A 454,164-nucleotide genomic window follows, 5' to 3' on the forward strand; every position below is an offset into this window, starting at 1 on the left:
ATGGTGATGGGGCTCGACGCCCCGGACGGGGGCAGCGCCCTGATCGGCGGTCGGCCGTACGCCTCGCTGCGCGAACCGCTGAAGGTCGTCGGGGCGCTCCTGGACGCCGAGGCGGTCCACCCGGGCCGCCGGGCGCGCAGCCATCTGCTGTGGCTGGCGCGGTACAACGGCCTGCCCGCCCGGCGCGTCGACCAGGTGCTGGAGCTCGTCGGCCTCGGCTCCGCCGCGCGGCGCCGGGCCGGGGGCTTCTCGCTCGGCATGCGGCAGCGGCTCGGCATCGCGGCGGCGCTGCTGGGCGATCCGCCGGTGCTGATCCTGGACGAGCCGGTCAATGGGCTCGACCCCGAGGGCATCCAGTGGATCCGCGGCTTTCTGCGGTCGCTGGCCGCCGAGGGGCGCACCGTCCTGGTGTCCAGCCACTTGATGAGCGAACTGGAGGACACCGCCGACCACCTGATCGTCATAGGCCGCGGCCGGCTGCTCGCGGACACCGATGTGGCGACGCTGCTGGCCGCCGCGTCCAGGGGCCGCGTCACGCTGCGCACCCCGAGCCGCGCGGCGGCGGTCACCGCCCTGACCGGGGCCGGGGCCGAGGTGGCGGTGCTGGGGCCCGACCAGCTCACCGTGGACGGGCTGCCCGCCGAGCGGGTGGTGGCCCTGCTGACCGAGGCCGGGCTGCCGTTCTCGGAGGTGTCCCGGCATCGCGCCTCGCTGGAGGAGGCGTATCTCGAACTGACCCGGGACACCGCCGAGTTCACCGCACAGGAGGCCTGGTGATCCGCGCCATCCGGGCCGAGTGGACCAAGCTGGTGTCGGTGCGCAGCACCGCCGTCGCCCTGCTCGCCGCCGTCGCCCTCACCGTGCTCATGGGCTATCTCTCCGCGCAGGGCGGCCACGGCAACGCCAACGACGCCCCGCAGACCGTCGACCACTTCAGCTTCGTACACCGCGGACTCACCGGCGACGGCAGCGTCACCGCGCGCGTCGCGTCGCAGAAGGACAGCGCCCCTTGGGCCAAGTCCGGCGTGGTCATCAAGGCGTCCAGCGCCAGCGGCTCCTCGTACGTCGCCCTGATGGTCACCCCCGACCACGGCGTACGGATGCTGGCCGACGCGAAGGCCGAGGTCACCGGCAGCGGCGCTACGGACGCCCCGGTCTGGCTGCGGCTGACCCGCTCGGGTCGGAACGTGACCGGATACGAGTCCGCCGACGGCCGCACCTGGCGGAAGGTCGGCACGCTCACCGCCCGCGCGCTGCCGGCCAGGGCACAGGCGGGGCTGTTCGTGGCCTCCCACGGGCGCAGCCACGAGCGCTTGGCGGGCCCCGGCAACGTCGTGGGCGGCTTCCGCCCCACCACCGGCCGGGCCGTCTTCGGCCATGTCACCCTGGCCCCGGCAGGGGCTTCCACACCGGGCGACTGGCAGTTGACGGATGTGGCCGAGGCCCCCGTGACCAGCGGACCGCCCGTCGAGATCCGCACGGCGTCCGACCGTCCCGGCACCCTGCGGCGCGACGGCGGCACCTTCACCGTCACCGGCAGCGGCGACCTGGGCCGCATCGGAACGGCGGGCGTCGGCAGCGAACTCCACGGCTTCGACCGGGTCAGGGACAGCCTCTCCGGGACGGAGTTCGGGCTGATCGCGGTGATCGCGCTGGGCGTGCTCGCCATGACCTCCGAGTACCGGACCGGCACGATCCGTACGACGTTCAGCGCCTCCCCGCGCCGCGCCCGGGTGCTGGCCGCCAAGGCCGTCGTGCTGGCGGGCACGGTCTTCGCCGCCGGGCTCGCCGCGGCCGTCACCGCGCTCCTGCTCACCCGGCCGATCCAGAACCGCAACGGCATGGGGCCGCCGATCTTCCCCGACCCGTCCCTCAGCGACCCGACGGTGCTGCGCGCGGTCGTCGGCACGGCGGCCGTCATGGCCCTGGCCGCGCTGTTCTCCCTGGGCGTCGGCGTGCTGCTGCGGCGTACGGCGGGGGCGGTGATCCTGCTCTTCGCGGTGTTCCTGGTGCTTCCGATCGTCGCCCAGGTCAGCTCGATCGGCGTCAACACCTGGGTCAACCGGGCCACCCCGATCGCGGGCCTGGCCGTACGTCAGACGATCCACCAGCTCAGCAACTCGATCAGCCCCTGGGGCGGCTTCGCCGTCCTGTGCGCCTACACGGCGGTGGCGCTCGGTTCCGCGTTCTGGGTACAGGGCAGGCGCGATGCGTGAGGCGCGGCGCGCGGGGCGGGCACTGCACGCCGAGTGGACCAAGCTGTGCACGGTGCCGTCCCACCTGTGGACCCTGGCGGCCCTGGCCGCGCTCATGGCGGGCGCGACCGCGCTCACCGCCGCCGGCCAGGGACGCCCCCGCGACACCCCGGCGGACCCGACGGCCCTCGCCCTGTCGGGCGTCTACGTCGCGCAACTCGCCGCCCTCGCCGTCGGGGTGGCGCTGGTCGCCTCCGAGTACCAGCCGAGGGTGATCCGTACGACCCTGGCCGCGCACCCCGGCCGTACCGGCGTCCTCGCCGCGAAGGCCGCCGTCGTGACCGCGGCGGTGCTCGGCGCCGGCGCCCCCGGGGTGCTCGGGTCGCTGCTGGCCGGGCGGGCCGTGCTGGCCGGGCAGGGCTACGGCGTGGCCGCCCTGTCCGACCCGGCGCTGTGGCGGGCGGCCGCCGGCACCCTGCTGTACCTCACGCTGGTCGCGCTGCTGGGCGCCGGGGTGGCCACCGTGCTCCGGCACGCCGGGGTCGCCGTCGGGGCCACGGCGGCCCTGCTGTACGGCCCGTTTCTGGCCACGAAGGTCATCCCGATGTCCACGCACGCCCTCCACCTGGTCCAGAAGGCCTCACCCATGAGCGCCGGCCTCGCCGTCCAGACCACCCTCCCGGGCACCGGCACCGCCCCCCTCGGCCCGTGGGAGGGGCTGGGCGTCCTCGCCGCCTGGGCCGGGGCGGCGCTGGCCCTCGGCTGGGGGCTGTTGCGGTTCCGCGACGCGTGAGGGAGCCGACTCAGCCGAGGAGGCGTACGGGGGAGCCGTCGAGGAACGCCTGGATGTCCTCGACGGCGTCGCCGTAGTACCTGCGGTAGTTGTCCTGCGAGACATAGCCCAGGTGCGGGGTGGCCAGCAGCCGGGGCAGGGTGCGCATGGGGTGGTCCGCCGGGAGGGGCTCGATGTCGAACACGTCGACCCCCGCCCCGGCGAAGGCCCCGCGCCGCAGGGCGTCGATCAGCGCGTCCTGGTCGACGATGGCGGCCCGGGAGGTGTTGACGAGGTACGCGGTCGGCTTCAGCAGGGCCAGCTCGGGGGCGCCCAGCAGGCCGCGGGTACGGTCGCTCAGGGCGAGGTGCACGGAGACCACGTCGCCGGCGGCCAACAGCTCCTCCTTCGACGCGGCGAGCGCCACACCGACCTCGTCGGCCCGCTGCTGCGTCAGGTTCTGGCTCCAGGCCGTCACCTCCATCCCGAAGGCCAGCCCGATCCCGGCCACCCGGCTGCCGATCTTCCCCAGGCCCAGCAGCCCCAGCCGACGGCCGTGCAGATCCGCGCCGACCGTGCTCTGCCAGGGCCCGCCCGTGCGCAGGGCGGTGTTCTCCACGACCAGGCCGCGGGCCAGGCCGAGGATCAGCGCCCAGGTCAGCTCGACCGGCGGCGCCTGGGAGCTGGCCGTGCCGCAGACCGTCACGCCGTGGCGCTCGGCCGCGGCGTAGTCGATCACCGAGTTCCGCATACCGGAGGCGATCAGCAGCTTCAGCTTCGGCAGCCGGGCGAACAGCGAGCCGGGAAAGGCGACACGCTCCCGCAGCGTGACGACGAAGTCGAAGTCGGCCAGAGCCGCCGCCAGCTCGTCCTCGGTGCCGAAGTGCCCGGGGAAGCTCACGACCTCCACCCGGTCCAGGACGGGCGACCAGTCGGCGCTGGTCAGGGCCACCCCCTGGAAGTCGTCGAGCACCGCACAGCGCAGCTTCATCCCCGCTCCCTTACCGCGGTCTTCCGCGTCATGTTGTCCGTTTCGTTGTCCGGGCACCGCCGGTGAGACTGTTCCCGGCACAGGTTTATCGGCCATACTGCCCGCCGTGGAGCAGCGCATAGGACCGAGCACCCCGCCCGTGCCCGCCGCCGGGTTCGATCCGGCGTACATCCCCGGCCTCACGGCCCCACGCCCAACGGAGGAGGAAGCGCCGGAAGAGAAGGCGGAGAAGCCGCTCGAGGACGCCGAGGCCGAAACTGACGCCGAGGCCGAGGCCGACGAGCGGGCCGAGGCCGTGGACGTGGCCGAAGAGAAGGCCGAGGCCGAAACCGACGCCGAGGAAGCCGAGACGAAGGCCGAGAAGGCCGCAGAGGAGGCTGAAGACGAGGCCGACGGCCCCGCCTTCGAGGCCTCCGACCGCCGTGGGTCGATCGCCGCCGGCCGCGGCGGCGTCACGTTGCGGCTGGACGGCGAGACGGCCCAGTTCGACTGGGACGAGATCGGCGCGGTCGAAATCGACACCCCGCGGTTCGGGCGCCGGTTCTCCGTCACGGTCTACACGACCACCCGCCGCTGGTACACGGCCGATGTCGAGGCGTCGTCCAAGAGAGTCCTCAAGGAGTGGACGGCCGGACTCGACGCGATTCTGGACACCTACTTCGAGGACGCCAAGCCCGAGGAGGCCGCGTCCAAGGACGCCAAGCCCTCGGACGCCAAGCCCTCGGACGCGGAGTCCGAAGACGCCAAGGCCTCGGACGCCAAGGCCTGAGCCGTGGCCGCGGGGCCGGCCGGGGTGACCCCGGCCGGCCGCGCGGCCATCAGCTTCCGTACGGCCACCGGCTCGGCGAGCACCAGGTCCAGCACCTGCCGCGCATGGCGGACATGCGGGGTGGCGCCGTGCCGGGCGAGGGCTTCGGGGCCCGTCCATTCCGCCACGACCACCATGTGACCGGGGTTGTTGGGGTCGGCGTAGGCCCGGTAGGCGAGACAGCCGGACTCGTCCAAGGACGGTTCGATCAGCGCCTCCAGGGCGGTGCGGAGCCGGTCCTCCTGCCCCGGCTCGGCCACGCACTCGGCGACGACGACAAGGGACATGCCGGGGCCTCCTGTGGTTGTCGGGGGAGGCGGTCAGGGGCGGGCCGGGCCGGTGCCCGCGCCGGAGGCGGTGACGGCGGAGGCGATCTCGTCCAGGTCGGCCCGTGTCAGCTCCACGCCGCCCGCCCCGATCCAGCCGTCGACCTGCCCGGGCGTACGGGCGCCCACGATGGCCCCGGTGACGCCGGGCCAGGCCAGCGTCCAGGCGATGGCCACCTCTGCGACAGAGGAGCCGTGCCGCTCGGCGACGGGCCGCAGCGCGTCGGCCAGCCGGAGATTGGCGGCCAGCCCCGTGGTGAAGTCGTGGTGGGCGGAGCGCCAGTCGTCGGCGGACAGGTTCGCGGCGCGCTGGGCGGAGAAGGCACCGGTCAGCAGCCCGGACTGGAGCGGGGAGTACACGATCACGCCGGTGTCATGGGCGTGCGCCCAGGCGATCTCGGCGGCGGCCGAGCGGTTGATGGCCGAGAACGGCGGCTGGATGACATCGACGTGGGCGATCCGCTCGGCGGCCGCCAACTGCTCGGGCGAGTGGTTGGACAGGCCGATCGCCCCGACCTTGCCCTCGGCTTTCAGATCGGCCATGACCTGCCAGTACTCCTCCAGCGGCGTGGCGTTCGGGGACACCGCGCCGAAGCCGTCGCCGGCGTACTCCAGCGATTCGCCGGTGTCCGGATAGTGCACCTGGTACAGGTCGATGCGGTCGACGCCCAGCCGCCGCAGCGAGTCCTCGATCTCGCGGCGCACGCTCGCGGGCTTCATGATCCGGCGGGGCGCGGCCTGCGGATCGGCCGGGTCCCAGACCAGCCCGGCCTTGGTGAACAGATACGGGCGCTCGGCCTCCGGCAGCCCCGCGACGGCCTTGCCGACCAGCTCCTCGGAGTGGCCGAGCCCGTAGACGGCGGCGGTGTCGATCCAGTTGACGCCGGAGGCGACCGCGTGGCGGATCGCGGCGATCGACTCGGCGTCGTCGGTGGCTCCCCAGCTGAAGCGCCAGTTGGCCCCGGACACCGCCCAGGAGCCGAAGCCGACCCGGGTGATGTCCATGCCGGTGGTGCCGAGGGGGAGGGCCGGGAGGCCGTTGACGGTCGTGGTGGTCACAGCAGGGTCTCCTGAATGAGAAACGAGAAGGTTCGCCGGAACCGTTCCGGCGTGACCAACTCTCGTCGCCCCGCGGCGGCGTACCCAGTGGCAGCCGGTGCCTGGGCACGGCGTGACCAGGCTGGGCCGCCCGCGCCGAGCGCGGGACGGGGATACTTGCCGCATGGCACTGGACAGACGCGCGGAGCTGGGCGAGTTCCTCCGGTCCCGCCGGGCCCGGCTGCGGCCCGAGGAGCTGGGGCTGCCGGGCTACGGCGGCCGCAGGCGGGTCCCCGGGCTGCGCAGGGAGGAGCTGGCCCAGCTGGCCGGGGTGAGCGTCGACCACTACGTCCGGCTGGAGCAGGGCCGTACCCTGCACTTCTCCGAGGCGGTCCTGGACGCGGTCGCCCGCGCGCTGCGGCTCGACGCCGTGGAGCGCGAGCACCTCTACCGGCTGGCCCGCCCCTGGTCGGGGGCGGACGACCGTACGGACGCGGCGGACCGGCCGCAGCGCGTACGGCCGGGGTTGCGGCGGCTGCTGGACTCGGTGACCGACGTCCCGGCGTACATCGTCGGCCGGAACACCGACGTCCTGGCCTGGAACCAGCTCGCCGCGGCCTTGATCATCGACTTCGGGGCGCTGCCGCCGGCCCAGCGGAACCTGGCCCGGCTCGTCTTCCTGGACGAGGGGATGCGCAACCTGTACGCCGACTGGCGCGGCAAGGCGAGCGATGTGGCCGCCTATCTGCGGCTCGACGCGGCACGCCACCCCGACGACCCGGGGACGGCGGCGCTGCTCGACGAACTTACGGCCGCCGGCCCGGAGTTCCGCGAGGTCTGGGCGGAGCACCGGCTCAAGGACAAGACGCACGGGCGTTATGTCTACCGGCACCCCGTGGTCGGCGAGCTGGACCTCGGCTTCGAGACCCTGCGCCTGCCCGACGACCCCGACCAGGCGCTGATCGCGCACACGGTGGAGGAGGGCTCCCCGTCCGAGACCGCGCTGCGGCTGCTGACGGCGTGGGCGACGTCCCGGCACGACGCTCACGTGCCGTGAGCCGCCCGCCCGGTGCGGACACCGGGCGGGCAAGCCCCTGTGGCTCACGGCGCGGCTCACGGCGCCGCCAGGGCCTCCGTCGGGGAGAGCCGGGAGGCGCGGAGCGCCGGGTAGAGGCCGGCCAGGCCGCCGATGGCGAGGGTGGCCGCCAGGCCGACGAGCAGCGCCCACGGCGGCACCACGGTGGGCCAGCCCTGCGAGAGCGCGTAGCCGGCCGTGACCGTGGCGCCCAGGAACGCCCCGCCGGCTCCGCCCAGGGCGGACAGCAGCAGGGATTCCGCGAGGAACTGGGTGCGGATCTGGCCGCGGGTCGCGCCCAGCGAGCGGCGCAGCCCGACCTCCGCCCGGCGTTCCAGTACGGAGATGACCATCGTGTTGGCCACCCCCACGCCGCCGACGAGCAGCGCCACCGCGCCCAGTCCGAGGAGCAGCCCCGTGAAGGCCTCGCCCGCCGCCTGCTGGGCGGCCAGGGCGTCGGAGGGGCGGGAGACCTCGACCTCGCCGGGCGCCTCGGGGTTGGCGGTGGCGCCCAGAACGGAGGCCACCGACTCGACCGCGGAGTCCTGCGAGCGGGTGTAGATCGTGGTGGGGCGCCCGTCGAAGTACAGCTCCGCCCCGGCCGCGCGCCAGCCGACGAGGGCCGCGGTGTCCAGCTCCGGGGCCAGCGGGGCCGGTTCCAGGACGCCGACGACGGTGAACCACCGGCCGCCGATCAGGACCCGGGTGTCCGGGCCGACCTGCCCGATCCCGAGCCGTTCGGCGGCGGTGGCGCCGAGCACGGTCGTCGGGTAGGCGCTGGTGGCGGCGTTGAGCCAGGTGCCGGCGCGGAGCTTGGCGCCGAGGGTGGAGCGCAGGTCGGTGCGGGCGGCGTAGGCGGCGATGCCGTTGGTCTCCGCCTCGGGGATCTTGTCCGTACGGTAGACCTTGGCGTCGGGGAGCTTGCCGACGGCCGACACCGAGTACACCGGGCCGATCCGCGCGACCATCTCCTCCGCCGCGTCGGGGAGCTGGGACTTGTCGCCGGACATCGTCGAACCGGGCGAGACGGTGAGCAGGTTGGTGCCCAGCGCGGCCAGGGTGCGGTCGAGGTCGGCGCGGGAGGAGGACGAGATGCCGACCACCGCGACCATCGCCGCGATGCCGATGGCGATGCCCAGCGCGGACAGGAAGGCCCGCAGCGGGCGGGTGCGCAGACCCACCGCGCCGACCTTGACCACATCGCGCGGGCGCAGCCGGGCGGGGCGGAGCGCGTCCGTGTGCCGGACCTCACCCCCGTGGCGGTCCGTGGGCATACGCGACTGGGTGGGCGTGTCCGTGGCCATCAGTCCGCCACCACCCGCCCGTCGCGCATCCGCACCTGCCGCGGCAGCCCGTCGGCGATCTCCCAGTCGTGCGTGATGATCACGACGGTGGTCCCCGCGGCGTGCAGCTCCCGCAGCAGCCGCATCACCTCCGCGCCGGAGACCGAGTCGAGCGCACCGGTCGGCTCGTCGGCCAGCAGCAGCGCGGGCTCACCCGCCACCGCCCGGGCGATGGCGACGCGCTGGCGCTCGCCGCCGGACAGCTCGTGCGGCTCGTGATGCACACGGTGGCCGAGCCCGACCCGGTTCAGCATCAGGGCGGCCCGGCGGCGCCGCTCACCCACCGGCAGCCCGGAGTACAGGAGCCCGTCGGCGACGTTGTCCAGCGCCGAGGTGCCGGTGGCGAGGTGGAAGTGCTGGAAGACGAAGCCGATGCGGCTCGCCCGCAGCGCGGAGAGCTTGGCGTCGGAGAGCGCGCCGACGTCGTATCCGTCGATGCGCACGCCGCCGGTCGTGGGCCGGTCCAGGGTGCCGAGAATGTGCAGCATCGTCGACTTGCCGGAGCCGGACGGGCCGACGATGCCGACGAGTTCACCCGCCGCGATGTCCAGGCTGACTCCGCCCAGCGCGGTGACCCCGCCCGGGTAGGTCTTGGTCACATCCGTCAGACAGATCACTTCGGCACCCCGACCTTCGTGCCCTCGGCGATGCCCTTGCCCGAGATCTCCACCCGGCCGTCGGCGAACAGGCCGGTGGTGACCGGCACATACTCCGAGGTCGAGCCGTGCACGACCTCCACGCCGAAGCCGCCCTCGGCGAGCGCCAGCAGCGCGCCGACCGGCACGGTGAGCACGTCCTTACGGGTGTCGGAGGTGAAGTCGACGTGCACCGCGGCCAGGGTGTAGGCGTCGGCGGCCTTCCGGCCCGCCTCGTCCTTGAACCCGACGACCACCTCCACCTTCGTCTTCGCCTCCTCCCCCTGCCCGTTGCCCGGCTCGATCACCGTGGCGACGTCCTGGACGGTGCCCTTGACGGTCCGGTCGTCCGGCAGCACGACCTCGACGTCCCTGCCCTCCTTGGCCAGCCGCTGGTCGGCGGGGTCGAGCCCCACCGTGACGGCCTGCTCGGTGCCGGTGTACGACAGCACCTTGCCGCCGGGGCCGACCGTGTCGCCCGTGCGGGCCGCCACGCTGTCCACCCGGACCGCGCCGGGCGCGAACACCACGCTCCCCAGCTCCACGGCCCCGGTCTCCGCAAGCCCCAGGTCCTCCTGCCACTCGCGCACCGCCTCCGCCGTGGCGGCGGTGTACTCGTCGTCGGCCGTGAAGCCCGTGTAGCCGAGCGCGCTGAGGTTCTTCTCCAGCTGGCGTACGTCCGCGCCCTCGGTGCCCGTCTTCAGGGGGCGGTACGCGGGCGTCGAGCCGTACATCAGCGTGACGGGGCGCCCGTCCGCCTCGTACAGCGCCTTGCCGCGGGTGATCCGGTCCCCGGCCTCGGGCGCCTCGGTGACCGTGCCGGGCCGCCGGGCGGCCAGGGTGGTCGCCGGGCCGAAGCCGAGCTGTCCGTCGACGCTCTGGGTGTCCTTGAGCGTCCGGCGGGCCACCTCGGCGGTGTTCGGCGGCAGTTCGCTCGCCGCCTCGCCGCCCGAGGCGCGGCCGCCCAGGCCGCCCAGGCCCAGCGTCGCGGCGGTGGCGGCGCCGCCCGCCAGCAGGACGAGGACCGCGAGGGCGGCCACCTTCGTGCCACGGCTGCGGGCTTTGCGGCGGCCCTCGCGGCGGGGCACGGGGGCGGGTGTCCCGGCCGGCGCGGGGTCCGGCGCGGGGTCCGGTGTCTGCTCCGGTCGGCGCTGCTCCGGGTGGCTCCGCTCCGGTTGGCTCCGCTCCGGGCGGCGCTCCCGCTCCTGCGCGCCGTCCACGGCCACCTCCCCCATCAGCCGTCTTTCCTGTCGAGAGTGCCGCCGCCGCCCATGTACTTGTTGCAGGCCTTCTCCGCCTTCGAGAAGTCGGGGTCGTCCATGACCGATCCCTCGAGCCGGATTCCGCCCTCCGTCTGCGGGTCGGGGAATCCCTCCACGCCCTCATCGCGCATGCACTTGGCGTACTTGCGCATGTTCTCCTGCGCCTTCGCGTCCGGCTTGCGGCCGCCCCCGTTCTGCACCGGGTCGTACTCGCGGCACGCCTCCTGGGCCTTCTCCACCGTCCCCTTGGGCGTGCCCGGCGGGATGGCGAGCCTGATCCCCTTGCCGGGCTCCGGGTCCTCCATGTCGATGCCGTGCTCGCGCATGCACTGCGCGAACTTGACCCCCATCTCCTGTGGGCTCAGCTCCTTGCCGGAGTCGCTGCCCCCGCTCTTCTTCGCGCCGCCCGCCGAGGCCACCTTGCCGTCCCCGCCGCCGTCGGAGCCGCACCCGGTCAGGGCCAGGGCCAGGGTCAGCGCCAGGGGCACGGCCGCGGCCATGCGGAGAATCCGCCTACTCATCACGTTCTCGCTCTCCTTCTCCTGTCTTCTCCTGCCTTCTCCTGAAGGCCGGTACGGAGGGGATGCAACGGGAGGGCGCGTTTCCCCCGCGTTTCCAGCGGCCACTAACGGCGAGGAAACGCCGGGACGGGCACCATGGCCTCGCTCGGAAGGGCCGTGCGCAAGGACAGGGGGACGCATGCGGGTGCTGGTGGTCGAGGACGAACCCTTGCTCGCCGACGCGATCACGGAGTGGCTGCGCGACGAACCGCACGCGGTCGACGTCGCGTACGACGGCACCGCGGCGCTGGAGCGGCTGACCGTCAACGACTACGACGTGGTCGTCCTGGACCGGGACCTCCCCGGGGTGCACGGCGACGACGTCTGCCGCGAGCTGGCGGGGGCCGGGGCGACTGCGCGCGTGCTGATGCTCACCGCCGCCGCCGACGTCGCCGACCGCGTCGCCGGGCTCACCCTCGGCGCCGACGACTACCTCACCAAGCCCTTCGCCTTCGCCGAACTCGCCGCCCGCGTCCAGGCCCTGGGCCGCCGCAGCCGCCCGGCGGCGCCGCCGGTGCTGCGCCGGGCCGGCATCACCCTGGACCCGGCCCGCCGCGAGGTGTTCCGGGACGGGCGCTACGTACCGCTGTCGAAGAAGGAGTTCGCCGTGCTGACCGAGCTGCTGCGGGCCGACGGGAGCGCGGTCTCCGCCGAACAGCTCCTGGAGAAGGCCTGGGACGAGCACGCCGACCCCTTCACCGGGGCCGTCCGGCTGGCCGTGCTGAAGCTGCGCCGCAAGCTCGGCGAGCCGCAGGTCGTCGAGACCGTCACGGGCGTGGGGTACCGGATCCCGTGACCCGCCACCTGAAGCCACGGCCGCGCCGCGTCAGCCTGCGGGCCCGGCTGACCCTGATCTACGGCGGCCTGTTCCTCGCGGCCGGCGTGGTGCTGCTCGGCGTCACCTACGCGCTGTTCAACCAGCAGCTCGCGGGCGGGGGCGTGAAGGTCCTCTCCCGCGACTACCGCGCCCCCGGTCCCGCCCCGTCCACGCCCGCTGAGCATCGGGTGATCACCGGGAGCGGCGACATCCTCACCGACGACAAGGCGCAGGACTGGCTGACCGACGAGCGGGAGCGGCTGCACAACGCCGCCACCACCTCGCTCGTCACCCAGGGCGGGCTCGCGCTCCTGGTCGTCGGCGGCGTGGCAGCAGGCTTCGGCTGGCTCGCCGCCGGCCGGGTGCTGGCCCCGCTGCACCGGGTCACCGACACCGCCCGCCGCATCGCGAGCGCCCCCGCCGCGGACCGCGGCCTGCACGAGCGGATCGCCCTCAGCGGCCCCGACGACGAGGTCAAGGACCTCGCCGACACCTTCGACACCATGGTCGAACGCCTCGACCGGTCCTTCGACGGCCAGCGCCGCTTCGTCGCCAACGCCTCACACGAGCTGCGCACCCCGCTGACCCTCGGACGGGCCCTCGTCGAGGTCGCCATGCACCGCAGGACCGCCTCCGAGGACGTCAAGCAGCTCGGCGAGAACCTGCTGGAGATCAACGCCCGGCACGAACGGCTGATCACCGGGCTGCTGCTGCTCGCAAGCTCGGAGAACGAGATCACCGAGCGGCGGCCGGTCGACCTGTCCGACATCGTGGACCACGTCGTCGGACAGACCGCGTCGGAGGCGGAGGCGGCAGGAGTCGCCGTACGGCAGGACACCGCCCCGGCCCCCACCACCGGCGACGCGCTGCTGCTCGAACGGCTGGTGCACAACCTCGTCGAGAACGGCATCCGCCACAACACCCCCGACGGCGACGGCTGGGTACGGGTCGCCTGCCGCACCGGGGACGCGGGCCGGGCCGAGGTGGAGGTGGAGGTGAGCAACACCGGCCCGGCCATCCCCCCTTACGAGCTCCCCGCCCTCTTCGAGCCCTTCCGCCGCCTCGGCACCGACCGCCTGGTCACCGCCAAGGGCGCGGGCCTCGGCCTGTCCATCGTCCGCTCCATCGCCCGCGCCCACGGCGGCGACGTCACGGCCCGCCCCCGCGAGGGCGGCGGGCTGACCGTGACGGTGACTCTGCCCGCCCACGCGGAGGCCGCCGACGCGACCGCTGAGGCACTGCACGCCTAGAGTCGCGGAGCGTGGCCGGGGGCGTACTGCCCGGCGTACTCGCCGGTCGCCGGGACAGCGGTGATGACGTCGATCATGACGCCGTCCGGTGCCGCCACGATGAAGTGGCGCTGCCCGAACGCCTCCGTACGCAACGAGACCAGTTCGGGCAGCCCGGCCTGCCCGACCAGCCTTTCGTACTCGGCATCCACGTCATCGACCTCGAAGTTCAGCAGGAGCCCGCCCTGGAGAGGGACTCGGTGCCCCTCGGGGATGGTCGAATGCGTGTGGTCCAGCAGGGCGAGTTCGTACTGCGGGGCGTCCGGGCGGTGGAGGCTCACGTACCACTCAGCCTCGAAGGTCGCCTCGAATCCGAAGTGTCGGGCGTAGAAGTCGTGTGACGCGGCGACATCGCGCGTCGCGATCACCGTGTAGAAGCTGCCGAGCTCGGTCTTCATACGTGTCTCCATCTGCTCGCACACTCAATTCACATACCTTGGGTATGTGAAAGCCACGTTAACATACCGGGGGTACGCGAAAGAGAGGACGGAACGCGGATGGCTGTCACCAGGGCCGAGCAGCGGGCAGCGACACGACGGGCCCTGCTGGCCGAGGGACGCCGGCGCTTCGCCGCCGACGGCTACCACGACGTGGTCCTCGCCGAGGTGGCCCGGGCGGCAGGGGTCACCAAAGGTGCGGCCTATCACCACTTCGACAGCAAAGCGGGCCTCTTCCGGGCCGTGGTCGCCGAGGTGCAGCGGGAACTCGGCGAGCGGGTCGCGGATGCCGCCGACCAGCATGACGACCCATGGGAACAACTGCGGGCCGGCTGCAGGGCCTTCCTGGCCGCCGGATCCGATCCGACGGTACGCCGGATCGTCCTGGTGGACGCCCCGACCGTCCTCGGCTGGAACGAATGGCGGGCCATGGACGAGGACTCCTCCGCCCGGCACCTGACCGAGGCCCTCGAGACCCTCGCGGCGGCCGGCATCATCGCCGACCAGCCAGTGGAGCCGCTGGCACGCCTGCTGTCAGGGGCGATGAACGAGGCCGCACTGTGGCTGGCCCGCTCGACGAGCCCTCAGGCACTGGCGCAAACGGAGCGGGCGCTCGACCGGTTGCTGAACGGACTGCGAGTCCGGGCCTGATGGTCCGGGGGGGGGGGGGGGGGGGGGGGGGAAGAGCCTGCCCGCTTCTCCGGGCGGAGAAGCGGGCAGGCCGGTGGTCGTCGCCCCAGCAATGGCCCAGGACGGGGGGCCGAACCGACGAAGGCCACCTGGTCACGGCGGGGCGCCGGCCGAGTCCGCATCGGTCGGCGCCTCCGTGCGGAACCTGATGTTCCCGGGGTCGGTCAGCCACTCCTCGCCACCCTCAACCGGTCGCAGGAACGCGACACGTGGTCCCGACATTTTGTGGTCGAAGGCGAGCTCGCCGACGTCATGGATGGCCTGGAGAACACCTACGCGCCCCGTGGCAGCGTCGTACGCCTCCTGACCCACCTGGGGGCCCTTGTACGGCATCGGCTGCTTCATGCGGGCAACCCCCATCGGGCCGTCGGGCTCGGTTGTGCGTGGGACGGGTGACGCCGTCGCAGGGCCTCGTAGCCGCCGGCCCGGTCGTAGTCCCCCTCCTGCTTGGCCTTCTCCCTGAGCGCCGTGTACTCCTGGCACTTGCCGCACGTTCGGGTAGCGGCGGTCATGCTTCGTTCTCCCACGCCTCAGGCGATTCGGCGTGCGGGCCGAAGATCGGGCGAAACGCAGCCGACTCGCCTCGGTCCAGGTGTTTGCGGATCTCCCTGCCCAAAGCTTCCGCACGTTCCTCCAGTTCGTTCGGAGTAGGGCGCGGGCTAGATGAATGAGTCCGATGTTTTCAGTGGTCGTAGGCGATCAGGGATCGCTTGATCTTGGCGCCGGTGGTCCAGTTGTGCCAGATGCCGGCTGCGAGGGCGAGGAGTCGTTGGCCGGTGCGGGCGAACACCCCATGCAGGGTTCTGCCACCGTGTCGTTCCAGGCCGAGCTGACCCTTGAGCGTGTCGATGACGGCTTCGATCCACTGGCGGACGCGGGCGAGGCGGCCGTGTCGGACCGGCTCGTCCTTCCGGTCCGGCCGTACCAGATGGACACCCAGACGCTCGGTCAGGAACGCCTCGAACTCCCGCCCGGCGAAGCCCTTGTCCGCAAGGATCACCTGACCGGCGCGGACGAGGTGGTGGTCGCGTTCCAGCCACGCGCACATCACCTCCCGCTCGCCGAGCTTGGGGTTGGCCAGGCACCAGGAGATCGGCATGCCCTCGGCGGTGGTCAGCAGGTAGAGCCGGAAGCCCCAGAAGAAGCGGGAGTGGCTGCGGCAGTAGCCGTATCCGGCGTGCCCGGCCAGGTCGGAGCGTTTGACCGTCTCGCGGGAGGCCGCACACGGCAGTGGGGTGGAATCGATCAGCCGCAGGTCGTCGTGCCAGCTCGGCACCTGCCTGGCCAGCGCCTCGATCACGGTGCTGATCAGCGGTCCGGCGGCGTTGAGCCGCTTGTTGTAGGCGGACTGCTGGGGCAGGTAGCGGAACAAGTGCCCGAGCCGGGCGTGGGCGAAGCGAATCCAGTGCCGTGCGGAAGAGAAGCCCAGCAGGACCTGGGCAACCGCCAGGCACAGCAGTTCGGCGTCCGTCAGTTTTGGAGGTCGCCCGATCCGGCGACGGGGAGCCACATGGTCGTCGATGAACACGTACAGTGCCGCCAGAAGGGCGTCCAGGCAAGGAGTCACAACCAAGCCAACGGGCGCCCTTCGCCATAGTCGCGGCCAGCACAAACATCGGACTCAATCATCTAGGGCCCTCCAACGTTTCCGCCTCTCCCACTGCTTCGCTCCCCGGTCGGTCGGCACTGGCGCCGAGTGGTGTTCGGCATGCACTACGTAACTACGGGCAGTGATCAGGCGGTACGGTATGGGTAGTCCCAAAGCTTGCACGGCTTGAAAGTCCGCAAGGAGCGGGTTCTCATGACTCCACGTCAGCCCAACGAAGCCTTGGCCAGGCTGCTGTACGAGGCACGCTGGGAGACCAATCGGCAGTTCGCCGCGGCTGTGAACCGAGTGGGCGCGGAGACGGGTCTCACGCTGCACTACGACGGGTCCGCCGTCACACACTGGCTGAAGGGCATCACGCCCCAGAAGAAGGCACGGATCGCCGTCCTGGAGGCGCTGTCACGGCGTCTTGGCCGACCGGTCACCAGCGCGGAAGCCGGATTCGCGGCCCCGCTCCTGGTGGAGCCCGAGGCGCCTGACCACTCAACCACCAATCCCTTTGAGAGCTTGATCGACACCGGAAGGGCAGACATGGACCCATCGCGCCGCGCGGTGCTGGCGACCTCCTTGTATGCCGCCGCCCTACCCGTCCCGGTCTACGACGACCTGACCAAGCGTCTGCAACATCAGAGCGCAGGGCGCCTCTCCCGGATCGGGGCCGGCGAGGTGGCCACGGTGCGCACCATGACGGAGCGCATCGCGGACATCCTCGACGAGCTGGGCGGCGCGCATGCCCGCCCGATGGCTGCGGCCTTCCTGGTCAACTCCGTGGCTCCCTGGCTCAAGGCGGGGGCCTCGGAGACCGTCAGGTCAGACATGCTCTCCGCCGCGTCCGACCTGGTCTACCTGACCGGTTGGATAGCCATGTTCGAGAAAGCACACGGGCTTGGCCAGCGGTATTACGTCAAGGCGCTGGAACTGGCCGCGGCAGCTCAAGACCACATCACGTACTGCCGCACCCTTCGCGGCATGGCGCTGCAAGCCGCGAACCTCAAACACTCGAGGAAGGCGCTGGAGCTGGCCGACTCGGCCGCGGAGGCGGCGCCGGCCGCGGGCCCCCGCTTGCGCGCATTCCTGACAGGACAGCAGGCGCACGGCTCCGCACTGGTGAAGGATCGTCGCCAGGCGTTCGCACGCCTGGCGGAAACCGAAGGCGCGCTCTCGAAGGCTGACAACCGCCGTGATGCGGTGGGCGGATACGATCAAGCGGCTTACCACTTCCATGTGTCGAGCGTCCTCTACGCACTCGGGGACGTACCGGGATCCGTCAAGGCAATGCGGGAATCCAATCGCGTACGCCCGGTCGTGGAGAGGCAGGGCCGCGCCCACGCGAACGGGCTGCTCGCCCAGCGTCAGCTTGAAATGGGTCACCTGGAAGCGGCATGCGCCACCTGGAACGCGTTCCTGGACGATTACGCGCGCCTGTCTTCCGCGCGTGCCGACGAGCATTTCGTCACAATGCGGCGGTGCCTCCGGCCGCACCGCACCAACAGACATGTCCGGGACCTCACCGGCCGCGCTCAGGAGATCGTTCAACGAAAGACATTGGCCTGAGGAAGTACGACCCTTCACGCATGAGAAAGTGTAGGGTTCGCCGCAATTTTGACCTCCAGTGCGGCGCCGGAGGAAGCAGCGTGAGTCAGGAAACGGATGAGGCCAGGGCCATCAGACTGGAGCGGGAGTACCGCGACGCCCTCAAAGCCGACGCCGATTACGACATATTGGATTCGCTCCGCGGCGAACTCGAGGAGACCTACCGCCGCATCCTGGAGACCAACCCCGACGACGCGAACACCCTGACCGCGCTGGCCGTGCTCCGACGAGGAAGGAGCGGATGAGGTCTACCGCCAGGCCTCTGAAGCGGGAAATCTCCAGGCGACCTTCGAGCTGGCGGCGCGACTCGACGAACGAGGGGAGCTTGAGGAGGCGGAACCGCTCTACCGTCGGGCAGCCGAGGCGGGCAACGCCCACGCCGTGGCGAACCTCGCCGCCATCCTGGAGGAACGCGGCGACCACGAAGCGGCCACGACGCTCAGGAACGGCGAGAGCGCCCGCCCCCGCTAGGGGGACGGGCGCCCTGTAAGCCCACCTCGGCCGGCCGGTTCAGCCGGTTCAGCCGAAAAGGTTGTACTGCTGCCAGCCGGTGCCGATCGTGACCGGCGTGCCGAAGAGGTCGGAGGTGGCCTTGCCGGTGCCCGGGTAGAGGTAGAGCGTTCCGGCGGGGGTGCGGGCGACCAGGTCGGCCTTGCCGTCGCCGGTGATGTCGCCGACCGTGGCGAAGGCGTCGTACTGGCTCCACGTACGGACGTGGATCCGGGTGGCGAACGCCCCGGAGCCGGACTTGCCGGTGCCCGGGTAGAGGTAGACGTACGAGTTGCTGCTGCCGCGGGCGATCAGGTCGGGCTTGCCGTCGCCGGTGAAGTCGCCGTTCCCGAGCAGCCGGTTGTACTGGTTCCAGCCGCTGCCGACCGCGACCGGGGAGGCGAAGGTGCCGTCGCCCTTGCCCGGGTAGATGTAGAGCGTGCCGCTCGCCGTCACCGACAGCAGGTCGGGCAGCTGGTCGCCGGTCACATCGCCGGGTGCGACGACCCTGGTACGGGTGGACCAGTCGCCGAAGACCAGGGTGGTGGCCCAGCTGCCGCTGGCCGGGACCCAGTGCCGCCAGTACATCGCGCCGGTGGAGGCGCGGCGGATGATCTGGTCCTGGAAGCCGTCCCGGTTGAGGTCGGTCTGCAGGATGACGTTCTTGTCACTGTACGAGCCCCAGGAGACCCTGGTGGCGAACGACGTGCCCTTGGAGTCGTACTCGTAGGCCGTGTTGTCCGAGGCGCGGCGCACGAACAGGTCGGCCCTGGCGTCCCCGTTCAGATTGGTGTCGTCGATACGCGGATAGGTCGCCCCGACGTACGTGCTCACCTTGGTGAACACGCTGTACGACCCCTCGGCCACACAGTCGGTCGCGCCCCAGGAGACCACGCCGACGACCTTGCCGCCGACGACCAGCGGCCCGCCCGAGTCGCCGTTGCAGGCGGCGACGGTGCCGGTGTCCGAGCCGGTGGCCGGCCGACCCGCGCAGACCATGTGGCCCTTGATGAACTGGGTGCCGTACGTGGTACCGCAGGTGGTGTCCGAGACCATCGGCAGGGTCGCGGTGCGCAGCGTCTCGGAGATGTCCTGGCTGGTGGAGCTGGTGCGGCCCCAGCCGTACAGGGTGGCCTCGGTGCCCGCGGCGTACGACGCGGTGTCGGTGGAGGTGGTGATGGGGGCCGGCTTGGCGCTGACGGGGCCGGGCAGCGTCAGCACCGCGATGTCGTTGTCGATGGTGGTCGCGCTGTACGACGGGTGGTTCCACTGCCGCCAGACCCCGGAGACGGTGCCGCCGTGCACGTCGACCGAGCCGTCGCCGTTGTCCGTCGGCTGTTGGGCGGTGCCGGTGATGACGGCGCCGTTGGCGTTCCAGTCGTAGCCCTTGACGCAGTGCGCCGCCGTCAGGATCTTGGTCGGGGCCACGACCGTGCCACCGCAGAAGAAACCGACGTCGTCCGAGGTGTCGGTGGTGCCCTTGTCGTCGGAGTACCACAGCTGCGCCATCCACGGGGCGGTGGTGATGGTGGTCTCGGTACCGCTGATGATCTTGGGGTCGACGGTCGCCGACGGCGACGTACTGCCCGACGGCGACGTGGCGCTCGCCGAGGGCTTCGCGACCGCGGACGGCTTCGCCGGCGTGGGCGCCTGCCGCTGTTCCGCCCTGAGCGCGCCCTTGATACGGGCCAGGAGCTCGGTGTGCGATGGCCCCGCCCCACCCGCCGTCACCGGCGCGGGCGAGGCATGGGCGAGCGAGGCGTGGGCGGGCGCGAGCGGAAGCGCGGCGGCGAGGCCGGCGGCGAGCACGACGACGGCGGCGGGGAGGGCTCTTCGCGCCCGCTTTCTCCGCCCCTCCCGGTTCTGGGCAGCGAACACTCAGGTTCTCCTGTCGGTGAAGGATCGACTCGCACCCGGACAGGGAGAAGAGGCCCGACAACGGCAGCACGAATACCGCCCGTTATGCGGACGAACGCGACCAGAAAACGCGTTCCCTACCCGAGGCGGACTGATCGTATGACCGCTCACCGCTCCGTCGGCCACGCCGCGGGAAACGGGTGCACAAGACTTGGCAAAACACACGACAGAGGACGGACCTCCGGGCGGCTCGCTATGCTCGATTGGCTGAGGTCGCTGGTTCCAGGGGGGCTTGGATGGAACTCCGGATCGGTCTGCGGGCGAGTGGGGAGTCGGCTGAGGCCTCTCTCGATACATGGCTGGAGCGGTTGCGCGAGTGGCTCAGGAACGAACCAGAGTTGCGCGGCCGGGTCACACCGCTGCGTTCACGGCCAGGCTCTGAGGAGATGAGCGGCGGCGTGGTCGAGGCGCTGGTCCTCGCCGTCGGATCGGGCACGGTGGGTGTGCTGGCGAGGTCGCTGCCGATCTGGCTGAAGCAGCAGCGGTCCCAGGTCGAGATCGAGATATCCAGCGCCGATGGCGAGAAGGTGCGCGTCAAGGCGGACAACATCCAGGACGCCGAATCCCTTATCCGCAGAGCGCTCGGTGAGCCCCCGGCGTCGGACTGACCGATGGGGCTGCCCGACCCGGAACGGTCCCGCGCGGTGCTCATCGGGACCCGCTCCTACACCGTCGAATCCGGCCTGGCCGAGCTGCCCGGCGTCACGGGCGACGTCATCCAGCTCGGCCGCCTCCTGGCCACGCTCACCGGGCTGCCCGCCGGCCACTGCCGGTCCTTGCTGGACCGGACCGACGACCGTGAGGTCTGCCAGGAGGTCAGAAAGGCGGCAAGGGAGGCCGACGATCTGCTCCTGGTGTACTTCGCGGGCCATGGGCTCATCGACCCGGAAACCAACGAGCTCTTCCTCGCCCTGTCCGGCAGCGACCCCGACGATCCGCTGTACACGGCGGTGCGGTTCGCCGAGATCCGCGAAGCCGTGGCCGCGAGCCGGGCCCGCAATCGCGTCATCATCCTCGACTGCTGCTACAGCGGACGCGCGATCGTGGACACGATGGGGCCGGACGCGGAGACGATCGCGTTCGGGCAGACGGAGACCAGCGGCGCCTATACGTTGACGGCGACATCGGCGAACCTCCCGGCGATCGCCCGCGCCGGCGAGCGGTACACCGTCTTCACCGGCGCACTGCTCGAACTGCTCCAGGACGGCATCGCGGACGCAGGGCCCCATCTCACGCTGGACCGCCTCTACGAAGAGCTTCGGCGCACGCTGACGCCTCGCCCACGGCGCCAGGGCACGGACAGTGTGGGTCAGTTGGCGTTGGTGCGCAATGTGCGGCATGAGGTGTCCACGGCTGATGAGGACACGCGGGGCGGCGAGAGAGCCGAGGACGCCGCCCGCGCGCCGCGGACGGCGGTGAAGTTCCATACGAACACCCGACGCCTGATGCGGCGGCGCGCTCTCCTCCATTTCGGCCTGGCCGGCACTCCGCTGGCGGCCGCCATTCTCTACGTGGCGTTCGTGGCCCACGATGACGCAACTCTGACGGTTTCTTTTACCTTGGCACCAGCCGTCTCTATGATCGCGGTCACCTTAAATGACTGGTTTCTTTTCTTGGTGCCCCGTATCTACGAGTTGACCGTCAGCGAAGAGGGCCTACTTTTTGTGGTGGATGGCGAGAAGACTTGGCTTTCTTGGAACGACGTCCAGCGGATGATGACCGTTCGTGCGCGCCCCTGGCACGATTCCCCGCACTGGCTCGCGGCCAGAACCAGGCGCGGCTTCATTCCACCGCAGCGCTCCCACCCGTTCCACCCGCGCATGGATCGTCGACGAAACGCTCTCGTACTGGGCGACCTGCGATACGTCCAGGCGTCTCCGGGCGAAGTAGAAGCTGTGATCTCCTCCTTCTCCGGACCTCTGTGGGACAAGGATCACGGCCTGAGCAAGGCGACGCATGTGCGCTTCGGAAAGATCAGAAAATCTATCTCTACCGCGGCGGCATCCTGGCTCGCGCTCGCGGTGGCGGCCGTCGCCACGTGGGAGGGCACCTCCGGTGCCGACCGCTGGGTCGCCGTATTCTTCGCCGCCGCGTTCACCGTGTTCCTACTCTGGCTGTCGTTCCTTCCCATCCGGCTCGAGCTGGACGACCGTTCACTTCGATTGCGCTACGCGCACCGCTCGACGTGTCTGTCCTGGGACTCGATCACAGAGGTCAGGGTCGTCAGTGACGCATCGCTTCCGGAGCCCTTTCTACTGATCGTGACGTCCCCCCGCAGCGAGCGTTGGTCACTGCCGTACGACCCGCGAATCGGCGGCCTGAAAATGGGTCTCACCAACCTGGCCGCCACACCCGGCGAACTCTCTGCGGCATTCACCCACTTCGCGGGAGACCGCTGGAAGGGGTACGCGGATGAGTTCGCCGTCACGGCCGAAGCCTCCGGTGCGAGGGCCGTCTTCAAGGGAAAAATGCAGGGAGCCGCAGCTGCGACGGTGGCTGTCGCGGCGCCGGTCGCCGTACTACTGGGTGGCGCCTGGGCCATTTTGGCGTGGGACTTTCTCGCGGAGGCATGGGCAGTACTCCCCCTTCTCGCTTTCATGAGCGCGATGCTCAGCATCCCGTTCTATGTGCCGCTGGAAATGCACATCGACAACAACGCGATGGAATTGATCGCCGGACGGCGGCACACCAGAATTCTCTGGTCGGAGCTGAGCCGGGTGGAGGTGATGCCGTCGAGTCTCGTCTCCGGCCCCAGCCAGTCCATCGTCATATGGTTCAAGGAGGGGGCGGAAGTCCCTCCCCGGTGGCGCTGGGGCGGCTGTTTCCGCCCCTGGTCCGGCGGCCTGATCGTCACCCACTGCGGAAGGGCCCTCACCGGCCTCCGGGAGTCCCCCGCCCAAGTCGAGCGCGCACTGGCCCGCTTCGCGGGCCCGGCCTGGACGCGGCGCCAGTGAGAAGGTGTGTTTCATGGCTGGGTTCAGGGAGCGGTTGGTACTCAAGCCGGATTACACGTTGTCCGCGCTGAATAGAGTCGCCTGGGATCTCGGACGATCAGCCCATTGGGATGCGTTATGTCACGGTGGAGGGCGAGGGCAGCGAGGCCGTAGCCGAACAGGTCAGGGAGAACTGTGACCTGTGGTCGTGGCAGGAGGCTCAAGCGGCACTGCGGGCGGCAACCGGTCGCAGCGACACATTGGTCGCGCTCTACGCCGCGGCTCTCACCGCACCGGAAACACAGAGGCGTTCGCTGGTTGAGGATTTCCGGGCGATAACCCGTGACCCGGACCCCGGTTTGCGTCAGGCCGTGATCATCGCTACGGGCTATCTGCCGTGGCCGGGCCTGGTGGAGTTGGTCGAGGAGTTGCGCGACAACGATCCTGAGCGACACGTCAGAGAAAACGCGCGACTCCTGCTGGACGCCCCGGCGTCCGGGACGCCGGGGCCAGGGTGAGCACGCTATTGCGGGTTCTGCGGCACCACGCAGCGGTCGTCCGCGGGCGGGGTGCCCTTCGGCCAGGCCAGGGCTTCGAAGGTCAGCTTGGTGCGCAGCGGGTTGAGGCGGACGACGGCCAGGGGATTGTTGTACGGGTTGCCGGCGTTCGTCAGGCAGATCCAGCCGCCTGCTCCCTGGATCCGGAAAGCTGAGTTCAGATTCTCGTAGTCCTCTTTGATCCGTTCTTTCGACGGGACGGGCGTTTTCGTGGTCGCCGCCGCCTTCGTGAGGGCCTTCGCGGCGGTCAGGATCACGTCGTGGGTCTCGATCGCCCGTCCGTCGTCGAGCCGTACCGCGCCCAGCTTTCCCTCGTGGGCTTCGGCTTCGGTGCGCAGTTGCTCCATCGCCCGCTGCGGTTCGACCAGATAGCGCGGCTGGTTTGCTGGGTCCGCCGCCTTCGCGCCGGCGCGCTTCTTCCAGCGCTCGAGTTCCACGTTCCAGGCGTCGGGGTGCGCCGGTGCCGCGTACAAAACGTTGATGGTGGGGGTACCGGCCTTGGGGTCGCCTCGCAGCAGCGCGCGTTCCTTGCTGCCGAGGCGTTCGTCGAGCGAGGTCGCGTCGGATCCGGTGATGACGGTGTAGGACTTCTTCCGGGCGCAGTAGGTGCGGGCCAGCTTCTTCACGAACAGCTCCAGGTGGAAGGCCCGGCCCGCGAAGTAGACGACGCGTGCCTTGGATTCGCAGAGGTTCATGGCGAAGGTCTCGAACTCGTTCGGTGTGACCCCCGCGGTCTCCGGCCCGTCCGAGGTGAAGGTCATGTCCTGGGCTCCGGCACCGGCTCCCCGGGCCTCGGTGAACGCGTCCCGGAGCGACTTGTTGTAGCTGTCGCCCGGCCGGGTGTCGGCGACCAGCGCCGTCTGGGCCCGGGCCAGCCCCGGGTCGTAGTGGAGCAGCGCGGCGGCCTGGTCCTTGCTGGTGGAGACCACGCGGGCCAGGCCCGGGTAGCGGTAGGGGCCGGGGCCGTCGGTGTTGGCGAAGGCTTGGGAGGTGACCAGGCCGGCCACGACGGGGATCTTCAGGTCGTTGGTGAGGTGGCGCATGGCGTCCTGGGTGTTGTCGAGGCTCAGGTTGAAGCCCACGACCATCCGCAGCTCGGGCTCCTGGTCGACCAGCCGGTCCAGCGTGTACCGCCATGCCCGGTAGTCCCGGCCAGGGTTGGCCAGCACCAGCCGGATGGGTGGGGCCGCGTCCGAGCCGTTCGCCTGGAGCTGTCCCAGATAGGCGCCCTGTAGCTCGCTGACGATCTGCCGGCGTACGGCCGCGTTGTCCGACTCCATGGGAATCATCAGCGCCACGGTCGCATGCGCCTTGTCCGCGATCCGCTCGTTCTCCGCCTCGATCCCGGCGAACACCTCGCGCATGCCCTGGACGCGGGGCATGAACACCCCCGTCCCGTCCGAGACCCCGACGCAGTCCGCGCCCCGCATCAGCAGCCGCTCGCCACAGCCGTCCGCGCGATCCCAGGGGGCCCAGCTCAGCAGCCCGGCGAGCACCGCGAGGGCCACGCCGACGGTGCCGGCGGACAGCATCGCGGGCCCCCAGCGGCCCGCCTTGAGCGGCGGGAGCGGGGCCGGGGCCGAGGAGGCGAGGCGCACCTGGAGCACCCGGCTCGGCAGCGGTACGTCCTGGCTGCGCCGCCACCGCTCCACCGCCTCGTCCCGCTCGCGGAACCGTTCGGGCACCGCCGCGGGCAGTTCCTCCGCGGTCACGGAAGGCTTGCCGCCCCGCGGCGGTGGCGCGGCGCCCGGGGCGCAGGTGGCGATGGTGACGGGGTGCACCCGCAGTCCGCCCGGCCCCGGCGCCCCTGAAACCGTCGTGAAACCGCCGTGAACCCGGCCGCCCGCACTCTCTACCGCATGACGACTTCCCAATCCCCCCGGGCCATCACGGCGACCGGACTGCGCAAGGCGTACGGCGAGCAGGTGGTGCTCGACGGCATCGATCTGGACATCGCCGAAGGCACGGTCTTCTCGCTGCTCGGGCCCAACGGCGCCGGCAAGACCACCATGGTCCAGATCCTGTCCACGCTGATCGGCGCCGACGGCGGTGACATCCGCGTCGCCGGGCACGATCCGGCGAAGGACCCCGACGCGGTGCGGTCCGCGATCGGGGTGACCGGGCAGTTCTCGGCGGTGGACCAGCTGCTCACCGGCGAGGAGAACCTGCTCCTGATGGCCGACCTGAACTACCTGGGCCGCCGCGAGGGGCGGCGGCGGGCCGCCGAGTTGCTGGAGCGGTTCGACCTGGTCGACGCGGCCAAGAGGACGCCCGCCACCTACTCGGGCGGGATGCGGCGGCGGCTCGACATCGCGATGACCCTGGTCGGACAGCCGCGCATCATCTTCCTCGACGAGCCGACCACCGGCCTCGACCCGCGCAGCCGGCACACCATGTGGCAGATCGTCCGGGACCTGGTGGCGGACGGGGTCACGGTGTTCCTGACCACGCAGTACCTGGACGAGGCCGATCAGCTCGCCGACCGGATCGCGGTGCTCAACGGCGGGAAGCTGGTCGCGGAGGGGACCGCGGAAGAGCTCAAGCGGCGGATTCCCGGGGGGCATGTCCGGCTGCGGTTCGCCGTGCCGGGCGATCTCGAACGGGCCGCCCGCGCCTTCGGCGAGGTGTCGCGCGACGACGAAGCGCTCACCCTCCAGGTGCCGAGCGACGGCAGTGTCCGGGAGCTGAGGTCCCTGCTCGACTGGCTGGACGCCGAGTCGATCGACGCCGAGGAGCTGTCCGTACACACCCCCGACCTCGACGACGTCTTCTTCGCCCTCACCGAAAAGCCCGGCAACCCGACCGACCGGACCACCACCGCACAGAAGGTGAACGCGTGATGAGCAGCACCCTGTCCCGTCCCCTGCCCCGTCCCCTGAGCGATTCCATGACGATGCTGCGGCGCAACCTCCGGCACGCGCTGCGCTACCCCGCCATGTCGATCTCCGTCCTGGCGATGCCGATCGTCATGCTGCTGCTGTTCGTGTACGTCTTCGGTGGCGCGCTGGGCACCGGCGTCGGCCCGATGGGCGGGGCGGGCGGCGGCGACTCGGACTACATCGACTACGCCGCCCCCGGAATCATCCTGATGGCGGCGACCTCCGGATCGCTGGCGATGGCCGTGGCCATCTCCGTCGACATGACCGCGGGCATCATCAACCGGTTCCGCACCATGGCGATCTCACGGTCGTCGGTGCTGATCGGACACGTCGTCGGCTGTGTGCTCCAGACGCTGGTCGCCATCGCTCTGGTCACCGGGCTCGCGCTGGCCATGGGGTTCCGGCCGAACGCCACCGCCGTCGAGTGGCTTGCCGTGTTCGGCCTCCTGGCGCTGGTCACCATCGCGCTCACCTGGCTCGCGGCCGCCATGGGGCTGGTGTGCAAGAGCCCCGAGACCGCGAGCAACGCGCCCATGCCGCTGCAGTTCCTGCCGTTCCTCGGCAGCGCGATCGTCCCCACGGACTCGATGCCGACCGCGCTGCGCTGGTTCGCCGAGTACCAGCCCTACACCCCGATCATCGAGACGCTGCGGGGGCTGCTGATGGGCACCGAGATCGGGAACAGCGGCATCATCGCGGTGGCCTGGTGCGTGGGGCTGACCCTGGTCGGCTTCCTCTGGGCGCGGGCGATGTTCAAGCGGGAGCCGAGGCATTAACCGGCCCGGCAGTGCCGGACGTCAACCGCAGGCCCGGCAGTGCCCGCCGGGCCTGCGTTGCCCGCCGTGCCCGCCGTACTCCCGTGGAGCAGGCGTCAGAGGCTCGATCGCCGTCAGGGCCGTGGCCAGCAGCTCTTCCCGCCCCAGGGCGGCGTACGAGGACACCGCGCCCTCGTACGCCGCCCTGTCGGCCTGTTCGGCCGCGTGGCGGGCGCGGGCGGAGGCCATGGTCGGCTGGAAGCCGCGCAGGAAACGGAACCGCTCCGCCAGGGCGATCAGCCGGGCGCCGGTCGTACGGGCCGCCGCGTCCCCGGTGCGCTCCGCGCGGTCGAGTTCCACCATGGCCAGGGCCAGCAGCAGCGCGCCGCACACTGGGAGGTCCATCAGATAGGCCGGGGGCTTCTCCACGGGGTGGCTGAGCATTGTCCACAGCTTGTGGGGAAGTTCGCCGACGGTCTCCTCGATCAGGTCGAGCCGGCCGTGGTGCGCGTGTGCGACGACGGCGGCGGCCTCGATCTCCAGGGTCCAGGGCTCCAGACCGGGCGGATCGGTGCGGTAGAGCGCGCGCTCGCCGCTCTCCGACGCCCCGACGGCCCGCCGCCACTCGCGGCAGCCGGCCTCGGCCTCGCCGCGCGCGAGCAGCAGCTCCGCCCCCATGCCGAGGCCGAAGGCGACCGCCCCGACCGTCTCCGCCTCCGTCTCCGCCGCCTCCTCCTGCCGTTCGGGCGTCGTCAGCGGCAGCCAGTGCTCCGCCTCGTCGATGGCGCCGAGTTGCAGATTGGCCAGGACCAGGGCCGCCTTGATGCCGGTGATGTCCCCCCACGGCATGCCCTCCTCCATCAGCCGCAGCGCCGCGACCAGATGGCGCTTGCCCTCCTCGCCCCGTTCGGCCTGCAGGGACAGTTCGCTGATCCGGGTACGGGCCAGGACCTCGACCCAGGCGGCGCCCCGGCCCCGGAACGCGTCCAGCATCCCCTCGGCCGCCCGGATCGCGCCGTCCACATCGCCCTGCCGCTCCAGGACATAGCTCGCGAGGGAGTTGGCGACGACCGCCAACAGCGGCTCGTCGCTGTCACACAGCGCGCGCAGCGGGGCCGGATCCGGCCTCAGCACCTCGGGCGCGGCGGCCATCACGGTCGCGATGGCCCGTACGAGGGTGTCGGGCGGGGCGGGCGGCAGCCGGCGCAGGGTGACCAGCGGGCGGCCGGCGCGCAGCCCGACGACGGTGAAGGTGTTCGCGGTGAACAGCGCCGTGGCGGTCCGGGTGACCTCGATGAGCGCAGGGTCGGACGCCCGCTCGGGCCGGTAGTGCGACAGCAGCCGGCTGGTCTGCTCGGCCAGCGCGGCAACGCGCGTGTAGTTGCCCTCGACCGTCCACAAGGACACGAGTACGGCGGACGTCGCCGCGACCGCGGCGCCGTCGTCCCGGGCCAGCCCGTGCCGCAGGGCGTGGACGAGGTTGTCCTGCTCGGCCCGGATCCGGCCGAGGGGCGCGAAGAAGTCGCGTTCATGGGGCGAGTCGTGGTGTGCCACGCCGAAGTCGCGGGCCCACGCGAGGAAACGGCCGATCACGCGGTCGGTCTCCCCGGCGGCCTCCCGGTGGGCGGTGCTGAACTCCCGTACGGTCTCCAGCATCCGGAAACGCGCCCCGCCGGGGTGTCGGCGACCTTGAGCAGCGACTGGTCGGTCAGGTCCGCGAGCACCCCGAGGGCGTCGTCCGCTTCTCCCTCGTCTTCTCCCTCGTCCCCCAGGAGGTGGCACGCGGCGTCCGCCGTGAATCCGCCGGGGAAGACGGACAGCGCCCGCAGCGCCGCCTGTCCGGCCGGATCCAGCAGGTTCCAGCTCCAGTCGACGACGGCGTGCAGCGTACGGTGGCGGCTGGGCGCGTCCCGCGCGCCGCCGCGCAGCAGGGTGAACCGGTCCTCCAGGCGGCGGGCGATCTCGGCGACCGACATGACCCGGACCCGCGCGGCCGCCAGCTCCACCGCGAGCGGCAGCCCGTCCAGATGGCGGCACAGCTCCGCCACCGCGTCCGCGGGCAGATCGGCGCCGGGCCGCACCGCCCGCGCCCGCTGCTCGAACAGCTCGACCGTCGTCGCCGGGCTCAGCTCCGGCAGCAGATACACGGCTTCGGAGGACAGGCCGAGCGGGGCCCGGCTCGTGGTGAGCACCCTCAGGTCCTGGGTCGTGGACACCAGTTGGCGCACCAGCTCGGCGGCGCCGCGGATGACGTGCTCGCAGTTGTCCAGCACCAGCAGCACCGGCCCGGGGCCGAGCGCTGCCAGGATGCCGGTGAGGACGTCCGTCGGCAGACCCAGATGGCCGACCGCGCCGGGCGGGGCCTCGCCGACGCCGAGCGCCGACGCGACCTCCCTGACCACGTCCCCGTCGGAGGTGACACCGGCGAGCCCGACGAAGTACACGGCGCGCCGCTCGGCCCGGCGGCTCACGGCGTGCGCCAGCCGCGTCTTGCCCAGGCCGCCGGGGCCGACGACCGAGGCGACCCGGGAGGCGTGCAGCAGCTCCGCCACCGCGGCGGTGTCCTCGTCGCGGCCGAGCAGCGGGTTGGGCTCGTACGGGACGCCGTGGCGCACCACCGGCGCCTCGCCCCGCAGCAATTCCTCGTGCACGGCCTGGAGCGCGGGGCCGGGGTCGGTGCCGAGCTCGTCGCGCAGCGCGCGGCGGTATGTGTCGTACCTGGCCAGCGCCGCGGACGGGCCGAGCGTGGCCGCCTCGCAGCGCAACAGCTCCAGCAGCACCTCCTCGTCCCGCGGCCGTTCACGGGCCAGGCCGTCCAGCGGCTCGGCCGCCTCGGCCCGGCGGCCGAGCCGGGACAGGGCCAGCGCGCGGGCGCGCGCCAGCGTCCGATACGTCCCGGCCCGCTCCGCGCGCAGGGCCGCCACCGGATCCTCGGCCGCGGCGCCCCGCGCCGCGCCGTCGGCCTCGCCGCCCGGGTCGCCCTCCCACAGCGCGAGGCCGGCCTCGGCGTGCGCGAGCGCCGCGGCGTGGTCGCCGGCGCGCGCGTGCCGCGCGCTCGCGGCCGCGCTGAGCAGGACAGCGGAGCTGTCGACCTGGTCCTCGGGCAGGGCGAGGCGGTAGCCGGTGGGGGTACTGGCGATCACATCGGCGCCCAGCTGGGAGCGGGCGCGGGAGACCAGGATCTGGAGCGCCTTGGTCGGGTTCTCCGGCCGGTCCTCCGGCCAGAGCCCGTCCACCAGCCGCGCGGTGCCGCAGCCGGTACGCGGCTCACCCGCGAGAAGCGCGAGCAGGCCGCGCAGCCGGGGCCCGGTTATCTCGCGGCCGCGGCACGAGACCCGTGACAGCAGGGTCAGCTCGGTGGTCACCGGGTCAGGTTAGCCAGTGGGCCTGCCGTCGCGAACGCCCCGGCCTTCCCGGCTGCCCCCGGCCTCGCGGTCGGGGCCGACCCGTCGGGGGCAGCGGTGCCGAACGCGTACCGGACGCTCAGAACCCGCGCCCGCCGACCGCCGTACGCCCCACCACCGCGCCCAGCTTGCGCAGCCGCCGCCAGTCCATGGGCGGCTTCACCGCCGGGACCCCGGGCCGGCCCCTGGGGACCCGTACCCGCAGCGCCCCGGGCGCCATACGGCAGCGCACCGGCACCGACAGCATCAGCGCCTCGCCGTCCACCCCGACCTCGATCTCCCCGCGGTCGGCGTCCACCAGCACCTCGTGGGCGGTCCGCACCGTCAGGCCCGCGGACTTCCGGCCGCGCAGCAGCCCGGCGGCCTGGGCGGCGTTGTCGACCTTGACGCCGAGGACGCCGAGCCTGCCGGAGTCCAGCAGCTCGCGGCGGCCGAGCCCGGCCGGGTCGCCGGTGCGGTACGGGTTGTTGCTGACCAGCAGGGCCTGGGGAGCGGGGATCTTGACCCCGTCGGCCTGCGCGATCATGCGGGGGCCGCGCTGGCGGGTCAGCAGGTCGGGCAGCAGCTCCAGGGTGGTGCGCACCTTGTCGTCGCGGTAGGCGGGGCTCTGGACGACTGCCGCGTACGCGCCGAAGGACGCGTTGTTGACGAAGGGGTGCTCGTTCGCATAGCCGAGGTCGACGCGGAGTTCCACGCCGTCGCTCAGCGCGTCCAGACAGGCCGACGGGTCCTCGCGGTCCAGGCCGAGGTCCAGCGCGAAGTGGTTGCGGGTGCCCGCGGAGATCACCAGGAAGGGGAGTCCGCGCTCCACCGCGACGGCCGCGACCAGCGCCTGCGTACCGTCGCCGCCCGCCACGCCCAGCAGATCGGCGCCCGCGTCCGCCGCCTCGTGGGCCAAGGCGGCCACGTCCTGCGGGTGGTCGGGGTCGAGCAGCACCACGCGCGCGCCCAGGCGCTCGGCCTTCTCCCGCAGCCCGAACCGCCCCACCTTTCCGCCGCCCGAGCGCGGGTTCATGATCAGGAAGGGGCTTCGCGGCGCGGGGGTCTGGTACTCCCTCACCGGTGCGGCGCCGAAGCCGGTGCTGCGGATCGCGGCCCGCCCCGACCAGACGGCCACCCCCCACAGCCCCAGGGCGACCACCACCACCCACAGCAGGTTCCTCGTGTCGTAGAACCCGATCACGGTGAGCGGCGCCGCCACCGCCAGGACGGCCGCCGCGATCCGGGCCACCCCACGGCGGGTCAGCGCCCACCAGGCGGCGGCCGCGGTGACCGCCATGCCGCCAAGACCGACCACCACCAGGATCAGGCTGGCGGTCCCGGCGAAGATCAGCGGCAGCAGCACGCCCAGCGCGGCGGCGGCCAGGGACAGCCGTGCCGACCAGCGCTGCACGGAGTGGGCCCCCTCATCGGTCCCCCAGCTACCGCTGGAAGGTTCCCCCCCAGGCACCATCGGCCCTCCCCGGCCCGGCAAACCACTCAACGGCCTTCTCGCCCTCTCGACACTCTCAGCGCTCTGGGCACTCTCAGCACTCTCGTCACTCTCGACAGCGCGTCATGCTAGGCCTTGCGGCGGGCCGTTCGTGCCCACTCCGCGCCGAGGGCATGTCCGCGTCACCCTGGAGGACGGGCAGTCGGTGGCATGAGGTTCACCGAACCGGCCCACCACCTGGTCCGATTACCGCCAGACAGCGGCCGGACCGGCGGCGAAGAATGGCCGCGTGCTCGATTTCGACATCTGTTACCGGGCCATGGCCAGCCGTGACGCGCGGTTCGACGGCGCCTTCTACGTGGCGGTGACCTCGACCGGCGTCTACTGCCGCCCGGTGTGTGGCTCGCGCACCCCGAAGCGGGAGAACGTCCGGTTCTTCCGGGTCGGGGCGGCTGCGGAGGCGGCGGGATTCCGGGCGTGCCGGCGGTGCCGCCCGGAGGCCGGGCCCTCGTCACCGGAGTGGAACGTACGGGGCGATCTGGTGGCCCGCGCGCTGCGGCTCATCGCGAGCGGCGCCGTCGACGAGGCGGGCGTCGCCGGGGTGGCGCGCCAGCTCGCGGTGAGCGAGCGCCATCTGCACCGGCAGCTGGTCGCGGAGGTGGGCGTGGGGCCGCTCGCCCTGGCGCTGAACCGCCGCGCCCAGACCGCGCGGCTGCTCATCGAGACCGGCACCCTGCCCCTCTCGGATGTGGCACTGGCCGCCGGATACTCCAGCGTCCGGCAGTTCAACGACGGCATCCGCGCCGCGTTCGGCCGCTCGCCGAGCGAACTGCGGGGGCAGCGGGGGCAGCGCGGGGCGCGGGCGCCGCACGACGGCCGCCGGGACCAGCGGTCCGAGCCGCTGGCGCTGCGGCTGCGGTACCGGCCCCCGCTGAACGGCGCGGCGCTCCTGACCTGGCTGCGCGACCGCGCCGTCCCGGGCGTGGAGGAGGCCGACGGCGGCCGCTACCGCCGTACGCTGCGCCTGCCCCGGGGCGCGGGGGTCGCCGAGCTGGATCTGGGCACCGCCGTGTCCGGCGGCCGCCACGTCGGGCACGAGGTGCCGCTGCGACTGTCCCTGGACGACCTCCGCGACATCACGGCCGCCGTACGGCGCTGCCGCGACCTGCTCGACCTGGACGCCGACCCGGACGCCGTCGCGGACACCCTGGGCCCGGACCCGCTGCTCGGGCCGATGGTCCGGGCCGCGCCCGGGCTGCGGGTGCCGGGCTGTGCGGAGGGGTTCGAGCTGGCCGTACGCGTCCTCGTCGGGCAGGACACCTCGCTGGAGGAGGCCCGGCGGCTGTGCGGACGGCTGGCCGCCGGCTACGGCGAGCCCGTCGGCCCCGCCGTGGACGTCGGCCCCGCCGTGGACGTCGGCCCGGCCCCGGCGGCGCATCCTGGCCGGGAGGCCGGACCGAGCCAGGGAACGTCACCGCCTCGGGCCCACTCGGCTCATAACGCGAGCCCGGCCCTGGCGGTGGGCCCCACCCGGCTGTTCCCCTCCGCCGCCGCGCTGGCCGACGCCGACCTCGCCGGGCTCGGCCTCGGCGACCGACCGGCCGCCGCCGTACGGGCCCTGGCCCGCGCCGTGGACGACGGGACGCTGCGCCTGGGCCGGGACGCCGAGCGGGAGGAGGCCACGGCCCGGCTGCTCACCCTGCCCGGAATCCGCCCCTGGGCCGTCCAGCGCATCGCGGCACGCGCGCTGGGGGACCCCGACGCCTTCGCCCCCGAGGACCCGGAGCTCCGCCGCGCGGCACACGCCCTCGGTCTCGCCGACGCCCCCGCGGACCTCGCCCGGCGCGCCCGCGGCTGGCGGCCGTGGCGCTCGTACGCCGCGGTGCACCTGCGGTCCGCGCCGGCCCGCCGCGCCACCTGACCGCCCCCGCCGCCTCACCTCGCCGTACCCGCCTGATCCGCGCGCTGCCCACCCAGGCCCCAGAACAGCCGGCGCAGCCAGAGCGACCACAACGACCCGAAGAACCACCAGAACAGGACACGCCCATGTACGCCGCCACGGTGCCGACCCCGCTCGGCCCCTTCACCCTGGTGACCGCCCCGGACGGCATCCTCGCCGCGGGGTTCACCGAGGACCCCGCCGTCCTCCTCGCCGAACTCCCCCGGGCGTGGCGGGAGCGCCGACCGGCCCCGCGCGCCGCGCGGGAGCCGTACGCCTCCGCCGTGACGGCCTATTTCGACGGCGAGTTGGCGGCGCTCGACGCGCTCCCCGTCGTCCAGTCCGGCAGTGACTTCCGGCTCGCGGCCTGGCGGGAGATGCGCCGGGTGAAACCCGGGGCCACCGTCAGCTACCAGGAGTTGGCGGCCCGCGCGGGAAGCCCCGGCGCGGCGCGGGCGGCGGGCGCCGCCTGCGCGTACAACCTGGTGCCCCTGATCGTGCCCTGCCATCGCGTGCGCCGGTCGGACGGCAGCCTGGGCAACTACTACTACGGCCTGGATGCCAAGCGATGGCTGCTCACCCATGAGAACGGACACGCGAACGGACACGAGAGCGGTCACGAGAGCGGTCACGAGAGCGGTCACGAGAGCGGACACGAGAGCGGACACGAGAGCGGAAGCGGTGCCCGGTGAGGGCGTATGCGCGGGTCCTGCGCGGGTCGGGCGGGTTCGGCCGGCTGTGGCTGGGCGCCACGGTGTCGCTGCTGGGCGACGGGATGACGTTCCTGGCCCTGGCGTGGCTGGTGCTCGACGAGGGCGGCACCGGCCGGCTCGGGCTGCTGGGCGTCTGCTTCACCGCACCCGTCGTGGTCGGCGGGCCCGCGGTGGGGCTGCTGCTGGACCGGGTCGACAAGCGGACGCTGCTGATCGCGGACAGCGTGTTCCGGGCGGTCTGCGTGGCGTCGGTGCCGCTCACGGCCGCCTTCGGGGGCATGCCGACCGTCCTGCCCTTCGTGGTGGCGGTGGTCTACGGGCTGCTCAAAATGGTTCCGCTGGCGGGTTTCCCCGCGGCGATACCGCAACTCGTGGACGACGACGACCTGGACACCGCGAACGCGCTGGAGTCGCTGAGCTTCAGCGTGTCGTCCGTCGTCGGCCCGGCCCTGGCCGGTGTCCTGATCGGCGCGATCGGCGCGGCCAACGTGCTGCTCGTCGACGCCGCCTCGTACCTCGTCCTCGCCGCTCTGGCAGCGACCGTACGGCGGCCGCTGTCGCCGCCCGCGCGCGGTGGGAAACCGGCGCGGGCGAAGCCGTCCCTGAGGAGTGTGGCCGGTGACCGGGTCGTCGTGGCCACGACGGCGGCCTTCATGCTCTTCAATATCGCCGAGGGAATGCTGCTGCTGGTGATCGGGCCCTGGCTGGCCAAGCACGAGCTGGGAGGTGGCGCCTCGGTCCTGGGCGTGCTGGCCGCCGCGCTGGCGGCCGGGGAGGTGCTGGGCGCGGCGCTCGCGGGGCGCGGGCGGCCCGGGCGGGCGTCGCCGCGGCTGATCGGGCTGTGCCAGGCGGGGGCCGGGTCGGCCTTCCTGGCCGTGCTGGGGGCGCCCAGCGCTCTGGTGGTCGGCGCCGGGTACTTCGCGGTGGGCGTGCTGAGCGCCCCGATGACCGTATGGGCCCAGTCGCTGCGGATGCGCCGTATCCCGCCCGCGCTGCACGGCCGGGCCTTCACGGCGCTGCGTACGCTCATGCAGGGGACGCCGCCGCTCGGGGCCGCGCTGGCCGCTCCGCTCCTGGCGCGGGGTGAGCTCGCCACGGCCGCGGTGATCATGGCGACGGTGGCGGGCCTGCCCGGCCTGTGGCTGGTGCTGGCCGTGTCCGAGCCGACGTCTCCAGCAACTCAAGAGGCTCAACAGACTCAAGAAGCCAGAGAGGCTCAAGAGGCCTGAGCGACCGGACAATTCACGCGGCGGGCTTGACGATGCGGGTGACGAGGTCGCGCCAGCCCGCCTCCAGCCGGGCCGGCTCCATCCCGCGCTGCCGGGTCAGATGGTTGATGAGCGCGGGCTCCAGGTAGCCCAGCAGCGTCTCCGCCAGCAGCTCGATATCGCCGCCGGCCCCGGCCTCGCGCAGCAGCATGGTGACGTGGGTGAGCCGGACCTGGCGCGGGGCGCTGACCAGGCGGCGGTGGGCCTCGGGGTCACCGGCCAGATAGAGGTCCAGAAACGCGCACATCTGCCGGAGCGTGGTCACGCCGAACGCCTCGAGCCGCTCGACGGCCGGGGCGCCGGGCCCGAGCGGGGGCGGGCCGGTGAGGAAGGACTCCTGGTAGGCCTGCTCGGAGTGGTCGAGCAGCGCCTGGAGCAGACCGGTGCGGTCGCCGAAACGCCGGAAGACCGTGCCCTTGCCGACCGACGCGGCGCAGGCGACCGCCTCCATGGTCAGCTTGTCCGCGCCGTGCTCGGCGACCAGCCGGGCGGCGGCCTCCAGCAGCCGGGCCCGGTTGCGCGCGGCGTCGGCCCGCATCGGCGGCGCCTGGCCGGCCAGGGGCAGCAGCGACCGCCCGGCCGCGCCCCGGGGGGACGACGCGGGCTGAGCTGGAGGCTGGGGCGGCGCTGACGAGGTCATGACCCCTAGCGTACCGGACCGCGGTCCGGTTATATTGAAGTGGACCACGGTCCGGTTATCTGGTATAACCTTCAACTAATGAGGTCCGCGCCGCGGGCGCTTATCGATCTTGGAGAATCCATGTCTGTTCGCATCCTCGCCCTGGTCGGCAGCCTCCGCGCCGGCTCGACAAACCGCCAGCTCGCCGAGGCCGCCGTGAAGCTCGCCTCCGAGGGCGTCGAGATCACGGTCCACGAGGGCCTGGCCGACATCCCCTTCTACAACGAGGACATCGACGTCGAGGGTTCCGTACCCGCGGCGGGCGCCAAGCTGCGCGCCGCGGCCGCCGAGGCCGACGCTCTCCTGTTCTTCTCGCCCGAGTACAACGGCACCATGCCGGGCCTCCTGAAGAACGCGATCGACTGGCTGTCCCGCCCGTACGGCGCCGGCGCCATCTCCGGCAAGCCGGTGGCCGTCGTCGGCACCGCCTTCGGCCAGTACGGCGGCCTGTGGGCCCATGACGACATCCGCAAGTCCGTGGGCATCGCCGGCGGCACCGTCGTCGAGGACATCAAGCTCTCCATCCCCGGCTCCCTGACCCGCTTCGCCGAGCAGCACCCGTCGGACGACGCCGAGGTCACCGGCCAGCTGACCGACGTGCTCGCCCGCCTGACGAAGGAAGCCCGCGCCGCGAAGGCCTGAGCCCCGCTTCCTCCCCCGCGGCCCCGCCGACCGGACACGGTCGGCGGGGTCCGCTGCTGCCTCCAGTACGCTCTCGCCGACGGCGATGCCGCCGCGCCCAACAAGGGGGAGCGTCCATGGAGTTCGTCCACCACGCCGACGGGGAAGCCCTGAGCTGCGCCTCCTTCGAGCCCGCCGGGCCCGCCTCGTCCGACGCCGGCCGCGCCCGGGTGGTGATCATGCACGGGGCCGGAATCGGCAGCAAGGAGCGGAGCATCCCGCTCGCCCGCGACTTCGCCGCGGCGGGCCACCCCTCCCTCGCGTTCGACTTCTCCGGACACGGGCGCAGCTCGGGAAAGCCGGCGGAGCTGAGCCTGGAGCGGAGGTTCCGTCAGGCGCTCGACGTCATCGAGGCGTTCTCCCCCGACGGCGGCCCGCTGATGCTGGTCGGCTTCAGCATGAGTGGCCAGACCGTCGCCGATCTGACCTCCCACCTCGGCAGCCGGGTCGAGGCGATCTGCCTGTGCGCACCAGCGGCGTACGGGCCCGAGGCGTGGCCGGTGCCGTTCGGGGACGGGTTCACCGAGCTGATCCGCCGGCCCGGGAGCTGGCGCCCCAGCACGGTCTTCGACGTGTTCGGCGCCTTCACCGGCCGCTCCGTCCTGGTCGTCCCCGAGCACGACGAGATCATCCCGCCCGAGGTCACGGCCGGGATCGAGCAGGCCCTCCGTACCAGGTCCCCATGGACCAAGCTGGTCCTGGACGGCGCCGACCACCAGCTCGGCCGCTGGCTCTCGGCCCACCCGGAGCACCGCACCCGCCTCGTGGAGCTGTGCACCCGGCCGCTCGACAGCAACACCGGTCCGAGGCGTTGACGCCACGGCGCCAGTGTCCGAGCCTCGACATCAGCAAGACGAGGGGGGCGTGGCCATCCATGGCGACGGACGATGCCGTACGCGGCTGCACCGGTGTGCTGGTCCTCGGCACCCGCGGATCCGCCGGCCCCGGCGAGGTCCTGGTACGGATCAGAGGCGGCACCGAAACCTTTCTCGCCTGGTCCGACGTCCCCTTGCCCAAAGGGACATCCGTGCTCGTGATCGATTGCCGTGGCGCGCGCCAGGTCGACGTCATCGAGTGGGCTGATCCGTTGAACGCGTTGGCCGGCGAGGCCGGCAGCGCCGGTTGAGGAGACGAAACATGTTCGGTTACCGCGTTCCCGCCCCGGACCAGGCGATGCTCATTTCCGGCGGCAGGCGTGGACAGGGTGGTGCGCCGTTCCGGGTGGTGACCGGCCACGGCAAGTTCGTCATCCCGGTCTTCCGCAAGACCCGGTTCCTGACCCTGGCGATGTGCGAGTCGGAGGTCGCCGAGACCTGTGTCACCAAGCAGGGCATCGTGCTGACGGTCCGTGCCGTGATCGCCTTCAAGGTCGGCAACGACACCGAGAGCATCGTCAACGCGGGCCAGCGTTTCCTCTCCGACCAGGACCAGATGTCGGTGCTGACGGGCCGGATCTTCGCCGGACACCTGCGCGCCATCATCGGCTCGATGACCGTCGAGGAGATCATCACCGAGCGGCAGAAGCTCGCCACCGAGGTCCTGGACACCTCCAAGGCCGAGATGGCGAAGATCGGTCTGACCGTGGACTCGCTGCAGATCCAGTCCATCGACGACGGCGACACCGGCTACATCGCGGCGATGTCGGCCCCGCACAAGGCGGCCATCCAGCGCCAGGCCCAGATCGCCCAGGCCCAGGCCGCGCAGGCCTCGGCCGAGGCGGAGCAGGCGGCCGCGCGGAAGCAGGCCGAATACGCCCGGCAGACCGCCATCGTGCAGGCCGAGTACTCGGCGGAGGTGGAGCGCGCCCAGGCCCAGGCCGGGCAGGCCGGGCCGCTGGCCGAGGCCCATGCGCAGCAGGAGGTGCTCGCCGCGCGGACCGAGCTGGCCCAGCGCGCGGCCGACCTGCGCCAGCAACAGCTGGTGGCCGAGATCGTGAAGCCCGCCGAGGCCGAGGCCGAGCGGATCAGGGTGCTGGCGCTGGCCGAGGCGGAGCGGATGCGGATCCAGGCCGAGGCCGCGGCCTCGCACGGCCGGGTGGCGCTGGACCGCATGCTCATCGACCAGCTGCCGCAGATCGTCAAGGAGGCCGCCGCCGGGCTCTCCGGAGCCAATGTCAACGTCCTCAACGGCGCCGACGGCCTGGGCGAGATCGCCGCGGGCCTGGTCGGACAGGGCCTGACGATCCTGGACTCGGTACGGCGCAACCTGGGCTCGCCCGAGGGCGGCGCGGAGAAGAACGCCGGGCCGCGCCCGGCGGACGAGGGCGGCAGGGTCGAGATCAACTGACGGCCGACGGCCGGACGACCACCGGATGGCGGCCGCGCGTCAGCACATCTGGTGGTCCCTCCGGTCCGGGAACGTCACCCGGTTGAGATTGCACCGGTGCGGCGCGGCCCCGACGCACCGCGCATGCGCCTGAAGTGCGACGCTGACCAGGCACAACAGCACATCCGCGTCCCGCTCGCTGTCCAGGTGCACGGTCACCCACTGTGACTCCGGCACCAGCCGGATCGCCGTCGACCGCCCGAGATGAGCGGCCAGGTGCCGGATGGCCGGTTCGGTAAGGTGCAGGTCGGCGTCCCGGTCGGAGTGGAAGTGCACGATCTCGCACTCCGCCGTCCGCACCGCGCGGCCCATGCCACAACGGGCCGGGCCCACGTCGAGGTCCGGCCAGTCCCGCAGTCGCTCCATGGCTCGATGCGCCACGCTCACGGATACATCCTCCCCCGGTTTCCCGGGGTCTCACCCTCGCGTTGCCTGACCGTAACCATCCGATCCGACTGGCTGGTTGCGGCCCACACCGCCCCTCCCGCCCGGCTGGCGGGGGCGGTCCTCTTGTGATGCGCCGACGCCCCTTGCTACTCTGCGGTAGCCAGATCAGTTGGAAAAACAAACTGACTATCCTCGCTGGAAGAGGAGGCGATCGCCATGCGCGACGCCGTCATCGTCGAAGCCGTCCGCACCCCGATCGGCAAGGGCAAGCCCGGCGGCGCGCTCGCCGGGGTGCATCCGGTGGAGCTGCTGGCGCACACGCTGGGCGCCCTCGTCGAACGGAGTGGGGTGGACCCGGCTCTGGTCGACGACGTGATCGGCGGGTGCGTCGACCAGGTGGGCGAGCAGGCCATGAACACCACCCGGTACGCGTGGCTCTCGGCCGGGTTCCCCGATTCGGTCCCGGCGACGACCGTGGACCGGCAGTGCGGGTCCTCGCAGCAGGCCGTGCACTTCGCCGCGCAAGGGGTGATCTCCGGGGCGTACGACCTGGTGGTGGCCTGTGGAGTGGAGTCGATGAGCCGGGTGCCCATGTGGTCGAACGTGCCGGCGGGCGCCGATCCGTTCGGGCCGGGGATCGCGGCCCGCTACCCCGAGGGGCTCGTTCCGCAGGGGATCAGCGCAGAGCTGATCGCCGCCAAGTGGTCCCTCACGCGGGAGCAGATGGACGAGTTCGCCACCGCGTCCCACCAGAAGGCGGCCCGGGCGACCGCCGAGGGCCGGTTCGCCGCCGAGGTCGCCCCGGTACGGACCGACGGACGCACCGTGGACACGGACGAGTCCATCCGGCCCGGCACCACCCCCGAGGTGCTGGCCGGGCTGCGGCCGGCCTTCGCCGACCCCGGGTTCGCCGAGCGGTTTCCGCAGATCCAGTGGTCGGTGACCGCGGGCAACAGCAGCCCGGTCAACGACGGCGCGGCCGCCCTGCTGATCACCAGCAGCGACACCGCGGCCCGGCTCGGCCTGCGCCCCAAGGCCCGACTGCACAGCTTCGCCGTCACCGGCTCGGACCCGCTGCTGATGCTCACCGGCGTCATCCCGGCCACCGAGAAGGTGCTGCGCCGGGCCGGGCTCGCGCTGTCGGACATCGACCTGTTCGAGGTCAACGAGGCGTTCGCCAGTGTGGTGCTGTCCTGGCAGCAGGAGACGGGCGCCGACCCCGCCAAGGTCAACGTCAACGGCGGCGCCATCGCACTGGGCCACCCGCTCGGCGCCAGCGGCGCCCGGCTGATGACCACCCTGGTCGGCGCCATGCGCGAGCGTGGCGCGCGGTACGCGCTACAGACCATGTGCGAGGCGGGCGGGCTCGCCAACGCCACGGTGTTGGAGGCCATCGGGTGAGTCACCCCGACGGGTGCTCCCCGCCGTGCTCACGCGGTGTGCGGCGGCGGGCGAGCGCCCGCGGGCCGTCGTTGTCGGAAACCAACGGGTTCGCGGAATCTGAACGCTGGTGTGTGGGGCCTGAGTGCCTGTTATTCGAAGCTCTGGCAGGTCTAAGCTCGGCAGATGACCTTGGAATGGGAACAGGTAATTGTTCACTCGGTAGATCCGGTGGCCTTGGGGCAGTGGTGGGCTACGGCTCTTGGCTGGGTTGTGGTCCACTCCTCTGATGAGGAGTTCGAGATCCGCCCGGAGCCGGATCGCCTGCCAGGGTTGGACTTCGTCCGGATTGATGAGAGCAAGAAGGCCAAGAGCCGACTGCATCTCGACTTCAGGCCTGATGACCAGGACGCCGAGGTGGCTCGTCTGGTGGCTCATGGCGCACAGCGTGTTGATATTGGCCAGGGTGACCAATCGTGGGTTGTATTGGCAGACCCCGAAGGTAACGAGTTCTGTGTCCTTGGCCAGCGGCGTCAGTGAGGCCCACACCTGGGCCGGGTCGATGGTGAAGCGCGCGGGGTGGGCGGCGCGGACGTAGTGGATCGGAGATGTCCGATCGGTTGAGATCGTCCAGCCGGATCTCGGCGACCTGCTTGGCGCGGATGGCATAGACGAGGAACCCGCGTGCACTCCAATTGTGTTGTTCGCCGTCAGTTCCTCGGGCAGCAGGAACCGCTCGCGTATGCGGGGCAGGCTTCCGTCATGCCTGGCGGGACGCTCCGTCGGGCCATACGACGTCCACAGGCAGGCCCGCCTCACGCGCCTCGTACACCACATCCGCCGTGCCACCGCCCTTGCCGGTCGGCGGCTGCCCGTTCCACACGGCCACAAGACGGTCCGCCCGCTCCAGCAGTACGGCATTCGCCGCTTCGTACGCCTCGCGGTTCGCCGTGGCGTACGGCATCACCAACACCTCGTCCGCCGCGTCCACGAGCCGGTCGAAGGTCGCGGCGTGGACCGGTACGACCACCTTCAGCTTGGGATCGTCCACCGCCGAGCGGACGGCAAGGTGCGGATTGTCGGCCTGCTGTGTGCCGGAGCCCACCACAGTGGCCTGGCAGGCCGCGCGCAGGGAATGGACCTCAGCACGGGACTCCACGCTCGTGATCCACTGGCTGGTGGAATCCGCTGCGGCGATCCGCCCGTCCAGCGTGGCCGCGTACTTGTAGACGACGTAGGGGCGGCCCTCGACGGTGGTCCACTCGTCGGCGCCGACCCACTCGCTGATGTTCATGGGTCCCTTCCCCGGTGATTATCGGTGAGCCTAGGTCAGGCCGTGGCGACTGCTGAGCGGTTGCGGCTCAAAGGCGAGGTTCGCCATACCTGGGAGTGAACGGCCTCACACGAGAGGCGCCCTGCCTCATACCCTGGCAGTGACGAGCTGGACAGAGAGGGGCAAGGCCATGTCATCTGATGCTACCCCGAACCCGCTGGACCACCCGCTGGTCTTCGGCCAGCGGATGCAAGTCCTCCGCACACGCCGGGGCATGAGCCGTACAGTCCTCGCCGGTCTCCTCGACAAGTCCCCGAGCTGGGTGAAGCAGGTCGAGAACGGCGCTCTCCACACTCCCGGACTTCCAATGCTCTTGCGCATCGCCGAGGTTCTACGCGTCCGCAACCTCGCTGAGCTCACCGGCGACCAGACCATGCCCATTGATCTCTTCATCGGCCCCGGTCACGCCAAGCTGCCCGCAGTGCGAGCCGCGATCGACGCATTCCCCTTCGCTGCCGATCGCGAAGCACCCTCGCCCGCGCACCTGAGTGCACGCCTCGAACGCGCTTGGTCAGCCCGCCACTCCGCACCCAACCACCGCGATGTGATCGGCGGTCTCCTGCCGAATCTCATCCGGGATGCGCAGCTCGCCGTACGCCAGGCCGACCGCGCCCCCGACCGGCGGGCCGCTCAAGCGGTGCTATCCGAGGTCTACTCCCTCAGCCAGTTCTTCCTTGCCTACCAGCCGGACTCCGCCCTCCACTGGCGCGTGGTCGACCGCGGCATGGTCGCTGCCCAGGAGAGCGAGGACCCGCACGCCATCGGCGTAGCCGCCTGGCTCACCGCCCAGGCCCACCGCGACAGCGGCCCCGCCCACTTCGACGCAGCCGACGCCGTGACTCTGGAGACCCTGCGCTACCTCAAGCCTCTCCTGCCGGACGCGCCGGACGACGTGCGCGCCATCGCGGGTGCCCTGCAGTTCGAGGCCGGATACACCGCCGCACGCCGCGGAGATACCGGCACCGCGTGGAGCTACTGGGACACCGCAAGCAAGATGTCCAAGCGGCTCCCTGCCGACTACTACCACCCCGTGACCTCGTTCTCCCGGGCCATCATGGGCGCGCACGCGGTCACGGTCGCCGTCGAGCTGCATGCGGGCCCGGAGTCCGTACGGCAGGCCGCGAAGGCTGACGCCGAGACAATCCCTTCACGGCCTCGGCTGGCCCGGCACAGGATCGAGGAGGCCCGGGGCTACCAACTTGACGGGCAGCCGGAGACCGCGCTGGCAACGTTGGACAAAGCGTACGAGGCGGCGCCAGAGACGATTCGTTACAACGGCTACGCGCGCCGCATCGTCTTGGAGGAGACGGAGTCGAAGTCTCCGGAGCGTCGCCGTCGTGCGGCCGACCTAGCCGTGAAGATCGGAGTATTGGCCGCCTGAACCCCCGTTCGAGGGGCAGAATCTCTGCCCCCTCCCCACCCCCGGCGCTCTTACGGTCGGTAATCACCTGATCACCGATGACGTCGGGGGCTCCAGTGGAGACGACGAACAACCACCCCGTCCTGCCGTGGACGCCGCCCAGCGGGCATAGCGCGGAGCTGCGGCCCGTTGGCACCTCATGGGACATCGTGCGCGTCCCTCTCTCCATCGGCATCGGCGAACGCACGCTCGACTTACTGGGCGCGACGACCGGCGCGGTCATCAAGAACCCGATCGACAGGGTCTTGTATTGGCTCATCGAGCCGGGTGCGGCCAGCGGCTGGGACATGGGCCTGCTGCCCTCCGCCGAAGTGTGGGGAGCGACCGCCTACATCGAGGTGCCTCCTGCGGCCCGCACAAGCGGGCCCGGCGTCCACTGGCACGTACCGCTTGAGCACGCCCGGCACCTGACCGATCCGGCGGCCCTCTTCGCCGCGCTGCGGACCGCGACCGGCGAGGCGCTCGGCCCTCGCGTGGAGGTCCCCCGGTGACGGAGTACTGCTACCGCTGCGACAAAACCACCCGCGAGCCGATCCCCGTGGTCCGCGCGGCCGCGTCCGGGCCCGGCTGCCTGCGCTATCTGTGCCCTCCCTGCGACCGCCGATGGCCGCGTCCCGACGCCGACCTCTACAACGTGCTCGTCACCCTCCAGCGCGAGAGGCAGACGACATGACCGTCCCGGCCGGCGCCCGGCGCCTGTCCCCGTACTGCGCGCTGTACACCGCCGAACCCGACACCACGCCCGACGAGATCCACGCATTCTGCAAGGGGCCGGGCGAGGTCCGGGCGGCGCCCATACCGCCCGCGACCCGTGGCGCGCTCATCATGACCATCCGCTGTGACTGCGACTGCCACAACAACCCACCCGTCGAGGCCCTGAAGTCAGACGCCACCTAGGTGGCTTTGTGGTGAGTTTGAGACGGCGACACGCCGTCGCTTCGGCGTGTCGCCGTCTCAAACTCACCGCAAGTCCAGGCCTCGGCTGCGTAAGTCACCGGTATCGCCCCTAGCCCCCTGCCCATCCGAGGCAGGGCTGAGGAACTTCGGCCCGGACAGCAGCGAGCCGAAGTCCCGTCCGTAAAGCCTCGCCCCGGCCTCCCGCTTGCAGGCCAGCGGCCGGGACGAGGACCGCGCAATCGCGCGGGGACACCCTGCGCGCGTGAACTCACAGGAGACCCAATGCGATTACAGCATGCCGTCCGCCAGGACCCGGAAGGCGGCGACACCATGCCGGACACGGACGCCCCGACACCGGGCGGACAGACACCCGGTGACTCGGACGACGGACGCCAGTACGCGCACTAGCCCGCGTCAGGCGCCACAGGTAGACGGCGGCCCCGTCCTCAGACAGCCCCCGCCGCAGGGCGGGGCCGCTCCCACCCCATGCAGGAGCACCCTCATGACAGCACAGCCCCCACCCATGCCCATGCCCGATCACTGGCACTGCTACCGCTGGTCCGGAGAACGGCGAACGTACGACGACGAGTCCACGCGACGGCCGCCACATCTCGTCGTCCACAACATCTCCCCCCAGGAGTGGAAGCAGATCGCGTCAGCCAGCCCCACCTTCATGGCGAGCGAAGTGCCCCCGCTGGAGGTACCCCACTGGCTGCTGCGCCCAGCCAGAATGATCAAGGCCACCTTCCAGGAGCCGGAGAAAGCCTCTGCCTGGTACAGGGGCCAGGTCACCGGCTTAGCTCCGTCCTTCATGACCGACCGCGACAGGGACCTCGCGCGGTGGGCCGAGCCGTTCGCGGCCGCGGAGGCCCGGCTCGGCTGGGGCGGGGACGTCGTGGGCGGATGGTATCTGCGAGGCACCGGATTCGCCTCGATCCAAGTGGTCGCGTGCAGCGCAAACCGGACCCGTCCGACCATCCCCTGCCCCACACTCCCCTGAGCGTGTCCCGTGATCATGTGATGGCGGTGGGCAGGAGGTCCCCGCCAGCAAGGTCACCACTTCGTCGGGGAGGCGGCCGCGGCCGGTGCCGTCGTGTTGTGCGATTACGGGGGCGGAAGCCGTAGCCGCACGGTCGGGCTAACAACGAGGAAACACGTCCCGCCCTAGAACTGTGGCTCGACATCTGATTTTTCGGACTTCCGCAGAGGGAGACTTCATGGTTTCGCGTCGAGCGGCAGTGGCCGGCATCGCCTCGGTGGCGTGCGCGGCGCTGGCTCTGAGCGTGGCCGCGCCCGCCAACGCCTCGGTATCTGCCGACCCCGTCAAGGTCGGGAACGTGCAGAAGGCGATGGAAGACCTGGTGAAGACGGGCCACGTAGTGGGCGCCATCGGCGAGGTGTACGTGGACGGCAAGCGGGTCGGGAAGGGATCGGCCGGGTCCCGCCTGCTCTACGGCAAGGGCGGTGCGATCCCATCGAACGCCCGCTACCGGATCGGCTCGCAGACCAAGGGCATGACCGCCGCCGTGGTGCTGCAACTGGTCAAGGAGGCCAAGCTGAGTCTCGACGACAAACTCAGCGCGGTCCTGCCGGAGGTGGCGGAAAAAGACCTGGTCGAGCGGGCCGACGAGATCACGGTACGCAACCTGATCCAGATGACCTCGGGCATCCCCGAGTACATCGGCGCGGACACCATGGACCCCACGCGTAACTACCGCCCGACCGACCTGCTGGCGGCCTCACGCAAGAACCCTCGGCCCGTGGAGATCGGGACCTTCAACCACTCCAACACCGACTACATCCTGCTCGGCATGATCATCGAGAAACTGTCCGGGAGGTCGCTGGCGGCCGAACTCGACCGGAGGCTCTTCGCCCCGCTCGGAATGCGCGATACCTATCTGCCCACAAAGGCGTCCGAGGGCATCAAGGGCCCGCACGGGCACGGCTACGCCCCGGACGAGACGGGCACGCTGCTCGATGTCGACAAGATCAACGCCACCACCATGCTCGGCGCGGGCGGCGTGGTCTCCACCGCGCGCGACGTCAGCGCCTTCAAGCGCGCCCTCCGCCAGGGCAGGCTCCTGCCGGAGTCCCTGAACAAACTGCTCACCGACCCGCCGCCTGGCCAGCCGCCGCAGCCCGAGGGCGGCCCGTGCGCCGGCAACCCCGAGTTCGCCCCAGGAGGCGGGGGCAGCGCCCCCGGCTTCCTCGCCTCGACCTACACCTCCTCCGACGGCCGCCTGCAGTTCGCCGTGTCCATGACGCTGGCCATGGACGATGCCGAGCGCATGACCACGCCGCAACGCATCACCGACGCCCTCAAATCGGTGTTCTGCCCGGCGACATAAAGCGTGTCCCGCTGCCACGTGACGCGGACGGTACGCGAGCGACAGGGCTATGACGCAGCTCGCCAGGAAACGGTGACAGGGTGTTGTCGCGGACGGCTGCGACGGTCGACGGCATGACGATCACCGATACGGATCGTCGCGCTGCCATCGCGGACCGACTCCGCGGTCCGCGCCGCGGTGGAACAGGCCCTCACCGGCAACATGGTGCTGCGGCTGTCCTACGTCGACGCGGCAGGACGCGCAAGCGACCGCGTAGTGGAACCGGCCGGACTGCTCACCGCCGATGGCCGGTGGTACCTCATCGCCTGGTGCCGCATACGGCGGGCCGGCCGGGGCTTCCGGCTGGACCGGATCGCAGCGGCGGCTCCAACCGGTGAGCGGGCGCACCCCCATGACCTGGCCGAACTGCTGCTCGGCTCAGCCGCCGCCGGTGCGGTGCCGCCCGCTGCGCTGGCCTCGCTCACACCGCCACCATGAGGTGCCGAAGGGCGCACTGGCTGTCGCTGGGAGGCGCCACCTGATGCGCGCCACCTGATGCGCTCCGCCGGGGCTCGCCCGCCGTGCTCACGCGCGGCGCGGCGAGGCTCCCGCGCCGACCGCGGCCGAGCCGTGCACCGCGACCCCGTCCGGGCGAGCCAGCTCCAGATACATCTTGACGTCGTCGAAGCGCTCGTCACCGACGGCTATCCCGCTCGGCAACCGGCCCCACTCCTTGAAGCCGAGGTCCTCGTACAGGCCGATCGCGCCGTGGTTGTTGCCACGGACACCCAGGATCAGCAGCTCCAGACCGGCCGCGCGCACGTCGTCGATCAGCGCGGACACCAGAAGCCGGCCGATGCCCCGGCCCCGGGCCGCGGGGTGCGTCATGACCTGCTGGAGTTCGGCGCTGTGCCGGTAGCTGGCCACGGTGGCGCGGCGCCGCCACAGCGCACAGCCCAGCACCTCACCCGACCCGCCCTCCTCGGTCGCCAGGGCGAGCGCCGCGTCCCCGGCCCGTACGTCGGCCAGGATCCCGTCGAGCCAGGCGTCGGTCTCCGCCCGGCCGGGCGGTGTGAGGTAGCCGATGGCCCCGCCGGTCTCGGTGACGGCGTGGATCATCCGGTGGATCCTGGCGCGCAGCGCGTCGTCCAAGGTGGTCGGCCAGACCAGCTCGACGGGGTCGGTCATGTCATGCTCCTTGATCGCGTTCCGGCCGCTCACTACTCCACCTCATAGACCGTTCGGCAGGCGGCCCAGTGCACTCGGCCCATATTCGGGTCGAGCATGAACGACAGACGGACCGGATTCTTCTCCGTGATGATGGGGTTGCCCTGGAGTTCCAAACCGTCCGGCGGATGCAGCTCGTAGTCCGGCAGCAACTCCCCCGGCCCGTACTCCTCCACCGGCTTCATGTGCGAGCGCCCGGCGATGATGGCCCTCGTATCCATCCAGCTGATGGGCTCACCGTGGAGGCTGTGCATGACGACAGTCGTGCCCTCGGGAACCCTGGCCGGAGTGCCGTCCCCCGCGGCGATGCCGCCGTGCCCGGCTATCACCTCCTCTCCGTCCGGGCGTTCCTCGGCCCATGGCTCGAACGGATCGGATTCGTAAGGAGCGAGCCCCAGCGGGTCGAGCCAGCGATGGGGGTTTTGGACGTACGCGACCGGGTTGGGAGCGGGGGCGAGACCGAGGGGGTCGGGGGTGGTGTAGCGGGCGGTGGTGGGGTCGTAGTAGCGGTGGTGGTTGTAGTGGAGGCCGCTTTCGGGGTCGAAGTACTGGCCTGGGAAACGCAGGGGGGTGTGAGTCGGCCTCGTGCGGTCTTCCGTCGTGGTGCCCCACAGCGTCGTGCGGGGGCGCCAGGCGATGTCGCCGGTTTCGTCGACGAGTTCGGTGGGGGTGCCGGCCAGGTCGGTGACGATGGCGAAGAAGCGGCGGTCGATCTCGCGCTGGGTGGTGGCGTCCGTGACCCGCTCGGTCTGGGCCAGGGGACGGAAGCCGTGATGTTCCCAGGTGAGGGTGGTCGGGTCGGGGAGATCCGGTGTAGTGGTGGTCTGTTCGACGAGGGTGTTGTGGTCCCAGGTGAAGTCGACCTGTTCGACGACCGTTTCGCCGTCGCCGGCGAGGCGTTGTTTGGCGGTGCGGCGGCCGAGGGGGTCGTAGAGGTAGCGCCAGATGGTGCCGTCGGGGGTGGTGACGGTGGTGAGGTGGTTTTCGGCGTCCCAGGTGTAGTGCCAGGTGTCGGGCTTCTTCGACAGGCGGGTTTTCTGGCGGAGGGTGAGGCGGCCGGCGGGGTCGTGTTCGTAGCGGACGCGTCCGGCGCGGGTGATGCGGGTGCCGGTGTACGTGCGGGGGCCGGTGGTGTCGGCTGCGGAGGGGTGTTCGCCTGGCCAGGTGGCGTGGGTCTGGTTGCCCACCTCGTCGTAGGTGTAGCTCTCGGTCCAGCCCTCGGCGCGGACGGCCGTGACCCGGCCGGCGGCGTCGAGGTCGTAGCTGTGGGGGCCGCGGAGTTGGTCGTCGATGCCGGTGAGGTGGCCGTCGGGGCGGTAGGTGTAGGCGCGGTGCTGGGTGATGTCGCCTGCCGGTCCGGTCAGGGTCTGCTCGGACAGCCGCCCGGCGGGGTCCCAGATCTGGGCGAGGGTCGCGGTGTCACCGAAGCGGCGGCAGGTCTCCCGGCCTGCCGCGTCGTATGCGAAGTCCAGGGTGTGCCCGCAGGTGGTCAGAGTGGTGCGGCGGCCCGCCGCGTCGTAGGCGAACGTGGACTTCGCGCCGGAGGGGGTGGTGCGGCGTACGGTGCGACCGAGGGCGTCATAGGTGCGCGTGAGGACACGGTCACCGACGACTTCCGAGGTGATCCGGCCCATCCGGTCCCGCCGGTACGTCAGCGCCACCTCCGGGCCGACGGCCTCCACCAGCCGCCCGGTCGGGTCATAGGTGAAGGTGGTGGCCTGGCCTTCGGAGTCCTTGTGCACGATCCGGCCGCAGGCGTCGCGTTCGAGGCGGACGGTCTGGCCCAGCGGGTCGGTGCGGGAGACCAGTTGGCCCGCCGCGTCGTACTCGTAGGTGAGGGTGCGGCCGTCGAAGTCCGTCTCGCTGAGTGTGCGGCCGGTCGGGTCGTACTCGTAGGTCCAGGTCAGCCCCTGGGGATTGGTGACCTGGGTGAGGCGCAGCCGCGTGTCGTAGGCGAACTCGTAGCGGGCGCCGTCCGGGTCGGTCCGGGCGGACAGCAGATCGAAGTGGGTGTACTCGTACGTGGTCACGCCGTCGCTCGCGTCCACATGAGCGGTGACGTTGCCCTCGCCGTCGTAGGTCCGGGTCTCCTCGGTGCCGTCCGGGCCGCTACGCCGGGTCGGCTTGCCCTCGACGGTCCATTCCATGCGGGTGGGTGCGCCGAGGGGGTCGGTGACGGTGGTGGGGCGGCCGAAGGCGTCGCGGTGGTAGGCAGTGGCCGCGCCCAGAGGATCGGTGATCTCGACGGGGAGCCCGGCCGGGTCGCAGCGCACGCGGGTGGTGGCGCCGAGCGCGTTGGTGACCGAGGCCAGATGGCCCAGGTCGTCGTAGGTGTAGCGGGTGGTGTTGCCCGACGGGTCGGTTGTGGCGGTGCGGTTGCCCCGCTCGTCGTACTCATGGCGCCACCGAGCGCCGTCCGGCTGGATCACCTCCGCCGGGAGGCCCAGGGCGTTGTACGTGGCGGTTCGCTCGTGTCCATCGGGGGTGGTCAGGGAGGTCAGTCGGCCGGCCGTGTCGTAGGTGTAGCCGGTCGTCCGGCCGAGGGCGTCGGTCCGGGACAGGATCCGGCCGTAACGGTCCCGACGGGTGCGGGTGGTGTGGCCGAGCGGGTTGGTCACGGCGATGACCTGGCAGCGGTCGTTGACCAGGTAGCGGGTGGCGTGGCCTTCGGGGGTGGTGACCGTGGTGACCCGGTGGCCGGTCCGCTCATCCGTGGGGCCGTAGTCGATGCGCAGCGCGATATGGCCCTCGGTGCCGCCCTCGGCGATGCAGCGGTCGCGGTTGTCGTAGACGTAGTCGTAGCGGCGGTCGTTGGTGTCGGTCCATGCGATGATCCGGCGCTCGGTGTCGTACTCGAAGCGCAGGGGCAGCCCGGAGGAGTTGGTGACCTCGGTGAGGTTGCCGTCGGTGTAGGCGTAGCGGATGAGCTCCTGGTCGGCTCCGGCCAGGTGGAGGGCGGTGATACGGCCCTGGTCGGTGGTGATGTTGAGGTGGTAGCCGCCGCTGTGGACGATGCCGGTGGGGGCACCGTGTTGGTCGTATTCGAAGGTCAGGCGGTGGCCGTTGCGGTCGCTGATCTCCGCGAGCAGGGCCTCGCCGTCGCCCCCGCCCTCCGGCCCGGTGAAGTACCAGGTGCGGCCGGTGTCCGGATCGGTGAGCGTGTAATCCCCCTCCACCGTCCGCTCCAGCGGCCACCGCGGGCCCAGCTCGGGCAGCGTCGGCACGCCGGGTGCCGGGTGCGGATACGACAGCAGCAGCCCGTCCTCGGCGACGAACACCACACCCCGCGCGCCGATCTCCAGCCGCTGATCGGCCGAGCTCGACCACGTGGGCCCGAACCACCGCCCCGCCCGATACCCCGACTCCGCCCGCCGCACGAACACCAGCGGCAACGCCCCCGGCAACACCACATCCCGCTGCGGCAGATACATCCGCCCCGTCGCCAGATCCACCGGGTCAGTTCCCCCGGCGGTCTTCGCCCCATCGGGCGTGGCATGCGGGGCCGGGCCGTCCTTGGCCAGCGTTTCCAGAGCGGGCCGCTCGGCCCGGGCCACGGTCGCGGGCAGCCGCTCGGCGGCGGTGACGGCCGCCTTCGCCCCGCCAAGACCCTTGGTCCCGAGCAGCTCCGGCACCAACCGGCCCAGCCCCTCGGAGGGATCCTTCTGGAACGCGTCCCACATGCCCTTGAGTGCCGCGCCCGGGTCGTTGGCCATCCGCACCAGACCAGCGGCCGTGTTGTTGAGGTTGGTGACGTACTCGGCGGGGTGGGTGATGTTGTACAGGTCCAGCGGGTTCACCTGCCGCGCAAAGTTCAGCAGCCCCGCCGTCCCCTTCACCACACCACCCAGGAAATGGCCCGTATCCAGGCTCAGCCCGGTCAGCCCATCCCCCACCTGCTGCGCATACGACGGCTTCTTCGGCGCGGCATCCCGCGCCACCTCCACCGCCGCCTTCGCCACCCCATGCGCCTCGTTCCGCTGCCGCCGCGCCTCCTTCAACAGATCCTCAGCGGCCTTGATATCGGCGGCCCCCGGGTCATGGAAGGTGCCCGGCTTGTCCGGCAGGCTGGAGGGGTCACGCTTGTCGGCGGGTTTCGCGTTGTACGCCTCCACCGCGTCGTTGTACGCCGACACCCTGCCGTTGTGCGCCGAACGGGCGTCGTCGGAGGCCTTCTTCCCCTTCTTGTACTGCCGGACCGCCTCCTCCGCCTGACCCTGCGCCCACTCCACCGTCCCCGCGAACCGCTCCAGCGCCCCCGACGCCTTCTCACACGCGTCCGCCGCCGTGAACCACTTCTTCGGCTCGACCGACACGCTCTCCCGGAACGCGTCCGCCGACTTCCCCTTCAGCGACCCGGCCCCAAGCCCCTGCAGCCCCTTGCCCACGTTGTTGAACGCGGTCTTGAAGTCGGTCAGATGACTCGCGGTCGAGCGCAGCTTGCCAGGGCTGCCGTGGATCAGCTTCTTCGCATCCTCGGTCTCACCCAGCTGCATCTCATCGACATCCGCGCCCAGCGCGTTCGCCGCCGAGTCCGACTTGTCACGGACCCAGTCCGCACCGCTCTCCCAGCCGACGTCATCCAGCCGGTCCGCCGTCCAGTCCCCGGCGGCGTCGATGCCCTCACCGACATCCTCGACCCGGTCATCGACCCAGTCCTCAAGCCCATCCGGAACGAAATCGCCAAGCCCCACGCGCAGTTACCCCCGTGCAACAGTCGCAGCGGCCTGCTCCGGCCGTTGATCGGCACCGTACCCGCCAACCGGAACGCGGGTCACCGGGGGCCCGGCAGCTGGTTGCGTTCAACCCGTTTCTGCCACTTCGACTACGTCGGCGGGCGGTGGCCGGGCCGGCCGCGGCGGCCCATATGAGCGAGCGCACCTCGCGTCTCACCGCAGACCTACCGCCAGGTGTTCCGGTCCCGCTCGGTACCGTCCGGGGCGCGGCGGTCGGCACCATGGAGTCGGCACCATAGAGGTGACTGGAGGCGCATCCGAGGGAGGAGCACACCGTGACCGAGCGCAAGCCGCCCGGCATCAGCTTCGAGGCCTGGGCCGACCGGCAGATCCGCGAGGCGGAGGAGCGGGGCGACTTCGACAACCTGCCCGGGCGGGGCAAGCCGCTGTCCGGCCTGGACCGGCCGTATGACCCACTGTGGTGGGTCAAGGACAAGATGCACCGCGAGGGCCTGTCCTACCTGCCCCCGTCGCTCGTGCTGCGCAAGGAGGCGGAGGACGCGCTGGCGGCGGCGCGGGGGGCCGGGTCCGAGGCCGAGGTACGGCGGATCCTGTCGGACATCAACGACAGGATCCGCGAGGCGCTGCGGCGGCCGCCCGAGGGCCCGCCGCTCGATCTGGTGCCGTTCGACGTGGACGGTGTCGTACGGGAGTGGCGCGAGAGCCGGACCGGCTGAGACGGTCCGGCCCCCGAGGCGGTCGCTGGCCGAAAATTGTCGTTGCCTCAGGCTACCGGTGGTCGATGCAATCACTTCGGCGTACGGTGGCCGCCGGGGCGACCCGACCGGAGGGAGCGACACCGCGATGTGCGGCATCACCGGATGGATCTCGTACGACCAGGACCTCACCGCCGAGCGCGACACGCTGGCCGCCATGACCGCGACCATGGCCTGCCGCGGCCCGGACGCGGCGGGCCTGTGGACGGACACCCACGCGGCCCTCGGCCACCGCCGGCTGGCCGTGATCGACATCGAGGGCGGCAAACAGCCCATGTCCGTCGAGCGCGACGGCCGCACGGTGCTGGTGACCACCTACAGCGGCGAGATCTACAACTACCGCGAGCTGCGCGCCGAGCTCATCGACCGCGGCCACGCCTTCCGCACCAGCAGCGACACCGAGGTCGCCCTGCACGCCTACCTGGAGTGGGGCGAGGACTTCACCCACCGCCTCAACGGCATGTACGCCTTCGCCCTGTGGGACCCGCGCGAACAGCAACTCCTGCTGGTCCGTGACCGCATGGGCATCAAGCCGCTGTACTACCACCCCACCCCCGACGGCGTGCTCTTCGGCTCCGAGCCCAAGGCGATCCTCGCCCACCCTGCCGTACGCCCCGCCGTCGACACCGACGGCCTGGCCGAGCTGCTGGCCTTCACCAAGACCCCCGGCCACGCGGTCTACAAGGGGATGCGCGAGGTGCGCCCCGGCCACGTCGTACGCGTTCGCCGCCAGGGCCTGGCCGAACACCGCTACTGGGCCCCGGAGGCCAGCGACCACACCGACGACACCGACACCACCGTCCGCCGGGTGCGGGAGCTGCTGGACGACATCGTGGCCCGCCAGCTGATCGCCGACGTGCCCCTGTGCACCCTGCTGTCCGGCGGGCTCGACTCCTCCGCGATCACCGCGCTGGCCGCCCGGGGGCTGCGGGACGACGGACGGGGCCCGGTGCGCTCCTTCGCCGTGGACTTCGCCGGCCAGACCGAGAACTTCAAGGCCGACGCGTTGCGCGCCACCCCCGACGGCCCCTACGCCCACGCGCTCGCCGAGCACGTGAGCGCCGACCACCAGGACATCGTCCTGGACACCACCGCCCTGATGGACCCGGCCCACCGCCGCGCCACGCTCACCGCCCGCGATCTGCCGTTCGGCTCCGGCGACAGCGACACCTCGCTGTATCTGCTCTTCAAGGCGATCCGCGACCGCTCCACGGTGGCCCTGTCCGGGGAGTCGGCCGACGAGGTCTTCGGTGGCTACTCCTGGTTCCACGACCCGCGGGCGGTCGACGCCGACACGTTCCCCTGGCTCGCGGTGTTCCGCGACTTCGGCTTCACCGGCACCCGCACCGGCGGCCGCGAAGCGCTGCTGCACCCGGGGCTGCTCTCCAAGGTGGACCTCGACGCCTACCAGGCCGACCGCTACCGCGAGGCGCTGTCCGAGGTCCCGCACCGCGAGGGCGACTCGGCGGTGGAGCGGCGGATGCGGGAGATCTGCTATCTGCACCTGACCCGCTTCGTCCAGTTCCTGCTGGACCGCAAGGACCGCGCGAGCATGGCGGTGGGCCTGGAGGTGCGGGTGCCGTTCTGCGACCACCGGCTGGTCGAGTACGTCTTCAACACGCCCTGGTCGATGAAGACCTTCGACGGCCGCGAGAAGTCCCTGCTGCGCGCCGCCACCCGCGACCTCCTCCCCGACTCCGTCGCCCAGCGCGTCAAGAGCCCGTACCCCAGCACCCAGGACCCCCGGTACGCCGACGCCATCCGGGCCGAGCTGCGCGAGCTGCTGGCCGACGGCGACGCCCCGGTCCGCCCGCTGCTCGATGTCACCGCCGCCCGGCGCGCGGCGGACGGGGCGGGCCAGGACGCACGGCAGCCGATCGAGATGGTCCTCGGCCTGGACGCCTGGCTGCGCCAGTACGACGTCGAGCTGACGCTCTGACGTACGCTCCGCAACGCGCCCTGACGTTGCGTCAGGTATAGACCAAACCCCCGGCCCAACCGGGGGTTTCACCACCTCCGGGGCATTCACCGCATGCCGCCGCCACCGAAGGTGACACATGCTCAAGGCATACGACGATCCGTCTTGCCACTTGTGTCGAAACCGTGAAAGGCTCGGGCGGCACCACCAAGGAACCTCCCCCCAACTCCGAAAAGACGCTGGCCCCTTGGCCAGTCGCTGCCCGGCCTGATAAGAGTGTTGCCCGGCGGGGGCGCCGTTGTTCGTGAGTGAGGAAACCACCTCCATGCCCCACCAGTCATCTTCTGACGCCATATCCGAGACCGCTCTGCTCTCCGAATACTGGGACGCGGTACTCGACTACGCGAACCTGTGCACCACCAGCCCGCAGGACGGAATGCGGCTGGCCACCGAGGCGTTCCGGCGCGGCATCCGGGAGGCCCGCACCTCGCGGACGCGGGCATGGGGGCCGCGCCTGCCGTGGCTCCCGCTGCTCCTGAGCTCCGTACGGAAGACGGCCGCCGACTGGCAGGCCCAGCAGCCCGGCCACCGGCTCGATCCGGCGCTGCGCATCTGGCTGACCTCCGACCGGGCCAGACGCTACGCCACGCCACGGCGGGAACAGCCGCTCGCGCTGCGCGGCTTATGGGACCTCCCGGAGGAGGACGCCGATCTGCTGTGGTCCGTCGAAGTGGAGTCGCAGTCCCTCACCACGGTGGCCCGGCGGCTGGGGTGGGACTCCGCCTACGCCGACGAGGAGATCGCCCGGGTCCGCGCCCGGTTCCGCGAGCTGTGCCAGCGCAGCCACGTCGACGCACTCACCGACGAGGCGTGCCGCAGCTACGCCGGGCTGCTGGACGCGGCGACCCGCTCGCCGGACGCCGCCGCGCCCGAGGACCTGTGGCAGCACCTCGCCCGCTGCATGCACTGCAAGGAGGCGGCCGCCTGTCTGTATCTGCACGGCAGCGGGCTGCCCGGCGCCCTGGCCGGGGGCGTCCTCGGCTGGGGCGGGCTGCCCTACCTGGAGCGGCGGCGCAGGGTCGCGGCCGAGAACACCGGCGGCAAGCGCCTTCAGACGCTCGCGCGCAGCGTGGGGCCGCCGCTGTGGGACCGCGTCAAGGGGATGCGGGGCGCGCGCGGGAGGTCCCGTACGGGGCGTACGGCGGGGGCGGGCGTCGCGGCGGGCGCGGCCTCGGCGGCTCATGCGCCTCATGCGCCTCATGCGCCTCATGCGGCTGAGACGCCGCGTGCGCACGACACCCTCGACGGGTTCGACACCTTCGATGGGTTCGACCCGTTCGGCACGTCGGCCGGTCCGAGGGACACGGCTCACGCGCCGTACGCCGCGCGCACGGCCGACGGGTTCGAGATGTTCGACCCCTTCGACCCGTTCGGCACGACCAGTACCACCGACCCGTTCGCCGCAACCAGTGCGACCGATACGGCCGGCACGGCCGGTGCGGCCCGTACGACGGGCGCCTTCGCCGCGGTCGGCGCGACGGCCGCGACCGGGGTGATCCGCACGCACGGCGGGCCGGGCCGGAGGGCGGGCGGCGGGGGCCGGCGGCGCAGGCCCAGGAAGGGCGGCAAGACGAGGGCGGCGGGGATCCTGGCGGCCGCCGCCGCGGTCTCCGTGATCGCCGTCATCGCCTACACCAACACGGACGCGAACCAGGACGACGGGCTGCCGCCCGACGGCAGCACGGGACCGGGTGCCCTTCCGACGGTCGGCCCCACCCTCCCGTCGAAGGGCGCCCCGAGCCAGTCCCATGTCCCGCCCTCGTCCGGCACGAGCACGATCGGCCACCGGACCGGCCCGTCGAAGTCCGCGTCCGATTCGCCGTCGCCGAGCGATGGCTCGTCCCCGGACAAGCCGTCCAAGAAGAAGCCCCCCAAGCACGCCGAGCCCGCCGGGGTCACCTGCACGGCCCGCTACTCCCTGGACAACGAGTGGCCCGACGGCTTCCAGGCGAAGGTCACCCTCACGCCCCGCAAGACGGTCCGCGACTGGCGGCTGAGCTGGGAGTTCGCAAACGGACAGCGGATCACCCAGATGTGGAACGGCGAATTCGTCCAGCGCGGGCGCAAGGTGACCGTCACCCCGGCCGACTACAACGAGACCGCCCGGGGCGGCGAGGCCCTCGAGGTCGGCTTCCTCGGCTCCTGGGACGCCGGAAACGCCGCGCCCACGGACCTCGCCCTCAACGGACGCCCCTGCGACACCCGTTAGAGTTCGACGCGCTCGCCGGGCTTCAGCAGATGCAGCCGCTCGCCGAGCCCGGCCGCCTCGAAGGCCTCGACCAGCGTGTCGGCGCCCTGCGTGAAGTGCCCCCAGTGCTCGAAGTGCAGCGGGACGACCTGCCGCGCGCCGAGGATCTCCACCGCCTGGGCGGCGTGCTCGCTGGACAGGGTCAGAAAGCCCCCGGGGACCAGCGGGGTCGAGGCGGCGCCCGCGAACAGCAGGGCCACATCCACCGGCCCGAACCGCTCGGCGATCGCGCGCACCACGTCCAGCGAGGCGTTGTCGCCGCTGACGTAGACCGTCGGCAGCCCGCCGCCCGACACCACGAAGCCGGTCACCTCGCCGACCAGGTGCTCGGTGCCGTCCGGGCCGTGCTGGGCCGGGACGCCCGTGATCCGCAGCGTGCCGCCGCCCGGGCGCGGCAGCTCGAAGGTCTCCCAGTTCGGCAGCGCCGTCACGGTCGCGCCCAGCCGCTCCCGCGCGGACGCCGTGGAGAGCACCAGGTCCGCGTGGTCGAGGTAGACGCGGCCCGCGCGGTCGAGGTTGTCCGGGTGCTGGTCGTGCGAGAGCAGCACCGCGTCGACGGGGCCGAGGCCGGAGGTCGCGAGGGCCGGGCCCGCGGTCTTGACGAGCTTGCGCTCGCCAATGGGGTAGTCCCCGGGCGGGTCGAAGGTGGGATCGGTCAGCAGCCGTACGCCACCGATGTCGAGGGTCGCCGTGGGCCCTCCCAGATAGCGCACGGCCAAGGCCCCTGGAGAAATCGACTCGCTCATGGCTGTGTCCCGCTGCCTCTCACTGTGACGGTCTTCGGCACGATCGTAGGCACGGCGTGAATCCGGCCCGATCCCCCCATTGGTTCCGAGCCGGATACCGTTGTCAACCGGCACACGGGCCACGCCAAGGCGGCGCCGGCGGCCCATGAGCGGGGCCGCCGGGTATCACCCGCCCTGCTGACACCTTCTTGCCGACCCGCACCACGCCCCGCATCGCGGGCCGCGTGGCCGGGAACCTTCCGACGGGAAAGCGACGATGAGTGAAATTCCAGGGGAACGGACAGTCAGCAGACATGCGTCTCGGAGTGCTTGACATCGGTTCCCAATCGGCCCACCTCGGCATCGCCGACCTCATGCCGGGCAGTGCCCCTGAGCCGGTGACCTCGCTCAAACGGCCGGTGCGGCTGGCGGAGGCCACCGACCGGCAGGGGGTGATCGACCAGGAGGCGATCAAGCGGGTGGTCGCCGCGGTGACCGAGGCCGCCGCGGTCGCCGAGGCCCACGGCGTGGACACGCTGGTGCCGTTCGCCACCTCGGCGATCCGGGACGCCGCCAACCGGCGGACCGTGGTCGCCGAGGTCGAGGACGCCAGCGGGATCGGGCTGACGTTCATGACCGGCGAGGAGGAGGCGCGGCTCACCTTCCTCGCGGCGCGCGGCTGGTACGGCTGGTCGGCCGGGGAGATGCTGCTGCTCGACATCGGCGGCGGCTCCCTGGAGATCGCCTGCGGCAGCCGCGCCGAGCCCGCCGTCGCCCTGTCCGTACCGCTGGGCGCGGGCCGGCTGACCCGCCATCACCTGCCCGAGGCCGGGCCGGTGAAGAAGCGGGACGTCAAGGAGTTGCGCCAGTTCGTACGGTCCGTCATCGGCGAGACGACCGAGGAGCTGCACGACCGCCCCGAGCCGCGCACTCACGTCGGCGCCTCCAGGACCTTCGCCCAGCTGGCCCGGCTGACCGGCGCGCCGAAGGCCAAGGCCGGCCCGTACGCCGAACGCGTCCTGGACCGGGACCGGCTGGCGGCCTGGGTGCCCCTGCTGGCCGCCAGGAGCGACGCCCAGCGCGCCCGGCTGCGCGGCATCTCCGCCGCCCGCGCCCACCAGGCCCTGGCCGGTGCGGTCGTCGCGGAGGCCGCGATGGACGTCCTGGGCATCGAGCGGCTGCGGGTCTGCCCCTGGGCGCTGCGCGAGGGGGTCCTGCTGGACCGGCTCCGGGCGCTGGAGACACACCCGGACGCTTCACGCGATCTCCCCGCGGCCCCCGCGAGCGCGTCCGTCACGGCTCTCCCGGTGGAGCGCGGCGGGTACGGGCCCGGGCGGCTCCTCGCCGTTCCCTGGACCAGCTGAACGCGCCGCATCGGCCCCGCCCCGGCCCCGCCTCAGCCGCGCAGGTACGCCAGGACGGCCAGCACTCTGCGGTGGTCGTCGGGGGCGGGCGGCAGATCCAGCTTGAGCAGGATGTTCGCGATGTGCTTGGCCACCGCGGCCTCGGTGACCACCAGCGCCCGGGCCACCGCGGCGTTGGAGCGGCCCTCGGCCATCAGCGCCAGCACCTCGCCCTCGCGCGGTGTGAGGCGGCGCAGCGGGTCCTGCCCGCGGGCCAGCAGCTGCCGCACCACCTCGGGGTCGATCACCGTGCCGCCGTCGGCCACCCGCGCCAGCGAGTCGGTGAACTCGGTGACGTCGCCGACCCGGTCCTTGAGCAGATAGCCGGTGCCCGCGCCGCGCCGGGCCGCGAGCAGCTCCTCGGCGAAGGTCTGCTCGACGTACTGGCTGAGCACCAGGACGGCCAGGGACGGCCGCAGCGCCTGGAGTTCGCGCACCGCCCGCAGCCCCTCGTCGGTGAAGCCGGGCGGCATCCGCACATCGGCGATCACCACGTCGGGCTCGTGCTCCAGGGCGGCCGCGACCAGCGAAGGACCGTCGCCGACAGCCGCCGGGACGCGGTGCCCGAACCGCTCCAGCAGGCTCACCAGACCCGCGCGCAGCAGCACGGCGTCCTCCCCGATCACCACGCTCAGCCGCCGCACGGAATCTCCACTCGCAACCGGGTCGGCCCGCCGACCGGGCTGGACAGCAGCATTCTGCCGTCCACGGCCGCCACCCGGTCGGCGAGCCCGGTCAGCCCGGTCCCGGCGGCCGGGTCCGCGCCGCCGCGCCCGTCGTCGGTCACCTCCAGCACCAGCACCCCGCCGCGCAGCCGCCCGCCGACCCGCAGCCGGGCCGCGCCGCTGTGCCGGGCCGCGTTGGCCAGCGCCTCGCACACCGCGAAGTAGCCCGCGGCCTCCACGGCGGGCGGCAGCCGCCGCTCCAGGTCGACATCAAGGTCCACCGGCACGGGCGAGCGCGTCGCCACGTCCCGCACCGCCGCGGGCAGCCCCCGCTCGGTCAGCACCTGCGGATGCACCCCGCGGATCAGCTCACGCAGCTCGGCGAGCGCGTCCTTGGCCATCCGGTGCGCCTCCGCCACCTCGCGCGCCGCGCGCGATCCTGCGGGCAGGTCGAGCCCCGCCAGGCCCAGCTTCATGGTCAGCGCGACCAGGCGCTGCTGGGCCCCGTCGTGCAGATCCCGCTCGATGCGGCGCCGCTCCGCCTCGTACGCGTCCACCAGGCGCGCCCGGGACCGCCGTACCTCCGTCAGCTCCGCGCCGCCCGGCGCCAGTACGGCCAGCGACACGGCCGCCCGCGCCCCCGCCCAGGCGGCGACCGGGTACGCGGCCACCGGCAGCAGCAGCGCGCCCGCGAGCGGGCCGCCGACCCGGGCCCACGGCGGGGCCTCGGGCTGAAGCGGCGTGGCCAGCAGCGCGCCCGGGATCCCCGACGACACCAGGACCACCGCCAGATCGACCCAGCCGAGCGCGAGCACGGACAGCACGCCGTGCCCGGTCTCGCGCCAGGCGGCCGCGTCGCGGGGCAGCGGCGAGCGGGTCGTGCCGAACGGCGTGTGGGGCGCCACCAGGCGCAGCCGCCGCCGCTCCCACGGGCCGGCCGCGACGGTGGCGCAGCCCAGCACCAGCAACGCGCACACCACGGCCGTCACCCCGCCGATCCGCTCCCAGGACGCGGCCACGCCCGCCACCGCGAGCCCGCACGCGACGCCCGGCAGCCCGCCGGCGAGCAGATAACCGGCGGACCGCCAGGGCCAGGAGGAGCGGAGGAAGCGGGCGGGCCCGCGGGTCAGCGCTTCCAGGGGGTCTCGGGGGATCACCGCTCGACCGTAGCCGCGCGGCGGGCCGTGGGCAGTAGTGCCAGGTGGAGTATCAGGACTAGCCCGGCCACCCGTGTGCCGCCCCGCCCCTCGCCGGTTCACTCGGCGCCATGCCCACAACCACCACACCCTTGCCCCACCCCATAGAACTGTGCGCCGTCTCCCGGCGGTACGGGACGGGGGAGCGGGCCGTCACCGCCCTCGACCAGGTCACGCTCGGCTTCGCCGAGGGCACCATGACCGCCGTGATGGGCCCCTCCGGCTCCGGCAAGTCCACGCTGCTGCACTGCGCGGCGGGGCTCGACCGGCCGACCGCGGGACGCGTCGTCATCGGCGGTACGGAGACCGGGGAGTTGACCGAGACGGCCCTGACCCTGCTGCGCCGGGAGCGGATCGGCTTCGTCTTCCAGTCCTTCAACCTCGTCTCCGCCCTCACCGCCGAGCAGAACGTCGCCCTCCCGCTGCGCCTGGCGGGCCACCGCCCCGACCCCGCCCAGGTGGCCGCCGCGCTCGCCGAGGTCGGGCTCGCCGACCGCGCCGGACACCGCCCGGACCGGCTCTCCGGGGGCCAGCAGCAACGCGTGGCCATCGCCCGGGCGCTGATCACCCGGCCCGCGGTGCTCTTCGCCGACGAGCCGACCGGCGCGCTGGACATCACCACCTCGCGCGCCGTGCTCGGCCTGCTGCGCGGCCTGGTCGACCGCCACCGGCAGACCCTGGTCATGGTCACCCATGACCCGGCCGCGGCGGCCTGGGCCGACCGGGTCGTCTTCCTGGCCGACGGGCGGGTCGCCGACGAGATCGCGGACCGGCCCGGGGCAGAGGCCATCGCCTCGCGGATGTCGGTGCTGGAGGCAGCGGCATGAAGCCCGGAAAGGCTGGAGAGACCGGAAAGAGCAGGGGCGGCATGTTCGGCCTGGCCGTCGCCACCGTACGGGCGCGCCGTACGGCCTTCGCGGGTTCGTTCACCGCCCTGTGCCTGGGCGTCGCGGTCCTCACCATGAGCGCGCTGATCCTGCTGTCCGGGGACGGCGGGGTGCCCGGCCGGTACGCGGGCGCCCCCGTGCTCGTACGGAGCGCGCAGGGCGGCACCGGCCCCGACGGGGTGTTCCTGGAGCGGGCCCCCTGGTCGGCCCGGCAGACGAGGGAGCTGACGCGGGCGCTGGCCGCCGTGCCCGGGGTGCGGCGCGCCGTGCCCGACCGGTCCTTCTACGCCCAGGCGGTCGTCGGCGGCGACCCCGCACGCGATGCCCGGCAGCGGAAGGGCGACCGGCTGGGCCACGGCTGGTCCGGCGCGGCCCTCGCCCCGTACCGGCTCACCGCGGGCCGCGCCCCGCACCGGCCCGACGAGGTGGCGCTCGACCGTGCCCTCGGGGCCCGGCCGGGCGAGCGGATCACGCTGCTGACCGCGGCCGGACCTGAGCGGTTCACCGTCTCCGGCACCGTCGACGGGCCCGGCTACTACCTGACCGACGAGCGCGCGGCCGCCCTGTCCGGCGGGGTGCGGGTCATCGGGCTGCTGACCGAGCGGGGCGCGGACCCCGGCGCGGTCGCGGCGGCGGCGCGCTCGGCCCTGAAAGACGCGGGCACGGTGCTCGCCGACTCCGCGCGGAGCGAACTCGCCCCCGTACGGGACGCCAAGACGCGCTGGATCGGCAGCCAGGTGCTGACCGCCATGGCCGCGCTCTCCGCCTTCGCCACGGTCTTCGTCGTCGCCTCGACGTTCGCCTTCAGCGTCGCCGGAGGCCGCCGCGAACTCGGCCTGCTGCGCGCGGTCGGCGCCACCGGGCGCCAGCTGCGCCGCCTGCTGTACGGGCAGGCGCTCGCCGTCGGCGCGGCCGGCGCGGCGGCCGGGGCCCTGCTCGGCGCGGCACTGGCCCCCACGTTGGGCGGAGTGCTCACCGACGCGGGCTTCCTGCCGCCCGGCTTCGCGGTCCACCGCCAGGCATGGGTGCTCGCCGCGACGTTCACCGCCGGTCTGGCCGTCGCGCTGACCGCCGTATGGTCCGCCTCCCGCCGGGCCGCCGGGACCGGCCCGCTGGAGGCGCTGCGCGAGGCCGCCGCGGACGACCGCCCGATGACCCGCGCCCGCGCGCTGACCGGCATCGCCTTCACCGCCCTGGGCTGCGCGGCCGCCGCCGGGACCGCCTTCGCCGACCCGACCGATATGACAACCCTCGCCCTGTGCACGGCCGTCGGGCTGGTCACCGGCGTGACCCTGCTCGTCCCCGCGGTGGTCCCACCGCTCGTACGGGCCGTCACCCGGCCACTCGCCCGCCGCCGGGGCGCGCTCGGCATGCTGGTGCGCGAGGGGATGCTGGCGGCGGTGCGGCGTACGGCGTCGACGACCGCCCCGGTCCTGGCCACCGTCGGCTTCACCGTCCTGATCACCGGCAACACCCAGACCTCCGTGCACTCCTACGCCACCCGCGACACCGCCTCCGTACGGGCCGAAGCCGCCGTCGTCGCCCGCGACGGCACCCCGGGGCTGTCCGACGCCGCCGCCGGATCCGTCCCGGGGGCGGGGCTGCTGGCCACGACCGTCTACGGGGGCGCGGCGAAGACCCCCGTGGAGGCCGCGGGCGTCGACCCCGCCGCCTTCGCCGAGGTCCACCACCGGCTGCGGACCGTCTCCGGATCGCTCGCCCGGCTGCGCGGCCCCGGGACGCTGGCCGTGACCGAGTCGGCGCTGGCCACCCTGGGCGGACGCACCACCACAACGATCACCTTCGAGGACGGCCGCGCCGAGAGGCTGCGGATCGTGGCGGTCCTCTCCGACCGTACGGCCCCCACCCCGTACGCCGCGCTGCTCCCCCGGGACACGGTCCGCGCCCACGACCCCTCCGCCCTCACCGACGTCGTCTACCGCACCGGTCCGGACCCCGGGCCCGCCGCGCTCCGGCGGCTCGGCGCCGAGGAGGTGAGCGTGGCCGCCTACGCGGGCCGCGCGGACGCCGAGGAGGACCGCCTGGTCGAGGTCTTCACCCTGCTGCTGGTCGCCATGTCGGCGGGGTGCACGGGCGTCGCCGTCGCCAACACCCTCCTGATGTCCACCGCCGACCGGCTGCGCGACCTGCGTCTGCTGCGGCTGTCCGGCGCGACGACCCGCCAGGTCCTGTGGACCGTCGCGGCGGAGACCGCCTTCGTGGTCGCCCTCGGCTCCGTCCTCGGCGCCCTGACCGCGCTCCCCTCCTTGCTCGGCGTCCGCGCCGGCCTCAGCGGCACCCTCGGCGTCCCGGTCCGGCTGGTCGTGCCCGCCGCGCCCGTCGCGGCGGCGGTCGCGGGCTGCCTGGCGCTCGCACTCGCGGCGAGCGTGCTGCCCGCGCGGGCGGCGCTCGCCAAGGCGGTGCGCGTCGGGGCCGGTTGAGACCGCTCAGGCGCCGCGGGCCGCGAAGGGGCCACCGGCGGTGAAGGGGCCACCGGCGGCGAAGGCCCGCTCGGCGAAGCGCTCGCCCATGCGGCGGTGGGTGGCGGCGTCCGGGTGGAGGCCGTCGGGCAGCGGCAGCTCGGCGGCGTCGGCCCGGCCGTAGAGGTCACGGCCGTCGAGATAGTGCAGGTTGGGGTCCTCGGCTGCCCGCCGCGCCACGACCTGGGCCAGCTCGTCCCGGATGACGCCCAGGGTCAGCTTTCCGCTCGCCCGCTCCGCCGGATCCCCCACGGCGCGGAACCGCAGTCGCCCGGCGCTGAGATCGGTGAAGTCCGGGGCGCTGGGGCCGGGCGTGTCCTCGTGGATGGGGCACAGGACGGGCGAGACGACCAGCAGCGGTGCGGTGGGGTGGCCTTCGCGGACGGTGTCGAGGAAGCCGTGCACGGCGGGGGGGGAAGGCGCGCAGACGCATCAGGTCGGTGTTGACCAGATTGATGCCGATCTTGACGCTGATGAGGTCCGCGGGGGTGTCCCGCAGGGCGCGGGCGGTGAACGGGTCGAGCAGGGCGCTGCCGCCCAGGCCCAGGTTGATCAGTTCCACGCCGCCGAGGGAGGCGGCGAGCGCGGGCCAGGTGGTGGTGGGGCTCGCGGCGTCGGAGCCCTGACTGATCGAACTGCCGTGGTGCAGCCACACCCTGCGGCCCCGGTCCGGTGCGGGCTCGACGGGGGCGTCGGTGCGCAGGGCGACCAGTTCGGTGGTCTCGTTGTGCGGCAGCCAGATCTCGACGTCCTTGACGCCGCCGGGCAGTCCGGCGAAGCGGAGGGTGCCGACCGGGCCGGGCCGGTGCTCGGCGGTCCCGGCGACCATGTCGATGGTCAGGGTGTTGCCGCCGGTCACTGCGGCCTGCCCGGCCGGACGGCCGTCGACCAGCAGGTCGTACACGCCGTCCGGGCGGGGCGGGGCGCCCACGTAGACCCGCTTGGTGGGCAGCGTGTCCAGTTCGACGGCGGTCGCCCGGGTCCGGAAGACCAGCCGTACGCCGGAGGGCTGGGACTCCGCCATGGCGAGCTGCCCGTCGGCGCACTGGGCGCGGGCCCGGGCGGGCAGCCGGTGCGGCAGCACCCCGTGCGCGGTGCGTTCCAGGTCGAGGGCGCCGCGCAGGAGGTCAGCGGTGACGGGCGTGGTGATCCAGTCGTGTTCGGTGGTGTGCATCGTCCAACCTGTCGCTCAACGTACGGGGGTGCTGTGTCTGTCAGGGCGCGGGCCAGTTCCGCAGCAGGGCGTCGAGCGCGTCCAGGATCCGCGACCAGGTCTCCTCCGTGTCGGGGGCGCTGTGGCTGAACCCGCCCCCCAACTCCAGGCTGACGTAGCCGTGGAAGACGCTGCCGAGCAGCCGGACCGCATGCGTCTGGTCCGGCTCCGTCAGGTCGTAGCCGCGCAGGATCGCCCGCGTCATCTGCGCGTGCCTGCCGCCCGCGCTGGCGGCCGCCGTCTTCGGGTCGAGCCTGAGCTGGGCCGCGGCGTAGCGGCCGGGATGCTCCCGGGCGTATCCGCGGTAGACGTCCGCGAAGGCGGCCAGGGCGTCCTTGCCGGCCCGCCCGGCCAGAGCAGCGGAGCCCCGGTCGGCGAGTTCCTCCAGGGCGAGCAGGGCGATCCCGGTCTTGAGGTCCTGGGAGCTCTTCAGGCGCGAGTACAGGCTCGCGACCTTGACGTCGAGCCGCCTGGCGAGCTCCGAGACGGTCACCTGGTCGAACCCGACCTCGTCGGCCAGTTCCGCCCCCGCCCGGGTCAGGCCTTCCATGGTCAGTCCTGCGTTTTCCATACCCTTCCCCTCATTCGACATAACCGATTATTGATTTGCCTACGACCTCTAGGCAAATTAGCTTGCCTTTCATGAAGCCGCTGACCGAGCAAGAGATCCGTACCGCGTTCGTGAACTGCACCAAGGGCGAGGCGAAGCGCCTGTCCGTCCCGCGCGACCTGGCCGACCGACCCTGGGACGACCTGGACTTCCTCGGCTGGCGAGACCCCCAGGCCCCCGAGCGCGCCTACCTCGTCACCACCCTGGACGGCCGCCCGAGAGCCCTCCAGCTGCGCTGCCCCAGCCCCGCCTCCTGGCAGGTCCGGCGCGGCATGTGCTCGGTCTGCCTGACCGCCCACACGGGCGGCGTCTCCCTGATGGTCGCGCCGAAGGCACGGCAGGCCGGGCAGCAGGGCAACTCGGTCGGCACCTACATATGCAGCGACCTCGCCTGCTCGCTGTACGTACGGGGCAAGAAGGACGCGGGCGCCGACGGACGGATCCAGGAGTCGCTCACCCTGGAGGAGAAGATCGCGCGGACCGTGGCGAACGTCGCGGCGTTCTTCGCCAAGGTGGCGGCGTGAGTTTGGGCGGCGCGGCAGCGCGTGCCGACATGACGACGGCCCCCGGTGGCGGGGGCCGGTCGCTTCGATGGCTGGTTGCTGCGGTGGTCAGGCGGCGGGGAACTCCCCGCGCTTGACGGCCGACACGAACGACGACCAGGCGCAGGACTCGAAGGTGAGCGCCGGGCCGTGCGGCTCCTTGCTGTCGCGGACGGGGACCACGCCGCGCGAGGCGACGAGGTTGGCGGCGACCTCGATGCACTGGCCGCCGTTGTCGCTGTAGGAGGACTTGAACCAACGGGGGGATTCCGTCGTCACGGGGTGCCCTTTCGCAGCTGGTTGATCATGGCCACAGACTCTGTCTGAGAGGGCGCTTCGGCCTGTAGCTGATGGTAGGCCGTCAGCATGGGCAGCACGAACCTGTTGTCCCGTTCGAGATGGCCCCGCTGGGCAGACTCGGCGTACGACATGAGCGAGCGGTCCGCCATCGTCAGCACGGTTATCGGCAGGTTGAACGGCCGACGAGTCCCCATCTCGAACGGGGCGACGTGGACCATGGTGTTCGGCAGCTCGGCGAACTCGACCAGCCGTGCCAACTGCGCGTCCATGACGGCGGGCTCGCCGATGGGCCGACGGATACAGCTTTCGTCCAGCACCACGAAAACCAGTGGCGGAGGCGTCCGGACGAGCGCGGCTTGCCGCTCCGCGACGAGCGTCACTCGCTCCTGCGCCTGCTCGGTCGTGATCGCTCCCCGCTTGACGGCACTGTCCGCCAGGATCGTTGCGTACTCCGGTGTCTGGAGAAGTCCAGGGATGACGCCCACTTCATACAGCCGGATCTCTGCCGCACGCCCCTCATGGCCGACGAACTCCGGGAACCCCTCCACCAGGCTGCCGTGGCGGATCTCCCGGTACTGGCGTTCGAACGTGTCCTCACCCTCGAGGCCGAAGGCGCGGTCTGCACTACGTGAGAAACGGAGGGTTGGAGGTTTCCGACCATTTTCGACGGCCGAAATATGCACGCTGGAATACTCCGTACGTTTGGCAAGGTCCTCTTGAGTCCAACCGCGAGCCTCCCGCAGGCTGCGTAAACGCGCTCCGTAGGCCGCCTCGGGAGAGGCCTCCGGGTTCAACTCGTTCTTATTCACGGTTCGTTCGCCAACCTTCCATCCTTCGCTGACACATTGAACAGATCTCCAGTGTAGGCCACGCTGAACACACTCCGCAGTGAAATCACTACGGAGTGGAGCGGTGGCTGACTGAACGCGCCCCTCCATCAACTGATCGTGACGACAGGCGAGATGGCCTCGGTCACGGCCGGCTGCCTCAGGCACCGACCAGGCCGGGCGCCACAGAAACAGGCCACACGCAAGACCCCAGCAACCGCGCGACCGGCCCGGGTTCGTGGCCTCGACCACAGGAGGTTGACAGGCATGGCCTACGCCATCGCGTGGATCTTCGAAAGGCTGTTGCGGCTGCTGTTTGCCCCGTCCGGTCGTCACCGCGCGGCCCACGCTGCCGACGGCCGTCCCGCCGTGCGGCACCAGGGCGCGCCGCCGCACGCCCGTGGGGCGGTCGTGGTGCGGCCGTACGTCGTCGCGTACGAACAGCCGTGGGAGCAACGGCAGCGGGAGCAGCGGGCCGAGCGTCGGCTGCGGCGGCAGCGTCGGCGGACGCTGCGGCTGGCCGCGCACGGCATCGACATCGGCCCGCGCGTCATCCACGGCGTCAGGGTGGCGGCGTAGATGAACACCCCGGCGACACCTCCGCCGCAGCAGGAACAGGCCGACGAACAGCACGGACAGGACGGACAGCAGGGCGGCGACGACCGCCCGACCCTGGAGGAACTGCGGCAGCAATCGGTAGCCCTGAGCGAACGGATCGCTCAGCATCTGGAGCGGAGGCCGAAGTGAACCACGCACCAGCCACCAGCGCCGACACGCCCCCGATCGAGACGACCACACGCACAGATGCCGCCCCGTTCGCGGGCACCCCGGCCCCTGTCGAACCCCCTGTATATATGCGGCTCCGCTGCGTGGGGGGCTCCCCCACAGGATGGTGGGGACGGTACGGCGGGGCGCTGGACGTACGCTCCGGCGTCGTGTTCATCCCGCCGGGGGCCGACCTGCCACCGTGCCCGTTCCCGTGTGCCCGATGCCGCGCCAGGGGGAAGCAGTGAACGGCGCGGACTGGACGAGCATCCTGCCCCGTCTCGCGGTCGGCATGGTGGTCTACGACCGGCACTACGAAATTCCCGCGACCATCGCCGACTTCGACGGGCCGATGGTCTGCCTCACCCGCCCCACCGGCCTCGAATGGCGGTCGCACTGTGCCTCGGTGCGCCCCGCAACGGCGTACGAGCGGCGGCAGCTGCAGGCCATCGCCCGGCTTCATGCCCAGCGCCAGCGAGGCATGGCGCCCGCCGGGGTGCTCACCCACCCCGACCGCCATTTGTGGTGAGTATGAGACAACGACACGCCGTGGCGTCGGCGTGTCGTTGTCTCACACTCACCACAAAGTCACGACACAAAGCACTTCGCCGGAGTGATCTCCCATGGCAGATGGACCCTGGCACGCCACATGGACGTTCATCAGCACATCCGGCGTCACCACAGGAACAGCCGACCATGCACGGTACTTCGATATCCGCACCGCCATCTTCAAAGCCGCTGACAAGTCGCTACGTGATCTGGCACGCACTGAAACAGCCAAGAGAGGTGAGCCCTGGAAACTCCTCGTCGGAGCCCTGTACTCCGAAGCGATGCTGTCGGCCGACGAAACCGGCACCTGGCACTACGTGAGCCCGGACGGCTGGGCGAACGTGACGGTTCGCTTCACCCCGTAGCAGCCACAACCGTGCCGGGAAACGTCAGCCGTCGTGGCCGGGGTGCAGCACCCCTTGCCGTGAGGGCACGCCCCTCGCCCATAGACCCCCGTCTCTGCCGGGGTGCGAGGGCGTTCGCCTATGACGGCCGTAGCGGATCACCACACCGAAACCAAGGGAGCAGCAATGAACACGGTTGTAGAGAGCCCGGCGGCGTCCCCGACGACCTCGCCGAGGGTTGTCGAGTTAGAGATCACAGGGACCTGTCAGCTCCAGTGCACGCAGTGCTTTGCCGACTCGGGGCCAAGCGGCACGCACGGCGCGATGACGCCCGACAACTGGCGGCGCGTGATCAGCGACGCGGCAGCGATGGGCGTGCGCGAGGTGCAGCTGATCGGCGGCGAGCCGACCACGCACCCGGCATGGCCCGAGCTGGTCGACCACGCGCTGAGCCTTGGCCTTGGGGTCGAGGTCTACAGCAACTTGTTTCACATCAAGCCTGGTTGGTGGGGCGTGCTCGCGCGCGACGGCGTGACGCTGGCCACCAGCTACTACAGCGACCGCGCCGAGGAGCACGACGCGATCACAACTCGTCCGGGCAGCTACAAACGCACCAGGGCGAACATCTCCGAGGCCGTACGGCGCGGTATCCCGCTGCGCGTCGGCATCGTGTCCGTCCTGCCGGGGCAACGCGTGACCGAGGCGCGCCGGGAACTGGAAGCACTCGGCGTGACGAAGATCCGCACCGACCGGACGAGGCGCCTCGGCCGTGCCTCCCTGCCCGGTGCTGGGGCAGACACAGCGGAACTGTGCGGGCGCTGCGGGCACGGGCAGGCGGCCGTCCTGCCCTCGGGCGAGGTGACACCGTGCGTGATGTCGCGATGGCTGACCACCGGCAACGTGCGCGACCGTGGCTTGGCCGCAGTGCTGGGCGGCGAGGCGTGGGCCGAGGCACTGCGCGTGCTTCCGGCCCGCGCCGACGGCAACCCGTGTGACCCTGACTGCAAGCCCGCGTCCGACGGTGGCGACTGCTCGCCCGCGGAACAGGAAGCGTGCGACCCGAAGTACGACGAGTGAGGCCACTCATGGACTGGAAGCCACACGCGGAACGCCTCGCTGCCGAGGCGACCTCGCCCGTCTCGCGGTGGCGGGGCGTGGTCGCCTCCACCCCCCGGCACGTCTTCGTGCCCCGGTGGTGGGAGGCGACAGGCGGCGGCACGTGGGCCCTGCGCGATGGGCCGGCGGACGAGTCGGCATGGCTGCGCGCGTCCTATTCGGACACGTCGCTGGTAACCCGTGTCGGCCCGCTGCACGCCGACGACGCTAGCCCCGGGGACCGGCCGCGCGGAGTGCCCACGTCATCAAGCACCATGCCGGGCCTGGTGGTGCGGATGCTGCGTCACGGGCTGTTGTACGACGATGCCGACCTCGGGCTGATCGGCACGGGCACCGGGGCCAGTACCGCCCTTGCGGTGCGGCGTCTGGGGGACAAGCACGTCACGGCCCTGGACGTGGACCCCTACCTGACCGAGGCCGCGGCGGCGCGGCTTGCCTCGCTCGGTATGTCCCCCCGGGTGGTCACCTGTGACGCGTCGGGGCCGCTGCCTGGCGACTTCGACCGCATCGTGTCCATGGTGGCGCTGCGCGGCTTGGCCGAGGTACTGGCCGCGCTCCGCCCCGGCGGGCGGCTGGTGACGACGCTGGCTCGTATGCACGTGATCGTCACGGCTGACAAGGACGCGGACGGCAGCGCCCGTGGGGTCGTCGAGTGGGACCGGGCCGGCTTCATGTCCGTCCGTTCCGGCGCCGACTATCCGCCGGGGACGAGCGAGCTGTTCGCGGCCGTACGGGACCGCGAGGGCGAGGACGTGACCGAGGGCCGCTACCCGGTACTCAACGTCGCGGAAGCATGGGACGTGCGCGCCATGCTCGAACTCGCCGCGCCCGGCGTCGAGACCTATTACGAGGAGCACGGCGAGCAGCGTACGGCGTGGCTGGTGCACCGCGACGGCTCATGGGCGCGCGCCTCGGCGACATGGATCCAGCCGCCCACGGTCCACCAGAGCGGCCCGCGGCGACTGTGGACGGTGCTGGAACGCATCCGGCACCGGCTCAACGCCGAGGGCGGCCTGCCGATCTACGGCAGCCGCGTGCACATCACGCCCGACGGCGTGTGCCACTTCACGCGCGGCAAGTGGTCGGCCTCCTACGGCTGACCACACCTGACCGCACGTCTGTCCGTCGCTCCCCCGTGGCGGACGGGCGAGGCTCATTCACGCTCAGCGCGCCAGCCGGTCGAGGCGTTCGCGGTGGACCGGGGTCAGGCCGAGACGGGCTGCGGCGAGGTTCTCCTCCAGATGGTCGATCCGGGCGGTACCGGGGATCGGGAGGATGACGGGCGAGTGGTCGAGGAGCCACGCGAGCGAGACCTGCGTGGGGGTGGCGCCGAGCTCGTCCGCGATGGCGGCGATCTCCGCCCTGGCCCCCGACGCCCCCGCCGCGACGGGCCGCCACGGCAGGAACGCGATCCCCGCCGCCTCGCAGGCCTTGAGCACCGGCTCGTGCTCGCGGTCGAGCGGGTTGTAGCGGTTCTGCACGCTGACGATGTCGACGATCTCCCGCGCCTGGTCGAGTTCGGCGACGGTGACCTCGGACAGCCCGAGCCGGCCGACCTTGCCCTCCAACTGGAACTCCCGCAACGTGCCGAGCTGATCGGCGAGCGGTGTCTCCGGGTCGATGCGGTGCAGCTGGAGCAGCTCGATCCGCTCGACTCGGAGCCGACGGAGGGCATGCTCGACCTGGTCGCGCAGGATGGCCGGACGCCCGTCCAACCGCCACTCGCCGGAGGGGCCCGTGCGCGCGACGCCGACCTTGGTGGTGATGAGCAGCCCGGTGGGGTACGGGTGCAGGGCCTCGGCGAGGAGTTCTTCGTTGGCTCCCCCGCCGTACAGATGGGCGGTGTCGATCAGCGTGACGCCCAGCTCGACGGCTCGCCGGGCGACCGCGAGGGAGGCTTCGCGGTCGGAAGCGGGCTCGGTCGGCAGGTGCATGGCTCCGAACCCGAGCCGCCGTACCGCCAGGTCCCCGCCGATGTGGAACGTGTCCGATGCCATCCGCTGTCTTCGCCCCCATCGCTCGACAAGGGCACGCTAACAGCTCCGTTGGGCGGTGCGCCCGCTCTCCCGCGCCGCCCGCCGTTCAGGCCGTCGCGTGGTGCGCCAGCCGGGCGTGGGGGTCCGGGGTGCCCGGGAGCGGGGCGGGGTCGGGGTGGATCAGGGCGGCGGTGAGTTTGGGTACGGCGTGCAGCAGGGCGTGCTCGGCGTCCACGGCGACCTGGTGGGCCTCCCGTACGCTCAGCTCCCCGGCGACCACCACCGCGACCTCCGCCCGCAGCCGGTGGCCGATCCAGCGCAGGCGCAGCTCGCCGACGCCGCGGACGCCCGGGACGGCCAGGAGGGCGCGTTCGGCGGCGTCGACCAGGGCCGGGTCGACGGCGTCCATGACGCGGCGGAAGACCTCGCGGGAGGCGTCGCGCAGGACTATGAGGATCGCGGCGGTGATGGCGAGGCCGACCAGGGGGTCGGCGAGGCGCCAGCCGAGGGCGGAGCCGGCGGCGCTCAGCAGGACGGCGAGGGAGGTGAAGGCGTCGGTACGGGCGTGCAGGCCGTCCGCGACCAGGGCCGCCGAGCCGATGTCGCGGCCGACGCGGATGCGGTAGCGGGCCACCCATTCGTTGCCGAGGAAGCCGACCACGGCCGCGGCGGCGACGACGGGGACGTGGTCGATGGCGCGGGGGTCCAGCAGCCGGTCGGCCGCCGTCCAGGCGGCGAAGGCGGCGGAGGCGGCGATGGTGAGCACGATCGCGAGGCCGGCCAGGTCCTCGGCGCGCCCGTAGCCGTAGGTGAAGCGGCGGGTGGCGGCGCGGCGGCCGAGGACGAAGGCGATGCCGAGCGGTACGGCGGTCAGGGCGTCGGCGGCGTTGTGGACGGTGTCGCCCAGCAGCGCGACCGACCCGGAGACCACCACGACGGCCGCCTGGGCCAGGGCCGTCGCCCCGAGCACCGCGAACGACGTCCACAGCGCGCGCATGCCTCGGGCGGAGGACTCCAGCGCGCGGTCGGTCCGGTCGGCGGACTCGTGGGAGTGGGGTCGCAGCACATGCCCCGCCCGGTGGCGCCACCGCGCCCGGTTTCCCGTACGGCCGTGGTGGTGGCTGTGGTGGTGACTGTGCTCGTGGCTGTGGTCGTGGTCGTGGTCGGTCACTGTTGTTCCTTCCGACGCGGGCGGTGGTACGCGGCGGGCCGCGGCGTGCCTGGACTTGGGCCTCGCCCACCCCTCATTATGTGCGTATGAGCGCACGCATGCACCTATCAGATGCGCACGGTTCGCACCCGCGAGTCCCGAGCAGCGAGCAGCTGGCCCGCGCCGCCGAGCTGCTGGGCCTGCTCGCCGACCGCACCCGGCTCGCCCTGCTGCACACCCTGAGCGCGGGCGAGGCCGATGTGACCACCCTGACCGCCGCCTGCGGCGCCGCCCGCCCGGCCGTCAGCCAGCACCTCGCCAAGCTGCGCCTCGCCGGGCTCGTGGCCTCCCGCAAGGACGGCCGCCGCGTCGTCTACGCCCTGGAGGACGGGCATCTCGCCCGCCTGGTCGCCGAGGCTCTGAGCCACGCGGACCACGAGCTCTCCGGCATCCCCCGCCACGACTGACCCATCCGCCCCCGTAGCATGGGCCCGTGCCGAGCCCTGCCGAGTGCCGTCCGTCGCCGCCCGCGTGGCGGTGGCGCGCGCTGCTCGTGCTCGGGCTGCTGGCCGGGGTGCTGGGCATGCACGCCCTCGGGCCCACCGGCGGTCTGATATCGGGCGCCCATGAGCGCCCCGCCGCCATGGGGACCGTCGTAGCCACCGCCGCCGTGCACAGCGGCTGCGACGGCATGTGCGGCGGCTCGCACATCCACCACGCCGATCCGACCTGCGCGTCACCCGCGGTCGGCAGTGGGCCCTCGCTGTCCGCGCCCCCGTCGACCCCGGTGGCCGTCTGCGGCCATGACCTCGCGGTGTCCCGGCTCGGCGGCACGGCACCTTCCCCGGCCGACGGGCGCGCGCCGCCCTCCCTGGCCGAACTCCAACTCCTGCGGATATAGGACACGCCACGTCCTCGCGGCGCCGGCCCCCCTTTTTTGGCGGGGCAGTCCGGCGCCGATCCCAGCGTGTCCAGAAATACCCCCTACTTCCTCAGGAGTTCCCCCATGCGTTCCCTCTCCCGCCGTACGGCGCTGATCGCCGCGGCCGCCACGGCCGCGCTGTCCCTGACCCTGACCGCCTGCGGCAGCGACGACGACGGCGGCAGCGGCCACTCGGGCCACGACTCGACGAAGACCACCGCGAGCGCGGGCGCGTCCGCCCCGTCCGGCAAGCACAACAAGGCCGATGTGAGCTTCGCGCAGGGGATGATCCCCCACCACCGCCAGGCTGTGGAGATGGCCGACCTGGCCGCCACCCGGGCCTCCTCCGCCCAGGTCAAGAAGTTGGCCGCCGACGTCAAGAAGGCGCAGGACCCCGAGATCCGCACGATGTCCGGGTGGCTCAAGTCCTGGGGCGAGGACGTCCCCGAGGCGATGCCCGGGATGGACCACTCACAGCACGAGGGCATGCCCGGCATGATGGGCTCCAAGGACATGGAGGAGCTCAAGAAGGCGTCCGGCGCCGCCTTCGACACCGCGTTCCTGAAGATGATGATCGAGCACCACAAGGGCGCGGTGGAGATGGCCGGCACCGAGAAGCAGAAGGGCGCGTACGGCCCCGCCAAGACGATGGCCGACGACATCATCAAGACCCAGAACGAGGAGATCACCCAGATGAACAAGCTCCTCGGCAAGGGCTGACCGGCGGCTTGTGAGCGATGGGCGAAGGCACCGGCACCCCGCCGGGCCTTTGCCCATTCAGCCGCGGCGGGCCCAGTGGTTACGATCTGGCGCGATGAGTAGTCAGCGCGACGCGAGCCGAATACCGGGCGGCACGGTGCGAGCCACCGTGCTCTCGGTGCTCCGGTGTGCCGTCCCGCTGCTCACCGTCGCGCTCTGGCTGGCGCCCTCGTTCCTCCACCCGGCCATAAAGCACGCGTCCGTCACGGAATACGCCTCCGCCACGGAGCACACCTCCGCCGCCGAGTACGCCTCCGCCACGGAACACTCCTCCGGCTCGGCGCACCGTACGCCCCGCCCCGCCAAGTCCGCGCTCGCCCGGCCGTGCCCGGACCCCGGCGACAACTGCGTGGCCGGCCCTCGGGGGGTGAGCCAGGGCCTGGTGCCCGCGCCCGTTCCCCCGCCCGCGCTCGCCGAGCTCCTCCCGCGCGACCGCCCGCACGACACGGATGCCACCCGGGCCCCGCCCGACCACGCCGTCCGCGCCCCCGGCCTCCACCAGCTCCAAGTGCTTCGCACCTAAGGCCGCCGGTATCCGGATCCGCACATCACTCATTCCTCCAGTGCAAGGACAAGGACAAACCATGGCTTCCAAGGGATCGAAGACGAAGGGCGCGGCCGCGCGCCGCGAGAAGATCGAGGAGTTGCGCCGCGCCGAGCGGGCGCGCGACCGCCGCTACCGCATCATCACGATCGTCTCGTGCACGGTGATCGTCGTCGGGCTGGTCGTCGGCGGCTACTTCATCATCGACGCCACCAAGGAGAAGGACGAGAAGGCCAAGGCGGTGACGATGACGACGGTCAAGACCGGAACCTTCAAGGGCATGAAGACCTGGAAGAACCTCGGCCGGACCCATGTCAACGGCACGGTCAAGTACGCGATGTCGCCGCCGGTCGGCGGGAACCACAACCAGGTCTGGCAGAACTGCAACGGCGACGTCTACGACAAGCCGATAACCAACGAGAACGCGGTGCACTCCCTGGAGCACGGCTCCGTGTGGGTCACCTACACCGACAAGGCGGGGGCCAAGGACGTCAGCGCCCTCGAGAAGCGGGTGAAGGCGACCCCGTACACCCTGATGAGCCCCTATCAGGACCAGGACGCCCCGATAGTGCTCAACGCGTGGGGTGTTCAGCTACAGGTCGACTCGGCGGACGACCCGCGCGTGGCGACGTTCTTCAAGGACTACGTCCAGGGCAAGCAGACGCCCGAGCCGGGCGCCGCGTGCACCGGAGGGAAGACGGAATGACGGACACCGGCCAGGTGGCGGACGCCGGCCGTGTGGGACGCCAGCCGCTGGTGGCGGGCATCTCCGCCGCCCTCGCCCTGCTGACGCTGGTGGCGGTGGGCGTCCTGTGGCTCACGGCGGACCGCTCGGACGGCACGACCGGGCCGTCCAAGCCCACGGACACCTCCGCGGAGGCCGGTTTCGCCCGGGACATGGCCATCCACCACCAGCAGGCGGTGGAGATGTCGTTCATCGTGCGGGACACCACCGGCGACGAGGATGTGCGCCGGCTCGCGTACGACATCGCCAACACCCAGGCCAACCAGCGCGGGATGATGCTCGGTTGGCTGGACCTGTGGGGGCTCTCCAAGACCTCGGAGGACCCCCCGATGACGTGGATGAAGGACCTGTCCTCGGGCGAGTCGGGCGGCTCCATGGATCACGGCTCGATGGACTCCATGGACTCGATGGGCCCTGACGGCACGTACAAGCCGCACGACGGGTCGCTGATGCCGGGCATGGCCACCAACACCCAGCTGGACACGTTGCGCAAGGCCAAGGGCCGGGCCGCCGAGGTGATGTACCTGCGGCTGATGATCGACCACCACAAGGGCGGGATCGACATGGCCAAGGGGGCCGTCAAGCTGGTCAAGGACCCGACGGTCAAGCGGCTGGCGCAGGGCATGGTCGACAGCCAGCAGTCGGAGATCCAGCTGATGAACGACATGCTCAAGGAGCGCGGCGCCAAGCCCGTGTCGTAACCGGCCCGCTCCCTCGGGCAAACCCCCGGGCGTCCCTCCCAAAGCTCCCCCGGCTACCGCTGGGGGAGCCAGCCCTGCTCGGCCGTGCGGCGCACGGCGCCTTTTCAGCGGGAGGTGGGCGTGAACTGGACCGGTATGGCGGACACGCCGCGCATCATCAGCTTGGAGCGCCATTCCAGTTCGTCGGGGGCGACGGTCAGCATCACGTCCGGGAGACGGTCGATCAGGACCTCGATCGCGGCCATGGCGATGGCCTCGGCCAGCTCGCGGGCGACCGGGGGGCAGCCGTGCGTGCCGTGGCTGAACGCCATGTGGGCCTGGTTGCCCGCCGCGCCGGCCCGGAAGTCCGGCCGTACGTCGGGGTCGGCGTTGGCCGCGGCGAGGCCCAGCATCAGGCAGTCGCCCTTCCTGATGTGGCGCCCGGCGAGCATGGTGTCCTCGGCGGCCCAGCGGCCGACCCAGTTGGGGACCGGGGTGGCCTCCCAGAGCACCTCGTTGATGGCCTGGCCGACGCTGCGGCGCCCGCCGGACATGGTGACCGCGAACCGCTCGTCGGTGAGCATCAGCCGGAGCGCGTTGCCGATCAGGTCGGTGGTGGGCTGGTGGGCCGCGTAGACGTTGCCCAGCAGGTCGTTGATGATCTCTTCGTCGGTGAGGCCCGCCGGATGGTGCACCAGGACCGTGGCGATGTTGTTCCGGTCCGGGGTCGACCGGGCGTGCTCCATCAGCGCCACCATCCGGTCGACCATGTTCTGGTGCGCTTCCGGCCCTCCCTTCCCGCTGACCAGGTCGACCGTGACCTGCTGTAGCTCGGCGGACTCGGCCTCGCCCATGCCGTACATGCGGTTCAGCACGCGCAGCGGGATCTGGCAGGCGTAATCGGCGATCAGATCGGCGTGGCCGCGGCCCGAGAAGGTGTCGATCAGACCGTCCGCGACGCGCTCGCACATCGCGCGCAGCTCGTACGGGTCCACGGCCTCCATGCTGTCGATGATCGCCTCGGCCCGCCGCTCGTGCTCGGCGCCCTCGGTGAACAGCATGGTGGGCCGGTAGCCGACGAACGTCATCAGCTCCCAGTCGGGCGGGACCCGGTCCCAGGAGTGCCAGCGGCGCGAGTCCCGGGCGAACACGTTGGGGTCGGTGGTCACCCGCACCAGTTCGCGGTAGCCGAGCACCATCCATACGGGGATCTGGCCGTCGAGCAGGACGGGTACGACGGGGCCGTGGTCGCGGCGGAGCCGCCGGTAGAGCTCTTCCTGGCTCTGCCTGAAGTCTTCGGAGTCCAGCCGCACGGCGTCCGGCTGCTCCGGCCAGTCCAGGGGCGGCTCGGCGGGGTCGAAGGGATCCTCGGGCGGGAGCGTGGGGTCCGGGGTGGTCACGCGGTGCTCTCCAGGGCGACGGCGGAGGAGGTGGACAGGGAGTACAGGTGCTTGACGAGTTCTACCAGCACGGCCTTGCTGGAGTCGCGCTGCCGGGCGTCGCAGTCGACCACCGGGATGTCGGGCGGCAGGTCGAGGGCCGCGCGCACCTCCTCCAGGGTGTGCTTCGGATCGCCGAAGTTGTTGCGCGCCACGATGAACGGCGTGCCGTGGTGCTCGAGCCGGTCGATGGCGTACCAGGAGTCGGACAGCCGGTTGGTGTCCACCAGCACGACCGCGCCCAGGGTGCCCATGAACAGCCGGTCCCACAGGAACCAGAACCGCTCCTGGCCGGGGGCGCCGAACAGGTAGAGCACCATCTGCTCGTCCAGGCTGATGCGGCCGAAGTCGAAGGCGACGGTCGTGGTGGTCTTGTCCTGCACCTGCGACGCGTCGTCGATCCCGACGCCCGCCTGGGTCATGGTCTCCTCGGTGCTCAGCGGGCGGATCTCGCTGACGGACCGGACCATGGTGGTCTTTCCGACCCCGAAGCCCCCGACGATCACGATCTTGAGGCCGTCGCGCGCGCTCTCGCTCAGCTGCGCACCCTCGGGTCGATCAGAGGTTTTGGAGTGCAACGAGCACCTTCTTCAGCATCTCGGGTTCGGGCAGCTGCCTGTCGGAGCGGACCACCTGGGGGTGGCGAGCGGTGATCTTTCCGGTGTCGAGCAGATCGCAGAGCAGGATCTTCACCACGCTGACCGGCAGCCCCAGGTAGGAGGAGATCTCCACGACCGCCAGCGGACGGTGGCACATCCGCAGGATCTTGGCGTGCTCCGACTGCATGCCCGGGGTCGGTTCGCTCTCGCTGACGATGAGCGTGACCATGTCGAACACGCTCTCGTCCACCCGGCTGCGGCCACCGGTGACGGTGTAGAGCCGGTCCGGATCCTCGCTGTCGACGGCCCCTCGGATCATGCGGTGGCACCGCCGGTGCCGCTCGCGGCCACGCGGGGCGCGGCGCGCAGATGGTCGCCGATCTGCTCGACCAGCTCGTTCATGTTGTGGCCGATGATGCCGACGTCGGCCTCGTCCTCCGCGATGACGGCGAGGTGGGCGCCCTCACCGGCCTCCACGATGAACAGGATGCCGCCGTGGAACTCCGTCATCGACTGCCGTACGCCGCCGCTCCCGTCGCCGAACTCGATGGACGCGCCGTGGGCCAGGCTCTGGATACCCGAGGCGATGGCCGCCAGCTGGTCGGCCTGGTCGAGGGACAGGTCGGAGGTGAGGCACAGCTTGAGACCGTCCCGGGAGAGCACCAGCGCGTGCCGGGCGCCAGGGGTCTTCTTCAGCAGGTTCTCCAGCAACCAGTCCAAGCTGCGATCTGTGGTGTTCATCGGGGTTCCTTCTGTCACGGCTGGTCGTTCTCGGGAGACGTCTCGGAGATGGGGGAGGCTTCGGCCGCCTGGTCCTCGGCCCGTGGGGCCGGCTCGGCCGAGGCCGCGGGGCAGGGGGCGACGGAGCCGCCGCGGGTGGCCTCGCGGAAGGCGCCGAAGCGGGCGGCGTCGGGGCGCGGGCGGTCGGCGGGCGCCTTACGCGGCTCGGCGGGGGCGGGCCGTGCGGCCGCGGCCAGCGTCTCGCCGCGGCGGCGTTTGGGCAGTCCGCCGGCCGACTCGCCGCTCGCGGGCTGCGGAGCGGGGTCCGGCACGGGGTCCGGCGCGGTCGGGGCAGGGTCCGGCGCGGCCGGGGCGGGCCGGGCAGGGGCCGCCGTCCGGGTGGCGGAGGAGGTGTCGGTGGGGACGGCGCCGGAGCGGTTCGCGGCCTGGGGGGCGGCCGGACGGACCGCGGCGGAGCGGGCGGCCGGGGCGGGGTTGGTCGCGGCGTTCTGGCTCACGTGGGTGATCAGCTGCTGCGGGATCAGGACGACCACGCCGGTGCCGCCGCGCGAGGAGGGCCGGAAGGAGACCGTCAGGTTGTGCTTACGGGCCAGCTGTCCCACGACGGCGAGCCCGAGCCGGGTGCCGGAGAGCGTGGTCAGGTCCAGGGGGTTGGAGGCGACGGCCTTCTCGGCGCGGGCGAGGGCGGCCGGGCCCATGACGAGACCGCCGTCCTCGACCGTCACCACGACGCCGGTGTGCGTCTCCTGGACGTACACGTGCACCTCCTCCGTGGGAGGCGAGAAGGTGGCGGCGTTGTCCATGAGTTCAGCGAGGGCGTGCATGACGCCCTCGGCGGCGTAGCCGGCGACCGCGGCGGTGCTGGCCGAGTGGATCCGGACCCGCTGATAGGCACTGATCCGGCCGACCGCGCCGCGCAGCACGCTCTCCATGATGATCGGTTTGGTCCAGCGGCGCCCGGAGCGGGCACCGGTGAGGACCGCGATGCTGTCCGCGATGCGGCCTGCCTGCGCGGTGGTGTGATCGAGCTTCAGCAGGTCGCCGAGGACGGCCTCGTCGTGCCGGTTCTCCATCTCGCGCAGGTCGGCGAGCATGCTGGTGGCCAGCGCCTGCACCCGGCCGGCGGCGTTGGCGCAGGCCGCCATGGCGGAGGCGCGCATGCGCTCACCGGTGGCCACTTCCCGCACCAGCGTCTTCAGCATCCGGTCGTGCGCTCCGCTCGCGGGCGAGGGCACCGAGGAGAGCACGGTGTCCACCGTGTCGCCTTCGCGGAGCTGCCGCACCGCACGTGGAATCGTTTCGTCGGCGAGTCTGGCGGCCTCGGCCTCCATCGTCGCCGTGCGCCGTGTGACCTCGGCCTCCATGAACATCGTGCGCCGCGCGGCCTCGGCCTCCACGGCCGCCACGCGCTCTTGGAGCCGCCGTACGGCTTGCGCGCGGGCGGCGGCGAACGCGGCGGCCACGCACAGCAGGACGGCGACCACAGCGCAGAACAGGCCGACTGACGCACGGCTCTCGGACGGCACTTCGGCCGTCACCCAAGCCCCCACGCCACCGACGACGACGGCCGCCAGCAGCGGTACGGCCAAGGTCTGCCGCGTCATGGAGGGCCCTTTGACGGGTTGGCTGGATATATGTGCTGACATCTCTCAGGTCCTCAGGGGCGCGATCGAGGGTTGAGGGCGGTTTCGAGCCATGGGCGGCACATCGTAGTACCGCACACAGACTTTTGACCGGCCCGGCCCACCAATCGGACCTTGACGTTCCGTCAGCTCGGGGAAAACGAACCCTGCATGACCCCCGCGTGGCGACCACTGAACCCCCGTCAAACACCGGGCATCAGAATGAGCCGTTCCGGCCCGCACGTCCACCCGCACGGCGCGTTCTCTGTCGACGCTAGAGCGTCTAGCGTTGCTAGAATTGGGGTATGTCATCCACCGAACGTCGCGAACGCGAACGAGCACAACGCCATCAGCTGATCATCACGGCCGCCCGCGAGCTGGCCGAGGCCGAAGGCTGGGACGCGGTGACCACGCGCCGGCTGGCCGAGCGCGTCGAGTACAGCCAGTCCGTCCTCTACAGCCATTTCAAGGGCAAGGACGCCATCGTCCGCGCGGTGGCCCTCGAGGGCTTCGACGACCTCGCCGCCCAGCTGCGGCGGGCCCGGTTCGCCGAGATCTCGCCCAAGGAGGCGCTGCGCGCGGTGGGCCGCGCCTACCTCGACTTCGCCGCCAACCGGCCCGCGCTGTACGAGGCCATGTTCATCATGCCGACCGACCTGCCCTTCGCCGGCAGCGAGACGCCCTCCGCGCTGCGCGCCGCCTTCGGCGAGATCGTGGCCGTGGTCGGGCCGCGGGACGGCGAGGGGCTGTACGCAGAGGTGTTCTGGGGCCCGCTGCACGGCATCGCCGTCCTGGTGCACGGCGCGCGGATGCCGGCCGTGCACCACGGGGACCGGCTGGACCTCCTGGTGGAGCGGTTCGCCCCGGAGTCGGGCTGACGGCGGTGAGCCGAAGGGGCGCGCCGCTGTCGAAAGGGAGAGCGCGCGCAGGCCCCGAGGTACGAGGGGCCGAGCACGGTCGACCGTCGACAGTGGCTGAGGCGCCCCGGAGGCGAACCGCCGCAAAAAAGGGGCGGCCCCCTTGGGCCGTCAGGGCAGCGCCAGCTCCGCCCAGATGACCTTGCCCTCGGCCGTGTAGCGGGTGCCCCAGCGCTCCGCGAACTGCGCGACCAGGAACAGCCCGCGGCCTCCCTCGTCCGTCGTCGCCGCGTACCGCAGGTGCGGCGAGGTGCTGCTGGTGTCGGACACCTCGCAGATGAGATTGCGATCGCGTAGGAGTTGCACCCGGATCGGCCCGGTCGCGTACCGAATGGCATTAGTGATCAGTTCGCTGAGCACCAGCTCCGCGGTGAAGGCCATGTCCTCCAGGCCCCACTCCACCAGCCGCGGGACGACCGCGGCCCGTACCTCGGCCACCGCCGCCGGGTCGCAGGGGACGTCCCAGCTCGCCACCCGGTCGGCGCCCAGCACCCGGGTGCGGGCCACGATCAGCGCGATGTCGTCGGTGGGGCGTGCGGGCAGCACGGCGTCCAGCACGTCCGCGCAGGTCTGGTCCGGCGTACGGCCGGGGTGGGCGAGGGCGTCGCGCAGCAGCTCGAGCCCGACGTCGATCTCCCGGCTGCGGTCCTCGATGAGCCCGTCGGTGTACAGCACCAGCTGGCCGCCCTCGGCCAGCTCCAGCTCGGCCGTCTCGAAGGGCAGGCCGCCCAGGCCCAGCGGCGGCCCGGCCGGCAGATCGACGAACTCCACCGAGCCGTCGGGGGCGACCACCGCGGGCGGCGGATGTCCGGCCCGGGCCATCGCGCAGCGCCGGGTCACCGGGTCGTAGATCGCGTACAGACAGGTGGCGCCGGTGATCCCCGCACCGCCGCCCTCGGCCCCGTCCAGGCCGAATGCGCCCTCGGCCTGGTCGATCCGGGCGACCAGGTCGTCCAGGTGGGAGAGGATCTCGTCGGGCGGCAGATCGAGCGTGGAGAAATTGTGCACGGCCGTGCGCAGCCGCCCCATCGTGGCCGCGGCGTGCAGCCCGTGCCCCACCACATCGCCCACCACCAGCGCCACCCGCGCCCCCGGCAGCGGGATCACATCGAACCAGTCACCACCCACCCCGGACTCCGCCGGCAGATAGCGGTACGCCACATCCAGCGCGCTCTGCTCGGGCAGGGCGCGGGGCAGCAGGCTGTGTTGCAGCGTCACCGCCATGGTGTGCTCGCGCGTGTACCGCCGGGCGTTGTCGATGCAGACGGCGGCGTGGGAGGCCAGCTCCTCGGCGAGGGAGATCTCGTCGTCCTCGAAGGGGGCGTTCTTCTCCATGCGCCAGAAGCTGACCATCCCCAGCATGACGCCCCGGGCCCGCAGCGGCACCGTCACCAGCGACCGGACGCCGTAGTCGACGACCAGGCCGGTCTGTTCCAGGTCCTGGGCCCGCCATCCGTCGGCCTCCCTCAGGTCCGGCTCGACCACCGCCTGTCCGCTGCCATAGCCCCAGGCCTGCGGGGTGGAGGAGACGAACGAGAAGCGGGTGTCCTCCGGGTAGAAGGGGTGGTCGTCGCTGATACCCCGGACCGCCGCGCGGCAAATCTCGACGCCGCCCACCGCCAGCGGCTCCTCGCCGCGCAGCACGGGCCCCGCCAGGTCGACCGTGACGAAGTCGGCGAACCGCCCCACCGCGACCTGGGCCAGCTCCTCGGCGGTCCGGCGGACGTCGAGCGTGGTGCCGATCTCCACGCTGGCGTCGTACAGCAGCTTGAGGTGCTTCTGCGCCACCTCCGCCCGCCCCGACAGGGCGCGCAGCTCGGTGGAGTCCCGCAGGGTCGCCACGCTGCCGGGCGGGCCGCCGTCCCGGTCCGTGAGGCGGTTGTTCACCGCCAGCAGCCGGTCCCCGGCCACCAGCACCTCGTCGGAGACCACCTGGCCCGACGCCAGCGCCTGGGCCAGGTGCGGCTCCAGGCCGAGCTCGGTGACGGCCCGGCCCTCGGGATACTCGGGCAGGTCCAGCAGGCGGCGCGCCTCGTCGTTGGCCAGCATCAGCCGGCCGTCGCCGTCGACGATCAGCACGCCTTCCCGCACGGAGTGCAGCACCGCGTCGTGGTGCTCGTACATCCGGGTCATGTCGGCCGGGTCCAGGCCGTGGGTCTGCCGCCGCAGCCGCCTGCCGACCAACGCCGTGCCGCCGATGGCCAGGACGAGGGAGGCGCCGGCCGCACCGGCGAGGATCGGCATCTGGCGGTCGGCCAGGCCGCTCACCGTGCTGACCGTGATCCCGGAGGACACCAGGCCGATGACCCGGCCCCGGTCGGTGACGGGCACGACGGCCCGTACGGAGGGGCCGAGCGTGCCGGTGAACGTCTCGATGATGGTGCGGCCTTTGAGGGCGGCGCGGTAGCTCCCGAGGAAGTGGTGGCCGATCCGCGAGGTGTCGGGGTGGGTGTAGCGGACCCCCTTCGTGTTCAGGACCACGACGAAGTCGACCCCGGCGTCCTTGCGCGCCGCTTCGGCCCGCGGCTGGAGCTCCGCGGTGGGATTGGGGGAGCGCAACGCGGGTGCGATGCCCGGTGACTCGGCGAAGGTCTCGGCGACGGCGAGCGAGCGGTGGCGGGCCTCGTTGGTGGCGTCGTGCCGGATCTGCAGGACGAGAGCGGTGGACGCGGCGGCGATCAGCAGCAGCACGATGACCAGCTGCAGCAGAAAAACCTGGCCGGCGACGCTGCGCGTACTCAGCCAGGCGCCAGGGCGCCGCTCCGCCGCCGCTGGGCGCTCACGCCGCCGACTCCGTGGGCGCCGACCGGGGAACGTACGGGCAGCCAGTACCCACGATCGACCCTTAAACCGGGCCATACACCTACATCTACACCGCGTCTTCCCGGAAGGCGAGCCACCCCGCGTCCGCAGGTGCCGACCTTGGGCGTCTATGTAAACCTAAAAAGGGAAGAATTACCCCAAAAGCCGCAATTCGATAGCTGTCCGGAGCGTCGGATCGGCAGGGACGAAGGAGCCCGCCATGGCCAGTCACGTCGGTGGAGTTCAGGCGCAGCCCGCCCCGAGTCCGTACCAGCGGGCGGCGGCGAGCGGATGGATCGTCTTCGCGGCCGTCATGATGATCTTCGCGGGGCTCATGGCCCTCAGCCAGGGGATCGCGGCCATACGCAACGACCAGGTGTTCCTGGTCACGGGGCACTACGCCTTCGCGTTCGACCTCACCGGGTGGGGCTGGGTCCACGCGATCGTCGGCGCCCTCGCCGTGGTCGCGGGCGCGGCCCTGTTCACCGGTGCCATGTGGGCCCGGGTGACCGGTGTGGTGCTGGCGGGGCTGAGCCTGATCGCCAACTTCCTGTGGCTGCCCTACTACCCGGTCTGGGCCGTCACGCTGCTCATCCTGGACGCCCTCGTCATCTGGGCGCTGTGCGCGGGCCCGGGGATGGCCGAACGATCGCAGGGACCGGGGCAGGCGCAGGCGCAGGGACGGTCGCAGGGGCAGGCTCAGGGCCCGGCGCAGGGACAGGGCCCGCAGGTCACAAACCGATGACCACCAGCGCCGTGTCGTCGGCGACGGTCCCGCCCATGACGCCGAGGTCCACCAGCAGCGCGTCGGCCAGCGGCTCGGGCTCCAGGTCCCCATGCCGGGACAGGCTGTCGGCGAGCCGGTCGAGCCCCGCGTCGATGTCCTCGCCCCGGCGCTCGATGAGCCCGTCGGTGTACAGCACCAGAGTGCCGCCCGGGGTGTACGGGAGGGTGGCCTCGGGCCGGTCCACATGCTTCGGGCGGGCTCCCAGCGGCGGGTCGGTGGCCTGGTCGAGCCGTACGACACGTCGGTCGGCCCGCAGCAGCAGCGGCGGCGGATGGCCGGCGCAGCTGTAGACGATGGTCCGCGCGGACCGGTCGATGACGGCCTGCACGGCGGTCGCGGCCAGCGCCCCCTCGATGGAGCGCGAGTACAGACCGAGCGCCTCCAGCGCCTTGGCGGACCCGCCCACGACCCGGATCGCCGCGCTCAGCGCGCTGCGCAGCTGCCCCATCACGCAGGCGGCCTCCAGCCCCTGACCCACCACATCGCCCACCGCCGCCGCGATCCGGCCGTCGGCCAGCTCGAACACCTCGTACCAGTCGCCGCACACATTGAGCGAGCCGACGGCGGGCCGGTAGCGGACGGCCACATGCAGATGCAGCCCGGGGACGACCGCGGGCAGCATGGCCTGCTGGAGGGCCAGCGCCGTCGTCCGCTCCTGGGCGTGCGCCTCCCGCAGCCGCTCGTTCAGCTCCTGCAGCTCCTGCGCCCGGGTGCGGAGGTCGGCGTCCATCTCCGCGGTGCGCGTGAGCGGCAGCCGCGCCCGCCCCCGGACGAAGTCCGTCACGTCCTCCACCCGGTGGATGATCATCTGCACCGAGCCGTCCGGGCCGAGGACCGGGGTGTTGATCGGGCTCCAGTACCGCTCCTCGAACCGCCCCTCGTCCCTCTTCCCGGCCGCCCCGCTTCCCCCGCCCTTCCCGGCCCCGTTTTCCCCGCCCTTCCCGGCCCCGCTTTCGCCGCCGGGGACCGGGATGTCGTACTTCTGGAGTGCCATGCTGTCCCGCTTGCCGGTCGCCAGGACCCGTTCCAGGGAGGCGCCCAGATTGCGGGTCCCGGTGGCGTGCGGATCCGCCGGGTTGTCGGGGAAGGCGTCGAAGATATGGCGGCCGAGCAGATCCTCCCGCCTGGTCCGGGTGGCTTTCAGATACGCCTGATTGACCGCGACGATCACCAGATCGGGACCCACCACCAGATTCGGAGTCGGAGTGGCCTCGAAGAGCGCTTCATAGTCGATCTGCCGTCCCGTGGCCCGCTCCCTGCTCCGTGCCCTGCCACGCCCAGCCCGCTCGAGGCACCCCACCGCGTCCGAGCGGCCGGCTCACCCCCAATGTATGGCGGCGTCCCGGTTACCGCACGCGGCCGGGGTGCGCGGGCGCGCGGGAAGGGCGAGGCTGAAGCCATGCTGCTGGTCGAAGTCGCCCGTACCTCCCGCGAGGTCGCGGCCACCCCCGCCCGCTCGGAGAAGATCGCGGCCCTGGCCCGGCTGCTCAGCCGGGTGGAGCCCGCCGAGGCCCCCGTGGTGATCACCTACCTCGCGGGCAGGCTGCCGCAACGCCGCATCGGGGTGGGCTGGGCCGGCCTGCGGGTACGCCCCGAACCGGCCACCGGGCCCCGCCTCGGGGTGCTCGACGTCCACCAGGCCCTGGACCGGGTCGCGGCCGTCTCCGGCACCGGCGCCACCACCGAGCGCAAACGGCTGGTCGCCAGGCTGATGTCCGCCGCCACCGAGGACGAGCAGCGCTTTCTGCACGGGCTGATCGGCGGGGAGCTGCGCCAGGGCGCGCTGGACGCACTCGCCGTCGAGGGGCTCTCGGCCGCGGTCGGCGCGCCCCCCGCCGAGGTGCGCCGCGCGGTGATGCTGGGCGGCTCGCTGGGCGCGGTCGCCCAGGCGCTGCTCGAGAACGGGCCGCCGGCGCTGTCCGAGTTCGGGCTGGTGGTGGGGCGGCCGGTGCTGCCGATGCTCGCCCACAGCGCGCGCGACCTGGACGAGGCCATGGACCGGCTCGGCCCCTGCGCGGTCGAGGAGAAGCTGGACGGCATCCGGGTGCAGGTGCACCGGGACGGAGAGACCGTACGCGTCTACACCCGCACCCTCGACGAGATCACCGACCGGCTGCCGGAGGTGGTCGCGGCCGCCCGCGAGCTGGCGGCGGCGCGGGCGGTCCTCGACGGCGAGGTGATCGCCCTGGACGCCGACGGCCGGCCCCGGCCGTTCCAGGAGGTCTCCGGCCGGGTCGGCATGCGGCGGGGCGTGGCCGGGGCGAGCGCCTCGCTGCCGCTGTACCCCGTCTTCTTCGACCTGCTCGCCGTCGACGACCGGGACCTGCTCGACCTGCCCGCCCGCGACCGCCACGCCGAACTGGCCCGGGTGGCGCCCGCCCCCCGGCGGGTCCGCAGGCTGGTGGCCGAGGAGCCGCGGGACGAGGCGACCCGGCGGGCGGCGCGGGAGTTCGCCGCCGATGTGCTGGCCCGCGGGCACGAGGGAGTCATGGCCAAGTCCCTCGACGCCCCGTACAGCGCGGGCCGACGCGGCGCGTGCTGGCTCAAGGTCAAGCCGGTGCACACGCTCGACCTGGTCGTGCTGGCCGCCGAATGGGGCCACGGCCGCCGCACGGGCAAGCTGTCCAACCTCCACCTGGGCGCCCGCCGCCCGGACGGCACCTTCGCCATGCTCGGCAAGACCTTCAAGGGCCTGACCGACGAGCTGCTCGGCTGGCAGACGGAGGCGCTGCTGCGGCTGGCCGTCAGCGACGACGGATGGGTGGTGCGGGTCCGTCCCGAACTGGTCGTGGAGGTCGCCTTCGACTCGCTGCAGCGGTCCTCCCGCTATCCGGCGGGGGTGACGCTGCGCTTCGCGCGGGTGCTGCGCTACCGCGAGGACAAGCCGGCGGCGGAGGCGGACACGGTCGAGACGGTGCTGGCACTGCGCGGTGAGTGAGGACCGTACGGAGCCGACCCCGAGCCCAGCGACCCAGGTACCTAGCGACCCAGAGCCTTGCGGGCCAGCCGGTACGCCACCAGGTCGGCCACCGAGATCAGCGGCAGCAGCCTGCTGGCCGCGAGCCGGCTGAGGTCCTCGTAGCCCGCCAGCTCCCAGTCCGGCGTGACGACCGCGCAGATCGTGGTCACCCCGGAAAGCCCCGCCAGCCGCGACAGATCGACGGCCGCCTCGGCGTGGCCCTGCCGCTCCAGCACCCCGCCCGGCACCGCGCACACCGGGAAGACATGCCCCGGGCGCCCCAGCTGGTCGGGGGTGGTCTGGGGATCGGCCAGCGCCTGGACGGTGCGCGAGCGGTCCGCCGCGGACAGGCCCGTGGTGGTGGGCCCCAGCAGGTCGACGGGGATGGTGAAGGCGTTGCTGAGCAGCGTGGTGTGCCCCTCGTCCGCCACCAACGGCTGAAGCCGCAGCCGGTCGGCGCGCTCGTGCGGCAAGGCCACACAGACCATGCCGGAGGTGTGGTCCAGCAGCTGCTTCAGCGCGCCCTCGTGCGTGTGCTCGGCGGCGAGCAGCAGGACGCCCCTGTGCGCCTTGGCCATCTCGTCGTGGACGATGACGAAGCCGCCCTCGGCGAACGCGTCGATCGCCTGCTCGACCGCCAGGAGGCGCTCCGGTGCGACCGTCTGCTCAACCACTGCCATGAGGAGGAATTTTGGCACATGCCAGCGGACCTGACGACGTGTCAATGCTCACACAGTAAGGACGGCCGCACCATCAGTGACCTTCGCCCCGCGGGGCGACCGCGCTCACGAGCGGCTCGCGGGAGAATGAGGCACCGAGCCACGGACATCAGAGAGGCCAGCGTGCAGACGACGACAGTCGGGGAGGACCGGGCCGCCGAGCCCGTCCACCCCGTACGCCGCTTGATACGGCCCGTACGCCGCTTCGCACGGCCCCCGCGCGGCCGGGCCCGGCAGGTGGCCGCCTGGTGCGCGGCGCTGCCGCTGGCCGTGGTCAGCGTGGTGCTGGGCTGCCGGGCCGCGGACAGCGACGGGATCACGCCCGTGCCCCAGCTGCTGGCCTTCCTGCCCTGGCTGCTGGTCCCCGCGCTGCTCGGCCTGGTGCTCGCGGTGGCGGCCCGCTGGCCGCTGGGGTGCGCGTGGGCGCTGGCCGCGGCCGCGGTGACCGGCTGGTTCATCCAGCCTTACGACGCCGCCTCCGCCGCCGGCCCGGAACCCGAGTCGCGCGGCCCGGTGGTGGCGCGGCTGCGCGTGCTCACCGCCAACCTGGAGTTCGGCGGGGCGACGAAGGGGCTGGTCGACGCGGTACGGCGGGAGGAGCCCGACCTCGTCTCGGTCCAGGAGTGCGACACCCGCTGCGGGGCGGCGCTCGACTCGGCGGCCATGCGCGAGACCTACCCGTACCGGAAGGTCGTCACGGTCGACGGCGACGCCGCACACGGCTCGGCGATCCTCAGCACCTACCCGCTCACCCCCGAGGCCGGGGTGTCCGGCAAGCTGGCCATGCCGGGGGCCGTCGTACGGATCGCCGGGCGGCGCGTCCATGTGCAGGTGGCCCACCCGATGCCGCCGATGCCGGGCCAGCTCGACGTCTGGCGCACCGAGCTGGGGCGGCTGCGCGCGTACGCCGCCGACCGGGGCGACGAAACCACCCTGATCGCCGGGGACTTCAACGCCACTCAGGACCACGCCGCCTTCCGGTCCCTCCTCGACACGGGGATGCGGGACAGCGCGCGGGCGGTCGGCATGTCGCGGACGCCCAGCTGGCCGAGTCTGACGGCCCCGGCGCTGGGCGCCCAGATCGACCACGTCCTGGTCAGCGAGGCGCTACGCCCCCGCGCCGCCCGCTTCCTCGACCTGCCGAACACCGACCACCGGGCGCTGCTGGTCGACCTCGACCTGCGCTGACCCCGCGCGGGCCGGACTCCCGCGGCTCAGCTCTCGCTCGGGTTGTAGGAGTTGGCCAGCTCGAAGGGGTCCGGCTCCAGACCCTCCGTCGGCCAGCGCTGCTCCCGCTGCCACTGCTCGTTCTCCAGCGCCAGCGCGTCCCACAGCAGATTGAGCGGATGGCCCGGGTCGTAGTGGGCGCGCTCCCCACGGCGGGTGAAGGCGCCGAGCAGCACCTCGAGCCGCGGCCCGGTGTCGTTGACCAGCTCGACGGCCCGCATCCCGCGCCCGTACGCGACCCGCGGGTCCCCGGCTGCCTCGGCGACGCCCTTCGTGACCAGCATGCAGCCGCGCAACAGGCCCGAGCGCAGCAGCTCGAAGCCGTAGGTGACGGTGTCGATCTCGGCCGCGATGTGCAGCTTGTTGCGGTAGTCGGCGCCGAACCAGGTGTGCAGCACCCCCGCCATCAGCCCGCTGGCCGAGACGACGAGCGGAAGCGTGCGCAGCTCGCTGCTCTCGACGGTCGGGCCGGGCAGCCGGGAATACGGCAGGTTCGTCAGCAGCGACACCCCGCTGCGGCGCCACTCCATCACATCGAACGCGTCGAGCTCGTTGTCGGCGACGTTCACCTGGGGGCTGGTCACCACACTGCCGCAGACCAGGTCCACGTCCTTGGCGCGCAGCTTGCCCAGCACGTCCCGGGTGCGGACATGCCCGACCTTCAGCTCGATGCCGCGCCGCTCGAACTCCTCGGCCACCCGCTCGCCGGCCCCCGCGAGATAGCCGAGCGTGAAGCGTGTGGTGCCCACCATCAGGGTTTTGCCGAGGCGGCGACGGGATTCGTGGATGCCCTCCAGCCAGTCGCCGAGCGTGCCGCGCGCCAATTCGACCAGGGCCTCGCCGGTGCCGGTAAACAGCACATCCTTGCCGCGGCCCTGCTTGAGGACGAGCGGTTCGCCGCACAGATCCCGGAAGTTGCGGTTCATCGTGTCCAGCTGCTTTTGCACGCTCGACTGTTCCCGGCCGAGCACCCGTGCGGCGCCCAGCGCGGTACCTGTCTCATGGACCACGATCAACGTGCGGAGCTGGTCCATCGTGGTGTCCATGAGGGCGAGTGGGCTCTGCAGCAGCCTGCTTCGCCCGTTGGCCGTCGGTGGTCCGAGCGGCCCGGGTGTGGCCATGAATCCTCTCGCTTCCCAACTCTGCCCGATTTATGGACTCACGAGTTTAGCCCCGCGATGCTTGATCACGGGGCTACTGGAAGTCACCCGGGGCTCATTTCGGATAAGCGCGGATTTACCGGTACGGGCGCTGCTCACCGCAGGCGCAGCAGGCACCACGGGCCCCGCAACGGCGAGCGGCGGAATTATCCCCCAAGACCCTTCCGGACAGGGTTTCCCGTCCGGACAAGAACTGACCGGAACAGACCACAACTGATCTGTGTGTCAGCTGAATTGGCCTCGGGGACAATTCCGCCGCGCTTAATTCCGAAGAATTCTCGGGCCGGTCAGACGCCGATGTTCCCGCCGTCGCGGCGCCACACGCTGATCACGGACGGACGGGTCAGCTTGCCCGGGCCGTCGGGCCAGGTGGACGCGGGCTTCTCCACACTCGCGCCGTCGAGCTCGCCCGGGTGCTGCACCGCCACCAGCACCCGCCGGTCCTGCACGATCGGCCCACAGGTCTCGGCGCCGGTCGGGACGGTCAGGAACTGCTTGACCTCACCGCGCCTGCCGCCGGCCGTCGCCACCCCGAACAGCCCGTCGTGGCTGCCCAGCGCGTTGCCGTCGGTGGAGATCCACAGATTGCCGTGCGCGTCGAAGGTGATGTTGTCCGGGCAGGAGATCGGGGAGACCTGGTCCTTCGGGAAACCGCCGAAGTACGTGCCCGGGTCCGCCGGGTCGCCGCAGACCAGGAACAGCCGCCAGCTGAAGCGGCGGGCCGCCGGGTCGCTCCAGCGCTCGGTCAGCTCCAGGATCTGGCCGTGCTTGTTGCTGTTGCGCGGGTTCGCCTCGTCGGCCGGGGCCTTGCCCTCCTTGCCGCGGTCGCTGTTGTTGGTGAGCGCGACATACACCTTGCCCGTGCGCGGGCTGGGCTCGACGTCCTCCGGGCGGTCCATCTTCGTCGCCCCCACCTTGTCGGCGGCCAGCCGCGTGAAGACGTAGACCTCCTCGGCCGTCATCCCCTCGACGTACGAGGTCGTCCCGCTCGCCAGCGGGATCCACTCCCCGGAGCCGTCGAACTCGCCGTCCTTCGGCAGCTTTCCGGTGCCGTCGATCTCGGCGGCCGGGCTGTCGCCGGTGAACCTGGCGACGTACAGCGTGCCCTCGTCGAGCAGCGTGCGGTTGTGCTCGCGCGCGGCCCGGCTGGTGCCCTTCATCATGCGCTTGGACGAGACGAACTTGTAGAAGTAGTCGAACTTCTCGTCGTCGCCCATGTAGAGGACCGGCCGGCCGTCGGCGGTCAGCCGGGGCTCGGCGGCCTCGTGCTTGAACCGGCCCAGCGCGGTCAGCTTGCGCGGCGTCGACTCCGGGTCGTACGGGTCGATCTCGATGACCCAGCCGAAGCGGTTGGTCTCGTTCGGCTCCTGCGCCACGTCGAAGCGCTTGTCGAACCGCTCCCACTTGCGCTCGGTGGCCGCGCCCGCGAGGCCGTAGCGCTTGAGGCGGGCGGCGGTCGTCGGGTCGGTCACCGAACCGCTGTTGGCGAAGTACTGGTTGAAGTTCTCCTCGCCCGACAGGACCGTGCCCCACGGGGTGATGCCGCCACCGCAGTTGTTCAGCGTGCCCAGGATCCGCTTCCCCGTGGGGTCCGCCGACGTCCGCAGCAGCTTGCTGCCCGCGGCCGGGCCCGTCACCTCGAACGGCGTGGTCGCGGTGATCCGGCGGTTCAGGCGGTGGCGCGACACGGCGGTCAGCTTGCCGAGCCTGCGGTCCTCCTGCGCCGCCACCACGGACAGGCCGTGCGCGGCCCACGCGATCTCGGCCTGCTCGCGGGTCGGGTTCGCCGCGTCGTACCCGGCGAACATCAGTACCTCGTCGGTGTACTCATGGTTGACCACGAGCAGCTGGCGGTCGCGCTCGTGCGGGATGTCCAGCACGGCCATGTAGTCGTTGTTGTAGCCGAACTGGCCCGCCTGCGCCTTCGCGGACTGGCTGTCCGGGTCGAACGCGGGCGCACCTCGCAGGATCGGGTCGCCCCAGCGGATCACGACGTTCTGGTCGTGGCCCTGGGCGACCACGACGGCGTCGGTGGTGTTGGGCGCGACCGGCGAGAAGCGAAGGCCGCGGGCGGCCTTGCCCGCCCCCTTGTCCGCGGCCTGGGCCGCAGCCTGGGCGCCGGCCGCCCCGTCGGCCGCGGCGGCCTCCGGCGCCCGCCCTACCGCGGTCACCCCGGCCGCGGCCGCGACCGAGACCACCGCGCCGGCGCGCAGCACCGAACGGCGGGACAGCGCACCGGCTATGACGTCACCGATGTAGGCGTTGTCGCTGGTGTTCGGCACCTCGTGAAAACAGGCGTCACCACAGCGGTACCGGCATGTGAGCGCGGAACGACCGCCCGGGTGCGAGCCTATGAGCGGCAGGAACTTGCGCACGTCTTACCCTCCGTACGGATTGCACGCATGGATTTCGCGTATGAGCCGTCCGGCGCGCAACCCGCGCCGCCACGGTGTCGGGACCCCATCCGGGGCGAAGCTATGGGCGTAGAGCCGCGGACCGGCGACCGTCGCCTGAATCAGGAGTGAACGGCGGGTAACCGGAATCGGCAGCTGAGTACTGCTGAGCGGCCCGCTAGCCTTTCCGCACCACGGACATGTACCGCCATGCCCCGGACTCGACACGTGATGAGGTATCTCCCATGGCCATACGGGACCTACTGCGCAAAGTTTTCGGACGCTCCCGCACGCCGCGGGTCGACGCTTCGGCTGCGCCGGAGGCGGCAGTTGTCCCGGACACCCAGGAGCCGCCCGCCCCCGCGCCCAAGCCTGCCCCCGAGCCTGAGCCCAAGCCCGAGCCCAAGCCTGAGCCCGAGCCCGCCTCGGCGACCCCGGCCCCCGCTTCGTCCACCACGGCCCCGCAGCAGACGGGCGACGAAGAGGCGGCGGCCCACCACCCCTCGCTGACCGAACCGCTGAAGACGCTGGACGAGATCCTGGAATCCGCGCCGGAGGCAGGGAAGAAGGGCCAGGCCGCGAAGCCGACCACGAACGAGGCGGCCGACAACGAGCCTGCGGCCGAAGCGAAGGCGAGCGCCCCCGCACCGGCCGACGACAACGCCAAAGCGGAACCCACTGGCGCGGTGGCCGACACGCCCGGGCCCGTAGCCGACGCCGCCACCGGCGACGCCGACGCTCCGGCCGACCCGGCGACCGCCAAGTCCGAAGCGACCCCGGAGCCCACCGCCGAAACAGACGCCGCAGCTGACGGCGAGCAGGCGGCCGAGCCGAAGGCGGAAGCCTCAGCCGAGCCCGCCGAGGCCGAGGCCGAGCCGGTAGCGGACAAGGCCACGGCCGACGCCGGGACGACTACCGCCGACGACCCCGCACCGAAGGCCGAAAGCGACGCCCGGACCAAGGCAGACGCAACGGCCGCCGCCGAAACGGAGCCGGAGCCGGCAGCCGCCGACGACACCGCCCCGGCCACCGAGCCGAAGGCCGAGGCCGACGCGACGGACACCCCGGCCAAGGCCGAAACCGCCTCCGCGGCAGCCGACACAGCCGAGCCCGTTGCCGACACGACGGCCGCCGCCGAAGTGGAGCCGGAGCAGGAGGCCACCGACCAGCAGACGGCCGAGGCCGAGGCGACGGACGCCCCGGCCGAGGCCGAAACCACGTCCACAGCAGTCGACACGGCCGAGCCCGCTGCCGACACGACGGCTGCCGCCGGCGACGCCGACACTCCGGCCGACCAGACGGCTGCCAAGCCCGAAGCAACCCCGGAGCCCGCCGCCGAAACGGACGCCGCGCCCGCCTCAGCCGACGGCGAGCAGGCGGCCGGGCCTGAAGCGGACAAGGCTACGGCGGACGCCGAGGCCACCACTGGCGACGCCCCCGCGCCGAAGGCCGGGAGCGACGCTCCGGCCGAGGCAGAAGCGGAAGCCGCAGCCGAGCCCGCCGAGGCGGTCGCGGTAGCGGCCGACGCGAACGAGGCCATCCCCGCAACGGCTGACGCGACCGAGCCCGTAGCCGACGCCGACGCCAAGGCCGAGGCAGCCCCGGAGACCACCCCCACGGTCAAGGCCGAGGCCACCGACGACGGAGGCGCCGCCATCCCCCTCACCGACGTGGAGTCCCGCGCGCCCGGGCTCGTCAGCCTGTACAAGAGCGCCGCCGAGGCCCTGGCGCAGAAGGGGCTCGCGGGGCGCCGGGCCGCCGTGTATCTCGTATTGGACCGCTCGGGGTCGATGCGGAACTACTACAAGGACGGCACCGTCCAGCACCTCGCCGAGCAGGCCCTCGCCCTCTCCGCGAACCTCGACGACGACGGCACCGTCCCCGTCGTGTTCTTCTCCACCGACATCGACGGCACCGCGGACGTCGACCTGGCGAACTACAGCGGCCGCGTCGAGGAGCTGCACTCCTCGCTCGGCCACATGGGACGTACCAACTACCACCACGCGATCAAGGCGGTCATCGACCACTACGAGACGTCCGGCGCCACCGACCCCGCGTTCGTGATCTTCCAGACGGACGGCGCGCCCACCAGCAAGGCCGCCGCCGAGAAGGCGCTGTGCGAGGCGGCGCGGCTGCCGATCTTCTGGCAGTTCGTCGGGTTCGGGGATCCGGCGGCGAAGGGGTTCGACTTCCTGCGCAAGCTGGATGTGCTGGCGGTGCCGGACAAGCGGGTGGTGGACAACGCGGGGTTCTTCCACGCGGGTCAGGACCCGCGCGCGCTGGCGGACGCGGAGCTGTACGGGCAGCTGATGGTGGAGTTCCCGGAGTGGCTGCGGGAGGCGCGTGAGGCGGGCGTGCTGAGCTGATCGGGGCCCGGGACGGGCATCGACGACGAGGGGGCCACCCGCGCGGCACGAATATCGCCGCGCGGGTGGCCCCCGCCGCTCGGATACGATAATGACGGCTCACAGAGCAGCTCGGCACATAGCTCACAGAGTGCTCGCAGCGTGCTCGCAGAGCGACATGTCACCCACTGCATCGACCCGGGAGCAGCCCGCGATGGCTCGACACCTCATCACCAGCGCCCTTCCCTACATCAACGGGATCAAGCACCTGGGCAACATGGTGGGGTCCATGCTCCCGGCCGACGTCTACGCCCGCTATATGCGCCAGCGAGGCCACGACGTCCTGTACATCTGCGCCACGGACGAGCACGGCACCCCCGCCGAGCTGGCCGCCAAGGAGGCGGGCCTGCCGGTGGACGAGTTCTGCGCGCAGCAGCACGACGCGCAGAAGGCGGTCTACGACGGCTTCGGTCTGGCCTTCGACTACTTCGGCCGCAGCTCCTCCCCGCAGAACGTGGAGATCACCCAGACCATCGCGCGCGAGCTGAAAGCCAATGGCTTCATCGAGGAGCGCTCGATCCGCCAGGTGTACTCGAACGCCGACGACCGCTTCCTCCCCGACCGCTACATCGAGGGCACCTGCCCGCACTGCGGGTACGACAAGGCGCGCGGCGACCAGTGCGAGAACTGCACCCGCGTGCTGGACCCGACGGACCTGATCAATCCGCGCTCGGCGATCAGCGGCAGCAGCGATCTGGAGATCCGCGAGACCAAGCACCTGTTCCTGCTCCAGTCGAAGCTGGCGGGAGAGGTCGCGGCGTGGGTGGACGAGCACGGCAAGGACTGGCCGACGCTCGCGTCCTCGATCGCCCGCAAGTGGCTCAATGAGGGGCTACAGGACCGCGCGATCACCCGTGACCTGGACTGGGGCGTGCCGGTTCCGGCCGACACCTGGCCGGATCTCGCCGCCGAGGGCAAGGTCTTCTACGTATGGTTCGACGCCCCGATCGAGTACATCGGCGCGACGAAGGAGTGGTCGGACCTGGACCCGGCGAACCGCGACTGGAAGTCGTGGTGGTACGACGTGGACCAGACGGTCCGCTACACCGAGTTCATGGCCAAGGACAACGTCCCGTTCCACACGGTGATGTTCCCGGCGACGCTGCTGGGCACCCGCGACGCGTGGAAGAAGGTCGACTACGTCAAGGCGTTCAACTGGCTGACGTACTACGGCGGCAAGTTCTCGACCTCCCAGAAGCGCGGGGTGTTCACGGACGCCGCGCTGGAGCTGCTGCCCGCCGACTACTGGCGCTACTTCCTGATGGCGAACGCCCCGGAGTCGGACGACACGTCCTTCACCTGGGAGCACTTCGCCGCCACGGTCAACAAGGACCTGGCGGACACCCTCGGCAACTTCGTCAACCGCGTGCTGTCGTTCTCCCGCAAGCGGTTCGGTGACGAGGTCCCGGCCGGGAAGGCCGCCGGCGAGGCCGAGGCGCGCCTCGGCGAGGAGATCGCGCGGCTGCTCGCGGAGTACGCGGAGCACATGGAAGCGCTCCAGTTCCGCAAGGCCGCGGCCGCGCTGCGCGCCCTGTGGAGCGCGGGCAACTCCTACCTGGAGGAGAAGGCGCCCTGGCTGGAGATCAAGACCGACCAGGAGGGCGCGGCCCTCACCCTCCGTACGGCGATGAACCTCATCCACCTGTACGCGGTCGTCTCCGAGCCCTTCATCCCGGCCTCCGCGCGGGCCATGCGGTCGGCGTTCTCGCTGGCGGACGACACGGCGCGGTGGGTGAGCCAGGAAGAGGCCACGGCGCTCGCCTCCGTCCCGGCCGGTACGGCCTTCACCGTGCCGCCGGTGCTCTTCGCCAAGATCACCGAGGAGGACCTGGAGTCCTACCGGGAGCGCTTCGGCGGTGCGCCGCAGCAGGCCAACGGCGGAGTGGGGACCGGGGCGCCGACCGGGGTGGAGACCGAGGGGAAGCCCGTCGCGTAGCGACAAGAGCGTGAGACGCGAAGGGGTGGCGGGCCGGGCCCGCCACCCCTTCGCGTCGTTGATCGCTCGACAACCGTTCGTTTAGCGCGTTCGACCAACCTGTGGAGTCCATCCACAGGGAGGTCGAGGAGCGCAGTGCCCGACGCACCACGTGTCACGGTGACGGTCCACGGCCCCGACCCGCTCTCGCGGGCCGGGGTCGTGCGTCATCTGCGGCACCAGCCCACCGTCGAACTGATCGACCGTCCGCGTCCGTTCAGCGACGAGCCGCGCGGCACCGTGGCCGTCATGCTCGCCGAGCGCCTGGACGCCCGCGCGGGCGCCGAGCTGCGCCGCCTGGTGCGGGGCGGCGAGCAGCGGGTGGTGCTGATCACGGGGGAGCTGCGCGAGACGGAGCTGATGACGGTCGTGGAGTACGGCGTACGGGCCGTGCTGTGGCAGCACCGTGCCACGCCGAGACGCCTGCTGCGCGCGGTGCACCGGGCCGCCCGCGCGGAGCGTACGGACCCGTGCGGGGTGGATCGGCGGCTCACCGAGCACTTCGTGTACTGAGCCCTCACAGGCCGGTGCCGTCGTGGGTCGTGTCGGGGTCCACGCCCAGGGTGAGGGTGGCGACGACGCCCTTCTCGATCCGGCCCTTCTTGTACTTCAGGGTGAGCAGCCCGCCCTGGGCCCCGTTGCCGGGGTAGATCGTGTCCTCGTCGAGGGTCGTGCGCTCGGTGGTGCTGGTGCTGTACGGGGCGACCTCGGCGGAGGCGAGCACGGCCTCCTCGGCGAAGAAGAGCTGGCCGGTGTGGCAGGCGTGGCCGCCCTCGTACCCGGAGTCGGTGAGGGTGCCGCCGACGTGGACCTTGGTGTGGACATGCACGCAGCGGCCCCGGTACCAGCCGGGGAAGACGGTGCGGAACTCGACGAAGCCGTGCTGGTCGGTGAGCTGGGTGCCGCGCAGATAGCGCTTGTCGTCGGTGGGCTCCTGGTGTCCCCCGCCCCCGCCCGGCGGGGTGCCGGTGGGCGCGTCGGTGGGGGTGCCGGTGGGCGGGGTGCCCGTCGGAGGGGTACCGGTCGGAGGGGTGCCGCCGCCGGTGCTGGAGCTCTCGTAGCCGGAGTAGAGCCCCAGGGCGTCGCAGTGCCAGATATCGACCGCGGCCTTCCGCACCGGTTTGCAGGTGTCGGAGTCGATCACCTTGAGCCGGAGGGTCATCGGGATGCCCTCCTTGCCCTCGGTGATGTCTTTACGGATCTTGTCCGCGTCGATGTAGTACGGCCCTTCGGTGGTCTCCGAGGTGAGCCGGTAACAGACCTCCCCCGACGTGGCCGTCGAGCTCGCGGAGGGGGAGGCGGCGGAGGCGGAGCCCGACGACGTCTCGCTCGCCGACGCGCCGGCGGCGAGCGCCGCCCCGATGCCGGTCGCCGCGACCGCCGCGCCACCCGCGACGATCATCCGGCGTCTGCTCATGTCGCGCTTGTGCGCGGGGCCCGTGGCGTCGTTCTCCCGGGCGTCGTTCCGGGCTTCGCTGAAGTCCTCAGTCATGGCAGGGGACGCTAGGAGCACAACCTGGCAGGGGCATGGCAGCAGGCTGTGAAAACCGTGTGCCCCGGAGGGGTTCCGCGGCTGCCGGGGACGGGGGGTCAGCGGGCCAGCGAGGCCGCGTCGCCCATCACCACGACGGGGTGCCGCGCCGGGTCCAGGATGAGCAGCAGCTTCTTCATGTGCTTCTTGGAGATGCTGACGCAGCCCTGCGTGGGCCCGCCGTGGTCCACATGGAACCAGATGCCGCCGCCCCGCTTCTGGCCGAGCGGCCTGGTCCAGTCGCGCGGGGAAGTGCCCGCCTTGCGGTTGTAGTTGATGGCCACGACGTAGTCGAAGGACCCGGCGAGCGACTCGCCCTCGAAGCCGGTGCCGCCGATGGTGAAGCCGCTGGACCGGTCGTACGACAGCCGGGTGCCGGGGTCCGGGAGGCGACCGCCCGCGTCGGTGAGAGGGAAGACGCCGATCGGGGAGCGCAGATCGCCGGTGACGTGGTGGCCGGTCCAGCCCTTCCGGGCGTTGTGCGCGTCCCAGGTGGCGACGGCCCGCCAGTCGGCGCCCGCGGCCATGTCCGGGTCGCCGTCGGGGTTGCGCCGCTGGTAGACCACCACGGTCGCGCGGGAGGAGTCGCGGCCCTCGCCGGTCACGACCACCACCTGACGGGCGTTGTCGGGCACCTTGGCGAGGGTACGGGGGCCGAGCCCGGGCAGATCGTTGCGCAGCGCGGCGGGGGCGGGCCGCTGGGCCGTGGCGCCGGGCCCGGGTGCCGCACTCTGCTTTCCGGCGGAGGCGTCAGCGGCGGCCGCGCCGGCTCTGGGCTCGGCGCCGCCGGACGGAGTGCCCGCCGACGCCCCGCAACCGGCGAGCGTGGCGATGGCGAGGGCCGTCGCCACGAGGGCCACGGCCCTGCGGGCGGGCCGGCGCCGGGGCCCGGCCCCGGTCCGTACCGCCCGCTCCACCCGTTCGGCAGACATTGTTACGACACTCAGATTGTCATTCACATTCAGGGAACCCGTTGGGATAGGCACCTGGTTGCCCCGCGTTCCGCCGGAAGCGGACGCGAGGCCCAGATAAGGCCCAGACAGGGCCCGACGGGGGCTCAGCCGAGCTCGTGGCTACTGGCCGGACTCGCCCGCCGCCTTGTCGCCGGCCTTGTCGCCGCCCTTGTCCGCCTGCTTGATCTGCGGCTTACGGATCGACAGGTGCAGCTCCCGCAGCCGCGCCTCGTCCACCTCGCTGGGCGCGCCCATCAGCAGGTCCAGCGCGTTGCCGTTGAGCGGGAAGGCGATGGTCTCGCGGATGTTCGGCTCGTCGGCCAGCAGCATCACGATGCGGTCCACGCCCGGGGCGATGCCGCCGTGCGGCGGGGCGCCGAAGTGGAAGGCGCGCAGCATGCCACCGAACTCGCGCTCCACCTCTTCCCTGGAGTAGCCCGCGATCTCGAACGCCTTGTACATCACATCCGGCTCGTGGTTCCGGATGGCGCCCGAGGACAGCTCCGTACCGTTGCAGACGATGTCGTACTGCCAGGCCAGAATGTCGAGCGGGTCCTTGGTCCGCAGCGCCTCGATGCCGCCCTGCGGCATGGAGAAGGGGTTGTGCGAGAACTCGATCTGGCCGGTGTCCTCGTTCCGCTCGAACATCGGGAAGTCGACGATCCAGCAGAAGCGGAAGACGTTCTCCTCGAAGTGCCCGGCCCGGCGCGCGGCCTCGACCCGCACCGCGCCCATGATCTTGGAGACCTCGTCGAACTCGCCGGCGCCGAAGAAGACCGCCGTGCCCGGCTTGCCCTCGACCTCGGCGATCAGCTTCTCGACGTCCTCGTCGGTGAGGAACTTCGCGATCGGCCCGGTCAGCTTGGCGTCCTCGCCGATCCGGACCCAGGCCAGCCCCTTCGCGCCCTGCTCGACGGCGAACTCGCCCATCTGGTCGAAGAACTTCCGCGGCTGGTCGGCGGTGTCCGGCACGGCCAGCGCGCGCACATGCTTGCCCGCGAACGCCTTGAAGCCGGAGTCGGCGAAGACATGGCTGACGTCCACCAGCTCCAGCTGGGCGCGCAGGTCCGGCTTGTCGGAGCCGTACTTCAGCATGGCCTCGCGGAACGGGATCCGCGGGAACGGCGAGGTGACATGGCGGCCGCCGCCGAACTCCTCGAACAGCTCGGTCATCACCTTCTCGATGACCTGGAAGACGTCCTCCTGCTCGACGAAGCTCATCTCGACGTCGAGCTGGTAGAACTCGCCCGGCGAGCGGTCGGCGCGGGCGTCCTCGTCGCGGAAGCAGGGCGCGATCTGGAAGTAGCGGTCGAAGCCCGCGATCATCAGCAGCTGCTTGAACTGCTGCGGGGCCTGCGGCAGCGCGTAGAACTTGCCCGCGTGCAGCCGGGAGGGCACCAGGAAGTCCCGCGCGCCCTCGGGCGAGGTGGCGGACAGGATCGGGGTCGCCAGCTCGTTGAAGCCCTGCGCGGTCATCTTCTGCCGGATCGCGGAGATCACGGCGGAGCGCAGCATGATGTTGCGGTGCATGCGCTCGCGGCGCAGGTCCAGGAAGCGGTACTCCAGGCGCCGCTCCTCGTTCACCCCGTCCTCGGGGAAGACGGTGAAGGGCAGCGGGTCGGCGCCGCCGAGCACCTCGACGCCGGTGACCTCGACCTCGATCTGGCCGGTGGGCAGGTCGGGGTTGACGTTCTCCGCGCCACGGGCGATGACCTTGCCGTCCACGCGGACGACGGTCTCCTTGGAGATCGAGCTCAGCGCCTCGTTCGCCGGGGTGTCCGGGCGGACGACCAGCTGGACCAGGCCATAGTGGTCGCGAAGATCGATGAAGAGGATGCCGCCCAGGTTCCGCCGATTGTGCAGCCAGCCGGAGAGCCGCACGTCGGTGTCGACGTCAGCGGCGCGGAGCTCGCCGCAGGTGTGGGACCGGTACCGATGCATCGTTCATCCAAGTCGTTTGGTCGGTCGTTGGGTCGGGGAAGCCTACGCACCCTCGAAAAGCTTCTCGGCAAGCCTACCGGCGCCGCGCCCCTCACTGGTAAGGCCACCGCATATCCCCATATGGTGGCCCAATGCGCACCGAGGATCTGCTCGCCGCCCTCGCGACCGGCCTATGGCGCTGGGACACTGTCTCGGGCGCCGTGAGCTACGACGCGGAGGCGGCCCGGCTGGTGGGACTGCCCGCGGAGCCCGTCACCCTCCCCGAGTCCGCCGCCCGCGCCTGCTTCCACCCGGTGGACTGGGTGGAGGTCAAGGCGATCGTGAATCTCGCGGTGGCCGAGGGCACCCTCGCCGAGGCCCGGGTGCGCGTCGTGGACGAGAAGGGCCGGGTGCTGCGCACGGTGCGCACCCGGTGCCGGCCGGTGATACAGGGCGGCGACCCCGGCAGACGGGGCGCGGAGAACGGCTACAACCTGGTCGGCACCCTCCAGGAGGTGCCCGAGACGCTGCCCGGCACCTCCGCGGTGGCCCTGGCCCCCGTCACCGGCGACTGGCGGCGCAACCGCGAGGCGTTTCTGCTGGACGCGGGGCGCGCGCTCGCCGAGGCGCCCTCGACCGCCGAGGTGCTGCGGGTGGCGGCGGGCCTGTCGATGCCGGGCTTCTCGCCGGACGGGCTCGCGGTCTTCGGGATCAAGGGCGACCGGATCTCGCTGATCGGCCGCCACGGGGACCCGGCGGGGGACGAGCGCCCCTTCACCGCTCAGCCGCTGGACGCCGACTGCCCGGCCGCCGAGGTGATCCGCACCGGCCGGGCGATCTATCTGCCCGGCCCGGAGGACTACCGGGACCGGTTCCCGGGTTCCTGGGCCCGCACCCGGCCGGTCGCCCGCCGGGCCTGGTCCTTTCTGCCGCTGATCGTCGCGGGCCGCACGATCGGCGCCTGGATGGCGAGCTTCGCGCACCCGGTGTCCTTCTCGCCCGACGAGCGCTCGGTGCTCACCACGGTCGCGCGGATGCTCGCCCAGGCGCTGTCGCGGGCCTCGCTCCAGGAGACGGAGCGCGAGCTGACGGACGGCCTCCAGCGCTCGATGCTGCCCGCCGACAAGCCGGCCATCCCGGGTCTCACGGTGGCCGCGCGCTATGTGCCGACGGGCGGCGGGCTACAGGTGGGCGGCGACTGGTACGACGTGATCGGGCTGCCCTCGGGCCGTACCGCGCTGGTCATCGGCGATGTCCAGGGCCACGATGTGCGCGCCGCCGGGATCATGGGGCAGCTCAGGGTCGCGGTCCGCGCGTACGCCTCGGAGGGACACCACCCCGACGCGGTGCTCTCCCGCGCCTCCCGCTTTCTGGCCGGGCTCGCCGAGCCGCCGGGCCCCGGCGGCGAGGCCGCCTACGATCCGCGCTTCGCGACCTGCCTGTACATGGAGGTGGACCCGGTCGCCGGCACGCTGGACATCGCCCGCGCGGGCCACCCCGACCCGGCGGTCCGGCTCTCCGACGGCACCATGATGATCCGCCCCACCGCGGGCGGGCTGCCGCTGGGTGTCGACCCGGACACCGACTACCCCACCACCCGGGTGGTGCTGGAGCCCGGCGAGACGCTGCTGATGTGTACGGACGGGCTGATCGAGACCGGCGGACACGACGTGGAGTCGGGCTGGGACCGGATCCGGGGCGTCTTCGAGCGCACGGTCCCGGACCAAGCCGCGGACGCCGGGGACGCCGCGGACCCCGCCTCGTGCGCCGCGACCATCACGGCCGCCGTGGACGCGACAGCGGGCGTGGGCGTGGCCTCCCCCGCCGCCCTGGCCGCCCTGGACGCCGACGATCTCGACGCGCTCGCCGAGGCCCTGGTCCAGGCGGTGCACGGGCCGCCCTCCCACCACACCACCGGCCATCTCGCCGACCGCCGCGAGGACGACATAGCCCTGCTCCTGATCCGGCGCGACGCCGAGGTGTGCCTGGTGGGCCCCGGCTCGGCCCCGGTGCGGCGCACGGCCGTCACGGTCGCCCAGGCCGAGCCGGAGCGCATAGCCGAGGCCCGGCAGCAGCTGCGCGACATGCTCCACGACTGGACCGACCGGGACCAGGTGGAGTCGGCGGTGCTGATGCTCTCCGAGATGGTCACCAACGTCCTGGTGCACACCGACGGCGACGCCCTCCTGGTCGCCGAGGTCAGCGGACGGCCCGGCGCCAGAAAGCTGCGCCTGGACGTCGCCGACGGCAGCGACGAACTCCCGCACCGCCGCCGCCCGGGCGAACTGGCGTCCTCGGGGCGCGGGCTGATGCTGATGGAGATGCTCGCCGACGCGTGGGGGGTGGACCCGCGCGGCGACGGCAAGTGCATCTGGTACGAGCTGTACGAGACGAGGCCGGACGTGCCGGGCTCGGCGGGCTAGCGGAAGAGCCGGGCACCTAGCGGGTGTTGTCGGTCGAAACCGGGAAGTATCAGGAAGCTCGCACTGGCGGTCGTGGTCGTGAATTCCAGCAGGGCGTCGGAATTGTCCATACGGGTGAGGGTGTTGGTAAATGTCCGTATGTCGTTCTGGAAGCTGATGAAGAGCAGGCCGGGGGCGGGTCCGTCGGTGCTGTAGGAGCGACGGAGCATGAGGCCGACGCCGACCGCGGTGGCGTGCGCTCTGCGGGCATGGGCGTCTGCCGGGACGAGGTAGCGTCCGTCCGGCGTTTTGGCGCCGAGGTCCGGGCCCGAGGCGATGGTGCCACCGGAGAGGGGCACGCCGGTGGCTCGGCGCCGGCCGAAGACCGCTTCCTGTTCGGCGACGGACAGCTTGGCGAACCGCGGCAGGTCGAGTTCCATGCGCCGTAGTACGGCAAGGGTGCCGCCGGCGACCGGAGCCGGCCCGGACAACCACAGGTCGCGTTCTTGTTCGTCCTTCGTGTGGGGGCCCACGATGCCGTCGACGAATCCGAAGAGGTTTCGTGGCGCGGCAAGGCCCTTGTCAACTCGCACGTTCGAACCGCGGCCTCCGGACTGCCGCCAGCGTTCCTGTATCCGGTCACCGGCCTGCTCCAGAAGCGCCGCGGCCACGACCGATAACACCAAGGGGTCGCCGGCGCAGATCTGTATCAGCAGGTCGCCGCCGCGTGCCTGTGGGGCGATCTGCTCGCGGGAGAACCGTGGGAGGTCCTTCGCGCCGGGCAGGGCGGGATCGACCCCGCGCACCAGTCGGGGGCCCACCCCGATCGTCACGGTCAGATCGCCCGGCGGCAGGCCCATCAGCCGTGCGTCGGTCCCCTTGGTGAGTGTGAGGATGGCCTCGCCGAGTTCGGCCAGCAACGGACGGACAGACGCGGCATCGACGAGGTCGGCCACCACGGCCAGCAGGTTCGGCTGGGCCGGTTGCGGAAGCGTGATGCCCGCCTGGTACCGGCCCGTTGGTGACACCGGCGGGGTCGGCGCGGGGCCATCGGACCGGTCTGGCCGGGCGGAATGCGATTCGCACCCGGCGGAGAGGCCGACGGCAGTCACGGTGCCGGTGGCACCGAGAAACGCGCGGCGTGACGGGCGGGAGTCGGCTTGGCGCACAGTGTGAACTGTGCCATATCCCTTGTGGTGCCAGCGACTTGGCCGGCGTCGTGCCAGGATGAGGGCCATGCCTCGTCTCCGTCTTCGCCTGATAGCCGCGGTGCTCGGCACACTGGCGCCCGTACTGGTCGGCTGCGGCGCAGACGATGACGGGTCGGACGACGGCCGACGACCGTCCGGTGAGCACGTGACGATCAAAGTGCCGGCCGACGCCCCGACGATCTCGGCTGCGGTGTCTCTGGCTCGGCCCGGCGATCTCGTACTGGTGGCGCCGGGCGTGTATCGCGAGTCGGTGAAGATATCCACGGATCGCATCACTCTTCGCGGCGAGTCTCGGGACAAGGTCGTCATCGACGGGCGACTGCGGCAGCCGAACGGCATCGTCGTCGCCGCTCCCGGGGTGGCCGTGGAGAACCTGACGGTGAAGAACAACACGCAGAACGGGGTCCTGGTCACCGGTTCCGCGAAGGCGGCTGCCGGATTGCCGGGGCAGTCCGGCGGCTACGACACCGGCGATGAGCCCGTCACCTTCCTGAAGTCATTCCTGGTCTCCCATGTGACCGCGACCCGCAACGGGCTGTACGGCATCTACGCGTTCTCCGCGCAAAACGGTGTCATCGAGCACTCGTACACGTCAGGCTCGGCCGACTCGGGGATCTATGTCGGACAGTGCAAGCCCTGTCGCATTGTGGTGCGGGACAACATCGCCGAACTCAACGCGGTCGGTTACGAAGGCACCAATGCCAGTGGCGACATGTACGTGGTCGGCAACCGCCTTGTCGGTAACCGGGTCGGACTCACCACCAACTCCGACCACCAGGAGAAGTTGCTCCCGCAGAAGGATGCCGTCATCGCGGGCAACCTGATCGCGGCCAACCAGCAGGCGGCCACCCCCGAACAGGCCGACGGCGGGTGGGGCATCGGCATCGGCGTCGACGGCGGCAACGCCAACCAGTTCGTCCGCAACCGGATCGCCGACAACAGCAACGCCGGGCTGCTGATCACCGCGACCGCCGACATACCGCCGAACGGCAACCAGATCCTGGACAACACCTTCGCCGCCAACAGCGTTGACGTCGGCTGGACGTTCCCCACCGCCACGAAGGGACGGGGCAACTGCCTGCGCGGCAATGAGCTGCGAACGACGATGCCCGCCCGGCTCGCGACAACCGCGTCCTGCCCGCGTCCCGCCCGGTCGCCCTCACCCTCCGGCACGTGGGCGAAACCGACGGCACCTGGCGGTATCCCGTTCACCGAGGTGGCGGCGCCTGGGCGACAGCCGCAGTTCCCGAAGGCCACCACCACAGGAGCCACCGCTGTTCCGGCCGTTCCGGCGCTACCGGACACGGCAGACATCCGGCTGCCGTCGGCGTCACTGCTCGCCACGGGCGCGCGGGTGCGGACGTCCTGAGCGGCGGCTACCGCGTCGGGGTGGCTCCGGGTACCGGCCGGACCGGAACGTACTTGTGGGTGTCGAAATCGATGACCACCGGCTGCGCTGCGGAAGCCACGCCGACGCGAACCCGGTACATGGTGCCGTCCGAGCCGATCCAGTAGCGCACGGCACCCGCCGTATCGGTCGTGGGCACGGCACTCGCCGTACCGGTCGTGGCACGGGCGGCGCTCGGCCCGGTCATGATGTCCACCTGATGCCCGTCCAACCGGTCCTCTCCCACCCAGGCGGCACCGTTCTGCGGCAGCAGTTCGGCATTGTCCGGCCGGTCGCTCCCGAGCTTCAGCGCGATGGCCAGCGAACTGTCCAGTGAACTGCCGTACTTTTGCAGCGGACGGCTGTACCAGCCCGAACCCGGCGGCCGTGCCGGTGCCTTCGCCGGAGTGTTCGTCATCGGGTGGACGAACACGGTGGTGGCCGTCCACTGGATCAGCCCGTCGCTGGACGTATCGCGCCCGGTGCCGCGCACCACGCCGTAACCGATCTTGCCGCGGTAGTCGATGGATCCGGTGATGGTCAGCCCACCAGCGGTGCCCGGCACGTTGATCGTCAGGGCGCGCCCGCCCGCCTGGTAGTTGAGGAACCGCGTGACCGCCAGACGGTTGGCCTCATCCGAGGTCAATTCTCTTGGACCGGTGGGGGCGGAGCCGCTGCCCGCGACCAGGAACGTGACCACCGCGACGGCCACACCGCCAATGACGACCGCCACCCAGCGTGGCCGCAGCCATCGGCGTCGGCCGGCCGCACCCCGTGAAGGACCTTGTTTTGTTCTCATACGCCGCACGTGACGCATTGATAACTTGTTCCGCTCCTTCATCCTCTGCTCCCCCCGATCTTGGCGGCCACCCGCTACAGTATCGTCGCTGGTCGGGCGGTTCAGGATGGCTATCCAGACTCTTGTTGCTGTTTCCGCGTGGGGAAGCGAGGACGAGTGCAACTGGCTTGGGGAAGGCACTCCCGAGTCCCTGAATCCGCTCCATCCGCCAAGACGACCAAGAACGACGGGGCCCACCGAAACAGCGGTGGGCCCTTTTCATGGCCGACGTGTCACCCGGGGCCGGGAAGCGGATGTACGGCTAAAAGCGGGTGGTCGGTTCACATCACGAGGGGAGAGTGATGGCTGTGCGAAAAGTGTGTAGAGAATTACGCCGGACAGCCGGGAAGCATACGGGTCCGCTGGCGCGAGTGGGCCTGTGCACTGCCTTGCTGTTGGGCAGCGCCATGGGCGCGACAGTTGGGACGGCCACCGCTTCGACTGGTGACGGCACCCTGACCGTTGAGGTGCTGCGGGATTTCTTCGGCACCGGCGTGATCAACGCGACCATGGATGTGCCGCAGCAGGGCATGAAGGTCGAGGTATCGGACCCGGCCGGCCATCGGGTCACCGGCACCACGGATGCCACCGGAAAGGTGGTGATCTCGAAGTCGACCGAGCTGGCCGGCGGCCAGTACCGCGTCGACGTCACCATCCCGGCGCCGTACGACAAGTATCTGCAGGCGGCGCCGGCCTCGACGGCGGAAAACCACTTCGACAGCTTCACGACGTTCGTAAATGTGTCGGGCGGTAAGGACGACTCGGTCATTACCGGGGTCTGGAACCCGGCCGACTACACACTGCCGGACTCGCGGTATTTCGTGCCGATCCAGAACACTGCCGACGCGCAAGACACGCGAGCACTGGTGGCGTTCGGGACGGACAAACGAGGTACGTGTCCTGGCGACACGGCGTGCCCGACCACGCTCAACACGCAGGCCCAGGTAGGCACGACGTTCGCGTTGGCCTACGACAAGTACCAGAAGCGGGTGTTCCAGGGCGCGTTCGCCCGGCGGTACACCCCGTACGGGCCGGACGGCGGTAACGCGATCTACACCACGCCGACCAACGGTGGGACGCCGACCCTGTTCGCGAAGGTGCCGGGCGCCGCGGTGACGCCGCACGACGCCACCAACATGAACAAGGACGCCGGGTTCACCAATGCGCCGGGGAAGGAGAGCATCGGCGGCCTGGCCCTGTCGGAGGACGGCTCGACGCTGTACGCGGTGAACCTGCTGACCCGGAGACTGGTCAGCTTCGACGCGACCGGTACCACGGCATCCGCACCCGAAGCGACGGTGCGCATCCCGGACCCGGGCTGCGCGAGCCCCGGTGACTGGCGGCCGTTCGGTCTTCAGGTCCACGACAACAAGCTCTACGTCGGTGGCGTGTGCAGCGCGGAGAGCACACAGAAGCGCGAAGACCTGAAAGCTGTCGTCTACGCCTACGACGGCGAACAGTTCGACACCGTGCTGACCCAGCCGCTCACCGCCAAGCGCGGCTCCGTCTTCGGTTCCGACGACGTCGCCCAGGCCACCCACTGGAACCCGTGGAACACCTCCCTGGCCACGTGGGACGAACGGAAGGTGGGCAACGTCTTCATCGATCCGCAGCCGGAGCTCGCCTCCCTCGCCTTCGCCCGCGACGGTTCGATGATCCTCGGTTTCCGCGACCGGTTCATGGACGTCGTGAGCTGGGGTGGACTGGACCCGAGGCCGCTCAACAACACCCCGGAAAACGGCATGGCCGGTGGTGACATCAACATGGCCTGCGCCAATCCCGACGGTGGATACTCGTGGGAAGGCACCGGGAGTTGCCCCAACCACGCCACCCCCGCCACCGATGGCGGCCAGGGCAGCGGTGTCGTCGAGTACTTCCCGGGCGACTACTTCCGCGGCGCGCACCTGGAGACCGCGCTGGGTTCGGTGGCCTACATTCCGCAGCAGCAGTGGGTCGTCAGCACGGAATTCGACCCGACCGTCAACGTCGCGACCTCCGGGACCGGTTACTACGACGTCGCGACCGGTCAGGGCCCGGGCAACGCTCCGACCACCAACGCGTACCAGTTCGTCAGTCGGGAACAGAGCGGGTTCGGTAAGGCCGGTGGGCTCGGCGATATCGCCTATGAGGCGGCGAACGCGCCGATCCAGATCGGCAACCGTGTGTGGTTCGACGGCGACCACAACGGGATCCAGGACCCCGAGGGTCCCAACGAGGTGCCGCTGCCGGACGCGACGGTCAACCTGCTGGACTCCAGCGGCAAGCAGGTCGCCACGACCAAGACCGATGCCGCCGGCGAGTACTACTTCGGTGGGGTCGGCGCCGACTACGAGCTCAAGCCGGGTGCGAAGTACACGGTGGAGTTCGATGTGTGTACCGCGGACACCAGCAAGGTGCCGGATCAGCCGTCGGCCGACGAGCTGCGGTTCACGCTCCCGCGGGCCGGTGACAAGCGGGCACATGACTCCAATGTGACCCCGCCGAAGACCGGGCAGCTGTGCGACGGACAGGCACCTGTCACGGCGCCGGACAAGCCGGGAGAGGTCGATCACACGATCGACGCCGGCGTGTACATCCAGAAGGAAACGCCGACTCCCACGCCGACGCCCACTCCGCCGTCGTCCGAGCCGCCGTCGTCCGAGCCGCCGACCCATGAGCCGCCCGCGTCTGTGCCGCCCAACAAGCCGGGCCCCCAGACTGGCGGAGGCGGCGGTTCGCTGGCCAACACAGGTACGTCCGGCCTGCTGACGATCATCTCCCTCAGTGCCCTGCTGGCCGGTACGGGCGCGGCATTCGCGTATCTGACCCGGAAGCGTCGTCACGCCAGGCAACACTGAGACAACCAGGCAACACTGAAAGACGGGTGATCCGCCCGTAAGCGCCGACGAGCCCCGTCCATGTCCGGACGGGGCTCGTTCGCGTGTGGTCCCGGCAAGTCTTACAGTCCGCCCTCGGACATCCCGTGCACCGCCGGAATCGTCCCCAGCCGGCCCTTCTGGAAGTCCTCGAAGGCCTGCTGGAGCTCCACGCGGGTGTTCATCACGAACGGCCCGTAGTGAGCCATGGGCTCACGGATCGGCCGGCCACCGAGGAGCACGACCTCCAGGTCCGGCGTGTGGGAGTCCTGCTTCTCGTCCGCGCGGACGGTCAGCGAAGACCCGGCGCCGAAGACGGCGGTCTGACCCAGGTGGATCGGGCGGCGCTCGGCACCGACCGCACCCTTGCCGGCCAGCACATACGCGAGGCCGTTGAAGTCCTCACGCCAGGGCAGGTTGATCTCGGCGCCCGGAGCCAGCGTCGCGTGCACCATCGTGATCGGGGTGTGCGTGATGCCGGGCCCGTTGTGACCGTCCAGCTCACCGGCGATGACGCGCAGCAGCGCGCCGCCGTCCGGAGAGGTCAGCAGCTGGACCTGGCCACCGCGGATGTCCTGGTAGCGCGGCGGCATCATCTTGTCCTTCTTCGGCAGGTTCACCCACAGCTGGAGGCCGTGGAAGAGACCGCCGGACATGACGAGGTGCTCCGGCGGCGCCTCGATGTGCAGCAGGCCCGAGCCGGCCGTCATCCACTGGGTGTCGCCGTTGGTGATGGTGCCGCCACCGCCATTGGAGTCGTGGTGGTCGAAGATCCCGTCGATGATGTACGTGACGGTCTCGAAGCCGCGGTGCGGGTGCCACGGGGTTCCCTTCGGCTCCCCGGGCTGATAGTCCACCTCGCCCATCTGGTCCATCATGATGAACGGGTCAAGGTGCTTGTAGTCGATACCCGCGAAGGCGCGCCGCACCGGGAAGCCCTCACCCTCGAAACCGCTGGGAGCGGTGGAGACGGCGAGCACGGGGCGCTGCTGGGCGTCGGCGGGTGCCGCGACGCGGGGCAGGGTCAACGGGTTGTCTACGGTCACAGCTGGCATGACGGCCTCCTCGGTCGTTCAGGATTCAACTTAGTTGAAGGGTGAACGACTCGCAAGAGGTCCTTTATTTCCGGCCACCGGCCGGGCACGCAGCGTGAGCACCCAGCGGCGGCTACCCGTACATCCGGCGCATCGCGAAGTCGACCATCTGCTCCACGGCCTTCGCGTCGAAGACCATCCGGTGGTCGCCCTCCATGTCGAGGACGAAGCCGTAGCCGGTGGGCAGCAGGTCGATCACCTCGGCGCCGGTGATCACGAAGTACTTGGACTCCTTGCCGGCGTAGCGGCGCAGCTCCTTGAGCGAGGTGAACATGGGGATCACCGGCTGCTGGGTGTTGTGCAGCGCGAGGAACCCGGGGTTGTCACCACGCGGGCAGTACACCTTGGAGCTCGCGAAGATCTGCTGGAACTCCTCGGCCGACATCGAGCCGGTGGTGAAGGCGCGCACCGCGTCGGCCAGGGACGGCGGGGAGGGCTCCGGGTACAGCGGTTGCTCGCCATAGCCGGCACCCGGCTGTGGGTGGTGTGACAGATGCGGCTGCTGCCCCGGCTGCGGCGGCGGCGCCGCGTAGCCCTGCCCTGCGCTCGCGTTCTGGTCGTAGCCGTACATGGACAGAAGCGTACTGAGTCGCCGAAGCGTAGTGCGTCACAGTTGCCCGATTGAGGGTTGCCCTTTATTACCCACGGGTAGCATCATGGCGATCGACGATCGATCACGCGATGCCAATGAAGAGGTCCGCCTCCTCCCGAGCCTTACGGAGCTGTTCGCCATGGGGCACTACAAGTCGAATCTCCGCGACATCGAGTTCAACCTCTTCGAGGTGCTCGGGCGCGACAAGCTGTACGGCACGGGACCGTTCGAGGAGATGGACGTCGAGACCGCCAGGAGCGTGCTCTCCGAGATCTCCCGGCTGGCCGAGAACGAGCTGGCCGAGAGCTACGCGGACTCCGACCGGAACCCACCGGTCTTCGACCCGAAGACGCACACCGCGCCGGTGCCCGAGTCCTTCAAGAAGAGCTACCAGGCGTACATGGACGCCGAGTGGTGGCGGCTGGGCGTTCCGGAGGGCCTCGGCGGCAGCGCCTGCCCGCGCTCGCTGCTGTGGGCCTGCGCCGAGCAGATCCTCGGCTCGAACACCCCGATCTGGATGTACGCCTGCGGTCCCTCCTTCGCCGGGGTGCTCCACGACGAGGGCACCGAGGAGCAGTTGGCGATCGCCCGGCACATCGTGGACAAGCAGTGGGGCGCGACCATGGTGCTCACCGAGCCCGACGCGGGCTCGGATGTCGGCGCGGGCCGCACCAAGGCGGTCCGGCAGGAGGACGGCTCCTGGCACATCGAGGGCGTGAAGCGGTTCATCACCTCCGGTGAGCACGACCTCTCGGAGAACATCATCCACTTCGTGCTGGCGCGCCCCGAGGGCTCGGGCCCGGGCACCAAGGGGCTGTCGCTCTTCATCGTCCCGAAGTACGACTTCGACTGGGAGAGCGGCGAGCTCGGCGAGCGCAACGGCGTCTACGCGACCAACGTCGAACACAAGATGGGCCTGCGGGTCTCCAACACCTGCGAGCTGACCTTCGGCGCGGACCACCCGGCCAAGGGCTGGCTGCTCGGCGAGAAGCACGACGGCATACGCCAGATGTTCAACATCATCGAGTTCGCGCGGATGATGGTCGGCACGAAGGCCATGGCGACCCTGTCCACCGGCTATCTGAACGCGCTGGAGTACGCCAAGGAGCGCGTCCAGGGCCCGGACCTGGCCGCCTTCACCGACAAGAGCGCCCCGCGCGTCACCATCACCCACCACCCCGATGTGCGCCGCTCGCTGATGGCGCAGAAGGCGTACGCGGAGGGCCTGCGCTCGCTCGTCCTCTACACCGCCTCGGTCCAGGACGAGATCCAGGCCCTGGAGGCGGCCGGCGAGGACACCTCCGCCGCGCACGCGCTCAACGACCTGCTGCTGCCCATCGTCAAGGGCTACGGCTCGGAGAAGGCGTACGAGCAGCTGGCGCAGTCCCTTCAGACCATCGGCGGCTCCGGCTACCTCCAGGAGTACCCGCTGGAGCAGTACATCCGGGACGCCAAGATCGACACCCTCTACGAGGGCACCACCGCCATCCAGGGCCAGGACTACTTCTTCCGGAAGATCGTCCGGGACCAGGGCCAGGCGCTGACGGTCATCTCGGAGGAGATCAAGAAGTTCCTGGCCGAGGCCGGCGGCGGGGAGGATCTCGCCGCCACCCGTGACGCGCTCGCCAAGGCCGCCGCGGACCTGGAGGGGCTGGTGGGCACCATGCTCACCGATCTCGCCGCCACCGAGCAGGACGTCACCTCCATCTACAAGGTCGGCCTGAACGCCACCCGGCTGCTGCTCGCCTCCGGCGATGTGTTCATCGGCTATCTGCTGGTCAAGGGCGCGGCGGTCGCCGCCGACAAGCTGCCCGGCGCCTCCGCCAAGGACACGTCCTTCTACGCGGGCAAGATCGCGGCCGCGAAGTTCTTCGCCCAGGAGGTGCTGCCGGGCGTCGCGGTCCAGCGCGCCGTGGCCGAGTCCGTCGACGACTCCCTGATGGACCTGGCCGAGGCGGCCTTCTGAGCACGCCATTCCGTCTCTGATTCGTCTGGTCGAGTCTGGTCGAGCCGGGTGCCCCGCGCGGGGCACCCGGCTCTTCTGTTCACGCGCCCGCGTCGGAGCCGGAGCCCGGCGCGGCCCCGCCGTTCTCGCGCCCCTGCTCGCGCAGCGCGCGCTCGAAGTCGCGCCAGGCCCGCCGCCGGATCTCCTCGCTGTGCGCGAGCACGTCCTCGACGGTCCCCCGGCCACCGCTGGGAGGTGCCCCCTCGCTCCCGCCGGCCGGCGGGAGCGGGGTGAGCTTCGCGCGCAGGTCGCGGCAGGCCGCGTCCTCCGAACGGAACCAGCGCGTATCGCGGTCCTGGGAGCGCTCACGCAGCCCCACCACCCAGCCGCCCGTCGCGGGCCGCAGGAAGTAGTACGCGTCCGGCTGGACCGGGATGTCGTGCACACCCGGGATGTCGTACAGCGCGTCGGGGACCCGGTCCTCGCGCAGGGCCCGGACGAGTTCCCGCCGGTCCACCGCGCGTCAGTTGAGGGGACGGAGGTTGCCGGCGGCGACGAGCTGGGGGATCGAGGGAGTGGTGAGGTACTGCAGACCGCCTCCCGGCTGGGCGAACCAGGGCCTGATGGGCCCCGCCTCCACCGTGAAGGGCTGCACGACCTCGTAGAGGTGGTAGCCGAAGGGGAACGCCGGATCAAGGGTGTTGAGGTTGCTGGGCGGAAGCGCGCGCTCGGCGTAGGGCGTACCGGCCGGGGCGAGGAAGTGGCCGAAACCGCTGCCGAAGAGGTCGACCTTCTGCCCCGGCTGAAGGGTGACGGTGACATGCAGCGGCGTCCCGTTGATGAGCACCCAGCCGTCCGGGGCCGGGAACCACCAGCCGGAGGTCGCCTCGTCCCAGTAGCACTCGAGGAACTCGGCGGACGACAGATGGTCCAGCCGCTCATAGCCCTTGAGCATCTCGGCGATCGGCCCGCTCCGGGGGAGCTGCGCGGGACCCAGCCGCCAGTCGTCCTCGTAGTACTTCTGGAACGGGGCCGGCGGGGGAGTACGGGCCCCCACCCGGTCCGTGGTGGGACAGGGCGAGGGGACCGGATCCTTCGGGTACGGGGCGGCGGCGTGCGGAGTGGCGGCGGCCAGGGCGGCGGGCTGTGCCACGGCCGGCACGCCGGCGCACAGCAGGAAGAGCGCCCCAAGGACAACCAGGGCCTGACGAAGAGCGCGCATCCGATATCCCCTTCAGTGCGTTATTGCACGATCACAGGAGATATGAGAGGAAAAGCGCCGCCTCTATCGCCGAGCGGCCGTCCTTCATCCGACCGGCGCAGCACGATCCCACGGAAGCGCCAACGGCACCCCCGCCGATCCCTCACCGATCCCTCACCGATCCGCCGCCGGTCCCCCGCGCGCCTCTTAGCCGTTTTCCACAGCCCCGATCGAACACGGGCTCTAGGCGGTTCTCGTATCTATGCTGTTCACATGAGCGCGCACTCCGACTTCGACCGCGGCCATACCGACGACCTGATGTCCTTCCTCGCCGCCGCCCCATCGCCGTACCACGCGGTGGCGAGGGCGGCCGAGCGACTGGAGAAGGTGGGGTTCCGGCAGGTCGAGGAGACCGCGCCCTGGGACGCCGGGACGGGCGGCAAATACGTGCTGCGGGGCGGCGCGATCATCGCCTGGTACGTGCCCGACGGAGCGAGACCTTCCACTCCGTACCGGATCGTGGGGGCCCACACCGACTCCCCCAACCTGCGGGTCAAGCCGATCCCCGACACCGCCGCGCACGGCTGGCGGCAGATCGCCGTCGAGATCTACGGCGGCGTGCTGCTGAACACCTGGCTCGACCGCGACCTCGGCATCTCCGGCCGGCTCACCCTCAAGGACGGCTCGCACCACCTGGTGGCCATCGACCGGCCGCTGCTGCGCGTTCCCCAGCTCGCCGTCCACCTCGACCGGTCCGTCAACACCGAGGGGCTCAAGCTCGACAAGCAGCGCCATATGACGCCCATCTGGGGCCTCGGCGACATGGAGGAGGGCGCTCTGATCCGCTTCGCCGCCGAGGCGGCCGGAGTCCCCGCCGCCGAGGTGGGCGGCTGGGACCTGATGGCCCACAGCGTCGATGCGCCCGCCTACCTCGGCCGGGACCAGGACCTGATCGCCGGGCCCCGGATGGACAACCTCCTGTCCGTACACTCCGGCACGACCGCGCTCGCCGCCGTCTCCGCCCGCCCCGAGCTGCCGTACATCCCCGTCCTCGCCGCCTTCGACCACGAGGAGAACGGCAGCCAGTCCGACACCGGCGCCGAGGGCCCGCTGCTCGGCAATGTGCTGGAGCGCTCGGTCTTCGCCCGCGGCGGCGCGTACGAGGACAAGGCCCGCGCCCTCGCCGGGACGATCTGCCTGTCCTCCGACACCGGGCACGCCGTCCACCCCAACTACGCGGAGCGGCACGAACCCGGCCACCACCCGCTGCCCAACGGCGGCCCCATCCTCAAGGTCAACGTCAACCAGCGGTACGCCACCGACGGCGCCGGCCGGGCCGTCTTCGCCGCCGCCTGCGAGCGCGCGGGGGTGCCCTGGCAGACCTTCGTCTCGCACAACGCCATGCCGTGCGGCACCACGATCGGCCCGATCACCGCGGCCCGACACGGCATCACCACCGTCGACGTGGGCGCGGCCATCCTGTCCATGCACTCGGCCCGCGAGCTGTGCGGCGCCCGCGACCCACAGCTGCTCACCAAGGCGATGACCGCCTTCCTGGAGAACTGAATTGGACTTCTCTCTACTCGGTCCGGTGGCCGTGACCACCGGCACCGGAGAGATCGGGCTGGGCCCGGTCAAGCGACGCAGCCTGCTCGCCATGCTGCTGCTCCAGCCCAACGCCACCGTCCCCGTCGAGCAGCTGATCTCCTGTCTGTGGGAGGAGGAACCACCCGAACACGCCCGCACCGTCATCCAGGGCCATGTCTCGCGGCTGCGCGCGACGCTCGCCGAGGCGGGCGCCGACGCCTACGGCGTCGAGCTGACCACCCACGGCTCCGCCTACCGGCTGCGGATGCCCGAACAGCTCGTCGACAGCCAGCGCTTCTCCGAACTGGTCGCCCTCGCCCGCCCCGAGACCGCCCCCGAGCAGGCCGTGGACCTCCTGCGCCAGGGACTGGACCTGTGGCGCGGCCCGGCCCTCACCGGCACGGTGGCCAGCCCGCCGTTCGCCGCGGCGGCACACGCCCTGGAGGAGCGGCGGCTGACCGCCGTCGAGGCGCTGGCGCGCGCCCACGGGGCGCTCGGCCAGTACGAGAAGGCGGCCGCCGTACTGCACCCGGTGGCCGTGGCCAACCCGCTGCGCGAAGGGCTCATCGCGGCCCTGATGCTGGCGCTGTACCGCATCGGACGGCAGTCGGACGCGATCGCCTGGTACCACCGCACCCGGCAGCTCCTCGCCGACGACCTGGGGGTCGACCCGGGCGAGCGGCTGCGCACCGCGTACGAGGAGATCCTGCGCGCCGCGCCCGCGGCGCCGCCCCAGCGGCGCGGCGCCCCCGAGCCCACCGCGCCGAACCCCCTCCCGGCCCAGGCCCAGCCTCAGGCCCCCGCGCAGGGCCAACCCCAGGTTTCCGCCCAGGTCCCTGCGCAGGTCCCTGCGCAGGTCCCCGCCCAGGCCGCCCACCGGCCCTCCGCGGCCGGGCCGCAGCTGCTCCCCAGGCCCCCGGCCGGCTTCCTCGGCCGCGACCGCGAACTGGCCGGCCTGACCCGGCTCACCCTGCCCGCCGCCGAGCCCGGCGGCCCGGCCTACGGCGCGTCCCCCGCCGGCCTCCCCCCGGAGGGCGGCATCACGCTCATCACCGGGCCCGCCGGAGTCGGCAAGACGGGCCTGGTCGTGCACTGGGGCCACGCACACGCGGACGCCTTCCCCGACGGGCGGCTGTTCGCGGATCTGCGCGGGTTCAGCGGCGGCGAGGAGACGGCGCCCACCGAGGTGCTGCGCGAATTCCTGCTCGCTCTGGGAACACCCGCGGACCGCATTCCGACCTCTCCGGAGGCGGCCAGCGCGCTGTACCGGTCGCTCGTCGCGGACCGCCGGCTGCTGGTCGTGCTCGACAACGCCAGCAGTTCGGCGCAGGTACGGCCGCTGCTGCCCGGCGGGCCCCGGTGCGCCACCCTGGTCACCAGCCGCAGCCGGCTCGACGGGCTGATCGCCACCGACGCCGCCCGCCCCGTACGCCTGCACGCGCTGGGGCCCGAGGACGGGGTGGCCCTGCTCGGCACCCTGCTCGGCCCCGACCGGGTCGCCGAGGACCCGGAGGCCGCGCATGAGCTCGTGGCCCTGTGCGACGGGCTGCCGCTGGCGCTGCGCGCCGCCTCGGCGCAGTTGCAGTCCCGGCCGCGCTGGCGGCTGGCCCGGCTGGCCACGGCGCTCCGCGACGAGCGGCGGCGGCTCGCGCTGCTGTCGGCGGAGGACGCCGGAGTCGCCGCGGCGCTGCGGAACTCGGTGACGCGCCTCTCCGCGGACGACGCCCGGCTGCTGCGCACCCTGGGCACCGGCTTCGCCCGGGAGGTCAACACCACGGAGGCCGCCGCGCTGGCCGGGGCGGACCCCGAGCTGATCCAGGACGGTCTGGACCGGCTGGCGGAGATGCATCTGCTGGACGAGGAGGCCACCAACCGCTACGTGATGAGCGACCTGGTGAAGCTCTTCGCCCAGGACAGCGAGGACAAGCGAGGCGGCGACGAAAGGCGGTGAAAGGGCGCTGAAAGCGGGACGTTAGTGGGACGTTAGCCGGGCGGCAGTGGCGCGGCAGCCGAACGCCAGCGGGGGACGACAGGCTTAAGCCGTACCGAGAAAGACACACCGGAAACGGCCAAGTCCCTTGGGGGGAACCCACCATGTCGATCACCGCCTTCACCGCCCGCCGCGCCCGCACCCTGCGCCTCGCCGCCGCCGGCCTGACCGCCGTCGCCGCCCTCACCCTCACCGCCTGCAACAGCAACGAGGGCACCGGCACCAAGGGCGAAGGCAAGGCGGACAGCGCGACCTCCACCCCGGCCGACCAGACGTCCGGATCCGGCGGCACCGGCGGCTCCGACGGCTCCGACACCGGGAGCGGCGCGAAGAAGGGCGGCGGCACCGACCAGGCCGGGTCCTCCAAGAACGGCGGCAGCGGCTCGGGCGGCTCGAAGGACTCTGCCGGCTCCAACGACTCCGCCGGCTCCCAGCAGGAGATCGGCCCCTGCGACATCAACAAGCTGACGATCGGCGTCAAGTCCGTCCAGCGGCCGGTCAACTACATGGTGCTCGAGGTCAACAACCACGCGGGCGTGGACTGCAACATGCCCAGCTACCCCCGGCTGAAGTTCGGCGAGGACGCCCAGTCCGCCACTCCGGTGAACGAGGACAGCAAGCCGCAGGCCGTCGTCACCCTCGCCCCCGGCGAGACCGCGTACGCCGGGATCCGCACCTCCTCCGCCGACGGCTCGGGCACCAACGGCTACAAGGCCACCTCCCTGGACGTGTTCCTCGAGGGCTCCGACGACTCCAAGCCGGTCGAACTGCCCGGCGGCTCCGTCTACATCGACGACAGCGCCCAGGTGACCTACTGGCAGAGCGACCTGGCCAACGCCCTCGACTGACCCACTCGCCTGACGCGCTCAGCCGGCTCGCTCACCTGACGACCGGCCGACCACCCCGGCCCACAGACCCGGGAAGCCGACTCCCCCCGGCTTCCCGTACCGACTGCCCCTGCCGCTGCCCTGCGGCGGGGGCCGTCGGCTTTCCGAGCGGGGCCGTCCCATCGCCGTCCCCGACCTCTCAGGGCAGCACGACGCGCTCCTGCGACTGCGGCGCGGGCACGTCCAGATCGCTGTACGAGCGCACGGCCCGTTCGCCGTCCAGGTGGATGGCGTTCTTCCCGGAGGACGACGGCAGGCGGAGGAACCTGTCGAGTACGCGCCCCCGAGGGCCGCACCCCGAGGTGCGCGGTGCGGCGAACCGCGTGTCCTCGATACTCGGAGTGGCGCCGGGCCCGCCGCCGTCGGGTGTCTTGAGCACCAGGTGGACCGCGTCGGTGTCCCGCCCGATCGAGCAGCCCGACGGCAGTCCGGGGCCCGAGACCGCGAACTTCAGGTCCAGTTCGCCGAGCCGCTCCGCGTTCGTATGGAAGTCGAAATACCCCGCGTATCGCGGGGTGATGGTCAGGCGAGTGCCCGGCACGGCGATCGGCTCAGCGGACAGCGCGCCGAAGACCTGGGCGAACTCGCCGTCGATCCGGCCCTCGGCGTGAGTGACCGTCATGGGCTCGTCGATCGGCACGTCGATGCGCCCGAGCGTGAGGTGGCCGGTCGCCGACATCACCTCGCATCGCCAGGCGGCGGGGTCGGCCTTCGGTGGGAGCTCGGGGCACGCCTCGAATCCGGACGCCGGGCCTTGCGGAGTGGTGGCGTGCGCCTGGCCGACTCCGGCCGTGGCGAGGCCGGCCCCGAGGGCGAGGGCCAGCAGGGCTGACGCGATACGCGACATGACGATCTCCCAGTGACGAGACAAGGCAGCACAGACTTTTCTCTGCAGACTTTTCTCTGCGGACTGACAGCTGCAGAGTAACGTCTGCAGAGAAAGTTCTGCAAGATAGAATGCGAGCATGACCGAGTCAGATGAGCGGCGTACGATCAGCGATCCGGCGGCCCTGAAGGCGCTTGCTCATCCCCTGCGCCTGAAGATCCTGCGCCACCTCGGCACCTCAGGCCCCGCGACCTCGACGACCCTCGCCTCCGCCCTCGGCGAGAACACGGGCACCCTGAGCTACCACCTGCGCCAGCTGGAGCGCGGCGGCTTCATCGAGGACATCCCGGAGCGCTCCAGCGGGCGCGAGCGCTGGTGGCGCGCCGTGCGCAGCGTGGACATCCGCAGGCCGCCGCAGGGCGAGCTGACCGAGGCCGAGCGGGCCGTCGTCGGCGAGCTCGACCGGCTGCGGCTGGAGGAGGACATGAGTCTCGCCCGGCGCTTCACGCTCGAAGAGCCGGACTCCGAAGGGTGGATGCGGGGCTCACGCAGCCTCAGCCATCTCACCAAGGAAGAGCTGGACGCCTTCCACGACGCCTATCTGGAGCTGCTGGCCCGCTTCGCGCGCGGCCCCGAGGAGGCCCCACCGGACGCGCGCCCCGTGCTGCTGCGGTGGTTCGGCCTGCCGGCCGACTGAGCGGCCGGCAGCGGCGTTCAGACCGTCTCGTCCATCCCCGCCAGCACCAGCGGCAGCCTGGTCGCGCCGCCGTCCGTGACCCGGACCGGGACGCCCCAGTCCTGCTGGTGCACATGGCAGGCCGGGTATTCGTTGGCCGGGTCGTCGTCGCAGGAGGCGGCCATCGCGGAGACGTGCAGCACGCCCTCGGTCACCCCGTCCGCCAGCACCAGCTCGCGGCTCAGGTCCGTACCGGCTCCCTCGCCCTCGGCCAGCAGCCCGGGCGGGGTGGAGCTGACGAGCAGGCGCGTGGAGGGGCCGTAGCGGGTGTCGAGCTTCTGTCCGGCGGGGGCCTGGAAGACGACGTCGAGCCGCAGCGTCCCCGGGGCGATCTCGGTGGCGGCGCGCTGGGTGCGGTGGGCCACCGCCGCCACGCGTACGGCCTCCTCGGGCAGCCGCAGCCGGGTCAGCCGGTGCCGTGCCGACTCGACGACCACGATGTCGCCGTCCACCAGCACGGCGTCGGACGGCTCGCGCAGATCCGTGGCGAGGGTGCTGACCTCGCCGGAGGCCGGGTCGAAGCGGCGCAGCGCGTGGTTGTAGGTGTCCGAGATGGCGACGGAGCCGTCGGGCAGCGCGGTCACGCCGAGGGGGTGCTGGAACAGCGCCTGGTCGGCGGGGCCGTCGCGGTGGCCGAAGTCGAACAGCCCGGTGCCCACGGCCGTGCGGACCACGAAGCCATCCTCGCTGTCCCCCCTGTCGCGGTCTCGCTCGACGTACCGCACCGCCGAGGTCTCGGAGTCCGCGATCCACAGCCGGTCCTCGGTCGCGGCCAGCCCGGACGGCTGGGCGAACCACGCCTCGGCGGCCGGCCCGTCGACCAGACCCTCGTTCGTCGTCCCGGCGGCCGCGCGCACCGTCCCGTCCGCCGGGTCGTACGTCCACAGCTGGTGGACGCCCGCCATGGCGATCCACAGCCGGTCGGCGAACCAGGCCACGTCCCAGGGTGAGGACAGGTCGACCTCGCGGGCCGGCCCGGCGGCCGGGGACCCCTGCCACCACTGGCGCCCGGTCCCGGCGACGGTCCGCACCTCGCCGGTCGCGAGGTCCAGGGAGCGCAGCGCGTGGTTGACGGTGTCGGCGACGATCACCGTGCCGTCCGGCAGCAGGGCAAGACCCTGCGGTTCGCTGAACCGCGCCTGGTCGGCGGGCCCGTCGACGAGCCCCCGCTCGCCGGCGCCGATCCGCCGCAGCACGCTCTCGCCGTCCGCCGCCAGCTCCACCAGCCGGTGCCGGGTGGTGTCCGAGACGAGGAAGGTGCCGCCGGGCAGCAGCAGCGCCTTGCCGGGGAAGCGCAGCTCGGTGGCGACCGGCTCCGGCGGCACATACGGGCCGTCGCCGCGCCGCAGGGTGCCCTTGGCACCGTGCTCGGCCTCCAGCTCGGCCACCAGCTTCTCCAGCGCGTGCGCATGCCCCTCGCCCGCGTGCTGGGCGACGACGTACCCCTCGGGGTCGACGACGACCAGCGTCGGCCAGGCCCGCACCGCGTACTGCTTCCAGGTGGCCAGCTCGGGGTCGTCGAGCACGGGGTGATGCACCTCATAGCGCTCGACGGCGTCGACGACCGCCTGGTGCTCGGCCTCGTGGACGAACTTCGGCGAGTGCACGCCGACGATCACGACGGTGTCGCGGTGCTTCTCCTCCAGCTCGCGCAGCTCGTCCAGGACGTGCAGGCAGTTCACACAGCAGAACGTCCAAAAGTCCAGGATCAATATGCTGCCTCGGAAGTCCGCCAGGGACAGTTCCTTGCCGCCGGTGTTGATCCAGGTACGTCCTTGCAGCTCAGGGGCGCGGACGCGGGCTCGCTTGCTCATGACGTCAAGGGTGCCACTCGTGCGCCGGTAGGCGTCGGGTGCCCCTCGCGTATCCGTGGGCTCGCCCTGGTGCCTGGGCGAGCCCACGGATCATGCGGCGTCCGGGAGGGTCGTGCCCTTCTTCCACCTGGGGGTCAGACAGCCACGATGTCGTCATCGCGGCTCGTGTCCTTGGCGCTCACCTCCCACTCAAGTCCGTTCTTGTTGTTCATCGTGATCGTGAACGTGATGTTGTTGTGGTCGCACCACGGGCCGTACTTGGTCCCCAGGCAGGTCTTGTGCTCGACGTCCTGTTGCAGGACGTACTGGCTGTCTGTCCCCTTGGTGATGGCGGGAGCGGTCTCCGGTGTGACCGTGACTCCGTAGAGCAAGTCGCCGGCCGTCGTCGTCGTGGCGAAGATGCGGGTGGTGCTGCTTGGCGTCAGCGCCCCGGACGAGTCCAGGCACCGCGTGATACGGATCTTGATATCGGCGGTCTTGATGTTCACCACGTGATTGCGGACCTCCCAGTGCGAGGTGTAGGTCTTGCAGCCTGCTGCCTCGAGGGCCGGCTGCGGTATTGCGGCCGCCGCGTTGACGACCGCGCCGGTGGGCTTCGCGGAGGCGTCGGTGCTGTAGAGGGGGTCGCTGGCGCCGGCAACAACCGCGGCGCCGCCGGCGAGCAGGCTGCCGGCGAGGGCAGCGATCACCAGGGTGCGGGTCCGTAGGGCTCGTACGATGCGCATGCTGATGCTCCTGTGCTGAAGGGATGAGTGGGTCCTGGGCCCCCGGGCGCCTGCTGGCGGGCGGGGGTGGGCTCCTGTCGCGCCTGCCTGCGGTCGTCGACACCGGTGGGCGGCAGGGCGGGCCCGGCATCACGCGGGGCGGCGCCTTCGACGGGGGCGCTGCCCAGCGGTGCGGGGCGGTGAGCAAGAGCCTCGGGGTGTCCGGCGGGCTCCGCAACGGTTCCGGGCGTCCGGGACCGTCCTGGATCGTCTGCGCAGGTCAGCATGGGTGTCCGAGCTCGCGCCGGCGACGTGGGACAAGCCCAGGAAAGCCGAGATCCCGTCCGGTCGTCTTGACCTGACGGGATCTCGGCGGCGACGGCGGCCGTCCGCCGTGTGGGGGCGGGACTCAGCAGCAGCGCATGTCCGCCTGGGTCTTGCTGAAGTCCCCCGCCGCGTACGCCTTCGCGGGGATCGTGAAGTACATCGTCCCGGCGTCGCCCCAGCCCCATCCGAGGTCCCCGTCCTCCGGGAGCTGGAGCAGATGGACGGCCGGGCCGTCGTCGTCGCGGTGGGTCACCCAGATCGCGTACGAGGTGTCGGGCCAGCCGAAGGCGCAGTGGTTGCCGGAGGTGTTCCCGTGGAGGTCGCCCATCGCGTCGAGGATGAGCGAGGCCGCGCCCCAGTGCTCGTCCCGGTCGAACTCGACGTCGCCGTCCTCGACGTCCCAGGCGTCCGGGAGCATGGTGACCCCGGCCGCGTGGACGGGGGTGGCCGGATAGCTCCTCGCCGGTGCGGGGGCGGCGGTCTCGACCGCCCGTGCCGGGTCCGCGGCAATGACGCGGCACGCCTCGGGCTCGTCGTCCAGCCTCGAGTACTCCTGGTACGGCAGGTCCGGGTCGAGATAGAAGAAGTTGAGCAGGCCCGGCCGCGTGGGCAGTTCGTCCCCGAGCCAGGGGGCGAGGGCGTCGGTGTCGAGGACGGCGTGCAAGGAGAGCGGGATGCCCCCGACTTCGGGCCAGGGAGTGCCCGGTTCGAGCAGGGCGGGGCCGCCGAGCCGGCAGCGGCCGGTGGCCTGGGCGTCGTCTGTCGGAGAGTCCAGCCGGAAGCCACGGCGGGCCATGGCGGCGAACTGCCGGCCGGCCTTCTCGCCGAGCCGTTCGACGCACTCTCGGCGCATCTCGGTGGGGTCGTCGAATTGCATGCCCGGATGGTCCCAACTCCCTCTGACAGTCGGCGATGTCAGGTGTCCGAAGGGGGCCTGAGCTGCGCAGACAGATCCGGACTGTCCCAGACGGCCCATGCGTTGCCGGACACCCTCGCGCCCCAGCAGCCTCTCTTTCATGCCCCGAGCCAGGGGCTCCGCGAAGGAGGTTGTGGTGGGAGAGCACATACGGGCCGCCAAGGGCCGTACCGGGTCGTCATCGGCCGCCCACGCCAAGCCGCGCGCCGCGCGGCGAGGGCCGCTGGCCGCTGTGGCCCGGGCGGCGGTGCGCACCGGCGCTCTGGCGGTGTTGACCGTCCTCGCGGTCCTGGCGGGGGCGCTGCTGGCCGTGCACGGGCCGGGCGACCGGGCCACAGCGCAGTCGCCCTCCCCTTCACGGCAGGTGACCTTGGCTCCGCCGGCCGAGGCGCAGGCCCCGGCCGAGCGGCCGAAGGACGAGAAGAAGGCCGACCGGGGCGCCGACGCCCGGCCGGGCACCGTCGAGCCCGCCAAGCCGACCACGGTGGTGCTGGTCTCCGGCGACACGCTGTACGGCCTCGCCGAGAAGAACCACACCACCGTCAAGACGCTTCAGCACCTGAACGAGCTGGGCAGCTCGACCCTCATCTACGCCAGCGACACCCTGAACCTGCCCGGGACGGTGCCCGCGGACGCCGTCGAGCAACCGGCGTCGGCCGACAGCGAGCACAGCACCGACGACACTGCCGACAGCGGCAAGAAGACCGCCAAGAAGCACACCAAGAAGCACACCAAGAAGCACGCCAAGCAGCCCGTTGAGAAGCCCGCCAAGCAGCACGCCACGGGCCCGGCCGCGAAGGCCGTCGCCTACGCCCGCGCCCAGCTCGGCAAGGACTACGCCTGGGGCGGCACCGGCCCCCGCGGCTACGACTGCTCGGGCCTGACCATGCGGGCCTGGCAGGCCGCCGGGGTCAAGCTTCCCCGCACCACGTGGGCCCAGCGCTACGCCGGGGAGGCCACCACCCGGGCCGCGCTGCGCCCCGGCGACCTGGTCCTGTCCAACGGCGACGGCCACATCGCCCTCTACATCGGAGGCGGCAAGGTCATCCACGCCCCGCGCCCCGGCAGCACCGTCCAGGTGGCCCTCCTGCCGGCGCCCGAGAAAGTCACCGGCTACCGCCATATCGCCGGCTGAGGCAACATCCCATGGATTTCAACCGGCCCGTCCGAATTCATCCGGATCTGTGGCAGGGAGGCGCGCACCCTACCACCGCCCTCAGCGACCGAGCGGCCAATCCGGGCCTACGATCAGAGCCGAAAGCACTCCCGGGGTGCTCGTGCGCAGCGTAACTTAAACGCACACACAAGCACCCAGCCCGCGTACCAACCGCCCGAGGGGTCCCGTGACCGTCCATCCCAGCCTGCAGACTTCCATCGACGCCTGGACCCATTCCGTCGAAGCGATATTCGAGTTGGTGAATCCGCTCGTCGAAGGGGAGTGGAACCGGGCCTCCGAGTGCCCGGGATGGTCGGTGCGCGACGTGGTCTCGCATGTCATCGGCCTCGAGTGCGAGATGCTCGGCGATCCGCGCCCGATCCACTCGCTGCCGCGCGACCTGTACCACGTCACCAACGAGCACGCGCGCTACATGGAGGTCCAGGTCGACGTCCGGCGCTGCCACACCGCGCCGGAGATGACCTCCGAGCTGGAGTACACCATCATCCGCCGCACGCGGCAGCTGCGGAACGAGAAGCGCCAGCCGGACACCATGGTGCGCTGGCCCGGCGGGGGCGAGATGGCCCTGGAGAAGGCCCTGCTCGCGCGGGCCTTCGACGTATGGGTGCATGAGCAGGACCTGCGGCGGGCGCTCGGGCAGCCGGGCAATCTCGACTCGCCGGGCGCGACGATCGCCCGGGACCGACTGCTGGCCGCGCTCCCGAAGGTGGTCGCCGAGGACGCGGGGGCGGCGCCCGGCTCGGCGGTGGTCTTCGATGTGAACGGCCCGCTGGAGTTCATGCGGACGGTCCGGGTCGACGCCGAGGGCCGGGCCACCATCGACGGCAGTGTCTCGCTGGGGCCGTCCGTGACGCTCGGGGTGGACTGGGAGACGTATCTGCGCCTGGCGTGCGGGCGGGTGCGGCCGGAGGCGGTCGCCGACAAGCTGAAGATCGAGGGCGATCAGCAGCTGGCCGAGGCGATCCTGGGCCACTTCGCGGTCACGGCCTGAAGCGCCCCGAGGCCTCCGAAGGGCCTCAGGGCGTGTACTGCCTCAAGAAGCTGCCTCAAGAAGCCGGCTCAAAGGGAACTGGCTCAACTGGCTCAACTGGCTCAAAGGGAAAGGGACGGGCGGGGTCACGCCGGTACGTGCACCGCCTCGACCCGGCTCGCGACGACGCGCTCGCGCTCCCGCCGGTGCGCCCGCCCGCGCAGCCGCAGCACCTGCGTGATGCCGATGGCCTGTAGCACGAACACCGAGGCGAAGGCGGCGCGGTAGTTGCCCCCGGTCGCGTCGAGCAGTACGCCGATGGCCAGCAGGGTGGTCATCGAGGCGGTGAAGCCGCCCATGTTGACGATGCCCGAGGCGGTCCCGAGCCGCTCCGGCGGGTTCGCGGGCCGGGCGAAGTCGAAGCCGATCATTGAGGCGGGTCCGCAGGTGCCGAGCACAACGCACAGCGTGATCAGCAGCCACATGGGCGCGTGGTCGCCGGGCCAGGCCAGCACGGCGCCCCACAGCAGCGCGGTGGCCCCGACCGTGCCGAGGGCCAGCGGCGCGCGGGCGGCGTGGTGCCGGGCGATGACCTGTCCGTAGACCAGGCCGACCGCCATGTTGGAGAGCACCACCAGGGTCAGCAGCTCGCCGGCGGACGCGCGGGACAGCCCCTCGGCCTCCACCAGGAAGGGCAGCCCCCACAGCAGCAGGAAGACCATCGCGGGGAACTGGGTGGTGAAGTGCACCCACATGCCGAGGCGGGTGCCGGGCTCGCGCCAGGCCGCCGCGATCTGCCGGCGGACGAAGCCGGCGCCGGCGTGGGTGGCCGGGACGGGCTCGTACCCCTCCGGATGGTCCTTCAGGAAGGCCAGCACCAGGACCAGGACGACCGCGCCGCCGATCGCGCTGCCCGCGAAGGTCGGGGTCCAGCCAAGGGTGTGCAGCGCCTGGGCGATCACCAGGGTCGAGATCAGGTTGCCCGCCATCCCGAACAGCGCGGCGACCTGCCCGATCAGCGGCCCGCGGCGGGCCGGGAACCAGCGCGAGCCCAGCCGCAGCACGCTGATGAACGTCATGGCGTCGCCGCAGCCGAGCAGCGCGCGGGACGCCAGCGCGAGGCCGTACGAGTGGGAGAGCGCGAAGCCGAGCTGACCGCAGGTGAACAGCACGACGCCGAACGCGAGCACCTTCCTGGTGCCCAGCCGGTCGACCATCAGGCCGACAGGTATCTGCATGCCCGCGTAGACGAGCACCTGGAGGATCGAGAACGTCGACAGCGCCGAGGCGCTGATGTGGAACCGCTCGGCGGCGTCCAGGCCGGCCACGCCCAGGCTGGTGCGGTAGGTGATGGCCATGAAGTAGACGGCGACCCCGATGCCCCAGACGGCGGCGGCACGCCGCCCGCCGGGCGGATCGCCGGGCAGCCGGACGGTGCTGCTCATCGCTCCTCACCCCGGGCGAGGTTGTTCACCCAGCTGACGTGGCGCTCGACCAGCCCGGCGGCGGCCGTGGCGTCGCCGGAGCGCAGGGCGGTCAGGATCTCGGTGTGCTCGGTGATGTTCTTGGCGATGCGGCCGGGCTCGGCGTGCATGGTGGCCACGCCCATCCGCAGCTGACGGTCCCTCAGCTGGTCGTACAGCTGGGCCAGGATGCCGTTGCCCGCGGCCCGTACGATCTCGGCGTGAAAGCACCGGTCGGCGACCGCGAAGGCGCTCAGGTCCCCGGCCGCCGCGTACCCCTTCTGCTCCTCCAGCAGCTCCTCCAGCCGGGCGATCAGCCGCGGCCCGGCCGGAACGACCTTGGCGACGGCGTGCTGCTCGACCAGCAGCCGGGTCTCGACGACGTCCGCGATCTCCTGCGCGGACACGGGCAGCACCAGGGCGCCCTTCTTCGGGTAGAGCTTGAGCAGCCCCTCGGCCTCGAGCCGGAGCAGGGCCTCGCGCACGGGCGTGCGCGAGACGCCGACGGCCTCGGCGAGATCGCCCTCGGTCAGCAGCGTGCCGCCCTCGTAGCGGCGGTCGAGGACGGCTTGTTTGACATGCGCGTAGACGCGTTCGGCGGCGGGTGGCTGTTTGGCGGTCGGGCTGACGGGGACGGGAGCCTGAGGCATGCGCACATCATAGATACAACAGGTATGCGTGGCATGGACCGTCCGAGATATGGAACGCGGTCGCGTCGCCCACGCACCCACGGCCCGGCCGCGCGAAGCAGCCGGGCCGCGGCGAACCGAGCCCTGAAAAGAGGCTCGAGTCGTACTGGGTCGGAAATCAGCCCCAGGTGATGAGGCGCTTGGGGTTCTCCAGGATGGCCGCGATGTCCGCGAGCACCTTGGAGCCCAGCTCGCCGTCGACCAGTCGGTGGTCGAAGGACAGCGCGAGGGTGGTCACCTGGCGCGGCTTGACCTTGCCCTTGTGGACCCACGGCTGGAGCTTGACCGCGCCGAAGGCGAGGATCGCGGACTCACCGGGGTTGAGGATCGGGGTGCCGGTGTCGACGCCGAAGACGCCGACGTTGGTGATGGTGACCGTGCCGCCGGACATCGTCGCCGGGCTGGTCCGGCCCTCGCGGGCGGTGGAGACCAGCTCGCCGAGTGCGGACGCCAGTTCGGGCAGGGTGAGCGAGCCCGCGTCCTTGATGTTGGGGACGATCAGTCCCCGGGGCGTGGCGGCCGCGATACCGAGGTTGACGTAGTCCTTGTAGACGATCTCTTGGGCGCCCTCGTCCCAGGCCGCGTTGACGTCCGGGTTGCGCCGGATGGCCACCAGGAAGGCCTTGGCGACCAGCAGCAGCGGGTTCACCCGCAGCCCCGCCAGGTCCGGGTCCTGCTTGAGGTCGGCGACGAGCTTCATGGTGCGCGTGACGTCGACGGTGATGAACTCGGTCACGTGCGGGGCCGTGAAGGCGCTGCTGACCATCGCCTGGGCGGTGGCCTTCCGTACGCCCTTGACCGGCACCCGGCGCTCCCGGCCCGCGAAGGCGGCCGGGGGCGCGGCCGCCTCGGCCGCCACGGCGGGCTCCGCCACGGGCGGCCGCACCGCGGCGGCGGGCGCGGGAGCCGCGGCCGCGTGGACGTCCTCGCGGGTGATGGTGCCCTCGGGGCCGGTCGGGGTGACCGTCTCCAGGTCGATGCCCAGGTCCTTGGCGAGCTTGCGGACCGGGGGCTTGGCCAGCGGGCGCGCGGCCTTGGCATGGCCGTTCAGCTCGGCCTGCGGCAGCGGCGCGGGGGCAGGGGCGGGAGCAGGGGCAGGCGCCGCCGGGGCCGGAGCCGGGGCGGCGGCAGCGGGGGCAGGGGCGGGCTGGGCCGGGACGCCCCGGGCGGGCGCCGCCCCGACGCCGGGCCGCGGCTTGCGCGGACGGCGCTTGGTGGACGAGGGCGCCGCGCCGTAGCCGACCAGGTTGGCCTGGCGACCCCCTGATCCGGCGGTCTCGGCGGCTTCGGCGTCCTCCGCCGGCTTGGCGGGCTCGGCCTGGGCGGCGGGCTCCGAGGGGGCGGCGGCGGGCTCCGAGGGGGCAGCCGCGTCTCCCGCGCCCGGCTGGGTGTCCACCGAGATGATCGCGGTGCCCACGTCGACCGTCGTGCCCTCGCCGAAGCGCAGCTCGTGCACCACACCGTCGAACGGGATCGGGAGCTCGACCGCCGCCTTCGCGGTCTCGACCTCACAGACCACCTGGCCGTCGGCGACCCTGTCGCCCGGCGCCACGTACCACTTGAGGATCTCCGCCTCGGTGAGCCCCTCGCCCACATCGGGCATCTTGAACTCACGGAAGCGCTGATCGGTTGCAGCCATGGTCACGACTCTCCTCAAGCCCTTCAGTACGCCAACGCGCGGTCGACGGCGTCGAGCACCCGGTCGAGGCCCGGGAGGTATTCGTCCTCCAGCCGCGACGGCGGGTACGGGGCGTGGTAACCGCCGACCCGCAGCACCGGGGCCTCAAGGTGATAGAAGCACCTCTCGGTGATCCGTGCGGCGATCTCCGCGCCAGTGCCCAAAAAGACCGGTGCCTCGTGGACGACGACCAGTCGGCGGGTCTTCTCGACGGACCGCTGAAGGGTGTCGAAGTCGATCGGCGACATCGACCGCAGGTCCACGACCTCGAGCGACTTGCCCTCCTCGGCGGCCGCGGCGGCGGCGTCGAGCGCGACCTTGACCATGGGGCCGTACGCCGCGAGCGTCAGGTCGGTCCCGGCCAGGGCCACCCGGGCGGCGTGCAGCGGGTCGGGGATCGCCGCGGTGTCGACCTCGGACTTGTCGTGGTAGCGGCGCTTCGGCTCGAAGTAGATCACCGGGTCGTCGCTGTCGATGGCCTGCTGAAGCATCCAGTAGGCGTCGGACGCGTTGGAGGGCGAGACCACCTTCAACCCGGCGACATGCGCGAACAGCGCCTCGGGCGACTCGCTGTGGTGCTCGACCGCGCCGATGCCGCCGCCGTACGGAATGCGGATCACGACCGGCAGCTTGACCTTGCCGAGCGACCGGGCGTGCATCTTGGCGAGCTGCGTGACGATCTGGTCGTACGCGGGGAAGACGAACCCGTCGAACTGGATCTCCGCCACCGGGCGGTAGCCGCGCAGCGCGAGCCCGATGGCGGTGCCGACGATGCCGGACTCGGCGAGCGGGGTGTCGATGACCCGGTCCTCTCCGAAGTCCTTCTGGAGGCCGTCGGTGATGCGGAAGACCCCGCCGAGCTTGCCGACGTCCTCGCCCATGATCAGGACCTTGGGGTCGTTCTCCAGCGCCTTGCGCAGCGACGCGTTGATCGCTTTGGAGAGCGACATCTTCTGGGCGGCCATGTCAGTTGCCCTCCTCGGCGGAAGCGAACGAAGCCTGGTACTCGGCGAACTGCGCCCGCTCCTCGTCGACCAGCGGGTGCCCGTCGGCGTAGATGTGGTCGAAGAGCGCCATGTCGTCGGGGTCGGGCATGGCCCGCACCACGTCGCGCACCCGCTTGGCGAGCGCGTCGCTCTCCTCCTCCAGCTCGGCGAAGAAGGCGTCGTCCGCCAGGCCCTGGGCGGTCAGGTGGGTGCGCAGCCGCAGGATCGGGTCCTTGGTCTCCCACAGCTCCCGCTCCTCGGCCCGGCGGTAGCGGGTCGGGTCGTCGGAGGTGGTGTGGGCGCCCATCCGGTAGGTGAAGGCCTCGATGAGCATGGGGCCCTGGCCGGTGCGGGCCCGCTCCAGCGCGGCCTTGGTGACCGCGAGGCAGGCCAGGACGTCATTGCCGTCGACCCGTACGCCCGGGAAGCCGAAGCCCTGGGCGCGCTGGTAGAGCGGGACGCGGGTCTGCCGCTCGGTGGGCTCGGAGATGGCCCACTGGTTGTTCTGGCAGAAGAAGACCACCGGGGCGTTGTAGACCGCGGCGAAGGTGAAGGCCTCGGCGACGTCGCCCTGGCTGGAGGCCCCGTCCCCGAAGTAGGCCAGGACCGCGCTGTCCGCGCCGTCCTTGGCCACGCCCATCGCGTAGCCGGTCGCGTGCAGCGTCTGCGAGCCGATGACGATGGTGTAGAGGTGGAAGTTGTTGCTGTTGGGGTCCCAGCCGCCGTGGTTCACGCCGCGGAACATGCCCAGCAGGTTCACCGGGTCCACGCCGCGGCACCAGGCCACGCCGTGCTCGCGGTAGGTGGGGAAGACGTAGTCGTCGTCCTGGAGGGCCCGGCCGGAGCCGATCTGGGCGGCCTCCTGGCCCAGCAGCGAGGCCCAGAGCCCCAGCTCGCCCTGGCGCTGCAGCGTGGTGGCCTCACCGTCGAAGCGCCGGGTCAGCACCATGTCCCGGTACAGGGCACGCAGCTCTTCGGGGGTGGGGTCCAGGGAGTACTCGGGGTGTTCGACCCGTTCGCCCTCGGGGGTCAGCAGCTGGACGAGCTCGGGCTGGTTGACGCCGCGCTTCCCGCTGGTGCGCTTGGCTCCGCTCCGGCGCGGTTTGCGCGCTGCAGTGCTCTCCACGGTCACGTGTGCTCCTCCGTCTGTCCGGCCCCCGGGGTCCGCCGGCGGCCAGTTGCGGCTCGCTCGCTCGGCGACAGCGCACGGGGTGGGTGCGCCGAAGACCGACCGGGCGTGACAGGTATCCCGGCGGCTGGCCCTGCAAAGTGCACGTTACCCAGTGGGTCGCATCTCTGCGAAACCCCTTCTGACCTGCAATTTTGCTTGGATTTCCAAGTAAATCGCGCAGAAGCGGAACAATCACTGGTCACAGCCCCGCAGTCCGCCGGAACAACCGCACGTTATCTCCCCACCCAACGGCGCGAAAAGACATTGAGGACACCGGAAGGCCCAGTGTGTGAGACTGGATTCGTGCGCGAAGAAGGAAAAATCAGCATTTTCCTACTCGACGACCATGAAATCCTACGACGCGGTGTTCATGACCTCCTCTCGGGTGAGCCGGACATGGTGGTGGCCGGCGAGGCGGGCACCGTGGCCGAGGCCCTGGCCCGGATCCCCGCGGCGCACCCCGATGTCGCCCTGTTGGATCTACGGCTGCCGGACGGCAGCGGCGTCGAGGTCTGCCGTGCGCTCCGCGCCCGCCACCCGGACATCCGGTGCCTGATGCTCTCCTCCTTCGCCGACGACGCGGCCCTCATCGACGCGATCATGGCGGGCGCCTACGGCTATGTCCTCAAGGACGTCGGAAGCGGCGAACTGCTCACGGCGGTACGCGACGTGGCCGCGGGCCGCTCCCTGCTCGACCCGGCCGCCACGGCCCGCATGCTGGAGCGGCTGCGCACAGGTGCCGGGGCGGGCGTGAACGCCGGCGCGGGTGGACTGGGCGACGACCGGAGCGCCGGCCTCACCGAGCAGGAGCGCCGGATCCTCCTGCTGATCGGGGAAGGGCTGACCAACCGCGCGATCGGCGAGCGGCTGCATCTGGCCGAGAAGACGATCAAGAATTATGTCTCCGGGCTGCTGGCCAAGCTCGGCATGGAGCGCCGCTCGCAGGCCGCCGCGTACGTGGCCCGGCTACAGGCCCAGGCGCAGGCCCCGGCCGCGGCCCCCGCCCAGGCCACTGCCCAGGCCTCGACGCGGGACCAGACGCGGGACCAGACGCGGGACCAAGCGCGGGACCAGGCGCGGGACAGGGCCCCGGCCGAGGGCCGGAAGACCCAGCCGCAGAAGCACTGAGCGGACCCCCGCGTCAACTCGCGCCATCCGGCCCACGCTCGTTGATCTAACATCTGGCGCGTGCCGCGCTCACATGTAACCTCCGCCGAGACCGCTCCCGACGGGGAAACCCTGAGCGCGCTGTTGCGCCGCTACGACGGCCCCGGCGAGGCGGTGTCCTGCGATCGCGTCGCCGAGGGCCTGCTCAACCGCGGCTACCGCCTGGCCACCACCCGCGGCCGGTTCTTCCTCAAGCACCACCTGGACGGGGACCGCGCCGCCATCGACCGCCAGCACCGCGTGACCAAGGAACTGGAGGCGCTCGGGGTGCCCGTCGCCCCGCCCGTCCCCGACGCCGACGGCCACACCGTCGCGGTCATCGGCGGCCGCTGCTACGCCCTGCACCCCTGGGTCGACGGGCGGCACCGGGTCGGCGGCGAGCTGACCGCCGCCCAGTCATGGCGGCTCGGCGGGCTGCTCGGGCGCGTCCACACCTGCCTGGAGCAGGTCGTGGTGGCCCGCGCGGCCGACCGGCAGCCCCCCGAGGCCTCGGCCGACCCCGAGTACACCTTCGCGCTCATCGACCGGCTGCTCACCCTCACCCGCGGCCGCCGCCGGCGCGACCCCTTCGACGAGCTCGCCGAACACCGCCTGGTCGAACGGCGCGCGCTGCTGGAGCGGCACGCCCACCGCCGCCCGGAGGCCGACGCCATCCCGGCCACCGGCTGGGTCCATGGCGACTTCCACCCGCTGAATCTTCTCTACCGCGATACGGAACCGGCCGCGATCGTCGACTGGGACCGGCTCGCGGTGCAGCCCCGCGCCGAGGAGGCGGTCCGCGCCGCCGCGATCTTCTTCGTACGGCCGGGCGGCCCACTGGAGCTGGACAAGGTGCGGCCGTACGCGCGGGCGTACCGCCGCGCGACCGGCGCCGGGGCCGCCGAGATGGCGGCGGCCGTGCACCGGGTGTGGTGGGAGCGGCTCAACGACTTCTGGATGCTGCGCTGGCGCTACCAGGACGGGGACCGGCGCGCCGATCCGCTGTTCCCCGCGGCGGCGGCCCTGGCGGTGTGGTGGACGCGGGAGTACGAGGCGGTCCGCGACGCCTTCTGCGGCTAAGACTTATCCCGCATGTGTGTGCGGGGGCGGCCGGTGTGCGGTCGTGTCGTTCCGGCGTGGGCCTTGAGCCGCGTGGGTGCGGGTCGGGTCTCATCCGGGGTTGCCACGGTGCAGGGTCCGGCATTTCGCCGAGCAGAGGCCATCCGTTGCCGGGGAAGGATGTTCCGGCGGCGGGGTTCGGCTGCCGCGCGGGTCCGGCCCAAGGGCGCGGACTTCGGTGCGGTTGACTCGGACAGGGCTTCTTGCAGCCCCTGGGCGAAGAGAATCTGGGCGGTACGGGCGCGGGCGTGGTCCAGGCGGGCGGTGGCGGGGTCGTCGGGGTCGGTAAGGGTGGTGAAGGCGGCCAGAGCGGCGGAGACCAGGTCACGGTCCCCGCGCAGCCCGCAGCCGCCATCGGCCGGGTCACAGTCATGGGTGCGCCGGCGCAGGGACTTGGGTACGCGCCGGCCGCACAGGCAGTGCTGGGACAGGGCGGTGGTGAAGGTCGAGGCGCGCAGGAGCCGCCCGCCGGCGGCCGTACACTCGGCGGCCAGGGCGGCGATCAGCCGTCCGGGGGTGGTAGCCGAGCAGGCACGGCCCCACAGGCGGAACCAGGTACGGATGTCACAGTCCTCGACGGTCAGGTTCGGACCGTGGGCGGCGACCACAGCGGCGGCGATCTTCTTCGCACGGTGGTGGGAGGCCTCGGCCGCACTCGCAGCCGCGGCACTGTGGCGAGCCCGCAGATTCCGGTAGCCGGTGCTCACCGTGTCGCGGCGGAAGGCCCGCTGGGGTTTTCCGGTCGCGGTGGTGCGCCGGGGTCCGGCCGGGACGGCGACGGCCTTCGGGGGCAGGCCTGCTGCACCCCGGCGTTCGTCGCGGGTCTGTTGGCGGGGGGAGGGCTGGTACTGGGCGGGGTTGGTCGAACGGCGGGAGCGGTCGAGGGCGCGCTGGCGTCCCCGGGCCTTCTTGCGCGCTGTGGCCCAGGCGTGTTGCTCCTGCTCGCTCAGGGTGATGCGGGAGGAGCGTACCGGCCCATCCCCCGCGTCACCCGCGTCACCGGGGGTGGTGGGGAAGGAGACGACGGCGAGGTTGGAGACGTTGCCGTCCACCCCGCCGACACGCTGCAGGGCGGCGGCCTGCCGGCGCCGGATACGGGTGGCCAAGGAGGCGTAGCCGGGGGCCAGGATCATCAGATGGGCCTCATAGGCCCAGCCGCCCGGGGCGGCCGGATCCCGCCTGCGCACCAGGTCGATCTTGTGCCACCGGCTCGGGTCGTTCAGGTAGTGCAGCAGATAGGGCCAGCGTCCGGCCCCTTGCGCAAGCCGCACCGGCAGGACGATATCCCCTCGTCCAGTGGGCCCACCTGCGAAGACAACGGTCAGCGGCCCGGTGTGGTCGAACCAGGTCGCCGCCCTCGCGCGGGGGCGGCCTGCGGCGTCGAGGGTGCCGGTGGGGATGCGGCCGGTGGGCCGGGCGGGGGTGGGCATGCGGCGCGGCTGGGCCAGCACCCGCACGCCCGGCACCAGCCGGGCGGCCTGGGCGGGGGTGGTGACCTGGGGCGGCAGCGCGGGGTTCCTGAAGGTGTCCAGGTGTCCGGCGAGGGTGCCGTGCAGGCGGAAGGTCTCCCACTTGCGCTCGGTGGTGTGCGAGCGGGCCCGGCCCGGGATGCGGGTGTACTCCCACCAGGTCCCGGTCCTGGGGCGCCCGGCCCGCCGCCCCGACGCGTCCGGGTGCAGGTGCCGGGCCACACCGGCCCACACCTCGTCGGCCTGGTGCATCACCAGCGCCTTCGACACATGATCGCTCAACCAGCCTGAGCGTTCCAGATGCCGGTACGCGCGGTGCTCCAGCCCGGTGCGGGACAGGCCCAGCTCGGCCCGCCAGGTCTTCACGTCGCTCTCGCGCCGCACGTCACCGGCCCAGTAGGCGTCGACCACATCCCGCGCGTCACGCTGCAGGGCGCGTTTGACCTGCCACATCGCCGAAAACAACTGCTCGACCCGGCGGCGGACATCCGCATCGGCGACGACCAGCGGCAGCCGGATCACCGACACCGGCGCATCCTTCGCCCGCCGCCACACCTCACCCCGGTTCGGCCCCCGAAACCGCCGCCCCGCCCCAGACACAGCCGATGACCGACCCGCCACACTCCCCCCCCTCTCTCCCGGACCGTCAGCGTCAGCGTCAGCGTCAGCGTCAGCGTCAGCGTCAGCGTCAGCGTCAGCGTCAGCGTCAGCGTCAGCGTCAGCGTCAGCGTCAGCGTCAGCGTCAGCGTCAGCGTCAGCGTCAGCGTCAGCGTCAGGCATAACGTCATGAAGTCAGTTCGGGTTACGGTCAGTTGTACGGAACTTCGTCCCGCCACCTGCTCTTCTGCTCAGTTGAAGGCGTGGACGGGGCTGTCCGGGCCGCAGCTGCATGCCCTGATCACCCGTCTGTGGCGGCGCCGCCCGGACAGCGGGTGCGGCCGGCCCTGGTCACTTACTTTCGGTGACCGGGTGCTGCTGGTCATCCTGGGCCACCGCACGAACCTCACCATGGAGCAGCCGGCCGCGCTGTTCGCCACCACGGACTCCACCGTGCACCGGGTCACCGCCGACCTCGCACCGCACCTCGCCGCCCCGCCCGGCCCGCCGCCCGCCGACCGGCGGGAGCTGTGGCTGGTGGACGACACCCTCATTCCGGTGCACGACCAGCAGAAGACGAAGAAGCCGAAGAACTACCGGCGCAGTGTGAATGTGCAGATCGTCTGCCGGGCCCGTGACCGCCGCATCGTCGCGGTCGACGACGCCTGGCCGGGCAACCGCAACGATGCGGTGGTCTTCCGGGAGACCACCGGCAAGACCCTGCCCGATCATCCCCACCTGTCCGGCGATGGTGGTTATCAAGGGATCGAGCGGATCCGCTCGCCCCGGCGCGGGCCCGACCGGAAGATCATCAAGGACCGGGATCACCGGCGATTCCGCAAGCGCCGCGCCGTCGCCGAACACACCATCGCGCGCCTCAAGGACCACCAGGTCCTCCGCCAGTGCCGCCGCAAAGGAGAAGGGATCAACCACACCGTCGCCGGCATCGCCGCCCTGCACAACCTGAAACTGGAGATCAACGGCTGACCCCAGACCCGCGACTGCCCACAGGAAAACACGTTTGACCTGGCATTACGGGATATCTCTTAGTAGCGGCTCGTAGCGGCTCGTAGGAGGGATGACGCGACGGGGCGCGCCTTCGCTCAGGCGCGCCCCGTCGGAACTCCAGTGAGCCGGCCGGCTGATCAGCGGGTCAGCCGGTCACCCCGGCGCCCCCGGCGGTCGGATCGGTGGGATCCGTGGTCGGGGGCGTCGTGGGCGGAGTCGTCGGCGGGGTGGTCACATCGCCGCTCGGAGTCGTCGGGTCATCGGTCGGCTCGTCGGTGGGCGAGCCCGTCCCCGTGTCCGTCGGAGACGGGGTCGTGGGCTCGGTGTACGTGGGCGACGACGGCTCCGCGGAGCCGGGGTAGCCGCCCGTGTCCCCGGAGGTCTCCGTGGGCGAGCTCGTCTCCGTCTGCTCGTCCGTCGCCTCCTCGGTCGGCTCCTTGGTGGGGGACTGCGTGGTCGACGTCTCCGCCTTGCCCGGCTGCTTCCCGTCGTTCTTGTCGCCGCCGAAGTTCATCGCGAACGCGACCCCGGCCGCGATGGCGATCACCGCGAGCACGGCGAGCAGCCACAACTTGCCGCGGCCGCTACGGCCGCCGGAGCCGTTGTCGTACCCGCCGTCGTAGCCGCCGTCGTCATCGCGCCGGCCCGACAGGATCGGCTGCTGGCTGGTGTCGCCGTGCCCGGGGTGGGGCAGGGCGGTGGTGCCGGCCATGCCCATCGCGCCCGTGGAGCCGCCCAGGTGCTGGGTGACCGGGCCGGTGTTCCAGGTGCCGGTGTGGCCGCCCGCGTCGGTCAGCATCTGCAGGGCGTACTGCACCAGGCCGCGCATTTCTTCGGCGCTCTGGAACCGGTCGTCCGGGTCCTTGGCCAGCGAGCGCATCACGAGCCCGTCGAGCTCCGGCGGCACCACACCGCCGGAGACCTCGGACGGCGGCACCGGCATGTCCTGAACGTGCTGGTAGACCACCGACAGCGGGGTCTCGCCGACGAACGGCGGGCGCTGCGCGAGCAGCTCGTAGAGCAGACAACCGGTGGCGTACAGGTCGGAGCGGTGGTCGACGGCCTTGCCGAGGGCCTGCTCCGGCGAGAGGTACTGGGGGGTGCCCATGACCATGCCGGTCTGGGTCATGGTGGAGGCGGCCCCGTGCAGGGCGCGGGCGATGCCGAAGTCCATCACCTTCACGGCGCCGCCGTGGGTGATGATCACGTTCGCCGGCTTGATGTCACGGTGCACGATGCCGTGCTGGTGGCTGTACGCCAGCGCCTCCAGCACCCCCGAGACAATGATCATCGCCTGGTCCGGCGGCGGCGCCTCGGCGTTGACCAGAAGATCGCGGATCGTACGGCCCTCGACCAGCTCCATGACGATGTACGGCACGACGCTTTGAATGGAACCGGCGTGGCCGACGATGTCCTCGCCGGAGTCGTAGACCGCGACGACGGCATGGTGGTTGAGCCCGGCGACCGACTGTGCCTCGCGGGTGAAGCGGGCCTTGGAGACCGGGTCCTCCGCCAGGTCGGCGCGGAGCAGCTTCACCGCGACCGTACGGCCGAGCCGCACGTCCTCGGCGGCGAACACCTCGGCCATGCCGCCGCGGCCGAGACGGCCGGTGAGTCGGTAGCGGCCGTCGCCGACCAGCCCGCCGTTACCCCACGCCTCCGGAGAGTCCGACAATCCGGACCCGGTGGCGTCAGGTTCGGAGGGCCCCTGGGCGCTCTGGGTCGGTGCCATCGGTCCTCGCCGTCTGAATCTGGATGGGGGGTCTGTCGTGATCGCCCCGCTCGCGGGCGGTACGGTTTCCTGCTAGGGCACGCTACAGGGTTCGTGCCGCTCGCCGGTTCCTGATGGACCGGCCATCCAACCTGTAGTAGGCGGGGCCATGCAAATCGCGTGACGGGTTCTTGCACATCCGGTCACGGAACGGGCACGTCGCTTGACGTGTCCGCGGCCTGGGGCAGACTGGGCCAGGGTATCGAGTACAAGAAGATCAATGGGTCAGAACGTGCGCGTCAAGGTAGTGAGTGCGCCGAGGGGGACGTAAGAAATGAGCCAGCAGGGCGCACCAGGCCGCTACGAGGGGAAATCGCTCGCCGGCGGCCGCTATCAACTGCGGGACCTGCTCGGCGAGGGCGGCATGGCCTCCGTCCACCTGGCCTACGACAGCGTCCTCGACCGCCAGGTCGCGATCAAGACCCTGCACACCGAACTGGGCCGTGAGCAGTCCTTTCGCGAGCGCTTCCGCCGCGAGGCCCAGGCGGTCGCCAAGCTGACCCACACCAACATCGTCTCGGTCTTCGACACCGGCGAGGACACGATCGACGGCGCCGTGATGCCGTACATCGTCATGGAGTACGTCGAGGGGCAGCCGCTGCGTTCCGTCCTCGACGTCGATGCGCGGCAGTACGGCGCGATGCCCACGGAAAAAGCGCTGAAAATCACCGCCGACGTGCTGGCCGCGCTGGAGATCAGCCACGAAATGGGGCTGGTCCACCGCGACATCAAGCCCGGTAACGTGATGATGACCAAGCGTCATGTGGTCAAAGTCATGGACTTCGGCATCGCCCGCGCCATGCAGTCGGGTGTGACCTCCATGACCCAGACCGGCATGGTCGTCGGCACCCCGCAGTATCTCTCGCCGGAGCAGGCCCTCGGCCGCGGCGTGGACGCCCGCAGCGACCTGTACTCCGTCGGCATCATGCTCTTCGAGCTGCTGACGGGACGGCTGCCGTTCGACGCGGACTCGCCGCTCGCCATCGCGTACGCGCACGTCCAGGAGGAGCCGGTCGCTCCCTCCACGATCAACCAGGCCATCCCCCCGGCGGTGGACGCGCTGGTCGCCCGCGCCCTGAAGAAGAACCCGAACGAGCGTTTCCCCACCGCCGAGGCGATGCGCGACGAGTGCGCCCGCGTCTCGCGCACCGGCCAGACCGGCGCCTCCCCGATCATCATCAGCGGCGGCCCGCCCGCCCGCAGCGGCTCCGGAGTCGGCTCGGCCGTCTTCCCGCCGGTCGGCCAGCAGCCCCCCGGCCCCGGCCTCGGGAACGTCCAGACCCCGTACCAGCCGCAGTCCTCGGGCGGATTCGGCGGCTTCGGCCCCTCCACCCCGCCGCCGCCCAACCAGCCGGTGGCCCAGCAGGGCTACCAGACCCCGGCGCCGGCGCCGACCCCCGCGCCGTACGCGCAGGGCGGCGCCAACACCCCGCCGCCGTACACCGTCTCGCCCGCCTCGGCCCCGTCCTCGGGCGGCGGGCAGGGCGGCGACAACGGCAACAAGCGCGTGATCATCGGCTCGGCGGTCGTCGCGGCGATCGCGGTCCTCGCCGTGGTCCTGGTGATCGCCCTCAGCGGCGGCGGGTCCAAGGACGAACAGGCCGGCGGCGACGGCAAGGAGACCACCACCAAGCCCGCCTCGGCGTCCTCGGCTCCGGCCGGGTTCCGCATGGGCGACAAGACCAAGACCATCGACCCGGAGAAGTGCACCGACGCCTCGGAGGCGTACGACCAGAAGGGCGCCTACAACGTGCCCGACTTCCAGAACCTCTACATCGACTCGGTGAAGAAGTGCATCCGGGCCGCGGGCTGGAAGTACCGCGTGACCCCCGAGGACGAGAACCTGTGGGGCAAGGGCACCGTCCTCAACTACACGTACCGCAACTACGAGGCGTACGACCCGAAGACCGACACCATCGAGCTGACGGTCTCCACAGGGAATCCGAGCTGATCCCTTCTGTTCTCAGGTCGGGGCCCGGCGGATGCCGGGCCCCGACCCTTTTATGCCGACCTTTTTATGCCGGGCCTGCCGTCTTTCGTCGGGTCACAGCGCCGTGAAGCCCGTCCGCCAGGTCGGGTGGAGCGGCCGCCAGCCGAGCCGCCGGCGGGCAAGGGTGTTGTCGGCCCCTCGCTCCCAGCCCGCCCGGCCGCCGTCCACGGCGGGGGCGGGCGCCGGCGCCCCCACCGCGGCCGCGAAGGCCGGCAACCACGCCCGGGCCGGCGCCGGCTCGTCGTCCACGATGTTCACCGTGCCGCTCGGCCAGTCCAGTGCGGCCACCGCGGCGCGCGCGGCGTCCTCGACATGGACGAACGAGCTGACCGCGTCGCCCGCCACAAGCGGGCCGATCAGCGCCGCCACCGGATCCCCCGCCGCCTGCTCGCCGCGCAGCGCGGCCTCCAGCGGCCCGCCCCGCGCGTACCAGGTACCGGGGCCGTAGAAGGTTCCGTAACGCAGTACGACATGCGTCTCGATCTCCGCGGCCGCCTCCTCCAGCGCCCGCAGACTGCCGACCATCCCGGCCCGCGGCGGCTCCGCTGCCACATCGAGCTGGGTGGACTCGTCGGCCGGGGCGTCGCCGGGCGCGTAGGCCCAGGAGATGGACTGGGCGACGATACGCGTGGCCCCGGCGCGCTTGGCGGCGTCGACGAGATGGCGGGTGCCCTCCCTGCGGATCCGCCCGTTCGCGGCGCGGTCGCCGGTCGCCAGGTCGGTCAGCTGGTGGATGACCGCCTCGGGGGCGGCGGCCGCGACCGCCCGGTGCACGCTGTCGGCGTCGAAGACGTCGACGCGTACGGCCGAGGCCCCCTGCGCGCGCAGCCGCTCCGCTCCCTCCGGGGTGCGGGTACCGCCGGTGACCTCGTGTCCCGCCGCGACGAGAAGCGGGACGAGGCGGCGGCCGACGGCGCCCGTGGCTCCCGCGACGAAGATGCGCATGGTTGGCAGACCTCTCTCTGCTCTGGGCTCTGCTCTGAGCTGATCAACGACCAGGCCAGGCTAGAAAGCGACCGGACCGCTGTCAGGGGACAATCCGGGGGCGAGGCGATGGGCCATTTCGCGTTACGGGGCAAGGCGGCGGCAAGACGGCGGCGGGCCGTCCCCGGGAGACTCACGAGTCCCGGGGACGGCCCGCCGTAGGTAAGTGCCGAGATAAGGGAGGTAGGTGGAAGGCAGAGGTAAGGGAGCCAGGCGGGTCGGTCGACGGCTGAAGGGTCGGCTATCGGCTAAAGGTACGGGCCCGAACGCGCGCCGCCGTGCTGTGGCCCGCCCTCCCCGTCCTCGCCTCCGATGCCCGGCGGCAGGGCCCGGCGCATCTGCTCCAGCTGCGCGCGCGCCGCCATCTGCTGGGCGAACAGCGTCGTCTGAATGCCGTGGAACAAGCCCTCGAGCCAGCCGACCAGCTGGGCCTGGGCGATCCGCAGCTCGGCCTCGGTCGGGACGGCCTCGTCGGTGAAGGGGAGGGAGAGGCGTTCCAGCTCGCCGATCAGCTCGGGCGCGAGCCCGTCCTCCAGCTCCTTCACCGAGCTGGAGTGGATCTCTTTGAGACGGACCCGGCTGGCCTCGTCGAGAGGTGCCGCGCGGACTTCCTCCAGAAGCTGCTTGATCATGCTGCCGATGCGCATGACCTTGGCCGGCTGTTCGACCATGTCCGTCACGGGAACCTCGCGCGACTCGTCGTCACCGCCGCTGTCGCCAGAAAAGGCGCTCCCGAGGGCCATGCCGTCCGGACCGACGACCAGGACGTGCGGGCTCTCCTGCGATCGTTCGTTCATCGGCTGGTTCATAACCCCCATTGTTCCGCACGAGCGCCAGTACGGAGGGGGAGGGTGGTCGGTATTCGGCACCGTTCTCGGGCGCCCTGGGCGCGGCCGTGGCCGGGCGGCGCCGCTACTGCCCCCTCAGTGGCGTCCTCAGTGGGCAGCCCTAGGACCGGCGCAGCCGCAGGCCGAGGAACGCGAGTCCGAGGCCGAGCCCCATCAGGGCCAGGCCGGTGCCGAGCGGCAGCACGCGCAGCGCCCGCCCGGTGGGCACGGCGTCGGTCCGCGCGGCGTCGCCGGGGTCGGCGGGGTCGCCGGGGTCGGCGGGGTCGCCGGGGTCGGCGGGGTCAGTGGGGTCGGTGAGGTCGGTGAGGTCGGTGGGGTCGGTGGGGTCGTACGCGTCGTCGGACGACTCCTGCGGCCGCTGCGTCTGCGTCCTCTGGCCCTGCTTGCGCCGCCCCTCCGGCCGCTCCCCCGTGCCCTCGCCGGCCCGCCGCGAGGGCACGGGCCCGACCGACGCGCCGGGCGGTACGGCATCGGGCTCCTCGGTGCGTCCGGGGTGGGCCCGGCCCTCTCCGGCGCGGGTCCCCGCCAGCTCGTCGTTGTCGTCGGCACGCGCCACGGCGGGTACGGCCAGCAGCGCCACACCGGCCATCACCAGCACCGTCGGCAGCGTACGCAGCGTACGAAGCGCAGGTCTCACGGTCGTCACCCTCCCGTGCCGAGCCGTCGCATGACGGATTCAGCGTCACACGACGGCACGGGCACGGCACCCGGGGCTTAGACCGTCCGGCCGCCTCAGACCGTCAGCAGTACCTTGCCGACGTGGCCGCTCCGCTCGAGCACGCGGTGCGCCTCGGCGGCCTCGCGCATCGGGATCGTACGGTCGACGATCGGGCGCACCCGGCCGCTCTCGATGAGGGGCCAGACGTGCTCGCGCACCGCCGCGACGATCGCCGCTTTCTCCGCGAGGGGGCGGCCACGCAGGCTGGTGGCCATCACGGCGCCGCGCTTGGCCAGCAGCGCGCCGAGGTTCAGCTCGGCCTTCGCCCCGCCCTGAAGACCGATGATCGCCAGCCGTCCGTTGGTGGCGAGCGCGGCCACGTTCCGGGCGAGGTACTTCGCGCCGACGATGTCCAGGATCACATCCGCTCCGGCGCCCTCGGTGGCCGTGCGCACCTCCTCCACGAAGTCCTGCTCGTGGTAGTCGATCAGGATGTCGGCGCCCAGCTCACGGCAGGCCGCCAGCTTTTCCGCGCTGCCCGCCGTGACCGCGACCCGCGCGCCGACCGCCTTCGCGAGCTGGATCGCCATGGTGCCGATGCCGCTGGAACCGCCGTGCACCAGCAGGGTCTCGCCCGGCCGGAGGTGGGCGAGCATGAAGACGTTCGACCAGACGGTCGCGGTCACCTCGGGGAGGGCGGCGGCGGTGACCGGATCGAGGCCGGAGGGCACGGGCAGCAGCTGCCCCGCGGGCACCGCCACCTTCTCGGCGTAACCGCCGCCCGCGAGCAGCGCGCACACCTCGTCGCCCACCGCCCAGCCGCCGGCGCCGGGGCCCAGCGCCGCGATCCGGCCCGAGCACTCCAGGCCGGGGTACTCGGGGGCGCCCGGGGGCGGGGGGTAGTGGCCCTGGCGCTGTAGCAGATCGGCTCGGTTCACGCCGCCGGCCACGACCTCGACCAGGACTTCGCCCTCGCCGGGTACGGGATCGGGGACCTCCGCCCACACGAGGGCGTCGGGGTCGCCGGGTTCGGGGATGGTGATCGCATGCATGGCGGCGAGGCTACTCCTGAGGTCCGGGCCATGCCGTGGACCAGGGCAGGTCCAGGACCTCGACCTCACTGCCCCGGCCGGCGCCGCCGGGCGGGATGACGGCCAGGCCGTCCGCGACGGCGACGCCGCGCAGCATGGCCGGGCCGTTGAAGCGGAGCGGTCGCGCCTCGTCGTCCCGGAAAACCACCGGGGCCAGGCGGGTGTCGCGCGGGTGACCGTGGACGGCGGCGGCCAGCGGGGCCGGGCAGGGGGTGGGCGTCGGGCGGCCCGTCAGCGTCCGCAGCAGTGGCTCGGCGAGGGTCAGCAGGCCGGACACGGCGGCCAGCGGGTTGCCGGGCAGCCCCACGAGGTGCTTGCCCGGGGCCAGCCGGGCCAGCAGCATCGGGTGGCCGGGGCGCACCGCCACCCCGTCGACCAGCAGCTCGGCGTCCAGCCGGCGCAGCGTGGGGTGGACGTGGTCGACGGGGCCGGCGGCCGTACCGCCGGTGGTCAGGACGACATCGGCGGGGGATCCGGCCACGGCCTCGTACAGGGCCTCCGCGTCGTCGGCCAGCCGGCGGGTCGCCAGCGGCTCGGCGCCGAGCGCGCGCAGCCAGGGGGCGAGCATCGGGCCGAGTGCGTCGCGGATGCGGCCGTCGTGGGGGAGTCCCTGCCGCAGCAGCTCGTCGCCGAGGACGAGGATCTCGACGCGGGGCCGGGGCACGGTCGGCAGCTCGTCGTACCCGGCGGCGGCGGCCAGACCCAGTATCACGGGGGTGACCAGGGCGCCCGCGGGGAGCAGCAGATCGCCGCTGCGGCACTCCTGGCCGCGGGGGCGGATGTCCTGGCCGGGGGTGACGGGGTGGGCCGGGGCGGCGTACAGCCAGCCGTCGCCGGCGGTGCCGTGTTCGGTGCGCAGCACGGCGGTGGCGCCGGGCGGGACGCGGGCGCCGGTGGCGATGCGGATCGCGTGGCCGTCGGGGAGCGGGTCGGTCTCGGCGTGGCCGGCCAGGATCGACTGCCCGGCGGCGGGGAGCCGCCAGGGGCCGGGGCCGGCGACGGCCCAGCCGTCCATGGCGGAGGTGTCGAAGGACGGCAGGTCGGTGAGGGCGGTGAGGGGTGCGGCCAGGACGTGGCCGAGGGCGTCGGGGAGCGTCCGGGCGAGGGGCGAGCGCGCAGCGCTTCCGTTGAGGGTGGTGGTGGTGGGCGACGGGTGGGCGAGGGGGGCGGCCTTGGCCGCGGCCTTCAGGGGGGCGCGGGCCGCGATCGCGCGGGCGTCGGGCCAGGGGGTGCCGGGCCGGTGGTGGGTCCGGGCTCCGGAGGGTCGCTCGCGCCGCGGTGCCGGGTCCTGCGGTGCCGGGTCCTGGAGCGCCCGGCCCTGGGATGGCGGGCCCTGAGACGCGGGGCCCTGGGGCGCCGGGCCCTGGGATGCCGGGTCCCATGGCTCGGGCGGCTCGGGCGGGCCGGGCGGGCCGGGCGGGCCGGGCCGCTCAGGCCATGTCTCAGGGCGGCGTTGATACGTGTCCTGGTCCTTCGCCAGCGCCAGCGCCTCGTCGAACTCGCGGTCCAGCGCGTCGCCGCCGCGGGGGTCCCGGTCCGTCATCCCGCCGACTCGGCCTCTTCCGCCCACCGGGCGGCCAGCGCGGCCGCCTTGCCGGTGGCGGCGGTCAGCGCCTCGGGGCCGCCTCCCTGCTGGGCTGCCGCGTAGCCGACGAGGAAGGTGGTCAGCGGCGCGGCGGGCCTGGCGACGCCGTGCGCGGCGTCCCGGGCGAGGTCGAGAAGGGCGGCGGTGTCGACATCGAGGTCGATACCCAGCTCCGCCTTGACTGCGGCGATCCATTCATCCAACACGTGTCCATGCTCCCTGATCCGTGCGCGGGCAGTGGTGATGTCCTCCCAGGTGTCGCAGTCGAAGGAGGCGGTGGGGTGGTGCAGGCGGCCGAGCTTCAGCTGGGCGGTGAGCAGCCGCAGGGGCAGCCCGGTCAGACCGCCGTGCTCGGCCGCGAGGAGGGCGATCTCCCGGCGCAGCGGCTCGGCCCGGTACGCCGCGACCAGGGGCTGCTCGCGGCCGTCGGAGTCGGTGAGCAGCACCCCTTCGGCCTCGCCGAGGCCCTTGACGAGCGCCCCGACGGTCTCGCCCGTGAGGAACGGCAGATCCGCGGAGAGCAGAAGGACGACGGGCGCCGTGCTCCGGTGCAGGCCGGCGTCGACGGCCGCGACCGGCCCGCCCCCCGGCGGCTCCTCGCGGGTCCAGGACACGGGCCGCGCGGTCGGTCTGCGCGGGCCGACGACGACGGTCCGGCCGGCGCCCCGGCAGGCGCCGAGCACCCGGTCCAGCAGCGGCCGGGCGCCCACCCGCAGCGCCGGCTTGTCGGCGCCGCCCAGCCGCCGGGCGGCGCCTCCGGCCAGGATCACAGCGTCATAGGTCACCCCATGAGTATGTCCCCGTGACAGCCGAGTACAGCCTGCGCCGCGGCGACCTACACCGACCGCAGCAGGACCGCCGGGTGTTCCACACAGTCGGCCACATGGCGCAGGAAGCCACCCGCGGTGCCGCCGTCGCAGACCCGGTGGTCGAAGGTCAGCGACAGCTGCACCACCTGCCGTATGGCCAGTTGGTCCTGGTGCACCCACGGCTTCGCCGCTATCCGGCCGACGCCGAGCATCGCGGCCTCCGGGTGGTTGATGATCGGCGTCGAGCCGTCGACCCCGAAGACGCCGTAGTTGTTGAGCGTGAAGGTGCCTCCGGTCAGCTCGGCGGGGGTGAGGGTGCCCGAGCGGGCGGCCTCGGTGAGGCGGGTCATCTCGGCGGACAGCCCCGCCGTGTCCCGCGCGTGCGCGTCGCGCACCACGGGGACCACCAGGCCGCGGTCGGTCTGTGCGGCGAAGCCGAGGTGGATGTCGGAGCAGCGGGTGATCTCGCCTTCGCTGACGGTCGAGTTCAGCTCGGGGTGGCGTGCGAGGGCCGCCGTGCAGATGCGGCCCAGGAGGGCGAGCAGGGAGATCTTGGGCCCCGCCGTGTTCATGGCCGCGCGGGCGGCGAGCAGCTCGGTCGCGTCGGCGTCCACCCAGCAGGTCGCGTCGGGGATCTCCCGCCTGCTGCGGGCCAGCTTCTCGGCGCCGCGCACGCCCCGCACCCGGACGCGCTTCCCATCGGCCTCCAGCGCGGCCGTCCGCGCGACACCGACGGCGACGGCGACGGGCGGGGCCTGTGCGGCTTGTGCGGTCTGTGCGGCATGCACGGCCTCTACGGCCTTCTCAACGTCGCCGCGCAGGATCAGCCCGTCGGGCCCGGAGCCCCGCAGCTGGCGCAGGTCCAGTCCGTGCTCGCGGGCCAGCCTCCGGACGAGCGGCGAGATGACGGGGACCGGGCCGGGAACCGACGAGGGCCGCGCCGCGCCGTCGGCGCCCGGGCCGCGCCCCGGCGCGGGGGGTACGGGGTGCGTGGCGACCGGGCCAGGGGTCGGCGTCGGCGCGAGGCGCCCGGCCAAGCTCCCGGCAACGCTCTCGGCAACACCCTCTGCCGGGCCGGAGGACGGTGCCGGCGGGGCCGGACGGACGCGGCGGCGCCGGGCGGCCGGGGCCGAGGTGCCATAGCCGACCAGCACATTGCCGGACCCGCCGGCAACCGCCGGGGACCCACCCCCGACGGCCGAGGACCCGCCACCAGCCACCGGGGACCCACCCCCGACGGCCACCGTGGACCCGCCCCCGACGGTCGGCAACCCGCCCTCGGCAGTCGGCACGGCGACCGTCAGCAGCGGCGCGCCGACCGGCAGTTCGGTGCCCTCCTCGCCGAAGCGGGCGGTCACCACCCCGCCGTACGGGCAGGGCACATCCACCATCGCCTTGGCGGTCTCGACCTCCACGACCGGCTGGTCGACCGCGACGACATCGCCGACCTCCACCAGCCAGCGCACGATCTCCGCCCCGGTGAGCCCCTCGCCCAGATCGGGCAGGGTGAACTCGCGCACCTCCGCCATCACACCGCCCTCCCCTCGGTCCACTCCGACTCCCACTGGAGCCGGGCCACCGCGTCCAGCACCCGGTCCACGCCGGGCAGGTGGTGCCGCTCCAGCATCGGCGGCGGGTAGGGGATGTCGAATCCGGCGACGCGCAGCACCGGCGCCTCCAGGTGGTGGAAGCAGCGCTCGGTGATCCGGGCGGCGATCTCCCCGCCGGGTCCGCCGAAGCCCGTGGCCTCGTGGACGATGACGGCCCGCCCGGTCCGGCGGACGGAGGCGCACACCGTCTCGTCGTCGAAGGGCACCAGCGACCGCAGATCGACGACCTCCAGGTCCCAGCCCTCGGCCGAGGCCGCCTCGGCGGCCTCCAGACAGACGGGCACCGAGGGCCCGTACGAGATGAGGGTGGCGGTCCGCCCGCCGGTGGCCGGGCGCCGCACCACGGCCCGGCCGATGGGGGCGACCTCCTCGGGGTGGTCGGGGGACCATTCGGCCTTGGACCAGTAGAGCCGCTTGGGTTCGAGGAAGACGACCGGGTCGTCGGAGGCGATGGCGGCGCGCAGCAGCCCGTACGCGTCGGCGACGGTGGCCGGGGCGACCACATGGAGGCCGGGCGTCGCCATGTAGTACGCCTCGGAGGAGTCGCTGTGGTGCTCCACGCCGCCGATGCCGCCGCCATAGGGCACCCGGACGGTGATGGGCATCGGCAGGGCGCCGCGGGTGCGGTTGCGCATCCGGGAGACATGGCTGACGAGCTGCTCGAAGGACGGGTACGCGAAGGCGTCGAACTGCATCTCGACGACGGGCCGCAGCCCGTACATGGCCATGCCGACGGCGGTGCCCAGGATGCCCGCCTCCGCGAGCGGCGTGTCCGTGCAGCGGTCGTCGCCGAACTCCTTGGCGAGCCCGTCGGTGATCCGGAAGACGCCGCCCAGCGTGCCCACGTCCTCGCCGAGGACGTGCACGGCCGGGTCGGCGGCCATCGCGTCGCGCAGCGCGCGGCCCAGGGCCTGGGCCATGGTGGCGGGCTTGACCGCGGTCGTCGTCATCGCTCGCCCTCCTCCGCGGCGAGCTCCGCACGCAGAAAGTCCGTCTGCTCGCGCAGCTGGCCGGTCTTCTCGGCGTAGACGTCCTCGAAGAGATCCATCGGGTCCAGGGCCGGGTCCTGGTGCATCCGCTCGCGCAGATCGGCGGCCAGCCGCTCGGCGGCGTCGCGCGCGGCCCGTACGGCCTGGTCGTCGAGCAGGCCGCGGTCGCGCATCGCCTCCTCCAACAGGGTGATGGGGTCGTGCGCGCGCCAGGCCTCCACCTCGGCGTCCGAGCGGTAGCGGGTGGCGTCGTCGGCGTTGGTGTGGGCCTCGAGGCGGTAGGTGACGGCTTCCACCAGGGTGGGGCCGCCGCCCGCGCGTGCCCGGCGGACGGCCTCGCCCAGGACCTGGTGCACGGCCACCGCGTCGTTGCCGTCGACCAGTCGGCCGGGCATGCCGTATCCGACGGCCTTGTGGGCAAGGGAGGGGGCGGCGGTCTGCTTGGCGAGCGGGACGGAGATCGCGAAGCCGTTGTTCTGGATGAGGAAGACCACGGGGGCCCGCCACACCGCCGCGAAGTTGAGCGCCTCGTGGAAGTCGCCCTCGCTGGTGCCGCCGTCGCCGACCAGGGCGAGCGCCACCACGTCGTCGCCCTTGAGTCGGGCGGCGTGCGCCAGGCCGACCGCGTGGGGCAGCTGGGTGGCCAGCGGGGTGCACAGCGGGGCCACCCGGTGGTCGCGCGGGTCGTAGCCGGAGTGCCAGTCGCCGCGCAGCAGGGTGAGGGCCTGCACCGGGTCGAGCCCGCGGACGACGGCGGCCAGGGTGTCGCGGTAGCTGGGGAAGAGCCAGTCCTGCTCGCGCAGCACCAGCCCGGCGGCGACCTGGCAGGCCTCCTGCCCGGTGGAGGAGGGGTAGACGGCGAGCCGGCCCTGCCGGGTCAGGGCGGTGGCCTGCGTGTTGTACCGGCGGCCGCGCACCAGCTCGCCGTAGAGCCGGGTCAGCAGGGCGGGGTCAATATCGGCCGCGGCATCGGTGCCCAGCAGGCGGTACGGCTCCGCGTCGGGCAGCAGCGGCGCGGCGTCGACGCGCGGCTGCCAGGCGGGCGGGGGAGTGGGCCGATAGGCACCGGGCTGCTCAAGGACCGTCATGGCGCGACCTCCTGCGGGCAGAGAGCTGATGAGACGGGCAGACCCCTCCCTACCGATTGTTCGGTCGATGACGCATTTTGGCTACAGGCGGCCTCAGCCTGTGGACAAACGGTTCGGCACGGCATGAGATGTGGCCAGGACGTCCATGAAGGGGAGGCGGGGCGGTATGCGGGGCGAACAGATGGCCAATCCGGGCGACAAGCCCCCCGCCCGCTCCCTGGATCCGATCGACCGCGACATCCTGCGCATGCTCCGGGCGGACGGCCGCGCCTCGATACGCTCCGTCGCCGAACGGGTGCATGTCTCGCGCGCCAATGCCTACGCCCGCATCAACCGCCTCATCGACGACGGGGTGATCCGCGGCTTCAGTGCCCGGGTGGACCAGGAGCGGGCCGGGCAGGGCGCGTCGGCGTACATCACGTTGAAGATCGTGCAGAACTCGTGGCGCACGGTCCGCGAACAGCTCAGAGAGCTTCCGGGCGCCGCTCACATCGCTCTGGTCAGCGGGGACTTCGATGTGCTGCTGCTGGTCCACACCGAGGACAACCGCTCACTGCGCGAGCTGGTCCTCACCCGCATCCAGGCCATACCGGAGGTGCTGAGCACGCGGACGCTGCTGGTCTTCGAGGAGACCGACCTCGACCCCGAGTTCTGACACCCCTCACCCGCCCGGGAACCCCTCACCTGTCCAGGTCCCTCAGGTGAACCGAGCCCTGGAAGAAAATTAGCTGCGCAGGCCCGCGAACGCCGTGCGGACCACCGCGTCGGCCACCTCGTCCGTGGTCGCGGCCCCGCCCCGGCCCGGCCGGTACCACTCCACAATCGAATTGATCATGCCGAAGAGCAGCCGGGTCGCCAGCCGGGCGTCCACGTCCGGCCGCAGATCCCCGTCCGCCACGGCCTGCTTGAGCAGTTCGGCGACCTCGTGGTCGAAATCCCGCCGCCGGGCCATGGCCCACCGCTCGGTGTCCGTGTTCCCGCGCACGCGCAGCAGCAGGGTGACGTACGGCACCTCCGCCATCAGCACCTCGGTGGTGCGCCGGGTCACGTACTCCAGCCGCTCGACCGCCCGCCCGTCGCGCGCGCCCGGCTCCTGGAGGATGCCGAACAGTCCGTCGAGGGCACGGCTTATGGCCAGCCGCAGCAGCTCTTCCTTGCCTTTGACATGGTGGTAGATCGACGACTTGGAGATCCCGGCGGCACGCGAGAGATGCTCCATGGAGGTGCCGTCGTAGCCACGCTCGTTGAACACCTCCACGGCGACCGCGAGCAGCGATTCGGGCGTGTAGGTGTCGCGCTTCGACATGGTCATGATTAGAACAGTTCTTCTTCTGCGGCCGCGCGCCGCATCAGCGGTTGGGACGGGGCGTAGCGGCCGGTGGGATAGGCCTGGTGAAGATTCAACAGGATGTCGCGCACCCGGTGCGCACCGAGCTCGCTCCCCCAACGCAGCGGCCCGAGCGGGTAGTTCACTCCCAGCCGCATCGCGGTGTCGATGTCCTCCGGGCTCGCCACCTCGCGCGCGGCGGCGTCCATGGCGAAGTCGGCGAGCATCGCGACCGTGCGGGCCACGATCATGCCGGGGACGTCCCGGATGACGCTGACGTTCTTCCCGAGCGCCTGGAAGAGCCCGATCGCGGCCCGCAGAGCCTCGGGGGAGACGGTCTCGCCGGGGGCGAGGGCGATCCGGGTGGCGGTGCGGTAGTCCAGCGCCAGGTCGAACCGGACGCACGGGACAGGGGAGCCGGCGGTGGCCGACGCGCCGTCGGTGAGGGCCAGGCGGGTGCCGTCGGGCAGGGCGATGAAGCCTCCGGGCGGGGTGTCGGTGGCCGGCTCCTCCCGGGTGACCGTGATGCCCGCCTCCTCGATCAGCCGCGGCAGCTCCCGCGCCGGTCCCGATCCCGGTCCCGGCCCCGGTCCCGCGTGGACCGCGACCTTCGAAGGGGCCCGGCACGGCTCGGCGGTGTGCGGCTCCGGGGGCGGCGCGCCCTCGGCGTGGTCGTACCAGCCCCGGCCCGACTTGCGCCCGTACAGGCCCGCGTCGACGAGCCGCCGCTGGGCGAGGGACGGGGTGAACTTCGGGTCGTGGAACATGGCCTCCCACACGGACCGGGTGACGGCCTCGTTCACGTCCTGTCCGATCAGGTCGGTCAGCTCGAACGGGCCCATCACGAACCCGCCGCATTCGCGCAGCACGGCGTCGACGGTGGCCGGGTCGGCGGCGCACTCCTCGTGAACGCGGAGGGCCTCGGCGTAGAAGGGGCGGGCGATCCGGTTGACGATGAAGCCGGGGGTGTCGGCGCAGCGCACCGGGGTCTTGCCCCAGGCCGCGACGGTCTCGTACGCCCGGTCGGCGGCGGCCTGGTCCGTGGCGAAGCCGCGGACCACCTCGACCAGCGGCAGCAGCGGCGCGGGGTTGAAGAAGTGCAGGCCCAGGAGGCGGCCAGGGCGCCGCAGGGCCCCCGCGACGGCGGTGACGGACAGGGAGGAGGTGTTGGTGGCGAGCAGACAGGCGTCGGAGACGACCGACTCGAGGGCGGTGAACAGCTGCTGCTTGGCGCCCAGGTCCTCCAGGATCGCCTCGATCGCCAGCTCGGCGTCCGCGAGCCCGGCGAGCCCGGCGACCGGGGCGAGCCGCCCCAGGGCGGAATCCCGGGCGGCGGGGGCGAGCCTCCCCTTGTCGACCAGCCTCTCCAGGCGGGCGGCGATGGCGTCGGCGGCCTGCGCGGCGCGGCCGGGAGCGGCGTCATAGAGCCGTACAGGGTGCCCGGCGACCAGCGCGACCTGCGCGATTCCCTGGCCCATGGTGCCGGTGCCGACCACGGCGACGGTGCCGGCGGGGTCGATCCTCCGGTCGATCGCAGTCATGCCGCTGATCCTCTCGGACGAAGTTATCCACAGGTGCGCCAGGCCCTCTTGTCCCGACCGATCGTTCGGTTACTCTAATTCTGTCGTCGTTCCCAGCTCAGCTCAATCCCAGCTCGACGAGGAGTTGGTCAGTCGTGACCGCCGGACTCACCACAGCGCAGTTGACCGAGCAGCACCGCCCCACCCTCGACCAGGCCCTGGAGGCCATCCGTACCCGCGCGTACTGGTCGCCGCACCCCGAGCACCCGAAGGCTTACGGAGGGGCCGACGCGAGCGGGCGGGAAAGCCTGAGCCCCGCCGACGGCCAGGCGGCCTTCGACGCGCTCCGCGGCCGGCGCTTCGAGCTGGACCAGCCCGGCACGGACGGCTGGACCGCCACCGAGACCTCGCCGTACGGCATCGAGCTGGGGGTGGAGTACCCGCACCCGGACATCGAGGTGCTGCTCCCGGCGATGCGGGCCGGAATGCCGGCCTGGCGGGACGCGGGTCCCGAGGCGCGCGCCATGGTCTGCCTGGAGATCCTGGCCCGGATCAGCGCCCGCTCGCATGAGTTCGCCCATGCCGTCATGCACACCAGCGGGCAGGCGTATCTGATGGCGTTCCAGGCCGGCGGGCCGCACGCCCAGGACCGCGGCCTGGAGGCGGTGGCCTATGCCTTCGCGGAGCAGACGCGCACCCCCGCCGCGGCCGAGTGGACCAAGCCGCAGGGCAAGCGCGACCCGCTGCGGCTGAGCAAGACCTTCACGGCCGTCCCCCGCGGCGTCGCCCTGGTCATCGGGTGCAACACGTTCCCGACGTGGAATGGCTACCCGGGCCTGTTCGCCTCCCTGGCGACTGGCAACGCGGTGTTGGCCAAGCCGCACCCCCGGGCCGTGCTGCCGCTGGCCCTGACCGTCCGGGTGGCGCGCGAGGTGCTGCGGGAGGCCGGCTTCGACCCGAACCTGGTGGCCCTTGCCGCGGAGCGCCCGGACGAGGGCCTGGCCAAGGTCCTCGCCGTGCGCCCCGAGATCCGCGTCATCGACTACACGGGCTCCACCGCCTTCGGCGACTGGCTGGAGACCCACGCCCGCCAGGCCCAGGTCTTCACCGAGAAGGCCGGCGTCAACACGGTCGTGATCGACTCCACCGACGACTACCAGGGCATGCTGGACAATCTGGCCTTCTCCCTGTCCCTGTACTGCGGCCAGATGTGCACCACCCCGCAGAACCTGCTCATCCCCCGCGACGGCATCGCCACGGACACCGGCCCCAAGTCGTACGACGAGGTGGTCACCGACCTGGCGGCGGCCGTCGAGCGGCTGCTGGGCGACGACGCGCGGGCGAGCGCCCTGCTCGGCGCGATCGTGAACCCCGGGGTCAAGGAGCGGCTGGAGGCCGCCCCCGGCCTCGGCGGGACCGCCCTCGCCTCCCGCCCGGTGGCCCACCCCGACTTCCCCGACGCCACCGTCCGCACCCCCGTGATCGTCAAGGCCGACGGCGCCCGGAAGTTCTGGGAGACGGCCGACGCGGAGGCGCCCTACCTCTCGACGCCTTATCTGTCAGAGTGCTTTGGCCCGGTGTCCTTCGCCGTGGCCATGGACTCCACGGCGGACGCGGTCGACCTGCTGCGCCGCACCATCCGCGAGAAGGGGGCGATGACCGTCGGCGCGTACACCACCTCCCCGGACGCCGAGCGGCTGGTCGAGGAGGCCTGTCTGGAGGAGTGCGCCCAGCTGTCGCTGAACCTGACCGGCGGGGTCTACGTCAACCAGACCGCGGCCTTCTCGGACTTCCACGCCACGGGCGGCAACCCTTCGGCCAACGCCACCTTGTGCGACGGGGCGTTCGTGGCCTCCCGGTTCCGCATGGTCGAGGTCCGCCGCCCGCTGTAGTACTACCGCGCTTTTCCACAGCGCTCTCTCAGCCGCTCATCGGGGCCTGGGCCGGCCCTCCCCAGTGGAACAGCGCCATGGCCACGCTGGTGGCCAGGTTGTAGCTGGACACCTGAGGCCGCATGGGGAGGGCCACCAGCCTGGTGGCCCTCTTGCGCACCTCCGGCGAGATCCCGTGCCGCTCGGACCCGAACGCGAGGAGCGCGTCATCGGAGATGGCCACGGACCGGATGTCCTCCCCCTCCGGGTCCAGGGCGTACAGCGGCCCCGGCGGAAGGTCATCGCTCGCCAGCCGCTCCACGGCGGTGGCGAAGTGCAGCCCCGCACCGGACCGGACGGCGTTCGGATGCCAGGGGTCGATATCGCCGGTGGTGACCACCCCCGCGACCCCGAACCCGGCGGCGAGCCGCACCACGGCCCCCACATTCCCCAGGTTGCGCGGGTTGTCCAGCACCACGACCGGCGCCGACCTGGACGGCCCCGCCAGCTCGTCCAGATTCCCCCGCCGATCGCGCCTGACCGCCAGCGCGGCCACCCGCGTCGGATGGACCCTCGGCACCAGGTCGCGCAGCGTCTCCACCGACACCTCGACGAGGCGCTCCTCGATCACCTCGGTCAGGTCCTCGGCCAGGTCGTCCGCGAGAGCGAGCGCGGCGGCCTTGTCGCTCGTGACCGCGATCCGCACCTCCGCACCGAACCGGAGCGCGTGCTTCAGCGCATGGAAGCCATCCAGCAGCACGGTCCCGGCAGCGGCCTCACGCCACCGCCGCACGGCCGTCTCGGCCTCGTCGTCACTCATGTCCACAGCCTACGGTCGGCCCGCGACGGTCTCCCCCGTCCGCTGTCGCGGCAGCCAGGCCGCCCGCGCGCGGACGCGGTCGCGGATCCGGCCCGCCCGCCTCCCGACCCAGCGCAGGAAGTTGGTCGGGAGGAAGATCGCGTCCGCCGCGATCATGGCCAGGGAGAAGAAGGGCAGCCCGAGCAGGACCGCGATCCCGACGTGCTCCAGCACCAGCACGACGAGCATCACGTTCTTGACCCGCCGGTTCAGCAGCGTGAAGGGGAAGGCGACCTGCACGATGACGGTGCCATAGGAGAGCACCATGACCAGCAGGCCGCTGCCGGCGAGCACATCGGCCAGCGCGGGCCAGGGCGAGAAGTAGTCCAGGTGCAGCGGGTAGTAGAGCGCGGTGCCGTCCTGCCAGCGCGAGCCCTGGACCTTGTACCAGCCGGCGGAGGCGTACAGCAGACAGACCTCGCCCATGATCACCACCACCGCGCCGTTGTGCGCGAGGTTGGCGAGGATGTCCAGGAGGGTGCGGGGCTCGCCGGGGGCGTAGCGCCGGACGAGCCACCAGAGGCCGTGGACCGCCCACACCCCCCACAGCGCCGTGGCCCAGCCGACGCCGGGGAGCGGGCCGTAGGCCGACCAGTCGAGGCGGGCCTCGGTGAACAGCTGCGCCCAGAGCAGGGCCGAACCGGTCAGCGCCCACAGCGCGATCCCGGTGGCGTCGCGCGGCACCGGTGCCCCGGGCCCGCGCCGCGCCGCGCGGCGGGCGTCCAGGGACCACACCTGCCCGCACCGGGTCAGCGTCAGATACATCGCCGCCAGGTGGATGACGTTGTCGCCGCCGTCCCCCACGAAAACGCTGCGGTTCTGCAGGGAGATCACACCGAGCATGAACGGCACGGACATCGTGCGGGTGCGCCAACCGAGCAGGAGCAGGGCGCTGGAGACGAGGGCGAGGCCGTAGACGGTCTCGAACCACAGGCCGCTGTCGGACCACATGAGCGCGCTGAAGGCGCCGTTGCCGTCGATGAGCTGGTGTGCCATCTCCCAGCTCCACGGGCCCTCGGGCCCGTACAGCTCCTGGCGGTGGGGCCATTCGCGCAGCAGGAACAGCAGCCAGGTGAAGGAGAAACCGATGCGCACCACGGCGGTCTGGTACGGGCCGAGCGCCGACCCGGTGACCCGGGCGTGGGCGCGGATGACGGCGGCCTCGATGCGGGCGGCGGCCTTGGAGCCGGGTGGCGCCGGGGGCAGGGAAGGGCGGGGAGGGTGCGGGGGCAGCGGCGGCTGCGGCTGCGGCTGCGGCTGCGGCGGGAGGGCTGGGAGTGTCACCGGCGCTTCGCCTCCGGCAGGTCGTCGGCGGTGACCGTCCACCAGGCCAGCTCCCGGCGGATGGGCCGGGTGTCGATCTTCTCCTCGCTCCACGACGGCGCGGCCAACTGCCGGGTGGTCGAGCGCAGTTGGATGCGCTGCACGGTGCCGCCGTCCAGCTTCCAGCCCAGGCGGAGTACCGCGAGCCGCCGCAGATACTGCTCCGAGAGCTGTCCGCGCAGCCCGTTGGGCCGTTCCTGGGCGTCATGCGAGAGAAGGTAGAAGTCCCAGGCGCGGCGCAGCTGGTTCTGCTGGGTGTGGCTGGGCAGCGGGTTGTGCCTGATGGCCGCGCCGTCCTGGGCGGACAGGTCTCGCCATTTGGTGGTCGCGGTGCCGCCCTCGGGGGTGCGGACCTCGGCGCGCACCTGCACGGTGATGTTCTGCTGGAGGGGGTTAGGGGCGAAGAGCTTCCAGTTCCGTTCGAATTCTGGATATATGTAGTCGTCTATCGCCTGGCCGTGCTGCTTGCTGACCGTGTTGGGCGGAGAGACATTCAGGAAGGCCATCCCGAGGTGCACGGCCACAGCGGCCACGGTCACCGCGAGACCCACCGCCACGACGAGCTGCGAGGGCAGCGAAAGCGGCCTCCCCGCTCGCGCCTCCCTCTCCCCCGTCTCCCTCTCCCCCGTCTCGCCCTCCCCCGTCTCGCCCTTCTGCTCGGGTTGCCCCGTCTCCGCCATTCCCGCCCCGATCCCGTGATCCCGGCCGCGCGCGCCGCACTGCCGCGCGCTCTCGGCGTCATCAGCGCTCTCCGCGCTTCCGCGGCCCTTACGCCCCGGAACGGTACCGATGAGCGCGCGCAGGGCACAGCGCCCCGGAGTTATCCACAGGCTTGACACCCTACGTTCCCCCGGCACACCATTGAACCGAACGATCGGTCGGTCGGGCCGGGCGGCAGCCCCGGCGGGACGGCGAAGGGGCTTCGCATGACGACGATGGCGGCTGACGCGGAGGCGTATCAGACGGTGTTCGACACCGCCCTGGCCGCGGACGAGCGCATTGAGCCCCGCGACTGGATGCCCGACGCCTACCGCGCCTCGCTGGTGAGACAGATAGCCCAGCACGCGCACTCCGAGATCATCGGCATGCAGCCGGAGGCCAACTGGATCAGCCGGGCGCCCTCGCTGCGCCGCAAGGCCATCCTCATGGCCAAGGTCCAGGACGAGGCGGGACACGGCCTGTATCTCTACAGCGCCGCCGAGACCCTGGGCACCAGCCGCGACGAGCTGCTCGACAAGCTCCACTCCGGCCGCCAGAAGTACTCCTCCATCTTTAACTACCCCACGCTGACCTGGGCCGACGTGGGCGCCATCGGCTGGCTGGTGGACGGCGCTGCGATCACCAACCAGGTGCCGCTGTGCCGCTGCTCCTACGGGCCGTACGCCCGGGCGATGGTCCGGATCTGCAAGGAGGAGTCCTTCCACCAGCGCCAGGGATACGAGCTGCTGCTGACCCTGAGCCGGGGCACGAAGGCGCAGCACGCGATGGCTCAGGACGCGGTGGACCGCTGGTGGTGGCCCTCGCTGATGATGTTCGGCCCGCCGGACGAGGCGTCGGCCCACTCCGCCCAGTCCATGGCCTGGAAGATCAAGCGTCATTCGAACGACGAACTCCGCCAGCGCTTCGTCGACATCTGCGTCCCGCAGGCCGAGGCACTCGGCCTCACCCTCCCCGACCCCGACCTGAAGTGGAACGAAGACCGGGGCCACTACGACTTCGGGCCGATCGACTGGGAGGAGTTCCGCGAAGTGCTCCGGGGAAACGGGCCGTGCAACACCCAGCGCATGTCCCAGCGGCGGGAGGCCCATGAGGAAGGCGCCTGGGTGCGCGAGGCGGCCACGGCGTATGCGGCCAAGCACGGAAAGGCCGGAGCATGAGCGGCGGCACCAGCAGTGAGTGGCCCCTGTGGGAAGTGTTCGTGCGCGGCAGGCGCGGCCTGTCCCACACCCACGCCGGCAGCCTGCACGCGCCGGACGCCGAGATGGCCCTGCGCAGCGCCCGCGATCTGTACACGCGCCGCTCCGAGGGCGTCTCCATCTGGGTCGTGCCGTCCGACCGGATCACCGCCTCCTCGCCGGACGAGAAGGACCCATTCTTCGAGCCGGCCGCCGACAAGCCCTACCGCCATCCGACCTTCTACGAGATCCCCGAGGGGGTGCGGCACCTGTGACCGCCGCACTCGCCCTCGGCGACGACGCCCTGGTGCTCTCCCACCGGCTGGGGGAGTGGGCCGGGCGCGCCCCGGTGCTGGAGGAGGAGGTCGCCCTCGCCAACATCGCCCTGGACCTGCTCGGGCAGGCGCGGGTGCTGCTCTCCCTGGTGGGCGACGAGGACGAGCTGGCCTATCTGCGGGAGGAGCGCGCCTTCCGCAATGTCCAGCTCGTCGAGCAGCCCAACGGCGACTTCGCGCACACCATCGCCCGCCAGCTGTACTTCTCCACCTATCAGGAGCTGCTGTACGACCGGCTGGCGCGCGGCGACGGCCCCTTCGCCCCGCTGGCCGCCAAGGCGGTCAAGGAGGTCGCCTACCACCGCGACCACGCCGAGCACTGGGCCCTGCGGCTGGGCGACGGCACCGCCGAGAGCCATGAGCGGATGCGGCGCGGCCTGGAGACACTGTGGCGGTTCACCGGCGAGCTGTTCGAGCCGGTCGAGGGGTGCGAGGTGGACTGGACCGCCCTGCACGACGAGTGGCTGGCGCGGGTGACGGCCGTCCTGGACCGGGCCACCCTGGCCGTGCCCGAGGGGCCGCGGCGCGGCGCATGGGCGGCCGGCGCCGGCCGGCAGGGCGTCCACACCGAGCCGTTCGGCCCGATGCTGGCCGAGATGCAGCATCTGCACCGCAGCCACCCGGGGGCGTCATGGTGACGCCCGCGCCCGCGACCCCGCTCGAGACCCGGCTGCGCGAGCTGGCGGGCGCCGTGCCGGACCCGGAGCTGCCCATGGTGACCCTGGCCGAGCTCGGCGTGCTGCGCGCGCTGCGCGTCAGGGCGCCGGGCCGGGTCGAGGTCGAGCTCACCCCCACCTACACCGGCTGTCCCGCGCTGGAGTCGATGGCCGCGGACGTGGAGCGGGTGCTGCACGACCACGGCATACCCGAGGTGACCGTCCGCACCGTCCTCTCCCCGCCCTGGTCGACGGACGAGATCAGCACGGAGGGCCGCCGCAAGCTGGCCGAGTCCGGCATCGCGCCGCCGGGCCCCCGTGCCGCGGGCGGGCCGGTCGCCGTCGATCTGGCGGTGCGCTGCCCGCAGTGCGGATCGACCGACACCAAGCTGCTCAGCCGCTTCTCCTCCACCGCCTGCAAGGCGCTGCGCCGCTGCGAGACCTGCCGCGAACCCTTCGACCACTTCAAGGAGTTGTGATGGCCGCCGAAGGCGTGGCGGCGCCCGTGCCCCGCCACGGCGCCTTCCATCCGCTGCGGGTGATCGCGGTCGACCGGCTCACCGCCGACTCGGTGGCCGTCACCCTCCGGGTGCCGCCCGCGCTGCGCGAGACCTTCCGCTTCTCTCCGGGGCAGCACATCGCGGTGCGGCGGTTCGCCGACGGCGCCCAGGTACGGCGGACCTACTCGATCTGCACACCCGCCCTGGCGCCCGAGGGCCCCTCGGTCCTGCGGGTCGGGGTGCGGCTGGTCGAGGGCGGCGAGTTCTCGACGTACGCCCTGAAGGAGCTGGCGGTCGGCGAGGTCGTGGAGGTGATGGCCCCGGCCGGCCGGTTTGTGCTGGACCCCAGGCCCGGCCACTTCGCCGCCGTGGTCGGCGGCAGTGGCATCACCCCCGTCCTGTCCATCGCCGCGACGCTCCTCGCCCGCGAGCCCGAGGCCCGCTTCTGCCTGGTCCGCGGTGACCGCACCACCGCCTCCACGATGTTCCTGGAGGAGGTCGCCGATCTGAAGGACCGCTGGCCAGGCCGGTTCCAACTGGTGAGCGTCCTCTCCCGGGAGGAGCGGCAGGCCGGTCCGGTCTCCGGGCGGCTCGACGAGGAGCGGCTGACCGGGCTGCTGCCGGCGCTGCTGCCGGTGGAGTCGGTGGACGGCTGGTTCCTGTGCGGGCCGTACGGCATGGTGCGCGGCGCCGAGCGGGCACTGCGCACCCTCGGGATCGCCCGCCGCCGGATCCACCAGGAGATCTTCCATGTGGACGCCGGGGACAGCGAGGCCGTCCCCGCGGGGCCGAGCCCGTCCACCGCCCCGTCCCGCGGCATGGTGACGGCGACGCTGGACGGCCGGTCGGGCACCTGGCCGGTGCGGGAGGGCGAATCGCTGCTGGAGGCCGTGGAGCGCAACCGCCCGGACGCGCCATACGCCTGCAAGGGCGGGGTCTGCGGCACCTGCCGGGCGTTTCTGGTCTCGGGCGAGGTGCGGATGGACCGGAACTTCGCGCTGGAGCCGGACGAGGTGGCGGCCGGTTATGTGCTGGCCTGTCAGTCACACCCGGTCGGCGAGCGCGTGGAGCTGGACTTCGACCGCTGAACCGCCGCGGCGCGGCCCGACGGGGTGGCCGGCGTTCCCCGAAAGGGCGGGCGTGCGCAGCCGTTCCCTTCTTGTAGAACCTGTTCTATCTTGACGGGCCGTCAGACCAGCCACGGCGCGGGAGGACGGACAGTGGACTTCACCTTCACCGAGGAGCAGCAGGCGGCCGCCGAGGCGGCGAAGGCGGTCTTCTCCTCCGCCCCGCCGGACGGGGTGCCCAGCCCCGCGCTCACACCCGGCGCCGTCGCCGACGACCTCGACCGCCGGCTGTGGGGCAAGGCCGCCGACGCCGACCTGCTCGGACTCCTCCTGGACCCGCGGTACGGCGGGGCCGGTCTCGACCCCATCGCCCTGTGCCTGATCCTGCGCGAGGCCGGCCGGGTCCTGGGCCGCGTGCCGCTGCTGGAGTCCACCGCGGCCGCGCTCGCCGTCCAGCGGTACGGCGGGGCGGAGCTGCGCTCCGCCGTGCTGCCCGCGGCCGGCCGGGGCGAACTCGTGCTCACCGTCGCGCCCCACGGCCGCACCGGCCACGACGCGGCCGAACTCGCCGTACAGGCCCGCAAGGACGGGGGCGCCGACGGCGACGGCGGCGCCTGGGTCCTCGACGGCACTCAGACCGCCGTGCCCTGGGCCCACAGCGCCGACCGCGTCCTGGTCCCGGCCCACACCGACGCGGGCCGGGCGGTTCTCGCGCTCGTCCCCCGCGACCTCACGGGCGTCACCCTCACACCACAGATCTCCACCAGCGGCGAGCGGCTCGCCGAGATCCGCCTGGACGCCGTACGGCTGGACGGCTCCGAGGTGCTGACGGCGGCCGGCGCCTGGGAGTGGCTGCGCCACCTCCTCACCATCGGCACCTGCGCGCTCGCGCTGGGCCTCGGCGAAGCGGTGCTCGCCCTGACCAGCTCCTACACCAGCAAGCGCGAGCAGTTCGGCTTCCCGCTCGCCACCTTCCAAGCGGTCGCCGTCCAGGCCGCCGATTGCTATATCGATCTGCGCGCGATGGAAGCCACGCTCTGGCAGGCCGCCTGGCGGCTGAGCACGGACAGCGAGGGCGCACCGGCCACGCCCGGGGCGCTGCCCGTCGCGGGTGATGTCGCCGTCGCCAAGATCTGGGCCGCCGAGGGGGTGCGCCGCGTCGTCCAGACCGCACAGCATCTGCACGGCGGCTTCGGCGCGGCGACCGACTACCCGCTGCACCGCTACCACGCCTGGGCCAAACAGCTGGAGCTGTCCCTCGGCCCCGCCGCCGCGCATGAGGAGGCGCTGGGCGACCTCCTCGCCGCCCACCCCCTCGGCTAGAGAGCTGGGGAGCTGGAGCCTGGCTACAGCACAAAGGCCCCATCGGCCGCGGTGGCCTGCCCGCTCACCAGCGGGCGGCCCGCCGCCTGCCAGGCGAGCATGCCGCCGTCCACATTCACCGCGTCCAGACCCTGGGCGATCAGATACTGCGTCACCTGCGCCGACCGCCCGCCGACCCGGCACACCACATGCACCCGTCCGCCGTCACCCAGCGCCTCGGTCAGCTCACCGTACCGAGCCACGATCTGCCCCATGGGGATATGCAGGGCGCCCTCGGCGTGCCCCGCGGCCCACTCGTCGTCCTCCCGTACATCCAGCAGGAACCCATCGGCCGGCACCACCGCGGCCTCCACCTCGGGAAGCGGGGCAAAACCCATCACACACACCTCTCACACGACATCGCAGCTGAGGGAAACCTACTACCGCACCAGCTCCGCCAGCTGATTCTCCTTCTCGGCGACCTTGGCCAGCAGCTGCTCGGCGATCTCGTCGAGCAGCCCGTCGGGGTCCTCCGGCGCCATCTTGATCATCGCGCCGATCGCGCCGGACTCCAGCTCGGCGGCGGCCTCGGCCAGCATCTCCTTCCGCGCGGCCAGCCACTCCAGCCGGGCGTACAGCTCCTCGCTGCGGCTCCACCGGCGCTCGGGCGGCGGCGGACCAGCCTCCCACTCCTCGGCCAGCGCCCGCAGCCGCTCCTCGTCCCCGGCCGCGTAGGCCGCGTTGACCTGCACGATGAACTCCCCGCGCCGCTCCCGCTCGGCCTCCTCCTCCGCCAGGTCCGGATGCGCCTTGCGGGCGAGCTCCCGGTAGATGCGCCGCGCCTCCTCGCTCGGCCGCACCCGCGGCGGCGGCTGCACCGGCTGCTCGGTGAGCATGGCGGCCCCCTCGGGCGACAGCCCGTCGGAGTCGAGCCAGCCGTGGAACAGCTCCTCCACCTTCGGCATCGGCAGCACCAGCCCCCGCGCTTCCCGAGCCTTGCGGATGTCCTCGGGGTCTTTGGTGCGCGCCGCCACCGCCTCGGCGATCAGCGCGTCCAGCTCGTCGAGGCGCGAGTACATCGGCCCGAGCCGCTGGTGGTGCAGCCGGGAGAAGTTCTCCACCTCGATGCGGAAGGTCTCCACCGCGATCTCGAACTCGATCAGCGCCTGCTCCGCCGCCCGCACGGCCCGCTCAAGCCGCGCGGTGGGCTCCGCCTCCGCGTCCGCATGCGCGTCCGTGCCCGCGTCCGCGTCCGCGTCCGACGGCACACCCGCCGCCTTCGACGACTCCTCTGATAGAGCTTCGGGCCGGGTGTGTGATCGCTCCTGCGATTCAGCCTGGGGCTCTGCTTCCGGCACCGGCTGCCGGGCCTGCTGCTGCGCTTCCGGGTTCGTCACCCGCTCAGCCTACGTCCGGCGGCGGCACGACCGGGGAGGTGTCACACCCCCAACTCGGCCGCTATCCGCCCGCCCCGCACGGCGGCGACAAGCCGCGCATGGTCCTCCTCCGTGCGGTCCGCGTACGCCACCGCGAACTCGGCCACCGCCTCGTCCAGCTCCTCCCCCTTGCCGCAGTACCCCGAGAGCAGCCGCGGGTCCACGCTGTGCGCATGCGCCCGCGCCAGCAGCGCGCCCGTCATCCGCCCGTAGTCGTCCATCTGGTCGGCCGCCAGCGCCACCGGGTCCACACTCCCCTTGCGGTTGCGGAACTGCCGCACCTGATAGGGGCGCCCCTGGACCGTGGCCCAACCCAGCAGAATGTCGCTGACCACCTGCATCCGCTTCTGGCCGAGCACCACCCGCCGCCCCTCGTGCGCGACGGCGGGCACCTCGAAGCCGGCCCGCACCACATACGGCAGCAGCGCGGACGGCCGTGCCTCCTTGATCTGCAGCACCATCGGCTCGCCCCGGTGGTCGAGCAGCAGCACCACATACGACCGCGTCCCCACGCTTCCGGTGCCCACCACCCGGAACGCCACGTCGTGCACCGTGTAACGGGCCAGCAGTGGCAGCCGGTCCTCGGGCAGCGTGCCCAGATACTCGCCCAGCGCCGATGCCACGGCCGCCGCCTCGGCGTCCGGCACCCGTCGCAGCACCGGCGGCGCGTCCACGAAGCGCCGCGCCACCGGTCGACCGGACGGATGCCGCTCGTCCGGCACGGCCTCCGTCGACCTGGCCGCGAACCGCGCGCTCGTGTTCCGCCGTGCCTTCTCCGAGACCCGCTCCAGCGTGCCGGCCAGGTCCTTGGCGTCCGCGTGCGAGACCAGCTCCTCGTCCGCGATCGCGTTCCACGCGTCGGCGGCGGGCAGCTTCGACAGCAGCCGCAGCGTGCGCCGGTAGGAGCCCACCGTGTCATGGGCCGCCGCCCGGCAGGTGTCCTCGTCCGCGCCCGTCTCCCGCCCGGCCAGCACCAGCGAGGCGGCGAGCCGCTTCACGTCCCACTCCCACGGGCCGTGGATGGTCTCGTCGAAGTCATTGAGATCGATGACCAGGCCGCCGCGGGCGTCCCCGTACAGACCGAAGTTGGCGCCGTGTGCGTCCCCGCAGATCTGCGCCCCGACACCGGTCACCGGCGTGGCCGCCAGATCATGGGCCATCAGCCCGGCCGCCCCGCGCAGAAAGGAGAAGGGGGAGGCGGCCATCCGCCCGACCCGGATCGGCGTGAGCTCGGGCAGCCGCCCGGCGTTGGACCGCTCGACCGCCTCCACCGCGTCCGGCCGCCCCGCGCCCCGCGGCAGCTCGCGGTGGGCCGAGCGGGGCACCCGCTCCCGCAGCGCCTTCCCCTCCTGCCGGGCCGCGCCGCTCCCCGGCCACCTGGCGAACCCCGGGACATGCGGCAGCCGCCGCACCGTCTCCTCGCCGCTCTCGCCGTCCGCCATCAAGCGCCCCCCGTTCATCACGCGCCCCCGTTTCCCCGCCGGCCCAAACACCGGCCATCTCGCGGATATCGCATACATCGCAGATATCGCAGACGACCGAACCCGAACGAAGGCCACCGAAGACTTCGACTGCCATGACCGTACAGCGCTCCGCGAAAACCCGTCACGGCCTGTGGATAACCTCGCCGATCGACGCGAATGCCCTGCTCAGAGGCTCAGCCCGGTGCGCCCGTTACGGGCATTCCCCGCCCTCGGGCATGTACCGCCCCGCCCACCGGGCCAGCTCGTCCAGGGCGGGCTCCAGCGCTCTGCCGCTCTCCGTCAGCCGGTAGGTGACCCGTAGCGGCGGCCCCGGATCGACCTCCCGCAGCACCAGCCCCGCCGCCACCAACTCCGTGAGCCGGTCGGTCAGCATGCGCTCGCTGATCTTCGGGATGGCCCGCCGCAGCTCGGCGAAGTACGCGGGCCGCTCGACCAGGACGGTCACGATGAGCCCGGTCCACCGCTTGCCGAACAACTCGAAGACGCGGGTCATCCCCCCGTCGACCCTCATGCACGTCTTCTCGTCGTGCTCCGCGCGCCCGCCGCCTCCCGCCATGCAGCACAGCGTACTGCCACCTCAACCCATACTGCGGAAAAGTAAGCTCCTATGCTATTCATAGCTACGTAGAAATTCTTCGCGCTCACCGTCCGGGCCGGCCACGAAGCCGGACCGGCACCGAGCCCCGTTATTTTCGGAAGGTCCTCATGCCCACGCTTCTGCACATCGACAGCTCCCTCTTCCCGGCCGACGCCTCCGCCTCACGCGCCGTGACGGCCACCTTCCGCAAGGAGTGGGAAGCCCAGCACCCGGGCGGCACGGTCATCTACCGCGACCTGGCCGCCGAGCCCCTGCCGCACTTGGACGGCCTCGCCGCCGCCGCGGGCTTCACGCCCGCCGAGCAGCGCACGCCGGAGCTCGAGGCCGCCTTCGCCCTGCGGGACACCCTGGCCTCCGAGCTGGAGCGGGCCGACGCGGTCGTGATCGGCGCCCCCATGTACAACTTCACGATCCCCTCCTCCCTCAAGGCCTGGCTGGACCACGTGATCATCGCGGGCCGCACCTCGATGGCCCAGCCGTCCACCACGGCGGGCACCCCGACGATCGTCGTCGCCAGCCGTGGCGGCGGCTATGGCCCCGGCACCCCGCGCGAGAGCTTCGAGTTCGTCCTCAACTACCTGGACAAGGCGCTGACCGAGATGCTCTCCCTCGATGTCGAGTTCATCGTGCCGGAGCTGACCCTGGCCCGCACCAACCCGGCCATGGCCGACCTGGTCGAACTTTCCGACGCCTCCAAGGCCAAGGCCCACGAGGACGCGGGCGCCAAGGCCAAGACCCTCGCCGCCCGCTTCGCCGCCTGACCCGTACCTGATCGCGGCTCCCCCAACACCCGCCCGCCGCCGGCCCGACCGCCCGGCGGGGCCCGAGGGCCTCCCCCGTACCCTGCGCCGCCACGCACCGTGAGGACCGTGACAGCGCCCAACGGGGGAGGCCCCACACATGGGCACATGGGCACCCGGCCCACCGATATGAACGCGGCTCAGCCGCGGCCGGAACCGGGGCGTACGCACCGCGCCACCGGGCCGGTTCACCGAAGGCGCCGTGACCTGCGGCACACCCGAAGAGACGCGCCAAAACCCACACCCGAAACGCACGCACCCGAAGCCGCGCCCCAAACGCGAAACGGGCCCCTCCGGCGCGACTTTCGTCACACAGGAGAGGCCCGCTCCGACTGGTGCGCGAGGGGGGAGTTGAACCCCCACGCCCTTTCGGGCACTGGAACCTGAATCCAGCGCGTCTGCCTATTCCGCCACCCGCGCATGGGTGCTGTCGACCGATTCACCACCGACTTCCCGAACCGATCAATCCGGTTTGGCTGGTCTGTGCGGTGCGCCTTCCGACATCCAGAACATTAGCACGCCGTCCAGGGTGGATTCACACACGTTCCCGACGCCCCCGCACCCGCCCGACCGGATAGCGACCCGGTTGCGGGACACTGTCAGGAAGGCACCTCTACGATCCCTGTGAGAGGTGACACTGCTCCGCAGGGCCAGGAAGGGGAACCACCCGATTTCCCGACGCGTGGATACGATCAGTAAGCAGTATGAGGACGACACTGAGCACGACTGAGGAAGGAGGTGCCCCGTGGGAGTACTGAAGCGCTTCGAGCAGCGTCTCGAGGGTCTCGTGAACGGCACCTTCGCCAAGGTGTTCAAGTCAGAGGTCCAGCCCGTCGAGATCGCGGGTGCGCTCCAGCGTGAGTGCGACAACAACGCCAGCATCTGGAACCGCGACCGGACCGTCGTCCCCAACGACTTCATCGTCGAGCTGAGCGCGCCCGACTACGAGCGGCTCAGCCCGTACTCGGGCCAGCTAGGCGATGAGCTCGCGGGCATGGTGCGCGACTACGCCAAGCAGCAGCGCTACACGTTCATGGGCTCCATCAAGGTCAGCCTGCAGAAGGCCGAGGACCTCGACACCGGCCTGTACCGCGTGCGCAGCCGCACCCTGGCCTCGAGCGAGTCCCAGAGCCCGCAGGGGGGCCGCGCCGCCGCCGCCGCGCCCCAGCAGCGCCCCAGCAGCGGCTACGGCTACCCCCCGCAGCCCGCGGGCGCACCTCCCATGCCCGCCGCGCCGCCGCCCGGCGCCCGCTCCGCGCCCCGCGCGGCGGGTCCCGGCGTCGGTGCGCAGCCGTACGGGCAGACCCGCCGGTGGATCGAGATCAACGGCACCCGCCACCAGATCTCCCGGCCCACCCTGGTCCTGGGCCGCAGCACCGACGCCGACGTACGGATCGACGACCCGGGGGTCTCGCGCAGACACTGCGAGATCCGGGTCGGAACGCCCCCGACCGTCCAGGATCTGGGGTCGACCAACGGCATCGTGGTAGACGGACAGCACACCACACGCGCTACGCTCCGCGACGGCTCGCGCATCGTCGTGGGCAGCACCACCATCGTTTACCGGCAAGCCGAAGGGTGAAGCGGGGGCAATGTCAGAGCTGACCCTCACGGTCATGCGGTTGGGTTTCCTCGCCGTACTGTGGCTGTTCGTCATCGTGGCCGTCCAGGTCATCCGTAGCGACCTGTTCGGGACCCGCGTGACGCAGCGCGGTTCGGCGCGGCGCGGCGCCCCCGACCGGCCGCAGCAGCGGCAGGCGACGCCTCCGCCCCAGCGCCAGCAGCCGGCCGGCCGGGGCGCGGCCCGCGGCCGCCGCGGCGCCCCCACCAAGCTGGTCGTCTCCGAGGGCACGCTCGCGGGCACCACGGTCGCCCTCCAGGGGCAGACCATCAGCCTTGGCCGGGCCCATGACTCGACCATCGTGCTGGATGACGACTACGCCTCCAGCCGGCATGCCAGGATCTACCCGGACCGCGACGGCCAGTGGATCGTCGAGGACCTCGGGTCCACCAACGGCACATATCTCGACCGGACCCGACTCACCACACCGACACCGATTCCGCTGGGCGCGCCGATCCGTATCGGCAAGACCGTCATCGAGCTGCGGAAGTAGTACGACCATGACGACCGGAGGGTGGGCAGCGTGGTTGGCAAGGGGCTGTACCCGGAGCCGACGGGCGAGGTGCGCATGAGTCTGTCACTGCGTTTCGCCGCCGGATCGCACAAAGGCATGATCCGGGAGGGCAACGAGGACTCCGGCTACGCCGGCCCCCGGCTGCTCGCCATCGCCGACGGCATGGGCGGCCAGGCCGCCGGTGAGGTCGCCAGCTCGGAAGTGATCTCCACTCTCGTCCAGCTCGACGACGACGTCCCGGGCTCGGACATCCTGACCTCCCTGGGCAGCGCCGTTCAGCGCGCCAATGAGCAGCTGCGCATCATGGTCGAAGAGGACCCGCAGCTGGAGGGCATGGGCACCACGCTCACCGCCCTGCTGTGGACCGGCCAGCGGCTCGGCCTCGTCCACGTCGGCGACTCGCGCGCGTATCTGCTGCGCGACGGCGTGCTCACGCAGATCACCCAGGACCACACCTGGGTGCAGCGCCTCGTCGACGAGGGCCGTATCACCGAGGAGGAGGCGGGCACCCACCCGCAGCGCTCCCTGCTGATGCGCGCCCTGGGCAGCGGCGACCACGTCGAGCCCGACCTGTCCATCCGGGAGGTCCGGGCCGGGGACCGCTATCTGATCTGCTCCGACGGCCTGTCCGGCGTGGTCAGCCACCAGACCCTCGAGGACACCCTCGCCAGCTACCACGGCCCGCACGAGACCATTCAGGAGCTCATCCAGCTCGCGCTGCGCGGCGGCGGCCCCGACAACATCACCTGCATCGTCGCCGACGTCCTCGACGTCGACGGCGGCGACACCCTCGCCGGGCAGCTCAACGACACCCCCGTCATCGTGGGCGCGGTCGCCGAGAACCAGACCCCCCTCGGGGACGGCGGCGCCGCGCACACCCCCGCCGGCCGCGCCGCGGAGCTCGGGCGCAACCGGGGCGTGGCACAGCCGGGGGAGGCCCAGGGGGCCTTCGGCCCGCCGGGAAGCGGCGACCCGTCGCTCGGCGGCCCGCCCGAGGGCAGCTACGGGGCGTACGCGGACGGCGACTTCGCCAAGAAGGGCGGCCGCAAGAAGTGGATCAAGCGGTCGCTGTACATCGTCCTGGGTCTCGCGGTCATCGGCGGCGGCCTCTACGGCGGCTACCGCTGGACGCAGAAGCAGTACTACGTGGGCGCCAACGGCGACCACGTGGCGATCTACCAGGGCATCAGCCAGGACCTCGCCTGGATCGAGCTCAACAAGGTCCATGAGGACCACCGCGAGATCGAACTCAAGTACCTCCCGGTGGACCAGCGCAGCCGGGTCGAGGACACCATCGCGGTCGGCAGCCTCAGCCAGGCCAAGAACAAGACCAAGGACCTGGCCACCCTCGCCAGCGCCTGCAAGAAGTCCGACGAGCAGCGCCAGGCCGAGGAGAAGCAGCAGGACCTGACCAAGGACAAGGGCAAGACCGGCGGGGCCTCCGGCGACAAGGCCAAGACCGACAACGAGATCACGACGCGCGCGGGCGAGGCCACGACGCCGCCGGCGCCGGGACAGCCGCAGCAGCCGAGTACGAACGACAAGAATTCGAAGTCGCCCTCGTCCACGCCCTCGTCCACCGCCACGCCCAAGCCCGGCCCCACCCTCTCCGAGGAAGAGCAGAAGTTGGTCCCGCAGTGCAGCAGCACCCAGCAGTGAAGCCGTAGGGGGCCGTTGATCCATGAGCAGTACCACCAATACGACCACCATCAGCACGGTCGGTCCGCCGAGTAGGCGCAACACCGAACTGGCGCTGCTGGTCTTCGCGGTGATCGTCCCGGTCTTCGCGTACGCCAACGCGGGCCTGGCGCTCAGCGACGAACTGCCCTCGGGCATGCTCAGCTACGGCCTGGGCCTCGGCCTGCTGGCCGGAGTGGGCCACTTGGTGGTGCGTAAGTTCGCCCCCTACGCCGACCCGCTGCTGCTGCCGATCGCGACCCTGCTCAACGGCCTCGGCCTGGTGCTCATCTGGCGTCTCGACCAGTCCCGGCGGCTGGCCCAGCGCGCCAAGAACATCGATCAGGTCTTCTCGGCCGCGGCCCCCAACCAGCTGATCTACTCGGCTATGGCCGTGGCCCTGTTCGTGGGCGTGCTGGTCTTCCTCAAGGACCACCGGATCCTGCAGCGCTACACCTACATCTCCATGGTCGGCGCGCTGATCCTTCTGATCCTCCCGGTCTTCTTCCCGCCCGTCTTCGGCGCCCGGATCTGGGTCAGGGTCGGCAGCTTCTCCATCCAGCCCGCCGAGTTCGCGAAGATCATCATCGCGGTGTTCTTCTCCGGCTACCTGATGGTCAAGCGGGACGCCCTGGCCCTGGCCAGCCGCCGCGTCATGGGCCTGTACCTGCCGCGCGGCCGTGACCTGGGCCCGATCCTCGTCGTGTGGGCGATGAGCATCCTGATCCTGGTCTTCGAGACCGACCTGGGCACCTCGCTGCTGTTCTTCGGCATGTTCGTCGTCATGCTGTACGTCGCCACCGAACGCACCAGCTGGATCGTCTTCGGTCTGCTGATGTCAGCGGCCGGCGCGGTCGGCGTGGCGTCCTTCGAACCGCACGTCAAGATCCGTGTGATGGCGTGGCTGCACCCCTTCGCCGTCTATCAGGAACACCCCCCGAGCTGGGCCACCACCGACCAGATCGCCCAGGCCCTGATGTCCTTCGGCTCCGGCGGCGTCTTCGGCACCGGCCTCGGCCAGGGCGCCTCCGACCTCATCGGCTTCGCCGCCAACTCCGACTTCATCCTCGCCACCGTGGGCGAGGAACTGGGCCTGGCCGGCACCATGGCGATCCTGCTGCTGTACGGCCTGATCGTGGAGCGCGGCGTACGCACCGCCCTCGCCGCCCGCGACCCGTTCGGCAAGCTGCTGTCCATCGGTCTGTCCGCGGCCTTCGCCATCCAGGTCTTCGTCGTCGCCGGCGGTGTGATGGGCCTGATCCCGCTGACCGGTATGACCATGCCGTTCGTCGCCTACGGCGGATCGTCCGTCCTCGCCAACTGGGCGCTCATCGCGATCCTCATCAGGATCAGCGACACCGCCCGCCGCCCGGCACCGGCCCCCGCCCCGTCCACCGACGCCGAGATGACCCAGGTGGTCCGACCGTGAACAAGCCCCTGCGCCGAATCGCGATCTTCTGCGGACTCCTCGTCTTCGCCCTGCTGCTGCGGGACAACTGGATCCAGTACGTCCAGGCCGACGAGCTCAAGAACCACAAGAAGAACCACCGCCTCGACATCGCCCGCTACAGCCAAGCGCGCGGCAACATCATCGTCGAGGGCGGCGACGCCATCACGGGGTCCGTCGAGACCAACGGCATCGACTACAAGTACAAGCGCACCTACAAGGACGGCGAGATGTGGGCGCCGGTCACCGGCTACGCCTCGCAGGTCTACGGCACCAACCAGATCGAGAACCTCGAGGACGGCATCCTCACGGGCGACGACGACCGCCTCTTCTTCAACCGGACCATCGACATGCTCACCGGCAAGGAGAAGAAGGGCGGTGACGTCATCACCACCCTGAACCCCAAGGCGCAGGAAGCCGCGTTCAAGGGCCTGGGCGACAAGAAGGGCGCCGTCGCCGCGATCGACCCGCGCACCGGCAAGATCCTCGCGCTCGCCAGCACCCCCAGCTACGACCCCTCCACCATCGCGGGGGCCAGCAAGAAGGACGCGGCCGCCTGGAAATCGCTCCTCAAGAAGAACAACCCGGACGAGCCGATGCTCAACCGGGCGCTGCGTCAGACCTACCCGCCGGGCTCCACCTTCAAGGTCGTCACCGCGGCCGCGGCGCTGGAGAACGGCCTGTACAAAAACGTCGACGACCCCACCGATTCGCCGCTGCCGTGGATCATGCCGGGCACCACCAAGCCCTTGCCGAACGAGGGCAGCATCCCCTGCAGGAACGCCAGCCTCCGCGTCGCCCTGCGCTACTCCTGCAACACCGTCTTCGGCAAGATCGGTGCCGACCTCAAGGAGGACAAGATGCGCGAGGAGGCCGAGAAGTTCGGCTTCAACAACGAGGTGTTCACCCCCGTCCGCGCCGACGCCAGCGTCTACCCCAAGGACATGGAGCCGTCGTCCAACGCCATGTCCGCCATCGGCCAGTTCGACACCCGCGCCACCCCGCTGCAGATGGCCATGGTCGCCGCCGCGGTCGCCAATGACGGCAAGCTCATGAAGCCGTACATGGTCGACAAGCTGCGCGCCCCGAACCTGAACGTCATCGAGCAGACCTCGCCCGAGGAGATGAGCGAGCCGCTCTCCGAGGACAACGCCCGCAAGCTGCAGGACATCATGGAGACGGTGGTCCAGGTCGGCACCGGAACCGCCGCCAGGATCCCGGGCGTCACGGTCGGTGGCAAGACCGGCACCGCCCAGCACGGCGTCGCCAACAGCAAGAACCCCTACGCGTGGTTCCTCTCCTACGCCAAGGCCAAGGACGGCTCCTCCCCGGTCGCGGTCGCGGTCGTCGTCGAGGGTTCCGACACCGTCCGCGACGACATCGCCGGCGGCAAGCTCGCCGCGCCGATCGCCAAGGACGTGATGAAGGCGGTGCTCGCCGGCGAGAAGTGACCCCGGTCACGTCCTGGCGCCGATCCCGCACGTCGTCGTACCGGTCACGTATCAAGTAGCGACCGAGGCCGGGTCCGGCACGGCGTCCCGGGTACGGTATGCCCGAGCAGCACACCGCCGGGCCCCCACGGGTGCGGCCGGGAATGACGGAAGAGGGCTGGAGTAGCTATGGAAGAGCCGCGTCGCCTCGGCGGCCGGTATGAGCTGGGCTCTGTGCTCGGCCGCGGCGGCATGGCCGAGGTCTACCTCGCGCATGACACCCGCCTCGGCCGCACTGTCGCCGTGAAGACGCTCCGGGTCGATCTGGCCCGTGACCCGTCCTTCCAGGCCCGGTTCCGCCGAGAGGCCCAGTCGGCCGCCTCGCTCAACCATCCCGCGATCGTCGCGGTCTACGACACCGGCGAAGACTACGTCGACGGTGTCTCGATCCCGTACATCGTGATGGAGTACGTCGACGGGTCCACCCTGCGGGAGCTGCTGCACTCCGGCAGAAAGCTGCTCCCCGAGCGGTCCCTGGAGATGACCACCGGGATCCTCCAGGCCCTGGAGTACTCGCACCGCAACGGCATCGTCCACCGCGACATCAAGCCGGCGAACGTCATGCTCACCCGGTCCGGCCAGGTCAAGGTGATGGACTTCGGCATCGCCCGGGCCATGGGCGACGCCGGCATGACCATGACGCAGACCGCCGCCGTGATCGGCACCGCCCAGTACCTCTCCCCCGAGCAGGCCAAGGGCGAGAGCGTCGACGCGCGCAGCGACCTCTACTCCACCGGCTGTCTGCTGTACGAGCTGCTGACCGTGCGCCCCCCGTTCATCGGCGACTCGCCGGTCGCCGTCGCCTATCAGCACGTACGGGAGGAACCCCAGCCGCCGAGCACGTTCGATCCGGAGATCACCCCGGAGATGGACGCGATCGTCCTGCGGGCCCTGGTCAAGGACCCGGACTACCGCTACCAGTCCGCCGACGAGATGCGCGCCGACATCGAAGCGGCCCTGGAGGGCCAGCCGGTCGCCGCCACCGCCGCGCTGGGCGCGGTCGGCTACGGCGGCGAGGACCAGCCCACGACCATGCTGCGGTCGCAGGACGCCGGCGCCCAGACCTCGATGCTGCCGCCGGTGCGCGACGACGACGGGGGCTTCGGCTACGACGAGCGCCCCGACCGCAGGCGCGGGCCCGAGAAGAAGGGCAGGCTCTCGACGGTCCTGCTGGTCCTGGCCGGAATCCTGGTGCTGGTCGGAGCGATCTTCATCGGAAAGGCGATCTTCGGCGGCGGCAAGGACAGCGGCCGCGTCGATGTGCCGCGGCTGGTCGGTCTGACCCTCCCCGAGGCCAGGCAGCAGGGGAAAAACGTGGACTTCAAGGTCGCGGTGGACGGCAGCCCCATCTTCTGCGAGGAGGACAAGGGCACGATCTGCAAGCAGAGCGTGCAGGGCGAGGAGGCCATCGAGCGCAACGGCACGGTCCAGGTGACCATGTCCAAGGGCCCCAAGCCCGCCGAGAAGGTCGAAGTCCCCGACGTCATCAACATCCAGTTCGAGAGCGCCAAGGAGCAGCTCAAGGCCAAGGGCTTCAAGGTCAACCAGACGACCCAGGAGTCGGACCAGACCGCGGGCAAGGTCATCGACCAGGACCCCAAGGGCGGCAAGAAGGTCGCGCGGGGCACCGAGATCACCCTGACCGTCGCCCGGGCGCAGGCGAAGATCGTCGTCCCGGACGTCACCACCCAGAAGGTCGCGGACGCCACGTCCACGCTCGAGGGCAAGGGCCTGAAGGTACAGACCACGGAGGTCGATAACGCCGGCGTCGAGGCGGGGACGGTCATCGACCAGACCCCCAAGGGCGGCCAGGAGGTCCTGCCCAACTCGATCGTCACCCTGACCGTCGCGAAGGCCCCCGAGCAGCAGGACAACGTCGCGGTGCCCCAGCTGCGCGGCCTGAAGCTCAAGGACGCCAAGAAGGCCCTCGAGAACGCCGGTCTCACTGTCGGCAACATCGGTGGATCGGAAGACGAGAACTCCACCGTGCTGTTCTCCGACCCGGGTGAGGGCCAGCAGGTGCCCAAGGGCCAGGCCGTCAACCTGACCACCTTCCTGAGCGGTCAGGGCGACAACGGAGGCGGTGACAACGGGGGCGGTGACAACGGCGGCACCATCCCGTTCGGCGGCCCCTCGGGCGGGCCCGCCACATAGCGCGGTAGCTGTCGCGTCAGCGAGAAGCCCCGGCGCCCGGGAATCGGGCGCCGGGGCTTCTCCGTACGTCGGGCAAGGCGCGGTCAGCGCAGCTCCTTGGGCGGCGTACGGTCCGCGTCGACCTTCTCCGTACGCTCCAGCTCGCCCCACACGATGTAGCGGTGGCGCGAGGTGTAGACCGGCGTGCACGTCGAGAGCGTGATGTAGCGGCCCGACTTCGTCGTCCCCGACTCCTTCGGGACCGGGCTGAGCACCCGCACGTTGTACTTCGAGGTCTCGGGCAGCTCCGCGTAGACCTTGTAGATGTACCAGGTGTCCCGGGTCTCGAAGACGATCGGGTCGCCCTTGTGCAGCTTGTCGATGTTGTGGAACTTGGCGCCGTGCCCGTCCCGGTGCGCCGCCAGGGTGAAGTTGCCCTTCTTGTCCCACGGCATCGCCGACTTCACCGGCTTGGTGTAATAGCCCGCGACGCCGTCGTTGAGCGTCTCCGTCGACGTGCCCTTCTTGACCAGCACCTCGCCGTTGTGCATCGCCGGCACATGCAGGAAGCCGATGCCGTCCTTTGTGTCGAGCCGGCCGGGCCCCTCCTGCTGCGCCCACTGCCGGCGCACCCGGTCGCCCTGCTTCTTCGCCTCGCGGTCGGCCAGCACATTCGTCCACCACAGCGAGTAGACGACGAAGAGGGCGAGGAGCACCCCCACGGTGATCAGCAGCTCGCCCAGAAGGCCGACGGCCGCGGCTATCCGGCCCCGGCGGGTGCCGCGCTGCCGCGCTGCCGCGGCGGGCCGCTCGCCCGGCCGCTCGTCTTGGTCGGTCCGTGCCACCGCGTCGTACCCCTTTTCCCGGTCTTCCGGGTCTTTCTGGCTTCCCGGTCCTGCCGGCTTCCCCGGCCGTGCTCGCTCACTGCACCAACGCGTCCGGCTTGCCCTTGCTCCGCGGCCGCTCGTCGACCATCTTGCCCCAGACGATCATGCGGTATGTGCTGGTGAACTCGGGGGTGCAGGTCGTCAGGGTGATATAGCGGCCCGGTTCCGTGAAGCCCGAGCCGGGCGGCACGGGACCGATCACACCCGTGTTCGAGGGCTGGGTCTGCGGCAGGATGCTGGTCATCTCATACGTGAAGTACGCGTTCTGCGTCTCCACGACGATCTTGTCGCCGGGCCTGAGGTGGTTGATGTACCGGAACGGCTCACCGTGGGTGTTGCGGTGCCCGGCCAGCGCGAAGTTGCCCTTCTTGTCCCAGGGCATCGCGGTCTTCAGCTTGCCGCTGCCGTAGTGGCCGACCATGCCGTGGTCGAGGACCTTCTGCTTGCTGATCCCTTCGGCGATCGGAGCCTTGACGTCCAGCTCGGGGATGTAGAGGATCGCGAACCCCTCGCCCGGCGAGAACGTGCCGGGATCCCGGTTCCCCCCGCCGTCCTGGTCCCACTTCTTCTGGAGACTGTTGGCGGCGCCGTTCGCCTGCTGATGGGCCCGGATGTTGGTCCACCACAGCTGGTAGGTCACGAAGAGCAGCATCAGCACGCCGAGGGTGATGAACAGCTCACCGACGAGACGGCTCACGACGACGGCCGGGCTGTCCTTGCGCGCCCGGGCGGCGCGCTTGGCCTCCATACGGGTGCGGGGCGCCGCCGCCGTCGCCCGCGGCCCGCTCCCGGCCGCGGTGGCGGTGCCCGTACCGTCGTCCGCCTCGCCCGCGCGGGCGCCCCGTCTGCCGCCGCCGTGTTTGGCCGCCTCCTGAGCGGCGCGCCGGCGGGCGGCCCGGCCCCCGGGCGGCGGCCCCTGCGGGCCGTCCGCGGCGACCGCCTCGCCCCCGCCGTGCCGGCCCGCACCGGTCTCCGCCTCGGCGGGGCCGGCCCCGACCTTCCGCAGCAGCACCGTCTGGTCGTCGCCCTGAGGGGGAGCGGCGGCGGCCCTGAGCCCCTCGGCAGTCCCCGCCCGGACCGCGCGCAGCGCCACGGTCTCGTCGTCCGCCGCCCGTCGCCCGCCCGGCGCCGCCCCGGCCGGAGCCTGCGCCGGAGCCCCCGCCGCAGGCACTGGCGGCAGCACGGCCGTCGCGTCCGCCTCGGCGGGCGTGGCGGGCCCGGTGGGTGCCGCGTGGGCGGCTCGGCGGTGGCGGGCCCGGGACGGGCCTCCAGGGGGCCGCTCGGAGGCCGGGGCGGGTTCCGGCACGGATGGCGCCGCCCGCCCCGCCACAGGCCCGGCAGCGGGCGTTCTGGCGGCCCCCGGCAGCGGACCTGCCATAGGCCCCGTCATGGGCCCCGTGGTACGCCCCGTCATGGACTCCGCCGAAGGCCCCGTGGCAGGCCCGGCGGCGGGCCCGGTGACGGGCCCCGAAGGCCGCGCGGCGGGCCCGGTCACGGTCCCCGGCACGAGTCCGGGCGAGGGTCTCGGCAGCGGATCGGTCAGGGGGTCGTCCAGCCGCTCCACAGCCGCCGCGAACGCGTCCGTGTCCCCATAAGCGTCGTGCGGCTCACTCGGCTCGTACGACGCGTATGGGTCAGGCTCCTGGGCGCCTTGGGTCGCGCCCTCGCGCTCGGGGCGCAGTGTGGTCACTCGCCGGCCTTGCCGCCGACCGCCCCCACCACGGGGGCCAGGCCCGCCGACCGCCCCACCGCCCCCGCGTCGCCGCACTCCTCGAGCCAGTTGGCGAGCATGCGGTGACCCCACTCGGTGAGCACCGACTCGGGGTGGAACTGCACGCCCTCGACGGGTAGTCGGCGATGGCGCAGCCCCATCGCGATGCCCGCCTCCGTCCAGGCCGTGATCTCCAACTCGTCCGGGACGGTGTCCCGTTCGACGGCCAGCGAGTGGTAGCGGGTGGCGGTGAAGGGCGACGGAAGGCCCTTGAAGACGCCGGTGCCCTCGTGTGTCACGAGCGAGGTCTTGCCGTGCAGCAGCTCGGCGGCGCGCCCGACGACCCCGCCGTACGCGACGGCCATGGACTGCATCCCCAGACAGACACCGAAGACCGGCACGCCGGTGCGCGCGCAGTGCCGCACCATGTCGACACAGACGCCCGCCTCTTCGGGGGTGCCGGGGCCCGGGGACAGCAGGACGCCGTCGAAGCCGTCCTGGGCGTGGCTGAGGGCCACCTCGTCGTTGCGCAGCACCTCACACTCGGCGCCGAGCTGATAGAGGTACTGGACCAGGTTGAAGACGAAGCTGTCGTAGTTGTCGACGACCAGGATGCGTGCGCTCACCGGGGGCCCGCCATCCCCTCGTCGACCGTCACGTCGTTGAACGGCAACAGGGGCTCCGCCCACGGGAAGACGTACTGGAAGAGCACGAAGACGATCGCCAGCACCAGTACGAGCGAAGTCAGCGCCCGCACCCATGCGTTGCCCGGCAGATGCCGCCAGATCCAGCCGTACATGCCATCCCTACTCACGACGAAGAAGTCGATTGCAGCACCAGAGTAAAGGGCCGGGCCTGGGGTCGGTGGGTCAGCCGAGCAAAGCTTCCGGCTTGCCTTCGGTCACTGGACGGGTGGCGTCCAGATGTGCCCATGCGATCAGCCGGTGGCTGTGCCCCCACTCCGGCTCGCAGGTCGTGAGGGTCAGATAGCGGCCCGGCCCCCGGAATCCGGACGCGCGCGGCACCGGGTCGATGACGCCGACGTCGGTGGGCAGCGTGCGGTACGGCCGCTTGTCGATGCGGTACGTGTACCAGGTCGTGCCGTCGGTGAGCACCACGGCGTCGCCGGGGCGCAGCCGGGGGAAGTCCTTGAACGGGTCGCCGTAGGTGCGGCGGTGCCCGGCGACGGCGAAGTTGCCCCGGGCACCGAGGGGGGCGGTGCGCGTGTAGTGGCCCAGCCCCTTCTTCAGGGTGTCGGTCGCGGTGCCCTCAAGGACCGGCTTGACCCAGTCGGCGCCGAAGCGCGGGATGTACATGATGGCGAAGGACGCGCCGTCCCGGTACGGCTCCGGCTCGGACTGGCGCGCCGGCGCCGCGGCGCCGGCGACCGGCCCGGTCGCCCATCGGTCCTGCAGCCGGTCGATCTCCCCGTCCATCGCGCGGTCGGCGCGGACGCCGGTCCAGTACAGGACGTAGACGACGAAAAGGACGATCAGGGTGCCGACGGTGAGACACACCTCGCTGAGCGTCCTGACGACCAGTCGCACCCTCATCGGCCGCACACCTGTCCGTGTTCATCGCGTCCGTGTTCATCGCGTTCATCGCGTCTGCCGCGTTCGCCGGGATCCCCCTCGCGGGGATCCGTTTCACCGGGGCTGGGCGTAGTGCAGGTCCACTGTGCCGGAGTAGCCGGGAAGAGTCACCCTGTCGTGCTGGGCGACTTTCCAGCCGAGCCCGTACGCCTCGACATAGCTGCGGTAGTTCTCGATGGTGGGGGAGGCGGCCAGCGCGGCGCGCAGCTTGCCCCGGTCGCCTACGGCGGTGATGGTGTACGGCGGGGAGTAGACCCGACCCTGAAGGATCAAGGTATTGCCGACACAGCGCACCGCGCTGGTCGAGATCAGCCGCTGGTCCATGACCTTGATCCCCCGCGCGCCGCCCTGCCACAGCGCGTTGACCACAGCCTGCAGGTCCTGCTGGTGGATGACGAGGTCGTTGGGCTGGGGCTCGGGCACTCCGGGGATCTTCGCCGTCGCGTTCGGCGGGGCGTCGGTGAGGGTGACGGAGAGCGCCGCTCCGGTGAGCTTCTCGGTGCCCGCGTCCCGCTCCAGCGCCGCGAGCCTGCGGCGCTCGGCGTCCGTGGCGCCGTTGTCGCGGCGGGCGAGGGCGTCGACCCGCGAGCGCAGTTGGGCGGTACTGTCGTCGAGCCCGGCGTTCTTGCGGCTACGCTCCTGGATGAGGTCGGACAGCCGCAGCATCGACTCGTCGCTGCGGAGATTGGTGCCCTGGGCGGTGTCGAAACTGGTCCAGAAGATCAGTCCGGCGAGCGCGAAGACCGCGGCGGTCAGCAGCCGCACGGGGCGGAAGGCGGGGCGGCGGGGGCCCGGGTTGGGGGTGCCGGCGGAATTGCTCAACGTACCCTTACTCCTTACGACGCCGCGGAAGGACTACGCTAACGGACGCCCCGAGTGAAGGGCGTGGTCCCCCGTCCCAGCCCCGACCCGGTGCCGTCCGTACCCATCCCGCGCGGTCACGCAGCGCATCGACAGGAGAGTTCCTCGTGCCGAAGTCACGGATCCGCAAGAAGGACGACTTCACGCCGCCGCCGGCGAAGCAGGCCACTAACATCAGCCTGCACAGCGGCCGCCGGTGGGTGGCTCCGTTGATGCTGGCGATGTTCCTCATCGGCCTCGCCTGGATCGTGATGTTCTACGTGACCACCGGGGACATGCCCGTCGCCTCCCTGGGCAACTGGAACATCGTGGTCGGCTTCGGCTTCATCGCCGCCGGGTTCGTGGTCTCCACCCAGTGGAAGTAGGATCGGCTCTCCGATCCTCCGCGCCCCGGTCGTCCACAGAGTTATCCACAGCCGGGGAAAACTCAGAAGATCTGTGGATAACTTCCGCCGCATTGACGCCGGTGTGATCGGCCGGGCACATCCGTTCGACCGCTCACACCTGCCTCTGCCTGCGAAAACGCAGATGAGTGCGGGCCCGCACTGATGTTCTCCACAGCTTGCACAAGATCGGCCACTCGCTGTGGACAACTTCGCTGTGGATATCCCCGATACGGCGGATGCGGCGGCTGCGGCAGCTGAGTCGACAGTCTGCCGGCATCGGCCGGTCAGCCAGTGAGCTGCACCGTCCGCAGCCACACCACCGCGACGATCGCGAGCAGCACCAGCACGCAGGTGACCCGCTGCACCAGCGCCCGCTTCTCACGCGGCGCGTGCACCATCCCGTACGCCACCGCCGTGCCCACGACCAGGCCGCCGACGTGCGCCTGCCAGGCGATGCCGGACCAGGCGAACGTGAAGATCAGGTTGAGCACGAGCAGCGCGATGACCGGCCGCATGTCGTAGTTGAGGCGGCGCATCAGGACCGCCGTCGCGCCGAGCAGGCCGAAGATCGCCCCGGAGGCGCCGAGCGAGGGCTGATTCTGCGCGGCGAGCAGATACGACAGCGCGCTGCCGCCCAGGCCGGCCAGCAGATACAGCGTGAGATAGCGGGCCCGGCCGAGCGCCGCCTCCAGCGGCCCGCCGAGCCACCACAGCGAGAGCATGTTGAAAGCGATGTGGTACGGCTGCTGATGCAGGAACGTCGCGGTGATCAGCCGGTACCACTGGCCCTCGGCGACCCCGACCAGTTCGGCCGCGCCCGGGTCGTACGCCCGGCCCACCAGATCGAGCGCGTTCACAAACCGGTCGCCGATCGCGAGCGCCACGAACCACACGGCGAGGTTGAGGCCGATGAGGATCTTGGTGACCAGCCGCGGGTCGGCGGTGAGCGCGCCGCCCGCTATCGTGCGCGGCCGGGCGTCCCGCACCGGGTGCCTCGCCGGGACGGGACCGCCGGAGGAGCCCGCGCCACCGCGCACGCATTCGGGGCACTGGAAGCCGACCGAGGCGCTGATCATGCACTCGGGACAGATCGGCCGCTCGCAGCGGACACAGCTGATGCCGGTCTCCCGCTGCGGATGCCGATAGCAGCAGACCGCCTGGTCCTCCATCGTCTCCCCTTGCCCTGCACTCCATGCTCGCACCGGGCCCACGTGCCCGCCTGCCTGCCGTCAAGACGGACAGGCGGGGCACGGAGTTCCCGCCGCCGGTCCCGCGAGGCCCGGTGCGGGCCCGCCACGCGGCGGCAGCCGCATATCGATACAGCCTCGAGGTCAGCTCTCGCGGGTCTCCACGACGACCGACTCGATGACGACGTCATTGAGCGGGCGGTCGGTGCGCGGGTTGGTCGAGGTGCCCGCGATCGCGTCGATGACCTTCTTGCTCGCCTCGTCGACGACCTCGCCGAAGATGGTGTGCTTGCCGGTCAGCCACGCGGTCGGCGAGACGGTGATGAAGAACTGCGAGCCGTTAGTGCCCGGGCCGGCGTTGGCCATCGCCAGCAGGTACGGCTTGTTGAACGCCAGGTCCGGGTGGAACTCGTCGGCGAACTCGTAGCCGGGGCCACCGGTGCCGTTGCCCAGCGGGTCACCGCCCTGGATCATGAAGCCGCTGATCACGCGGTGGAAGACGGTGCCGTCGTACAGCTTCTCCTTGGCCCGCTTGCCGGTCGCCGGGTGGGTCCACTCCCGGGTGCCCTCGGCGAGCTCCACGAAGTTCTTGACCGTCTTGGGAGCGTGGTTCGGCAGCAGCCGGACCACGATGTCGCCATTGTTCGTCTTCAGGGTGGCGTAGAGCTGCTCAGCCACGATCTACCTTCCATAGTTTTCATTGCGGTCCCTTGATCCTCGCACGGACGCCACGACGACGCGTACCCACGAAGCCGCGCGCGGCACACACGATTCATGCCGACCCGGACGGGAACCCGTACGTGCCCCGGATGCCCGGCCGCGCGTGCCCGGCGTCCTGGGAGCAGGCATGATCTTCATAAATAGGCATGATGTTCCATAAAACGGAAAGACGAGACGGCGCAGAACATTCCAGGACCCGCAGCACCGCCACCGAGGAGGAGGATTCCGTGACCCGCATGGAGAGCGTGCGAGCCGCGACCGGCACCGCCAAGGGCAGCGTCCTGCACGCAGCGGAGGCGGTGGCGCCCTACGCCGGCACGGCCAAGGACGCCGCCGCGCGCTACGCGCACACGGCTCGCGCACAGCTGGGGCCGAAGGTTTCGCACGCCGCGCACCAGGCCCGCCACGCCGCCGGCAGCCAGTACTACGTGCATATCGCGCCGCGGCTGACCCAGGCCCGCGGCGCCCTGCCACAAGGGGTCGACGCCGCCGCCACCCGGGCCGCCACCCGCACCCGCAAGGCGGCGCGCCGGGCCGCGCGGTACACCGCGCCGCGCGTCCAGCACGCGGTGGCCGAGGCGCGCGCCACGGCCGGGCCGGTGTGCGAGGAGGCCGTCACCCGCAGCGCCGCGGCCCTCGCCGCCCTGCGTGACCATGTGACCGCGGCCGACATCCACAAGCTCGCCAGGCGCCGTCGCAGGAGGGACCGCACCGGGCGCATCGCCAAGCGCACGGTCTTCGTCGGCCTCGTGGGCGCCGGTGTCTTCACCGCGTGGAAGTGGTGGGACAAGCAGGCCAACCCCGACTGGCTGGTCGAGCCCCCGGCGGCGACCGAGCTGAGCGGGCGCGAGCCGCTGACGTCGGTGGACGGCAGCGACCAGTCCGCACTCGACCCGGAGGCGCAGGCCAAGCAGACGGACGAGAAGGAGCGCTGAGCCGGGCCGGGCGCCGGGCAAGCGTCGGGTCGGCCGAGGTCGCACCGACCGACCGGCCACTGCGGCGCGCCCCGAGGGGCGGGAGACCACGGCGTCCCCCGCCCTTCCCCCCTTCCCCAGCCCCTCCCTGCCGGTCAGTGGGTGGCGACGCGCTCGCTGTACCGGCGCCTCTCCAAGAAGATCTCCGTGAAGACGGAGACCTTGGCACGCAACGCCCAGGGGTCGAACGGCTTGGCGATGTAGTCCACCGCACCGGCCGCGTAGCCCCGGGAGGAGTGCTCCGGGTCGGCACCCATCGCGGTCAGGAAGATGATCGGGATGTCCCGGTTGCGATGCCGCCGCTGGATATGAGCCGCGGTCTCGTAGCCGTCCATCTCCGGCATCTGCACATCCAGCAGGATCACCGCGAAGTCGTCGTGGTCGAGCAGGGCCTTGAGGGCCTCCTGCCCCGAGGACGCGGTCACCAGCTCCTGGTCCAGCGTGGCCAGCACGGCCTCCATGGCCAGCAGGTTGTTGTGCTGGTCGTCGACCACGAGGATCTTCGGCCGAGGCCCCGAGCAGGGCCTGGACATCGCGGGCTCCGCGGGGGCGTCGGGCACCCCGTCCGGCTGCGGGGCCGCCGCGGGGCGCTGGGACTCCACCATGGCCAGCTGCCGCTCCAGCATCTGGCAGCGGTCCTCCGCCAGCAACCCGCGCAGCCGCACATCCTCCAGCTCCTCGGTGAGGCGCTTCACCTCACGCTGGAGCATGTCCCGTTCCTTCATCAGCTCCGCGTGATCGGGGAGGCCCAGCTCCAGCGTGTCCGCCCGCGTGCGCTCCGTCACCCACGCCGCTTCCAGCTGGTTCAGCCGCACCTCGAGATCGGCGATGCGGTGCTGTCGATCGAGCAACGCCTCGCCCAGCACGTCCTCCTTCACGCTGGACGCCCGGGCCTCCCGGTCGGCGTCCGCCAGCTGATGCTGGAGGATCTCCATCGCGTGACCGGGCGACCCGCTCGTGTGCACCGCGGCCCGGTGCAGCTCCCGCACCAGCTCGATGGCGGCCGGGGTCGCCGCGGTGCCCCGCCGCTCGGCGAGATCGGTGAACAGGTCCTGCACGAATTCCCACGGCGGGATGCGCGTCCCGCTCAGATAGCGCGAGAGCGTGCCCGGATCGCGGTACCTGCGCGCGGCATATCTGCGCACCGAGACGTTCAGCCCCTTGAACAGGTCCCGCAGCGCCAAGGCGAAATCCCGGCATTCCTCGCTCAGACCATCACCCAATGGCCGCAGCTCACGCATCTTGTCTCCCCGCACGGCGGATCGCGCCGACCAGACGACTCCCGGGCCACTTGCCCGAGTTGAGCCCAGCGTGGGGCATCCGAAAGATGTTGCGCGCGACAACGGCAAGAGCGGCAACACCTGGCAACACATGAGAGGACAATGCCCCGGAACGGCCCTCCGGGGCCCGCGCCGAGCCAACCGCGCCAAGGGCCCACGCGGGGCATGGGGAGCACGACAAACCGGCCAGGGCACGCTCTGGTGTCCTGGCCGGTGACGAAAGTGGAGCCTAGGAGAGTCGAACTCCTGACATCCGCCATGCAAAGACGGCGCTCTACCAACTGAGCTAAGGCCCCGTCGCCGATCAGGATACCTGGTTGTGGCCACCTTTCCCGACCGGGTATCGCTCGCGCCTAGCGCCCTCCGTAGGATGCCACGCAAGATTCGCTGCAGCGAAGCGAAGGGGAGAGCGAATGGACGCAGCACAGCAGGATGCCACCGCCCGCGCACGGGAGCTGCAGCGCAGCTGGTATGGGGAACCTCTGGGGGCGCTCTTCCGCCGTCTCATTGACGACCTGGGCCTCAACCAGGCCCGCCTCGCCGCCGTCCTCGGTCTGTCCGCCCCCATGCTCTCGCAGCTGATGAGCGGCCAGCGCGCCAAAATCGGCAACCCGGCCGTCGTCCAGCGGGTACAGGCCCTGCAGGAGCTGTCGAGCCAAGCGGCGGACGGCCGGGTCAGCGCGGCCGAGGCCGCCGAGCGCATGGAGGAGATCAAGAAGTCCGCGGGCGGCTCCGTGCTGAACACCACACAGGCCACGGCGAGCACCGGTGCCCCCACCGTGCGCCGCGTGGTCCGCGAGATCCAGTCGCTGCTGCGCTCCGTCTCCGCCGCGGGCGACATCATCGACGCCGCCGACACCCTCGCCCCCACCCACCCGGAGCTGGCAGAGTTCCTCCGGGTGTACGGCGCCGGGCGGACCGCCGAGGCGGTCGCCCACTACGAGGCGCACCAGAACTGATGGGCTGACGGACTGCTGACGAGCCGATGAGTGGGCGGGGGCCGCGCGATGGGTGAAATCTTCGCGGGCCGGTACGAACTGGTCGACCCGATCGGGCGCGGTGGTGTGGGCGCCGTATGGCGCGTCTGGGACCACCGGCGCCGCCGCTACGTCGCGGCGAAGGTGCTGCAGCAGCGCGACGCGCACACCCTGCTGCGGTTCGTACGGGAACAGGCGCTGCGCATCGACCACCCCTATGTGCTGGCACCGCACAGCTGGGCCGCGGACGACGACAAAGTGCTGTTCACCATGGACCTGGTGGGCGGCGGCTCGCTGGCCCACCTCATCGGCGACTACGGCCCGCTGCCGCCTCGCTATGTGTACACGCTGCTGGACCAGTTGCTCTCCGGCCTGGCGGCGGTGCACGCGGAAGGCGTGGTGCACCGCGACATCAAGCCCGCGAACATCCTGCTGGAGGCCACCGGGACCGGCCGGCCGCATGTGCGGCTTTCCGACTTCGGTATCGCGCTGACGAAGGGGGAGCCCCGGCTCACCGAGGCCAACTTCGTGATGGGGACGCCCGGTTACTTCGCGCCAGAGCAGATGATGGGCGAGGAGCCGGACTTCCCCGCGGATCTCTTCGCGGTCGGGCTGGTGGCGCTGTATCTGCTCAGCGGGCACAAACCGGACGCGGACGCACTGATCAAGGTGTTCGAGCAGGGCGTGCCGAACGCGCCCGAAGGGGTGCCCGAGCCGCTGTGGCAGGTGATAGCGAATCTGCTGCAACCCGATCCCGAGGACCGGTTCCGCACGGCCACGGGGGCACGCAAGGCGCTCCTCACGGCCGCCGAGATGCTGCCCGAACCCGGCATCGACGACGAGATGATCGAGGTCTTCGACCATCTCGGGCCGCTCCCCGAGGGGTTCGGGCCCGAGGGCCCCTTCCGGACGAACCGGCGGGTGGACGCAGACATCAACGCCGACACCAACACGGACACCAACACGGACACCGGCACAGCCGGTGCGCACAGCGGCCCAACGCCCCAGCCACCGGGCCCCCAGGGGCCCATGCCGCCACAGCCGTCCGAGCCGTCCGTCTCGCAGCCGTCGATGTCGGACACCGGCAGCTTCCAACTGCCCCCGCCGCAGCCCCAGACGCCGCACACCGGGATACCGCCGTACCCGGCCTCGCAACCGCCCTCGGCTCCTCAGCCGCAAACACCCGAGCCGCACACCCCCAATCCGCGTACCGGGCAGTCTCACACCGGCCACAGCCCGAGCGGCCAGATCCCGAGCGGCCAGATGCCCAGCGGGCAGAACCCGACGGGGCAGTTTCCGGCCGGGCAGCCCCAAACCCCGTACCCCCCGTACGCCCCCCAGACCCCGTATTCCGGCATTCCGCAGCCGCAGACCCCCCAGCAAGCGCCCGCGCAGCCCACGCCGCCCCCGCGGCCCGTACGGCCCGCACAGCCGCCGCAGAGCCCCCTCGATCCGCGACAGCCAGGCCCTCAGCTCTCGCATACGCCCACCCCCACTCCCACTCCGGCCACCACTCCCGCTCCGGCGGCCCAGCACGAATACCCTCGTACTCGTCCATACACCGCTCCGCAGCCGCAGGTTCCCCCCACCGCCCGACGCCGCCCCGGACCGTCCCGGAAGGCGGCGATCGCGATCCTGATCGCCGCGGCCGTGTGCTTCGCGGTCGGCACATGGGCGTTACTGGCCGCGGGCTGACCCAGCGGCCGCGGGCCGTGGCCGCCCACCAGCCGGGCGCCCACTACCGGCAAGGCACCCACTACTGACAGAGCACCCACTACCGGCAGGGCGCCGCCTCCCGAGCAGCCGCCGACTACCAGGCAGGCGGCGGCCCGTACCGCCGGTGCCTGCCCGGCCCGGCCGCCGGGGCCGCGGCGGCCGGGGCGCGGCGCCGGGCCGCCAGCGTCCACCCCCCGAGCCCGAGCAGCAGCAGCGCGCCGACGGCGTAGCTCACATACCCCACCAGTCGCAGCTGGTCCTTGTCCGTGCCGGCGGCCACGGCCATGGCGTCGTCCCCCGTCGCCGGCCCCCGGGCGGCCTCCCGCCGGTCGGCGTCCGTGAGGCCGAAGCCCGCCCGGACCGCGTCCCCGTCGTACGTCGGCCCGGCCTTCGCGGTGCCCGAGATCCGTACCCGCAGGGTGAGCGGCACCGTGCCCTTGAAGAACCGCGCGACGTCCGGATTCACCGTGACCGCCAGGTAGTACCACCCGGAGAAGCTCATCGTGCGCACCGAGTACTCCGCCCGCGCGGTGCGGTTGCCGTATGCCACAGGGGCGGTGTCCGCCTTCGCGCTCACCTCCTGGCCCTCGTAGGCGACGAAGGAGCTCTTCTTCGTCAGGCCGCGCGCCGGGTTGAAGACCCGAAGCCCGAGTGCGTCGTTCACACCGGCCGTCTCTCCGGTCTTCGCGGCGGACAGTTCGGCGGTGGCGTCGAGCCGTTGTCCCCAGTCGACCGGCACCCGGTAGAAGTGGGTCTCGCCCGGCCTGATCTGATCCGCCCACACCCCTGTCGACAACGGGCGCGCGTCATTGAACCCCGTACCGCCCTGCCGCCACCGCGCCTTCCCCTGGGGCGGCTCGGGCGGCGTGGTGCGCCAACTCCTCTCCGGGGCCTGCCCCGTGTCCCCGCCCTTCACCCGCGGCTCCACCATCAGCCGGAGTTCCAGCGGCCAGTCGGCGGGGTCCTGGGAGCCGGCTCCGCGTTCCACCGTGACGAGATACCGGCCCGCCTTCCGGCAGGAGGCCACCGAACCCGACGGGACCTGGCGCGCGGCGTAGTCGGCGAGCGGATAGGCCACGCCGGTCGCCTCGATCTTCCGGTCGGAGCTGTCGCAGACGGCGCCGTCGGGGCTCTCCAGCGTCACCTTGACGCCGTCCTGGTACGAGGCCACGCCCGCCCCCGGCCGGGGCGCCGCGACCGCCGAGACATACGCGCCGGACGTGGCGTCCAGCTGGACGCTGTAGTGCCGCTTCTCGCCCCCGCCGATGCTGTCGACGTAGCCGCGCCCCGGCTTCAGCAGCGGGGCTCCCTCGGCGTCGCTGGTGCCCCGGACGGAGGTCCCCTCGGTCCGGTACGGCCGCGCTCCGGCGGCCCCGTCCGCGGGTGCGGCCCAGGCCTGGCCGACCGGTCCCGGCGTCGTGGCCACCGCGCACAGCGCCGCCACCGCGGCGAGGCCGGTCCTGACCTTGCTGCGGTCATCCATCGCGGGTCACTCCTCGTCGTACCGGCCGCACAGCCCGTTCAACTTTGCTTATGCAAGCTTTTCATTTGCAAGAGTGAATGAAGAAGGCGGTTGCCGCGTTTCCCGCGACAGCCGCCAGTAAAGCCGACAGGGCCCCGACCGCTCCAGCGGTCGGGGCCCTGTGCAGAGCTGTTGGTCTCACACACCCGAACCTGCGGGCACGGAGTCGGTCGCCTCCGTCCACAGATCCTGCTCGGCGCGATCCGCCTGGATCTGGCGGTACACGAGGAGCCCGCCGATGGCGGCCAGTGCGACCAGGAGAAGCTTCTTCACCGCGCTACCTCGTCTCTTTCCTTGACGTAGGGGACCTCTGGCGCCCGATGATACACACCGGCCGATACCGTTCGGTGACCTATGCCCGGCATTGGCCGGCCGACGGCCGTTCCCAACTGCCGGAGCGCCGCTACGGAATCAGCCCGGACGGATAAAGGATCTCCGCCCGGGCTGATCGCGCCGGTGGGGCTAACAGGACTTGAACCTGTGGCCTCTTCCTTATCAGGGAAGCGCTCTAACCGTCTGAGCTATAGCCCCGCGCTGCACCGAAAGATTAGCGCACGACCAGCCCTGTCCCAAAATCGGTTACGGACGGCCGCTACTCGTCCTCGGCGAGCGTGAGCTCCACCCCGCCGACGAAGCCCGCCGACAGGTTGTAGATGAAGGCTCCCAGGGTGGCCAGCGCCGTCGCCAGCACCACGTTGATCGCGGCGATGACCCCGGTGAAGGCCAGCACCCGCGGCAGCGACAGGAACGACTCCAGGTCGAACCCGGTGCCCTTCTTGGACTCCGTGGCCTCGCTGATCGTCCCGCCCACGGCGCTGAAGACGCCCATCCCGTCCATGACCATCCACAGCACCGCCGCGGCGATCACGGTACAGATGCCCAGCGCGATCGCGAGCAGGAAGCTGACCTTCATCACCGACCACGGGTCCACCCTGGAGACCCGCAGCCGCGCCTTGCGCGTGCGCGGGGCCGGGCGGGCGCCCGACTCGGTACGCGGGCGGCGCACCGCGGTCTGCTGCTGCCCTGAAGCGCCCTGGGCGGCCCCGCCGACGCTCGGCGGGGCGTAGGCCTGCGGCGGGTGGTACGGCTGCGCGGGCTGTGGCTGACCCGGCCGCTCACCGGGCAGCGGGCTGCCCGGGTAGCCCTCGTACGGCGGCTGCGGCTGCCTGATGTCCGTCACGGTACCCCCATGGGAGTCGGTGGCGGGGCCACGGGCGCCTGCCGAAGCGGATGATCCGCTCCCGGCCGGCGCGGCTCCCGGCACCGGCCCCTGGCCGGCATCCGCTCCGCCGCCGCCCGCCGCGGCACCCGTGGCTCCACTCACGACTTACTCCTCGGTCTCGTCGGCCGGGGGCGGTGTGCCCTCGGCCGCCTCGGACGCGGCCCCCTCGGCTGCCTCACTCGGGGTCTCGGAGTCGTCCTCGACCTCTTCAGCCTCACGACCGGCCTCGGCGTTCCGAGCGATGCCGACGACGGCATCGCGCTTGCCCAGGTTGATCAGTTGGACGCCCATGGTGTCACGGCCCGTCTCCCTGACCTCGTTCACACGGGTACGGATCACGCCACCGCTGAGCGTGATGGCAAGGATCTCATCAGTCCCCTCGACCACCAGCGCCCCGACGAGAGAACCACGGTCCTCCACGATCTTGGCGGCCTTGATACCGAGGCCGCCGCGGCCCTGGACGCGGTACTCGTCGACATTCGTCCGCTTCGCGTACCCGCCGTCGGTGGCGGTGAACACGAACGTACCGGGCCGGACGACATTCATCGACAGGAGCTCGTCGTCCTCGCGGAAGCTCATGCCCTTGACGCCGGAGGTCGCCCGCCCCATCGGCCGCAGCGACTCGTCCGTGGCCGTGAACCTGATCGACTGTGCCTTCTTGCTGATCAGCAGCAGATCGTCCGCGGCCGAAACCAGCTCGGCCCCGATCAGCTCGTCCTCCCGGCCGTCATACATCTCCCGGAGGTTGATGGCGATCACACCACCCGACCGCGGCGAGTCGTAGTCCTTGAGCGGGGTCTTCTTCACCAGGCCCGACTTCGTGGCCAGCACCAGGTACGGCGTGGCCTCGTAGTCCCGGATCGCCAGGATCTGCGCGATCTGCTCGTCCGGCTGGAACGCCAGCAGGTTGGCGACGTGCTGGCCGCGCGCCTCGCGGCCCGCGTCCGGCAGTTCGTACGCCTTCGCCCGGTAGACCCGGCCCTTGTTGGTGAAGAACAGCAGCCAGTGGTGGGTGGTCGAGACGAAGAAGTGGTCGACGATGTCGTCCTGCTTGAGCTTGGTGCCGCGCACGCCCTTGCCGCCCCGCTTCTGGGAGCGGTAGTCCTCGGTCTTCGTCCGCTTCACATAGCCGCCGCGGCTGATCGTGACGACGATGTCCTCCTCGGCGATCAGGTCCTCGATGGACATGTCGCCGTCGAAGGGGATCAGCTTGGTGCGCCGGTCGTCGCCGTACTTCTCGACGATCGCGGTCAGCTCCTCGCTGATGATCTGCCGCTGCCGCTCGGGCGAGGCCAGGATCGCGTTGTACTCGTTGATCTTGGCCTGAAGCTCGTCGTGCTCCTGGATGATCTTCTGACGCTCCAGGGCGGCAAGCCGCCGCAGCTGCATCTCCAGGATCGCGTTCGCCTGGATCTCGTCGATCGTCAGCAGGCCCATCAGGCCCGCACGCGCGATCTCCACCGTGTCACTGCGCCGGATCAGCGCGATGACCTCGTCGATCGCGTCCAGCGCCTTGAGCAGACCGCGCAGGATGTGGGCCCGCTCCTCCGCCTTGCGCAGCCTGAAGCGCGTCCGGCGGACGATGACCTCGACCTGGTGGGTGACCCAGTTGCGGATGAAGGCGTCCAGCGAGAGGGTGCGCGGCACCCCGTCGACCAGCGCCAGCATGTTCGCGCCGAAGTTCGTCTGCAGGTCGGTGTGCTTGTAGAGGTTGTTGAGCACGACCTTGGCGACCGCGTCCCGCTTCAACACGATGACCAGGCGCTGGCCGGTCCGCGAGGAGGTCTCGTCGCGGACGTCCGCGATGCCGCCGATCCTGGCTTCCTTCACCAGGTCGGCGATCTTCTGCGCCAGATTGTCCGGGTTGACCTGGTACGGCAGCTCGGTGACCACCAGGCACTGGCGGCCCTGGATCTCCTCGACCTCGACGACCGCGCGCATCGTGATCGAGCCACGGCCGGTGCGGTACGCCTCCTCGATGCCCTTGCGGCCGACGACCAGGGCGCCGGTGGGGAAGTCCGGGCCCTTGATCCGGTCGATGAGGGCGTCGAGCAGCTCCTCCGGCGTGGCCTCCGGGTTCGCCAGGAACCACTGGGCGCCCTCGGCCACCTCGCGGAGGTTGTGCGGCGGGATGTTGGTGGCCATGCCGACCGCGATCCCCGCCGAGCCGTTGATCAGCAGGTTCGGGAAGCGGGCCGGCAGGACCGTCGGCTCCTGGTTACGCCCGTCGTAGTTGTCCTGGAAGTCGACGGTGTCCTCGTCGATGTCCCGGATCATCTCCATGGACAGCGGCGCCATCTTGCACTCGGTGTAGCGCATGGCCGCGGCCGGGTCGTTGCCCGGGGAGCCGAAGTTGCCGTTGGAGTCGACCAGCGGCATCCGCATGGACCACGGCTGGGCCAGTCGCACCAGGGCGTCGTAGATGGACGAGTCGCCGTGCGGGTGGTACGTGCCCATCACGTCGCCGACGACGCGCGCGCACTTGTAGAAGCCCTTCTCGGGGCGGTACCCGCCGTCGTACATCGCGTACAGCACGCGCCGGTGCACCGGCTTGAGGCCGTCCCGGACGTCGGGCAGCGCACGGCTCACGATCACGCTCATCGCGTAGTCGAGGTACGAGCGCTGCATCTCCGTCTCGAGGCCCACCGGCTCGACGCGGATGGTGGACCCCTGAGCGGGGTCTTCGGGCGTGTTCGGGGTGTTCTCGTCGGCCATTGCTGGTCAAGTCCTTCTGTCGTCTGCGGCTGCTCGGGGCCGACTCAGATGTCGAGGAAGCGGACGTCCTTGGCGTTGCGCTGGATGAACGAGCGCCGGGCCTCGACGTCCTCGCCCATCAGGACCGAGAACAGGTCGTCGGCCTGCGCGGCGTCGTCCAGGGTGACCTGGCCCAGGACGCGGTGATCGATGTCCATGGTGGTCACGCGCAGCTCCTCGGCGTTCATCTCGCCCAGACCCTTGAAGCGCTGGACCGAGTCCTCCTTGATGCGCTTGCCCTGCTCGCGGCCGGCCTGGATCAGCGCGTCCCGCTCGCGGTCCGAGTACGCGTACTCGAAGTCGTCCCGGCCCCACTTGATCTTGTAGAGCGGCGGGCGTGACAGGAAGACATGGCCCGCCTCGACCAGCGGGCGCATAAAGCGGAAGAGGAAGGTGAGCAGCAGGGTGTTGATGTGCTGGCCGTCGACGTCGGCGTCCGCCATCAGAATGATCTTGTGATAGCGGAGCTTGCCGATGTCGAAGTCCTCGTGCACACCGGTGCCGAACGCCGAGATCAGCGCCTGGACCTCGTTGTTCTGGAGGATCTTGTCGACCCGCGCCTTCTCGACATTGAGGATCTTGCCTCGGATGGGCAGGATCGCCTGGTACTGCGGGTTGCGGCCGGCCTTGGCCGAGCCGCCGGCGGAGTCACCCTCGACGATGAAGATCTCGCACTTGGACGGGTCGTTGGACTGGCAGTCGGATAGCTTGCCCGGCAGTGACGCGGACTCCAGCAGCCCCTTGCGGCGGGTCAGGTCGCGGGCCTTGCGGGCCGCCACCCGTGCCGTCGCCGCCTGGATGGACTTGCGGATGATGTCCGCCGCCTCGGTGGGGTTGCGGTCCAGCCAGTCGGCCAGGTGCTCATGGACGATCTTCTGGACGAAGGTCTTCGCCTCCGTGTTACCCAGCTTCGTCTTCGTCTGGCCCTCGAACTGCGGCTCGCCGAGCTTGACCGAGATGATCGCGGTCAGGCCCTCGCGGATGTCCTCACCGGTGAGATTGTCATCCTTTTCCCGGAGCAGCTTCTTGTCCCGCGCGTACTTGTTGATCAAGTACGTCAGCGCGGCGCGGAAGCCCTCTTCGTGGGTGCCGCCCTCATGGGTGTGGATGGTGTTCGCGAAGCTGTAGACACCCTCGGTGTACTGGGTGTTCCACTGCATCGCGATCTCGACCGAGAGCATCCGCTCCTTGTCCTCGGCCTCGAAGCCGATGACCGTGGGGTGGACCAGCTCCCCCTTGCGGGAGTTCAGGTACTTCACGAAGTCGACGATGCCGCCCTCGTAGCAGTACTTCACGGAGAGCGGCTTGCCCTCCTCGTCCACATGGGCCGCGCGCTCGTCCGTCAGCGAGATGGACAGGCCCTTGTTCAGGAACGCCATCTCCTGGAAGCGCCGCGACAGCGTCTCGAAGGAGTATTCGGTCGTCTCGAAGACATCCGGGTCGGCCCAGAAGGTGACCGTCGTACCGGTCTCCGTGACCTGCTCGTTCTTGGCCAGCGGCGCGGTGGGCACGCCCAGCTTGTAGTCCTGGGTCCAGCGATAGCCGTCCCGCTTGACCTCGACCGAGACCTTCGTCGACAGCGCGTTGACCACGGAGACGCCGACGCCGTGCAGACCGCCGGAAACGGCATAGCCGCCGCCTCCGAACTTGCCGCCCGCGTGCAGCACGGTCAGCACGACCTCGAGGGCCGGCTTCTTCTCCACCGGGTGCAGGTCGACCGGGATACCGCGGCCGTTGTCGATCACGCGGACCCCGCCATCGGCCAGGATCGTCACCTCGATGCTGTCCGCGTGACCGGCCAGGGCCTCGTCCACGGAGTTGTCCACCACCTCCTGGACGAGGTGGTGGAGGCCGCGCTCACCGGTGGAACCGATGTACATACCGGGTCGCTTGCGGACCGCGTCCAGGCCCTCCAGGACGGTGATCGCACTGGCGTCGTAAGACGGCGGGGCCAGAGCCTCGTCGCCGTCCTCGGACGGGATCTCGGACGGGATGTTGTTCTCGTTGGGGTTGCCGGAATCGGCCACGAAGCGCCCTTTCTGGCACAGCACGAGCCGTCTCCGGGGCAAGCGGGAGCGGCTGCGTCGTTCAACATGTTTCCGCGAGCGCTCGGTGCGCAAGCGGCGACGGTGTACTCGCTCAGTCTACCGGTAGCGCCGACAAGAATGGGGGCTTGCTGGTGCCTGAGTCCGCATGTGCCGCCCTGAACCGGTCGTCACCGACTCCCCATATCTGGGGACGGGGTCCAAGAGGCTCACACCGCCACTCAGCGCTTCGGGACGTCAACCACCGGCAACCATGACAGACACCCCAGCGGCCACCCCCTGCACGACCACCCCACCGCCCGCGCTCCCGGTGCGCCCCAGGAGCGCGCGGAAGGCGCACAAACGGGCCGCGTCAGCCGTAGGTGTCCCCGGGGCCCGTACTGCCGGGGGCGCGCAGCGATCCATAGCGGCGGGCCGGGCCGCCCGGGCCCAAGACCTTGATCAGCTTGACCGTGCCCTGGCCGAGGTCCGCGTTGAGCCGGGCCACCAGCTGCGGGGCCAGCAGCCGCAGCTGGGTCGCCCACGCCGTCGAGTCGCACCGCACCGTCAGCACCCGCGCCTCCTCGTCGTACCGCTGAGGCTCGCAGTGCTGCGCCACCTCCGGCCCCACCATCTGGGGCCAGCGGCCCATCACCCCGCCGACCGCGGCCGGGGCCTCCCAGCCCCGCTCGGTGATCAGCCGGCTGATCGCGGCACCGAGCGGAAGCGGATCGCGCCCGTCGGCGCGCGCGCCGGAGCGCAAGCCCCCTCGACGCGCCTGCTTCTTCTGCTGCGCCGCCGCACCACGGGCGCGCGCCTGCTCCTTGGCGGCGCGCAGCGCCACCCGCGCCAGGTCGACCCCCGAGGGCTCCGGCGGGGTGGGCGGCTGTGCGGGCTGCTCGGTCACAGGGGCCGCACCTCCCCTTCCGCCACCGCGTAGCGGGCGCCTGCCAGCACCTTGGGGACGTCGTCCTCCACGGCCGCCGTCACCAGCACCTGCTCGCCGGGCGCGACCAACTCGGCCAGCCGCTCCCGGCGCCGCTCGTCGAGTTCCGCGAAGACGTCGTCGAGCACCAGCACCGGCTCGCCCGCCCGCCTCCCCGCCTCGGCCCCTCCGGCCTCGGCGGAAGGCCCGGCCGGCGCCCACGGGACGTCCGCGCGCAGCAGGTCGTACGAGGCCAGGCGCAGGGCCAGCGCATACGACCAGGACTCGCCATGGCTCGCATAGCCCTTCGCCGGAAGCTCCCCGAGCCGCAGGATCAGATCGTCGCGGTGCGGGCCGACCAGCGTCACCCCGCGCTCGATCTCCTGCTTGCGGGCGGCGGTGAGCGCGGCCGAGAGCTGCTCGTACAGCTCCTCGCGGGTGCCCGCGGCCGCCAGGCCGTCACCGACGGAGCTGCGGTAGTCAAAACCGACCGGGCCGCCCCCCGGGGCCAGTTGCTCGTACGCCTTGTCGGCCAGCGGCCGCAGCGCGGCGATCAGTTCGAGGCGCTGGGCGAGCAGCTCCGCACCGGCCCGCGCCAGATGCTGGTCCCATACGTCCAGGGTGGACAGCGCCGCGTCGCCCCCGGAACCGCGGCCTCCACCGTGGCGCCGGGCCAGCGCGGCGGTCTTGAGCAGGGTGTTGCGCTGCTTGAGCACCCGCTCGTAGTCGGCGCGGACCCCGGCCATGCGCGGCGAGCGCGCGGTGACCAGCTCGTCCAGGAAGCGCCGGCGCTCGCCCGGATCACCCTTGACCAGGGCCAGGTCCTCGGGCGCGAACAGGACCGTGCGCAGGATGCCGAGCACATCGCGCGGTCTGACCTGCGAGGATCTATTGATCCTGGCGCGGTTGGCCTTGCCGGGGTTGAGCTCCAGCTCGACCAGCTGCTGCCGGTCGCCCTCGACGATCGCGGCCCGCACGATCGCCCGGTCCGCGCCCATCCGCACCAGCGGGGCGTCTGCGGAGACGCGGTGGCTGCCGAGCGTGGCCACATAGCCGACGGCCTCGACGAGGTTGGTCTTCCCCTGGCCATTGGGGCCCACGAAGGCCGTAACGCCCGGACCGAGGGCGACCTCGGCCCGGGTGTACGAGCGGAAGTCGGCGAGCGACAGATGCGTGACATGCATGGTGGCGCGCCGACCTCCCCCGGCGGCTCCCTTACGGGGGCTGGTTACTTCTTGTTCTCGACCGCGTGGCCGCCGAACTGGTTGCGCAGTGCGGCGATCATCTTCATCTGCGGGGAGTCGTCCTGGCGGGACGCGAACCGGGCGAAGAGCGAGGCCGTGATGGCGGGCAGTGGCACGGCGTTGTCGATCGCGGCCTCGACGGTCCAGCGGCCCTCGCCGGAGTCCTCCGCGAAGCCCCGCAGCTTCTCCAGGTGCTCGTCGTCGTCCAGGGCGCCCACCGCGAGATCCAGCAGCCAGGAGCGGATGACGGTGCCCTCCCGCCAGGAGCGGAAGACCTCGCGGACGTCGGTGACCGAGTCCACGGCCTCCAGCAGCTCCCAGCCCTCGGCATAGGCCTGCATCATCGCGTACTCGATGCCGTTGTGGACCATCTTCGCGAAGTGGCCGGCGCCGACCCTCCCGGCGTGGACCGAGCCGAAGTCGCCCTCGGGCTTGAGCGCGTCGAAGATCGGCTGGACCTTCGCCACATGCTCGGCGGCACCGCCGTACATCAGCGCATAGCCGTTCTCCAGGCCCCAGACGCCGCCGGAGACACCGCAGTCGACGAAGCCGATGCCCTTGGCGTTCAGCTGCTCGGCGTGCTTCTCGTCGTCGGTCCAGCGGGAGTTGCCGCCGTCGACCACGATGTCGCCGGGCGACAGCAGCTCGGCCAGCTCGTCGAGGGTGGTCTGGGTCGCGATGCCCGCCGGCACCATGACCCACACCACGCGCGGTCCCTTGAGCTTGTCCACAAGGTCGCCGAGGCTGTGGACGTCGGCGAGATCCGGATTGCGGTCGTATCCGATGACGGTGTGACCTGCGCGGCGGATGCGCTCACGCATATTGCCGCCCATCTTGCCGAGACCGACGAGACCGAGCTCCATCAATGATCCTTTATGCCGTAGCCATTGCGTTTCGCACCTGAGTCCGAGCCTACGCCCAGGGGTTGCCGCTCAGCTGTGGGCCACACCCGCTCATCCGCTGAGCCGCACCGGCATGATCAGGTACTTGTACGCCTCGTCCGCCTCGGCGTCCATGGCCGGCCTGCCGCTGAGCAGCGCGGGCTTGGTCGACGTGGTGAAGGACAGCTGGGCGACCGGGGAGTCGATCGCGCTCAGCCCGTCCAGCAGGAAGGTCGGGTTGAAGGCGATCGAGATGTCGTCGCCGTCGAGCTGGGCGTCGACGCGCTCCACAGCCTGTGCGTCGTCGCTCGACCCGGCCTCCAGGATCAGCACGCCCTGCTCGAAGGTGAGCCGGACCGGGGTGTTGCGCTCGGCGACCAGGGCGACGCGCTTGACCGCCTCCACGAACGGAGCGGTCTCGATCACCGCGACGGAGTTGAACTCGGTCGGGAAGAGCGTGCGGTACTTCGGGAGATCGCCTTCGAGCAGCCGGGTCGTGGTGCGGCGCCCGGCGCCCTCGAAGCCGATCAGACCCTCTCCGGCACCCGAGCCGGACAGCGCGAGGGCCACGGTGTCACCGCTGGTCAGCGACTTGGCGGTGTCCAGGAGCGTCTTGGCGGGCACCAGCGCGACCGCGGAGATGTCGGGCGTCTCGGGCTTCCACAGGAACTCGCGGACCGCGAAGCGGTAGCGGTCGGTGGAGGCCAGCGTGACCGTGTCGCCCTCGATCTCGATCCGCACACCGGTGAGCACCGGCAGGGTGTCGTCGCGGCCGGCCGCGATGGCCACCTGGGCCGCGGCGGAGGCGAAGACATCGCCGGGCACGGTGCCGGTCGCCGTCGGCATCTGCGGCAGAGCGGGGTACTCCTCCACAGGCAGGGTGTGGAGTGTGAATCGCGAGGAGCCGCAGACGACGGTCACCCGCACACCGTCACTGGAGATCTCCACAGGGCGGTTGGGGAGGGCGCGGCAGATGTCGGCGAGGAGGCGGCCGGAGACCAGGACCGTGCCGTCGTCCTCGACATCGGCTTCCACCGACACACGGGCCGAGACCTCGTAGTCGAAGCCGGAGAGGCTGAGGGTGCTGTCTTCCGCCTTCAGCAGCAGCCCTGCGAGGACGGGCACCGGCGGACGGGCCGGAAGGCTGCGGGCCGCCCAGGCCACTGCCTCCGCGAGTACATCGCGCTCCACCCGGATCTTCACCGGAACCGCCTCCTGCTGTTGCTGGCTCGCCCTGCTGGCCTTCGTCGTCGGCGCAATCGCCGGAGACCAGTCTGACGTACGCCGCCGACAGTCGGTGCGGCTCGGGGTCAAATCGGCGCCCGAGGTGTCGGGCGGCTCGGAGCCCGGTTGTGCACAGGCCCCACTTCGAAACGAATTTCTCGCTCTAACTAAGTGGTCGTAGTAGTAGGCCCTGTGGAAACCGTGGACAACTGACTTCTCGCAGGTCAACATCGGTTTTTTATCCACCGGGCCTGTGGGCGACGGCGGTGGACAACCAGGCTCCGCTGTGGATGCCGCCGAGTTCTGCACACCCGATGCACAGGCGAGCCCCGGTTCTCCCCAGCTGCGTCCCCAGTTTTACCCACCTTCCCCACAGCCCAACCCGGCTCGTTGGTGTGACGCCTTTCACTCGTCTCGGTGACCACGCCCGTTTCCTTGCCGAACAGTGGATGAGGGTGTGGAGAAGCTGTGGGTGACGGGGCCTCGCCTGTGGGCGGGCGGTGGACAACGCGGAGCCCGCTCTGTGGGTAACTCGGTCGTCCACAGTCTGTGGACTGTCGATTGTCACAATTCCACACCCGGCTGACCTCCCCTGATGCCGTTCCGGCAGCCGCCCCTGTGGACACAGTCGGGACAACCGGGGCATCCCCAGGGTGTGGACGGTGGATCGGCCGCTGATCTGTGGAGAAGCGGGGTCCGAGGGCATGGAATCGAACAGGCTGCCCGCGTCGGCGGCGCGATGCCGGGGCGCCGGTCGGCCGGGACGAGGCGGCCGGCGGGCGGAGCGGAGCCCGGCCGGAGCGTTCCTGGAACGACAAAGGGCGCTTGCGGGAGTCGTTCCTCCCGAAGCGCCCTGGGCGGAATCCGGCGCGAAAGCCGCGCCGCGCGCCGCGTCAGCCGTTCTTGATGCGGTTGGTCAGCTCGGTCACCTGGTTGTAGATGGAGCGCCGCTCGGCCATCAGAGCCCGGATCTTGCGGTCGGCGTGCATGACGGTCGTATGGTCCCGTCCGCCGAACTGCGCCCCGATCTTGGGCAGCGACAGATCGGTCAGCTCACGGCACAGATACATGGCGATCTGGCGCGCGGTGACCAGCACCCGGCTGCGCGAGGCGCCGCACAGGTCGTCAACGGTGTGCCCGAAGTAGTCGGCGGTCGCCGCCATGATCGCGGTGGCGGTGATCTCCGGGGCCGCGTCCTCGCCGCCGGGGATCAGGTCCTTCAGCACGATCTCGGTGAGGCCGAGGTCCACCGGCTGGCGGTTCAGGCTGGCGAAGGCCGTGACCCGGATCAGCGCCCCCTCCAGCTCGCGGATGTTGCGCGAGATACGGGAGGCGATGAACTCCAGCACCTCCGGCGGCGCGTTCAGCTGCTCCTGCACCGCCTTCTTGCGCAGGATCGCGATGCGCGTCTCCAGCTCCGGCGGCTGCACATCGGTGATCAGGCCCCACTCGAAGCGGTTGCGGAGCCGGTCCTCCAGGGTCACCAGCTGCTTGGGCGGCCGGTCGGAGGACAGCACGATCTGTTTGTTGGCGTTGTGGAGCGTATTGAAGGTGTGGAAGAACTCCTCCTGCGTCGACTCCTTGCTCGCGAGGAACTGGATGTCGTCGACAAGAAGGATGTCCATGTCGCGGTAGCGCCTGCGGAACGCGTCCGCCTTGCCGTCGCGGATGGAGTTGATGAACTCGTTGGTGAACTCCTCGGAGCTCACATAGCGCACCCGTGTCCCCGGATAGAGGCTGCGGGCGTAGTGCCCGATCGCATGCAGCAGGTGGGTCTTGCCGAGCCCGGACTCCCCGTAGATGAACAAGGGGTTGTACGCCTTGGCGGGCGCCTCGGCGACGGCGACCGCTGCGGCGTGCGCGAAGCGGTTGGACGCGCCGATGACGAAGGTGTCGAAGAGGTACTTCGGGTTCAGACGCGCGGTCGGCTCACCGGGGCCGGGCGCGGGAGCGGGCTGCGCGGCGAGCGGGCCGGGGGCGCCGGTCTGCGAGGGCAGCACGGGCGGGCCGCCGCGGGAACGATCGAGCGGGTCGGGGAGCTCCCGGCGCGGCTGGTCGTAGGGCGACCGGTCGGGACCCGGGCCGGGTCCGGGCCCAGGCCGCTCCGGGCCCGGACCCGGACCCCGGTAGTCGGAGTGCGGCTGCTGGTCGTAGAGCTGCTGGTCATAGCCGGGCTGCGGACGCTGGGTGGCGTACGGGTCCCCCTCGGGGAAGCCGCCGAGCCGGGGCTGCTGCCAGCCGTAGTCGTCGCGGGGCCGGGGCCAGGCGCCGGGCTCGGGCCGGTGCTGCTCATATCCGGGGTAGGCGGGGCGGGCCGTCGGCAGTTCATCGCCCGCCGGACGGCCGTAACCGTCCCGGCCGTCGTAACCGTCGCGGTTGTCATAACCCTCGTAGACGTCGCGGCTCTCGTAGGTGTCGCGACGTTCATAGGTCTCGCGCTGCGGCTGCTGCGGGACCATCGGCTCGGCGGCGGAGTCGTCGACGGTGATCGCGATCCGGATCGGGCGGCCGCACTCGCGGCTGAGCGTTTCGCTGACGATCGGGGCCAGCCGGCCCTCCAACACGCCCTTGGCGAATTCATTGGGCACGGCCAGCAGCGCGGTGTCGGCGACGAGGGCGAGCGGCTGGCACCGCTTGATCCAGTGTTCGTCCTTGGCCTCGACGCCTTCTCCGCCCTGGCCCGCGCCCTCTCCGAGCAGCCGCTCGAGCACACGTGGCCACACTGCGGCAAGATCGGCAGGTACGTCAGCCACAGGGCACGCTCTCTCACTCGCTGGGTGGGGGGACGCCGACAGGTCCCACGAATATGCGGTTCTCGGGACGGGCGGGAAGGAATCGGAGCCCAGCCACGGTAGTCAGGCCAGGGTGTGCGGTTCAAGTCGTTGTCCACAGGGTGTGTACAAATGTGCCATGCGATGTCGCCCCGCGTTCCCTTGCCCCCGGATACAAGGGGTCCGCGTCTTCCGCGGAGCGCCGCCCGGCCACGCCACCGGGCGGCGCCGGTTTGACCGGATGGCGTAATCGCGCGTACCGTAACCAGGTCGAGTTGTCGATGGCTGCTGCCGCCTGCCTCCGATGGGCAAGGGTCGCGGACCTCAGGTCTGGCGATCATGAAGCGGTGCACTCGGGCGTATTGCGAGCTACTCGTGGGCGCACGGTGACAGCCAGGCGATGTCCCGCCACCACCCGATTCATTTCTGGAGCCCCCGAGTGAGCAAGCGCACCTTCCAGCCGAACAACCGCCGCCGCGCGAAGACCCACGGCTTCCGGCTGCGTATGCGTACCCGTGCCGGCCGCGCGATTCTCGCGTCCCGCCGTAGCAAGGGTCGCGGCCGTCTGTCGGCCTGAGCAGCCTGACCCAAGGTCCATGACGTGCTGCCTACCGAAAAACGGCTGAGGCGGCGCGAGGACTTTGCGGCCGCGGTACGCCGAGGGCGCAGGGCCGGACGCCCGCTCCTCGTCGTGCACTATCGCAGCGGCCTTGCCAGCGGTGAAACGGACCCGCATGCACCTGGGGAGAGTGCTCCCCCGGCGCGTGCGGGTTTCGTCGTGAGCAAGGCGGTCGGCGGTGCCGTCGTACGCAACCTGGTGAAGCGGAGACTGCGCCATCTCATGCGCGACCGTCTCGATCTTTTTCCCGCAGGTAGCCTTGTGGTCGTACGGGCGCTGCCCGGTGCGGGCGAGGCGGACCACGACCAGTTGGCCCGCGACCTCGACACCGCGGTGCGGCGGCTACTGGGAGGGGTGCCGCGATGAAGTACCCGCTGCTGTGGTTGATCAAGCTGTACCAGTGGACCATCAGCCCGATGCTGGGACCGGTCTGCAAGTACTACCCGTCGTGCTCGCACTACGGCTATACGGCCATTGACCGGCACGGCGCGGTGAAAGGAACGGCGCTGACGGCGTGGCGCATCCTGCGCTGCAACCCGTGGTCGCTCGGTGGCGTCGACCACGTTCCTCCCCGGAAGCGTCCGGTCTGGCACCAGCGGCTGCGCAACCGCCTCGGCGGGCATTCCGCCGGGGAGCCTGCCGCCCAGCCCGAGACCCAGCCCAACGCCCAAGGAGCCTGATTCGTGGACACGATCCTCGGTCCTCTTTATGACGTAGTTTCCTGGATCATCGTCCAGTTCCACGCGTTCTACAGCCTCATCTTCGACAAGGACAGTGGCTGGGCGTGGGGTCTGTCCATCGTTTCGCTGGTGGTACTGATCCGTATTTGCCTGATCCCGCTCTTCGTGAAGCAGATCAAGGCGACGCGGAACATGCAGGCGCTCCAGCCGAAGATGAAGGCGATCCAGGAGCGCTATAAGAGCGACCGCCAGCGCCAGTCCGAAGAGATGATGAAGCTCTACAAGGAGACGGGCACCAACCCGCTCTCGAGCTGTCTCCCGATCCTGGCGCAGTCGCCGTTCTTCATCTCGCTGTACCAGGTCCTGAACCACATCGCGAACAACCGCACTGTCGGTTTCATCGACCAGTCGCTGCTGGACAGCGCCCGTCAGGCGCACATCTTCGGCGCCCCGCTGTCCGTGAAGTTCATGTCGTCCGCCTCGAAGGTCGAGTCCCTCGGCGCTTCGCTGACGGACGTCCGGGTCGTGACGGTCATCATGATCGTCCTGATGTCGGCGTCGCAGTTCTTCACCCAGCGCCAGCTGATGACCAAGAACGTCGACCTGACGGTGAAGACGCCGTTCATGCAGCAGCAGAAGATGCTGATGTACGTCTTCCCGGTGATGTTCGCCGTCTTCGGTATCAACTTCCCCGTCGGTGTCCTCGTCTACTGGCTGACCACCAACGTGTGGACCATGGGCCAGCAGATGTTCGTCATCCGCCGTAACCCGACCCCCGGCAGCGTCGCCTTCAAGGCCCGCCAGGAGCGGCTGCGGGCCCAGGGGAAGCTGAAGGAGGAGCCGGCCGAGGTCGAGGCCAAGAAGGCGGTCGAGGCGGCTCGCGCGAACCGGCAGCAGCCCAAGCGCCAGAGCAAGTCGCAGCGCCAGACGAGCACCTCGGGCCATGCCAGGGCGACGGCGCAGTCCGGGCAGGTCGAGAAGACCTCGCTGGACAAGCCCGCCCCGGAGAAGGAGCAGCGCAGCGCTGCGGAGAAGAGCAGCGCTGCGGAGAAGAGCAGCGCTGCGGAGAAGAAGGGTACGCAGGGCGGTAAGCCGGCCGGCGGCTCGGCTTCCGGCTCCTCCCGCACCGCCAAGTCCGGGCAGCGCAAGGGTCAGCAGCGTCCCAAGCACCCGTCCAAGAAGTAAGAAGGAGTCCATCCGTGACGGAAGGCACCACCCCGACTGCCGAGGGTGTCGACACCCTGACCCGCCTCGAGCAGGAAGGGGAGATCGCGGCCGACTACCTCGAGGGGCTGCTGGACATCGCGGACCTCGACGGCGACATCGACATGGACGTCGAGGCCGACCGTGCCGCGGTGTCGATCATCAGTGATTCGTCCAGTCGTGACCTGCAGAAGCTGGTGGGTCGGGACGGTGAGGTGCTGGAGGCGCTCCAGGAGCTGACCCGGCTCGCCGTGCACCGGGAGACCGGCGACCGCAGCCGGCTGATGCTCGACATCGCCGGGTACCGGGCCCGTAAGCGTGCCGAGCTCACCGAGCTGGGCACCAAGGCCGCGGAGGAGGCCAAGGGCGCCGGTGAGCCGGTGAAGCTGAAGCCGATGACGCCGTTCGAGCGGAAGGTCGTGCATGACGCGGTGGCCGCCGCCGGACTGCGCAGCGAATCGGAGGGCGAGGAGCCCCAGCGTCGCGTGGTCGTGCTTCCGGTCTGAACCGGTCCAGCCTCATGATCCACACGGCCCCGTCTGCTCGCAGACGGGGCCGAATCTTGTCAGCCTTGCATCAGCGTTCACCACAGTGTTCGGTACGGAAGGACGGTCCCCGTGACGGAAGCAGCGGAGCTCCCCCCGGCGCCCGAGGAGGCGCGGGAGGTATTCGGTGAGCGCTTCTTGGAGGCCGTCCGGTACGCCGAACTGCTCGCCGACGTCGGGGTGACCCGCGGTCTGATCGGGCCTCGTGAGGTGCCGCGGCTGTGGGAACGCCATCTGCTGAATTGCGCGGTGCTCTCCGAGGTGGTGCCCGAGGGGGTCACCGTGTGCGATGTGGGCTCGGGCGCCGGGCTGCCCGGCATTCCGCTCGCCCTGACCCGCCCGGATCTGCGGATCACGCTGCTGGAGCCGCTGTTGCGCCGTACGAACTTCCTTCAGGAAGTGGTAGAGCTGCTGGGGCTGGATCATGTGACGGTGGTGCGGGGCCGGGCCGAGGAGGTCCTGGGGAAGCTGCCCCCGATGCATGTGGTGACGGCGCGCGCCGTGGCGCCGCTGGACCGGCTGGCCGGCTGGGGGGTTCCGCTGCTGCGCCCGTACGGGGAGATGCTGCTGCTCAAGGGGGACACGGCGGAGGAGGAGCTGAAGCACGCCCGTGCCGCGCTGAGCAAGCTCGGGGTGGTCGGGACCTCGGTCCTTCACGTCGGGGAGGGGATCGTCGATCCGCTCTCCACCGTGGTGCGGGTCGAGGTCGGGGAGAGCCCCGGCGGTGTGCGTTTCGCCGCCAAGCGGGCCAAGGCGGCCCGGAAGGGTCCCCGGCGCCGCCGCTGAGGCCGGGCCGGTCCGCGATCTTTGGATCACCCGGCAGCCGACGTTGCTCCATCGGGCGGGCTCGGCTGCTCCATACAAGCTGCCAAAACTATGCATACCGGAGTGTCGCGACGAATCGGTGAGGCTGTCCGTGCATCGTGTTTCACGTGAAACGTCGCTCCTTGTTGCATGGAATCATCAGTCGTGGGCGCGCGGCCGCATTGCCGCGCGGCCGTCGGCCCCGACGGGACGTGGATTCATCCACAGGAGAACGGGCCTCGCTGGTTCACAACCCCCAAAGCATGGCAGGCTCTGTTCATCGCGAGCCTGATGTCGAGGAGAGTGAATCCTTGCGGTCCGACGCCAACATCGCGGGGCCGATGACCGACCCGGTCCCCGGCCCCCGTACCGAATCGGCGGGGGAGGATGTTTCACGTGAAACGCTGCCCCCGATGGACGACACCCCCATTGGCCGTGCCGCTGAACTGGCGGTCCAAGCCCTGGGTCGCGCGGGTGAGGGATTGCCCAGGCCGGAACAGACCCGGGTGATCGTGGTCGCCAATCAGAAGGGCGGGGTCGGCAAGACCACCACCACGGTCAATCTGGCCGCTTCTCTGGCCCTCCATGGCGGCCGGGTGCTGGTCATCGATCTCGATCCGCAGGGCAATGCCTCGACAGCGCTGGGAATCGATCACCACGCCGAGGTTCCGTCGATCTATGACGTGCTGGTGGACAGCAAGCCCCTGTCCGACGTGGTGCAGCCCGTTCCTGATGTGGAGGGGCTCTTCTGTGCCCCGGCCACGATCGATCTGGCGGGCGCGGAGATCGAGCTGGTCTCACTGGTGGCGCGGGAGAGCCGACTGGAGCGGGCCATCCAGGCCTATGAGCAGCCGTTGGACTACATCCTCATCGACTGCCCCCCGTCCCTCGGCCTGCTGACGGTCAACGCACTCGTCGCCGGGGCCGAGGTCCTGATCCCGATCCAGTGCGAGTACTACGCCCTGGAGGGGCTGGGGCAGCTGCTGCGCAACGTCGATCTGGTGCGGGGGCATCTCAACCCCAAGCTCCATGTCTCGACGATCCTGCTCACGATGTACGACGGCCGGACCCGGCTGGCCTCGCAGGTCGCCGATGAGGTCCGCAGCCACTTCGGCCATGAGGTGTTGCGGACGAGCATCCCGAGATCGGTACGTATCTCCGAGGCTCCCAGTTATGGGCAGACGGTCCTCACCTATGACCCGGGGTCCAGCGGAGCGCTGTCCTATCTCGAAGCGGCTCGGGAGATCGCGCTCCGAGGGGCCAACGTCCACTATGACGCCCAGCGGGCGCATACCGTCCCAGAGATCAGCCCGCACGACCAGCACAGCATGCAGGAGGGGAACCAGTGAGTGAGCGACGCAGAGGGCTGGGCCGTGGGCTCGGGGCCCTGATCCCTCCCGCGCCGAAGGGAACGGATGGCCCCGGGTCCGCGTCGGCGGCGGGAACGGTCACGGCGACGGGGGTCTCCACCTCGCCATCGGCGGTCCCGGTGCTGACACAGGAGCGTGGTGTGGCGGCGGCCAAGGTGGCCTCGCTGCCATCCCATGGCCTTCCACCGGAGACCGAGAGCGTGCCGCAGCAGCAGGAGGAGGTGCTCCCGCCCGTCGTGGACGAGGTGGCCGGAGCACACTTCGCCGAGCTGCCGCTGGACTCCATCACACCCAACCCGCGGCAGCCGCGTGAGGTGTTCGACGAGGACGCGCTTGCCGAGCTGGTCACCTCGATCCAGGAGGTCGGGCTTCTCCAGCCCATCGTCGTCCGGCAGTTGGCTCCCGAGCGCTATGAGCTCATCATGGGCGAGCGTCGCTGGCGGGCTTGCCGGGAGGCGGGGCTGGAGAAGATTCCGGCAATCGTCAGGGCGACCGAGGACGAGAAGCTTCTGCTGGACGCGCTGCTGGAGAATCTGCATCGCGCACAGCTCAATCCGCTGGAAGAAGCGTTCGCCTACGACCAGTTGCTGAAGGACTTCGCCTGCACGCATGACGAGCTGGCGGACCGTATCGGGCGTTCGCGCCCCCAGGTCTCCAATACGCTCAGGCTGTTGAAGCTGTCCCCCAAGGTGCAGAGCCGGGTGGCTGCGGGGGTTCTCTCCGCGGGGCACGCCCGTGCGTTGCTCGGCGTCGATGACCCGGAGGAGCAGGACCGGCTGGCGTACCGGATCGTCGCCGAGGGGCTCTCGGTGCGGTCGGTCGAGGAGATCGTGACCTTGATGGGTTCGCGACGGGGCGGTGCATCGAAGGCGAAGGGGCCGCGCGCGGGTACGAAGATCTCCCCCGCACTCACGGATCTCGCCTCCAGGCTCTCCGACCGCTTCGAGACCCGGGTGAAGGTGGACCTCGGTCAGAAGAAGGGGAAGATCGTCGTCGAGTTCGCCTCGATGGAGGATCTGGAGCGCATCCTCGGCGCGCTGGCCCCGGGCGAGGGGCCGGTTCTGGAGCAACGGCTCTCGGATGCGGTGGAAGAGGAAGAGTAGGACACCGGTCCTACGGGTAGAGCGGGGCGGGTCGTATTCCGGCGTGGTCGGAACACGACCCGCTCTTTGCTCAAGGGCGGTATCGGTGCAATCTCGGCACGGATACGATGCGATCAGGTAGGGCGATCCATGCGGAGGCGTCTTATGTGGAGGGCAAGGCCATGCGGTCGGTGAGCCGCACCGGGCTGCTGGCAACGGGATTGGGCCTGGGAGCCGTCGGCGGATTCGTCGGCAGTCTGCTCAGGGAGCGTAGTGCGCTGTCGGCCGCTCGGAACGCTGCCGACGACGGAAGTGAGGGACTGGCTTCATGGGGCGTCGGCTCGTACCGCTCACGCTGGACAACCTTCCGGACATCCCCAAGCGCTGTCGCGCCTGCGTCTTCTGGGAGCTCGACCCGGTCAGCGGCGAGGCCGCGGTAAGGGCCGGACGGCCGGAGCTGGAGAAGGAAGCCTGGATCTCGGCTGTTCTGCTGGAGTGGGGTTCCTGCGGCCGGCTGGTCTATGTGGACGATGTGCCGGTGGGCTTTGTGCTCTATGCGCCTCCGGCGTATGTGCCGCGATCCACGGCCTTTCCGACGAGCCCCGTCGCGGCGGACGCCGTGCAGCTGATGACGGCCTGGCTGATGCCCGGGTACCAGGGGCAGGGTCTGGGCCGGGTGATGGTGCAGACAGTGGCCAAGGACGTGATGCGGCGCGGGTTCAAGGCGATCGAGGCCTTCGGGGACGCCGCCTGGAAGGAACCGGCCTGTGTGCTGCCCGCGGATCATCTCCTAGCCGTGGGCTTCAAGACGGTACGGCCGCATCCGCGGTATCCGCGGCTGAGGCTGGAACTGAGGACGACGATCTCCTGGAAGGAGGACGTCGAGCTGGCGCTGGACCGGCTGCTCGGTGCGGTCCAGAAGGAGCCAGCCCTCCGGCCGCTGTAGGGCCGTGCGTGTGAGGGCCGGTAGGTGTGGGTCGCGGTTTCACGTGAAACACGAAGGGGCTGCCCCAGGTGGGGCAGCCCCTTCGTGGTGGAGCGACGGCTGACGGAGTCAGCCGATGAAGTCGGCCAGGTCGCGCTCGATGGCGGCCTTCGGCTTGGCGCCGACGATGGTCTTGGCGACCTCGCCACCCTGGTAGACGTTCAGCGTCGGGATCGACATCACGCCGTACTTCGCGGCGGTCGTGGGGTTCTCGTCGATGTTGAGCTTGGCAATGATGATCTTGTCGCCGTGCTCAGCCGCGATGGCCTCCAGGGACGGAGCGATCTGGCGGCACGGACCGCACCACGCGGCCCAGAAGTCGACAAGCACCGGCTTGTCGCTCTTGAGGACGGTCTCCTCGAAGTCGGCGTCTGTGACGGTCACCGTGGCACCGGCCATGGTTCATCTCCTTTATCGGTTTGGTGCAGGGGGGTAGGCGGAGTCAGGCGGTGGCGTTCGCGCTGTCGGCGAGAGCGGCGAGGTACCGTTCGGCGTCCAGGGCGGCGGAGCAGCCCGTGCCGGCCGCGGTGATCGCCTGACGGTAGGTGTGGTCCACGACGTCACCCGCGGCGAAGACACCGGGCAGGTTGGTCCGGGTCGAGGGCGACGCGACCTTCAGGTAGCCCTCGTCGTCCAGGTCGAGCTGACCCTTGAAGAGCTCGGTGCGCGGGTCGTGACCGATGGCGATGAAGAGCCCGGTGACCGGCAGCTCGGAGGTCTCCCCGGTCTTGACGTCCCGCAGGGTCAGGCCCGCGAGCTTGTTGTCTCCGCGGACCTCGGTGACCTCGCTGTCCCAGACGAAGGAGATCTTGGGGTCGGCGAAGGCGCGCTCCTGCATCGCCTTGCTGGCCCGCAGCGTGTCACGGCGGTGGACCACAGTGACCGACTTGGCGAAGCGGGAGAGGAAGGTCGCTTCCTCCATCGCGGTGTCGCCGCCGCCGATGACGGCGATGTCCTGGTCCTTGAAGAAGAACCCGTCACAGGTGGCACACCAGGAGACGCCACGGCCGGAGAGCTCGTCCTCGTGGGGCAGGCCCAGCTTGCGGTGCTGCGAGCCGGTGCTGACGATGACCGTCTTGGCTCGGTGGACCGTACCGGAGGAGTCGGTGACGGTCTTGATGTCCTCGCTGAGGTCGACCGAGGCAACATCGTCCGGGATCAGCTCGGCGCCGAAGCGCTCCGCCTGCGCCCGCATGTTGTCCATCAGGTCGGGGCCCATGATCCCGTCACGGAAGCCGGGGAAGTTCTCCACGTCGGTGGTGTTCATGAGGGCACCACCGGCGGTCACGGAGCCTTCGAAGACCAGCGGCTTCAAGGAAGCCCGGGCGGTGTAGAGCGCGGCCGTATAGCCCGCGGGCCCGGAACCGATGATGATCACGTTGCGGACGTCGCTCACGGATGTCTTCCTTGTCTCTGCCGAGTGCCGACTGCTGACTGAGGGCGGCGACAGTCCGGAGCTCCCCGGAAAACCGCTGCCACCCCACCCAACGGATCCTACGGGGCCCGCATTCCCGGGTGGCGTCAGGCGGCCCGCCGTGTGCCGTGTGCCGTCCGCCTCAGTCTCGCGGGTAGGTGCGGGCCACGAGGCGAGTCCCGGCGGTCGACGGTGACTGTGCGACGCACGCCGAGTCGATCACAAAGGCGTCGACAAGCTTGCTGTCGGCTCGGTGCGGCAGCACCACAAGGTAGACGTCCTTGCCGGCATAGGTGTCCTCCTGCGCGGCAAGCGGGACCTCCGAGCGGCCGGTGCCCGCCTGTACACAGTTGGGCACCGGGGGGTCCTCGGCGCGCAGCGGCATGTCCGGGGTGTCCTGCGCGCGCACATCGCCGGAGGCGGTGGACGGCTTTCGGTCGGTCAGGAGGGCATGCACCCGTGCCTGGAGAGTCGCCGCGGAGAGCGCTTCGGAACCGGACGAGGTCTGCCTCTTCGAGGTCTGTGTGCTGGTCGCATCGTTGCTGTGGGTGGAACCCGACTGAATGAGGAAAGAGCCGAGGCCGATCACGGCAGCCGCGCAGGCGGTGCCGAGGACGGCCCTGGGCCAGCGCCGGGGCTGCTGGCGCCGGGTGTCGGGTCGGGATTTCCCACGGCCCGGTCCGGTGGCGGCTCGCGGGCGCCCCGCCGGCCGCTCGGCGGCGCCGGAGGAGATCGGCGCCGCTTCGCCGATCGTCTTCCGCGGGCGGGTCGGCTCCGATGTTTCACGTGAAACGCTCGAAGGTGCTTCGGCCGAGGCGTCGAGGGGTGAAGTTTCACGTGAAACTTCGACGCAGTCATCCGGGGCGGTCGCGTCGAGGAGGGCTTCGGCGGCGAGTGCCGCGTCGATGCGCCCCGCGATATCGGCGGGCATCTGCACCGGGCCGGGGAGGGTCCCCAGCAGCGACCGGATCTCGTCCAGGGAGACCTGCACCTCGGCGCACAGCTCACAGGCGGCGAGATGGCCGCGCACATGGGCGGTGCGGTCGGGGGGCAGCAGCCCCTCGGCGAGTGCGGAGATCTCCGTGACCTCCGGGTGCTCGTCCGTGTCGGTCGACGATGTCACGCTCGGCCACCTCCGCCCTTCACGGCATCTGCGTCGTTCGGTCCCGCCGCCGGTGGGACGGATGTCCCCTGCGTCCGGTTCCTTGCCCCGCCCGGCGAGTCGCTACCCCTCCCGTTCGGATGGAGATGGGCCAGCAGGGGCAGCAGGCGTGCGCGTCCCCGGGCGCAGCGGCTTTTGACCGTGCCGGTGGGGACCTCCAGGACTTTCGCGGCCTCGGCCACGGGATAGCCCTGCATATCGACGAGCACGAGTGCTGCCCGCTGCTCGGGGGGCAGGGTGCGGAGCGCGCCGAGCAGCTCGCGGTGGAGATCTCCGCGCTCCGCGGGAGCGGCGGCCGATTCGTGGGGTTCCAGGAGCTGCTCGAGCCGCTCGGTTTCGGCGACGGGGGAGGTGCGGCGAGAGGCGGCCTTGCGGGCCCGGTCGAGGCAGGCGTTCACCGTGATGCGGTGGAGCCAGGTTGTGACGGCCGACTGGCCCCGGAAGGTATGAGCGGCCCGGTACGCGGACACGAGCGCGTCCTGGACCGCGTCGGCGGCCTCCTCGCGGTCGCCGAGGGTACGCAGCGCCACCGCCCAGAGTCTGTCGCGGTGACGCCGCACGAGTTCACCGAAGGCATCCGGATCGCCGGCGACATGGCGCTTCAGGAGCTCGCCGTCGCTCGTGTCGCCGAATCTGGCATTGTCCACCCTGGAGCCCCCTCCCGGCCCGGCCGGCTCAGCCGGTGAACTTCACGTCCGTGATCGCTTGCTTATAGGGGTGGGTGAAGTTCGGCTCCGGATCGGAGTAGGGAAGCGCGGTGAGCCAGACGAGGACGTAGCGGGTCTTCACCTTGCTTTTGAGTGTCAGCTCGGCGGACTTGCTCTTCGTATTGACCGAGTCGAGCTTCTTCAACGAACCGACGGGGTCGGACGCCGAGACGGACGGGGTGAGGGAATCCGTCGCGTACAGGGAGATCTCCGTGTAGGGGCCTCCGTAGTGCAGCCCGATGGAGGCGCCGCTCAGCGTCCGCTTCGAGCCGAGGTCGTAGATGATCCCGACGCCCTTCTTGACGCTCGGGGCGAACGCCGGACCGTCGATGTAGCTAGAGGTGCGCCAGAACGTCGAGGCGTCCCCGTCGTAGGTGAGCTTGACCTGGGCGAGGTTTTGCGCCTCGCCGTCGGGAGCGAACTCCTGCGCATCCACGATCTTGATGGGCTTGTTGGCCGGCTTCGTGGGCTTGTCGTCGTTCCCCTTCTGCTGCGACCTGCTGGGAGGGGACTTCTTCTCCTCCTTGAGGAGGGTGTCCGCGAGCTGCCAGCTGCCGAGGCCGAGGGCCGCGATCAGCAGGGCCGAGACGGTCCACTTGAGGGCCTTGCCGGCGCGGCTCTGTAGCGGGGGCGGCGGTGGCAAGGGGGCGGCCGGGCCGGCGGCGAGGGACTGGCGGCCGCGGTGCGGCGGCTGGCCGTAGAGGCCCTGCTGGTATGTGGTGCGCTGGAAGGCTTCCGGGGCCGTGAAGGCGGGCTCCGGAGGGCGGATCCGCGGCATGGCGGCGACGGCCTTGGAGAGCTCCTCGGGGGTGGTGCAGGGCTGGTCCAGCCGGGAGGCGGTGGCGCCGTCGTTGACGAGCGCGCGCATCGCCAGCTCGGACAGGCCGCGGTGGACCCCCGCGCGGACCTGGTCGGGCGCGATCAGGCCGACGCCCTTGGGCAGCCCGGACAGGCCGTGGGCGTCCCTCTCGTACGGCCAGCGCTGGGTCAGGGCGGCGTACAGCAGCGCGCCGATGGCTTCGGTGTCGGTGCGCTGCGGGTGGTCGGAGCTGATGCCGCGCAGGGCGGCCATGACGGCGAGGCCGCGGATGCGGTACTGGCCCGATTCGGTGCGCAGCACGGAGCCGGGGTTGAGCCGCAGATGTGCGAGGCCTTCGCGGTGGGCGGCGGCCATGGCCTGAGAGACCTGGCTGACGAGCTGGTAGGCGTCATGCGGCTCGAGCGGCCCGGCGGCGAGTACGGCGGTGAGTTCGGTGGCGTCGGGAAGCCACTCGTGGACCACGTAGACGAGGTCGTTCTCCTCGACGGCGTCGAGGACTTGGACGAAGCGGGGGTCGCCGAGCAGCGCCGCCGAACGGGCGGCGGCCAGCACTGGGCGGGCCCGCGGGTGGTCGGCCGGCAGCACATGGACTCCGACGGCGCGGCGGAGTTTCTCGTCCACGGCACGCCAGCTGCTGAATCCGTCCAGACGGGTGACGCATTCCTCCAGGCGATAGCGTCTGGCCAGCTTGTGGCCGCTGTGCAGCTCGGGGGCGCTCGTGTCGGCCGCGGCTCCCTTTGTGTCGGTGCCCGCGGCCTTCGCTTCCGTATTGGCTTTCGTTTCGGTTCCCACCCCGTCGGACGTGGCCTTGCCCGCCTCGGCGGTCAGCGACTCATCTCCGCTGTTGTCGGCCACGTCGACGGCAGCCGTGCTCCGTTCCGCCACCGTCGTTCCTGCCTCCCCATCCATTGCGCCTACTCCGAGCCAAGACAATTGTGCCCACAGTCCGCCGCTATGCACGACACACGGTGGCAGATGATGGTTGTGCTGAACGATCAGCGACCAAGTCGTCCGCGGACCATACCGACCATGGCGGTCAGCTCTTCAACGCGCATCCGTTTCGCCGCAATGTAGAAGACCGCGATAAGAACGAGACCGCCACCGGCCAGAGCCGCTAGAGAGCCCGTCAGGCCGGCGCCCAGGGCCCCGGTGATGACGTAGGCGGCCGCTCCGCCGAAAAGGGCGGCGGGGATGCCGGCTCCCACCAGACGGGTGTACGTGCGGATGACGTGCCGACCGTCCAGATCGCCGCCCAGCCGCTTGCGGAGGCGCTTCCAGGCCACGCCCACGCCGACGGCATAGGCCAGGCCGTAGGAGGCGGCCATGCCGGCCACGGCCCAGCGGGCGGGGAGGATGAGGTAGCAGAGCCCGGAGGCGGCGGCGTTGACGGCGGCGACGATCACCGTGTTGTAGAAGGGGGTGCGGGTGTCCTCGTAGGCGTAGAAGCCGCGCAGGACGACGTACTGCACCGAGAACGGGATGAGTCCGAGGCCGAAGGCCATGAGGATGTAGCCCAGGGAGCGGGCCTGCTCGGTGCCGGAGGAGCCGAACATCAGGGTGCACATGGGAATGCCGAGCGCGACGAACCCGAGGGCGAGCGGGACAATGGCGACCGCGGAGGTGCGCAGGCCCTGCGAGATGTCGTCGCGGACCGCGCCGGTGTCCCCGTCGTGGGCCGCGCGGGAGATCCGGGGCAGCAGGGCGGCCATGACGGAGACGGTGATGATCGCCTGCGGCATGCCCCAGATGAGCTGGGCGCTCTGGTAGCCGATGAGGCCCGTGCCGGGGAAGCCCTGGCTGTCGGCCTTCGCCCCGGCCGCGGTGGCGAGCCGGGTCACCACGACGTTGCCGGCCTGGTTGGCGAGAACGAACAGGACCGTCCACTTGGCGAGCTTGGCGGCCTTGCCGAGGCCGTGGCCGCGCCAGTCGAAGCGGGGCCGGAAGCGGAAGCCGGCCGCCCGTAGATAGGGGAACATCGCCAGCGCCTGGACGGTGAGGCCGAGGAGGGTGCCGACGCCCAGCAGCCGGACCCCTTCGGGGGTGATGGTCGTGACCCCCAGCTCGGAGGAGCTGAAGGTGCCGAACACCCAGATGAACAGGCCGAAGCTGGCGATGACGACGATGTTGTTGAGGACCGGGGTCCACATCATGGCGCCGAAGCTGCCGCGGGCGTTGAGGATCTGGCCGACCACGACGTGCATGCCCATGAAGAAGATGGTGGGCAGGCAGTAACGGGCGAAGGTGACCGCCACCTCGTTGGAGTAGGCATTGCCCGCGATCGACGGCGACAGCATGCGGATCAAGGTCGGGGCCGCGAACACGGACACCGCGACGAGGGCCGCGAGGACGACCATCACCAGCGTGAGCAGGCGGTTGGCGTAGGCGTCGCCGCCGTCCTCGTCCTCCTTCATGGAGCGCACGAGTTGCGGGACGAAGACGGAGTTGAGGCCGCCCCCCACGGTGAGGAAGTAGATCATCGCGGGCAGCTGGTAGGCGACGGCGTAGGTGTCGCCGAGGATGCCGCCGCCGATGGCGGCGACGATCACCAACTGGCGGACGAAGCCGGTCAGCCGGGAGACCAGCGTGCCGGCCGCCATCACCGCGCTGGACTTCAGTAGGTTCGCCGCACGGCCGCCCGAGCGCTTCTTCTCGGGCTCGGCCGTTTCGGGCTCGGCCACTGCCGCGGCCGCCCCCGCGGGGGCGGCCGACTGGGCGGGAAGGGGGCTGGGTGGTTCGGACGCCGACGCCGGCCCCTGCGGGGGTCCCGCGGGCGGATACCCGGCCGGGGGCTGCTGGGGGCGTTGGGGCTCGTAGGGCTGCTGGTCGCGGAAGAGGTGCGCGAAGGCGTCGGGCTGCGGCTGTTCCCCGGCGGCGTAGCCGGCCTGCGGCCCGGTGCCCAGATACTGCGTGGCCTCGACGTCGCCGCCGTACGGCTGGTGGGCGGGGCCCTCGGGGGCGGCCTCGGCCGACCAAAGCCGCGGATCGTGCCCCTGCGGGGAAGCGGGCGGCTGCTGGTAGGGCTGCTGGTAGCCGCCGGACTGAGGCGCGTGGTACCCGCCCTGGCCCTGGCCCTGGTCGTACAGCGGATCCGTCAGCGGGTCCGTCAGCGGGTCGTGGGCGTAGGAGTCCTGGCGCGCCGCGTAGGGGTCCTGCGCCGCGTAGGGGTAGGGCGTGAACGAACCGGTGACGTACGGATCCTGCATATAGGGGTCCTGTACGTACGGCAGCTGGCTGTATGAGATGTCGCGGGGGTCCCCCAGATACGGATCCTGCTGGTGCGGCTCCGGTTCGTAAGGGTTCTGGCGGGCGTACGGACCGCTCTGCGGCGGCGGTACCCGGCCGGCGGGGTCATTGTCCGCGCCATGGCCGCGATCACCGTCATACGGCGCGTTCATCGCTACCCCACCTCATCGTCCGCTGCGGCCGGCCGGCCACGCCATTGCTCAATGGTCCACTTTCTCACCTGAGCCGGATGGGCCAGCGCTTTGCGATCCGGTGTCCGACGCCGGGTCACTCGCCTGCCCGGGCACCAGGGCGCGCGGACGCTCATCCTCGCCGGGCTCGGTCCGCTCGTCCTCCGCCGTCTTTCCGTCCTGCTTCTCGCCGTTCCCCGCAGCGTCTTCATCACTCCTGGCGGCGGACCGCTTGCGCTGGAGGTAGATGCGGATCCCGGCGAGAACGAGCAGCAGCACCCCGCCCGCGATCACCAGAATGACCGTGGACGTGATTTCGGTGACATTCACCTTGAACGACATCTCGGGGCCGTAGGCCTGGTTGTCCACGGTGTACAGCTGGGCGGTCACCCAGGCGCGCCCGTTCGCGTTGGCCGTGGTGCCGAACTTCACCGACTGGCTGTGCCCACCCTGGACCGTGACCACCTGAGAGTCGCTGACCGCCAGGCGGTTGCCCTGCTGGGACCGGAGGACCAGCCGCACCTCGACGGGTTGCAGAAGGTTGTTCTGGACTGTCACCGGAATCGTGGCGCTGCGCCCGGACAGGGTCATGTCCGTCTTCTTGATAAGGCGCACCTTCTCGGTGAGGTCCTGGAGGTAGGCCTGGACGGAGTCACGGAAGCCGGTCGCGCCCCGCGGGTCGTTGCGCCACGAGGTGGAGATCTCCCGCATGATCGCGTTGCCGAACGGGGTGACCACGCGGTCCTTCGCGGTGAGGATCACCTCGAACTTGTCGAGGGTTGCCTGGGTCTGCTGGATCTTCCGGAATCCGTCAGTGGGCAGCTCCTGGCGACGCAGCACGGCCGGGTACGAGCGGGCGGCGGGCACCCGCTGGGTGGCCCCCGGGTCGGGCTGGGCCTTGGCGGCCTGCCCCAGACTGAGCGGCTGCGTCCAGCGTCCGGACAGGCCGCCCAGGGCCGCCGCCATGGCCTGCGCCTGGCTGGTGGTGGGCATCCGCTGGGGGGCCACGACGAGACTGCGCTGCCTGTCCGGCGCCTGAAGGGTGAGCATCTGGGTCTGGGCGAGGAACCTCTGGACGGCCAGCGTGGCGTTCTCCGCCCGTGTCATGTCGCCCATGAAGGCGGTGGACAGTCGCGCGTCCGCGACCACCGCCGTATTGCCTCCGCCGATCTGGCGGGCCGCGGTGGGGGTGTACTGCAGGCCGCCGGTCTCGCGCAGGCTGTCGCTGCGGGCGATGATGTTGTGTGCGCCGGCGGAGGTGGCGACGTCCACGATCGAGGAGTCGATGGCGCCGTTCACCGGCCAGGCGAAGTCGGTGCGCGGCTTCACATGCAGAACGGTGTCCACGGTCATCGAGGCGAGCGCGGTGGCGGTCTGGAGGTGGCTGAGGGCGCCCGAGACGTCCTTCCCACGGTGGGCCAGCGAGGCGAGATCGGGATCGGCGAAGGGCAGGGCCACCACCTGATGCCCCTCCACGGCCTGCTCCAGGTCGTTGAGCCACTGCTTGGCAAGGGCCTGGCCCCGGCCGTCCGTCGTCTCGTCCTCCGTCTGGCTCTGGACCTCGTACGGCTTGGTCATCGCGTCGACCGTGGCGACCAGGTCCGGGTCGATCACCCAGGTGACAGGCAGGTTCTTGCCCAGGGCCACGAGCTGCTGCAGCCGTCCACCGGGGGCGAGCTCCGCCATGAGGTCGTCGTTCTGGAAGATCGGCGTCTGCTGCTGATCGGCACCGGTCCGGGCGGTCAGGTGGGTGGAGGAGACAAGCGGCCACAGAAAGGTGAGCTTGTTCTTCTTGGGGGCGGCGGTCTGCTGCCAGGGCAGGAAGGTCCGCTCGATGCCCAGGACCTGCTGCCAGGGGCGGCTCCTGGTCTGACCGGTGAGCGAGACACCGATCTGATAGACGCCGTTCTCACCCAGGTGGAGCTCCTTCACCGGTATGGAGAGGGTGAAGTCACGGCTGATGCCGACGGGCAGCTTGCCGATCTTCTGCTCGTACTTGTCGGCGATCTCGAAGCCGTCGAGGGCGGAGGAGTAGCCCTTGCGCTTGGCGGCCGTGTCGATGGCGTCGCGGCCGCTCATGGTCGGGCCGACCCGGAGACCGACGTAGGAGGTGTTGATCGTCGAGTCGCCGTGGTTGGTGACGGTGCCGCTGACGGTGAGCGTGTCGTTCTTCGACGGCGTGGTGGGAGTGAGCGAGTCGACGGAGACATCGACACTGCGCGAGCCGCTGGCCTTGGCCTGGGCCGGGACGGCCTGAGCCGGGGCGGTCTGGGCGTGGGCACCGGGAGCCGCCGGGATCTGCAGCACACCCGCGAGCACGGGCGCTGCGGTGAGCAATGCCGCCGTGCGCCGCAGCCATCGACGGGCGCGAGCGGAAGTTGTCCCCTGGAGCTCTGCCGGCTCGGCCACGCGCTCGCCCGTCCCTCGTCGTCAGTGGTCATCATTGGTTGCCGCAAAATGCGTCCACGAAATGGTAACGATGCCCGCTGTGACGAAGTGCTGTGGAGGGCTCCACAAGATCGTCACCGGTTCGATGCGTCCGATCGACGAGGAGGCTCCGGGGCGTGCGGCCACGTACCCTGTTCTGTTGTGCCGAACGCCAACACTGACAGCCACTACCCGCAGTCGAGCAACGAGCTCAGCCAGGTGCAGCGCCGCGCCGTGGGCGAGCTCCTGCGGGTGTCCCCCGTAGCCGACGACCTTGCCCGCCGCTTCGAGGCGGCCGGGTTCGGCCTTGCCCTGGTCGGCGGGTCGGTACGGGACGCGCTGTTGGGCCGTCTCGGTAACGATCTGGATTTCACCACGGACGCGCGTCCGGAGGACGTGCTGAAGATCGTCCGTCCGTGGGCCGACGCGGTCTGGGAGGTCGGCATCGCCTTCGGCACGGTCGGCTGCCGCAAGGAGGGCGGGAACGGAAACGGGTCGAGTCAGAGCTTCCAGATCGAAATCACGACTTATCGGTCAGAAGCATACGACCGTACGTCGAGGAAGCCCGAGGTCTCGTACGGCGACTCCATCGACCAAGACCTGGTCCGTCGGGACTTCACGGTCAACGCGATGGCCGTCGCGCTCCCGCGGAAGGAATTCATCGACCCGCACAACGGCCTGGAAGACCTCGCCGCGAGGGTGCTGCGCACACCCGGCACCCCTGAGGAGTCCTTCTCCGACGACCCGCTGCGGATGATGCGTGCCGCGCGCTTCGCGGCCCAGCTCGACTTCGATGTGGCGCCCGAGGTGATCGCCGCGATGAAGGCGATGGCCGGCCGGATCGAGATCGTCTCGGCGGAGCGGGTGCGTGATGAACTCAACAAGCTGGTCCTGGCCGCCCACCCCGTCAAGGGGCTGCGGCTCCTCGTCGACACCGGGCTCGCCGACTATGTCCTCCCGGAGCTTCCGGCGCTGCGCCTGGAGCGTGATGAGCACCACCGTCACAAGGATGTGTACGAGCACACGCTGACCGTGCTGGAGCAGGCCATCGCCCTGGAGAAGGACGGGCCCGATCTGGTGCTGCGGCTGGCGGCGCTGCTGCATGACATCGGGAAGCCCAGGACGCGCCGCTTCGAGAAGGACGGTCGGGTCTCCTTCCATCACCATGAGGTGGTGGGCGCCAAGATGACCAAGTCGCGGATGACCAAGCTCAAGTACTCCAACGAGCTGGTGAAGGACGTCTCCCACCTGGTCGAGCTGCATCTGCGCTTCCATGGCTATGGCACCGGCGAGTGGACGGACTCGGCGGTACGGCGCTATGTGCGGGACGCGGGACCGCTGCTGGAGCGGCTGCACAAGCTGACGCGCTCGGACTGCACCACGCGCAATAAGCGGAAGGCCGGCGCTCTGTCGCGTGCGTACGACGGGCTGGAGGAGCGCATCGCGCGGCTGCAGCAGCAGGAGCAGCTGGATGCCATCCGGCCGGACCTGGACGGCAACGAGATCATGAAGATTCTCGGGATCGGGCCGGGCCCGCAGGTCGGCAAGGCGTACAAGCACCTGCTGGAGCTGCGGCTGGAGCACGGCCCCATGGAGCGGGACGCCGCCGTCACGGCGCTCCAGGACTGGTGGGCGGCTCAACCCCAGGGCTGACGCATCAGGTTTCACGTGAAACATCGGCCCGCGCTGCCTCGCGCTCGCCATGTTTCACGTGAAACATGATGACGAGGGCGGTCACCGCGTAGAGCGCGGCCACCAGGATCACCAGGGCGGCCGAGCGCCCGTCGGGGGGCAGCGCCAGCGCGGCGATCGCGGCTCCCCCGACGAAGGCCGCGTTGAAGAGCACGTCGTACAGGGAGAAGATCCGGCCGCGGAAGTCGTCGGCGATCGAGGACTGTACAACGGTGTCGGTGGCGATCTTGGCACCCTGAGTGATGAGGCCGAGGACGGAGGCTGCCGCCAGCATCGGAGCCGGCTCGAAGGGCAGCCCCAGCGCCGGCACCAGCACGGTCGCGGCCGCCGCGCACACCACCATCCAGCGCAGTCGGCCGTCCGAGCGGGAAGCGGGGCTCAGTCGGGCCACCGCCCCGGGCGTGACCACCGCCGCAGCGAAGAAACCCGCACCCGAGACGGCCACGGCGAGTCCCAGGAGCGCCAGGCCCTCCGACTCGGTCCGGGCCCATGCGTATCGGCAGAGCATCAGCACCATGACCGTCAGCGCGCCGTAGCAGAAACGCATCGCTGTCATCCCCGCCAGGGCCACCGTGGGATCCCGACGCTCCAAGAGGTGGCGTACACCGGCGACCAGGCCGCGCACGGTGCTCGACAGAGCCGCGCGCAGGCGCGGCTGGAGTGCCGATGGGTCGGGCCCCAGCAGTCCGGGCGCCATCCTCAGCGCCGCGATCGCGGCGCTGAGATAGAGCGCCGCGCCCATGAGGACCACAACGGCGTCCGACGATGAGCCGTCCGGGACCGCGACACTCACGACGAGGGCCAGGGCGCCACCGACGGTCGCCGCGAGCGTTCCCGCGGTCGGTGACAGGGAGTTGGCCATGACCAAGCGCTCCTGGCTGTCGACGACGCGCGGCAGCGAGGCCGAGAGCCCGGCCAGAACGAAACGGTTGACGCCCGTCACCGACAAGGCGGAGACGTAGAAAAGCCAGTCGGGAACCTGCGCGAGGACCAGGACGGCCGTTCCGGCGGCCAGCCCGGAGCGCAAGGCGTTGCCATGGAGAAGGACCTGGCGGCGGCGCCACCGGTCCAGCAGGACACCGGCGAAAGGGCCCAGCAGGGAATAGGGGAGCAGGAGGACCGCCATGGCGGAGGCGATCGCCGTGGCCGAGGTCTCCTTCTCGGGGGAGAAGACCACATGGGCGGCCAGTGCGACCTGGTAGACGCCGTCGGCCGTTTGTGACAGCAGGCGAACGGCCAGAAGACGCCGGAAGTCGCGCAGCTGTAGCAGTACGCGGAGATCACGCACAACGGGCATGGCGCCAGCCTCACACACGACACGGGCCTCCGGGTGGATTACCCGAAGGCCCGTGATCAAGCCGCGCGCAGCGCTCTGTCTCGCTAGCGCTCGACTTCACCCCTGATGAACTTCTCGACGTTCTCCCGCGCCTGGTCGTCGAAGTACTGCACCGGCGGCGACTTCATGAAGTACGAGGAGGCGGAGAGGATCGGGCCGCCGATGCCGCGGTCCTTGGCGATCTTCGCGGCGCGCAGCGCGTCGATGATGACGCCCGCGGAGTTCGGGGAGTCCCAGACCTCGAGCTTGTACTCCAGGTTCAGCGGGACGTCGCCGAACGCGCGGCCCTCCAGCCGGACGTAGGCCCACTTGCGGTCGTCCAGCCAGGCCACGAAGTCGGACGGGCCGATGTGGACGTTGTCCGCGCCCAGCTCGCGGTCCGTGATCTGCGAGGTGACAGCCTGCGTCTTGGAGATCTTCTTGGACTCCAGGCGCTCACGCTCCAGCATGTTCTTGAAGTCCATGTTGCCGCCGACGTTCAGCTGCATGGTGCGCTCCACGACCACGCCGCGGTCCTCGAACAGCTTGGTCAGCACCCGGTGCGTGATCGTGGCACCGACCTGCGACTTGATGTCGTCCCCGACGATCGGCACGCCCGCCTCGGTGAACTTGTCCGCCCACTCCTTGGTGCCGGCGATGAAGACCGGAAGCGCGTTGACGAAGGCGACCTTGGCGTCGATGGCGCACTGGGCGTAGAACTTCGCGGCGTTCTCGGAACCCACCGGGAGGTAGCAGACCAGAACGTCGACCTGCTTGTCCTTGAGGACCTGGACGACGTCGACCGGGGTTTCCTCGGACTCGTCGATCGTCTCGCGGTAGTACTTGCCCAGGCCGTCGAAGGTGTGGCCGCGCTGGACGGTGACCCCGGTCGAGGGCACGTCGCAGATCTTGATGGTGTTGTTCTCGCTGGCGCCGATAGCGTCGGCGAGGTCGAGGCCGACCTTCTTCGCGTCCACGTCGAACGCGGCCACGAACTCCACGTCACGCACGTGGTAGTCGCCGAACTGCACGTGCATCAGACCCGGCACGCGGATGTCCGGGTCGGCGTCCTTGTAGTACTCGACGCCCTGCACCAGCGAGGCGGCGCAGTTGCCCACGCCGACGATGGCTACACGAACCGAACCCATTCCGGTTGCTCCCTGTGTGTACTCGACGAAGCCCTGCGGGGGTGCGGGGCCTCACTTGGCGGTGTCATCGGACGGATCCGGCCGGGAACCACCCCGGTGCCGGGGCAGGCCGCCCGTATCTCTTGACTGGTTCTGCTCTTCTGACGGGTCCAGCTCGGGTGTCCGGCCCTGCTGCTGCTCCGGAGACCGGTCCTGGTCCGTGGGGCCGCCGCGCTGGTCGCGCCCGGCCCGCTCGCTCTCAATCAGCTCGTTCAGCCAGCGGACTTCACGCTCCACCGACTCCATGCCGTGCCGCTGCAGCTCGAGGGTGTAGTCGTCGAGCCGCTCACGGGTACGGGCCAGAGAAGCGCGCATCTTCTCCAGGCGCTCCTCGAGGCGGCTGCGCCGCCCCTCCAGGACCCGCATCCGCACATCGCGCGATGTCTGACCGAAGAAGGCGAAGCGGACGCCGAAGTGCTCGTCCTCCCACGCGTCCGGGCCGGTGTGGGCGAGCAGCTCCTCGAAGTGCTCTTTCCCCTCCGCCGTCAACCTGTAGACGATTTTCGCGCGGCGGCCGGCGAGCGTCGCCGCGAGAGCTTCCTCGGGCGCGCTGCCGGGTTCCTCGATCAACCAGCCGTTGGCGACCAGCGTCTTGAGGCAGGGGTAGAGGCTGCCGTAGCTGAACGCACGGAACACCCCGAGCGAGGTGTTCAGGCGTTTCCGCAGCTCGTAGCCGTGCATCGGGGACTCGCGGAGCAGGCCGAGGACGGCGAACTCAAGGATGCCCGAGCGTCTGCCCATTCCCGCCTCTCCTGTCTCCTGGGTCCTTTATGCCGAGCTGATGTATCGGCTCGATACATCCAGACGATAGAACCGTGATCCTGGTGAGACAAGGGGGGCCATGGTGAACGGCGTCACATCATCAATTCGTGGGACGCAAACTGACTGTTATGGAGTGAAGATCATGCCTCGGCTGGTTTTGACCGTGCGTACTCTGTTCGCCATGCACAGCACTGGGAACCAAGTGACGCCCGCAGGCGTCCTCGTCCTGGATGCAGTGCGCCCGGTTGCCGGTGGCGGCCGGAGCGCACATCGGGGGGACCGGAAGCCACCTGCCGCTTTCAGGCGATAGCGCCTGCCCGAGGAGTAGTCGTTCCATGAGCGAGCACCGTCGCAAGCCGCCGCAGCCACAGAGCGGCGGACGAGCAGCGGCCCGGCGCGCCGCGCAGCAGTCTTCAGGCCGCCGCGCGGCCCAACCGCGCAGCGCCACCGGGTCGGAATCCGCCCCGCATGGGGAGGAGAGTCCTTATGGCGGCCGGGCCGAAGCCCGGCGCGCCGCACAGCGCGGCACAAGCCGCAGACGAGGAGCCGATCCCGATGCCGGGGGCGCGGGCCACGGCGGCGGCCGACGCGCCGCCGGCGGTGGCCGGGGCGGCCGAGGGCGCGGAGACGGCGATGGACGCCCCGTCAAGAAGCGTTTCATCGATTACCCGCGCGCGGGCAAGGACGGTTTCCGGCGTTGGGTCCCGTCCTGGAAGCTGGTGACCGGGACCTTCCTGTTCTTCTTCGCGATGCTCGTCGGCGCTGTCGGCATCGGGTTGTGGTTGGTGGAGGTGCCCACGGCGCAGGCCGCGTCCAAGGTCGAGAAGAACGTCTACTACTGGGCAGACGGCAAGCAGATGGTGGTCTCGGGCGGTAGCGGTGACCTCAACCGCCAGATCGTGCCCCTCAGCGAGATCCCCGAGTCCATGCAGAACGCGGTGATCTCCGCGGAGAACGCCAGCTTCTACGACGACGCCGGCGTCGACCCGATGGGCATCGCCCGCGCGGTGGTCAACATGGCCAAGGGCGGGGCGACGCAGAGCGGTTCCACCATCACCCAGCAGTACGTGAAGAACACGTACCTGGACCAGTCGCAGACGCTCACGCGCAAGGCCAAGGAGCTGTTCATCTCCATAAAGGTCGGCGCGACCATGGACAAGGACGACATCCTCGCCGGCTATCTGAACACCGCGTACTACGGGCGCGGCGCCTACGGCTGCCAGGCGGCGGCCCGCGCGTACTACGACAAGGACTGCGCGAAGCTGTCGGCGAGTGAGAGCGCCTTCCTCGCCGCGACCCTCAACGGTCCCAACCTCTACGACCCGGCCGGCGGCTACGGCGCCAACGCGAGCAAGGAGGCGAACACCAAGCGGGCCAAGACGCGCTGGGAGTGGATCCTCAATCGCGAGGTCGAGGTGGGGAAGATGGACAAGGCCGAAAGGCAGGCGCTCGCGAAGTTCCCGATGCCCCGGGAGCCGAAGATCGCGACGAACAAGGAAGGCCAGATCGGCTATCTCACCAGCCTGGCCGACAAGTACATCACCTCCCATACCAAGATCGACCAGAAGATGCTGGACAAGGGTGGCTACGAGATCCACACCACCTTCGACCGCAAGAAGATGAACCAGCTCGAGACGGCCGTGAAGAAGGTGACCAAGGAGAACATCAACCCGAAGCTGCGGCCCAAGTACGACAAGTACGTGCAGTTCGGCGGGGCCTCCGTGGAACCCAAGACGGGCAAGATCGTCGCCATATACGGTGGCAAGGACGCACTGGAGCACTACACCAACAACGCCGACTACACCGGCGTCCAGGTGGGCTCCACCTTCAAGCCCTTCGTGCTGGCCGCCGCCATGAAAGACGGCGTGCGCGACAAGGACGGGGATCGCGAGCAGCCCGACTCGATGCGCACCCTCGTCTCCCCCAGCAGTGTCTACGACGGCGACAACAAGCTGACGCTGCGGGACTACAACGGGACCGTCTGGCACGACAAGGACGGCAAGGAGTGGCATCAGCGGAACGACGGTGACGAGGACCGGGGCAAGATCACCCTGCGCACCGCGATGCAGTACTCGGTGAACACCCCCTATATCCAGCTCGGCATGGACGTCGGCACCGACAAGGTGCGGGACGCGGCGATCGCCGCGGGGCTCAATCAGGACCAGATGGCCTCGATCACCCCGACGTTCTCCCTGGGCACCTCGGCCCCCAGCGCCATCCGGCTCGCCGGGGCGTACGCGACCTTCGCGGCCAGCGGCAAGCAGGCCGATCCGTACTCGGTCGAGAGGGTCGAGCGCAAGGGCGAGGAGCCCTACAACCACAAGGAGGAGGCCGAGCTCAGGACGGCGTTCGACGCGAGCGTGGCCGACAACGTCACCGACGTCCTGCAGAACGTCGTCGAGCACGGCACCGGTACCTCGGCGCAGATCGGCCGTCCCGCCGCGGGCAAGACCGGCACCACCGACGAGAACAAGTCGGCCTGGTTCTCCGGCTACACCCCGCAGCTGTCCACCGCGATCGGCATGTGGCGGGTGGACGACAAGGCCAAGAAGCAGGAGTTCCTCTCCATGCGCGGCGTGGGCACCGGCCGACCGAATGAGTCGATCCACGGAGCCTCGTACCCGGCCGAGATCTGGGCCGATTACATGCGCGAGGCGATGAAGGGCAAGAAGGTCGTGGAGTTCCCGGATCCCGAGCCGATCGGCAAGAAGATCTTCGGCGACGGCGCGAGTCCGACCCCGCCGCCCTCCAAGACCCCGTCGCGGCCCCCGTCCCAGACGCCTTCCGAGACCCCGTCCACGACGCCGTCCTCGCAGACCCCGTCCAGCAGCCCGTCCCCGACGGATACCTGTGACCCGCTGGACTTCGAGTGCAACAACAACGGCGGCGCCAACGGCAACGGAGGCAATGGCAACGGCGGTAACGGCAACGGTGGTAACGGCAGCGGAGGCGACGCGGGCGGCGGTACCAGTACGCCGACCACGGAGCCCCCGGGCAGCGACAACGGCGGCTGGTTCGGAGGCGGCGGCTGACGCGGGCGGCGGAGCCCCCGCGAGCGACCCTCGCCCCACCACCGGCGGCCGCGCCGGAGCGTCACCCGCTCCGGCGCGGCCGCCGCCGTTGTTCTCCTGTTCTCCTGTTTTCTGGGCTCCGGGGCCCGCACGGGCCTTCTGGAAGGTCTGCCAGGCACCCCGCCCCTTCCCGGAGCCCTTCGCCGTCCGGGGCCCTGGCGCGGGCCTCACAGCCCTCGCCCGGCTCGTACGGCAGGATGGGTCCATGACGAGCGTGCGCAGGGACCCCGGGGCCGAGCCCGTACGTCCGACCGCCGAGGACGCGGTGGCGGCGGCCGGCAGCGAGCTGATCGGCGGGCCGGCCGGGCGGCGGGCGCTGCTCGGGGTCAGCTGGTGGACGCCGGTGCGGATCATCGCGCTCGTCGCCATCGGGATGTTCGCCCTCGGCATGGTGCAGAAGCTGCCCTGCTACAACGGGGGCTGGTTCTTCGGGACCACCACCCAGTACACCCACGCCTGCTACTCCGACATGCCGCACCTTTACGTGGGCCGCGGCTTCGCGGAGAACGTCGTTCCGTACTTCGACCGCATACCGGGTGCCGCGGACGGGATGGACTACCTGGAGTATCCGGTCCTCACGGGCCTCTTCATGGAGGTCGCTGCCCGGCTCACCCCGCACGGCGGATCCGTCCAGCACCAGGAACAGATCTACTGGATGGTCAACGCGGGCATGCTCATGGTCTGCGCCGCGGTCGTCGCCGTCTGTGTCTCGCGCACGCACCGCCGCCGCCCCTGGGACGCCCTGCTGGTCGCCCTCGCCCCCGCCTTCGCGCTCACCGCGACCGTCAACTGGGACCTCTTCGCGGTCGCGCTCGCCTCCGCCGGGATACTGATGTGGTCGCGCAGCCGTCCCCTGGCGGCAGGCATCCTGCTGGGGCTGGCAACAGCCGCGAAGTTCTATCCGATGCTGCTGCTCGGGGCGCTGCTGGTGCTGTGCCTGCGGGCCGGCCGGCTGCGCGCCTTCGGGACGGCGCTGGGCGGGGCGCTGGGGGCCTGGCTCGTCGTGAACGTGCCGGTGATGATCAGCAGCCGCGGGGGCCTCCACATCCGCGAGGGCTGGCTCACCTTCTACACCTTCAGCCGGGACCGGCCCGTCGACTTCGGCTCCGTGTGGCTGGTCGTCTCCCAGCGCACCGGGAACCCCCTCGACAACGTCAACGTGTACGTCACGCTGCTGATGCTGCTGGCCTGCGCCGGCATCGCCGCGCTCGTTCTGTGCGCCCCGCGGCGCCCGCGCCTGGCGCAGATCGCGTTCCTGGTCGTCGCCGCCTTCGTGCTCACCAACAAGGTCTACTCGCCGCAGTACGTGCTCTGGCTGATCCCGCTGGCGGCCCTGGCCCGGCCGCGGTGGCGCGACTTCCTGGTGTGGCAGGCGTGCGAGGTGATGTATTTCCTCGGGATCTGGATGTACCTCGCGTACACGGGCAGCGGCGACCAGCACCGGGGGCTGCCTCCGGAGGGGTACCAGCTGGCGGTGATCGCCCATGTGCTGGGGACGCTGTACCTGTGCGCCCTGGTCGTACGGGATGCGCTGGTGCCCGAGCGGGACGTGGTACGCCGGGACGGGTCGGACGACCCGTCGGGCGGCGTGCTGGACCGGGCCCCGGACGCGTTCGTCCTGGGGGAGGCGCGGCGTGCGGCGGCGTACGAAGGGCCGGCGCGGGTGGAGTGGGGCGTGCGACGCGAGTGAGCTCCCGCCGGGCGGGATGAGAACCGCGAAGGGCCCGAAGCCGCGACGTCGTCGCGTGGCTTCGGGCCCTGACTGTTGTGGCCTGTGTTGTATGCGGGGGCTGTGCCGGGTGGCTCAGCGGTCGACCAGCCGGTCGAACTGGGTCGTGGTGTGCCGCAGGTGGGCCACCAGCTCGTCGCCCACCTGCGGGGGCGCGACATCGCCCGGTACGAACAGGATGGACACCTGCATATGCGGCGGCTCGGCAAACCACCGCTGCTTGCCCGCCCACACGAACGGCGAGAGGTTGCGGTTGACAGTCGCGAGCCCGGCGCGGGCGACGCCCTTGGCCCGCGGCATCACGCCGTGCACGGCCTTGGGGGCCTCCAGACCGACGCCGTGGGACGTGCCGCCCGCCACGACCACCAGATAGCCGTCGGAGGCCGTCTTCTGCTGGCGGTAGCCGAAGCGGTCGCCCTTGGCGACCCGGGTGACGTCGAGCACCGCGCCCCGGTACTGGGTCGAGTCGTGGTCACCGAGCCACAGCCGGGTGCCGATGCGGGCGCGGAACCGGGTCTGCGGGAACTGCTGCTGCAGACGGGCCAGCTCCTCGGACTTGAGGTGGCTGACGAACATGGTGTGCAGCGGCAGCCGGGCGGCGCGCAGCCGGTCCATCCAGGCGATGACCTCCTCGACCGCGTCCAGTCCGTCCGTGCGGTCCAGGGGGAGGTGGATGGCGAAGCCTTCCAGCCGGACGTTCTCTATCGCGGCGTGCAGCTTGGGAAGGTCCGCCTCCGCGACGCCATGGCGCTTCATGCTGCTCATGACCTCGATGACCACGCGCGCGTTCACCAGGCCGTACACGCCGTCGACGGACGAGACCGAGCGGATCACCCGGTCCGGCAGCGGCACGGGCTCCTCGCCCCGGCGGAAGGGGGTGAGCACCAGCAGGTCACCGCTGAAGTAGTCCTTCATCCGGGCGGCCTCGTACGTGGTCCCCACCGCGAGGATGTCGGAGCCGATGCGACTGGCCTCCTCGGCCAGCCGCTCATGGCCGAAGCCGTACCCGTTGCCCTTGCAGACCGGGACTATGCCGGGGAACTGCTGGATCACCAACTGTTGGTGCGCCCGCCAGCGCGCGGTGTCGACGTAGAGGGTGAGAGCCATTGGCCGGTCCCGGAACCTTTCTCATTGCCGCGGTGTATTGGAGGTATGCAGCGTAGGTGGAGAGTCAAGAATTCGGGGAAGTCAGCGGCGCGACATGTAGATGTCCAGCGCCTTGTGCAGCAGCTTGTTGAGGGGGAAGTCCCACTCGCCGAGGTATTCGGCCGCCTGACCGCCGGTGCCCACCTTGAACTGGATGAGGCCGAAGAGGTGGTCGTTCTCGTCCAGCGAGTCGCTGATGCCCCGCAGGTCATAGACGGTGGCACCCAGCGCGTAGGCGTCGCGCAGCATGCGCCACTGCATCGCGTTCGAGGGCCGGACCTCGCGCTTGTGGTTGGCGGAGGCGCCGTAGGAGTACCAGACGTGGCCGCCGACGATCAGCATGGTGGCGGCGGCGACGGCCTCGCCCTCGTGAAGGGCGAAGTACAGCCGCATGCGGTTGGGGTCCTCGGCGTTGAGGGCCTGCCACATACGCTGGAAGTAGCTGAGCGGGCGGGGCCGGAAGTGGTCGCGCTCCGCGGTGATCTCGTAGAGCCGCTGCCACTCCGCCAAGTGCTCGAACTGGCCCTGGACGACCTCGACACCGGCCTTCTCGGCCTTCTTGATGTTGCGCCGCCACAGCTGGTTGAAGCCCTTGTGGACATCTTCCAGGGAGCGGTTCTCCAGGGGCACCTGGAAGACATACCGGGGCTGGACGTCGCCGAAGCCGGCCCCGCCGTCCTCGCCCTGCTGCCAGCCCATGCGGCGCAGCCGGTCGGAGACCTCGAAGGCGCGTGGCTCGATGAAAGTCGCCTCGATGTCGCGCAGCCGCTTCACATCCGGGCTCTGGATGCCGGACTTGATCGCGGCGGCGTCCCAGCGGCGGATGATGACCGGCGGGCCCATCTTCACGGAGAAGGCGCCCTGCTGCTTGAGGTGCGCGAGCATCGGGCGCAGCCAGTCCTCGAGGTGGGGCGAGTACCAGTTGATGACTGGGCCCTCGGGCAGATAGGCGAGATAGCGCTTGATCTTGGGCAGCTGCCGGTAGAGGACGAGGCCGACGCCGACCAGCTGGCCGGTGGCGTCGAACCAGCCGAGGTTCTCCGAGCGCCACTCCGTCTTGACATCCGCCCATCCCGGGACCTGCATGTGGCTGGCCGCGGGCAGGCTCTGGATGTACGCCAGATGCTGCTCTCGGCTGATCGTCCTCAGGGTCAGGCTCATGCGGGGCGCTCCTCGGCAGGTTTGTCCCCATGGTCGGGGCTCCGGCTCTCGCGCCGAAGCCTACTGTGACAAGGGAGCGCCCCGTTTGGGCCCGGGAGCAACGGACCGGGCCGGAGCTCAGCCCAGCAGGCCGCCGAAGAGGCCGCCGTGCGCCATGCCGAGATAGAAACCGACGGCGGATGCGCCGAGCCCGATGATCAGCAGGAAGCGCTCGCCGGTGGTCGCGGAGATCAGCTGTCCCCACAGGCCGGTGATGATTCCGACCAGGCCCGTCCACGAGCTGAGCAGGTGGAGCTGGGAGAAATGAGCGGTGATGAACGCGATCACGCCGATCAGCAGGGTCGCCGCGGCGAAGGAGTTCTCGACGGGATGTGGCTTGCCGTCGGTGTCGAGGAAGGAGAGGAGTCCGCGGTGCGGTCGTGCTGCCTGTGCCATGGGGCACCTCCGTATGGGCGCATATGGCAAAGCGGCGAAACTGTAACGCCGCTCACACCCGATGTGTACAGATTGCGGCGGGAGACGGCCGGATTTCAACCCGGCGGCGGTCGGCGGGTAGTGTGTACCGTCCGCAGTGGTGTCTGTGCAGACGCCGGTGCGGTACGCATCACGACCCTCCTGCCACGGATCGACCGTGGCCGCTGAGTCCAAAGGAGGTGGGTTCCACATGCGTCACTACGAGGTGATGGTCATCCTCGACCCCGATCTTGAGGAGCGCGCTGTCTCCCCGCTGATCGAGAACTTCCTTTCCGTCGTCCGTGAGGGCAACGGCAAGGTCGAGAAGGTCGACACCTGGGGCCGTCGTCGTCTCTCGTACGAGATCAACAAGAAGCCCGAGGGCATCTACTCGGTCATCGACCTGCAGGCCGAGCCCGCGGTCGTCAAGGAGCTCGACCGCCAGCTGAACCTGAACGAGTCGGTCCTCCGGACCAAGGTCCTCCGTCCCGAGACTCACTGACCGCGTAAGCGTTCAGTGGCCATCGGGCCGTATCGCAACGAGTAGCAAGCAGCCCAGCAGTACCCGCCGAGAGGTTCCCCCAATGGCAGGCGAGACCGTCATTACGGTCGTCGGCAATCTCGTCGACGACCCCGAGCTGCGCTTCACCCCGTCGGGTGCGGCGGTCGCGAAGTTCCGTGTCGCGTCCACTCCCCGTACCTTCGACCGGCAGACCAACGAGTGGAAGGACGGCGAGAGCCTCTTCCTCACGTGCTCGGTGTGGCGGCAGGCCGCGGAGAACGTCGCCGAGTCGCTCCAGCGCGGCATGCGCGTCATCGTGCAGGGCCGGCTGAAGCAGCGGTCCTACGAGGACCGCGAGGGGGTCAAGCGCACGGTTTACGAGCTGGACGTCGACGAGGTCGGCGCCAGCCTGCGCAGCGCCACGGCGAAGGTCACCAAGACCGCCGGCCGCGGCGGTCAGGGCGGATACGGCGGCGGCCAGGGTGGCGGCGGCGGCTGGGGCGGCGGCCCCGGCGGCGGCGGTCAGCAGGGCGGCGGCGCTCCGGCCGACGACCCGTGGGCGACCAGCGCCCCGGCCGGCGGCCAGCAGGGCGGCGGCGGTGGCGGTGGTGGCTGGGGCGGCGGCTCCGGCAACTCCGGCGGCGGCTACTCGGACGAGCCGCCCTTCTAGGCCCGTATGCGCTGTTTCACGTGAAACCGCTGTTTCACGTGAAACGGTGCCCGGTCTGGTCAGGGCGACCAGCACAAACTTCTTGATCACACTGGAGAGAGACAATGGCGAAGCCGCCTGCTCGCAAGCCTAAGAAGAAGGTTTGCGTGTTCTGCAAGGAGAAGATCTCCTACGTCGACTACAAGGACACGAACCTGCTGCGGAAGTTCATTTCCGACCGCGGCAAGATCCGTGCCCGCCGGGTCACCGGCAACTGCACCCAGCACCAGCGTGACGTCGCCACGGCCGTGAAGAACAGCCGTGAGATGGCGCTGCTGCCCTACACCTCCACCGCGCGATAAGGGAAGGGTGACCGAGTCATGAAGATCATCCTCACCCACGAGGTCTCCGGCCTCGGCACCGCCGGTGACGTCGTGGACGTCAAGGACGGTTACGCCCGTAACTACCTGGTTCCGCGTGGTCTGGCGATCCGCTGGACCAAGGGCGGCGAGAAGGACGTCGAGCAGATCCGCCGCGGTCGTCGCATCCGCGAGATCGCCACGATCGAGCAGGCCAACGAGATCAAGTCGCGGCTTGAGGGCGTCAAGGTGCGTCTGAAGACCCGTGCCGGTGACGCGGGCCGTCTGTTCGGCTCCGTCACCCCGGCCGACATCGCTTCGGCGATCAAGGACGCGGGTGGCCCCGACGTGGACAAGCGCCGGATCGAGGTGGGCGCCCCGATCAAGACCCTGGGCGCGCACCAGGTGTCGGTGCGTCTGCACGCCGAGGTTGCCGCCAAGGTGGGCGTCGAGGTCGTCGCCTCCTGACCGATGCTCCCCCAGCTACCGCTGGCGGGGGCACCTCCCAGCGGTAGCTGGGGGCGCCTCGTACACAGCACGACTGAGGGCCGCGACCCACGCCGGGGTCGCGGCCCTCGGGCTTGTCGGCGTCGGCCGCGCGTGGAGACGTGGGGACTTGGCCAGGTCCGTCCGTGGTGTCTCGGCCCGCCCTCCCGGGCTCAGCCGCGCACCGCGCCGGTGACGATCCAGCGGCCCGAGCGGGCGCGCAGCCACAGGGTGGCCAGCCGGACCGACATCATCAGCGCCATGGTCCACCACAGGGCCGTGAGGCCACCGCCGAGAGAGGGCACCAGCAGCGCGATCGGGGCGAAGACGGCCAGCGTGGCGATCATCGCCCAGGCCAGATAACCGCCGTCCCCCGCACCCATCAGCACCCCGTCCAGGACGAAGACGACCCCGGCCACCGGCTGGATGACGGCCGTCACCAGCAGGGCGGGCAGCAGGGTGTCCCGCACCGCCGGATCCGAGGTGAACAAGGGGATGAACAGCGGGCGGGCCGCGATGACCAGCAGCCCGAGCACCACGCCGGAGGCGATGCCCCACTGGACCATCCGGCGACAGGCCGCGCGTGCTCCCTCGGCGTCGCCCGCCCCCAGGTAACGCCCGATGATCGCCTGGCCCGCGATCGCGATGGCGTCCAGGGCGAACGCCAGCAGGGTCCACAGAGACAGAACGACCTGGTGGGCGGCGATCTCGTCGTCGCCGAGACGGGCCGCCATCGCGGTCACGATCACCATGACGGCGCGCAGGGCCAGGGTACGGACCAGCAGCGGCACCCCCGCGTGGGCGCAGGCCCGTATCCCGGCCAGGTCCGGGCGCAGCGCGGCGCCATGGCGCCTGGCTCCTCGGACGACCACGGTGAGATAGACACCGGCCATGGCGCACTGGGCGATCACCGTGCCCCAGGCGGAGCCCGCGATGCCGAGTCCGGCGCCGTAGACCAGGGCGGCGTTCAGGGCGGCGTTGGCCGTGAAACCGCCGATGGCGACGTACAGCGGGGTCCGGGTGTCCTGGAGACCGCGGAGCACACCCGTGGCGGCGAGCACGACCAGCATCGCGGGGATGCCGAGCGAGCTGATCCGCAGATAGGTGACGGCATGAGGGGCCGCGGTCCCCGAGGCGCCGAAGAGGCCGACGAGGTCCGGGGCGGTGGGCAAGGTGACGGCGATGACGGCGCCGCCGAGGAGGAGGGCGAGCCAGATGCCGTCCAGCCCCTGGCGGAGCGCTCCGGCCGGATCGCCGGCGCCGACGCGGCGGGCCACGGCCGCCGTGGTGGCATAGGCGAGGAAGACAAAGATGTTGACGGCGGTGGTGAGGAGGGCGGCGGCGACGCCGAGCCCGGCGAGCTGCGGGGTCCCGAGGTGGCCGACGACAGCGCTGTCGACCATCACGAAGAGGGGTTCCGCCACCAGTGCGCCGAAGGCGGGGAGGGCGAGCGCGACGATCTCGCGATCGTGTCGCCGGGCGGTCTTCCGCTCGGTCGCGGGGGCCAGAGTCATGGGGGCAATCTAATCTTCCACAGGTAAGAGACACAACCCGAGTGCATCCCTTACATGCGAAGGTACGGGACGCTCTTCTCTGCGCCGTTTGTCGCGATCTTGATCCAGGCGCCGAAGTTTTTCTCCTGCACAGCCCCTGGATGAAGGAATTGCAGGTCAGGGGCGTAAGTCTGGGGTGATTGTGTGTTTGTCCACAGCACTGTCCCCCGCCCCGTGCACAGGATCGCGGGACTTCTCCACAGGATGGCTCCCATCATCCACATGCCCTGTGGATAACCAAGTTGGCTGAGGGGGGAGACAGGCCTACCGTGGTCCGGCGCCCGCCGCCTGTTCCGGCCTCGATTCCACCCGAACCCGATGCGTCGGAACCGGAAGCCGGGCGCCCTGTTTGTCATAGCCGTGGCGTAAGAAAGAGACGCGCGGCGAGGTCCGCACCATGCGGACGGGAGGAGGTGGCGGGGTGAGCATGCCCGAGCCCATGGACGACCCCTGGGCGGACTCCGGCCCGGTCGACCAGTTCCCTTCCCCCCGGTTCCGCCGCGGTGAAGGCGGCCGCGGCCGTGACGAACAGCATGAGCGCGGTCGGGAGTCGGGGGCCTGGGAAGGGGCGGGCTTCGAGCGCGTTCCGCCACAGGACCTGGATGCCGAGCAGTCGGTCCTGGGCGGCATGCTGCTGTCCAAGGACGCCATCGCCGATGTCGTCGAGGTCCTCAAGGGCAACGACTTCTACCGCCCCGCCCACGAGACGGTCTACCAGGCCATTCTCGACCTCTACGCCAAGGGCGAGCCGGCCGACCCGATCACGGTCGCCGCCGAGCTCACCAAGCGCGGCGAGATCGCCCGAGTCGGCGGCGCCTCGTATCTCCACACCCTCGTCCAGTCGGTCCCCACCGCCGCCAACGCCGAGTACTACGCCGAGATCGTCCATGAGCGGGCGGTGCTGCGCCGCCTGGTCGAGGCCGGCACCCGCATCACCCAGATGGGATACGCGGCGGACGGCGATGTGGATGAGATCGTCAACAACGCCCAGGCGGAGATCTACGCCGTCACCGAGCAGCGCACCAGCGAGGACTATCTGCCCCTCGGCGACATCATGGAGGGCGCGCTCGACGAGATCGAGGCCATCGGCTCCCGCAGCGGCCAGATGTCCGGCGTGCCCACCGGCTTCACCGACCTGGACGCGCTGACGAACGGGCTGCACCCCGGCCAGATGATCGTCATCGCCGCCCGGCCCGCGATGGGTAAGGCCCTGGCGCTCGATACGCCGATGCCCACCCCCACCGGGTGGACCACCATGGGCGAAGTGCAGCCCGGCGACCACCTGCTTGACGCATCGGGGAAGCCGACCCGGGTAGTGGCTACTACTGACGTGATGACGGGGCGGCCGTGTTACGAGGTCAAGTTCTCCGATGGCACGGTGGTCGTCGCGGACGCCGAACATCAGTGGGTCACGTGGGACCGGAAGACACGCAAGGCATACGACTACGCTGATCCGGGCGCCATGTCCTACCCGGACAACTGGCCGTCCTGGTCCCCCGCACGATCATCGGCCCGCCCTTATGCCCCCGGCGAGCGCGAGCAGACGCGCGCCTGGCGTGCCGCTGGTCTCACTTGCGCGCAGATCGACGCCAAGATCGGCAGGACCGGGACCGCGGTGCAACAGCAGTGGAACCGTCCAGAGCCCCAGAGCAAGACGATCAAACCACGCACCACCAGGGAGATCGCTGAAACGCTTCGGGTAGGCCACGAAAACAACCACGCGATTCCGGCTGTGAAGGCATTTTCACTCCCCGAAGCCGTCCTTCCCGTCGACCCCTACGTGTTTGGCTACCTTCTGGGGGACGGTGACACCAGCGGCAGCGGGCGGGTGGCTTGCGATCCACAGGACCGGGCCTGGCTGATCGAGGAGTTCAGTGCTGCCGGGTACGACGCTGTTCCGTATAAGGACGGCGGCCATTTCGGTGTCCGTGGGCTGAGAGAAGCCTGGCGCTCACTCGGCATGACCGTTGGTAAGCACATCCCGCCCCTATACCTGCGGGGTTCCTCCGAGCAGCGTCTCGCCCTCGCACAGGGCCTGGTGGACTCGGATGGGTACATTGACAACCACGGCGCTTATCGATTCACGAATGCCAGCCGGATCCTCATCGACGGCTTCCGCGAACTTGTGTTGAGCCTTGGGTGTGTTCCACAGGTTCATCAGCGGTCCGGCCGCATGCGGGCAGGCAACGTCAGCGCTGACTCGTGGGAAGTCATCGTTCCGACCAGTCTTCCGCTGGCCCGGCTTCCCCGTAAGGCACTTGCCGCCCGAGCGGAGTGGAAACGGGAGCAGGTGACCCGATATGTGACTGCGGTCCGGGAGATCGAGAGCGTCCCGGTCCGCTGTGTTCAGGTGGACAATCCGGATCACCTCTATCTGGCCACGCGGTCGATGGTGCCCACGCACAATTCCACCCTCGCCCTGGACTTCGCGCGCGCCTGCTCCATCAAGAACAACATGCCCAGCGTCATCTTCTCCCTGGAGATGGGGCGCAATGAGATCGCGATGCGGCTGCTGTCCGCCGAGGCCCGGGTGGCGCTGCACCACATGCGGTCCGGGAGCATGACGGACGAGGACTGGACGCGGCTGGCCCGCCGGATGCCCGATGTGTCCGCCGCCCCCCTCTACATCGACGACTCCCCGAACCTGTCGATGATGGAGATCCGTGCCAAGTGCCGCCGTCTCAAGCAGCGCAGCGATCTGCAGCTGGTGGTCATCGACTATCTGCAGCTGATGCAGTCCGGCGGCGCGCGGCGCCCCGAGAGCCGCCAGCAGGAGGTCTCGGACATGTCGCGAAACCTCAAGCTGCTGGCCAAGGAGCTGGAAGTCCCGGTCATCGCGCTCTCGCAGCTCAACCGTGGACCCGAGCAGCGCACGGACAAGAAGCCCATGGTCTCGGACCTGCGTGAGAGTGGTTCCATCGAGCAGGACGCCGACATGGTCATCCTGCTGCACCGCGAGGACGCGTACGAGAAGGAGTCGCCGCGCGCGGGCGAGGCGGACCTGATCGTGGCCAAGCACCGTAACGGCCCGACGGCCACGATCACGGTCGCCTTCCAGGGGCACTACTCGCGCTTCGTGGACATGGCCCAGACCTGACCGCTCAGGTGTAGGGTCTCAGATTTCGTGGCACAGTCTCAGCCGCGATGGCACAACGGTGGCACTTATGCCGCCGTTTTGAGACTCCCTTGTCCAAGCCCGAGGTGACCTTCACCTTCGAATGGACCCGACAGGTGGTGGAGTCGCGGGGATGGCGGTACGAGGTGTGGAGTGAGCCGCCGACGGCACAGCTGGAGAACATCCGTTTCCTGGCTGGCTATCGCAGGGACTGGCTGTTCAGTCCGAGCCTTTTGGACGAGCTTCTCGGCGCTGACCTGGATGGAGTCCTGTTGGGGCAGGTCCCGCGCCGTCTGCCCGACCGTCCGGAGCCACACGTGCGGTCCGCCGTTCCTTGAGACCCCACACAAGGGCGGTGGCCAGGGGCAGCCGCGGCTACACCACGTCGGCCAGCTCCTCCAGCAGCCGCCGCTTGGGGCGGGCGCCCACCATCGACCGCACCGGTTCACCGTCCCGGAACACCATCAGCGTCGGCATGGACAGCACGCCGTACGCCGCCGTGGTGCCGGGATTGGCGTCCACGTCCAGCTCGACCACCTTGAGCCGGTGCGCCTCCTCCCGCGCCACCTCCGCCAGCACCGGCGCGATCATCCGGCACGGCGGGCACCACGAGGCCGTGAACTCCACCAGCACCGGCAGCCCGGATTCCAGCACCTCCCGCCGGAAGGTCTCGTCCGTGACCGTGACCACTCCCCCGGTCTGTGTCGCCGTCATCCCGTTCTCCTCTTCGTCGTCTCGTCTCCGTCATCCGGGGCCAGCTCGCAGCGCGGCCCGGGTCCCCCCGGCGCCGTCGCCGCGGCCTCCAGCGCGGCCATCGCCCGCTCCGCCCCGGCGAGCTGCGCCCCGACCTGCTGCCGCACGTCGTTCAGCCGCGCGATGCAGTCGTCCAACTCGGCCAGCTTGCGGCGGTACACCTCGAGCGAGGCCGGGCAGGAGTCGCCCGCGGGGTGACCGGAGCGCAGGCACTCCACGAACGGCCGGGTCTCCTCCAGGCCGAAGCCGAAGTCCCGCAGCGTCTGTATCTGCCGCAGCAGCCGCAGGTCGTCCTCGTCGTACGCCCGGTAGCCGTTGCCCGCGCGGCGCGCCGACAGCAGCCCGAGCGTCTCGTAGTAGCGCAGTGTGCGGGTGGTCGTACCCGCCCGTTCGGCCAGCTCTCCGATCCGCATGACCACGACGGTAGACCTTGACGCCGACGTCAAGGCCAGAGCAGGGCGCTCGGCCGCCGCCCGCCGGCCAACTGGCCTGTGGAGCCGACCCGTCGGACCCGGATCGTGGGCCATAGGGTGCGGGCATGACCGCGCCCATGGAAGAGACCGCACAGCCGCTGCCCGCCACCCGCCGGGCCCTGCTCCGCCGGATCGCCGTCGGCCAGGCCGAGGGCCGCACGCCGTCCCTCATGGGCGCGGTGGTGCGGGACGGGCGGCTGTGGTGGACGGGGGCGCGCGGCGAGGTGGGCCGGCAGGCGCCCGACGCCGACACCCAGTACCGCATCGGGTCGCTTACCAAGACCTTTGTGGCGGTGCTGGTGATGCGGCTGCGCGACGAGGGGCTGCTGTACCTCGGCGACCCGCTGTCCCGCCACCTGGACGTGCCGGAGGCTGGGGACGCGACCATCGCCCAGCTGCTCTCGCACACCTCGGGCCTGGCGGCGGAGGCCCGCGGCCCGTGGTGGGAGCGTACGCCGGGCGAACTGCGCCCCGAGACGGCCGACATCTTCGGGGAACGCCCGCTGCGGCACCCCGCCGGCCGCCGCCACCACTACTCCAACCCCGGCTTCGCGCTGCTGGGCGCGCTCGTCGAACGGCTGCGCGGCGCCCCCTGGGACGAGGTGCTGCGACGTGAGGTGCTGGAGCCGCTGGGCATGGCGCGCACCTCGCCGCTGCCCCGGGCCCCGCACGCCGAGGGCTGGGCGGTGCACCCCTGGGCGGATGTGCTGCTGCCCGAACCCGCCGTGGACACCGGCCGGATGGCCCCGGCCGGACAGCTGTGGTCGACGGCCGCCGACCTGGCCCGGTACGCCGCCTTCCTGATGGACGGGGACGAGCGGGTGCTGGATCCCCGGACGCTGGCCGAGATGCGGGCCCCGGCGGCCGCGCCCGAGGCCGACGACTGGGACGGCGGCTACGGGCTCGGCATCCAGCTGACCCGCCGCGACGGCCGCCTCCTCATCGGCCACACCGGCTCCATGCCGGGCTTTTTGGCCGCCCTGTGGGCGAGCCCGGAGGACGGGCTGGCCGGGATCGCGCTGGCCAACGCCACCTCCGGGCCCGCGGTCGGTGCCGTCGCCGCCGACCTCGTACGGATCGCGGCCGAGCACGAGCCCCCCGTACCCGCGCCCTGGCGCCCGCTGTCCGAGGCCGATCCGGAGCTGGTGGCCCTGACCGGGCCCTGGTACTGGGGCGCCACCCCCTTCCTGCTGCATCTGTGCCCCGAGCGGGGGCTGGAGCTGCGCCCGCTGAACGGGAGGGGGCGCGGCTCGCGGTTCCGGGCGGAGCCGGACGGCACCTGGACCGGGCTCGACGGGTATTACGCGGGGGAGACGCTGCGCGTGGTGAAGGGCGCGGGCGGCGGTTCGTACGGCGGGGCGGACAGCGTCCACCTCGATCTGGGCACCTTCGTCTTCACGCGCGAGCCGTACGAGGTCGATGGCGCGGTGCCGGGCGGGGTGGACCCGAAGGGGTGGCGCCCGGGGGCGTGAGGCGCGCCCCGACTCCGATGCGTGCCTGACCCTGGCGGTGGTACGCACCGGCGGGGGCTGGGTGACCCCCGCACACCGCCGCAGGCTGATCTCCGTACGGGCCGCGGCGTGGCCTCACCTCCGGTTCTGGTGGGTGCACGTCCGGCGGCCCCGCGTCCGCCACGTCCGAAGGAGATCCGCCGTGCGCCCTTCCGCGCTCCGCGTCGGTACGTCCCTGCTCGCCCTGACCGCCGTCATGGCCGCCTCCGCCCCGGCCACCGCCCGGCCCGGGACCGCCCGCCCGGCCGGGTCGGCCTGGTCGGCCGGGTGGGCGGCCCCCGTCCAGCGCCCCAGCGAGGGCTTCGAGGAGAACTGGGCCCTCAAGGGCTTCGCCGACCAGACCGTGCGCCAGGTCGTGCGGGTGACCGGCGGTGGCACCGCGGCCCGGATCAGGCTGTCGAATCGGTACGGCACCGAGCCGCTGCGCATCGCGGGCGCGACCATCGCCCGGACCGCGAGCGGCACGTCGGCCGACGCGTCGGTGGAGGCCGGGAGCCTGCGCAGGCTGACCTTCGGGCACCGGCGGGCGGTGACGGTCCCGGCGGGCGGCGAGGCGGCCAGCGACGGGGCCCCGGTGCGTGTGGCGCCCTTCGAGTCGCTGACGGTGACGCTGTACTTCGCGGAGCCGACCGGCCCGTCCACGTTCCACGCCCAGGCATATGCGAAGAGCTACCGCGCCGAGGGCGACCACGGCGCCGACCGCACGGGCGCGGCGTTCACCGCGTACACCCATTCCTGGTACTACCTCTCGGACGTGGAGCTGACCGGCGGCGGCGCCGAACGGGGCGGCTCCGTGGTGGCCTTCGGCGATTCCCTCACCGACGGCTTCGGCTCGTCCTACGACGCCAACCGCCGCTGGCCGGACCTGCTGGCGGAGCGCCTGGCGGCGGCCGGCACCCCGCGCCCGGTCCTCAACTCCGGCATCGGGGGCAACCTGCTGCTGCACGACTCGCCCTGGTACGGGGAGCGGGCGGGCGCCCGGTTCCGGCGCGATGTGCTGGACAAGCCGGGCGTCAGGTCGGTGATCCTGCTGCAGGGGCTCAACGACATCGGGTTCAGCGAGGTGGATCTGCCCACCTACAAGCCCGATCCGCAGGTCTCCGCCGAGCAGGTGATCGCTGGCTACCGCGAGCTGATCGCGCGGGCCCACGCCCGGGGGGTGCGGGTCGTGGGCGCGACGATCCTGCCCTTCAAGGGCGCCGAGTACCACACGGCGCGCTCCGAGGCGAAGCGCGCGGCGATCAACGAGTGGATCCGCACCTCTGGCGAGTTCGCCGCGGTGGTCGACTTCGCCCAGGTCATGGCCTCGCCGTCGGACCCGCTGGCGCTCGACCCGGCGTACGACAGCGGGGACCACAAGCACCCCAACGACGCGGGCTACCGGCGCATGGCCGAGGCGATCGACCTCGACGCGCTCTAAGGGCTTGCAGGGAAGCAACACCTTGATTCCCTGCAAGCCCTTAGCTTGTTCTTTATGGTCTGAGTCGGTTTCGTTCGGTGATGCTCTCGGGTCGTTTCACGGTCTTGCCCACGTCGTAGCGGGTGGCGGGCCGCCGGTTCTTCGAGCCAAGTGGCCGTCCAGGGCCAGGAGTTGAGGGTATCGGTGCGCGGGCCGGGCAGTGCAGGTGCGGGCGGAGGTTCCGAAACCCTCGGCGGACTCGGGCCGGGGTGAGCCGGCCGGGCTCGGCGGGCTTCTCCCACGGCCGCCGCAAGTCGGCAGCGGCGTCGCGCAGAAGACGGATCTGGGTGTGCGCGGCGATGATCAGCCAGGTCCAGCGCTCGCTGGCCTCGGGGGTTCGCAGCTTCGGTCGGGTCCACCCGAGGGTCTGTTTCATCATCCTAAAGAGGTGTTCGATGTCGAATCTCCTCAGGAACGCCTGCCAGCGCACGTCGACGTCCTCGCTGTTCAGGCCGGTGGCGGACGACCAGAGCCAGAGCGGGAGCGGGTCGCCTCCGCCGGGCAGGCGGTCGACCTGGAGGCGGATCAGCGTGCCTTCGATGATGGGGAGTTCGCCGGTGTGGTCGATCCACGCGGAGCGGGTGGTCAGGCGGGGGTGGATGCGGTCCCAGGCCCTCGCGCGGGCGGTGCCGTACCGGTCGGTGACCTGCACGGTTGCCGCGTCCGACTCGCCCCAGGTCTCCGGCTTGGCGAAGCGGAACTCCTTGCCGTGCTTCGGCGGGCGCCCGCCCTGGGGATAGGCCAGGGCGTACTCCTTGAGCGAGGGCGTCGGCCGTCGCATCACCCGGTCCGACCGCATGCGTCCAAGGACCTCGACGGGGAGCCCGTCGAGGAGGTGGGCCATGCGCGGGGCGTCGTAGCCAGCGTCGAAGACAATGAGGATGTTGCGGTCGCCGAAGTGCCAGCGGCCCATCTCGATGAGGTCGGTGACCACCCGGCGGAGCTGGGCAGCGGTGACCCCGGCAACATCGTCCTCGGGTCCAAGACGGACGGCGTCCAGGAGCTGGCACCAGGACGTCCGGCCCGATTCGAGGGCGGCGACGAACGAGTACGGCCAGCCAGGGATGAACTGGTCCGAGGACCGTCCGCTGCGGCCGTAGACATGGCAGAACAAGCGGTCCGCGCTGGTCGGCGCGTCAGGTCGGAGCCAGTTGCTGACGTCGACGGCCAGGACCAGGCGCCCGTCGGCGGCCCGCGGCATCGGCAGACCAGCCAGCACCTGCCGCAGCCGGGGCACGTCCACGTTCCCGCTGTTCAACGCCTCGTACATCGCGCCGTGCCCACGCCGGTGCTCGGCCACCAGCGTCAGGTCTACCGGCGACGTCACCGGGCCATCCGCGCACAGCAACGCGTCCACCAACTCGAACAGCTCGTCCCCACGCATGGTCAGGCAGTCGAATAAGTCCTCCCGGAAGCGTGACGCTTGCGCGAACGCTTCCCCGGGACCGGCGTCAGGCAGCAGACTCACCCTCACGGCCTTCGTCTCGATCGGTGCACCTTGGTCGGAGCACATGATCAGACGAAGGCCGCCTCTACGTCCGGCGAACGCCCAGGTGAGCGGCCTAGTTCGAGGCCCATTTCGACACCGGACCCTCCGCGGGGCCGACAGCCGGGGATGACATCAGCCAGCAAACCGGCCGAAACCCTATGCGCCCACCGTGCCTTGCACGAATCGCCGAAGGTGCGCACGCACGGCGTCAGGCTGCTCCAGCCAAGGCTCGTGCCCAGCGCCCTCGATCCGCGTCAGCGGAAGATCGAGCCGGAGCGCAAGTGATTACAAGAGCCGACACAGGGCGGGGATCGTTGGCACCACCGAGGAGTTCCGTTCGCGCGGGCAGGCACGCGCGCAGCTCGGCAAGATGATCACCGAGCGGATCCGCGCGTCCTTCCCTGCCAAGTTCGCCATTCATAGTCCAGTTGACGGGGCGACGCCGCCGGGCGCCCTGCGCGGCCCAGTGCCACCCGCGTTCGGGATGGGCGTGGTCGGTGAACCAGGCCAGCGTGAGCAACTCGACTTCCTGTTCCTCCGTGCGGTCCGGCAACTCCTCCAAAGCGCGGAGCCGCTCCTGCTGTGCTGCGGACATACGGCGATCGCGCTCCGCTCGGTCCCCGGAGCGCCAATCACCGACGAACGGCCCGCACATCAACAGCATCGCGGCAACCCGGTCAGAGTGCGCCAGGCAGAACCGGCTCGCCAGGTTAGTGCCGTAGGAATGCCCAATCAGCACGGCCTTGGACACGTCCCATGCGTCGAGCAGCTCAGCGAGATCGTCGACATGCCGGGCGAGGGAATGGCGCCCCCGCCACGGCGACCGGCCCGTGCCGCGCTGGTCGTACCGGTACACGGGCGCAAGGTCCGCGACCATGGCGGCTACATCGCCCAGGTAGTCCGGCAGCCCCGGACCGCCATGGAGCATGACCACGGGCGGCCGCCGGGTGGTGTCTCCCAGCGCCATCCAGCGCAACTGCGCCTCGTCCGTCATCGACACGAGGCCCTGCGTCTCCATCAAGGTCACCGCGGAGAACCTACCGGTCTCACTGAGGCTCTGCCAAAGGTTAAAGAACAAGCTTAGAGCGCGAGCTTGAACCCCACGTGCGAGGCCTCGAAACCGAGGCGCTCGTAGAAGCGGTGGGCGTCCGTACGGGTCGCGTCCGAGGTGAGCTGCACCAGCACACAGCCCTCGCGGCGCGACGCGTCGATCGCCCACTGGATCAGCTGAGTGCCGAGCCCCCCGCCGCGCTCGTCGGCGTGGATGCGGACGCCCTCGATGATCGAGCGGGTGGCGCCGCGCCGGGACAGGCCGGGGACGACGGTGAGTTGGAGGGTGCCGACGGTGCGGCCGTCCCGTACGGCGACGACCAAATGCTGGCCCGGGTCACGGGCGATCCGCTCGAACGCCGCCCGATAGGGGGCCAGGTCGTCCGGGGACTCGCGGCGGGCGCCGAGCGGATCGTCGGCCAGCATGGCCACGATGGCGGGTATGTCATCGGCGGTCGCGCGGCGGATCTCGAAGTCGCTCATGGCGGGCAGCCTACGCGGGGGCCTACAGCCCTTTGACGGCCGCGACCAGCGGGGCCAGCTCGGGCCGTGCGGCGGCGTCCTGGAGGGCCTCGCGCAGTGCGGCGTCGTTGGTCGGGCGGGCCTGGTCGAGCAGTTCCCGGCCCGCCGCGGTGACGTCGGTGTAGATGCCGCGGCGGTCGTCCGGGCAGATGTAGCGGGACAGCAGGCCGCGGTCCTCCAAGCGGCTGACCAGGCGGGTGGTGGCGCTCTGGCTGAGGACGACGGACTCGGCGAGCTGGCGCATCTGCAGATGGCCGCCCTCGCCGTCGTGCTGCTCGCTGAGCACGTTCAGCACGGAGAACTCGCGGACGCTCAGGTCGTGCCGGGCCTGCAGCGCGCGCTCGACGTGCGTCTCGATGCGGCCGTGCAGGGCGGACAGGGCGCACCAGCCCTGGGCGAGGGTCCGCCCGCCGGGCAGCGGCTCGTCGGTCGGCGCGTCCGGCATGGAACCCCTCCTTGGGTGTGGTGTCCCCCAGGGTAGTCCACTCGACAAAAAAGACGGCGCTTGCAAATAAAGCGCGTCTGCAATTATTGTCAACGCGTTCAAAGCTTCCATGCAATCGTGCAATCGTTCTGAGGACTCCGACATGCCTCTCGCCCTGCTGGCGCTCGCGATCGGCGCCTTCGGCATCGGCACCACCGAATTCGTGATCATGGGACTGCTGCCCGAGGTGGCGGACGAGTTCCATGTCTCCATCCCCACCGCCGGATACGCGACCACCGGCTACGCCCTCGGCGTCGTCGTCGGCGCCCCGCTGCTGACCCTGCTCGGCACCCGGCTGACCCGCAAGCGGATGCTGATGACGCTGATGGGGCTGTTCATCGCGGGCAATCTGCTCTCCGCGCTGGCCCCCGCCTTCGTGCTGCTGCTCGCCGGGCGGGTGCTCGCCTCGTTCGCGCACGGCGCCTTCTTCGGCATCGGCTCGGTCGTCGCCGCCGACCTGGTCGCCCCCCACAAGCGGGCCCAGGCCATCGCCACCATGTTCACCGGCCTGACCGTCGCCAACGTCGTCGGCGTGCCCATGGGCACCTGGATCGGCCAGACCCTCGGCTGGCGCGCCGCCTTCCTCGCCGTCGCCGGGCTCGGCGTGCTCGGCCTGGCCGGCATCGCCGCCCTCGTACCCCGCCGGCCCGGCCCGGCCACCGCACGCCTCGGCCAGGAACTCGCGGCCTTCCGCAATCCGCAGGTGTGGCTGGCGATGACCATGACCGTGCTCGGCTTCGGCGGGGTCTTCGCCGCCATCACCTACATCACACCGATGATGGTGGACGTGGCGGGCTACACCGACTCCTCCGTGACCTGGCTGCTCGTCCTCTTCGGCCTCGGCCTGGTCGGCGGCAACCTGATCGGCGGGCGCTACGCCGACCGGGCCCTGATGCGGATGCTCTACCTCACCCTCGGCGGGCTCGGCGTCGTCCTGGCCGCGTTCAGCTTCACCGCCCACAGCAAGGTCGCGGCCGCCGTCACCATCGCGCTGGTCGGAGCCTTCGGCTTCGCGACCGTGGCGCCGCTGCAGAAGCGGGTCATGGACCAGGCGCCGCACGCGCCGACGCTCGCCTCGGCGGCCAACATCGGCGCCTTCAACCTGGGCAACGCCCTGGCCGCCTGGCTCGGCGGGCTCGTCATCTCCGCCGGGATGGGCTACACCGCGCCCAACTGGGTCGGCGCGCTCATGGCCATCGCGGCCCTCGCCACCGCCGTCCTCGCGGCCACGCTCGAACGGCGCACCGCGGGCGCCGGGCGGGTCGTCACGGCGGGCGGGCCCTCCACCGCCGACCAGCCGGCCGACCAGCCGGCCGACGAGCCGCGGCAGGGCGCGGCGACCGTACGCTGACCTGCCCGCCCGTCGCCCATCACCCTCACGCCTGTGAGCGGACCTGTGATCGGGCGGCCACTCGGCGGCCCGACCGCGCCCCGGCTCCGGCTCCGGCTCCGGCTCCGGAGGGACGGCTTCCGGCCCGTAGCCGACGGCCGCGCGCCGTCAGCCCCCACGGCTTGAGGACCGAGATGGCGGTGAGGAACAGATAGACGCCCAGCGCCACCGAGGGCGCGATGACGAGATCGGCGGCGGAAGGCACGGACCGGCCCGCCGAGGCGTCGGCCGCGGCCGAGGCGATCTCGGTCCGCAGCGCGAAGACGGAGGCGCCGACCGCGGGCACCGTCAGCCAGAACTTGGTGTACACCCAGCGGTACCGGGCCAGCCCCCAGGGCGTGCCCAGCGACAGCGCGACCCCGCTCAGCAGGGACGCCAGGCTGATCGGCGCGATCAGCCAGTCCCCGAAGATCTTCATGGCGCGGTAGGAGGCCTCAGCGGTGTCCGCCGATCCGGAGGCCGCCCCCGCGATGCCGAGCGCGAGCAGACAGAGGGTGAGCCCGAGCCAGCCGACGGAGACGACGACATGGACGACGAGAAGGGCCCTGCGGGCGGGCCGCGAAAGATTCGGCTGCATTCCTCCACGGTCGTGCGAGGCGCTCCGTACCGCGTCTGACGGCGGGAGTATCCGCGGGTACTCCCGCCGTACGCCGCGCCCACCGCACACCCACCGCACGTCCACCGCGCGCGTATCCGGGCCGTGGCCAAGCCCTAGGCTCAACTTCCATGACCAGACTGCATCTGTTCGATCTGGATGGAACGCTCATCCACGGCTCGGCCGCGGCCGTCGAGATATCCCGGCAGCTCGGGGTGGAGCGGGAGATCGACGAGCTGGAGCGGGCTTTCGCGGATGGGGGGCTGAGCACCTCCCAGTTCGCGCAGCGGGCCTGCGCGCTGTGGGGGGAGCTGACGGAGCGGCATGTGGCGGAGGCGTTCGAGGGGGCGCCGTGGCTGGCGGGGATCCGTGAGGTGTGGGCGGACATCCGGGAGCGCGGCGAGCGCTGCGCGGTGATTTCGCTCTCTCCGGGCTTCTTCGTGGAGCGGCTGCTGGAATGGGGCGCGGACGCCGCGCACGGGTCGCGCTGGCCGGCCGTGCCGTTCCGGGAGCCGCTGGATCCGGAGGGCATCCTCACTCCGGCGGCGAAGGTGCGCATCGCCGATGAACTGTGCGTGAAGTTCGGCTTGAGCAGGGAGGACTGCGTCGCTTACGGCGATTCGATGTCGGACGCGGAGCTGTTCGCCGTGGTGCCGCTCTCGATCGCGGTCAACGCCGACCACCATGTGAGCGAAATCGCATCGTGCGGCTATACCGGCCGCGATCTGCGGGAGGCCTACGAATTGACTGGTAACTACCGGTAATTACGGTGGTTCCCGGGTGTAACGAAGCCGCTGAGCTCGGGGCTTGTTAATTCATCCGGGCCCGGTAGGGTCGGGTCCGGGTTCTGCGCGGCGGCCGTGCCGCAGGGGCTAGATCGGGGCAATCCAGCCTAACGGAACACAGGTGCCGTTACCTGGAGTTCCGGCTATGCGTCCTGTCCGGCGAACAAGCATGGCATGCTGCCCATGGAGAAGTACGGGGCGGGCCGTCCGGACCAATCTCACCTGAACCAGTGGAACAGAGCGGGGAATTGCGGGCACATTCCGGCTTCGGAAGTGCAAAGACCGACAGAAAGATGTTCGAGGCGAGGCAACCATGGACGCTCCGACCACCACGTCGTCGGCCGGCAACGACGGCACCGGCGGCACCGGCGGAAGCAGTGGCGACTGGGGCTGGTTCACCCCGAGCAGGAGCCGGGACGAGGACGCGTCCCCGGACACGGACCAGGAGGCCGGCCGGCGGGCGCCCAGCCGCCCGGTGAGCCCGATACGGCCGGTCGGCACGGGCGCCGACCGCCGTACCCCGTCCCCGTCCCCGACCCCACCCCCGGCCCCGGCGCAGCCCGCGCAAACCGCGCCGCCCCCGCCCCCGGCCCCCGCGCAGCCCGCTCCGCCCCCGCCTCCGGCCCCTTCCGGGGCCGGGACGCCGCCGCCGTCCGACGAGTGGAGGAGGCCCGCACGCCGGGACCACGCCCCGCCCGCCGAGGCCCGGCCCGCTGCACGGGAGCGCGAGGAGCACCAGCGTCCCGACGAGGCGCCCGGCGCGCAGGACGTGCGGCCGGCGGGTCTGGTCTTCGAGGACCCCACCGCCTCGCCCGACGCGATCCTCATCCGCCGCACGATGGCCGAGATCGAACCCATCGCGGACAAGGTCACCTCGTACTTCTACGCGCTGCTCTTCGTCCAGCACCCCTACCTGCGGCCCCTGTTCCCCGCCGCGATGGACGCCCAGCGCGACCGGCTCTTCAGGGCCCTGTTGACCGCCGCCAGGCTGGTGGACGACCCGGACATCCTCACCGAGTACCTCTCGGGGCTCGGCCGCGGCCACCGCAAGTACGGCACCCAGCCGGAGCACTACCCGGCCGTCGGCGAGTGCCTGATCGGCGCGCTCACCCGCTATGCGAGCGGGACCTGGAGCGATGAGACCGAGGGCGCCTGGGTCCGGGCGTACACCGCCATCTCGCAGATCATGATCGACGCGGCCGCCGAGGACGAGCTGCGCGCGCCCGCGTGGTGGCAGGCCGAGGTCGTCGGCCATGAGCTGCGCACCCAGGACATCGCCGTCATCACCGTGCGCCCCGACCAGCCGTACCCCTTCCTCGCCGGCCAGTACACGTCCCTGGAGACCCCCTGGTGGCCCCGGGTGTGGCGGCACTACTCCTTCGCCTCGGCGCCGCGCCCGGACGGTCTGCTGTCCTTCCATGTCAAGGCGGTGCCGGCCGGCTGGGTGTCCTCGGCGCTGGTGCACCGGGCCCGCCTTGGCGATGTGATCCGCCTCGGCCCCCCGGCCGGCTCGATGACGGTCGACCACTCCACCGACAACGGCCTGCTCTGCCTGGGCGGCGGCACCGGCATCGCGCCGATCAAGGCCCTGGTCGAGGATGTCGCCGAGTACGGCCGCAACCGCCCGGTCGAGGTCTTCTACGGCGCCCGCAGCGACCACGACCTCTACGACATCGACACCATGCTGCGGCTGGCGCAGACCCACCACTGGCTCTCGGTCCGTCCGGTCGTCTCCGACAGCCCGACGAACGGGCTCAGCGGCCGGCTCCCGGACGCCGTCCGCCAGTACGGCCCGTGGAATACGTACGACGCGTACCTGTCCGGACCGCCCGGGATGATCCGCAGCGGTGTGGACACCCTGAGAGGCATCGGGATCCCGTCCCACCGCATACGGCACGATTCCCTCGAGGAGCTCGTCGCGGCGGGGGACTAGCGGGCGACTGCAACACGGCGGGGGGCCGCGACGCAGTAGTGAGTAGTGAGGAGCAGGGGACTGGGGGCCGGGAGAGCAGTGCTGCACTGACTCGAGCGATCGCAGGGTGAGGGACAAGTGAGCGTGGACGACGTCGAGCACGAGAGGGCGACGACGGAGACGACGGCATGGGCCGCGCCGGCATGGGCCGCGCCGGCCGACGCCCCCACGGGCGGCATGGACCGTACGAGACGTCCGGGCAGCGCCGGCGAGCACCTGCTGCAGCGGCGCCTGGGCACGGGCGACCGCGCCGACCGCTTCTACGACGAGCAGGTGCTGGACCGGCTCAACGATCGGATGCGGGAGTTCGTGGGCCGCCAGGAGATGTTCTTCCTGGCGACGGCCGACCGGCACGGCGAGTGCGACAGCACCTTCCGGGCCGGGCCTCCCGGCTTTCTGCGGGTGCTCGACGACAGGACCCTGGCCTACCCCGAATACCGGGGCAACGGCGTCCTGGCCAGCCTCGGGAACATCGAGGAGAACCCCCACCTCGGCATTCTCCTGATCGACTTCCTGCGCGACCGGATCGGTCTGCACATCAACGGCCGGGCGCGGGTCGTGGAGGATGCCGAGATGCGCGTCGCCCACCCCGGGCTGCCGGTCGACCCGGTGCCGGGGCGGCGGGCCGTGGTGTGGGTCGAGGTGACGGTCGAGGAGGCGTACATCCACTGCGCCAAGCACATCCCGCGGCTACAGAAGGCGCCCGTCCAGCGGCGCGTCGGCGCCGCGGTCGGCACCGGGGTCGGCACCGGGATTGGCACCGGGGTCGGCACGGGGATTGGTACTGGGGTCGACACGGGGAATGGCACCGGGGACGGCGGCGCCGCCGACCGGGACCGTGACTGGGGTACGGACGACGTCCGCCGCAAGGGCGGCGACTTCTTCGGCGCGGCCGCCGACGTACGCGAGGGCCGGCGGGCGCCCGTGGTCGGCCGGGAGCCGGAGCCGGAGACGGACCGGGGCCCGGAGCCCGCGCGCCCCGAGGAGTGGCAGCGGGAGGCCGAGCGCGTGCTGGCCAGGGCGCGGGAGCGGGCGCCGGAGAGCCCCGGGCAGCCGTTCAGCGGCTGGTTCGGGTAGCGGTCGGCTCCGGTGGCCGCCCCGCCGTGGCCGGTGGTGGTGGGGAGGGGCGGGGTCAGCCCAGGTCGTCGGCGAGCAGCGCCAGCACACCTTCGATGTTCGCGTCGAGATACGCGCGCAGCGACGGCGGCACCACCCCCACCGAGGCGATGCCCTCTCGGGTGAAGGGGACGCGCACCACCTCGTACTCCCCGCAGGGCTCGTCCACCTCCGGGCCGTGCCGCCGCGACAGGTCCATGGACCCCAGACGGCACACGAAGAAGTGCTGCACCTTCACGCCGGGCGAGGTCTCGTCGGGGTGCGGGACGGTGTCGACGAAGGCGGGCACCACGTCCGTCACCTTCGCGCCGAGCTCCTCGTCGACCTCGCGGTGCAGCGCGTCGACGACCGTGGCGTCCTCGGGCTCCATCCCGCCGCCCGGCGTGATCCAGTACGGCGCCTCGCCGGGCTTGGTCCGCTTGATCAGGACCAGCCGGGGCTCGGGGCCACCGTCGAGCAGGATGGCGCGGGCAGTGCGCTTGACCACAGGTCGTTCGGTCATGGTGGACATCTGCCGCATGTGTCGCCCGGTGAAACCCCGACTCACCAGTCAACAGCGGCGCGCAGCAGCCACTCGTGCGCCCGCGCGATGTGCGGCAGGGCGAGCGCACCCGTCCGGATCACCAGGAAATAGGTGCGCAGCGGCGGCACCGGCGGATTGAGCAGGGCGACGACCTCCCCGGCGTCCAGCGCGTCCATGCACAGATAGCGCGGCAGTACGCCGAGCCCGACGCCCTCCGCGACGCAGGTGAGCACCGCCCGCAGGTCGGGGGCGATGACGGTGCCCGCGGTGATCGGCGGGGTGTCGAAGACGGCCGACCAGTAGCGGGTGATCAGCGGCAGGCTCTCATGGACCTCGACGACCGGCAGCCGCTCCAGCGCGCTGACGCCCTTGACCTGTAACACCGCTGGGCCGCCGAGCCGGGCCGCCCAGCGCGGGGCGGCGACCAGCACATGCTCCTCGTCGCACAGCGGGGCGGCGGCCAGCAGCCGGCCGCGGGGCCGGGCGGTGGCGACGGCCAGGTCGTGGTGGCCGGCGGCCAGTCCCTCGAACAGCTCCTCGGCGCTGCCGAAGGCGCACCGCACGGCCAGCCCCTGGTTGACGAGCGGGGCGAGGGCGGGCAGGACGCGCAGCGCGGTGAACTCCGGGGGGCCGGCGAGGTGCAGGGTGCGGTTGGCGGAGCTGTCGTCGAGCCCGGCTTCGGTGATCTCCAGCAGTGCGTCGAGATGGGGCGCGGCCTTGTGGGCGAGCTCTTCGCCGACGCTGGTGGGGACGACCCCGCGCGCGGTACGCAGGAACAGGGGGCGGCCCAGCTGGCGCTCGAGGGTGCGGATCTGGCCGGTGACGGCGGGCTGGGAGAGCCCGAGCAGGGCGGCGGCACGGGTGAAGGACCCGGCTCGGTGAACCGTGACAAATGTGCGTAAGAGGGCCAGATCCATGCGGTTCCCCTCCGCTCGACGCACCCCCGCCGCAGGTCAACTATAAATATGCCGATAGGTCCATGTCGCTACTGTGATTGGACACTGACGCTGAGTCAACTAGCCTTGTTCAAGCGGTTCTCCATGAGGGAACCGGGGCGTCTCAAGCCACGAGGGGGGAGGCTTGAGACGCCCGTTGGGCATGGCCTGATCCCGAGGGGCGTGCGGCCGGCCGCTGTGAGCCGCCGTCAGCCGCGCGCCGCACCCCTTGCTTCGCCCTGTGCCTCAGCGAGTGCCCGCAGCACATCCGCGATCAGGTCGTCCGGATCCTCGGCACCCACCGAGAAGCGGATGAAGCCGTCCGGCACGGCGTCGCCGCCCCACCGCCCGCGCCGCTCGGCCGTGGACCGTACGCCGCCGAAGCTGGTCGCGTCGTCGACCAGGCGCAGCGCGGCCAGGAAACGATCCGCGTGCTCCCGGCCGGGGAGGACGAAGGAGACCACACAGCCGAAGCGCCCGCCGCGCATCTGGGCCGTCGCGACGCGGTGTGCGGGGTCGGTCGGCAGCCCGGGGTGGCGCAGCCCGGTGACCTCGGGGCGGTCGCGCAGCGCCTCGGCCAGGGCGAGCGCGGTCCGGGCCTGGCGGTCGACGCGCAGCTGGAGGGTGGCCAGGGAGCGGTGCGCGAGCCATGCCTCCATCGGGCCGGGGATCCCGCCGGCCATCTTGCGCCAGGCGCGTACGGAGGCGGCCAGGCCCGAGTCGCGGCAGGTGACATAGCCGAGCAGGACGTCGCCGTGGCCGGTGAGCGCCTTGGTGCCGCTGGCGACGGAGAAGTCCGCGCCGAGGTCGAGGGGGCGCTGGCCGAGCGGGGTGGCCAGGGTGTTGTCGACGGCGACCAGTGCGCCCCGCTCGTGGGCGGCGTCGGCCAGCCGGCGGATGTCGCACACGTCCAGGCCCGGGTTGGCCGGGGACTCGATCCACAGCAGCTTCGCGGGCTGCGCGCCGTCCAGGAGGGCCAGCTGGGCGTCACCGCCGGTGGGCGCGGTGCGCACCTCGATGCCGTAGCCCCTCAGCCGCTCGCCGAGCGGGGCCAGGAGTTGATAGCCGTCGGAGGGCAGGACGGCCGCGTCGCCCTGTCCCAGCTGGGACAGCAGCACCGCGGAGATCGCGCCCATACCGGAGGCGAAGACCACCGTCTCGGCGTCGGCGTCGGGCGACTCCAGCTCGCTGATCGCGTGCTCCAGCCGGGTCCAGGTGGGGTTGGCGTCCCGGCCGTAGGTGTACGGACCCTGCTGGACGTCGGCATCGCCGGGCAGGTGGTAGTGGGCGGCGAAGGCCGGGCCCGGCAGGGTCGGCTCGTACGCCTCGGGCTCGGGCAGCCCGGCCCGTACGGCCCGCGTGCCGTCGCCCGCCGGGCCCGCGCCTGTCGTGTGCTCGCCGCTCATGTGTTCGCTCGTCGTGTGCTTGCTGGTCATGCGTTCTCTTCTGGGGCGGTCGGTGTGACGGAGGTAACAGGGGCGGCTGAGGCGGCCGGTGCCGGGGTGTCCCGGGCGGCGAGGGCTTCGCTCACCGCGTCCAGCAGCCCTTCGCTCGCCGCCTCGATCATCTCCAGGCACGCCTCGAAGTCGTCCGTCCCGCCGAAGTACGGGTCGGGCACCTCCAGGCCGCCGAGGGCGTCCGGGTTCGCGTTCGGGTCGTAGCCGCGCAACAGCCGCACCTTGGCGGCGTCCTCGGGCGTCGGGGCGAGGGCGCGCAGCTCTCGCAGATGGCCGCTGTCCAGGGCGATCACCAGGTCGAGGGCGGAGAACCACTCGGCCTGGAACTGCCGCGCGATGTGGCTTTGCTCATAGCCGTGGGCCGTGAGCACGGAGATGGCGCGGCGGTCCGCCCCGTCGCCCTCGTGCCAAGGGCCGGTGCCCGCGCTGTCCACCTCGACGCGGCCGTCGAGCCCGGCTTCCCCGGCGTATGCGCGGAAGACGGATTCGGCCATCGGCGAGCGGCATATGTTGCCGGTGCAGACGAAGCAGACGCGGTAGGGCGACGGGGCTCTCATGCGTCCCATCATCCTTGACGGCGCTCAGTCCTTGTCGTCGGGCAGGACGACGTGCAGGGCCCAGGAGACGATGGAGATGATCAACGCGCCTATCACGGCCGTCCCGAAGCCCTCGACATGGAAGGCCAGGTCGAGCTTGTTGGCCAGCCAGGAGGTCAGCAGCAGCATCAGGGCGTTGATCACCAGGGTGATCAGCCCGAGAGTGAGAATGAACAGCGGAAAGGCCAGCAGTTTGACCACTGGCTTGACCACGACGTTCACCAGGCCGAATACGAGCGCCACGAGAATGAGCGTGATCGCCTTCCGCCCGGTGTTGTCACCGGGCAGTGTGATGTCCTTGAGGAGCCAGATGGCCACCCAGAGGGCGCCCGCGTTGGCGATCGTCTTGACGAGAAGATTCTTCATGGTTGAGATCGTCGCAGAACAGGCCCCGCGCTGGGCAGGGCCGGGGAGCAAGGGGCGGAGAGACAAATGAAGGCGTTCCGGCTGGACGAGTTGGAGGCGGAGCGGGCCGCGAACGACGGCGCGTATCTGCAGTTCCTGCGCGAGCGGAACATGTCCGTCGGGCTGTACGCGCTGGACGCGGGCCAGACCGACCCGCAGCAGCCGCACAGCCAGGACGAGGTGTACCTGGTGATGAGCGGGCGGGCGTCGATCACGGTGGGCATGGAGACCACCCAGGTGGCGCGTGGCAGCGTGGTGTATGTGCCGGCCGGTGCGGCGCACAAGTTCCACCACATCACCGAGGACCTGCGGGTCATGGTGGTCTTCTCTCCCCCTGAGAGCTGATGCGCCCGCCCCGCGTCCCGTAGGGGTTCGGTCAGGGGAGGACGGGGGGCGCGGGGCCTGTGTTCGCTTGTCGGCCGTCCTAGCATCGAAGGCGGGGGATCCGGGTCGGCGTAGAGGCTGCGGCCCGGACCGACTGGCTCAGCGAAGAAAGCAGGGACCGACGTGGCGACGAAGGGCATACTTCAGGGCTTGCCGTGGTGGGTGACATGGGTCGCGATTCCGATCCTCGTGCTGGCCGTGTTCGGCGGCCTGATCATGAGCGTGGTCGGCTTCGTGGTCGGCCTGGTCTTCAAGGTGCTGCTGCTGGTGGCGCTCGTCGCCGGTCTGATCTACCTCGTACGGAAGTTCAGCTCGTCCTCGTCGTCCCGCGGCGACTGGTGACCCGGCGCCGCGGGTGCGTCGCCGCGGCCCTCGGGTACGCCGTGGGCCGCGGGTGTGCCGCGGGCTCCGGGTACGCCGCGCGGGGGATACGCGCGTTCCAAACCTCAGTTTGACGGCACCGTTCCGGTTAGAGTTCGAGTGCTCGACGTCTCCCGTTCCGGGCGTCTGCCTCGCAACACACCCCGGGGGTGCCTGTTGACGAAAGCGAACATGGCCGCGGCCGGCGAACCGGCTCCGAACTCCCACGTCATAGGCCGGCGCCGCCCCGCCCGGCCCGGCGAGCGGATCCGCCCGCCCGTACCGCCGCGCTGCCCCGGTCTCCTCGAACGCCGCCGCGCGGACAGCCGCGGCAACTCTGGCCATTTCCAGTCCCTCACATGAGGCAAACCGACTCCGCCCCGCAGTCGAGTCGCTACGCTCCAGAGTCGGTCGAGATATCAGCTCCCTCTCAATCCCTATCAATATCTGAAAATTCACTTCTTATGGCCCGCTTGAGCCAGGCGGACCATGGCGTCAAGAGGCCAGGGCGTTCAGACCCGGCCATTCGCAATCAACTCGGGGCGGCGAACGATGCGTGACATGCGCGACACAGTCCAGGCAGAAGTGACGATGACCTTCCTGGTCTCCCAGGACCTCTCCTTCCGGATCCCGGTCGAGCTTTCCTACGACAGCAGCGACCCGTACGCAGTCGAGATCACCTTCCATCTGCCCGGCGACGCGCCCGTCAGCTGGGCCTTCGCCCGGGAGTTGCTGCTGGACGGGCTGAGCAAACCCTCGGGCGAGGGCGATGTACGCATCGCCCCGGCCTCACCGGAGGGGCTTTCGGACGTCTTCATCAGACTCCAAGTGGGGGCCGAGAGGGCGCTGTTCCGGGCCGGCGCCGCCCCGCTGGTGGCCTTCCTGGACCGTACGGACCGGGTGGTTCCGTTCGGCCAGGAGCAGGCGGCCTGCGATCCGGTCGGCGACCTGGACGCGGAGCTCGACCGGATCCTCGCGGAGGACCGTTACGCCGGTTAGCGACCCCGCTTCTCGCGGCTCGGCTCTCCCCGGCTGCCGCCGGGAGGTGCCCCCTGCCGCTCGGCTTCAGCGCGCCCGGCGCCGCCGTCCGCGCCCGCCCCGGCCCCCGTGGCCCCCCTGCTCCGCGCCGCCCTGTGGCGCGCGGTCCGCGGAGACCACGAGCGCGGCAAGCGCGGTGGTCACCGGCACCGAGGCGACGAGGCCGATGCTGCCCACGAGCGTCCGTACGATCTCCTCCGCGACGATCTCGCTCGTCGCCACCGTCCCCACGCCGCTGTCCGCGATCGAGAACAGGAGCAGCAGCGGCAGCGAGGCGCCCGCGTACGCGAGCACCAGGGTGTTCACGACGGACGCGATATGGTCCCGCCCGATGCGCATCGCGGCCGCGTACAGCTTGCGCCGGCCCGCCGTGGGGTCCGCCTCCCTGAGCTCCCACACCGCGGAGGTCTGGGTGACGGTCACATCGTCCAGGACCCCCAACGACCCGATGATCACCCCGGCCAGCAGCAGACCGCGGATCTCGATGTTCGGATAGAGGCCGTGGATCAGCCCCGTCTGGTCGTCGGTGTTGCCCGTCAGGCTCGCCCAGCCGATGAACAGCGAGCCCAGCAGGCCGATCAGCAGCAGCGAGATGAGCGTGCCGAGCACGGCCACGGATGTACGGGCCGTCAGCCCATGGCACATGTACAGCGCGATGAGCATGATCGCGCTGCCCCCGACCACCGCGACGACCAGCGGGTTGGAGCCGTCCAGGATCGCCGGGAGGATGAACAGCGTCAGCACCCCGAAGCTGACCGCCAGTGCCACCAGCGCGAAGACGCCGCGCAGCCGCCCGACGGCCACGACCGCGAGCGCGAACAGCCCGGCGAGCAGCGCCATGGGCAGGGCCCGGTCGACGTCCGAGACGGAGTACTGCAGATTCTTCGGCGCCTTGGGCGCGTACGCCAGCTTCAGCTTCTGGCCGGCGGAGTACGTGCGGGACGCGTTCGGCTGCACGATTTCCTCAAACCTGCGGCCTTTGTCCTTCCCCGATGTGACCTCGATGGTCGCCTTCTCGCAGATGGACTTCTTGCCGGACCCCCCGGCCCCGCTCTCCTGGTTCGCGGCCTCCTGACCCGGCTCGGCGGGCTGCTGCGGCTGGGCGTTGACGTCGGCGCAGTCGACCTCCTCGACCTTCACCACCCGCCCGGCCACGGTCTGCTGGTCGAAGCCGAGCCCGCTGCGCTCATGGGCCTTGTGGTCGGGCGTGCCGCCCGGCCACAGCACGATCAGCCCGGCGACGACGGCCACGGCGAAGGGGATGAGGACCGCCGCGATGACCTTGCGCAGATGGGCGGAGACGGGCGCGGCCGGGCCGTGGCCGTGTGAGTGGCCGTGTGAGTGGCTGTGCTCAGGGCCGGGCGCGGGGCCGTGCTCGGGGCCGTGCTCGGGGCCGCGTGAGTGGCCGCGCGCGCCGCTGTGTGTATGGCCGGGCTCGGGGCCGGGCTCATGGGGCTGGTGCTGCTGCGGTGTCGAGGTCACCGTCAGATCATCGCAAGAGCGAGGGCCCTCTGTTCATCGCCGCCGGAGAACCGTTAGCGTGGGTGACACCTTTGCAATCGCGGGAGCTCGGAGCACCGGGCTGAGAGGGTGCTGATTGTGTCGGCCCGGGGATGACCCCGGGCCCCATGCTGCGCCGACCGCTGAACCTGTTACCGGGTAATGCCGGCGTAGGGAGTGGGTCTCACATGACTCTGCAGGATGCACGCACGCCTGAAATGCGCGAGTTCGGCTGGCATAAGGGATATGTCACCGGCTCGCGTCCGGACCTCCAGGTCCCGGTCCGCCGAGTGCACCTCACCAATGGCCAGGACGTCACGCTGTACGACACCTCCGGCCCGTACACCGACCCCCAGATCGAGACAGATGTCCGCCGCGGCCTCGCGCCGCTGCGGCAGAACTGGATCCTCGCCCGCGGCGACACCGAGGAGTACGCGGGCCGCCCCGTCCGCCCCGAGGACGACGGCATCAAGCACACGACGCCGCGCGGCGGGCTGCGCAACCTCGACGCGGTCTTCCCCGGCCGCCCCCGCCAGCCCCGCCGGGGCCGGGACGGCGCCGCAGTGACACAGCTCGCCTACGCGCGCCGGGGCGAGATCACGGCGGAGATGGAGTTCGTGGCGCTCCGCGAGAACGTCTCCCCCGAAGTGGTACGCGAGGAGATCGCGGCCGGCCGGGCGGTCCTCCCGGCCAACGTCAACCACCCGGAGATCGAGCCGATGATCATCGGCAAGCGATTCCTGGTGAAGGTCAACGCCAACATCGGCAACTCCGCCGTCACCTCCTCCATCGAGGAAGAGGTCGAGAAGATGACCTGGGCGACCCGCTGGGGCGCCGACACGGTCATGGACCTCTCCACCGGCCGCAATATCCACACCACCCGCGAGTGGGTGCTGCGCAACTCCCCCGTCCCCATCGGCACGGTGCCCCTGTACCAGGCCCTGGAGAAGGTCGACGGCAAGGCGGAGGAGCTGACCTGGGAGATCTACAAGGACACCGTCATCGAACAGGCCGAGCAGGGCGTCGACTACATGACGGTGCACGCGGGCGTGCGACTGCCGTACGTCCCGCTGACCGCCCGCCGCAAGACCGGCATCGTCTCGCGCGGCGGCTCCATCATGGCGGCGTGGTGCCTGGCCCACCACAAGGAGTCGTTCCTCTACACCCACTTCGAGGAGCTCTGCGAGATCCTCGCCGCGTACGACGTCACCTACTCGCTCGGCGACGGACTGCGCCCCGGCTCGATCGCCGACGCCAACGACGAGGCGCAGTTCGCGGAGTTGCGCACGCTCGGCGAGCTCAACCGGATCGCCAAGCGGCACAACGTCCAGACGATGATCGAGGGCCCGGGCCATGTCCCGATGCACAAGATCAAGGAGAACATCGACCTCCAGCAGGAGATCTGCGAGGAGGCCCCCTTCTACACCCTCGGCCCCCTCACCACCGATATCGCCCCCGCCTACGACCACATCACCTCGGGCATCGGCGCGGCGATGATCGCCTGGTGGGGCACGGCGATGCTCTGCTACGTCACGCCGAAGGAACACCTGGGCCTGCCGGACCGTGACGACGTCAAGACCGGCGTCATCACCTACAAGATCGCCGCCCACGCGGCGGACCTCGCCAAGGGCCACCCCGGTGCCCAGGAGTGGGACGACGCCCTGTCCGACGCCCGCTTCGAATTCCGCTGGGAGGACCAGTTCAACCTGGCCCTCGACCCGGACACGGCCCGCTCCTTCCACGACGAGACGCTCCCGGCGGAACCGGCGAAGACGGCGCACTTCTGCTCCATGTGCGGGCCGAAGTTCTGCAGTATGAAGATCAGCAGAAGCATCACAGAGCAGTTCGGCGGCGACGCCAACGCGACGCCTGAGGAGGTTGAAGCGGGGATGCTTCAGAAGTCCAAGGAGTTTGCGGCGGCGGGGAATCGCGTATACCTGCCGCTCGCGGACTGATCGACCGCTAACGTACGAATGGGCCCGAAGCCGCAACTTGGTTTTGCGACTTCGGGCCCTCGTGCCGTGTCGGGGGACTACTTCAGGACGTACACCGGAGCGCCGTCCGGGGTGACCCCGGTCTGCCGGATGCAGCCGCGCTTCTGCAGCATGCGCAGCGCGTCATGTACGCGGTGCTCGGTGAGTCCGGTGACGGACGCGATGGCGTTCACTGGATAGAGGCATTCGCCTTGGTCGATGATCGCCGGCAGGATGTACACGGCCACGGCCCAGATGTCGGCGGTGATCACGAGGTTGCGCTCGCGCCACTCGGCGATCACCGAGGCCGGTGTCACCAGGGTCGGCGCGGGCAGATCCCGCAAGTGGCGTGTGCTGTCTCCGATGCCTCCCATGCGGTCCGCGAGCCGGTTGATCGTCACGGGGATCTCGCTCATGTACTGCATCAGCACATGGGCGGCGGTCTGCCCGGCGGTGAACGACTCCCGCTGGACGTTGGTGGACTCGCGGATTGCCTCAGCGATCTCGCGCTGCACGCGCTCCGCCTCCCGCTGCGCTTCCCGCTGTGCTTCGAGGGCTTCCCGCTGCGTCTTGGCGATCTTCTGCTGCGCCTCGGCGGCCTCCCGCTGTGCCTCTACGGACTTCCGCATCATCTCGGTGCTCTCGCGGCGCAGCTCCATCGCTTCGCGCTGCATGGCGATCATCTGCGCGTCCATGCTGAGGTTGTGCTCCTCGAGCCGGACGATGGCGTCGGCGACCTCCTTCGGCATGGCATAGGCGGTGGGGGCGTCCGGGACCGTCGGCTGCACCTCGGCCTTTTCGAGCGCGTAGGAGCCATGCCGCTGGATGGCGACCACGACATCGGTCACCCAGTTCTTGAAGGGCTCGGACTCCGGCTTGGTGCAGCCGTTGACCAGTCGGATGAGACCTTGCAGATTCACCATCTGCATAGACTTCTTGAGCCCGTGACCTGCAATTTTGCGCGAACCGTCTAGTCCATAGACGCTTTGCGCAAGATCTACGAGGCTTACGCAGCCTTCGGGGACGTGCCAGGTGATTGCCTGACGGGTGTTCGCGTAGCCCAAGTCCTTGGCCACATCCACCGCCGGAAACCAGTGGGTCCCGTCCGGCATCGTGAGCCGCCGCACGCGGGCTCCGGTCGCCGCGTACACGAAGTCGTTGATGTCGATCGCGTCCTGCTTGCCCGCCGGGTTCGGCGGGGTGTTTTGTGTGCTCATGGAAGCGCCACCTCCATGACGGACGTTATGCAGCCCAGTCCCTGAAGATCCCATGATTAAGGGCAAGTTCGCTCATAAGGTGGGGAGTAAGGCATTCCGCTGGCGTGAGATCACCGGCCATGAACAACCGACCCCTGGAACAGCCCCATGGACAACTGTCACGCACTGCGTACGGTCAACGCCCAGTTCGCCGAAATCCTCAGTAAGGCGAAGGAAGAGGACTGGGAGTTACCCACCCCGTGCAGCGAATGGAACGTCCGCGATCTGGTGCGGCATGTGATCGGCGGGCACGTCGCGGTGGCTTCTCTGCTGACGGGTGAGGAGCTTGTCGCCGGGCCCGGTGATGCGGTCGGGGTGTGGGCGGCGCGGGTGGAGGCGGCGGTTGAGGGGGCCGGGGTGCTGGAGCGGGTGGTGCGGCATCCGGTGTTCGGGGAGCTGAGCGGGGACGCCGCCGTGATGATCCGCTGGGGGGATGTGTGCGTCCACGCGTGGGACCTGGCGCAGGCCCTGGGCGTGGACTTCACCCCGGAGCCGGGACTGGCCGAGGCCGCGCTGGAATGGCTGGTGCCGTTCGGTCCGGGCCTCGGCGCCTCGGGGATGTTCGGGGAGGGGGCCGACCCGGGGCCGGGGGCCGACGCCTTCGCCCGGGTGCTCGCCATCACCGGGCGGGGCGCTCGGCCCGCGGGCCAGGGGCATTAGTCGGGCTGGTGTTCCGGGCCGCCGTAGTCGGGGCTGGTGAAGTCCGGGCTGCTGAAGCGGGGGCGGGTCTTGGGGACGTCGCCCTCAGTGCTGAAGCCGGGGCGGCTGTAGCCGAGGTGGGGCGTGCGGCCGGTGGCTTCGGAGCGGCTGGGGGCATAGCTGGCCGAGGGGGACGAGGGGCGCGTCGGGGAGGAGGCGGGGGACGGGGCCGGGGAGGTGTGGGAGCCGTCGGCCGCCGTCGGGTCCGCGAGCGTGTCGCGCAGGAAGGGCACCACGCCCCGTTCGAGCAGCGCCAGCCGCCAGGCTTCTCTGGCGCGGTCCACCTCTTCGCGCTGCGCGCTGCGCGCGCTGCCCCGGAGCGCGCCTGAGCCGTTGCGCAGCGCGGTGAGCAGAAGGCCGACGGTGGCGATCAGCAGGCCCGCGGCGGTGAGCGCGGCGAACAGCCAGCCCGCGGTGACCATGGGCTGGGCTATGGACGGCGCCGGGTGGAGCAGGTGCAGGAGGTAGCCGGCGAGGAGGAAGATGACCGCCGCGGTGCCGGCCAGGACCGGGGCCAGGACGGAGAGCACGGCGACGAGTCCCGCGCCGGACGCCGCGTCTCCCACCGCGGTGGCGAGTCCGCCCGTGGCCGCCACCTCGTCGGTCTCTGGCTCTGTGCCCGGGAGCGCCTCTGTGCTCGGCAGCGCCTCGCGCGCGTCGGTCCGGGCGGAGGGCGCGGGCTGGCGCAGCTTCTCGCGGGCGGCCACATAGTGGTGGTATTCGTCGGCCGCGCTCGCCGCGATGGCGGCCGCGGCGTTCATCGCCATGGTGCGCAGTTGCTCGGTGTTGAGCCGCTGGCCGACGCCGCTGAGGTCCGCGCGGCGGTCCGCGGTACGCAGCGCCTCATCGAGAACCCGCTCGAACTCCGGGCGGTCCTCGACCAGCAGGTGCGGAGCGCTGTTCATGTGCATCCCCCGATGCTCCGTAGGGCCTTGATGCCGGCTGTCACCGGGCAGTGGGGCGGAAACGGAGGAGAGCCTGCTACGGATAAGCCGATGGTAGAGCCGATCCGGCGCGGGGTGACAGTAGGTTTCCCGAATTCGCTCCGCGTCGTTGAAACTGTCTATCTTCCCCGAACGGCGTGGTATGAACCCTCAGAATCCTCAGAGATCCAGCGGGAGTTGGACGACCAACAGCTTTCCGGCCATGGTGACGCCGCCGTCCATGGCGACCGCGAGGTTGTCCGCGTAGACGTGCGGGCCCTCGACGGTCGGTGTGCCGTCGTCCTCGCCCTCCTCGGAGCCGACCTCGCCGAGCAGGTACGGGATCGGGCTGTGGCCGTGGACGATGCGCTGCCCGCCGTAGGTGTCGAGCAGTTCGCGGACGGCCAGTGGGCCGGCGTCCTCGTCGCGGAAGGCGAAGCGCTTGGTGAACTTGCGGAACAGGTCCCAGCACTCGTCGGCGTCGCTGCGCTGAAGCGTCTCGGTCACGGTGTCGTTGACGGCCTCGATGGAGTCGCCGTATTCGAGGTAGGCGGTGGTGTCGGAGTGCACGAGCAGGTGGCCGTCCTGCTCGCTCATCGCGTCGAGCCGGGACATCCACTGCAGGTGGTGGTCCTCGAGCCGCTCCATGTCGGTGCGCTGGCCGCCGTTGAGGAGCCAGGCGGCCTGGAAGGAGGCGGTGCCGGCGCCGGAGTTGACGGGGGTGTCGCCGAAGCGCTTGGCACCGATGAGCAGTAGTTCGTGGTTGCCCATCAGGGCCTTGCAGTAGCCGCCGGCGGCCGCGGCCTCGGCGGAGAGCTGCATGACCAGGTCGATGACGCCGATCCCGTCGGGGCCGCGGTCGGTGAAGTCGCCGAGGAACCAGAGCCGGGCGTTGCCCGCGGACCAGCTGCCCTTGGCGTCGATCAGTCCTTGGGCGGCCAGTGCCTCGCGCAGCTCGTCGAGGTAGCCGTGCACATCGCCCACGACGTACAGCGGGCCGGGCCCTTCGGCCTCGGGCTCCTGGGAGCGCTCGGGGTCGGGGACCGCGGTGAGCGCGACGGTCGGGCGGTCCTGCGGGGGCACCAGGGGGGTGTCCGGGAGGGTGTGCCCGGGGCCCATGACCGGCAGGGAGCGCTCGGTGGGGGTGTACTCCGCGGGCCGGGCGGGCACGGCGGGGTGCGCCGCGGGCGCCGGAGGCGGGGCGGGCTGGGCCGGATCGCGGGGGACCCGGCCGCGCGGGACCGTGCCGTAGGGCATCCCGCCGTACGGGTTCGGGGCGGGAGGGACCGCGCCGCCCGGGAGCGGGCCGGGCGCGGCGGACGTTCCGTACGCGGACACGGGCGGGACTGCCGCCGTTGTCCGTGCCGTGGCTCCCAGACCGGCCCCCTGAGTCATCGACCCCTCCACCATCGCGCCGCTGTGCCACCGTGTGGACCATGCCTGGTCGAGGGCGGTCCGTGGTGTCGTCCGCCCATCATAGGAATGACCGTACGGGCTTGTGACGCACCAGGGTGCCGTCAATCGGGGTGCGGTCCCAGTTCGACGGTCTTTTATCCCGGATTGGCCCGGTAGGGGAAGCCGATCGGGCTCGGGTGCGTCTCGCGTCATCCTCAAGTCTTCCTCAGGTTACGGCCGCCCCCAGGCCGTCAGCCCCCGGTACGGCTGCGCGGCGCGCTGACCGTGGTGCGTGGCGGACGCCGTTGCGAGGACGTCCGCACGATCAGTTCGGTGGGTATCACCCGCTCGACGGGGTGCTCGGCGCCTGGTCCCTCGATGGCGTCGATCAAGAGCTGTACGACGGCGGTGCCGATCCGGCGGGGCTTGAGGGAGAGGGTGGTGACGGACGGTTCGGTGGTGCGGTAGACGGCGGACTCGCTGCAGCACACCAGCAGCAGGTCCTCGGGGACGCGCAGACCGTGGCGGCGGGCGGCGGCCAGCAGGTCGGTGCCGTTGGGGTCGAACAGGCCGTAGACGGCGTCGGGGCGGTCGGGGCGGGCCAGCAGGCGGTCGGCGGCGACGGCTCCGGCGCACGGGTCGTGGGCCGGGTACTTCTCGTACACCGGGTCCTGTCCGACCCGCTCGCACCAGTGCAGATACGCGGTGGTGGACAGCCGGGTGTAGGTGTCGGTGGTGGTGCCGGTGAGCAGTCCGATGCGGCGGGCGCCGGAGTCGGCGAGGTGGTCGAGCAGCCCGAGGACGGCGGCCTCGTGGTCGTTGTCCACCCAGGCGGTGACGGGGAGGGTGCCGGCCGGGCGGCCGTCGCTGACCACGGGGATGCCCTGGCGCAGCAGGTCGGTGACGACGGGGTCGTGGTCGGAGGGGTCGATGACGACGGTGCCGTCGAGGGCGACGTTGGACCACACGTCGTGGCGGGAGGTGGCGGGCAGGATGACGAGGGCGTAGCCGCGGGCTAACGCGGCGGAGGTGGCGGCGCGCGCCATCTCCGCGAAGTACGCGAATTCGGTGAAGGTGAAAGGTTCATCCCCGTAGGTGGTCACGGTCAGGCCGATGAGGCCGGACTTGCCGGTACGGAGGGTGCGGGCCGCGGCGGAGGGGCGGTAGCCCAGCCGTTCGGCGACCTCGCGGACATGGCGGCGGGTGGCGTCCGGGAGCCGGCCCTTGCCGTTGAGCGCGTCGGAGACGGTCGTGATCGAGACCCCGGCTGCGGCGGCCACGTCCCGGATGCCCGCCCGTTCCAGCCGGCGGCCGGTCGACCGGCTCACCTGGTGCTTCCCTGCTGCTGTCATGGCGAGCCGATAGTAGGGCGAGGGTGGCCCCTCCGTGCGGGGGTACGCTTGCCCCAGCGAAGGCACGTTTCTGCATGAGCGCTATGCCCAATTCCCTTAGAAATCAAGCCAGTTGACGGTTTGGGTGGGTCAGTAGTCGCCTCTGGCATATCCACGCCTGCCGATTGGTCGTTGTCTCGAAGAGGTCTCAACTCACCTGCATGGGTGATGCGCGCCAGGGCGCTCGCCACCGGCGCGCGGCAGAAGCGGAATCGCTCCCCCTCAGCTGTACGCCTTCCCGCGCCGGGGCCAGCCGGCCCGTGCGCCCGGTCCTCGCACCCCGCGCGCCGGGATGCTCGCGCCCTGTGCGCCAGCTTCCCGCGTCCTGTGCGCGGGGTTCTCGCGGCCCGTGCCTCAGGCCCCGCTCGCCGGTACGCCCGGCCCAGGATGCCTCATAAAGTGTGAGGTAACGACGTGCGCGGGCGCCGCGCACGGACGGGACGGTCGAGGAGGAGCCGCAGTGACTGAGAAGAGCCCCAAGCTGCGTGCCGCGCTGGACGGCATACCGACGTACAAGCCCGGCAAGCCGGCCGCGGCGAGCGGGCCGGCGGCCTTCAAGCTGTCCTCGAACGAGAACCCCTATCCACCGCTCGCGGGGGTGCTGGAGACCGCGACGGCCGCCGCCGCCTCCTTCAACCGCTATCCCGACCTGGCCTGCACCGCCCTGACGGCCGAGCTGGCCGACCGCTTCGATGTGCCGCAGGAGCACCTGGCCACCGGCACCGGCTCGGTCGGCGTGGCTCAGCAGCTGGTGCAGTCGACGGCCGGGCCCGGCGACGAGGTGATGTACGCCTGGCGGTCCTTCGAGGCATATCCGATCATCACGCAGATCTCCGGGGCGACGTCGGTGCGGGTGCCGCTGACCGACGGCGAGGTGCACGACCTGGACGCGATGGCGGACGCGGTCACCGAGCGCACCCGGCTGATTTTCGTCTGCAACCCCAACAACCCGACGGGCACGGTGGTGGGCCGGGACGCTCTGACCCGCTTCCTGGACCGGGTGCCGTCCGATGTGCTGGTGGTGCTGGACGAGGCGTACATCGAGTTCATCCGGGACGAGCGGGTGCCGAACGGCATCGAGCTGTACCGGGAGCGGCCCAATGTGTGCGTGCTGCGCACCTTCTCCAAGGCGTACGGCCTGGCGGGGCTGCGCGTCGGCTTCGCGATCGCGCATGAGCCGGTCGCGGCCGCGCTGCGCAAGACGGCGGTGCCCTTCGGGGTCAGCCAGCTGGCGCAGGACGCGGCGGTGGCCTCGCTGCGCAGCGAGGACGCGCTGCGCGAGCGGGTGGACGCGCTGGTCGCGGAGCGGGCGCGGGTGAGTGAGGCGCTGGCCGGGCAGGGGTGGACGGTGCCCGAGTCGCAGGCGAACTTCGTATGGCTGCGGCTGGGGGAGCGCACGGTGGACTTCGCGGCGGCGTGCGAGGCGGCGGGCGCGGTGGTGCGCCCGTTCGCGGGTGAGGGGGTGCGGGTGACGATAGGCGAGGGCGAGGCGAACGACATCTTCCTGCGCGCCGCCGAGGAGTTCCGCAAGGAGCTGTGACGCGCCGCGGGCCGTCGGCGGGGAGCCGCGACGGCCCCGCATCCGGCGAAGCATACCGATACGTTCCGCTTACGCCCCTTCCACCCCCCGGTGAGAAGGGGCGTACGCATGTGCGTATCATAGCTTGTGAATGTGAATACGTTCACAAGCTCCCTTTGGGGTGCAGGCGAACCCTGCAGGCAAGACCAGGCAAGACCGTAAGGAGAGATTCCCGTGGATCTGGCTCTGGCGCCGGAGACGCTGGCGCGATGGCAGTTCGGCATCACCACCGTCTACCACTACCTCTTCGTCCCGCTCACGATCTCTCTCGCGGCCATCACCGCCGGTCTGGAGACGGCCTGGGTCCGCACCGGCAAGGAGAAGTACTTCCACGCGACCAAGTTCTGGGGAAAGCTCTTCCTGATCAACATCGCGATGGGCGTGGTCACCGGCCTCGTCCAGGAGTTCCAGTTCGGCATGAACTGGTCGGACTACTCGCGCTTCGTCGGTGATGTCTTCGGCGCCCCGCTCGCCATGGAGGCGCTGCTCGCCTTCTTCTTCGAGTCCACCTTCATCGGGCTGTGGATCTTCGGCTGGGACAAGCTGCCGAAGAAGATCCACTGCGCCTGCATCTGGATCGTCTCGCTGGGCACCGTCCTGTCCTCGTACTTCATCCTCGCCGCCAACTCGTGGATGCAGCACCCGGTCGGCTACGCCATCGACAAGGCCACCGGCAAGGCGCGGCTCACCGACATCTGGGCGGTGCTGACCCAGAACACCACCCTGGTCGTGGTCTTCCACACGCTCACTGCCGCCTTCCTCACCGGCGCCGCCTTCATCATCGGTATCTCCTCCTTCCACCTCTGGCGGGCCAAGCGCCGCCAGGACCGCGGCGAAGAGCTCGCCGAGAAGCAGAAGAAGCAGATCCCGGCGATGCGGGCGTCGCTGCGCGTCGGGCTGGTGGTCGCCGTGATCGCGGGCCTGGGGTCCGCGGTCAGCGGCGATCAGCTCGGCAAGGTGATGTTCGAGCAGCAGCCGATGAAGATGGCCGCGGCCGAGGCGCTCTGGGACACCGAGACGCCCGCGCCCTTCTCGATCTTCGCCGTCGGCGATGTCGGCAAGGGGCACAACAGCGTCGAGCTGGAGATCCCCGGGATGCTGTCGTTCCTCGCGCACAGCAACTTCACCGACTCCGTCCCCGGCATCAACGACGTGGCCGCGAGGGAGGCCGCCGCCTACGGCGGGCAGCCCGAGGACTACATCCCCAGCATCTTCATGACCTACTGGGGCTTCCGGCTGATGATCGGCTTCGGGATGACCTCGTTCGTCGCCGCGCTCATCGGGCTGTGGACGACCCGGCGCAAGAAGTGGCTGTCGCCCGCCTTCCGCACCAAGGAGGACGAGGTGCCGCGGCTCATGCTCACCAAGAAGCGCGAGATGAGCCCCCTGCTGACCAAGTGGTCCTGGCGGATCGGCATCCTGACCATGGGCTTCCCGCTGATCGCCAACTCCTTCGGCTGGATCTTCACCGAGATGGGACGCCAGCCGTGGGTGGTGTACGGGCTGATGAAGACCTCCGACGCGGTCTCCCCCGGCGTCAGCCAGGCCGAGGTCCTCATATCCCTGGGCGTCTTCACGCTGCTGTACGGCGTGCTCGCGGTGGTCGAGGTGCGGCTGCTGACCAAGTACGCCAAGGCCGGGCCGGACACCGACGAGAAGCCGCCGGCCAAGGACCCCCGGCTGCGGCTGCCCTCCGGCGGACCGGGGGCCGGGGGCGCCGCCGCCGGCGAAGCCGACGCCGACAAGCCGCTGACCTTCGCGTACTGAGCCGGAGAGAGCCATGTCACTGCACCTTCACGACGTCTGGTTCGTACTGATCGCCGTCCTGTGGACGGGCTACTTCTTCCTCGAGGGCTTCGACTTCGGCATCGGCGTGCTGACCAAGCCGCTGGCCCGGGACCGTACGGAACGCCGGGTGCTCATCAACACCATCGGCCCCGTCTGGGACGGCAACGAGGTCTGGCTGATCACGGCGGCCGGCGCGACCTTCGCCGCCTTCCCCGACTGGTACGCCACGCTCTTCAGCGGCTTCTATCTGCCACTGCTGGTCATCCTGGTCTGTCTGATCCTGCGCGGCGTCGCCTTCGAGTACCGGCACAAGCGCCCCGAGGAGCGCTGGCAGCGCAACTGGGAGAATGTGATCTTCTGGTGCTCGCTGCTGCCCGCGTTCCTCTGGGGCGCGATCTTCGCCAACATGGTGCGCGGGATGCCGATCGGACCGGACAAGAACTACGCCGGCGACCTGCTCGACCTGGCCAACCCGCACGCCCTGCTCGGCGGGGCGCTCACCCTGGTGCTGTTCACCTTCCACGGCGCCGTGTTCGCCTCGCTCAAGACGGTGGGGGACATCCGGACCCGGGCGCGGCGGTTCGCGGCGGGTCTCGGCCCGGCCGCCGCCGTGCTCGCGGTGGCCTTCCTCGGCTGGACACAGCACGACAGCGGCAACGGGCGGTCGCTGGGCGCGCTCCTGGTCTCGGTGGCCGCGCTGCTCGCCGCGCTGGTGATGAACCGGCGCGGACGGGAGGGCTGGGCGTTCGCCCTGTCCGGGGTGGCCATCGCCGCGGCGGTCGCGATGCTCTTCCTCGCGCTCTTCCCGGACGTCATGCCGTCCTCGCTGGACCCGAGGTGGAGCCTGACCACGGCGGACGCGGCATCCAGCCCGTACACGCTGAAGATCATGACCTGGGTCGCGGCCGTGATGACCCCGCTGGTGATGGCCTATCAGGCGTGGACGTACTGGGTCTTCCGCAAGCGGATCGGCACCCAGCACATTCCCGAGCCGACCGGTCACTGATCCCGCGGGTGGTGTGTTTCACGTGAAACCAGTCGACCCCCGGCTGCTGCGTCGCGCCCGGGCGACCCGTCTGTTCCTCGCCGCGTCCGTGGCGTTGGGGCTGGTTTCGGCGGGGCTTGTGGTGGCACAGGCGATGCTGATCGCCGAGGTGGTGGTCGCCGCCTTCGTCCACGGGGCGGCACCCGGGGAACTCGGGCGCCCGCTGGCGCTGCTGGCGGCCGTCGCCGTCGGCCGCGCCGCGGTCGCCTGGCTGACCGAGCTGGCCGCCCACCGGGCCGGGGCGGCGGTCAAGTCCGAGCTGCGGCTGCGGCTGCTCGCCCATGCGGCGCGGCTGGGGCCCGAGCGGATGGGCGCGCGGGGCGGCACGGGCGAGCTCACCACCCTCGCCACCCGGGGCATCGACGCCCTGGACGACTACTTCGCCCGCTATCTGCCGCAGTTGGGCCTGGCCGTGGTGGTGCCGGTGGCGGTGCTCGCCCGCATCGTCACCGCCGACTGGGTCTCGGCCCTGATCATCGCCGCCACGCTGCCGCTGATCCCGCTCTTCATGATCCTCATCGGCTGGGCCACCCAGTCCCGGATGGACCGTCAGTGGCGGCTGCTGTCCCGGCTGTCCGGACACTTCCTGGACGTCGTCGCCGGACTGCCCACCCTCAAGGTCTTCGGCCGCGCCAAGGCCCAGGCAGCGTCGATCCGCGCCATCACCGCCGACTACCGGCGGGCGACGCTGCGCACCCTGCGGCTGGCCTTCCTGTCCTCCTTCGCCCTCGAACTGCTCTCCACCGTGTCGGTCGCCCTCGTCGCGGTCGGCATCGGCATGCGGCTGGTCCACGGCGAGCTGGACCTCTACACGGGCCTGGTGGTGCTCGTCCTCGCCCCCGAGGCGTATCTGCCGCTGCGGCAGGTGGGCGCGCAGTACCACGCGGCGGCGGAAGGGCTGACCGCCGCGGACGAGGTCTTCGCGGTCCTCGATCGCGAGCCCAGGGCCACCGGCGCCGAGCCCGCCCCCGACGCCCGGGACGCGGCCCTGACCGTGGCGGGGCTGGTGGTCCGCCACCCGGGCCGCGCCGAACCGTCCCTGGCCGAGACCTCGTTCGAGATCGCGCCGGGCGAGACGGTGGCCGTCGTCGGCCCCAGCGGGGCGGGCAAGACCACGCTGCTGAACGCCCTGCTGGGATTCGCCGAGCCGGCCGCGGGTCGGGTGCTGGTCGCGGGGCGGGACCTGGCGTCGCTCGACCTCGACAGCTGGCGCGGCCAGGTCGCCTGGGTGCCCCAGCGCCCGTACCTCTTCGCCGGGACGATCGCCGAGAACGTACGGCTGGCGCGGCCGGACGCCGATGACGCCGCGGTCCGGGCCGCGCTGCGGGACGCCGGCGCGCTGGACTTCGTGGACGCGCTGCCGCGCGGGGCCGACGCCCGCCTCGGCGAGATGGGCGCGGGCCTGTCCGCGGGCCAGCGGCAGCGGATCGCGCTGGCGCGCGCGTTTCTGGCCGACCGGCCGGTGCTGCTGCTGGACGAGCCGACCGCCAACCTGGACGGGGAGACGGAGGCGGCGGTCGTCGAGGCGGTACGGCGGCTGGCCGAGGGCCGCACGGTCCTCCTGGTCGTCCACCGCCCGGCCCTGCTGCCCCTCGCCGACCGCGTGGTGCGGCTGCCCGGCCCCGCCGCCGCGCTCCCGGTTCCGGCCCCACGCGCCGTCCCGGTGAACGGCGCGCCCCAAGGCGCACACCAAGGCGCGCCCCAAGGCGCGCATCAAGCGGCGACGGCCACCGACCCGGCGTACGAGGCGCCCCGGGCCCGGGAGTACCGCTCGCCGCTGGCGTGGGTGCGGGAGTCGGGACGGGCCTGGCGGGGGCGGTTCGCGCTCGCGCTGCTGCTCGGAACCCTCGCGCTGGGCAGCGCCGTCGGGCTGATGGCCGTCTCCGGATGGCTGATCTCCCGCGCGTCACAGCAGCCCCCCGTCCTCTATCTGATGGTGGCGGTCACCGCGACCCGGGCGTTCGGGATCGGCCGGGCCGTCTTCCGCTACGCCGAGCGCCTGGTCTCGCACGACGCCGTGCTGCGGGTACTGGCCGAACTGCGGGTCGCCGTGTACCGCAGGCTGGAGCGGCTGGCGCCGGTCGGGCTGAAGGACACCCGGCGCGGCGATCTGCTCTCCCGGCTGGTCGCCGATGTGGACGCACTTCAGGACTACTTCCTGCGCTGGCTGCTGCCCGTCGGCGCCGCGCTGGCCGTGGGCGTGGCCTCCATCGGCTTCACCGGCCTGCTGCTGCCGGAGGCGGGCGCCGTGCTGGCGGCCGGACTTCTGGTGGCGGGGCTGGTGGCGCCCCTCGTCTCCGGGGCGCTGGCCCGCCACGCGGAGCGCCGGCTGGCCCCGGCGCGCGGCACGCTGTCGGCGCAGGTCGTCGATCTGCTCACCGGCACCGCCGAGTTGACCGTCGCCGGTGCGCTGCCGCGCCGGCTGGACGAGGTGCGCCGCGCCGACGGCGTGCTCACCCGGATCGCCCGGCGGGCCGCGGCCGCCACCGGCGTGGGCGCCGGACTGTCCGCGCTGGCCTGCGGGCTGACCGTCGCCGCCGCGGCCTGGGTGGGCGTACGGGCGGTGGCCGACGGCCAGCTCGGCGGGGTGTGGCTGGCCGTCGTGGTGCTCATGCCGCTCGCCGCGTTCGAGGCGGTCGCGGGGCTGCCGCTGGCGGTGCAGCACCGCCAGCGGGTGCGGCGGGCCGCGCGGCGGGTGTACGACGTGGTGGACGGGGCGCCCGAGCGACTGGGCCCGGCCCCGGCGGCGGCCACGGAGACCCCGCAGGGGGCGTATCCGCTGGTGCTGAGCCGGATCTCGGCCCGGTATCCGGGGCGGCCCGAACCCGCCCTGGACGGGTTCGACCTGGAGCTGCGCCCGGGCCGCCGGGTCGCTGTCGTCGGCCCGTCCGGCTCGGGCAAGACCACCCTCGCCCATGTGCTGCTCCGCTTCCTGGACCCGCGGGCGGGCGCGTACACCCTCGCGGGCCGCGACACCGCGGCCATGGACCCCGACACGGTACGGCGGTTGGTGGGGCTGTGCGCCCAGGACGCCCACATCTTCGACAGCTCGCTGCGCGAGAACCTCCGGCTGGCCCGCACCGACGCGAGCGACGGCGAGCTGCGCGAGGCGCTGGCCGCGGCCCGGCTGCTGGAGTGGGTGGACGGGCTGCCCGACGGGCTGGACACGCTGGTCGGCGAGTCGGGCGCGCGGCTGTCCGGCGGGCAGCGGCAGCGGCTCGCCCTGGCCCGCGCACTGCTCGCGGACTTCCCGGTGCTGGTGCTCGACGAGCCCGCCGAGCACCTGGACTTGCCGACGGCCGACGCGCTGACGGCAGATCTGCTGTCCGCCACACGGGGGCGTACGACCGTGCTGATCACCCATCGGCTGGCGGGCCTGGAGGCGGTCGACGAGGTGATCGTGCTCGATGGAGGCCGGGCCGTACAGCGCGGGACGTACGCCCAACTCACTGCGGCAGATGGTCCGTTCCGGCGGATGCTGGAGCGCGAGGCCGGGGAGGGCAGCTCGCTGGCGGCGGTCGCTCCGGTGGCACCCCACAGGTGACTTTTCGCGGCGTACGTTTACGCGCCGACTCCAGGGGCCGGGCGCGGCGGCCGCCGACCGGATGTTAGCCCGGGCAGGGCAACTCCTCACCTGCGCGGGCCAACTATCGCCGCGTCAGCATGCGCACCGCCCATCACCGGCGGTGGGATGAGCCTCACGGGCCGCTTGGTCCTTTTATCGTCCCATCGCACTCCGCGACAGCTATTGGCCCGACGCGGGGAAGGAAGTCATCACGTGAACAGCCAGAGCGCAACCTCCAAACGATCCCGGACGCGCTGCCGGGCCTTCTTGGCCGCCGCCGTGACGGCGGTGGCCCTGAGCAGCCAGCTGCTGACCTCGGCCCCCACCGCCATCGCCGACGAGAGCCCCCTGGGCGGCGGTGGCCGCCCCAAGCCGCCCAAGCCGCCGGTGTACCCCACCGTCCTGCACGGGGTGCGGGAGTTCGCCACGGGCGGGACCTTCACGCCTCCCCCGGGCGTGACCTCGGTGCACGTCCAGGCATGGGGCGCCGGTGGCGGCGGCGGTGGCGGCGGCGGCGCAGCCACTGGCTCCGGCACCGGCAGCGGCGGCAACGGTGGTGGCGGCGGCGCCGGTGGCTTCACCTGGTGCGTCATCCCGGTCCAGCCCTTGCAGAGCTACACGGTGACCCTGGGCGGCGCCGGTGGTGGTGGCGGCGCTGGGGTCGTTGGCGGCAGCGGTGGCAATGGCGGCAATGGTGGCACCACGAGCGTGACCGATCCCAGCGCCGCCACCATCCTCAACGCGACTGGCGGTGCCCGTGGCCTCGGCGGCGCCCCCGGGGTGGGCACCACCGACGGCGCCGACGGTGCGGGCGGCGCCGGCGGCACGGGCACGTGCTCCACGGGCGGTGTGAGCCGGACCGGTGAGAGCGGGCAAAACGGAGGCGAGGGCGGCGAGGCGTTCGACGGCATCGTCGGGCCGCCCGGGACCCGCGGCGCAGGCGGCGACGGTGGCACCGGCGGCACCAACGTCCCCGTCGTCACACCCAGCACGGCGGGCGATTCCGGAGGCGCCGGATACGTCGTCTTCTTCTGGTGATACCGATTCGGTCCCACCGATCCCGGGCTCGCCGAGCCGCCCCCTGGCACACGGCCAGGGGGCGGCTCAGCCCCCGCCCCGGCCCCGGGCGCCTCAATCCTCCCGGATCCCCTCCAGGATCCGCTCGATGACCGCCGCGACGCCGTCCTCCTCGTTGCTCGCGGTGTGGCTGGTGGTCGACGCCAGCACGTGCGGGTGGGCGTTGGCCATCGCGTACGAGGTGCCAGCCCAGGCCAGCATGTCCAGGTCGTTGGGCATGTCGCCGAACGCCACGACCTCCTCGGGGGCGATGCCGCGCTGGGCGCAGCACCGGGCCAGGGTGCTGGCCTTGCTCACCCCCAGCCCGCTGATCTCCAGCAGGGCGGTCGGGCTGGAGCGGGTGAAGTCGCCGTGTGCGCCCGCCACGGCGCGGCCCAGCTCCAGGAAGGCGTCGGGCGCCAGAGCGGAGTGGTGGGCTAGCAGCTTGAGGACCGGCGTGCCGCCGCACTCGCCGTCCTCGTCCAGCAGCTTCTCGGCGGCGGCGATGACCGCGCTCGGGTCGCGGTTGAAGGGCGGGTATTCCGGCTCGTAGGCGATGCCGCCGGTGCGCTCGACCGCGAAGGAGGTGCCGGGGGCCGCGCCGCGCAGCGCCTCCACGATGGCCAGCGCCCGGTCGCCGGGCAGCGGGCGCGCCTCGATCAGCCGGCCGCCGTCGTGCAGATCGACGACGGCCGCGCCGTTCGCGCAGATGGCCAGGCCGTGGCCGTGCACATGGGCGCTGACCACGTCCATCCAGCGGGCCGGCCGGCCGGTGACGAAGAACACCTCGATGCCAGCCCGCTCCGCCGCGGCGAGGGCGGCGACGGTGCGGTCCGAGACCGTTTTGTCGTTGCGCAACAGGGTGCCGTCGAGGTCGGTGGCGATCAGCCGGGGCCGGGGGGTGGCGGGACGGGATCTGCCTGCGGCCGGGGTCTCGGACTGCTCGGTTGCTGGAGTCACGGCAACCATCCTCCCGCATATGCCGCGCACGAGTGCCTTTAGGCTCGATGGCATGCGACTGAGCACCGTGATCCTTCCTGTACGCCGCTGGTCCGAGGGCGGTCGAGAGGTGTGGCAGCGCGCCGAGGAGCTGAGTTTCCACGCCGCGTACACCTATGACCACCTGTCGTGGCGCAGCTTCCGCGACGGACCCTGGTTCGGGGCGATCCCGACCCTCACGGCCGCGGCCGCGGCGACGTCCCGGCTGCGTCTTGGCACCCTGGTCACCTCCCCCAACTTCCGCCACCCCGCCACGCTCGCCAAGGAGCTGATCTCCCTGGACGACATCTCCGGCGGCCGGATCACCCTGGGCATCGGGGCGGGCGGCTCCGGCTTCGACGCGACGGCGCTGCTGCCCGGCGCCGAGGAGGCGTGGACGCCGCGCGAGCGGGCCGACCGTTTCGGCGAATTCGTGTCGCTGCTGGACCGGCTGCTGACCGAGGACGCGGTGACCTACGAGGGCCGGCACTACAGCGCGCGGGAGGCGCGCAACATCCCCGGCTGCGTCCAGCGGCCCCGGCTGCCCTTCGCCGTCGCCGCCACCGGCCCGCGCGGGCTGCGGCTCGCGGCGCGGTACGGGCAGGCGTGGGTGACCACGGGCGACCCGAAGATCTACGAGACGGGGACGCCGGCCGAGTCGGTGGCCGCCATCGGCCGCCAGATCGACCGGCTGGGCGAGGCCTGCGCCGAGGCCGGGCGGGACGTGGCGGAGCTGGGCAAGGTCCTGCTCACCGGCTTCACCCCGGACCCGGGGCGGCCGCTCTCCTCCGTCGACGCGTTCGTCGACTTCGCGGGGGAGCACGCGCGGCTGGGCATCGACGAGATCGTGCTGCACTGGCCGATCCCCGACTCGGTCTTCGCGGCGGACCTCGCGGTCTTCGAGAAGATCGCCACGGACGGTCTGGCACAGCTCGACGGGTAGCCGGGGGTGCCGCAACCCTGATCCCGCAACTTCAAATAGGGCGAATGGATCAAAAGCCTTCACTCATATGTGACCGGTTTTGCTGGGGCAAGGCAGATTTACTCCGACAAGACGGCTATAGGGAGCAGAATCGGGTGTAGAGATTCCGGCCACCACCGTTGCTGGGAGGCATCCATGCCACGCACCCGATACGCCCCCGACCGAGGGCTGACCACCCGCATGGTGACCACCATGTTCTTCATCGGTCTGCTCTATGTGGTTTTCGTCGGCGTGCTGCTGGCCCTGCTGCGCGGGGCCTGGCCGCTGATCCTGGTGATCGCGGGCGGGCTTTTCGTGGTGCAGTTCTGGTTCAGCGACCGGATCGCGGCGTTCTCCATGGGCGCCCGGGAGGTCACCCCCGGCCAGGCGCCCGAGCTGCACGGCGCGGTCGACCGGCTGTGCGCGCTCGCCGACATGCCCAAGCCGAAGGTGGCCATCGCCGACACCGATGTGCCCAATGCCTTCGCGACGGGCCGTAACCAGCGCAACGCGATGGTCTGCGCGACGACGGGACTGCTGCGGAGGCTGGAGCCGGAGGAGCTGGAGGGCGTGCTCGCGCACGAGCTGTCACATGTCGCCCACCGGGATGTGGCGGTCATGACCATAGCCTCGTTCCTGGGCGTCCTGGCGGGCATCATGACCCGCGTCGCCCTGTGGGGCGGCCTGACCAGCCGGAACAGCCGGGACAGCAACACCGCCATCGCGGTGCTGATCATCCCGCTGGTGAGCGCCGTGGTCTACGCGATCAGCTTCCTGCTCACCCGGCTGCTGTCCCGCTACCGGGAGCTCAGCGCCGACCGCGCCGGCGCGTTGCTGACCGGCCGTCCCTCGGCGCTGGCCGCCGCACTGACCAAGGTGACCGGGCAGATAGCCCGAATACCCACCCGTGACCTGCGCCGGGCGGAGCCGTTCAACGCCTTCTACTTCGCCCCGGCGCTGAGCGGGCAGAGCCTGAGCCGGCTGCTGTCCTCGCACCCCACGCTGGAGCAGCGACTCGACCAGCTGTCCCGCATCTCCGCGCAGCTCGGCCGGGCGGAGAGGAGCTGAGGGGCCATGGGGTTCTGGGACGCGGTCCTCGGCCGCAGCAAGCCCGCACGACCCGACCTCGACCAGCTCTTCGCGCTGCCGTCGGCCGCGGTGACGCTGGAGGCGGAGGCGGGGTTCACCGCTACGGGTCTTGGCTCGGTGTGCTTCGCGAGCGTCGAGGGCGGCGCCTTCGACCGGCTCCAGGAGGAGGTGCGGGCCCTGCTGGACGCGGACACCGAGCGCGGCGGGGTGCCCGTCGAGTTCAGCCGGGACGAGTACGGCTACACCTGGCTGCTGGCGCGGCAGCCACGGGACGATCTGGCGGCCCTGGTGAGCGATCTGCACGCGGTCAACACCCTGCTCCAGGACGCCGGTTTCGGCCCGCAGCTGCTGTGCTCCCTGGTCGGCTTCCGGGACACGGACGGCCGGCCACTGGCGCTGGTGTACCTCTACAAACGCGGCACCTTCTACCCCTTCGCACCGCTGCCAGGACGTGGCGAGAAGCGCGACAACGCGCTCGAGCTCCAGGTGCGGGGGCTGCTCGGCGACGATCTGCGGGTCGAGGAGGACCTGAGCCGCTGGTTCCCCGTATGGGGCGCCCCCGGCATGGTCGGCTGAGCGCCCCAGGGGCTCTCTACGGGGTCAGATGTCGCAGGTCTTGGCGAAGGCCACGAACGACGACCAGGCGGCGGCCTCGAATATGAGTGCCGGGCCGTCGGGAACCTTGGAGTCCCGTACGGGGACCAGACCGGAGGCGGCGATGTTCGGCGCCCACTCAACGCAGCTGCCGCCTCCGTTGCCGCTATAGCTGGACTTGATCCACTTGATGCTTTCTTCGTAGGCAACCTGACTACCGGAGTCCAGAGTCATCAGTGTCAACGTTCCGCCTACCAAGGCATGCCCGCCGTGATCGAACGGTAGAACCTGCACGACGGTCGTGGGGGTTTCCGTCAACTCAATGAGGCGGGCCAGTTGCGCCCGCATGACCACCGGGCCACCGAAGTGGCGGCGAATCACTGCCTCATCGAGGATGTAGAACAGGTCCGGTGCCGGGTCGGTTTGCAGCAGTACTTGCCGACTCGCGCGAGCCGACCACAGCTCATCAATCCCGTTCGGCGTGGCCTTCGGGTTGTGTTTTTCGAACTGTGCACGGGCGTAGCCCTCCGTCGAGGGCGTACAGCTTCCCGAAGATGCCGTCAGTTCCGAACGCGGTATCCAGCATGGAAGGTAGCTCCGGCGGAATCATGGATTCTGCCGTCTCGAACCGCGCCAGCGAACTCTTGCTGAACTTGGTGACCCCGGCCAGAGTGGTTCGGGGCCGTCACGCGCCGCCCTGCCTGTTGGCAACGTAGCGGGAAATAATACTTGAGGCACCTCTCGCTCCAACGCGTTGAGACAGAAACTCATCCAGGAGAACAAAGAGTGCTTTGACTGCCTTTGAATCGGCTTCCTCGTCGACAGGATACCCACTTGCCGTAGAGAGGCCCGCTACCCGCAACACCAAGGAGGACCAGGTGACGTTCGCTTCAGCTTCCGTCTTCATGGCCAGCCACTCCGGAAACCCGACAAGCAACCCCCAATCGTTGCCGGCATCACAGCCCGTAATGAAAGCGACGTGCTGCCGATAACTTCCGTCCAATCCGTATGCATTTGGACGCCTGTTTACGTCGGCGAAGAGTTTGCGATAATCCATTCTTGGCACCTTTCCTTGATCCTACGGGGCAGGGTCGAGTCTAAGATATTCGCCGTACTCCCAATGGGCAAGGTACTCGTCCATGGATTCGCCTTGACGCCCTGTCCAGGAGTCGTACACTCGACCGTTTTTGACCAGAACATCGTGGTGGCCCCAGAAGGTATCTTGGCCTCTATATTTACCAAGTTGAGGGGCGCCCATTGAGTCCGTTATTCGCATTCTCTCGCCGCCGATCCTTCTCTGAATCTCGCGGGCGACGTCCTCGCATCCACTGCTACCAGGAATAGTCTCGACCGGTTTGGTCTGCCAATCCTCCCCAAGGTCATCACAATCAGGCGCAAGCCCCAGCACATCTGATGAACCCAAGGGGCTAACAACGTAGCCATGGTGGTTGGGTGCTGGGTCGAGGCCGAGGGGGTCGGGGGTGGTGTAGCGGGCGGTTTCGGGGTCGTAGTGGCGGAAGTAGTTGTAGTGGAGGCCGGTTTCGGGGTCGGCGTATTGGCCGGGGAAGCGGAGGGGGCAGTCGACTGCGCTGGGTGGGGTGGGGAGGGGGGTGCCCCAGAGGGTGGTGCGGTGTTGCCAGGCGAGGGTGCCGTCGGGAGTGACCAGTTCGGTGGGGGTACCGACCAGGTCGGTGATGATCGCGTGGAAGCGGGCGTCGTACTCCGATTGGGGGGTGGTGTCGGCCAGGTGGAGGATGGGGGATGCATCCTCAACCGGCTCCCGCGAAGTGTGGTGCTCGGTTTGGGTCAGGGGGCGGTGGGTTCCTGGGGCGTAGTCCCAGGTTGTTGCCAAGCCGTCGGGCGTGGTTCGTTCGGCCAGGCGGGTGCCGTCCCAGGTGAAGTGGATCTGGTCGGTGGCTGTGCCGTCCTCCGCCAGGCGTTGTTTGGTGGTGCGGCGGCCGAGGGGGTCGTACGTGTAGGTCCACTCCTCGCCGTGAGGGGTGGTGGCCTTGGTGAGGCGGTCTTCCGCGTTCCAGGTGTAGGTCCAGCTGCGGGTCTGGCCGTTCAACAACTTGCGGGTGCGGCGGACGAGGCGGCCTTGGGCGTCGTGTTCGTAGGTGGTGCGGCCGGCGCGGTGGAGGATGGTGCCGGTGAACTGGCGGTCGCCGGGGGCCTCGTGGCCCGGGGCGGTGGCGTGGGTGAGGTTGCCCGCGCTGTCGTAGGCGTAGGTCTCGGTCCAGCCGTGGGCGTGGACCGCCGTGACGCGGCCGACGGGGTCGAGGTCGAAGCGGCGGGTGCCGGAGGTGAGCTCGCGGATTTCGGTGAGGTGGTCGTCCTGGCGGTAGGCGTACTCCCGGTGCTGGAGCAGCGTGGACGTGTCGCCGTGGGCGAGTGTCTGGGCGGTCAGGCGGTCCAGGGCGTCCCAGGCCTGGGTCAGGCTTACGCCATCACCGAGTGTGCGCGATGTCTCGCGGCCCGCCGCGTCGTAGACGAAACGCAGCGAGTTGTCCGCCGTGGTGAGGGACGTGGTGCGGCCAGTGGCGTCGTAGGCCCACTTTGACCGCAGGCCGGTGGGCGTAGTGCGTGTGGCGCGGTTGCCCGTCTGGTCGTAGGTGTAGGTCGTGGTCCTGTCGTTGACCGTCTCGGTGAGGACCCTGCCCCGCGCGTCATACGTGCGGCGCAGCTCCGTGTCCGGGTTCGCAGCCTGTGCCAGGCGGCCCGCGGGGTCATACGCGAATGTCGTCTCCGTGCCATCCGCCGTACGCGTCGTGACTGCGCGGCCCAATGCGTCCCGCGTGTAGGCGAGGGTTTCGCCCGCGCCGTTCTCCCGGGATATCAGGCGGCCTGCCACGTCGTGCTTGTACCTGAGGGTGCGGCCGTTGAAATCCGTCTCGGCCGTGACCTGACCCGCCCCGTCGTAGGCATACGTCCACGTCCGGCCCTGGGGGTTCGTGACCGTTGTCAGGCGTAGCTCAGTGTCGTAGGTGAAGGCGTACGTCGAGCCGTCGGGGTCCGTGCGGGTCGCGGGGAGGTCGAAGTGGGTGTGGGTGTGGCGGGTGATGTTGCCCGCCGGGTCGTTGTGTTCGACAAGGTTGCCCTCGGGGTCCCAGGTCCAGGTCTCGCGGGAGCCGTCGGGACGTGTTCGCCAGGCGGGCTTGCCCTCGATCGTCCAGCCTTGGCTGGTGACGTGACCCAGGGGATCGATGATGCGGATGATGCGGCCGTGAACTCCCCGGCGGACGGTGATCGTGTGACCCAAAGGATCGGTGATCGAGACTGGGAGGCCCGCCGCGTCCGTGGTGACCTCGGTGGTGTGGCCCAGCGGATTCGTGATCGACGACAAGTGGCCGGAGGCGCCGTAGGCGTAGTGGGTGGTCGCGCCGCTGGGGTCGGTCGTGGAGGTGCGTGCCCCGCGTTGGTCGTAAGTATGGCGCCAGATTGCGCCGTTGGGCTCGCGGATCTCCAGGGGCAGGCCCCAGTCGTCGTAGGCGGCTTCCGTCACGGTGCCATCAGGCTGTTCGACCGCCGCGAGGCGGCCCTCGTCGTCATAGCGGTAGCGAGCGGTATGGCCCAGGGGGTCGGTCACCGCGACAGGGAGGAGGTTGGTTTCATCCCATTCGGTGCGGGTGGTGTTGCCCAGCGGGTCGGTCTGCTCGATGACCTTGTACGCCTCGTTGTAGACGTAGGTGGTGGTGTTGCCCTGTGAGTCGGTGTAGCGGGTGGTGCGGGCCTCGGTGTCGTAGTGGAGTCGGCCGGAGAGAATGCCGTCCGGGCCGATGCAGCGCAGCACCCGGCCTCTGTGGTCGTAGACGTAGGCGTACGTCGTGCCGTTGCGGTCGGTCCAGGACGTCACGCGGTGTTCGTCGTCGTACTGGTACCGCAGCGGCAGGCCGGTGGAGTTGATGACCTCGGTTGGATTCTCGGCTTCGTCATAGCCGAAAGAGAGCAGCGTGGTGCTGCGTTCGTACTTCTCGCCGTGCAGGAGACGCAAGGACCTGATTCGCAGCAACTTGGGGTCGGTGTCGATGGCGATGCGGTAGCCGCCGGAATGGACGATCTCCTGCGGTGCGCCCTGGGCGTCGTATGTGATGTCGATGCGGTCGCCGTCCCCGGTCCGATCGGTGATCGCCTTCAGGGCCAGCTCCCGGCCGCCGGTCGGCAGGGGCGCGAAGTGCAGGGTGCGGTGGTGTTCGGGGACGGTGATGGTGAAGGTGCCGTCGGGCTTGCCGTCCCAGCACAGCGGCCAGCGCGGCCCGGACGTGGGCAACGTCGGCACATCACGCTCGGGCACCGGGTAGGTGAGCAGCATGCCGTCGTCCGTGACATAGACGACCCCAGCATCGTCGATCTCCAGGCGCTGGTCGAGAGTCCCGGCCCAGGTGCGGCCGAACCAGCCCCCACACGGATGTCCCGAGACGTAGTGGCGCTCCAGCACCAGCGGCAGGGCACCGGGCAGGCTGACGTCGGTGGCGGACATGACCATCTCGCCGGTCGCCACGTCGATCGGCTCACCCGTGGTGCATTTCTCCCCGCCAGGGGTGCAGTTCCGATGGGGGTCGCTGTCGGTCCGCTTGCGGGCGCTGCCGTCCCGGCGCAGTGCGCGTTCGCGGTTGAGCAGCCGCTGGGCGGCGTTCTTGGCCGCGGAGCCCCCGCGGCGCACCGCGCCGGAGCCGCCGGTGGCCAGGGCGAGAAGGAGTTCGGGGGTGAGCTGGCCGGCGGCGCGGGCGGGGTTGCGCTGCCACTCGTCCCAGTTGGTGACGGCCTTGGCGAACTCCTTGGGGTGATCGACGGCGTAGGCGATGCCGTCCTGGATGCCGGCCAGGTGGAGGCCGATACCGTCCGGCCCGTCTTTGACGAGGTCGTCGAAACCCTCGTACCACCCGTACACGGTGTCGCCCGCGCCACCGACGAAATCCCCGAGCCCCTTCTTGACCTTGTTCCAGCCCTTCGGTGCCGGGGGCTTGTCCGGGGCCTTCTCCGCCGCCTTGCCGAGCTTTTTCTTCGCCGCGTCGATGACGGGCTGCAGCTCGCTTTCCAGCTTGTCCAGCCGGCGGTAGCAGGCCTCCAGCGCCGTGATCCCCGGATCGTCCTCCGGCGGGCGCTCCGGCAGCGGATCATCCTTACGGTCCTGGGCGTCGTAGTAGTCGTTGACGTTCTTCCAGTACTTCTTGGAAGCCGCCCGCGCCGCGTCCGCGTCCTCGATGATCGGCTTGACCCTCTTCTGCACCGAACGCAGCTTGTCCGCGTACGCGTCCAGAGCGTTCGCGGCAGCGTGGAAGTACGTCTGCGCGGACTCCAACTCCCGGGGAAGCTTCCTCGTTGCGTTCTCGAACCCCTCCGAACCGGCACCGGTCCAGTCCATCAGCATCAGGGCGTCCAACTGGTCACGCCCGTCCTTGAACGCGCCCGCGTAAGCCCGCAGTTTGACCACTAGGTCATCGACGTCGGACGGATTGCCGTAGATGACGTCCGAAGGCTCCGCGCCCGGCGGTATGCGCTCGGCGGAACTGCCCTCCGTCGAATCACCCTGGGTCATGCGATCGTCCCCTTCGAACCGCCGTCGACCTCCCAGCCGCCGTCGTAGCGCTTGCGGGGATTGGTCGGCACGTCATAGTTCCCGCCGGACCCGTAATCATCGAGCCAGGGCTCCTGATAGATCTGCGGCGGCGGATCGAACTTCGGCCGGGACCCCTCCTGCCACGCCTTCAGCCCGTGTTCCCCGAACGGCAGCTTGGCGATGTTGTCCTCGGTCGGCGCGAAATCCTTGATACGCAGCAGATCCGCCAGCACATACGCCGCGATGACCTGCCGGAGCGTGGCCACCACCGTGTCCGTGTGCTCCGCCACCCGCCCCATCCCGAATCCCCAGGACGAAAGCATCTTCTCCGCCGAGTCATAGACGTCGAAATCGGCCGAATTCTGAATGTGATCGGCCAGCGTCTTCCAATCGCCCTTGATCTTGCGCGCTGCGACGACCGACTCCTCCAACGGCGTCAACACCCCGCGCACCGAAGCGATCTCAATCTTGTAGCCATCACCCGGCTTCGGCCCACCCGAAGACGATCCCCCACCATGCTCTGTCATTCCGCACCCCCTGCGTCCGCATCCCTGAGTGCTTCCGCATCCAGCAGAAAGGGGCGCTCGCCCAGCGGGTCCACCAACGCCCGTACACCCTCGGGCAACAGCCCCACCAGGTCCTCGGCCGTCGTGGAAGCCCAGCCGCACGCTCCCGCGAAGCGCGCAAGGCCCTCGACCGAGGTGAAGACCGGCACGAGCGGGCCTGCCTCCGCCGTCTCCGAAACCAGAAAGCCAGGGCTCTCCGGGCGCTGGAAATACAGCCGCGCCTTCCGTAGCGCAGCCCACTTCTCCCGCTCCGACATCCCCGCGGCGGTCTCCTGACGCACCAGGTCCGCCAGCCGCTCTCCGCCGCCCTGACCAGGCGACCTGGTGTTCCCTCCCCCAAACATGAGGGCTATCTTCACACAGGTGACCGACACCGTGCGTGACTGACGCGCACCTCTTCGCAATCGCATGCCAGGAACACGCGGTGATCCACGGCCCCATCCCGCTTCTCCAGGTCCTGCCGAGCCGTGCCGGTACGGAGCCTGAGCGCCGCTGGACGGCATTCGGCTCCGGCGGCTGCGGGCATCGTCTCGGACCCTCCGGGTCCAAAGCGCCAGCAGGAGGGGAAAGGGGGGCGGCTGGCCTGTTGTCCCGGTTCCGTGGCCCGGCGGGTGGCCGGGCTCAAAGCAGGCTGCGCTCCGCTGCGACTGCTGCCGCGCGGTGGCTGGCCGGTCAAGCCCAGCGGTGCGCTGAACCGGGGCGTGGGAGCGCTACGGATGGGTGAGCACCGGCGGACGGGATCGGCTCTCCCCCCACCCCCTCTCAGAAAAATGCTTGATGTGACGCTTGATGTAGAGCAAGCATTTTTTTGAGAGGGGGGGTGGGGGAGGCTCCAAACCGGACCGGCGTCTACCGCTCTGGGCGACCATCCACCGTCCCATCCCACCGTCCCACCGTCCCACCGCCCCCCCCGGCCGGTGATGGCCCCCTGGGCAGGACGGCGACGATGCCTCCGGCACCCCTCCTCCTTCCCGCTGCTGGCCGCCTTGCGCCGAAGGCGCGAGACGATGCCCGCACTCGGCGGACGGAGCATGCCGTCCAGCGGTGCTCGTCCGCGAGGGCCGACCCTGCCGAAAGTGCCGTCCCCTACGGGACCGTCAGACCCGAGAACTAGGGAAAACCAGCCGTCTGGACTGACGCTCGCTGTGGCGCACGCCACTACGGTCGAACTTGTGACTGTGATCGCCACCGAAAGCCTGAGCAAGCGGTTCCCTCGGGTCACCGCGCTTGACCGGCTCTCCGTCGACATCACGCCGGGCGTCACCGGCCTGGTAGGTGCCAACGGGGCCGGCAAGTCCACCCTGATCAAGATCCTGCTGGGGCTGTCCCCCGCCAGCGAAGGGGGCGCCACCGTCCTGGGCCTCGATGTGGCCAAGGACGGCAGCGCCATCCGCGAGCAGGTGGGCTATATGCCTGAGCACGACTGCCTGCCGCCCGATGTCTCGGCGACCGAGTTCGTCGTCCATATGGCGCGCATGTCCGGGCTGCCGCCCGCCGCCGCCCGCGAGCGGACCGCCGACACCCTGCGCCACGTGGGGCTGTACGAGGAGCGGTACCGCCCCATGGGCGGCTACTCCACCGGCATGAAGCAGCGCGTCAAGCTCGCCCAGGCGCTGGTCCACGACCCGCGGCTGGTCCTGCTCGACGAGCCCACCAACGGCCTCGACCCGGCGGGCCGCGACGAGATGCTCGGCCTGATCCGCCGGGTCCACACCGACTTCGGCATCTCGGTCCTGGTCACCTCGCACCTGCTCGGCGAGCTGGAGCGCACCTGCGACCACGTCGTCGTCATCGACGGCGGCAAGCTGCTGCGCTCCAGCTCCACCCGTGACTTCACCCAGGCCACGGCCTCGCTCGCGGTCGAGGTGACCGACACCGCCGCCCACCCGGACGGCACCGCCGCGCTGCGTGCCGCCCTCGCCGGGGCCGGGCTCACGGTCCAGCCCGAGGGCCGCTCCGCCGACGGCGCGCCCGCCTCCGGGCATGTGCTGCTGGTGGACGTCGCGGGTGACGAGACGTACGACGAGGTCCGGGACGCCATCGCCGAGCTCGGTCTCGGCCTGATCCGCATGGAGCAGCGCCGCCACCGCATCGCCGAGATCTTCCGCGACGACGACGCACACGACGACGAGCACGACGACAAGCACGACGAGCGCGAGGCAGAAGAGCACGCGCCCGGCGACCCCACATCCGGCGACCCCACATCCGGCGGAAAAGCGAACGGAGGTGCCGCCGATGCCGCCTGAGACCGCGACCCAGCAGCGCGCCGATATCATCCACAACATCGGCTACCGCCACTACGACGGCCCGCGCCTGGGCCGCGCCTATGCCCGCCGCTCGCTGTTCTCCCAGAGCCTGCGCGGCGCCTACGGCCTCGGCCGCTCCGCCAAGTCCAAGGTCGCGCCGATGCTGCTGGCCGCCGTGATGTGCGTGCCCGCGCTTATCCTCGTCGCGGTGAGCGTGACGACCAAGGCGAACGAGCTCCCCGTCGAGTACACGCGTTACGCGATCATCATGCAGGCCGTCATCGGCCTGTACACCGCGGCCCAGGCCCCCCAGTCCGTCTCCCGGGACCTGCGCTTCAAGACGATCCCGCTCTACTTCTCCCGCCCCATCGAAGCGGTGGACTATGTGACGGCCAAGTTCGCCGCCATGACCTCCGCCCTCTTCGCCCTCACCGGCACGCCGCTGGTGATCATGTACGTGGGTGCCCTGCTCGCCAAGCTGGACTTCGCCGACCAGACGAAGGACTTCGCGCAAGGACTGGTCTCCGTGCTTCTGCTCTCGCTCCTCTTCGCCGGCATCAGCCTGGTCATCGCCGCGCTCACCCCGCGCAGGGGCTTCGGTGTGGCGGCCGTCATCGCCGTACTGACCATCTCCTACGGCGCGGTGTCCACCCTGCAGGCCATCGCGTGGGACCAGAACAACACCGACGCGGTCAGCTGGATCGGCCTGTTCTCGCCGATCACCATCGTCGACGGCGTCCAGACGGCCTTCCTCGGCGCCTCCTCCGCCTACCCCGGCGGATTCGGGCCCGGTACCGGGGCCGGACTCGTCTTCCTCCTCGTCCTCCTCGGCCTGATCGCCGGCTCCTACGGCCTGCTCCTGCGCCGCTACCGAAAGGTCGGGCTGTGACCACGATCGCCATCGACAATGTCTCCCGCTGGTTCGGGAACGTCGTCGCCGTCAACGACGTGACCATGAGCATCGGCCCCGGTGTCACCGGCCTCCTCGGCCCCAACGGCGCGGGCAAGTCCACCCTCATCGGCATGATGGGCGGCTTCCTGGCGCCCTCCACCGGCTCCGTCGCCCTGGACGGGGCCACCATCTGGCGCAATGAACAGGCCTACCGCCAGATCGGCATCGTCCCCGAGCGCGAGGGGATGTACGACTTCCTCACCGGCCGCGAGTTCGTCATCGCCAACGCCGAGCTGCATGGCCTGCCCGACCCCCGCGCCGCCGCCCGCAAGGCGCTGGAGACGGTCGAGATGGACTTCGCGGGCTCCCGCCGCATCGCCACCTACAGCAAGGGCATGCGCCAGCGGGTGAAGATGGCCTCCGCGCTCGTCCACGAGCCGTCGGTGCTGCTGCTCGACGAGCCGTTCAACGGCATGGACCCGCGCCAGCGAATGCAACTCATGGACCTGCTGCGGCACATGGGGGACGAGGGCCGTACCGTCCTGTTCTCCTCGCACATCCTGGAGGAGGTCGAGCAGCTCGCCGCGCACATCGAGGTGATCGTCGCCGGGCGGCACGCGGCCTCCGGGGACTTCCGCAAGATCCGCCGCCTGATGACCGACCGTCCGCACCGCTATCTGGTGCGCTCCAGCGACGACCGCGCGCTCGCCGCCGCCCTCATCGCCGACCACTCCACCGCGGGCATCGAGGTGGACGCGAGCGGCGGCCCCGAAGCCGGGCTGCACATCCAGGCGGTCGACTTCACCCGCTTCACCGAACTGCTGCCCCGCGTCGCCCGCGATCTGGGCGTCCGGCTCCTCACGGTCTCGCCCTCCGACGAGTCCCTGGAGAGCGTCTTCTCCTACCTCGTCGCGGCCTGAGCGGCCGGAAAGGAGCCCCGAAGCGATGTCCTCGCTCTACCATCCCACCGTCGCCCGGCTTACCTACCGGGCCCTGCTCGGCCGCCGCCGGGCGCTGATCCTGTTCACCCTGCCCGCGCTGCTGCTGGTCATCGCGGTGGCCGTACGGGCGCTGTCCGGCGCCGACGACGGCACCGCCGACGCCGTCCTCGGCGGCTTCGCGCTCGCCACGATGGTCCCGCTGATCGGGGTGATCGCCGGTACGGGCGCGATCGGTCCGGAGATCGACGACGGCTCGGTCGTCTATCTGCTGGCCAAGCCCGTGAAGCGGCCGACGATCATCTTCACCAAGTTCCTCGTCGCGACCGGCGTCACGGTCGTCTTCTCGGCGCTGCCCACCCTGCTGGCGGGCTACATCCTCAACGGGAACGGCCAGCAGCTGGCGGTCGCCTACGCCCTCGCCGCCACCGTCGCCTCGATCACCTACAGCGCGATGTTCCTGCTGCTGGGCACCGTCACCCGGCACGCGGTGATCGTGGGTCTGGTCTACGCCCTGGTGTGGGAGTCCCTGTTCGGCAGCCTGGTCAACGGGGCCCGTGAGCTCAGCGTCCAGCAGTGGTCGCTCGCGCTCGCCCAGAAGGCCGCCGACAGCGGAGCGATCTCCTCGGAGGTCGGCCTGCCCGCCGCCGTGGTGCTGCTGCTGGCGGTGACCGTGGCCGCGACCTGGTACGCGGGCCGGAAGCTGCGCACCTTGACCCTCGCGGGCGAGGAGTGACCTGACGGGCCCACGGCCTTACGGTGTCGCTCCCTTACGGACGCCAGCGGGCCGGGGCGGCTGTGAAGCGGCCGCCGGTCTCGGCGGTGGCCGCCGCACTCGGCGCGGCCACCGCCATCGTCTTGTGCCCGGGGGCCGAGTTGGCCTGGTCCAGGGCCGAGGCCACCGTGGCGGACGAGCCGAGCACCACGGTCGCCGCGACACAGGCCACCGTCCACGGCGCCCGCAGCATCCGCCCCCACCCCGACGTACGCTTCACAACCGCCGTGCCGCTCATGCCGTCCTCCGATCCTCGTCGGTGCCGATGAGGCGATCCTGACGGGCGGAGTTGTCGATCGGCCCTGCGTCACCTACGCGGACGCTGTGAACCTGGGCTCAGGTGCGGGCCGGTTCGGCCGGGGGCGCGGTCTTCGCGGGGGCTTCGGGCCTCGCCGCCGTACCCGGGCCGCCGCGGACGACGGCCAGTACCAGTAGGCCCGCCGCCAGCCCGGCGATCCCGGATATCACGCAGATGCGGTCGAGCCCCGCGACGAAGGACTCGTGCACCAGCGTCTTCGCCGCCGATGTCTGTCCCGCCGGAGCCGCCGCGATCACCGCGTCCGCGTGGCCGCCGCTGATCGCCTCGGCCGCCTGCCCGGCGGCGTGCGCCGGGACGGTCCCGCTGTCCTCGACGATGTCCCGTACCCGCGCCGCGAACACCGTGCCCAGGACCGCGATCCCCAGGGCGTACCCCAGCTGCCGGAAGGTGTTCACCGCGCCGCTGGCCATCCCGGCGCGCTCCGGCGGCGCCGCGCCGAGCGCCGCCGAGACCAGGACGGGCATGGCCAGACCGACGCCGAGGCCGCCCAGCATCAGCCCGGGGACAAAGGCCGTCCAGTCCGAGTCGGGCGTCAGCTGCGCGGCGGTGACCAGCGCCCCCGCGCCCACCAGCAGCAGCCCGCCGCCGAGCGCGCGCCCCGGAGCGACCCGCTCCAGCACCCGTCCGCCCGCCGCCCCGACGACCAGTGCGACCCCGGCCATCGGGGTCACCGCGAGCCCGGCCTGCACCGGGCTGAGGCCGAGCACCGACTGCAGCCACATGCCCGTATAGGTGAGGTACGGGAAGGCAGCCGCCTGTAGCAGCAGGGCCGCCGCCATCAGCACCACGAAGGTCGGGCGGCGCATCAGCGCCAGATCCAGCAGCGGCTGCCGCTTCCCGCGCTCCACCAGGACGAAGACGGCCAGCGCGAGGGCGGAGACCACCAGCGACGCGACGGTGCCGCCCTCGGACCAGCCCTCCTCACCGCCCCGTATCAGCCCGTACGTCAGCGCGCCGGCGCACAGCGTGAAGAGCGCGGCGCCCGGCCAGTCGATCCGCGCGCCGGGCGCGCCACGCGACTCGCCGACCGTACGGACCGTGATCCACACCGCGACCGCCGTCAGCGGCAGGTTGACCAGGAAGATCGCCCGCCAGTCGGCGTACTCGGTGAGCAGCCCGCCCAGCACCGGGCCGACCGCCGCGGCCGCCCCGCTGGTTCCGCCCCACACGCCGAAGGCGACGCCGCGGTCGCGCCCGGTGTACGTGGCCATCAGCAGCGGGGTGTTGGTGGCGAACATCGCCGCCGCCCCGACGCCCTGCACCGCACGGGCGGCGATCAGCACCCCGCTGTCCGGGGCCAGTCCGCAGGCCAGCGAGGAGAGCGCGAAGACGACGAGCCCCAGCAGATACAGCCGCCGCCGGCCGAAGAGGTCGGCCGCCGATCCGGCGGCCATGAGCAGGGCGGCGAGCGCCAGCGCGTAGATGTCCATCACCCACTGCAAGGAGGTGAAGGAGGCGTCCAGGCCCTGCGCGACCTCCGGCAGCGCCGTGTTCACGATCGTGACGTCGATCAACAGCATGAAATTGCCGAGGGTGATGGCCGCGAGCGGCCACCATTTGCTCCGCATGACGAACTCCGAGTTCCACAGCGAGTGGGGCCCGGCCCGAACGCCGTACCCCCCGTGATCCCAAAGTCCGTCAGTCGACCCCGCTCCTTCCAGCCAGCGCCGCCTCTGCGGCGTGATCCGACAACGACTAGCCTTCTGCGGTGATTTCCGACGCGTTCGACGACCTGGACCGGCAGCTCGTCCAGGCCCTTCAACTCGACGGCCGGGCCCCGTTCAGCCGGATCGCCGATGTGCTCGGCGTCTCCGACCAGACCGTGGCGCGCCGCTACACCCGGCTGCGCACGGCCGGGACCATCCGGGTGCTGGGGCTCACCGACCCCGCCGCGCTCGGCGAAGTCGTCTGGCTGCTGCGGGTGCAGTGCACCCCGGACGCGGCCATGTCGGTGGCCGAGGCGCTGGCCCGGCGCCCCGACACCTCATGGGTGAGCCTGATGTCCGGTGGCACCGAGATCACCGGCATCACGCGCGCGGCGTCCGGCGAGGACAGCGACGCGCTGCTGCTGCGCAAGCTGCCGAGTACCCCGCGGGTGGTGGGCGTGACCGCGCACAGTGTGCTCCACGAGTACTTCGGCGGGCCGCAGGGGCTGGTCAGCAAGTCGGGCATGCTGACGCCCCGACAGATCGAGCGGCTGGTCGTCCCCGTACTCCACCGCCCACCGGATGGCCGCGCCCGGCTGGACGACGGCGACCGGCAGCTGCTGGCCGTGCTGGCGCGCGACGGGCGGGCGGGGCTGGCCGAGCTGGCGGCCGCCACGGGCTGGTCACAGTCGACGGTACGCCGCCGCCTGGCGGAGCTGCGCGCCAACGGCACCCTCTACTTCGACGTCGACTACCACCACCGGATGTTCGGCCATGCCTCCACGGCCGTGCTGTGGCTGTCGGTGCTGCCGGCCCACCTTGCCGCCGCCGGGCAGGCGGTGGCGGAGCATCCCGAGGCGGCCTTCGTCTGCGCGACCACCGGCCCGCACAACTTGCTCGCGGTGGTGGTGTGTTCGGGTGTCGGAGCTCTGTACCAGTACCTGACCACGCGGGTCGCGGCACTGCCGGGTGTGCGGGCCATGGAGACCTCTCCGACGATCCGCCGGATCAAGGGCCCGGGGCCGGTGCTGTCTCCGCACCGCGCGGCGCGGCGCCTTCCCTGACCTTGTCGACCTTTGCCGACCTGTGTCGCCCCTTGTCGAGCCTTCGCTGAAACCCCTCGCTGAATCCCCTCGTTAAAAACTTTTGCTAAAACCCCTCGTCAGACGGGCACTTGGAGGAATCTCCCAACTCCCGTTGGTTGAACTCTGTTCAAGCAGACGACTCAATGAATCTTGACGATTGTCAGGGACCTGCCCAACCCTTGGCGTGCACCAGCGCACTACCTCGTACTCGTTCCATCTCTCTTCCCTACGGCCTTGATGAAGGGCCGTCAGAGACATCGGAGGAACCGTTGCGTCGTCTTGCCACGAGCCTCGCCGCCACCGCGGTTGCCGCGGCGGCCACCGTGGCCCTCTCCGGGCCCGCCCACGCCGCCCCCGCGGACAAGCCGCAGGTGCTCTCCAGCTGGACCCAGACGAGCGCCAGTAGCTACAACGCCTGGCTCGCGGCGCGCAACAACCAAGGCGCCTGGTCCGCATACCAGTTCGACTGGTCGACCGACTACTGCAGCAAGTCCCCCGACAACCCCCTCGGCTTCCCGTTCAAGACCTCCTGCGCCCGCCATGACTTCGGCTACCGCAACTACAAGGCCATGGGCACCTTCAGCGCCAACAAGTCCCGCATCGACAGCGCCTTCTACGAGGACCTCAAGCGGGTGTGCAACGGCTACAGCGGGGCGTCGAAGACCGCCTGCAACAGCACCGCCTGGACGTACTACCAGGCGGTCAAGGCCCTGGGCTGAGCAGCCGCTCCAGGACGAGGGCGATGCCGTCCTCCTCGTTGGACGCGGTGACCTCGTCGGCGACGGCCTTGAGCTCCGGATGGGCGCCCGCCATCGCCACGCCGTGGGCCGCCCAGCGGAGCATCGCTATGTCGTTGGGCATGTCGCCGAAGGCGATGGTGTCCGCCGCGGTCAGCCCGAGGCGGCGGGCGGCCAGCGACAGGCCCGTCGCCTTGGTCAGCCCCAGCGGCAACAGCTCCACCAGGCCCTCGCCCGCCACGGTCACCCCCACCAGGCCGCCCGCGGCCGTGCGCACCGCAGCGGCCAGCTCGTCGTCGCCCAGCCGCGCGTGCTGGAGGTAGACCTTGCTGACGGGGGCGGACCACAGGTCGGCCCGGTCCTCCAGCGACCGGGCCGCCCGCTCCGCCGGGTGCACCCGATAGCCGGGCCCGAACAGTATCTGGCCGTCGAGCCCGTCGCGGGCCACGGCCAGGAACAGCGGGCCGACCTCCGACTCGATCTTCTCCAGCGCCAGCGCGCCCAGCTGCCGGTCCAGCGTCACGGAGGTCAGCAGCCGGTGCTCGCCCGCGTGATAGACCTGCGCGCCCTGCCCGCACACCGCGAGCCCGTGGTAGTCGAGGTCGTCGAGGATGCCCCGGGCCACCGGCACCGTCCGCCCGGTGACCACGATGTGCGCCGCGCCCGCCGCGGTGGCCGCGGCGAGCGCCGCCCGCGTGCGTTCGGAGACCGTGTGGTCGCCGCGCAGCAGGGTGCCGTCGAGGTCGGTGGCGATGAGCCGATAGGGCAAGGTCCGCGACAAGGACTGTGAGTCGGGGCCGCTCATCGGGCGACCGGCTCCAGGACCTCACGCCCGCCCAGATACGGACGCAGGACCTCGGGCACCCGCACCGAGCCGTCGGCCTGCTGGTGGTTCTCCAGGAGGGCGACGATGGTCCGCGTGACCGCGCACAGCGTGCCGTTCAGTGTCGCCAGGGGCCGTACCCGCTTGTCCTCGCGCATCCGGATCGACAGCCGCCGCGACTGGAACTCGGTCGTGTTGGAGGTCGAGGTCAGCTCGCGGTACTTGCCCTGGGTCGGGATCCACGCCTCGCAGTCGAACTTCCGCGTCGCCGAGGCGCCCAGGTCGCCCGAGGCCAGGTCGATCACCCGGAACGGCAGCTCGAGCGAGGTCAGCCACTGCTTCTCCCACTCCAGCAGCCGCTGGTGCTCGGCCTCCGCCTCCTCCGGCGTCGTGTAGACGAACATCTCGACCTTGTCGAACTGGTGCACCCGGAAGATGCCGCGGGTGTCCTTGCCGTACGAGCCGGCTTCGCGGCGGAAGCAGGAGGAGAACCCGGCGTAGCGGCGCGGCAGCTCGGACGCGTCCAGGATCTCGTCCATGTGGTACGCGGCCAGCGGCACCTCGGAGGTGCCGACCAGGAAGAGGTCGTCCTTGTCGAGGTGGTAGACGTCGTCCGCGGCCTGGCCGAGGAAGCCGGTGCCCTCCATGGCCTTGGGCTTGACCAGGGCGGGGGTGAGAACGGGGGTGAAGCCCGCGGCGGTGGCCTGCGCGATCGCGGCGTTCACCAGCGCGAGCTCGAGCAGCGCGCCGACGCCCGTCAGGTAGTAGAAGCGCGAGCCGGACACCTTGGCGCCGCGCTCGGTGTCGATGGCGCCGAGCAGCTCACCGAGGGCCAGGTGGTCCTTGGGGGTGATCCCTTCGGCCGCGAAGTCGCGCGGGGTGCCGACCGTCTCCAGGACGACGAAGTCGTCCTCGCCGCCGACGGGCACGTCCGGGTGGACCAGATTGCCGAGCTGGAGCAGCAGCCGCTGAGTCTCCTCCGCGGCCTGGTCCTGCTCGGCGTCGGCGGCCTTCACCGCGGCGGACAGCTCGCCCGCCTTCTTCAGCAGCTCCGCCTTCTCCTCGCCGGAGGCCTTGGGGATGAGCTTGCCGAGCGCCTTCTGCTCGGCGCGCAGCTCGTCGAAGCGGACGCCGGACGACCTGCGCCGCTCGTCGGCGGAGAGCAGGGCGTCGACGACGGCGACGTCCTCTCCACGGGCGCGCTGGGAGGCGCGCACACGGTCGGGGTCCTCACGGAGCAGGCGAAGGTCAATCACCCCACCAGGTTACCGGTGTGCACATCCGGTGCTCGACCCGATATTCCCTTTCATCATGCTTCGCCTGTATTTGGGGCAATATGGATTCTTGAAATTCGCCCGCCTGTGGGTGACCGGCTTCCCTTGCGCGAACGGGAAGTTGGCTCGCGCGTTGTCCACAGGCGGGGTGGCTCCGGCCCGAGTTATCCACAGGCTGTGTGTGAGTTCTGTGGATGTCGGGCTGATCATCTGGTACGCGAAGTGCTCGGCGATGGATTCCCCACCCAAACCTCGTTCACACACTCTTTCGGGTGGGATTTGCTCACACCGGAGCGTCGGTCAAGAGAAAAGTGATGACGTGGGTGATAGGTGTGATGGTAGGCGGGTTGGGGTTGGCTGGGCGATATGCGGATTACGTCGGGTTGATGTGTCGACTTGTCCCCAGCCCGCACCCCATGCCTGTGGATAACTTGGCCAGGCCCAATCTGCTGTCAGGCCCGGCCGTCCCGTCAGGCCCGGCCGTCCTGGCAGCGGGCCAGCCACTCCTCCGCCGCCGCGAAGTCCTCGTCCGAGGTCCCGTGCCGCAGCGGGGACATCCCCGACGGCTCGAACCCCGCCCGCGGGTAGGAGCCCAGGAACCGCACACCCGGGCAGATCCGCTTCAGCCCCATCAGGGCGGAGGCGACCCTCCGGTCCGTGATGTGCCCCTCGAGGTCCACCGAGAAGAAGTAGCGGCCGATGCCCTGGCCCGTCGGTCGCGACTCGATGCGCACCAGGTTGACCCCGCGCGCCGCGAACTCCTGTAGCAGCTCCAGCAGCGCACCCGGGTGGTCGTCGCCGAGCCAGATCGCCACGGACGTCTTGTCCGCGCCGGTGCGGGCCGCGGGCCGCGCCGGGCGGCCGACCAGCACAAAGCGGGTCGTCGCGTTCTCCGCGTCATGGATGCCGCTCACCAGGGGGGCGAGCCCGTACGTCGCCGCCGCGAACTCACCGGCGAACGCCGCGTCGTAGCGCCCCTCCTGCACCAGCCGTGCCCCGTCCCCGTTGGAGGCCGCCGACTCCCACACGGCGTTCGGCAGATTGGCCGCCAGCCACTTCCTGACCTGCGGCTGGGACACCGGATGGCCGGTCACCGTCTTCACGTCGGCGAGCTCGGTACCCGGCCGCACCAGCAGCGCGAAGGCGATCGGCAGCAGCACCTCGCGGTAGATCATCAGTGGTTCGCCGGTGGCGAGCTCGTCGAGCGTGATGGTCACGCCGCCCTCCACCGAGTTCTCGATCGGGACCAGCGCGGCGGCCGCCGCCCCCGACCGCACGGCGTCCAGCGTCGTCGGCACCGAGACCATGGGGGTCAGCTCGCGCGTGGCGGCCTCGGGCAGCGACCGCAGCGCGGCCTCCGTGAAGGTGCCTTCGGGACCGAGGTAGGTATAAACACTGGCCGACATCACGCTGACTCCCTGGAACAGACGAGAACCGTCACGATACCCAGCGTCCGGCCCCTGACGCCGCGCTTCACCCTTCCAAGAGTGCCTGACCGACGTACTCGCCGGGGGCGCAGCCGCCCGGCACCGCGAAGAGCGCGCTCGCCTCGTGCCGCAGGAAACGCGACAGCCCGTCCCCCCGGTCCAGCTTCCGCTGCACCGGAACAAAGCCCTTCATCGGGTCGGCCTGCCAGGCGATGAACAGCAGCCCGGCGTCCGGCGCGCCGTCCTCGCGGAACCCGTCGTGGTACGAGAAGGGGCGGCGCAGCATCGCCGCGCCCTGGTTCGAGACCGGCGCGGCGACCCGTACGTGCGCGTCGCCCGCGATGGCCAGCGACCCGTCCTCGTTCACCTTGGTCAGCTCGACCGGTGTGCTCTCGGTGCCGCCGGACAGCGGGGCGCCGTCCGACTTGCGGCGGCCTATCACCCGCTCCTGCCGCTCCAGGGAGAGGTGGTCCCAGGAGTCCAGGAGCATCCGGATCCGCCGCACCACCGCGTACGAGCCGCCGGCCATCCATGTCGGCTGCCCCTTGGCCGGGACGAAGAGCCGCTGGTCGAAGTCGTCGTCCGTGGGCTTGGGGTTGTTGGTGCCGTCGACCTGCCCCATGAGGTTGCGGGCGGTCATGGGGCGGGAGGTCGCGCCGGGCGTCCGGTTGAAGCCGTTCATCTGCCAGCGCACCCGGGCCACCTCCCGCGCCTCGCGCTGTAGCGCGCGCAGCGCGTGGAAGGCGACCAGCCCGTCGTCCGCGCCGATCTGCAGCCACAGGTCGCCGTTGCTGCGCTTCGGGTCGAGCACGTCCGCCGAGAAGTCGGGCAGCGGGGCCAGCGCCTCGGGCAGCCGGTCCTTCAGCCCCACCTTGCCGAAGAAGGTGCGGCCGAAGCCGAAGGTGACGGTCAGCGACGCCGGGCCCGCGTCCAGGGCGATGCCCGTGTCGTCCGCCGGGGCCTTGCCCGCGGCCAGCTCCTCGGCCGTCTTCGACCAGCGGCGCAGCAGCGCGGCGGCCGCCTTGCGGTCCGCGCCGGGCACCAGGTCGAGGGCGACGACGTGGCCGCGCGCCTGGAGGGGGGTGGTGATGCCCGCCTGGTGCTCGCCGTGGAAGGGCACGGTGGCCGAGCCGACGGAGCTGAGCGGGTCGGGGTCGCCGCGTACCGTCTCGGCGGCGTACGCCCCGGCGGCGCCGCCCGCGACGAGCCCGGCCGCGCCGACGGCGCCGGCCGTGCCCAGCAGGCGGCGCCGGGAGATCGGGGAGGGGGGTTCTGGCTGGGTGTGCTGGGTGTTTGGGGTCGTGCTCATTGGCCGATCTTCAGGGTCCTGGTCTCCGTCACCTGGTCGATGTCGGAGGTCCGTACGGTCAGGGCGAGCCGCCAGTTGCCGCCCATGGGCAGCTGGAAGCTCTTCGCGCTCCAGTGGCCGGTGGCGACGTGCTCCAGGGGCACGGTCAGCGGGCCGATGTTCTTCTTCGGGAGGGTCAGGGTCACCTTCGCCTCCGCCGCGTCCACAGGCCGGTCGGCCAGGTCGAAGGTGAAGACATGGATCAGGTTGTCGCCGGGGAGGGCCGGGTCCAGCATGAAGATCGCCTTGCCGCGGCCGCTCTTGGGCCCGGTGTTGTACGGGATCTGGACGCTGATCGGGTCGACGGCGGGGGTGGTGTCCACTGCCACGCCGTCGGACTTCGCGTCGGCGACAGCGCTTGCGGCCCGGCCGGGCTGGGTCGTGCTGAGCACGGTGGCGACGGCGAGCAGCACGACGGCCACGACCGTCTCGGCCAGCACGGAGCGGTACAGCGAGCCCCGTGCGAGGTCGCCGTAGCGCGCGCGCAGGGTGGCGGCCTTGGTGACCGCGGCCTTCTGGCGGGCGAGCTGGGCGGTGCGCACGGGGTCGGCGGCCGTCTCTTCCGCCGGCTCGCCTGCGCCCTCTTCGCGCTCTCCTTCGGTCTCTTCTTCCTCTTCGGTGGCCTTCTCTCCGGCCTTCTCATCAGGTCCGTCCGCGAGGCGGCCCGTCCAGCGGCGCGAGAAGGAGGCGATGGCGACGAGCACCACCACGAGGCCGACCTTGACCAGCAGCCAGCGCCCGTATTCGGTGCCGGTCAGCGCGTCCCAGGAGCCGACCTGCCGCCACGACTGGTAGATGCCGGTGAGGACGAGGACGACGACCGAGCCGAAGGCCAGCCGCGAGAAGCGGCGTACGGCCGCCCGCCCGATCGGCTCCCCCGCGCGCAGCGTGGCCACGAGCGCCCCCAGGCCGCCCAGCCACACCCCCACGGCGAGCAGGTGGACCACGTCGACCGGCATCGCGATCGTGGACTGGATGCCGACCGAGGCGTGCTCGGCCATCGCCCAGGTCGCGCCGATGCCCGCCGAGAGGACGGTGCCGCCGAATGCGAGCCCGAAAGCCAAATCCTGGCGCCGCCCCTGGTCCTCGTCCTCGGCGCGGCGCGCGTACGGGCCGAAGAGAACGGCGAGGAAGACCGCCGCCGCGCCGAGCAGCAGCAGCCGCGACAGCAGCGCCGCGCCCGGCTTGGTGGACAGCACATCGCCCAGGCCGCCGAGGTCGAAGACCCCGCCGATGCCCTCGCCGTTCGCGTACGGGCCGCGCAGCAGCAACAGCAGCAGGGTCGCGGAGAAGAGCGTCACCCAGCCGCCGACGGCGAGCTTCTGGACCGGGCGCGAGGAGCGGCACAGCCCGGCGAAGACGCAGCCGCCGACGAGCGCGGCGAAGCCGCCGTAGGCGGCGTACCGCCCGATGTCGTACAGCGTCTCGACCGTGCCGTCGGCGCCCGCGTCCGAGGGGACCTTCGCCTTCGTCTTGGACGGCGCCCCGATGGAGAAGGTGAACGCCCCGGCCACCGGGTGGCTGTCCTCCGAGACCACCTTCCAGGCCACCGTGTACGTGCCGTCGGGCAGCCCGGAGTGCAGCGAGACGGCGGCCGTCGACGACTTGCCGCCCATATGGGCGGGGTTGCCGGTGTCCACCCGGTTGCTCTTCGGGTCGAGGACACGCACCGAGTCACGGGACAGCAGCACCCCCTCCGAGAAGGTGAGCCCCACCTGCGCGGGCGCGGCCTTGACCACCGCGCCGTCGGCGGGGTCGGTCGCCGTGAGCGCGGCGTGCGCGGCCGCGGGGGACGCGCCGAAGCTCAGCGCGCCCAGCAGCGCGGCGAGCAGGGCACCGCAGACCGACAGCAGTCGCCTGGTGGTCAGCCTGGTCAGGGAGGGGGTGAGCAAGGTCATCGGGTGTCAGTCCTTGGGGCGGTACGTCGTCGGCTCGACCGGGACCTTGATCTCGATGGGGGCGGAGGAGGCGAAATGCAGGGTGAAACTGACCTTGTCACCGACCTTCGGCTTGCGGGCCAGATTTGTCAGCATCAGATGATCTCCGCCGGTGGCCAGCTTGAGCTCCCCGTCCGCCGGGACCTTCAGCGATCGCACCTGCTTCATCCGGGTGCCGGTGGTGGTGTGCATGGTGACCTCGGCGGCCAGCGGGGTGGTGACGGAGGTCAGCTCGTCGGCGGCGCCGCCCTTGTTGGTCACCGTCACATAGCCCGCGGCCATGTCCGGTGTCGGGGGCTGGGGTACGTACGCGCCGCTGACGGACAGCTCCGGGCGGTCGGCGCCGTCGTCCTGGCCGCCGCAGGCGGCGAGGGCGGCGGACAGGCCGAGGACCAGCGCGGCGGCGGCCGTCCGCCGCGCGCCGGTCGCCGACCCCGCCCTGGCCCCCGCCCCGGTCCCGGCCCCGGTCCCCGTCACGGGTTCTGCCCCTTGATGATCTTGGGCAGGTCCTTGACGTACTGGTCGGCCGTCGTGTCGGTCGTGTAGAGCCAGTGGTTCTTGTCGTCCTTGGGGGAGAAACCGATCACCTGGGCGCCGTGGTTGACGGTGATGCTGCCGTCCTTCTCCTTCTTCGGCTTGTCGACGAGGATGCCCAGCGGCCGCGCGGCGGCCTGGATGGTGTCGAAGTCGCCGGTCAGGCCGACGAAGTCCTGACCGCCCTGGCCGTCCAGCCAGGAGCGCATCCGCTTGGGGGTGTCCCGCCCGGGGTCGGTGGTGACGAAGACGACCTGGAGCTTGTCGCGCTCGGCCTTGGGGAGCTTCTTCTCGGCGATCCCGATGTTGCTCAGGACCACGGGGCAGACGTCCGGGCAGTAGGTGTAGCCGAAGTAGATCAGGGTGGGCTTGCCCTTGGTCTCCTTCAGCAGGTCGTACTTCTTGCCGTCGGTGTCGGTCAGGACCAGATCGGGCTTGGCCTTGGGCTGGTCGAGGACGATCGCCTGACCGGGCTTGGTGCCGCCGGAGACCTCGGCGGCCTTCTCTGATCTGTCGCCGCTGCCGCTGCTGTCGCTGCCGCAGGCGGTGAGGGTGAGCGCGGCGGCGGTGACGAGGGCCGCGCTCAGAGACTTGGTGCGCATGGAGTCGTTCTCCGAAGAAGACAGATGGATCGGTGGTGCGGGGTGGCGGGCACGCGGGCCCGCCACCCCCTTCTTTCAGGGCTCGCGCCGACGGTCTGGCTCAGGCGTTGCGGCGGCGGCCGGCGAGCACGCCGAAGGCGACGCCGGCGGCGCCGACGACGATGCCCACGATGCCCAGCACGCGGGCGGTGGTGTCGCTGCTGTCGCCGCTGGAGGCGGACGCGGCCTTCTCGGTCTTCTCGGCCTTCGCGTTCTCGGCGCCGCTGCCCGTGCCGCCCGAGGCGCCGGAGCCGTGCTGGTCGGAGCCCTCGGCCGGCTTGACGAGCTTGAGCACCGGCGCCGGGTTCTCGGGCTCCGGCGCGCCGTCCTTGGGCGCCTCGATCCAGCGCACGACCTCCTTGTCGTCGTACGTCTGGAGGGCCTTGAAGACGAGCTGGTCGGCGTCGTCGGGCAGCTCGCCGACCGACAGCGGGAACTGCTGGAAGGTGCCCGGCTCGATCTTGCCGCCGGTCCAGGTGACCTTGGTGACCGCCTCGCTGATCTTCTCGCCGTGCACCTCGACCGGCTTGGCGAGCTTGCTCTTGGTGAGCTTCACGTCCCAGCCGGGCACCGGCTGTGCCATCACCGAGGCCAGCGGGTGGTCGGCGGGCAGGGTGACCTCGAGCTTGATGGTCGAGGCGTTGTCCTTCTCGTTGGGCACCTTGAAGGCGATGGTGCTGTAGCTGCCCTGCTCGGCCTGGCCCGGCTGCACGCTGACGTGCGCGAAGGCGGGGGTGGCCGCGAGCACTACCAGGGCTCCCGCTGCGATGCCGCCAATCATCGGAAGACGGCGAAGACGGCGAAGACGCATGGCGTTCATGACAAGACACTCCGTGGACAGGAATGAATCGGGGTGGGTGGATGGCGCGCGTGCGGCGACAGCGCGAACGCCCCGGTCCCGCCGGAGTGCGCCGCGTCGGTCAAGCCGCGAGAGCGAAGCGCGGCGGGCCCCGCCTGATCACACTGTGCTGGAGTACGAAAGTCTTGGCCCCGGCGCCGCCGTCGTCCTGCCAGGGCGTGCGCGGCCGGCGCACGGATCCACCGTGCGGCTGGTGCTGACCGGCGCGCAGCGCGCGTACGAGCCGCAGCGCGCCGCGCAGCGCCCGTACGAGCGCGGCCTCCGCGACCCCGCGCGCCCCGTCCGCCGACAGCCGCACCGCCCGCCACACGGCCACTTCGCCGCGCCGCAGCAGCCAGCCGACGGCGAGGGCGGCGAGCAGATGCCCCAGCACCATCGGCAGCGACGGCAGGAGAGTCGCCGGGTGAACGGCCTCGGAGCCCGGCCCGGACGGCGCCGGGTGCCCCGCGGCGGGGTCGAGTCCGGCGTTGGTGACGATCCCGTGCGCCGTGGCGGCGTCCAGCCGAACAGGGCCCGAGCCGCACAGCAGCCTTCCGGCCATGGCGGTCACCCCGCCCTCGGAGCCGCCCGTCCCTGGGGCCATGGCCGACTGCGGGGTGGTGCGCTGCCCGAACGCGAAGAGCGCATGCAGCACGAGCTGGCCGACGCCCAGGACCGCCGCGATACCCGGCAGTGACCGCTCCCGTCCGGCCAGCGGCGCCACCACGGCGAACAGCGCCGCGCAGCCCACGCCCACCGTCCACAGCGGCACGGTCGTGCAGGAGGCGAGCATGTGCCCGCCCGCGGACAGCACGACGCAGACCGCGGTGAACACCGCGGCCCGCAGTATCCGCAGATCGGCTCCGGCGCAGCCGTGGGGGGCAGACATGGCCGCGCCATCATCCCACTGGGCCCGGATTTCCCCGACGGCGGGTGGGGCGTACCGTCGCACACCCGGACAGCCTCATACACCGCTATGCGGAACTCGCGCTTCCGCCGAATGAGCGGAGTCACGTCAATCACACGCTTACGGACCATGGACCCAGGCAATACGTAACGGTATGTCGAGCCGTGGCCGGGAGGCTGGAGTATGAGCATCTGGTGGTCACTCCATCTGCCGCGTGAGGCGGCGAGCGTCCCGCTCGCCCGGCGCCTGCTCCTCGGCACCATGGAGACAGCCGGGGTCGATCCCGAAATCTCTTACGACTTGTCGGTCGCTCTCTCCGAGGCATGCGCCAACGCGGTCGAGCACGGCGGCGGCGCGGACGGCGCGGGTGGGGACTACAGAGTCACGGCCTTCATCGACGGCGACACCTGCCGCATCGAGGTCACCGACTCCGGTCCCGGCTTCCCCCGCCGCCCCGTCACCGCCGGTCCGGGGGACTGGGCCAAGTCCCCGCAGCCCCACCCCGCCGCGAGACAGCCGGCCCCCGCCCAGGCAGAGCACGGGCGAGGGCTCTTTTTGATCGAGGCGCTGACCGACCACGTCCGCTACCGCGACCGTCCGGGGCGCGGCGGTGTGGTGGTCAGCTTCGACAAGGTCCTCAAGTGGCGCGAGGACTCTCTGACGGGGGTGTGACAGCCGCGTCGTCCCTCTCGCCGGGGGGCGCCGTTGCGGCCCTTGTCGTGGCTGTGGTCGTGGTGGTGGCTGTGGTGGTCGTGGTCGCGATCGCGGTGGAGCTGCCGAGGTCGGGTGGGAGCCCGCGGCACAGCGCGTCCAGCGCGCCCGTGAAGGAATGGTCGGGCGGGGTGGCGTAGCCCACGACCAGGCCCTCGCGGGGCGGACCCGCGGCGTCCGGGTGGCGGTATCCGGCCAGGCCCTCGAGGGCGAGGCCCTGCCAGGCGGCGGCCCGGACGGCGGACCGCTCGGTGCCCGGCGGCAGCTCGAGCACTGCGTGCAGCCCCGCCGCCACGCCGCTGACGCGGACGTGGGGGGCGCGCTCGGCGAGGGTGGCGACCAGCTGGTCGCGGCGGCGGCGGTAGCGCTGGCGCATACGGCGGATGTGCCGGTCGTAGCCGCCCGATTCGACGAAGTCGGCGAGGGTCAGCTGATCGAGCGCACTCACCCACGCCTCCCGCTCCCCTTTGGCGGCCAGAACCTCGTCCACGAGGTGGTCGGGCAGCACCATCCAGCCCAGCCGCAGGGCCGGGGACAGGCTCTTGCTGACCGATCCGACATACAGGACATGGTCGGGGTCCAGGCCCTGGACGGCGCCCACGGGCTTGCGGTCGTAGCGGAACTCGCCGTCGTAGTCGTCCTCCAGGACCAGCCCGCCGCGGGCCCGGGCCCAGTCGACGGCGGCCGCCCGGCGCCGCGGGTGCAGCGGCCCGCCGGTGGGGAACTGGTGGGCGGGGGTGAGCAGCACGGTCCGTATGCCCTGGTGCGAGGCCAGCTCCTCGGTGCGGGCGCCGTCCGCGTCCAGGGGCAGCGGCACGGTACGGATCCCCGCGGCGGTGAGCAGCGAGCGGTGGAAGCCGAGGCCGTACGCCTCCACGGCCGCCGTGCCGCGCAGTGCCGCCGTCCCGGCCAGGAGCCGCAGCGCGTGGGCATACCCGGAGCAGATGACGATCCGGCCGGCGTCGGTGCGCACACCGCGGGCACGGGCCAGGTAGTCGGCCAGCGCGCGGCGCAGCTCCGGGCGCCCGTGCGGGTCGCCGGGGCCGAAGGCCTCGTTGGGCGCGGCGGTCAGGGCTCGGCGGGCGGAGGCCAGCCACGCGGCGCGGGGGAAGGAGGCGGCGTCGGGCTGGCCCTGCAACAGATTGTGGACGGGCTCGGGAGAACGCGTGGGAGCGCTCCGAACCCGCCGTACGGGCACGCCTCCGGCCGCTGCGGCGGCGGACGGCGCGCCGAAACCCACGGCCGGGCGGCCCCGCCCCCGGGCGCCGCCCTCTTTTTGAGGCTCGGTTCGCCGGGGCGGAGGCGGCGCGGCGCGGGGCGCGACCCGGGTGCCGGAGCCCTGGCGGGCGGTCAGCCAGCCCTCGGCGACCAGCTCGGCGTAGGCGTCGGCGACGGTGTTCCGCGCCAGGCCGAGGTCGACGGCGAGGGAGCGGTAGGGCGGCAGCCGGGTGCCGGGGGCGAGGCGACCACTCCGGATGGCCTCGCGCAGAGCCCCCATCAGGGCCGCCCGGCGGCTGCCCGCCCTGGCCAGCTCCAGGTGGAGGTCACTGCCGAGGCCCGCTGCCGAACTGACCCACGATTCCGCCATGGAGCCGGACAATACCGCTGGTCACCAGCCGGGTGGCCGGGGGAGAACCGAGCCCTGAAGGAGAATCGAGCCCTAAAGGAGAGAGGCCATCCAGGCCTCGACGTCATCCGCGGTACGCGGCAGGGCGGCCGACAGGTTTCGGTTGCCGTCCTCCGTGACCAGGATGTCGTCCTCGATGCGGACGCCGATGCCCCGGTACTCCTCGGGCACGGTCAGATCGTCGGCCTGGAAGTACAGACCGGGCTCGACCGTGAGGCACATGCCGGGCTCCAGGGTGCCCTCCGCGTACGCCTCCCGGCGGGCCGCGGCGCAGTCGTGGACGTCCATGCCGAGCATGTGGCCGGTGCCGTGCAGCGTCCAGCGGCGCTGCAGGCCCAGCTCCAGGACGCGCTCGACCGGACCCTCGATCAGGCCCCACTCGACCAGCTTCGCGGCGAGGACCCGCTGGGCGGCGTCGTGGAAGTCGAGGTACTTCGCGCCCGGCCTGACCGCCGCGATGCCCGCTTCCTGCGCCTCGTACACCGCGTCGTAGATCTTGCGCTGCAGCGGGGTGAAGCGGCCGCTGACGGGCATCGTGCGGGTCACATCGGCGGTGTAGAGGGTGGGGGTCTCCACGCCCGCGTCCAGGAGCAGCAGCTCCCCGGAGCGGACGGGGCCGTCGTTGCGCACCCAGTGGAGCGTGGTGGCGTGCGGGCCCGCGGCGCAGATGGAGGCGTAGCCGACGTGGTTGCCCTCGACGCGGGCGCGCAGGAAGAAGGTGCCCTCGATGTAGCGCTCGGAGGTGGCCTCGGCCTTGTCGAGGACCTTGACCACGTCCTCGAAGCCGCGCACGGTCGAGTCGACGGCCGCTTGCAGCTGGCCGATCTCGAACTCGTCCTTGACCAGGCGCTGCTCGCTGAGGAACATCCGCAGCTCCTCGTCGCGCTCGCCGGTGACCTTGTCCGTCAGCGCCGCCTCGAGACCGGCGTCGTGGCCGCGCACGATGCGCACCGGGCCGGTCGCGGCCCGCAGCTCGTCGGCGAGTGTGCGGACGTCCTTGGCCGACAGGCCCAGCAACTGCTCGGCCTCGGCGAGGCTGTGGCGGCGGCCGACCCACAGCTCGCCCTGGCCGTCCAGCCAGAACTCGCCGTTCTCGCGGTTGGAGCGGGGCAGCAGGTACACGGTCGCGGTGTGGCCCTCGGCGCCGTCCGGCTCCAGGACCAGGACGCCGTCGTGGGTCTGGTCGCCGGTGAGGTACGCGTACTCCGTGGCGGCGCGGAACCCGTATTCGGTGTCGTTGGAGCGGGTGCGCAGGTTGCCCGCGGGAATGACCAGGCGCTCCCCGGGGAAGCGCGCGGAGAGCGCGGCGCGGCGACGGGCGGTGTACGGCGCCTGCTCGACGGGCTCCAGGTCGCGTAGCTCGGTGTCGGCCCAGCCGGACTTCATGTTCTCGGCGAGCTCATCGGAAACGCCTGCGTAAAGGCTGTTCTTCCGCTGCTTGATGGGCTGCTCCCCGGCCTCTGGGGTCTCCAGGGCCTCGGAAGTGGGCTCCTCGGTCACGTCATCCTCCTCGAACTGGACCGTGTCCATGGTAGGTGGGGGGTATGACAGCCGGGACATGCGGGATCTACCGGGTGATTGCGGTCTATGACTGGTTCCTGGTGATTGGCCGGTTGTCAGTCGGTGTGGCCAGTCTCGGTGTGGCCAGTCTCGGTGTGGCCAATCCTCACTGTCAGTCGAAGTGGGCGACGAGCAGGACGACGTCCTCCGTGCTGTCGTCCGCGTTCGCGCCCTGGCCCGCCTCGCCCCCGGGGAGGACCGTGCGCAGCAGATGGTCCGCGAAGCCGTCCGGATCGCTCCGTACGGCCCTGGGGGCGCTCGCGGCGGCCGTGTGCAGCCGCGCGAAGGCCCGGTCCATGGGCTCTCCCATGCGGTGGAGCAGCCCGTCGCTGTAGAAGAGGAGCGCTTCTCCACGGCCAGGCTCGAGCTCCACGCTGGGCGCTTCCCAGCAGGAGAGCATGCCGAGCGGCGCGGACAGGGCGGTCTCCACGAACTCGGTGCGCCGCTCGCCGGTGATCAGCGGCGGGCAGTGTCCGGCCCCGGCCAGCACCATCCTGCGCGGCAGGGGCTCGTAGTAGGCGAAGAGCGCGGTCGCGGAGCGGGCGGGCTCCGTCAGCCGCAGCAGCAGTTCGAGGTCGGAGAGCACGGCCACCGGATCCTCGCCCTCCATCACGGCGTACGCGCGCAGGGACGCCCGCAGCCGCCCCATCGCGGCGACCGCGCTGGGGCCGGAACCGGTCACCCCGCCGACGGAGAGGCCGAGCGCGCCGTCGGGCAGCGGCAGCGCGTCGTACCAGTCGCCGCCCCCGCGGGGAGCGGCGCGGTGGCGTACGGCGAGGCGGACTCCGGGGATCCGGGGCAGCCGCGTGGGCAGCAGTTCCTCCTGGACGGTCGCGACGGTGGCGCGGGCGCGGGTGAGCTCGACCAGCCGGGCGAGGTGCGCGGCGGCGTAGCGGCAGTACAGGCCCACGAGGTGGCGCTGGCGCTCCGCGGGCTCGGCCGGTTCGTCGTACAGCCACGCCGCCGCGCCCAGCCGCCCAGGGGGTCCGGCGGCCGCACGGGGGCCGCCCCCGGTGCCCTCGGTGCCTTCGGCGCGGGTGCCCCTGCCGGTGCCCGTCCCCGTTCTGGTTCCAGTTCCGGTTCCGGGGTCGGCGAGCGGGTCGAGCGCCACGGCGTAGCTCGCGGAGTAGCCGAGGCGGGCGGCGACTTCGCGGTGGCGCGGGTCGAGATCGGCCTCGCCCGGGATGTCGGGGTGGGCCACGCCGGGCCGGGGCTCGCCGTCCGGCTCGGGCAGCCCGTCCAGGAGGTGGCCGGCGGACGCGGAGCCGCGCGGGATCGTCTCGATATGGCCGAGGTCGGCGCGCCCGAGGCCGAGGCCGACGGTGGTGACCGGGCCGAGCCCGTCGGCCGGTTCCAGCGCGACCAGCCCGCGCCGGGCGCCGACGAGCGAGGCTCCGGCGCGCAGGAGTTCGTGCAGCGCGTCATCCAGCGTGCCCGTAAGGGCGAGTCGCTCGGTGAGTTCGTGGAGGGTGGTCAGGTCCGAGACCCACCCGGCCAGATGGTCCTGGACCGCGGGATCGGGGGCGGGGTTGGGGGTGGGGGGCGGCGTGACGGGGTCGGAAGTCTGCGTGGGGGCGGGGAGGGAAGGATCGATTCCGGCCACTTTCGGCGGGTGGGGCGAGCTCATGGCCCACTGCCTTCGCACGCGGCCTCCGGCTTGCTCAATAGCATCGCAAACCCCCTGTCGTGCTGCGCCGCTACTGTGCCGCTACTGTCTCCAGATGTACACGCACCCGAGAGGCGATGTCCAGCATTGTCCCGGTGGTCTTATTGGTGTCTGTGCGGAATTGAACTTGGCCGAAAAGAGGTCGTTACGTTGCCTATTTAGGGTCGACTGGCGTCAGTCGACAGCGCGTCGTCTCCGCCGCGGCGGGTACACATTCGGAGAAGGGCAGGGGCAGTTGGGACCGCCCCGGAACCCCGTGGCCGGTCCAGGCGTCATAGACGGCAACGGTCGGCGCCCATCCCCGAGTGGCGAGGGAACGCACCACTGAAGACGGCAAGCGCCATGCGCGCGCCACCCCTCGCCACGTTCCACGCTCGGCCTACGGCGTGATGCGCTGCCTTGTACGCGCAGTGACTTGTGATCCACGTGGTGTGACGGGCCGAACGACTTCGGACAGCGCCACGTAGTGCCATGTGAAGTGCCATGTAGTGCGACGGAACAGCCCTCGGCGTTAACGGAAAGGAACGAGCGCTCATGCGCGAGATCCTCGGAAGGCGACGCAAGTTCTCGCTGCGGCGCGGTGCGCGATCGCCGCTGCTCCGTGCGGCCCTCACCTGCGCCACCGAGTGGCAGTGGCCCGTACTCCCCGGCGTGGGTCTGACGCCCGGCGGCGGACGGCCGCGCGAGTGCGGATGCCCTCAGCCGGACTGTGCGGTGCCCGGCGGCCACCCCTTCGACCCCGTGCTCCTCGCGGCGACCACCGACCCGCGCATGGTGCGCTGGTGGTGGACGAACCGCCCGACCGCGCCCGTACTCCTCGCCACCGGAGGGCGCGGCCCGTGCGCGGTGAGCCTGCCCGCGGTCGCCGGGATGCGGGCGCTGGACGCCTTCGATCGTGCCGGCGTGCGGCTCGGCCCCGTGATCGCCACGCCCACCCGCTGGGCCCTTCTGGTGGCCCCGTACTCCCTCGAAGAGCTCGGCGATCTGCTGTACCGCCAGGACTGGGTGCCCAGCTCGCTGCGGTTCCACGGCGAGGGCGGCTATCTGGTGCTGCCCCCCTCGCAGATCGGTGCGGGCGGGGTGCGCTGGGAGCGGGCTCCGCTGCGCCGCGGGGGGCGGCCGTGGCTGCCCGAGGTCGCCACGGTGGTGGACGCGCTGGTCGAGGTGAGCACCAGCGCACCCGACGGCGGCAGCCGGCTCGCCTACTGACGTCTCCTGCGCGGACGCCTCCTGTGCGGAGGCCTCCTGGCTCGCCTGCTGACCCCGTCGCGCCGTACGCACCGTAGGTGCCGTGCGGGGGCCGGTACGGCCCCGAGATGCCCCGCAGAAAGCCGGAGAGGCGGCGAGCGGCGCCGCGTGCGCCGTCCTCGGGGTCCGGTGACCCCGAGGACCTCCGCGGCGCGGAGACGGCCGTGTGTGCCCTCGCGACGTTGGTTGCGGTGGCGAGGGGAAGGGCCCGCCGTCGCGGTGGGCGAGGTCCGCCGAGGCCGCCCGGCACGGGAGTCAACTCACGTCACCGCGGGGGGCGTTGGCCGCCCGCCTCGCTTGCGCGGGCCGCGGACGCGGAGCGGACATGGAAGCGCCCGGTCGCTGGCGACGGGGGATGCACCAGCGACCGGGCTTTTAAAACCGTAACAAGAGATCGGCGGTTCGCAAATTCGATCGCGGATTTCCGGACGCGTAATTGCAGGGCGTAGCGGTGAGTTGTGAGCAGTGTCACGCGTACGGTTCCCCGCATTTGAGCCCGGTATGACCGTCAGCTGAGCGTCACCTGACGGTTGGTGAGTCCGCCGCGTGCCCGCCGCTGTTCGGCGGTCAGCGGGGCGTCGGAGGTCAGCGCCTCGGCGAGCCGCTCCGCGAACGCCTCGGCGGGCTTCTCCGTCTCCTCCGCGCCCATCGCGCCGGGCAGGTCCCATACCGGCACGGTGAGGCCGTGCGCCCGGAAGGAGCCGACCAGCCGGGTGCCCTCGCCGAGCGCGGAGGCGCCCGCGGCGTGCAGCCGCGCGAGGGCGTCGAGCAGCTTCTCCTCCGGGTGGGACATCACCCAGCGCAGGTGGTTCTTCTCCGGCGTCCGACACCAGTACGCGGCCTCGACGCTGGTGAGCCGGGCGGTCGGGATGGCGGCTGCGTTCGCCCGTTCGAGGGATGCGGCGACCTCACCGGTGGCGCTCGCGGCGTCCTCGAGCCAGAACTCGAACCCCTCGTGCAGGGTCGGCGAAAAACCGCCCTTCGGATCGAGCAGATCCTGTAGCCGCGGGCCCTCTCCGGAGACCCGTTCGGCGGCGACCGGCGTCCCCGGCTCGGCGGTCAGGGCGCGCCGCAGGGTGTCGGCCAGGTCGCGGCTGAGGTCGCCGGAGGCGGTGTCGTTCTGCAGGCCGAGCAGAACGGCGCCGTTGTCGCGGCGCAGCGCCGGCCAGGCCATGGGCAACACGGTCGCGAGGGTCACGGACGGGACGTCCTCGGGCAGGCCCTCGGTGAGGTTCAGCTCGACGGTCGCGGCGGGTACGAGCTCGCGCAGCGCGACCCAGTCGCACTCGCCGGGCAGCCCCTCGAAGGGGCGCTGCACCAGCTCGGTGACGGCGTGCGCGGCCTCCCGGCCGTGGCAGGCCTTGTAGCGGCGGCCCGAGCCGCACGGGCAGGGCTCGCGCGCCCCCACCACGGGGATCTCCGCGCTCGGGACCCGCGGTCCGGCCTTCGTCGTCTGGGGGCGGCGCTTCTTGCCCATGGCGTGGCTGTCTCCCGATCGTGCGGCTCGTGGCGTCCTCGTACGGCCGCGTGCGTCTCGTACGGCCGCGGTCGCTCCGCACGGCCCGTACGACTGGTACGGGCGGGAGCCTAGCCCTTTGGCCGTACCCAGTCGGCGAACCCCGTCGGCGAGGCCGACCGCATGCCCTAGGCGAGTTCGTCCAGATCGGCGAAGTCGAGACCGGGGTCGAGATCCCCGTCGAGATCCGGGCCGAGGCCGGGGTTGAGATCGGGGTCGAGGTCGGGATCGAGCTTCGGGAGGAGGGTGACGCGCCTGCTGAATCCGTCATGGGCGGGAAGCGACGCCCATACCGTCACTTCTCCGGTGCCGTCGCGCACCCCCCAGTCCTCGGCGAGCGACCTGATGATGTTGAGCCCGCGGCCGCCACGCGCAGTGATCGAGGGGTTGGCCGGAACCGGCCTTGTCGGCCCGCCGCCGTCGGTCACTTCGACGGTCAGCCGGGCGTACTCATCGACGTGCCAGGCCGCGCGGACGGTCCTGTCACCATGGTCGGAGCCCAGTGGTCGGCCATGCCGCCATGCGTTGCTGAGCAGTTCCGAAAGGATCAGTACCGCATCGTCTATGACCGAATCCGATACCCCAGTCCTGCTCAAACCGTCACGCATCCGGTGCCGTGCCGCACCTACGCCCGCAGGACCATGGGGTACGGCCATGGTCGAAGACGTCGGCACCTGCCGTGCCACCACCAACGCCACCCCCGAGACCTCCTTAGCCCCACGCCAGGGGATGGATGCCCCGCCGGGCTGGAGCAGAAACAGGCCATGTGGCATCTGGTGACGCACTCGTCACGATCGAATACGTACCGAACGCGCCGGTGCACGCCTTGTAATGCCCATTATGAGCGCCCGAGTTGCGACAGTACCTGTTTGGGGCGGTTCGTAATCACCGCGTCGACTCCCAGGTGAGTGCACAGCTCGACGTCGGCCGGGTCGTCGACGGTCCATACGTGCACTCGGTGCCCCGCGCGGTGCAGGCGCGCCACATAGCCGGGGTGATTGCGTACGATCCGGATGCTCGGCCCGGCGATGCGCACCCCGCGCGGCAGCGCGCCGTCCCGGTGGCGCGGCAGCACGAACTGCATCAGATAGACGGTGGGGACCGCGGGCGCCGCCGCGTGCACCCGGTACAGCGAGCGCGCCGAGAAGCTCATGACGCGCACGCGCGAGGGCTCGCCGGGCGGCGGGGAGTCGAGGCCGTAGCGGCGGAGCAGGTCGAGCAGCCGCTGCTCGACCTGGCCGGCCCAGCGGGTCGGGTGCTTGGTCTCGATGGCCAGCTCGACGCGGCGGCCGGCGTCGGCGACGAGCTCCAGGAGCCGTTCCAGGGTGAGGACCGCGGTGTTGTCGCGGCTGTCGCGGTCCGGCTCCTCCTTGTCGCTCGCCTGCCCCTTCCAAGAACCGAAGTCGAGGGCGGCGAGATCGGCCAGCTCGAGCGCGGAGACGGCGCCCCGGCCGTTGGAGGTGCGGTTGACGCGGCGGTCGTGGACGCAGACCAGGTGCCCGTCCGCGGTCATGCGAATGTCGCACTCGAGCGCGTCGGCGCCGTCCTCGATGGCCCGGCGGTACGCGGCCAGGGTGTGCTCGGGAGCGTCCTCGGAGGCGCCGCGGTGGGCCACGACGGAGGGGGTGTGCGGACCGGGGCGGATGTCCCCGTCCGGGCGCGCATAGGTCACCGCGTTATGGTGCCACCGCCCGGCGCGGGGCGTCGCGGGAGGTCCCGCCCGCCGCCACGCGGATTGGCGGCGGTTCGTTTTGTCCGGGATAAAGGGTGGTAGCCCACGGGGTCACCACTCCTTACAGCGGTCTGACGCGCGGTGGGAAAAGCTTACGTCGGACATCCGTAAGCGTGGGCCGCCGAAGAAAACTGTCGTGCACATGAGGAGAGAGCTGTGAGCACCGAGAACGAGGGCGCTGCCGTTCCGCCTGAGGCCGGGTCGCGTCCGGCCCCTCCGGCGCCGCACCCCGACCCCGTCCCCGCGGTGCCCCCGGCGCCCGACTTCAAGCCGGCGGTCGGCGCGGCCCCGGAGGACCCGGAGGGGCCCATAGGCCCGTCGGGGGAGCCGGCGGCGGGCTCCCGCCTGCCAGAGCCCGCGCCCCCGGCCCCCATCCACCCGGCCGGGCCCCCGGCCCCGCCCGCCCCTCCGGCCGCCGCGCCCCCACCCGCCTCGCCTCCGGCGGTCGCGGCCGACGGCGCCCCGGTCGCCTCCGGCGCCGGACACCCCCTCCCCGACCCGGGCGCGGGCTCCGGCGGTACGGCGGCATGGTGGTCCGAAGGCGGCAGCCAGACCGCCCAGGACGGCTCGCAGGGCCCCGAAGGATCGCCAGACCCCTACGGCTCCCCCGGCGGCCCGGACGGCCCGTGGGGGGCCGTTCCCACCCCGCCCGCCGAACCCCCGGCGCGTAAGCGCTCCGGCGGGCTCGTCGCCGCGCTCCTGGCCGCCGTCCTCGTCGCCGGCGGCATCGGCGGCGGTATCGGCTACTGGGCCGCCGACCAGGGGGACAGCAGCGACTCGACCACGATCTCGGCCCTCGGCAACCCGAAGTCGGAGAGCCGTGCGCCCGGCTCCGTGTCCGACATCGCGGGCAAGGCCCTGCCGAGCGTGGTCACCATCGAGGCCCAAGGCAGCAACGGCGAGGGCGGCACCGGCACCGGCTTCGTCTACGACACGCAGGGCCACATCCTCACCAACAACCACGTCGTCGCCTCCGCCGCCGACAACGGCAAACTCACCGCCACCTTCTCCAACGGCAAGCGGTACACCGCCGAGGTCGTCGGCCGGGCCCAGGGCTACGACGTCGCCGTCGTCAAGCTGAAGAACGCCTCGGGCGCCAAGCTCACCCCGCTCCCGCTCGGCAACTCCGACAAGGTCACGGTCGGCGATGCCACCGTCGCCATCGGCGCGCCCTTCGGCCTCTCCGGCACCGTCACCACCGGCATCGTGAGCGCCAAGAACCGCCCGGTCGCCTCCAGCGACGGCGGCGGCGGCAACGCCTCGTACATGAGCGCCCTGCAGACCGACGCCTCCATCAACCCCGGCAACTCCGGCGGCCCGCTGCTGAACGGGGACGGCGGCGTCATCGGCATCAACTCCGCCATCCAGTCCGCGGGCAACGGCGGCGGCCTCGGCGGCGAGACCCAGCAGTCCGGCAGCATCGGCCTCGGCTTCGCCATCCCCATCAACCAGGCCAAGAACGTCGCCCAGCAGCTGATCAGGACCGGCGAGCCGGTCTACCCGGTGATCGAGGCCACGGTCAACATGAAAGACACCGGCAACGGCGCCACCATCGCGAGCAACGGCGCCGGCGGCAGCCAGGCGGTCGTCCCCGGCGGCCCCGCCGACAAGGCGGGCCTGAAGGCAGGCGACGTCATCGTCAAGCTGAACGACACGGTGGTCGACAGCGGTCCGACCCTGATCAGCGAGATCTGGACCCACAAGCCGGGCGACAAGGTCACCATCACCTACAAGCGTGACGGCAAACAGTCCACGACCCAGGTCACCCTGGGACAGCGCAAGGGTGACAGTTGACGCGCTAGGCTGATCCCCGCGTCGCCCCGGGTGGCCCGGCGCGAGGAGGCTTGCCCGAGCGGCCTAAGGGAACGGTCTTGAAAACCGTCGTGGCAGCGATGTCACCGAGGGTTCAAATCCCTCAGCCTCCGCCCAGGTGAGAGAACGAGCAGGTCAGAAGGGGCGCCCCCGGATTGGGGGCGCCCCTTCTGCGTGCACCTCGTCTCACCCTGTCTCGCCCGACTGGTCCGGCGGAGTCCGCGGGAGATGCCCGCGGCTCCGCCCATGGGTCAGGCGTGCGCGTCCGGACCGCCGCCTATCCCCGGCACGCTGCACTTCGGGACCTTCGACACCAGCCGGAACGACACCGCCTTGGTCGAGTTGTCCTTGCCGAACTCCGCCACGATGAGCAGCGTCGCGCCGGCGACCCGCCGGCCGTCCGGCAAGACGGTGTCGTCCGGGATCATCTCCGGGTGGATGAGGGCCTTCCCGGGGGCGGACGGGAACGTCATCGCGTAGCCCGCGGTGGCCCAGGGGGCATGGGGCGGCGCGCCCGTGGGGCAGTTCTCGTCTCCCTCCAGGGCAGCCGCCCGCACGCCCATCTTCGTCAGCTGCTTCTGCAGGCCGGGCAGGCCCTCGGGGCGGTTCAGGTGCAGGATCAGGGAGCCGTCGTCCTGCTTGGTCACGGCGTACGCGGGCGAGGTGCCCGAGCCGCTCAGCGTCGGCACGACCACCGCCGCGGCCGCGGCGGTCGCCACCGTCGCGATCGCGAGCGGGAGGCGAAGGCGGCGGGCCGGGGCCCGGGTGGCCGGGACGGGGGCCGGGGCGGTGGCCATGGCCGACAGCTCCGACGCCAGGCGCTGCTTGAATTGGGTGGGCGTGCTCATGAGGCAACCTCCAAGGCGTGTTCGGTGCGTTCGGTGACGGACGGGCGTTCGGCGCGCAGCGCGCGCTTCGCGCGGTGCAGGCGGACCCGCACCGTCGCCTGGTTGAGCCCGAGGGCCTGGGCGGCCTCGCGCGGGGTGAGGCCGTCGACGGCCACCAGATCGAGGACCTCGCGCAGCGGCTCGCTCAGCGCGCTGTGCCGCTCGACCAACTCGCGCGCCGCCCGCTGCGCGTCGATTCGCTCCTCCAGAGCGGCGATGTCCTCCGCGTCCAGCATCCGGCGCCCGTTCAGCCGGGCCACCGCGTGCTGCTCGCGGGCGCTGCCCCGGTAGTGGGAGGCCAGGACGTTGCGGGCGATGCCGTACAACCAGGCGGTGGGCGCCCCACGCTTGGGGTTGTACTGGTCGGCGGCCTCCAGCGCGGCGACGAAGATGTCGGCGGTGAGGTCCGCGGCCACCTGGGGACAGGCCGTGCGCCGGGTCACGAAGCCGAGGACGGCGTCGAAGTTCTCCTCGTAGAACGCCGCGTACCCGGCGGCGTCCGGCCGCGGCGGCGCGGCCCGGCTCGCGTGTCGTTCGGGCGCTGTGGCCCGTTCGGGTATCAAGGGCACCCGTTCCTCCAAGGTGGTCGGTGGTCCCTTCACCCGCTACTTGGCCAGGCGGCGGCCAACCGTTTCATCGGTGGCGTCGCTCGTGTAACCGACGGGGCTGCGGCCTGTGTGCGTGGCTGGGACGCCCGCTCCCACGATCTGGCCGAAAACGTGCGGTGCCTACCGTCGTTGCAGGTCACAGCCCCGAAATGGGGTGCGGTCCGTTGGCTCCTCGCGTAATTGAGCCGAAAGTGGGCTTTTAGTTGAAGCTAAAGGTGGGATCCTGACATGGTGAAGTGAGCAGTGAAGCCAGGATGCCGACCCGCGCAGTTTGGAGTGATGCATCTTGCCGTGGAAGAGCAAAGGTCTGAACGCGGAGGCCGCCGACGCCGCCGGTGCACGGCTGGCCCGGCAGGCCACCGTGGAGGTGGCCGGGATGTTGGGCAAGCGGGACATGAGCCGGGCTGACCTCGCCAGGCTGATGGGCGTGAGCCCGGGCCGGGTGAGTCAGATCCTCTCCGGTGACGAGAATCTGACGCTGCGCAGCCTCGCCGCTGTGGCAGAGGCGCTTGAACTCGACGTGAGAATCAGCTTCGTGGAGCCCAAGGCCGTCCCGCAGGACGCGACCACGATCCGGCACGACGGTTCCGACGCGTTCGTCTGCACCCATTGAAGAGGGGCGGGGACGGGCTCGTCACGGATGTGGCGCAGGGGCCTCGGCGAGCGGTTCGACGGCCATCGCCGTCTGCCGGATCCGCATGAGGTCCCTGTCGCCGCTGCGCTTCCCGTGCTTGTAGCCGAATTCGAGCATCTGCACACAGGCTTCCTTGGCCTTGGCCAGGGCCTGTCGGCAGTCCTCCGCCTCTTCTTTCGTCCGGCTGTGCAGCTCTTTGGGGAAGTCCTGCAACTCTCGCTGCCGTCGGCACGCCTCGACGTCGGCCTCGACCTTCGCGGCCTCGTTCAGTAGCTCTTCCACGTCTCCGTACAGCCCGTCGATGGCCGCCTTGTCCTTGGCCTGCAGGGCACAGCCGCGCAGCTGCGCGCGGGCGTCGAAGGCGAACATGCGCAGCTGCGCCACATCCTCGAAATCCCTGACCATCCGGTGGCAGCGGCAGTACATGTCATGGGCGAGCCGCCGCTCCAGGTGGCCGAGCAGCACGGCGATCCCCAAGGTGATCACGGCGACGAAGGGCGGGGTGGACTGCTGGTTCTGCTGCTGGCGGACCCGCGGGGCCAGCGCGCCCCCGGCGGCGGCCGCGGCCACGGCGGGCGGTACGTCGGCGGCGTGCGGCAGCAGGAGCGTGATGGTGATCAGCGCCGCGGCGCAGGTGCAGGCCATGATCGTGCCGCACAGCGCCATCGACCGCGTGGTCCCCAGCAGGCGGCCCTTCTCGGCGAACCGGTACACCAGCGAGATCCAGGTGACCAGCGCGCAGAGCCCCATGGGTAACACGAAGTGTGCGAACCACCCCTGTGCATAGAGCTCGTACACTGCTCCCCCTGGTCCCGCCGTGGTGCTGCCGTCCCGGATACCGAGCGTCCGGTCATAGGGGAGAGCGGGAAACCGGATTCACTGTCCGCCTGGGTGCGGAAGCGCCGACCAGTGGCCGTGCCATCCCCTCACGGAGCGTCTCGTCGCGCTCTCACGATAGTCCCACTGAAACGCGTAGCGCACAGGTCACTTTCTGTACAACTTTGGATCGTGGCGGCGGTGTCGCAGCCGGTGGTGGCCGAAAGTGAGTGGAAACGGTTCTCTGTTCCTCTCTCCGTTCGCCTCCCCCGTGGCGTCTTCGCGGACCGGGAGCCCTTTTCAAACGCTCCGCGCGCCCTCACTCCGCGCACCGCACCCGCGCGCCTCAATCATGCTTGCGTGGTAATGAGCCGGGTTGTGTGGTTCGCCGGGGATTGGCTGGGCAACTCTGCTTGCGCGTCTCTCCAACTCTCGTCGACCGCGGAGGAAGTGATTCATTGATTCCAGGGGACGGGTGAGGTCATACGGCCGTGCGGCGGTACTGGGGTGCCGCCGCACGGCCTTGCCCGCGGCCACACGACCTTGACAGCGCCGAATTATCTGACGGATAGTCAGAAAGCTTTCGGCCCGGACGTGCGACGCCGTCGAGCGAAGGGGAGACCGCTGCCCATGCACCTCGCCCCCACCCCCCGCCAGCGGCGGCTGCGCGAGGAACTCCGCGGCTACTTCCGCGAGCTGATCACCTCCGAGACGCGCGCCGCGCTGCCGGATGACCAGGCCCGGCAGCGGCAGCTGCTGCGGCGCATCGGCGCCGACGGTCTGCTGGGGCTCGGCTGGCCCGTCGAGTACGGCGGCCAAGGGCGCGGCCCCGACGAGCAGTTCGTCTTCTTCGACGAGGCGTACCGGGCAGGCGCGCCGGTCTCCATGGTCACGCTCAACACCGTCGGCCCGACCCTGATGAAGTACGGCACCGAGGAGCAGAAACAGGCCTTTCTGCCGCGCATCCTCAGCGGCGAAGTCGTCTTCGCCATCGGCTACTCGGAGCCGGAGGCCGGTACGGACCTCGCTTCTCTACGCACCAGAGCCGTGCGGGACGGCGACGACTGGCTGATCGACGGCGCCAAGACCTTCACCAGCAACGCGCACAACGCCGACTGGATCTGGCTGGCCTGCCGCACCGACCCGGCGGCCCGCAAACACGAAGGCATCTCCATCATCCTGGTGCCGACCGACACCCCCGGTTTCTCCTGGACGCCGATCGAGACGGTGGCGGGGCTGACCACCACGGCGACGTACTACGACTCGGTCCGCGTCCCGGCAGACCATCTCGTCGGCGAGGAGAACGGCGGCTGGGGACTGATCACCAACCAGCTCAACCACGAGCGGGTCGCGCTCGCCGCCATCGGTATGCAGGCCGAGGACTTCTACGAGGCGGCGCTCGCCCAGGCCTGTACGCCGGATCCGCAGACCGGCGTACGCCTCGCCGACCGGCCCTGGGTACGGTCCCGGCTCGCGGAGGCGCATGCCCGGCTGGCGGCCACCCGGCTGCTCAACTGGCGGCTGGTGGGGGATGTGGGGGCGGGGACGCTGAGCCCGGGCGATGCGAGCGGGGTCAAGTTCGCGGGAACCGAAAGCGCCGTCGAGGTGTACAGGATGTGTCAGGAGATTGTGGGGGAAGCGGGGCTGATCCGGGCGGGATCGCCGGGCGCGTTCGGCGACGGCGAGCTCGAGCGGATGAACCGGGCCGCGCAGATCAACACCTTCGGGGGCGGTGCGAGTGAGGTACAGCGGGAAATCGTGGCCACGATGCGGCTCGGCATGCGGCGGGGGCAGCGATGACCGGTGAGCGGACGGTCGGTGAGCGGACGGTCGGTGAGCGGACGGTCGGTGAGCGGATGGCTGGTGGTGAATCCGTCGGCCACGACTTTTACGGGCGGCTCAGGGCGTACGAGGGCCGGTCGGCCGCGGCCGGGGGCGAGGGCAAGGACCCGGTCAACGAGCCGATGATCAGGCACTGGTGCGAGGCGATGGGCGACACCAACCCCGCCTATCCGGCCATCGCACCGCCGACGATGCTGCAGGTGTGGACGATGGGCGGGCTGTCCGGCCATGCGGGCGGCTCGGCCCGCTCCGAGGCGTACGACGAGTTGCTGGCCCTCCTTGATGGCGCGGGCTGCACCTCGGTCGTCGCCACGGACTGCGAGCAGGAGTATCTGCGCTCCTTGCGGCCGGGCGATCGGGTCACCTTCGACGCGGTGATCGAGTCGGTCTCGCCGCGCAAGACCACCAAGCTGGGCTCCGGCCACTTCGTCACGACGCGTATGGACATCCGGGCGGGCGGGGAGCTGGTCGGCAGACACCGCTTCCGCATCCTCAAGTACGCCCCGGCGCGGCGGACATCGGAGACGAAGAAGCAGACCTCGGAGGGGAAGGAGCGGACGGCGGAGGCCAAGGAGGCGAGGCGGCCGCGCCCCGTGATCAACCGTGACAACGCCGGCTTCTGGGCGGGGGTCGCCGAGCACAGACTGCTCATCCAGCGCTGCACAGGCTGCGGGACGCTCCGTTTCCCCTGGCTCCCCGGGTGCGGTGCGTGCGGCTGCCAGGGGTGGGAGACGGTCGAGGCGTCCGGCGCCGGGACGGTGTTCAGCTATGTCGTCATGCACCACCCGCCGTTCCCGGCCTTCGACCCTCCGTACGCCGTAGGTCTGATCGAGCTCGCGGAAGGGGTGCGGATGATCAGCAACATCACGGGGGTGCCGTACGACAAGGTCCGCATCGGCATGCCTGTCGAGCTGGAGTTCCTGCGCGTGGACGCCGACCTGGAGCTTCCCGTCTTCCGAGGGGCGGTGGCCTGATGGACTTCTCGCCCACCGTGGAGCAGCGAGCCGCGCGCGAGCTGGCGGCGGAGATCTTCGGCGATCTGTCCACCCACGAGCGGCTGTCCGCCCTCGGCACCGGCACGGACGCCGAGCTGTGGAAGGCGCTGTGCGCCGCGGGGCTGCCGGCCGCCGTGGAGGAGATCGGCCTGGTCGGGCTCGTTCTGCTGCTGGAGGAGCAGGGCAGGACCACGGCCCAGGTGCCGCTCGCGGTGACATGTGCGTACGGAGTGCTGTCGGTGGCCGTCCATGGCACGGCGGAGCAGCGAGACCGACTGCTGCCCGCGCTGCGGGAGGGCACCGCGGTCGCGACGGGCGCGTTCGGCTCGGGGGCGGCCACCGCTCGCCGGACGGCGGACGGATGGCGGCTGAGCGGCGCCTTCCCGGTCGTGCCCTGGCTCCGGGCGGCGACGCACGTCCTGGTGCCGGCCCATGTCCTGGTGCCGGGCCATGAGGCGAAGGCGGGCCGCGCGGGCCCTGCGGGGTCACGGGCGGAGCCGCGCTGCTTCCTGGTCGAGCTCAACGCCGCCGGGGCTGAGGCCGCCGGGGCCGGGCCCGCCGGGGCCGATGCCGGCGGGACTGATGCCGGCGGGACTGAGGCTGGCGGGGCCGATGCGGACGGGACCAAAGCTGCCCTGACCGAAGCCGTTGAGACCACCGCGCCGTGGGCGGCGGGTCGGCTGACCCTGGATGATGTGTCCGCCGAGCCGCTCGGCGGCGAGGGGACCCATGCCGATGTGCTCGGCCGGGCCCGCACCGCGTTCGCCGGGTTGCAGGCCGGGGTCTGCCGGGGTTCGCTCGACCGGGTGGTCCACCACACCTCGGTCCGCGAGCAGTTCGGCCGCCCGCTGTCCACCCATCAGGGCGTGCTGATGCGCGCGGCGGACGCGCATATGGACACCGAGGCCATCCGGGTCACGGCGTACGAGGCGGCCTGGCGCTATGACCAGGCCTTGCCCGCCGCCACTCATGCGCTCACCACGGCCTGGTGGGCCTGTGAGGCGGGCAAGCGGGTGGTGCACTCGGGCCAGCATCTGCACGGCGGCATCGGCGCCGATGTGGAGCACCCGGTCCACCGGCACTTTCTGTGGGGCCGGCAGCTGGACGCGTATCTCGGACCGGCGCCCGGGCTCCTGGCCGAGTTGGGTGATGAGCTGACGGAGGTGGCCGGATGACGGTCCGGGCCGGCGACGAGCTGCCGCCGCTGCGTATTCCGATCACCCGGACCCTCATCGTCTCCGGTGCGCTCGCTTCCCGCGACTACCAGGATGTTCATCACGACGCCGAGGCGGCCAAGGAGAAGGGCTCCCCGGACATCTTTATGAACATCCTGACCACCAACGGTCTGGTCGGCCGGTACATCACCGATCACTTCGGGCCGCACGCCCGGCTCCAGAAGGTCGCGATCCGGCTCGGCGCACCCAACTACCCCGGTGACGAAATGGTGCTGACCGGGCAGGTCACGGCGGTCACTGATGGCACCGCGGAGGTCTCGGTGACGGGGCGCAACGCCATTGGGAACCATGTGATGGGCAAGGTCACCGTGCGGCTCTCCCCGGATTTCGCGCCCAGCGAGGCGGACTCCCCCCACCGCGAGACGTACTTCCCGCAGGGGGAGGCCCGATGAGCGTCCGCGGAGCCGACACGCTCGGCGGCCGGGCGGCCGTGGTGGGCATCGGGGCCACGGAGTTCTCCAAGGACTCCGGCCGCAGCGAGCTGAAACTGGCCGTCGAGGCCGTGCAGGCCGCCCTGGAAGACGCCGGGCTCACCCCCGCCGACGTCGACGGACTGGTCACCTTCACCATGGACACCAGCCCCGAGATCACCGTGGCGCAGGCGTGCGGCATCGGTGAGCTCTCGTTCTTCTCCCGCGTCCACTACGGCGGGGGAGCCGCCTGCGCCACCGTCCAGCAGGCCGCGCTCGCCGTGGCCACGGGCGTCGCCGACGTCGTGGTCTGTTACCGCGCGTTCAATGAGCGCTCCGGCCGCCGCTTCGGGTCCGGGGTGCTGCACCGCGAGCCGTCCGCCGAAGGCACCGCGCTCGGCTGGTCGCTGCCCTTCGGCCTGCTGACCCCCGCCTCCTGGGTCGCCATGGCCGCGCAGCGCTATCTCCACAGCTACGGCCTGGTTCCGGACGTCTTCGGCCATGTGGCCGTCATGGACCGCCGCAACGCCGCCACCAACCCGGCCGCGTACTTCTACGGCAAGCCGATCACCCTCGCCGACCACGCCGCCTCCCGTTGGATCGTCGAGCCGCTGCGGTTGCTGGACTGCTGCCAGGAGACGGACGGCGGCCAGGCCCTCGTGGTCACCAGCGTCGAGCGGGCGCGCGATCTGCCGCGTCCGCCCGCCGTGATCACTGCCGCGGCGCAGGGCGCGGGCCGCGGGCAGGAGCAGATGACGAGCTTCTACCGGGACGATCTGACCGGCCTGGCCGAGATGGGGGTGGTCGCGCGCCAGCTGTGGCGCAGCAGCGGACTGACCCCCGACGACATCGACGTGGGCATCCTCTACGACCACTTCACCCCGTTTGTGCTGATGCAGCTGGAGGAGTTCGGCTTCTGCGGGCGGGGTGAGGCCCCCGGCTTCGTCGCAGCCGGCGCGCTGCCGCTCAACACGCATGGCGGCCAGCTCGGGGAGGCGTATCTGCACGGGATGAACGGGATAGCCGAAGCGGTCCGCCAGATACGCGGCACCTCCGTGAACCAGGTCCCGCACGCGGCCCGCGTCCTGGTCACGGCGGGCACCGGGGTACCGACATCCGGGCTGCTCATCGGGGCAGACGGCTGAACCGCGCGCGTGTCTGCGGGCCCGGTCCCCCCACCGGCACTTTGACTCCTCATATGGACCGAAGAAAGAAGATCAGATGGAAGATCGTCGGATGTGCGGTCGGCCTGTCCGCGACGCCGGCCACGCTGATCGTCGGCGCCCCTTCCGCCGCCTCCTCCTCGATGGCGGCCCCTGCCTCCTCCTCGGCGGCGGCCCTCCCCGACCCCCGGCCGCTGGGCGCCAAGGTCTTCCAGGGCTGGGCCCTCGACACCTGTCATGCCCCCTCGCTCGCGACCCTGCGCGCCTGGAGCGGCTCCCGGTACCGCGCGGTCGGCGTCTACTACGGCGGCCGTGGCCGGGCCTGCCCGAGCCAGCCGAACCTCACCGTCTCCTGGATGCGGGGGACCCGCGACATCGGCTGGCGGGTGCTGCCCATCTACGTCGGCTCCCAGTCCCCCTGCGTCCGCAACACGAACAAGAAGCACGTCACCATCGGCGACAAGCCCGCGTCGCAGGGGCGTAAGGAAGGCAAGGACGCGGTCAAGCGCGCCAAGGCGCTGGCCATCAAGAAGCGCAGCGCGCTCTATCTCGACATGGAGGCGTACGACCAGACTCGCACCAGCTGTGCCAAGACCACCCTCTCCTTCATTCGCGGCTGGTGCCGCGAAGTGCGCTCACACGGCTATTTCCCGGGCTTCTACAGCAGCGCCGAGTCGGGGGTGCTGCATCTGGAAAAGGCCCGCGAGGCCGGCAAGCACGACCTCCCCTCCGTGATGTGGTTCGCGCGGTGGAGCGGGAAGGCATCGCTGTCCGGTGAACCGGTCCTGCCCAAGAGCGCCTGGCATCCGCACCGCCGTATCCACCAGTACGTGGGCAACGTCACCGAGAAGCACGGAGGCCGGACCCTGCATATCGACCGCAACAAGGTCGACGCACCCGTGGCGATCATCGACTGACCCCCCGGCCCCACCATCCCTGGGGCACAACCCTGACGTCCTTTCCGCCACCCCTCCGCCCGCAGGAGGTGGTGCCAGCCCTACTCCTACAACCTGAGGCTGAGGCGCCTTCGGCACTTACGGCCGATCCCCGGCCCGCGGCCCGCTCCTAGCGTGGGAGGTATGACCACGAGTGTGTGCAACGGCGCGTCCACCGCCGCGTTCCCGTGCTTCGCGTCGTATGTGCGGGCGCGGGGGCCGGTGTTGCTGCGCACCGCCCGCGCGCTGAGCGCGAACGCCTGGGACGCGGAGGACCTGCTGCAGACCGCGCTGACCAAGACGTATCTGGCGTGGGAGCGGATAGAGGACCACAACGCGCTGGACGGGTATGTCCGCCGGGCGCTGGTGAACACGCGGACCTCGCAGTGGCGTAAGCGCAAGGTCGACGAGTTCGTGTGCGAGGAACTGCCCGAGCCGGATCCGGTCCCCGCTCCGGACCCCGCCGAACAGCAGGTGTTGCGGGACGCGATGTGGCGCGCGGTGCTGCGGCTGCCGGACCGGCAGCGGGCCATGGTCGTCCTCAGGTATTACGAGGACCTGAGCGAGGCTCAGACGGCCGAGGTGCTGGGGGTGTCCGTGGGCACGGTCAAGAGCGCCGTCTCGCGCGCCCTCGGCAAACTGCGCGAGGACCCGGCCCTCACCCGGGCGGCCTGAGCCAGGGGAGCGTGTCCGGTGTGGTGGCCACCGGGTAGTGACATACCGCCCGGTCGGCTGCACAATCGGCGGACACCTTGACCCGCGCGTAACCGGAACCCTGGAGGCCCCGGTGCTCAGCACGATGCAGGACGTACCGCTGACCGTGACCCGCATCCTCGTCCACGGGGCGCTCGCGCACGGCAAGGCTCAGGTCATCACCTGGACCGGCGACGGCGAACCGCAGCGCCGTACCTTCTACGACGTGGGCCTGCGGTCCATGCAGCTCGCGAACGCCCTGCACGACGAGCTCGGCGTCGAAGAGGGCCAGGTTGTGGGCTCGCTCATGTGGAACAACTGTGAGCACCTGGAGGCGTATCTGGCGGTGCCCTCGATGGGCGCCGTGCTGCACACCCTCAATCTGCGCCTGCCCGCCGCCCAGCTGGCCTGGGTCGTCAATCACGCCGCCGACCGCGTGATCATCGTCAACGGCTCGCTGCTGCCGCTGCTCGCCCCGCTTCTGCCGAGGCTCGAGTCCGTCGAGCACGTGGTCGTCGCCGGGCCGGGAGACCGCTCCGTACTGAACGGCTGCCGGGCCGCCGTCCACGACTACGAGGAGCTGATCGAGGGCCGTCCCATGCGCTACCCGTGGCCCGTCATCGATGAGCGCCAGGCCGCGGCGCTGTGCTACACCTCCGGCACGACCGGGGAGCCCAAGGGCGTGGCCTACAGCCACCGTTCGATCTATCTGCACTCGATGCAGATCAACAGCGTCGAGGGCTTCGGCATGTCCGGGAAGGAGATGGTGTTGCCCGTGGTGCCGATGTTCCACGCCAACGCGTGGGGCACCACGCACTCCGCCTTCATGACGGGCGCCTCGATCCTGATGCCCGACCGCTTTCTGCAGCCCGGACCGCTCGCCGACATGATCGAAGCGGTCCGGCCCACCGTCAGTGCCGCCGTCCCCACCATCTGGCAGGGGCTGCTGGCCGAGCTCGACGCGCGGCCGCGAGACGTGTCCAGTCTGCGAGAGGTCTACATAGGCGGGTCGGCCTGCCCGCCGTCCTTGATGAGGGCGTTCGAGGAGCGGCACGGAATCCGGGTCGTACACGCGTGGGGGATGACGGAGCTCTCGCCGCTGGGGTCCGTGGCCCATACGCCCGCCGGACTCACGGCGGAGGAGGAGTGGCCGTACCGGGAGTCCCAGGGCCGGTTCCCGGCCTCCGTGGAGTACCGGCTGACCTCGGCCGACGGCGAGCTCGTGCCCTGGGACGGCACATCGGTGGGCGAGCTGGAGGTGCGCGGCCCGTGGATCGCCGGTGCGTACTTCGGCGGGGCCGACGGCGAGCCCTTCCGCCCGGAGGACAAGTTCACGCCGGACGGCTGGCTGAAGACCGGCGATGTCGGCGCCATCACGGCGAACGGCTACCTGACGCTGACGGACCGGGCCAAGGACGTCATCAAGTCGGGCGGTGAATGGATTTCGTCGGTGGAGCTGGAGAACCACCTGATGGCTCATCCCGACGTCGCCGAGGCGGCAGTGGTGGCGGTGCCGGACGAGAAGTGGGGGGAGCGCCCCCTGGCGACGGTGGTGCTCAAGGACGGCTCCGGCGTCGGCTATGAGGCGCTCCGGGCGTTCCTCGCGGAGCGGGTCGCGCACTGGCAGCTGCCGGAGCGCTGGGCGCTGATCGAGGAGGTGCCGAAGACGAGCGTCGGGAAGTTCGACAAGAAGGTCATCCGCAGGCGGTACGCGGACGGCGACCTGGAAGTGACGCAGCTGACCTGAGCTGTGTCACCTGACCTGTGTCACCTGGCCTGCCTGACCTGAACGTAACGCAGCTCGGTCGGACGGCCGACGGGGGGCGCGGACGACCAGCCGCGCCCCCCGTAGGCCGAACAGCCCGGCCGTGCCCGTGGACATCCCGTCCGACATCCCGTCCGACATCCCATCCGGGACAGGGTCCTGACGGACCTCAGTTGTTGCCGATTTTGGCCAGCAGATCCACGATCCGCCCCTGCACCTCCGCGCTCGTCGAGCGCTCCGCGAGGAACAGCACGGTCTCGCCCGAGCTCAGCCGCGACAGGTTGGCCGGATCGATGTCCGCGGAGGTGTAGACGACCAGCGGGGTGCGGTTGAGCAGCCCGTTCCCGCGGAGCCAGTCCACGATCCCGGCCCGGCGGCGGCGCACCTGCATCAGGTCCATCACCACCAGATTCGGCCGCATCTGCGCGGCGAGCGTCACCGCGTCCGCGTCCGTCGCCGCCCTCGCGACCTGCATGCCGCGCCGCTCCAGCGTCGCCGTCAGCGCCTCGGAGATCGGCTGGTGCTCCTCGATCAGCAGGACCCGCGGCGGGTGCTGCTCGCTGTCGCGCGGGGCGAGCGCCTTGAACAGAACGGCCGGGTCGGCGCCGTACGCCGCCTCGCGCGACGCCTGGCCGAGCCCCGCCGTCACCAGCACCGGCACCTCGGCGGCGACCGCCGCGGTACGCAGCGACTGCAGCGCCGTACGGGTGATCGGCCCGGTCAGCGGGTCGACGAACAGCGCGGCCGGGTACGCCGCGATCTGCGCGTCCACCTCCTCGCGCGAGTGCACGATCACCGGCCGGTAGCCGCGGTCGCTGAGCGCCTGCTGCGTGGACATGTCCGGCGCGGGCCATACGAGCAGGCGGCGCGGGTTGTCCAGGGGCTCGGGCGGCAGTTCGTCGTCCAGCGGCGGGGTGCGGTCGTCGACGACCTCGACGGCGCCGTTCGGCCCGTCCAGCGGCTCCGGGCCCTCGGCGCCCTCGTCGGGCGCGCCGATCGCGAAGGCACGGCCCGCGGTCTGGGGCGAGGCGGGGCGATGCGGATGCGGCCCCGGTCCCGGCTGGGGGCGCGGCTGGGCGCCGGGGGCTCCGGGGTGTGGCTGGCCCCCGGGATGGGGCGGCTGCGCGCGGCCGGCCGGTTCGAGCTCGGCCGAGGCGGCCTGGTTCGCCGGGTCGGGCCGGGCCGCCAGCTTGCGCCGCCTGCCCGCGGCAGCGGCCGCTGCCGCGCCGCCGGACGGCGTCTGGGGCTGCGCCTGCGGGTGCTGCTCCGAGACTTGCTGCGCGAACGGCACGCCCTGCCCCAGGGTCCGCACGCTGATCGCGCGCCCCTGCGAGGCGTCGGAGCCCGGCGCGGGCTCGGCGGGGGGCAACTGCTGCGGTCGGCGCTGGGGCTGGGGCTGGGGCTGCGCGGGGCCGCCCGGCCCACCCGGCCAGGGGCCCGGCTGCGGTGCGCCCTCTTCCATGGTGGGCATCCCGGCGGGCCCCGGCTGCTCGTCGGCCAACGGCCGCCGGGCCCGCCTCCGCCCGGTCGGCTGCGGGGCGTCGTCCCCGTCGTATGCGTCGTACGGGCCCTCGTCCGTGTCGTACGGGCCGTCCGGCGCGGCTTGGCCGCTCGGGGGTGGGTTCCAGTTGTTCTGCTGTTGTTCGGGGGTGCGTGCGGCGGGGAGGGCGGGCATGGCCGATCCGCCTTGCGCGGCGGGGGGTGCGTCGGGGCCGGGGGCGGCCGGCCATCCGCCGGGCCGCGGACCGGCGTTGGGCGGTACGGGGCCGCCTCGTACGGCGAGGCCGCCGCCCCTGTTCGGTACGGGCGCGCCGCCTTGGGCGGCCTGAGCGCCGTGCCCGCCTTGGGCGCCGTGTCCTCCGTGCCCGCTCTGGGCGCCTTGGGCCGCGCCTCCGCGTGGGTCCCGTGCTCCGTGCTGCGCGGGAACGAGGCCCACGGGTCCGAGCTCCGGCGGCAGCGCGGACTGCGGGGTCCGGTCGGCCGCCGCGGGCGGCAGCGCGAAGGGGGACCGGCCGCCCACCGGGTCGCCCGCGGGCTGGGGCTGGGCCTGGGTCTGGGGCTGCGGCTGTGACGGGCCTTGCGGCTGCGCCTCGTCGGCCCCGGCCCGCCCGGGCGCTTCGGCGAGCGCGCGCCGGGCTCGCCGCCGTCCGGCGGGCTGGGCGGCGGGCTGGGCAGGGGGCAGCGGGCCGGGGCCCGCGTTCGCGCCGCTCTGGGGTTGATCCCAGTTGTTCTGCTGTTGTTCGGGGGTGCGTGCGGCGGGGAGGGCGGGCATGGCCGATCCGCCTTGCGCGGCGGGGGGTGCGTCGGGGCCGGGAGCGGCGGGCCAGCCGCCGGCCGGCGGGACGGCATCGGCCGCCGCGGGCGGCAGCGCGAGGGCGGACCGCCCCTGTCCGGCCTCGGCCGGGGCACCGCGGCGGGCCCGCCGCCCGGCCGGGGGCGACGGCTGCCCGGCCACGCCCTGGGGCGGCACCGGACCCATCGCGGCGGGCTGCGGACCGGTTTGAGGGCTGGTTTGCGGGCCGGCGCCACGGGCATGGCGATGGGCCGCCGAACCCTGGCCGTCGGTATCGGCGTTCGCGCTCGCGGCCGCCGGCTGCTGCTCCTCGGCGGGGTGGCGACGGGCGCGTCGGCGTCCGGTCGGCCGTGGCTCCCCGGCCTCGGCCGGCTGCCCCGCGGCGGTGTCGTCGCCATCGGGGGTGGGCACCGCGGGCGTGGAACCGGCGTGCGCGCCGCGGTAGCCGGCGCCCTGGGTGCTGGGCGTGCGCGGGTCGGCGCCGCGCACGGGGGGCTGACCGTCCGTACCCCCGTTGGCACCGCCGCCGTTGGCACCGCTTCCGTCGGTACCGGCGCCGTTCGTACCGGCGCCGCTCGTGCCCGCCCCGTTCGTACCGGCCCCGTTGGTCCCGTTTCCGGCTCCGTCGGCCGGCCCGCGCCGCGCGCGCCGACCCGTCGGTCCCGTCGGCGTCTGGCCGGTGCCCGTGCCGTTCGTCCCGCCCGGGGCGGCCGCGGAGCCCGCGCCGGTGTTCCCGGTGGCCGCGCCCTGGCCGGACGTACGCCCCGACGCCGCAGCGGCGCTCTCGGCCTCGCCCGCGTGGTCGGCGGCGGCCGCGGAGATCGGCACCTCGAGGACGTAGGCGTGCCCGCCCATGCCCGGCATCTCATGCGTCTGCAGCACGCCTCCGTGCCGCCGTACGATCCCGCGGACGATCGGCTCGTGTACGGGGTCGCCGCCCGCGTACGGCCCGCGAACCTCGATCCGTACGACATCGCCGCGCTGCGCCGCCGCGACCACGATGGTCGAGTCGCCCGTAGCGCCGCCCGGGCCCCCGGCCGCCTTCCCCGTGGAGTCGACCCCGGCCACATCCGCGATCAGGTGGGCCAGCGCCTGCGCCAGCCGCTCCGCGTCCACCTCGGCCTCGATCGGCGGCGCGTGTACCGCGAACTGCGCCCGCCCGGGGCCGATCAGCTCGACCGCGCCCTCGACACCGGCCGCGACGACCTCGTCCATCGAGACCGCGTGCCGGGTGAATTCCTCGCCGCCCGAGTCGAGTCGCTGGTAGCTCAGGACGTTGTCCACCAGCGTGGTCATGCGGGTGTACCCGGCGGCGAGGTGGTGCAGGATCTGGTTGGCCTCGGGCCACAGCTGCCCGGCCGGGTCGTCGGCGAGCACGCCGAGCTCGCCGCGCAGCTCCACCAGCGGGCCGCGCAGCGACTGGTCGAGGACGGCGAGCAGCTGAGCGTTGCGGGCGGCCAGCGCGTCGTACCGCTCGGCGTGCGCCTCCCGCTCCCGGGCGAGCTGCGCGGTGAGCTCCTTCCGCTCCTTGACGAGCTGCGCCGTGAGCTTCTCCCGCTCCTCCGTGTGCCGCGCGGTGAGCTTCTCCAGCTCCTTCGCGTGCTTGGCCGTGAGGCCTTCGAGCTCCTCCGCGTGCTTCGCCACGAGGGTTTCCTCGGGCCGCCGGTCGGTGAAGGTCATCACCGCGCCGACGAGCTGCTCCCCGTCCCGTACGGGCGCGGTCGTCAGGTCGACCGGTACCGGGCTGCCGTCCTTCGCCCACAGCACCTGGCCGCGCACCCGGTATTTACGGCCGGAGCGCAGGGTCTCGGTGAGCGGGGACTCCTCATACGGAAGAGGGGAACCGTCCGGGCGCGAGTGGTGTACAAGAGGATGAAGCTCCTGACCGCCCAGGTCACTGGCCCGGTAGCCGAGGATCTGCGCCGCGGACGGGTTGACGAGGACCACCTTGCCCTCGGTGTCCACGCCGACCACGCCCTCCGCCGCCGCGCGCAGGATCATCTCGGTCTGGCGCTGCTGGCGGGCGAGCTCGGCCTCGGTGTCGAGCGTCCCGGTCAGGTCGCGTACGACGAGCATCAGCAGTTCGTCGCCGGTGTAGCTGTACTGGTCGGCGTAAGGGGTCCGGCCGTCCTCCAGATTGGCGCTGGTGACCTCGACGGGGAACTGCATGCCGTCGGTGCGCCGCGCGATCATCCGCGTCGGCTTGGTGCGGCCGTCCTCGTCCTGGTCGTCGGGGCGGCGCATCGAGCCCGGAATGCGATTGGAGTCGAAAGAGGGGAGAAGATCCAGCAGACCACGGCCGACCAGCGCCGTTCCCGGCACCTCGAAGGTCTCGAGCGCGATGTGGTTGGCGTTGACGACCGTGCCGTTGCAGTTGACCAGCAGCAGGGCGTCGGGGAGGGCGTCGAGTATGGCTGCGAGGCGAGCAGCGCCTCGGGATGGCCTGCTGCTCACGACGACGCTTCCTCCCTGATGTACCGCACCTTGCCCGACACTCGCGGTCATTGTGCCGCCGCGTCCGTGGAGTGTCCTCAGGGGAGTCTACGGGCAGCGGGGGCGGACGCGGCGGTAGATGAGAGGGAGGTCGCAGCACGACGTACGCGTCTCGGCGCACGACCGGACAAACCTCCTGGGCATGTTCCCTGGGCCGTTCTGTCCCAGGCCTGGCTAATCCGCAGGTCAGCTCCCAGGAAGGCGCAAAACAACGGAAAATCTGTCCCACCGGGCCATCTCGCACCCATTGACCCGCGAGAACCGCGCGTCCACCGGCCGCCCCGCCCAATGCCCACGCAGCTGCGCGGTGGCCGGCCCCCCGTACTGCCCCGTGCACATCGCCCCGGGCGGCACGGGCGCGAACGGATCCCTCCCCCACACCGTCGCCGAGTCCAGCTGATCGCACGCCCCCTGCGCGGCCGGGTGCGTCCCTCCCGTGGGATGGCACGCCAGCGTGTACGTGACAGAGTCCGCGGCACCGCCGCTCCGCGACACGGTCACGATCAGGTGATCGGTGCCCCCCTCGTCATGCGGCAGGGGCAGTGGCACGGGTGCGGCCCAGGCGGTGGCGCTCATCGCGGTGGCGGAGGCAGCCGCCGTGACGAGGGCGACGGCAAGGCGCTGCAGCAGGGGCATCGGGGCACTCCAGGTGTGATCACAGCGGGGCGCACTGCCCCTGCCCCTCTAACGCGCCGCCGTCGTGCGCGTTGCGCCGCCATAAGGGCTTTGCGATGCGTCCCGCCAGCCGAGTACCGTAGGCGGCGATTGGTGACATCCCCTTGGGCTGTGACATCATCTGCACACACCGCATCGCGCTCGCGCGAATATGCTCGGTGTGCATGGAGGCTTCGCCTAGTCTGGTCTATGGCGCCGCACTGCTAATGCGGTTTGGGGTAACCCCCCATCCCGGGTTCAAATCCCGGAGCCTCCGCACTCACCGGAGCCCCGGCCCGACGGCCGGGGCTCCGCTGCGTTTCCCCCACCCGCACGTCAACCCCCACCCGCCCCGCTGCCCCCTTCGTGGGCCCACCCGGCCCCCACCGCGGTGATCACCCAGCAGCCCCTTCCCGCGAGCGCCACGCCCCTCTCTCGCCGCCCGGGCCGGCACTCCCCGCCGATCTTCCGGATGGCCGCCAAAAGAGCGTTTTCCCAGCTCAGGTGGGGTGCGGGAAACGGATTTCGCCTGAAGCCGCAGGTCATGTAATGTTGTCCCCGCAACGCCGACCGGCAAGAAAGATCGCCGGGAAGCCAAGCGCTCGTAGCTTAACGGATAGAGCACTTGACTACGGATCAAGAGGTTGCAGGTTCGAATCCTGCCGAGCGCGCCCCAGCTCAGAGGCCCCTTCCAGTGTTGGAAGGGGCCTCTGGCGTATGGGTTGACAGTAACAGTGACAGCTACCGCCGCGCGGCACTGTAGATGTGCATGGTCACGCGGATCGAGCTGTGGCCCAGGACTTCCATGATCATCCGAGCGTCGGCCCCGTTCTCATGCCCTACGTGTTGTGAGGCTCATGGCTCAGATACGGGCTTGCGTGCCAAGACGTAGCCTTGCGGTGTCTTCTCGACAGCGTTCGGCTGCCGCGTGATTGTGGCCCAGACCTCGAACCCAGCGCGTCGCAGCAGGTCGGCGATCTCGTCCGGTTGCTGCCGGTACCAGTCGAGGCAGATGGCTTTGCCGAATGCCTCGGAGCGATGACCCCGGTCATCACCGACCTGGAAGACAAGCATCACCTGCCCGCCTGGTGCGAGCACCCGGTGAAACTCGGAGAACACTTCCGACAGTCGCTCCCATGGGACGTGGATGATTGAGTAGTAGGCGAGCAAACCGCCCATGGAGGCCTCCGGTAGACCGAGGGCCAGCATCGATCCCACCTCGAACCGCAGATCCGGGTAGGTGCGGCGGGCCAGGCCGATCATCCCGGGCGAAAGGTCGATGCCGAACGCGTCCGCGCCCAGTCGGCGTAGTGCCACCGTTGCCTGGCCGGGACCACAACCTACATCGGCAACGGGACCGTTTCCGCCTGCCTTTACCAACTCCGTGAAGGCGGCGAGCAACGCCCGGTCGAGAGGCTTGGCGTCCAAGTCAGAGCTCACCATGTCGGCGTACTCCGAGGCCATGACGTCATAAGAGGCTCTGGTCGCGGCGAGAAACGGTTCGTCGGGCATGACCATGAAGACTAGGCAGCGCGGTGCCCTCCTGCACCCTGTCTCTTGTAACGATGGCGGGGAAGGTTGACGGCAACGACGGCACATGACGCCCGGCATCGGCCTACCGCGAGCCCCAGGCCGGACCGCCGCCGAGGGCCCTCGCCCTCTTCGTCGTATTCGTCGATGTCGACCTGCTGCACCCCGCCGGCCATCGCCCAGAGGGCGGCCAGCTCGGGCGGGAAGCCGTACCCGCAGTAATGTCTGAGGTGGCCTTCTGCTTCCTCGAACTCGGCCTCGGTGGCAGGGGGCAGAATCGAAGCGTGCGAGGTAGGGGCGTGTACGCGCAGCCATTCGGTCAACTGCTGCCAGGCGGTGGCCGTCCGCTCAGGGCTTCAGCGCAAGCAACGCAGTGCGCGCCTTGGCCACAGCAATTTGCACCACCCATCTGCCTCGGCCAACTTCAGTCCAGGAAGGCGCGGATTGTCAGTCATGAACAGGAAATTATCGACGACAGTCCCCAGGAGTCAGAGCAGCCGCCACTCCACGCGCGGCAATCGTCCACGCGCACCATCAACCGGTGATTATGGGACCTTTCGTAGATGACCCTGAGGAGCCGCTTTTCGGCAGCCGAACCGTCGCGGATGGGGCACCTTCACCGGGCGCTTCAGCGGGCGGGTCTATTGACGCGTCAGCGACACCGGCGGGCGTTGAGCCGGGCGGCCTGGCGGGTCAGGTGGTCGCGTTCGGCGAGGTTGGGTGCCTTTTGGGCCGCCTCGGCGTACAGCCGTGCCGCCGTCGCCAGGTCGCCGTCGCGCTCGTGGAGGTACGCCGCCACCGCGGCGTGGCGGGGAACTGAGTCGTCCAGCGCCGCGAGCGCCGCCAGGCCGGCGCGCGGTCCGTCGGCCTCGCCGACGGCCACCGCGCGGTTGAGCCGGACGACCGGGCTGTCGGTCAGGCGCGCGAGCTCGTCGTACCACTCGACGATCTGCACCCAGTCGGTCTCCTCGGCGGTGGGCGCGTCGGCGTGGAGTGCCGCGATGGCGGCCTGGGCCTGGAACTCGCCCAGCCGGTCGCGGGCGAGGGCCGTCTGGAGGATCTCGACGCCCTCGGCGATCGACTCGGTGTCCCACCGGCCGCGGTCCTGCTCGGCGAGCGGCACCAGGCTGCCGTCGGGCGCGGTCCGGGCGGCGCGCCGGGCGTGGTGGAGCAGCATGAGGGCGAGCAGCCCCGCCACCTCGGGGTGGTCGACCTGGGCCGCGAGCTGCCGGGTGAGCCGGATGGCCTCGGCGGCGAGGTCGACGTCGCCGGAGTAGCCCTCGTTGAAGACCAGGTAGAGGACGCGCAGCACGGTGGCGACGTCGCCGGGCTGGTCGAACCGCACGCCGGAGACGGTGCGCTTGGCCCGGCTGATGCGCTGCGCCATGGTCGCCTCGGGCACCAGGTAGGCCTGGGCGATCTGGCGGGTGGTCAGCCCGCCGACGGCGCGCAGGGTGAGCGCGACCGCGGACGACGGCGTCAGCGACGGGTGGGCGCACAGGAAGTAGAGCTGGAGCGTGTCGTCCACCGCGGGCGCGGGCCCGGGCGTCGGCTCCTCGTCGACGAGGTCCTCACGCCGGCGGCGGGCGGCGTCCGCGCGGGTGGCGTCGAGGAACCGGCGCCAGGCCACGGTGATCAGCCAGCCCTTCGGGTCCCGCGGCCGGTCGGCCGGCCAGACGCGGACCGCCTCGACCAGCGCGTCCTGCACGGCGTCCTCGGCCGCCGCGAAGTCGGCTCCGCGGCGGACGAGGATGGCGAGCACGCTCGGCGTGAGGCTCCGGAGCAGGGCCTCGTTCATTGATGAGGGCACTCCGTGATGGTGGGCGACGCGGCCAGGAACGGGCGCACTTCGAGCCACTCGTGGATCGGCTTTCCGCCCGCCCCAGGGGCGGCCGACAGCTCCCCGGCCAGCTCGACGGCGCGCTCGTAGCTGTCGACGTCGATCACCATCCAGCCGGCGATGAGGTCCTTGGTCTCGGCGAACGGGCCGTCGGTGACCGGCGGGCGACCCTCGCCGTCGTACCGGACCCACGTTCCCTCGGGGGCGAGCGCCTGACCGGCGACGAACTCGCCGGTCCCCTCGAGCCGGGCCGCGAAGTCGTTCATGTACTGCACGTGGGCCGAGATCTCCTCCGGCGTCCACTGGTCCATGGGCACGTCGTTGACCGCGGCCGGAGCGCCGCGGTAGTGCTTGAGCAGCAAGTACTTGGCCATCGTGGTTCTCCTCGGTGCTGGTGCGACCCATTTTCGTCGCGTTCACCTCGGGGACGGAGCCAGTCACGGGTTCTCGACATCGCCGTCCGACTTTTTTGGCTCTCGTCGATGAGCTTTGGTGAGCCTTGGCGAGCCGTCTCGAGCGCGCCCCAGCTCAGAGGCCCTTTCCGATCATCGGAAAGGGCCTCTGGCGTATGCAGACAGGTTACGGATGCTCGCTCACCGCACGGCCCCTGCGCCCTACGCGCCGGCCGGTGCTCCCTGGGCGGCGGTCCGTTCGGCCATGCCGCCGGCGCCGGTGCGCACTCCGCCGTGCGGGGCCCGCGCGCTGTGGCCGTCGGCTTCGAACTTCCCGTCCCGTAGCTGGAAGCTCTCGGGCGGCGAGCAGCCGATCGACGGGGTGATCAGCAGGCTTGCGGTGACGGGTGCGGGGTTGGTGCTCGCCGTCGAGAACTCGCAGATCGCGCCCCGCCCGGTGACCGGGAACCAGAACCAGCTGTCCACCGCGCCGACCCGTACCTCGTCCGACAGCACGAACCGGCCGTGCTGCCGGGCGAAGGCCTTCAGGCGGACGGTGGCCCTCAGCGGGTCGGCGGTGGACCGGATCGCGGTCAGGGTGAATTTGACGTTCTCGTCCGCGTCGAGGACCGAGGACGCGATCTGCTTGGTCTCGGCCTCCCCTCCGCGGCTTGTCCCCCGGCCGTGGGCTGGGGCTTCGGTGGTTTCGGCAGGGGTGGCCAGCATGGCGACGGTCGCCGCGGCGGTGACCAGCACGGCGCCGCCGCGCACGAGCGCGTTCGCGTGTATCGGCATCTTTCCTCCCTGGTGCTCATGCGTCTTGTTCGCGCATGAATGCCACTTTTTTCCTTCCACCCGGCAACAGGAAAACCACCCGAATCACCCGTTCGCGCGCGGCGTCACCCGGTCGGGCTGTCCGAGCGCGCGGCGGTTCCGGCTGCTGGGGGTGGGGATGGAGGTGGGGTGTGGGACGGGGCGGTTCGCGCGCTTGCTCGCGGGGCGGGGGCTGGATGTCGAGGGGGTGGACGCCGACGCGGATGTCATCGGGGCGGCGCGGGCGGCCGGGGGCGGGCCCCGGTACCGGCGGGTCGATATGCGTGAGGCGCGGCTACCGGAGTCCCGCTACGAATTCATCTCGTGCATCGCCAGCCTCCACCACATGCCGTTCGACTCGGTGCTGACGTTGCGGAAGGCTCTCGCGCCGGGGGGTGTGCTGGCGGTGCTGGGGCTCTACTCGATCAAGTCGGCGGCCGACCAGATCCCGATGGTCTGGCCGCCCCCGCTGACGTACGCCGAGACCCGCGCCGAAGCCGTCCGCCTGCTGCCCGGCTCGACGCTGCGCCGCCTGCTGTTCTGGCGGTATCTGCTGGTGTACCGGGCCTGATGAGGAGGTGGGCCGTGGTGCGCGTCACCGCGCGCCCGGGCGTCCGAACGTGACGTCGGCGGCGCGCGGGAGGATCTCGGCCTCGTCGCCCAACGCCCATTCGGCGACCCGCGACACCATCGCGGCCGGAACCATGTCGCTGATGCCCGCTGCCGCCGGGATGTCGTACGTAGCATGGGCGTCGTGCGGGAGGACCACGCGGTATCCCAGCGCCAGAGCCGTACGCGCTGTCGCGCTGACGCACATCTCGGACATCACCCCGCACACGGCCAGGGCCTGTATCTCCATATCGGTGAGCAGCTCGCCGAGGCGGGTGTCCTCGAAGCCGTCGTCCTCCGACTTGCGGATCACGACTTCCCGTTGGCCTTCGCGGACCGGCAGGTACAGCTCCCAGCCCGGTGTCTTCGGCTCGTCGGCCGCGCCCGCCGGTCCGTCGTTCTGAAGGTGGACGACGAGCGCGCCCGCTGTGCGTGCTCTGGCTGTCAGGTCCTCGATGCGCTCAAGCACCCGCGGCGCGTCGGGCACCGCCTCCGGACCGGAGACGAAGGCCGACTGGACATCCACGACGATCAGGGCCTGGGCGGGCGGCACGGGGGCGGTCATGGGGTGATTATCCCGGGGGATCGGCTGGTCAAGGGCGGCACGCGGGTCACGGCCGCGGCGGGGTGTCCAGGGCGGCTGTGACCAGGGTGTGGAGGCTCGCGGTGAGGCGTTGGCTTTCGCCTTGGCGTAGGAGGTCCAGGATCGGGTCGCTGTGCAGGGAGCTCAGGAGGATGTGGGCCAGGAGCTCGGCGTCCAGGTCGGGGCGTTCCTCGGCGATGAGGGTGCTGACGTGGCGGTGCCAGGCGGTGTAGACGGGGTGCGCGTCCTGGGCGGCAGGGGAGTCCTCGGCGGGCTTGGGGGCGGTGGTCATGGCGTGGTCGAGGGCGGCGATGAGGCCCTTGTTGCGGGTGACGACGTCGACCATGGCGTCGAGGAAGGCCAGCAGGCGCTCGCGCGGGGGTGCGCCCGGGCCCAGGGGCGGCGGGCCCGTGGTGACGGCCTCGCCCAGGGCGAGGGCGCGTCCCTCCATGAGGGCGCGCATGAGGCCCATGCGGTTGCCGAACCGGTGGAAGACGGTGCCTTTGCCGACGCCCGCCGCGGCGGCGACCTGTTCCATGGAGATCTGCTCGGGCCGGTACCGGGCCAGCAGTTCTTCGGCCGCGCACAGGATCGCGAGCCGGTTCCGCGTGGCGTCGGCGCGTTCACGGCGGCCCCCGGTCATTGAGTCTTCTCCTCTCGCCTGGCCCTTCTGGCCTGTCTCGCATGGTGTCACGTGTCACGCATGGACAACTGGACCGATGGTCCAGTACGGTCGCGGTGCCTGATTAAGTTGACCAGTGGTCCAGTTGTTTGGGGAGGGCTTCAGCATGCGACGGGTGCGTTATGACGAGTACGGCGGTCCCGAGGTGCTGCGGATCGAGGAAGCGGACACTCCCGCTCCGGGCGAGGGGCAGGTGCTCATCCGCGTCGAGGCGATCGGCGCCAATTTCGTCGACACCAAGTTCCGGAGCGGGGCGCAGGGGATCTTCGAGTGGCCGCTGCCCGGCACGGTCACCGGGGATGTGGTGGGCAGGGTCGAGGCCGTGGGGCCCGGGGTCGACGAGGGGCGGGTGGGAGAGAGGGTGGCGGTGCTCGTCGAGGACGCGTTCGCGGATCAGGTCGTCGCCGACGCGGCCTGGCTGGCCCCGGTGCCCGAGGGGCTCGACGTGGGGGCGGCCAGCATGCTGCCGATGGGCGCGCCGGTGGCCTTGCGGGTGTTGCGCCTGGGGCGGCTCGCGGAGGGCGAGAGCGTGCTGGTGCACTCGGCCGCGGGCGGCATCGGCCATCTCGCCGTACAGCTCGCGCGAGTGCTGGGGGCCGGTACGGTCGTCGCCACCGTGGGTTCACCGGCCAAATTCGACTTCGTCCGGGAGCTGGGCGCCGATGTCGTCGTCGACTACACCGACGACGACTGGCCGGACCAGGTGCGGAAGGCCGTGCCGGGCGGTGTGGACGTGGCCGTGGGGTCGGTCGGCGGGCCGATCCTGCATCAGACCGTCGAGCTGCTGGCCCCGTTGGGCCGGGACGTCGAGTACGGGGCGGCGAGCGGGGATTTGGGGGAGGTCGGGGTCATGGCGCTGATCGCGATGAAGCAGGTGGCCGGGTTCTCCCTGTACGCCTGGCGGGCGGCCCGCCCCGAGCGAGCGCGCGAGGACATGGCGGAGGTCGCCGACCACTTTGCGGCGGGGCGGCTGCGTACCGTCGTACACGCGCGCTTCCCGCTCACCGAGGCGGCCGCGGCCCACCGGATGCTCGAGGAGCGGGCTCAGCTCGGCCGGGTGCTGATGGTGCCGTGATACGCGGGAGGCTGGTTCCGGCGTCCGGAACCAGCCTCCCCGCGGGATGGTGGAGGAGGCGGAGCGTCAGGCCTCTGCCGCCCGTCCTCCTCCGCCTGTCCTCCTTCGTCTGTCAGTCCTCCTTGGCCTTCCAGAACACCGGCTCCTTGTCGAAGTCACTCGTGTACGAGACGACCGAAGGCGTCTCGCCCGAGGGCAACAGGAAGACCTTGCAGAGCGTGGCGGTGTCGTCCGCGTTGAAGTCGTCCGGGTCCTTGCCGGGGCACTTGGCGACGTCGCCGTCCAGGGTGATGAGGGACTTCCCCTCCTCGCCGCGGCTGTCACGCAGGCGGGTGGGGGTGTTCAGGAAGGGGTAGTGGATCGAGTTCTTGCCGATGTTCTCGAAGCTCATCGTCACGTAGTACGGCTGGAGCTTCCGCTCCTCGGCGTTGAGGGCCACCTTGTCCAGGTCGGACTGGGCGCCCTTCACCACGCTCTTCGCCGCGATCCTCAGGGTGCCCGTCTTGTCCGAGCGCTTGTACGTGATCGGGGTGGGCTCGCCGAGGGCGAGGGTCTTGCCCGCGTCGGAGTCGACCGCCTTGCTGGCGGGGGCGGACGGCTTCTTCGGGGCCTTGGAGGGCGTTTCGCTGCCGCCGTCCTGGGCGAGGTTGTCGTTGCAGCCGGTCGCGACGAGGGCGAAGCCTGCGGCGCACAGGACGGCGACGGCGGTGCGGTTACGTGTGGATCGGATACGCAGCATGAATCGGTCCCCGTTGAGTTGATTCGTCTGAGTTGATTTCGTCGTGGGCGGGCCGGATACACAGGCCCGTGGTTGTGCGGTGCACACATCATGGCCGCGACAAAGCCCCAGGCCAGAGGCGATGATCCACTCGAAGCGAGGCTGAGACCGCGTCGTTGCAAAGTAACCGGGCGATGGAACGGATTTCCCTGGGCGCTCGGAATGACGTACAGTTACACCTACCGACGCGGGGTGGAGCAGCTCGGTAGCTCGCTGGGCTCATAACCCAGAGGTCGCAGGTTCAAATCCTGTCCCCGCTACTCATACGAGGGGCCCGGCACACCAGTGCCGGGCCCCTCGTGCGTTCACCCCGGGACCTTCCAGGACACCGGCCGCTCGGTGCCGTCCCCCGTGGCGTAGGTGACGGTGGCCGGGGTGGCGCCCCTGGACAGTAGGAAGACCTTGCAGAGGGTGGCGGTGTCGCCCGTCCCGAAGTCGTCCGGATCCTCGCCGGGGCACCGCTTCACCCCGTCGTCCGCGGTGATCAGGACCTCCTGGGGCGCGCCGCCGCTGTCCTCCAGGCTGGTGGGGGTGTTCAGGAAGGGGTAGTGAATGGAGGCGTCGCCGATGTTCTTGAAGGTCATGGTGACGTAGTACGGCTGTAGCTTCCGGTCCGCGGCCTGGAGCGAGGCCTTGGGCAGATCCGCACGGGAGCCCTTCACCACGCTCTTTGCCGCGACCTTCAGGGTGCCCCGGCCGTTGTCCGAGCCGCCCTTGTACGTGATCGCGGTGGCCTTGCCGAGCGCGAGGGCTCTGCCGCCGTCGCCGTTCAGCGATCCGTCCGCCGCGGGTCCCGGCCCCCGCCCCGCCTGCCCGGAGGCGGCGTCCTCCTCGCAGCCGGTGGCGAGGAGGACGAGGCCGGCCGCGCAGGCGAGGGCGGCGACGCGGGGCAGGGCGGAGCGGTTGAGCACGTGGACGGTCCCTTTGCGGTGGTCGATTGCCGGCCGTGGTTCGTCATCGAGAAGAACGCAGTGATCTTGTATTGCAGATCATCATGGTCGCGACAAAAGGCCTCTTGGGTGCCGATGCCAACCCGCAGCAAGCCTGAGACGGGGCCGTGACGCGCCGCCCGGGCGCCCGGGGTCCCGCCGCGCTGTGCGCCCGGGGTCGGCGAAGTCGCAGGTCAGGGCGACTGTCAGTGGGGAGTGCCATGCTGCTTGCACAGTGGTCGTCACTGACCCGGCGGCGGCCGGGGCGGGCCCGACGGGGGTGGGCCCGCCCCGGCCGTGAGCCCGGCCGGGGTGGGCTTCAGGGGCTGGGGCGTCGGGACAATGGGCTACGGGGCGGGGGCTACGGGGCCGGGCTCAGCCGTCGTGGCCGAGCGGCAGGGCCTCGGCCAGGGTGCGCCACTCGGCCAGCGGGATGTTGTTCATGGTGTCGTCGGTCACGACCTGGACCGCCAGGTGGTCCGCGCCCGCCGCCAGGAACTCGTCGACGCGGCGGCGGATCGCCTCGGCGTCGCCGAGGGCGAAGACGGACGAGACGAGGTGGTCGCTTCCGCCGTCGCGGAAGTCGTCCTCGGTGAAGCCCAACCGAAGGAGGTTGTTGGTGTAGTTGGGCATCGGCAGGTAGTGGGAGAGATAGCCGCGGGCGGTGGCGCGGGCGCGGTCGAGGTCCGGTTCGAGGACGACCTTGAGATCCGGGGCGAGGAGGGGGCCGGTGCCCAGGATTTCGCGGGCCTTGGCGGTGAACTCGGGTGTGACCAGGTAGGGGTGGGCGCCGGCCGCGCGGTCGCGGGACAGCTCCAGCATCTTCGGGCCGAGGGCGGCCAGCACCCGGCGGGAGGCGGGGACGGGGGCCGGCGCGGCGTCGAGGGCGTCGAGGTACTCCCGCATCGCCGTGTACGGGCGGGCGTACTGCTTGACCATGTGACCGTGGCTCACCCCGAGGCCGAGCAGGAAGCGGCCGCCGTGGGCCGCGTCGAGGGCGGCGTGGCGCTCGGCCACATAGGCCGCCTCGTGGTCCCAGATGCTGAGGATGCCGGTGGCGACCGTGATCCGGGAGGTCGCCTCCAGGAGGAAGGCGGCCTGGTCCGGCGAGGGGCTGCCGCCGAGCCACAGCGCTCCGTACCCCAGCTCGTCCAGCTCGGCCGCGGCGTCCCTGATCGCGCCGTGCCGCTCGGGGTCCGTCGCGCGAAGGGCCGCGGTCCAGATGCCGGTCCTGCCCATGGTGGTGGCGAGTGTCCTGCCGGGCGTCGTGCCGGGCGGGTTGCCTTGTGCGTCGTGAGAGGCCATGCGGACATTCAACCGGAGGTGGCATCCGGTTGTTCCTCGCCGCGCGGCCGTACGCCGATTGGGCACGGGATTCTCACCTGAGCGGGTCTGACGCGGCCATACCGGCCATCCGGGGACCGCACAGGATTCTCAGGCTATTCACAGACAGCCGAAAGGGAGCTCTCAGACGGCCGCCCGAAGGTGAGAACCATGAAGGCGACCTCGCCCCATGGGCGTTCCGAACTGTTGCGACCTGACGGGAGCCCCGTCCGGGTGCTGGTGGTGGACGACGAGTCGGCCCTCGCCGACCTGCTCTCGATGGCGCTGCGCTACGAGGGCTGGGAGGTACGGACGGCCGGCAACGGCGCGGAGGCGCAGCGGATCACCCGCGAACTGCGCCCGGACGCCGTCGTCCTGGACATCATGCTCCCCGACATGGACGGGCTCACGCTGCTGGGCCGGGTCCGCAACGAGCTTCCCGAGGTGCCGGTGCTCTTCCTGACCGCGAAGGACGCGGTCGAGGACCGGATCGCCGGGCTGACCGCGGGCGGCGACGACTACGTCACCAAGCCCTTCAGCCTGGAGGAGGTCGTCGCCCGGCTGCGCGGCCTGCTGCGCAGGTCGGGGGCCGCGGCGGCGCGCAGCGAGTCGCTGCTGACCGTCGGCGACCTGGTCTTGGACGAGGACAGCCACGAGGTCTCGCGGGCCGGTCAGGAGATTCATCTGACCGCGACCGAGTTCGAGCTGCTGCGCTACCTGATGCGCAATCCGCGCCGCGTGCTCAGCAAGGCCCAGATCCTCGACCGGGTGTGGAGCTATGACTTCGGCGGCCAGGCCAACGTCGTCGAGCTGTATATCTCCTATCTGCGCCGGAAGATCGACGTGGGCCGCAGCCCGATGATCCACACCCGGCGCGGCGCGGGGTATCTGATCAAGCCGGGCGAGTAGGCGAGCCGGATCGTGGCGTTCTCCCCTGCTGCCGGCGTGCCCGCCGGGCCTCAGCCGTCCGTGCCCCGGCCGTCCTCCGTGCCGCAGCCGTCCTCCGGACCCCAGCCGTCCACCGCGTCTCAGCCGCCCGGCAGGCGGTCCGCGCGCCGCCGCCGCAGGCCGTGGTCGCTGCGCACCCGGCTGGTCTTCTCCGCGGTCGGGCTGATCGCCGTCGTCTGCGCCGTCATCGGCACGGTCACCACGATCGCCCTCCACACCTATCTGTACGACCAGGTGGACAAGCAGCTCTCCGGCGTCGCCATGCGCGTCGCGGGCCCGCCCTTCGACGACGTCAAGGGCCCGCGCCCCGGCGGCCAGTGGCAGGAGGACATCCGCGACGTCGTCGCCGGGCCCGGCCAGCCGATGGGGACCGTCGCCGCGGAAGTCGAGGGCAGCGCGTTCGGCGAAGGCGCGATCAGCTCCCAGCACGAGTCGAGCACGGGTGAACCCAAGATCTCCGGCAGCTATTTGACCGCCGCTCAGCTGAAGGCGCTGAGCGGGGTCCCGCGGGACGGGGCCGAGCACACCGTCGACATCCCCGGCAAGGGCGAGTACCGCGTCAAATACGTCGTCGGGGGCCACGGCGACTTCGTCGTCGGCATTTCGACGGCCGAGGCGCAGGACACCATCGACACCCTCATCCTCGCCGAGGTCTCCGTCACCGCCGCCGGGCTGATCGCCGCCGGGATCGCCGGCGCCGCCATGGTCGGCATCTCGCTGCGCCCGCTGCGCCGGGTGGCGGCCACCGCCACCCGCGTCTCCGAACTCCAGCTGCACAGCGGCGAGGTGGCCCTGAGCGAGCGGGTGCCGCCGTCCGAGGCGGACCCGCGCACCGAGGTCGGCCAGGTCGGCGCGGCCCTGAACCGCATGCTCGGGCACGTGGAGTCGGCGCTCGCGGCCCGCCAGGAGAGCGAGACGCGGGTACGCCAGTTCGTCGCCGACGCCAGCCATGAGCTGCGCACCCCGCTCGCCTCCATCCGCGGCTACGCCGAGCTGACCAGACGCGGCCGCGAGGAGATCGGGCCCGACACCCGCCACGCCCTCGGCCGGGTCGAGTCCGAGGCGGCGCGGATGACCGGCCTGGTCGAGGACCTGCTGTTGCTGGCGCGCCTCGACGCGGGCCGTCCCGTCGAGCGTGCGGAGCTGGACCTGTCTCCCCTGGTCGTCGACGCGGTCAGCGACGCCCGGGCCGCCGGGCCGGACCACAAGTGGCGCCTGGAGCTGCCCGACGACCCCGCGGTCGCACATGGCGACGACGCCAGGCTGCGCCAGGTCCTGGTCAACCTGCTCGCCAACGCCCGTACGCACACTCCCCCCGGGACGACGGTCACCGCGCGCGTGCTGTGGCGCGGCCCGTACGGGGCGGGGCACGGGACGCCGCACCCGGCTGCGTATCCGGCCGCGTATCCAACCCCGTATCCGTCCCCGTATCCGTCCCCCTGTCCGTCCTCCCCGTATCCGTCCCCGTCCCCGTATGCCGCGCCCTGTGTGTCCCTGGAGGTCGAGGACGACGGGCCGGGCATCCCCGCCCACCTCCTGCCGCATGTCTTCGAGCGCTTCGCCCGCGGCGACGCCTCGCGCTCACGCGGCGCCGGGAGCACGGGGCTCGGCCTCGCCATCGTGCACGCCGTGGTCACGGCGCACGGCGGCCAGGTGACGGTGGACAGCGTTCCGGGGCGCACCCTCTTCGGCGTCCACCTGCCCGTTCACCAGTCCGTTCACCACTCCGTAACCCACTCACAGGCACGGCACAGGCTGACCACACAGCCATGACAGCGCAGCTCGCGAATGTCGTCCCCATGCGAACTCACACACCTCTCGAGGCACCGCCCGAGACACCCCTGCAGACCTTGCCCGCTCGCGCGCATGTCACGGTCGGCCGGAGCCAGCCGGTGCTCGACGTCGTGGTCCCCGTGTACAACGAGGAGGCCGACCTCGAGCGGTGCGTGCGACGGCTGCACGACCACCTGGCCCGCACCTTCCCGTACGCCTTCCGCATCACCATCGCGGACAACGCCAGCACGGACCGCACCCCCGAGATCTCCGCCTACCTCGACGACGCCATCGACGAGGTCACCGCGGTCCGGCTGGAGCAGAAGGGCCGCGGGCGCGCGCTGCGCACGGTCTGGTCGATGTCGCGGGCGCCGGTGCTGGCGTACATGGACGTCGATCTGTCCACCGATCTGAACGCGCTGCTGCCGCTGGTGGCCCCGCTCATCTCCGGCCACTCCGACCTGGCGATCGGGTCGCGGCTGGCGCGCAGCTCGCGCGTGGTGCGCGGCCCCAAGCGGGAGTTCATCTCGCGCGCGTACAACCTCATTCTGCGCGGCAGCCTGGCCGCCCGCTTCTCCGACGCCCAGTGCGGCTTCAAGGCGATCCGCAAGGACGTCGCCGAGCGGCTGCTGCCGCTGGTCGAGGACACCGGGTGGTTCTTCGACACCGAGATGCTGGTGCTGGCCGAGCGGGCCGGGCTGCGCATCCACGAGGTGCCGGTGGACTGGGTCGACGACCCCAACAGCACGGTCCACATCGTGAAGACGGCCACCGATGACCTCAAGGGCGTCTGGCGGGTGGGGCGCGCGCTGGCCACCGGCGCGCTGCCGCTGGACCGGCTGCGCCGCCCCTTCGGCGACGACCCGCGCGACCGCGGGCTGAGCGGGGTCCCGGGCGGGCTGGCCCGGCAACTGGTCGGGTTCTGCGTGGTGGGCGCGCTGAGCACGCTCGTCTACCTGCTGCTCTACTCCCTCTTCCGGCTGGGCACGGGCCCGCAGATCGCCAACGCGCTGGCCCTGCTGCTGTCGGCGCTCGGCAACACCGCGGCCAACCGGAGGCTCACCTTCGGCGTACGCGGCCGGGACCGGGCGATGCGTCACCAGGCCCAGGGGCTGGTGGTGTTCGGCATCGGCCTCGCCCTGACCAGCGGCTCCCTGGCCGCCCTGGACGCCGCCGCCTCCGGCACCCCGGCGCACAGCACCGAACTCGCCGTCCTGATCGCGGCCAACCTCGCCGCGACCGTGCTCCGCTTCCTGCTCTTCCGGGCCTGGGTCTTCCCCTCGGAAAGCCCGCAAAGCGGGACCGCCACCGCTTACGACCTGACCGACCACGACTCTAGGAACACCCGATGACGACGTACGACCAGGGCTATCGCGCAGCGGGGCCGCCGCCCCCGACTCCCCCGGCCGCCATCCCCGCGCGGCCGGAGGCCCCGGCGGGCTCGCGCCTGGCCCGGGCGTGGCGTGGCCGGCCCGAGGACCCGCGCTGGGCGCGGCCCGCCCTGTGGGGTCTGCTGGCCGTCACCACCGTGCTCTACCTGTGGAGCCTGGGCGCGTCGGGCTATGCGAACCAGTTCTACTCGGCCGCGGTGCAGGCGGGCAGCGAGAGCTGGAAGGCGTTCTTCTTCGGCTCCTCCGACGCCGGGAACTCCATCACCGTCGACAAGCCCCCGGCCGCCCTGTGGCCGATGGCCCTGTCGGTGCGGGTGTTCGGCCTGAGCTCCTGGGCGATTCTGGTCCCCGAGGCGCTGATGGGCGTGGCGACGGTCGGTGTGCTCTACGCGGCGGTGCGGCGCCGGTTCAGCGCGGCCGCCGGTCTCATCGCGGCGGCGACGCTGGCGGTGACCCCGGTCGCGGCGCTGATGTTCCGGTTCAACAACCCCGACGCGCTGCTGTGCCTGCTGATGGTCGCGGCGGTCTACTGCGTGCTGCGCGCGCTGGAGGACGCCCGCACCAAGTGGCTGGTGCTGGCGGGGGTCTGCTTCGGGTTCGGGTTCCTGACCAAGACGTTGCAGGCGTGGCTGATCCTGCCACCGCTGGCGCTGGTGTACGCGGTGTGCGCGCCGGCGAAGCTCGGCAGGCGGATCGGCCAACTGTTGCTCGGGGGGCTCGCGATGGTGGTCGCCGGCGGCTGGTGGGTGGCGATCGTCGAGCTGTGGCCGAAGTCCTCGCGCCCGTACATCGGCGGCTCGCAGGACAACAGCTTCCTGGAGCTGACCTTCGGCTACAACGGCCTGGGCCGGATCAACGGCAACGAGACCGGCAGCGTCGGCGGTGGCGGTGGCGGTGGCGGTGGCGGGAACGGCGGCGGCCAGTGGGGCGAGACCGGCATCGACCGGCTCTTCAGCTCCGACATGGGCGGCCAGATCGCCTGGCTGCTGCCCGCGGCCTTCCTCCTGCTGGTCGCGGGGATCTGGCTGACGTGGCGGGCCAAGCGCACGGACACCCAGCGCGCGGCGTTCCTGGTGTGGGGCGGGGCGATGCTGATGACCTTCGCCACCTTCAGCTTCATGTCCGGGATCTTCCACCAGTACTACAACATCGCGCTCGCGCCGTACATCGCGGCGATCGTGGGCATGGGCGCGGCGATGCTGTGGGAGCGGCGGTCCACCGCCGCGGCGTCGATGGTGCTGGCCGCCACGGTCGCGGTGACGGCCATCTGGTCGTACGTGCTGCTGAACCGCTCCTCCGACTGGCACCCCTGGCTGCGCTGGGCGGTGCTGATCGCCGGGCTCGCGGCGGCGGCCGGGCTGCTAATCGCGGCGCGGCTGGGCGGGCGGCTGGCGCTGGGCGTGGCGGGCCTCGGCCTCGCGGCGTCGCTGGCCGGGCCCATCGCGTACACGCTCAACACGGTCGACACCCCGCACCGCGGCTCGATCGTCACGGCCGGCCCGGCGGTGTCGGGCGGCATGGGCGGCCCCGGCGGCGGCCGTCCGGGCGGCTTCCCGGGCGGGGGCAACGGCGGCCCGCCGGGGATGCGGAACGGCAACGCGCAGGGCCAGAACGGTGGTCCGGGCGGTCAGCAGGGCATGGTCCCCGGCGGCGGCCAGCAGGGCGGTCAGAACGGTGGTCAGAACGGTGGCCAGAACGGCGGCTTCCCCGGCGGCGGCCAGTCCCAGCAGAACGGCAACGGCAACAGCCAGGGCCAGGGTCAGGGCCAGCAGGGCATGATGCCCGGCGGCATGGGCGAAGGCGGCCGGCGGGGCGGCGGCATGGGCGGTCTGCTGGACGGCCCGAGTGTCAGCTCCAAGGTCAAGGCCGCGCTGGAGAAGAACGCCGGTGACTACACCTGGGTCGCCGCGGCGATCGGCTCGCAGAACGCCGCGGGTTACCAACTCGCCACCGAGGACCCGGTGATGGCCATCGGCGGCTTCAACGGCAGCGACCCGTCCCCGACCCTCGCGCAGTTCAAGGCCTATGTGAAGCAGGGGAAGATCCACTACTTCATCAGCTCGGGCGGCATGGGTGGCATGGGCGGCGGTCCCGGTGGCGGGAACGGCACCTCGTCCCAGATCAGTTCATGGATCCAGGCCAACTTCAAGAAGGTCACGGTCGACGGCACCACCCTCTACGACCTGACCCAGAAGGCGTCGAACTCCTCGACGTCCTGACACAGCCGAACGCGCAGGTCCACGGGCCGGTGACCGGAGGAATCCCTCCGGTCACCGGCCCGTGGGCGCTCCCCCTCCGGAAATCTCCTGTACGCCGTAAGGGAAGGACTGTACGGTGTACGACGCCGCCCCGGCCCCGTACACCGTATAAGCGTGCAAGGAGAGTCCATGACGGCGCAGACCGCCGACCCCATGTCCCAAACCCCGCCCGGCCGGCGAACCGGCGGGCACCCCCAGCGTTGGCTGATCCTCGGCGTCATCTCCCTCGCCCAGCTCACCGTGCTGCTCGACAACACCATCCTCAACGTCGCGATCCCCTCCCTCACCGAGGAGATGGACGCCTCCACGGCCGACGTCCAGTGGATGATCAACGCCTATTCGCTCGTCCAGTCCGGTCTGCTGCTCACCGCGGGCAACGCCGCCGACCGCTACGGCCGGAAGAAGATGCTCATCGCGGGGCTCACCCTGTTCGGCATCGGCTCGCTGGCCGCCTCGCTGGCGCAGGGGCCGGGCCAGCTGATCGCCGCCCGCGCGGGCATGGGGATCGGCGGGGCGCTGCTGATGACCACCACCCTCGCCGTGATCGTGCAGGTCTTCGACGAGGGCGAGCGAGCCAAGGCCATCGGCCTGTGGGGCGCGGTCAGCTCGCTCGGGTTCGCCGCGGGCCCGCTGATCGGCGGCTCGCTGCTCGAGCACTTCTGGTGGGGCTCGATCTTTCTGATCAACCTCCCGGTGGCGCTGCTCGGCCTCGCCGCCGTCGCCTGGCTGGTGCCGGAGTCGAAGAACCCGACGGGCGACCGGCCCGACCTGCTCGGCGCGCTGCTGTCCACGATCGGCATGACCGGCGTCGTCTTCGCGATCATCTCCGGGCCCGAGCACGGCTGGACGTCCCAGCGGGTGCTGCTGCCGGCCTTCGTGGGCGTGGTGGTGCTGACCGGCTTCGCGCTGTGGGAGCGCCGGATCCCCTATCCGATGCTGGACATGCACTTCTTCCGCGACCGCCGCTTCGTGGGCGCCGTCGCGGGCGGCATTCTCGTCGCCTTCGGCATGGGGGGCTCGCTCTTCCTGCTCACCCAGCATCTGCAATTCGTGCTCGGCTACGACGCGTTGGACGCGGGCCTGCGCACCGCGCCGCTCGCGCTGGTCATCGTCGCGCTGAACCTCTCCGGGGTCGGCGCCCGGCTGCTGCCCAGGTTCGGCACCCCAGCCGTGATCCTCTGCGGCATGGGGCTGCTGGCGCTGGGGCTGGCCCTCATCGCGACGCTCGGCGCCGACGGCTACGGCGGGATGTTCCTCGGACTGGTCGTGATGGGGGCGGGCATCGCGGTCGCCATGCCCGCGATGGCGACGGCCATCATGTCGGCGATCCCGCCGGAGAAGGCGGGGGTGGGCGCGGGCGTCAACGGCACGCTCACCGAGTTCGGCAACGGTCTGGGCGTGGCCGTCCTGGGCGCGGTCCTCAACTCCCGGTTCGCCGCGCTGCTGCCCGCGGCCGCCGCCGGGGCCGGCTCGCTGCCGGCCGCGTACGCCGCGGCGCGCACCGACGGGGATCGGGCCGCCGTCGCGGACGCCTTCTCCTCCGGTGTGGAGACCAGCCAGCTGGTCGGCTCGGTGGCCGTGCTGGCGGGCGGCGTGCTGGCGGCGGTGCTGCTGAGCCGGGCCGAACGATCTTCACAGGAGACATCCGCGGCATAGCATCGGGGTAAGACGCCATCGGCCGCGCGTCCCCAGCCGTGCGGCCCCGGCGCAAGGAAGAAAGAGAGCTCGCCATGGCAACAGGCAGCCGTGTCATCCGTCCGCGGACCAGCATCTGGCTCTCCGAACGCAAGGCCCCGAAGCGCAAGACCGAGCAGCAGCCGGCCGGGCTCGACCATGTGAAGATCGTCGCGGCCACGGTCCGGCTGCTGGACGCCGAGGGGCTCGCCGGGTTCTCGATGCGTCGGCTGGCGGCCGAGCTGGGGGTCACCGCGATGTCGGTCTACTGGTACGTCGAGACCAAGGACCAGCTTCTCGAACTCGCCCTCGACGCGGCGATGGGCGAGATGTCGCTCCCCGCGGGGAGCCTGGGCCCCATCGAGGGCTATGAGCACTGGCAGCCCGAAGCGCGGGACTGGCGCGATCAGCTGCGCCAGATCGCTTCCGAATACCGCAGGCTGCTGACCGCTCACTCCTGGCTGCCCTCGCTGGTGGGGGAGTACATGAACATCGGGCCGAACGCCATGGCCTTCGCCAGCGCCGTACAGCGGGTGCTGCGCGACAGTGGCCTGCCCGCGGCCCAGGTGCCGGGCGCGCTGGCTCTCGTCTTCCAGTTCGTCTACGGCTTCGGCACCATCGAAGGCCGCGTTGCCGAGCGCTGCCGGGCGGCGGGCATCAGCCAGGACGAGTACTTCGCCGAGGTCATGGCCACCGTCGAGGACCGCCCGGAGTTCGACGAGTCGCGGGCGCTCATGGAGGCCCGAGGCGGCGACACCGTCCAGGAGATGCGCGAGCGGGACTTCACCTTCGCCCTGGACTGTGCGATCGCCGGCATCGAGGCCCTCCGCGACCGAGACGGCGAGCGCTGAGGGTGAAGCCTCAGGCGCCCGGCAGCTCCGTGCCCTGAACCGCTTGTATGTCGAGTTCGACCCGCAGCGTCGTGCCGATGGCGGCGATACCCGCCGCGACCACCTGGTTGTAGTTCATCGCGAACTCCTCGCGCCGCAGCTGCGCCGTGGCGCGGAAGGCGGCCCGCACCCCGCCCCACGGGTCGGGGCCCGTCCCCAGATACGTCAGGTCCAGGTCCACCTCCCGTATCACGCCGTGCAGGGACAGCTTGCCGTGCACCGTCCAGCGGTCCGCGCCGGCCGGGGTCAGCCCCGTGCTCTGGTACGTCAGGACCGGGAAGCGCTCCACGTCCAGGAAGTCGGCCGACTTCAGATGGCCGTCCCGCATGCCGTTTCCCGTGTCGATGCTCGCGGCCTGGATGACCGCCTCGACGCCGGACTTCTCGATGTCCTCCGCTATCTCGATGCGCCCGCTGAACTCCGCGAACCGGCCGTGCACGCTGGAGATGCCCAGGTGCTGCGCGACGGCCCCCACCGTCGAGTGTGCCGGGTCGATCGTCCACGCGCCGGGCGGCGGCAGCTCCACCCCGCCCTGCCGCGCCAGCACCACCGTGCCGACCTCGGCGCGCCCCGAGGCCGTGACGATCGCGGTCGAGGCGGCGGGGGCATAGCCCACGGCGGTGGCGATGACCGTGTACGGCCCGGGCGCCAGCGGCTCGTGGGTGCGCACCGCGCCGTCCTCGTCGGCCTGGGCGCGCAGCACCTGAGCGCCCGTCATGTCCGTCACGGTCAGCACGGCGTGCTGCACCGCCCAGCCGTCGCGCGTACGGATCAGGGCACGCAGCCCTCCGCCCGCGCTCCCGCCTGTTCCTGCTGCAGTGGTCGTCATGCCGCCTCTCGCTCCCGCTCCCGCTCCCGTTTCTGTCGGGGCTCTGTGTACGTCTGTGGCTTGTGTGTCTGTGACTTGTGTGTCTGTGGCTGTGCGTCTGTCGTCGTGGGCCGGACCCGGGCGGCGGCGTCAGGCCGTCCCCTGCCTGGCAGGCTCGTTCTCCACCTGCTATACACCGCCGCCGGGATCCGGGTTCCGGGCCCGGCGCTCCGGCGCCGTCCCGGCCGGGGCCGGGGCGCGTCTCCGCTCTGTGCGCCCCGGCTCCGGGGGTCCTTCCGGTCCGTCAGGCCCGTCAGGGCCGTCAGGCTGTCAGGTTCCTCAGTCGAGGGGATGGGCGAGTTCGACGTCGTGTCCGTCGACTCCCTGCCCCTGGACCGCCAGCGCGCCCGCGACCGGCGGGTAGCCGCTCGCGATGACCGTGTAGTCGCCCGCGTCCAGGTCGGTGAAGGCGTACGCCCCGTCCTCCCCGGTCGTCGCGGTGGCGACCACGTTCCCGGCCGCGTCCACCAGCGTGACCCGCGCGTCCGGCAGCGGCCGCCGGTCGGCCCCGGCCCGCACCACGCCCTGCACCCGCGCACCGGCCTGTAGCGCGATCTCGACCCGGGTCAGGCCCTGGGCGCCGACCTCGACGGGCAGCGCGGCGGGCCGGAAGCCGGCGCCGTTCACCGCGACCGTGAAGGTCCCGGGGACCAGCTCCTCGAAGCTGAAGTCGCCCTGCGCACCGGTCTTCCCGGTGGCCAGCACCTCGCCGCGGACGTCGGTGATCACGACCATCGCCGCCTCGACCGGCTGCCCGTCGGCGGCGCCGCGCACGGTGCCCGCCAGGCCGCTGGTCGCCGTCAGCACGACGTCGAACGCGAGCGGCTCGTCGCCGACCATCACGGTGGACGCCTGCGGCTGGTGGCCGTCGGCGGCCGCGATCAGGACGTAGGTGCCGGAGCCCGGCGCGTCCAGGGCGTACGAGCCGTCCACGTGCGCCACCGAACGGCCCAGCTGCCGCCCGTTCAGCGAGATCAGCGTGACCGCGGCGCGCGGGACCGCGCTGCGCTCGGCGTTCCGTACAAAACCGTGCACGCCCTGCCGGGGACGGTGGTCGGCGCCGCCGTCTCCGGCGGAGGCGTACGCGGCGAGCCGCTGCGTGGCGGCAGCGTCCGCCAGAGCGTACTCCGACGAGATGTCGGACGAGTCGGCGGCCGGCGCGCCCACGAGCGCGGGCTCGAGCTGCTCGATGGCGGTCGCGGGGCTTGTGGCGCTCGTGGCCAGGTCCTGGTCCGCGGCCTGGCCGGCCGCGGGTGCCTCGGTGGCGGAAGAGGCCTGGGCACCCGACCGGGTCTTCAGCGGGACCTCCTTGATGAACAGCGTGACGAAGAAGGCCAGCAGCGCGGCCCCCGAGGCGTACAGGAAGACGTCCGCGATGCCGTGGCCGTACGCGCTCTCCATGATGGTGCGCAGCGGCTCCGGGAGCTTGTCCGGGTCGGGGATCCCGCCGCCGCCGGCGCCGCCCTGGGCCAGTGCCTTGCCCTTGGGGCCGAGCTCGGTCAGGCCGTCCTTGATGTAGTCGGTGACGCGGTTGCCGAGCACCGCGCCGAGCGCCGAGACGCCGACCGCACCGCCCAGGGAGCGGAAGAAGGTGACGACGGCGCTGGCCGAGCCCAGGTCCTGCGGGGCCACCTGGTTCTGGGTGGCCAGCACCAGGTTCTGCATCATCATGCCGATGCCCAGGCCCATGAGCGCCATGAAGATGGCCAGGTGCCAGTAGGGCGTGTCGTACCGCATGGTGCCCAGCAGCCCCAGGCCCGCGGTCAGCAGCACACCGCCGGTGACCAGCCAGGCCTTCCAGCGGCCGGTCTTGGTGATGACCTGGCCCGAGACGGTCGAGGAGACGAACAGGCCGCCGATCATCGGGATGGTCAGGACGCCGGACATGGTCGGCGTCTTGTCCCGTGCCAGCTGGAAGTACTGGCTGAAGAAGACGGTCCCGGCGAACATCGCGATACCGACGAACAGCGAGGCGATCGACGCCAGGGCGATCGTCTTGTTGCGGAACAGCCGCAGCGGGATGATCGGCTCGCTCGCCTTGCTCTCGACCAGGAGGAAGATCAGCCCGAGGGCGATCGAGCCGCCGACCATCGCGTAGGTCTGCCAGGAGACCCAGTCGTACTTGTCACCCGCGAAGGTCACCCAGATCAGCAGCAGCGAGACCGCGGCGCTGATGAAGAAGGCGCCGGACCAGTCGACCTTGACCTCACGCTTCACGACCGGCAGCTTCAGGGTCTTCTGGAGCACGATCAGCGCGATGACGGCGAACGGCACACCGACGTAGAAGCACCAGCGCCAGCCGAGCCAGGAGGTGTCGGTGATCACGCCGCCCAGCAGCGGGCCGCCGACGGTCGCCACCGCGAAGGTCGCGCCGAGGTAGCCGCTGTAGCGGCCGCGCTCGCGCGGGGAGATCATCGCGGCCATGACGATCTGGGCGAGGGCCGACAGGCCGCCCACCCCGATGCCCTGCACGACGCGGCAGGCGATCAGCATGCCGGCGTTCTGCGAGAGTCCCGCGACCACCGAGCCGGCCACATAGATGACCAGGGATATCTGGACCAGGAGCTTCTTGCTGAACAGGTCGGAGAGCTTGCCCCACAGCGGGGTGGTGGCGGTCATCGACAGCAGGGCGGCGGTGACCACCCAGGTGTACGAGGACTGGCTGCCGTGGAGGTCCGCGATGATCTCCGGGAGGGCGTTCGAGACGATCGTCGAGGAGAGGATCGCGACGAACATGCCGAGCAGCAGCCCGGACAGCGCCTCCATGATCTGCCGGTGGGTCATCGGTTCCGCCGAGTCGGAGCCGTGGCCGTGGTGACCGCGGTGGCCTCCGCCGCCGTGCTTGGCGTGGGCGGGGTGCCCCGCGGGTCCCCGCACACCGTCGTCCGGTGTGGTCGTTGCCATGACGTTCCTTATCGTTGCGTTGGTGTACGGGTGGTGCTCTCGTCCAGCAGCTGGGGAGCCCGGGACCTGGTGTCACCGAAGCTCGTCCGCAGCCGGGCGAGCAGTTCGTTGAGAAGGCCGACGTCGTCGTCGGACCAGTCGCTCAGACAGGCGGCGAGCGCCTGCGTATAGCGCTCGGACACCTCGCTGAGCAGCTTCTCGCCGCTGGCGTTGAGGCTCAGCAGCCGTGATCGCCGGTCCTGCGGATCCGGGTTCCGGTCGATCCAGCCGCGCTCGGCGGCGTGCGCGACATGCCGGCTGGTGACCGACATGTCGATGTCGAGCAGCTCGGCCAGTTTGCTCATGCGCATTTCGCCGTAGCGGTTGAGGGCCATCAGGACGATGGCCGAGCCGGCCGCGCAGTCATGGGGGAGGACACGCGACAGCCCTCGTTTGACGGTGCCGATGGCGCTGAGTTGCCGGGCCAGCTCCTCGTACTGACTCCGTGCGGCCATGGCGACTCCAAGTACTGTCCGACCATCGGTTGCTTAGGGCAACCATAGAGGTGGTTAGTTGCTGCAGGCAAATTAAATCGGGCTTCGCTGAGTAAATTGCCCGCAAAGGCTCACCCAGGGGGCGGTCAAGCCGCCGGTCAGCGGTGCGGGTGGGGCGATTGGGGACGACGGGGCCCGGGGGTGTGCGGGATTGCGCTCATTCGCTAGGGTCGTGGGCCATGGCGAACAACCCCCAAGGTCCTGAGGGCAACTACGACCCGGCCGGCTCGACCCAGATGTTCCGGGCCTTCGTCGACGACGAAGGCGGGCGGCAGCAACAGCGGGCGGCCGCTCCTTCTTCCTCCGGCGGCCCGCGCATCGGGGTGATCGTCGGCGTGATCGTCGCGATCGCCGTCGTCGCCGGAGTTGCCTGGCTGGCCCTGGCCTAATCGGTTTCCGCTGAGGGACTCCAGGTGACCGAGGCGTCCTGGGTCTCGATGTGCATGCCCAGCGGTACCCGCCAGTCGTCCACGCACACCTCCCAGGTCTTCTCCTTCTTCCCGCCCGCCTCGATCGGCGCGGGCAGGTCGCGCGTCGACTCGATCGTCGCCCAGTCGATGCCGAGGGCGTCGATGATGTGGGTCGCGAAGGTGATCTTCCCCGACGTCACGGGGGTGCCCCCGGTGTTGCGGAACTCGACGGTCACCTTCTCGCACCAGCGGTCGTCGGCCGCCGCGCGCACCAGCTCGCCGATCGTCACCTCGGCGGGGCCGCTCGGGGTGGCGGGCGAGTCGGGCGTGGACTGAGGAGGCGCCGAGCCGCCGCCCGGGCCGCCTGAGCCGCCGTCCGTGCTTCCCGAGCCGCCGGAGCCGCCGGCGGGCCCGGGGCCGCCCGAGCCGCCCCCGCCGGTGCCGTCAGGGGTGCCGCCGGTCCGGTCGCCGTCGTCGGCGTCTCCTCGCCCCGGCGTCTTCCCCGGTGATTCCCCGGGCTTCCCGGTCGCGGCGGTCCCGTCCCGCCCCGGCGAGGCGTCCGGCGCGCCGGAAGTCTTCGTACCCCCGGCCCCGGAGGGGCGCCCCTTCCCGCCCCGGCCGGAGTCCTTTCCCGTGCCGTCGCCATCGAGGGGCACCAGTTCCACGCCGCCCTTCGGCGGCGCGGTCGTGGCCCGTGGCCCGTCCGGCCCGGCCGCGTCGGCCGCGAGGTATCCGTCGTCGCCGCCGGCGCAGCCGCTGAGCAGCGCGCCCAGGCACAGCGCGGCCGCCGAGGAGGCGATCGCCGTGCCCCGGCGGCCCGTTGTCCGGCTCCACGCGTATCGCATCGGGCCAGTGTGGCTGACGACCCGTCAGATGTACAGGGTCGTGCGGCAGCCGTGCACCGGCCCGATGACGGCGCGTCAGTCGGCGATGAGCCCTTCCCGCAGCTGCGCCAGAGTCCGCGTCAGCAGCCGTGAGACATGCATCTGGGAGATCCCGACCTCTTCGCCGATTTGCGACTGCGTCATATTGGCGAAGAAGCGGAGCATGATGATCTGGCGCTCGCGCGGCGGGAGCTTGGCCAGCAGCGGCTTGAGCGACTCCCGGTACTCCACGCCCTCAAGGGCGCTGTCCTCGTAGCCGAGCCGGTCCGCCAGCGACCCCTCGCCGCCGTCGTCCTCGGGGGACGGGGAGTCCAGCGAGGAGGCGGTGTAGGCGTTGCCCACCGCCAGCCCGTCGACCACGTCCTCCTCCGAGACGCCGAGCGCCGTGGCGAGCTCGGTGACCGTCGGGGAGCGGTCGAGCTTCTGGGACAGCTCGTCGCTGGTCTTGGTGAGGGCCAGGCGCAGCTCCTGGAGCCGCCGCGGCACCCGCACCGACCAGCTGGTGTCGCGGAAGAAGCGCTTGATCTCGCCCACGACGGTCGGCATGGCGAAGGTCGGGAACTCCACGCCCCGCTCGCAGTCGAACCGGTCGATCGCCTTGATCAGGCCGATCGTGCCGACCTGGACGATGTCCTCCATGGGCTCGTTGCGGCTGCGGAAGCGGGCCGCCGCGTAGCGCACCAGCGGGAGGTTCAGCTCGATGAGGGTGTCACGTACGTAGGTGTGCTCCACGCTGTCCCGGTCGAGCGCGGCGAGCCGCAGAAACAGGGAGCGGGAGAGGGTGCGGGTGTCGATGGCGTCGCCGTTGTCGAGCACGTGCGGTGCGTCGTTGGTGAGCACCTTCGAGCTGCCCAGTTCTACGGACATGCCACCCCCTTTGGGTCGCGGACGGATCCCAGCTGCGCTCGTCGCGTCGAACGCAGCCTCCCCCTGAATACCGGAGGTCGGGCCGCGGCAAACGCGGTTCCTGCAGAATGTCACATGTCGGCAACACGCTGTAGCGCCATGTCGACATTACTGCCCGGAAGGAGTGAGGGAAGGGTCCCCCGTCCCGGTTATGACTCGATCCGGTTTGCGGACCTGAGCCTGGCGAAGCTGCGGGACAGCAGCCGGGAGACATGCATCTGTGAGACGCCGAGCTCGGCGCTGATCTGAGATTGAGTCAGATTGCTGTAGTAACGGAGCAAAAGGATGCGCTGCTCGCGCTCCGGCAGTTGGACGAGGAGGTGCCGCACCAGATCGCGGTGCTCGACTCCGGCGAGTGCCGGATCCTCGTAGCCGAGCCGGTCGACCAGCCCCGGCAGCCCGTCGCCCTCCTGGGCGGCCTCCAGTGAGGTCGCGTGGTACGAGCGCCCGGCCTCGATGCAGGCCAGCACCTCGTCCTCGCCGAGCCCGAGCCGTTCGGCGATCTCGGCGGTGGTGGGCGACCGGCCGTGCAGCACCGTCAGGTCCTCGGTCGCGCCGTTGACCTGCACCCACAGCTCATGCAGCCGGCGCGGCACATGGACGGTGCGGACGTTGTCGCGGAAGTAGCGCTTGATCTCGCCGACCACGGTCGGCATGGCGAAGGTCGGGAACTGCACGCCGCGCTCCGGGTCGAACCGGTCGATCGCGTTGATCAGGCCGATCGTGCCGACCTGGACCACGTCCTCCATCGGCTCGTTGCGGCTGCGGAACCGGGCCGCCGCGTAGCGCACCAGCGGCAGATTGGCCTCGATCAGCGCGTCCCGCACCCGCGCGTGTTCGGGGGTGCCGGGCGTCAGGTGGGAGAGCTCGGCGAACAGCACCTGGGTGAGCGCCCTGGCGTCCGCCCCGCGGCTTCTGCCGCTGTCGCTGCCGCCGTCGCCCTGGGGCGGCGTTCTGGGCGCGGTACGGGCTGACACGGTCACGCCACCCCTTCACGATGTACTCACCCGGCAAAGCGGTCATAGCATCACAAGACATGTGCACTGTGTGCAAGCACCGCATTACTACGTGTTGGTGGCTGGGTTGCCGGGTGTTCGAAGAGTGGTGAGGGGTGGGGGTCGACTCGGGGCCTGGGCGGGTCCGTCGGTCAGTTGATCAGTTCTGTCATGAACTCGCCGACGCTCTTGGCGGCGTCCGATATCCCCTCGAACCCCACCTGGACGAGGTCGGCCGCCCGCGCCGGGCTGTTGATGATCGTGTACAGCACGAAGACGATGACCATGTAGAGCGCGACTTTCTTCGCCTGTGCCATCTCGTGCTGCCTCCCCTGCGGCCTGTGTAGTCGCGTGAGTCTATCCACACGTTTGGCGCAGTGGTCTCATCAGTCCTACGAATCAACTGGTGTCTCCATCTGCGCCTTGCCCCCTCCCCGTACCCGTACGCGGGCACCGCGGGGCACGGTGGTCAAAGCGGCGCATGAGGGTGGATTCTGGAGAGGGGGCCTCGATCGGGCGAGCGGTCGGAAGGGGGCTCAGATGCGTGGGGATCAGATGCGCGTGGGCGTGCTGACCGGTGGTGGCGACTGCCCGGGCCTCAACGCGGCGATCCGCGCGATCGTCCGCAAGGGCGTACAGGAGCGCGGCTTGGAGTTCGTCGGCGTGCGGGACGGCTGGCGCGGCGCCCTGGAGGGCGGGATCGTGCCGCTGGACATCCCCGCCGTACGCGGCATCCTCCCGCGCGGCGGGACCATTCTCGGCTCCTCCCGGACCAATCCGCTCAAGAGCGAGGACGGGGTGTCCCGGGTGCGGGAGACCCTGGAGGCGTACGGCGTGGACGCGCTCATCGCGATCGGCGGCGAGGACACGCTCGGGGTCGGCGCGGCGCTGGCGGACGAGGGGATCGACGTGGTCGGCGTGCCCAAGACCATCGACAACGACGTCACCGGCACCGACTACACCTTCGGCTTCGACACCGCGGTCAACATCGCGACCGAGGCCATCGACCGTCTGCACACCACCGCCGAATCGCACACCCGGACGCTGGTCGTCGAGGTCATGGGCCGGCACGCGGGCTGGATCGCCCTGCACTCGGGCATCGCGGGCGGCGCCAATGTCATCCTCATCCCCGAGCAGCCGTTCGATGTGGACCAGGTCTGCGAATGGGTGGAGAACCGCTTCAAGATCCGGTACGCCCCGATCGTCGTGGTGGCCGAGGGCGCGGTCCCGAAGGCGGGGCAGATGGTGGTGAAGGACTCCTCGCTCGACGAGTTCGGCCATGTGCGGCTGTCCGGCATTGGGGAGTGGCTGGCGCGGGAGATCTCCGACCGCACCGGCAAGGAGGCCCGTACCACGGTCCTCGGGCACATCCAGCGCGGCGGCACCCCCAGCGCCTTCGACCGCTGGCTGGCCACGCGGTTCGGGCTGCGCGCGGTCGACGCGGTGTACGAGCGGGACTTCGGCACGATGGTCGCGCTGCGCGGCACGGACATCGTGCGCGTGCCGCTGTCCGAGGTCACCGTGGGGACCAAGGGCGTGGACCCGGCCCTCTACGCGGAGTTCGGCGTCTTCTTCGGCTGATGTGGGCTGATGCCGGCTGATGCCGGCCGACGTTCGGCTGAGGCTCGCGGGCCCGGGCCGGGCTGGACCAGCGGGTCGGGCCGGGTCAGGCCGGGTGCGGCACCACCGCGACCGGACAGTGGGCGTGGTGCAGTACGGCGTGGGCGACCGGCCCCAGATGCCGCTCGGCGACCCGGGCGGCCGTCCGGCGGCCGACGACCAGCAGCAGTGCCCGCGCGGAGGATCTGACCAGCGCCTGCGCCGGGTTGAGCAGAACGACATCGGGGACGACCTCGACCTGCGGATATCTCGTACGCCAGGGCCGCAGGGCGTCGGACACCGCCTGACCTTCCTGGTCCTCCCACATGCCGCGGTCCTCCTCGAGGACGCCGATCATCCACGCGGAGGGAGCGGCGGCGGGCAGTGCCCACGCGTGCACCACGCGCAGCCGGGCCTTGTGCGACAGGGCGGCGCGGAAGGCGAACTCGGCGGTTTCGGCCAGGTGGCCGTGCGCGTCGAGGGCGGCGACGACCTCGGCACCCTCGTCTGCCTCCCCTTCCTCGCCCACTCGCCCTGCCTCGCCTGCCTCCTCTTCCTCGCCTGCCTCCTGCCCGGCCTCGGGCCCCGCGGGGACCGTCACGACGGGGCAGTCGGCGGCGGTCGCCACCCGCAGCGCCACGGACCCCACCGCCAGCCCGTCGAAGCCGCCCCAGCCGCGCGCCCCCACGACCAGGAGCCCGGCGCTCCCCGCCGCCGTGAGCAGGGCCTCGTCCGCGGCGGCCGCGACATGCTCGCCGGTCACCTCCAGGCCCGGATGGCGGTCGGCGAGGTCCGCCGCGGCCTGCCGGATCATCTGCTCGCCGACATATCCCCAGGCGTCGGCCCCCGGCACCGGGGAGATCCGGGGCGGAAGCGGTGGGGAGGCGTGCAGGAGCAGCAGCGGAGCCGCTCGGTCCAGCGCTGCCAGGGCGGCCCGGCCCGCCGCCGCCAGACTGCACTCGGAACCGTCGACTCCGGCCACTACAGGGCCGCCGCTCATCGGGGACTCCTTCCTGTCGCCCTTCCTGTCGCCCTCCCTGCGCCTTCCTGCCGCCGCGGGCTGCGGGCAGGCCGCGGCGGCTGATGCCTCATTTAGTCTAGATATAAGGCGAATGTTCGTGAACCGGCCGGTGCGGCGCGTGCTGCGGCGCAGCGCACCGGACGCTCCGGCCCCTTCTGCCCGCTACTGCGGCGAACCGTAAGCGGCGGGCGCGAGCTGGAGCTGGCGGCGGGCGCGAGCTGAAGTGGCGGGCGCGGGCTGATGGGCCGCAATCCGGCGTGCCGGGGCCCGACGCGTCGCGCACGGCGCGCCGGGGCGTGCCTGAGGGCCTGTCGGCGGTGGGTGCTCCGCATCCCTCGCCGGTTTCTCTTGCTGGTTGAGGCCCGACTCCGTACCCTCCATCTGACGGACCGTCAGATGAGTGGGTGTCCGGTCCGCGTGCCGGACGCCAGGGGAGAGGACGGCATGACTGGCGAGACGAACGGCGCAACCGAGCTGCCCATGGTCATCAGCGTGGACGACCACGTGATCGAGCCCGCACACCTCTTCGACACCTGGCTGCCCGCCAAGTACCGGGACCGCGGCCCGAAGCCCCTGACCGCCGGAATCGGCGAGCTTGCCTATGTCGGCGGCAAGTACCGGATCACCACCGACCCGGACGGCCCGCCGACCGACTGGTGGCAGTACGAGGGGCTTCTGTTCCCGTACAAGCGGATCATCGCGGCCGTCGGCTTCTCGCGCGACGAGATGACCCTCCAAGGCATCACCCGCGACCAGATGCGGCGCGGCTGCTGGGACCCCAAGGCCCGGGTCGCGGACATGGAGATGAACCACGTCGAGGCCTCGCTGTGCTTCCCGACCTTCCCGCGCTTCTGCGGCCAGACCTTCGCCGAGGCCGAGGACAAGGAGGTCGGCCTGGCGTGTGTCCGGGCGTACAACGACTGGATGGTGGAGGAGTGGTGCGGGGACAGCGGCGGGCGGCTGATCCCGCTGTGCCTGATCCCGCTGTGGGACGTGGAGCTGGCGGTCCAGGAGATCCGCCGGAACGCGGCGCGGGGCGTGCGCGCCGTGACGTTCAGCGAGATCCCCACGTACCTGGGTCTGCCGAGCATCCACAGCGGCTACTGGGACCCGTTCTTCGCCGAGTGCGAGGCCACGGGCACGGTCGTGTGCATGCACATCGGGTCGTCCTCCCAGATGCCCGCCGCCTCCCCGGACGCCCCGCCGGCCGTCCAAGCGGCCCTGAGCTTCAACAACGCCATGGCCTCGATGATGGACTTCCTGTTCAGCGGCGTCCTGGTGCGCTTCCCGCGGCTGAAGCTCGCGTACGCCGAGGGTCAGATGGGGTGGATCCCGTACGCCCTGGAGCGCGCGGACGACGTCTGGGAGGAACACCGGGCCTGGGGCGGGGTGCGCGACCTGATCCCGGAGCCGCCGTCCATGTACTACTACCGGCAGATCTTCTGCTGCTTCTTCCGCGACAAGCACGGCGTCGCCTCGCTGGACACCGTCGGCGTGGACAACGCGACCTTCGAGACGGACTACCCGCATGTCGACTCGACCTGGCCGCACACCAAACGGGTCGCGGCCGAGCATGTGACCGGGCTGCCGCCGGAGACCGTCTACAAGATCCTGCGGGGCAACGCGATCCGGATGCTCGACCTCGACTTCGACAAGGACCGAGCGGTCTAGCGGCCCATCAGGCGCGGCTGGGCCACATGGCTGATTCTCGCCCGGCCGGGCCATCCGGCCGACAGGCCCGAGGTGCGGGCGGGGCCGGTCATGGCGAGGCTGGTCCTATGGAGGACAAGACCAGGAACCGGCCCCGCGTGGTAGTGGACGAGCCGCTCGACGGGCGCCGCCGCGTAGTGATCGACGGCGAGGACGTCGGGGTCGTCGTCAGCGCCGACGAACTGCGGGGGGTGCTGCGCCGCGCGGGCCTGATGGCGGAGGGCGCCCCCATCGATGACCCTCAACTGATCGAGTGGCACGGCGGCGGCCCCGACGACTGGCCCGCCGCGTAGGAGAGACCGGCGTGGGCGCGGTGGTTGGGGCGACGTGGCAATGTCACGGCCAGAGCGAGGAATCAGGCCATGCGCGTCCGGCTTCCTCTTCGAGTCGTCGGGCTCCGGTGAGGGCGTGACGGCTTTTCGGCGGAGCTGCGCGGACCCTGGGGGCTAATCTGCCTTCACCGCGCCCGAGCCCACGGGCGGGTATTCATCCTGGGGGGTAAACCCGACATGCGAAGACGCAGCTTATCGACCGCGACAGCGCTTGCGGTCCTTCTCGGCTCGGCCGCGCTGGCCGTGGGTCCGGCGGGGGTGGCGGCGGCCGACTCCAGCAAGGTTCTGCCCGTGAAGTCCGCGGGCGACGTGGTGGTGGACGGCGTCCACCAGAAGGTCTTCATCAGCGATCCGTACAGCGGGAAGATCGTCGCGACCGACTACGCGGGCCGGGTCCTGGCGACCGTGACCGACCTCACCGGCGTCGACGGGCTGGCCCTGTCCGCCGACTCGGGGCAGCTGTACGCGGCCGTGCCCGGCGACGACTCCATCGTGTCCGTCGAGACAGCGACGGTCACCCGGGCCGCCCGGTACGCGACTGGCGAGGGCACGGATCCGAAGTACGTCGCCCTCGCGGGTGGCAAGGTCTGGTTCGGGTACGGCGGCGGCGGTCACGGCAACATCGGCTCGCTGGACCTCTCCGGCAGTGAGCCGACGGTGGCACTCGGCCAGGACGACGACAGCACCTGGGCCGAGGCGCCGAGGCTGGCAGCCGCGCCGGGCGCCCCGAACACGCTGGCGGCCGCGTCCCCGAACGCCTCCCCCTCCCCGCTCGGCGTCTACGACGTTGCCACCGGAAGCGCGAGCCGCACGGCTCACGTCGACGACCGGAACGGCGGGATCGAGGATCTCGCGTTCACCCCGGACGGCAGCCGCCTCATCACGGCCAGCGGGGACGACCGCGTCTGGGTCCGGCAGGCCTCGGACCTGGTGGAGGCGGGTTCGTACCCCACCCCGCACTACGCCAACGCCGTCGCCACGGCACCCGACAGCACGGTCGCGGCAGGCAGCTTCTCCTGGTACGACCCGGATGTCCACGTCTTCCCGCCCGGCTCCACGGCCCCGGTCCGGCAGTACGAGTTCCCCAACACGGGCACCAGCAGCGGCGCCGACACCCTGGCCGACGGAGGTCTGGCGTGGGAGCCGGGCGGAGGCCGGCTGTTCGCGGTGTCCAGCAACAGCGAGGGCGTGTTCTCGCTCCGGGTCCTGACCGACCCGACCAAGTCGGCCCCGACGATGACGGTCACCGCCCCCGCCCAGGCCACCCGCGCCAGACCGCTCACTGTCTCCGGCAAGCTCACCGCCTCCCTGCCGCTCCCGGCCGGGACCCCGCTCACCGTCACCCGGACCGACCTGGAATCCCCGCAGGGCAAGTCCCTCGGCACGAAGAAGCTCGGCGCGCGGGGCGCCTTCTCCTTCTCGGACACGCCGCCCGCGGGGGGCAAGGTCACCTACAAGGTGTCGTACGCCGGTGACGCCACACACACCGCGACTTCCGCCTCCGCCTCGGTCGGCGTCTCCCGGGCCACGCCCGCCCTGACCGTGAACCGGAACGGCAAGGTTTACCCCTACGGCGCCGACGTCTCCTTCACCGCCCACCTCGGCACCACTTACACGAACCGCACGGTCGAGATCTGGGCCGACCCCTACGGCTCCGACAAGCCGAAGAAACTGGTCAAGAAGGGCCGCGTCAACTCCAGCGGCAATCTGTCCGTCACCGTGGACATGACCCGCGACACCATTGTCACCGCCGTGTTCGCGGGAGACGCCCGCTACGCCGGCAGGACGGTCAAGTCCACGGCGTACGCCAAGGTGAAGATCTCCACCTCGGTCTCCCGTCACTACAAGACGGGCAAGATCGGATCGAAGACGTACTACTACTTCCACAAGAGGACCAACCCGATCTTCACCACCACCATGAGCTACTACCCGGGGCGGTCCCAGCGGTTCGCGCTGGAGGTGTACTCCTCCGGTTCCTGGTACGAGACCGGCTACGACTACTTCCGGCTGGGGGCAGGCGGAAAGTCGGCCGTTGAACTGACCGGCGCCCGCGACACCGGTGTGCGCGCGCGGATCCGCTCCTCGTACGTCAACGGTTCCTCCGGGGACAACGTGAACTCCACGACGCACGGTGCCTGGAAGTACTTCACCTTCACCAGCTAGCCACCGCACGGCGCCCGAGGCACCCGGCGCCGGGACCATACGCAAAAGCACCCCTCCGGCCTGGTCTCCAGGCCGGAGGGGTGCTGTCAGCGGTAGCGGTGGGATTTGAACCCACGGAGGAGTTGCCCCCTCACACGCTTTCGAGGCGTGCTCCTTAGGCCGCTCGGACACGCTACCGAGAGAGAGCTTAGCGGACGGTTGGCCGTGCTCCGAAATCGGTTATGGGCGGGGAGTGCGGAAGAAAGAGGTGAGGAGGGCGGCGCACTGGTCGGTGAGGACGCCGGGGACGACCTCGGGGCGGTGGTTGAGGCGGCGGTCGCGGACGACGTCCCAGAGGGAGCCGACGGCGCCGGCCTTGTCGTCGGTGGCGCCGTAGACCACGCGGTCCAGGCGGGACAGGACGATCGCGCCCGCGCACATGGTGCAGGGCTCGAGGGTGACCACGAGCGTGCAGCCGGTGAGGCGCCAGCCGCCGAGGCGGCGGGCGGCGTCGCGGAGCGCGAGGATCTCGGCGTGAGCGGTGGGGTCGCCGTGGGCCTCGCGCTCGTTGCGGCCGTGGCCGAGGGGGGAGCCGTCCGGGCCCAGTACGACGGCGCCGACCGGCACGTCGCCCGTCTCCGGTGCCCGCGCCGCCTCCTCCAGCGCGAGGCGCATCGGTGCGCGCCAGGGGTCGCGGAGGGGGTCGGGGGCGGGACCGGAGACGAGGCCGGACAGCGGATCGGTCATGGCACCAGTGTGGGCGACGGCGCGGCCGGGCCGGCAGCGGTCAGCGCACCGCCTCCAGCCCCTCCATGCTGCAGCCCAGCATGTCGGCGATGGATTCGAGCGCGTCCCCGTCCAGGGCCTTCAGCTCCTTCTCGTCCATGCCGAGGTCGGCCAGGATGTCGGCGTCGCCGAGCGGGCCCGCCGGGACCGGCGCGTCCGGGTCGGCGTCCTCGTCGTCGTTCGCGTCGGGTTCGCCGTCCTCGGTGCCGTCCAGGTCGACGAGGCTGTCCAGGTCCTCGTCGGGGCCCCGGCCGAGCAGCTCGTCGGTGAGCATCTGGCCGTACGAACTGCGGGCGGCCGCGGCGGCGTCCGATACATAGATGTGCGGATCCTCCTCGCCGTCCACGCGGACGACGCCGAACCACGCGTCTTCGTGTTCGATGAAGGCCAGCACCGTGTCGTCGTCTGAGGCCTCACGGGCCAGTTCGATCAGATCCGTCAGGGTCTCCACGTCATCGAGCTCTGTGTCGCTCGCTTCCCACCCTTCTGCGGTGCGCGCGAGCAATGCGGCGAAGTACACCGTGACTCTCCCACTGGTCATAGGCGTGCTGGGGCGGGCGGGACAGTGCCCCGCCCCAATCGGAATCGTGGCAGAAACCATCGCTTCGCGAGAGGTCTTCCGCGCTGCGTCGTGCACCAGTCCAAAGAGATGTAACTCACGCGGACCGAAACGGACCGGTACGGGCCCGCCGCGGGGCCTCACCAGCGGAACGTCCGCGTGTGCGGGCACCTGGCGCATCCGGGCCGCCCGACACACCGTCGGCAGCGGCCGGAAGGGGGCGGAAGGGGCCGGAAGGGCGGCCGGGCGGCGTGGGTGTCAGGGTGCTCGGTTACTGTCGATGCCATGCGGATTCATGTCGTCGACCACCCGCTGGTGGCGCATAAACTCACCACGCTGCGCGACACGCGCACCGATTCCCCCACCTTCCGGCGGCTCGCCGACGAGCTGGTCACCCTGCTCGCGTACGAGGCGACCCGGGACGTGCGCACCGAGCAGGTCGACATCGAGACCCCGGTGACGGCGACGACCGGGGTGCGGCTGTCCCACCCGCGCCCCATGGTGGTGCCGATCCTGCGGGCGGGCCTGGGGATGCTGGACGGCATGGTGCGGCTGCTGCCGACCGCCGAGGTCGGCTTCCTGGGCATGATCCGCGACGAGGAGACGCTGGAGGCGTCGACGTACGCGACGCGGATGCCCGAGGACCTCTCGGGCCGTCAGGCGTATGTGCTGGACCCGATGCTCGCGACCGGCGGGACGCTCGTCGCGGCGATCGGGGAGCTGATATCGCGGGGTGCCGACGATGTCACCGCCCTGTGTCTGCTGGCCGCGCCCGAGGGTGTGGAGACCCTTGAGCGCGAGCTGGCGGGCGCGCCCGTCACGGTGGTCACCGCGTCGGTCGACGAGCGGCTGAACGAGAACGGGTACATCGTCCCCGGGCTCGGCGACGCCGGGGATCGGATGTACGGGACGGCCGGCTGAGCGGCGGCCTCAGTGGCCTGACCGGCGCGGGCCGGGACGTCAGCGGGCCGGGGCGTCAGCAGGCCGGGGCGGAGGACGACGGCTTCGGTGCGGCCAGGGCGGCCAGCGCCTTGACGGCGTCCTTCTGCTTGACCAGGTCCTTGAAGCCGTTCCCGATGATCAGGTCGACGTCCTTGCCCGGGCGCCCGTCGTTCTTCGTCTGGGCGCCCGCGAGCTGCGTGGCGAGTACGTCGAAGGGTCCGTCTGTGGCCGCCGGGGCGCCGAGCAGCATCCCGGGGGCCTTGACCTTCTTGTCGTACGCGCCGGGCGCGTTGCCCACCTTTCCGATCTTGAAGCCGCGCTTCCGCAGCTCGTCGGCGGTGTCCTTGGCCAGCCCCGTGCGCGGAGTGGCGTTGTAGACGTTGACGGTGATCTCGGCGGGCTTCGGCAGCGACTTCGGGGCCTTCGGGGCCGTGCGCGCGGCCTTGTCGTGGCCCTTGTCGTGGCCCTTGGCGAGCTCGCGCTTGCAGTCCGCCGTGCCCCGCGCCGCGCGCACCGTCTTGTCGTCGCCGCCGCCCGAGAACACGTCGATGAGCTGGAGCGTTCCCCAGCCGACCAGGCCGAGGGCGACGACCGTACCCATCGCGGCGAACACGAGCCGACGGCGGCCTCGGGGTCGGCGCATACGCGGGTATCGGTTGCCCGTGATGCGGTACTTTCCGCCCATGCCGGGAGGGGTGAGCATGCTCATAGGCGCAGCGTAGTGCGGCTCGGTGACGATGCCTACTAAATGATCAATGGTTGCCGCCCAGCCCAACCCGAAAGGGCCAACGGGCCCGTCGTGGCGGCGGTCGGCAAGCGGGGGTGTGGCCGGCCGGTCAGCCGAGTTCCAGGACGCGCGCGTGCAGCACCTGGCGCTGCTGGAGCGCGGCGCGCACGGCGCGGTGCAGCCCGTCCTCCAGATACAGGTCGCCCTGCCACTTCACGACATGGGCGAAGAGGTCCCCATAGAACGTCGAGTCCTCCGCGAGCAGCGTCTCGAGGTCGAGTTGCTGCTTCGTGGTGACCAGTTGGTCAAGACGTACCGGGCGTGGGGCGACATCCGCCCACTGGCGGGTGCTTTCCCGGCCGTGGTCGGGGTACGGCCGACCGTTTCCGATGCGCTTGAAGATCACACGGAAAGCCTACCGGGCAAGCGGCACCCGGCGCAGCCAAGGCGCGGGAGTGCCGGGCCGCTGTCGCCCGCTCCGAGTCCGCTCCGAGTCCGTTCCGGACCCGTTCTGGCCCGTTCCGGGGGGTGCGTCGAGGGGGCAGAAGCGAAAAAGTCGGCAAATCGGGAAAAAATGTTTGACCGGGACTAGTCGCGCAGAAGGTGCGGGAGTAACGTAATTAACAGCCTGCGGGGCGAGCGAGGGAGCTCGACCGGAGACACGTTCAGGAAAGAGAACGTCGGTACTCCAGGAAGAAGGACTTCGGTTCTTCGGAACGGAGAGGTTTTCTGGAGAGGACGCGTCCTAGATGGCCGGGCTGAGAGGCCAGAAGGTCGGGGAGACCGGAAGGCGACCTCCAGCACCTGATCCGGACAATGCCGGCGAAGGGAGCCCACCTCGCAGGTTTTGTGCTGCCCGGGCTGTCTCGATCAGCAGGTAGAGCAGCCCGTTGCACCCTCTCCCGCTCAGGGGCGGGCCAGCCGCCGCTCGCCGCCGGTGCCCGGCCGATAGCTCAGCTTGTAGTGGCTGAAGACCGCCTCCTCCTCCGTGGCGGGCAGCACGGCGTCGGTGCCGATGGACGGGGCGCCGCGCACCTGGTCCTTGGGATAGGTGACCTTCAGATAGCCCGGGCCCACGGTCGCGCCCTCGAGGGGGACGAACACCAGTCGCCGCCGGGTCGGCATGCCGACGGTGACGGTCGCGAAGGCGGGTTGGTCGGTGGCGGTGTCCACATAGATCGACTCCAATGTGCCGATCTTGCGGCTGGCGCTGTCCACCACGTCGTGGTCGCGCCACTTCCGGATGTCGTCGGCCTCGAACACCGTGCCCTCCAAACATCGCTTGCTCTCATCCTCCGACGGCCTTCGGCGGGCGGCCACTCCACGCGCCCGGCGGTTGCGCCGCCCGACGGAGGCCCGGAGCATGGCAAGGGGGAGGCCATGGAGTCGCGCAGGTGCGCGCAGCCGCTCAGTTCACGGAGTTCGGCATGGCAGATCGCCGCAGTCTCGGCCCGTCGTCCCCGTCGTCCCCGTCGTCCCCGCCGCCGCGCTGCCTGGTCACCGGAGCGACCGGCTATATCGGCAGCAGGCTGGTGCCCGAGCTGCTGGCGGCCCGGCATACGGTGCGCTGCCTGGCTCGCTCGCCCGACAAGCTGCGCCGGCACCCCTGGGCGGCGCGGGTGGGGCAGGCGCGCGGGGACGTCATGGACGCGCGGTCCGTGCGGGCGGCCATGGAGGGTATGGACGTCGCGTACTACCTGGTGCACTCGCTGGGGACCGGCCCCGGCTTCGAGGAGACCGACCGCCGGGCGGCCCGGATCTTCGGGGAGCAGGCGCGCGCCGCGGGGGTCCGGCGGATCGTCTACCTCGGCGGGCTGACCCCATCCGGGGTGCCCGAGTGCGACCTCTCGCCCCATCTGCGCTCGCGGGCCGAGGTGGGCCGCGTCCTGCTGGCCTCGGGAGTGCCCACCGCCGTACTGCGGGCCGGTGTGATCATCGGCTCGGGTTCGGCTTCGTTCGAGATGCTGCGCCATCTGACCGAACGGCTCCCGGTGATGGTCACTCCGCGCTGGGTGCGCACCCGGACCCAGCCGATCGCCGTCCGCGATGTGCTCCGGCTGCTGGTGGGCTGCGCCCGGCTGCCGTACGAGGTGAACCGCGCCTTCGACATCGGTGGGCCGGACGTGGTCACGTACCGCGACATGATGCGGCGGTACGCGGCCGTCGCCCGGCTGCCGCGGCGGCTGGTGATCCCCGTGCCGGTGCTCACCCCATGGCTCTCCAGCCTGTGGGTCGGCCTGGTCACGCCCGTGCCGGGCGCCCTCGCCCGCCCGTTGGTGGAGTCGCTGCGGCATGAAGTGGTCTGCCGGGAGGGGGACATCGCCCGCCACGTGCCACCACCCGCCAGAAGCGCAGCCGGCCCGCTCGGCGGCCCGCTCCCCCTGGACCAGGCGCTGCGGCTGGCGCTGCGGTCCCCCGCCGCCCCGGCCGCGCCGAGCGATCCGCTGCCGACGGACCCGCCCTGGGCGGGCGGCAGCCGCCGCGTCGACCACCGCGAACGGGTGGTGGACGCCGCGCCGGAGGAGCTCTGGCAGGCGGTGGAGGGGATCGCGCGCGGGGACCGCTGGCAGTCCCTGCCGCCCGCGTGGGCGCTGCGCGGCTGGCTGGACACGGTGGTCGGCGGGGCGGGTCTGCACCTCGGCCGCCGGGAGGCGGCGCCGCTGCGAGCCGGGGACCGGCTGCGCTTCTGGCGGGTGGAGGAGGTGGAGCCGCGACGGCGGCTGCGGCTGAGGTCCGAGCTGCCGCTGCCCGGACCGGCGTGGCTGGAGATCTCGGTGGGCGAGGACGGGGCGGGCGGCGCGGTGTACCGGCAGCACGCCGTCTTCGAGCCGCACGGACTGACCGGCCAACTGTGCGGCTGGGGCGGCGCGGCCTGCGGCGGTCTGGTCTTCGACGGCATGGCCCGGGACGTCGCCGCCAGGGCCGAGGCGCACGCGGCCGTGCCCGGCTGAGCGGGGGTGAGTGCCGGTGCGCGTGAGCGTCGCCCTGTTCACCGCGGATCTGCGGGTGCACGACAACCCGGTGCTGTACGGCGCGCTGCGGGAGGCGGAGAGCGTGGTGCCGCTGTTCGTCGTCGATTCCGGGATACGGGAAGCCGATTTCGTCGTGCCCAATAGGGCGGCCTTTCTCGCCGACTGCCTCGCCGATCTCGACGCGGCGCTGCGGGCGCGCGGCGGACGGCTGGTCGTCCGGCGCGGGGAGGTGGTCCAGGAGACCTGCCGGGTGGCGGAGCGGACCGGGGCCGGGGCGGTGCATATGGCGGGCGGGGTGAGCGGTTACGCGGCGCGGCGGGAGGAGCGGCTGCGGGCGGCGCTGGCCGGCGCGGGGCGGGAGCTGCGGGTGCACGACGGCGCGGTGACGGTGGTCGCGCCCGGCGCGCTGGTCCCCTCGGGCAGGGGCCACGGCGAGTCGGGCAGGTGCCACGGCAAGGACCACTTCGCGGTGTTCACCCCGTACTACCGCCGATGGCGCGGCGAGACCTGGCGCGCCCGGCTCCCCGCGCCGCGCGCGGTCCGCGTGCCCTCGATCCGCTCCGCCGCCCTGCCCACCGCGGCGTCCCTGGCCCCGGGCGCGGCCTCCCCGGACCTGCCCGCCGGGGGAGAGACGGCGGCCCGCCGCAGGCTGCGGCGCTGGGCGTCGGGCCCGCTGGCCGACTACGCCGAGCGGCAGGACGATCTCGCCGGGGACGCCACCTCCAGGCTCTCCCCTTATCTGCACTTCGGCTGTCTGTCGCCGGTGGAGGTGGCGTGCCGGGCCCTGGAAGCGGACGGCCCGGGGGCCGAGGCCTTTGTCCGCCAGCTGGCCTGGCGGGACTTCCACTACCAGGTCCTGGCCGCGCGCCCGGACGCCGCCCACCGCGACTACCGTCCGCGGCACGACCGCTGGCGAGACGACGCGGATGAGGTCGCGGCCTGGTGCGAGGGGCTGACCGGCTGTCCGGTCGTGGACGCGGCGATGCGTCAGCTGAGGCAGGAGGGCTGGATGCCGGGCCGGGCGCGGCTGCTGGCGGCGAGCTTCCTGGCGAAGACCCTGTACCTCGACTGGCGCACCGGAGCCCGGCACTTCCTCGCGCTGCTGGTGGACGGCGACCTCGCGAACAACCAGCTCAACTGGCAGTGGGTGGCCGGCACCGGCACCGACACCCGCCCCAACCGGATCCTCAACCCGCTCACCCAGGCGCTGCGCCACGACCCCGAAGGGGAGTACGTACGCCGCTGGGTGCCCGAACTCGCCGCCGTTCAGGGCCCGGCCGTGCACCGCCCCTGGCGGCTGCCCGGCCCGGACCGCGCCGCCCTGGCCTACCCCGACCCGATCGTGGACCTCGCCGAGGCGACGGCCCGCTTTGCCCGCTTCAGGCGTGCCGCCTAACCTTCGCCATCCGCATCCGCCAGCGCCGCTTTCAGGGTTCCCGTGCCGCGCGTACGCCGTCGAACTCGACGGGCAGGTGCCGCGGACCGCGCAGCAGCGCGTTCTGGCGGTACGGGGGCGGGTCCTCCAGCAGCCGGGGGTTCTCCAGCCGGCGGGCGAGCTCGGCCAGCGCGAGCTGCCCCTCCAGCCGGGCCAGCGGCGCGCCGTAGCAGATGTGGATGCCGCTGCCGAAGCCCAGGTGCTGGTTGTCCTTGCGGTCCGGATCGAACCGGTCGGGGTCGGGGAAGCGCCGCGGGTCGCGGTTGCCGGAGGCCAGGATCAGCCAGACGGCCGCGCCCTTGGGGATGGTGACGCCCGCGATGTCGATGTCGGTGAGCGGGGTGCGCTGCGGCAGCAGCTGGACCGGGGGCTCGTAGCGCAGCACCTCCTCCACCAGCGGGACGGCCAGGCGCGGATCGTCGCGCAGCCGCTTGAGGACGTCGGGGTGGCGCAGCAGGGTCAGCATCCCGTTGGTGATCAGGTTGACCGTCGTCTCGTGCCCGGCGATCAGCAGCAGCACGGCGGTGCTGACCAGTTCGGCGTGGGTCATCCGGCCGTCCGGACCGTCCCCGTGGACGAGCGAGGAGAGCATGTCCTCGCGCGGTGCGCGGCGGCGTTCCTCGATCAGCTCGGACAGGTACATGCCCAGTTCGGTACGGGCCTTCCGGACGGCGCGGCGCCGCTCGGCGACGTCCGCGCCCGCGGCGGGGTCGAGGCTGGAGGCGATGGTGTCGGCCCAGTCGTGGAAGAGCGGCTCGTCGTTGCGGGGCACCCCGAGCAGCCGGCAGATCACGGTCACCGGGAAGGGGTACGCGAAGTCGTCGACCAGGTCGACCCGGTCCCGGCCCTGGAACTCGTCGATGAGGCCGGAGACGATCCCGGCGAGCTCGCCGCGCATGTCGTGGATCCGCCGCGGGGTGTGCGGCGGCCCGAAGGGGTACGTCGCGATCCGGCGCAGCCGGTCGTGCTCGGGCGGGTCGAGCCGCAGGAAGCTCGGCGCCAGGCTCGGGTCGTCCTCCTCGTCGACGGCGACCAGGTCCGCGGCCTCCGGGTCGAGGTTGCGGGGGTCCGAGCTGAGCCGCGGGTCGTGCAGCAGGCCGTGGATCTCCCAGTACGTGCTGACGAGGTACGGGCCGCCCTCGTCCCGCAGCACGGGCGTCTTCCGCAGCTCGGCGTAAATGGGGTAGGGGTCGGCGCGGTTGGCGTAGTCGGTGATCTGCCGCAGATACGTGCCGTGCGTCATGACGGAGAGTCCTTCCGGGTGGGGGGTCAGACCCGGGCGGGGGTGAAGACGATCCGCCGGTCGGTGGGTGAGTAGCCGCTGAGGGTCACGGTCGGCCCGTGGGTCGGCAGGGAGGGGTCGGGGAAGTCGGCGGGGACCGGGCGCAGCCCGTCGGGCCGCCGGTCGACGGAGCGGAAGGGCGGCGGGAAGGGCGCGGCCGTCTCGATCTGCCGCCGGTAGAAGTCCAGCCACTTGGCCTGGTCGAAGGTGACGGCGGCGATGACGCGGCCCTGGTAGCCGTAGACGCCGGTGAAGCTGCGCTCGGCCAGCGCCCCCTGGGCGATCAGGATCTCCTCGCCCAGCGAGGGCACCCCGACGGACTTGATGTTCACCCCGAACTGCGAGGACCAGAAGGCGGGGACCCACAGGTGGGGGCGGCGGTCCGGGCCGGCACTGATCATGTTGTGCGCCGCGACCTCGGCCTGCGCGACGGCGTTGCCCCAGTGTTCGAGGGACAGGAACTGGTAGCCGAAGAGCGGATGCGGGGACCGGGCGACGTCCCCGGCCACGAACACGTCGTCGGTGACCAGGCCCCGGACGTCGAACGCCCGGCACCCGGCGTCGCACGCGACCCCCCGGGGCCCGGCGCCGAGCCCCGATCCGGCCAGCCACTCGGTGTTGCGGACGGCGCCGAGCGCGACCACGGCCAGGTCCACGTCGAGGGCGGTGCCGTCGGACAGATGGGCGCGCCGCAGCCGCCCGGCCGCGTCCCCCTCCAGCCCGGTGACCATGACCGAGCAGCGCAGATCGACGCCGTGCGCCCGCTGCAGCTCCGCCGCGACCTGGCCGATCACCCCGCCCAGGGCGCCCACCAGCGGCGTCGGGCCGCGCTCGGCGACGGTGACGGGCAGCCCCAACTCCCGGCAGGCGGAGGCGATCTCCGAGCCGGTGAAGCCGCCGCCGATGACCAGCACCCGCCGGGGCCCGGCCATGAGCCGCCGCCGCAGCCGCGCCGCGTCCCGGCTGGTGCGCAGCACGAAGACGCCGTCGAGCTCGGCTTCGGCGGGGTGCGGCCAGGGGCGGGAGCGGACGCCGGTGGCGATCAGCAGCCGGTCGTACGGCACCTCGTCGCCGTCGGCCAGGCGCACCCGGCGGGCCGTCAGATCCAGCCCCGTGGCGGCGGTCCCCAGGCGCCAGTGGGCGTCGATCGCCCGGCGCCGGGGCAGCGTGGTGCGGTCCGCGGCCGCGCTGCCCACCAGCACCTGCTTGGACAGCGGCGGACGGTCGTACGGCTGGTCGGGCTCGTCGCCGATGAGCGTGAGCGAGCCGGTGAAGCCCTCCTCGCGCAGGGTCTCCGCGGCGCGCAGACCGGCCAGGGAGGCGCCGACGATCACGATCCGCCCCTCGCGCCGCAGCCGCGCCAGGCTGTTGTCACTGGTGGACATCGGAGGCCACCGGGGGCACGTCGTCCATCAGGATCGCCTGGACCGGGCAGGCGGCCACCGCGTCGGCCACCTGCTCACGGCGCGCGTCGTCGGCGTAAGGCGTGTACCGCAGCGACTCCTCCCCGTTCAGGGCGAACACGTCGGGCGCCAGGAAGACGCACTGCGCGTACCCCTGGCACCGGTTGAGATCGACGACAAGCCTCATCGGCCCTGTCCTTCCGGTGGCTCGGCGGCCCTCCCGGGCCCAGCATGGGCGAACCGGCCCGCGCCCGCGCGCGCAGCCGGGCCGAAGGGGTGAAGGGGACGGCGGTTACATTTCCCCACACGCATTCGCACCGGCACCGGAGAGACAGGCAGCCCCACGATGAACGACCGCCCCGCAGGATCCGGACCCGCCCGGCCCGCCCGTTCCGCCTGGTTCCGGCGGATGACCGCGCGCGACACGGCGGAGGAACACCGGGCCTCCACGCCGCTGGAGCTCTTCTTCGACCTATGCTTCGTGGTGGCGGTGGCCCAGGTCGCCGCCCAGACGCACCACTACCTCTCCGACGGGCATGTGGCGAGCGCGGTCCCCAGCTACCTGGCGGTGTTCTTCGCGATCTGGTGGGCGTGGATGAACTTCACCTGGTTCGCCTCCGCGTACGACGTCGACGACGCGGTGTACCGGGGCGTGGTCCTGGTGATGATCACCGGCGCGCTGGTGCTGGCCGCGGGCGTGCCGCGGGCCTTCTCACACCACGACTTCGCCATCGTCGCGAGCGGCTACATCATCATGCGGCTGGCGCTCGTCTCGCTGTGGCTGCGGGCGGGCCGCTCCCACCCAGAGGGCCGCCGGACCGCCTACCGGATGGCGCTGGGGCTCGCGGTCGCACAGGCGCTGTGGATCGGCTGGCTGTTCCTGCCCTCCTCGTGGTGGATGCCGCTGTTCCCCGTCGTCGCGCTGTTCGACCTGTGTGTGCCGGTGTGGGCCGAGCGCGTCCGGAAGACGCCCTGGCATCCGCACCACATCGCCGAGCGGTACGGCCTGTTCACCATCATCGTGCTCGGCGAGTCGGTGCTGGCCGCGACCATGGCGGTGCAGAAGGCGGTGGACGCCCACCAGGCGGGCGGCGAGCTGTACGCGGTCGCGGGCGGCGGGCTGCTGACGGTGTTCTCCCTGTGGTGGCTGTACTTCGCCAAGCCCGCCGCGAGCTTCCTCACCTCGTCCCGGATCGCCTTCGTCTGGGGCTACGGCCACTACTTCGTCTTCGGGGCGGCGGCCGCGATCGGCGCGGGCATCGCGGTCAACGTCGACCAGGTGACCCACCACGCGCACATCGGGCGTACGGCGGCGGGCGCCACCGTCACCGTCCCGGTGGCGGTCTTCCTGCTCGCGCTGTGGTTCCTGCACGTACGGCCGCACCGCGTCGCCCTGCTGCACACCGCGCTGTTCCCCGCCGCCGCGCTGCTGGTGCTCGCCGTGACCTTCACCGGCGCCCCGGTCCTGGCCACCGGCCTGATCACGGCCGCCCTGGTGGTCGCCGGGATCGCCGTCACCGCGCGAACGAGCCCATAAAAAGAGGGGCTCAGTGCCGGCCGGTGATCGTGTCGGCCAGCCGCGCGAAGGTCGACGTGCGCTCGTGGCGGGTGCTGCCCTCGCTGAGGTCGGCGATGCGGTACAGGCCGTACATCGCGTACGAGCCCAGCCAGCGCAGCGGCTCCGGCTCCCAGCGCGGGGAGTTCCGGCCCGACCACGGCAGGCGGGTGTAGCGGGTGTCCTTTCCGGTCACGAGGTCGGCGAGGGTCCGGCCGGCCAGATAGGCGGCCGTGACGCCCTGTCCGACGTAGCCCCCGGCGTGGCCGAGGCCCGTCGCCGGGTCCCACACCACCGAGGGGGACCAGTCGCGCGGTACGCCCAGCGAGCCGCACCACGCATGCGCGAGCTCGAACCGCACGTCGGGCCACAGGCCGCGCAGCACCCCCTCCAGCTGGCCGATGGTCCAGCGGTCCAGCCGGCCGTCCCGGTCGACCCGGGAGCCGAAGCGGTACGGGAGGCCGCGGCCGCCCAGGGCGATCCGGCCGTCGGCGGTGCGCTGGGCGTAGAAGTAGGTGTGCTGGGCGCCGGAGAGTGCCTCGGAGCCGGCCCAGCCGATGTTCTTCCAGTCCGTTTCCGACAGCGGCTCGGTGATCACCATCGAGCTGTTCATCGGCAGCATGTCCCGGCGGCGGCCGGGCAGCCGCGCGGTGTATCCCTCGGTCGCGCGCAGGATGTGGCGGGCCCGTACGGTGCCGTGCGCGGTGCGCACCTGTCCGGGGAGGATGTCCAGCGCCGGGGTGCGCTCGGCGATCCGGACCCCGGCGGCTTCGACGGCCGAGGCGAGGCCGGTGACCAGCTTTCCGGGGTGCAGCCGCACGTTGTGCGGGCTGTACACGGCGCCGAGCACCCCGTCGATGCTGATCCGGCCCGCCGTCTCGGCCGCGGACAGCAGCCGTACGTCGTCCTCGGTCATGCCCCAGGTGCGTTCGGCGGCCACCGCTGCCCGGAGCCGGGCCAGTTCGGAGGGGGTGCGGCCGATCGTCAGATAGCCGCCGTGCACGGCGTCCACGTCCACGTCGTGATCGGCCATGATCCCGAGGATCTCGTCGAACGCGTCGACGGCCGCGCGCCGCAGTTCGAGCACCGCCTGCCGGCCCCCGGGGCCCTCGGCCATATGGCGGGAGAGCCCGATCATCTTGCCGGAGAGCCAGCCGCCGTTGCGGCCGGAGGCGCCGTAGCCGGCGTGGTGCGCCTCGACCACGAGGATCGAGGCGTCGGGCAGCGCCTGGCGCAGCCAGTACGCGGTCCACAGCCCGGTGTATCCGGCGCCGACGACGCACACGTCGACCGTGGTGTCCCCGTCCAGCGGGGGCCGCTCGGGGTGGGCGGCGCCGTCAGGGCCGGCGGTGTCCCGCATCCAGAAGGAGACCTGACCGTTGATCACTTCGGTTGTCCTCACACATAGGTCATGTAGCGGGGACCACGGCGGCGACGGCCGGGTCCCAGGTGGCGAAGCCGGTGTCGCCGACGCGCAGCCCGGAGGCGGTGCCGGGGCCCTCCCGGACCAGCCCGGCGCCCCCGCCGGGCAGGGCGACGGTCAGCTTGCGCGAGTGGCCGAGATACGTCTCGTCGCGCACGGTGACCGGCACCGCGGCCCGGCCGGGGGCGGGGTGCTCGGCCGACAGCCGCAGCCGCTCGGGGCGGATCACCACGACGGCGTCGCCGCGCACCGCGTGTCCGCCCGGGAGCGGGATGCCGTATGTGCCCGCGTGCAGCCGCCCCGGGTCGTCGGGGTGGACGACGCCGCGCAGCAGCGTGGACTCGCCGAGGAACTGGGCGACGAACAGCGACTCCGGCCGCTCGTACAGCTCCTCGGCGGTGCCGACCTGCACGATCCGCCCGTCGTTGTAGACGGCGATCCGGTCCGAGAGGGTGAGCGCCTCCTCCTGGTCGTGGGTGACGTAGAGGAAGGTGGTGCCGACCTTGCGGTGGATCTCCCGGATCTCCTCCTGAAGGGCCTCGCGGAGCTTCTTGTCCAGCGCGCCCAGCGGCTCGTCCATCAGCAGCACCGGCGGCCGGTAGACGATGGCCCGGGCGAAGGCGACGCGCTGCTGCTGGCCGCCGGACAGCTGGGCGGGGCGGCGCCGCTCGAACCCCTCCAGCTGTACGGTCCGCACCGCCGCGCGCACCAGCTCGCGGCGCTCGGCCTTCGGCATCCGCCGCTGCCGCAGCGGGAACTCGATGTTGTCCCACACGCTCAGGTGCGGAAACAGCGCGTACCCCTGGAAGACCATGCCCATCTCGCGCTGGTGCGGGGGCACGGCGTTCAGCGGCTTGGCGTCGACCAGGATGTCGCCCGACGTCGGCGGGACAAACCCGGCGATCATGTTGAGCGTGGTCGTCTTGCCCGAGCCGCTGGGGCCCAGGAACGTCATGAACTCGCCCGGCTCGATGGTGAGATCGATGCCGCGCACGGCCTGGCTCGACCCGTACGTCTTGGTCAGGCCGCGCAGTTCGACGGCGGCCCCGCTGCGCTTGAGGTCGGCGGCCCCGCTGTTTTTGAGGTTCCGCCGGCCCTCGCCGCGCTTGAGGTCAGCTGACACGTCGCCTCCGGGATTGTGCGAGCAGCGCGATCGCGATCAGCGCGCTGGTGAAGCAGATGATGAGGGTGGCCGCGGCGGCGATGGTGGGATCGACGTCGCGCTGGATGCTGCTGTACATCCGCACCGGCAGGGTCTCCAGGTAGGGGCTGGAGATGAACATGGACACCACGACCTCGTCGAAGGAGGTCACGAAGGCGAACATGAACCCGGACAGCAGACCGGGTGCGATCACCGGCAGGGTGACGCTGATGAAGGCGCGCGCCCGGCTCGCCCCGCAGATCTCCGCCGCGCGCTCCAGCGTGGTGTCGAACCGCGACAGCACCGAGGAGACCGGGATGATCACGAACGGCAGGGCCAGCACGGTGTGCGCGACCAGGAACCCGGTGAACGTCCCCACCAGCCGCAGCTGGAGGAACAGGGCGTAGACGCCCACGCCGAAGACGACCGTGGGCACCAGCATCGGGGCGATCAGCAGCGCGCCCACCGCGCCGCGGCCCCGGAACCGGCCGCGGGTCAGGGCGTAGCTCGCGGCCGTGCCCGCCACCGTGGCCAGCACCCCGACGAGGGCGCCGATCTGCAACGAGTTCAGCAGATCGTCCACCCAGCGGCTGTCCGAGAAGAAGTTCTCGTACCACCGCAGAGACCAGCGCTCGGGCGGAAACGCCAGCGAGCGCTGCCCGGTGAAGCTGAGCGGGATCACCACCAGCGTCGGGGCGACCAGCCAGAGCGCGACCAGCGCGCCGAAGATCTTCAGGGGGATTCGCCTGCTCACAGCTCCAGACCTCCCGTGACCCCGGCCGACTTGCCGGTCACCCGCTTGGACACCCAGGCCGTCACCGCGAGCAGCACACCGGCGGTGAGCAGCAGCGCGACCGCGAGCGCCCCGCCGCGGCCCCAGTTCAGCAACTCGCTGATCTGCGTGTACAGCGCGTTGGGCAGCAGCTCCTGGCGGGGCGAGCCGAGCACGGCGGGGGTGATGTAGAAGCCGAGCGAGAGGATGAACACCATCAGCGACCCGGCGAACACCCCCGGCAGCGACAGCGGGACGAAGACCCGCCAGAACGCCTTCCAGGGCGGCGCGCCGCAGATCATGCCGGCCTGTACCACCCGCCGGTCGATCGAGCGCATCGCGTTGAACAGCGGCAGCACCATGAACGGCATCAGGATCTGGCACATGCCGATCAGCACGCCCGTCGTGGTCCCGAGCAGATGGGTCTTGCCCAGGCCCAGCGCGTCCAGGACGGTGTTGAGCACGCCGTGGTCCTGGAGGATGATCACCCAGGCGAAGACGCGCACCATCAGGCTGGTCCAGAACGGCATCAGCACGGCCAGCATCAGCAGCCCGCGCAGCGCCGGCCCGGACACGGTCATCAGATACGCGTACGGATAGCCGAGCACGAGGGTGATCAGCGTGGCCACGGCGGCGACGGTCAGGGTGCGGCCCAGCACCTCGAGCGAGGTGGCGTCGTGCAGCAGCCAGGAGAAGTTCTGCAGCCCGGGCTCCGGCTGGGTGACGCTGCGCACCACGATCGTGGCGACCGGGTAGACGAAGCCGGCCAGCACCAGCAGCGCCGTCGGCACGATCAGCAGCCAGCGCCGGGAGCCCGGGGCCCGCTCCGTGATGGCGGAGGAGCCCCGGGCCCGCCCGGCCGGCCGGTCGGGCCGGCCGGGCGTGGTACCGGGGGAGAGCGCTGTCATCGGTTCAGCCAGTCGGACCAGGCTGTGGACAGCTTGTCCCGGTTCTTGCCCCAGTAGGTGAAGTCCGGGGTGATGGACTGGTTGAGCACCTTCTCCTGCGTCGGGTCGAGCTTCTGGGCCTGCGGGGACAGCGTGGGCTTGGAGTTGACGTTGACCGGCGCGTAGCTGGTGTACTCCGACTGCCTGGTCTGCTGCTCCTCACCGAGCGCGTAGTTGATCAGGCCCATCGCGGCCTTGGTGTTCTTCGAGCCCTTCGGCACGGCGAACACGTCGTACAGGGTGAAGCTGTTGTTCCACACCGGGCGGAAGTTCGCGCCGTTGGCATTGGCCTCGTAGATGCGGCCGCTCCAGGCCATCACCATGTCCGCCTGGCCGGACTGCACGATCTGGGTCTGCTGAGCGCCGGTCTTCCAGTACGTGAGGTCGGACTTGATGCCGTCCCACTTGCGCAGCGCCCGCTTGGTGTCCAGCGGGTACAGCTTGCTCGGGCCCACGCCGTCGGCCAGCAGGGCCGCCTCGAATATGCCCGGGGTGGGGGTCGGGCGGCCGTCGACGCCCCGCTTGCCCGGGAACTTCTCGGTGTCGAAGAAGTCCGCCCAGCTCGTGGGCGGGTTGTCGCCGTACTTGTCGGCGTCGTAGTAGAGGCCGTACCCGTAGATCAGCGCGGGGACCATACAGGGGGACTCGGGCGTCTGGGTCGGCAGCTGGCCGGTGTTGATGATCTTGTAGTCCAGCTTTTCGTACAGCGTCTCGCAGTTGGCCGCGGCGTCCCACGGCGTGGTGTCGACCACGTCCCACAGCACGTTCTTCGAGTTCACCTGCGCCTTGATCTTGGCGGGGTCGGTGGGACCGTCGGTGAGCACATCGGCGCCGGAATCCTTGGCGAACGGTTTGACGAACGCGCCCTCCTGGCCGTCCTGCATGCCCCCGCCGTACGACACATAGGTCATCCGGACGCCCTTGAGCGCGTCCTTCTTGACCGTGCCCGCCGGCTGGCCGACGAGGTCGGCCGAGTCGGCGTCCTTGCCGGGTCCCCCCTGCGCGCAGCCGGCCGTGAGCAGCACACCGACGGTCGCGAGGGCGGTCCCGGCCATCGTGGACCGCCGGGTCCGGGTACCGCGGAATGCTCCGGAGAGTGGGGATCGGGGGGACATCGGCTACTCCTTGTCGCCAGGCTGTATGGGGCCCAGCACCCAGTGAACGACGGACAGGGCATCGGTCTCGTTGACGATGCGGTGCGGCTGCCTGGAGTCGAAGTCCAGGCTGTCTCCCTCGCCGAGTACGAAGCGCTCGGTGTCGAGCAGCACGGTCACCTGGTTGGTCAGCACCACGACCACCTCGTGCCACCCGGGGTGGCTGTACTGCTCGTCCCCGGTCGAGCCCCCCGGCGCGAACTCGGCCTCGTACACCCCGAACCCGGACAGCGGCTCTCGGGTGAGCGAGGTCTTGCGGCCGCCGCCGACCCAGTCGAGCACCGGCCGGTCCTGGGGGCGCAGGGGTGTGGGGCCGATGGCCGAGGTGTCGAACAGCTCGGCCATGGTGATGCCGAGGGCGGAGGCGATGCGCGCCAGCGTCGAGATCGAGGCGCTGCTGCGCCCGCGCTCGAGCTGGCTGAGGAAGCTCCCGCTGACGTCGCTGCGCTCCGCGAGGGCGCGCAGCGACATCCGGCGCAGGCGCCGGAACGCGTGCACCCGTCTGCCGACGTCCGACTCGGGACGCTCGGCGGGCGGTTCGGGGGCCGACTTCGAATCGACGGGCACTTGAGCTCCGGGCGGGGTGGGAAGCGGAAGTGATCGACGGAGAATGATTGGAAAGCACGATGACACGATCCAACTGGTGTGACAAGAGTTACTTAACAAGCCGACGGATGTGTGAAGTAATCGTGAAGCAGCCGTAGTTGAGCCGACCGAAGGCGGGTGCCGCGCTGACCAGGGCCGGGCGCCGCGCTGACCAGGGCCGGGCGTCGCACTGACCAGGGTTCTGACCTTGGGCTGATCAGGGCTCGGGGGCCGCCGCCAGGCCTTGCCTGCCGCGCGCACCCGGCGCAAGCTGGACTCATGAGCGCCCAGGCGGCCCCTACGCTCATCGCATCCGTGCAGCGGGCCTTCCGCCTGCTGGAGGCCGTCGGCGCGCACGAGGGCGGCGCGCCGGCGAAACAGCTCGCACGCGAGGTCGGGCTGCCCCTGGCCACCACCTACCACCTGTTGCGCACGCTGTGTCACGACGGGTATGCGCGCAAGCTCGACGACGGCGGGTTCGTCGTCGGGGACAAGGTCGACGCCCTGAGCGCGGGAAGCCGCGGCCAGGCGCTGCTGGTCCGCGTCCGCCCCGCGCTCGCCGCGCTGCGGGACGACCTGTCGGTCGCCGCGTATCTGACCTTCTACGAGGACGGCGAGATCAGGGTCGCCGACATCGTCGACAGCCCGCGGGCGCCGCGGGTCGACCTCTGGGTGGGGTTCGAGGAGGCGGGACACGCCACGGCCCTGGGCAAGTGCGTGCTGCGCGAGCTGGACGCCGAGTCCCGCCAGGACTATCTGACCCGGCACCCGCTGGCCGACCTCACGCCCCGGACCATCACCCGCCGGGACGAGCTGCTCCGGCGGCTCGCCACCACCCCGGCCGGCGCGCCCGTCGTCGACCGCGAGGAGTACGCCCTCGGCACGGTCTGTCTCGCGGTGCCCGTCTACAGCGGGGAGACGCTCGGCTCGCTCGGGGTCTCGCTGCGGGTGGACCGGGCCTCGCGCGTGGGGTCCTCGCGCCTGGGGTCCTCGCGCCTGGATGAGATCCGGGCCAGGCTGATCTCCACCGGCGACCGCGTGACGAGGGGCCTTTCGCTCACCATCTGAAATTCGAACCCTTGTGGCCCCTGCCCGGACTCCTGTTATCTAGGGGACACGGACATCACGGGCATCGCGGACATCAGTGTGTGCGTGTCTGCCACGAGCGGAGAGAGTTCAGACCCGGATATGAGCCAGGCCCGAGACCATCACCATGGCCATCGGACGAATCGGCAGCCCACCCGGCGGCCGGACCCCGCATCCTGGGCTGCCTCCCTGGACCAGTCCCGCTGCGGTGCGTATATCGCGGTCGTCGTGACCGCGCTGACCACCTCCCTGGTCGCGCTGCTCGTCTTCCTCGGCGACGCCGAGATGAGCTGGCTTCCGCTGCTCGCCGTGGGCCCCGCGCTGGCCGCCGCCACCTGCCGCCCCTGGGGCGTGCTGCGCATCGGCTTCCTCGCCACGGCGCTGGGCGCGGTGCTCGGTGCCCGGGCCGGTGAGCCGGTCCGCCAGCAGGCGGTCACGCTGGTCACGCTGGTCGCCGTCACCCTGGCGAGCGCACTGGCCAGCCTGTTGCGCAGGCGCCGCGAACGGGTGCTCGCGGCCGTCCGCTCGGTCGCCGAGACCGCCCAGAACGCCCTGCTCAAGCCGGTGCCCGCGACCGTCGGCCCGTTCCAGGTGGCCGTGCGCTACAGCGCCGCCGCCGCGGAGGCCCGGATCGGCGGCGACCTGTACGCGCTGGTGCCCACCCCGTACGGCGTCCGGCTGATCGTCGGCGATGTGCGCGGCAAGGGGCTGCCCGCCGTCGGCACCACCGCGCTGGTGCTGGGCGTCTTCCGCGAGGCCGCGTACGACGAGCCGGACCTGCTGGACGTCGTCGAGCGGATCGAGCGCAGCCTGGCCCGCAACCTCGGCCCCGACGACTTCGTCACCGCCGTGGTCGCCGGATACCCCCAGCCGGGCCGGATGGAGGTCGTCAACTGCGGCCACGCTCCGCCGCTGCTGGTCGGCCCGGCAGGTGTCACAGCGGTCGAGCCGGTCCACCCGGCCCCGCCACTGGGCCTGCGCTCCCTCGTCGGCCGCCGCCCGAGCCTCCAGGTGCTGGGCTTCTCCGACGGCGACCAGTTGCTGCTGTACACCGACGGGGTCACCGAGGCCCGCGACGGCGGCCGCGCGTTCTACCCGCTCACCGAGCGGGTGGCCCGGCACGCCTGCGACGAGCCGTCCCGCACCCTGGCCGCCCTCCACGAGGACCTGCTGGCACACGTCGGCGGCCGGCTCCACGACGACGCGGCGCTGCTGCTGCTCCGCAAGCCGGCCGCCGCGGACCCGGCCGCCGCTCCGGCGGTGGCCGCCGACCCGACGACCCACGCGCCCTGAGGCCAGCTGAGGCGTTCTGAGGTGTTCAGGGCCGGGCCTCGGTGAGGACCAGCACATCAGGGCCCACCCTGCTGCTGACCGGGTCCCAGGAGACGGCGACCACGCCGTCCCCGGCGTGCGACGGCACCAGTTGCTGTGCCGCGTCGCTTCCGCTCCGGTCCAGCTCGGGCAGGCTGCCTCGACCTCCGGCGGCCGGCGGCGATGATCGGCAAGATCTGCGGGATGGTCGACCGGGACCTCACCCGGCGCGAACGCGCCACCTATCTGCCGGGGGAGCCGTCCGGCCGGGTGTGCCCGGCGTGAGGGCGACAGGCGGTGGAGGGCGACAGGCGGTGAAGGTCAGACCACGCCGTGCGCGGCCATGGCCTCCGCCACCCGCAGATACCCGGCGACGTTCGCGCCCAGGATGTAGTCGTCGGGGGCTCCGTACTCCTCGGCGGTGGCCCGGCACAGCGCGTGGACATCGGTCATGACGGCGGCGAGTCGGGTCTCGGTCTGCTCGAAGGTCCACCGGTCACGGGCGGCGTTCTGCCGCATCTCCAGTGCGGAGGTGGCCACTCCGCCGGCGTTGGCGGCCTTGCCGGGGCCGAAGAGCACCCCGGCCTCCCGCAGCACCTCGACCGCCGCCGGGGTGCAGGGCATGTTCGCGCCCTCGGCCACGGCCAGCACGCCGTTCTTCACCAGCGCGACGGCGTCCTGCTCGGCCAGCTCGTTCTGGGTGGCGCAGGGCAGGGCGATGTCGCAGTCCACCTCGAACACCGAGCCCCGGTCGGAGAACACCGCGCCCGCCTTGACCCGGGCGTAGTCGGAGATCCGCGCCCGGCGGGCCTCCTTGACCTCCTTGAGCAGGCCCAGGTCGATTCCGTCCCGGTCGACGACGTAACCGGAGGAGTCGGAGCAGGCCACCACCCGGCCGCCGAGGGCGTGCACCTTCTCGATGGCGTAGACGGCCACGTTGCCGGAGCCCGAGACGACCACGTCGCAGCCGTCGAACTCCCGCCCACGGGTGCGCAGCATCTCCTGGGCGAAGTGGACGGTGCCGTATCCGGTGGCCTCGGTGCGCGCGTGGGAGCCGCCCCAGCCGGTGCCCTTGCCGGTCAGGACTCCGGCCTCGAAGCGGTTGGTCAACCGCTTGTACTGGCCGAACAGATAGCCGATCTCGCGCCCGCCCACCCCGATGTCCCCGGCCGGCACATCGGTGTGTTCGCCGATGTGCCGGTGGAGTTCGGTCATGAAGGACTGGCAGAAGCGCATGACCTCGCCGTCGGAGCGCCCCTTGGGGTCGAAGTCCGCGCCGCCCTTGCCGCCGCCGATCGACAGCCCGGTCAGCGCGTTCTTGAAGATCTGCTCGAAGCCGAGGAACTTGACGATGCCCAGGTTGACGCTGGGGTGGAAGCGCAGGCCGCCCTTGTAGGGGCCGAGCGCGCTGTTGAACTCCACCCGGAAGCCACGGTTGACGTGGATGTCCCCCAGGTCGTCGACCCAGGGCACCCGGAAGATGATCTGCCGCTCCGGTTCGCACAGCCGCTCCACGATCCGGGCGTCGAGATGGTCCGGATGCGCGCGGAGCGCGGGCGCGAGGCTGTGCAGCACCTCGCTCGCCGCCTGGTGGAACTCCGCTTCCCCGGGGTTACGGCGCACGATCTGCGCGTACACGGACTCGATGCGAGCGGTGACGTCCATGGGTGCCCTTTCTGTCCTTTCTCTCCATCACGTGAGCTGCTCTGTGAGCGTTCAGCGAGCCGTCGGTTGAGCCGTCAGTCGAGCCGTCGATTCGGTGTGCCGGGGGTGGGGGAGCTGCCCGGCAGCGGAGTGTGCGCCGGTCGCCCGGCGAGTACCTCCAGGACGTTGTCCACCGCGAGGTCCACCATGGCGGCACGGGTGGCCTCGGTGGCCGAACCGATGTGCGGGAGCGTGATCACATGGGGTTCGCCGACCAGCGGTGACAGCTCGGCCCCCATGGGCTCGCGTTCGAAGACGTCCAGGGCCGCCGAGTGGATGACCCGGTCCCGTACGGCCTGGAGCAGGGCATCTTCGTCGACGATGCCCCCGCGTGAGGTGTTGACCAGTGTGGCAGTGGACTTCATGGAGGCCAGTTCCGCCGCGCCGATGAGATGGCGGGTCTGCGGGGTGAGCGGGACGTGCAGCGAGACCACGTCGGCCTCGGCGAGGAGGGTGGGCAGGTCCACGGCCCGGGAGTCCGGATCGGCCGCGGCCGCGGGCGCGTACGGGTCGTGGTGCAGCAGCCGCATGCCGAATCCCCGGGCGCGCCGGGCGACGGCCCGCCCGATCTGGCCGTAGCCGATCAGGCCGAGCGTGCTGCCGTGCACATCCAGGCCCAGGTAGTCATCCATCCGGAACAGGTCCCACCGCCCGGCGGCCAGCGCGTCGCGGGCGGCGCCGAGCCGCCTGCGGGCCATCAGGATCAGGGCGAAGGCGAGGTCGGCGGTGGTCTCGGCGAGCACGCCTGGGGTGTGGGTGACCACGACGCCGCGCGTCGCCGCCGCTTCCCGGTCGACCGCGTCGTACCCCATGCTCGCCAGGGCGACGACGCGCAGCGCGGGCCCGGCGGCGTCCAGCAGGGCGGCGTCCACCCGGTCGTTGCCCAGGGCCAGGATCGCAGCCGCGCCCTCGGCCCGTTCGGCCAGTTCCGCCGGGCCGGGCTTGCCCGCGCCGGGCCGGCGCACGACCTCCGCCCGGGACGCCAGGCGGGCGAGACCCCCACCGGGGAGGTCGGCACGGGTGACGAGCACACGCTGCTTCATCTATTTCTCCAGTGCTTCTACCGCGTTTCAAGCGCTTTTCGCGCTGTCCGTTCTTTGCGAATCGGACGATGTCGGTGTGCGGAAAAACGTTAGTCAGCGTGCGGTTCGGCAACCAATAGATGTTTTGTGTGACGCGATCGGCGGTCGGAATAACCGGCTCTGATCAGGCCGCGGAAGAAGCCGCGGAAGAGGAGGAGGAATCCCCCTCGCCGAAGGCGGCGATCAGTTCGTGAAACAGGTCGTGCACGGCATGGGCGGGTTCCGACAGCGGCTGATGGTCGGAGGTACAGAGGGACAGTTTGACCTGGATGGTCGGGTTCACTATCCGGCGCACCACCAGGTGCCGTACGTCGAGGATGGCGCGCGCCGCCGACCAGGGCAGCACCGTCGCCCCGAGGTCGGCCCCGACGGCGCTGACCAGCGTCAGCACCGACTCGATCTCGCCCACCACTCTCGGCTGGAGCGAGGCCTGGTGGAACGCGGCCTCGACGACCTGGCGGATGGTGTGGATGCGGCTGGGCAGCAGCAGGCCCACGTCGGCCAGCTCCTCAAGGGAGACGTCCTCGCCCCGGGACGCCGGCGCGGCGCCGCCCGGCGCGGCGATCAGGAACAGGTCCTCGGTGCGCAGCGGCTCGAACTGCACGCCCCGCAGCGGGCCGGCCCCGTAGATGAAGGCCATGTCCATGCGGCCGGTCATGATCGCCTCGCTGATGACGCCGCCGAAGTTCTCGTTGATGTGCAGCAGGATGTCGGGATAGCGCTCGCGCACGGTCCGCAGCAGCGGCAGCGCGAGCGCCGCGCCCATGCTGTACGGGGCCAGGCCCACCGAGACGCTGCCGGCCGGCGCCCGGCCGGACACATCGACCGCCGAGTGGGCCAGCTCGACCTGGCGCAGGATGAGCTGCGCGTGCCGGTACAGCGCGCGGCCCGCCTCGGTCGGCGCCACCCCGCGCTTGCTGCGGATCAGCAATTGCTGTTTGAACTGCGCCTCCAGCATCGAGAGTTGCTGGCTGAGGGCGGGCTGCGCGATATGCAGGATGTCGGCCGCACGCGTGATGCTCCCGGCATCCACGATCTTCACGAATGAGTAAAGACGCCTGGTGTCCATGAGCGAGCCTCCAGCCTCGGCGGAGCCTCATGGTAGGCGCCGCCGGGCGGCGCGGACGGTGGTGTGTACGCGGCGGGGTCATATCCAGCGGCGATCACGTCACACACAACGCGTATTTGCCGCTTCGTGTCGCCGGCATTACGTTCACCCAAACACCGATTCCCGGAGTCGCTTTCCTCAATTATTCGGAGGACGTCATGACGAATACGGTCGATCTCGTGGCCGATCTCGGCGAGGGATTCGGCGCGTACACCATGGGCGACGACGAGGCGCTGTTGTCCGTGCTCACCTCGGCGAATATCGCGTGCGGATTCCACGCCGGCGACCCCAGAATCATGGACGCCACCGTCCGCCACTGCGTGGAGCGCGGCGTCGCCGTGGGCGCCCACCCCAGCTTCCCCGATCTCCTCGGATTCGGCCGCCGCGCGATGGACCTGACGCCCGACGAGGTCCGCACCGACACGCTTTACCAGATGGGCGCTCTCCAGGCGTTCGCGGCCGCGCACGGCACCCGCGTACGGCATGTGGCGCCGCACGGCCGCCTCGGCAACCTGGTCGCGACCCGGCCGGACTACGCGGCGGCGGTGGCCGATGCCGCCGCCTCCTTCGCCTCCTTGGACGGGCCCTTGATCGTGCTGGCTCAGGACGGAGCGCTCGCCGAGGCCGCGCGCGCCCGTGGCCTGCGCGTCGGCATCGTCGGGATCGCCGACCGGGCCTACCGCGACGACGGCACGCTGGTGCCGAGGAGCGAGCCCGGCGCGGTGATCCACGACGGCGGGGAGATCGCCGCGCGGACGGTCCGGATGGTGACCGAGGGCGTGGTGCGCGGTGTCGGCGGCCGCGACATCCCGGTCGCGTGCGACACCGTCCTGCTGCACGGCGACACCCCGGGAGCCATCGCACTCGCGCACCGCGTGCGGCAGGAACTGCTCGCCGCCGGGGTGAAGATCGCGCCGCTGACCGAGGTGCTGGACGCCAAGGCCGACCGGGCTCGGATCGCCGATGGGCGCGCCTGACATGGACGGCGGCGTCGTGATCGCGGACTGCGGCGACTCGGCCGTCGTGGTCAAGGCCGTGGGCATGGGCGGCGACCGCGCCTGGCAGGTCGTCCACGCCCTGGCCGACGCGATCGAGGCGGCCCGGCCCGGCGGGGTGTACGGCATCGTGCCCACCTACGACTCGCTGCTCGTCGAGTTCGACGCTCTGGGCACCGACCACGAGACGGTCCGGCGCGCCCTGCGGCACGAGGCCGACCGGCTCGGCGCGGGCAACCTCCGCCCGCCGACGGCCCGGCGGTTCGTCGTCCCGGTGGTGTACGGGGGCGAGCACGGCCCCGATCTGCCCGTCGTCGCCGAGCAGCTGGGGCTGACCGAGCGGGAGGTGGTGGAGCTGCACTCCGGCGCGCCGCTGACGGTCCGCTGCTTCGGCGCCCCGGCGGGCGCCCCGATGACGGACGGACCGGCGTTCCCGCGGCCGGTCCCCAGGCTGGCCTCGCCGCGGACGAGCGTCCCGCCCGGTTCGATAGCGGTGGCCGGCCGGCAGGCCGTGATCTGCCCGATGCGCTCCCCCGGCGGCTGGCCCTTGCTGGGCCGTACCCCGCTGCGCGTTCTCGACCTCGACTCCGAGCCGCTGACCCCGTACCGGCCCGGCGACACCTTCCGGTTCGTACCGATCTCCCCCGAGCAGTGGGACGACCACGCCGGCGCGCCCCTGGCGGCGGCCCATGGCTGACACGCTCACCGTCCACCGGGCGGGCATCTCGGTGGTGCAGGACCTCGGGCGGTTCGGGCACTCCCGCTACGGCCTGCCGGTCAACGGCGCGCTCGACCAGCACTCCGCCCGCGTCGCCAATGTGCTGGCAGGCAACGACGAGGGCGCGCCGCTGATCGAGATCACCGCCCTGGACTTCAGCGCCACCCCGCGGACCGACGTGCTCATCGCGGTCACCGGCGCGCCCGCCGACGTGACGGTCGGAGGCGTCCGGCGACCGCAGTGGGAGCCCATGTCGGTGCGGTCCGGGGAGACGATCAGCATCACCGGGATCCGGTCGGGGATCCGGGTCTACCTCGCCGTGCTCGGCTCCGTGGAGGCTCCGTCCCTGCTCGGCAGCTGCGCCCCCGACACGATCATCGGGTTCGGGCGCTCGCTGCGCGACGCCGATGAACTGGTCGTCCGTACGCACTGCCCGCCGGTCGACCACCCGGTCTTCGGTATCCCGCTGTTCCGTATGGGCGCCCCCGTACCGCGCTTCGGCGAGTCCTGGACGATCGACGTGACCGACGGCCCCGACCTGGCGGAGTTCGGCGACTCCGCCGACCGGCTGTTCCGGTCGGAGTTCACCGTGAGCCCGCAAAGCAACCACATCGGGCTGCGCATGTCGGGCGACGTACCGCGACGGGTGGCGCGCGGCGAGGTGCTCTCCCGGGGAGTGCCGGTCGGCGCGGTCGAGGTCCCCGCGGGCGACGAGCTGCTGGTGCTGCACCGCGGCCGCGGTGTCACCGCCGGTTACCCGGTGCTCGCGGTGGTGACCGCGACCGGCCTGTCGGCGCTGGGGCAGGTCAGGCCCGGCCAGGCCGTCCGGTTCCGGCGCCGGACGGTCGCCGACGCGGTGGCCGCCCACCGATCCCAGCGCCACGCCGTCCACGCCCTGCGAACCCGCGTGCGCGCGGTCTTCGACGCCCTGAGCATCCCCGCCCCCGCCGCCCCGCCCGTTCCCTGAGCCCCCTGCCTTCACCCGTCCCCTGCCTTCCTGCCTTCACCCGCCGGCAGAACCCCCCGCACCCGCCGTAGCACCCCGTCCCCATATGCCAGTGCATTTGCCTGTAAAAAGGAGACAGCCATGAGTACCGTGGCCGCTCAGCCGGCACCCCACGTCGTCGACCCGAGAACCGCGCGGAAAGTCACCCTCGCGGGCTGCGTCGGCATCTTCGCCGAGCTCTATGACAACGGCATCTTCGGCTTCATGGCCGGCACCCTGGGCGCCGTCTTCTTCCCGGACGCCACCAACGCCGTCCAGGTCCAGCTCGTCTTCCTGGGCTACGCCGTCTCGTTCTTCTTCCGGCCCCTCGGTGCCGTCATCTGCGGCCACCTCGGTGACCGCATCGGGCGGCAGCGCATGCTCGTCTTCGTCATCATGCTGATCAGCGTCGCGACCGCGGCGATCGGCGTCCTGCCGACCTACGCGAGCATCGGCATCGCGGCTCCCGCCCTGCTCATCCTGCTACGCGTACTCCAGGGCTTCTCGGTCGGCGGCGAGGCGTCCGGTGCGATGAGCTTCCTGGCCGAACACGCCCCCGAGGGCAAGCGCGGCCTCTACACCAGCTACGCCCAGATCGCCTCCTTCCTCTCCCTCCTCACCGGAACGCTGATCGCCGCCGGAATGACCAGCGGCCTCGGCGCGGAGCGCATGGAGTCCTACGGCTGGCGGATCCCGTTCCTGCTGGCCATTCCCCTGGGCATCACCGGCATCTACATCCGCAAGCGGATCAGCGATACGCCGAACTTCACCCGCCTGAAGGAAGCGGGCGGCCTGTCGAAGAACCCGCTCAAGGAGGCGTTCGCCTCCGCCGAGCACCGGCGCGCGATGCTCCTGGCTCTGTTCATCCCGCTCATGAACGGATCCGGCTACTACGTGCTGTTCAGCTACATGCCGACGTTCATGAACACCGAGCTCCACTTCAGCAAGGTGCAGGGCCTGCTCGTCACCGCGACCAGCCTGGTGGCCATCTCCCTCGCCATCCCCTTCATGGGCTCGCTGTCCGACCGGATCGGGCGCAAGAAGGTCCTCGCGGGTGCCGCGGTCGCCATGGCGGTCGCCGGAATTCCGTGTTACCTGCTCATCGGAACCGGAAACGTACTGCTCGCCATTCTGGGCGCCTGTGTCATGGCGGTCATCTTCGCCGGCCACACGGGCGTCATCCACATCCTGCTCGTCGAGCTCTTCCCCACCCGGCTGCGCTACTCCGCCTACGGCCTGGGCTACAACATCTCCTCCGCCCTCTTCGGCGGGACCGCGCCCCTGCTGATGACCTACCTCATCAGCCGCACCGGGAACGTCAACATGCCGGCCTTCTACGCGGTCGTCACCGCCCTCGGCACGCTCATCGCGGTCTCCCGGGTGCAGGACAGGGCGCATCTGCCGCTGCGCGACGCGTAGCGCACAACAAGCACCGATCAGAACCACCCACCTCTCCCCGAGGAGCACATCAACATGCCCTTCTCCGACTACAGGACCGCCCTGGTGACCGGTGCCTCGACCGGGATCGGAGCGGTGGTCGTCGAGCGGCTGGCGAAGCAGGGACTCGAGGTCCACGCCGTCGCCCGCGACGCCGGCCGCCTCGACGACCTGGCCCGGCGCACGGGCTGTGTACCGCACGCCGTCGACATCACCGACACCGCCGCGCTCACCACACTCCTGCACGGCATCGACGTCGACATCCTCATCAACAACGCCGGGGTCTCCCGCTCCGGCAACATCCTCACCGCCGACGAGTTCGCCATCGACGAGCAGATCGCGGTCAACATCCAGGCGGTGCTGCACCTGGTGCGGCTGATCATGCCGGGGATGGTCGAACGCGACCTCGGGCACATCGTCAACATCAGCTCGATCGCCGCCGTCTACAACTTCGGCGGGAACACCATCTACCACGCCACGAAATCGGCCGTGCACACCCTCTCCCGCCAGCTCCGCGTCGACGGATACGGGCGCCGCATCCGCGTCACCGAGATCTGCCCCGGCCGGGTGGAGACCGAGATCTTCGGCCGGCTCCTCGGCGACATGGAAGAGGCCCGGCGCCAGTACTACGACGGCTACGAATCGCTGAAGCCGGAGGACATCGCCGACGCGATCGAATTCGCCATCGGCTCGCCCCGCCATGTGAACATCGGCCACGTGGAGATCCTGCCGACGTTCCAGGTGCCGGGCGGACTCAACTTCGAGAGGCGGGCCGACTGATGCGCACGGCCCAGCGCACGGCACAGCGCGTGGCCCGCATCAAGCCGTCGCCGAGCACCGCGGCCGCCCAGCGCGTACGCGAACTCAAGGCCCAGGGCCGCGACATCCTGGACCTCACCGTGGGCGAGCCCGACTTCGACACCCCCGACCACGTCAAGGACGCGGCGATCGCGGCGATCCGGCAGGGCGCCACCAAATACACCCCGGTCAACGGAACCCCACAGCTGCGGGCCGCCATCGCGGAGACATTCGAGCGGCGGCACGGGCTGCGCTACCCCGCCGACCGCATCACCGTGGGCGGCGGCGCGAAGCAGATCATCTTCCTCGCGCTGGCGGCCACCCTGGACGCGGGCGACGAGGTCGTCATCCCCGCCCCGTACTGGGTGTCCTATCCGGACATGGTGCTCGCCAACGACGGCACCCCCGTGATCGTCCCCTGCCCGGAGACGGACGGATTCACCCTGACCGCCCAGCGGCTGGAATCCGCGATCACCGCCCGGACCCGCTGGGTCATCCTCAACGCCCCGGGCAACCCGACGGGCGCCGCCTACACCGCCGGCGAACTCCGCGCGCTCGCCGACGTACTCCTCGCCCACCCCCACGTCCAGGTGCTCACCGACGAGATCTACGACGAGATCTGGTACGAACCGGGCCAGGTCACCAGCCTGGCCGCCGTGGAACCACGGCTGACCGACCGGGTCTTCCTCACCAACGGCGTCTCCAAGACCTACGCGATGACCGGCTGGCGGATCGGCTACGGCGCGGGCTCCGCCGAACTGGTCACGGCCATCAACACCCTTCAGTCGCAGATCTCCTCCTGCCCGTCGTCCATCAGCCAGGCGGCCGCCGCCGCCGCGCTCACCGGCGACCAGGAGTTCGTACGCCGAACCGTCGCCGTGTACCGCGCGCGCCGCGACCTGACGATGAAACTGCTGGGCGACATCCCGGACCTGTCCTGCACCCCGCCCAGCGGCGGCTTCTACGCCTTCGTCAACTGCGCGGCGGTACTCGGCAGGCGGACCCCGTCCGGCGACGAGATCCGCACCGACGAGGACTTCGCCCGGTACCTGCTGGAGTCGCAGCACGTAGCGGTGATCCACGGCGCCGCGTACGGATCGCCGGGGTACTTCCGCATCTCCTTCGCGACCTCCGACGACGTCCTCACCGAAGCCTGCGAGCGCCTCGGCCGCGCCTGCGCCGACCTCTCCTGAATCTCCTGAACGGAGCGCCATGATCCGCGTCAACACCGCATTCGACCGGCCCGACCCGGCGCTGGTCGACCGGCTCGCCGCCTACTCGGCCGCCACGATCCACGAGGCCCAGGGCCGCCTCGGCGCCCTCGCCTCGGTGATCAAGCCGGTCGACCCCGAGATGTCCCTGTGCGGCCCCGCCTTCACCGTCCGCTGCGCCCCCCGCGACAACATCATGCTCCAGGTCGCCATCGCCCACGCCCGCCCCGGCGACGTCATCGTGGTGTCCGCCGGCGACTACGCCGAGGCCGGCTCCTTCGGCGACGTCCTGGCCAACGCCTGCGTGGCCAAGGGCCTGGGCGGCCTGATCACCGACACCGGCGTCCGCGACACCCGGGAACTGCGCGAGCTCGGCTTCCCGGTGTTCTCCCGCAGCGTCTCCATCAAGGGCACCGTCAAGGAAACCGTCGGCCCGATGGCCGAACCCGTACTGATCGGCGGCGAACTCGTCCGCCCCGGAGACGTGGTGCGCGCGGACGCCGACGGGGTCGTGGTCGTACGCCGCGAAGACGTGGCGGACGTCGTCGCCAAGTCCCAGGAGCGCGTCGACGCCGAAGCCGCATACATAGCCGCCTACCGGGCCGGGAAGAGCGTCATCGAGGTCAGCGGCCTCGCGGCCGTGCTCGAGGCGAAGGGCCTCGTGATCGACGAGTAGCGGACAAGCCGAGGGCCCGCCCGCGACCGACGCCCGGTTGCGGGGCGAGCCGGCGGGGAAAAAGAGGGTTCATGCGCAGAACCGCTCAGAAAACCGCCAGGCGCTTCCCGCGACGACGTTCTCTCACCGCCATCACCGCGCTCGCGGGGATCATGGCGTCGATGATCTCGATGGGTGGGGCCGCCGCGGCATCGACAACACCGAAGGATCATCCACGCGGCGGCGACGTTCGGGGCACCGCCGGGCACGGCGACAAGCCGCGCGTCATCCTCATGGCCGATCCGGAACTGGACGACCAAAACACGCTCGTCCGCTATCTGCTGTACAGCAACGAGTTCAACACCAAGGGCCTGGTGTACTCCAGCAGCGGTGTGCACTGGGCCGGTGACGGAAAGGGCACCACCTGGTTCGTGCCGGGGCGCGAGTACACCCGGTTTGGTCTGAACCTTTGTCCGTGCACGTCATGGCGGTGGAAACCGGGCGAGCGCTTCATCGATGACGCGGTCGGAATCTACGCGAAGGCCTATCCCAACCTGCGGGCGCACGCTCAGGGATACCCGGCCCCGCAGGAGCTGCGGTCCAAGATCTTCACCGGCAACATCGAGTTCGACGGCGACATCTCCAAGGACAGCCCGGGATCCGAGCTGATCAAGCGGACGCTGCTGGACGATCAGCCCGGCCCCGTCCACCTGCTCACCGGCGCGGGCCAGAGCACGATCGCCCGGGCATTGAAGTCGATCAAGGATGAGTACCAGAACACGCCACAGTGGGAGTCGATTTACCGGAAGGTGTCACAGAAGGCGGTCATCCACTCCTTCGGGGATCAGGACGACACCTATGCCAAGTACATCAAGCCCAATTGGCCCGATGTGAGATTCCGCCAGATGTCCACCAACGTCTGGGGTTACGGGGCCCGTGGTGCGGTGCTCCCCCAGGACACCAAGTACCTGTCCGCCGAGTGGACGAAGGCCAACGTGTCCGGTGTCGGCCCGTTCGGCAAGTTCTATCGGGTCTGGGGCGACGGGGAGCAGATGGTGCCCGGTGACATCTTCGACTACTTCGGCTTCTCCGGCCTGACCACCGAACAACTCAGGGCAATGGGCTACGTGGTCTGGACGGCTCCCCAGGAAAAGGGCTCGTGGATCTCCGAGGGCGACACCTCGATCTTCATGAACCTGCTCGACAACGGTCTGCGCGGTGACACCGATCCAAGCTACGGCGGCTGGGGCGGACGCAACGGACCCGACACCGACCCGAGCGGCCAGTCGTCCACGGACTATGCCGCAAGCCGCTGGTTCGGTGCCGCCCAGCTGGACTTCGCCGCCAGGCTCAAGTGGACGGTCACTCCGAAGTACTCCAAGGCGAACCACGAACCGGCCGTCGAGGTGACCGGGCCGCTGAACCGGACCGTCGCGCGCGGTCAGTCAGTCGTCCTCAACGGACTCACCCGTGACCCGGACGGCGACCGGTTGACCAGCACATGGTGGGAATACGGCGATGCGGACACCTACCCGGGCACCGTTGCGCTCACCCAGACCTCACAGGCGCGCCGCCACATCGCGAAACTCCAGGTGCCTCAGGACGCGGTGCCCGGCCAGACGATTCACCTGATCCTGCAGACAACGGACAACGGCTCGCCGGCGCTCACGTCGTACCAACGTGTGGTGCTCACCGTGAAGAGCTGAAACCGGCGGCCCGGGCCCGGCTCAGCCGAGCCGGGTCGCCAGGCCGTCGAGGACCCGCTGCAACCCGTAGTCGAACTTCTCGTCCCGGGTCTCGCGCGGGTCCTTTGCCCGTTGGGCGGCGTACTGCTCGCGCAGCACGGGGTGGTCCCGCGCGGCGTCCTCGGCGGCGGGCCACATCCGCTCCACCCACTCCCGCTCGCTCAGGCCGCTGCGGGCGAGCGTGGTGAGCCAGGCGGCCTCGCTGCCGGCCATGCCGACGACGTACGCGGTGAGCGTGGAGACGGCGGGGTCGGCCTCGCCCGCGGGGAGGCCCGCCGACTCGAAGATGGCCAGCATGCCCGCGGCCAGCCGCATCGAGTTCGGCCCGAGCTGGGTGACCCCCGCCCCGCCGAGTACCGAGGCCATCCAGGGGTGGGCCAGGATCGCCCACCTGAGGCTGCGGGCGCAGCGGGTGGCGGCGTCCCGCCAGTGGGCCGGGTCCGTGGCCTCCGGTACCTCGATCTCGCCGTAGACCTCGTCCACGACCAGCTCGATCAGCTCGTCCTTGTTGGCCACGTGCGTGTACATCGAGGTGGCCCCGGCGTTCAGCCGGGTGCCGAGCTTCCGCATGCTCAGGGCCTCGGTTCCCTCGGCGTCGAGCAGTTCGAGGGCGGCGGACACGATCTGCTCGCGGCTCAGCGCGGGCTGTTCGCGCCTGCGCGGCCGGGGGCGGGTCCACACGGACGGGATCGGCTGCTTCTCGTCGGTCGGCATGCGGCCTCCTCTTCTTCGGCTGCTTCTTCTGCTTCTTCTGTCGCGGCTCAGGATAGCCGCTCGGGCGTACGGCGTACGGGCTTGCGAACAGTGTGCGGTCTCCGTACAGTGTTCGGAACAGCGCACGCCGTTCGGACGTGCCGTCCGTCATCGAGGGAGACGCCATGTCGAGCACCACGAGCCAGCTCACGCACTCCGCCCACCAGGCGCCCGCCTTCGACGCCACGCGCTGGCAGGCCCGGCTCGACGAGCTGCGGGCCGCCTGCCACGTGCCGGGCGCGACCCTGGCGGTGCTGACCGGTGGCGAGACGCACGAGCTGGCGAGCGGCGTGCTGCACCGGGGCACCGGCGTGGAGGCCACCACGGACTCGGTGTTCCAGCTCGGCTCGATCGCCAAGGTCTACACCGCCACGCTGGTGATGCGGCTGGCCGAATCCGGCGAACTCGACCTGGACGCCCCGGTGGTGGACGTACTGCCGGAGTTCGCCGTCGCCGACCCCGAGGCCACGAGGGCCATCACCACCCGGCGGCTACTGAGCCACACCAGCGGTCTGACCTGCGACTTCACCGAGGACACCGGGCGCGGGGACGACTGCCTGGCCCGCTATGTCGAGGCAGCGAAAGGGGTGGCGCTGGACTGCCCGCCCGGGACGGCGGTCTCCTACAGCAGCGTCGGGTACAACGTGCTGGGCCGCATCGTCGAGGTGCTCACCGGCCAGACCTGGGACGCGGCGCTCAAGGACCGGCTGCTCGCCCCGCTCGGTCTTGAGCAGACCATGACCCTCCCCGAGGAGGTGCTGCGGTTCCGCGCCGCGATGGGGCACCTGGGCGAGCCGGGCCAGGACCCGGAGCCGGCGCCCGCGTGGGACCTGATGCCGCGCTCGGCGGGCCCGTACGGCAGGGTCTGCGCCACCGCGGGCGATGTGGTGCGGCTGGCCCGGATGCACCTCGACCGCGGCGCGGCGCCGGACGGCACGCGTGTGCTCGCCCCCGAGACCGTCGCGGCCATGCAGCGGCGCGAGGTCGACGTCCCGGACAAGTGGACCGTGAGCGCCGACGGCTGGGGGCTGGGCTGGACCCTCTACGACTGGTTCGGCACCCCGGGCTACGGCCACGACGGCGCCTCGATCGGGCAGTACGCCTATCTGCGCGTGGTGCCGGAGGCGGGCGTGGCCATCGCCCTGCTGACCAACGGCGGCGGCGCGCGCCGGCTCTACGCCGATCTCCTCCGGGAGCTGCTCGGCGAGCTGGCCGGGGTGCGGATGCCGGACGCCTTCGCCCCGGCGGCCGAGCCGCCCGCGGTGGACATCACCCCGCACCTCGGCACCTATGAGCGCGAGGGCGTCGTCATCACCGTCAGCGAGCGCGCCGGCGCACCCCACCTGCGGTACGAGTTCGTCGGCGGCATGGCGGACTTCTCCCCGCCGCTGGAGATGGACCTGATCCCGCTCTCGGACACCGTCTTCGCCGCCTCCGGCGTCGGCCCCTCCTTCAGCGAGGACTGGATGCCCGTGGTGTTCTCCACCCTCTCCGATGGCACGGCCTGCTGCTACATCGGTATGCGCGCCGCGCCCAAGATCGCCTGAGCGCGACAAGGGCCCGCCCGCGACCGGAAGACGGTCGCGGGCGGGCCCGACGCGTGTCTGGGGTTGCTCCCCGGGCTTACCTCGAGAAGCCGTAGTTCAGCAGCTTCTTCGCGTCCGCCGTGCGGTTGTCGATCGTGGAGGAGGCGAGGACCGTGCCGATGACCGTCTTGTTGTTCCGGGTGGCGGCGAAGACCAGGCAGTACTTGGCCTCCGGGCCCGACCCGGTCTTGACGCCGATGGTGCCCGAGTAGGTGCCCAGCAGCGGGTTGGTGTTCGTCCACTCCATGTAGCGGTAGCCACCGTTCTTCGTGGTGACCTTCTGCTTCGTCGACTTCGTCTTCACGACCGTACGGAACGTGGAGTACTTCATCGCGCTGCTGGCGATCTTGGTCAGGTCGCGCGGCGTCGAGTAGTTCGCGCCGTGCCCTATGCCGTCGAACGAGTCGAAGTGGGTGTTCGTCAGGCCCAGGTTCTTGGCCGTCGTGTTCATCTTGCCGATGAACGACTTCACCCGCGCGGCCCGCGTGGACCCGGTGCCGAACTTGTCGGCCAGCGCGTACGCGGCGTCACAGCCGGACGGCAGCATCAGCCCGTACAGCAGCTGGCGGACGGTGACCTTGTCGCCGACGATCAGCTTGGCCGACGAGGCCCAGTTGTTGTCGACGATGTAGTCGCTGTACGCCTTCTGGACTGTGACCTTCGCGTCCAGGTTGAGGTTCGACTGGGCGAGCACCACCCGAGCCGTCATGATCTTGGTGGTGGAGCCGGTGGAGAGCCGGGTGTCCGCTGCCTTGGTGTAGAGGGACTTCCCCGTGCCGTTGTTCATCACGAACCCGCCCTTGGCGGTGATCGTGGGGGCCGCGGTCGCGGCGGCCTGCGCGGGGGCCGATGCCCCGGCGGACAGGAGGGCTCCCGCGGCGATGACGGCCACGGCGGATACGCGACGAATGCCCTTGATGCCGGTTTTCAAGTCAGATACTCCAAATGCCCCTGCGGGGCGGCGATATGAAAGTGCCGCTTACTCAAGAGACGCATGAGACAGGCGAATGGATGTGCCCCCGTGACAGTAGCCCATCCCCGGCGGCCCGGCGTGTGGTGGCCGTATCCAGGCCAGAACCTCCGACGCCGTTCACCGTCAGGCCGTCGCGGCGGGCGGCACCTCGGTCACCGAGGTCACCCACCTGTCCTTCGGGAAATTCCCGTATTCCGAGAGGGAACGTTTCGCGCGGCCAGCTCCTCCACAGGGCGACGGAGTTCCATCCCTGCCGTAGGAGGACCCATGCGGAACCGGCCTGACACCCCCGCCCCCACCCGCGCCGCCGCGCTCGTTGCCTCGGTGCTCACCGTGGACGCCGTGCTCCACCTGTACTGGACGACGGGAGCCACATGGCCCGCGGCCGACGACAGGAGCCTGTCCCAAGCGGTTCTCGGTACGGACGTGCCGTTCACACCGCCGATCCTGCTTCCTCTTGTCGGCCTGCTCCTCACCGCCGCCGCTCTCGTCCTCGCCCACTCTCGCCGCCCCCGCCACCTGCTACTCCGCGTCGGCACCCTGGCCGTGGCCGTGGGACTCTCGCTGCGCGCCCTGGCTGGGATTTACTGGCTGTTCGCCAAGGAGACCGGTACCGCCTTCTACTGGCTCAACCTCACGCCCTACACCCCACTGTGCGCCGTCCTGGCCGTCGCCGCCTTGCGCGTGGTGCGGTGGAAGGATGCGGCCCGTGCCCGATGAACGACCCGATGACCGGACGGTCCGGCTCGTGCGAGCCGCCCAGCGTGGCGACACCCTCGCCATGGCCGAACTCCTTGATCTCCTCGCCCCGTACGTGGGCCGCGTCTGCGCGCCCATCGCCCTGGACCAGGGCGCGGACGCGGCGCAGGAGACCTTGGTGGCGGTCTTCAAGTCGCTGCGCACCCTCAAGGAACCGGCCGCCCTGCACGGCTGGGTCCGTGCCATCGCCGTGCGGGAGGCGATCCGCACCGCGCACCGTGCCGCTCGCACCGTACCGGCCGATCTCACCGCGCTTCCCGCTCGCGGCGACCCCCAACTCTCCGCCGACATCCGGGACGTACTGGACCGGCTCTCCCCCGAGCACCGCGCGGTGCTGATGCTGCGTGACGTGGAGGGCCTGGACGAGCGCGCCGCCGCCGCGCTGCTCGGTGTCCGCACGGGCACCGTCAAGTCGCGGCTGCACCGGGCCCGCGACACCTTCCGGAAGGCGTGGACGTCATGAACGAGCCCTGGCCCATCACCGACCTCGACCCCGTACGCCGCCTGCACGCCCTGGCCGCCGGCATTCGCGGCGCCCACGTGACCGAGGCGCACATCGACGCCCCCTTCGAACGGGTCTGGGCCCTGCTGAGCGACCTGGAGGGCACCTTCGGGCAGGTCGTACCGGACATGGAGCGGCTTCGCGTCGTCCGCCGGCAGGGCGAGCACGTGGAGGCACTGGCGCGCAGCAGGTACGGGATGCGGGCCCGACTGCGCGGGGTGCAGCGGCCCGGCTGGTGCTGGCTGCAGAGCCGGTTCCTGCTGCTCGGCGTAGCGGCGGCGCCCGAAGGCGCGGGCACTCGGGTGGCGTTCACCGGAGGCGTGCGCCTGCCGACCCGTGCCGCCCTGATCCCCCTGGGTGTACGTCGTGAGGGCAGCCGCAGCGTTCAGCGCCTGACGGCCCTGCTGTGAGCCGGCCGGCACCGGCTTCGGGTACCCGGACGAGGCCGCCGGCCCGGACCCTGACGCCTTGATGGTGGCACCGGTGCCGTCCACAACGCCGACCATGAGCCGGCCCCTTATCCGCGCGACCCCGCTTTCAGCGGATGCTGTCGTCCGGTGTCGGGGGAGTGTCCGTGCCCTGTCTGACCAGGACGACGAGTCGCTCTGCTTGAGTGGCGTCGGTGGTGGTCAGGGCGATCCCGTTGGCCAGGGCGAGTAGTTCCGATGCGTTCAGGTCGGCACGGACAGTACCGGCGCTTTGCGCCCGGGTCAGCAGTGCGGACGCGGATGTGTGCATCGAGTGGTGCCAGCGGTCGAACAGCGCCGATCGCTGACCGGTGCGGTCATCAGTGATCGACAGCGCCAGTTCCCGCTTGGCTGCCACGTGTGCGATGAAATCCTGAAGCCAGTCGAAGAGGGCGTCGCCGGGAGGATCCTCGGCCAGTAGGGACTGGCTCCGGGCGCAGAGCTCGGCCACTTCCTCGGAGTAGACGGCGATGATCAGTTCGCGACGCGTCGGGAAGTGCCGATACATCGTGGCGTTGCCGACGCCGGCCCGGCGGGCGATGTCGTCAAGCGGGGCGTCGACGCCGTGGTCGTGGAAGACGTCCCTGGCCGCGGCCACGAGCAGGTCGTAGTTGCGCTGAGCGTCCGCGCGACGACGACGCTGGGGTTCCGAACGCGGTGCAGGTCCGGCGCTCTGCGATGGCATGACCCTCCTTGTTAATCGGGGACTTCCCCGGTTACGGTAGCCGAACACGGCAAACGGGGGGCTCCCCACTTGCTGCCTCACGTATCCCCACCAGAGGAGATGCCGCATGCCGCAGGGAGCAGAAGACACCGCGCACCCAGGACCGGGAGAGATTCACCGGCGCATCGTCGAGAGCTACGCGCAAATCCTGGAAGGCCGGCTCGAAGACGCACTGAAACTGATCGACCCTGAGGTCGTCGACCACCGGGGAGGCACCCAAGGCGATCACCGGGGACGCAAAGCCTGGCGACAGAAGTGGGAGCGGATGAGCGCGGGCAGCGCGTTCCACGACGTCTCGGTGACGATCGAGCAGAACGTCGTCTCCGGCGACACCTCCGTCAACCGATACACCAGCCGGGGCACCCACACGGACTCCGGCCGACGCTACGAGGTCCTCAGCATGGACATGGTCCGCGTCCGCAACGGCCGAATCGTCGAGCACTGGGCCCTGCGCGACGCCGACGCGATGCGCGACCAGTTGGGCCTGTGAAAGAACCTCCTGCCTCTGGCGGCCGGCTGGTGACCGCCGCGCCCAACGAGAACCTCGCCCGCCGGCAGGAGGCCTTCTTCAATCAGCCTCCGAACCTTCCGTGCGGGGCACCCGCGAGAAGCGGCAGATGTGATCCAGGGCAAGGTGTCGGCACGTATACGGCGACGTGTGGTCTTGGGACAGGACAAGCCCCCGATGTTGTGGGTTGTCGAGGTTTCCCGGACCTTTGCGCGTACTGGTGTCGTCCCTGCCAAGCGTGGGCGATTCCCCGCCACCTGACAGGCGGTCGGCGGCTGTTGTTACGTTCCACGGATGATGGAGAATCTGGAAGATCTCATCGTCCGGGCCATTGCCACCGGCGATGGTGACCTCCCCGAGCTCGATGAGCTGGCGGACACCGCTCCCGAAGACCTGGCGCCTCATCTGCCCCGGCTCCTCGCGGCGGACGTGGTGTATCCGGCCAAGCTGTACCGCGCGGCCGATGGTGACATCCAGCGCGGTCTCGTCGCGGAGGCCGACGCGGGCGGCAAGGGCGCACTGCATCTGAACCATCTGCTGATGGCCCTGGCCCAGACGCGGGGCCCGGTCGCCGAGGGTGCTTTCCGGCGCTGGCGCGACCAGCCGCCACCCGGGGCTGACAAGCTCTTTCTCGGGCCCGCCGAGTACATGCCGGAGGGCGGTTGGATGCTGGAAGGGGACCGGGTCCGGGAGCTGTGCGGGCCTGTCGCCCACCGGCTGGAGGCCGTAGAAGCCGTAGAAGCCGTAGAAGAGGAAGCGGGCGAAGAGGGAGCCGGGGCCGGTGCCCCGCACGGGCGCTGCGCGGGATGCGGTGGCGTGATGTGGACCGCGCTGGACCTGGACACGGCCGATGGGCGGGTGGCCGAGGCGCTGGCGCACGTCGGCTGGTCGGGGCGGCTGAGGTTGGTTGTCTGCTATGGATGCGCCGTAGACGCCGACACCGTGTTCATGAGCGTCGGAGCGGACGGCACCTGTCGTCTGTCGGATCCCCCCGAGCCCGGCACAAGCCTCCCGGCGACCGAGACGCCCACCGTGCGTTTGGTCCCCGGGCACCGATCGGGCCGCTACCCCGTCGGCTCGGCGATCGGCGGCCGGCCCGTATGGATGGACGACGCCGAGTACCCGGAGTGCCAGGCATGCGGGAAGCTCATCGCGTACATCGCCCAGATCGACACGCAGGACATCGATCACGCGGTCGGCTACCACACGTTCTTCCTGGACACCGAGTGCGGCCTGGCGGCGATGGTCTCGCAGTACGAATGACACTTCGGCGCGTCGGCGGCCTCGCGGATCCCCTCCAAGGCGCGTCCTGGACACTCCCGCAGTGAATAGTATCGCTACAGATAGTATCGGTGCCGATACTGTCGCGCCCGATAGTAGAGCCCGCTACACCCCCAGAACGGGAGCGCGCTCTCTGCCCCGCGCCCCCGCCCGTTCCTAGCCTCGTGAGCGGACATGGCGATCCATCCGATCACTTGGGGAGGGCGTACGAATGCGCAGGCAGCGGGGCGGTTTGGCGACGGTGGGCGCGGAGGGGCCGGGGCTGGTGGCCGACGCGCTCGCGCTGGAAGGGGTGAGCAGGGAGTACCGGCGGGGGACCGTCGCGCTGCACCCCGTCGATCTCACGGTGCCCCGGGGCCGGTTCCTGGCCGTGATGGGGCCGTCCGGGTCCGGGAAGTCGACCCTGCTCCAGTGTGCCGCCGGGCTCGACCGGCCGACGGCGGGGACGGTGCGCATCGGGGGCACGGCGCTGGCCTCGCTCAAGGAGGCCGCGCTGACGCGGCTGCGGCGGGAGCGGATCGGGTTCGTGTTCCAGGCGCACAACCTCGTGCCGTCGCTGAGCGTCGCGGAGAACGTCGCCCTGCCCCTGCTGCTCGGCGGCGCGCCGCCCGACGGGCGGGCCGCGCGGGCGCTGGCGGCGGTGGGGCTCGGGGAGCGGGGCGAGGACCGGCCCGCGGAGCTGTCCGGTGGGCAGGCCCAGCGGGTGGCGATCGCCCGCGCGCTGGTCACCGAGCCAGACATCGTCTTCGCGGACGAGCCCACGGGCGCGCTCGACCCGGCCACCGCGCAGGACGTGCTCGCGCTGCTGCGGCAGGCCGTCGACCGCGACGGCCACACGGTGGTGATGGTCACCCATGACCCGGTCGCGGCCGCCTGGGCGGATGAGGCCCTGTTTCTGGCGCGGGGGCAGGTCGTCGGGTGGCTGGAGCGGCCCGGCGCGGACGAAGTACGCCGCGTGATGCGGGACTTGGGGCGGGGCGCGGGCGAGGGCGCACAGGGCGCGGCGCGTGGGGAGGGGTGGGGAGCATGAGCGTGCCGGCAGTGACGAAGGAGGCCCGTGCGCTGGAGCGCGCCAAGACTGAACGGGGCGGGGTGCGCGTGACCAAGTTGCTGGCCTCCCGCGCCGCCCGTACCCACCGCAAGGCGTGGGCCGCGGTCTTCGCCGCGCTCGCCCTTACCTCCCTGCTGCTCGGCTCCTTCGGGCTCGCCGTCGCCTCGGCCGGGCTCGGACACGCCCGTGTGGAGCGGTACGGGGCGGCCGACCTCGTCGTCGCGGGCGACCAGGAGACCCGCTTCACCGCCAAGCCCTGGGGCAGCGACCCCCAGACCGCGCGGGCCGGGCTCACCGAGCGGGTGCGGGTGCCGGAGGGCGCGCTGGGCGTGGTGCGGAAGGTGCCCGGCGTGCGGGAGGCCGTCGCCGACGAGGTGTTCCAGGTCGGGCGCGCCGGGCAGGCCCTCACCGGCCGGCCCTGGGACGCGGCCCGGCTCGCGCCGTACGAGCTGCGGGACGGGCGCGCCCCGCGGCGGGCGGGCGAGGTCGTGGTGGGCGGCGGGGCCCGCCCCGGCGAGCGGGTCACGCTGCGCGTGGCCGGGGCCGACGCGGCGTACACCGTCGTGGGCGTCGCCGACGGCCCGCGCGCCGCGGTCTACTTCCAGGCGGCCGAGGCCCGCCGCCTGGCCGGGCACCCGGACACCCTGGACGCCATCGGGGTGATCGCCGAATCCGGCGTGGGGACCGGCGAGTTGTCCTCCCGGGTGCGGCACGCGCTGGACGCGGCGGAGATCCACAGCGCGGGGCGGCGCGCGGACGGCGACTCGGCCAAGGTGCGGGTCCTGACCGGCGACGGGCGCGGCGGCCCCGAGTTCCTGGCCGCCGCCCCGGCCCGCACGGGCATGCTGGAACTGCTCGGGTCCGTGGCCGGCACCGTCGTCCTCATCGCGCTGCTCGTCGTCTCCTCGACGGTCGTCCAGGCGCTGCGGCAACGCTCCCACGAGCTGGGGCTGTTGCGCGCGGTCGGCGCGACGCCGCGGCAGCTGCGCGGCGCGGTCGGCCGGGAAGTGGGGCGGGTCGCGGCCCGTGCGGCGCTGCTGGGCGCCGTGGCGGCGCTCCCCGCGTACGCCGGGCTGCGCGGGCTGCTGGACGCGCGCGGCGCGCTGCCGCCCGGCCTCGAACTCCCCCTCCCGCCCTGGCTGTGGCCCGCGCCCCTGGTCACCGCGGGGATCACGGTCCTGATCGCGCGCGTCGCGGCGTGGATCGCCTGCGCCCGGGCCGCGAAGCTCCGCCCGGCGGAGGCGCTGCGCGAGCCGGCCCCCGGCACGCCGCGCCGCGTCACCGGGCTGGTGCTGCTGTTCCTGGGGGCGAGCTCGGCGGGCACGGCCGTCCTCCAGTCCGGCCAGGCCGCCGCCGCGGCGGCCGGGGCGGCCGCGGTGGTCATGGTCATCGGGTGCGCCCTGCTCGGACCGTGGATCGCCACGGGCGCGATGCGTGTCCTCGGTGCCCCGCTGCGGCGCTTCGGCGGGCCCGGCGGCCGCCTCGCCGCCGCCAACTGCGCGGCCTCCGCCACCCGCCTGGGCGCGGCCCTCACCCCGATCATCCTGGTCACCGCCTTCGCCGCCGTACAGCTCTCGGGCGGCGCCACGCTCACCCACGCCGGCCAGTCCCAGGCCCGCGCGGCGATGCGCGCCGACCTCGCGGTGCGCGCGGACGGCGGACTGCCGCGCGGCACCGTGGAGCGGATCCGGGACGTGCCGGGGGTACGGGCGGCCACCGACGTCGTACGCGGCACGGTGGTGCTGGCCCGGCGCGAGGCCGGCGAACCCCAGCTCGACCGGCTGCCGGTGCTCGGCGTGACTCCGCAGCGCCTGCCGCACACCCTCGACCCGAAGCCGCAAAACGGCTCCCTGAGCGCGCTGCGGCCCGGCACCGTCGCGGTCGGCGGCGACCGAGCACGTTCGCTCGACGCGCGGCCCGGCTCCACGGTGACGCTCCGCTTCGGGGACGGCGCGGAGGCGAAGCTGCGGGTCGTGGCGACGTACGAACGCTCCCTCGCGCTGGGCGACGTCCTCCTCTCGCGCGACGAACTGCTGGCCCACACCTCGACGCCCGGCGCGGGCCGGGTCCTGGTCACCGTCGCGCCCGGCGCCGACCGCACGACGGTCGCGAAGGCCCTGGCCGCGGCGGTCCCCGGGGCCCGCGTGGAGCCGGACCCCGCGCCGATCCAGGTCGAGCCGGAGGACCAGGCGCTCGTCGAGGTGGTCACCGTGGCCGCGGTCGCCGCGATCGGGGCCTTCACGGCCATCGCCGTCCTGAGCACCCTCTCGCTCATCACGATCGGCCGCCGCCCCGAACTCCGCCTGCTGCGCCTCGCGGGCGCCGGCCGCCGCCAGCTGCGCCGGATGCTGCGGCTCGAGGCAGGAGCCACGGCGGTCACGGGCCTGGCCGTGGGCGCGGCGGTGGCGTCGGTGCCGCTGCTCGCGTTCAGCGTGGCGATGGCTCGTACGGTGCCGTATCTGCCGCCGGTCCAGGGGCTGGTGATCGTCGCCGTGGTCGCCGTGACCACGGTCGCGGGGACGCTGCCGCCGTCCTGGGCCGCGCTGCGCGGACGCTACCCGGGGACGGGCCCGGCGTAGCTGTGCGGTGAGTGGCCTGGGTTTGCGGTGAGTTCGGGTCGGCGACACGCCGATGCCACGGCGTGTCCGTGTCCCGAACTCACCGCAGAGCCGCTGGGGACGGGGCCTGTCTCACCCCTTGTTCAGATAGGCCAGCACCGCCAGCACCCGGCGGTGCCCGCTGTCGCTCGGCGGCAGGCTCAGCTTCGCGAAGACGTTGCCGATGTGCTTGCTGACCGCGCGGTCCGAGACCACCAGCGTCTTCGCGATCGTGGTGTTGTCGCGGCCCTCCGCCATCAGGTGCAGCACCTCGCGCTCGCGCGGGGTCAGGGAGTCCAGGGGATCGTCGCGGCGCCGGGTCATCAGCTCCGTGACCACCTCCGGGTCCAGCGCCGTGCCGCCCGCCGCGACCCGCTCCAGGGCGTCCAGGAACTCGTCGACCCGGCCCACCCGGTCCTTCAGCAGATAGCCGACCCCGCTCGCGCCCCCGCCCAGCAGCTCCGCGGCGTAGGTCTCCTCGACGTACTGGGACAGCACCAGCACGGGCAGATCGGGGATCTCCCGGCGCGCCGCGAGCGCGGCGCGCAGGCCCTCGTCGCGGAAGCCCGGGGGCATGCGCACATCGAGGACGGCCACATCCGGGCGGTGCTCGAGGAGGGAGGGGAGCACCTCGGGGCCGCTGCCGGCGACCGCGACCACCTCGTGTCCGGCGGAGGTCAGCAGCAGGACCATCCCCTCCCTCAGCAAGGCGTTGTCCTCGGCGATCACCACGCGCACGGCAGCTCCACTTCGATCACGGTCGGCCCTCCGACGGGGCTGTTCACCTCCATCGTCCCGTCAAGTGCCGCAACCCGGCGCCGCATCCCGAGCATTCCGCTGCCGCCCATGCCTCCGCCGGGGCCCGCGGCCGGGGTCTCGGCGCCGCCCCGGCCCTCGTCGCGCACCACGATCCGCAGCCGCCCGGTCGTACGGATCAGCTCCACTCGGGCGCGCTGGGACCCGCTGTGCTTCGCGGCGTTGGTCAGCGCCTCCGCGATGACGAAGTACGCGGCCGCCTCCACCGCGGCGGGGGCCCGCGGCGCCTCCTCCCCCTCGACCCCGTCCGCGGCCACGGCCACATCGCGCCCGCTGCTGGCCGCGAGCGCGCGCACCGCGCCGACGAGCCCGCGGTCGGTGAGGATCGGCGGGTGGATGCCGCGGACGACATGGCGCAGCTCGGTCAGCGCCTCCTCGGCCTGGTTCTGCGCGTCGTCGAGGAGCTTGCGCGCCGCGTCGGGGTCCTTGTCGTACGCCCGCTTTGCCAGCCCGACCCGCATCGACAGGGCCACCAGCCGGGCCTGGGCGCCGTCGTGCAGATCGCGCTCGATCCGCCGCAGCTCGGCGCCGTGCGCGGCCACGGCGCCCGCCCGGGTGACGGTCAGCTCCTCGACCCGTTCGGCGAGGTCGGCGTTGCGCCGGGCCTCGGGCGAGGGGGTCAGCAGCGCGGCCGAACAGGCGGCGTCGAGGTCGGCGAGGCGCGAGAGCAGCGGCAGCACCACCGCCCGTCGCCCCAGCAGCCCGCACCACACCCCGTCGACGAACAGCCCCACGGACCACACGATCAGCGAGATGTACGCCAGGACGAGGCCGTAGCCGAAGTGCGCGAAGAGCCAGCGCAGATCCCGGTAGGTGCTCGGGTCCCGGGTCGCCGTGCGCACCCGCTCGAAGAGCTCGCCGGTGAGCGGCTGGTACGCCTCGGGGATCGGCTTCCCCGACCAGGCGGCCACCTGCCGCCGCTTGAACCCGGCCATCCTGCGCAGCAGCAGCACCGTCTCGGGCAGCACGCCCGCACCGACCACGAAGAGCGTCGCGACGGCGGTGAACAGCAGCAACGCGATGAAGAGATATGACACCAGGGCCAGCGCGGCCCCCTTCATCAACTGGGCCGTGGCCCGCCCCGCCTGGTCCACTGTCTCCCGCATGGCCTCAGGCTAAGCGAGCGGTCGCGGGGGCGCGGGCGAGAGCGCTCCCCGGCCGATGGTGTAGCCCGCTACACCACAAGTTCGGGAGGGCGCTCCCTCGAACGACTGGGTGCCGGAGCGGCATTGTGGATCACACAAGCTCACCGGCACCGCTCACCGAAGGAACCTCACGATGAAGTCTCTGCTCTGGATCGCCCTGATGATCGCCCTCGTCGCCAACGTCCTCACCAGCTTCACCTTTGACGGGGTGACACAGATTCTGGTCAGCGTCGGCACGGGCGTCGTGGTGCTCGCGTCGGCCGCGGGCCTGTACGTGCTGCGCGACAAGCAGGCCGGGTGATTCGCGGCCGTCTTCCGGTCGGTTTCCGGCAGAGCCGATCAAACCCCTCTTGCGCTTCCGGGTAGCGAACGATGATGGAAGCAGCGTCGCGCGGCAAAGGCGGCAAGGCGGCAAGGCGGCAAAGGGGGGCCGGGCTCATGTGCGTGATGGACGTCGCGGAGTTACGCGGCAGAGCCGAACGGGCCGCGGCCGAGGCCCTGGTGTGCACCGCGTCGAACCGGCACACCGACGGGGCGCCGCCCCACTCCGCACCACCCGACCCCGCGCGAGTCGATCGCGCACGGTCCGCACTGGACGCGCTCGAAGCGGAATTGGCCGAAGCCGTCCCGGACGGCGATCCGCTGCTGTGCACCGTACGGGCCCGCCTCGGCGGCCTGTACGCCGACCGCTACCGGCGGGCCCCCACCGACGAGGACCGGGCCCGCGGGCTGGGGCTGCTGCGCGCGGCCCGCGCCACCGGGGCGCTCGACCCACGGGACAAGGCCTTCGCCACCCTCGACCAGATTCAGCTGCTGCTGACGCCCGCCATGGTGACCGGGTGGAACGGCACGCTGTCCCAGCTCATGGAGTCCTTCGAGGTGGGCCGCCGGATATCGGCCGGCGACCCGCAGCTGACCGGCGACCTCGCGGAGCTGGTCGGACTGCTGACAGAACTGACGCCGACGCTGCCCGAGAGCGTCGGCGAACCCCTGGCGTGGATCGCCGAGACCCTTGAGCGGGCCCAGTCCGTCTCGCGCTCCGGAGACCTCGATCAGATGGCCGACCTGGCCGCCCAGATGTCGGAGCGGCTGCCGGGCGGCTACTCCGAGCTGCTGCGGACCCTGAGCGACATGGCCGCCGAGTTCGCCACGGACGACGGTGTGGCCGAGCCGCCGGAGGAGTTCACCGAAGAGGAGGCCGCCCTCACCTTCGCGCAGGCCGTTCTCCTGATGGAGCTCCAAGTGCCCGGCACCATCCGGCCGGAAGACCTGGACACCCTGGTCGAGGCGGTGAGCCAGGGGCCGGCGGGCGAAGAGGCGGAGACCGCGATGCGGGCCGCGCTGAGCCGCATGGCACACGGCGTGCGCACGGGCGACGCCGACCGGCTGGCCGAGGCGGCGGAGTTGATCAACGGCGCGGTGGGGGACGGGGGATCCGGCCGGGTGGACTGGATGGCCGGTGTCATCTCGCCCGGTCTGCTGTCCGCGGCCACCGTGCTGGGCGGCAACCTGAAGGACCGCGACCAGGCGCGCGCCCAACTCGACGAGCTCTTCGGCTCCGCGTCCTCGGTGTTCGACTCGGCACACGCCACCGGCCCCGGCGCGGAGGGGCTGCGGATCTGCAACCGGTGCATGCACCTTCACATGCGCACGAACCAGGCCTTGGACGAGCGGGACAGCGAAAAGCTGGAAGACCTGCTGGACGAGCTGCTCGACCTGCTGGAGGAGAGCGGCGACCGCGACGAATGGCAGTTCCTGGTGCTCTTCCTGCTCGGCCAGGCCCAGCTGAGCCTGGCCTTGCTGGAGGGTGGGGTCACCGCCCTGCGCACCGCCGTCGCCTATATCGAGGAGGCGGCGGAGCATCCGAAGGTCCCGGCCTTCGCCCGGCCCATGATGGACGCGGCCTGGGCCCCCGCACTGACCCTGTTCTCCCTGGTCGAACCGGACCCCGCGCGGGTCCGGGAAGCCGTGGCCCGGGCCCGGCGGGCCCTGGACGGCCCCGCTTCGACGGCCGACTGGCATGTCCGTATCCGGCAGGCCCTCGTCTACGCGCTGCTGGCCGTCCACAAGTCGACCGACGACCGCTCCGTTCTGGAGGAGGCGATCGGCGAGCTGGAGCGGGCCCGCCAGGACCTCACCGAGCGCACCACCCCGGACACCCGCCAGAAGGTGCTGTGGGACCTGGCCGAGGCGTACCACCTGCGCGGCGACCGGAAGCGCGACGACCTCGGCGCCGCCGTCACCACCGCGCAGGAGTCGCTGCGGGTGCTCGCCGAGGACGTCCTGCTCCAGCTCGGCGCCGAACACGGCCTCGAGGTGGCCAGGGCGGGGGCCGGCCGCGCGCTGCTCGCCGCCGGCTGGGCAGCGGTGGACGGGCGGATCGGCGAGGCGGTGGAGTCGCTGGAGAACGGGCGGGGGCTGGTGCTGCGCGCCGCGGCCGCGGCGGGCGGGGTCCCGGAGCAGTTGGCCGCCCAGGGCGAGGCGGAGTTGGCCGAGCAGTGGCGGAACGCCGTACGGGACCTCCCGCCCCAGGCCACACCGCCGGACGGCGGCGCCGGAATCAGCCCCGGCCCCGGCACCGGCCCCGGCACCGGCCCCGGCCCCGGCCCCGGCACTCCGGAAGATGTCCGGAGCGCGCTCGCGCGCATCATGCCGAGCGAGCCCGCCCCCGGCCTCGCCATTCCCAGCACCCTGCGCCGCCGCGCCCTGCAAGCGCTGCGGCGGCCCGACGACGGCTCGGAGGGGCTGCGCGGACTGCTCGGCGCGCCCGGGCTCGCGGAGCTGCGGGAGGGGCTGCGGGCCGCCGGGTCCGACGCCCTGGTCTACCTGGTGCCCGGCCAGGGTACGGCCGACGGCGTGGCCGTGCTCGTACCGCGTACGGGCCGGCCGACCGCGCTGGAACTGCCGGGCCTCGGTGCGCTCAACCGCCGGCCGTTGGAGCGCTATCTGGACGCGGGTGCGCGGCGTTCGGCCGTGCCCGAGGGCGACTTGGACGCGTACGACGAGGCCCACCGGCAGTGGGTAGCCGCGCTGGAGGGGCTGTGCGACTGGGCGGGGCCGGACGTGCTCGGCCCGGTGCTGGACGCCTTGGGGGTCCGTCCGGCGGACGGGCCGGATGAGCAGGCCCCTGTCCGGCTGGTGCTCGTGCCGTGCGGCAATCTCGGTGCGGTTCCCTGGCACGCGGCGCGGCTTCCGGCGCCATGGGCGTACAGGTATGTGTGCGAGGGCGTGGTCGTGTCGTATGCGGCGTCGGGTGGGGAGTTTTTGCGGGCGGTGCGGCGTGGTCGGCCCGGCGTCTGGGGTGAGTGTGCGGTGCTGGTGGCTGATCCCAGTGGGGATCTGATGTGGGCGCAGGACGAGGTGGGGGCTCTGCGGGCCGCGTATTACCCCGGTGCTCGGTTGTACGGGTGGCATGAGGACGCGCCCGATGGGGCTGAGGGCACGCCCGAGGATGTGCTCTCCCACCTTCCCGGCGGTCCAACACCCGCGGCGCTGTTGCATCTTGTGGTGCATGGTCTGGCCGGGCTGCGGCCGACTGACTCGGCCCTGCATCTTGCCGAGGGCGCTCAGGGCTCCGGGCGGCTGACGGTCACCCGCATTCTGGATGTCCCCACCGTGTCAGGTGGGGACCGGTCCGCCGCCGGGCCGTTGATCGTGCTCAGCGCCTGTGAGACGGACCTCAGCAGCCGTGACCATGACGAGGCGCTGACCCCGACCACGGCGCTGCTGGCCCGTGGCGCCACGGATGTGGTGGGTTCGCGGTGGAAGGTGTCGGACAGTGCGTCCGCCGCGCTGATGGTGGTCTTCCACCACCACCTGACGGTGACCGGGCTGGCTCCGCCGGACGCGCTGCGCGCCGCGCAGCTGTGGATGCTCGACCCCGACCGTCGCCCCGTGCCCGGGCTGACGGACGAGTTGCTGGCGGAGACCGAGGGCAATGTGAGAGGGCTGGCCCGGGTCGTGTCCTGGGCCGGGTTCATCCACCAGGGCAACCCAGCGGCCCATGCCGCCGTAGCGGGAGAAGGACGGCCATGACCACCAACGATCTGCTGGAACTGCTGCGCCGACATCTGCCGGAGATCCGCGCGTCGCTCACCGCCGCGCAGTTCGCCCGCTTCCAGGACAGCGTGCGTCGGCTCCGGGAGGTCGGGGACGACGCCAGGGCCATGAGCCGGGCGGTGCGCGAGGTGCGGCTGTGTCTGCTGCCCCTGCCGCGCGAGAACGAGCTGCGCAGGCGGCTGGACCAGTTGCGCTCCCCGGGCGCCGCCCCCTCGGCGGTCCTCCCGGACGCCGGTCAACTGGACGAACTGATACGGCTGCTGGAGTCGGTGGACTGGCCGACGCTCGACCCCGCGAGCGCCGAGATCGCCCGGGGGGTCAGGCAGCGGCTGCTGACCGCCCCCGCGCGCGGCCCGGAACAGCTCACGGCCGCCGCCGCCGAGGACCCGGCCAGGGCCGGGCTCATCCGCCTGACCGACCCCGAACTGGGCGACCGTTACCCGGACTTCCAGTTCGATCCGGATACCGGGGACCCGCGCCCGGTCGTGCAGCGGATCAACAGACTGCTGCTGTTCGACCAGGACCCCTGGGGCGCGGCGGACTGGTGGCTCGCCGGCAACTCCTGGCTGCGCGACACGCCCGCCGCCCTGGTCGGACGGGTGCCGGACGCGCTGCTGACCGAGGCCGCCGCCGCGCTGGTGGGGGATGGCGCATGGTAGAGCAGGCTCCCTTTGAGGACGCGCGCATGAGTCCGGCCCTGGTCGGTCTGGACGCGGGCACCGAGCTGTGGCGGTGTCATGAAACGGCGTACCCCTGCACCGGGTTCAACCCGGTCACCGCGCACTCCCACTTCGGCGGCAGCCGCTTCGACGGCACGGCCGAGGACCCGTATCCGTTTCTGTACGCGGCTCCGGAGCCGACCACCACCCTCGCCGAGGTGCTGCTGCGGGACATGGAGTTCACCTGGCCGGCCGGGATGCGGCAGGTGCCGTGGGCGAAGGCGGCGATCCGCTCGCTGTCCAAGCTGCGGGTGACTGAAGACCTCACCCTGGTGCGGCTGGTCAAGGAGGAGGACCTGGCCGGGGTGTTCCAGAACTCGTGGCTGTTGGAGACCGACGGGCCGGGCTACGCGCAGACCCGCGCCTGGGCGCGGGAGATACGGCGGCAGGTGCCGCAGGCCCAGGGCCTGCTGTGGCAGTCGCGGCGGTACCGGACCCACCATGCCGTGGTGCTGTTCGGCGACCGCTGTGGGGCGGAGCCGCTGAAGGCGGTGCCCGGCCATGTGCACAACCTGGGGACCTTCGAGGGGGCGAACGAGGCCAACCGGCTCCTGGCTCCGCTGCGGGCGGTCATCGTGCCGGCCGGCATGCGGATGTGAGCGCGCGGGGCGGCACGGGGGTTGCCGCCCCGCCCGCTCGGGCCCGGGTCAGCCGGTGCCGGGCCTCGGCGGCTCCGGCCCGTACAGCCGTACGGCGATGCTGATCCGCAGGCCGAGCCGGAGCTGGTCGCCGTCGCGCAGCGGGGTGCGGACGCCCGGCATGAGCTTGGCGCCGTTGACGAACGTGCCGTTGTGGCTGCCCTCGGGCGGCTCCTCGGCCCAGGCGCGCCCGTCCGGCTCCACCGTGATCGACGCGTGGCGCCGGGAGACCTTCCTCCAGTCGGCGAAGTCGGCTGCGGTCCGTGGCGCCCAGGTGGGGTGACGGCCCAGGTTCAGCGGTGGGCCGGGGCCGTGTCTGAGCTCCAGACAGGGCTGGGAGCAGACCAGCAGTACATGGGTGCGCGTGCTGTCGCAGGACGCGCAGCGGGGGTCCCGGGGGGCGACCGGCGCGCGGCAGTTCCAGCAGGGGGCGGACACCTGGATCCCGTCCGGGCGGGTGTCCGCCGGGCCGGTGTCCGCCGGGCCGGGCACCTGCGGGGGGTCGGCCTGCGGCTCGGGCTCCGGTTCGGGCGATGGCACGGGCACCCACGTTCGCCCACGCCCGGCAGGCGGCTCCGGCTCCGGCCTCTGTGGTTCCTGGGCCTCCCCCGCCTCCCGTACCTCCCTTACCTTTTCCGTCCCTTCCGCCGCCGCCTCCTGCTCTTCCTCCTCCTCGCCCTCGTGCCACCAGCCCGCCGGAGCGGCCCCGCCGCTCACCGGCCGCCACCGGCGCCGGAGGCCGCGCCCCCCGCCCCTGCCACCCGCAGGTCCAGGGCCACCGTCCCGTCCTCGGCCGGTTGTACGCCGGTGACGGTGACCGCCGTGCCCGAGAGTGCCTCCTGGTCGAACAGCGCCCGCGCCAGCGGGTTGATCAGGTGCGTCTCCAGCAGCATGCCGATGCCCCGGCCGCCGTTCTCGACGTCGGCCGTGCAGTAGGCGGACAGCGCCCGTTGCGCGTCGTCGGAGAGTCTCAGGTGCACCCCCTGCTCCTCCCGCAGCACCCGCTGGATATTGCCCACCTGCGAGTCGAAGATCTCGGCGGCCACCTTGGCGTCGATGTAGTCGAAGACCACCACATTGCCGCCGAGCCGGTTCATCAGCTCCGGGCGGCCGATCTCCTCGACGAAGTGCTCCTTGACGTTGGTCAGGATGATCTCTTCCAGCTGGTGGTACGGCATGCCGGGCTCGGCCACCCGCCCCTCGCGTCGGCCCTCGCCGGTCCGCTTCCTGACCCCGAGGTTGGAGGTGAAGATCAGCACGCACTCGCTGAAGTACGTGGTGACCCCCTGCCCGTCCGTGAGCCGGCCGTCCTCCAGCACCTGGAGGAACTTGTCGAGCACGCCCTTGTCGGCCTTGTCGATCTCGTCGAACAGCACGACCCGGAAGGGGTCGTTGCGCACCGCCGTGGTCAGCTCGCCGCCTGCCTCGTAGCCCACGTATCCCGGGGGAGCGCCGAGCAGCCGGTCCACCGAGTGCGGGGCGGAGAACTCGCTCATGTCGAAGCGCAGACAGGCGTCCTCGGTGCCGAACAGCACCGTGGCCACCGACTTGGCCAGCTCCGTCTTTCCGGTGCCGGTCGGCCCCGCGAAGAAGAGCACACCGCGCGGACGGCTGCCGGGGTGGGAGGCCTGGGCGCCGGACAGGCCGAGGGCGGCGCGCTTGAGGATGTCCAGCGTCTTGCCGACCGCCTTCTCCTGGCCCTTCACCCGCGAGCGGATGTACGCCTCGCCCTTCCTGATCTGCTCGCGCACGTACTCCGCCTGCCAGGGGTTGTCCTTGACACCGAGCTGGTAGACGCGCACCGCGTCCCGCATCTCGGCGAACGACAGCCCGCGGTCCAGCGCCATGTGGGCGCTCTCCCGCATGGCGCGCAGCGTCAGCCCGGCGGTGGCCCGCGCGAAGGTGTCGATGTCGTGTTCGTCCGGCGGCCGCTCCGCGGCCGGCTGTTCCTTGTCGAGTCGCACCTGCCCGTCTCTGTCCCCGTCCCCGTCCCCATCCCCGTGACCGGACTTGGCGACGTGTTCCTCCGCGAGCAGCGTGGCCATGCGGCGCCTGCTGCCCAGGTCGGGCAGCGGGAGGCCGATCGTACGGACCCGCTCGCTGCCGGCCACCAGCCAGGTGGGCAGGTCCCGTTCCCCGTCGGCGAGCCAGATCACGGGGTTGAACAGCTTCCGTCCGCTGCCCGGGACCGGGATCGGCCGCGCGTCCTCGGCGAGCTTCAGGCTCCTGAGGAAGAAGTCCCGCTCCGGGTCGCTGAGCCGGGTGATGTCGGTGGGGATGCGGGCGGCGTAGTCGATCAAAAGGACGGCCCGGTACGGGCGCTGACGCTGGGGCCCGTCCGGGCGTGGCCGGCCGTCGGGCGTCTTCTTCTGCGCTTGCGTCTGCTGCTTCCAGCCGGTGACGATCGAGCGCAGCGTCTCTTCCGCGTCGGCCAGCTGGGCGGGCGTGTCCGTGCGCTGGGTGCGCCGGGGTCTGGGGGCGGCGTCCCGCCCGTGCAGCAGCTCGCGGACCTGCTCGGCCGCGGGACCCGCGACGACGGAGAACCCGTCCGCGATGTCGAAGCGGATCAGTGCCTCGTAGCCCTCCTCCCAGAGGGCGTTCCACAGGACCTCGGTGATGGTGTGGTGGGCGTCGTACTGCCGCTCCGCGCCGCCGTCGTCGGGGTCCTTGTCGTGGCGGACGAGGTGGACGTCCCGGATGTTGCCGTGCAGCACGTACTGGGAGTGGACGCTGAGGGTGCCGACCAGTTCCTCGGCGAAGGCCGGGAGCCTGCTGTCCCGGCGGCCGGGCGATGTCGCCGCGTCGGTCATCACTGGGCCTCCGGGTCGCGGTAGCGGACGTGGGGTTCGGTGCGGTGGTCACGGGTGGACCAATCCCTGGTGTGCGGGACTGGCCGCTCGGGTGGCTCGTCGAACTCGAACGGGACTTTGAGACCGGCCCGTGCGGCCAACTCCCGCAGCGCCCGCAGGTGCTCGGGGGCCTGGCCGCAGCGCTGCCAGTCCAGGACGCGGTCGTCGTCGGTCTCCTCGGCAGGGTCGCGCTCGCGGTGCATGGTGGAGACCTGGGCGCCCGTGGCGTCCACGCTGATCCGGAGCCAGTGCTCATCGCCCCAGCCCGGCGGGGTCCACTCGATCACCTGGACCGCCCCGGACGCGGAGTACGCGGCGGTCTCGGGCTCCGAGCGCCGGACTGCCGCGCGGATCACCTCCACGGCGTACACGCGCTGGTACGCGTCGACCCGCTCACCGACGCGCGCCTCGACGCGGACGCGCTCGGCCTCCTCCAGCCTGCCGTCCTTGTACAGGAATCCCTCCAGGAGCGCGATCTCCGCCGAGGCGTCGGGCAACGGGACGGCGGCGTCGGGCGTGGTGTCCCGGAGAAAGACGAGCTGCTGGGCCGCCCATTCCTCGGTCTCCTGCCGCTGCTCGGCCTCGCGCGTGTACCGCTCGGCGAAGTGGGTGGCCTGACGCAGATGCCGCTTGGCGGCCTTGGGCCCCCGAGAGGCGGCCTCCTCTGCCGCGATGGTGACCATCTCCTCCACCAGCCGGTAGTCCTCCACCGACACGTTCCGCGGGAGCATGGCCAGCAGGTCGGAGCCCAGGCGCAGCACCTCCTCCTCGCTGAGCGCCGCCGTCGAGGCGGTTCGCGGCGGCTCCGGGGCCGAGGCCCGCGCCTCGGCTTCGGTGGCGGCCTCCTCGTACGCCTCCAGCGCGCGGCGGCGCCGGGCGCGCAGCGTGGCGTGCCAGCCGGTGTCGGTGCCATCGGGGTGCGGACGTGCGGCGGCCTCCATCGTCGCCCGCGCGTACGCGGCTTCGGCACAGCGCAGCCGGCGGTCGGTGTCGGCCAGTTGCTTCCACACCTGGTCCAGGTTCCTGCCGACCAAGGCCAGCGGCGGCGGCAGGTCGGGGAGGGGGCCCGGCGGCCCGTCGTGTCCGGGGGGCGTGGGCGCCCGCTGGATTCGCGCGCGCAGCGTCTCGATGCGGGCGTTGGCCCGGACCGCGGCGAACGCGGCTTGCCGCCAGCACTCGGCGGCCTGGCGGGCCTCCGTCTGCCGCTGCCGCAGCCGGGCCTGGTCCTCCGCGGCCCGGATGGCGGCGGCCGCGAGCACCTGACCGCCGGCCATGGCGGCGCGGCCGACGAGCAGGGCCCCGCTGAGCGAGCCCAGGCCGATCAGGGCGGGCACCACCATGTCGTGCAGCTGGTCCATGGCGGCGTCGAGCGCATGGCCGGTGGCCTGCTGGGCGGCGTCGACGGCCTGCTGGCCGATGTGTGTGTTGATGTCGATGGGCATGCTGATGTTGTCCGGCAGCCCGGTGTTCTGAACGGCGGTCTGGGCGGGGTCCTGGACGGTGGTGACGGTGTGCTGGAACGCGTCGGCGGCCGGGGGCTGCGGGAAGGACACGTCCGGGATCACATCGTCGATGCTGGGAATGGCCGCTCCTGAACTCATGCGACATTTCCCGTCCTGTGCGCGGCGGCCACCACCGTCGGGCCGCCGGGGTGGGCCCGGTCGTCCCGGCCGCGCAGCTCGGCCAAGTGGCGGCGCCAGCTGCGCAGCCGGTACCAGGTCCAGCCCGCGAGGGCGGCGACCGTGGCCACCGGCCACACCCACGCGGCGTAGACCATGGTGAGCCACAGCAGGACGAGCGGCGGGAGGATCAGCAGGCTCTGGACAGGGAAGCGCGAGCCGGGGCGCCGCAGGAACCGGGCGACGGGCAGAGAGCGGTCGATCACCAGCCCGGCCAGCGAACGGTCCGGGTGGTAGCCGGGGCTGCCGATGCGGTATGCCGCCCACAACTCCAGGGCCAGGACGGCCGCGGCCCCCGGGACGGCCAGCATCCACGCCATCACCACGGTCTGCTGCCCCGGCCGTCCCACCAGATCACTCAGGCCGATCACGAAGATCCACGGGAAGACGAGGGCGAGGGCCCCGCCGAGGGCCCAGCCGAGCGTGGGCAGCCTGTCCTGTCTGCTCACCCACCGCGAGGCGACGTCCAGGTCCCGCGCCTGGCGGAGGACGGCGCGCTCGGTGTCGAGCCGGCTCTGTGACTGCCACGACTCCTGCGCGGCCAGCGCCGACAGCCACTCGGCCAACTGCGCCCGCACCAGGTCTTCGGGGTCGCGCACCAGCCGCTCGTACCAGGCCACCGGCTGCGGCAGCTCGGCCAGGGTGCGGGCAGCCCGCTCCGCGAGCCGGCGCCGGTGCGCGTCGGGGGCGGACGCGAGCGAGAGGAGGGCGGCGAGCCGGGGGCGGTCGAGCCGGGTGGCGGAGCGGACCTCGGCGCGCGCACCGCGCAGCCAGGGGGATTCCTCGACCACCTCGGCGACGGTGTGCCCCCAGCGGGAGCGGGCCGTCAGCCACCGCTGCTGCACCTCGGCGAGCCCTTCGCCGCCGGGGCGTGAGTCCAGCAGCGGCAGGAGGGTGTGGTCCCGAAAATCCTCGACGACGGAGAGGGCGAAGTCGTCGCCGCGCTCGGCCGCCCGCAGCAGCTCGCCCAGCCCCTGGCGGTCGAGCGGCACCCCGCGGTAGGAGGCGTCCAGGGTGGGGCCGAGCCAGGAGATCAGGCGGACCAGCGTGGCCGGGGCGGGATCACGCGGCGGAACCGCATAGGGGGGCGGCTCCAGGAGGCCGAGCAGCGCCGCCAGTTCGTCGGCGTCGCGGCCCGGCGCGCCCTCGAACTGACGCAGCCAGCGGACGAATTCCGCTCTGCCCCGGCGGCCCCCCAGGGCCCGCCGGGCCTGCCGCCAGTTCTCGCTGAAGGCCCTGGCCAGCTGCTTGGGCCTGGTGTACTCCTCGCCGAGGAAGGCAAACGGCTCGACGTCCGGGGCCCCGGCCGGGTCCGAGGCCCCGGGGGCGGCGCCCGGCTCCTGGGGGGCGATCAGGGGCGAGCCGCCCACCAGCCACTGCGCCACCTCGTCGCCGCCCCAGCGGTGGTCGGGGTCGCGGGTGAGCAGCCCCATGCACAGCAGGCGCAGGCGGTGGTCGGTGACCAGCGAAAGATCCGGTGCGCGGGAGCTGATCTCCTCCCGGACGAAGTCGTTGTCGGTGAACCGGACGGGGTGCCGTCCGCCGGCCATCTCGGCGACGATCATCCCGAGGGACCACCAGTCGGCGGGCGGGTGGATGAGCTGGTTGCGCAGCGACGCCTGCGGGGACATGTAGAGGGCCGTGCCGACCCAGCGCTCGTCCCGGGTGTAGCGCTCGGCGGGCTCGTACGCGGAGACGCCGAAGTCGACGAGGACGAGGTCCGGGGCGGCCGGGTCCAGGCTGCCGAACACGATGTTGGCCGGGCTGATGTCCCGGTGCACGATGTCCAGTTCGTGCAGGGTCGTGAGGGCCTCGTGCAACTGCCGTACGAGGGTGTGGATGAACGCCGGGGCGACGGGGCCCGGGTTGTCCTTCAGATATCTGGCCAGGTCGGTCTCGCCGTAGGACGGTGCCAGGTCGTACGGATGGCCGTCCGCCCCGGTGTCGTCGGTCTCGGTGACGTGGGTGAGGTGGCGGCGCGGCCGGTCGCTCAGCAGCTCCCACACCTGGCGGTCCGGGCCGTGGCCGCGGTGGTACCACTTGAGGATGTGGGTGCCGCGGTCGTCCTTGACGCGGTAGACGCCCGCCTGGTGCGGCTGCTCGGGGCGGCGCAACACGGCCAGCAGACGGAACCGGGCACGCAGCGAGGCGGGCAGTGCCCCGGTGTCCCCGCGCAGGTCGCGACCCCCGTGCGCGACCTGCGCGGGCGCCGCCGCGGGGATTTCGTCCTCGGTGGGACCGGCGGCGTCGGTGACCCCGGCCGGGGGCGGCTCCTCGTGTTCGGTGGGCGGCGGCCCGGCGTCGTCTTCCGGAAGCCCGCCGTGCCCGGCTTCCGGGTGTCCGCCGTGTTCGCCGTGTGCCTCCCGCTGGTCGTGCTCGCCGTGCGCCTCCCGCCCGTCGTGTTCCCGGGGTTCCTCGTATTCCTCTGCCGCTGCCTTCTCCTCTTCCTCGTATTCCGTGGCCGGCGGTTCCTCGTGCGGATGGGTCACAGCGGTCACCTCGTATGCGTGCGGACGATGTCGGAGGTCGTGGATCAAGAAAGCGGCAGTGCGAGGAATCGGAAACGTGTTCCCCTGTGGCGGGAATTGCAAAGAGCGGCCCGGCCATGACGGGGGCGATTTCCTCCTTCACGGCCGATCGCTAGCCTGGTGACCATGAGTCAGGAGCCACTGTCATCAGACCTGCCCACATACGATCAACTCCTGGACGAACTCAAAAACATCCGCAGGCCCGGATTGGCAGACCTGCGCAGAACCGATCGCCCGGCGCTGCGTGCGGCGGCCGTGGCGGGCGGCTTCTGCGAGGGCCCCGACGACGCCCCGGCCGGTATCGAGGCGCTGCTCAAGGAGGCCGTCCGGCGGCTCGGCGAGAAGGACCTGCTCGGCCGGGCCGCGGCCCACACCTTCGGACTGCTCCCCGACCGCCGGGGCGCCCCCGCCCACGACCGCCGCAAGACGGCCGCCGAGGTGTACGGAGTCACCCCCGACCGGTTCCGAAGGCACCAGGAGTCGGAGGTGATCCAGCAGCTCGCCGAGGCCGTGCTGACCGTCCTGCGGGAGCCGCCGCCCTTCCCGGGCGGGCAAACCCGACTTCCAGCCCGGCGAAGCGGACCGGCCGGCGACAGCGGCGGCAGCGGCGGCAGCGGCGACCAGCATGGCCAAGAGCCGCCGCTGCGGGTCGACAGCGTGCCGGTGGACGCGCGTAGCACGGTCACCTTGCATGTGTCGCCCATCGAACTGCTGCGGGACATCCAGGTGTTGGTCTCCTCGGAGAACGTCTACCTGGAGATGTCCAAGACCTTCCGTCCCACGACGGTGTCCGGCGCGCTGCGGCTGGCCGCCGCCGTACGCGACCCCGCCGGGGAGATCATCGACGACGTGCTCGCGCGCGAACTCGCCGCCTGGCTGCGCGCCCACGGACGCCCGGGCCTGCCGGTCCGGCCGGGCACGGTGGTGCCCACCTCGGCCGGGGCGCTCGCCGCGCGCGGCGTCCGGCGCATCTACCACGCCGCGGTGGCCATGCCGCAGGACGATACGTATCGCGTCAGCCCGGAGAGCATCGCCCGTGCGGTCGGCGCCTGTTTCGCGCTGGCCCGGGCGGAGCGTGACCGATATGAGCCCGCCCTGTCGTCCATCTGCTTCCCGCTGCTCGGCGCCGGCCGGGGCGGCCTGGCGCCCGCGGTCAGCGCGACCTGGCTGCGCTGGGCGATCCGCGACGAACTGGCCCGGGACGCCCGCTGGCGGGTGCATCTGGTGGTGCGGAGCCGGGAGATAGCCGAGGCCGTCGGCGCGCTGTGACAACTGAGACCGCCGGGACCGCTCAGGGCCGCCAGCTGACGCCGGTGAGCCGGATTCCCGAGCGCCGCAACCCGCGCTCCAGCGCCGCCAGTTCGCCGCGCCGCGGCACTCCGTAGAGCCGCACATCGCCTTCCCCCTCGACCACTTGCAGACGGGGTCCACCCGCCGTCCGGGCCAGATGCGCCTGGTAGCGGGCCCGCCCCAGTGCCGTACGCGGCAGCATGCGCTGGTTCGCCGAGCCGCGCCACACCAACTCGGTGGGCTCGGCCGCCTGGAAGCGTCCGGTCACCACCACGTCGGCGTGGCGGACGGCGGCGGAGCGCGCCGCGTCGTGCTCCACTTCCCGCTCCTCGTATCCCGTGTAAAGGAGGAAGTCGATCTCGCGCCCGGCCGCCGGGCCGCCCGCCGCCACCGCCTCCGCGCGAGCCTCCGCCGCACCGCCCAGCAGGGCAAGAAGGCCGGCCGGCTGGTCGAGCGGCTCCCCGCCGCTGACCGTCAGCCCGTCGGCGCCTCGCGCCAACGCCGCGCGCCACAGTGCGAGCAGGGACGACACCGGGCGCACCGTGCCGCCGCGCGGATCCCAGGTGTTCCGTGACATGCAGCCGGGGCAGGCCAGCCCGCACCCCTGTAGCCAGATGCCGAGCCGCCGTCCTGGGCCCAACGTCTCCACCGGGAAGTGCGTCTGGCTGATCCGGAGCACAGGCTCCCGGCACCCTGGGGCGTTGTCCACCGGCCCGTCTCCCTTTCCTCGCGCTTCCCCGCACTTCCCCGCACTTCCCCGTACTTACTCAGGCATTCCGCACGCTTCCTCGGGCGGCCCTGTTCCGAATTCCATGATCAATGACATGACGGCTGCGGAACCATTCCAGTATGACCCGGCGTCAGGCGCATATGGGGGTGTTCTCCGGTCGGCTTCTGGGCGTTTTCAGGGGCGGGCCGTACGGGGAGCGTTCCCGGGTACATCGTTACCACTACGGTCCGACAGATATTCGAATCCGCGATCGAGCGGCTCTGCGAGACGAAGCGGAATGCTGCTTTCCGCGATGGGGCGGACGGGAGCGGAATTCGGCTCGAGGAAAATCGGGGGAGAAAGCATTTCCATGATCACATCCGATAGCGTCAACCGCGTCGTGCGCCGGGGGAGACTCGGCCCCACCGCGCGCGTCAGGGCCAAATGGCGGGGCAAGCGCGACGGCGACCGGGGTGTTCCCCACCTCCCCCTCCCCGAGGCCACCTCGCCACCCGGGGGACAGGGCTACGACGTGCCGGTGTCCCCACCCCTCGAGCCGCCGGACCCGCAACTGCTGGTCACCCCGTACGTCATGGAGGTGAGGGCCACCGCACGCCGGGCCACGGAGCAGTTGCGCGCCTCCCTGATCGGGCGCGAACACGCCCTCGTCAGCCGGGTGCGCGCCGAGTCGGTGCGCGTCGTCACCCAGTACGACGTCCGCCAGGATCCCAGGCCCGCCGCCCTCGCCCGATACGGCCACTGGGTGGGCGAGTGGCGCACCAGCGTCGACCGATGCCGGTCGCACGCCCAAGCCGTCGTCGACCACGCCAACCAGCAACTCGCCTGCTACTGGGACGGGGTGCGCGGGTCCCACCCCCACCTCGCCCGGCTGCCCCGGCGACTGCCCGCGGACTGGCTGCCCGGCCGGGTGGAGCTGGACGGCTCCTGGCACCAGCCCGACGTCTGGCTGCTGGCCGACGACGAACGCGCCCAGACGGCCACGTCCCGGGCGCTCCAGATACTCGAACGGCAGAACGCCGACCGCGCCGACGGGAGGACCGCACGATGACCGTCCACAACCTCTCCTCGGGTCTGCGGCGCGCGCTGCCCGCCGCCTCGCTCCTGCTCGCCCTGGTGGCGGCCGCCACGGCCTGCGACGCGGTGTCCAACGAACCGAAGCGCTACTCCCAGGCGTGCGGCGTCGTGGTCGACGGCTCGGGTTCGGCGGACGCCACCAAGACCGGCTTCGACGCGGAGGCCAAGCTCAAGGCGACGCTGGACAGGTTCCTGAAGGACCGCGAGTGCCGCAGGACGTCCTTCGCCCCGATCACCAAGGTCTCCCAGGCCTCCAAGTGCCAGGTCAGCCCACTCGATTTGGACCCGGACGGCTCGAAGACGGCCGACCGCGACCGGACCCGCACGGCCATGCGCGCGGTCGCCCTCTCCAGCGCCCTCAAGCTGCTGCGCTGCGCCCAGGAGCAGGAGCCCGGCTCCGATGTGCTCGGCGGGCTGTCGCGCATCGCGCTGACCAAGCCGTCGGGCGACGACGCCTCGTTCGACGTGTTCGTGGTGAGCGACTTCGACCAGGGCGACCCCGACTTCCGGTTGGGGCGGCAGGACCTGTCCACCGACGCGAGCCGCACGAAGGTCATCGACGGCTTCCTGAAGTCCCACGGCAAGCCGGACCTGTCCGGCGCCGACATCTACCCGGTGGGCTACGGCATGAAGTACCACACCGACACCTCCCGCTACGGGCAGTTCGACGACTTCTGGACCGAGCTCCTGGAGGGGAGGGTCAAGGCACGTGTCCACACCACATATCGCCAGTGACGACGAGGAGCCGCCGCGGCGGCGACTGCGCCGCCGCAGGCCCGACGCCGACCGCGGGCGCCGCGCGGGCCGTGCGGGCGCGCGCCACTTCCCCGACGGATCCCTGCCGCAGCCGGAGCCCGTCGAGCCGGACGTCATCCGCGCCCGCGACAGCGCCTGGCTCCTCGACCGGGCCCGTAAGCACGGCGCGGCGGCCGGCGCCCGGAAGGTCTTCGACCCCTGGGTGCTGGGCAGCCCGGACCGGGTCCCGTACTTCGCCGAACTGGCCAGCCTGCGCGACCGCGTCAGACACCGGCTCGCCGAGGAGGCGGCGCGGGCCGAGGAGGACGGCGCGCTGGAGGCCGGGCGCGTGCGTGCGGCCGCCACCGCCGCCACCGAGCGGCTGACGCGGGCGCAGCAGCGGCGTGCCGCGCTGGAGCAGCGGCAGCGGGCCACCACCGCCCAGCTGGACCGTCTGGCCCGGCGGGCCGACCGGTGGCAGAACTTCCGCGACACCGTGCGGGGCGGCTTCGAACGGCGCTGGCTGCGCGCCCGGTTGCCCGCCGACGGCGCCAACGGCACCGACGGCACTGACGGGACCAGTGGCACCAACGGCAGCGATGGGACCGCCCCCGGCGCCACCGCGCAGCGCCGCGAGGACGGGCCGGACACCGCCCGGGACCATGCCCGCTGGCAGGCCGTGTCCGAGCGCGACCCGGCGGCGCAGGACGCCGACGGGGTCGACCGGGCCCTGTCCACCAGGGCGGCCTGGGAGGGCGCGGCGGCGCGCCCCGGTATGCCGCGCTGGATGAAGATCGGCGTGCTGGTCCTGCTGATCGTGGTGGAACTGCCCGTCTACTACTCCGTGTTCGAGAATCTGCACGGCGTCGGGCCGTTCGCCAATCTGCTCTCCTACAGCCTCATGGTGGCCGTCGCCGTGGCGATGATCCTCGCCCCGCACATCGCGGGCTGGATCCTGCGCAGGCGCTCCGCGACCGGCGCGGTCCGGCTGGCCGCCGTGCCCGCCCTCGCGCTGATCGGCGTGTGGGCGTACGGCGCCTGGGCGCTGGGCGATCTGCGGGCCAAGGTGGCGTTCAAGGAGGAGCCTCCGCTGGATCTGCCGCCCGATGTGCCCAAGGAGGTGAGGGACAGCGTCGCCAACCAGCCGAGCCTCATCGAGTCCTTGAACCTGGACCCGCACAGCGTCTCCTTGATGTTCATCGCGCTGCTGCTGCTCTCCGGCGGGATCGCCTTCCTGATCGGGCTGGGCGAGGAGCACCCGTACCTCGCGGCGTACCGGACCAACGCCGAGCGGCTGAGCGAGCTGGAGAGGGAGACCGAGGCGGACACCGCCGGCGCCGAGCGCGCCAAGGAGGCCGAGGCCACCCTGGACACCCGCGCCGAAGCGCGTCGCGCGGCCCATGAGGCCCGCCTCTACGCCGTCGACGACCTGTACGAGGCCGCGGCCCACGCCTATCTGGACGGCTTGGCCGTGCAGTCCGCGGATGCCGCGGTCACCGAGGCCGCCATGCGGCTGTCCCGGCAGTGGCCGCTGCTGCCGCACATGTGACGGCGTCCCGCACGCCAGTACGTACGCACGCAAGGAACGCACGCAAGGACCGACGGGGGTGACGCATGGAGCCGGCGGGCGCGGAGCAGTACATCCTCATCACGCAGTGCCTGCAGAACGACTTCTTCCTCAATCTGGACTGTCAGTTGTCGCTGCCGGAGAGCGCGGTCTCCAAACTGCTGCTGGACAGCGAGGGCGGTGAGACCTTCCGCACGGAGGGCCACCGCCGGGTCCTGCCCGAGGCGGAACTGCGCCACTCGCCCCTCGCCCGCTTCCTCGACGCCACCGTCGGCTCCCGCATGCGCGGCCACGGGGACGGGGTGCTCCACCTGATCAACGTCCGCGACTGGCATGTCCCGGGGGAGGCGTACGACCTCGAACGCAGGCAGTACGGCGCGCACTGCGAAGCCGACACCTGGGGAGCGGCGTACGTCGACGGCCTCACCGACCTGCTGGCCCCGGAGCCGCCGCCTCCCGGGGGTGCCGAGGACGGCTGGGGCGGCAGGCTGCGCGTCCACCACGTGCGCTCCAACACCCTCTACGACTTCCAGGACACCCCCGCACACCCACCCGGCCCCGGCCGCAGCCCCAGTGCCGGCCCCAGCTCCGGCTCCGGCCCCGGCCACCGCGAGGCCTCCCCGCTGGCCGCGCTGCTGGACGAGCTCCTGGCCGACGGCCGGCACGAGACGACCCATGTCGTCGTGATCGGCGTGCTCACCGACATCAAGATCCAGCTCCTGCTGACCGGCATCCGTTCCCGCTACGACGTCCGGCAGCTCGTCGTCTCCGACGCCCTCACCGCCAGCCGCACCCTGGAACGCCATCTGACCGCCCTGGACTTCTGCCAGCGCGTGCTGCGCACCGAGGTGATGACCGGGCTCGCGGAACTGGCCCGCTTCCTCGGCTCCCGCCCGGACGACGACCGCCGGCTGTCCCGGGGCGGGGACGCGGAGTTCGCCGGCTACTCCTCGTACATCCAGGACAAGCAGGGCATCCTCTCCTACGAGGACGCCCGGCTGCGCGACTACCGCATCCAGACCTCCGAACGCCTCAGACAGGCCCAGCGCACCGTCGGCTTCGCCAGCAAGTTCCTGCTGGGCCTGGGCACCTGTCTGCTGCTGACCGCTCTCCTGCTCTCCCTCCTCGGCGTCGTCTTCCCGGGCCGGGTCGGCTGGCAGAGCCCCGCCGTCCTCGGCGCCCTCGGCGCCGGGCAGATCGTCACGCTCTTCTTCACCCGGCCCGTCCGGTCCGTACAGGACGCCCTGGCGGAGGAGACGATCTACCGGATGGTCCTGGAGAGCCGCAGCCTGAAGGTCGCCCTCGCCCGCTACCACGTCACCACCGCGAACGCGCTGCGCAGACACGACGACTTCGGCTCGCAGTCCGATGCGCTGGAGCGGCAGCTGGAGGTCCTGGAGAAGATCGACGCGGCGGACTTCGAACGCCTCAAGGGCCTGGGCGTGACCCCGCGCACCGACCAGCCCGGCCAGGGAAGCCGGGGTCGGGGCGCCCGTCGCGGCCGTACGCGCCCGACGCGCTGAGGCCGGTCGCGGCCGGTGGCCCCCGAGGCCGCGGCGGTGCACATGTTGGCCACGGGGGCTCGTCTCAGCGTTCTTCTCGTCTCAGCGTTCTTCAGGACGGCCCGAGCCCGCCAGCCCCACCTGAGCGAACAGGACGACGCGCCGCCGCCTCGTCTCAACTCGTCCACGGCGATTTGCCGTCCGGGAAGGTGGCTGTCAGGCCGGGAACCCACCGGTTGGACACCTGTGGACGGGAGATCCGCCATGCCCCGACGATCACTGAGCCGTCGCGAGCGACTGGCCCTGCTGGGAATCATGATCGGCAGTCTCATCTCTGCCATCGCCGGAGCGGCCACCAGCGAGGTCATGAAGGGGCTGTTGCCGTGAACACGCCCGGCGTGCTGTCGCGGGCCATACGTCGGCATATTTCGCGAGGCGCGAGCCGCCGTCACTTTGTGTGTGAAGTCGCTTCCGATGCGCAAGGATGCTTCAATGGCCGGTCACAGGAGTAGTCCGCGGCAGGGCAGCCAGCGATGCATCCCGCGGCCCGTGTTCGTAACCCCAGCGGAACTGCGTGAGTTGAAGGACTACGTCTACCAGCTCTATGTGGAGGCTGGGACACCCCCCGTACAGCACATAGCCACTGAGATCGAGAACGACGACACCTTCAGCGGCAGCCCTTCGAAGGCCACCGTCCACCGGATCATCGGCTCGGAAGAAGTGCTGGCGGGGCAGGAAGACGTCGTCTCGGTCGCCGTGCTGCTGGCGCGCAAAGCGGGCCAGGACGCCCACGGCGTAGCGACCCGGGTCAAGGACATGTGGGTCGCCGCGCGGCTGGCAAAGACTCTCGGGGCCCTGGTGGGGGACCTCGATCCGTTCGCCCTGGAAGTGCACCGTGCCATCACCGTGCCCGGCCAGGAGTCGCTGCCCACGCTCCCGATCTACGTCGAGCGGGATCACGATGTCGCGCTGAGCGAGGCCGTGGAGCGGGCGGTACGGGGTGAGAGCCTGCTCGTCACGCTGATCGGGGAGTCCTCGACGGGGAAGACCCGCGCCTGCTGGGAGGCGCTGCGCCGGCTCCCCGAAGGATGGCGAGTGTGGCACCCCTACGATCCGACGCGCCCCGATGCCGCCCTCGATCACATCGGGGAAGTCGGCCCACGAACCGTGATCTGGCTCAATGAGGCCCAGCACTACCTCCTCACTCCGGACACGAAGACCGCCGAGCGGATCACCGCCGCACTGCGAACGGCGCTCCGCGACCGGCGTCGCAGCCCGTTGCTGGTCCTCGCCACCATGTGGCCACGATTCTGGGACCCGCTGACGGCCCCTTCCGCCACAGGTTCCGACGACCCGTTCGAGCAGCAGCGCAAACTGCTCACGGGGACCGGCCAGTACATCGTGGTGCCGAAGGCGTTCACCGACAGCGACATGCGGCAGGCGCGCCAGAAGGCGGAAAGCGACTCCCGCCTGGCCAGCGCCCTCGTCGGCGCCGCGGAGGGGGAGATCACACAGTTCCTCGCCGGTGTCCCGAGGCTGATGTCCCGCTACCGTTGTGCGCCCCCCGGCGCGATGGCGCTGATCCACGCGGCCATGGACTATCGGCGGCTCGGGCATGGCCCGGCGATGCCCCGTGCGCTGCTCGCGGAGGCTGCCGAGGGCTATCTCACCGACCGTGAGCTGGGATGGCTCGGAGACGACTGGCTGGACGTGGCCCTGAGGTTCTGCGGCAAGCCGTGCCACGGGGTCCTGGGCCCGCTGACGAAGATCTCCAACAAAGGGGACGACGTCGAAGAACCGGCGTACCGGCTCGCCGACTATCTGGAACAGCAGGGCCGCCTGGAGCGTCGGCTGCTGTGCCCGCCGGCTTCCTTCTGGGAGGCAGCGGTCCGGCACTGCTACGGCCATGAGGATCGCGCCGCGCTGGCTCGCGCGGCGGAGTCACGGGGGCGGCTGCGGGTCGCCACGATCCTTTACGAAAAGGCCGTCGCGGCCGGCAACACCGACCTGCGCCCCGACCTGGCACGGCTTGTGGAAGGCACGGGAGACGCCGAGCGGGCGCGCGAACTCTACGAAGCCGCCTGGGAAGCCGATGGGCGGGCGCGGTGGGAGCTCGTCCGGCTGCGGGAGATCCTGGGGTACCCGGGGAAAGCCGAGGACCTGGCCAACGACGCGGCCCGTCAGGGCGACACCACCGCCCTGATCCGGCTGGCCAGACTGCGTCAGGCGGCCGGCGACGACAAGAACGCGGAGCGTCTGATGCGGAACGCCGCGGCCAGGGGCGAGATCAATACGTTCGCCGAGCTGGCCCGGTCCAGGGAGGGGGCGGGCGACCGAGAGGGAGCCGAAGAGGCCGCCTTCCTGGCTCTGAACCGAGTCGGCAGCACATACGCCCTGTCCGAGCTGGTGCGCGTGCGGGAGAAGGCCGGCGACGGCGACGGGGCCGAGCACCTGGTGCGGGCCGCCGTCGCGCGGGGCAAGGTCCGCCCGGCGGTCATCCTGGCCAGGACGAGGGAACAGGCCGGTGACAGCGGGAGCGCGGAGCGCCTGCTGGACCTCGCCACTCGGTCCGGCAGCAGGTTCGCCCTGGCCGAGCAGGCCCGGTTGCGCAGGAGGGCAGGCGACAGCGACGGGGCGGAACGACTCCTTCGCGCGGCTGTGCACCAGGGCAGCACGACCGCCCTGACCGAGCTGGCCCGGCTGCGGGACAAGGCGGGGGACGCGGAGGGAGCGCTGCGTCTGTACCGCACCGCGGCCAAGAAGGGCAGCACCGATGCGCTGGCCGCCCTGGCTCTGCTGCGGGAGGAGGCCGGGGACAGCGAGGAGGCCGAGAGCATGGCCTGCCGCGCCGCTGACGCCGGGAGCACCTTCGCCCTGCTCGAGCTGGTGTGGCTGCGGGAGAAGACCCGCGACCGGCAGGGTGCGGAGCGCCTGGCGGAAACCGCTCAGCGCGCGGGCAACACCGGGGCGCTCGTGCTGCTCGCCCGGTTGCGGGAAGAGGCCGGCGACAAGGAGGGGGCCGAACGTCTCGTGCTCCGCGCCGCTCAGGCCGGCCACAGCCTCGCGCTCAACGAATTCGTCCTGCGCAGAGAGGCCGGCGGCGACAGCGAGGGGGCGGAGCGCTTGGCCTCGGCCAGCGGCAGCCAGGTGGTGACCCAACTGGCCCGACTGCGGGAGGGGACCGGGAGACGTAACGACGCGGAGCGTCTGTACGGTCTCTCGGCCGAGCTCGGAGAGACCCGGGCGCTGGGCGAGCTGGCCCGCTTGAAGGAAGAGGCCGAGGACTACGAGGCGGCGGACGAGCTCACCCGAAAGGCGGCGCACGCCGGTCATGTCGAAGCGTTCTCCGCGCTCGCTCGACTGCGCGCCGACAGAGGGAGATTAGAGGACGCCGACCGTCTTTACCGGGCTGCCGCCGATGCGGGTTACGGCGAGGCACTGACCCAGCTCGCGGAACTGCGCAAGCGGTGGGACCCCGACTGGGAGAAAATGTTGCGGTACGGTCTCACCGCCGACGGCCACACGTCGCAGCCCTGGTAATCCTCGCGTGGATCACACTGCTTCGCTGCATCTTCGACCTCTGAAACCAGCTCACCGCAGTTCCATCGATGATCACCACTGCCCCAGAGGACGGGCTGATTCGTCGGTCAAGCCGTTACGGGGGTGAAGCGAATGGTGACGTTCGCCCAGCCGTCCGGGCTCTCGTAGTGCCATGTGCCGGTTTCGTCGGCGGACAGCATTGCTTCGGAGTACAGGGCTCCGACGAGGAGTTTCCAGGGCTCGTCTCTGTCAGTGGTTCCCCCGTGGGACAGATCTCGTAGCGACTTGTCGGCTGCCTTGAATACGGCCGTGCGGATATCGAAATACCGCGCACGGTCGACTGTTCCTGTGGTGACGCCGGATCTGCTGATGAACGTCCATTCGGCGTGCCAGGGTCCATCTGCCATGGTTGATCATCCGATCTGGCGAAGTGCTCCCAGTGACTTTGCGGTGGATATGAGACACAGACACGCCGTGACGTCGGCGTGTCGCCGTCCGATATTCACCGCAAACTCGGGTGCCGGTGGTGCGGGGCTGGTGTCCGCGCCCCTGTCGGGGGTGTTTCCGTGGGTGGCAAACGGAAAGGGCGATCACTTGGCAGGGGCGTGGTCTATGCGGGGGCGATGCCTCATTGGCGCTGGGCGTGAAGGCGGGCGATGGCCCGTAGCTGTCGCCGCTCATTGGGGGTGGCGGGGCGCACCGAGACACAGTGCGACCGCCACGCGAGGCCCGTAGGGCGGGTGAGGCACACCATTGGCCCGTCAAAGTCGGCGATGGTCCCGGGCATCTCGTAACGCCGGTCGTAGACCACCACGCCGACCGCAAGACTGGGCAGGACCTTGGTCCAGTCCCCGCCGTTCACCGCTCGCCCCTCGCGCCGCACCGGGCGCACGTGAACAGGCACGGTGGCAGATCGGTCCCGTGCGGGATAAACACGACGCCGGAGCGCACATCCAGCGCCCCGCAGTACCGCGTCCACCATCCCTCGAGGGAGTCCTCGTACGTGGTGCCTGCGAACGGGTCGGCGGCGTCAGTATCCGTGGCCGTCTCGACGACGAACGTGTCCGTTCCCCAACGGCTCAGCGCACCGCTTCCGGTGGCTGGTGCGTGGCTCACTTCGCCCCCCGCTCCAGATGCTGGGCAATCTGTTCGCTGAGGGCGGCAGACTGCTGCCACAGTTCCTCAAGGCTCGGGCGATCGCCGTCGCCCTGCTGCTGTCCGCCCTGCCCCTGCGGTCCGTCGTCTGGTCCCTGCTGCGTCGGAGGCGTCGTCGGGGAATCCATCTACGCCACCACCTTCACGCCGTGGATCAGGCGCGGTCCCACATCGACCCCGTGCACAGCGAGCCACAGCGCCCGCCGACGCTGCCGTCGCAGCCGACGCTCGGCGCGCTCCAGCCGCTGCTGCTGTTCGTGCGCGACGGCGCAGGGCCGGACCATGGCGGCTCCGCGGCCGTCCGGCGCCCCGAAGACCGGGCGGAACGGGATGATGGGGCCGTTCACGCGATCCGCCGACATGGGCCGCGCTGGTGCGTCGGATACCCGGACTGTGCGCATCATCGGCGCGTGCTGGTGCTGCATGGTGGGGTGGCCGCCAGCCGAGTCGGCCGCGCGGTGACGGCCGGACGGCGGTAACACCATCCGTAGCAGCGCTTCGAAGAACCACGCGATGGCGTGGGCCATGCTCATCAACTTCCGACTCGCGGGGACAACTGGCTTGCGACGTGTGAAGAACTGCTGCCGTGTCAGGGGCACGGTGAGACACCACCTCTGGGCTCGCTGTGTAGGCTCACCCAGATCTTATCGCTATTCGCGAAAAGCAGTAAAGAACCTAGGTGTTGGCCAAGGGGTCGCTTACTGTGTAAAGCGGCAAGGTTGGCAAGGACGACCAAGACGGAGGAGGGGCTCGTTGGCCGGCGATGCGTGGATCAGTACGTCGATGCCTTACCTGCGGCCGGCCGGGGGAGGCCGAGGCGATGTGTGGAGTGAGGAGGCCGCGGCTCACGGACGGCGGGGTACTCAGCGCATCGTCCAGGCCGGGGAGGTGTCCGTTCCCGCAGTCGTGGCGCGGCTGTTGGGGGTCGAGGCGGGGGCCGCAGTGGTCGTGCGGCGACGGATCATGTACTTGGACGAGCAGCCTTGCGAGCTGACCGACTCCTACTATCCGGCTCACATCGCGGTGGGTACCGGGCTCGCGAGCACGGCGAAGATCCGTGGGGGAGCAGCCGCCCTGCTCGCGCAACTGGGGCACGTGGGGCGTCGGGTGCGGGAGGATGTGACGGCGCGGATGCCCGATGAGCAGGAGCGCGAGCTGCTGCGGACCGCCGAGCTGGAGCCGGTGATGTGTCTTGAGCGGGTCGTTCTCGATGGGGACAATCGGCCGATTCAGGCTGATCTCATCACCATGCCCGCCCACCGCCAGCGCCTTCGTTACGAACTCAGGATGGGATGACCGTGCCCAAGGCTGATCAGGACGCGATCGACCGGCGGTCGCTGCATGAGCGAATCGCTGCAGATCTGCGGGACGGGATCATGTCGGGCGAGCTTGGACCGGGCGCCAGGCTTCCCTCGACCGCACAGCTCAAGGAGCGGTTCAGCGCCTCGAACGCGACCGTGCAGAAGGCACTGCAACTGCTGAAGGACGAAGGCCTCGCGATCGGCCGGGCCGGGGCGGCCGTCACCGTACGGGAACACCGGCAGCGCACCATGCGGCCCGCCGCGTACATGGCGCCGGCCGCGCCGGGAGAGCCGTATCCGTGGATCAGCGAGGCCGCCACCGGGCACCAGGCGCGCGGGAGCAGCCGCCTTCTGGAGGTGGCCGAGGTGAGGCCGCCCGCGGATGTGGCGGAGGTGCTGCGGCTTCCGGAGGGCGGGATGGCGCTGCTGCGGGCACAGGTGCTGTCGCTGGACGACGAGCCGGTGGAATTGGTGAAGTCCTACTATCCGCTGGAGCTCGCTCGTGGGACGGCGATGATGGATCGCCGCAAGATCAAGGGCGGTACTCCGGCGTTGCTGGCGGAGCTGGGGTATCCGCCACGGCTCAGCGTGGACAAGGTATCCGCCCGTGTGCCGACGCAGGAGCAGTACACCGTGCTCGGCCTGCCGGGAAATCTGCCCGTCCTGCGGACGTTGCGGGTCGTGTACAGCGATGATGAACGCCCCATTGAGGCCACGGTGATGGCCAAGGCTGGTCACCTCTATGAGCTGCAATACGAGTTTTTGCCGTCCTGAGCGGTGCTGTAGCGTCCGCGGGGGCTACGGTTCCGCTGTCTCCGCAGGGCGGCCGCTCAGCCCAGGGAAGCCAACGCATTCACCACACTGTCCTGCGGGCCTTCGGGCGGGACGAGATGGACCAGATCATCGCCAAGACCACGGGATGAGCTCCCTACCCGGAAGGTGGCCGAGGCCCGGCCTGTTCCCGGGCCCGGCGGTGGTGCGGGAGCCGTCAGGAGCCGATTGCCTGGGGGTAGCGGAAGAAGCCGGTCGGGTCGTACCTCCGCTTCACACGGACCAGCCGGGGGTAGTTGACGCCGTAGTAGGCCTCCCGCCAGTCCCCCAGCTTGGGGTCGGGGAAGTTCTGGTAGGAGTGCTCGGGGGGCGCCCCGTCGAAGAGGGCGTCGTAGAACTCGTGGAGCCAGTGCAGGTTCGCGGCGGCGACCTCGGGGGAGTCGTAGTCCGCCCAGGAGGTCTCGGCGGCGAGGATGAACAGGCCGTTGCGGTGCACGAACGCGGTCGCCCGCCGCGGTACCAGGTTGATCTCCCCGCCGAGTGCGAACATCGCGAACCCCGCCCCGTCCGGGTTGCCGCTGCCCGGCCAGGCCAGCAGTTGCTCGGCCGCGGCGCCGACCTGCCGCTCGGTGAGGAGTGTCCGGGAGTTCAGGACCGCTGACTTGGCGGCGAACTTCTCCACCGGAGTGGTGGCGCTCAGCAGCGTGCTCGCCTCGGCGGGGGTGACCTCGCGGACGGCGGCGCAGTTCCGGGCGCGTTCGTCGGCCGTGCCGATGGCGAGCAGCGGGGCGAGGATGGCCTGCAGTTCATCGAGGGGGCCGTAGTACTGGCCGATCGCGTTGACGCCCGCGTTCGCGCGGATCTGGTCCCGGGTGCGGCCGCGGGTGCCGATGCCGAGGCGGAGGTGGAACCGTTTGTCGTCCAAGGTCTCCAGGGCGATCCGCTGTGCGGTCGCCATCACCGGTAGTACGGAGTCCAGGCTCCAGCCGAGCCGGTAGAACCCCACATCGCCCTGGAACCGCTCGTACTGGAACGTGAACGAGGTGTGCACCCCGAAGTTGTTGCCCGCGCCACCCCGGCAGGCCCAGAACAGATCGGGCTCCGAGTCCTCACTGGTCTCGACCACGCGGCCGTCGGCGAGTACGACGGTCGTGGCGACCAGCCGGTCGCAGGTCAGGCCGAACATCTTGTCGCTGAAGCCGATACCGCCGCCCAGCACAAGACCGGCGACCCCGACCGAGGGGCAGCGGCCCGTCGGCACGAAGATGCCCTGGTCCTCGAGCAGCGGGTGAAGGTCGCCGTTGGTGACCCCGGCCCCGACGGTGACGGTGCCCGCGCCGTGGACGACCTTGATCGGCCCGTACGCCCGGGAGCGGGCGGTGCTCCGCGGTGCGGTGACGATGTTCTTCATGCGGCTCATGTTGAGCAGCAGGCCCGTGGTGGTGGAGTAGCCGGCGTAGTTGTGGCCCAGCCCGGAGCGGGGCACCGCGGGCAGCCCCACCTCGCGGGCCCAGCGGATCGCCTCGCGTACGTCCCTGGTGGTGGCGCAGGTGACGATGCCGACGGGATGGGTCCCGGCGTACCGGTGGTTGAACGGGAGCGCCAGCGGAGGGTAGCCGGAGTTCGCGGGCCGGTAGAGGGTGGCACCGGGGGAGAGCGACGCGGCCAGCCGCTTCCAGTCCTGGCGGCTGACCCGCTCCGCCGTCTCGGTGGCCGCGGTCGCGTCGGGCGGCGCTTTCATGGCCACCGCCCCGGCGCCGAGGGCGCTCAGGGTGCCTGTCCGCAATACGTCCCGCCTGTTGATCACTGTGGCCCGCCTTCGCGAAACGGTCGGAGGCCCGATTGCCTCGGGATCGACTGGTCAACCGATCGTTCACCGACGGGGCCGCCCGGCGTGGACCGCCCACGAGCCGGCCACTCGAAAGCGTGCCTGACGCACCGCCTGATAGCCGAGCCGCAGTGGCCCGCCCGGGGCTCGCCTGTTCGCCGTGGATCAGAGCCTGAACTCGCGGATCACGGTGTTCCTGAACACCGCGCTGCCATCGATCGTGAACAGCGCCAGCCCGGTGTCGGCAGGGTCCGGGAAGGCCTCGGAGGAGTGGACGTACCGGCCGTCGTCGATGAACATCTCCACGGAGGTGCGGTCGATCAGGATGCGCAGTCGGACCGTCCGCGCGGACGGGTCGAAGGGGGTCCTGCTCTCCTGCCACCGGCCGGAGGAGTCCGGGCTCACCGTGTAACCGCGGTTGACGAAGGCGTAGTCGTTGTAGATCCCGGCGTCGATGTGGCGGCCGCCGTCGGTGGAGCGGCGCAACTGCAGCCCCGCGCCGGTGAGCTGGTCCCAGGCGATCTCGGTCGTCAGCTCGTAGGCGGTGCCGGTGTACTCCAGCACCCGCTGTCCGTCGACCTCCAGGTCGCCGAGGTTCACCGTGCGGGAGACATGGGCGTCGAGGGCCGCGACGGGCTGGGAGGCGAGGTAGTACGTGCCGCTCGCGGCGCGCTTGAGGGTGATCTCGCGGACGATGGAGTCGGTGCCGTTGAAGCCGTCGCAGTCGATGGTGGGCGTGGTGTTGGCGTAGTCCCAGTGGTTCAGCCAGCCGATCGCGTAGCGCGCGGCCGGGTCGAGGGTGCCGTCCGCGTCCCGCTTCTCGAAGGTGACGGCCGCGTACCAGTCCCAGCCGTGGTCGAGCCACTGCGGGTCGGAGGCATCGGCCGTGAAGGTGGTGCCGTCGAAGGTGCCGGTCCAGTACGCGTAGGTGCTCGGCAGCCCGGACGCCTTGCCGTTGGCGCTCACGCCCAGCACCCACTTCCGGGTGCCGTCCTCGGCCGTGATCCGGAACAGGTCGGGGCATTCGAGGACGCCGATGCCGTCCTTGATGAACCCGCTGACGTACGTCCACGACTTCAGGTCGGTGGAGTGGTAGAAGCCCACCTTGTTGTTCTCGGCGAGCGCCATCACCCACCGGCCGCGCTCCTCGTCGCGGATCACCTTGGGGTCGCGGAAGTCCCGGACCCCGGGGTTGGGCAGGACCGGGGCGGTGCCGTGGTGGGTGAACGTACGGCCGCCGTCCGTGGAGTAGAACAGGTACTGCGCCTGGGTGTTGGCGTTGTCGTCGGGCGACATGGTGGCCAGGACGATCACCGCGCCCGCGCCGAAGCCCGCCGTGTTGTCCGTGTCGACGACCGCGGAACCGGACCAGACGTCGCCGTTGGGAGTGGTGTCCTTCGGCACGGCGATGCCGCGGTCGGTGAAGGACACCAGGTCGGTGCTGGTGGCCAGGCGCCACGCGGTGCCGGCGGTCGTACCGCCGGTCAGGTAGTCCGGGTTGTAGAGGTAGTAGTAGTGGTACTCGCCGTCGATCCAGACCGGGCGCTGCGGGTCGTTCTTCCACTGGTCGGGCACGGTGAAGTGGTACGCGGCGCGGTAACTCCCGCACGACGCCCTGCCCTTGGACTTCGCCGCCGCCGGTCTCGCAGCGACAGGCAGTAACGCGCCGGCCGCGCCCACGGCCGAGGCGACGAACAGCGACCTCCTGGATATGCCCGGTGTCCAAAGCATGGTGCGGCTCCTTCCCTGACTCCGTCGTCAGGACTGCGGCTCGGTGGTTCGGAACTGTAGACCTAACTCGTTAAAGGTCAACCCTCGCGCGCGCCTTGACAGCCCCACGACAGGGTTCTCATCATCGGGAAGTCACTTCGACTAACACGAGTTAGGCTCAACACCGATGACCGACTCGCTCATCTCCCGCCGCGGCCTCATGCGGTACGGGGCGTACGGCGCCGCGGCCGCCGCCCTCGGCGGCGTCGCCGCCAGCTGGGACCGCCTCACCGGCGCCGACATCCCCGGCCGGAACGACGGCTCTCTCGTCGTCGCCACCCTCGGCCCCGCCTACGGACCGGAGGCCGTACGCACGCTCACCGAGGGCTTCCGGAAGCTGCACCCCGACATCAAGCTCCGGATCAACGCGGTGCAGGCCGTCGACTGGTCCGACTTCTTCGCGAAGATCCTCACCCAGATCGCGGGGGGCACCGCCCCCGACCTCGTCTACGTCGCCACCGAGGGCGTCCAGCTGTTCGCGCAGCGCCTCGGGGTCCCGCTGGACCGGTGGGTGAAGCGGGACGCCGAGGAGCTGCGCGAGTACTTCGCCGACGTCCATCCCTCGCTGGTCGAGTCGATGATGTACGAGGGGAGCCTCTACCAGCTGCCGGTCGAGTTCAACGCGGCCGACATGTATCTCAACAACCAGGTGCTGAAGCGGGCGGGCGCGGGCTTCCCGGCGCCCGACTGGACCCGCGACGACTTCACCGCGCTGCTGCGGGACATGAAGAAGTCGGGCGGCTCCCGGTTCACCCCGTACTTCTGGACCAACCGGCTGTGGGGCGGCGTGGTGCCCTGGCTGTTCGCGAACGGCACCAATCTGCTCGCCGAGTCCAAGGCGCCCGGCGGCGCCTGGCTGTGGGACTCCTTCTATCCGGCCGCCGACCGGCGCGGGCGCGGGGGCGGTTTCCGGTGGACGACCCCGCAGGCCACCGACGCCCGGGTGGAGGAGGCGTACGACTATCTCGCCTCCCTCATCCAGGAGGACCTGTGCACCCGGCCCGAGGGCGGCAACGGCCAGAACCTCGTCGGCGTCTTCTCCACCGGCCGGGTCGGCGTCACGCCCGCGGGCGGCTTCTGGGCGGGCGGTCTGAGTCTCGCGGGCATGAAGGCCACGGACTACGACGTGCAGTACTTCCCGCGCTGGCGCACCCAGCGCATGCAGTTCGGCGCCGCCGGCTACGCGCTGCTGCGCACCTCGAAGAAGCAGGACGAGGCCTGGGAGTTCATCAAGTACGCCGCCCGCAGGGACACCCTGATGCGGCTGTTCAGGACCAACCAGACCACCCCGGCCCGCCGCTCGATGCTCAGCCCCGACCGCTACCGGGAGACCGGCCCGGACCACTGGCAGGTCTTCTACGACACCCTCGACAAGTTCCCGGACACCGGTCCGATCCCCGCGCCGCCGCAGGTCGCCGAGGTCGAGCAGGTGCTGCTCAAGCACACCGGCACCGCCCTGGCCTCCCGCGGCGCGGTGCGCCCCGCGCTGCGCCGGATGCAGGGCGACCTGGAGAAGGCCATGGAGCGTGAGGTATGACGACAAACACGCAGGCGAACACGCAGGGGAACACTCAGGTCCCGGCCGCACGGCAGCGGCCGGCTCCACCGCCCGCCGACACCTCGCGGCCCGCGGCCCGCACCCGCTCCACCCGGCTGCTCGCCACGCTGTTCCTGGCGCCCACGATCGTCGGCATCGTGATCTTCACGGTCGTACCGATCGTCGGCTCGGTCGTCCTCAGCCTCTTCCACTGGAACGTGATCGACGACCCGAGCTTCGCCGGGGCCGCCAACTACCGTGAGGTGTTCGCCGATTCGACGGTGCTGGTCTCCTTCCGTAACACCCTCGTGTTCATGGTGCTCGCGGTCGCGCTGCAGCTGCTCATCGCGCTGGCGCTGGCGCTGGCCGTGAACGGGCGGATGCCCATGTGGCTGCGCTCGGTGTTCCGGTCGGCGTTCTTCTTCCCGCTGGTGCTGTCCGCCGCGTCGATCTCGGTGGTGATGAAGTACCTCTTCAACCAGGACTTCGGCGTGGTGAACTGGCTGCTGGGCCTGATCGGGATCGCCCCGGTGCCGTGGCTGACGTCGGAGAACGGGGCGATGGCCGCGGTGATCCTGGTCTACGTCTGGCAGCAGTTCGGCTTCTCGTTCCTGCTGTTCGTCGGCGGTCTGAACAACATCCCCAAGGAGATCCACGAGGCCGCCTCGCTCGACGGCGCGACCGGGCTGCGCAAGCACCTCGCCGTCACGCTGCCGCTGCTGTCGCCCACGCTGCTGGTCGCGTCGGTGGTCGGCATCATCAACGCGCTCCAGGTCTTCGAACAGCCGTACGTGCTCACCAACGGCGGGCCCGGCGACTCGACCCGCACCGTCGTGATGGTCATCTACGAGACCGCGTTCGAGCAGCTCCGGTTCGGCCCGGCGTCCGCGGTGGGCGTGCTGCTGTTCGTACTGATCATGGCGGTCACCGCCCTCCAGTTCCGGCTCAGCCGGCGTTTCGTCCACTACCAGTGAGCCGGGTGAGTCCCATGAGCCAAGCGACCATGAGCCGACCGACCCCGAGCCGACCGACCCCGAGCCAAGCCCCCATGAACCTGAGTCGCGCGCGGCACTCGCTCGCGCCCTGGGCCCGGATCGCCGGGCTGGCGGTGTGCGCGCTGCTCACCCTGGGCCCGGTCATCTGGACCGTCGCCACCTCGCTGCGCACCCCGGCCGAGTCCTTCGACCTGCCGCCGAAGATCATCCCCACCCACCCGACGACGGAGTCCTACCGCGGGGTCTTCGACCAGATCGACGTATGGCTGGTCGCCCTCAACTCGACGCTGGTGACCGCGCTGATCGCGGTGGGCCAGATGATCACGGCTGGCCTGGCGGGGTACGCGTTCGCGCGCCTCGAATTCCGCTTCAAGAAGCCGCTGTTCGGCCTGGTGCTGGCGACCATGATGGTGCCGCTCCAGGTCACCATCGTGCCGGTGTTCCTGGTGCTGAAGTCGATGGGCCTGACCGACACCCTCCTCGGCCTGATCATTCCGGCCTTCCCGACCGCCTTCGGGACCTTCCTGATGCGGCAGTACTTCCTGGGCATGCCGAAGGACCTGGGCGAGGCCGCGATGCTGGACGGCTGCGGCCCATGGCGGATCTTCCGCTCGGTGTACGCCCCGCTGGCCGCTCCCGGACTCGCGATCGTCGGCGTGCTGGCCTTCAACTACCACTGGAACGAGTTCTTCCGGCCGCTGATCCTCGAGACCTCCGGCCAGAACTACACCCTGCCGCTGGGCCTGGTCTCGCTCCAGGGCAACCTCGGCACCGGCTCCATCTCGGTGGTGCTCGCCGGTGTCGTCCTCTCCATGATCCCCGCCGTCGCCGTGTTCGTCGTCGGCCAGCGCCCCCTTCGCGAGGGCATCACGTCCGCAGGAGTCAACCGTTGAGCCCTGCCGCTCACTCCCCCGACCCGCACGCCCCGCGCTTCAGGGTCCGTCCGCCCGCGGGCTGGATCAACGACCCGAACGGCCCCTTCCGCTGGCGCGGCCGCCACCACCTCTTCTACCAGCACAACCCCGACGCTCCCATCCACGCGAACGTCCACTGGGGCCACGTCTCCAGCCCCGACCTGGTGCGCTGGGAGCACCATCCGATCGCGCTCGCCCCGACTCCCGGCGGCCCGGACGAGGCGGGCTGCTGGTCCGGGTGCGTGGTCGACGACGGCGGCGTGCCCACGGCCGTCTACACCGGCGTCGACCGCCACCACACCGGGCTCGGCACGATCTGCCTGGCCCGGGCCGCCGACCCGGACGACGACGCGCTGGCCGAGTGGAAGCCGCTGCCCACACCGGTGGTGACCGGCCCGCCCGCCGGTCTGGACGTGGTGATGTTCCGCGACCCGTTCGTCTTCCGGTGGGGCGGGCGGCGATGGGCGCTGGTCGGCGCCGGCCACGCCGACGGGACCCCGTCCGTGCTGCTCTACGACTGCGAGGACCTGGCCGACTGGCGGTTCGCCGGAGTGCTCGTGGCCGGCGACGACCCCGTCGCGGCGGAAGCGTTCGGCGACGGGGCGGTCGGCTGGGAGTGCCCGCAGCTGTACGCCACGGCGGGCGGGGACTGGGTGCTCGTGGTGTCGCTGTGGGACAAAGAGCCGCGCGCCACCGGCTATCTGACGGGCCGGCTGCACCCGGACGGGCGGGGCGGTGCGCGCTTCGAGGCGCGCACCGGCGGGCGGCTCGACCACGGCCGGGACTTCTACGCACCCGCCGTGCTCCAGGAGACGGACCGGGCACTGATGTGGGGCTGGTCGTGGGAGGCCCGTGCGCAGAGTGAGGTCGAGCGCGCCGGGTGGGCCGGTGTGCTCACCGCGCCGAGGGTCGTCGACGTACACCCGGACGGCGCGCTGCGCGTCGTACCGGCCCCGGAGCTCGAACTGCTGCGCGCGGCCGAGCCGTTCATCACGGCGCCGGGCCGGGCTCCGCTCCCCGAGGCGTACGACCTGACCGTCAGGGCCGGCGGCCTGACGACCGTGAGTCTGCTGCGGTCCGCCTCGGGCGCGGAGCTGACGGTGCGGCTGGACCCGGATCAGGGCACCGTGACGCTGGACCGCGGTGACTGGCCCCGTACGCCCGGCATCGGCCCCGAGGGGTCGGCGCCCATCGTGGTGCGGGCACCGGCGAGGGAGGTGCGCGTGCTCGTCGACGGTTCGCTGTTCGAGCTGTTCGTCGACGACCGGGCCACGGTCACCGAGCGCGTCTACCGGCGCCCGGACGACGTGCGCGAACTCCTCGTGGCGGGGGCCGTGGCCGCCGTCACCGGGTGGGAGCCGGCCCCACCGACGCACGGCTGATCACCGGGCCGGCCAGGCGCCGGGTGGTGGCGAGCGGTGTCCGCCCGGTGTCGATGGCCTCCAGCAGCAGCCGGGCGGCGGCCTCGCCCATCGCCCGGTGCGGCAGCGCGACCGTGGTGAGGGGCGGTGCGAGGAACTCGGCCATGTGCTCCTGGTCGTCGTAGCCGACCACCGACAGGTCGCCGGGGACGGCGATCCCCAGCCGGGTCGCGGCGTGCAGGACGCCCGCCGCGACCCGGTCGTTGTAGCAGAAGACACTGGTGGGGCGCCGGCTGGCGGGGACCCCGTCGAGCACCCGCATCGCGCCCTCGTACCCGCCGGAGATCTCGCCTCCGGTCCGCAGGACCCACTCCCTGGGGACGATGATCCCCTTGGCCCGCAGGGCGTCACGGAAGCCGCGCAGACGCTCGGCCGACGCGATGTCGTCCTGGCCGCCGACCACGGCGACCCTGCGATGCCCCTCGTCCAGCAGGAGCCGGGCCGCGGTACGGCCTCCGGCGCGCTCGGCGGGGATGACGGCCGGCAGAGAGTCGTCCTCGGGCAGACAGTTGGCAAGGACAGAGCGGGTGCGGTGCAGGCCCTCGGGGACGCGGACCCGGCGCAGCGACATGGTCGCGTAGATGATGCCGTCCACCCGCCGGTCGAGGAGTTCGGCGACCGCCGCGTCCTCCTTGGCCGGGTCGCCGCCGGAATCGACGGTGAGGACGAGATGCCCGCTGTCCCAGGCGGTCTCCATGGCCCCGCGCAGCAGCCGCCCCGCGAACGGTGACGAGGCGATCTCGTCCGTGACCAGCCCGATCACGGCGGTGCGACGGCGCCGCAGACCGCGCGCGACGGGGTCGGGGCGGTAGCCCAGCCGGGCAGCGGCCTGGCGGATGCGTTCCTGAGTGGCGGGCGAGAGGTTCCCGTCGGCCCGGTCGTTGAACACGAACGACACGGCGGTGTGGGACACCCCGGCGAGCCGGGCGACATCCCGCGACGTCGGCCGCCCGAGCCCACCGGGGGGCCCGCCGCGTCCGCCCTCGTCCCTGACCATGGCCTCCAGCCTATCCGTCCGCTTATCCGGCCGTATTCCGCGGCCGAGGAACCCCGGCGGGCGGCGGCCCGTTACGCATGAGGACTCCCGCCCCCACCCTTTACGGAGGCCCGGAACCATGACCTGGAACCACTCCCAGCCGTCCCGGCGCACCGTCCTCGGCGGCGCCGCCGTCGCCGCGCTCGCGGCGGCGACGTCCGGTGTCGGCGCGGCGCACGCCGCTTCCGCCCCGGCGCGGGCCGCGTGGCCGACCGAGTTCCCGCTCCCCGACGGCTTCCTGCCGGAG

402 protein-coding genes, 8 tRNA genes and 4 pseudogenes (2 of these 414 running past the window's edge) are annotated in these 454,164 nt (G+C 71.4%); 202 read left to right on the forward strand and 212 right to left on the reverse strand.

Annotated elements, in window-relative coordinates:
* The 3 genes in view from ACWY4P_RS25310 to ACWY4P_RS25320 are tightly spaced (each overlapping or abutting the next) and all read left to right on the forward strand, a layout consistent with a single transcriptional unit that may run on beyond the window.
* Positions 1–777, forward strand: the 3' portion of a protein-coding gene (locus ACWY4P_RS25310) for an ABC transporter ATP-binding protein (protein WP_456213051.1). The gene continues 147 nt to the left of window position 1, outside the view; the window shows 777 of its 924 coding nt (coding positions 148–924); the start codon falls outside the window, past its left edge; it ends in the stop codon at positions 775–777.
* Positions 774–2,216, forward strand: coding sequence for an ABC transporter permease subunit (locus ACWY4P_RS25315; RefSeq protein ID WP_456202603.1), 1,443 nt, complete (start codon positions 774–776; stop codon positions 2,214–2,216). Before ACWY4P_RS25310 ends, ACWY4P_RS25315 begins: the two co-directional genes overlap by 4 nt.
* Entirely contained in the window at positions 2,209–2,988 is a 780-nt protein-coding gene (locus tag ACWY4P_RS25320; RefSeq protein WP_456202604.1) for a hypothetical protein, read from the forward strand. The genes ACWY4P_RS25315 and ACWY4P_RS25320 overlap by 8 nt, the downstream gene beginning before the upstream one ends.
* A gap of 10 nt (positions 2,989–2,998) precedes the next feature.
* Here the strand turns inward: ACWY4P_RS25320 and ACWY4P_RS25325 are convergent, their stop codons facing one another.
* Positions 2,999–3,958, reverse strand: coding sequence for a D-2-hydroxyacid dehydrogenase family protein (locus ACWY4P_RS25325; protein ID WP_456202605.1), 960 nt, complete (start codon positions 3,956–3,958; stop codon positions 2,999–3,001).
* 106 nt (positions 3,959–4,064) lie between these two features.
* On the opposite strand from ACWY4P_RS25325, the gene ACWY4P_RS25330 reads away from it, so the two are divergent.
* Positions 4,065–4,727, forward strand: coding sequence for a hypothetical protein (locus ACWY4P_RS25330; RefSeq protein WP_456202606.1), 663 nt, complete (start codon positions 4,065–4,067; stop codon positions 4,725–4,727).
* Here ACWY4P_RS25330 and ACWY4P_RS25335 read toward each other — a convergent pair.
* Complete coding sequence (locus ACWY4P_RS25335) at positions 4,613–5,053, reverse strand: putative quinol monooxygenase (RefSeq protein WP_456202607.1); 441 nt, start codon at positions 5,051–5,053, stop codon at positions 4,613–4,615. The genes ACWY4P_RS25330 and ACWY4P_RS25335 overlap by 115 nt on opposite strands.
* Positions 5,054–5,086: 33 nt before the next feature.
* Positions 5,087–6,151, reverse strand: a complete 1,065-nt coding sequence (locus ACWY4P_RS25340) for an aldo/keto reductase (RefSeq protein ID WP_456202608.1) — start codon at positions 6,149–6,151, stop codon at positions 5,087–5,089.
* A gap of 163 nt (positions 6,152–6,314) precedes the next feature.
* On the opposite strand from ACWY4P_RS25340, the gene ACWY4P_RS25345 reads away from it, so the two are divergent.
* Entirely contained in the window at positions 6,315–7,187 is an 873-nt protein-coding gene (locus ACWY4P_RS25345; protein WP_456202609.1) for a helix-turn-helix transcriptional regulator, read from the forward strand.
* 56 nt (positions 7,188–7,243) lie between these two features.
* Here the strand turns inward: ACWY4P_RS25345 and ACWY4P_RS25350 are convergent, their stop codons facing one another.
* The 4 genes from ACWY4P_RS25350 to ACWY4P_RS25365 are packed head-to-tail and all read right to left on the reverse strand — an operon-like array spanning position 7,244 to position 10,966.
* On the reverse strand, positions 7,244–8,479 hold the full coding sequence (locus ACWY4P_RS25350; protein WP_456213052.1) for an ABC transporter permease: 1,236 nt from the start codon (positions 8,477–8,479) through the stop codon (positions 7,244–7,246).
* A 29-nt stretch (positions 8,480–8,508) separates the two neighbouring features.
* Positions 8,509–9,165, reverse strand: a complete 657-nt coding sequence (locus tag ACWY4P_RS25355; protein WP_456202610.1) for an ABC transporter ATP-binding protein — start codon at positions 9,163–9,165, stop codon at positions 8,509–8,511.
* Positions 9,162–10,418 (reverse strand): peptidoglycan-binding protein, encoded by a 1,257-nt coding sequence (locus tag ACWY4P_RS25360; RefSeq protein ID WP_456202611.1) that lies wholly within the window; start codon positions 10,416–10,418, stop codon positions 9,162–9,164. The genes ACWY4P_RS25355 and ACWY4P_RS25360 overlap by 4 nt, the downstream gene beginning before the upstream one ends.
* On the reverse strand, positions 10,418–10,966 hold the full coding sequence (locus tag ACWY4P_RS25365) for a hypothetical protein (protein WP_456202612.1): 549 nt from the start codon (positions 10,964–10,966) through the stop codon (positions 10,418–10,420). The genes ACWY4P_RS25360 and ACWY4P_RS25365 overlap by 1 nt, the downstream gene beginning before the upstream one ends.
* Positions 10,967–11,144: 178 nt before the next feature.
* Between ACWY4P_RS25365 and ACWY4P_RS25370 the strand changes: the two genes are divergently transcribed.
* Both ACWY4P_RS25370 and ACWY4P_RS25375 read left to right on the forward strand, forming a co-directional pair.
* Positions 11,145–11,801 (forward strand): response regulator transcription factor, encoded by a 657-nt coding sequence (locus ACWY4P_RS25370; RefSeq protein WP_456202613.1) that lies wholly within the window; start codon positions 11,145–11,147, stop codon positions 11,799–11,801.
* Positions 11,798–13,072, forward strand: coding sequence for a sensor histidine kinase (locus ACWY4P_RS25375; protein WP_456202614.1), 1,275 nt, complete (start codon positions 11,798–11,800; stop codon positions 13,070–13,072). Before ACWY4P_RS25370 ends, ACWY4P_RS25375 begins: the two co-directional genes overlap by 4 nt.
* On the opposite strand, the gene ACWY4P_RS25380 is transcribed toward ACWY4P_RS25375, so the two are convergent.
* Positions 13,069–13,509 (reverse strand): VOC family protein, encoded by a 441-nt coding sequence (locus ACWY4P_RS25380; RefSeq protein WP_456202615.1) that lies wholly within the window; start codon positions 13,507–13,509, stop codon positions 13,069–13,071. The two genes, ACWY4P_RS25375 and ACWY4P_RS25380, sit on opposite strands and share 4 nt — an antisense overlap.
* Positions 13,510–13,608: 99 nt before the next feature.
* On the opposite strand from ACWY4P_RS25380, the gene ACWY4P_RS25385 reads away from it, so the two are divergent.
* Positions 13,609–14,199: a TetR/AcrR family transcriptional regulator gene (locus ACWY4P_RS25385; RefSeq protein WP_456202616.1), complete on the forward strand. Its 591-nt coding sequence runs from the start codon at positions 13,609–13,611 to the stop codon at positions 14,197–14,199.
* A 132-nt stretch (positions 14,200–14,331) separates the two neighbouring features.
* On the opposite strand, the gene ACWY4P_RS25390 is transcribed toward ACWY4P_RS25385, so the two are convergent.
* The 3 genes from ACWY4P_RS25390 to ACWY4P_RS25400 form a co-directional block, all read right to left on the reverse strand.
* Positions 14,332–14,583: a hypothetical protein gene (locus ACWY4P_RS25390; RefSeq protein ID WP_456202617.1), complete on the reverse strand. Its 252-nt coding sequence runs from the start codon at positions 14,581–14,583 to the stop codon at positions 14,332–14,334.
* Complete coding sequence (locus ACWY4P_RS25395) at positions 14,580–14,750, reverse strand: hypothetical protein (protein ID WP_456202618.1); 171 nt, start codon at positions 14,748–14,750, stop codon at positions 14,580–14,582. Before ACWY4P_RS25395 ends, ACWY4P_RS25390 begins: the two co-directional genes overlap by 4 nt.
* A gap of 170 nt (positions 14,751–14,920) precedes the next feature.
* Positions 14,921–15,805: an IS982 family transposase gene (locus ACWY4P_RS25400; RefSeq protein ID WP_456213053.1), complete on the reverse strand. Its 885-nt coding sequence runs from the start codon at positions 15,803–15,805 to the stop codon at positions 14,921–14,923.
* A 234-nt stretch (positions 15,806–16,039) separates the two neighbouring features.
* Between ACWY4P_RS25400 and ACWY4P_RS25405 the strand changes: the two genes are divergently transcribed.
* Both ACWY4P_RS25405 and ACWY4P_RS25410 read left to right on the forward strand, forming a co-directional pair.
* A complete protein-coding gene (locus tag ACWY4P_RS25405) occupies positions 16,040–17,398 on the forward strand; it encodes a hypothetical protein (RefSeq protein ID WP_456202619.1) in 1,359 nt (452 codons plus the stop codon).
* A gap of 80 nt (positions 17,399–17,478) precedes the next feature.
* Positions 17,479–17,682 carry a hypothetical protein gene (locus tag ACWY4P_RS25410; protein ID WP_456202620.1) on the forward strand — a complete coding sequence of 68 codons (204 nt, stop codon included), beginning with the start codon at positions 17,479–17,481 and terminating at the stop codon, positions 17,680–17,682.
* Positions 17,683–17,956: 274 nt separating this feature from the next.
* On the opposite strand, the gene ACWY4P_RS25415 is transcribed toward ACWY4P_RS25410, so the two are convergent.
* Positions 17,957–19,804, reverse strand: coding sequence for a trypsin-like serine protease (locus tag ACWY4P_RS25415; protein ID WP_456202621.1), 1,848 nt, complete (start codon positions 19,802–19,804; stop codon positions 17,957–17,959).
* 275 nt (positions 19,805–20,079) lie between these two features.
* On the opposite strand from ACWY4P_RS25415, the gene ACWY4P_RS25420 reads away from it, so the two are divergent.
* The 3 genes from ACWY4P_RS25420 to ACWY4P_RS25430 all read left to right on the forward strand — a co-directional run bounded on the left by ACWY4P_RS25420 (position 20,080) and on the right by ACWY4P_RS25430 (position 23,294).
* Positions 20,080–20,451 (forward strand): effector-associated constant component EACC1, encoded by a 372-nt coding sequence (locus ACWY4P_RS25420; protein ID WP_456202622.1) that lies wholly within the window; start codon positions 20,080–20,082, stop codon positions 20,449–20,451.
* A gap of 3 nt (positions 20,452–20,454) precedes the next feature.
* Positions 20,455–22,797 carry a caspase family protein gene (locus ACWY4P_RS25425; protein WP_456202623.1) on the forward strand — a complete coding sequence of 781 codons (2,343 nt, stop codon included), beginning with the start codon at positions 20,455–20,457 and terminating at the stop codon, positions 22,795–22,797.
* 110 nt (positions 22,798–22,907) lie between these two features.
* Complete coding sequence (locus ACWY4P_RS25430; protein WP_456202624.1) at positions 22,908–23,294, forward strand: HEAT repeat domain-containing protein; 387 nt, start codon at positions 22,908–22,910, stop codon at positions 23,292–23,294.
* Positions 23,295–23,299: 5 nt separating this feature from the next.
* On the opposite strand, the gene ACWY4P_RS25435 is transcribed toward ACWY4P_RS25430, so the two are convergent.
* Entirely contained in the window at positions 23,300–25,114 is a 1,815-nt protein-coding gene (locus tag ACWY4P_RS25435; protein WP_456202625.1) for an amino acid ABC transporter substrate-binding protein, read from the reverse strand.
* 78 nt (positions 25,115–25,192) lie between these two features.
* Between ACWY4P_RS25435 and ACWY4P_RS25440 the strand changes: the two genes are divergently transcribed.
* Together ACWY4P_RS25440 and ACWY4P_RS25445 are read left to right on the forward strand one after the other, a co-directional pair.
* Positions 25,193–26,173 (forward strand): ATP-binding cassette domain-containing protein, encoded by a 981-nt coding sequence (locus ACWY4P_RS25440; protein ID WP_456202626.1) that lies wholly within the window; start codon positions 25,193–25,195, stop codon positions 26,171–26,173.
* Complete coding sequence (locus ACWY4P_RS25445; RefSeq protein ID WP_456202627.1) at positions 26,173–26,988, forward strand: ABC transporter permease; 816 nt, start codon at positions 26,173–26,175, stop codon at positions 26,986–26,988. The genes ACWY4P_RS25440 and ACWY4P_RS25445 overlap by 1 nt, the downstream gene beginning before the upstream one ends.
* A 21-nt stretch (positions 26,989–27,009) precedes the next feature.
* Here ACWY4P_RS25445 and ACWY4P_RS25450 read toward each other — a convergent pair.
* Together ACWY4P_RS25450 and ACWY4P_RS25455 are read right to left on the reverse strand one after the other, a co-directional pair.
* Positions 27,010–30,332: pseudogene (locus ACWY4P_RS25450) on the reverse strand (ATP-binding protein).
* A 118-nt stretch (positions 30,333–30,450) separates the two neighbouring features.
* Positions 30,451–31,824, reverse strand: coding sequence for a diacylglycerol/lipid kinase family protein (locus ACWY4P_RS25455; protein WP_456202628.1), 1,374 nt, complete (start codon positions 31,822–31,824; stop codon positions 30,451–30,453).
* Positions 31,825–32,092: 268 nt separating this feature from the next.
* Here ACWY4P_RS25455 and ACWY4P_RS25460 point away from each other — a divergent pair, with 268 nt between their 5' ends.
* The 3 genes from ACWY4P_RS25460 to ACWY4P_RS25470 all read left to right on the forward strand — a co-directional run bounded on the left by ACWY4P_RS25460 (position 32,093) and on the right by ACWY4P_RS25470 (position 35,684).
* The gene (locus ACWY4P_RS25460; protein WP_456202629.1) at positions 32,093–33,724 is read left to right on the forward strand and encodes an AlkA N-terminal domain-containing protein; all 1,632 of its coding nucleotides are present in this window, start codon (positions 32,093–32,095) and stop codon (positions 33,722–33,724) included.
* Between the two features lie 125 nt (positions 33,725–33,849).
* Positions 33,850–34,434, forward strand: coding sequence for a methylated-DNA--[protein]-cysteine S-methyltransferase (locus tag ACWY4P_RS25465; protein WP_456202630.1), 585 nt, complete (start codon positions 33,850–33,852; stop codon positions 34,432–34,434).
* On the forward strand, positions 34,431–35,684 hold the full coding sequence (locus ACWY4P_RS25470; protein ID WP_456202631.1) for an MFS transporter: 1,254 nt from the start codon (positions 34,431–34,433) through the stop codon (positions 35,682–35,684). The genes ACWY4P_RS25465 and ACWY4P_RS25470 overlap by 4 nt, the downstream gene beginning before the upstream one ends.
* Before the next feature lie 13 nt (positions 35,685–35,697).
* Here the strand turns inward: ACWY4P_RS25470 and ACWY4P_RS25475 are convergent, their stop codons facing one another.
* Positions 35,698–36,363 carry a TetR/AcrR family transcriptional regulator gene (locus ACWY4P_RS25475; RefSeq protein ID WP_456202632.1) on the reverse strand — a complete coding sequence of 222 codons (666 nt, stop codon included), beginning with the start codon at positions 36,361–36,363 and terminating at the stop codon, positions 35,698–35,700.
* Between the two features lie 120 nt (positions 36,364–36,483).
* Between ACWY4P_RS25475 and ACWY4P_RS25480 the strand changes: the two genes are divergently transcribed.
* The 4 genes from ACWY4P_RS25480 (at position 36,484) to ACWY4P_RS25495 (ending at position 39,369) form a co-directional block, all read left to right on the forward strand.
* Positions 36,484–37,044, forward strand: a complete 561-nt coding sequence (locus ACWY4P_RS25480) for an NAD(P)H-dependent oxidoreductase (protein WP_456202633.1) — start codon at positions 36,484–36,486, stop codon at positions 37,042–37,044.
* A 116-nt stretch (positions 37,045–37,160) separates the two neighbouring features.
* Positions 37,161–37,898, forward strand: a complete 738-nt coding sequence (locus ACWY4P_RS25485; protein WP_456202634.1) for an alpha/beta hydrolase — start codon at positions 37,161–37,163, stop codon at positions 37,896–37,898.
* Between the two features lie 59 nt (positions 37,899–37,957).
* A complete protein-coding gene (locus ACWY4P_RS25490) occupies positions 37,958–38,209 on the forward strand; it encodes a hypothetical protein (protein WP_456202635.1) in 252 nt (83 codons plus the stop codon).
* 11 nt (positions 38,210–38,220) lie between these two features.
* The gene (locus ACWY4P_RS25495) at positions 38,221–39,369 is read left to right on the forward strand and encodes an SPFH domain-containing protein (RefSeq protein ID WP_456202636.1); all 1,149 of its coding nucleotides are present in this window, start codon (positions 38,221–38,223) and stop codon (positions 39,367–39,369) included.
* Positions 39,370–39,408: 39 nt separating this feature from the next.
* Here ACWY4P_RS25495 and ACWY4P_RS25500 read toward each other — a convergent pair whose 3' ends face one another.
* Entirely contained in the window at positions 39,409–39,795 is a 387-nt protein-coding gene (locus ACWY4P_RS25500; protein WP_456202637.1) for a luciferase domain-containing protein, read from the reverse strand.
* A 216-nt stretch (positions 39,796–40,011) separates the two neighbouring features.
* On the opposite strand from ACWY4P_RS25500, the gene ACWY4P_RS25505 reads away from it, so the two are divergent.
* Entirely contained in the window at positions 40,012–41,196 is a 1,185-nt protein-coding gene (locus ACWY4P_RS25505; RefSeq protein ID WP_456202638.1) for a thiolase family protein, read from the forward strand.
* A gap of 165 nt (positions 41,197–41,361) precedes the next feature.
* Positions 41,362–41,715, forward strand: a complete 354-nt coding sequence (locus ACWY4P_RS25510) for a VOC family protein (RefSeq protein ID WP_456202639.1) — start codon at positions 41,362–41,364, stop codon at positions 41,713–41,715.
* 220 nt (positions 41,716–41,935) lie between these two features.
* On the opposite strand, the gene ACWY4P_RS25515 is transcribed toward ACWY4P_RS25510, so the two are convergent.
* On the reverse strand, positions 41,936–42,469 hold the full coding sequence (locus tag ACWY4P_RS25515; protein WP_456202640.1) for a RibD family protein: 534 nt from the start codon (positions 42,467–42,469) through the stop codon (positions 41,936–41,938).
* A gap of 169 nt (positions 42,470–42,638) precedes the next feature.
* Between ACWY4P_RS25515 and ACWY4P_RS25520 the strand changes: the two genes are divergently transcribed.
* The 8 genes from ACWY4P_RS25520 (at position 42,639) to ACWY4P_RS25555 (ending at position 47,650) form a co-directional block, all read left to right on the forward strand.
* A complete protein-coding gene (locus ACWY4P_RS25520) occupies positions 42,639–43,889 on the forward strand; it encodes a helix-turn-helix domain-containing protein (RefSeq protein ID WP_456202641.1) in 1,251 nt (416 codons plus the stop codon).
* Between the two features lie 95 nt (positions 43,890–43,984).
* Positions 43,985–44,419 (forward strand): hypothetical protein, encoded by a 435-nt coding sequence (locus ACWY4P_RS25525; RefSeq protein WP_456202642.1) that lies wholly within the window; start codon positions 43,985–43,987, stop codon positions 44,417–44,419.
* Complete coding sequence (locus ACWY4P_RS25530) at positions 44,416–44,601, forward strand: hypothetical protein (RefSeq protein ID WP_456202643.1); 186 nt, start codon at positions 44,416–44,418, stop codon at positions 44,599–44,601. The genes ACWY4P_RS25525 and ACWY4P_RS25530 overlap by 4 nt, the downstream gene beginning before the upstream one ends.
* Positions 44,598–44,825: a hypothetical protein gene (locus tag ACWY4P_RS25535; protein WP_456202644.1), complete on the forward strand. Its 228-nt coding sequence runs from the start codon at positions 44,598–44,600 to the stop codon at positions 44,823–44,825. The genes ACWY4P_RS25530 and ACWY4P_RS25535 overlap by 4 nt, the downstream gene beginning before the upstream one ends.
* 282 nt (positions 44,826–45,107) lie before the next feature.
* On the forward strand, positions 45,108–45,233 hold the full coding sequence (locus tag ACWY4P_RS25540; RefSeq protein ID WP_456202645.1) for a hypothetical protein: 126 nt from the start codon (positions 45,108–45,110) through the stop codon (positions 45,231–45,233).
* Positions 45,234–45,327: 94 nt separating this feature from the next.
* A complete protein-coding gene (locus ACWY4P_RS25545; protein ID WP_456202646.1) occupies positions 45,328–45,825 on the forward strand; it encodes a hypothetical protein in 498 nt (165 codons plus the stop codon).
* 217 nt (positions 45,826–46,042) lie between these two features.
* Positions 46,043–47,173, forward strand: coding sequence for a serine hydrolase domain-containing protein (locus tag ACWY4P_RS25550; protein ID WP_456202647.1), 1,131 nt, complete (start codon positions 46,043–46,045; stop codon positions 47,171–47,173).
* Positions 47,174–47,350: 177 nt separating this feature from the next.
* Entirely contained in the window at positions 47,351–47,650 is a 300-nt protein-coding gene (locus ACWY4P_RS25555; RefSeq protein WP_456202648.1) for a helix-turn-helix transcriptional regulator, read from the forward strand.
* A gap of 87 nt (positions 47,651–47,737) precedes the next feature.
* Here ACWY4P_RS25555 and ACWY4P_RS25560 read toward each other — a convergent pair whose 3' ends face one another.
* On the reverse strand, positions 47,738–48,340 hold the full coding sequence (locus tag ACWY4P_RS25560; protein WP_456202649.1) for an N-acetyltransferase family protein: 603 nt from the start codon (positions 48,338–48,340) through the stop codon (positions 47,738–47,740).
* Between the two features lie 32 nt (positions 48,341–48,372).
* Entirely contained in the window at positions 48,373–53,070 is a 4,698-nt protein-coding gene (locus ACWY4P_RS25565; protein ID WP_456202650.1) for a putative T7SS-secreted protein, read from the reverse strand.
* A 317-nt stretch (positions 53,071–53,387) separates the two neighbouring features.
* On the opposite strand from ACWY4P_RS25565, the gene ACWY4P_RS25570 reads away from it, so the two are divergent.
* The 3 genes from ACWY4P_RS25570 to ACWY4P_RS25580 all read left to right on the forward strand — a co-directional run bounded on the left by ACWY4P_RS25570 (position 53,388) and on the right by ACWY4P_RS25580 (position 58,015).
* A complete protein-coding gene (locus tag ACWY4P_RS25570) occupies positions 53,388–53,789 on the forward strand; it encodes a DnaJ family domain-containing protein (RefSeq protein ID WP_456202651.1) in 402 nt (133 codons plus the stop codon).
* Positions 53,790–53,916: 127 nt separating this feature from the next.
* Complete coding sequence (gene asnB / locus ACWY4P_RS25575; RefSeq protein ID WP_456202652.1) at positions 53,917–55,767, forward strand: asparagine synthase (glutamine-hydrolyzing); 1,851 nt, start codon at positions 53,917–53,919, stop codon at positions 55,765–55,767.
* A gap of 304 nt (positions 55,768–56,071) precedes the next feature.
* Positions 56,072–58,015 carry a cellulose binding domain-containing protein gene (locus tag ACWY4P_RS25580; RefSeq protein WP_456202653.1) on the forward strand — a complete coding sequence of 648 codons (1,944 nt, stop codon included), beginning with the start codon at positions 56,072–56,074 and terminating at the stop codon, positions 58,013–58,015.
* Here ACWY4P_RS25580 and ACWY4P_RS25585 read toward each other — a convergent pair.
* Positions 58,012–58,800, reverse strand: a complete 789-nt coding sequence (locus tag ACWY4P_RS25585) for an MBL fold metallo-hydrolase (RefSeq protein WP_456202654.1) — start codon at positions 58,798–58,800, stop codon at positions 58,012–58,014. The two genes, ACWY4P_RS25580 and ACWY4P_RS25585, sit on opposite strands and share 4 nt — an antisense overlap.
* 293 nt (positions 58,801–59,093) lie before the next feature.
* On the opposite strand from ACWY4P_RS25585, the gene ACWY4P_RS25590 reads away from it, so the two are divergent.
* Entirely contained in the window at positions 59,094–60,143 is a 1,050-nt protein-coding gene (locus ACWY4P_RS25590) for a Ppx/GppA phosphatase family protein (RefSeq protein ID WP_456202655.1), read from the forward strand.
* 32 nt (positions 60,144–60,175) lie between these two features.
* Here ACWY4P_RS25590 and ACWY4P_RS25595 read toward each other — a convergent pair whose 3' ends face one another.
* Positions 60,176–60,808, reverse strand: coding sequence for a response regulator (locus tag ACWY4P_RS25595; RefSeq protein WP_456213054.1), 633 nt, complete (start codon positions 60,806–60,808; stop codon positions 60,176–60,178).
* Positions 60,809–60,813: 5 nt separating this feature from the next.
* Positions 60,814–62,004 (reverse strand): sensor histidine kinase, encoded by a 1,191-nt coding sequence (locus ACWY4P_RS25600; RefSeq protein ID WP_456202656.1) that lies wholly within the window; start codon positions 62,002–62,004, stop codon positions 60,814–60,816.
* A gap of 110 nt (positions 62,005–62,114) precedes the next feature.
* Here ACWY4P_RS25600 and ACWY4P_RS25605 point away from each other — a divergent pair, with 110 nt between their 5' ends.
* Entirely contained in the window at positions 62,115–62,870 is a 756-nt protein-coding gene (locus ACWY4P_RS25605) for an ABC transporter ATP-binding protein (RefSeq protein WP_456202657.1), read from the forward strand.
* Positions 62,867–65,371 carry an ABC transporter permease gene (locus ACWY4P_RS25610; RefSeq protein WP_456202658.1) on the forward strand — a complete coding sequence of 835 codons (2,505 nt, stop codon included), beginning with the start codon at positions 62,867–62,869 and terminating at the stop codon, positions 65,369–65,371. The genes ACWY4P_RS25605 and ACWY4P_RS25610 overlap by 4 nt, the downstream gene beginning before the upstream one ends.
* A 6-nt stretch (positions 65,372–65,377) precedes the next feature.
* Here the strand turns inward: ACWY4P_RS25610 and ACWY4P_RS25615 are convergent.
* Positions 65,378–66,584: pseudogene (locus ACWY4P_RS25615) on the reverse strand (GDSL-type esterase/lipase family protein).
* Positions 66,585–66,624: 40 nt separating this feature from the next.
* Positions 66,625–67,194: a TetR/AcrR family transcriptional regulator gene (locus ACWY4P_RS25620; protein WP_456202659.1), complete on the reverse strand. Its 570-nt coding sequence runs from the start codon at positions 67,192–67,194 to the stop codon at positions 66,625–66,627.
* 71 nt (positions 67,195–67,265) lie between these two features.
* Between ACWY4P_RS25620 and ACWY4P_RS25625 the strand changes: the two genes are divergently transcribed.
* Positions 67,266–67,757, forward strand: a complete 492-nt coding sequence (locus ACWY4P_RS25625; RefSeq protein WP_456202660.1) for an FBP domain-containing protein — start codon at positions 67,266–67,268, stop codon at positions 67,755–67,757.
* Positions 67,758–67,844: 87 nt separating this feature from the next.
* On the opposite strand, the gene ACWY4P_RS25630 is transcribed toward ACWY4P_RS25625, so the two are convergent.
* Together ACWY4P_RS25630 and ACWY4P_RS25635 are read right to left on the reverse strand one after the other, a co-directional pair.
* On the reverse strand, positions 67,845–68,054 hold the full coding sequence (locus ACWY4P_RS25630) for a DUF397 domain-containing protein (RefSeq protein WP_456202661.1): 210 nt from the start codon (positions 68,052–68,054) through the stop codon (positions 67,845–67,847).
* On the reverse strand, positions 68,051–68,884 hold the full coding sequence (locus ACWY4P_RS25635; RefSeq protein ID WP_456202662.1) for a helix-turn-helix domain-containing protein: 834 nt from the start codon (positions 68,882–68,884) through the stop codon (positions 68,051–68,053). Before ACWY4P_RS25635 ends, ACWY4P_RS25630 begins: the two co-directional genes overlap by 4 nt.
* A gap of 285 nt (positions 68,885–69,169) precedes the next feature.
* Here ACWY4P_RS25635 and ACWY4P_RS25640 point away from each other — a divergent pair, with 285 nt between their 5' ends.
* From ACWY4P_RS25640 to ACWY4P_RS25665, 6 genes are all read left to right on the forward strand, one after another.
* Positions 69,170–69,481: a hypothetical protein gene (locus ACWY4P_RS25640; protein ID WP_456202663.1), complete on the forward strand. Its 312-nt coding sequence runs from the start codon at positions 69,170–69,172 to the stop codon at positions 69,479–69,481.
* On the forward strand, positions 69,482–69,649 hold the full coding sequence (locus ACWY4P_RS25645) for a hypothetical protein (RefSeq protein WP_456202664.1): 168 nt from the start codon (positions 69,482–69,484) through the stop codon (positions 69,647–69,649). It begins immediately after the preceding gene.
* Positions 69,650–69,890: 241 nt separating this feature from the next.
* Positions 69,891–70,196, forward strand: a complete 306-nt coding sequence (locus tag ACWY4P_RS25650) for a hypothetical protein (RefSeq protein ID WP_456202665.1) — start codon at positions 69,891–69,893, stop codon at positions 70,194–70,196.
* 94 nt (positions 70,197–70,290) lie between these two features.
* The gene (locus ACWY4P_RS25655; protein WP_456202666.1) at positions 70,291–70,581 is read left to right on the forward strand and encodes a hypothetical protein; all 291 of its coding nucleotides are present in this window, start codon (positions 70,291–70,293) and stop codon (positions 70,579–70,581) included.
* A 165-nt stretch (positions 70,582–70,746) separates the two neighbouring features.
* On the forward strand, positions 70,747–71,637 hold the full coding sequence (locus tag ACWY4P_RS25660; protein WP_456202667.1) for a radical SAM protein: 891 nt from the start codon (positions 70,747–70,749) through the stop codon (positions 71,635–71,637).
* Positions 71,638–71,645: 8 nt separating this feature from the next.
* Positions 71,646–72,776 carry a methyltransferase domain-containing protein gene (locus tag ACWY4P_RS25665; protein ID WP_456202668.1) on the forward strand — a complete coding sequence of 377 codons (1,131 nt, stop codon included), beginning with the start codon at positions 71,646–71,648 and terminating at the stop codon, positions 72,774–72,776.
* Positions 72,777–72,839: 63 nt separating this feature from the next.
* Here the strand turns inward: ACWY4P_RS25665 and ACWY4P_RS25670 are convergent, their stop codons facing one another.
* Entirely contained in the window at positions 72,840–73,673 is an 834-nt protein-coding gene (locus ACWY4P_RS25670) for an aldo/keto reductase (protein ID WP_456202669.1), read from the reverse strand.
* Positions 73,674–73,758: 85 nt separating this feature from the next.
* Positions 73,759–74,823 (reverse strand): cation diffusion facilitator family transporter, encoded by a 1,065-nt coding sequence (locus tag ACWY4P_RS25675; RefSeq protein ID WP_456202670.1) that lies wholly within the window; start codon positions 74,821–74,823, stop codon positions 73,759–73,761.
* 86 nt (positions 74,824–74,909) lie between these two features.
* On the opposite strand from ACWY4P_RS25675, the gene ACWY4P_RS25680 reads away from it, so the two are divergent.
* The 6 genes from ACWY4P_RS25680 (at position 74,910) to ACWY4P_RS25705 (ending at position 78,473) form a co-directional block, all read left to right on the forward strand.
* Complete coding sequence (locus tag ACWY4P_RS25680; RefSeq protein ID WP_456202671.1) at positions 74,910–75,269, forward strand: ArsR/SmtB family transcription factor; 360 nt, start codon at positions 74,910–74,912, stop codon at positions 75,267–75,269.
* A 26-nt stretch (positions 75,270–75,295) separates the two neighbouring features.
* The gene (locus ACWY4P_RS25685) at positions 75,296–75,703 is read left to right on the forward strand and encodes a DUF6153 family protein (RefSeq protein ID WP_456202672.1); all 408 of its coding nucleotides are present in this window, start codon (positions 75,296–75,298) and stop codon (positions 75,701–75,703) included.
* A 105-nt stretch (positions 75,704–75,808) separates the two neighbouring features.
* The gene (locus ACWY4P_RS25690; RefSeq protein WP_456202673.1) at positions 75,809–76,444 is read left to right on the forward strand and encodes a DUF305 domain-containing protein; all 636 of its coding nucleotides are present in this window, start codon (positions 75,809–75,811) and stop codon (positions 76,442–76,444) included.
* Between the two features lie 94 nt (positions 76,445–76,538).
* Positions 76,539–77,006: a hypothetical protein gene (locus ACWY4P_RS25695; protein ID WP_456202674.1), complete on the forward strand. Its 468-nt coding sequence runs from the start codon at positions 76,539–76,541 to the stop codon at positions 77,004–77,006.
* 61 nt (positions 77,007–77,067) lie between these two features.
* A complete protein-coding gene (locus tag ACWY4P_RS25700) occupies positions 77,068–77,733 on the forward strand; it encodes a DUF3105 domain-containing protein (RefSeq protein ID WP_456202675.1) in 666 nt (221 codons plus the stop codon).
* Positions 77,730–78,473, forward strand: coding sequence for a DUF305 domain-containing protein (locus tag ACWY4P_RS25705; protein WP_456202676.1), 744 nt, complete (start codon positions 77,730–77,732; stop codon positions 78,471–78,473). The genes ACWY4P_RS25700 and ACWY4P_RS25705 overlap by 4 nt, the downstream gene beginning before the upstream one ends.
* Positions 78,474–78,577: 104 nt before the next feature.
* On the opposite strand, the gene ACWY4P_RS25710 is transcribed toward ACWY4P_RS25705, so the two are convergent.
* From ACWY4P_RS25710 to ACWY4P_RS25730, 5 genes are read right to left on the reverse strand one after another with little or no spacing between them, the layout of a single operon-like run.
* Entirely contained in the window at positions 78,578–79,852 is a 1,275-nt protein-coding gene (locus ACWY4P_RS25710; protein ID WP_456202677.1) for a cytochrome P450, read from the reverse strand.
* Positions 79,849–80,469 carry a GTP-binding protein gene (locus tag ACWY4P_RS25715; RefSeq protein ID WP_456202678.1) on the reverse strand — a complete coding sequence of 207 codons (621 nt, stop codon included), beginning with the start codon at positions 80,467–80,469 and terminating at the stop codon, positions 79,849–79,851. The genes ACWY4P_RS25710 and ACWY4P_RS25715 overlap by 4 nt, the downstream gene beginning before the upstream one ends.
* Positions 80,450–80,809: a DUF742 domain-containing protein gene (locus ACWY4P_RS25720; protein WP_456202679.1), complete on the reverse strand. Its 360-nt coding sequence runs from the start codon at positions 80,807–80,809 to the stop codon at positions 80,450–80,452. The genes ACWY4P_RS25715 and ACWY4P_RS25720 overlap by 20 nt, the downstream gene beginning before the upstream one ends.
* Positions 80,806–81,231: a roadblock/LC7 domain-containing protein gene (locus tag ACWY4P_RS25725; RefSeq protein ID WP_456202680.1), complete on the reverse strand. Its 426-nt coding sequence runs from the start codon at positions 81,229–81,231 to the stop codon at positions 80,806–80,808. Before ACWY4P_RS25725 ends, ACWY4P_RS25720 begins: the two co-directional genes overlap by 4 nt.
* 14 nt (positions 81,232–81,245) lie before the next feature.
* Positions 81,246–82,835 (reverse strand): sensor histidine kinase, encoded by a 1,590-nt coding sequence (locus ACWY4P_RS25730; RefSeq protein ID WP_456202681.1) that lies wholly within the window; start codon positions 82,833–82,835, stop codon positions 81,246–81,248.
* 323 nt (positions 82,836–83,158) lie between these two features.
* On the opposite strand from ACWY4P_RS25730, the gene ACWY4P_RS25735 reads away from it, so the two are divergent.
* Positions 83,159–83,731, forward strand: coding sequence for a TetR/AcrR family transcriptional regulator (locus ACWY4P_RS25735; protein ID WP_456202682.1), 573 nt, complete (start codon positions 83,159–83,161; stop codon positions 83,729–83,731).
* Between the two features lie 150 nt (positions 83,732–83,881).
* Here ACWY4P_RS25735 and ACWY4P_RS25740 read toward each other — a convergent pair whose 3' ends face one another.
* Positions 83,882–86,629 carry a SpoIIE family protein phosphatase gene (locus ACWY4P_RS25740; protein WP_456202683.1) on the reverse strand — a complete coding sequence of 916 codons (2,748 nt, stop codon included), beginning with the start codon at positions 86,627–86,629 and terminating at the stop codon, positions 83,882–83,884.
* A gap of 163 nt (positions 86,630–86,792) precedes the next feature.
* Between ACWY4P_RS25740 and ACWY4P_RS25745 the strand changes: the two genes are divergently transcribed.
* Positions 86,793–87,317, forward strand: a complete 525-nt coding sequence (locus ACWY4P_RS25745) for a DUF7144 family membrane protein (RefSeq protein WP_456202684.1) — start codon at positions 86,793–86,795, stop codon at positions 87,315–87,317.
* Here the strand turns inward: ACWY4P_RS25745 and ACWY4P_RS25750 are convergent.
* The gene (locus ACWY4P_RS25750) at positions 87,304–88,548 is read right to left on the reverse strand and encodes a PP2C family protein-serine/threonine phosphatase (protein WP_456202685.1); all 1,245 of its coding nucleotides are present in this window, start codon (positions 88,546–88,548) and stop codon (positions 87,304–87,306) included. The two genes, ACWY4P_RS25745 and ACWY4P_RS25750, sit on opposite strands and share 14 nt — an antisense overlap.
* A gap of 210 nt (positions 88,549–88,758) precedes the next feature.
* On the opposite strand from ACWY4P_RS25750, the gene ACWY4P_RS25755 reads away from it, so the two are divergent.
* The gene (locus tag ACWY4P_RS25755) at positions 88,759–90,297 is read left to right on the forward strand and encodes an ATP-dependent DNA ligase (protein ID WP_456202686.1); all 1,539 of its coding nucleotides are present in this window, start codon (positions 88,759–88,761) and stop codon (positions 90,295–90,297) included.
* Positions 90,298–90,338: 41 nt separating this feature from the next.
* On the opposite strand, the gene ACWY4P_RS25760 is transcribed toward ACWY4P_RS25755, so the two are convergent.
* A complete protein-coding gene (locus ACWY4P_RS25760) occupies positions 90,339–90,998 on the reverse strand; it encodes a 3,4-dihydroxy-2-butanone-4-phosphate synthase (RefSeq protein ID WP_456202687.1) in 660 nt (219 codons plus the stop codon).
* A gap of 162 nt (positions 90,999–91,160) precedes the next feature.
* Between ACWY4P_RS25760 and ACWY4P_RS25765 the strand changes: the two genes are divergently transcribed.
* Positions 91,161–92,225, forward strand: coding sequence for an endonuclease/exonuclease/phosphatase family protein (locus tag ACWY4P_RS25765; RefSeq protein ID WP_456202688.1), 1,065 nt, complete (start codon positions 91,161–91,163; stop codon positions 92,223–92,225).
* Positions 92,226–92,251: 26 nt separating this feature from the next.
* On the opposite strand, the gene ACWY4P_RS25770 is transcribed toward ACWY4P_RS25765, so the two are convergent.
* Complete coding sequence (locus tag ACWY4P_RS25770; RefSeq protein WP_456202689.1) at positions 92,252–93,310, reverse strand: LysR family transcriptional regulator; 1,059 nt, start codon at positions 93,308–93,310, stop codon at positions 92,252–92,254.
* Between the two features lie 401 nt (positions 93,311–93,711).
* Positions 93,712–95,799, reverse strand: coding sequence for a PhoX family protein (locus ACWY4P_RS25775; protein WP_456202690.1), 2,088 nt, complete (start codon positions 95,797–95,799; stop codon positions 93,712–93,714).
* Between the two features lie 263 nt (positions 95,800–96,062).
* Here ACWY4P_RS25775 and ACWY4P_RS25780 point away from each other — a divergent pair, with 263 nt between their 5' ends.
* The 3 genes from ACWY4P_RS25780 (at position 96,063) to ACWY4P_RS25790 (ending at position 100,710) form a co-directional block, all read left to right on the forward strand.
* Positions 96,063–98,183, forward strand: coding sequence for a VWA domain-containing protein (locus ACWY4P_RS25780; protein ID WP_456202691.1), 2,121 nt, complete (start codon positions 96,063–96,065; stop codon positions 98,181–98,183).
* Between the two features lie 193 nt (positions 98,184–98,376).
* Positions 98,377–100,158 (forward strand): methionine--tRNA ligase, encoded by a 1,782-nt coding sequence (gene metG / locus ACWY4P_RS25785; RefSeq protein WP_456202692.1) that lies wholly within the window; start codon positions 98,377–98,379, stop codon positions 100,156–100,158.
* A gap of 135 nt (positions 100,159–100,293) precedes the next feature.
* Positions 100,294–100,710 (forward strand): DNA-binding response regulator, encoded by a 417-nt coding sequence (locus ACWY4P_RS25790; RefSeq protein ID WP_456202693.1) that lies wholly within the window; start codon positions 100,294–100,296, stop codon positions 100,708–100,710.
* Positions 100,711–100,714: 4 nt separating this feature from the next.
* Here ACWY4P_RS25790 and ACWY4P_RS25795 read toward each other — a convergent pair whose 3' ends face one another.
* The 3 genes from ACWY4P_RS25795 to aspS all read right to left on the reverse strand — a co-directional run bounded on the left by ACWY4P_RS25795 (position 100,715) and on the right by aspS (position 104,622).
* Positions 100,715–101,689, reverse strand: coding sequence for an intradiol ring-cleavage dioxygenase (locus ACWY4P_RS25795; RefSeq protein WP_456202694.1), 975 nt, complete (start codon positions 101,687–101,689; stop codon positions 100,715–100,717).
* Between the two features lie 98 nt (positions 101,690–101,787).
* Positions 101,788–102,660, reverse strand: a complete 873-nt coding sequence (locus ACWY4P_RS25800; protein WP_456202695.1) for a L,D-transpeptidase family protein — start codon at positions 102,658–102,660, stop codon at positions 101,788–101,790.
* Positions 102,661–102,801: 141 nt separating this feature from the next.
* A complete protein-coding gene (gene aspS / locus ACWY4P_RS25805) occupies positions 102,802–104,622 on the reverse strand; it encodes an aspartate--tRNA ligase (protein ID WP_456202696.1) in 1,821 nt (606 codons plus the stop codon).
* A gap of 131 nt (positions 104,623–104,753) precedes the next feature.
* On the opposite strand from aspS, the gene ACWY4P_RS25810 reads away from it, so the two are divergent.
* Complete coding sequence (locus ACWY4P_RS25810; protein WP_456202697.1) at positions 104,754–107,024, forward strand: ATP-binding SpoIIE family protein phosphatase; 2,271 nt, start codon at positions 104,754–104,756, stop codon at positions 107,022–107,024.
* On the opposite strand, the gene ACWY4P_RS25815 is transcribed toward ACWY4P_RS25810, so the two are convergent.
* Entirely contained in the window at positions 107,021–108,172 is a 1,152-nt protein-coding gene (locus tag ACWY4P_RS25815) for a Dyp-type peroxidase (RefSeq protein WP_456213055.1), read from the reverse strand. The genes ACWY4P_RS25810 and ACWY4P_RS25815 overlap by 4 nt on opposite strands.
* Before the next feature lie 67 nt (positions 108,173–108,239).
* Here ACWY4P_RS25815 and ACWY4P_RS25820 point away from each other — a divergent pair, with 67 nt between their 5' ends.
* Positions 108,240–109,583, forward strand: a complete 1,344-nt coding sequence (locus ACWY4P_RS25820; RefSeq protein ID WP_456202698.1) for a right-handed parallel beta-helix repeat-containing protein — start codon at positions 108,240–108,242, stop codon at positions 109,581–109,583.
* A 7-nt stretch (positions 109,584–109,590) separates the two neighbouring features.
* Here the strand turns inward: ACWY4P_RS25820 and ACWY4P_RS25825 are convergent, their stop codons facing one another.
* Positions 109,591–110,313: a hypothetical protein gene (locus ACWY4P_RS25825; protein WP_456202699.1), complete on the reverse strand. Its 723-nt coding sequence runs from the start codon at positions 110,311–110,313 to the stop codon at positions 109,591–109,593.
* 533 nt (positions 110,314–110,846) lie between these two features.
* Here ACWY4P_RS25825 and ACWY4P_RS25830 point away from each other — a divergent pair.
* Positions 110,847–113,276, forward strand: a complete 2,430-nt coding sequence (locus tag ACWY4P_RS25830; protein ID WP_456213056.1) for an SdrD B-like domain-containing protein — start codon at positions 110,847–110,849, stop codon at positions 113,274–113,276.
* A gap of 101 nt (positions 113,277–113,377) precedes the next feature.
* Here the strand turns inward: ACWY4P_RS25830 and ACWY4P_RS25835 are convergent, their stop codons facing one another.
* On the reverse strand, positions 113,378–114,349 hold the full coding sequence (locus ACWY4P_RS25835; RefSeq protein WP_456202700.1) for a pirin family protein: 972 nt from the start codon (positions 114,347–114,349) through the stop codon (positions 113,378–113,380).
* 112 nt (positions 114,350–114,461) lie between these two features.
* A complete protein-coding gene (locus ACWY4P_RS25840) occupies positions 114,462–114,959 on the reverse strand; it encodes an SseB family protein (protein WP_456202701.1) in 498 nt (165 codons plus the stop codon).
* A gap of 160 nt (positions 114,960–115,119) precedes the next feature.
* Here ACWY4P_RS25840 and ACWY4P_RS25845 point away from each other — a divergent pair, with 160 nt between their 5' ends.
* On the forward strand, positions 115,120–116,946 hold the full coding sequence (locus ACWY4P_RS25845; RefSeq protein ID WP_456213057.1) for an acyl-CoA dehydrogenase: 1,827 nt from the start codon (positions 115,120–115,122) through the stop codon (positions 116,944–116,946).
* 79 nt (positions 116,947–117,025) lie between these two features.
* Here ACWY4P_RS25845 and ACWY4P_RS25850 read toward each other — a convergent pair whose 3' ends face one another.
* Positions 117,026–117,442 (reverse strand): hypothetical protein, encoded by a 417-nt coding sequence (locus tag ACWY4P_RS25850; protein WP_456202702.1) that lies wholly within the window; start codon positions 117,440–117,442, stop codon positions 117,026–117,028.
* A 6-nt stretch (positions 117,443–117,448) separates the two neighbouring features.
* Positions 117,449–118,147, reverse strand: a complete 699-nt coding sequence (locus tag ACWY4P_RS25855; RefSeq protein ID WP_456202703.1) for a TNT domain-containing protein — start codon at positions 118,145–118,147, stop codon at positions 117,449–117,451.
* A 252-nt stretch (positions 118,148–118,399) separates the two neighbouring features.
* On the opposite strand from ACWY4P_RS25855, the gene ACWY4P_RS25860 reads away from it, so the two are divergent.
* The 3 genes from ACWY4P_RS25860 (at position 118,400) to ACWY4P_RS25870 (ending at position 122,551) form a co-directional block, all read left to right on the forward strand.
* Entirely contained in the window at positions 118,400–119,692 is a 1,293-nt protein-coding gene (locus tag ACWY4P_RS25860) for a M18 family aminopeptidase (RefSeq protein ID WP_456202704.1), read from the forward strand.
* A gap of 1 nt (position 119,693) precedes the next feature.
* Positions 119,694–121,664, forward strand: coding sequence for a BTAD domain-containing putative transcriptional regulator (locus ACWY4P_RS25865; protein WP_456202705.1), 1,971 nt, complete (start codon positions 119,694–119,696; stop codon positions 121,662–121,664).
* Positions 121,665–121,807: 143 nt separating this feature from the next.
* Complete coding sequence (locus tag ACWY4P_RS25870) at positions 121,808–122,551, forward strand: DUF4232 domain-containing protein (RefSeq protein ID WP_456202706.1); 744 nt, start codon at positions 121,808–121,810, stop codon at positions 122,549–122,551.
* Positions 122,552–122,729: 178 nt separating this feature from the next.
* Here ACWY4P_RS25870 and ACWY4P_RS25875 read toward each other — a convergent pair whose 3' ends face one another.
* Positions 122,730–123,437, reverse strand: coding sequence for a hypothetical protein (locus ACWY4P_RS25875; protein ID WP_456202707.1), 708 nt, complete (start codon positions 123,435–123,437; stop codon positions 122,730–122,732).
* Between the two features lie 118 nt (positions 123,438–123,555).
* On the opposite strand from ACWY4P_RS25875, the gene ACWY4P_RS25880 reads away from it, so the two are divergent.
* Complete coding sequence (locus tag ACWY4P_RS25880; protein WP_456202708.1) at positions 123,556–124,113, forward strand: ArsR/SmtB family transcription factor; 558 nt, start codon at positions 123,556–123,558, stop codon at positions 124,111–124,113.
* 17 nt (positions 124,114–124,130) lie between these two features.
* On the opposite strand, the gene ACWY4P_RS25885 is transcribed toward ACWY4P_RS25880, so the two are convergent.
* From ACWY4P_RS25885 to ACWY4P_RS25895, 3 genes are all read right to left on the reverse strand, one after another.
* Positions 124,131–125,966, reverse strand: coding sequence for an NHL domain-containing thioredoxin family protein (locus ACWY4P_RS25885; protein WP_456202709.1), 1,836 nt, complete (start codon positions 125,964–125,966; stop codon positions 124,131–124,133).
* A 134-nt stretch (positions 125,967–126,100) separates the two neighbouring features.
* A complete protein-coding gene (locus ACWY4P_RS25890) occupies positions 126,101–126,691 on the reverse strand; it encodes a hypothetical protein (RefSeq protein WP_456202710.1) in 591 nt (196 codons plus the stop codon).
* A gap of 388 nt (positions 126,692–127,079) precedes the next feature.
* On the reverse strand, positions 127,080–127,874 hold the full coding sequence (locus ACWY4P_RS25895) for a DUF1963 domain-containing protein (protein WP_456202711.1): 795 nt from the start codon (positions 127,872–127,874) through the stop codon (positions 127,080–127,082).
* A 175-nt stretch (positions 127,875–128,049) separates the two neighbouring features.
* On the opposite strand from ACWY4P_RS25895, the gene ACWY4P_RS25900 reads away from it, so the two are divergent.
* Both ACWY4P_RS25900 and ACWY4P_RS25905 read left to right on the forward strand, forming a co-directional pair.
* A complete protein-coding gene (locus ACWY4P_RS25900) occupies positions 128,050–129,048 on the forward strand; it encodes a C40 family peptidase (protein ID WP_456202712.1) in 999 nt (332 codons plus the stop codon).
* A gap of 208 nt (positions 129,049–129,256) precedes the next feature.
* Positions 129,257–130,081 carry a maleylpyruvate isomerase family mycothiol-dependent enzyme gene (locus ACWY4P_RS25905; RefSeq protein WP_456202713.1) on the forward strand — a complete coding sequence of 275 codons (825 nt, stop codon included), beginning with the start codon at positions 129,257–129,259 and terminating at the stop codon, positions 130,079–130,081.
* Between the two features lie 125 nt (positions 130,082–130,206).
* On the opposite strand, the gene ACWY4P_RS25910 is transcribed toward ACWY4P_RS25905, so the two are convergent.
* From ACWY4P_RS25910 to pdhA (ACWY4P_RS25930), 5 genes are all read right to left on the reverse strand, one after another.
* Complete coding sequence (locus ACWY4P_RS25910) at positions 130,207–131,505, reverse strand: MFS transporter (protein WP_456202714.1); 1,299 nt, start codon at positions 131,503–131,505, stop codon at positions 130,207–130,209.
* On the reverse strand, positions 131,502–132,173 hold the full coding sequence (locus tag ACWY4P_RS25915; protein ID WP_456202715.1) for a GntR family transcriptional regulator: 672 nt from the start codon (positions 132,171–132,173) through the stop codon (positions 131,502–131,504). Before ACWY4P_RS25915 ends, ACWY4P_RS25910 begins: the two co-directional genes overlap by 4 nt.
* Before the next feature lie 157 nt (positions 132,174–132,330).
* Complete coding sequence (locus tag ACWY4P_RS25920; protein WP_456202716.1) at positions 132,331–133,851, reverse strand: dihydrolipoamide acetyltransferase family protein; 1,521 nt, start codon at positions 133,849–133,851, stop codon at positions 132,331–132,333.
* A gap of 23 nt (positions 133,852–133,874) precedes the next feature.
* Positions 133,875–134,855 carry an alpha-ketoacid dehydrogenase subunit beta gene (locus ACWY4P_RS25925; protein ID WP_456202717.1) on the reverse strand — a complete coding sequence of 327 codons (981 nt, stop codon included), beginning with the start codon at positions 134,853–134,855 and terminating at the stop codon, positions 133,875–133,877.
* A gap of 1 nt (position 134,856) precedes the next feature.
* Positions 134,857–136,008, reverse strand: coding sequence for a pyruvate dehydrogenase (acetyl-transferring) E1 component subunit alpha (gene pdhA, locus ACWY4P_RS25930; protein ID WP_456202718.1), 1,152 nt, complete (start codon positions 136,006–136,008; stop codon positions 134,857–134,859).
* Between the two features lie 342 nt (positions 136,009–136,350).
* Between pdhA (ACWY4P_RS25930) and ACWY4P_RS25935 the strand changes: the two are divergent.
* Positions 136,351–137,025 (forward strand): annotated as a pseudogene (locus ACWY4P_RS25935) (response regulator); the annotation flags it as partial.
* A gap of 210 nt (positions 137,026–137,235) precedes the next feature.
* Positions 137,236–138,273 carry a phosphotransferase gene (locus ACWY4P_RS25940; protein ID WP_456202719.1) on the forward strand — a complete coding sequence of 346 codons (1,038 nt, stop codon included), beginning with the start codon at positions 137,236–137,238 and terminating at the stop codon, positions 138,271–138,273.
* On the opposite strand, the gene ACWY4P_RS25945 is transcribed toward ACWY4P_RS25940, so the two are convergent.
* Both ACWY4P_RS25945 and ACWY4P_RS25950 read right to left on the reverse strand, forming a co-directional pair.
* The gene (locus tag ACWY4P_RS25945) at positions 138,270–140,309 is read right to left on the reverse strand and encodes a transposase (RefSeq protein WP_456202720.1); all 2,040 of its coding nucleotides are present in this window, start codon (positions 140,307–140,309) and stop codon (positions 138,270–138,272) included. The two genes, ACWY4P_RS25940 and ACWY4P_RS25945, sit on opposite strands and share 4 nt — an antisense overlap.
* Positions 140,300–140,569 (reverse strand): hypothetical protein, encoded by a 270-nt coding sequence (locus tag ACWY4P_RS25950; RefSeq protein WP_456202721.1) that lies wholly within the window; start codon positions 140,567–140,569, stop codon positions 140,300–140,302. The genes ACWY4P_RS25945 and ACWY4P_RS25950 overlap by 10 nt, the downstream gene beginning before the upstream one ends.
* Before the next feature lie 64 nt (positions 140,570–140,633).
* On the opposite strand from ACWY4P_RS25950, the gene ACWY4P_RS25955 reads away from it, so the two are divergent.
* Positions 140,634–141,365, forward strand: a complete 732-nt coding sequence (locus tag ACWY4P_RS25955; RefSeq protein ID WP_456202722.1) for a transposase — start codon at positions 140,634–140,636, stop codon at positions 141,363–141,365.
* 166 nt (positions 141,366–141,531) lie between these two features.
* Here the strand turns inward: ACWY4P_RS25955 and ACWY4P_RS25960 are convergent, their stop codons facing one another.
* Positions 141,532–143,118 carry a protein kinase domain-containing protein gene (locus ACWY4P_RS25960; protein WP_456202723.1) on the reverse strand — a complete coding sequence of 529 codons (1,587 nt, stop codon included), beginning with the start codon at positions 143,116–143,118 and terminating at the stop codon, positions 141,532–141,534.
* Between the two features lie 313 nt (positions 143,119–143,431).
* On the opposite strand from ACWY4P_RS25960, the gene ACWY4P_RS25965 reads away from it, so the two are divergent.
* On the forward strand, positions 143,432–145,108 hold the full coding sequence (locus tag ACWY4P_RS25965; RefSeq protein WP_456202724.1) for a protein kinase domain-containing protein: 1,677 nt from the start codon (positions 143,432–143,434) through the stop codon (positions 145,106–145,108).
* Positions 145,109–145,201: 93 nt separating this feature from the next.
* Here the strand turns inward: ACWY4P_RS25965 and ACWY4P_RS25970 are convergent, their stop codons facing one another.
* The 9 genes from ACWY4P_RS25970 to pdhA (ACWY4P_RS26010) all read right to left on the reverse strand — a co-directional run bounded on the left by ACWY4P_RS25970 (position 145,202) and on the right by pdhA (ACWY4P_RS26010) (position 154,809).
* On the reverse strand, positions 145,202–146,092 hold the full coding sequence (locus ACWY4P_RS25970; protein WP_456202725.1) for an NAD-dependent epimerase/dehydratase family protein: 891 nt from the start codon (positions 146,090–146,092) through the stop codon (positions 145,202–145,204).
* A gap of 287 nt (positions 146,093–146,379) precedes the next feature.
* Positions 146,380–146,940, reverse strand: a complete 561-nt coding sequence (locus ACWY4P_RS25975; protein ID WP_456202726.1) for a bacterial proteasome activator family protein — start codon at positions 146,938–146,940, stop codon at positions 146,380–146,382.
* A 139-nt stretch (positions 146,941–147,079) separates the two neighbouring features.
* Complete coding sequence (locus tag ACWY4P_RS25980; RefSeq protein ID WP_456202727.1) at positions 147,080–147,616, reverse strand: hypothetical protein; 537 nt, start codon at positions 147,614–147,616, stop codon at positions 147,080–147,082.
* Between the two features lie 95 nt (positions 147,617–147,711).
* Positions 147,712–148,689, reverse strand: a complete 978-nt coding sequence (locus ACWY4P_RS25985) for an NAD(P)H-quinone oxidoreductase (protein ID WP_456202728.1) — start codon at positions 148,687–148,689, stop codon at positions 147,712–147,714.
* 10 nt (positions 148,690–148,699) lie between these two features.
* Positions 148,700–150,271: a molybdopterin molybdotransferase MoeA gene (locus tag ACWY4P_RS25990; protein WP_456202729.1), complete on the reverse strand. Its 1,572-nt coding sequence runs from the start codon at positions 150,269–150,271 to the stop codon at positions 148,700–148,702.
* Positions 150,268–151,098, reverse strand: a complete 831-nt coding sequence (locus ACWY4P_RS25995) for an NTP transferase domain-containing protein (protein WP_456202730.1) — start codon at positions 151,096–151,098, stop codon at positions 150,268–150,270. The genes ACWY4P_RS25990 and ACWY4P_RS25995 overlap by 4 nt, the downstream gene beginning before the upstream one ends.
* A gap of 50 nt (positions 151,099–151,148) precedes the next feature.
* Entirely contained in the window at positions 151,149–152,651 is a 1,503-nt protein-coding gene (locus ACWY4P_RS26000; protein ID WP_456213058.1) for a dihydrolipoamide acetyltransferase family protein, read from the reverse strand.
* On the reverse strand, positions 152,651–153,682 hold the full coding sequence (locus ACWY4P_RS26005) for an alpha-ketoacid dehydrogenase subunit beta (protein ID WP_456202731.1): 1,032 nt from the start codon (positions 153,680–153,682) through the stop codon (positions 152,651–152,653). The genes ACWY4P_RS26000 and ACWY4P_RS26005 overlap by 1 nt, the downstream gene beginning before the upstream one ends.
* Complete coding sequence (gene pdhA / locus ACWY4P_RS26010; protein WP_456202732.1) at positions 153,679–154,809, reverse strand: pyruvate dehydrogenase (acetyl-transferring) E1 component subunit alpha; 1,131 nt, start codon at positions 154,807–154,809, stop codon at positions 153,679–153,681. The genes ACWY4P_RS26005 and pdhA (ACWY4P_RS26010) overlap by 4 nt, the downstream gene beginning before the upstream one ends.
* 166 nt (positions 154,810–154,975) lie before the next feature.
* Here pdhA (ACWY4P_RS26010) and ACWY4P_RS26015 point away from each other — a divergent pair, with 166 nt between their 5' ends.
* Entirely contained in the window at positions 154,976–155,464 is a 489-nt protein-coding gene (locus ACWY4P_RS26015) for an Lrp/AsnC family transcriptional regulator (RefSeq protein ID WP_456202733.1), read from the forward strand.
* A gap of 69 nt (positions 155,465–155,533) precedes the next feature.
* Here ACWY4P_RS26015 and ACWY4P_RS26020 read toward each other — a convergent pair whose 3' ends face one another.
* Both ACWY4P_RS26020 and ACWY4P_RS26025 read right to left on the reverse strand, forming a co-directional pair.
* Positions 155,534–156,121, reverse strand: coding sequence for a TetR/AcrR family transcriptional regulator (locus ACWY4P_RS26020; RefSeq protein ID WP_456202734.1), 588 nt, complete (start codon positions 156,119–156,121; stop codon positions 155,534–155,536).
* Between the two features lie 2 nt (positions 156,122–156,123).
* Positions 156,124–157,677, reverse strand: coding sequence for a 3-hydroxyacyl-CoA dehydrogenase (locus tag ACWY4P_RS26025; RefSeq protein WP_456202735.1), 1,554 nt, complete (start codon positions 157,675–157,677; stop codon positions 156,124–156,126).
* Positions 157,678–157,811: 134 nt separating this feature from the next.
* On the opposite strand from ACWY4P_RS26025, the gene paaN reads away from it, so the two are divergent.
* Positions 157,812–159,548 (forward strand): phenylacetic acid degradation protein PaaN, encoded by a 1,737-nt coding sequence (gene paaN, locus ACWY4P_RS26030; RefSeq protein ID WP_456202736.1) that lies wholly within the window; start codon positions 157,812–157,814, stop codon positions 159,546–159,548.
* A 28-nt stretch (positions 159,549–159,576) separates the two neighbouring features.
* On the opposite strand, the gene ACWY4P_RS26035 is transcribed toward paaN, so the two are convergent.
* The 3 genes from ACWY4P_RS26035 to ACWY4P_RS26045 are packed head-to-tail and all read right to left on the reverse strand — an operon-like array spanning position 159,577 to position 162,389.
* Positions 159,577–160,347 (reverse strand): TrmH family RNA methyltransferase, encoded by a 771-nt coding sequence (locus ACWY4P_RS26035; RefSeq protein ID WP_456202737.1) that lies wholly within the window; start codon positions 160,345–160,347, stop codon positions 159,577–159,579.
* Positions 160,348–160,356: 9 nt separating this feature from the next.
* Positions 160,357–161,670 (reverse strand): HTTM domain-containing protein, encoded by a 1,314-nt coding sequence (locus tag ACWY4P_RS26040; protein ID WP_456202738.1) that lies wholly within the window; start codon positions 161,668–161,670, stop codon positions 160,357–160,359.
* A complete protein-coding gene (locus tag ACWY4P_RS26045) occupies positions 161,667–162,389 on the reverse strand; it encodes a DUF5819 family protein (protein WP_456202739.1) in 723 nt (240 codons plus the stop codon). Before ACWY4P_RS26045 ends, ACWY4P_RS26040 begins: the two co-directional genes overlap by 4 nt.
* A 246-nt stretch (positions 162,390–162,635) precedes the next feature.
* Between ACWY4P_RS26045 and paaA the strand changes: the two genes are divergently transcribed.
* The 6 genes from paaA (at position 162,636) to ACWY4P_RS26075 (ending at position 167,485) form a co-directional block, all read left to right on the forward strand.
* Positions 162,636–163,586 carry a 1,2-phenylacetyl-CoA epoxidase subunit PaaA gene (gene paaA / locus ACWY4P_RS26050; protein WP_456202740.1) on the forward strand — a complete coding sequence of 317 codons (951 nt, stop codon included), beginning with the start codon at positions 162,636–162,638 and terminating at the stop codon, positions 163,584–163,586.
* Positions 163,583–163,879 carry a 1,2-phenylacetyl-CoA epoxidase subunit PaaB gene (gene paaB / locus ACWY4P_RS26055; RefSeq protein ID WP_456202741.1) on the forward strand — a complete coding sequence of 99 codons (297 nt, stop codon included), beginning with the start codon at positions 163,583–163,585 and terminating at the stop codon, positions 163,877–163,879. Before paaA ends, paaB begins: the two co-directional genes overlap by 4 nt.
* Positions 163,876–164,577 (forward strand): 1,2-phenylacetyl-CoA epoxidase subunit PaaC, encoded by a 702-nt coding sequence (paaC, locus tag ACWY4P_RS26060; protein WP_456202742.1) that lies wholly within the window; start codon positions 163,876–163,878, stop codon positions 164,575–164,577. The genes paaB and paaC overlap by 4 nt, the downstream gene beginning before the upstream one ends.
* Entirely contained in the window at positions 164,571–165,074 is a 504-nt protein-coding gene (gene paaD / locus ACWY4P_RS26065; protein WP_456202743.1) for a 1,2-phenylacetyl-CoA epoxidase subunit PaaD, read from the forward strand. Before paaC ends, paaD begins: the two co-directional genes overlap by 7 nt.
* Positions 165,074–166,183: a 2Fe-2S iron-sulfur cluster-binding protein gene (locus tag ACWY4P_RS26070; protein WP_456202744.1), complete on the forward strand. Its 1,110-nt coding sequence runs from the start codon at positions 165,074–165,076 to the stop codon at positions 166,181–166,183. The genes paaD and ACWY4P_RS26070 overlap by 1 nt, the downstream gene beginning before the upstream one ends.
* 132 nt (positions 166,184–166,315) lie before the next feature.
* Positions 166,316–167,485, forward strand: a complete 1,170-nt coding sequence (locus tag ACWY4P_RS26075; RefSeq protein ID WP_456202745.1) for an acyl-CoA dehydrogenase family protein — start codon at positions 166,316–166,318, stop codon at positions 167,483–167,485.
* Between the two features lie 23 nt (positions 167,486–167,508).
* Here the strand turns inward: ACWY4P_RS26075 and ACWY4P_RS26080 are convergent, their stop codons facing one another.
* The 4 genes from ACWY4P_RS26080 to ACWY4P_RS26095 all read right to left on the reverse strand — a co-directional run bounded on the left by ACWY4P_RS26080 (position 167,509) and on the right by ACWY4P_RS26095 (position 170,940).
* Entirely contained in the window at positions 167,509–167,862 is a 354-nt protein-coding gene (locus tag ACWY4P_RS26080; protein WP_456202746.1) for a rhodanese-like domain-containing protein, read from the reverse strand.
* A gap of 42 nt (positions 167,863–167,904) precedes the next feature.
* Entirely contained in the window at positions 167,905–168,861 is a 957-nt protein-coding gene (locus ACWY4P_RS26085; protein WP_456202747.1) for a hypothetical protein, read from the reverse strand.
* Between the two features lie 41 nt (positions 168,862–168,902).
* Complete coding sequence (locus ACWY4P_RS26090) at positions 168,903–170,342, reverse strand: DUF2252 domain-containing protein (protein ID WP_456202748.1); 1,440 nt, start codon at positions 170,340–170,342, stop codon at positions 168,903–168,905.
* 232 nt (positions 170,343–170,574) lie between these two features.
* On the reverse strand, positions 170,575–170,940 hold the full coding sequence (locus tag ACWY4P_RS26095; RefSeq protein ID WP_456202749.1) for a winged helix-turn-helix transcriptional regulator: 366 nt from the start codon (positions 170,938–170,940) through the stop codon (positions 170,575–170,577).
* A 149-nt stretch (positions 170,941–171,089) separates the two neighbouring features.
* Here ACWY4P_RS26095 and ACWY4P_RS26100 point away from each other — a divergent pair, with 149 nt between their 5' ends.
* A complete protein-coding gene (locus tag ACWY4P_RS26100; protein WP_456202750.1) occupies positions 171,090–171,743 on the forward strand; it encodes an FMN-dependent NADH-azoreductase in 654 nt (217 codons plus the stop codon).
* Positions 171,744–172,115: 372 nt separating this feature from the next.
* Here the strand turns inward: ACWY4P_RS26100 and ACWY4P_RS26105 are convergent.
* Positions 172,116–172,202: transfer RNA gene (locus ACWY4P_RS26105), tRNA-Leu, on the reverse strand.
* Between the two features lie 325 nt (positions 172,203–172,527).
* Between ACWY4P_RS26105 and ACWY4P_RS26110 the strand changes: the two genes are divergently transcribed.
* From ACWY4P_RS26110 to pknB, 6 genes are all read left to right on the forward strand, one after another.
* Complete coding sequence (locus tag ACWY4P_RS26110; protein WP_456202751.1) at positions 172,528–173,364, forward strand: FhaA domain-containing protein; 837 nt, start codon at positions 172,528–172,530, stop codon at positions 173,362–173,364.
* Between the two features lie 10 nt (positions 173,365–173,374).
* On the forward strand, positions 173,375–173,896 hold the full coding sequence (locus ACWY4P_RS26115; RefSeq protein ID WP_456202752.1) for an FHA domain-containing protein FhaB/FipA: 522 nt from the start codon (positions 173,375–173,377) through the stop codon (positions 173,894–173,896).
* A gap of 75 nt (positions 173,897–173,971) precedes the next feature.
* Entirely contained in the window at positions 173,972–175,576 is a 1,605-nt protein-coding gene (locus tag ACWY4P_RS26120) for a PP2C family protein-serine/threonine phosphatase (RefSeq protein WP_456213059.1), read from the forward strand.
* Positions 175,577–175,598: 22 nt separating this feature from the next.
* Positions 175,599–177,023, forward strand: coding sequence for an FtsW/RodA/SpoVE family cell cycle protein (locus ACWY4P_RS26125; protein ID WP_456202753.1), 1,425 nt, complete (start codon positions 175,599–175,601; stop codon positions 177,021–177,023).
* Complete coding sequence (locus tag ACWY4P_RS26130) at positions 177,020–178,492, forward strand: penicillin-binding transpeptidase domain-containing protein (RefSeq protein WP_456202754.1); 1,473 nt, start codon at positions 177,020–177,022, stop codon at positions 178,490–178,492. Before ACWY4P_RS26125 ends, ACWY4P_RS26130 begins: the two co-directional genes overlap by 4 nt.
* 168 nt (positions 178,493–178,660) lie before the next feature.
* Positions 178,661–180,685 (forward strand): Stk1 family PASTA domain-containing Ser/Thr kinase, encoded by a 2,025-nt coding sequence (pknB, locus tag ACWY4P_RS26135; RefSeq protein WP_456202755.1) that lies wholly within the window; start codon positions 178,661–178,663, stop codon positions 180,683–180,685.
* An 83-nt stretch (positions 180,686–180,768) separates the two neighbouring features.
* On the opposite strand, the gene ACWY4P_RS26140 is transcribed toward pknB, so the two are convergent.
* From ACWY4P_RS26140 to ACWY4P_RS26165, 6 genes are all read right to left on the reverse strand, one after another.
* The gene (locus ACWY4P_RS26140) at positions 180,769–181,509 is read right to left on the reverse strand and encodes a class E sortase (RefSeq protein WP_456202756.1); all 741 of its coding nucleotides are present in this window, start codon (positions 181,507–181,509) and stop codon (positions 180,769–180,771) included.
* A gap of 76 nt (positions 181,510–181,585) precedes the next feature.
* The gene (locus ACWY4P_RS26145) at positions 181,586–182,965 is read right to left on the reverse strand and encodes a class E sortase (RefSeq protein WP_456213060.1); all 1,380 of its coding nucleotides are present in this window, start codon (positions 182,963–182,965) and stop codon (positions 181,586–181,588) included.
* Positions 182,966–183,237: 272 nt separating this feature from the next.
* Positions 183,238–183,888 carry an aminodeoxychorismate/anthranilate synthase component II gene (locus tag ACWY4P_RS26150; protein ID WP_456202757.1) on the reverse strand — a complete coding sequence of 217 codons (651 nt, stop codon included), beginning with the start codon at positions 183,886–183,888 and terminating at the stop codon, positions 183,238–183,240.
* Positions 183,885–184,076, reverse strand: a complete 192-nt coding sequence (locus tag ACWY4P_RS26155) for a hypothetical protein (RefSeq protein ID WP_456213368.1) — start codon at positions 184,074–184,076, stop codon at positions 183,885–183,887. The genes ACWY4P_RS26150 and ACWY4P_RS26155 overlap by 4 nt, the downstream gene beginning before the upstream one ends.
* Before the next feature lie 55 nt (positions 184,077–184,131).
* Positions 184,132–184,815: a class E sortase gene (locus ACWY4P_RS26160; RefSeq protein WP_456202758.1), complete on the reverse strand. Its 684-nt coding sequence runs from the start codon at positions 184,813–184,815 to the stop codon at positions 184,132–184,134.
* A gap of 93 nt (positions 184,816–184,908) precedes the next feature.
* Positions 184,909–185,676 carry a DUF881 domain-containing protein gene (locus tag ACWY4P_RS26165; RefSeq protein WP_456202759.1) on the reverse strand — a complete coding sequence of 256 codons (768 nt, stop codon included), beginning with the start codon at positions 185,674–185,676 and terminating at the stop codon, positions 184,909–184,911.
* Positions 185,677–185,822: 146 nt separating this feature from the next.
* Here ACWY4P_RS26165 and crgA point away from each other — a divergent pair, with 146 nt between their 5' ends.
* Entirely contained in the window at positions 185,823–186,080 is a 258-nt protein-coding gene (gene crgA, locus ACWY4P_RS26170) for a cell division protein CrgA (protein ID WP_456202760.1), read from the forward strand.
* Positions 186,081–186,385: 305 nt separating this feature from the next.
* Here crgA and ACWY4P_RS26175 read toward each other — a convergent pair whose 3' ends face one another.
* Both ACWY4P_RS26175 and ACWY4P_RS26180 read right to left on the reverse strand, forming a co-directional pair.
* On the reverse strand, positions 186,386–187,270 hold the full coding sequence (locus ACWY4P_RS26175) for a rhomboid family intramembrane serine protease (protein WP_456202761.1): 885 nt from the start codon (positions 187,268–187,270) through the stop codon (positions 186,386–186,388).
* Between the two features lie 162 nt (positions 187,271–187,432).
* Positions 187,433–187,966 carry a peptidylprolyl isomerase gene (locus tag ACWY4P_RS26180; RefSeq protein ID WP_456202762.1) on the reverse strand — a complete coding sequence of 178 codons (534 nt, stop codon included), beginning with the start codon at positions 187,964–187,966 and terminating at the stop codon, positions 187,433–187,435.
* Between the two features lie 269 nt (positions 187,967–188,235).
* Here ACWY4P_RS26180 and ACWY4P_RS26185 point away from each other — a divergent pair, with 269 nt between their 5' ends.
* Positions 188,236–188,943: a DUF5324 family protein gene (locus tag ACWY4P_RS26185; RefSeq protein WP_456202763.1), complete on the forward strand. Its 708-nt coding sequence runs from the start codon at positions 188,236–188,238 to the stop codon at positions 188,941–188,943.
* Between the two features lie 134 nt (positions 188,944–189,077).
* Here ACWY4P_RS26185 and ACWY4P_RS26190 read toward each other — a convergent pair whose 3' ends face one another.
* Together ACWY4P_RS26190 and ACWY4P_RS26195 are read right to left on the reverse strand one after the other, a co-directional pair.
* A complete protein-coding gene (locus ACWY4P_RS26190; protein WP_456202764.1) occupies positions 189,078–190,223 on the reverse strand; it encodes a response regulator in 1,146 nt (381 codons plus the stop codon).
* A gap of 262 nt (positions 190,224–190,485) precedes the next feature.
* Positions 190,486–190,558, reverse strand: a tRNA-Ala gene (locus ACWY4P_RS26195).
* Between the two features lie 117 nt (positions 190,559–190,675).
* On the opposite strand from ACWY4P_RS26195, the gene ACWY4P_RS26200 reads away from it, so the two are divergent.
* Complete coding sequence (locus ACWY4P_RS26200; RefSeq protein ID WP_319688763.1) at positions 190,676–191,221, forward strand: helix-turn-helix domain-containing protein; 546 nt, start codon at positions 190,676–190,678, stop codon at positions 191,219–191,221.
* 48 nt (positions 191,222–191,269) lie between these two features.
* Positions 191,270–192,934, forward strand: coding sequence for a protein kinase domain-containing protein (locus ACWY4P_RS26205; RefSeq protein ID WP_456202765.1), 1,665 nt, complete (start codon positions 191,270–191,272; stop codon positions 192,932–192,934).
* A 115-nt stretch (positions 192,935–193,049) separates the two neighbouring features.
* Here ACWY4P_RS26205 and ACWY4P_RS26210 read toward each other — a convergent pair whose 3' ends face one another.
* From ACWY4P_RS26210 to dnaA, 11 genes are all read right to left on the reverse strand, one after another.
* Positions 193,050–194,438, reverse strand: coding sequence for a hypothetical protein (locus ACWY4P_RS26210; RefSeq protein ID WP_456202766.1), 1,389 nt, complete (start codon positions 194,436–194,438; stop codon positions 193,050–193,052).
* Positions 194,439–194,615: 177 nt separating this feature from the next.
* Complete coding sequence (locus ACWY4P_RS26215) at positions 194,616–194,750, reverse strand: DLW-39 family protein (protein ID WP_003958712.1); 135 nt, start codon at positions 194,748–194,750, stop codon at positions 194,616–194,618.
* A 184-nt stretch (positions 194,751–194,934) separates the two neighbouring features.
* Positions 194,935–195,008 (reverse strand) — tRNA-Ile (locus tag ACWY4P_RS26220).
* Between the two features lie 61 nt (positions 195,009–195,069).
* Positions 195,070–195,801: a DUF3566 domain-containing protein gene (locus ACWY4P_RS26225; RefSeq protein WP_456202767.1), complete on the reverse strand. Its 732-nt coding sequence runs from the start codon at positions 195,799–195,801 to the stop codon at positions 195,070–195,072.
* Positions 195,802–195,804: 3 nt separating this feature from the next.
* A complete protein-coding gene (gyrA, locus tag ACWY4P_RS26230) occupies positions 195,805–198,414 on the reverse strand; it encodes a DNA gyrase subunit A (RefSeq protein WP_456202768.1) in 2,610 nt (869 codons plus the stop codon).
* A gap of 44 nt (positions 198,415–198,458) precedes the next feature.
* Positions 198,459–200,504 carry a DNA topoisomerase (ATP-hydrolyzing) subunit B gene (gyrB, locus tag ACWY4P_RS26235; protein WP_456202769.1) on the reverse strand — a complete coding sequence of 682 codons (2,046 nt, stop codon included), beginning with the start codon at positions 200,502–200,504 and terminating at the stop codon, positions 198,459–198,461.
* 346 nt (positions 200,505–200,850) lie between these two features.
* Positions 200,851–201,384 (reverse strand): DUF721 domain-containing protein, encoded by a 534-nt coding sequence (locus ACWY4P_RS26240; protein WP_456202770.1) that lies wholly within the window; start codon positions 201,382–201,384, stop codon positions 200,851–200,853.
* Positions 201,381–202,586 (reverse strand): DNA replication/repair protein RecF, encoded by a 1,206-nt coding sequence (gene recF, locus ACWY4P_RS26245; RefSeq protein WP_456202771.1) that lies wholly within the window; start codon positions 202,584–202,586, stop codon positions 201,381–201,383. Before recF ends, ACWY4P_RS26240 begins: the two co-directional genes overlap by 4 nt.
* Before the next feature lie 44 nt (positions 202,587–202,630).
* The gene (gene gnd, locus ACWY4P_RS26250; RefSeq protein ID WP_456202772.1) at positions 202,631–203,509 is read right to left on the reverse strand and encodes a phosphogluconate dehydrogenase (NAD(+)-dependent, decarboxylating); all 879 of its coding nucleotides are present in this window, start codon (positions 203,507–203,509) and stop codon (positions 202,631–202,633) included.
* Positions 203,510–203,599: 90 nt separating this feature from the next.
* Positions 203,600–204,730 carry a DNA polymerase III subunit beta gene (dnaN, locus tag ACWY4P_RS26255; RefSeq protein ID WP_456202773.1) on the reverse strand — a complete coding sequence of 377 codons (1,131 nt, stop codon included), beginning with the start codon at positions 204,728–204,730 and terminating at the stop codon, positions 203,600–203,602.
* A 914-nt stretch (positions 204,731–205,644) separates the two neighbouring features.
* Complete coding sequence (gene dnaA / locus ACWY4P_RS26260; RefSeq protein ID WP_456202774.1) at positions 205,645–207,504, reverse strand: chromosomal replication initiator protein DnaA; 1,860 nt, start codon at positions 207,502–207,504, stop codon at positions 205,645–205,647.
* A gap of 457 nt (positions 207,505–207,961) precedes the next feature.
* Between dnaA and rpmH the strand changes: the two genes are divergently transcribed.
* The 9 genes from rpmH to ACWY4P_RS26305 all read left to right on the forward strand — a co-directional run bounded on the left by rpmH (position 207,962) and on the right by ACWY4P_RS26305 (position 214,771).
* A complete protein-coding gene (gene rpmH / locus ACWY4P_RS26265) occupies positions 207,962–208,099 on the forward strand; it encodes a 50S ribosomal protein L34 (protein ID WP_009716483.1) in 138 nt (45 codons plus the stop codon).
* A 24-nt stretch (positions 208,100–208,123) separates the two neighbouring features.
* Positions 208,124–208,507: a ribonuclease P protein component gene (rnpA, locus tag ACWY4P_RS26270; protein ID WP_456202775.1), complete on the forward strand. Its 384-nt coding sequence runs from the start codon at positions 208,124–208,126 to the stop codon at positions 208,505–208,507.
* A complete protein-coding gene (gene yidD / locus ACWY4P_RS26275) occupies positions 208,504–208,821 on the forward strand; it encodes a membrane protein insertion efficiency factor YidD (RefSeq protein ID WP_014177966.1) in 318 nt (105 codons plus the stop codon). Before rnpA ends, yidD begins: the two co-directional genes overlap by 4 nt.
* 3 nt (positions 208,822–208,824) lie before the next feature.
* On the forward strand, positions 208,825–210,006 hold the full coding sequence (yidC, locus tag ACWY4P_RS26280) for a membrane protein insertase YidC (RefSeq protein ID WP_456202776.1): 1,182 nt from the start codon (positions 208,825–208,827) through the stop codon (positions 210,004–210,006).
* A gap of 14 nt (positions 210,007–210,020) precedes the next feature.
* Positions 210,021–210,530 (forward strand): Jag family protein, encoded by a 510-nt coding sequence (locus ACWY4P_RS26285; RefSeq protein ID WP_456202777.1) that lies wholly within the window; start codon positions 210,021–210,023, stop codon positions 210,528–210,530.
* Between the two features lie 111 nt (positions 210,531–210,641).
* On the forward strand, positions 210,642–211,355 hold the full coding sequence (rsmG, locus tag ACWY4P_RS26290; RefSeq protein ID WP_319688791.1) for a 16S rRNA (guanine(527)-N(7))-methyltransferase RsmG: 714 nt from the start codon (positions 210,642–210,644) through the stop codon (positions 211,353–211,355).
* A gap of 281 nt (positions 211,356–211,636) precedes the next feature.
* Positions 211,637–212,722 (forward strand): ParA family protein, encoded by a 1,086-nt coding sequence (locus ACWY4P_RS26295; RefSeq protein WP_456202778.1) that lies wholly within the window; start codon positions 211,637–211,639, stop codon positions 212,720–212,722.
* Positions 212,719–213,846, forward strand: coding sequence for a ParB/RepB/Spo0J family partition protein (locus ACWY4P_RS26300; protein WP_456202779.1), 1,128 nt, complete (start codon positions 212,719–212,721; stop codon positions 213,844–213,846). Before ACWY4P_RS26295 ends, ACWY4P_RS26300 begins: the two co-directional genes overlap by 4 nt.
* Positions 213,847–214,153: 307 nt before the next feature.
* Entirely contained in the window at positions 214,154–214,771 is a 618-nt protein-coding gene (locus tag ACWY4P_RS26305) for a GNAT family N-acetyltransferase (RefSeq protein ID WP_456202780.1), read from the forward strand.
* A 108-nt stretch (positions 214,772–214,879) separates the two neighbouring features.
* Here ACWY4P_RS26305 and trxA (ACWY4P_RS26310) read toward each other — a convergent pair whose 3' ends face one another.
* The 7 genes from trxA (ACWY4P_RS26310) to ACWY4P_RS26340 form a co-directional block, all read right to left on the reverse strand.
* A complete protein-coding gene (gene trxA / locus ACWY4P_RS26310; protein ID WP_014177959.1) occupies positions 214,880–215,209 on the reverse strand; it encodes a thioredoxin in 330 nt (109 codons plus the stop codon).
* A gap of 43 nt (positions 215,210–215,252) precedes the next feature.
* Positions 215,253–216,206, reverse strand: coding sequence for a thioredoxin-disulfide reductase (trxB, locus tag ACWY4P_RS26315; protein WP_456202781.1), 954 nt, complete (start codon positions 216,204–216,206; stop codon positions 215,253–215,255).
* A gap of 160 nt (positions 216,207–216,366) precedes the next feature.
* Entirely contained in the window at positions 216,367–217,347 is a 981-nt protein-coding gene (locus ACWY4P_RS26320) for a hypothetical protein (protein WP_456202782.1), read from the reverse strand.
* The gene (sigM, locus tag ACWY4P_RS26325; protein ID WP_456202783.1) at positions 217,344–218,033 is read right to left on the reverse strand and encodes an RNA polymerase sigma factor SigM; all 690 of its coding nucleotides are present in this window, start codon (positions 218,031–218,033) and stop codon (positions 217,344–217,346) included. The genes ACWY4P_RS26320 and sigM overlap by 4 nt, the downstream gene beginning before the upstream one ends.
* A gap of 28 nt (positions 218,034–218,061) precedes the next feature.
* Positions 218,062–219,798 carry a protein kinase family protein gene (locus ACWY4P_RS26330; protein WP_456202784.1) on the reverse strand — a complete coding sequence of 579 codons (1,737 nt, stop codon included), beginning with the start codon at positions 219,796–219,798 and terminating at the stop codon, positions 218,062–218,064.
* Between the two features lie 110 nt (positions 219,799–219,908).
* Positions 219,909–222,308, reverse strand: coding sequence for a murein biosynthesis integral membrane protein MurJ (gene murJ / locus ACWY4P_RS26335; protein ID WP_456202785.1), 2,400 nt, complete (start codon positions 222,306–222,308; stop codon positions 219,909–219,911).
* Between the two features lie 48 nt (positions 222,309–222,356).
* Positions 222,357–224,735, reverse strand: a complete 2,379-nt coding sequence (locus ACWY4P_RS26340) for a DUF6049 family protein (protein WP_456202786.1) — start codon at positions 224,733–224,735, stop codon at positions 222,357–222,359.
* Between the two features lie 180 nt (positions 224,736–224,915).
* On the opposite strand from ACWY4P_RS26340, the gene ACWY4P_RS26345 reads away from it, so the two are divergent.
* Positions 224,916–226,406, forward strand: coding sequence for a CCA tRNA nucleotidyltransferase (locus tag ACWY4P_RS26345; RefSeq protein ID WP_456202787.1), 1,491 nt, complete (start codon positions 224,916–224,918; stop codon positions 226,404–226,406).
* A gap of 4 nt (positions 226,407–226,410) precedes the next feature.
* Here the strand turns inward: ACWY4P_RS26345 and ACWY4P_RS26350 are convergent, their stop codons facing one another.
* From ACWY4P_RS26350 to ACWY4P_RS26360, 3 genes are all read right to left on the reverse strand, one after another.
* Positions 226,411–227,742, reverse strand: a complete 1,332-nt coding sequence (locus ACWY4P_RS26350) for an MFS transporter (RefSeq protein WP_456202788.1) — start codon at positions 227,740–227,742, stop codon at positions 226,411–226,413.
* A gap of 83 nt (positions 227,743–227,825) precedes the next feature.
* Positions 227,826–228,908, reverse strand: a complete 1,083-nt coding sequence (locus ACWY4P_RS26355) for an inositol-3-phosphate synthase (protein WP_456202790.1) — start codon at positions 228,906–228,908, stop codon at positions 227,826–227,828.
* A 51-nt stretch (positions 228,909–228,959) separates the two neighbouring features.
* Positions 228,960–229,688, reverse strand: coding sequence for a PadR family transcriptional regulator (locus ACWY4P_RS26360; protein ID WP_456202791.1), 729 nt, complete (start codon positions 229,686–229,688; stop codon positions 228,960–228,962).
* A 356-nt stretch (positions 229,689–230,044) separates the two neighbouring features.
* Between ACWY4P_RS26360 and ACWY4P_RS26365 the strand changes: the two genes are divergently transcribed.
* Together ACWY4P_RS26365 and ACWY4P_RS26370 are read left to right on the forward strand one after the other, a co-directional pair.
* Positions 230,045–232,741 carry a transglycosylase domain-containing protein gene (locus tag ACWY4P_RS26365; protein ID WP_456202792.1) on the forward strand — a complete coding sequence of 899 codons (2,697 nt, stop codon included), beginning with the start codon at positions 230,045–230,047 and terminating at the stop codon, positions 232,739–232,741.
* Positions 232,742–232,985: 244 nt separating this feature from the next.
* Positions 232,986–234,470: a glycosyltransferase family 87 protein gene (locus ACWY4P_RS26370; protein WP_456202793.1), complete on the forward strand. Its 1,485-nt coding sequence runs from the start codon at positions 232,986–232,988 to the stop codon at positions 234,468–234,470.
* Between the two features lie 114 nt (positions 234,471–234,584).
* Here ACWY4P_RS26370 and ACWY4P_RS26375 read toward each other — a convergent pair whose 3' ends face one another.
* The 3 genes from ACWY4P_RS26375 to ACWY4P_RS26385 all read right to left on the reverse strand — a co-directional run bounded on the left by ACWY4P_RS26375 (position 234,585) and on the right by ACWY4P_RS26385 (position 237,251).
* Positions 234,585–235,616: an alanine racemase gene (locus tag ACWY4P_RS26375; RefSeq protein ID WP_456202795.1), complete on the reverse strand. Its 1,032-nt coding sequence runs from the start codon at positions 235,614–235,616 to the stop codon at positions 234,585–234,587.
* Positions 235,617–235,697: 81 nt separating this feature from the next.
* Positions 235,698–236,816: a lipid II:glycine glycyltransferase FemX gene (locus tag ACWY4P_RS26380; protein ID WP_456202796.1), complete on the reverse strand. Its 1,119-nt coding sequence runs from the start codon at positions 236,814–236,816 to the stop codon at positions 235,698–235,700.
* Positions 236,817–236,933: 117 nt separating this feature from the next.
* Positions 236,934–237,251, reverse strand: coding sequence for a hypothetical protein (locus ACWY4P_RS26385; RefSeq protein WP_456202798.1), 318 nt, complete (start codon positions 237,249–237,251; stop codon positions 236,934–236,936).
* Positions 237,252–237,480: 229 nt separating this feature from the next.
* On the opposite strand from ACWY4P_RS26385, the gene rpsF reads away from it, so the two are divergent.
* The 4 genes from rpsF to rplI all read left to right on the forward strand — a co-directional run bounded on the left by rpsF (position 237,481) and on the right by rplI (position 239,247).
* Positions 237,481–237,771 carry a 30S ribosomal protein S6 gene (gene rpsF / locus ACWY4P_RS26390; protein WP_014177942.1) on the forward strand — a complete coding sequence of 97 codons (291 nt, stop codon included), beginning with the start codon at positions 237,481–237,483 and terminating at the stop codon, positions 237,769–237,771.
* An 82-nt stretch (positions 237,772–237,853) separates the two neighbouring features.
* A complete protein-coding gene (locus ACWY4P_RS26395) occupies positions 237,854–238,441 on the forward strand; it encodes a single-stranded DNA-binding protein (RefSeq protein ID WP_456202799.1) in 588 nt (195 codons plus the stop codon).
* A 104-nt stretch (positions 238,442–238,545) separates the two neighbouring features.
* Positions 238,546–238,782, forward strand: a complete 237-nt coding sequence (rpsR, locus tag ACWY4P_RS26400; RefSeq protein WP_003978893.1) for a 30S ribosomal protein S18 — start codon at positions 238,546–238,548, stop codon at positions 238,780–238,782.
* An 18-nt stretch (positions 238,783–238,800) separates the two neighbouring features.
* The gene (rplI, locus tag ACWY4P_RS26405; RefSeq protein WP_456202801.1) at positions 238,801–239,247 is read left to right on the forward strand and encodes a 50S ribosomal protein L9; all 447 of its coding nucleotides are present in this window, start codon (positions 238,801–238,803) and stop codon (positions 239,245–239,247) included.
* A 191-nt stretch (positions 239,248–239,438) separates the two neighbouring features.
* Here rplI and ACWY4P_RS26410 read toward each other — a convergent pair whose 3' ends face one another.
* The gene (locus tag ACWY4P_RS26410; RefSeq protein ID WP_456202803.1) at positions 239,439–240,779 is read right to left on the reverse strand and encodes an MATE family efflux transporter; all 1,341 of its coding nucleotides are present in this window, start codon (positions 240,777–240,779) and stop codon (positions 239,439–239,441) included.
* Positions 240,780–241,245: 466 nt separating this feature from the next.
* Between ACWY4P_RS26410 and dnaB the strand changes: the two genes are divergently transcribed.
* Positions 241,246–243,915: a replicative DNA helicase gene (dnaB, locus tag ACWY4P_RS26415; RefSeq protein WP_456213061.1), complete on the forward strand. Its 2,670-nt coding sequence runs from the start codon at positions 241,246–241,248 to the stop codon at positions 243,913–243,915.
* A 393-nt stretch (positions 243,916–244,308) separates the two neighbouring features.
* Here dnaB and trxA (ACWY4P_RS26420) read toward each other — a convergent pair whose 3' ends face one another.
* Together trxA (ACWY4P_RS26420) and ACWY4P_RS26425 are read right to left on the reverse strand one after the other, a co-directional pair.
* Positions 244,309–244,647 (reverse strand): thioredoxin, encoded by a 339-nt coding sequence (gene trxA, locus ACWY4P_RS26420; protein ID WP_456202804.1) that lies wholly within the window; start codon positions 244,645–244,647, stop codon positions 244,309–244,311.
* Positions 244,644–245,099, reverse strand: coding sequence for a MerR family transcriptional regulator (locus ACWY4P_RS26425; RefSeq protein WP_456202805.1), 456 nt, complete (start codon positions 245,097–245,099; stop codon positions 244,644–244,646). Before ACWY4P_RS26425 ends, trxA (ACWY4P_RS26420) begins: the two co-directional genes overlap by 4 nt.
* A gap of 125 nt (positions 245,100–245,224) precedes the next feature.
* Here ACWY4P_RS26425 and ACWY4P_RS26430 point away from each other — a divergent pair, with 125 nt between their 5' ends.
* Positions 245,225–246,631: a serine hydrolase domain-containing protein gene (locus ACWY4P_RS26430; protein WP_456202806.1), complete on the forward strand. Its 1,407-nt coding sequence runs from the start codon at positions 245,225–245,227 to the stop codon at positions 246,629–246,631.
* Positions 246,632–246,812: 181 nt separating this feature from the next.
* Complete coding sequence (locus tag ACWY4P_RS26435) at positions 246,813–248,090, forward strand: SGNH/GDSL hydrolase family protein (RefSeq protein ID WP_456202807.1); 1,278 nt, start codon at positions 246,813–246,815, stop codon at positions 248,088–248,090.
* Between the two features lie 52 nt (positions 248,091–248,142).
* Here ACWY4P_RS26435 and ACWY4P_RS26440 read toward each other — a convergent pair whose 3' ends face one another.
* From ACWY4P_RS26440 to ACWY4P_RS26455, 4 genes are all read right to left on the reverse strand, one after another.
* Positions 248,143–249,597: an NF041680 family putative transposase gene (locus ACWY4P_RS26440; RefSeq protein ID WP_456202808.1), complete on the reverse strand. Its 1,455-nt coding sequence runs from the start codon at positions 249,595–249,597 to the stop codon at positions 248,143–248,145.
* A 229-nt stretch (positions 249,598–249,826) separates the two neighbouring features.
* A complete protein-coding gene (locus tag ACWY4P_RS26445) occupies positions 249,827–250,636 on the reverse strand; it encodes an alpha/beta fold hydrolase (RefSeq protein WP_456213062.1) in 810 nt (269 codons plus the stop codon).
* A gap of 62 nt (positions 250,637–250,698) precedes the next feature.
* Positions 250,699–251,151, reverse strand: a complete 453-nt coding sequence (locus tag ACWY4P_RS26450; RefSeq protein WP_456202810.1) for an N-acetyltransferase family protein — start codon at positions 251,149–251,151, stop codon at positions 250,699–250,701.
* A 22-nt stretch (positions 251,152–251,173) separates the two neighbouring features.
* Positions 251,174–251,635, reverse strand: coding sequence for a MarR family winged helix-turn-helix transcriptional regulator (locus tag ACWY4P_RS26455; RefSeq protein WP_456202812.1), 462 nt, complete (start codon positions 251,633–251,635; stop codon positions 251,174–251,176).
* Between the two features lie 142 nt (positions 251,636–251,777).
* Between ACWY4P_RS26455 and ACWY4P_RS26460 the strand changes: the two genes are divergently transcribed.
* A complete protein-coding gene (locus tag ACWY4P_RS26460) occupies positions 251,778–253,025 on the forward strand; it encodes an MFS transporter (RefSeq protein WP_456202813.1) in 1,248 nt (415 codons plus the stop codon).
* A 25-nt stretch (positions 253,026–253,050) separates the two neighbouring features.
* Here ACWY4P_RS26460 and ACWY4P_RS26465 read toward each other — a convergent pair whose 3' ends face one another.
* The gene (locus tag ACWY4P_RS26465) at positions 253,051–253,641 is read right to left on the reverse strand and encodes a DUF2269 domain-containing protein (RefSeq protein WP_456202815.1); all 591 of its coding nucleotides are present in this window, start codon (positions 253,639–253,641) and stop codon (positions 253,051–253,053) included.
* A gap of 149 nt (positions 253,642–253,790) precedes the next feature.
* On the opposite strand from ACWY4P_RS26465, the gene ACWY4P_RS26470 reads away from it, so the two are divergent.
* The 3 genes from ACWY4P_RS26470 (at position 253,791) to ACWY4P_RS26480 (ending at position 257,493) form a co-directional block, all read left to right on the forward strand.
* On the forward strand, positions 253,791–254,423 hold the full coding sequence (locus tag ACWY4P_RS26470) for an HAD family hydrolase (RefSeq protein WP_456202816.1): 633 nt from the start codon (positions 253,791–253,793) through the stop codon (positions 254,421–254,423).
* Between the two features lie 334 nt (positions 254,424–254,757).
* Positions 254,758–256,377, forward strand: a complete 1,620-nt coding sequence (locus ACWY4P_RS26475; RefSeq protein ID WP_456202817.1) for a globin domain-containing protein — start codon at positions 254,758–254,760, stop codon at positions 256,375–256,377.
* A 216-nt stretch (positions 256,378–256,593) separates the two neighbouring features.
* Entirely contained in the window at positions 256,594–257,493 is a 900-nt protein-coding gene (locus ACWY4P_RS26480) for a pyridoxamine 5'-phosphate oxidase family protein (RefSeq protein ID WP_456213063.1), read from the forward strand.
* A 55-nt stretch (positions 257,494–257,548) separates the two neighbouring features.
* On the opposite strand, the gene ACWY4P_RS26485 is transcribed toward ACWY4P_RS26480, so the two are convergent.
* The 5 genes from ACWY4P_RS26485 to ACWY4P_RS26505 form a co-directional block, all read right to left on the reverse strand.
* Positions 257,549–258,034, reverse strand: coding sequence for an NUDIX domain-containing protein (locus ACWY4P_RS26485; RefSeq protein ID WP_456202818.1), 486 nt, complete (start codon positions 258,032–258,034; stop codon positions 257,549–257,551).
* A gap of 41 nt (positions 258,035–258,075) precedes the next feature.
* Complete coding sequence (locus ACWY4P_RS26490) at positions 258,076–258,972, reverse strand: LysR family transcriptional regulator (RefSeq protein ID WP_456202820.1); 897 nt, start codon at positions 258,970–258,972, stop codon at positions 258,076–258,078.
* 227 nt (positions 258,973–259,199) lie between these two features.
* Positions 259,200–260,396 carry a cystathionine gamma-lyase gene (locus ACWY4P_RS26495; RefSeq protein ID WP_456213064.1) on the reverse strand — a complete coding sequence of 399 codons (1,197 nt, stop codon included), beginning with the start codon at positions 260,394–260,396 and terminating at the stop codon, positions 259,200–259,202.
* A gap of 26 nt (positions 260,397–260,422) precedes the next feature.
* Positions 260,423–261,004, reverse strand: coding sequence for a low molecular weight protein-tyrosine-phosphatase (locus ACWY4P_RS26500; RefSeq protein ID WP_456202822.1), 582 nt, complete (start codon positions 261,002–261,004; stop codon positions 260,423–260,425).
* A gap of 24 nt (positions 261,005–261,028) precedes the next feature.
* Entirely contained in the window at positions 261,029–261,409 is a 381-nt protein-coding gene (locus ACWY4P_RS26505) for a phage holin family protein (protein ID WP_456202823.1), read from the reverse strand.
* A 66-nt stretch (positions 261,410–261,475) separates the two neighbouring features.
* On the opposite strand from ACWY4P_RS26505, the gene ACWY4P_RS26510 reads away from it, so the two are divergent.
* From ACWY4P_RS26510 to ACWY4P_RS26520, 3 genes are all read left to right on the forward strand, one after another.
* Entirely contained in the window at positions 261,476–261,793 is a 318-nt protein-coding gene (locus ACWY4P_RS26510) for a cupin domain-containing protein (RefSeq protein WP_456202825.1), read from the forward strand.
* A 162-nt stretch (positions 261,794–261,955) separates the two neighbouring features.
* Complete coding sequence (locus ACWY4P_RS26515) at positions 261,956–262,174, forward strand: DUF5326 family protein (protein WP_456202827.1); 219 nt, start codon at positions 261,956–261,958, stop codon at positions 262,172–262,174.
* Between the two features lie 579 nt (positions 262,175–262,753).
* Complete coding sequence (locus ACWY4P_RS26520) at positions 262,754–263,191, forward strand: SsgA family sporulation/cell division regulator (protein ID WP_043487236.1); 438 nt, start codon at positions 262,754–262,756, stop codon at positions 263,189–263,191.
* A 66-nt stretch (positions 263,192–263,257) separates the two neighbouring features.
* Here the strand turns inward: ACWY4P_RS26520 and ACWY4P_RS26525 are convergent, their stop codons facing one another.
* A complete protein-coding gene (locus ACWY4P_RS26525) occupies positions 263,258–264,712 on the reverse strand; it encodes a YibE/F family protein (RefSeq protein WP_456202829.1) in 1,455 nt (484 codons plus the stop codon).
* 206 nt (positions 264,713–264,918) lie between these two features.
* Between ACWY4P_RS26525 and thiC the strand changes: the two genes are divergently transcribed.
* Positions 264,919–266,685, forward strand: a complete 1,767-nt coding sequence (thiC, locus tag ACWY4P_RS26530) for a phosphomethylpyrimidine synthase ThiC (protein ID WP_456202831.1) — start codon at positions 264,919–264,921, stop codon at positions 266,683–266,685.
* A 77-nt stretch (positions 266,686–266,762) separates the two neighbouring features.
* Here thiC and ACWY4P_RS26535 read toward each other — a convergent pair whose 3' ends face one another.
* Entirely contained in the window at positions 266,763–267,920 is a 1,158-nt protein-coding gene (locus ACWY4P_RS26535; protein WP_456202833.1) for a BRO family protein, read from the reverse strand.
* Between the two features lie 147 nt (positions 267,921–268,067).
* Between ACWY4P_RS26535 and ACWY4P_RS26540 the strand changes: the two genes are divergently transcribed.
* Entirely contained in the window at positions 268,068–268,619 is a 552-nt protein-coding gene (locus ACWY4P_RS26540) for a TIGR03086 family metal-binding protein (RefSeq protein ID WP_456202835.1), read from the forward strand.
* Here ACWY4P_RS26540 and ACWY4P_RS26545 read toward each other — a convergent pair.
* From ACWY4P_RS26545 to ACWY4P_RS26555, 3 genes are all read right to left on the reverse strand, one after another.
* A complete protein-coding gene (locus ACWY4P_RS26545; protein ID WP_456202837.1) occupies positions 268,616–269,569 on the reverse strand; it encodes a hypothetical protein in 954 nt (317 codons plus the stop codon). The two genes, ACWY4P_RS26540 and ACWY4P_RS26545, sit on opposite strands and share 4 nt — an antisense overlap.
* 192 nt (positions 269,570–269,761) lie before the next feature.
* Positions 269,762–270,991, reverse strand: coding sequence for a metallophosphoesterase (locus tag ACWY4P_RS26550; RefSeq protein WP_456202839.1), 1,230 nt, complete (start codon positions 270,989–270,991; stop codon positions 269,762–269,764).
* Between the two features lie 236 nt (positions 270,992–271,227).
* Complete coding sequence (locus ACWY4P_RS26555; protein ID WP_456202841.1) at positions 271,228–272,328, reverse strand: LacI family DNA-binding transcriptional regulator; 1,101 nt, start codon at positions 272,326–272,328, stop codon at positions 271,228–271,230.
* Between the two features lie 499 nt (positions 272,329–272,827).
* Here ACWY4P_RS26555 and hisC point away from each other — a divergent pair, with 499 nt between their 5' ends.
* The 5 genes from hisC (at position 272,828) to ACWY4P_RS26580 (ending at position 281,382) form a co-directional block, all read left to right on the forward strand.
* On the forward strand, positions 272,828–273,907 hold the full coding sequence (gene hisC, locus ACWY4P_RS26560) for a histidinol-phosphate transaminase (protein ID WP_456202843.1): 1,080 nt from the start codon (positions 272,828–272,830) through the stop codon (positions 273,905–273,907).
* 213 nt (positions 273,908–274,120) lie between these two features.
* Entirely contained in the window at positions 274,121–275,713 is a 1,593-nt protein-coding gene (locus ACWY4P_RS26565; RefSeq protein WP_456202845.1) for a cytochrome ubiquinol oxidase subunit I, read from the forward strand.
* Positions 275,714–275,732: 19 nt separating this feature from the next.
* Complete coding sequence (gene cydB / locus ACWY4P_RS26570) at positions 275,733–276,740, forward strand: cytochrome d ubiquinol oxidase subunit II (RefSeq protein WP_456213065.1); 1,008 nt, start codon at positions 275,733–275,735, stop codon at positions 276,738–276,740.
* A 22-nt stretch (positions 276,741–276,762) separates the two neighbouring features.
* Positions 276,763–280,323: a thiol reductant ABC exporter subunit CydD gene (gene cydD / locus ACWY4P_RS26575; RefSeq protein WP_456202847.1), complete on the forward strand. Its 3,561-nt coding sequence runs from the start codon at positions 276,763–276,765 to the stop codon at positions 280,321–280,323.
* A 234-nt stretch (positions 280,324–280,557) separates the two neighbouring features.
* A complete protein-coding gene (locus ACWY4P_RS26580; protein ID WP_456202849.1) occupies positions 280,558–281,382 on the forward strand; it encodes a hypothetical protein in 825 nt (274 codons plus the stop codon).
* Positions 281,383–281,475: 93 nt separating this feature from the next.
* Here the strand turns inward: ACWY4P_RS26580 and ACWY4P_RS26585 are convergent, their stop codons facing one another.
* Complete coding sequence (locus ACWY4P_RS26585; protein WP_456202851.1) at positions 281,476–282,369, reverse strand: Cof-type HAD-IIB family hydrolase; 894 nt, start codon at positions 282,367–282,369, stop codon at positions 281,476–281,478.
* Positions 282,370–282,412: 43 nt separating this feature from the next.
* Between ACWY4P_RS26585 and ACWY4P_RS26590 the strand changes: the two genes are divergently transcribed.
* The 3 genes from ACWY4P_RS26590 to pspAB all read left to right on the forward strand — a co-directional run bounded on the left by ACWY4P_RS26590 (position 282,413) and on the right by pspAB (position 285,004).
* Positions 282,413–283,321, forward strand: coding sequence for an LLM class flavin-dependent oxidoreductase (locus ACWY4P_RS26590; RefSeq protein ID WP_456202852.1), 909 nt, complete (start codon positions 282,413–282,415; stop codon positions 283,319–283,321).
* A gap of 174 nt (positions 283,322–283,495) precedes the next feature.
* Positions 283,496–284,407 carry a zinc metalloprotease HtpX gene (gene htpX, locus ACWY4P_RS26595; RefSeq protein WP_456202853.1) on the forward strand — a complete coding sequence of 304 codons (912 nt, stop codon included), beginning with the start codon at positions 283,496–283,498 and terminating at the stop codon, positions 284,405–284,407.
* 6 nt (positions 284,408–284,413) lie between these two features.
* Entirely contained in the window at positions 284,414–285,004 is a 591-nt protein-coding gene (gene pspAB, locus ACWY4P_RS26600; protein ID WP_456202854.1) for a PspA-associated protein PspAB, read from the forward strand.
* Between the two features lie 24 nt (positions 285,005–285,028).
* Here the strand turns inward: pspAB and ACWY4P_RS26605 are convergent, their stop codons facing one another.
* From ACWY4P_RS26605 to ACWY4P_RS26630, 6 genes and pseudogenes are all read right to left on the reverse strand, one after another.
* Positions 285,029–285,256, reverse strand: coding sequence for a DUF397 domain-containing protein (locus ACWY4P_RS26605; RefSeq protein ID WP_456202855.1), 228 nt, complete (start codon positions 285,254–285,256; stop codon positions 285,029–285,031).
* 18 nt (positions 285,257–285,274) lie between these two features.
* Positions 285,275–285,601, reverse strand: a pseudogene (locus tag ACWY4P_RS26610) (DUF5753 domain-containing protein); the annotation flags it as partial.
* Between the two features lie 106 nt (positions 285,602–285,707).
* Positions 285,708–286,079 (reverse strand): hypothetical protein, encoded by a 372-nt coding sequence (locus ACWY4P_RS26615; protein WP_456202856.1) that lies wholly within the window; start codon positions 286,077–286,079, stop codon positions 285,708–285,710.
* A gap of 21 nt (positions 286,080–286,100) precedes the next feature.
* Positions 286,101–290,558, reverse strand: coding sequence for a DUF6531 domain-containing protein (locus ACWY4P_RS26620; RefSeq protein WP_456202857.1), 4,458 nt, complete (start codon positions 290,556–290,558; stop codon positions 286,101–286,103).
* On the reverse strand, positions 290,555–291,106 hold the full coding sequence (locus ACWY4P_RS26625) for a hypothetical protein (protein WP_456202858.1): 552 nt from the start codon (positions 291,104–291,106) through the stop codon (positions 290,555–290,557). Before ACWY4P_RS26625 ends, ACWY4P_RS26620 begins: the two co-directional genes overlap by 4 nt.
* Entirely contained in the window at positions 291,103–291,489 is a 387-nt protein-coding gene (locus ACWY4P_RS26630) for an SseB family protein (RefSeq protein WP_456202859.1), read from the reverse strand. Before ACWY4P_RS26630 ends, ACWY4P_RS26625 begins: the two co-directional genes overlap by 4 nt.
* 834 nt (positions 291,490–292,323) lie before the next feature.
* On the opposite strand from ACWY4P_RS26630, the gene ACWY4P_RS26635 reads away from it, so the two are divergent.
* Genes ACWY4P_RS26635 through ACWY4P_RS26650 form a run of 4 tightly spaced genes read left to right on the forward strand, consistent with a single transcriptional unit; the run spans position 292,324 to position 295,957 of the window.
* Complete coding sequence (locus ACWY4P_RS26635) at positions 292,324–293,391, forward strand: ABC transporter ATP-binding protein (RefSeq protein WP_456213066.1); 1,068 nt, start codon at positions 292,324–292,326, stop codon at positions 293,389–293,391.
* Entirely contained in the window at positions 293,381–294,280 is a 900-nt protein-coding gene (locus ACWY4P_RS26640; RefSeq protein ID WP_456202860.1) for an ABC transporter permease, read from the forward strand. The genes ACWY4P_RS26635 and ACWY4P_RS26640 overlap by 11 nt, the downstream gene beginning before the upstream one ends.
* Positions 294,277–295,203 (forward strand): ABC transporter ATP-binding protein, encoded by a 927-nt coding sequence (locus ACWY4P_RS26645; RefSeq protein WP_456202861.1) that lies wholly within the window; start codon positions 294,277–294,279, stop codon positions 295,201–295,203. Before ACWY4P_RS26640 ends, ACWY4P_RS26645 begins: the two co-directional genes overlap by 4 nt.
* Positions 295,204–295,228: 25 nt before the next feature.
* Positions 295,229–295,957 carry an ABC transporter permease gene (locus tag ACWY4P_RS26650; RefSeq protein WP_456202862.1) on the forward strand — a complete coding sequence of 243 codons (729 nt, stop codon included), beginning with the start codon at positions 295,229–295,231 and terminating at the stop codon, positions 295,955–295,957.
* A gap of 34 nt (positions 295,958–295,991) precedes the next feature.
* Here ACWY4P_RS26650 and ACWY4P_RS26655 read toward each other — a convergent pair whose 3' ends face one another.
* Positions 295,992–296,234: a hypothetical protein gene (locus tag ACWY4P_RS26655; RefSeq protein WP_456202863.1), complete on the reverse strand. Its 243-nt coding sequence runs from the start codon at positions 296,232–296,234 to the stop codon at positions 295,992–295,994.
* A 98-nt stretch (positions 296,235–296,332) separates the two neighbouring features.
* Entirely contained in the window at positions 296,333–297,883 is a 1,551-nt protein-coding gene (locus tag ACWY4P_RS26660) for an MFS transporter (protein ID WP_456202864.1), read from the reverse strand.
* Positions 297,884–298,023: 140 nt separating this feature from the next.
* On the opposite strand from ACWY4P_RS26660, the gene ACWY4P_RS26665 reads away from it, so the two are divergent.
* Both ACWY4P_RS26665 and ACWY4P_RS26670 read left to right on the forward strand, forming a co-directional pair.
* The gene (locus ACWY4P_RS26665; protein ID WP_456202865.1) at positions 298,024–299,025 is read left to right on the forward strand and encodes an Lrp/AsnC family transcriptional regulator; all 1,002 of its coding nucleotides are present in this window, start codon (positions 298,024–298,026) and stop codon (positions 299,023–299,025) included.
* Between the two features lie 290 nt (positions 299,026–299,315).
* The gene (locus tag ACWY4P_RS26670) at positions 299,316–299,765 is read left to right on the forward strand and encodes a phospholipase (protein WP_456202866.1); all 450 of its coding nucleotides are present in this window, start codon (positions 299,316–299,318) and stop codon (positions 299,763–299,765) included.
* Here ACWY4P_RS26670 and ACWY4P_RS26675 read toward each other — a convergent pair.
* The 9 genes from ACWY4P_RS26675 to ACWY4P_RS26715 form a co-directional block, all read right to left on the reverse strand.
* Complete coding sequence (locus ACWY4P_RS26675; protein WP_456202867.1) at positions 299,749–300,588, reverse strand: Cof-type HAD-IIB family hydrolase; 840 nt, start codon at positions 300,586–300,588, stop codon at positions 299,749–299,751. The two genes, ACWY4P_RS26670 and ACWY4P_RS26675, sit on opposite strands and share 17 nt — an antisense overlap.
* Positions 300,585–301,862 carry a serine--tRNA ligase gene (gene serS / locus ACWY4P_RS26680; protein WP_456202868.1) on the reverse strand — a complete coding sequence of 426 codons (1,278 nt, stop codon included), beginning with the start codon at positions 301,860–301,862 and terminating at the stop codon, positions 300,585–300,587. Before serS ends, ACWY4P_RS26675 begins: the two co-directional genes overlap by 4 nt.
* Positions 301,863–302,350: 488 nt before the next feature.
* Positions 302,351–303,286 (reverse strand): prephenate dehydratase, encoded by a 936-nt coding sequence (gene pheA, locus ACWY4P_RS26685; RefSeq protein WP_456202869.1) that lies wholly within the window; start codon positions 303,284–303,286, stop codon positions 302,351–302,353.
* A 67-nt stretch (positions 303,287–303,353) separates the two neighbouring features.
* Positions 303,354–304,616 (reverse strand): iron uptake transporter deferrochelatase/peroxidase subunit, encoded by a 1,263-nt coding sequence (efeB, locus tag ACWY4P_RS26690; protein WP_456202870.1) that lies wholly within the window; start codon positions 304,614–304,616, stop codon positions 303,354–303,356.
* Positions 304,613–306,553 (reverse strand): copper resistance CopC/CopD family protein, encoded by a 1,941-nt coding sequence (locus ACWY4P_RS26695; RefSeq protein ID WP_456202871.1) that lies wholly within the window; start codon positions 306,551–306,553, stop codon positions 304,613–304,615. The genes efeB and ACWY4P_RS26695 overlap by 4 nt, the downstream gene beginning before the upstream one ends.
* 6 nt (positions 306,554–306,559) lie before the next feature.
* Positions 306,560–307,069 carry a copper chaperone PCu(A)C gene (locus ACWY4P_RS26700; RefSeq protein WP_456202872.1) on the reverse strand — a complete coding sequence of 170 codons (510 nt, stop codon included), beginning with the start codon at positions 307,067–307,069 and terminating at the stop codon, positions 306,560–306,562.
* The gene (locus tag ACWY4P_RS26705) at positions 307,066–307,728 is read right to left on the reverse strand and encodes an SCO family protein (RefSeq protein WP_456202873.1); all 663 of its coding nucleotides are present in this window, start codon (positions 307,726–307,728) and stop codon (positions 307,066–307,068) included. Before ACWY4P_RS26705 ends, ACWY4P_RS26700 begins: the two co-directional genes overlap by 4 nt.
* 100 nt (positions 307,729–307,828) lie before the next feature.
* On the reverse strand, positions 307,829–308,587 hold the full coding sequence (locus ACWY4P_RS26710) for a YcnI family copper-binding membrane protein (protein ID WP_456202874.1): 759 nt from the start codon (positions 308,585–308,587) through the stop codon (positions 307,829–307,831).
* Between the two features lie 100 nt (positions 308,588–308,687).
* Entirely contained in the window at positions 308,688–309,494 is an 807-nt protein-coding gene (locus ACWY4P_RS26715) for a hypothetical protein (RefSeq protein WP_456202875.1), read from the reverse strand.
* Between the two features lie 201 nt (positions 309,495–309,695).
* Between ACWY4P_RS26715 and ACWY4P_RS26720 the strand changes: the two genes are divergently transcribed.
* Positions 309,696–310,184 (forward strand): ATP-binding protein, encoded by a 489-nt coding sequence (locus ACWY4P_RS26720; protein WP_456202876.1) that lies wholly within the window; start codon positions 309,696–309,698, stop codon positions 310,182–310,184.
* On the opposite strand, the gene pdxR is transcribed toward ACWY4P_RS26720, so the two are convergent.
* From pdxR to ACWY4P_RS26735, 3 genes are all read right to left on the reverse strand, one after another.
* Positions 310,150–311,811, reverse strand: coding sequence for a MocR-like pyridoxine biosynthesis transcription factor PdxR (gene pdxR, locus ACWY4P_RS26725; RefSeq protein WP_456202877.1), 1,662 nt, complete (start codon positions 311,809–311,811; stop codon positions 310,150–310,152). The genes ACWY4P_RS26720 and pdxR overlap by 35 nt on opposite strands.
* A gap of 72 nt (positions 311,812–311,883) precedes the next feature.
* Positions 311,884–313,380 carry an aminopeptidase P family protein gene (locus ACWY4P_RS26730; RefSeq protein WP_456202878.1) on the reverse strand — a complete coding sequence of 499 codons (1,497 nt, stop codon included), beginning with the start codon at positions 313,378–313,380 and terminating at the stop codon, positions 311,884–311,886.
* 142 nt (positions 313,381–313,522) lie between these two features.
* Positions 313,523–315,037, reverse strand: a complete 1,515-nt coding sequence (locus ACWY4P_RS26735) for a PP2C family protein-serine/threonine phosphatase (RefSeq protein WP_456202879.1) — start codon at positions 315,035–315,037, stop codon at positions 313,523–313,525.
* A 573-nt stretch (positions 315,038–315,610) separates the two neighbouring features.
* Between ACWY4P_RS26735 and ACWY4P_RS26740 the strand changes: the two genes are divergently transcribed.
* Complete coding sequence (locus tag ACWY4P_RS26740; RefSeq protein WP_456202880.1) at positions 315,611–316,285, forward strand: bifunctional DNA primase/polymerase; 675 nt, start codon at positions 315,611–315,613, stop codon at positions 316,283–316,285.
* Between the two features lie 547 nt (positions 316,286–316,832).
* Here the strand turns inward: ACWY4P_RS26740 and ACWY4P_RS26745 are convergent.
* From ACWY4P_RS26745 to ACWY4P_RS26755, 3 genes are all read right to left on the reverse strand, one after another.
* Positions 316,833–317,801 (reverse strand): DUF5926 family protein, encoded by a 969-nt coding sequence (locus tag ACWY4P_RS26745; RefSeq protein ID WP_456202881.1) that lies wholly within the window; start codon positions 317,799–317,801, stop codon positions 316,833–316,835.
* Between the two features lie 167 nt (positions 317,802–317,968).
* The gene (locus tag ACWY4P_RS26750; protein ID WP_456213067.1) at positions 317,969–318,613 is read right to left on the reverse strand and encodes an ATP-binding protein; all 645 of its coding nucleotides are present in this window, start codon (positions 318,611–318,613) and stop codon (positions 317,969–317,971) included.
* Between the two features lie 65 nt (positions 318,614–318,678).
* Positions 318,679–319,512: a glycerophosphodiester phosphodiesterase gene (locus ACWY4P_RS26755; protein ID WP_456202882.1), complete on the reverse strand. Its 834-nt coding sequence runs from the start codon at positions 319,510–319,512 to the stop codon at positions 318,679–318,681.
* A 216-nt stretch (positions 319,513–319,728) separates the two neighbouring features.
* Between ACWY4P_RS26755 and ACWY4P_RS26760 the strand changes: the two genes are divergently transcribed.
* Positions 319,729–321,366 carry a trypsin-like peptidase domain-containing protein gene (locus ACWY4P_RS26760; RefSeq protein WP_456202883.1) on the forward strand — a complete coding sequence of 546 codons (1,638 nt, stop codon included), beginning with the start codon at positions 319,729–319,731 and terminating at the stop codon, positions 321,364–321,366.
* A 44-nt stretch (positions 321,367–321,410) separates the two neighbouring features.
* A tRNA-Ser gene (locus ACWY4P_RS26765) sits at positions 321,411–321,497 on the forward strand.
* Between the two features lie 138 nt (positions 321,498–321,635).
* Here the strand turns inward: ACWY4P_RS26765 and ACWY4P_RS26770 are convergent.
* Positions 321,636–322,232: a hypothetical protein gene (locus ACWY4P_RS26770; protein WP_456202884.1), complete on the reverse strand. Its 597-nt coding sequence runs from the start codon at positions 322,230–322,232 to the stop codon at positions 321,636–321,638.
* Entirely contained in the window at positions 322,229–322,840 is a 612-nt protein-coding gene (locus tag ACWY4P_RS26775; protein ID WP_456202885.1) for an RNA polymerase sigma factor, read from the reverse strand. Before ACWY4P_RS26775 ends, ACWY4P_RS26770 begins: the two co-directional genes overlap by 4 nt.
* Before the next feature lie 325 nt (positions 322,841–323,165).
* On the opposite strand from ACWY4P_RS26775, the gene ACWY4P_RS26780 reads away from it, so the two are divergent.
* The gene (locus ACWY4P_RS26780) at positions 323,166–323,492 is read left to right on the forward strand and encodes a helix-turn-helix domain-containing protein (RefSeq protein ID WP_456202886.1); all 327 of its coding nucleotides are present in this window, start codon (positions 323,166–323,168) and stop codon (positions 323,490–323,492) included.
* Between the two features lie 21 nt (positions 323,493–323,513).
* On the opposite strand, the gene ACWY4P_RS26785 is transcribed toward ACWY4P_RS26780, so the two are convergent.
* Entirely contained in the window at positions 323,514–324,263 is a 750-nt protein-coding gene (locus ACWY4P_RS26785) for a hypothetical protein (RefSeq protein ID WP_456202887.1), read from the reverse strand.
* 696 nt (positions 324,264–324,959) lie between these two features.
* Between ACWY4P_RS26785 and ACWY4P_RS26790 the strand changes: the two genes are divergently transcribed.
* The 8 genes from ACWY4P_RS26790 (at position 324,960) to ACWY4P_RS26825 (ending at position 333,349) form a co-directional block, all read left to right on the forward strand.
* On the forward strand, positions 324,960–326,129 hold the full coding sequence (locus tag ACWY4P_RS26790) for an acyl-CoA dehydrogenase family protein (RefSeq protein ID WP_456202888.1): 1,170 nt from the start codon (positions 324,960–324,962) through the stop codon (positions 326,127–326,129).
* 56 nt (positions 326,130–326,185) lie between these two features.
* Positions 326,186–327,145 carry a bifunctional MaoC family dehydratase N-terminal/OB-fold nucleic acid binding domain-containing protein gene (locus tag ACWY4P_RS26795; RefSeq protein WP_456213068.1) on the forward strand — a complete coding sequence of 320 codons (960 nt, stop codon included), beginning with the start codon at positions 326,186–326,188 and terminating at the stop codon, positions 327,143–327,145.
* Positions 327,145–328,341: an acyl-CoA dehydrogenase family protein gene (locus ACWY4P_RS26800; RefSeq protein ID WP_456202889.1), complete on the forward strand. Its 1,197-nt coding sequence runs from the start codon at positions 327,145–327,147 to the stop codon at positions 328,339–328,341. The genes ACWY4P_RS26795 and ACWY4P_RS26800 overlap by 1 nt, the downstream gene beginning before the upstream one ends.
* Positions 328,338–328,793: a MaoC family dehydratase gene (locus ACWY4P_RS26805; protein WP_456202890.1), complete on the forward strand. Its 456-nt coding sequence runs from the start codon at positions 328,338–328,340 to the stop codon at positions 328,791–328,793. Before ACWY4P_RS26800 ends, ACWY4P_RS26805 begins: the two co-directional genes overlap by 4 nt.
* On the forward strand, positions 328,790–329,956 hold the full coding sequence (locus ACWY4P_RS26810) for a lipid-transfer protein (RefSeq protein WP_456202891.1): 1,167 nt from the start codon (positions 328,790–328,792) through the stop codon (positions 329,954–329,956). Before ACWY4P_RS26805 ends, ACWY4P_RS26810 begins: the two co-directional genes overlap by 4 nt.
* 53 nt (positions 329,957–330,009) lie before the next feature.
* A complete protein-coding gene (locus ACWY4P_RS26815) occupies positions 330,010–330,891 on the forward strand; it encodes a DUF1906 domain-containing protein (RefSeq protein ID WP_456202892.1) in 882 nt (293 codons plus the stop codon).
* Between the two features lie 162 nt (positions 330,892–331,053).
* Positions 331,054–331,584, forward strand: a complete 531-nt coding sequence (locus ACWY4P_RS26820; RefSeq protein WP_456202893.1) for a SigE family RNA polymerase sigma factor — start codon at positions 331,054–331,056, stop codon at positions 331,582–331,584.
* A gap of 112 nt (positions 331,585–331,696) precedes the next feature.
* On the forward strand, positions 331,697–333,349 hold the full coding sequence (locus ACWY4P_RS26825; protein WP_456202894.1) for a long-chain fatty acid--CoA ligase: 1,653 nt from the start codon (positions 331,697–331,699) through the stop codon (positions 333,347–333,349).
* Between the two features lie 187 nt (positions 333,350–333,536).
* Here the strand turns inward: ACWY4P_RS26825 and ACWY4P_RS26830 are convergent, their stop codons facing one another.
* Entirely contained in the window at positions 333,537–338,114 is a 4,578-nt protein-coding gene (locus ACWY4P_RS26830; protein ID WP_456202895.1) for a PAS domain-containing protein, read from the reverse strand.
* Between the two features lie 225 nt (positions 338,115–338,339).
* Positions 338,340–338,789 (reverse strand): SSI family serine proteinase inhibitor, encoded by a 450-nt coding sequence (locus ACWY4P_RS26835; protein WP_456202896.1) that lies wholly within the window; start codon positions 338,787–338,789, stop codon positions 338,340–338,342.
* Between the two features lie 205 nt (positions 338,790–338,994).
* Here ACWY4P_RS26835 and ACWY4P_RS26840 point away from each other — a divergent pair.
* Both ACWY4P_RS26840 and ACWY4P_RS26845 read left to right on the forward strand, forming a co-directional pair.
* A tRNA-Ser gene (locus ACWY4P_RS26840) sits at positions 338,995–339,084 on the forward strand.
* A 321-nt stretch (positions 339,085–339,405) separates the two neighbouring features.
* Positions 339,406–339,478: transfer RNA gene (locus ACWY4P_RS26845), tRNA-Arg, on the forward strand.
* Positions 339,479–339,662: 184 nt separating this feature from the next.
* Here ACWY4P_RS26845 and ACWY4P_RS26850 read toward each other — a convergent pair.
* From ACWY4P_RS26850 to ACWY4P_RS26865, 4 genes are all read right to left on the reverse strand, one after another.
* Complete coding sequence (locus tag ACWY4P_RS26850; protein WP_456202897.1) at positions 339,663–340,319, reverse strand: class I SAM-dependent methyltransferase; 657 nt, start codon at positions 340,317–340,319, stop codon at positions 339,663–339,665.
* A 670-nt stretch (positions 340,320–340,989) separates the two neighbouring features.
* Positions 340,990–342,135 carry an RNA polymerase sigma factor gene (locus ACWY4P_RS26855; RefSeq protein WP_456202898.1) on the reverse strand — a complete coding sequence of 382 codons (1,146 nt, stop codon included), beginning with the start codon at positions 342,133–342,135 and terminating at the stop codon, positions 340,990–340,992.
* A complete protein-coding gene (locus ACWY4P_RS26860; RefSeq protein ID WP_456202899.1) occupies positions 342,132–342,551 on the reverse strand; it encodes a YciI family protein in 420 nt (139 codons plus the stop codon). Before ACWY4P_RS26860 ends, ACWY4P_RS26855 begins: the two co-directional genes overlap by 4 nt.
* A gap of 240 nt (positions 342,552–342,791) precedes the next feature.
* Positions 342,792–343,364 carry a hypothetical protein gene (locus ACWY4P_RS26865; protein WP_456202900.1) on the reverse strand — a complete coding sequence of 191 codons (573 nt, stop codon included), beginning with the start codon at positions 343,362–343,364 and terminating at the stop codon, positions 342,792–342,794.
* A 157-nt stretch (positions 343,365–343,521) separates the two neighbouring features.
* On the opposite strand from ACWY4P_RS26865, the gene ACWY4P_RS26870 reads away from it, so the two are divergent.
* Entirely contained in the window at positions 343,522–343,953 is a 432-nt protein-coding gene (locus ACWY4P_RS26870) for a class I SAM-dependent methyltransferase (protein WP_456202901.1), read from the forward strand.
* 24 nt (positions 343,954–343,977) lie between these two features.
* Here the strand turns inward: ACWY4P_RS26870 and ACWY4P_RS26875 are convergent, their stop codons facing one another.
* Both ACWY4P_RS26875 and ACWY4P_RS26880 read right to left on the reverse strand, forming a co-directional pair.
* Complete coding sequence (locus tag ACWY4P_RS26875; protein WP_456202902.1) at positions 343,978–344,556, reverse strand: isochorismatase family protein; 579 nt, start codon at positions 344,554–344,556, stop codon at positions 343,978–343,980.
* A gap of 46 nt (positions 344,557–344,602) precedes the next feature.
* Positions 344,603–345,217 carry a TetR/AcrR family transcriptional regulator gene (locus tag ACWY4P_RS26880; protein WP_456202903.1) on the reverse strand — a complete coding sequence of 205 codons (615 nt, stop codon included), beginning with the start codon at positions 345,215–345,217 and terminating at the stop codon, positions 344,603–344,605.
* A 145-nt stretch (positions 345,218–345,362) separates the two neighbouring features.
* Here ACWY4P_RS26880 and ACWY4P_RS26885 point away from each other — a divergent pair, with 145 nt between their 5' ends.
* Complete coding sequence (locus ACWY4P_RS26885) at positions 345,363–346,331, forward strand: quinone oxidoreductase family protein (RefSeq protein WP_456202904.1); 969 nt, start codon at positions 345,363–345,365, stop codon at positions 346,329–346,331.
* A gap of 112 nt (positions 346,332–346,443) precedes the next feature.
* Here ACWY4P_RS26885 and ACWY4P_RS26890 read toward each other — a convergent pair whose 3' ends face one another.
* Positions 346,444–347,070, reverse strand: coding sequence for a hypothetical protein (locus ACWY4P_RS26890; RefSeq protein WP_456202905.1), 627 nt, complete (start codon positions 347,068–347,070; stop codon positions 346,444–346,446).
* Positions 347,071–347,295: 225 nt separating this feature from the next.
* Here ACWY4P_RS26890 and ACWY4P_RS26895 point away from each other — a divergent pair.
* Positions 347,296–347,369: transfer RNA gene (locus ACWY4P_RS26895), tRNA-Met, on the forward strand.
* A 45-nt stretch (positions 347,370–347,414) separates the two neighbouring features.
* On the opposite strand, the gene ACWY4P_RS26900 is transcribed toward ACWY4P_RS26895, so the two are convergent.
* The gene (locus ACWY4P_RS26900; RefSeq protein ID WP_456202906.1) at positions 347,415–348,020 is read right to left on the reverse strand and encodes a hypothetical protein; all 606 of its coding nucleotides are present in this window, start codon (positions 348,018–348,020) and stop codon (positions 347,415–347,417) included.
* Positions 348,021–348,413: 393 nt separating this feature from the next.
* Positions 348,414–349,277 carry an LLM class F420-dependent oxidoreductase gene (locus tag ACWY4P_RS26905; protein ID WP_456213069.1) on the reverse strand — a complete coding sequence of 288 codons (864 nt, stop codon included), beginning with the start codon at positions 349,275–349,277 and terminating at the stop codon, positions 348,414–348,416.
* 255 nt (positions 349,278–349,532) lie between these two features.
* Between ACWY4P_RS26905 and ACWY4P_RS26910 the strand changes: the two genes are divergently transcribed.
* The 6 genes from ACWY4P_RS26910 to ACWY4P_RS26935 all read left to right on the forward strand — a co-directional run bounded on the left by ACWY4P_RS26910 (position 349,533) and on the right by ACWY4P_RS26935 (position 358,256).
* The gene (locus tag ACWY4P_RS26910) at positions 349,533–350,270 is read left to right on the forward strand and encodes a response regulator transcription factor (protein WP_456202907.1); all 738 of its coding nucleotides are present in this window, start codon (positions 349,533–349,535) and stop codon (positions 350,268–350,270) included.
* A gap of 78 nt (positions 350,271–350,348) precedes the next feature.
* Complete coding sequence (locus ACWY4P_RS26915; protein ID WP_456213070.1) at positions 350,349–352,082, forward strand: sensor histidine kinase; 1,734 nt, start codon at positions 350,349–350,351, stop codon at positions 352,080–352,082.
* 26 nt (positions 352,083–352,108) lie between these two features.
* Positions 352,109–353,434, forward strand: a complete 1,326-nt coding sequence (locus ACWY4P_RS26920) for a glycosyltransferase (protein WP_456213071.1) — start codon at positions 352,109–352,111, stop codon at positions 353,432–353,434.
* Complete coding sequence (locus ACWY4P_RS26925; RefSeq protein ID WP_456202908.1) at positions 353,431–355,692, forward strand: ArnT family glycosyltransferase; 2,262 nt, start codon at positions 353,431–353,433, stop codon at positions 355,690–355,692. Before ACWY4P_RS26920 ends, ACWY4P_RS26925 begins: the two co-directional genes overlap by 4 nt.
* Before the next feature lie 168 nt (positions 355,693–355,860).
* Entirely contained in the window at positions 355,861–357,387 is a 1,527-nt protein-coding gene (locus ACWY4P_RS26930) for an MFS transporter (RefSeq protein ID WP_456202909.1), read from the forward strand.
* Positions 357,388–357,461: 74 nt separating this feature from the next.
* A complete protein-coding gene (locus ACWY4P_RS26935) occupies positions 357,462–358,256 on the forward strand; it encodes a TetR/AcrR family transcriptional regulator (protein WP_456202910.1) in 795 nt (264 codons plus the stop codon).
* Between the two features lie 10 nt (positions 358,257–358,266).
* Here ACWY4P_RS26935 and ACWY4P_RS26940 read toward each other — a convergent pair whose 3' ends face one another.
* The 3 genes from ACWY4P_RS26940 to ACWY4P_RS26950 form a co-directional block, all read right to left on the reverse strand.
* The gene (locus ACWY4P_RS26940) at positions 358,267–359,124 is read right to left on the reverse strand and encodes a YceI family protein (RefSeq protein WP_456202911.1); all 858 of its coding nucleotides are present in this window, start codon (positions 359,122–359,124) and stop codon (positions 358,267–358,269) included.
* 318 nt (positions 359,125–359,442) lie between these two features.
* A complete protein-coding gene (locus ACWY4P_RS26945; protein ID WP_456202912.1) occupies positions 359,443–362,067 on the reverse strand; it encodes an MFS transporter in 2,625 nt (874 codons plus the stop codon).
* Positions 362,068–362,075: 8 nt separating this feature from the next.
* On the reverse strand, positions 362,076–362,561 hold the full coding sequence (locus ACWY4P_RS26950; protein WP_456202913.1) for a MarR family winged helix-turn-helix transcriptional regulator: 486 nt from the start codon (positions 362,559–362,561) through the stop codon (positions 362,076–362,078).
* Positions 362,562–362,779: 218 nt separating this feature from the next.
* Here ACWY4P_RS26950 and ACWY4P_RS26955 point away from each other — a divergent pair, with 218 nt between their 5' ends.
* Complete coding sequence (locus ACWY4P_RS26955) at positions 362,780–362,989, forward strand: hypothetical protein (RefSeq protein WP_385626457.1); 210 nt, start codon at positions 362,780–362,782, stop codon at positions 362,987–362,989.
* On the opposite strand, the gene ACWY4P_RS26960 is transcribed toward ACWY4P_RS26955, so the two are convergent.
* From ACWY4P_RS26960 to ACWY4P_RS26975, 4 genes are all read right to left on the reverse strand, one after another.
* Positions 362,986–363,855: a hypothetical protein gene (locus ACWY4P_RS26960; RefSeq protein ID WP_456202914.1), complete on the reverse strand. Its 870-nt coding sequence runs from the start codon at positions 363,853–363,855 to the stop codon at positions 362,986–362,988. The genes ACWY4P_RS26955 and ACWY4P_RS26960 overlap by 4 nt on opposite strands.
* Positions 363,856–363,930: 75 nt before the next feature.
* Complete coding sequence (locus ACWY4P_RS26965; protein ID WP_014177817.1) at positions 363,931–364,761, reverse strand: RNA polymerase sigma factor SigF; 831 nt, start codon at positions 364,759–364,761, stop codon at positions 363,931–363,933.
* Positions 364,762–364,949: 188 nt separating this feature from the next.
* Positions 364,950–365,783, reverse strand: coding sequence for an RNA polymerase sigma factor SigF (locus tag ACWY4P_RS26970; RefSeq protein ID WP_456202915.1), 834 nt, complete (start codon positions 365,781–365,783; stop codon positions 364,950–364,952).
* Between the two features lie 164 nt (positions 365,784–365,947).
* On the reverse strand, positions 365,948–366,112 hold the full coding sequence (locus ACWY4P_RS26975; protein WP_456202916.1) for a hypothetical protein: 165 nt from the start codon (positions 366,110–366,112) through the stop codon (positions 365,948–365,950).
* 238 nt (positions 366,113–366,350) lie between these two features.
* Between ACWY4P_RS26975 and ACWY4P_RS26980 the strand changes: the two genes are divergently transcribed.
* Positions 366,351–367,376: a 6-phosphofructokinase gene (locus ACWY4P_RS26980; protein ID WP_456213072.1), complete on the forward strand. Its 1,026-nt coding sequence runs from the start codon at positions 366,351–366,353 to the stop codon at positions 367,374–367,376.
* Positions 367,377–367,461: 85 nt separating this feature from the next.
* On the opposite strand, the gene ACWY4P_RS26985 is transcribed toward ACWY4P_RS26980, so the two are convergent.
* Complete coding sequence (locus ACWY4P_RS26985) at positions 367,462–368,394, reverse strand: universal stress protein (RefSeq protein ID WP_456202917.1); 933 nt, start codon at positions 368,392–368,394, stop codon at positions 367,462–367,464.
* 465 nt (positions 368,395–368,859) lie between these two features.
* Here ACWY4P_RS26985 and ACWY4P_RS26990 point away from each other — a divergent pair, with 465 nt between their 5' ends.
* The 3 genes from ACWY4P_RS26990 (at position 368,860) to ACWY4P_RS27000 (ending at position 372,620) form a co-directional block, all read left to right on the forward strand.
* Positions 368,860–370,086 (forward strand): amidohydrolase family protein, encoded by a 1,227-nt coding sequence (locus tag ACWY4P_RS26990; RefSeq protein ID WP_456202918.1) that lies wholly within the window; start codon positions 368,860–368,862, stop codon positions 370,084–370,086.
* Positions 370,087–370,193: 107 nt separating this feature from the next.
* Positions 370,194–370,418, forward strand: a complete 225-nt coding sequence (locus ACWY4P_RS26995; RefSeq protein WP_456202919.1) for a hypothetical protein — start codon at positions 370,194–370,196, stop codon at positions 370,416–370,418.
* Positions 370,419–370,634: 216 nt separating this feature from the next.
* Positions 370,635–372,620, forward strand: coding sequence for an Ig-like domain repeat protein (locus ACWY4P_RS27000; RefSeq protein WP_456202920.1), 1,986 nt, complete (start codon positions 370,635–370,637; stop codon positions 372,618–372,620).
* A 90-nt stretch (positions 372,621–372,710) separates the two neighbouring features.
* Here the strand turns inward: ACWY4P_RS27000 and ACWY4P_RS27005 are convergent.
* The 3 genes from ACWY4P_RS27005 to ACWY4P_RS27015 all read right to left on the reverse strand — a co-directional run bounded on the left by ACWY4P_RS27005 (position 372,711) and on the right by ACWY4P_RS27015 (position 373,905).
* A tRNA-Ser gene (locus ACWY4P_RS27005) sits at positions 372,711–372,797 on the reverse strand.
* Positions 372,798–372,839: 42 nt separating this feature from the next.
* Complete coding sequence (tadA, locus tag ACWY4P_RS27010; protein ID WP_456202921.1) at positions 372,840–373,346, reverse strand: tRNA adenosine(34) deaminase TadA; 507 nt, start codon at positions 373,344–373,346, stop codon at positions 372,840–372,842.
* 40 nt (positions 373,347–373,386) lie between these two features.
* Positions 373,387–373,905, reverse strand: a complete 519-nt coding sequence (locus ACWY4P_RS27015; protein ID WP_456202922.1) for a tRNA adenosine deaminase-associated protein — start codon at positions 373,903–373,905, stop codon at positions 373,387–373,389.
* Between the two features lie 324 nt (positions 373,906–374,229).
* Between ACWY4P_RS27015 and upp the strand changes: the two genes are divergently transcribed.
* The gene (gene upp / locus ACWY4P_RS27020) at positions 374,230–374,865 is read left to right on the forward strand and encodes a uracil phosphoribosyltransferase (protein ID WP_456202923.1); all 636 of its coding nucleotides are present in this window, start codon (positions 374,230–374,232) and stop codon (positions 374,863–374,865) included.
* 55 nt (positions 374,866–374,920) lie between these two features.
* Here the strand turns inward: upp and ACWY4P_RS27025 are convergent, their stop codons facing one another.
* The 3 genes from ACWY4P_RS27025 to ACWY4P_RS27035 all read right to left on the reverse strand — a co-directional run bounded on the left by ACWY4P_RS27025 (position 374,921) and on the right by ACWY4P_RS27035 (position 376,876).
* Positions 374,921–375,595 (reverse strand): LytR C-terminal domain-containing protein, encoded by a 675-nt coding sequence (locus ACWY4P_RS27025; RefSeq protein WP_456202924.1) that lies wholly within the window; start codon positions 375,593–375,595, stop codon positions 374,921–374,923.
* Positions 375,596–375,722: 127 nt separating this feature from the next.
* Positions 375,723–376,019 carry a type II toxin-antitoxin system VapB family antitoxin gene (locus ACWY4P_RS27030; RefSeq protein WP_003986294.1) on the reverse strand — a complete coding sequence of 99 codons (297 nt, stop codon included), beginning with the start codon at positions 376,017–376,019 and terminating at the stop codon, positions 375,723–375,725.
* Between the two features lie 500 nt (positions 376,020–376,519).
* Complete coding sequence (locus tag ACWY4P_RS27035) at positions 376,520–376,876, reverse strand: PRC-barrel domain-containing protein (protein ID WP_456202925.1); 357 nt, start codon at positions 376,874–376,876, stop codon at positions 376,520–376,522.
* A gap of 164 nt (positions 376,877–377,040) precedes the next feature.
* Here ACWY4P_RS27035 and ACWY4P_RS27040 point away from each other — a divergent pair, with 164 nt between their 5' ends.
* A complete protein-coding gene (locus tag ACWY4P_RS27040) occupies positions 377,041–378,564 on the forward strand; it encodes a DUF2867 domain-containing protein (protein ID WP_456202926.1) in 1,524 nt (507 codons plus the stop codon).
* A 16-nt stretch (positions 378,565–378,580) separates the two neighbouring features.
* A complete protein-coding gene (locus tag ACWY4P_RS27045; RefSeq protein WP_456202927.1) occupies positions 378,581–379,981 on the forward strand; it encodes a cryptochrome/photolyase family protein in 1,401 nt (466 codons plus the stop codon).
* A gap of 31 nt (positions 379,982–380,012) precedes the next feature.
* Here ACWY4P_RS27045 and ACWY4P_RS27050 read toward each other — a convergent pair whose 3' ends face one another.
* Genes ACWY4P_RS27050 through ACWY4P_RS27060 form a run of 3 tightly spaced genes read right to left on the reverse strand, consistent with a single transcriptional unit; the run spans position 380,013 to position 382,892 of the window.
* A complete protein-coding gene (locus ACWY4P_RS27050; protein WP_456202928.1) occupies positions 380,013–381,263 on the reverse strand; it encodes a cytochrome P450 in 1,251 nt (416 codons plus the stop codon).
* Positions 381,264–381,289: 26 nt separating this feature from the next.
* Positions 381,290–382,687 (reverse strand): NAD(P)/FAD-dependent oxidoreductase, encoded by a 1,398-nt coding sequence (locus ACWY4P_RS27055; protein ID WP_456202929.1) that lies wholly within the window; start codon positions 382,685–382,687, stop codon positions 381,290–381,292.
* The gene (locus ACWY4P_RS27060) at positions 382,674–382,892 is read right to left on the reverse strand and encodes a ferredoxin (RefSeq protein ID WP_456202930.1); all 219 of its coding nucleotides are present in this window, start codon (positions 382,890–382,892) and stop codon (positions 382,674–382,676) included. The genes ACWY4P_RS27055 and ACWY4P_RS27060 overlap by 14 nt, the downstream gene beginning before the upstream one ends.
* A gap of 159 nt (positions 382,893–383,051) precedes the next feature.
* Here ACWY4P_RS27060 and ACWY4P_RS27065 point away from each other — a divergent pair, with 159 nt between their 5' ends.
* Positions 383,052–384,242, forward strand: a complete 1,191-nt coding sequence (locus ACWY4P_RS27065) for a low temperature requirement protein A (RefSeq protein WP_456202931.1) — start codon at positions 383,052–383,054, stop codon at positions 384,240–384,242.
* A gap of 10 nt (positions 384,243–384,252) precedes the next feature.
* On the opposite strand, the gene ACWY4P_RS27070 is transcribed toward ACWY4P_RS27065, so the two are convergent.
* Genes ACWY4P_RS27070 through ACWY4P_RS27095 form a run of 6 tightly spaced genes read right to left on the reverse strand, consistent with a single transcriptional unit; the run spans position 384,253 to position 390,264 of the window.
* Positions 384,253–385,662, reverse strand: a complete 1,410-nt coding sequence (locus tag ACWY4P_RS27070; protein ID WP_456202932.1) for an NAD(P)/FAD-dependent oxidoreductase — start codon at positions 385,660–385,662, stop codon at positions 384,253–384,255.
* Between the two features lie 7 nt (positions 385,663–385,669).
* Complete coding sequence (locus ACWY4P_RS27075) at positions 385,670–386,806, reverse strand: ABC transporter ATP-binding protein (protein ID WP_456202933.1); 1,137 nt, start codon at positions 386,804–386,806, stop codon at positions 385,670–385,672.
* On the reverse strand, positions 386,796–387,578 hold the full coding sequence (locus ACWY4P_RS27080; protein ID WP_456202934.1) for an ABC transporter permease: 783 nt from the start codon (positions 387,576–387,578) through the stop codon (positions 386,796–386,798). Before ACWY4P_RS27080 ends, ACWY4P_RS27075 begins: the two co-directional genes overlap by 11 nt.
* Entirely contained in the window at positions 387,575–388,504 is a 930-nt protein-coding gene (locus ACWY4P_RS27085; protein ID WP_456202935.1) for an ABC transporter permease, read from the reverse strand. Before ACWY4P_RS27085 ends, ACWY4P_RS27080 begins: the two co-directional genes overlap by 4 nt.
* Positions 388,501–389,658 carry an ABC transporter substrate-binding protein gene (locus tag ACWY4P_RS27090; protein WP_456202936.1) on the reverse strand — a complete coding sequence of 386 codons (1,158 nt, stop codon included), beginning with the start codon at positions 389,656–389,658 and terminating at the stop codon, positions 388,501–388,503. The genes ACWY4P_RS27085 and ACWY4P_RS27090 overlap by 4 nt, the downstream gene beginning before the upstream one ends.
* Before the next feature lie 3 nt (positions 389,659–389,661).
* The gene (locus ACWY4P_RS27095; RefSeq protein ID WP_456202937.1) at positions 389,662–390,264 is read right to left on the reverse strand and encodes a helix-turn-helix domain-containing protein; all 603 of its coding nucleotides are present in this window, start codon (positions 390,262–390,264) and stop codon (positions 389,662–389,664) included.
* Between the two features lie 297 nt (positions 390,265–390,561).
* On the opposite strand from ACWY4P_RS27095, the gene ACWY4P_RS27100 reads away from it, so the two are divergent.
* Positions 390,562–391,350 (forward strand): IclR family transcriptional regulator, encoded by a 789-nt coding sequence (locus tag ACWY4P_RS27100; RefSeq protein WP_456202938.1) that lies wholly within the window; start codon positions 390,562–390,564, stop codon positions 391,348–391,350.
* A gap of 120 nt (positions 391,351–391,470) precedes the next feature.
* Positions 391,471–392,661 (forward strand): PP2C family protein-serine/threonine phosphatase, encoded by a 1,191-nt coding sequence (locus ACWY4P_RS27105; RefSeq protein WP_456202939.1) that lies wholly within the window; start codon positions 391,471–391,473, stop codon positions 392,659–392,661.
* Positions 392,662–393,000: 339 nt separating this feature from the next.
* Here the strand turns inward: ACWY4P_RS27105 and gdhA are convergent, their stop codons facing one another.
* The 3 genes from gdhA to nac form a co-directional block, all read right to left on the reverse strand.
* Positions 393,001–394,344 carry an NADP-specific glutamate dehydrogenase gene (gdhA, locus tag ACWY4P_RS27110; protein ID WP_456202940.1) on the reverse strand — a complete coding sequence of 448 codons (1,344 nt, stop codon included), beginning with the start codon at positions 394,342–394,344 and terminating at the stop codon, positions 393,001–393,003.
* Positions 394,345–394,418: 74 nt separating this feature from the next.
* Complete coding sequence (locus tag ACWY4P_RS27115) at positions 394,419–395,426, reverse strand: 2-hydroxyacid dehydrogenase (RefSeq protein ID WP_456202941.1); 1,008 nt, start codon at positions 395,424–395,426, stop codon at positions 394,419–394,421.
* Between the two features lie 163 nt (positions 395,427–395,589).
* Complete coding sequence (gene nac / locus ACWY4P_RS27120; protein WP_456202942.1) at positions 395,590–396,534, reverse strand: nitrogen assimilation transcriptional regulator NAC; 945 nt, start codon at positions 396,532–396,534, stop codon at positions 395,590–395,592.
* 197 nt (positions 396,535–396,731) lie between these two features.
* Between nac and ACWY4P_RS27125 the strand changes: the two genes are divergently transcribed.
* The 8 genes from ACWY4P_RS27125 (at position 396,732) to ACWY4P_RS27160 (ending at position 405,078) form a co-directional block, all read left to right on the forward strand.
* Positions 396,732–397,550 (forward strand): LamB/YcsF family protein, encoded by an 819-nt coding sequence (locus tag ACWY4P_RS27125; RefSeq protein WP_456202943.1) that lies wholly within the window; start codon positions 396,732–396,734, stop codon positions 397,548–397,550.
* The gene (locus tag ACWY4P_RS27130; protein ID WP_456202944.1) at positions 397,537–398,265 is read left to right on the forward strand and encodes a 5-oxoprolinase subunit B family protein; all 729 of its coding nucleotides are present in this window, start codon (positions 397,537–397,539) and stop codon (positions 398,263–398,265) included. The genes ACWY4P_RS27125 and ACWY4P_RS27130 overlap by 14 nt, the downstream gene beginning before the upstream one ends.
* Complete coding sequence (locus ACWY4P_RS27135; RefSeq protein WP_456202945.1) at positions 398,258–399,253, forward strand: 5-oxoprolinase subunit C family protein; 996 nt, start codon at positions 398,258–398,260, stop codon at positions 399,251–399,253. Before ACWY4P_RS27130 ends, ACWY4P_RS27135 begins: the two co-directional genes overlap by 8 nt.
* 120 nt (positions 399,254–399,373) lie before the next feature.
* The gene (locus ACWY4P_RS27140) at positions 399,374–400,690 is read left to right on the forward strand and encodes an MFS transporter (protein WP_456202946.1); all 1,317 of its coding nucleotides are present in this window, start codon (positions 399,374–399,376) and stop codon (positions 400,688–400,690) included.
* Between the two features lie 54 nt (positions 400,691–400,744).
* Entirely contained in the window at positions 400,745–401,488 is a 744-nt protein-coding gene (locus ACWY4P_RS27145; protein WP_456202947.1) for an SDR family oxidoreductase, read from the forward strand.
* Positions 401,488–402,699 (forward strand): aspartate transaminase, encoded by a 1,212-nt coding sequence (locus tag ACWY4P_RS27150; protein WP_456202948.1) that lies wholly within the window; start codon positions 401,488–401,490, stop codon positions 402,697–402,699. Before ACWY4P_RS27145 ends, ACWY4P_RS27150 begins: the two co-directional genes overlap by 1 nt.
* A gap of 19 nt (positions 402,700–402,718) precedes the next feature.
* Positions 402,719–403,393, forward strand: a complete 675-nt coding sequence (locus ACWY4P_RS27155) for a 4-carboxy-4-hydroxy-2-oxoadipate aldolase/oxaloacetate decarboxylase (protein WP_456202949.1) — start codon at positions 402,719–402,721, stop codon at positions 403,391–403,393.
* A gap of 71 nt (positions 403,394–403,464) precedes the next feature.
* Positions 403,465–405,078: a nucleoside hydrolase-like domain-containing protein gene (locus ACWY4P_RS27160; RefSeq protein ID WP_456202950.1), complete on the forward strand. Its 1,614-nt coding sequence runs from the start codon at positions 403,465–403,467 to the stop codon at positions 405,076–405,078.
* A gap of 21 nt (positions 405,079–405,099) precedes the next feature.
* On the opposite strand, the gene ACWY4P_RS27165 is transcribed toward ACWY4P_RS27160, so the two are convergent.
* Positions 405,100–405,831, reverse strand: coding sequence for a TetR/AcrR family transcriptional regulator C-terminal domain-containing protein (locus ACWY4P_RS27165; protein WP_456202951.1), 732 nt, complete (start codon positions 405,829–405,831; stop codon positions 405,100–405,102).
* 164 nt (positions 405,832–405,995) lie between these two features.
* On the opposite strand from ACWY4P_RS27165, the gene ACWY4P_RS27170 reads away from it, so the two are divergent.
* Positions 405,996–407,417 (forward strand): serine hydrolase domain-containing protein, encoded by a 1,422-nt coding sequence (locus tag ACWY4P_RS27170; RefSeq protein WP_456202952.1) that lies wholly within the window; start codon positions 405,996–405,998, stop codon positions 407,415–407,417.
* Between the two features lie 76 nt (positions 407,418–407,493).
* Here the strand turns inward: ACWY4P_RS27170 and ACWY4P_RS27175 are convergent, their stop codons facing one another.
* Complete coding sequence (locus ACWY4P_RS27175) at positions 407,494–408,387, reverse strand: D-alanyl-D-alanine carboxypeptidase family protein (RefSeq protein ID WP_456202953.1); 894 nt, start codon at positions 408,385–408,387, stop codon at positions 407,494–407,496.
* Between the two features lie 309 nt (positions 408,388–408,696).
* Between ACWY4P_RS27175 and ACWY4P_RS27180 the strand changes: the two genes are divergently transcribed.
* The 3 genes from ACWY4P_RS27180 to ACWY4P_RS27190 are packed head-to-tail and all read left to right on the forward strand — an operon-like array spanning position 408,697 to position 410,100.
* On the forward strand, positions 408,697–409,149 hold the full coding sequence (locus ACWY4P_RS27180) for a DUF3995 domain-containing protein (RefSeq protein ID WP_456202954.1): 453 nt from the start codon (positions 408,697–408,699) through the stop codon (positions 409,147–409,149).
* A complete protein-coding gene (locus ACWY4P_RS27185) occupies positions 409,130–409,651 on the forward strand; it encodes an RNA polymerase sigma factor (protein ID WP_456202955.1) in 522 nt (173 codons plus the stop codon). Before ACWY4P_RS27180 ends, ACWY4P_RS27185 begins: the two co-directional genes overlap by 20 nt.
* Complete coding sequence (locus ACWY4P_RS27190) at positions 409,648–410,100, forward strand: hypothetical protein (protein WP_456202956.1); 453 nt, start codon at positions 409,648–409,650, stop codon at positions 410,098–410,100. Before ACWY4P_RS27185 ends, ACWY4P_RS27190 begins: the two co-directional genes overlap by 4 nt.
* Before the next feature lie 127 nt (positions 410,101–410,227).
* Here the strand turns inward: ACWY4P_RS27190 and ACWY4P_RS27195 are convergent, their stop codons facing one another.
* On the reverse strand, positions 410,228–410,842 hold the full coding sequence (locus ACWY4P_RS27195; protein ID WP_456202957.1) for a TetR/AcrR family transcriptional regulator: 615 nt from the start codon (positions 410,840–410,842) through the stop codon (positions 410,228–410,230).
* A 106-nt stretch (positions 410,843–410,948) separates the two neighbouring features.
* Here ACWY4P_RS27195 and ACWY4P_RS27200 point away from each other — a divergent pair, with 106 nt between their 5' ends.
* The 4 genes from ACWY4P_RS27200 to ACWY4P_RS27215 all read left to right on the forward strand — a co-directional run bounded on the left by ACWY4P_RS27200 (position 410,949) and on the right by ACWY4P_RS27215 (position 416,300).
* Positions 410,949–411,371, forward strand: a complete 423-nt coding sequence (locus ACWY4P_RS27200; RefSeq protein WP_456202958.1) for an ester cyclase — start codon at positions 410,949–410,951, stop codon at positions 411,369–411,371.
* A 312-nt stretch (positions 411,372–411,683) separates the two neighbouring features.
* The gene (locus ACWY4P_RS27205; RefSeq protein ID WP_456202959.1) at positions 411,684–412,652 is read left to right on the forward strand and encodes a hypothetical protein; all 969 of its coding nucleotides are present in this window, start codon (positions 411,684–411,686) and stop codon (positions 412,650–412,652) included.
* A 229-nt stretch (positions 412,653–412,881) separates the two neighbouring features.
* Positions 412,882–413,700, forward strand: coding sequence for an ABC transporter ATP-binding protein (locus ACWY4P_RS27210; protein WP_456202960.1), 819 nt, complete (start codon positions 412,882–412,884; stop codon positions 413,698–413,700).
* Positions 413,697–416,300 (forward strand): FtsX-like permease family protein, encoded by a 2,604-nt coding sequence (locus ACWY4P_RS27215; RefSeq protein WP_456202961.1) that lies wholly within the window; start codon positions 413,697–413,699, stop codon positions 416,298–416,300. The genes ACWY4P_RS27210 and ACWY4P_RS27215 overlap by 4 nt, the downstream gene beginning before the upstream one ends.
* A gap of 111 nt (positions 416,301–416,411) precedes the next feature.
* Here ACWY4P_RS27215 and ACWY4P_RS27220 read toward each other — a convergent pair whose 3' ends face one another.
* The gene (locus ACWY4P_RS27220; protein WP_456202962.1) at positions 416,412–417,056 is read right to left on the reverse strand and encodes a response regulator transcription factor; all 645 of its coding nucleotides are present in this window, start codon (positions 417,054–417,056) and stop codon (positions 416,412–416,414) included.
* The gene (locus ACWY4P_RS27225) at positions 417,044–418,240 is read right to left on the reverse strand and encodes a sensor histidine kinase (RefSeq protein WP_456202963.1); all 1,197 of its coding nucleotides are present in this window, start codon (positions 418,238–418,240) and stop codon (positions 417,044–417,046) included. Before ACWY4P_RS27225 ends, ACWY4P_RS27220 begins: the two co-directional genes overlap by 13 nt.
* A 172-nt stretch (positions 418,241–418,412) precedes the next feature.
* On the opposite strand from ACWY4P_RS27225, the gene ACWY4P_RS27230 reads away from it, so the two are divergent.
* From ACWY4P_RS27230 to ACWY4P_RS27245, 4 genes are all read left to right on the forward strand, one after another.
* Entirely contained in the window at positions 418,413–418,580 is a 168-nt protein-coding gene (locus tag ACWY4P_RS27230; RefSeq protein ID WP_456202964.1) for a hypothetical protein, read from the forward strand.
* A gap of 137 nt (positions 418,581–418,717) precedes the next feature.
* Positions 418,718–422,314, forward strand: coding sequence for a CHAT domain-containing protein (locus tag ACWY4P_RS27235; protein WP_456202965.1), 3,597 nt, complete (start codon positions 418,718–418,720; stop codon positions 422,312–422,314).
* Entirely contained in the window at positions 422,311–422,997 is a 687-nt protein-coding gene (locus tag ACWY4P_RS27240; RefSeq protein WP_456202966.1) for a hypothetical protein, read from the forward strand. The genes ACWY4P_RS27235 and ACWY4P_RS27240 overlap by 4 nt, the downstream gene beginning before the upstream one ends.
* A gap of 26 nt (positions 422,998–423,023) precedes the next feature.
* Positions 423,024–423,656, forward strand: coding sequence for an RES family NAD+ phosphorylase (locus ACWY4P_RS27245; protein ID WP_456202967.1), 633 nt, complete (start codon positions 423,024–423,026; stop codon positions 423,654–423,656).
* A gap of 48 nt (positions 423,657–423,704) precedes the next feature.
* On the opposite strand, the gene ACWY4P_RS27250 is transcribed toward ACWY4P_RS27245, so the two are convergent.
* The 4 genes from ACWY4P_RS27250 to ACWY4P_RS27265 form a co-directional block, all read right to left on the reverse strand.
* Entirely contained in the window at positions 423,705–424,235 is a 531-nt protein-coding gene (locus ACWY4P_RS27250) for an FHA domain-containing protein (protein WP_456202968.1), read from the reverse strand.
* 173 nt (positions 424,236–424,408) lie between these two features.
* Entirely contained in the window at positions 424,409–426,505 is a 2,097-nt protein-coding gene (locus tag ACWY4P_RS27255) for an AAA family ATPase (RefSeq protein ID WP_456202969.1), read from the reverse strand.
* Entirely contained in the window at positions 426,505–428,145 is a 1,641-nt protein-coding gene (locus ACWY4P_RS27260; protein ID WP_456202970.1) for a hypothetical protein, read from the reverse strand. Before ACWY4P_RS27260 ends, ACWY4P_RS27255 begins: the two co-directional genes overlap by 1 nt.
* Positions 428,142–430,721 (reverse strand): serine/threonine-protein kinase, encoded by a 2,580-nt coding sequence (locus tag ACWY4P_RS27265; protein ID WP_456202971.1) that lies wholly within the window; start codon positions 430,719–430,721, stop codon positions 428,142–428,144. Before ACWY4P_RS27265 ends, ACWY4P_RS27260 begins: the two co-directional genes overlap by 4 nt.
* A gap of 156 nt (positions 430,722–430,877) precedes the next feature.
* On the opposite strand from ACWY4P_RS27265, the gene ACWY4P_RS27270 reads away from it, so the two are divergent.
* Positions 430,878–432,020, forward strand: a complete 1,143-nt coding sequence (locus ACWY4P_RS27270) for a macro domain-containing protein (protein ID WP_456202972.1) — start codon at positions 430,878–430,880, stop codon at positions 432,018–432,020.
* A gap of 22 nt (positions 432,021–432,042) precedes the next feature.
* On the opposite strand, the gene ACWY4P_RS27275 is transcribed toward ACWY4P_RS27270, so the two are convergent.
* The gene (locus ACWY4P_RS27275) at positions 432,043–432,750 is read right to left on the reverse strand and encodes a 4Fe-4S cluster-binding domain-containing protein (RefSeq protein WP_456202973.1); all 708 of its coding nucleotides are present in this window, start codon (positions 432,748–432,750) and stop codon (positions 432,043–432,045) included.
* Positions 432,751–433,120: 370 nt separating this feature from the next.
* On the opposite strand from ACWY4P_RS27275, the gene ACWY4P_RS27280 reads away from it, so the two are divergent.
* The 6 genes from ACWY4P_RS27280 to ACWY4P_RS27305 all read left to right on the forward strand — a co-directional run bounded on the left by ACWY4P_RS27280 (position 433,121) and on the right by ACWY4P_RS27305 (position 441,189).
* Complete coding sequence (locus ACWY4P_RS27280) at positions 433,121–433,819, forward strand: hypothetical protein (protein ID WP_456202974.1); 699 nt, start codon at positions 433,121–433,123, stop codon at positions 433,817–433,819.
* Positions 433,816–434,580: a hypothetical protein gene (locus tag ACWY4P_RS27285; protein WP_456202975.1), complete on the forward strand. Its 765-nt coding sequence runs from the start codon at positions 433,816–433,818 to the stop codon at positions 434,578–434,580. The genes ACWY4P_RS27280 and ACWY4P_RS27285 overlap by 4 nt, the downstream gene beginning before the upstream one ends.
* Positions 434,555–436,129 carry a hypothetical protein gene (locus tag ACWY4P_RS27290; RefSeq protein ID WP_456202976.1) on the forward strand — a complete coding sequence of 525 codons (1,575 nt, stop codon included), beginning with the start codon at positions 434,555–434,557 and terminating at the stop codon, positions 436,127–436,129. The genes ACWY4P_RS27285 and ACWY4P_RS27290 overlap by 26 nt, the downstream gene beginning before the upstream one ends.
* Before the next feature lie 65 nt (positions 436,130–436,194).
* Positions 436,195–437,670 carry a hypothetical protein gene (locus ACWY4P_RS27295; protein ID WP_456202977.1) on the forward strand — a complete coding sequence of 492 codons (1,476 nt, stop codon included), beginning with the start codon at positions 436,195–436,197 and terminating at the stop codon, positions 437,668–437,670.
* 243 nt (positions 437,671–437,913) lie between these two features.
* Complete coding sequence (locus tag ACWY4P_RS27300; RefSeq protein ID WP_456202978.1) at positions 437,914–438,036, forward strand: hypothetical protein; 123 nt, start codon at positions 437,914–437,916, stop codon at positions 438,034–438,036.
* A 162-nt stretch (positions 438,037–438,198) separates the two neighbouring features.
* Complete coding sequence (locus ACWY4P_RS27305; RefSeq protein ID WP_456202979.1) at positions 438,199–441,189, forward strand: hypothetical protein; 2,991 nt, start codon at positions 438,199–438,201, stop codon at positions 441,187–441,189.
* A 107-nt stretch (positions 441,190–441,296) separates the two neighbouring features.
* Here ACWY4P_RS27305 and ACWY4P_RS27310 read toward each other — a convergent pair whose 3' ends face one another.
* From ACWY4P_RS27310 to ACWY4P_RS27325, 4 genes are all read right to left on the reverse strand, one after another.
* Entirely contained in the window at positions 441,297–441,596 is a 300-nt protein-coding gene (locus ACWY4P_RS27310; protein ID WP_456202980.1) for a hypothetical protein, read from the reverse strand.
* A 221-nt stretch (positions 441,597–441,817) separates the two neighbouring features.
* Entirely contained in the window at positions 441,818–442,093 is a 276-nt protein-coding gene (locus ACWY4P_RS27315) for a hypothetical protein (protein WP_456202981.1), read from the reverse strand.
* A 208-nt stretch (positions 442,094–442,301) separates the two neighbouring features.
* The gene (locus ACWY4P_RS27320; protein ID WP_456202982.1) at positions 442,302–442,472 is read right to left on the reverse strand and encodes a hypothetical protein; all 171 of its coding nucleotides are present in this window, start codon (positions 442,470–442,472) and stop codon (positions 442,302–442,304) included.
* The gene (locus tag ACWY4P_RS27325) at positions 442,473–442,871 is read right to left on the reverse strand and encodes a hypothetical protein (protein ID WP_456202983.1); all 399 of its coding nucleotides are present in this window, start codon (positions 442,869–442,871) and stop codon (positions 442,473–442,475) included.
* Positions 442,872–443,097: 226 nt separating this feature from the next.
* Between ACWY4P_RS27325 and ACWY4P_RS27330 the strand changes: the two genes are divergently transcribed.
* Together ACWY4P_RS27330 and ACWY4P_RS27335 are read left to right on the forward strand one after the other, a co-directional pair.
* Complete coding sequence (locus ACWY4P_RS27330; RefSeq protein ID WP_456202984.1) at positions 443,098–443,640, forward strand: GntR family transcriptional regulator; 543 nt, start codon at positions 443,098–443,100, stop codon at positions 443,638–443,640.
* Entirely contained in the window at positions 443,637–444,419 is a 783-nt protein-coding gene (locus ACWY4P_RS27335; protein ID WP_456202985.1) for a GntR family transcriptional regulator, read from the forward strand. Before ACWY4P_RS27330 ends, ACWY4P_RS27335 begins: the two co-directional genes overlap by 4 nt.
* Positions 444,420–444,633: 214 nt before the next feature.
* Here ACWY4P_RS27335 and ACWY4P_RS27340 read toward each other — a convergent pair whose 3' ends face one another.
* Positions 444,634–446,202 carry an FAD-binding oxidoreductase gene (locus tag ACWY4P_RS27340; RefSeq protein WP_456202986.1) on the reverse strand — a complete coding sequence of 523 codons (1,569 nt, stop codon included), beginning with the start codon at positions 446,200–446,202 and terminating at the stop codon, positions 444,634–444,636.
* Between the two features lie 207 nt (positions 446,203–446,409).
* Positions 446,410–447,975 carry a glycoside hydrolase family 32 protein gene (locus ACWY4P_RS27345; protein ID WP_456202987.1) on the reverse strand — a complete coding sequence of 522 codons (1,566 nt, stop codon included), beginning with the start codon at positions 447,973–447,975 and terminating at the stop codon, positions 446,410–446,412.
* Between the two features lie 166 nt (positions 447,976–448,141).
* Here ACWY4P_RS27345 and ACWY4P_RS27350 point away from each other — a divergent pair, with 166 nt between their 5' ends.
* The 4 genes from ACWY4P_RS27350 to ACWY4P_RS27365 all read left to right on the forward strand — a co-directional run bounded on the left by ACWY4P_RS27350 (position 448,142) and on the right by ACWY4P_RS27365 (position 452,842).
* Positions 448,142–449,551: an extracellular solute-binding protein gene (locus ACWY4P_RS27350; protein ID WP_456202988.1), complete on the forward strand. Its 1,410-nt coding sequence runs from the start codon at positions 448,142–448,144 to the stop codon at positions 449,549–449,551.
* On the forward strand, positions 449,548–450,525 hold the full coding sequence (locus tag ACWY4P_RS27355; RefSeq protein ID WP_456202989.1) for a carbohydrate ABC transporter permease: 978 nt from the start codon (positions 449,548–449,550) through the stop codon (positions 450,523–450,525). Before ACWY4P_RS27350 ends, ACWY4P_RS27355 begins: the two co-directional genes overlap by 4 nt.
* 74 nt (positions 450,526–450,599) lie before the next feature.
* The gene (locus ACWY4P_RS27360) at positions 450,600–451,439 is read left to right on the forward strand and encodes a carbohydrate ABC transporter permease (protein WP_456202990.1); all 840 of its coding nucleotides are present in this window, start codon (positions 450,600–450,602) and stop codon (positions 451,437–451,439) included.
* Positions 451,436–452,842, forward strand: a complete 1,407-nt coding sequence (locus ACWY4P_RS27365) for a glycoside hydrolase family 32 protein (protein WP_456202991.1) — start codon at positions 451,436–451,438, stop codon at positions 452,840–452,842. Before ACWY4P_RS27360 ends, ACWY4P_RS27365 begins: the two co-directional genes overlap by 4 nt.
* On the opposite strand, the gene ACWY4P_RS27370 is transcribed toward ACWY4P_RS27365, so the two are convergent.
* Positions 452,805–453,878 carry a LacI family DNA-binding transcriptional regulator gene (locus ACWY4P_RS27370; RefSeq protein ID WP_456202992.1) on the reverse strand — a complete coding sequence of 358 codons (1,074 nt, stop codon included), beginning with the start codon at positions 453,876–453,878 and terminating at the stop codon, positions 452,805–452,807. The two genes, ACWY4P_RS27365 and ACWY4P_RS27370, sit on opposite strands and share 38 nt — an antisense overlap.
* A gap of 118 nt (positions 453,879–453,996) precedes the next feature.
* Between ACWY4P_RS27370 and ACWY4P_RS27375 the strand changes: the two genes are divergently transcribed.
* Positions 453,997–454,164: the beginning of an SMP-30/gluconolactonase/LRE family protein gene (locus ACWY4P_RS27375; protein WP_456202993.1), read on the forward strand. Its footprint extends 789 nt past the window's final position; the window shows 168 of its 957 coding nt (coding positions 1–168); the start codon lies at positions 453,997–453,999; its stop codon lies beyond the right edge, outside the window.

It is taken from the genome of Streptomyces sp. LZ34 (genome assembly GCF_053890475.1).

Bases quoted from the DNA above. Each gene is read 5' to 3' on its own strand.
- ACWY4P_RS25725 (WP_456202680.1), bottom strand. From the start codon at position 81,231: ATGAACACCACAGATCGCAGCTTGGACTGGTTGCTGGAGAACCTGCTG.
- ACWY4P_RS27145 (WP_456202947.1), top strand. From the start codon at position 400,745: ATGCCCTTCTCCGACTACAGGACCGCCCTGGTGACCGGTGCCTCGACC.
- ACWY4P_RS26505 (WP_456202823.1), bottom strand. From the start codon at position 261,409: ATGAAGAATCTTCTCGTCAAGACGATCGCCAACGCGGGCGCCCTCTGG.
- ACWY4P_RS25395 (WP_456202618.1), bottom strand. From the start codon at position 14,750: ATGACCGCCGCTACCCGAACGTGCGGCAAGTGCCAGGAGTACACGGCG.
- ACWY4P_RS26490 (WP_456202820.1), bottom strand. From the start codon at position 258,972: ATGGATCTGGCCCTCTTACGCACATTTGTCACGGTTCACCGAGCCGGG.
- upp (WP_456202923.1), top strand. From the start codon at position 374,230: ATGCGGATTCATGTCGTCGACCACCCGCTGGTGGCGCATAAACTCACC.
- nac (WP_456202942.1), bottom strand. From the start codon at position 396,534: ATGGACACCAGGCGTCTTTACTCATTCGTGAAGATCGTGGATGCCGGG.
- ACWY4P_RS27200 (WP_456202958.1), top strand. From the start codon at position 410,949: ATGCCGCAGGGAGCAGAAGACACCGCGCACCCAGGACCGGGAGAGATT.
- ACWY4P_RS25590 (WP_456202655.1), top strand. From the start codon at position 59,094: ATGCGTCTCGGAGTGCTTGACATCGGTTCCCAATCGGCCCACCTCGGC.
- ACWY4P_RS27240 (WP_456202966.1), top strand. From the start codon at position 422,311: ATGACCACCAACGATCTGCTGGAACTGCTGCGCCGACATCTGCCGGAG.
- ACWY4P_RS25660 (WP_456202667.1), top strand. From the start codon at position 70,747: ATGAACACGGTTGTAGAGAGCCCGGCGGCGTCCCCGACGACCTCGCCG.
- ACWY4P_RS26120 (WP_456213059.1), top strand. From the start codon at position 173,972: ATGAGTCTGTCACTGCGTTTCGCCGCCGGATCGCACAAAGGCATGATC.
- ACWY4P_RS26590 (WP_456202852.1), top strand. From the start codon at position 282,413: ATGCGACTGAGCACCGTGATCCTTCCTGTACGCCGCTGGTCCGAGGGC.
- ACWY4P_RS26800 (WP_456202889.1), top strand. From the start codon at position 327,145: ATGGACTTCTCGCCCACCGTGGAGCAGCGAGCCGCGCGCGAGCTGGCG.
- ACWY4P_RS27320 (WP_456202982.1), bottom strand. From the start codon at position 442,472: ATGGATTCCCCGACGACGCCTCCGACGCAGCAGGGACCAGACGACGGA.
- ACWY4P_RS26905 (WP_456213069.1), bottom strand. From the start codon at position 349,277: ATGGGCAGGACCGGCATCTGGACCGCGGCCCTTCGCGCGACGGACCCC.
- ACWY4P_RS26430 (WP_456202806.1), top strand. From the start codon at position 245,225: ATGACCGCGCCCATGGAAGAGACCGCACAGCCGCTGCCCGCCACCCGC.
- ACWY4P_RS26860 (WP_456202899.1), bottom strand. From the start codon at position 342,551: ATGGCCAAGTACTTGCTGCTCAAGCACTACCGCGGCGCTCCGGCCGCG.
- ACWY4P_RS25730 (WP_456202681.1), bottom strand. From the start codon at position 82,835: ATGACGCGGCAGACCTTGGCCGTACCGCTGCTGGCGGCCGTCGTCGTC.
- ACWY4P_RS25365 (WP_456202612.1), bottom strand. From the start codon at position 10,966: ATGAGTAGGCGGATTCTCCGCATGGCCGCGGCCGTGCCCCTGGCGCTG.
- ACWY4P_RS26605 (WP_456202855.1), bottom strand. From the start codon at position 285,256: ATGACTCTGGACTCCGGTAGTCAGGTTGCCTACGAAGAAAGCATCAAG.
- ACWY4P_RS25360 (WP_456202611.1), bottom strand. From the start codon at position 10,418: ATGGGGGAGGTGGCCGTGGACGGCGCGCAGGAGCGGGAGCGCCGCCCG.
- asnB (WP_456202652.1), top strand. From the start codon at position 53,917: ATGTGCGGCATCACCGGATGGATCTCGTACGACCAGGACCTCACCGCC.
- ACWY4P_RS25975 (WP_456202726.1), bottom strand. From the start codon at position 146,940: ATGAACCAGCCGATGAACGAACGATCGCAGGAGAGCCCGCACGTCCTG.
- ACWY4P_RS27300 (WP_456202978.1), top strand. From the start codon at position 437,914: ATGCCCCGACGATCACTGAGCCGTCGCGAGCGACTGGCCCTGCTGGGA.
- ACWY4P_RS25345 (WP_456202609.1), top strand. From the start codon at position 6,315: ATGGCACTGGACAGACGCGCGGAGCTGGGCGAGTTCCTCCGGTCCCGC.
- ACWY4P_RS25970 (WP_456202725.1), bottom strand. From the start codon at position 146,092: ATGCGCATCTTCGTCGCGGGAGCCACGGGCGCCGTCGGCCGCCGCCTC.
- ACWY4P_RS26500 (WP_456202822.1), bottom strand. From the start codon at position 261,004: ATGAGAGCCCCGTCGCCCTACCGCGTCTGCTTCGTCTGCACCGGCAAC.
- ACWY4P_RS25780 (WP_456202691.1), top strand. From the start codon at position 96,063: ATGGCCATACGGGACCTACTGCGCAAAGTTTTCGGACGCTCCCGCACG.
- ACWY4P_RS26020 (WP_456202734.1), bottom strand. From the start codon at position 156,121: ATGACCATGTCGAAGCGCGACACCTACACGCCCGAATCGCTGCTCGCG.
- ACWY4P_RS26950 (WP_456202913.1), bottom strand. From the start codon at position 362,561: ATGGCCGCACGGAGTCAGTACGAGGAGCTGGCCCGGCAACTCAGCGCC.
- ACWY4P_RS26475 (WP_456202817.1), top strand. From the start codon at position 254,758: ATGGACGCTCCGACCACCACGTCGTCGGCCGGCAACGACGGCACCGGC.
- ACWY4P_RS27160 (WP_456202950.1), top strand. From the start codon at position 403,465: ATGCGCAGAACCGCTCAGAAAACCGCCAGGCGCTTCCCGCGACGACGT.
- ACWY4P_RS25490 (WP_456202635.1), top strand. From the start codon at position 37,958: ATGGCGACGGACGATGCCGTACGCGGCTGCACCGGTGTGCTGGTCCTC.
- ACWY4P_RS26095 (WP_456202749.1), bottom strand. From the start codon at position 170,940: ATGGCGGGAGGCGGCGGGCGCGCGGAGCACGACGAGAAGACGTGCATG.
- ACWY4P_RS27285 (WP_456202975.1), top strand. From the start codon at position 433,816: ATGACCGTCCACAACCTCTCCTCGGGTCTGCGGCGCGCGCTGCCCGCC.
- ACWY4P_RS26985 (WP_456202917.1), bottom strand. From the start codon at position 368,394: ATGAGCGGCGGCCCTGTAGTGGCCGGAGTCGACGGTTCCGAGTGCAGT.
- ACWY4P_RS26790 (WP_456202888.1), top strand. From the start codon at position 324,960: ATGCACCTCGCCCCCACCCCCCGCCAGCGGCGGCTGCGCGAGGAACTC.
- ACWY4P_RS26000 (WP_456213058.1), bottom strand. From the start codon at position 152,651: ATGGCGGAGGTGCGCGAGTTCACCCTGCCCGATCTGGGCGAGGGGCTC.
- ACWY4P_RS25735 (WP_456202682.1), top strand. From the start codon at position 83,159: ATGTCATCCACCGAACGTCGCGAACGCGAACGAGCACAACGCCATCAG.
- ACWY4P_RS26495 (WP_456213064.1), bottom strand. From the start codon at position 260,396: ATGAGCGGCGAGCACACGACAGGCGCGGGCCCGGCGGGCGACGGCACG.
- ACWY4P_RS26445 (WP_456213062.1), bottom strand. From the start codon at position 250,636: ATGGAGACGCAGGGCCTCGTGTCGATGACGGACGAGGCGCAGTTGCGC.
- ACWY4P_RS27270 (WP_456202972.1), top strand. From the start codon at position 430,878: ATGAGTCAGGAGCCACTGTCATCAGACCTGCCCACATACGATCAACTC.
- ACWY4P_RS25510 (WP_456202639.1), top strand. From the start codon at position 41,362: ATGACCTTGGAATGGGAACAGGTAATTGTTCACTCGGTAGATCCGGTG.
- ACWY4P_RS27100 (WP_456202938.1), top strand. From the start codon at position 390,562: ATGAGCGCCCAGGCGGCCCCTACGCTCATCGCATCCGTGCAGCGGGCC.
- ACWY4P_RS27090 (WP_456202936.1), bottom strand. From the start codon at position 389,658: ATGTCCCCCCGATCCCCACTCTCCGGAGCATTCCGCGGTACCCGGACC.
- ACWY4P_RS25440 (WP_456202626.1), top strand. From the start codon at position 25,193: ATGACGACTTCCCAATCCCCCCGGGCCATCACGGCGACCGGACTGCGC.
- ACWY4P_RS27360 (WP_456202990.1), top strand. From the start codon at position 450,600: ATGAACCTGAGTCGCGCGCGGCACTCGCTCGCGCCCTGGGCCCGGATC.
- ACWY4P_RS25480 (WP_456202633.1), top strand. From the start codon at position 36,484: ATGTCTGTTCGCATCCTCGCCCTGGTCGGCAGCCTCCGCGCCGGCTCG.
- ACWY4P_RS27215 (WP_456202961.1), top strand. From the start codon at position 413,697: ATGAGCGTGCCGGCAGTGACGAAGGAGGCCCGTGCGCTGGAGCGCGCC.
- ACWY4P_RS25925 (WP_456202717.1), bottom strand. From the start codon at position 134,855: ATGGCCGCCCAGAAGATGTCGCTCTCCAAAGCGATCAACGCGTCGCTG.
- ACWY4P_RS26200 (WP_319688763.1), top strand. From the start codon at position 190,676: ATGGACGCAGCACAGCAGGATGCCACCGCCCGCGCACGGGAGCTGCAG.
- ACWY4P_RS25840 (WP_456202701.1), bottom strand. From the start codon at position 114,959: ATGTACGGCTACGACCAGAACGCGAGCGCAGGGCAGGGCTACGCGGCG.
- ACWY4P_RS25950 (WP_456202721.1), bottom strand. From the start codon at position 140,569: ATGACGTTATGCCTGACGCTGACGCTGACGCTGACGCTGACGCTGACG.
- trxA (WP_014177959.1), bottom strand. From the start codon at position 215,209: ATGGCCGGTGCCACGGTGACCGTCACAGACGCCGACTTCGAGGAGACC.
- ACWY4P_RS25820 (WP_456202698.1), top strand. From the start codon at position 108,240: ATGCCTCGTCTCCGTCTTCGCCTGATAGCCGCGGTGCTCGGCACACTG.
- ACWY4P_RS27235 (WP_456202965.1), top strand. From the start codon at position 418,718: ATGTGCGTGATGGACGTCGCGGAGTTACGCGGCAGAGCCGAACGGGCC.
- ACWY4P_RS25645 (WP_456202664.1), top strand. From the start codon at position 69,482: ATGAACACCCCGGCGACACCTCCGCCGCAGCAGGAACAGGCCGACGAA.
- ACWY4P_RS27170 (WP_456202952.1), top strand. From the start codon at position 405,996: ATGTCGAGCACCACGAGCCAGCTCACGCACTCCGCCCACCAGGCGCCC.
- ACWY4P_RS27165 (WP_456202951.1), bottom strand. From the start codon at position 405,831: ATGCCGACCGACGAGAAGCAGCCGATCCCGTCCGTGTGGACCCGCCCC.
- ACWY4P_RS25545 (WP_456202646.1), top strand. From the start codon at position 45,328: ATGACAGCACAGCCCCCACCCATGCCCATGCCCGATCACTGGCACTGC.
- ACWY4P_RS26885 (WP_456202904.1), top strand. From the start codon at position 345,363: ATGCGACGGGTGCGTTATGACGAGTACGGCGGTCCCGAGGTGCTGCGG.
- ACWY4P_RS26795 (WP_456213068.1), top strand. From the start codon at position 326,186: ATGGCTGGTGGTGAATCCGTCGGCCACGACTTTTACGGGCGGCTCAGG.
- ACWY4P_RS26820 (WP_456202893.1), top strand. From the start codon at position 331,054: ATGACCACGAGTGTGTGCAACGGCGCGTCCACCGCCGCGTTCCCGTGC.
- ACWY4P_RS27140 (WP_456202946.1), top strand. From the start codon at position 399,374: ATGAGTACCGTGGCCGCTCAGCCGGCACCCCACGTCGTCGACCCGAGA.
- ACWY4P_RS25690 (WP_456202673.1), top strand. From the start codon at position 75,809: ATGCGTTCCCTCTCCCGCCGTACGGCGCTGATCGCCGCGGCCGCCACG.
- ACWY4P_RS26460 (WP_456202813.1), top strand. From the start codon at position 251,778: ATGCCTCTCGCCCTGCTGGCGCTCGCGATCGGCGCCTTCGGCATCGGC.
- gyrA (WP_456202768.1), bottom strand. From the start codon at position 198,414: ATGGCCGACGAGAACACCCCGAACACGCCCGAAGACCCCGCTCAGGGG.
- ACWY4P_RS26735 (WP_456202879.1), bottom strand. From the start codon at position 315,037: ATGAGCTCGCCCCACCCGCCGAAAGTGGCCGGAATCGATCCTTCCCTC.
- ACWY4P_RS25915 (WP_456202715.1), bottom strand. From the start codon at position 132,173: ATGCCTCAGGCTCCCGTCCCCGTCAGCCCGACCGCCAAACAGCCACCC.
- ACWY4P_RS25550 (WP_456202647.1), top strand. From the start codon at position 46,043: ATGGTTTCGCGTCGAGCGGCAGTGGCCGGCATCGCCTCGGTGGCGTGC.
- ACWY4P_RS27345 (WP_456202987.1), bottom strand. From the start codon at position 447,975: ATGCTTTGGACACCGGGCATATCCAGGAGGTCGCTGTTCGTCGCCTCG.
- ACWY4P_RS26625 (WP_456202858.1), bottom strand. From the start codon at position 291,106: ATGACAGAGCATGGTGGGGGATCGTCTTCGGGTGGGCCGAAGCCGGGT.
- paaA (WP_456202740.1), top strand. From the start codon at position 162,636: ATGACGACGATGGCGGCTGACGCGGAGGCGTATCAGACGGTGTTCGAC.
- ACWY4P_RS26890 (WP_456202905.1), bottom strand. From the start codon at position 347,070: ATGCTGCGTATCCGATCCACACGTAACCGCACCGCCGTCGCCGTCCTG.
- ACWY4P_RS27310 (WP_456202980.1), bottom strand. From the start codon at position 441,596: ATGGCAGATGGACCCTGGCACGCCGAATGGACGTTCATCAGCAGATCC.
- ACWY4P_RS26880 (WP_456202903.1), bottom strand. From the start codon at position 345,217: ATGACCGGGGGCCGCCGTGAACGCGCCGACGCCACGCGGAACCGGCTC.
- ACWY4P_RS25700 (WP_456202675.1), top strand. From the start codon at position 77,068: ATGGCTTCCAAGGGATCGAAGACGAAGGGCGCGGCCGCGCGCCGCGAG.
- ACWY4P_RS26910 (WP_456202907.1), top strand. From the start codon at position 349,533: ATGAAGGCGACCTCGCCCCATGGGCGTTCCGAACTGTTGCGACCTGAC.
- ACWY4P_RS27050 (WP_456202928.1), bottom strand. From the start codon at position 381,263: ATGACGCACGGCACGTATCTGCGGCAGATCACCGACTACGCCAACCGC.
- ACWY4P_RS27135 (WP_456202945.1), top strand. From the start codon at position 398,258: ATGGCTGACACGCTCACCGTCCACCGGGCGGGCATCTCGGTGGTGCAG.
- ACWY4P_RS25880 (WP_456202708.1), top strand. From the start codon at position 123,556: ATGACCGAGTCAGATGAGCGGCGTACGATCAGCGATCCGGCGGCCCTG.
- ACWY4P_RS26145 (WP_456213060.1), bottom strand. From the start codon at position 182,965: ATGACGGGGCGTACCACGGGGCCCATGACGGGGCCTATGGCAGGTCCG.
- ACWY4P_RS25425 (WP_456202623.1), top strand. From the start codon at position 20,455: ATGGGGCTGCCCGACCCGGAACGGTCCCGCGCGGTGCTCATCGGGACC.
- ACWY4P_RS27210 (WP_456202960.1), top strand. From the start codon at position 412,882: ATGCGCAGGCAGCGGGGCGGTTTGGCGACGGTGGGCGCGGAGGGGCCG.
- ACWY4P_RS26965 (WP_014177817.1), bottom strand. From the start codon at position 364,761: ATGTCCGTAGAACTGGGCAGCTCGAAGGTGCTCACCAACGACGCACCG.
- aspS (WP_456202696.1), bottom strand. From the start codon at position 104,622: ATGCATCGGTACCGGTCCCACACCTGCGGCGAGCTCCGCGCCGCTGAC.
- ACWY4P_RS26815 (WP_456202892.1), top strand. From the start codon at position 330,010: ATGGACCGAAGAAAGAAGATCAGATGGAAGATCGTCGGATGTGCGGTC.
- ACWY4P_RS25740 (WP_456202683.1), bottom strand. From the start codon at position 86,629: ATGGCCCGGTTTAAGGGTCGATCGTGGGTACTGGCTGCCCGTACGTTC.
- rpsR (WP_003978893.1), top strand. From the start codon at position 238,546: ATGGCGAAGCCGCCTGCTCGCAAGCCTAAGAAGAAGGTTTGCGTGTTC.
- ACWY4P_RS26100 (WP_456202750.1), top strand. From the start codon at position 171,090: ATGCCCACGCTTCTGCACATCGACAGCTCCCTCTTCCCGGCCGACGCC.
- ACWY4P_RS27335 (WP_456202985.1), top strand. From the start codon at position 443,637: ATGACCGTGCCCAAGGCTGATCAGGACGCGATCGACCGGCGGTCGCTG.
- ACWY4P_RS26510 (WP_456202825.1), top strand. From the start codon at position 261,476: ATGAAGGCGTTCCGGCTGGACGAGTTGGAGGCGGAGCGGGCCGCGAAC.
- htpX (WP_456202853.1), top strand. From the start codon at position 283,496: ATGCCACGCACCCGATACGCCCCCGACCGAGGGCTGACCACCCGCATG.
- thiC (WP_456202831.1), top strand. From the start codon at position 264,919: ATGACTCTGCAGGATGCACGCACGCCTGAAATGCGCGAGTTCGGCTGG.
- ACWY4P_RS25860 (WP_456202704.1), top strand. From the start codon at position 118,400: ATGAGCGCGCACTCCGACTTCGACCGCGGCCATACCGACGACCTGATG.
- ACWY4P_RS25610 (WP_456202658.1), top strand. From the start codon at position 62,867: ATGAAGCCCGGAAAGGCTGGAGAGACCGGAAAGAGCAGGGGCGGCATG.
- ACWY4P_RS26940 (WP_456202911.1), bottom strand. From the start codon at position 359,124: ATGACGACCACTGCAGCAGGAACAGGCGGGAGCGCGGGCGGAGGGCTG.
- ACWY4P_RS25580 (WP_456202653.1), top strand. From the start codon at position 56,072: ATGCCCCACCAGTCATCTTCTGACGCCATATCCGAGACCGCTCTGCTC.
- metG (WP_456202692.1), top strand. From the start codon at position 98,377: ATGGCTCGACACCTCATCACCAGCGCCCTTCCCTACATCAACGGGATC.
- ACWY4P_RS25890 (WP_456202710.1), bottom strand. From the start codon at position 126,691: ATGCGCATCGTACGAGCCCTACGGACCCGCACCCTGGTGATCGCTGCC.
- ACWY4P_RS26375 (WP_456202795.1), bottom strand. From the start codon at position 235,616: ATGGCTCTCACCCTCTACGTCGACACCGCGCGCTGGCGGGCGCACCAA.
- rplI (WP_456202801.1), top strand. From the start codon at position 238,801: ATGAAGATCATCCTCACCCACGAGGTCTCCGGCCTCGGCACCGCCGGT.
- ACWY4P_RS26070 (WP_456202744.1), top strand. From the start codon at position 165,074: ATGGCCGCCGAAGGCGTGGCGGCGCCCGTGCCCCGCCACGGCGCCTTC.
- ACWY4P_RS26960 (WP_456202914.1), bottom strand. From the start codon at position 363,855: ATGCGATACGCGTGGAGCCGGACAACGGGCCGCCGGGGCACGGCGATC.
- ACWY4P_RS26365 (WP_456202792.1), top strand. From the start codon at position 230,045: ATGAGCGAGCACCGTCGCAAGCCGCCGCAGCCACAGAGCGGCGGACGA.
- ACWY4P_RS26930 (WP_456202909.1), top strand. From the start codon at position 355,861: ATGACGGCGCAGACCGCCGACCCCATGTCCCAAACCCCGCCCGGCCGG.
- ACWY4P_RS25335 (WP_456202607.1), bottom strand. From the start codon at position 5,053: ATGTCCCTTGTCGTCGTCGCCGAGTGCGTGGCCGAGCCGGGGCAGGAG.
- ACWY4P_RS26955 (WP_385626457.1), top strand. From the start codon at position 362,780: ATGGCGAACAACCCCCAAGGTCCTGAGGGCAACTACGACCCGGCCGGC.
- murJ (WP_456202785.1), bottom strand. From the start codon at position 222,308: ATGAACGCGCCGTATGACGGTGATCGCGGCCATGGCGCGGACAATGAC.
- ACWY4P_RS26990 (WP_456202918.1), top strand. From the start codon at position 368,860: ATGACTGGCGAGACGAACGGCGCAACCGAGCTGCCCATGGTCATCAGC.
- ACWY4P_RS26975 (WP_456202916.1), bottom strand. From the start codon at position 366,112: ATGGCACAGGCGAAGAAAGTCGCGCTCTACATGGTCATCGTCTTCGTG.
- ACWY4P_RS26925 (WP_456202908.1), top strand. From the start codon at position 353,431: ATGACGACGTACGACCAGGGCTATCGCGCAGCGGGGCCGCCGCCCCCG.
- ACWY4P_RS26450 (WP_456202810.1), bottom strand. From the start codon at position 251,151: ATGAGCGACTTCGAGATCCGCCGCGCGACCGCCGATGACATACCCGCC.
- ACWY4P_RS27230 (WP_456202964.1), top strand. From the start codon at position 418,413: ATGAAGTCTCTGCTCTGGATCGCCCTGATGATCGCCCTCGTCGCCAAC.
- ACWY4P_RS25830 (WP_456213056.1), top strand. From the start codon at position 110,847: ATGGGCGCGACAGTTGGGACGGCCACCGCTTCGACTGGTGACGGCACC.
- ACWY4P_RS25465 (WP_456202630.1), top strand. From the start codon at position 33,850: ATGTACGCCGCCACGGTGCCGACCCCGCTCGGCCCCTTCACCCTGGTG.
- ACWY4P_RS25445 (WP_456202627.1), top strand. From the start codon at position 26,173: ATGAGCAGCACCCTGTCCCGTCCCCTGCCCCGTCCCCTGAGCGATTCC.
- ACWY4P_RS25670 (WP_456202669.1), bottom strand. From the start codon at position 73,673: ATGGCATCGGACACGTTCCACATCGGCGGGGACCTGGCGGTACGGCGG.
- ACWY4P_RS25455 (WP_456202628.1), bottom strand. From the start codon at position 31,824: ATGGTGCCTGGGGGGGAACCTTCCAGCGGTAGCTGGGGGACCGATGAG.
- ACWY4P_RS27190 (WP_456202956.1), top strand. From the start codon at position 409,648: ATGAACGAGCCCTGGCCCATCACCGACCTCGACCCCGTACGCCGCCTG.
- ACWY4P_RS25605 (WP_456202657.1), top strand. From the start codon at position 62,115: ATGCCCACAACCACCACACCCTTGCCCCACCCCATAGAACTGTGCGCC.
- ACWY4P_RS27325 (WP_456202983.1), bottom strand. From the start codon at position 442,871: ATGGCCCACGCCATCGCGTGGTTCTTCGAAGCGCTGCTACGGATGGTG.
- pspAB (WP_456202854.1), top strand. From the start codon at position 284,414: ATGGGGTTCTGGGACGCGGTCCTCGGCCGCAGCAAGCCCGCACGACCC.
- ACWY4P_RS26350 (WP_456202788.1), bottom strand. From the start codon at position 227,742: ATGCCCGTTGTGCGTGATCTCCGCGTACTGCTACAGCTGCGCGACTTC.
- trxA (WP_456202804.1), bottom strand. From the start codon at position 244,647: ATGACGGCGACACAGACCGGGGGAGTGGTCACGGTCACGGACGAGACC.
- ACWY4P_RS26410 (WP_456202803.1), bottom strand. From the start codon at position 240,779: ATGACTCTGGCCCCCGCGACCGAGCGGAAGACCGCCCGGCGACACGAT.
- pdxR (WP_456202877.1), bottom strand. From the start codon at position 311,811: ATGGCGGAATCGTGGGTCAGTTCGGCAGCGGGCCTCGGCAGTGACCTC.
- ACWY4P_RS25845 (WP_456213057.1), top strand. From the start codon at position 115,120: ATGGGGCACTACAAGTCGAATCTCCGCGACATCGAGTTCAACCTCTTC.
- ACWY4P_RS26855 (WP_456202898.1), bottom strand. From the start codon at position 342,135: ATGAACGAGGCCCTGCTCCGGAGCCTCACGCCGAGCGTGCTCGCCATC.
- ACWY4P_RS25625 (WP_456202660.1), top strand. From the start codon at position 67,266: ATGAAGCCGCTGACCGAGCAAGAGATCCGTACCGCGTTCGTGAACTGC.
- ACWY4P_RS27025 (WP_456202924.1), bottom strand. From the start codon at position 375,595: ATGAGCATGCTCACCCCTCCCGGCATGGGCGGAAAGTACCGCATCACG.
- ACWY4P_RS27065 (WP_456202931.1), top strand. From the start codon at position 383,052: ATGAACGACCGCCCCGCAGGATCCGGACCCGCCCGGCCCGCCCGTTCC.
- ACWY4P_RS25990 (WP_456202729.1), bottom strand. From the start codon at position 150,271: ATGACGGACCGGGACCCCCGCGGCGGCGACGCGCTGGACCGCGAGTTC.
- ACWY4P_RS26785 (WP_456202887.1), bottom strand. From the start codon at position 324,263: ATGGGGCTCTGCGCGCTGGTCACCTGGATCTCGCTGGTGTACCGGTTC.
- ACWY4P_RS26370 (WP_456202793.1), top strand. From the start codon at position 232,986: ATGACGAGCGTGCGCAGGGACCCCGGGGCCGAGCCCGTACGTCCGACC.
- ACWY4P_RS26015 (WP_456202733.1), top strand. From the start codon at position 154,976: ATGCGGGGCGAACAGATGGCCAATCCGGGCGACAAGCCCCCCGCCCGC.
- ACWY4P_RS25720 (WP_456202679.1), bottom strand. From the start codon at position 80,809: ATGATCCGAGGGGCCGTCGACAGCGAGGATCCGGACCGGCTCTACACC.
- ACWY4P_RS26615 (WP_456202856.1), bottom strand. From the start codon at position 286,079: ATGGATTATCGCAAACTCTTCGCCGACGTAAACAGGCGTCCAAATGCA.
- ACWY4P_RS26210 (WP_456202766.1), bottom strand. From the start codon at position 194,438: ATGGATGACCGCAGCAAGGTCAGGACCGGCCTCGCCGCGGTGGCGGCG.
- ACWY4P_RS27180 (WP_456202954.1), top strand. From the start codon at position 408,697: ATGCGGAACCGGCCTGACACCCCCGCCCCCACCCGCGCCGCCGCGCTC.
- ACWY4P_RS27195 (WP_456202957.1), bottom strand. From the start codon at position 410,842: ATGCCATCGCAGAGCGCCGGACCTGCACCGCGTTCGGAACCCCAGCGT.
- paaB (WP_456202741.1), top strand. From the start codon at position 163,583: ATGAGCGGCGGCACCAGCAGTGAGTGGCCCCTGTGGGAAGTGTTCGTG.
- ACWY4P_RS26205 (WP_456202765.1), top strand. From the start codon at position 191,270: ATGGGTGAAATCTTCGCGGGCCGGTACGAACTGGTCGACCCGATCGGG.
- ACWY4P_RS25385 (WP_456202616.1), top strand. From the start codon at position 13,609: ATGGCTGTCACCAGGGCCGAGCAGCGGGCAGCGACACGACGGGCCCTG.
- ACWY4P_RS26810 (WP_456202891.1), top strand. From the start codon at position 328,790: ATGAGCGTCCGCGGAGCCGACACGCTCGGCGGCCGGGCGGCCGTGGTG.
- ACWY4P_RS27115 (WP_456202941.1), bottom strand. From the start codon at position 395,426: ATGAAGCAGCGTGTGCTCGTCACCCGTGCCGACCTCCCCGGTGGGGGT.
- efeB (WP_456202870.1), bottom strand. From the start codon at position 304,616: ATGAGCACGACCCCAAACACCCAGCACACCCAGCCAGAACCCCCCTCC.
- paaD (WP_456202743.1), top strand. From the start codon at position 164,571: ATGGTGACGCCCGCGCCCGCGACCCCGCTCGAGACCCGGCTGCGCGAG.
- ACWY4P_RS25810 (WP_456202697.1), top strand. From the start codon at position 104,754: ATGCGCACCGAGGATCTGCTCGCCGCCCTCGCGACCGGCCTATGGCGC.
- ACWY4P_RS25485 (WP_456202634.1), top strand. From the start codon at position 37,161: ATGGAGTTCGTCCACCACGCCGACGGGGAAGCCCTGAGCTGCGCCTCC.
- ACWY4P_RS26710 (WP_456202874.1), bottom strand. From the start codon at position 308,587: ATGAACGCCATGCGTCTTCGCCGTCTTCGCCGTCTTCCGATGATTGGC.
- ACWY4P_RS25475 (WP_456202632.1), bottom strand. From the start codon at position 36,363: ATGACCTCGTCAGCGCCGCCCCAGCCTCCAGCTCAGCCCGCGTCGTCC.
- ACWY4P_RS27155 (WP_456202949.1), top strand. From the start codon at position 402,719: ATGATCCGCGTCAACACCGCATTCGACCGGCCCGACCCGGCGCTGGTC.
- ACWY4P_RS25705 (WP_456202676.1), top strand. From the start codon at position 77,730: ATGACGGACACCGGCCAGGTGGCGGACGCCGGCCGTGTGGGACGCCAG.
- ACWY4P_RS25495 (WP_456202636.1), top strand. From the start codon at position 38,221: ATGTTCGGTTACCGCGTTCCCGCCCCGGACCAGGCGATGCTCATTTCC.
- ACWY4P_RS25870 (WP_456202706.1), top strand. From the start codon at position 121,808: ATGTCGATCACCGCCTTCACCGCCCGCCGCGCCCGCACCCTGCGCCTC.
- ACWY4P_RS26655 (WP_456202863.1), bottom strand. From the start codon at position 296,234: ATGAGCGGCACGGCGGTTGTGAAGCGTACGTCGGGGTGGGGGCGGATG.
- dnaB (WP_456213061.1), top strand. From the start codon at position 241,246: ATGCCCGAGCCCATGGACGACCCCTGGGCGGACTCCGGCCCGGTCGAC.
- gnd (WP_456202772.1), bottom strand. From the start codon at position 203,509: ATGGAGCTCGGTCTCGTCGGTCTCGGCAAGATGGGCGGCAATATGCGT.
- ACWY4P_RS25885 (WP_456202709.1), bottom strand. From the start codon at position 125,966: ATGAGCAAGCGAGCCCGCGTCCGCGCCCCTGAGCTGCAAGGACGTACC.
- ACWY4P_RS25770 (WP_456202689.1), bottom strand. From the start codon at position 93,310: ATGGACACCACGATGGACCAGCTCCGCACGTTGATCGTGGTCCATGAG.
- ACWY4P_RS25515 (WP_456202640.1), bottom strand. From the start codon at position 42,469: ATGAACATCAGCGAGTGGGTCGGCGCCGACGAGTGGACCACCGTCGAG.
- ACWY4P_RS26005 (WP_456202731.1), bottom strand. From the start codon at position 153,682: ATGACGACGACCGCGGTCAAGCCCGCCACCATGGCCCAGGCCCTGGGC.
- ACWY4P_RS26695 (WP_456202871.1), bottom strand. From the start codon at position 306,553: ATGACCTTGCTCACCCCCTCCCTGACCAGGCTGACCACCAGGCGACTG.
- ACWY4P_RS25960 (WP_456202723.1), bottom strand. From the start codon at position 143,118: ATGGCACCGACCCAGAGCGCCCAGGGGCCCTCCGAACCTGACGCCACC.
- ACWY4P_RS26870 (WP_456202901.1), top strand. From the start codon at position 343,522: ATGGAGGTGGGGTGTGGGACGGGGCGGTTCGCGCGCTTGCTCGCGGGG.
- ACWY4P_RS27000 (WP_456202920.1), top strand. From the start codon at position 370,635: ATGCGAAGACGCAGCTTATCGACCGCGACAGCGCTTGCGGTCCTTCTC.
- ACWY4P_RS27355 (WP_456202989.1), top strand. From the start codon at position 449,548: ATGACGACAAACACGCAGGCGAACACGCAGGGGAACACTCAGGTCCCG.
- ACWY4P_RS26360 (WP_456202791.1), bottom strand. From the start codon at position 229,688: ATGGGCAGACGCTCGGGCATCCTTGAGTTCGCCGTCCTCGGCCTGCTC.
- ACWY4P_RS26395 (WP_456202799.1), top strand. From the start codon at position 237,854: ATGGCAGGCGAGACCGTCATTACGGTCGTCGGCAATCTCGTCGACGAC.
- ACWY4P_RS26555 (WP_456202841.1), bottom strand. From the start codon at position 272,328: ATGACAGCAGCAGGGAAGCACCAGGTGAGCCGGTCGACCGGCCGCCGG.
- ACWY4P_RS26455 (WP_456202812.1), bottom strand. From the start codon at position 251,635: ATGCCGGACGCGCCGACCGACGAGCCGCTGCCCGGCGGGCGGACCCTC.
- ACWY4P_RS26750 (WP_456213067.1), bottom strand. From the start codon at position 318,613: ATGCCACATGGCCTGTTTCTGCTCCAGCCCGGCGGGGCATCCATCCCC.
- ACWY4P_RS25620 (WP_456202659.1), bottom strand. From the start codon at position 67,194: ATGGAAAACGCAGGACTGACCATGGAAGGCCTGACCCGGGCGGGGGCG.
- ACWY4P_RS27295 (WP_456202977.1), top strand. From the start codon at position 436,195: ATGGAGCCGGCGGGCGCGGAGCAGTACATCCTCATCACGCAGTGCCTG.
- ACWY4P_RS25920 (WP_456202716.1), bottom strand. From the start codon at position 133,851: ATGGCTGCAACCGATCAGCGCTTCCGTGAGTTCAAGATGCCCGATGTG.
- ACWY4P_RS26115 (WP_456202752.1), top strand. From the start codon at position 173,375: ATGTCAGAGCTGACCCTCACGGTCATGCGGTTGGGTTTCCTCGCCGTA.
- ACWY4P_RS25855 (WP_456202703.1), bottom strand. From the start codon at position 118,147: ATGCGCGCTCTTCGTCAGGCCCTGGTTGTCCTTGGGGCGCTCTTCCTG.
- ACWY4P_RS25800 (WP_456202695.1), bottom strand. From the start codon at position 102,660: ATGTCTGCCGAACGGGTGGAGCGGGCGGTACGGACCGGGGCCGGGCCC.
- ACWY4P_RS25875 (WP_456202707.1), bottom strand. From the start codon at position 123,437: ATGTCGCGTATCGCGTCAGCCCTGCTGGCCCTCGCCCTCGGGGCCGGC.
- yidD (WP_014177966.1), top strand. From the start codon at position 208,504: ATGAAGTACCCGCTGCTGTGGTTGATCAAGCTGTACCAGTGGACCATC.
- ACWY4P_RS26935 (WP_456202910.1), top strand. From the start codon at position 357,462: ATGGCAACAGGCAGCCGTGTCATCCGTCCGCGGACCAGCATCTGGCTC.
- ACWY4P_RS26305 (WP_456202780.1), top strand. From the start codon at position 214,154: ATGGGGCGTCGGCTCGTACCGCTCACGCTGGACAACCTTCCGGACATC.
- ACWY4P_RS25640 (WP_456202663.1), top strand. From the start codon at position 69,170: ATGGCCTACGCCATCGCGTGGATCTTCGAAAGGCTGTTGCGGCTGCTG.
- ACWY4P_RS26945 (WP_456202912.1), bottom strand. From the start codon at position 362,067: ATGGCAACGACCACACCGGACGACGGTGTGCGGGGACCCGCGGGGCAC.
- ACWY4P_RS27105 (WP_456202939.1), top strand. From the start codon at position 391,471: ATGAGCCAGGCCCGAGACCATCACCATGGCCATCGGACGAATCGGCAG.
- ACWY4P_RS25835 (WP_456202700.1), bottom strand. From the start codon at position 114,349: ATGCCAGCTGTGACCGTAGACAACCCGTTGACCCTGCCCCGCGTCGCG.
- ACWY4P_RS26865 (WP_456202900.1), bottom strand. From the start codon at position 343,364: ATGCCGATACACGCGAACGCGCTCGTGCGCGGCGGCGCCGTGCTGGTC.
- ACWY4P_RS26805 (WP_456202890.1), top strand. From the start codon at position 328,338: ATGACGGTCCGGGCCGGCGACGAGCTGCCGCCGCTGCGTATTCCGATC.
- ACWY4P_RS27280 (WP_456202974.1), top strand. From the start codon at position 433,121: ATGATCACATCCGATAGCGTCAACCGCGTCGTGCGCCGGGGGAGACTC.
- ACWY4P_RS25560 (WP_456202649.1), bottom strand. From the start codon at position 48,340: ATGACCGACCCCGTCGAGCTGGTCTGGCCGACCACCTTGGACGACGCG.
- ACWY4P_RS26660 (WP_456202864.1), bottom strand. From the start codon at position 297,883: ATGCGGAGCAAATGGTGGCCGCTCGCGGCCATCACCCTCGGCAATTTC.
- ACWY4P_RS26025 (WP_456202735.1), bottom strand. From the start codon at position 157,677: ATGACTGCGATCGACCGGAGGATCGACCCCGCCGGCACCGTCGCCGTG.
- ACWY4P_RS26470 (WP_456202816.1), top strand. From the start codon at position 253,791: ATGACCAGACTGCATCTGTTCGATCTGGATGGAACGCTCATCCACGGC.
- gdhA (WP_456202940.1), bottom strand. From the start codon at position 394,344: ATGGACGTCACCGCTCGCATCGAGTCCGTGTACGCGCAGATCGTGCGC.
- ACWY4P_RS27260 (WP_456202970.1), bottom strand. From the start codon at position 428,145: ATGAGTTCAGGAGCGGCCATTCCCAGCATCGACGATGTGATCCCGGAC.
- ACWY4P_RS26630 (WP_456202859.1), bottom strand. From the start codon at position 291,489: ATGTTTGGGGGAGGGAACACCAGGTCGCCTGGTCAGGGCGGCGGAGAG.
- ACWY4P_RS26035 (WP_456202737.1), bottom strand. From the start codon at position 160,347: ATGAGTGACGACGAGGCCGAGACGGCCGTGCGGCGGTGGCGTGAGGCC.
- ACWY4P_RS27225 (WP_456202963.1), bottom strand. From the start codon at position 418,240: ATGCGGGAGACAGTGGACCAGGCGGGGCGGGCCACGGCCCAGTTGATG.
- ACWY4P_RS25370 (WP_456202613.1), top strand. From the start codon at position 11,145: ATGCGGGTGCTGGTGGTCGAGGACGAACCCTTGCTCGCCGACGCGATC.
- ACWY4P_RS26175 (WP_456202761.1), bottom strand. From the start codon at position 187,270: ATGGAGGACCAGGCGGTCTGCTGCTATCGGCATCCGCAGCGGGAGACC.
- recF (WP_456202771.1), bottom strand. From the start codon at position 202,586: ATGCATGTCACGCATCTGTCGCTCGCCGACTTCCGCTCGTACACCCGG.
- ACWY4P_RS26740 (WP_456202880.1), top strand. From the start codon at position 315,611: ATGCGCGAGATCCTCGGAAGGCGACGCAAGTTCTCGCTGCGGCGCGGT.
- ACWY4P_RS25910 (WP_456202714.1), bottom strand. From the start codon at position 131,505: ATGAGCAGCACCGTCCGGCTGCCCGGCGATCCGCCCGGCGGGCGGCGT.
- ACWY4P_RS25795 (WP_456202694.1), bottom strand. From the start codon at position 101,689: ATGACTGAGGACTTCAGCGAAGCCCGGAACGACGCCCGGGAGAACGAC.
- ACWY4P_RS27040 (WP_456202926.1), top strand. From the start codon at position 377,041: ATGGCAGATCGCCGCAGTCTCGGCCCGTCGTCCCCGTCGTCCCCGTCG.
- ACWY4P_RS27150 (WP_456202948.1), top strand. From the start codon at position 401,488: ATGCGCACGGCCCAGCGCACGGCACAGCGCGTGGCCCGCATCAAGCCG.
- pknB (WP_456202755.1), top strand. From the start codon at position 178,661: ATGGAAGAGCCGCGTCGCCTCGGCGGCCGGTATGAGCTGGGCTCTGTG.
- ACWY4P_RS25405 (WP_456202619.1), top strand. From the start codon at position 16,040: ATGACTCCACGTCAGCCCAACGAAGCCTTGGCCAGGCTGCTGTACGAG.
- ACWY4P_RS25755 (WP_456202686.1), top strand. From the start codon at position 88,759: ATGCTGCTGGTCGAAGTCGCCCGTACCTCCCGCGAGGTCGCGGCCACC.
- ACWY4P_RS27255 (WP_456202969.1), bottom strand. From the start codon at position 426,505: ATGACCGACGCGGCGACATCGCCCGGCCGCCGGGACAGCAGGCTCCCG.
- ACWY4P_RS25505 (WP_456202638.1), top strand. From the start codon at position 40,012: ATGCGCGACGCCGTCATCGTCGAAGCCGTCCGCACCCCGATCGGCAAG.
- ACWY4P_RS26465 (WP_456202815.1), bottom strand. From the start codon at position 253,641: ATGCAGCCGAATCTTTCGCGGCCCGCCCGCAGGGCCCTTCTCGTCGTC.
- ACWY4P_RS25585 (WP_456202654.1), bottom strand. From the start codon at position 58,800: ATGAGCGAGTCGATTTCTCCAGGGGCCTTGGCCGTGCGCTATCTGGGA.
- ACWY4P_RS25430 (WP_456202624.1), top strand. From the start codon at position 22,908: ATGCGTTATGTCACGGTGGAGGGCGAGGGCAGCGAGGCCGTAGCCGAA.
- ACWY4P_RS26715 (WP_456202875.1), bottom strand. From the start codon at position 309,494: ATGTCTGCCCCCCACGGCTGCGCCGGAGCCGATCTGCGGATACTGCGG.
- ACWY4P_RS25390 (WP_456202617.1), bottom strand. From the start codon at position 14,583: ATGAAGCAGCCGATGCCGTACAAGGGCCCCCAGGTGGGTCAGGAGGCG.
- tadA (WP_456202921.1), bottom strand. From the start codon at position 373,346: ATGACCGATCCGCTGTCCGGCCTCGTCTCCGGTCCCGCCCCCGACCCC.
- ACWY4P_RS25520 (WP_456202641.1), top strand. From the start codon at position 42,639: ATGTCATCTGATGCTACCCCGAACCCGCTGGACCACCCGCTGGTCTTC.
- ACWY4P_RS26705 (WP_456202873.1), bottom strand. From the start codon at position 307,728: ATGCGCACCAAGTCTCTGAGCGCGGCCCTCGTCACCGCCGCCGCGCTC.
- ACWY4P_RS26190 (WP_456202764.1), bottom strand. From the start codon at position 190,223: ATGCGTGAGCTGCGGCCATTGGGTGATGGTCTGAGCGAGGAATGCCGG.
- ACWY4P_RS25965 (WP_456202724.1), top strand. From the start codon at position 143,432: ATGAGCCAGCAGGGCGCACCAGGCCGCTACGAGGGGAAATCGCTCGCC.
- ACWY4P_RS25985 (WP_456202728.1), bottom strand. From the start codon at position 148,689: ATGCATGCGATCACCATCCCCGAACCCGGCGACCCCGACGCCCTCGTG.
- ACWY4P_RS25680 (WP_456202671.1), top strand. From the start codon at position 74,910: ATGAGCGCACGCATGCACCTATCAGATGCGCACGGTTCGCACCCGCGA.
- ACWY4P_RS26650 (WP_456202862.1), top strand. From the start codon at position 295,229: ATGTCCTCGCTCTACCATCCCACCGTCGCCCGGCTTACCTACCGGGCC.
- ACWY4P_RS26850 (WP_456202897.1), bottom strand. From the start codon at position 340,319: ATGCCCGACGAACCGTTTCTCGCCGCGACCAGAGCCTCTTATGACGTC.
- ACWY4P_RS26160 (WP_456202758.1), bottom strand. From the start codon at position 184,815: ATGAGGGTGCGACTGGTCGTCAGGACGCTCAGCGAGGTGTGTCTCACC.
- ACWY4P_RS26385 (WP_456202798.1), bottom strand. From the start codon at position 237,251: ATGGCACAGGCAGCACGACCGCACCGCGGACTCCTCTCCTTCCTCGAC.
- ACWY4P_RS26640 (WP_456202860.1), top strand. From the start codon at position 293,381: ATGCCGCCTGAGACCGCGACCCAGCAGCGCGCCGATATCATCCACAAC.
- ACWY4P_RS26620 (WP_456202857.1), bottom strand. From the start codon at position 290,558: ATGACCCAGGGTGATTCGACGGAGGGCAGTTCCGCCGAGCGCATACCG.
- ACWY4P_RS26675 (WP_456202867.1), bottom strand. From the start codon at position 300,588: ATGAGCGGCCCCGACTCACAGTCCTTGTCGCGGACCTTGCCCTATCGG.
- ACWY4P_RS27085 (WP_456202935.1), bottom strand. From the start codon at position 388,504: ATGACAGCGCTCTCCCCCGGTACCACGCCCGGCCGGCCCGACCGGCCG.
- ACWY4P_RS26770 (WP_456202884.1), bottom strand. From the start codon at position 322,232: ATGAGCACGCCCACCCAATTCAAGCAGCGCCTGGCGTCGGAGCTGTCG.
- ACWY4P_RS26995 (WP_456202919.1), top strand. From the start codon at position 370,194: ATGGAGGACAAGACCAGGAACCGGCCCCGCGTGGTAGTGGACGAGCCG.
- ACWY4P_RS26875 (WP_456202902.1), bottom strand. From the start codon at position 344,556: ATGACCGCCCCCGTGCCGCCCGCCCAGGCCCTGATCGTCGTGGATGTC.
- ACWY4P_RS27370 (WP_456202992.1), bottom strand. From the start codon at position 453,878: ATGGTCAGGGACGAGGGCGGACGCGGCGGGCCCCCCGGTGGGCTCGGG.
- ACWY4P_RS26380 (WP_456202796.1), bottom strand. From the start codon at position 236,816: ATGAGCCTGACCCTGAGGACGATCAGCCGAGAGCAGCATCTGGCGTAC.
- ACWY4P_RS26585 (WP_456202851.1), bottom strand. From the start codon at position 282,369: ATGGTTGCCGTGACTCCAGCAACCGAGCAGTCCGAGACCCCGGCCGCA.
- ACWY4P_RS25535 (WP_456202644.1), top strand. From the start codon at position 44,598: ATGACCGTCCCGGCCGGCGCCCGGCGCCTGTCCCCGTACTGCGCGCTG.
- ACWY4P_RS25420 (WP_456202622.1), top strand. From the start codon at position 20,080: ATGGAACTCCGGATCGGTCTGCGGGCGAGTGGGGAGTCGGCTGAGGCC.
- ACWY4P_RS26540 (WP_456202835.1), top strand. From the start codon at position 268,068: ATGGACAACTGTCACGCACTGCGTACGGTCAACGCCCAGTTCGCCGAA.
- ACWY4P_RS27125 (WP_456202943.1), top strand. From the start codon at position 396,732: ATGACGAATACGGTCGATCTCGTGGCCGATCTCGGCGAGGGATTCGGC.
- ACWY4P_RS27130 (WP_456202944.1), top strand. From the start codon at position 397,537: ATGGGCGCGCCTGACATGGACGGCGGCGTCGTGATCGCGGACTGCGGC.
- ACWY4P_RS25655 (WP_456202666.1), top strand. From the start codon at position 70,291: ATGGCAGATGGACCCTGGCACGCCACATGGACGTTCATCAGCACATCC.
- ACWY4P_RS26730 (WP_456202878.1), bottom strand. From the start codon at position 313,380: ATGGACACGGTCCAGTTCGAGGAGGATGACGTGACCGAGGAGCCCACT.
- ACWY4P_RS26080 (WP_456202746.1), bottom strand. From the start codon at position 167,862: ATGGGTTTTGCCCCGCTTCCCGAGGTGGAGGCCGCGGTGGTGCCGGCC.
- ACWY4P_RS26545 (WP_456202837.1), bottom strand. From the start codon at position 269,569: ATGCACATGAACAGCGCTCCGCACCTGCTGGTCGAGGACCGCCCGGAG.
- ACWY4P_RS25760 (WP_456202687.1), bottom strand. From the start codon at position 90,998: ATGGCAGTGGTTGAGCAGACGGTCGCACCGGAGCGCCTCCTGGCGGTC.
- ACWY4P_RS25895 (WP_456202711.1), bottom strand. From the start codon at position 127,874: ATGCAATTCGACGACCCCACCGAGATGCGCCGAGAGTGCGTCGAACGG.
- ACWY4P_RS26745 (WP_456202881.1), bottom strand. From the start codon at position 317,801: ATGGGCAAGAAGCGCCGCCCCCAGACGACGAAGGCCGGACCGCGGGTC.
- ACWY4P_RS26520 (WP_043487236.1), top strand. From the start codon at position 262,754: ATGCGCGACACAGTCCAGGCAGAAGTGACGATGACCTTCCTGGTCTCC.
- ACWY4P_RS25540 (WP_456202645.1), top strand. From the start codon at position 45,108: ATGCGATTACAGCATGCCGTCCGCCAGGACCCGGAAGGCGGCGACACC.
- ACWY4P_RS27205 (WP_456202959.1), top strand. From the start codon at position 411,684: ATGATGGAGAATCTGGAAGATCTCATCGTCCGGGCCATTGCCACCGGC.
- ACWY4P_RS25665 (WP_456202668.1), top strand. From the start codon at position 71,646: ATGGACTGGAAGCCACACGCGGAACGCCTCGCTGCCGAGGCGACCTCG.
- ACWY4P_RS27060 (WP_456202930.1), bottom strand. From the start codon at position 382,892: ATGAGGCTTGTCGTCGATCTCAACCGGTGCCAGGGGTACGCGCAGTGC.
- ACWY4P_RS26980 (WP_456213072.1), top strand. From the start codon at position 366,351: ATGCGCGTGGGCGTGCTGACCGGTGGTGGCGACTGCCCGGGCCTCAAC.
- ACWY4P_RS26355 (WP_456202790.1), bottom strand. From the start codon at position 228,908: ATGGGTTCGGTTCGTGTAGCCATCGTCGGCGTGGGCAACTGCGCCGCC.
- ACWY4P_RS27185 (WP_456202955.1), top strand. From the start codon at position 409,130: ATGCGGCCCGTGCCCGATGAACGACCCGATGACCGGACGGTCCGGCTC.
- ACWY4P_RS25745 (WP_456202684.1), top strand. From the start codon at position 86,793: ATGGCCAGTCACGTCGGTGGAGTTCAGGCGCAGCCCGCCCCGAGTCCG.
- ACWY4P_RS26090 (WP_456202748.1), bottom strand. From the start codon at position 170,342: ATGGCGGACGGCGAGAGCGGCGAGGAGACGGTGCGGCGGCTGCCGCAT.
- ACWY4P_RS25695 (WP_456202674.1), top strand. From the start codon at position 76,539: ATGAGTAGTCAGCGCGACGCGAGCCGAATACCGGGCGGCACGGTGCGA.
- ACWY4P_RS27055 (WP_456202929.1), bottom strand. From the start codon at position 382,687: ATGTCCACCAGTGACAACAGCCTGGCGCGGCTGCGGCGCGAGGGGCGG.
- ACWY4P_RS27245 (WP_456202967.1), top strand. From the start codon at position 423,024: ATGAGTCCGGCCCTGGTCGGTCTGGACGCGGGCACCGAGCTGTGGCGG.
- ACWY4P_RS26920 (WP_456213071.1), top strand. From the start codon at position 352,109: ATGCGAACTCACACACCTCTCGAGGCACCGCCCGAGACACCCCTGCAG.
- ACWY4P_RS25650 (WP_456202665.1), top strand. From the start codon at position 69,891: ATGCCGCGCCAGGGGGAAGCAGTGAACGGCGCGGACTGGACGAGCATC.
- ACWY4P_RS26720 (WP_456202876.1), top strand. From the start codon at position 309,696: ATGAGCATCTGGTGGTCACTCCATCTGCCGCGTGAGGCGGCGAGCGTC.
- ACWY4P_RS25350 (WP_456213052.1), bottom strand. From the start codon at position 8,479: ATGCCCACGGACCGCCACGGGGGTGAGGTCCGGCACACGGACGCGCTC.
- ACWY4P_RS26550 (WP_456202839.1), bottom strand. From the start codon at position 270,991: ATGGTGGAGGGGTCGATGACTCAGGGGGCCGGTCTGGGAGCCACGGCA.
- ACWY4P_RS26535 (WP_456202833.1), bottom strand. From the start codon at position 267,920: ATGAGCACACAAAACACCCCGCCGAACCCGGCGGGCAAGCAGGACGCG.
- ACWY4P_RS26295 (WP_456202778.1), top strand. From the start codon at position 211,637: ATGGCAGGCTCTGTTCATCGCGAGCCTGATGTCGAGGAGAGTGAATCC.
- ACWY4P_RS26125 (WP_456202753.1), top strand. From the start codon at position 175,599: ATGAGCAGTACCACCAATACGACCACCATCAGCACGGTCGGTCCGCCG.
- pheA (WP_456202869.1), bottom strand. From the start codon at position 303,286: ATGTCGGCCAGTGTTTATACCTACCTCGGTCCCGAAGGCACCTTCACG.
- ACWY4P_RS26480 (WP_456213063.1), top strand. From the start codon at position 256,594: ATGGACCGTACGAGACGTCCGGGCAGCGCCGGCGAGCACCTGCTGCAG.
- ACWY4P_RS27350 (WP_456202988.1), top strand. From the start codon at position 448,142: ATGACCGACTCGCTCATCTCCCGCCGCGGCCTCATGCGGTACGGGGCG.
- ACWY4P_RS26835 (WP_456202896.1), bottom strand. From the start codon at position 338,789: ATGCCCCTGCTGCAGCGCCTTGCCGTCGCCCTCGTCACGGCGGCTGCC.
- ACWY4P_RS26485 (WP_456202818.1), bottom strand. From the start codon at position 258,034: ATGACCGAACGACCTGTGGTCAAGCGCACTGCCCGCGCCATCCTGCTC.
- ACWY4P_RS25320 (WP_456202604.1), top strand. From the start codon at position 2,209: ATGCGTGAGGCGCGGCGCGCGGGGCGGGCACTGCACGCCGAGTGGACC.
- ACWY4P_RS25380 (WP_456202615.1), bottom strand. From the start codon at position 13,509: ATGAAGACCGAGCTCGGCAGCTTCTACACGGTGATCGCGACGCGCGAT.
- pdhA (WP_456202732.1), bottom strand. From the start codon at position 154,809: ATGACGGTCCTTGAGCAGCCCGGTGCCTATCGGCCCACTCCCCCGCCC.
- ACWY4P_RS26045 (WP_456202739.1), bottom strand. From the start codon at position 162,389: ATGGCGGAGACGGGGCAACCCGAGCAGAAGGGCGAGACGGGGGAGGGC.
- ACWY4P_RS25325 (WP_456202605.1), bottom strand. From the start codon at position 3,958: ATGAAGCTGCGCTGTGCGGTGCTCGACGACTTCCAGGGGGTGGCCCTG.
- ACWY4P_RS26425 (WP_456202805.1), bottom strand. From the start codon at position 245,099: ATGCGGATCGGAGAGCTGGCCGAACGGGCGGGTACGACCACCCGCACA.
- rpsF (WP_014177942.1), top strand. From the start codon at position 237,481: ATGCGTCACTACGAGGTGATGGTCATCCTCGACCCCGATCTTGAGGAG.